At 60.3% G+C, this 435,659-nt stretch carries 421 protein-coding genes, 3 tRNA genes, 3 pseudogenes and 1 riboswitch; of the genes and pseudogenes, 246 read left to right on the plus strand and 181 right to left on the minus strand.

From position 1 onward, the window contains the following. Nucleotides 1-241 (plus strand): annotated as a pseudogene (locus K290_RS33755) (bifunctional methylenetetrahydrofolate dehydrogenase/methenyltetrahydrofolate cyclohydrolase); the annotation flags it as partial. Nucleotides 242-307: 66 nt separating this feature from the next. Here K290_RS33755 and K290_RS0102700 read toward each other — a convergent pair. Further along, on the minus strand, nucleotides 308-1,333 hold the full coding sequence (locus tag K290_RS0102700) for a LacI family DNA-binding transcriptional regulator (protein ID WP_028750438.1): 1,026 nt from the start codon (nucleotides 1,331-1,333) through the stop codon (nucleotides 308-310). A 307-nt stretch (nucleotides 1,334-1,640) separates the two neighbouring features. Here K290_RS0102700 and K290_RS0102705 point away from each other — a divergent pair, with 307 nt between their 5' ends. The 6 genes from K290_RS0102705 (at nucleotide 1,641) to K290_RS0102730 (ending at nucleotide 8,672) form a co-directional block, all read left to right on the plus strand. Then, nucleotides 1,641-3,002, plus strand: coding sequence for an ABC transporter substrate-binding protein (locus K290_RS0102705; protein ID WP_028750439.1), 1,362 nt, complete (start codon nucleotides 1,641-1,643; stop codon nucleotides 3,000-3,002). 132 nt (nucleotides 3,003-3,134) lie between these two features. Continuing rightward, nucleotides 3,135-4,151: a carbohydrate ABC transporter permease gene (locus tag K290_RS0102710; protein WP_028750440.1), complete on the plus strand. Its 1,017-nt coding sequence runs from the start codon at nucleotides 3,135-3,137 to the stop codon at nucleotides 4,149-4,151. Nucleotide 4,152: 1 nt separating this feature from the next. Beyond that, nucleotides 4,153-5,313: a carbohydrate ABC transporter permease gene (locus tag K290_RS0102715; RefSeq protein WP_028750441.1), complete on the plus strand. Its 1,161-nt coding sequence runs from the start codon at nucleotides 4,153-4,155 to the stop codon at nucleotides 5,311-5,313. Between the two features lie 36 nt (nucleotides 5,314-5,349). Continuing rightward, a complete protein-coding gene (gene bglA, locus K290_RS0102720; RefSeq protein WP_028750442.1) occupies nucleotides 5,350-7,002 on the plus strand; it encodes a beta-galactosidase BglA in 1,653 nt (550 codons plus the stop codon). A 24-nt stretch (nucleotides 7,003-7,026) separates the two neighbouring features. Then, on the plus strand, nucleotides 7,027-8,118 hold the full coding sequence (locus tag K290_RS0102725; RefSeq protein WP_028750443.1) for an ABC transporter ATP-binding protein: 1,092 nt from the start codon (nucleotides 7,027-7,029) through the stop codon (nucleotides 8,116-8,118). Nucleotides 8,119-8,258: 140 nt separating this feature from the next. Beyond that, nucleotides 8,259-8,672, plus strand: a complete 414-nt coding sequence (locus K290_RS0102730) for a hypothetical protein (RefSeq protein WP_028750444.1) — start codon at nucleotides 8,259-8,261, stop codon at nucleotides 8,670-8,672. 68 nt (nucleotides 8,673-8,740) lie between these two features. On the opposite strand, the gene edd is transcribed toward K290_RS0102730, so the two are convergent. From edd to K290_RS0102755, 5 genes are all read right to left on the minus strand, one after another. Then, the gene (gene edd / locus K290_RS0102735) at nucleotides 8,741-10,564 is read right to left on the minus strand and encodes a phosphogluconate dehydratase (RefSeq protein WP_028750445.1); all 1,824 of its coding nucleotides are present in this window, start codon (nucleotides 10,562-10,564) and stop codon (nucleotides 8,741-8,743) included. A 178-nt stretch (nucleotides 10,565-10,742) separates the two neighbouring features. Further along, nucleotides 10,743-11,441 carry a 6-phosphogluconolactonase gene (gene pgl, locus K290_RS0102740; protein WP_028750446.1) on the minus strand — a complete coding sequence of 233 codons (699 nt, stop codon included), beginning with the start codon at nucleotides 11,439-11,441 and terminating at the stop codon, nucleotides 10,743-10,745. A gap of 15 nt (nucleotides 11,442-11,456) precedes the next feature. Continuing rightward, nucleotides 11,457-12,932: a glucose-6-phosphate dehydrogenase gene (gene zwf / locus K290_RS0102745; protein ID WP_028750447.1), complete on the minus strand. Its 1,476-nt coding sequence runs from the start codon at nucleotides 12,930-12,932 to the stop codon at nucleotides 11,457-11,459. 129 nt (nucleotides 12,933-13,061) lie between these two features. Next, a complete protein-coding gene (locus tag K290_RS0102750; protein WP_028750448.1) occupies nucleotides 13,062-14,360 on the minus strand; it encodes an NAD(P)/FAD-dependent oxidoreductase in 1,299 nt (432 codons plus the stop codon). Between the two features lie 13 nt (nucleotides 14,361-14,373). Then, nucleotides 14,374-15,810 carry a glutamine synthetase family protein gene (locus K290_RS0102755; RefSeq protein ID WP_028750449.1) on the minus strand — a complete coding sequence of 479 codons (1,437 nt, stop codon included), beginning with the start codon at nucleotides 15,808-15,810 and terminating at the stop codon, nucleotides 14,374-14,376. 137 nt (nucleotides 15,811-15,947) lie between these two features. On the opposite strand from K290_RS0102755, the gene K290_RS0102760 reads away from it, so the two are divergent. From K290_RS0102760 to K290_RS0102765, 3 genes are all read left to right on the plus strand, one after another. Next, nucleotides 15,948-17,132 carry a BaiN/RdsA family NAD(P)/FAD-dependent oxidoreductase gene (locus K290_RS0102760; RefSeq protein WP_028750450.1) on the plus strand — a complete coding sequence of 395 codons (1,185 nt, stop codon included), beginning with the start codon at nucleotides 15,948-15,950 and terminating at the stop codon, nucleotides 17,130-17,132. A gap of 226 nt (nucleotides 17,133-17,358) precedes the next feature. Beyond that, nucleotides 17,359-17,502 (plus strand): hypothetical protein, encoded by a 144-nt coding sequence (locus K290_RS37810; protein ID WP_166656857.1) that lies wholly within the window; start codon nucleotides 17,359-17,361, stop codon nucleotides 17,500-17,502. A 353-nt stretch (nucleotides 17,503-17,855) separates the two neighbouring features. Next, entirely contained in the window at nucleotides 17,856-20,393 is a 2,538-nt protein-coding gene (locus tag K290_RS0102765; RefSeq protein WP_028750451.1) for a methyl-accepting chemotaxis protein, read from the plus strand. On the opposite strand, the gene K290_RS0102770 is transcribed toward K290_RS0102765, so the two are convergent. Further along, on the minus strand, nucleotides 20,369-20,623 hold the full coding sequence (locus K290_RS0102770; RefSeq protein ID WP_028750452.1) for a hypothetical protein: 255 nt from the start codon (nucleotides 20,621-20,623) through the stop codon (nucleotides 20,369-20,371). The genes K290_RS0102765 and K290_RS0102770 overlap by 25 nt on opposite strands. A gap of 88 nt (nucleotides 20,624-20,711) precedes the next feature. Here K290_RS0102770 and K290_RS0102775 point away from each other — a divergent pair, with 88 nt between their 5' ends. Next, nucleotides 20,712-21,584: a LysR family transcriptional regulator gene (locus K290_RS0102775; RefSeq protein WP_028750453.1), complete on the plus strand. Its 873-nt coding sequence runs from the start codon at nucleotides 20,712-20,714 to the stop codon at nucleotides 21,582-21,584. A 55-nt stretch (nucleotides 21,585-21,639) separates the two neighbouring features. Here the strand turns inward: K290_RS0102775 and K290_RS0102780 are convergent, their stop codons facing one another. After that, nucleotides 21,640-22,638: an aldo/keto reductase gene (locus K290_RS0102780; protein WP_028750454.1), complete on the minus strand. Its 999-nt coding sequence runs from the start codon at nucleotides 22,636-22,638 to the stop codon at nucleotides 21,640-21,642. 335 nt (nucleotides 22,639-22,973) lie between these two features. Between K290_RS0102780 and K290_RS0102790 the strand changes: the two genes are divergently transcribed. The 4 genes from K290_RS0102790 (at nucleotide 22,974) to K290_RS0102805 (ending at nucleotide 27,078) form a co-directional block, all read left to right on the plus strand. Then, nucleotides 22,974-24,059, plus strand: coding sequence for a polyamine ABC transporter substrate-binding protein (locus K290_RS0102790; RefSeq protein ID WP_245276472.1), 1,086 nt, complete (start codon nucleotides 22,974-22,976; stop codon nucleotides 24,057-24,059). 143 nt (nucleotides 24,060-24,202) lie between these two features. Next, entirely contained in the window at nucleotides 24,203-25,345 is a 1,143-nt protein-coding gene (locus K290_RS0102795; protein WP_028750456.1) for an ABC transporter ATP-binding protein, read from the plus strand. 2 nt (nucleotides 25,346-25,347) lie between these two features. Continuing rightward, nucleotides 25,348-26,259, plus strand: a complete 912-nt coding sequence (locus K290_RS0102800) for an ABC transporter permease subunit (RefSeq protein ID WP_028750457.1) — start codon at nucleotides 25,348-25,350, stop codon at nucleotides 26,257-26,259. A 3-nt stretch (nucleotides 26,260-26,262) separates the two neighbouring features. Next, on the plus strand, nucleotides 26,263-27,078 hold the full coding sequence (locus tag K290_RS0102805) for an ABC transporter permease subunit (RefSeq protein WP_028750458.1): 816 nt from the start codon (nucleotides 26,263-26,265) through the stop codon (nucleotides 27,076-27,078). An 87-nt stretch (nucleotides 27,079-27,165) separates the two neighbouring features. Here the strand turns inward: K290_RS0102805 and K290_RS0102810 are convergent, their stop codons facing one another. Continuing rightward, the gene (locus K290_RS0102810; RefSeq protein ID WP_028750459.1) at nucleotides 27,166-29,067 is read right to left on the minus strand and encodes an AsmA family protein; all 1,902 of its coding nucleotides are present in this window, start codon (nucleotides 29,065-29,067) and stop codon (nucleotides 27,166-27,168) included. 163 nt (nucleotides 29,068-29,230) lie between these two features. Here K290_RS0102810 and K290_RS0102815 point away from each other — a divergent pair, with 163 nt between their 5' ends. The 4 genes from K290_RS0102815 to chrA (K290_RS0102830) all read left to right on the plus strand — a co-directional run bounded on the left by K290_RS0102815 (nucleotide 29,231) and on the right by chrA (K290_RS0102830) (nucleotide 35,886). Next, nucleotides 29,231-31,183, plus strand: a complete 1,953-nt coding sequence (locus tag K290_RS0102815; protein ID WP_028750460.1) for an acetoacetate--CoA ligase — start codon at nucleotides 29,231-29,233, stop codon at nucleotides 31,181-31,183. Between the two features lie 352 nt (nucleotides 31,184-31,535). Then, entirely contained in the window at nucleotides 31,536-33,455 is a 1,920-nt protein-coding gene (locus tag K290_RS0102820; RefSeq protein ID WP_028750461.1) for a DEAD/DEAH box helicase, read from the plus strand. A 208-nt stretch (nucleotides 33,456-33,663) separates the two neighbouring features. Beyond that, entirely contained in the window at nucleotides 33,664-34,476 is an 813-nt protein-coding gene (locus tag K290_RS0102825; RefSeq protein ID WP_028750462.1) for a chromate resistance protein ChrB domain-containing protein, read from the plus strand. A gap of 6 nt (nucleotides 34,477-34,482) precedes the next feature. Next, the gene (gene chrA, locus K290_RS0102830; protein ID WP_028750463.1) at nucleotides 34,483-35,886 is read left to right on the plus strand and encodes a chromate efflux transporter; all 1,404 of its coding nucleotides are present in this window, start codon (nucleotides 34,483-34,485) and stop codon (nucleotides 35,884-35,886) included. A 203-nt stretch (nucleotides 35,887-36,089) separates the two neighbouring features. Here the strand turns inward: chrA (K290_RS0102830) and K290_RS0102835 are convergent, their stop codons facing one another. The 3 genes from K290_RS0102835 to K290_RS0102845 form a co-directional block, all read right to left on the minus strand. Continuing rightward, entirely contained in the window at nucleotides 36,090-37,112 is a 1,023-nt protein-coding gene (locus tag K290_RS0102835) for a class I SAM-dependent methyltransferase (RefSeq protein ID WP_028750464.1), read from the minus strand. Nucleotides 37,113-37,332: 220 nt separating this feature from the next. Beyond that, nucleotides 37,333-38,556, minus strand: a complete 1,224-nt coding sequence (gene chrA / locus K290_RS0102840) for a chromate efflux transporter (RefSeq protein WP_028750465.1) — start codon at nucleotides 38,554-38,556, stop codon at nucleotides 37,333-37,335. Nucleotides 38,557-38,741: 185 nt separating this feature from the next. After that, nucleotides 38,742-39,656 (minus strand): DMT family transporter, encoded by a 915-nt coding sequence (locus K290_RS0102845; RefSeq protein WP_028750466.1) that lies wholly within the window; start codon nucleotides 39,654-39,656, stop codon nucleotides 38,742-38,744. Nucleotides 39,657-39,848: 192 nt separating this feature from the next. Between K290_RS0102845 and K290_RS0102850 the strand changes: the two genes are divergently transcribed. Next, nucleotides 39,849-40,739, plus strand: a complete 891-nt coding sequence (locus tag K290_RS0102850) for a LysR family transcriptional regulator (protein WP_028750467.1) — start codon at nucleotides 39,849-39,851, stop codon at nucleotides 40,737-40,739. Nucleotides 40,740-40,795: 56 nt separating this feature from the next. Then, nucleotides 40,796-41,197, plus strand: coding sequence for a GFA family protein (locus K290_RS0102855; protein WP_028750468.1), 402 nt, complete (start codon nucleotides 40,796-40,798; stop codon nucleotides 41,195-41,197). 18 nt (nucleotides 41,198-41,215) lie between these two features. Here K290_RS0102855 and K290_RS0102860 read toward each other — a convergent pair whose 3' ends face one another. Then, complete coding sequence (locus K290_RS0102860; RefSeq protein WP_028750469.1) at nucleotides 41,216-44,860, minus strand: ATP-binding protein; 3,645 nt, start codon at nucleotides 44,858-44,860, stop codon at nucleotides 41,216-41,218. A gap of 222 nt (nucleotides 44,861-45,082) precedes the next feature. Here K290_RS0102860 and K290_RS0102865 point away from each other — a divergent pair, with 222 nt between their 5' ends. Continuing rightward, entirely contained in the window at nucleotides 45,083-45,532 is a 450-nt protein-coding gene (locus tag K290_RS0102865; protein ID WP_028750470.1) for a phasin, read from the plus strand. 226 nt (nucleotides 45,533-45,758) lie between these two features. Then, a tRNA-His gene (locus K290_RS0102870) sits at nucleotides 45,759-45,835 on the plus strand. Between the two features lie 50 nt (nucleotides 45,836-45,885). Here the strand turns inward: K290_RS0102870 and K290_RS37815 are convergent. Both K290_RS37815 and K290_RS33760 read right to left on the minus strand, forming a co-directional pair. Continuing rightward, nucleotides 45,886-46,032 (minus strand): hypothetical protein, encoded by a 147-nt coding sequence (locus K290_RS37815; RefSeq protein ID WP_172831045.1) that lies wholly within the window; start codon nucleotides 46,030-46,032, stop codon nucleotides 45,886-45,888. 112 nt (nucleotides 46,033-46,144) lie between these two features. Further along, nucleotides 46,145-46,807: a hypothetical protein gene (locus K290_RS33760; protein ID WP_051263938.1), complete on the minus strand. Its 663-nt coding sequence runs from the start codon at nucleotides 46,805-46,807 to the stop codon at nucleotides 46,145-46,147. 261 nt (nucleotides 46,808-47,068) lie between these two features. Between K290_RS33760 and K290_RS37820 the strand changes: the two genes are divergently transcribed. After that, nucleotides 47,069-47,227 carry a hypothetical protein gene (locus K290_RS37820; RefSeq protein WP_172831044.1) on the plus strand — a complete coding sequence of 53 codons (159 nt, stop codon included), beginning with the start codon at nucleotides 47,069-47,071 and terminating at the stop codon, nucleotides 47,225-47,227. Between the two features lie 114 nt (nucleotides 47,228-47,341). On the opposite strand, the gene K290_RS0102890 is transcribed toward K290_RS37820, so the two are convergent. Next, a complete protein-coding gene (locus tag K290_RS0102890; protein ID WP_028750471.1) occupies nucleotides 47,342-48,223 on the minus strand; it encodes a LysR family transcriptional regulator in 882 nt (293 codons plus the stop codon). Nucleotides 48,224-48,335: 112 nt separating this feature from the next. Here K290_RS0102890 and K290_RS0102895 point away from each other — a divergent pair, with 112 nt between their 5' ends. From K290_RS0102895 to K290_RS0102935, 9 genes are all read left to right on the plus strand, one after another. Continuing rightward, nucleotides 48,336-49,832: a CoA-acylating methylmalonate-semialdehyde dehydrogenase gene (locus tag K290_RS0102895; protein ID WP_028750472.1), complete on the plus strand. Its 1,497-nt coding sequence runs from the start codon at nucleotides 48,336-48,338 to the stop codon at nucleotides 49,830-49,832. Nucleotides 49,833-49,987: 155 nt separating this feature from the next. Then, complete coding sequence (locus K290_RS0102900) at nucleotides 49,988-50,335, plus strand: glyoxalase/bleomycin resistance/extradiol dioxygenase family protein (protein ID WP_028750473.1); 348 nt, start codon at nucleotides 49,988-49,990, stop codon at nucleotides 50,333-50,335. Between the two features lie 238 nt (nucleotides 50,336-50,573). Then, the gene (gene rirA, locus K290_RS0102905) at nucleotides 50,574-51,062 is read left to right on the plus strand and encodes an iron-responsive transcriptional regulator RirA (RefSeq protein WP_028750474.1); all 489 of its coding nucleotides are present in this window, start codon (nucleotides 50,574-50,576) and stop codon (nucleotides 51,060-51,062) included. A gap of 333 nt (nucleotides 51,063-51,395) precedes the next feature. After that, a complete protein-coding gene (locus tag K290_RS0102910) occupies nucleotides 51,396-52,991 on the plus strand; it encodes an ABC transporter substrate-binding protein (protein ID WP_028750475.1) in 1,596 nt (531 codons plus the stop codon). Between the two features lie 90 nt (nucleotides 52,992-53,081). Continuing rightward, complete coding sequence (locus K290_RS0102915; protein ID WP_028750476.1) at nucleotides 53,082-54,086, plus strand: ABC transporter permease subunit; 1,005 nt, start codon at nucleotides 53,082-53,084, stop codon at nucleotides 54,084-54,086. Nucleotides 54,087-54,095: 9 nt separating this feature from the next. Beyond that, a complete protein-coding gene (locus K290_RS0102920) occupies nucleotides 54,096-54,989 on the plus strand; it encodes an ABC transporter permease subunit (protein ID WP_028750477.1) in 894 nt (297 codons plus the stop codon). After that, nucleotides 54,989-56,002: an ABC transporter ATP-binding protein gene (locus tag K290_RS0102925; protein ID WP_028750478.1), complete on the plus strand. Its 1,014-nt coding sequence runs from the start codon at nucleotides 54,989-54,991 to the stop codon at nucleotides 56,000-56,002. Before K290_RS0102920 ends, K290_RS0102925 begins: the two co-directional genes overlap by 1 nt. After that, on the plus strand, nucleotides 56,002-56,955 hold the full coding sequence (locus K290_RS0102930; protein ID WP_028750479.1) for a peptide ABC transporter ATP-binding protein: 954 nt from the start codon (nucleotides 56,002-56,004) through the stop codon (nucleotides 56,953-56,955). Before K290_RS0102925 ends, K290_RS0102930 begins: the two co-directional genes overlap by 1 nt. A gap of 14 nt (nucleotides 56,956-56,969) precedes the next feature. Next, nucleotides 56,970-57,497 carry a gluconokinase gene (locus tag K290_RS0102935; protein WP_028750480.1) on the plus strand — a complete coding sequence of 176 codons (528 nt, stop codon included), beginning with the start codon at nucleotides 56,970-56,972 and terminating at the stop codon, nucleotides 57,495-57,497. Between the two features lie 10 nt (nucleotides 57,498-57,507). Here the strand turns inward: K290_RS0102935 and K290_RS0102940 are convergent, their stop codons facing one another. The 3 genes from K290_RS0102940 to K290_RS0102950 all read right to left on the minus strand — a co-directional run bounded on the left by K290_RS0102940 (nucleotide 57,508) and on the right by K290_RS0102950 (nucleotide 60,488). Continuing rightward, complete coding sequence (locus K290_RS0102940; RefSeq protein WP_028750481.1) at nucleotides 57,508-58,755, minus strand: NAD(P)/FAD-dependent oxidoreductase; 1,248 nt, start codon at nucleotides 58,753-58,755, stop codon at nucleotides 57,508-57,510. Between the two features lie 111 nt (nucleotides 58,756-58,866). After that, nucleotides 58,867-59,364: an isoprenylcysteine carboxyl methyltransferase family protein gene (locus K290_RS0102945; RefSeq protein WP_028750482.1), complete on the minus strand. Its 498-nt coding sequence runs from the start codon at nucleotides 59,362-59,364 to the stop codon at nucleotides 58,867-58,869. Beyond that, entirely contained in the window at nucleotides 59,364-60,488 is a 1,125-nt protein-coding gene (locus K290_RS0102950) for a type III polyketide synthase (RefSeq protein WP_210311470.1), read from the minus strand. The genes K290_RS0102945 and K290_RS0102950 overlap by 1 nt, the downstream gene beginning before the upstream one ends. Before the next feature lie 125 nt (nucleotides 60,489-60,613). On the opposite strand from K290_RS0102950, the gene K290_RS0102955 reads away from it, so the two are divergent. From K290_RS0102955 to K290_RS0102980, 6 genes are all read left to right on the plus strand, one after another. Beyond that, nucleotides 60,614-61,156, plus strand: coding sequence for a tetratricopeptide repeat protein (locus K290_RS0102955; protein ID WP_028750484.1), 543 nt, complete (start codon nucleotides 60,614-60,616; stop codon nucleotides 61,154-61,156). Between the two features lie 60 nt (nucleotides 61,157-61,216). Continuing rightward, nucleotides 61,217-61,855: an RNA polymerase sigma factor gene (locus K290_RS33765; protein ID WP_051263939.1), complete on the plus strand. Its 639-nt coding sequence runs from the start codon at nucleotides 61,217-61,219 to the stop codon at nucleotides 61,853-61,855. A gap of 20 nt (nucleotides 61,856-61,875) precedes the next feature. Beyond that, on the plus strand, nucleotides 61,876-62,655 hold the full coding sequence (locus tag K290_RS0102965; RefSeq protein WP_028750485.1) for an anti-sigma factor family protein: 780 nt from the start codon (nucleotides 61,876-61,878) through the stop codon (nucleotides 62,653-62,655). A gap of 165 nt (nucleotides 62,656-62,820) precedes the next feature. Next, nucleotides 62,821-64,398, plus strand: coding sequence for a Ppx/GppA phosphatase family protein (locus tag K290_RS0102970; RefSeq protein WP_028750486.1), 1,578 nt, complete (start codon nucleotides 62,821-62,823; stop codon nucleotides 64,396-64,398). Continuing rightward, nucleotides 64,395-65,114, plus strand: coding sequence for an RlmE family RNA methyltransferase (locus K290_RS0102975; protein WP_028750487.1), 720 nt, complete (start codon nucleotides 64,395-64,397; stop codon nucleotides 65,112-65,114). Before K290_RS0102970 ends, K290_RS0102975 begins: the two co-directional genes overlap by 4 nt. Before the next feature lie 63 nt (nucleotides 65,115-65,177). Next, nucleotides 65,178-65,561 carry a VOC family protein gene (locus tag K290_RS0102980; RefSeq protein WP_028750488.1) on the plus strand — a complete coding sequence of 128 codons (384 nt, stop codon included), beginning with the start codon at nucleotides 65,178-65,180 and terminating at the stop codon, nucleotides 65,559-65,561. A gap of 38 nt (nucleotides 65,562-65,599) precedes the next feature. Here K290_RS0102980 and K290_RS0102985 read toward each other — a convergent pair whose 3' ends face one another. Then, nucleotides 65,600-67,024: an MFS transporter gene (locus K290_RS0102985; protein WP_028750489.1), complete on the minus strand. Its 1,425-nt coding sequence runs from the start codon at nucleotides 67,022-67,024 to the stop codon at nucleotides 65,600-65,602. Nucleotides 67,025-67,312: 288 nt separating this feature from the next. Here K290_RS0102985 and K290_RS0102990 point away from each other — a divergent pair, with 288 nt between their 5' ends. Beyond that, nucleotides 67,313-68,239 carry an MBL fold metallo-hydrolase gene (locus K290_RS0102990; protein ID WP_081670206.1) on the plus strand — a complete coding sequence of 309 codons (927 nt, stop codon included), beginning with the start codon at nucleotides 67,313-67,315 and terminating at the stop codon, nucleotides 68,237-68,239. Between the two features lie 141 nt (nucleotides 68,240-68,380). Here the strand turns inward: K290_RS0102990 and plsY are convergent, their stop codons facing one another. Further along, the gene (gene plsY / locus K290_RS0102995) at nucleotides 68,381-69,055 is read right to left on the minus strand and encodes a glycerol-3-phosphate 1-O-acyltransferase PlsY (protein WP_028750491.1); all 675 of its coding nucleotides are present in this window, start codon (nucleotides 69,053-69,055) and stop codon (nucleotides 68,381-68,383) included. A gap of 341 nt (nucleotides 69,056-69,396) precedes the next feature. Between plsY and guaB the strand changes: the two genes are divergently transcribed. The 6 genes from guaB to K290_RS0103030 all read left to right on the plus strand — a co-directional run bounded on the left by guaB (nucleotide 69,397) and on the right by K290_RS0103030 (nucleotide 74,534). Further along, entirely contained in the window at nucleotides 69,397-70,881 is a 1,485-nt protein-coding gene (gene guaB / locus K290_RS0103005; RefSeq protein WP_028750492.1) for an IMP dehydrogenase, read from the plus strand. A gap of 3 nt (nucleotides 70,882-70,884) precedes the next feature. Further along, nucleotides 70,885-71,475, plus strand: coding sequence for a hypothetical protein (locus K290_RS0103010; RefSeq protein ID WP_028750493.1), 591 nt, complete (start codon nucleotides 70,885-70,887; stop codon nucleotides 71,473-71,475). 144 nt (nucleotides 71,476-71,619) lie between these two features. Beyond that, complete coding sequence (locus K290_RS0103015; protein ID WP_028750494.1) at nucleotides 71,620-72,042, plus strand: MAPEG family protein; 423 nt, start codon at nucleotides 71,620-71,622, stop codon at nucleotides 72,040-72,042. Between the two features lie 149 nt (nucleotides 72,043-72,191). Then, a complete protein-coding gene (locus K290_RS0103020) occupies nucleotides 72,192-73,073 on the plus strand; it encodes a dienelactone hydrolase family protein (RefSeq protein ID WP_081670208.1) in 882 nt (293 codons plus the stop codon). Between the two features lie 190 nt (nucleotides 73,074-73,263). Further along, nucleotides 73,264-73,917, plus strand: a complete 654-nt coding sequence (locus K290_RS33770) for a TetR/AcrR family transcriptional regulator (protein WP_037134845.1) — start codon at nucleotides 73,264-73,266, stop codon at nucleotides 73,915-73,917. A gap of 65 nt (nucleotides 73,918-73,982) precedes the next feature. Then, entirely contained in the window at nucleotides 73,983-74,534 is a 552-nt protein-coding gene (locus K290_RS0103030) for an alpha/beta fold hydrolase (RefSeq protein WP_028750496.1), read from the plus strand. Between the two features lie 33 nt (nucleotides 74,535-74,567). On the opposite strand, the gene K290_RS0103035 is transcribed toward K290_RS0103030, so the two are convergent. Continuing rightward, a complete protein-coding gene (locus K290_RS0103035; RefSeq protein ID WP_037134847.1) occupies nucleotides 74,568-75,521 on the minus strand; it encodes a LysR substrate-binding domain-containing protein in 954 nt (317 codons plus the stop codon). Between the two features lie 197 nt (nucleotides 75,522-75,718). Between K290_RS0103035 and K290_RS0103040 the strand changes: the two genes are divergently transcribed. The 3 genes from K290_RS0103040 to K290_RS0103055 all read left to right on the plus strand — a co-directional run bounded on the left by K290_RS0103040 (nucleotide 75,719) and on the right by K290_RS0103055 (nucleotide 78,509). After that, entirely contained in the window at nucleotides 75,719-76,018 is a 300-nt protein-coding gene (locus tag K290_RS0103040) for a DUF1127 domain-containing protein (protein ID WP_028750498.1), read from the plus strand. Between the two features lie 177 nt (nucleotides 76,019-76,195). Then, nucleotides 76,196-76,762 (plus strand): dienelactone hydrolase family protein, encoded by a 567-nt coding sequence (locus tag K290_RS0103045; protein WP_028750499.1) that lies wholly within the window; start codon nucleotides 76,196-76,198, stop codon nucleotides 76,760-76,762. Between the two features lie 133 nt (nucleotides 76,763-76,895). Further along, complete coding sequence (locus K290_RS0103055) at nucleotides 76,896-78,509, plus strand: ABC-F family ATP-binding cassette domain-containing protein (RefSeq protein WP_028750500.1); 1,614 nt, start codon at nucleotides 76,896-76,898, stop codon at nucleotides 78,507-78,509. 48 nt (nucleotides 78,510-78,557) lie between these two features. Here the strand turns inward: K290_RS0103055 and K290_RS0103060 are convergent, their stop codons facing one another. From K290_RS0103060 to K290_RS0103070, 3 genes are all read right to left on the minus strand, one after another. Continuing rightward, the gene (locus K290_RS0103060; RefSeq protein ID WP_028750501.1) at nucleotides 78,558-79,430 is read right to left on the minus strand and encodes an aldo/keto reductase family oxidoreductase; all 873 of its coding nucleotides are present in this window, start codon (nucleotides 79,428-79,430) and stop codon (nucleotides 78,558-78,560) included. Between the two features lie 160 nt (nucleotides 79,431-79,590). Beyond that, nucleotides 79,591-80,469, minus strand: a complete 879-nt coding sequence (locus K290_RS0103065) for a DUF937 domain-containing protein (RefSeq protein WP_028750502.1) — start codon at nucleotides 80,467-80,469, stop codon at nucleotides 79,591-79,593. 134 nt (nucleotides 80,470-80,603) lie between these two features. Beyond that, on the minus strand, nucleotides 80,604-81,977 hold the full coding sequence (locus tag K290_RS0103070) for a glutamate--cysteine ligase (protein WP_028750503.1): 1,374 nt from the start codon (nucleotides 81,975-81,977) through the stop codon (nucleotides 80,604-80,606). A 240-nt stretch (nucleotides 81,978-82,217) separates the two neighbouring features. Between K290_RS0103070 and K290_RS0103075 the strand changes: the two genes are divergently transcribed. Beyond that, a complete protein-coding gene (locus tag K290_RS0103075; RefSeq protein ID WP_028750504.1) occupies nucleotides 82,218-82,829 on the plus strand; it encodes a LysE family translocator in 612 nt (203 codons plus the stop codon). Between the two features lie 20 nt (nucleotides 82,830-82,849). Here K290_RS0103075 and K290_RS0103080 read toward each other — a convergent pair whose 3' ends face one another. The 3 genes from K290_RS0103080 to K290_RS0103090 all read right to left on the minus strand — a co-directional run bounded on the left by K290_RS0103080 (nucleotide 82,850) and on the right by K290_RS0103090 (nucleotide 85,730). Then, nucleotides 82,850-83,587 carry a 16S rRNA (uracil(1498)-N(3))-methyltransferase gene (locus K290_RS0103080; protein ID WP_028750505.1) on the minus strand — a complete coding sequence of 246 codons (738 nt, stop codon included), beginning with the start codon at nucleotides 83,585-83,587 and terminating at the stop codon, nucleotides 82,850-82,852. Between the two features lie 10 nt (nucleotides 83,588-83,597). After that, the gene (locus K290_RS0103085; protein ID WP_028750506.1) at nucleotides 83,598-85,133 is read right to left on the minus strand and encodes an inorganic phosphate transporter; all 1,536 of its coding nucleotides are present in this window, start codon (nucleotides 85,131-85,133) and stop codon (nucleotides 83,598-83,600) included. 99 nt (nucleotides 85,134-85,232) lie between these two features. Further along, entirely contained in the window at nucleotides 85,233-85,730 is a 498-nt protein-coding gene (locus tag K290_RS0103090; protein ID WP_028750507.1) for an NUDIX hydrolase, read from the minus strand. 264 nt (nucleotides 85,731-85,994) lie between these two features. On the opposite strand from K290_RS0103090, the gene K290_RS0103095 reads away from it, so the two are divergent. Beyond that, the gene (locus tag K290_RS0103095) at nucleotides 85,995-86,918 is read left to right on the plus strand and encodes a LysR substrate-binding domain-containing protein (RefSeq protein ID WP_028750508.1); all 924 of its coding nucleotides are present in this window, start codon (nucleotides 85,995-85,997) and stop codon (nucleotides 86,916-86,918) included. 112 nt (nucleotides 86,919-87,030) lie between these two features. Next, nucleotides 87,031-88,194 (plus strand): adenosylhomocysteinase, encoded by a 1,164-nt coding sequence (locus tag K290_RS0103100; protein WP_028750509.1) that lies wholly within the window; start codon nucleotides 87,031-87,033, stop codon nucleotides 88,192-88,194. A gap of 68 nt (nucleotides 88,195-88,262) precedes the next feature. Here K290_RS0103100 and K290_RS0103105 read toward each other — a convergent pair whose 3' ends face one another. Both K290_RS0103105 and K290_RS0103110 read right to left on the minus strand, forming a co-directional pair. After that, nucleotides 88,263-88,826, minus strand: a complete 564-nt coding sequence (locus K290_RS0103105) for an O-acetyl-ADP-ribose deacetylase (protein WP_028750510.1) — start codon at nucleotides 88,824-88,826, stop codon at nucleotides 88,263-88,265. Nucleotides 88,827-88,865: 39 nt separating this feature from the next. Then, nucleotides 88,866-89,762: a LysR family transcriptional regulator gene (locus K290_RS0103110; RefSeq protein WP_028750511.1), complete on the minus strand. Its 897-nt coding sequence runs from the start codon at nucleotides 89,760-89,762 to the stop codon at nucleotides 88,866-88,868. 121 nt (nucleotides 89,763-89,883) lie between these two features. On the opposite strand from K290_RS0103110, the gene K290_RS0103115 reads away from it, so the two are divergent. The 3 genes from K290_RS0103115 to glcF all read left to right on the plus strand — a co-directional run bounded on the left by K290_RS0103115 (nucleotide 89,884) and on the right by glcF (nucleotide 94,039). Continuing rightward, a complete protein-coding gene (locus K290_RS0103115; protein WP_028750512.1) occupies nucleotides 89,884-91,323 on the plus strand; it encodes an FAD-linked oxidase C-terminal domain-containing protein in 1,440 nt (479 codons plus the stop codon). Further along, nucleotides 91,320-92,519 (plus strand): FAD-binding protein, encoded by a 1,200-nt coding sequence (locus K290_RS0103120; protein ID WP_028750513.1) that lies wholly within the window; start codon nucleotides 91,320-91,322, stop codon nucleotides 92,517-92,519. Before K290_RS0103115 ends, K290_RS0103120 begins: the two co-directional genes overlap by 4 nt. A gap of 200 nt (nucleotides 92,520-92,719) precedes the next feature. Continuing rightward, the gene (gene glcF, locus K290_RS0103130) at nucleotides 92,720-94,039 is read left to right on the plus strand and encodes a glycolate oxidase subunit GlcF (protein WP_028750515.1); all 1,320 of its coding nucleotides are present in this window, start codon (nucleotides 92,720-92,722) and stop codon (nucleotides 94,037-94,039) included. A gap of 54 nt (nucleotides 94,040-94,093) precedes the next feature. On the opposite strand, the gene K290_RS0103135 is transcribed toward glcF, so the two are convergent. The 4 genes from K290_RS0103135 to K290_RS0103150 all read right to left on the minus strand — a co-directional run bounded on the left by K290_RS0103135 (nucleotide 94,094) and on the right by K290_RS0103150 (nucleotide 97,212). Beyond that, entirely contained in the window at nucleotides 94,094-94,441 is a 348-nt protein-coding gene (locus tag K290_RS0103135; RefSeq protein WP_028750516.1) for a DUF6881 domain-containing protein, read from the minus strand. Nucleotides 94,442-94,515: 74 nt separating this feature from the next. Beyond that, the gene (locus K290_RS0103140; RefSeq protein ID WP_028750517.1) at nucleotides 94,516-95,184 is read right to left on the minus strand and encodes an outer membrane protein; all 669 of its coding nucleotides are present in this window, start codon (nucleotides 95,182-95,184) and stop codon (nucleotides 94,516-94,518) included. Between the two features lie 332 nt (nucleotides 95,185-95,516). Beyond that, nucleotides 95,517-96,218 carry a L,D-transpeptidase gene (locus tag K290_RS0103145; RefSeq protein WP_028750518.1) on the minus strand — a complete coding sequence of 234 codons (702 nt, stop codon included), beginning with the start codon at nucleotides 96,216-96,218 and terminating at the stop codon, nucleotides 95,517-95,519. Nucleotides 96,219-96,420: 202 nt separating this feature from the next. After that, nucleotides 96,421-97,212, minus strand: coding sequence for a L,D-transpeptidase (locus tag K290_RS0103150; protein WP_028750519.1), 792 nt, complete (start codon nucleotides 97,210-97,212; stop codon nucleotides 96,421-96,423). 302 nt (nucleotides 97,213-97,514) lie between these two features. Here K290_RS0103150 and K290_RS0103155 point away from each other — a divergent pair, with 302 nt between their 5' ends. After that, a complete protein-coding gene (locus K290_RS0103155; RefSeq protein ID WP_028750520.1) occupies nucleotides 97,515-98,144 on the plus strand; it encodes a DNA-3-methyladenine glycosylase I in 630 nt (209 codons plus the stop codon). Continuing rightward, nucleotides 98,141-98,686, plus strand: coding sequence for a hypothetical protein (locus K290_RS0103160; protein ID WP_028750521.1), 546 nt, complete (start codon nucleotides 98,141-98,143; stop codon nucleotides 98,684-98,686). The genes K290_RS0103155 and K290_RS0103160 overlap by 4 nt, the downstream gene beginning before the upstream one ends. Nucleotides 98,687-98,699: 13 nt before the next feature. Here K290_RS0103160 and K290_RS0103165 read toward each other — a convergent pair whose 3' ends face one another. Further along, the gene (locus K290_RS0103165; RefSeq protein ID WP_028750522.1) at nucleotides 98,700-99,404 is read right to left on the minus strand and encodes an HAD family hydrolase; all 705 of its coding nucleotides are present in this window, start codon (nucleotides 99,402-99,404) and stop codon (nucleotides 98,700-98,702) included. A 302-nt stretch (nucleotides 99,405-99,706) separates the two neighbouring features. Here K290_RS0103165 and K290_RS0103170 point away from each other — a divergent pair, with 302 nt between their 5' ends. Beyond that, the gene (locus tag K290_RS0103170; protein WP_028750523.1) at nucleotides 99,707-100,759 is read left to right on the plus strand and encodes an aldo/keto reductase; all 1,053 of its coding nucleotides are present in this window, start codon (nucleotides 99,707-99,709) and stop codon (nucleotides 100,757-100,759) included. Nucleotides 100,760-100,897: 138 nt separating this feature from the next. Here K290_RS0103170 and K290_RS37155 read toward each other — a convergent pair whose 3' ends face one another. Further along, on the minus strand, nucleotides 100,898-101,194 hold the full coding sequence (locus K290_RS37155) for a YciI family protein (RefSeq protein ID WP_028750524.1): 297 nt from the start codon (nucleotides 101,192-101,194) through the stop codon (nucleotides 100,898-100,900). A gap of 84 nt (nucleotides 101,195-101,278) precedes the next feature. Here K290_RS37155 and K290_RS0103180 point away from each other — a divergent pair, with 84 nt between their 5' ends. Then, nucleotides 101,279-102,166 (plus strand): LysR family transcriptional regulator, encoded by an 888-nt coding sequence (locus tag K290_RS0103180; protein ID WP_245276455.1) that lies wholly within the window; start codon nucleotides 101,279-101,281, stop codon nucleotides 102,164-102,166. Between the two features lie 51 nt (nucleotides 102,167-102,217). On the opposite strand, the gene copM is transcribed toward K290_RS0103180, so the two are convergent. The 3 genes from copM to K290_RS0103195 form a co-directional block, all read right to left on the minus strand. After that, nucleotides 102,218-102,586 (minus strand): CopM family metallochaperone, encoded by a 369-nt coding sequence (gene copM / locus K290_RS0103185; RefSeq protein WP_028750526.1) that lies wholly within the window; start codon nucleotides 102,584-102,586, stop codon nucleotides 102,218-102,220. Between the two features lie 82 nt (nucleotides 102,587-102,668). Then, nucleotides 102,669-103,049, minus strand: coding sequence for a hypothetical protein (locus K290_RS0103190; RefSeq protein ID WP_028750527.1), 381 nt, complete (start codon nucleotides 103,047-103,049; stop codon nucleotides 102,669-102,671). A 48-nt stretch (nucleotides 103,050-103,097) separates the two neighbouring features. Continuing rightward, nucleotides 103,098-103,646 carry a 2'-5' RNA ligase family protein gene (locus tag K290_RS0103195; protein ID WP_028750528.1) on the minus strand — a complete coding sequence of 183 codons (549 nt, stop codon included), beginning with the start codon at nucleotides 103,644-103,646 and terminating at the stop codon, nucleotides 103,098-103,100. 134 nt (nucleotides 103,647-103,780) lie between these two features. Here K290_RS0103195 and hisS point away from each other — a divergent pair, with 134 nt between their 5' ends. From hisS to hisG, 3 genes are all read left to right on the plus strand, one after another. After that, complete coding sequence (hisS, locus tag K290_RS0103200; RefSeq protein ID WP_028750529.1) at nucleotides 103,781-105,304, plus strand: histidine--tRNA ligase; 1,524 nt, start codon at nucleotides 103,781-103,783, stop codon at nucleotides 105,302-105,304. Between the two features lie 291 nt (nucleotides 105,305-105,595). Beyond that, nucleotides 105,596-106,714, plus strand: a complete 1,119-nt coding sequence (locus tag K290_RS0103210; protein WP_028750531.1) for an ATP phosphoribosyltransferase regulatory subunit — start codon at nucleotides 105,596-105,598, stop codon at nucleotides 106,712-106,714. Continuing rightward, nucleotides 106,714-107,409: an ATP phosphoribosyltransferase gene (gene hisG / locus K290_RS0103215; RefSeq protein ID WP_028750532.1), complete on the plus strand. Its 696-nt coding sequence runs from the start codon at nucleotides 106,714-106,716 to the stop codon at nucleotides 107,407-107,409. The genes K290_RS0103210 and hisG overlap by 1 nt, the downstream gene beginning before the upstream one ends. A gap of 79 nt (nucleotides 107,410-107,488) precedes the next feature. Here the strand turns inward: hisG and K290_RS0103220 are convergent, their stop codons facing one another. After that, nucleotides 107,489-107,932, minus strand: coding sequence for a DoxX family protein (locus K290_RS0103220; RefSeq protein WP_028750533.1), 444 nt, complete (start codon nucleotides 107,930-107,932; stop codon nucleotides 107,489-107,491). Between the two features lie 233 nt (nucleotides 107,933-108,165). Here K290_RS0103220 and K290_RS0103225 point away from each other — a divergent pair, with 233 nt between their 5' ends. Continuing rightward, a complete protein-coding gene (locus tag K290_RS0103225; RefSeq protein ID WP_028750534.1) occupies nucleotides 108,166-108,873 on the plus strand; it encodes a glutathione binding-like protein in 708 nt (235 codons plus the stop codon). A gap of 65 nt (nucleotides 108,874-108,938) precedes the next feature. Here K290_RS0103225 and K290_RS0103230 read toward each other — a convergent pair whose 3' ends face one another. The 3 genes from K290_RS0103230 to groES form a co-directional block, all read right to left on the minus strand. Continuing rightward, complete coding sequence (locus K290_RS0103230; protein ID WP_028750535.1) at nucleotides 108,939-109,385, minus strand: hypothetical protein; 447 nt, start codon at nucleotides 109,383-109,385, stop codon at nucleotides 108,939-108,941. A gap of 592 nt (nucleotides 109,386-109,977) precedes the next feature. Beyond that, nucleotides 109,978-111,618: a chaperonin GroEL gene (gene groL, locus K290_RS0103235; protein ID WP_028750536.1), complete on the minus strand. Its 1,641-nt coding sequence runs from the start codon at nucleotides 111,616-111,618 to the stop codon at nucleotides 109,978-109,980. 74 nt (nucleotides 111,619-111,692) lie between these two features. Then, the gene (groES, locus tag K290_RS0103240; RefSeq protein WP_004109735.1) at nucleotides 111,693-111,989 is read right to left on the minus strand and encodes a co-chaperone GroES; all 297 of its coding nucleotides are present in this window, start codon (nucleotides 111,987-111,989) and stop codon (nucleotides 111,693-111,695) included. Between the two features lie 370 nt (nucleotides 111,990-112,359). On the opposite strand from groES, the gene K290_RS0103245 reads away from it, so the two are divergent. The 6 genes from K290_RS0103245 to K290_RS0103270 all read left to right on the plus strand — a co-directional run bounded on the left by K290_RS0103245 (nucleotide 112,360) and on the right by K290_RS0103270 (nucleotide 119,954). Continuing rightward, nucleotides 112,360-113,208: a TIGR01459 family HAD-type hydrolase gene (locus K290_RS0103245; protein WP_028750537.1), complete on the plus strand. Its 849-nt coding sequence runs from the start codon at nucleotides 112,360-112,362 to the stop codon at nucleotides 113,206-113,208. A 15-nt stretch (nucleotides 113,209-113,223) separates the two neighbouring features. Beyond that, a complete protein-coding gene (locus K290_RS0103250) occupies nucleotides 113,224-114,207 on the plus strand; it encodes a bifunctional riboflavin kinase/FAD synthetase (RefSeq protein ID WP_028750538.1) in 984 nt (327 codons plus the stop codon). Between the two features lie 136 nt (nucleotides 114,208-114,343). Next, on the plus strand, nucleotides 114,344-114,541 hold the full coding sequence (locus K290_RS0103255) for a DUF3311 domain-containing protein (RefSeq protein WP_028750539.1): 198 nt from the start codon (nucleotides 114,344-114,346) through the stop codon (nucleotides 114,539-114,541). Beyond that, nucleotides 114,531-116,006 (plus strand): monocarboxylate uptake permease MctP, encoded by a 1,476-nt coding sequence (gene mctP / locus K290_RS0103260; RefSeq protein ID WP_028750540.1) that lies wholly within the window; start codon nucleotides 114,531-114,533, stop codon nucleotides 116,004-116,006. The genes K290_RS0103255 and mctP overlap by 11 nt, the downstream gene beginning before the upstream one ends. A 295-nt stretch (nucleotides 116,007-116,301) precedes the next feature. Beyond that, nucleotides 116,302-119,184 carry an isoleucine--tRNA ligase gene (ileS, locus tag K290_RS0103265; protein ID WP_028750541.1) on the plus strand — a complete coding sequence of 961 codons (2,883 nt, stop codon included), beginning with the start codon at nucleotides 116,302-116,304 and terminating at the stop codon, nucleotides 119,182-119,184. Nucleotides 119,185-119,318: 134 nt separating this feature from the next. Next, nucleotides 119,319-119,954 (plus strand): hypothetical protein, encoded by a 636-nt coding sequence (locus K290_RS0103270; RefSeq protein WP_028750542.1) that lies wholly within the window; start codon nucleotides 119,319-119,321, stop codon nucleotides 119,952-119,954. A gap of 105 nt (nucleotides 119,955-120,059) precedes the next feature. Here K290_RS0103270 and K290_RS0103275 read toward each other — a convergent pair whose 3' ends face one another. Continuing rightward, a complete protein-coding gene (locus tag K290_RS0103275) occupies nucleotides 120,060-120,518 on the minus strand; it encodes a nucleoside deaminase (protein WP_028750543.1) in 459 nt (152 codons plus the stop codon). 71 nt (nucleotides 120,519-120,589) lie between these two features. Between K290_RS0103275 and K290_RS0103280 the strand changes: the two genes are divergently transcribed. The 3 genes from K290_RS0103280 (at nucleotide 120,590) to K290_RS0103290 (ending at nucleotide 124,143) form a co-directional block, all read left to right on the plus strand. After that, nucleotides 120,590-122,584: a pseudouridine synthase gene (locus tag K290_RS0103280; RefSeq protein WP_028750544.1), complete on the plus strand. Its 1,995-nt coding sequence runs from the start codon at nucleotides 120,590-120,592 to the stop codon at nucleotides 122,582-122,584. A gap of 6 nt (nucleotides 122,585-122,590) precedes the next feature. Further along, entirely contained in the window at nucleotides 122,591-123,157 is a 567-nt protein-coding gene (gene rsmD / locus K290_RS0103285) for a 16S rRNA (guanine(966)-N(2))-methyltransferase RsmD (RefSeq protein WP_028750545.1), read from the plus strand. Between the two features lie 119 nt (nucleotides 123,158-123,276). Then, nucleotides 123,277-124,143 carry a patatin-like phospholipase family protein gene (locus K290_RS0103290; protein WP_028750546.1) on the plus strand — a complete coding sequence of 289 codons (867 nt, stop codon included), beginning with the start codon at nucleotides 123,277-123,279 and terminating at the stop codon, nucleotides 124,141-124,143. A 97-nt stretch (nucleotides 124,144-124,240) separates the two neighbouring features. On the opposite strand, the gene K290_RS0103295 is transcribed toward K290_RS0103290, so the two are convergent. Then, nucleotides 124,241-126,058 carry a monovalent cation:proton antiporter-2 (CPA2) family protein gene (locus K290_RS0103295; protein ID WP_028750547.1) on the minus strand — a complete coding sequence of 606 codons (1,818 nt, stop codon included), beginning with the start codon at nucleotides 126,056-126,058 and terminating at the stop codon, nucleotides 124,241-124,243. A 150-nt stretch (nucleotides 126,059-126,208) separates the two neighbouring features. Between K290_RS0103295 and K290_RS0103300 the strand changes: the two genes are divergently transcribed. From K290_RS0103300 to lpxK, 6 genes are all read left to right on the plus strand, one after another. Further along, the gene (locus K290_RS0103300; RefSeq protein ID WP_028750548.1) at nucleotides 126,209-127,558 is read left to right on the plus strand and encodes a TldD/PmbA family protein; all 1,350 of its coding nucleotides are present in this window, start codon (nucleotides 126,209-126,211) and stop codon (nucleotides 127,556-127,558) included. Between the two features lie 22 nt (nucleotides 127,559-127,580). Further along, the gene (locus K290_RS0103305) at nucleotides 127,581-128,390 is read left to right on the plus strand and encodes a 3'(2'),5'-bisphosphate nucleotidase CysQ (protein ID WP_028750549.1); all 810 of its coding nucleotides are present in this window, start codon (nucleotides 127,581-127,583) and stop codon (nucleotides 128,388-128,390) included. A gap of 61 nt (nucleotides 128,391-128,451) precedes the next feature. Next, on the plus strand, nucleotides 128,452-128,697 hold the full coding sequence (locus K290_RS0103310; RefSeq protein ID WP_028750550.1) for a DUF4170 domain-containing protein: 246 nt from the start codon (nucleotides 128,452-128,454) through the stop codon (nucleotides 128,695-128,697). Between the two features lie 177 nt (nucleotides 128,698-128,874). Continuing rightward, a complete protein-coding gene (waaA, locus tag K290_RS0103315) occupies nucleotides 128,875-130,194 on the plus strand; it encodes a lipid IV(A) 3-deoxy-D-manno-octulosonic acid transferase (RefSeq protein ID WP_028750551.1) in 1,320 nt (439 codons plus the stop codon). 10 nt (nucleotides 130,195-130,204) lie between these two features. Then, nucleotides 130,205-130,930 (plus strand): HAD family hydrolase, encoded by a 726-nt coding sequence (locus K290_RS0103320; RefSeq protein WP_028750552.1) that lies wholly within the window; start codon nucleotides 130,205-130,207, stop codon nucleotides 130,928-130,930. A gap of 93 nt (nucleotides 130,931-131,023) precedes the next feature. Further along, the gene (gene lpxK / locus K290_RS0103325) at nucleotides 131,024-132,067 is read left to right on the plus strand and encodes a tetraacyldisaccharide 4'-kinase (protein WP_028750553.1); all 1,044 of its coding nucleotides are present in this window, start codon (nucleotides 131,024-131,026) and stop codon (nucleotides 132,065-132,067) included. Between the two features lie 11 nt (nucleotides 132,068-132,078). On the opposite strand, the gene K290_RS0103330 is transcribed toward lpxK, so the two are convergent. Together K290_RS0103330 and mutL are read right to left on the minus strand one after the other, a co-directional pair. After that, a complete protein-coding gene (locus K290_RS0103330; protein ID WP_028750554.1) occupies nucleotides 132,079-132,309 on the minus strand; it encodes a DUF2093 domain-containing protein in 231 nt (76 codons plus the stop codon). A gap of 83 nt (nucleotides 132,310-132,392) precedes the next feature. Further along, nucleotides 132,393-134,222, minus strand: coding sequence for a DNA mismatch repair endonuclease MutL (gene mutL, locus K290_RS0103335; RefSeq protein WP_028750555.1), 1,830 nt, complete (start codon nucleotides 134,220-134,222; stop codon nucleotides 132,393-132,395). A gap of 338 nt (nucleotides 134,223-134,560) precedes the next feature. Here mutL and K290_RS0103340 point away from each other — a divergent pair, with 338 nt between their 5' ends. Together K290_RS0103340 and K290_RS0103345 are read left to right on the plus strand one after the other, a co-directional pair. Beyond that, nucleotides 134,561-136,294, plus strand: a complete 1,734-nt coding sequence (locus tag K290_RS0103340) for a response regulator (protein ID WP_028750556.1) — start codon at nucleotides 134,561-134,563, stop codon at nucleotides 136,292-136,294. Nucleotides 136,295-136,420: 126 nt separating this feature from the next. Then, nucleotides 136,421-137,779 carry a putative bifunctional diguanylate cyclase/phosphodiesterase gene (locus K290_RS0103345; RefSeq protein ID WP_028750557.1) on the plus strand — a complete coding sequence of 453 codons (1,359 nt, stop codon included), beginning with the start codon at nucleotides 136,421-136,423 and terminating at the stop codon, nucleotides 137,777-137,779. A 72-nt stretch (nucleotides 137,780-137,851) separates the two neighbouring features. Here K290_RS0103345 and K290_RS0103350 read toward each other — a convergent pair whose 3' ends face one another. The 5 genes from K290_RS0103350 to K290_RS0103370 form a co-directional block, all read right to left on the minus strand. Then, the gene (locus K290_RS0103350; protein ID WP_028750558.1) at nucleotides 137,852-138,472 is read right to left on the minus strand and encodes a PRC-barrel domain-containing protein; all 621 of its coding nucleotides are present in this window, start codon (nucleotides 138,470-138,472) and stop codon (nucleotides 137,852-137,854) included. A gap of 347 nt (nucleotides 138,473-138,819) precedes the next feature. Continuing rightward, a complete protein-coding gene (locus K290_RS0103355) occupies nucleotides 138,820-139,707 on the minus strand; it encodes an SMP-30/gluconolactonase/LRE family protein (protein ID WP_028750559.1) in 888 nt (295 codons plus the stop codon). Nucleotides 139,708-139,712: 5 nt separating this feature from the next. After that, a complete protein-coding gene (locus K290_RS0103360) occupies nucleotides 139,713-140,348 on the minus strand; it encodes a 2-dehydro-3-deoxy-6-phosphogalactonate aldolase (RefSeq protein WP_028750560.1) in 636 nt (211 codons plus the stop codon). Further along, nucleotides 140,348-141,280 (minus strand): 2-dehydro-3-deoxygalactonokinase, encoded by a 933-nt coding sequence (locus K290_RS0103365; protein ID WP_028750561.1) that lies wholly within the window; start codon nucleotides 141,278-141,280, stop codon nucleotides 140,348-140,350. Before K290_RS0103365 ends, K290_RS0103360 begins: the two co-directional genes overlap by 1 nt. Nucleotides 141,281-141,327: 47 nt before the next feature. Continuing rightward, nucleotides 141,328-142,098 (minus strand): SDR family NAD(P)-dependent oxidoreductase, encoded by a 771-nt coding sequence (locus K290_RS0103370; RefSeq protein WP_028750562.1) that lies wholly within the window; start codon nucleotides 142,096-142,098, stop codon nucleotides 141,328-141,330. A 158-nt stretch (nucleotides 142,099-142,256) separates the two neighbouring features. Here K290_RS0103370 and K290_RS0103375 point away from each other — a divergent pair, with 158 nt between their 5' ends. From K290_RS0103375 to K290_RS0103430, 12 genes are all read left to right on the plus strand, one after another. Beyond that, nucleotides 142,257-143,042 (plus strand): IclR family transcriptional regulator, encoded by a 786-nt coding sequence (locus K290_RS0103375; RefSeq protein ID WP_028750563.1) that lies wholly within the window; start codon nucleotides 142,257-142,259, stop codon nucleotides 143,040-143,042. Between the two features lie 319 nt (nucleotides 143,043-143,361). Then, complete coding sequence (locus K290_RS0103380; RefSeq protein WP_028750564.1) at nucleotides 143,362-144,102, plus strand: helix-turn-helix transcriptional regulator; 741 nt, start codon at nucleotides 143,362-143,364, stop codon at nucleotides 144,100-144,102. A 625-nt stretch (nucleotides 144,103-144,727) separates the two neighbouring features. Beyond that, nucleotides 144,728-145,873 carry an iron-sulfur cluster carrier protein ApbC gene (gene apbC / locus K290_RS0103385; RefSeq protein ID WP_028750565.1) on the plus strand — a complete coding sequence of 382 codons (1,146 nt, stop codon included), beginning with the start codon at nucleotides 144,728-144,730 and terminating at the stop codon, nucleotides 145,871-145,873. A gap of 412 nt (nucleotides 145,874-146,285) precedes the next feature. Further along, nucleotides 146,286-147,263, plus strand: a complete 978-nt coding sequence (gene corA / locus K290_RS0103390) for a magnesium/cobalt transporter CorA (RefSeq protein ID WP_028750566.1) — start codon at nucleotides 146,286-146,288, stop codon at nucleotides 147,261-147,263. A 17-nt stretch (nucleotides 147,264-147,280) separates the two neighbouring features. Then, nucleotides 147,281-149,182, plus strand: coding sequence for a potassium transporter Kup (locus tag K290_RS0103395; protein ID WP_028750567.1), 1,902 nt, complete (start codon nucleotides 147,281-147,283; stop codon nucleotides 149,180-149,182). A 154-nt stretch (nucleotides 149,183-149,336) separates the two neighbouring features. Next, on the plus strand, nucleotides 149,337-150,515 hold the full coding sequence (locus tag K290_RS0103400; protein ID WP_037134863.1) for a cell wall hydrolase: 1,179 nt from the start codon (nucleotides 149,337-149,339) through the stop codon (nucleotides 150,513-150,515). 315 nt (nucleotides 150,516-150,830) lie between these two features. Next, nucleotides 150,831-151,175, plus strand: coding sequence for an AtpZ/AtpI family protein (locus tag K290_RS0103405; protein WP_028750569.1), 345 nt, complete (start codon nucleotides 150,831-150,833; stop codon nucleotides 151,173-151,175). A 78-nt stretch (nucleotides 151,176-151,253) separates the two neighbouring features. Then, complete coding sequence (locus tag K290_RS0103410) at nucleotides 151,254-152,006, plus strand: F0F1 ATP synthase subunit A (RefSeq protein WP_028750570.1); 753 nt, start codon at nucleotides 151,254-151,256, stop codon at nucleotides 152,004-152,006. Between the two features lie 69 nt (nucleotides 152,007-152,075). Beyond that, nucleotides 152,076-152,303 (plus strand): F0F1 ATP synthase subunit C, encoded by a 228-nt coding sequence (locus K290_RS0103415; RefSeq protein ID WP_028750571.1) that lies wholly within the window; start codon nucleotides 152,076-152,078, stop codon nucleotides 152,301-152,303. A gap of 79 nt (nucleotides 152,304-152,382) precedes the next feature. Next, on the plus strand, nucleotides 152,383-152,976 hold the full coding sequence (locus K290_RS0103420; protein ID WP_028750572.1) for a F0F1 ATP synthase subunit B: 594 nt from the start codon (nucleotides 152,383-152,385) through the stop codon (nucleotides 152,974-152,976). Nucleotides 152,977-152,979: 3 nt separating this feature from the next. Next, complete coding sequence (locus tag K290_RS0103425; RefSeq protein ID WP_028750573.1) at nucleotides 152,980-153,471, plus strand: F0F1 ATP synthase subunit B; 492 nt, start codon at nucleotides 152,980-152,982, stop codon at nucleotides 153,469-153,471. A 353-nt stretch (nucleotides 153,472-153,824) separates the two neighbouring features. Further along, nucleotides 153,825-154,373, plus strand: coding sequence for a phosphotransferase (locus K290_RS0103430; RefSeq protein ID WP_245276457.1), 549 nt, complete (start codon nucleotides 153,825-153,827; stop codon nucleotides 154,371-154,373). 25 nt (nucleotides 154,374-154,398) lie between these two features. Here the strand turns inward: K290_RS0103430 and K290_RS0103435 are convergent, their stop codons facing one another. Together K290_RS0103435 and K290_RS0103440 are read right to left on the minus strand one after the other, a co-directional pair. Continuing rightward, nucleotides 154,399-155,058: a ribonuclease HII gene (locus K290_RS0103435; protein WP_028750575.1), complete on the minus strand. Its 660-nt coding sequence runs from the start codon at nucleotides 155,056-155,058 to the stop codon at nucleotides 154,399-154,401. A 204-nt stretch (nucleotides 155,059-155,262) separates the two neighbouring features. Beyond that, a complete protein-coding gene (locus tag K290_RS0103440; RefSeq protein ID WP_028750576.1) occupies nucleotides 155,263-156,420 on the minus strand; it encodes a PA0069 family radical SAM protein in 1,158 nt (385 codons plus the stop codon). Nucleotides 156,421-156,648: 228 nt separating this feature from the next. Here K290_RS0103440 and K290_RS0103445 point away from each other — a divergent pair, with 228 nt between their 5' ends. Continuing rightward, nucleotides 156,649-157,167, plus strand: coding sequence for a glycosyltransferase family protein (locus K290_RS0103445; protein ID WP_028750577.1), 519 nt, complete (start codon nucleotides 156,649-156,651; stop codon nucleotides 157,165-157,167). 184 nt (nucleotides 157,168-157,351) lie between these two features. Then, nucleotides 157,352-157,666: a hypothetical protein gene (locus tag K290_RS0103450; RefSeq protein WP_028750578.1), complete on the plus strand. Its 315-nt coding sequence runs from the start codon at nucleotides 157,352-157,354 to the stop codon at nucleotides 157,664-157,666. Between the two features lie 37 nt (nucleotides 157,667-157,703). Here the strand turns inward: K290_RS0103450 and moaB are convergent, their stop codons facing one another. The 4 genes from moaB to K290_RS0103470 form a co-directional block, all read right to left on the minus strand. Next, nucleotides 157,704-158,258, minus strand: a complete 555-nt coding sequence (moaB, locus tag K290_RS0103455; protein WP_028750579.1) for a molybdenum cofactor biosynthesis protein B — start codon at nucleotides 158,256-158,258, stop codon at nucleotides 157,704-157,706. Continuing rightward, complete coding sequence (locus K290_RS0103460) at nucleotides 158,258-159,169, minus strand: 4-(cytidine 5'-diphospho)-2-C-methyl-D-erythritol kinase (RefSeq protein ID WP_028750580.1); 912 nt, start codon at nucleotides 159,167-159,169, stop codon at nucleotides 158,258-158,260. The genes moaB and K290_RS0103460 overlap by 1 nt, the downstream gene beginning before the upstream one ends. 7 nt (nucleotides 159,170-159,176) lie before the next feature. Continuing rightward, nucleotides 159,177-161,036 carry a tetratricopeptide repeat protein gene (locus K290_RS0103465; RefSeq protein ID WP_028750581.1) on the minus strand — a complete coding sequence of 620 codons (1,860 nt, stop codon included), beginning with the start codon at nucleotides 161,034-161,036 and terminating at the stop codon, nucleotides 159,177-159,179. A gap of 124 nt (nucleotides 161,037-161,160) precedes the next feature. Then, a complete protein-coding gene (locus K290_RS0103470; protein WP_028750582.1) occupies nucleotides 161,161-162,177 on the minus strand; it encodes a polyprenyl synthetase family protein in 1,017 nt (338 codons plus the stop codon). A gap of 108 nt (nucleotides 162,178-162,285) precedes the next feature. Between K290_RS0103470 and K290_RS0103475 the strand changes: the two genes are divergently transcribed. Then, nucleotides 162,286-162,516, plus strand: a complete 231-nt coding sequence (locus tag K290_RS0103475; RefSeq protein ID WP_028750583.1) for a putative signal transducing protein — start codon at nucleotides 162,286-162,288, stop codon at nucleotides 162,514-162,516. 8 nt (nucleotides 162,517-162,524) lie between these two features. Then, nucleotides 162,525-163,301, plus strand: coding sequence for a tRNA1(Val) (adenine(37)-N6)-methyltransferase (locus tag K290_RS0103480; RefSeq protein ID WP_028750584.1), 777 nt, complete (start codon nucleotides 162,525-162,527; stop codon nucleotides 163,299-163,301). A gap of 48 nt (nucleotides 163,302-163,349) precedes the next feature. Here K290_RS0103480 and K290_RS0103485 read toward each other — a convergent pair whose 3' ends face one another. Further along, nucleotides 163,350-164,696 (minus strand): Nramp family divalent metal transporter, encoded by a 1,347-nt coding sequence (locus tag K290_RS0103485; protein ID WP_028750585.1) that lies wholly within the window; start codon nucleotides 164,694-164,696, stop codon nucleotides 163,350-163,352. Nucleotides 164,697-165,031: 335 nt separating this feature from the next. Between K290_RS0103485 and K290_RS0103490 the strand changes: the two genes are divergently transcribed. Together K290_RS0103490 and K290_RS0103495 are read left to right on the plus strand one after the other, a co-directional pair. Beyond that, on the plus strand, nucleotides 165,032-165,892 hold the full coding sequence (locus tag K290_RS0103490; RefSeq protein WP_028750586.1) for a S49 family peptidase: 861 nt from the start codon (nucleotides 165,032-165,034) through the stop codon (nucleotides 165,890-165,892). 16 nt (nucleotides 165,893-165,908) lie between these two features. After that, nucleotides 165,909-166,100, plus strand: coding sequence for an NfeD family protein (locus K290_RS0103495; protein WP_028750587.1), 192 nt, complete (start codon nucleotides 165,909-165,911; stop codon nucleotides 166,098-166,100). A gap of 85 nt (nucleotides 166,101-166,185) precedes the next feature. Here the strand turns inward: K290_RS0103495 and K290_RS33775 are convergent, their stop codons facing one another. Both K290_RS33775 and K290_RS0103505 read right to left on the minus strand, forming a co-directional pair. Then, entirely contained in the window at nucleotides 166,186-166,440 is a 255-nt protein-coding gene (locus K290_RS33775) for a type II toxin-antitoxin system RelE/ParE family toxin (RefSeq protein WP_245276458.1), read from the minus strand. Further along, nucleotides 166,430-166,729 carry a hypothetical protein gene (locus K290_RS0103505; protein ID WP_028750588.1) on the minus strand — a complete coding sequence of 100 codons (300 nt, stop codon included), beginning with the start codon at nucleotides 166,727-166,729 and terminating at the stop codon, nucleotides 166,430-166,432. Before K290_RS0103505 ends, K290_RS33775 begins: the two co-directional genes overlap by 11 nt. A gap of 121 nt (nucleotides 166,730-166,850) precedes the next feature. Here K290_RS0103505 and K290_RS0103510 point away from each other — a divergent pair, with 121 nt between their 5' ends. The 7 genes from K290_RS0103510 (at nucleotide 166,851) to K290_RS0103540 (ending at nucleotide 175,346) form a co-directional block, all read left to right on the plus strand. Further along, on the plus strand, nucleotides 166,851-167,810 hold the full coding sequence (locus K290_RS0103510) for a glycine--tRNA ligase subunit alpha (RefSeq protein ID WP_028750589.1): 960 nt from the start codon (nucleotides 166,851-166,853) through the stop codon (nucleotides 167,808-167,810). 108 nt (nucleotides 167,811-167,918) lie between these two features. Further along, complete coding sequence (locus K290_RS0103515) at nucleotides 167,919-168,470, plus strand: LemA family protein (RefSeq protein WP_028750590.1); 552 nt, start codon at nucleotides 167,919-167,921, stop codon at nucleotides 168,468-168,470. 87 nt (nucleotides 168,471-168,557) lie between these two features. After that, nucleotides 168,558-169,814 carry a 3-phosphoshikimate 1-carboxyvinyltransferase gene (locus K290_RS0103520; RefSeq protein ID WP_028750591.1) on the plus strand — a complete coding sequence of 419 codons (1,257 nt, stop codon included), beginning with the start codon at nucleotides 168,558-168,560 and terminating at the stop codon, nucleotides 169,812-169,814. Nucleotides 169,815-169,891: 77 nt separating this feature from the next. Next, nucleotides 169,892-171,826 carry a DUF2207 domain-containing protein gene (locus K290_RS0103525; RefSeq protein WP_028750592.1) on the plus strand — a complete coding sequence of 645 codons (1,935 nt, stop codon included), beginning with the start codon at nucleotides 169,892-169,894 and terminating at the stop codon, nucleotides 171,824-171,826. Nucleotides 171,827-171,887: 61 nt separating this feature from the next. Next, nucleotides 171,888-172,460, plus strand: a complete 573-nt coding sequence (locus K290_RS36070; protein WP_245276460.1) for an endonuclease domain-containing protein — start codon at nucleotides 171,888-171,890, stop codon at nucleotides 172,458-172,460. A gap of 1 nt (nucleotide 172,461) precedes the next feature. Further along, nucleotides 172,462-174,837: a glycine--tRNA ligase subunit beta gene (gene glyS / locus K290_RS0103535; protein ID WP_028750594.1), complete on the plus strand. Its 2,376-nt coding sequence runs from the start codon at nucleotides 172,462-172,464 to the stop codon at nucleotides 174,835-174,837. Nucleotides 174,838-174,851: 14 nt separating this feature from the next. After that, on the plus strand, nucleotides 174,852-175,346 hold the full coding sequence (locus tag K290_RS0103540; RefSeq protein ID WP_028750595.1) for a 2-thiouracil desulfurase family protein: 495 nt from the start codon (nucleotides 174,852-174,854) through the stop codon (nucleotides 175,344-175,346). A 78-nt stretch (nucleotides 175,347-175,424) separates the two neighbouring features. Here the strand turns inward: K290_RS0103540 and K290_RS0103545 are convergent, their stop codons facing one another. The 3 genes from K290_RS0103545 to purD all read right to left on the minus strand — a co-directional run bounded on the left by K290_RS0103545 (nucleotide 175,425) and on the right by purD (nucleotide 179,451). Then, nucleotides 175,425-177,239 (minus strand): methyl-accepting chemotaxis protein, encoded by a 1,815-nt coding sequence (locus tag K290_RS0103545; RefSeq protein WP_028750596.1) that lies wholly within the window; start codon nucleotides 177,237-177,239, stop codon nucleotides 175,425-175,427. Nucleotides 177,240-177,629: 390 nt separating this feature from the next. After that, on the minus strand, nucleotides 177,630-178,058 hold the full coding sequence (locus K290_RS0103550) for a plant virulence effector HPE1-like domain-containing protein (protein WP_028750597.1): 429 nt from the start codon (nucleotides 178,056-178,058) through the stop codon (nucleotides 177,630-177,632). 121 nt (nucleotides 178,059-178,179) lie between these two features. Continuing rightward, nucleotides 178,180-179,451: a phosphoribosylamine--glycine ligase gene (gene purD / locus K290_RS0103555; protein WP_028750598.1), complete on the minus strand. Its 1,272-nt coding sequence runs from the start codon at nucleotides 179,449-179,451 to the stop codon at nucleotides 178,180-178,182. Between the two features lie 241 nt (nucleotides 179,452-179,692). Here purD and K290_RS0103560 point away from each other — a divergent pair. Then, nucleotides 179,693-181,856: pseudogene (locus K290_RS0103560) on the plus strand (Tex family protein); the annotation flags it as partial. 291 nt (nucleotides 181,857-182,147) lie between these two features. Then, nucleotides 182,148-183,407, plus strand: coding sequence for a cyclopropane fatty acid synthase (locus K290_RS0103565; protein ID WP_028750600.1), 1,260 nt, complete (start codon nucleotides 182,148-182,150; stop codon nucleotides 183,405-183,407). Nucleotides 183,408-183,500: 93 nt separating this feature from the next. On the opposite strand, the gene K290_RS33780 is transcribed toward K290_RS0103565, so the two are convergent. Continuing rightward, nucleotides 183,501-183,932 (minus strand): hypothetical protein, encoded by a 432-nt coding sequence (locus K290_RS33780; protein WP_051263940.1) that lies wholly within the window; start codon nucleotides 183,930-183,932, stop codon nucleotides 183,501-183,503. A 258-nt stretch (nucleotides 183,933-184,190) separates the two neighbouring features. On the opposite strand from K290_RS33780, the gene K290_RS0103575 reads away from it, so the two are divergent. The 3 genes from K290_RS0103575 (at nucleotide 184,191) to K290_RS0103585 (ending at nucleotide 186,511) form a co-directional block, all read left to right on the plus strand. Then, nucleotides 184,191-184,982 (plus strand): MipA/OmpV family protein, encoded by a 792-nt coding sequence (locus K290_RS0103575; RefSeq protein WP_246432660.1) that lies wholly within the window; start codon nucleotides 184,191-184,193, stop codon nucleotides 184,980-184,982. 62 nt (nucleotides 184,983-185,044) lie between these two features. After that, on the plus strand, nucleotides 185,045-186,007 hold the full coding sequence (ubiA, locus tag K290_RS0103580; RefSeq protein ID WP_028750602.1) for a 4-hydroxybenzoate octaprenyltransferase: 963 nt from the start codon (nucleotides 185,045-185,047) through the stop codon (nucleotides 186,005-186,007). Between the two features lie 48 nt (nucleotides 186,008-186,055). Then, on the plus strand, nucleotides 186,056-186,511 hold the full coding sequence (locus K290_RS0103585) for a GNAT family N-acetyltransferase (RefSeq protein WP_028750603.1): 456 nt from the start codon (nucleotides 186,056-186,058) through the stop codon (nucleotides 186,509-186,511). A 72-nt stretch (nucleotides 186,512-186,583) separates the two neighbouring features. Here the strand turns inward: K290_RS0103585 and K290_RS0103590 are convergent, their stop codons facing one another. Next, nucleotides 186,584-187,150 carry a DUF6101 family protein gene (locus K290_RS0103590; protein WP_028750604.1) on the minus strand — a complete coding sequence of 189 codons (567 nt, stop codon included), beginning with the start codon at nucleotides 187,148-187,150 and terminating at the stop codon, nucleotides 186,584-186,586. Between the two features lie 362 nt (nucleotides 187,151-187,512). On the opposite strand from K290_RS0103590, the gene K290_RS0103595 reads away from it, so the two are divergent. Further along, nucleotides 187,513-189,975, plus strand: a complete 2,463-nt coding sequence (locus tag K290_RS0103595; protein WP_245276462.1) for a DUF1217 domain-containing protein — start codon at nucleotides 187,513-187,515, stop codon at nucleotides 189,973-189,975. Nucleotides 189,976-190,196: 221 nt separating this feature from the next. Beyond that, on the plus strand, nucleotides 190,197-193,196 hold the full coding sequence (locus K290_RS0103600; RefSeq protein ID WP_028750606.1) for a DNA translocase FtsK: 3,000 nt from the start codon (nucleotides 190,197-190,199) through the stop codon (nucleotides 193,194-193,196). Nucleotides 193,197-193,362: 166 nt separating this feature from the next. Here the strand turns inward: K290_RS0103600 and K290_RS0103605 are convergent, their stop codons facing one another. Genes K290_RS0103605 through K290_RS0103615 form a run of 3 tightly spaced genes read right to left on the minus strand, consistent with a single transcriptional unit; the run spans nucleotide 193,363 to nucleotide 196,471 of the window. Continuing rightward, nucleotides 193,363-194,793 carry an FAD-binding oxidoreductase gene (locus K290_RS0103605; protein WP_028750607.1) on the minus strand — a complete coding sequence of 477 codons (1,431 nt, stop codon included), beginning with the start codon at nucleotides 194,791-194,793 and terminating at the stop codon, nucleotides 193,363-193,365. Nucleotides 194,794-194,826: 33 nt separating this feature from the next. Next, a complete protein-coding gene (locus K290_RS0103610; RefSeq protein WP_028750608.1) occupies nucleotides 194,827-195,801 on the minus strand; it encodes an L-threonylcarbamoyladenylate synthase in 975 nt (324 codons plus the stop codon). A gap of 58 nt (nucleotides 195,802-195,859) precedes the next feature. Further along, nucleotides 195,860-196,471 carry a DUF6656 family protein gene (locus K290_RS0103615; protein ID WP_028750609.1) on the minus strand — a complete coding sequence of 204 codons (612 nt, stop codon included), beginning with the start codon at nucleotides 196,469-196,471 and terminating at the stop codon, nucleotides 195,860-195,862. Nucleotides 196,472-196,564: 93 nt separating this feature from the next. On the opposite strand from K290_RS0103615, the gene K290_RS0103620 reads away from it, so the two are divergent. The 3 genes from K290_RS0103620 to K290_RS0103630 all read left to right on the plus strand — a co-directional run bounded on the left by K290_RS0103620 (nucleotide 196,565) and on the right by K290_RS0103630 (nucleotide 199,836). Next, nucleotides 196,565-196,978, plus strand: coding sequence for an ACT domain-containing protein (locus K290_RS0103620; RefSeq protein WP_028750610.1), 414 nt, complete (start codon nucleotides 196,565-196,567; stop codon nucleotides 196,976-196,978). Nucleotides 196,979-197,194: 216 nt separating this feature from the next. Further along, nucleotides 197,195-197,399: riboswitch (cobalamin riboswitch) on the plus strand. Between the two features lie 101 nt (nucleotides 197,400-197,500). Further along, nucleotides 197,501-198,745, plus strand: coding sequence for an aromatic ring-hydroxylating oxygenase subunit alpha (locus tag K290_RS0103625; RefSeq protein ID WP_028750611.1), 1,245 nt, complete (start codon nucleotides 197,501-197,503; stop codon nucleotides 198,743-198,745). A 2-nt stretch (nucleotides 198,746-198,747) separates the two neighbouring features. Continuing rightward, a complete protein-coding gene (locus K290_RS0103630) occupies nucleotides 198,748-199,836 on the plus strand; it encodes an FAD-binding oxidoreductase (RefSeq protein ID WP_028750612.1) in 1,089 nt (362 codons plus the stop codon). A 17-nt stretch (nucleotides 199,837-199,853) separates the two neighbouring features. Here K290_RS0103630 and K290_RS0103635 read toward each other — a convergent pair whose 3' ends face one another. Continuing rightward, nucleotides 199,854-200,807 carry a glycoside hydrolase family 25 protein gene (locus K290_RS0103635; RefSeq protein ID WP_245276464.1) on the minus strand — a complete coding sequence of 318 codons (954 nt, stop codon included), beginning with the start codon at nucleotides 200,805-200,807 and terminating at the stop codon, nucleotides 199,854-199,856. A gap of 292 nt (nucleotides 200,808-201,099) precedes the next feature. Here K290_RS0103635 and K290_RS0103640 point away from each other — a divergent pair, with 292 nt between their 5' ends. Then, on the plus strand, nucleotides 201,100-201,570 hold the full coding sequence (locus tag K290_RS0103640; RefSeq protein WP_028750614.1) for a BA14K family protein: 471 nt from the start codon (nucleotides 201,100-201,102) through the stop codon (nucleotides 201,568-201,570). A gap of 74 nt (nucleotides 201,571-201,644) precedes the next feature. On the opposite strand, the gene K290_RS0103645 is transcribed toward K290_RS0103640, so the two are convergent. Further along, nucleotides 201,645-202,646, minus strand: a complete 1,002-nt coding sequence (locus K290_RS0103645; RefSeq protein ID WP_028750615.1) for a transporter — start codon at nucleotides 202,644-202,646, stop codon at nucleotides 201,645-201,647. Nucleotides 202,647-202,883: 237 nt separating this feature from the next. Here K290_RS0103645 and K290_RS0103650 point away from each other — a divergent pair, with 237 nt between their 5' ends. Further along, complete coding sequence (locus K290_RS0103650; RefSeq protein WP_028750616.1) at nucleotides 202,884-204,662, plus strand: acyl-CoA dehydrogenase family protein; 1,779 nt, start codon at nucleotides 202,884-202,886, stop codon at nucleotides 204,660-204,662. 10 nt (nucleotides 204,663-204,672) lie between these two features. Further along, complete coding sequence (locus tag K290_RS0103655; RefSeq protein WP_028750617.1) at nucleotides 204,673-205,425, plus strand: crotonase/enoyl-CoA hydratase family protein; 753 nt, start codon at nucleotides 204,673-204,675, stop codon at nucleotides 205,423-205,425. 53 nt (nucleotides 205,426-205,478) lie between these two features. On the opposite strand, the gene K290_RS0103660 is transcribed toward K290_RS0103655, so the two are convergent. Next, nucleotides 205,479-206,729, minus strand: a complete 1,251-nt coding sequence (locus K290_RS0103660) for a class I SAM-dependent RNA methyltransferase (RefSeq protein ID WP_028750618.1) — start codon at nucleotides 206,727-206,729, stop codon at nucleotides 205,479-205,481. Next, nucleotides 206,726-207,466: a TlyA family RNA methyltransferase gene (locus tag K290_RS0103665; protein WP_028750619.1), complete on the minus strand. Its 741-nt coding sequence runs from the start codon at nucleotides 207,464-207,466 to the stop codon at nucleotides 206,726-206,728. Before K290_RS0103665 ends, K290_RS0103660 begins: the two co-directional genes overlap by 4 nt. A 126-nt stretch (nucleotides 207,467-207,592) precedes the next feature. Here K290_RS0103665 and K290_RS0103670 point away from each other — a divergent pair, with 126 nt between their 5' ends. Then, entirely contained in the window at nucleotides 207,593-208,600 is a 1,008-nt protein-coding gene (locus K290_RS0103670; protein ID WP_028750620.1) for a DUF4424 domain-containing protein, read from the plus strand. A gap of 220 nt (nucleotides 208,601-208,820) precedes the next feature. After that, nucleotides 208,821-210,758, plus strand: a complete 1,938-nt coding sequence (locus K290_RS0103675) for a methyl-accepting chemotaxis protein (RefSeq protein WP_028750621.1) — start codon at nucleotides 208,821-208,823, stop codon at nucleotides 210,756-210,758. A 159-nt stretch (nucleotides 210,759-210,917) separates the two neighbouring features. Here K290_RS0103675 and ppk2 read toward each other — a convergent pair whose 3' ends face one another. The 5 genes from ppk2 to K290_RS0103700 form a co-directional block, all read right to left on the minus strand. Beyond that, nucleotides 210,918-211,838 (minus strand): polyphosphate kinase 2, encoded by a 921-nt coding sequence (ppk2, locus tag K290_RS0103680; RefSeq protein WP_028750622.1) that lies wholly within the window; start codon nucleotides 211,836-211,838, stop codon nucleotides 210,918-210,920. Between the two features lie 269 nt (nucleotides 211,839-212,107). Next, on the minus strand, nucleotides 212,108-214,024 hold the full coding sequence (dxs, locus tag K290_RS0103685; RefSeq protein ID WP_028750623.1) for a 1-deoxy-D-xylulose-5-phosphate synthase: 1,917 nt from the start codon (nucleotides 214,022-214,024) through the stop codon (nucleotides 212,108-212,110). A gap of 125 nt (nucleotides 214,025-214,149) precedes the next feature. After that, complete coding sequence (locus K290_RS0103690) at nucleotides 214,150-215,073, minus strand: pirin family protein (protein WP_028750624.1); 924 nt, start codon at nucleotides 215,071-215,073, stop codon at nucleotides 214,150-214,152. Between the two features lie 73 nt (nucleotides 215,074-215,146). Beyond that, on the minus strand, nucleotides 215,147-215,398 hold the full coding sequence (locus K290_RS0103695) for an exodeoxyribonuclease VII small subunit (RefSeq protein ID WP_028750625.1): 252 nt from the start codon (nucleotides 215,396-215,398) through the stop codon (nucleotides 215,147-215,149). Nucleotides 215,399-215,400: 2 nt separating this feature from the next. Beyond that, nucleotides 215,401-216,342, minus strand: coding sequence for a histone deacetylase family protein (locus K290_RS0103700; protein WP_028750626.1), 942 nt, complete (start codon nucleotides 216,340-216,342; stop codon nucleotides 215,401-215,403). Between the two features lie 167 nt (nucleotides 216,343-216,509). Here K290_RS0103700 and K290_RS0103705 point away from each other — a divergent pair, with 167 nt between their 5' ends. Then, nucleotides 216,510-216,911: an acyl-CoA thioesterase gene (locus K290_RS0103705; protein WP_028750627.1), complete on the plus strand. Its 402-nt coding sequence runs from the start codon at nucleotides 216,510-216,512 to the stop codon at nucleotides 216,909-216,911. Nucleotides 216,912-216,988: 77 nt separating this feature from the next. Here the strand turns inward: K290_RS0103705 and K290_RS0103710 are convergent, their stop codons facing one another. The 3 genes from K290_RS0103710 to K290_RS0103720 are packed head-to-tail and all read right to left on the minus strand — an operon-like array spanning nucleotide 216,989 to nucleotide 218,860. After that, a complete protein-coding gene (locus K290_RS0103710; protein ID WP_028750628.1) occupies nucleotides 216,989-217,552 on the minus strand; it encodes a biotin transporter BioY in 564 nt (187 codons plus the stop codon). Between the two features lie 28 nt (nucleotides 217,553-217,580). Next, nucleotides 217,581-218,183 (minus strand): energy-coupling factor transporter transmembrane component T family protein, encoded by a 603-nt coding sequence (locus tag K290_RS0103715; protein WP_028750629.1) that lies wholly within the window; start codon nucleotides 218,181-218,183, stop codon nucleotides 217,581-217,583. After that, on the minus strand, nucleotides 218,183-218,860 hold the full coding sequence (locus tag K290_RS0103720) for an energy-coupling factor ABC transporter ATP-binding protein (protein ID WP_028750630.1): 678 nt from the start codon (nucleotides 218,858-218,860) through the stop codon (nucleotides 218,183-218,185). Before K290_RS0103720 ends, K290_RS0103715 begins: the two co-directional genes overlap by 1 nt. Before the next feature lie 108 nt (nucleotides 218,861-218,968). On the opposite strand from K290_RS0103720, the gene K290_RS0103725 reads away from it, so the two are divergent. Beyond that, nucleotides 218,969-220,159: a winged helix-turn-helix domain-containing protein gene (locus K290_RS0103725; protein ID WP_028750631.1), complete on the plus strand. Its 1,191-nt coding sequence runs from the start codon at nucleotides 218,969-218,971 to the stop codon at nucleotides 220,157-220,159. Between the two features lie 30 nt (nucleotides 220,160-220,189). Here the strand turns inward: K290_RS0103725 and ribB are convergent, their stop codons facing one another. Together ribB and aroC are read right to left on the minus strand one after the other, a co-directional pair. Then, a complete protein-coding gene (gene ribB, locus K290_RS0103730; RefSeq protein WP_028750632.1) occupies nucleotides 220,190-221,293 on the minus strand; it encodes a 3,4-dihydroxy-2-butanone-4-phosphate synthase in 1,104 nt (367 codons plus the stop codon). A gap of 10 nt (nucleotides 221,294-221,303) precedes the next feature. Continuing rightward, on the minus strand, nucleotides 221,304-222,401 hold the full coding sequence (gene aroC / locus K290_RS0103735; RefSeq protein WP_028750633.1) for a chorismate synthase: 1,098 nt from the start codon (nucleotides 222,399-222,401) through the stop codon (nucleotides 221,304-221,306). Nucleotides 222,402-222,701: 300 nt separating this feature from the next. On the opposite strand from aroC, the gene K290_RS0103740 reads away from it, so the two are divergent. Next, entirely contained in the window at nucleotides 222,702-222,962 is a 261-nt protein-coding gene (locus tag K290_RS0103740) for a DUF1344 domain-containing protein (protein WP_028750634.1), read from the plus strand. Between the two features lie 32 nt (nucleotides 222,963-222,994). Here K290_RS0103740 and K290_RS0103745 read toward each other — a convergent pair whose 3' ends face one another. The 3 genes from K290_RS0103745 to K290_RS0103755 form a co-directional block, all read right to left on the minus strand. Then, a complete protein-coding gene (locus tag K290_RS0103745) occupies nucleotides 222,995-223,588 on the minus strand; it encodes a histidine phosphatase family protein (RefSeq protein WP_028750635.1) in 594 nt (197 codons plus the stop codon). Between the two features lie 19 nt (nucleotides 223,589-223,607). Then, nucleotides 223,608-224,426: an enoyl-ACP reductase FabI gene (fabI, locus tag K290_RS0103750; protein ID WP_028750636.1), complete on the minus strand. Its 819-nt coding sequence runs from the start codon at nucleotides 224,424-224,426 to the stop codon at nucleotides 223,608-223,610. A 122-nt stretch (nucleotides 224,427-224,548) separates the two neighbouring features. Then, nucleotides 224,549-225,709, minus strand: a complete 1,161-nt coding sequence (locus K290_RS0103755; protein WP_028750637.1) for a DnaJ domain-containing protein — start codon at nucleotides 225,707-225,709, stop codon at nucleotides 224,549-224,551. 356 nt (nucleotides 225,710-226,065) lie between these two features. Between K290_RS0103755 and K290_RS0103760 the strand changes: the two genes are divergently transcribed. Together K290_RS0103760 and K290_RS33785 are read left to right on the plus strand one after the other, a co-directional pair. Further along, entirely contained in the window at nucleotides 226,066-227,070 is a 1,005-nt protein-coding gene (locus K290_RS0103760) for an ornithine cyclodeaminase family protein (protein WP_028750638.1), read from the plus strand. 30 nt (nucleotides 227,071-227,100) lie between these two features. Further along, complete coding sequence (locus tag K290_RS33785) at nucleotides 227,101-228,624, plus strand: HAL/PAL/TAL family ammonia-lyase (RefSeq protein ID WP_037134880.1); 1,524 nt, start codon at nucleotides 227,101-227,103, stop codon at nucleotides 228,622-228,624. Nucleotides 228,625-228,634: 10 nt separating this feature from the next. On the opposite strand, the gene K290_RS0103770 is transcribed toward K290_RS33785, so the two are convergent. Further along, nucleotides 228,635-229,093, minus strand: a complete 459-nt coding sequence (locus tag K290_RS0103770) for an RT0821/Lpp0805 family surface protein (RefSeq protein ID WP_028750639.1) — start codon at nucleotides 229,091-229,093, stop codon at nucleotides 228,635-228,637. A 63-nt stretch (nucleotides 229,094-229,156) separates the two neighbouring features. Between K290_RS0103770 and pdxH the strand changes: the two genes are divergently transcribed. Continuing rightward, nucleotides 229,157-229,777: a pyridoxamine 5'-phosphate oxidase gene (pdxH, locus tag K290_RS0103775; RefSeq protein WP_028750640.1), complete on the plus strand. Its 621-nt coding sequence runs from the start codon at nucleotides 229,157-229,159 to the stop codon at nucleotides 229,775-229,777. A gap of 4 nt (nucleotides 229,778-229,781) precedes the next feature. Here the strand turns inward: pdxH and K290_RS0103780 are convergent, their stop codons facing one another. After that, nucleotides 229,782-230,840, minus strand: coding sequence for a polysaccharide deacetylase family protein (locus tag K290_RS0103780; protein ID WP_028750641.1), 1,059 nt, complete (start codon nucleotides 230,838-230,840; stop codon nucleotides 229,782-229,784). 228 nt (nucleotides 230,841-231,068) lie between these two features. Between K290_RS0103780 and K290_RS0103785 the strand changes: the two genes are divergently transcribed. Both K290_RS0103785 and K290_RS0103790 read left to right on the plus strand, forming a co-directional pair. Beyond that, nucleotides 231,069-232,352 carry a D-alanyl-D-alanine carboxypeptidase gene (locus K290_RS0103785; RefSeq protein WP_028750642.1) on the plus strand — a complete coding sequence of 428 codons (1,284 nt, stop codon included), beginning with the start codon at nucleotides 231,069-231,071 and terminating at the stop codon, nucleotides 232,350-232,352. 110 nt (nucleotides 232,353-232,462) lie between these two features. Continuing rightward, nucleotides 232,463-232,768, plus strand: a complete 306-nt coding sequence (locus K290_RS0103790; RefSeq protein WP_028750643.1) for a nucleoside triphosphate pyrophosphohydrolase family protein — start codon at nucleotides 232,463-232,465, stop codon at nucleotides 232,766-232,768. A gap of 24 nt (nucleotides 232,769-232,792) precedes the next feature. On the opposite strand, the gene tldD is transcribed toward K290_RS0103790, so the two are convergent. Both tldD and K290_RS0103800 read right to left on the minus strand, forming a co-directional pair. After that, a complete protein-coding gene (gene tldD, locus K290_RS0103795) occupies nucleotides 232,793-234,208 on the minus strand; it encodes a metalloprotease TldD (RefSeq protein ID WP_028750644.1) in 1,416 nt (471 codons plus the stop codon). A 64-nt stretch (nucleotides 234,209-234,272) separates the two neighbouring features. Then, nucleotides 234,273-234,905 (minus strand): invasion associated locus B family protein, encoded by a 633-nt coding sequence (locus K290_RS0103800; RefSeq protein WP_028750645.1) that lies wholly within the window; start codon nucleotides 234,903-234,905, stop codon nucleotides 234,273-234,275. Nucleotides 234,906-235,243: 338 nt separating this feature from the next. Here K290_RS0103800 and coxB point away from each other — a divergent pair, with 338 nt between their 5' ends. The 6 genes from coxB (at nucleotide 235,244) to K290_RS0103830 (ending at nucleotide 240,559) form a co-directional block, all read left to right on the plus strand. After that, nucleotides 235,244-236,134, plus strand: coding sequence for a cytochrome c oxidase subunit II (gene coxB, locus K290_RS0103805; protein WP_028750646.1), 891 nt, complete (start codon nucleotides 235,244-235,246; stop codon nucleotides 236,132-236,134). A 14-nt stretch (nucleotides 236,135-236,148) separates the two neighbouring features. Continuing rightward, a complete protein-coding gene (gene ctaD / locus K290_RS0103810; protein WP_028750647.1) occupies nucleotides 236,149-237,843 on the plus strand; it encodes a cytochrome c oxidase subunit I in 1,695 nt (564 codons plus the stop codon). A 58-nt stretch (nucleotides 237,844-237,901) separates the two neighbouring features. Continuing rightward, a complete protein-coding gene (locus K290_RS0103815; RefSeq protein ID WP_028750648.1) occupies nucleotides 237,902-238,861 on the plus strand; it encodes a heme o synthase in 960 nt (319 codons plus the stop codon). Beyond that, nucleotides 238,858-238,998, plus strand: coding sequence for a hypothetical protein (locus K290_RS37825; RefSeq protein WP_034488087.1), 141 nt, complete (start codon nucleotides 238,858-238,860; stop codon nucleotides 238,996-238,998). The genes K290_RS0103815 and K290_RS37825 overlap by 4 nt, the downstream gene beginning before the upstream one ends. Before the next feature lie 9 nt (nucleotides 238,999-239,007). Continuing rightward, the gene (locus tag K290_RS0103825; protein ID WP_028750650.1) at nucleotides 239,008-239,619 is read left to right on the plus strand and encodes a cytochrome c oxidase assembly protein; all 612 of its coding nucleotides are present in this window, start codon (nucleotides 239,008-239,010) and stop codon (nucleotides 239,617-239,619) included. 61 nt (nucleotides 239,620-239,680) lie between these two features. Further along, nucleotides 239,681-240,559, plus strand: a complete 879-nt coding sequence (locus K290_RS0103830) for a cytochrome c oxidase subunit 3 (protein WP_028750651.1) — start codon at nucleotides 239,681-239,683, stop codon at nucleotides 240,557-240,559. Nucleotides 240,560-240,627: 68 nt separating this feature from the next. On the opposite strand, the gene K290_RS0103835 is transcribed toward K290_RS0103830, so the two are convergent. Then, nucleotides 240,628-241,278 carry a chloramphenicol phosphotransferase CPT family protein gene (locus K290_RS0103835; RefSeq protein WP_028750652.1) on the minus strand — a complete coding sequence of 217 codons (651 nt, stop codon included), beginning with the start codon at nucleotides 241,276-241,278 and terminating at the stop codon, nucleotides 240,628-240,630. 207 nt (nucleotides 241,279-241,485) lie between these two features. Here K290_RS0103835 and K290_RS0103845 point away from each other — a divergent pair, with 207 nt between their 5' ends. The 7 genes from K290_RS0103845 (at nucleotide 241,486) to K290_RS0103875 (ending at nucleotide 246,830) form a co-directional block, all read left to right on the plus strand. After that, a complete protein-coding gene (locus tag K290_RS0103845) occupies nucleotides 241,486-241,923 on the plus strand; it encodes a DUF983 domain-containing protein (protein WP_051263943.1) in 438 nt (145 codons plus the stop codon). A 7-nt stretch (nucleotides 241,924-241,930) separates the two neighbouring features. Further along, nucleotides 241,931-242,686: an SURF1 family protein gene (locus K290_RS0103850; protein WP_037134884.1), complete on the plus strand. Its 756-nt coding sequence runs from the start codon at nucleotides 241,931-241,933 to the stop codon at nucleotides 242,684-242,686. A gap of 148 nt (nucleotides 242,687-242,834) precedes the next feature. Beyond that, complete coding sequence (ispH, locus tag K290_RS0103855) at nucleotides 242,835-243,842, plus strand: 4-hydroxy-3-methylbut-2-enyl diphosphate reductase (RefSeq protein WP_028750654.1); 1,008 nt, start codon at nucleotides 242,835-242,837, stop codon at nucleotides 243,840-243,842. Nucleotides 243,843-244,047: 205 nt separating this feature from the next. After that, the gene (locus K290_RS0103860; RefSeq protein WP_028750655.1) at nucleotides 244,048-245,013 is read left to right on the plus strand and encodes a homoserine kinase; all 966 of its coding nucleotides are present in this window, start codon (nucleotides 244,048-244,050) and stop codon (nucleotides 245,011-245,013) included. Further along, nucleotides 245,010-245,450, plus strand: a complete 441-nt coding sequence (rnhA, locus tag K290_RS0103865) for a ribonuclease HI (RefSeq protein WP_028750656.1) — start codon at nucleotides 245,010-245,012, stop codon at nucleotides 245,448-245,450. The genes K290_RS0103860 and rnhA overlap by 4 nt, the downstream gene beginning before the upstream one ends. Nucleotides 245,451-245,556: 106 nt before the next feature. Next, nucleotides 245,557-246,363: a class I SAM-dependent methyltransferase gene (locus K290_RS33790; RefSeq protein WP_172831043.1), complete on the plus strand. Its 807-nt coding sequence runs from the start codon at nucleotides 245,557-245,559 to the stop codon at nucleotides 246,361-246,363. 158 nt (nucleotides 246,364-246,521) lie between these two features. Further along, a complete protein-coding gene (locus K290_RS0103875; RefSeq protein WP_028750657.1) occupies nucleotides 246,522-246,830 on the plus strand; it encodes a Dabb family protein in 309 nt (102 codons plus the stop codon). Between the two features lie 31 nt (nucleotides 246,831-246,861). On the opposite strand, the gene K290_RS0103880 is transcribed toward K290_RS0103875, so the two are convergent. From K290_RS0103880 to K290_RS38715, 6 genes are all read right to left on the minus strand, one after another. Further along, nucleotides 246,862-247,548 carry a GNAT family N-acetyltransferase gene (locus K290_RS0103880; protein ID WP_028750658.1) on the minus strand — a complete coding sequence of 229 codons (687 nt, stop codon included), beginning with the start codon at nucleotides 247,546-247,548 and terminating at the stop codon, nucleotides 246,862-246,864. Further along, the gene (locus K290_RS0103885) at nucleotides 247,545-248,039 is read right to left on the minus strand and encodes a MarR family winged helix-turn-helix transcriptional regulator (RefSeq protein ID WP_028750659.1); all 495 of its coding nucleotides are present in this window, start codon (nucleotides 248,037-248,039) and stop codon (nucleotides 247,545-247,547) included. The genes K290_RS0103880 and K290_RS0103885 overlap by 4 nt, the downstream gene beginning before the upstream one ends. Nucleotides 248,040-248,185: 146 nt before the next feature. Next, nucleotides 248,186-249,088: a metal ABC transporter substrate-binding protein gene (locus K290_RS0103890; RefSeq protein WP_028750660.1), complete on the minus strand. Its 903-nt coding sequence runs from the start codon at nucleotides 249,086-249,088 to the stop codon at nucleotides 248,186-248,188. Nucleotides 249,089-249,107: 19 nt separating this feature from the next. Then, entirely contained in the window at nucleotides 249,108-249,980 is an 873-nt protein-coding gene (locus tag K290_RS0103895; RefSeq protein ID WP_028750661.1) for a metal ABC transporter permease, read from the minus strand. Next, nucleotides 249,977-250,759 (minus strand): metal ABC transporter ATP-binding protein, encoded by a 783-nt coding sequence (locus K290_RS0103900; protein ID WP_028750662.1) that lies wholly within the window; start codon nucleotides 250,757-250,759, stop codon nucleotides 249,977-249,979. The genes K290_RS0103895 and K290_RS0103900 overlap by 4 nt, the downstream gene beginning before the upstream one ends. Then, the gene (locus K290_RS38715) at nucleotides 250,756-250,884 is read right to left on the minus strand and encodes a hypothetical protein (protein ID WP_280748786.1); all 129 of its coding nucleotides are present in this window, start codon (nucleotides 250,882-250,884) and stop codon (nucleotides 250,756-250,758) included. The genes K290_RS0103900 and K290_RS38715 overlap by 4 nt, the downstream gene beginning before the upstream one ends. Before the next feature lie 196 nt (nucleotides 250,885-251,080). On the opposite strand from K290_RS38715, the gene K290_RS0103910 reads away from it, so the two are divergent. Beyond that, nucleotides 251,081-251,326 (plus strand): type II toxin-antitoxin system ParD family antitoxin, encoded by a 246-nt coding sequence (locus K290_RS0103910; RefSeq protein WP_028750663.1) that lies wholly within the window; start codon nucleotides 251,081-251,083, stop codon nucleotides 251,324-251,326. Nucleotides 251,327-251,687: 361 nt separating this feature from the next. Here the strand turns inward: K290_RS0103910 and K290_RS0103920 are convergent, their stop codons facing one another. Both K290_RS0103920 and K290_RS0103925 read right to left on the minus strand, forming a co-directional pair. Next, nucleotides 251,688-252,173: a peroxiredoxin gene (locus K290_RS0103920; RefSeq protein ID WP_028750664.1), complete on the minus strand. Its 486-nt coding sequence runs from the start codon at nucleotides 252,171-252,173 to the stop codon at nucleotides 251,688-251,690. 82 nt (nucleotides 252,174-252,255) lie between these two features. Next, a complete protein-coding gene (locus K290_RS0103925) occupies nucleotides 252,256-253,083 on the minus strand; it encodes a protein-disulfide reductase DsbD domain-containing protein (protein WP_425337581.1) in 828 nt (275 codons plus the stop codon). Between the two features lie 140 nt (nucleotides 253,084-253,223). On the opposite strand from K290_RS0103925, the gene K290_RS0103930 reads away from it, so the two are divergent. The 3 genes from K290_RS0103930 (at nucleotide 253,224) to K290_RS0103940 (ending at nucleotide 255,307) form a co-directional block, all read left to right on the plus strand. Further along, nucleotides 253,224-253,829, plus strand: a complete 606-nt coding sequence (locus K290_RS0103930; protein WP_028750666.1) for a YqgE/AlgH family protein — start codon at nucleotides 253,224-253,226, stop codon at nucleotides 253,827-253,829. A 94-nt stretch (nucleotides 253,830-253,923) separates the two neighbouring features. Next, nucleotides 253,924-254,115 (plus strand): CsbD family protein, encoded by a 192-nt coding sequence (locus tag K290_RS0103935; protein WP_028750667.1) that lies wholly within the window; start codon nucleotides 253,924-253,926, stop codon nucleotides 254,113-254,115. A gap of 139 nt (nucleotides 254,116-254,254) precedes the next feature. Continuing rightward, nucleotides 254,255-255,307, plus strand: a complete 1,053-nt coding sequence (locus K290_RS0103940; RefSeq protein ID WP_028750668.1) for a zinc-binding metallopeptidase family protein — start codon at nucleotides 254,255-254,257, stop codon at nucleotides 255,305-255,307. 137 nt (nucleotides 255,308-255,444) lie between these two features. Here the strand turns inward: K290_RS0103940 and K290_RS0103945 are convergent, their stop codons facing one another. From K290_RS0103945 to thrC, 4 genes are read right to left on the minus strand one after another with little or no spacing between them, the layout of a single operon-like run. Further along, a complete protein-coding gene (locus K290_RS0103945) occupies nucleotides 255,445-258,357 on the minus strand; it encodes an EAL domain-containing protein (RefSeq protein WP_028750669.1) in 2,913 nt (970 codons plus the stop codon). Further along, nucleotides 258,354-258,968, minus strand: coding sequence for a GNAT family N-acetyltransferase (locus K290_RS0103950; protein ID WP_028750670.1), 615 nt, complete (start codon nucleotides 258,966-258,968; stop codon nucleotides 258,354-258,356). The genes K290_RS0103945 and K290_RS0103950 overlap by 4 nt, the downstream gene beginning before the upstream one ends. Nucleotides 258,969-259,016: 48 nt before the next feature. Next, the gene (locus K290_RS0103955) at nucleotides 259,017-260,315 is read right to left on the minus strand and encodes a M16 family metallopeptidase (protein WP_028750671.1); all 1,299 of its coding nucleotides are present in this window, start codon (nucleotides 260,313-260,315) and stop codon (nucleotides 259,017-259,019) included. 20 nt (nucleotides 260,316-260,335) lie between these two features. Then, entirely contained in the window at nucleotides 260,336-261,733 is a 1,398-nt protein-coding gene (gene thrC / locus K290_RS0103960; RefSeq protein WP_028750672.1) for a threonine synthase, read from the minus strand. 312 nt (nucleotides 261,734-262,045) lie between these two features. On the opposite strand from thrC, the gene K290_RS0103965 reads away from it, so the two are divergent. Further along, complete coding sequence (locus tag K290_RS0103965) at nucleotides 262,046-262,684, plus strand: hypothetical protein (protein ID WP_028750673.1); 639 nt, start codon at nucleotides 262,046-262,048, stop codon at nucleotides 262,682-262,684. Nucleotides 262,685-262,785: 101 nt separating this feature from the next. Here K290_RS0103965 and K290_RS0103970 read toward each other — a convergent pair whose 3' ends face one another. The 3 genes from K290_RS0103970 to K290_RS0103985 form a co-directional block, all read right to left on the minus strand. Next, nucleotides 262,786-263,478, minus strand: a complete 693-nt coding sequence (locus K290_RS0103970) for an HAD family hydrolase (protein ID WP_028750674.1) — start codon at nucleotides 263,476-263,478, stop codon at nucleotides 262,786-262,788. A gap of 210 nt (nucleotides 263,479-263,688) precedes the next feature. After that, entirely contained in the window at nucleotides 263,689-264,030 is a 342-nt protein-coding gene (locus K290_RS0103980) for a MarR family winged helix-turn-helix transcriptional regulator (RefSeq protein ID WP_202595624.1), read from the minus strand. Nucleotides 264,031-264,239: 209 nt separating this feature from the next. Beyond that, nucleotides 264,240-264,962: an ArsR/SmtB family transcription factor gene (locus K290_RS0103985; RefSeq protein ID WP_028750676.1), complete on the minus strand. Its 723-nt coding sequence runs from the start codon at nucleotides 264,960-264,962 to the stop codon at nucleotides 264,240-264,242. Between the two features lie 71 nt (nucleotides 264,963-265,033). On the opposite strand from K290_RS0103985, the gene K290_RS0103990 reads away from it, so the two are divergent. Both K290_RS0103990 and K290_RS33795 read left to right on the plus strand, forming a co-directional pair. Beyond that, the gene (locus K290_RS0103990; RefSeq protein WP_028750677.1) at nucleotides 265,034-265,363 is read left to right on the plus strand and encodes an NIPSNAP family protein; all 330 of its coding nucleotides are present in this window, start codon (nucleotides 265,034-265,036) and stop codon (nucleotides 265,361-265,363) included. After that, nucleotides 265,360-265,752 carry an antibiotic biosynthesis monooxygenase family protein gene (locus K290_RS33795; RefSeq protein ID WP_051263941.1) on the plus strand — a complete coding sequence of 131 codons (393 nt, stop codon included), beginning with the start codon at nucleotides 265,360-265,362 and terminating at the stop codon, nucleotides 265,750-265,752. The genes K290_RS0103990 and K290_RS33795 overlap by 4 nt, the downstream gene beginning before the upstream one ends. On the opposite strand, the gene K290_RS33800 is transcribed toward K290_RS33795, so the two are convergent. Together K290_RS33800 and K290_RS0104005 are read right to left on the minus strand one after the other, a co-directional pair. After that, nucleotides 265,749-266,051, minus strand: a complete 303-nt coding sequence (locus K290_RS33800) for a HepT-like ribonuclease domain-containing protein (protein ID WP_342425602.1) — start codon at nucleotides 266,049-266,051, stop codon at nucleotides 265,749-265,751. The genes K290_RS33795 and K290_RS33800 overlap by 4 nt on opposite strands. Next, a complete protein-coding gene (locus tag K290_RS0104005) occupies nucleotides 266,051-266,347 on the minus strand; it encodes a nucleotidyltransferase family protein (protein ID WP_028750678.1) in 297 nt (98 codons plus the stop codon). Before K290_RS0104005 ends, K290_RS33800 begins: the two co-directional genes overlap by 1 nt. Before the next feature lie 144 nt (nucleotides 266,348-266,491). On the opposite strand from K290_RS0104005, the gene K290_RS0104010 reads away from it, so the two are divergent. Further along, nucleotides 266,492-267,622: a site-specific DNA-methyltransferase gene (locus K290_RS0104010; RefSeq protein ID WP_028750679.1), complete on the plus strand. Its 1,131-nt coding sequence runs from the start codon at nucleotides 266,492-266,494 to the stop codon at nucleotides 267,620-267,622. A 169-nt stretch (nucleotides 267,623-267,791) separates the two neighbouring features. Here the strand turns inward: K290_RS0104010 and K290_RS0104015 are convergent, their stop codons facing one another. Genes K290_RS0104015 through mutY form a run of 3 tightly spaced genes read right to left on the minus strand, consistent with a single transcriptional unit; the run spans nucleotide 267,792 to nucleotide 269,882 of the window. Continuing rightward, a complete protein-coding gene (locus K290_RS0104015; protein WP_028750680.1) occupies nucleotides 267,792-268,157 on the minus strand; it encodes a nuclear transport factor 2 family protein in 366 nt (121 codons plus the stop codon). Nucleotides 268,158-268,161: 4 nt separating this feature from the next. Next, nucleotides 268,162-268,776, minus strand: coding sequence for an HAD family hydrolase (locus K290_RS0104020; protein WP_028750681.1), 615 nt, complete (start codon nucleotides 268,774-268,776; stop codon nucleotides 268,162-268,164). Continuing rightward, on the minus strand, nucleotides 268,773-269,882 hold the full coding sequence (gene mutY / locus K290_RS0104025; RefSeq protein ID WP_028750682.1) for an A/G-specific adenine glycosylase: 1,110 nt from the start codon (nucleotides 269,880-269,882) through the stop codon (nucleotides 268,773-268,775). The genes K290_RS0104020 and mutY overlap by 4 nt, the downstream gene beginning before the upstream one ends. A 98-nt stretch (nucleotides 269,883-269,980) precedes the next feature. On the opposite strand from mutY, the gene K290_RS0104030 reads away from it, so the two are divergent. From K290_RS0104030 to K290_RS0104055, 6 genes are all read left to right on the plus strand, one after another. After that, nucleotides 269,981-270,481: a DUF721 domain-containing protein gene (locus K290_RS0104030; RefSeq protein ID WP_028750683.1), complete on the plus strand. Its 501-nt coding sequence runs from the start codon at nucleotides 269,981-269,983 to the stop codon at nucleotides 270,479-270,481. 78 nt (nucleotides 270,482-270,559) lie between these two features. Then, on the plus strand, nucleotides 270,560-270,784 hold the full coding sequence (gene relB, locus K290_RS0104035; protein WP_028750684.1) for a type II toxin-antitoxin system RelB family antitoxin: 225 nt from the start codon (nucleotides 270,560-270,562) through the stop codon (nucleotides 270,782-270,784). Then, nucleotides 270,768-271,040 carry a type II toxin-antitoxin system RelE family toxin gene (locus K290_RS36080; protein ID WP_081670213.1) on the plus strand — a complete coding sequence of 91 codons (273 nt, stop codon included), beginning with the start codon at nucleotides 270,768-270,770 and terminating at the stop codon, nucleotides 271,038-271,040. The genes relB and K290_RS36080 overlap by 17 nt, the downstream gene beginning before the upstream one ends. Nucleotides 271,041-271,227: 187 nt before the next feature. Continuing rightward, nucleotides 271,228-271,965 (plus strand): DsbA family protein, encoded by a 738-nt coding sequence (locus K290_RS0104045; protein ID WP_028750685.1) that lies wholly within the window; start codon nucleotides 271,228-271,230, stop codon nucleotides 271,963-271,965. 234 nt (nucleotides 271,966-272,199) lie between these two features. Continuing rightward, a complete protein-coding gene (locus K290_RS0104050; RefSeq protein ID WP_028750686.1) occupies nucleotides 272,200-275,661 on the plus strand; it encodes a chromosome segregation SMC family protein in 3,462 nt (1,153 codons plus the stop codon). A gap of 142 nt (nucleotides 275,662-275,803) precedes the next feature. Further along, on the plus strand, nucleotides 275,804-277,129 hold the full coding sequence (locus K290_RS0104055) for a hemolysin family protein (protein WP_028750687.1): 1,326 nt from the start codon (nucleotides 275,804-275,806) through the stop codon (nucleotides 277,127-277,129). Nucleotides 277,130-277,146: 17 nt separating this feature from the next. Here K290_RS0104055 and K290_RS0104060 read toward each other — a convergent pair whose 3' ends face one another. Beyond that, nucleotides 277,147-277,479, minus strand: a complete 333-nt coding sequence (locus K290_RS0104060) for a HigA family addiction module antitoxin (RefSeq protein WP_028750688.1) — start codon at nucleotides 277,477-277,479, stop codon at nucleotides 277,147-277,149. 9 nt (nucleotides 277,480-277,488) lie between these two features. Beyond that, entirely contained in the window at nucleotides 277,489-277,806 is a 318-nt protein-coding gene (locus K290_RS0104065; protein ID WP_245276465.1) for a type II toxin-antitoxin system RelE/ParE family toxin, read from the minus strand. A gap of 155 nt (nucleotides 277,807-277,961) precedes the next feature. On the opposite strand from K290_RS0104065, the gene ppdK reads away from it, so the two are divergent. Then, entirely contained in the window at nucleotides 277,962-280,628 is a 2,667-nt protein-coding gene (gene ppdK / locus K290_RS0104070; protein WP_028750690.1) for a pyruvate, phosphate dikinase, read from the plus strand. Nucleotides 280,629-280,655: 27 nt separating this feature from the next. On the opposite strand, the gene K290_RS0104075 is transcribed toward ppdK, so the two are convergent. Both K290_RS0104075 and K290_RS0104080 read right to left on the minus strand, forming a co-directional pair. Next, nucleotides 280,656-280,922 carry a hypothetical protein gene (locus tag K290_RS0104075; protein WP_028750691.1) on the minus strand — a complete coding sequence of 89 codons (267 nt, stop codon included), beginning with the start codon at nucleotides 280,920-280,922 and terminating at the stop codon, nucleotides 280,656-280,658. A gap of 122 nt (nucleotides 280,923-281,044) precedes the next feature. Then, nucleotides 281,045-281,461, minus strand: coding sequence for a hypothetical protein (locus tag K290_RS0104080; protein WP_028750692.1), 417 nt, complete (start codon nucleotides 281,459-281,461; stop codon nucleotides 281,045-281,047). Between the two features lie 243 nt (nucleotides 281,462-281,704). Here K290_RS0104080 and K290_RS0104085 point away from each other — a divergent pair, with 243 nt between their 5' ends. After that, the gene (locus K290_RS0104085) at nucleotides 281,705-282,637 is read left to right on the plus strand and encodes a DUF1499 domain-containing protein (RefSeq protein WP_028750693.1); all 933 of its coding nucleotides are present in this window, start codon (nucleotides 281,705-281,707) and stop codon (nucleotides 282,635-282,637) included. 6 nt (nucleotides 282,638-282,643) lie between these two features. Here K290_RS0104085 and K290_RS0104090 read toward each other — a convergent pair whose 3' ends face one another. Together K290_RS0104090 and K290_RS0104095 are read right to left on the minus strand one after the other, a co-directional pair. Then, on the minus strand, nucleotides 282,644-283,552 hold the full coding sequence (locus tag K290_RS0104090) for an MBL fold metallo-hydrolase (protein ID WP_028750694.1): 909 nt from the start codon (nucleotides 283,550-283,552) through the stop codon (nucleotides 282,644-282,646). Continuing rightward, complete coding sequence (locus K290_RS0104095) at nucleotides 283,549-283,848, minus strand: cupin domain-containing protein (protein WP_028750695.1); 300 nt, start codon at nucleotides 283,846-283,848, stop codon at nucleotides 283,549-283,551. Before K290_RS0104095 ends, K290_RS0104090 begins: the two co-directional genes overlap by 4 nt. A gap of 158 nt (nucleotides 283,849-284,006) precedes the next feature. Between K290_RS0104095 and K290_RS0104100 the strand changes: the two genes are divergently transcribed. Beyond that, nucleotides 284,007-284,081: transfer RNA gene (locus K290_RS0104100), tRNA-Gln, on the plus strand. 124 nt (nucleotides 284,082-284,205) lie between these two features. Here K290_RS0104100 and K290_RS0104105 read toward each other — a convergent pair. Further along, a complete protein-coding gene (locus K290_RS0104105) occupies nucleotides 284,206-284,601 on the minus strand; it encodes a hypothetical protein (protein ID WP_028750696.1) in 396 nt (131 codons plus the stop codon). A 303-nt stretch (nucleotides 284,602-284,904) separates the two neighbouring features. Between K290_RS0104105 and K290_RS0104110 the strand changes: the two genes are divergently transcribed. The 6 genes from K290_RS0104110 (at nucleotide 284,905) to K290_RS37165 (ending at nucleotide 288,735) form a co-directional block, all read left to right on the plus strand. Next, nucleotides 284,905-284,981: transfer RNA gene (locus K290_RS0104110), tRNA-Pro, on the plus strand. A gap of 887 nt (nucleotides 284,982-285,868) precedes the next feature. Beyond that, on the plus strand, nucleotides 285,869-286,606 hold the full coding sequence (locus tag K290_RS0104120; RefSeq protein WP_051263942.1) for a pentapeptide repeat-containing protein: 738 nt from the start codon (nucleotides 285,869-285,871) through the stop codon (nucleotides 286,604-286,606). Between the two features lie 42 nt (nucleotides 286,607-286,648). Beyond that, a complete protein-coding gene (locus tag K290_RS0104125) occupies nucleotides 286,649-287,146 on the plus strand; it encodes a GAF domain-containing protein (RefSeq protein WP_028750698.1) in 498 nt (165 codons plus the stop codon). A gap of 187 nt (nucleotides 287,147-287,333) precedes the next feature. Continuing rightward, a complete protein-coding gene (gene msrB, locus K290_RS0104130) occupies nucleotides 287,334-287,783 on the plus strand; it encodes a peptide-methionine (R)-S-oxide reductase MsrB (RefSeq protein WP_028750699.1) in 450 nt (149 codons plus the stop codon). Next, nucleotides 287,780-288,307 (plus strand): peptide-methionine (S)-S-oxide reductase MsrA, encoded by a 528-nt coding sequence (gene msrA / locus K290_RS0104135; protein ID WP_028750700.1) that lies wholly within the window; start codon nucleotides 287,780-287,782, stop codon nucleotides 288,305-288,307. The genes msrB and msrA overlap by 4 nt, the downstream gene beginning before the upstream one ends. After that, nucleotides 288,304-288,735 (plus strand): DUF6314 family protein, encoded by a 432-nt coding sequence (locus tag K290_RS37165; RefSeq protein WP_154668552.1) that lies wholly within the window; start codon nucleotides 288,304-288,306, stop codon nucleotides 288,733-288,735. Before msrA ends, K290_RS37165 begins: the two co-directional genes overlap by 4 nt. A gap of 121 nt (nucleotides 288,736-288,856) precedes the next feature. Here the strand turns inward: K290_RS37165 and K290_RS33805 are convergent, their stop codons facing one another. Both K290_RS33805 and K290_RS0104150 read right to left on the minus strand, forming a co-directional pair. Beyond that, the gene (locus tag K290_RS33805) at nucleotides 288,857-289,747 is read right to left on the minus strand and encodes an alpha/beta fold hydrolase (RefSeq protein WP_081670219.1); all 891 of its coding nucleotides are present in this window, start codon (nucleotides 289,745-289,747) and stop codon (nucleotides 288,857-288,859) included. Between the two features lie 281 nt (nucleotides 289,748-290,028). After that, complete coding sequence (locus K290_RS0104150; protein ID WP_028750702.1) at nucleotides 290,029-290,919, minus strand: LysR family transcriptional regulator; 891 nt, start codon at nucleotides 290,917-290,919, stop codon at nucleotides 290,029-290,031. A gap of 168 nt (nucleotides 290,920-291,087) precedes the next feature. On the opposite strand from K290_RS0104150, the gene K290_RS0104155 reads away from it, so the two are divergent. Continuing rightward, the gene (locus K290_RS0104155) at nucleotides 291,088-291,870 is read left to right on the plus strand and encodes a class I SAM-dependent methyltransferase (protein ID WP_028750703.1); all 783 of its coding nucleotides are present in this window, start codon (nucleotides 291,088-291,090) and stop codon (nucleotides 291,868-291,870) included. A gap of 111 nt (nucleotides 291,871-291,981) precedes the next feature. Here the strand turns inward: K290_RS0104155 and K290_RS0104160 are convergent, their stop codons facing one another. The 6 genes from K290_RS0104160 to K290_RS0104190 form a co-directional block, all read right to left on the minus strand. Next, entirely contained in the window at nucleotides 291,982-293,046 is a 1,065-nt protein-coding gene (locus K290_RS0104160) for a 3-deoxy-7-phosphoheptulonate synthase (protein ID WP_028750704.1), read from the minus strand. Nucleotides 293,047-293,583: 537 nt separating this feature from the next. After that, a complete protein-coding gene (locus tag K290_RS0104165; RefSeq protein ID WP_028750705.1) occupies nucleotides 293,584-294,651 on the minus strand; it encodes a porin in 1,068 nt (355 codons plus the stop codon). 407 nt (nucleotides 294,652-295,058) lie between these two features. Then, entirely contained in the window at nucleotides 295,059-295,406 is a 348-nt protein-coding gene (locus tag K290_RS0104170) for a hypothetical protein (protein ID WP_028750706.1), read from the minus strand. Between the two features lie 220 nt (nucleotides 295,407-295,626). Continuing rightward, on the minus strand, nucleotides 295,627-297,111 hold the full coding sequence (gene cysN / locus K290_RS0104180; protein ID WP_028750708.1) for a sulfate adenylyltransferase subunit CysN: 1,485 nt from the start codon (nucleotides 297,109-297,111) through the stop codon (nucleotides 295,627-295,629). A gap of 1 nt (nucleotide 297,112) precedes the next feature. Then, nucleotides 297,113-298,066, minus strand: a complete 954-nt coding sequence (gene cysD / locus K290_RS0104185; protein ID WP_028750709.1) for a sulfate adenylyltransferase subunit CysD — start codon at nucleotides 298,064-298,066, stop codon at nucleotides 297,113-297,115. Between the two features lie 127 nt (nucleotides 298,067-298,193). Continuing rightward, nucleotides 298,194-298,928, minus strand: coding sequence for a phosphoadenylyl-sulfate reductase (locus tag K290_RS0104190; protein ID WP_028750710.1), 735 nt, complete (start codon nucleotides 298,926-298,928; stop codon nucleotides 298,194-298,196). Between the two features lie 490 nt (nucleotides 298,929-299,418). On the opposite strand from K290_RS0104190, the gene K290_RS0104195 reads away from it, so the two are divergent. Continuing rightward, on the plus strand, nucleotides 299,419-299,865 hold the full coding sequence (locus tag K290_RS0104195; protein ID WP_028750711.1) for an RrF2 family transcriptional regulator: 447 nt from the start codon (nucleotides 299,419-299,421) through the stop codon (nucleotides 299,863-299,865). 7 nt (nucleotides 299,866-299,872) lie between these two features. On the opposite strand, the gene K290_RS0104200 is transcribed toward K290_RS0104195, so the two are convergent. The 4 genes from K290_RS0104200 to betI form a co-directional block, all read right to left on the minus strand. Next, entirely contained in the window at nucleotides 299,873-301,234 is a 1,362-nt protein-coding gene (locus tag K290_RS0104200) for a chloride channel protein (protein WP_028750712.1), read from the minus strand. A 157-nt stretch (nucleotides 301,235-301,391) separates the two neighbouring features. Further along, nucleotides 301,392-303,041 (minus strand): choline dehydrogenase, encoded by a 1,650-nt coding sequence (betA, locus tag K290_RS0104205; protein WP_028750713.1) that lies wholly within the window; start codon nucleotides 303,039-303,041, stop codon nucleotides 301,392-301,394. 208 nt (nucleotides 303,042-303,249) lie between these two features. After that, the gene (betB, locus tag K290_RS0104210; protein WP_028750714.1) at nucleotides 303,250-304,719 is read right to left on the minus strand and encodes a betaine-aldehyde dehydrogenase; all 1,470 of its coding nucleotides are present in this window, start codon (nucleotides 304,717-304,719) and stop codon (nucleotides 303,250-303,252) included. A 1-nt stretch (nucleotide 304,720) separates the two neighbouring features. Then, complete coding sequence (gene betI / locus K290_RS0104215; protein ID WP_028750715.1) at nucleotides 304,721-305,332, minus strand: transcriptional regulator BetI; 612 nt, start codon at nucleotides 305,330-305,332, stop codon at nucleotides 304,721-304,723. Between the two features lie 147 nt (nucleotides 305,333-305,479). On the opposite strand from betI, the gene K290_RS0104220 reads away from it, so the two are divergent. From K290_RS0104220 to K290_RS0104235, 4 genes are all read left to right on the plus strand, one after another. Continuing rightward, the gene (locus K290_RS0104220; RefSeq protein WP_028750716.1) at nucleotides 305,480-306,028 is read left to right on the plus strand and encodes an HdeD family acid-resistance protein; all 549 of its coding nucleotides are present in this window, start codon (nucleotides 305,480-305,482) and stop codon (nucleotides 306,026-306,028) included. Between the two features lie 231 nt (nucleotides 306,029-306,259). Continuing rightward, on the plus strand, nucleotides 306,260-306,511 hold the full coding sequence (locus K290_RS0104225) for a ribbon-helix-helix domain-containing protein (RefSeq protein ID WP_028750717.1): 252 nt from the start codon (nucleotides 306,260-306,262) through the stop codon (nucleotides 306,509-306,511). 206 nt (nucleotides 306,512-306,717) lie between these two features. Continuing rightward, entirely contained in the window at nucleotides 306,718-308,523 is a 1,806-nt protein-coding gene (locus tag K290_RS0104230) for a GGDEF domain-containing protein (protein WP_028750718.1), read from the plus strand. Between the two features lie 79 nt (nucleotides 308,524-308,602). Continuing rightward, nucleotides 308,603-309,601, plus strand: a complete 999-nt coding sequence (locus K290_RS0104235) for an NAD(P)H-quinone oxidoreductase (RefSeq protein ID WP_028750719.1) — start codon at nucleotides 308,603-308,605, stop codon at nucleotides 309,599-309,601. Here K290_RS0104235 and K290_RS0104240 read toward each other — a convergent pair. After that, the gene (locus K290_RS0104240) at nucleotides 309,582-311,006 is read right to left on the minus strand and encodes an MFS transporter (RefSeq protein WP_028750720.1); all 1,425 of its coding nucleotides are present in this window, start codon (nucleotides 311,004-311,006) and stop codon (nucleotides 309,582-309,584) included. The two genes, K290_RS0104235 and K290_RS0104240, sit on opposite strands and share 20 nt — an antisense overlap. A gap of 99 nt (nucleotides 311,007-311,105) precedes the next feature. Between K290_RS0104240 and K290_RS0104245 the strand changes: the two genes are divergently transcribed. Continuing rightward, complete coding sequence (locus K290_RS0104245) at nucleotides 311,106-311,729, plus strand: helix-turn-helix transcriptional regulator (protein WP_028750721.1); 624 nt, start codon at nucleotides 311,106-311,108, stop codon at nucleotides 311,727-311,729. Between the two features lie 110 nt (nucleotides 311,730-311,839). Further along, entirely contained in the window at nucleotides 311,840-312,847 is a 1,008-nt protein-coding gene (locus K290_RS0104250) for an asparaginase (RefSeq protein ID WP_028750722.1), read from the plus strand. Nucleotides 312,848-312,878: 31 nt separating this feature from the next. Here K290_RS0104250 and K290_RS0104255 read toward each other — a convergent pair whose 3' ends face one another. Continuing rightward, nucleotides 312,879-313,355, minus strand: a complete 477-nt coding sequence (locus K290_RS0104255) for a DUF2127 domain-containing protein (protein WP_028750723.1) — start codon at nucleotides 313,353-313,355, stop codon at nucleotides 312,879-312,881. Between K290_RS0104255 and K290_RS0104260 the strand changes: the two genes are divergently transcribed. Further along, nucleotides 313,354-313,944 (plus strand): phosphatase PAP2 family protein, encoded by a 591-nt coding sequence (locus tag K290_RS0104260; protein WP_245276467.1) that lies wholly within the window; start codon nucleotides 313,354-313,356, stop codon nucleotides 313,942-313,944. The genes K290_RS0104255 and K290_RS0104260 overlap by 2 nt on opposite strands. Nucleotides 313,945-313,956: 12 nt before the next feature. Here K290_RS0104260 and K290_RS0104265 read toward each other — a convergent pair whose 3' ends face one another. Beyond that, a complete protein-coding gene (locus K290_RS0104265; protein ID WP_028750725.1) occupies nucleotides 313,957-314,718 on the minus strand; it encodes a DeoR/GlpR family DNA-binding transcription regulator in 762 nt (253 codons plus the stop codon). 121 nt (nucleotides 314,719-314,839) lie between these two features. Between K290_RS0104265 and K290_RS0104270 the strand changes: the two genes are divergently transcribed. Together K290_RS0104270 and K290_RS0104275 are read left to right on the plus strand one after the other, a co-directional pair. After that, a complete protein-coding gene (locus K290_RS0104270; protein WP_028750726.1) occupies nucleotides 314,840-315,196 on the plus strand; it encodes a hypothetical protein in 357 nt (118 codons plus the stop codon). A 117-nt stretch (nucleotides 315,197-315,313) separates the two neighbouring features. Next, the gene (locus K290_RS0104275) at nucleotides 315,314-315,934 is read left to right on the plus strand and encodes a glutathione S-transferase family protein (RefSeq protein ID WP_028750727.1); all 621 of its coding nucleotides are present in this window, start codon (nucleotides 315,314-315,316) and stop codon (nucleotides 315,932-315,934) included. On the opposite strand, the gene K290_RS0104280 is transcribed toward K290_RS0104275, so the two are convergent. Together K290_RS0104280 and K290_RS0104285 are read right to left on the minus strand one after the other, a co-directional pair. Then, complete coding sequence (locus tag K290_RS0104280) at nucleotides 315,935-316,297, minus strand: MmcQ/YjbR family DNA-binding protein (protein ID WP_028750728.1); 363 nt, start codon at nucleotides 316,295-316,297, stop codon at nucleotides 315,935-315,937. Nucleotides 316,298-316,324: 27 nt separating this feature from the next. Further along, nucleotides 316,325-316,510 (minus strand): hypothetical protein, encoded by a 186-nt coding sequence (locus tag K290_RS0104285; protein WP_028750729.1) that lies wholly within the window; start codon nucleotides 316,508-316,510, stop codon nucleotides 316,325-316,327. Between the two features lie 147 nt (nucleotides 316,511-316,657). Here K290_RS0104285 and K290_RS0104290 point away from each other — a divergent pair, with 147 nt between their 5' ends. Continuing rightward, nucleotides 316,658-317,554: a LysR substrate-binding domain-containing protein gene (locus K290_RS0104290; RefSeq protein WP_028750730.1), complete on the plus strand. Its 897-nt coding sequence runs from the start codon at nucleotides 316,658-316,660 to the stop codon at nucleotides 317,552-317,554. 6 nt (nucleotides 317,555-317,560) lie between these two features. Here the strand turns inward: K290_RS0104290 and K290_RS0104295 are convergent, their stop codons facing one another. Further along, complete coding sequence (locus tag K290_RS0104295; protein ID WP_028750731.1) at nucleotides 317,561-318,220, minus strand: glutathione S-transferase family protein; 660 nt, start codon at nucleotides 318,218-318,220, stop codon at nucleotides 317,561-317,563. 292 nt (nucleotides 318,221-318,512) lie between these two features. Between K290_RS0104295 and K290_RS0104300 the strand changes: the two genes are divergently transcribed. From K290_RS0104300 to K290_RS0104330, 7 genes are all read left to right on the plus strand, one after another. Continuing rightward, complete coding sequence (locus tag K290_RS0104300; protein ID WP_028750732.1) at nucleotides 318,513-321,986, plus strand: indolepyruvate ferredoxin oxidoreductase family protein; 3,474 nt, start codon at nucleotides 318,513-318,515, stop codon at nucleotides 321,984-321,986. Between the two features lie 83 nt (nucleotides 321,987-322,069). Further along, nucleotides 322,070-323,233: an isovaleryl-CoA dehydrogenase gene (locus K290_RS0104305; protein ID WP_028750733.1), complete on the plus strand. Its 1,164-nt coding sequence runs from the start codon at nucleotides 322,070-322,072 to the stop codon at nucleotides 323,231-323,233. 34 nt (nucleotides 323,234-323,267) lie between these two features. Then, on the plus strand, nucleotides 323,268-324,875 hold the full coding sequence (locus K290_RS0104310) for a carboxyl transferase domain-containing protein (RefSeq protein ID WP_028750734.1): 1,608 nt from the start codon (nucleotides 323,268-323,270) through the stop codon (nucleotides 324,873-324,875). A gap of 10 nt (nucleotides 324,876-324,885) precedes the next feature. After that, nucleotides 324,886-325,269: a RidA family protein gene (locus K290_RS0104315; protein ID WP_028750735.1), complete on the plus strand. Its 384-nt coding sequence runs from the start codon at nucleotides 324,886-324,888 to the stop codon at nucleotides 325,267-325,269. 9 nt (nucleotides 325,270-325,278) lie between these two features. Continuing rightward, nucleotides 325,279-327,267: an acetyl/propionyl/methylcrotonyl-CoA carboxylase subunit alpha gene (locus K290_RS0104320; RefSeq protein ID WP_028750736.1), complete on the plus strand. Its 1,989-nt coding sequence runs from the start codon at nucleotides 325,279-325,281 to the stop codon at nucleotides 327,265-327,267. After that, nucleotides 327,264-328,133: a hydroxymethylglutaryl-CoA lyase gene (locus K290_RS0104325; protein WP_028750737.1), complete on the plus strand. Its 870-nt coding sequence runs from the start codon at nucleotides 327,264-327,266 to the stop codon at nucleotides 328,131-328,133. Before K290_RS0104320 ends, K290_RS0104325 begins: the two co-directional genes overlap by 4 nt. Further along, entirely contained in the window at nucleotides 328,130-328,912 is a 783-nt protein-coding gene (locus tag K290_RS0104330) for a crotonase/enoyl-CoA hydratase family protein (RefSeq protein WP_028750738.1), read from the plus strand. Before K290_RS0104325 ends, K290_RS0104330 begins: the two co-directional genes overlap by 4 nt. A gap of 5 nt (nucleotides 328,913-328,917) precedes the next feature. Here the strand turns inward: K290_RS0104330 and K290_RS0104335 are convergent, their stop codons facing one another. Next, nucleotides 328,918-330,291, minus strand: coding sequence for a TIGR03808 family TAT-translocated repetitive protein (locus tag K290_RS0104335; RefSeq protein WP_028750739.1), 1,374 nt, complete (start codon nucleotides 330,289-330,291; stop codon nucleotides 328,918-328,920). A 246-nt stretch (nucleotides 330,292-330,537) separates the two neighbouring features. Between K290_RS0104335 and K290_RS0104340 the strand changes: the two genes are divergently transcribed. The 6 genes from K290_RS0104340 (at nucleotide 330,538) to K290_RS0104365 (ending at nucleotide 338,095) form a co-directional block, all read left to right on the plus strand. Beyond that, on the plus strand, nucleotides 330,538-332,856 hold the full coding sequence (locus K290_RS0104340) for a sensor domain-containing protein (RefSeq protein ID WP_028750740.1): 2,319 nt from the start codon (nucleotides 330,538-330,540) through the stop codon (nucleotides 332,854-332,856). Nucleotides 332,857-332,948: 92 nt separating this feature from the next. After that, complete coding sequence (locus K290_RS0104345; protein ID WP_028750741.1) at nucleotides 332,949-333,521, plus strand: TMEM175 family protein; 573 nt, start codon at nucleotides 332,949-332,951, stop codon at nucleotides 333,519-333,521. A 108-nt stretch (nucleotides 333,522-333,629) separates the two neighbouring features. Then, entirely contained in the window at nucleotides 333,630-334,340 is a 711-nt protein-coding gene (locus K290_RS0104350) for a carbon-nitrogen hydrolase family protein (RefSeq protein ID WP_245276469.1), read from the plus strand. A gap of 28 nt (nucleotides 334,341-334,368) precedes the next feature. Then, the gene (locus K290_RS0104355; RefSeq protein WP_028750743.1) at nucleotides 334,369-335,379 is read left to right on the plus strand and encodes a ligase-associated DNA damage response exonuclease; all 1,011 of its coding nucleotides are present in this window, start codon (nucleotides 334,369-334,371) and stop codon (nucleotides 335,377-335,379) included. Further along, nucleotides 335,379-337,016, plus strand: coding sequence for a cisplatin damage response ATP-dependent DNA ligase (locus K290_RS0104360; RefSeq protein WP_028750744.1), 1,638 nt, complete (start codon nucleotides 335,379-335,381; stop codon nucleotides 337,014-337,016). The genes K290_RS0104355 and K290_RS0104360 overlap by 1 nt, the downstream gene beginning before the upstream one ends. 89 nt (nucleotides 337,017-337,105) lie before the next feature. Next, complete coding sequence (locus tag K290_RS0104365) at nucleotides 337,106-338,095, plus strand: alpha/beta hydrolase family protein (protein WP_028750745.1); 990 nt, start codon at nucleotides 337,106-337,108, stop codon at nucleotides 338,093-338,095. A gap of 8 nt (nucleotides 338,096-338,103) precedes the next feature. On the opposite strand, the gene scpA is transcribed toward K290_RS0104365, so the two are convergent. Beyond that, nucleotides 338,104-340,236: a methylmalonyl-CoA mutase gene (gene scpA / locus K290_RS0104370; protein ID WP_028750746.1), complete on the minus strand. Its 2,133-nt coding sequence runs from the start codon at nucleotides 340,234-340,236 to the stop codon at nucleotides 338,104-338,106. Between the two features lie 253 nt (nucleotides 340,237-340,489). Continuing rightward, nucleotides 340,490-341,842, minus strand: a complete 1,353-nt coding sequence (locus K290_RS0104375; RefSeq protein ID WP_028750747.1) for a methylmalonyl-CoA mutase family protein — start codon at nucleotides 341,840-341,842, stop codon at nucleotides 340,490-340,492. 159 nt (nucleotides 341,843-342,001) lie between these two features. On the opposite strand from K290_RS0104375, the gene K290_RS0104380 reads away from it, so the two are divergent. Both K290_RS0104380 and K290_RS0104385 read left to right on the plus strand, forming a co-directional pair. After that, the gene (locus K290_RS0104380) at nucleotides 342,002-342,808 is read left to right on the plus strand and encodes a L,D-transpeptidase (protein WP_037134944.1); all 807 of its coding nucleotides are present in this window, start codon (nucleotides 342,002-342,004) and stop codon (nucleotides 342,806-342,808) included. A gap of 158 nt (nucleotides 342,809-342,966) precedes the next feature. Further along, nucleotides 342,967-343,704 carry a L,D-transpeptidase family protein gene (locus K290_RS0104385; RefSeq protein ID WP_028750749.1) on the plus strand — a complete coding sequence of 246 codons (738 nt, stop codon included), beginning with the start codon at nucleotides 342,967-342,969 and terminating at the stop codon, nucleotides 343,702-343,704. A 28-nt stretch (nucleotides 343,705-343,732) separates the two neighbouring features. On the opposite strand, the gene K290_RS0104390 is transcribed toward K290_RS0104385, so the two are convergent. Then, a complete protein-coding gene (locus tag K290_RS0104390) occupies nucleotides 343,733-344,194 on the minus strand; it encodes a MarR family winged helix-turn-helix transcriptional regulator (RefSeq protein ID WP_028750750.1) in 462 nt (153 codons plus the stop codon). Nucleotides 344,195-344,326: 132 nt separating this feature from the next. Here K290_RS0104390 and K290_RS0104395 point away from each other — a divergent pair, with 132 nt between their 5' ends. The 3 genes from K290_RS0104395 to K290_RS0104405 all read left to right on the plus strand — a co-directional run bounded on the left by K290_RS0104395 (nucleotide 344,327) and on the right by K290_RS0104405 (nucleotide 345,981). Further along, nucleotides 344,327-344,749 (plus strand): organic hydroperoxide resistance protein, encoded by a 423-nt coding sequence (locus tag K290_RS0104395; protein WP_028750751.1) that lies wholly within the window; start codon nucleotides 344,327-344,329, stop codon nucleotides 344,747-344,749. 130 nt (nucleotides 344,750-344,879) lie between these two features. Next, on the plus strand, nucleotides 344,880-345,263 hold the full coding sequence (locus tag K290_RS0104400; RefSeq protein ID WP_028750752.1) for an MbcA/ParS/Xre antitoxin family protein: 384 nt from the start codon (nucleotides 344,880-344,882) through the stop codon (nucleotides 345,261-345,263). After that, the gene (locus K290_RS0104405; RefSeq protein ID WP_028750753.1) at nucleotides 345,223-345,981 is read left to right on the plus strand and encodes an RES family NAD+ phosphorylase; all 759 of its coding nucleotides are present in this window, start codon (nucleotides 345,223-345,225) and stop codon (nucleotides 345,979-345,981) included. The genes K290_RS0104400 and K290_RS0104405 overlap by 41 nt, the downstream gene beginning before the upstream one ends. Here the strand turns inward: K290_RS0104405 and K290_RS0104410 are convergent. Next, complete coding sequence (locus tag K290_RS0104410; RefSeq protein ID WP_028750754.1) at nucleotides 345,978-346,424, minus strand: MarR family winged helix-turn-helix transcriptional regulator; 447 nt, start codon at nucleotides 346,422-346,424, stop codon at nucleotides 345,978-345,980. The two genes, K290_RS0104405 and K290_RS0104410, sit on opposite strands and share 4 nt — an antisense overlap. 71 nt (nucleotides 346,425-346,495) lie before the next feature. Here K290_RS0104410 and K290_RS0104415 point away from each other — a divergent pair, with 71 nt between their 5' ends. From K290_RS0104415 to K290_RS0104425, 3 genes are all read left to right on the plus strand, one after another. Then, nucleotides 346,496-347,221, plus strand: a complete 726-nt coding sequence (locus K290_RS0104415; protein ID WP_028750755.1) for a DUF899 domain-containing protein — start codon at nucleotides 346,496-346,498, stop codon at nucleotides 347,219-347,221. A gap of 118 nt (nucleotides 347,222-347,339) precedes the next feature. Beyond that, entirely contained in the window at nucleotides 347,340-347,813 is a 474-nt protein-coding gene (locus K290_RS0104420; protein ID WP_028750756.1) for a DUF1579 domain-containing protein, read from the plus strand. 11 nt (nucleotides 347,814-347,824) lie between these two features. After that, nucleotides 347,825-348,601: a VOC family protein gene (locus K290_RS0104425; RefSeq protein ID WP_028750757.1), complete on the plus strand. Its 777-nt coding sequence runs from the start codon at nucleotides 347,825-347,827 to the stop codon at nucleotides 348,599-348,601. A 159-nt stretch (nucleotides 348,602-348,760) separates the two neighbouring features. Here the strand turns inward: K290_RS0104425 and K290_RS0104430 are convergent, their stop codons facing one another. Then, a complete protein-coding gene (locus tag K290_RS0104430) occupies nucleotides 348,761-350,290 on the minus strand; it encodes a helicase HerA-like C-terminal domain-containing protein (protein WP_028750758.1) in 1,530 nt (509 codons plus the stop codon). A 227-nt stretch (nucleotides 350,291-350,517) separates the two neighbouring features. On the opposite strand from K290_RS0104430, the gene K290_RS0104435 reads away from it, so the two are divergent. Both K290_RS0104435 and K290_RS0104440 read left to right on the plus strand, forming a co-directional pair. Further along, nucleotides 350,518-350,913, plus strand: a complete 396-nt coding sequence (locus tag K290_RS0104435) for a hypothetical protein (protein ID WP_028750759.1) — start codon at nucleotides 350,518-350,520, stop codon at nucleotides 350,911-350,913. A 172-nt stretch (nucleotides 350,914-351,085) separates the two neighbouring features. Next, nucleotides 351,086-352,447 (plus strand): metallophosphoesterase family protein, encoded by a 1,362-nt coding sequence (locus K290_RS0104440; protein WP_028750760.1) that lies wholly within the window; start codon nucleotides 351,086-351,088, stop codon nucleotides 352,445-352,447. Between the two features lie 85 nt (nucleotides 352,448-352,532). Here K290_RS0104440 and zwf (K290_RS0104445) read toward each other — a convergent pair whose 3' ends face one another. The 3 genes from zwf (K290_RS0104445) to K290_RS0104455 all read right to left on the minus strand — a co-directional run bounded on the left by zwf (K290_RS0104445) (nucleotide 352,533) and on the right by K290_RS0104455 (nucleotide 356,085). Then, the gene (gene zwf / locus K290_RS0104445; RefSeq protein ID WP_028750761.1) at nucleotides 352,533-354,053 is read right to left on the minus strand and encodes a glucose-6-phosphate dehydrogenase; all 1,521 of its coding nucleotides are present in this window, start codon (nucleotides 354,051-354,053) and stop codon (nucleotides 352,533-352,535) included. 174 nt (nucleotides 354,054-354,227) lie between these two features. Further along, on the minus strand, nucleotides 354,228-354,998 hold the full coding sequence (gene tam / locus K290_RS0104450; RefSeq protein ID WP_028750762.1) for a trans-aconitate 2-methyltransferase: 771 nt from the start codon (nucleotides 354,996-354,998) through the stop codon (nucleotides 354,228-354,230). A 46-nt stretch (nucleotides 354,999-355,044) separates the two neighbouring features. Next, nucleotides 355,045-356,085, minus strand: a complete 1,041-nt coding sequence (locus tag K290_RS0104455) for a zinc-dependent alcohol dehydrogenase family protein (RefSeq protein ID WP_028750763.1) — start codon at nucleotides 356,083-356,085, stop codon at nucleotides 355,045-355,047. Between the two features lie 208 nt (nucleotides 356,086-356,293). Here K290_RS0104455 and K290_RS0104460 point away from each other — a divergent pair, with 208 nt between their 5' ends. Further along, on the plus strand, nucleotides 356,294-357,181 hold the full coding sequence (locus tag K290_RS0104460; RefSeq protein WP_028750764.1) for a branched-chain amino acid aminotransferase: 888 nt from the start codon (nucleotides 356,294-356,296) through the stop codon (nucleotides 357,179-357,181). A 137-nt stretch (nucleotides 357,182-357,318) separates the two neighbouring features. Continuing rightward, nucleotides 357,319-357,441 carry a hypothetical protein gene (locus tag K290_RS38720; RefSeq protein ID WP_280748850.1) on the plus strand — a complete coding sequence of 41 codons (123 nt, stop codon included), beginning with the start codon at nucleotides 357,319-357,321 and terminating at the stop codon, nucleotides 357,439-357,441. Nucleotides 357,442-357,468: 27 nt separating this feature from the next. Here the strand turns inward: K290_RS38720 and K290_RS0104470 are convergent, their stop codons facing one another. Both K290_RS0104470 and K290_RS0104475 read right to left on the minus strand, forming a co-directional pair. After that, nucleotides 357,469-358,707, minus strand: a complete 1,239-nt coding sequence (locus tag K290_RS0104470) for an MFS transporter (protein WP_028750765.1) — start codon at nucleotides 358,705-358,707, stop codon at nucleotides 357,469-357,471. A gap of 16 nt (nucleotides 358,708-358,723) precedes the next feature. Continuing rightward, on the minus strand, nucleotides 358,724-358,912 hold the full coding sequence (locus K290_RS0104475; RefSeq protein ID WP_028750766.1) for a hypothetical protein: 189 nt from the start codon (nucleotides 358,910-358,912) through the stop codon (nucleotides 358,724-358,726). A 183-nt stretch (nucleotides 358,913-359,095) separates the two neighbouring features. On the opposite strand from K290_RS0104475, the gene K290_RS0104480 reads away from it, so the two are divergent. Further along, entirely contained in the window at nucleotides 359,096-359,440 is a 345-nt protein-coding gene (locus K290_RS0104480) for a nuclear transport factor 2 family protein (RefSeq protein WP_028750767.1), read from the plus strand. A gap of 37 nt (nucleotides 359,441-359,477) precedes the next feature. On the opposite strand, the gene K290_RS0104485 is transcribed toward K290_RS0104480, so the two are convergent. Together K290_RS0104485 and K290_RS0104490 are read right to left on the minus strand one after the other, a co-directional pair. Further along, the gene (locus K290_RS0104485; RefSeq protein WP_028750768.1) at nucleotides 359,478-359,984 is read right to left on the minus strand and encodes a hypothetical protein; all 507 of its coding nucleotides are present in this window, start codon (nucleotides 359,982-359,984) and stop codon (nucleotides 359,478-359,480) included. Nucleotides 359,985-360,138: 154 nt separating this feature from the next. Then, nucleotides 360,139-360,789, minus strand: a complete 651-nt coding sequence (locus K290_RS0104490; protein WP_028750769.1) for an aspartate/glutamate racemase family protein — start codon at nucleotides 360,787-360,789, stop codon at nucleotides 360,139-360,141. Between the two features lie 269 nt (nucleotides 360,790-361,058). Between K290_RS0104490 and K290_RS0104495 the strand changes: the two genes are divergently transcribed. From K290_RS0104495 to K290_RS0104505, 3 genes are all read left to right on the plus strand, one after another. After that, nucleotides 361,059-361,661: a superoxide dismutase gene (locus K290_RS0104495; protein ID WP_028750770.1), complete on the plus strand. Its 603-nt coding sequence runs from the start codon at nucleotides 361,059-361,061 to the stop codon at nucleotides 361,659-361,661. Nucleotides 361,662-361,772: 111 nt separating this feature from the next. Then, nucleotides 361,773-362,627 (plus strand): metallophosphoesterase, encoded by an 855-nt coding sequence (locus K290_RS0104500; RefSeq protein WP_028750771.1) that lies wholly within the window; start codon nucleotides 361,773-361,775, stop codon nucleotides 362,625-362,627. A gap of 87 nt (nucleotides 362,628-362,714) precedes the next feature. Continuing rightward, on the plus strand, nucleotides 362,715-363,224 hold the full coding sequence (locus K290_RS0104505; protein WP_028750772.1) for a DUF1772 domain-containing protein: 510 nt from the start codon (nucleotides 362,715-362,717) through the stop codon (nucleotides 363,222-363,224). A 39-nt stretch (nucleotides 363,225-363,263) separates the two neighbouring features. On the opposite strand, the gene K290_RS0104510 is transcribed toward K290_RS0104505, so the two are convergent. After that, nucleotides 363,264-363,965, minus strand: coding sequence for a helix-turn-helix transcriptional regulator (locus tag K290_RS0104510; protein ID WP_028750773.1), 702 nt, complete (start codon nucleotides 363,963-363,965; stop codon nucleotides 363,264-363,266). 128 nt (nucleotides 363,966-364,093) lie between these two features. Here K290_RS0104510 and K290_RS0104515 point away from each other — a divergent pair, with 128 nt between their 5' ends. The 4 genes from K290_RS0104515 to K290_RS0104530 all read left to right on the plus strand — a co-directional run bounded on the left by K290_RS0104515 (nucleotide 364,094) and on the right by K290_RS0104530 (nucleotide 366,356). Next, complete coding sequence (locus K290_RS0104515; RefSeq protein WP_028750774.1) at nucleotides 364,094-364,729, plus strand: LysE family translocator; 636 nt, start codon at nucleotides 364,094-364,096, stop codon at nucleotides 364,727-364,729. Then, nucleotides 364,726-364,878: a hypothetical protein gene (locus K290_RS37170; RefSeq protein ID WP_154668553.1), complete on the plus strand. Its 153-nt coding sequence runs from the start codon at nucleotides 364,726-364,728 to the stop codon at nucleotides 364,876-364,878. Before K290_RS0104515 ends, K290_RS37170 begins: the two co-directional genes overlap by 4 nt. Nucleotides 364,879-364,889: 11 nt before the next feature. Continuing rightward, nucleotides 364,890-365,333 carry a c-type cytochrome gene (locus K290_RS0104525; RefSeq protein ID WP_028750775.1) on the plus strand — a complete coding sequence of 148 codons (444 nt, stop codon included), beginning with the start codon at nucleotides 364,890-364,892 and terminating at the stop codon, nucleotides 365,331-365,333. A gap of 108 nt (nucleotides 365,334-365,441) precedes the next feature. Then, nucleotides 365,442-366,356, plus strand: a complete 915-nt coding sequence (locus tag K290_RS0104530) for a cytochrome c (protein ID WP_028750776.1) — start codon at nucleotides 365,442-365,444, stop codon at nucleotides 366,354-366,356. A 15-nt stretch (nucleotides 366,357-366,371) separates the two neighbouring features. Here K290_RS0104530 and K290_RS0104535 read toward each other — a convergent pair whose 3' ends face one another. Beyond that, nucleotides 366,372-367,151, minus strand: a complete 780-nt coding sequence (locus K290_RS0104535) for a class I SAM-dependent methyltransferase (RefSeq protein ID WP_028750777.1) — start codon at nucleotides 367,149-367,151, stop codon at nucleotides 366,372-366,374. A 114-nt stretch (nucleotides 367,152-367,265) separates the two neighbouring features. Between K290_RS0104535 and K290_RS0104540 the strand changes: the two genes are divergently transcribed. Continuing rightward, the gene (locus tag K290_RS0104540; protein WP_028750778.1) at nucleotides 367,266-367,883 is read left to right on the plus strand and encodes a C39 family peptidase; all 618 of its coding nucleotides are present in this window, start codon (nucleotides 367,266-367,268) and stop codon (nucleotides 367,881-367,883) included. Between the two features lie 37 nt (nucleotides 367,884-367,920). Here K290_RS0104540 and K290_RS0104545 read toward each other — a convergent pair whose 3' ends face one another. Then, a complete protein-coding gene (locus tag K290_RS0104545; protein ID WP_028750779.1) occupies nucleotides 367,921-368,409 on the minus strand; it encodes a GNAT family N-acetyltransferase in 489 nt (162 codons plus the stop codon). A gap of 326 nt (nucleotides 368,410-368,735) precedes the next feature. Between K290_RS0104545 and dmeR the strand changes: the two genes are divergently transcribed. From dmeR to bla, 3 genes are all read left to right on the plus strand, one after another. Next, nucleotides 368,736-369,008, plus strand: a complete 273-nt coding sequence (gene dmeR / locus K290_RS0104550; protein WP_028750780.1) for a Ni(II)/Co(II)-sensing transcriptional repressor DmeR — start codon at nucleotides 368,736-368,738, stop codon at nucleotides 369,006-369,008. Nucleotides 369,009-369,045: 37 nt separating this feature from the next. Next, nucleotides 369,046-370,014: a CDF family Co(II)/Ni(II) efflux transporter DmeF gene (dmeF, locus tag K290_RS0104555; RefSeq protein WP_028750781.1), complete on the plus strand. Its 969-nt coding sequence runs from the start codon at nucleotides 369,046-369,048 to the stop codon at nucleotides 370,012-370,014. An 85-nt stretch (nucleotides 370,015-370,099) separates the two neighbouring features. Then, complete coding sequence (gene bla / locus K290_RS0104560; RefSeq protein WP_028750782.1) at nucleotides 370,100-371,125, plus strand: class A beta-lactamase; 1,026 nt, start codon at nucleotides 370,100-370,102, stop codon at nucleotides 371,123-371,125. Nucleotides 371,126-371,214: 89 nt separating this feature from the next. Here bla and K290_RS0104565 read toward each other — a convergent pair whose 3' ends face one another. Both K290_RS0104565 and K290_RS0104570 read right to left on the minus strand, forming a co-directional pair. Then, a complete protein-coding gene (locus K290_RS0104565) occupies nucleotides 371,215-371,742 on the minus strand; it encodes a hypothetical protein (protein WP_028750783.1) in 528 nt (175 codons plus the stop codon). Nucleotides 371,743-371,815: 73 nt separating this feature from the next. Next, nucleotides 371,816-373,324, minus strand: a complete 1,509-nt coding sequence (locus tag K290_RS0104570; protein ID WP_028750784.1) for a protein adenylyltransferase SelO — start codon at nucleotides 373,322-373,324, stop codon at nucleotides 371,816-371,818. Nucleotides 373,325-373,419: 95 nt separating this feature from the next. On the opposite strand from K290_RS0104570, the gene K290_RS0104575 reads away from it, so the two are divergent. Both K290_RS0104575 and K290_RS0104580 read left to right on the plus strand, forming a co-directional pair. Continuing rightward, complete coding sequence (locus K290_RS0104575) at nucleotides 373,420-373,680, plus strand: ribbon-helix-helix domain-containing protein (RefSeq protein WP_028750785.1); 261 nt, start codon at nucleotides 373,420-373,422, stop codon at nucleotides 373,678-373,680. A 3-nt stretch (nucleotides 373,681-373,683) separates the two neighbouring features. Further along, nucleotides 373,684-373,995 carry a type II toxin-antitoxin system RelE/ParE family toxin gene (locus K290_RS0104580; RefSeq protein WP_028750786.1) on the plus strand — a complete coding sequence of 104 codons (312 nt, stop codon included), beginning with the start codon at nucleotides 373,684-373,686 and terminating at the stop codon, nucleotides 373,993-373,995. Here the strand turns inward: K290_RS0104580 and K290_RS0104585 are convergent. After that, nucleotides 373,992-374,513 carry a DUF1697 domain-containing protein gene (locus tag K290_RS0104585; protein ID WP_028750787.1) on the minus strand — a complete coding sequence of 174 codons (522 nt, stop codon included), beginning with the start codon at nucleotides 374,511-374,513 and terminating at the stop codon, nucleotides 373,992-373,994. The two genes, K290_RS0104580 and K290_RS0104585, sit on opposite strands and share 4 nt — an antisense overlap. Nucleotides 374,514-374,536: 23 nt before the next feature. After that, nucleotides 374,537-376,630, minus strand: a complete 2,094-nt coding sequence (locus K290_RS0104590; RefSeq protein WP_028750788.1) for a S9 family peptidase — start codon at nucleotides 376,628-376,630, stop codon at nucleotides 374,537-374,539. Between the two features lie 283 nt (nucleotides 376,631-376,913). Here K290_RS0104590 and K290_RS0104595 point away from each other — a divergent pair, with 283 nt between their 5' ends. Continuing rightward, nucleotides 376,914-377,303, plus strand: a complete 390-nt coding sequence (locus K290_RS0104595; RefSeq protein WP_028750789.1) for a DUF930 domain-containing protein — start codon at nucleotides 376,914-376,916, stop codon at nucleotides 377,301-377,303. A 5-nt stretch (nucleotides 377,304-377,308) separates the two neighbouring features. Here the strand turns inward: K290_RS0104595 and K290_RS0104600 are convergent, their stop codons facing one another. Beyond that, complete coding sequence (locus tag K290_RS0104600) at nucleotides 377,309-377,641, minus strand: chaperone modulator CbpM (RefSeq protein ID WP_028750790.1); 333 nt, start codon at nucleotides 377,639-377,641, stop codon at nucleotides 377,309-377,311. Between the two features lie 3 nt (nucleotides 377,642-377,644). Next, a complete protein-coding gene (locus K290_RS0104605; RefSeq protein ID WP_028750791.1) occupies nucleotides 377,645-378,556 on the minus strand; it encodes a DnaJ C-terminal domain-containing protein in 912 nt (303 codons plus the stop codon). 274 nt (nucleotides 378,557-378,830) lie between these two features. On the opposite strand from K290_RS0104605, the gene K290_RS0104610 reads away from it, so the two are divergent. Then, the gene (locus tag K290_RS0104610) at nucleotides 378,831-379,625 is read left to right on the plus strand and encodes a polysaccharide deacetylase family protein (RefSeq protein WP_028750792.1); all 795 of its coding nucleotides are present in this window, start codon (nucleotides 378,831-378,833) and stop codon (nucleotides 379,623-379,625) included. A gap of 33 nt (nucleotides 379,626-379,658) precedes the next feature. Here the strand turns inward: K290_RS0104610 and K290_RS0104615 are convergent, their stop codons facing one another. After that, complete coding sequence (locus K290_RS0104615; protein WP_028750793.1) at nucleotides 379,659-380,828, minus strand: AI-2E family transporter; 1,170 nt, start codon at nucleotides 380,826-380,828, stop codon at nucleotides 379,659-379,661. A 102-nt stretch (nucleotides 380,829-380,930) separates the two neighbouring features. Next, nucleotides 380,931-381,797, minus strand: a complete 867-nt coding sequence (locus K290_RS0104620) for a VOC family protein (protein WP_028750794.1) — start codon at nucleotides 381,795-381,797, stop codon at nucleotides 380,931-380,933. 324 nt (nucleotides 381,798-382,121) lie between these two features. On the opposite strand from K290_RS0104620, the gene trhA reads away from it, so the two are divergent. After that, a complete protein-coding gene (gene trhA, locus K290_RS0104625; RefSeq protein ID WP_028750795.1) occupies nucleotides 382,122-382,790 on the plus strand; it encodes a PAQR family membrane homeostasis protein TrhA in 669 nt (222 codons plus the stop codon). Here trhA and K290_RS0104630 read toward each other — a convergent pair. Continuing rightward, nucleotides 382,765-383,280, minus strand: a complete 516-nt coding sequence (locus K290_RS0104630) for a hypothetical protein (protein WP_028750796.1) — start codon at nucleotides 383,278-383,280, stop codon at nucleotides 382,765-382,767. The two genes, trhA and K290_RS0104630, sit on opposite strands and share 26 nt — an antisense overlap. 205 nt (nucleotides 383,281-383,485) lie before the next feature. Between K290_RS0104630 and K290_RS0104635 the strand changes: the two genes are divergently transcribed. Continuing rightward, nucleotides 383,486-383,992, plus strand: a complete 507-nt coding sequence (locus tag K290_RS0104635; protein ID WP_028750797.1) for a GNAT family N-acetyltransferase — start codon at nucleotides 383,486-383,488, stop codon at nucleotides 383,990-383,992. Between the two features lie 6 nt (nucleotides 383,993-383,998). Here the strand turns inward: K290_RS0104635 and K290_RS36090 are convergent. Further along, nucleotides 383,999-384,124, minus strand: a pseudogene (locus K290_RS36090) (peptide-methionine (R)-S-oxide reductase); the annotation flags it as partial. Nucleotides 384,125-384,262: 138 nt separating this feature from the next. Between K290_RS36090 and K290_RS0104640 the strand changes: the two are divergent. From K290_RS0104640 to K290_RS0104675, 8 genes are all read left to right on the plus strand, one after another. Further along, the gene (locus tag K290_RS0104640) at nucleotides 384,263-386,638 is read left to right on the plus strand and encodes a putative monovalent cation/H+ antiporter subunit A (RefSeq protein WP_028750798.1); all 2,376 of its coding nucleotides are present in this window, start codon (nucleotides 384,263-384,265) and stop codon (nucleotides 386,636-386,638) included. Next, nucleotides 386,635-387,054, plus strand: a complete 420-nt coding sequence (locus tag K290_RS0104645) for a Na(+)/H(+) antiporter subunit B (RefSeq protein ID WP_028750799.1) — start codon at nucleotides 386,635-386,637, stop codon at nucleotides 387,052-387,054. The genes K290_RS0104640 and K290_RS0104645 overlap by 4 nt, the downstream gene beginning before the upstream one ends. After that, on the plus strand, nucleotides 387,054-387,431 hold the full coding sequence (locus tag K290_RS0104650) for a Na+/H+ antiporter subunit C (protein ID WP_028750800.1): 378 nt from the start codon (nucleotides 387,054-387,056) through the stop codon (nucleotides 387,429-387,431). The genes K290_RS0104645 and K290_RS0104650 overlap by 1 nt, the downstream gene beginning before the upstream one ends. A gap of 4 nt (nucleotides 387,432-387,435) precedes the next feature. Next, nucleotides 387,436-389,001 carry a Na+/H+ antiporter subunit D gene (locus K290_RS0104655; RefSeq protein WP_028750801.1) on the plus strand — a complete coding sequence of 522 codons (1,566 nt, stop codon included), beginning with the start codon at nucleotides 387,436-387,438 and terminating at the stop codon, nucleotides 388,999-389,001. Next, nucleotides 388,998-389,471, plus strand: coding sequence for a Na+/H+ antiporter subunit E (locus K290_RS0104660; protein ID WP_028750802.1), 474 nt, complete (start codon nucleotides 388,998-389,000; stop codon nucleotides 389,469-389,471). The genes K290_RS0104655 and K290_RS0104660 overlap by 4 nt, the downstream gene beginning before the upstream one ends. Continuing rightward, nucleotides 389,468-389,836, plus strand: a complete 369-nt coding sequence (locus K290_RS0104665) for a cation:proton antiporter (RefSeq protein WP_028750803.1) — start codon at nucleotides 389,468-389,470, stop codon at nucleotides 389,834-389,836. The genes K290_RS0104660 and K290_RS0104665 overlap by 4 nt, the downstream gene beginning before the upstream one ends. Further along, nucleotides 389,836-390,198 (plus strand): monovalent cation/H(+) antiporter subunit G, encoded by a 363-nt coding sequence (gene mnhG / locus K290_RS0104670; protein WP_028750804.1) that lies wholly within the window; start codon nucleotides 389,836-389,838, stop codon nucleotides 390,196-390,198. Before K290_RS0104665 ends, mnhG begins: the two co-directional genes overlap by 1 nt. A 537-nt stretch (nucleotides 390,199-390,735) precedes the next feature. Beyond that, nucleotides 390,736-391,167: a Ros/MucR family transcriptional regulator gene (locus K290_RS0104675; RefSeq protein ID WP_028750805.1), complete on the plus strand. Its 432-nt coding sequence runs from the start codon at nucleotides 390,736-390,738 to the stop codon at nucleotides 391,165-391,167. Nucleotides 391,168-391,252: 85 nt separating this feature from the next. On the opposite strand, the gene K290_RS0104680 is transcribed toward K290_RS0104675, so the two are convergent. Together K290_RS0104680 and K290_RS0104685 are read right to left on the minus strand one after the other, a co-directional pair. After that, nucleotides 391,253-391,675, minus strand: a complete 423-nt coding sequence (locus tag K290_RS0104680; RefSeq protein ID WP_028750806.1) for a SufE family protein — start codon at nucleotides 391,673-391,675, stop codon at nucleotides 391,253-391,255. A gap of 135 nt (nucleotides 391,676-391,810) precedes the next feature. Continuing rightward, nucleotides 391,811-392,287 carry a DUF5330 domain-containing protein gene (locus K290_RS0104685; RefSeq protein WP_028750807.1) on the minus strand — a complete coding sequence of 159 codons (477 nt, stop codon included), beginning with the start codon at nucleotides 392,285-392,287 and terminating at the stop codon, nucleotides 391,811-391,813. A 469-nt stretch (nucleotides 392,288-392,756) separates the two neighbouring features. Here K290_RS0104685 and K290_RS0104690 point away from each other — a divergent pair, with 469 nt between their 5' ends. Genes K290_RS0104690 through K290_RS0104700 form a run of 3 tightly spaced genes read left to right on the plus strand, consistent with a single transcriptional unit; the run spans nucleotide 392,757 to nucleotide 395,699 of the window. Continuing rightward, entirely contained in the window at nucleotides 392,757-394,292 is a 1,536-nt protein-coding gene (locus tag K290_RS0104690) for a sensor histidine kinase (RefSeq protein WP_172831047.1), read from the plus strand. Continuing rightward, on the plus strand, nucleotides 394,264-395,295 hold the full coding sequence (locus K290_RS0104695) for a peptidoglycan-binding domain-containing protein (protein WP_028750809.1): 1,032 nt from the start codon (nucleotides 394,264-394,266) through the stop codon (nucleotides 395,293-395,295). Before K290_RS0104690 ends, K290_RS0104695 begins: the two co-directional genes overlap by 29 nt. Nucleotides 395,296-395,342: 47 nt before the next feature. Next, on the plus strand, nucleotides 395,343-395,699 hold the full coding sequence (locus tag K290_RS0104700; RefSeq protein ID WP_028750810.1) for a DUF1491 family protein: 357 nt from the start codon (nucleotides 395,343-395,345) through the stop codon (nucleotides 395,697-395,699). 20 nt (nucleotides 395,700-395,719) lie between these two features. On the opposite strand, the gene K290_RS0104705 is transcribed toward K290_RS0104700, so the two are convergent. The 6 genes from K290_RS0104705 to K290_RS0104740 all read right to left on the minus strand — a co-directional run bounded on the left by K290_RS0104705 (nucleotide 395,720) and on the right by K290_RS0104740 (nucleotide 402,358). Further along, complete coding sequence (locus tag K290_RS0104705; protein ID WP_028750811.1) at nucleotides 395,720-396,241, minus strand: GFA family protein; 522 nt, start codon at nucleotides 396,239-396,241, stop codon at nucleotides 395,720-395,722. Nucleotides 396,242-396,337: 96 nt separating this feature from the next. Beyond that, nucleotides 396,338-397,369, minus strand: a complete 1,032-nt coding sequence (locus K290_RS0104710) for a DUF2336 domain-containing protein (protein ID WP_028750812.1) — start codon at nucleotides 397,367-397,369, stop codon at nucleotides 396,338-396,340. A 477-nt stretch (nucleotides 397,370-397,846) separates the two neighbouring features. Then, nucleotides 397,847-398,053 (minus strand): hypothetical protein, encoded by a 207-nt coding sequence (locus K290_RS0104725; protein ID WP_028750813.1) that lies wholly within the window; start codon nucleotides 398,051-398,053, stop codon nucleotides 397,847-397,849. A gap of 828 nt (nucleotides 398,054-398,881) precedes the next feature. Further along, nucleotides 398,882-399,430, minus strand: coding sequence for a DUF1254 domain-containing protein (locus tag K290_RS0104730; RefSeq protein ID WP_028750814.1), 549 nt, complete (start codon nucleotides 399,428-399,430; stop codon nucleotides 398,882-398,884). Continuing rightward, the gene (locus tag K290_RS0104735) at nucleotides 399,423-400,010 is read right to left on the minus strand and encodes a DUF1214 domain-containing protein (RefSeq protein ID WP_028750815.1); all 588 of its coding nucleotides are present in this window, start codon (nucleotides 400,008-400,010) and stop codon (nucleotides 399,423-399,425) included. Before K290_RS0104735 ends, K290_RS0104730 begins: the two co-directional genes overlap by 8 nt. Before the next feature lie 152 nt (nucleotides 400,011-400,162). Beyond that, nucleotides 400,163-402,358 carry a transglycosylase domain-containing protein gene (locus K290_RS0104740; protein WP_028750816.1) on the minus strand — a complete coding sequence of 732 codons (2,196 nt, stop codon included), beginning with the start codon at nucleotides 402,356-402,358 and terminating at the stop codon, nucleotides 400,163-400,165. Nucleotides 402,359-402,522: 164 nt separating this feature from the next. On the opposite strand from K290_RS0104740, the gene K290_RS0104745 reads away from it, so the two are divergent. Continuing rightward, on the plus strand, nucleotides 402,523-403,008 hold the full coding sequence (locus tag K290_RS0104745) for a YcgN family cysteine cluster protein (RefSeq protein ID WP_028750817.1): 486 nt from the start codon (nucleotides 402,523-402,525) through the stop codon (nucleotides 403,006-403,008). Here the strand turns inward: K290_RS0104745 and K290_RS0104750 are convergent. Beyond that, nucleotides 402,986-403,486 carry an MmcQ/YjbR family DNA-binding protein gene (locus K290_RS0104750; RefSeq protein WP_245276471.1) on the minus strand — a complete coding sequence of 167 codons (501 nt, stop codon included), beginning with the start codon at nucleotides 403,484-403,486 and terminating at the stop codon, nucleotides 402,986-402,988. The genes K290_RS0104745 and K290_RS0104750 overlap by 23 nt on opposite strands. Between K290_RS0104750 and K290_RS0104755 the strand changes: the two genes are divergently transcribed. From K290_RS0104755 to K290_RS0104815, 13 genes are all read left to right on the plus strand, one after another. Next, entirely contained in the window at nucleotides 403,475-403,783 is a 309-nt protein-coding gene (locus K290_RS0104755) for a Dabb family protein (RefSeq protein ID WP_028750819.1), read from the plus strand. The genes K290_RS0104750 and K290_RS0104755 overlap by 12 nt on opposite strands. 522 nt (nucleotides 403,784-404,305) lie before the next feature. Then, a complete protein-coding gene (locus K290_RS0104760; protein ID WP_028750820.1) occupies nucleotides 404,306-404,548 on the plus strand; it encodes a hypothetical protein in 243 nt (80 codons plus the stop codon). A gap of 137 nt (nucleotides 404,549-404,685) precedes the next feature. After that, entirely contained in the window at nucleotides 404,686-405,357 is a 672-nt protein-coding gene (locus K290_RS0104765) for a response regulator transcription factor (protein ID WP_028750821.1), read from the plus strand. Then, nucleotides 405,347-406,744 carry a sensor histidine kinase gene (locus tag K290_RS0104770; protein ID WP_028750822.1) on the plus strand — a complete coding sequence of 466 codons (1,398 nt, stop codon included), beginning with the start codon at nucleotides 405,347-405,349 and terminating at the stop codon, nucleotides 406,742-406,744. Before K290_RS0104765 ends, K290_RS0104770 begins: the two co-directional genes overlap by 11 nt. Nucleotides 406,745-406,835: 91 nt before the next feature. Then, the gene (locus K290_RS0104775; protein ID WP_028750823.1) at nucleotides 406,836-407,267 is read left to right on the plus strand and encodes a membrane protein; all 432 of its coding nucleotides are present in this window, start codon (nucleotides 406,836-406,838) and stop codon (nucleotides 407,265-407,267) included. Between the two features lie 96 nt (nucleotides 407,268-407,363). Next, nucleotides 407,364-408,518, plus strand: a complete 1,155-nt coding sequence (gene ccmI / locus K290_RS0104780) for a c-type cytochrome biogenesis protein CcmI (RefSeq protein ID WP_028750824.1) — start codon at nucleotides 407,364-407,366, stop codon at nucleotides 408,516-408,518. Next, nucleotides 408,515-408,964, plus strand: a complete 450-nt coding sequence (ccmE, locus tag K290_RS0104785; RefSeq protein WP_028750825.1) for a cytochrome c maturation protein CcmE — start codon at nucleotides 408,515-408,517, stop codon at nucleotides 408,962-408,964. Before ccmI ends, ccmE begins: the two co-directional genes overlap by 4 nt. Next, nucleotides 408,961-410,949: a heme lyase CcmF/NrfE family subunit gene (locus tag K290_RS0104790; RefSeq protein WP_028750826.1), complete on the plus strand. Its 1,989-nt coding sequence runs from the start codon at nucleotides 408,961-408,963 to the stop codon at nucleotides 410,947-410,949. The genes ccmE and K290_RS0104790 overlap by 4 nt, the downstream gene beginning before the upstream one ends. A 122-nt stretch (nucleotides 410,950-411,071) precedes the next feature. Next, nucleotides 411,072-411,521 (plus strand): cytochrome c-type biogenesis protein, encoded by a 450-nt coding sequence (locus tag K290_RS0104795; protein ID WP_028750827.1) that lies wholly within the window; start codon nucleotides 411,072-411,074, stop codon nucleotides 411,519-411,521. Between the two features lie 175 nt (nucleotides 411,522-411,696). Next, nucleotides 411,697-413,244 (plus strand): Do family serine endopeptidase, encoded by a 1,548-nt coding sequence (locus K290_RS0104800; protein WP_028750828.1) that lies wholly within the window; start codon nucleotides 411,697-411,699, stop codon nucleotides 413,242-413,244. Between the two features lie 139 nt (nucleotides 413,245-413,383). Continuing rightward, the gene (locus K290_RS0104805) at nucleotides 413,384-414,142 is read left to right on the plus strand and encodes a response regulator transcription factor (RefSeq protein ID WP_028750829.1); all 759 of its coding nucleotides are present in this window, start codon (nucleotides 413,384-413,386) and stop codon (nucleotides 414,140-414,142) included. Further along, on the plus strand, nucleotides 414,139-415,554 hold the full coding sequence (locus K290_RS0104810) for a sensor histidine kinase (protein ID WP_028750830.1): 1,416 nt from the start codon (nucleotides 414,139-414,141) through the stop codon (nucleotides 415,552-415,554). Before K290_RS0104805 ends, K290_RS0104810 begins: the two co-directional genes overlap by 4 nt. A gap of 139 nt (nucleotides 415,555-415,693) precedes the next feature. Then, nucleotides 415,694-418,651: a bifunctional [glutamine synthetase] adenylyltransferase/[glutamine synthetase]-adenylyl-L-tyrosine phosphorylase gene (locus K290_RS0104815; protein WP_028750831.1), complete on the plus strand. Its 2,958-nt coding sequence runs from the start codon at nucleotides 415,694-415,696 to the stop codon at nucleotides 418,649-418,651. A 1-nt stretch (nucleotide 418,652) separates the two neighbouring features. On the opposite strand, the gene K290_RS0104820 is transcribed toward K290_RS0104815, so the two are convergent. The 3 genes from K290_RS0104820 to K290_RS33810 form a co-directional block, all read right to left on the minus strand. Beyond that, nucleotides 418,653-420,968 carry a PAS domain-containing sensor histidine kinase gene (locus K290_RS0104820; RefSeq protein WP_028750832.1) on the minus strand — a complete coding sequence of 772 codons (2,316 nt, stop codon included), beginning with the start codon at nucleotides 420,966-420,968 and terminating at the stop codon, nucleotides 418,653-418,655. A 230-nt stretch (nucleotides 420,969-421,198) separates the two neighbouring features. Beyond that, entirely contained in the window at nucleotides 421,199-423,847 is a 2,649-nt protein-coding gene (pepN, locus tag K290_RS0104825; RefSeq protein WP_028750833.1) for an aminopeptidase N, read from the minus strand. A 317-nt stretch (nucleotides 423,848-424,164) separates the two neighbouring features. Further along, on the minus strand, nucleotides 424,165-425,403 hold the full coding sequence (locus K290_RS33810; protein ID WP_037134914.1) for an MFS transporter: 1,239 nt from the start codon (nucleotides 425,401-425,403) through the stop codon (nucleotides 424,165-424,167). Nucleotides 425,404-425,739: 336 nt separating this feature from the next. Between K290_RS33810 and K290_RS33815 the strand changes: the two genes are divergently transcribed. Beyond that, nucleotides 425,740-426,612 carry a hypothetical protein gene (locus tag K290_RS33815; RefSeq protein ID WP_037134918.1) on the plus strand — a complete coding sequence of 291 codons (873 nt, stop codon included), beginning with the start codon at nucleotides 425,740-425,742 and terminating at the stop codon, nucleotides 426,610-426,612. A 103-nt stretch (nucleotides 426,613-426,715) separates the two neighbouring features. Here the strand turns inward: K290_RS33815 and K290_RS37830 are convergent, their stop codons facing one another. The 7 genes from K290_RS37830 to K290_RS0104870 form a co-directional block, all read right to left on the minus strand. Then, a complete protein-coding gene (locus K290_RS37830) occupies nucleotides 426,716-426,880 on the minus strand; it encodes a hypothetical protein (protein WP_172831042.1) in 165 nt (54 codons plus the stop codon). 4 nt (nucleotides 426,881-426,884) lie between these two features. Next, nucleotides 426,885-427,076, minus strand: a complete 192-nt coding sequence (locus K290_RS36095; protein WP_081670229.1) for a hypothetical protein — start codon at nucleotides 427,074-427,076, stop codon at nucleotides 426,885-426,887. 142 nt (nucleotides 427,077-427,218) lie between these two features. After that, nucleotides 427,219-428,106 carry a uracil-DNA glycosylase gene (locus K290_RS0104850; RefSeq protein ID WP_028750836.1) on the minus strand — a complete coding sequence of 296 codons (888 nt, stop codon included), beginning with the start codon at nucleotides 428,104-428,106 and terminating at the stop codon, nucleotides 427,219-427,221. Nucleotides 428,107-428,161: 55 nt separating this feature from the next. Further along, on the minus strand, nucleotides 428,162-429,451 hold the full coding sequence (locus K290_RS0104855) for an Hsp70 family protein (RefSeq protein WP_028750837.1): 1,290 nt from the start codon (nucleotides 429,449-429,451) through the stop codon (nucleotides 428,162-428,164). Between the two features lie 241 nt (nucleotides 429,452-429,692). Next, on the minus strand, nucleotides 429,693-432,812 hold the full coding sequence (locus K290_RS0104860; protein WP_028750838.1) for an efflux RND transporter permease subunit: 3,120 nt from the start codon (nucleotides 432,810-432,812) through the stop codon (nucleotides 429,693-429,695). Then, nucleotides 432,809-434,053, minus strand: a complete 1,245-nt coding sequence (locus K290_RS0104865) for an efflux RND transporter periplasmic adaptor subunit (RefSeq protein WP_028750839.1) — start codon at nucleotides 434,051-434,053, stop codon at nucleotides 432,809-432,811. Before K290_RS0104865 ends, K290_RS0104860 begins: the two co-directional genes overlap by 4 nt. Before the next feature lie 425 nt (nucleotides 434,054-434,478). Continuing rightward, a complete protein-coding gene (locus tag K290_RS0104870; RefSeq protein ID WP_028750840.1) occupies nucleotides 434,479-435,267 on the minus strand; it encodes an SDR family oxidoreductase in 789 nt (262 codons plus the stop codon). A 284-nt stretch (nucleotides 435,268-435,551) separates the two neighbouring features. Here K290_RS0104870 and K290_RS37175 point away from each other — a divergent pair. Continuing rightward, the coding region (locus tag K290_RS37175; protein ID WP_154668555.1) for an FAD-binding protein at nucleotides 435,552-435,659 on the plus strand (108 nt) is incomplete at its 3' end.

The following is a 435,659-nucleotide window of genomic DNA, read 5'->3' on the forward strand; positions in this document are numbered from 1 at the left end:
CGATTGGGTCAAGCCGGGCGCGACGGTGATCGATGTCGGCATCAACCGCATTGATGCGCCGGAAAGAGGCGAGGGCAAGAGCCGCCTGGTCGGCGATGTCGCCTTTGCGGAAGCCGGCGAAGTTGCCGCCGTCATCACCCCGGTTCCGGGTGGCGTCGGGCCGATGACGATTGCCATGCTGATGGCCAATACCTCGATTGCTGCGCACCGTGCTGCCGGTCGGACGCCGCCGAAATTCTAAAGCATTGGCGCATGATCCCGAAAACCGTGAAGCGGTTTTCGGATAGGTCGTGCCAATTACATTATCTTAGTCGGCCGGCGCCACGCCGGTCGAGGCACGCACGATCAGCTCGGTCTTCCAAAGCTCCTGCTCGGGAAATGTCTCGAGCTGTTTGATCGCGCCGATCAGCCGCTCGGCGACCCGCACGCCGGCGGCGCGGAGCGACGATCGCGTGGTCGTCAGCGGCACGGTGAAATTCTCCGGCTTCAACAGCGTTAGCACATCGTCGTGGGCGATCAGCGAAATATCCTCGCCAAGCTTCAGTTTTGCCTGGTTGATGGCGCGCACCGCGCCGAGCGCCAGTACCGTGCTGGAACAGAGGATGGCGGTTGGCCGCTCATCGAGCTGCAGGATACGCTCCATGGCGAACAGGCCCTGTTCATCGGTCATCGCCGTATGGCTGACATAGGCCTCGTCCAGCATCAGGCCGCGTTCGGCAAGGGCCGTGACCACTCCCTTTTTCCGCCGGATGGCGAAATCGAGATAGATCGGGCCGTTCAGCAGCGCAAAGCGTTTGTGGCCAAGCTGCAGCAGCAGCTTTGCGGCATCGTAGAAGGCCGCCTCGTTGTCGATGTCGAGATAGGGGTAGTCCGGCTCCGTCCCAAAGGATCGTCCATGCACCAGGAAGGGTATGGACAGTGATTTCAGCATTTCGAGGCGCGGATCATGGCCGCGCATATAGGTGATGAACAGAGCGTCGACGTTGCCGCTGGCGGCAAGCCGCTTCAGCGCACCGACTTCGTCGTTCGGATCGGCCGGCGTTAGGACGAAATGGAAATCATGCCGCAAGGCCTCTTCGCCGAGGCCGGTCAGGAATTCGCTGAAATGCAGGTCGGACGGATGGCCAGCGGCCATCGGCATGACCAGGCCGATCGAGCCGGCCTTGCCGGTCGCCAGCCGTTGCGCGGCCTTGTTCGGCCGATAACCGGTTTCCCGAACCGCTTTGAGCACGCGCTCGCGGGTTTCGCGATTAACCTCCGGATATCCGTTCAAGGCACGGCTGACCGTGGTCTGCGACAGCCCCAACATTTGCGATAGCTGCTTCAGATTCACGTACCTATGCTCCTCCATATGCCATTTCCAACGGCCGCAAAGGCTCCTCCTGCCATGCGACTGGTTCCCAAAGCGCTTTAGACTATGTAGCAGGCGAGGCAGTCGAAACAAGACAATTTGCAAAATATTGGTGTCTTTCCATGCTGCATCGCGAGATTTGGGTGTATATTAGCCGAACTCACAAATTCGCTTGACTTTGCTCTGCCCACAATGGAATGAGTGAGTAGCCAAAGCGCTTTGAGAAATGAGCGCGTGACACGCGTAACGTGTTGCGGCTTGTGGGATTTGTATTTGGGAGGACAACCACATGAAGAAATTGTTTTTGATGACCGTTGCCGTTGCGGCCTTGGCGGCTGGTACCGCGATGGCTGCGGATTTGAAGTTCCAGCCCGGTCAGGACTCCAAGTTCAACTGGAAGAGCTATGACGACTTCAAGGCCGCTCATGCGGACTTGAAGGGTGAAACGATGACGATCTTCGGCCCATGGCGTGGCGAAGACGAGGCGCTCTTCACCAGTGTTCTGAACTATTTCACCGAGGCGACGGGCGTCAACGCGAAGTATTCGTCCTCGGAAAACTATGAGCAGCAGATCGTCATCGACACCCAGGCCGGCTCGCCGCCGAATGTCGCGATCCTGCCGCAGCCGGGCCTCCTCGCCAATCTCGCCAGCAAGGGCTATCTGACGCCGCTCGGCGATGATCTCGCAAACTGGGTGAAGACCAATTACGGCGCCGGCGATAGCTGGGTTGGCTATGGCACCTACAAGGGCAAGGACGGCAAGGAAGCTTTCTATGCCTTCCCCTATAAGGCCGACCTGAAGTCGCTCGTCTGGTACGTGCCGGAAAATTTCGAAGAGGCCGGCTATAAGGTCCCCACCACTATGGAAGACCTGATCAAGCTTTCCGATCAGATCGTCAAGGACGGCGGCACCCCCTGGTGCATCGGCCTCGGTTCGGGCGGCGCCACCGGCTGGCCGGCGACCGACTGGGTCGAAGACCTGATGCTGCGCACCGTGTCGCCGAAGGACTATGACGGCTGGGTCGACAATAGCCTGAAGTTCAATGACCCCAAGGTCGTCAATGCCATCGATGAATTCGGCAAGTTCGCCAAGAATCCCAAATATGTCGATGGCGGCGTCGCCGCTGTGGCGTCGACCGACTTCCGTGATAGCCCAAAGGGTCTCTTTACGGTTCCGCCCAAGTGCTACATGCACAAGCAGGCATCCTTCATCCCGTCCTTCTTCCCAGAGGGCACGAAGCTCGGTCAGGATGCCGACTTCTTCTACTTCCCGCCTTTTGCCTCGCATCCGGAACTCGGCAAGCCGGTTCTCGGCGCTGGCACGCTGGCAACGATCACCAAGGACTCGAAGGCTGCTCGCGCTTTCATCGAGTTCCTGCAGACGCCGATCGCCCAGGAAGTCTGGATGGCACAGTCCGGCTTCCTGACCCCATATAAGGGTGTCAACACGGCTGCATATGCCAACGACACGCTTAGGAAGGAAGGCGAAATCCTCACCACCGCCACCACCTTCCGCTTCGATGGTTCCGACCTGATGCCGGGCAAGATCGGCGCCGGCGCGTTCTGGACCGGCATGGTGGACTTCGTCGGCGGCAAGTCGGCTCAGGACTCCGCCGACGCAATTCAGAAGGCGTGGGACTCCATCAAGTAATCATAACATCGCAGAGGGGCGCCGCCGGTATTTCCCGGCGCCGCCACTCTACCCTGTCGCAGCCTGCGCCTTGGGGGACGCCGACGGCGCCGGACAGGTCGCTTCATGCAAGCAATTATTCGGGAGGGACGGATGATTTCGCAGATACTGACGGCGATTGGGGCCATGATATTCGGCGTTGCCGTTTGCGCCGCCTACTTTCTGTTTTCCAACAAGTTGCTGGACCTAATTTTCCCGGCGAAAGAAGGTGCCGATGTTCATCGAGCTGCGGTCAATCTGCGCCGCCGCGGTCTCATCCGACCCTGGCTTTTCCTCGGACCGGCGCTTTTCCTCCTCGCCGTCTACCTGATGTATCCGGTCATTGCGACGCTCATCCTGTCCTTCTACGGTCCTGACGGTAATCAATTCGTCGGTGGCGCCAATTATGTCTGGGCGTTCAACGACACCGAATTCCGCCAGTCGATCTTCAATAACATTCTCTGGCTCGCCGTCGTCCCGGCTGCCTGCACTTTTTTCGGTCTCGTGATCGCCGTCATGACCGATCGCATCTGGTGGGGTAACATCGCCAAGGCGGTGATCTTCATGCCGATGGCGATTTCCTTTGTCGGCGCATCGGTTATCTGGAAATTCATCTACGAATATCGCGGCGGCAACGACACGCAGATCGGTTTGTTGAATGCGATCGTGCAGCTCTTCGGCGGCACGCCGGAAGTCTGGATCACTATCCCCTTCTGGAACAATTTCTTTTTGATGGTCATGCTGATCTGGATTCAGACCGGCTTTGCCATGGTCATCCTATCGGCCGCCCTCCGCGGCATTCCGGAGGAGACCATCGAAGCGGCCGTTATCGACGGCGCCAATGGCTGGCAAATCTTCTGGAAGATCATGGTGCCGCAGGTCTGGGGCACGATCGCCACGGTCTGGACGACCATCACCATCCTCGTCCTCAAGGTGTTCGATATCGTGCTCACCATGACCAATGGTCAGTGGAACACGATGGTCCTTGCAAATCTGATGTTCAACTGGTTGTTCCGCGGCGGCGGCGATTCCGGCCGAAGCGCCGTCATCGCGCTCGTCATCATGGTCGCCGTCACGCCGATCATGATCTGGAACATCCGTCGTGCAAACGCAGAGATGAAGGGTCGCTGATATGATTGGAAATCTCGGCCGCATCGGCCCCGCCCGCCTCTTCGTTCATTTCGTGGTTCTGCTCATCGTTCTCATCTGGCTGCTGCCGACGCTTGGTATCTTCGTCACCGCTCTGCGCGACAGGGATCAGATCGTCGTTTCCGGCTGGTGGACGGCCTTTGCGGGCTCGACGCGGACCACGGCCGTGCGCCTCGCCGGCACCGACAAGGCGACGCAGGACGGTCCCAATTACGTCATCAGCGGCAATGTCTCCAGTGACAGCAACGGAAACGGCAAGATTGAATCCTTCGGCATGCGCGTACAGGACCCCGCCGCCTACAAGGCCGGTGCGCCTGCCGATATCGGCAATGGCGAGACGCTCACCGTCAATGCCGACGGCAGCTACCGCTACCAGAAGAATGCCGCATTCGACGCGGATACGCGCGGCAAGCGCATCTATCTGACCATCTCCACCCCGCCGGAATTTACACTGCAGAATTATCGCACCGTTCTGACGGGCGAAGGCATTGGTCAGTCCTTCATCAACTCGCTGACCGTGACCATTCCGGCGACGATCATCCCGATCCTGATCGCGGCGTTTGCGGCCTATGCGCTTGCCTGGATGGAGTTTCCTGGCCGCGCTCTGCTGATCGCGCTGGTCGTCGGCCTCATCGTGGTGCCGCTGCAGATGTCGCTCATCCCGTTGTTGCGCATCTACAATGAGATCGGCCAGATATTCGGTGTGCCGTCGAAAACCTATCCCGGCATCTGGATGGCGCATACTGCCTTCGGCCTGCCGCTCGCTATCTACCTGCTGCGCAATTACATTGCCGGCCTGCCGAAGGAAATCATCGAATCCGCGCGCGTCGACGGCGCCAGCGACTTCGATATTTTCGTCAAGATCATCCTGCCGCTGTCCTTCCCGGCGCTCGCCTCTTTCGCGATCTTCCAGTTCCTTTGGGTCTGGAACGACCTTCTGATCGCCATGGTGTTCCTCGGCACGGACAAGGATCATCTGGTGCTGACGGCAGCCCTGAACGCCTTGCTCGGCTCGCGCGGCGGGAACTGGGAAATCCTGACGGCTTCCGCCTTCGTCACCATCATTATTCCGCTCCTCGTCTTCTTCGGTCTGCAGCGCTATCTCGTGCGCGGTCTGCTCGCCGGGTCGGTGAAGGGGGGCTGACCGAAGACCTTTCTACTCATACAGGACCTACTCAGAATGAGCATTGCCTCTCAATCGATTTCGACGGTGGACAAAGACTGGTGGCGTGGCGCCGTGATCTATCAGATCTATCCGCGCTCCTATCAGGACTCCAACGGCGACGGCATCGGCGATCTGAAGGGGATCGCCGTCCGCCTGCCGCATGTCGCCGCCCTTGGTGTCGACGCGATCTGGATTTCGCCGTTCTTCACCTCGCCCATGCGTGATTTCGGCTACGACGTCTCCAACTATGAAGATGTCGATCCGATCTTCGGTACGCTTGCCGATTTCGATGTGATGGTCACCGAAGCTCATCGCTTGGGCATCAAGGTGATGATCGATCTGGTGCTGTCGCACAGTTCCGACCGCCATCCCTGGTTTGTCGAAAGCCGGTCGAGCAAGGACAATCCCAAGGCGGATTGGTATGTCTGGGCTGATGCCAAGCCGGATGGCACGCCGCCCAACAACTGGCTGTCGATCTTCGGCGGTTCCGCCTGGGCCTGGGATCCGACCCGTATGCAATATTACATGCATAACTTCCTGATCTCGCAACCCGACCTCAACCTGCACAATCCCGAGGTTCAGGACCGGCTGCTGGATGTCGTGCGCTTCTGGCTTGACCGTGGCGTAGATGGCTTCCGCCTCGACACTATCAACTTCTATTTCCACGACCGGGAACTGCGCGACAATCCTGCGCTGGAGCCCCCGCGCCGCAACGCTTCGACCGCGCCAGCGGTCAATCCCTATAATTTCCAGGAGCATCTCTACGACAAGAACCGTCCGGAGAATCTCAAATTCCTGCAACGCTTCCGTGCCGTGCTCGATGAATATCCGGCGATTGCCGCTGTCGGCGAAGTCGGCGATAGCCAGCGCGGGCTCGAGATCGTCGGCGAATATACTTCCGGCGACGACAAGATGCACATGTGCTACGCCTTCGAGTTCCTGGCGCCGGATCCCCTGTCGCCGGAGCGCGTCGAAGACGTCATGAAGGATTTTGCCGCTGCCGCGCCGGAAGGCTGGGCCTGCTGGGCATTTTCAAATCATGATGTGGTGCGCCATGTCAGCCGTTGGGGCAGCCTGGTCGCCGATCGCGATGCGCTTGCCAAGCAATATGCGGCCTTGATCCTGACACTGCGCGGCTCGGTCTGCCTCTATCAGGGCGAAGAGCTTGGCCTGACGGAAGCCGACCTCGCCTATCAGGATCTGCAGGATCCCTACGGCATCCAGTTCTGGCCGGAATTCAAGGGCCGCGACGGTTGCCGCACGCCGATGGTCTGGGACAGTCAGGTGACCCAGGGCGGTTTCTCGACCGTCAAACCCTGGCTTCCGGTGCCGGTAGAGCATATTCTGCGCGCTGTCAGCGTGCAGCAGGGAGATGAGCATTCGGTGCTGGAGCAATATCGCCGCTTCCTCGCCTTCCGCAAGCAGCACCCAGCCTTTGCCAAGGGCGACATCGCGTTCACGGAGCCGCAGGGCGACGTGCTGCTTTATACGCGTCACTATGGCAGCGAAACTATTCTCTGCGTGTTCAACATGAGCGCGACCGAGGCGACGGCAACCCTGCCTGAGGGGAGTTGGCAGGCTCTGGCCGGTCACGGTTTTGCAAGCAATAACTATGGCAACAAGATCGATATTCCGGCTTGGGGCGCTTATTTCGCGCGTCTGGCCTGAGTATTTGGGAGGAGGAGAGCATAGATGACAGGGCTTGTTCTAAAGGACATCCGAAAATCATACGGGAACGTGCATGTTCTGCATGGCATCGATCTGGATATCCAACAGGGCGAGTTCATCGTCTTCGTCGGTCCTTCCGGATGCGGCAAATCCACATTGCTGCGTATGATCGCCGGACTTGAGAGCATCACCTCCGGCGACATGCTCATCGCGGGGCAAAAGGTCAACGAGGTGCCGCCGTCAAGACGCGGCATTGCGATGGTCTTCCAGTCCTACGCGCTCTATCCGCACATGACGGTCTTCGACAACATGGCCTTCGGCATGCGTATCGCCGGGGAAAGCAAGCAGGAGATCGACCGCCGCGTTCGCGCAGCCGCCGCGAGCCTTCAGCTCACGCAATATCTCGATCGCCTCCCGAAGGCCCTTTCGGGCGGTCAGCGTCAGCGTGTTGCAATCGGTCGCGCCATCTGCCGTAACCCGAAGGTCTTTTTGTTCGATGAACCGCTATCCAATCTCGACGCCGCGCTGCGCGTCGCGACGCGTATCGAGATCGCCAAGCTCAGCGACTCCATGCCCGAGACGACGATGATCTACGTCACCCACGACCAGGTGGAAGCCATGACCTTGGCGGACCGCATCGTCGTATTGTCGGCCGGCCGCGTGGAGCAGGTGGGAGCGCCGCTCGAACTCTATGAGCATCCGGCCAACCTCTTCGTGGCGAAGTTCATCGGCTCGCCGGCCATGAACATCATCCCGTCTAAGGTCACCGGAACCGGCGCGGCGACAACGGTGACGCTGACGGGCGGCAAGACGGTGGTGCTCGACATTGCAACGGCGGCATCCGAGCAAGGCAAGACCGCAAGCTTCGGCGTTCGTCCGGAAGATTTGCGGATCGCGACCGACGAGAACTACCTCTTCGAGGGCGAGGTCTCCATCGTCGAAGCCCTCGGCGAGGTAACGCAACTTTATATCGAGGGCCTGGTGGACGGTGAGCCGATCATCGTCAAGATACCTGGCATCGCAGACGTTAAGCGCGGGCAGAAGATGCGCTTTGCGGCCGATAGGCAGAAGCTCCATCTCTTCGATACTGAAGGCCACACCTATCGTAAGCAATAAGGCATCCTCCCAAGGGCGCGGGAGCGCTAGTCCAAGTGTAGAAATACAATAAAATGCAACTTGGTCTAGCGCTTCCAAACCTTCTGTTAAACACGCGCTGATAGCCTGAGCTTCGTAATATACTTCAGGGATTTACGACAATGGCAGCTTCCGGCACGGCTCATCCAGGCCAGCATTTTCTCAACAAGGAAGAGTCCTTCATGTACGACCGTGAGGTGCGGTACAGAATGGAGGACACGATGAACGCCGCGCGGATCGAATATACCGAAAAAGGCGTCATGAACCTGGCGTCGCGCCGCTGCGACATCATCCGAATCTCGCAGAGCAGCGCGGTTCTGGCGATCCTCACCCAATATAATCTGCCGAAGCAATTCTATCTCGACATCCCCGATGCCCGCATCACCAAGGTCGGTTGCATCCTGATGAAGGTCTACCCCAACAATACCATCGAGGTGCGTTTCCTGCGCCTGCTGACGGAGAAGGAAATGAACAAGATCTTCGTCTACAGCACCCATCCGTCGCATCGCAACCGCGTACTCGATATCCGCGCCTGATTTGAACCCAAGCAAAAGAGGCCCGCGCAGCGTCTGCCGCGCGGGCCTCTTTTTGGGCTGTTATCGTCTCAATGACGGAACAGGACGCTGGCGCCCTGATCCGCCGGGCCGGCGGCGCGGCGGAAGGGGGCGAAGAGCTCACGGCCCATGCCGAATTCATTCTCGGAGAGGTCGAGAACGACGGGCTCGCGTTCGGCCATGTCGGCGGCGTCGACCAGCACCTCAAGCGTGCCGGCAATCGCATCGATGCGGATGATGTCGCCTTCCTTGATGCGGGCAATCGGTCCGCCCTCGACGGCTTCAGGGGTGACGTGGATGGCGGCCGGAACCTTCCCCGACGCGCCAGACATACGCCCGTCGGTCAAAAGCGCCACGCGGAAGCCGCGGTCCTGGAGTACGCCGAGCGCAGGCGTTAGCTTGTGCAGCTCTGGCATACCGTTCGCCTTCGGTCCCTGGAAGCGGACGACGGCGACGAAATCGCGGTTCAGCTTGCCGTCCTTGAACGCCTGCTGGATCTCGAGCTGGTCGTGGAAGATCACGGCGGGCGCCTCGATGACATGGCGCTCCGGCTTGACGGCGGAAATCTTGATGACCGCCTTGCCGACATTGCCGCGCAGCATTTTCAGGCCGCCAGTGCTCTGGAAGGGCGTTTCGATGCTTGCCAGCACCTTCGGATCGCCGCTCTTTTCCGGTGCCGGCTCGCGCACGACGCCGCCATCGGCGCCGATCTTCACTTCGATCGAATAGGCGGAAAGTCCCTGGCCGGCGACGGTGCGGACATCGTCGTGCAGCAGCCCCTTCTTCAGGAGCTCCTTGATCAGGAAGCCCATGCCGCCGGCGGCATGGAAGTGGTTCACGTCGGCAAGCCCGTTTGGATAGACGCGGGCAAGCAGCGGGATGATGTCCGAAAGCTCGGAAATGTCCTGCCAGGTCAGCACGATGCCGGCCGCCCGCGCCATGGCGACGAGATGCATCGTATGATTGGTCGAGCCGCCGGTCGCATGCAGGCCGACGACGCCGTTGACGATCGAGCGTTCATCGATCATCTCGCCGGCGGGCGTGAATTCGTTGCCCATGGCGGTGATCGCAAGCGCGCGCTTGGTCGCTTCGCGGGTCAATGCTTCGCGCAGCGGCGTGCCGGGATTGACGAAGGAGGCGCCGGGCATATGGAAGCCCATGATCTCCATCAGCATCTGGTTGGAGTTGGCCGTGCCGTAGAAGGTGCAGGTGCCGGGGCCGTGATAGGACTTCGATTCCGCCTCCAGCAGCTCGGCGCGGCCCACCTTGCCCTCGGCAAAGAGCTGGCGCACGCGTGACTTCTCGTCGTTTGGCAGGCCGGAGGTCATCGGCCCGGCCGGGATGAAGACGGCCGGCAGATGGCCGAAGGAGAGCGCGGCGATGACGAGGCCGGGTACGATCTTGTCGCAGACGCCAAGGAAGACCGCCGCATCGAACATGTTGTGCGACAGGCCGACGCCGGCCGACATGGCGATCAGGTCGCGTGAGAAGAGCGAAAGTTCCATGCCCGGCTGGCCCTGCGTGACGCCGTCGCACATGGCCGGCACGCCGCCGGCAACCTGGGCGATGCCGCCTGCCTCTGCCGCCGCCTCGCGGATGATCGCGGGATAGGTCTCGAAGGGCTGATGCGCCGAGAGCATGTCGTTATAGGAGGTGATTATCCCGAGATTGGGCACACGGTCGCCCGCCAATGCCTCTTTTTCCGAGGGGGAACAGATGGCAAAGCCATGCGCGAGGTTGGCGCAGCCGAGCACGGCGCGCTGCGCGCCCGCTGTCGCGGCGTTGCGCAGGCGGTCCAGATAGCGCTCGCGTGTCGGCTTCGAGCGCTCGATGATGCGTGTGGTAATCGCGGAAATGCGGGCGTCAGCGGCCATGGTCGATCTGCCTCCGTCTGTTCTGCGCGGTGCCCCGAAGATCGCTTCGATCTGTCTTGGTGGAGGGCGTGGCGCGAGGTTCAAAAGTCAATGCTTTGCCGCTGCGCCTTTCCGGGCACATGGCGCAGCACATGTTGCTGTGTCTTTCCGGGTTCGATGACGAGGCTTTTCGGCCGTGTCAGGGAGCCCAATAAATCTCGACCGGAGAGGCGGCCCGGCGCAGCACGGCGCGGATAGGCATCTCGGTCTCTTCGCCCGGCGCTTCCGCTTTGGCGAGAACGCCTTTCTTGCCTTCCCCCTCGATATGCAGCACCAGCAATCGGGCATCCTGAAGGCTGGAGAAGGTGAAGGTCAGCCGGGGTTCGCCGGCTCCTTCGGCTTCCATCGTGATGATGCCGCGCGGGCTCTTCGCATCGAGCGCCGCTGCGAGATTGCTCCCGCCCGGAAAGAACGAAGCCGTGTGTCCGTCATTGCCCATACCGAGAATGGCGACGTCGAATGGATAGCCGATGCTCTTGGTCTTTTCCGTGGCGATGACGGCGGCTTCCTCGACGGAAGCCACGTCCTGGTAGAGCGGAAAGAACTGTGCCGATGCGGCCTGGTCCTTCAGCAGGTTTTCCTGGACGAGCAGGTGGTTCGAGCGCGGATTGTCTGCCGGTACGAACCGTTCGTCCACGAGGGTAATCGTCACCTTGCGCCAATCGAGAGAACGCGATGACAGCGTCTGAAAGAAGATCTTCGGCGTCGAACCGCCGGAGACCGCAATGCTTGCAGAGCCGCGGGCGGCTATGGCGGCCGAGAGAACCTCGACCACCTTGTCCGCGAGCTTGCCGGCGAGTTCGGCGCCATTGGCGAAAGCATGCATGTTCGCTGTCATCGTCGTCATCCCAGTTTAGATATCGTCATGCCAGGTGCGGCCGTCACGCTCGATCAGAGCGATGGCCTGGCTCGGACCCCAGGTGCCGGCGGTATAACCCTGCACCGGCTGGCTGGTGGCTTCCCAACCCTTGAGCATCGGATCGACCCATTCCCACGCGGCTTCCACTTCGTCGCGGCGCATGAACAGCGTCTGATTGGAACGGACGACGTCCATCAGCAGGCGTTCGTAGGCGTCGGGATTGCGGACGTTGAAGGCCGAGGCAAAGCTCATGTCGAGCGAGACGTTGCGCAGGCGCATGCCGCCCGGACCCGGGTCCTTGATCATCAGCGACTGCTTGACACCTTCGTCCGGTTGCAGGCGGATGATCAACTGGTTGGCGACGATGCGGCCGGCGGCCTGATCGAAGATGTTGTGCGGAATGGGCTTGAAGGTAATGACGATTTCCGACACGCGGCCGGCAAGACGCTTGCCGGTGCGGATGTAGAAAGGAACGCCGGCCCAGCGCCAGTTGCCGATTTCGGCCTTGATGGCGACGAAGGTCTCGGTGTTGGAGACGCCGCCTTCCAGTTCGTCGAGGTAGCCCTTGACCGGGCCGCCCGCCGAAGCGCCGGCGCGATACTGGCCGCGAACGGTCGCCTGCTCGACGTTGGAAGCGTCGATCGGCTTCAGCGCGCGCAGAACCTTCAGCTTTTCGTCGCGCACGGCTTCGGAGTCCATCGAGGACGGAATTTCCATCGCGGTCAAGCAGAGGAGCTGCAGGATGTGGTTCTGTACCATGTCGCGCAGCGCGCCGGCCGTGTCATAATACCCGGCGCGGCCTTCCAGGCCGACCGATTCCGCAACCGTGATCTGCACATGGTCGATGTGGTTGGCGTTCCACAGCGGCTCATAAAGGGCATTGGCAAAGCGCAGCGCCATCAGGTTCTGCACCGTTTCCTTGCCGAGATAGTGGTCGATGCGGAAGATCTGCTCTTCCTTGAAGACCCTGCCGATCGAGTCGTTGAGCTGCAGGGCGGAAGCGAGGTCGCGGCCAATCGGCTTTTCAACGACGATGCGGGTCTGCTTGGTGATCAGCTTGTGGTCATGGATCTTCTGCGAGATGTCGCCGAAAATGCCAGGAGCCACGGCCAGATAGAAGGCGCGCACGCGCTCCTTGCCTTCGTCCAGGATCTTCTTGAGCTGATCCCAGCCGGCATCGGTCTTGGCGTCCACTGGCACGTAGAACAGGCGCGCGCAGAATTTCTTCACTTCCGCTTCGTCATATTCGCCCTTTTTCAGGTGCTCTTTCAACGCGGCTTCGGCGAATTTGCGGTATTCTTCATGCGAAAGCGCGCTGCGCGATGCGCCGATGATGCGGGTAGGCTCGGAAAACTGGCCTTCGACCTGGCGATGATAGAGGGCGGGCAGAAGCTTGCGTTCTGCAAGGTCGCCACTGCCGCCGAAAACGACATAGTCAAATGGTTCAACGGGAATGATTTGGCTGCTCATGAGCTATCTCTCAATCGGTCTTGGTTGAGGCCCCTTTTAATCTAATCGATTTAAAAAGGCCAGTGTGCATCGCGAAATTCAGACTCGGTTTTTAGAGCGGATCGCCGGAAGAGGAAATCCGTTCTTCGTCTAAAACCTGTCGCGCAACGCAAACCACGAGAGCGCCAGGAATAGGAGAGGTGCCCGCATGCGGGCACCGCCGGGAAATGGCGGGATGTTCAACGCCTTGAAAAGCGCAAGATCGTCGGCGTTCCCGAGAACCGTTTTCGCATAGAGTTTACCGCAATAGTTTGACAGCATGATCCCGTGTCCGGAATAGCCACCGATGGACGTGACCCCCGGCATGACTTCGCGCACGAAAGGCTGGCGCGGCATGGTTATGCCGACAGATCCGCCCCAGGCATGGGTGATGCTGATGTTATCGAGGGCAGGATAGATTTCGGCAATCTGGCGGCGGATGTGCTGCGTTATGTCGCGCGGATTGTCGGCGGTATAGGCCTCACGCCCGCCGAAAAGCAGACGCCCGTCCTTCGACTTGCGAAAATAGCGTACCACGAATCGCGAATCCGCCACCGCTTCGCCGCCGGGCAGGACATCGGGAAAATTGCCGAGCGGTTCGGTCGCGCCGATAAAAGAGCGGATCGGCATCACATGGCTCGCGGTCACCGGTTCCAGATTGCCGATATAGCCGTTGCAGGCAATCAGCACGCGCTCGGCGGTGATCGTACCGCTGCCGGTTTCGATCATCGTCTTGCCGCCGGATTGCCGGATCGCCTTCGCCGGCGTCATTTCGAAAAGCGAAGCACCGGCGGCATGCGCTACTCGTGCGAGGCCGATGAGCAGCTTCAGCGGATGGATATGGCCCGTGCCCATATCCCTGATGCCATAGAGATAGAGCTTCGAGCCAAGCCGCTCCTGCGTTTCAGCCTGATCCATGAAGCTGACATGCGGATAGCCGTAGCGCGTGGCTGCGATTTCGGCATTCTCCATATAGGCACGCTTGTAGCTCCGCTTATGCGTGACATTCATCTGGCCGGGTATGAACTCGATGTCGATGCCATGCTCGGCGGCAAAGTCGAGAAGATTGTGTTTGGCGTCCTCGGCAAGATCGAACAGCGCCTTTGAGCGTTCGTAGCCGATCTTTTCTTCCAGTTCCTCGGGCCAAGAGCGCTGGCCGGTGCCGAGCTGGCCGCCATTGCGGCCGGACGCGCCGTCGCCGAAGCGGTTGGCATCGATTAGCGTCACATCGGCGCCGCCCTTGGCAAGATTGTAGGCCGCCTGCAGGCCGGTATAGCCGCCGCCGATGATGGCCACGTCGGCGCGGCGGGAGCCGTCGAGCTTCGGATAGGCGGGGCGAGGGCCGACGGTTGCCTGATACCAGGAAAGCCCAGGCGCTATCGGGCTCTGCCATGCTTCCTGCAATGTCATGAGCGGCCCTCCCTCACACGTTGAGCAGAAGGAACTCCCGCTCCCAGGGGCTGATCACCTGCATGAAGGTTTCGAATTCGCCCCGCTTCACGCCGGCGTAGATACCGATGAAATCCTTGCCGAAGACCTCCTCGAAGGCCGGCTCGTCCTCCATCAGTGCGATGGCTTCGAGCAGGCCACGCGGCAGATCGATGGAGCCTTCGTTGGCGGAATCCTCGGTCGGCGCCGTCGGCTCCACCTTTTTCATGATGCCGAGCAGGCCGGAGGCGAGCGAGGCAGCGAGCGCGAGATAGGGATTGGCATCCGAGCTCGGCAGCCGGTTTTCAACGCGCCGCGCCTGCGAATCCGATACGGGCACGCGGAAGGCCGTAGTGCGATTGTCGTACCCCCAGGCATTGTTGACCGGGCAGGACATGTTGGGCGCCAGCCGGCGATACGAATTCACATAGGGCGCCAGCATAGCCAGCGAGTTCGGCACGTAGCGCTGCATGCCGCCGATGAAGTGGAAGAATTCCGGCGAGGGACTGCCGTCCGGATTGGTGAAAACATTCTTGCCGGTCACGATATTGACCACGGATTGATGAATGTGCATTGCCGAGCCGGGTTGGCTCTGCATCGGCTTGGCCATGAAGGTCGCATAGATGCCGTGCTTCAGCGCCGCCTCGCGGATCGTGCGCTTGAACATGAACACCTGGTCGGCAAGCTCGATCGGATCGCCATGCCGCAGGTTGATTTCGAGCTGCGCCGGACCCTCTTCATGGATCAGCGTATCGATCTCCAGGCCCTGCTTTTCCGAGAAGTGATAGATGTCGTCGATCAGTTCGTCGAACTCGTTGATGCCGGCGATCGAATAACCTTGGCCGCCGAGGATCGAGCGACCCGAACGGCCCTTCGGCGGATGCAGCGGATAGTCCGGATCGTCGTTCTTGGCGACGAGATAGAATTCGATCTCCGGCGCCACGACCGGCTTCCAGCCGCGTTCGCGATAGAGGCCCATGATGCGCTTCAATACGTTGCGGGGCGTGTAGGATACTTCCTCGCCGTCGGAATTAACGATATCGCAGATCACCTGCGCCGTCGGATCGCTCTCCCAGGGCACGACGGAAAGCGTCGAAAGATCGGGCACCAGCTTCAGGTCGCTGTCACGCGGCTCGTAGCGAAAGCTTTCGGTCTCCTCCGGATATTCGCCCGAAATCGTGTGGCGATAGATCGCCGAGGGCAGGGCCAGCGAGGTGTTGGAAGTGAATTTCGAGGTAGGCATCATCTTGCCGCGCGGCACGCCGGCAAGGTCCGGCGTGATGCATTCTATGTCTTCGATCCCGCGTGCCCGCAGCCATTGAGCCGCTTCCTTCCAATTTGCCACCCCGCGGGCCGATCGCAGGCTTGGGGGAACTGTTGCGACTTTCGAGACCGGCAAGGAAGCTTTCAGCGGGGTCTTTTTCGCGGCCATAAAACACCGTATTTGGGTTGATCGGTGATTGCATCATAACGGCAGTTTGCCAATTGGCGAGGGGGAAACCGCTTGGACTTTCGCCGTATGATAGAAAAGCGATTATGCGATGCAGCAATGGGTAAAGGAATGAAAACGTGGCCGGCAGATATGATGTGATTGTCCTCGGCGCGGGTGCTGCAGGCATGATGTGCGCCATCCGCGCAGGCCAGCGCGGACGCTCCGTCGCCGTGCTCGACCATGCGGCCGCGCCGGGCGAGAAGATCCGGATTTCCGGCGGCGGCCGCTGCAATTTCACCAACATCCATGCCGGCCCGAAGAACTTCCTCTCCGCCAATCCGCATTTCGCCAAATCGGCACTGGCGCGCTTCACACCGAAGGATTTCCTTGCCATGGTCGAAAACCATGGCATTGCCTGGCATGAGAAGACGCTCGGGCAACTCTTCTGCGACAACAGCGCCAAAGACATTATCCGCATGCTGACCGATGAGATGCGGGCGGCCGGCGTGGAGTTACGGTTGCATACCGAAATCGTCGCCATCGATCCGATTGCCGGCGGGGGCTACAGGATCGCCACATCGGACGGTGCCCTGGAGGCAACCTCTCTGGTCATTGCCACCGGCGGCAAATCAATCCCGAAAATGGGCGCCACCGGCTTTGCCTATCGCATCGCCGAGCAATTCGGCCTGCCGCTCGTCGAGACGCGTCCCGGCCTCGTGCCGCTGACGCTCGATCCCCAGCTTCTCCAGCGCCTTGCGCCGCTTGCCGGCATCGCCGCGGCTGCCGAAATCCGCCATGGCAAAACCGCGTTCCGCGAAGCTCTGCTTTTCACCCATCGGGGTTTAAGTGGTCCGGCCATCCTGCAAATATCTTCCTACTGGCGGGAAGGGGACGAGATCACGGTCGCCATCGAGCCCGATATCGACATTTTCATCACCCTGAAAACAGCACGGCAAGCCAATGGCCGGCAATCGGCGCAGACGGCTCTGGCGGAGATACTGCCGAAGCGGCTGGCGCAGCATTTCGCCGAGGGCGAGGGCATATCGGGCAATATGGCCGATCAGCCCGACAGACGCCTGCAGCAGCTCGCCGCCGCCGTGCAGGCTTGGCCCGTCAAACCGTCCGGTTCCGAAGGCTATCGGACGGCAGAAGTCACCCTTGGCGGTGTTGATACCGCTTGCCTCGATTCGAAAACGCTGCAGGTGAAAACCATCCCCGGTCTCTTTTTCATTGGCGAATGCGTCGACGTTACCGGCTGGCTCGGCGGCTATAATTTTCAATGGGCCTGGGCCTCAGGCCACATCGCCGGCGAAGCGGCTTGAAGCGCTCGCTTTAAGCTCGTCCGCATCCCCCATCGTGGCGCCACTGAAGTAAAACTGCCGGCGAAGAATCCTACGCCTTTCGGATAAGTATTCGCAAGGTGCGACAATTGCGGCTAGGCTCTGGTTTCGGCGTTTTCCTTTCCTACATCTTTGTTGTCCACATTGGCAGTTGCCGGAACGACCTTTTGCCGGTTATCGTGTCCGTGCGAAAATGGGATTTAGGCTCATGAATAGAACACAACGTCGCGCTCGCGCTATTGCAATTGCTCAAACTCGAGACAATGCCAAGTTGGTGGCTACCCGGCTGCTGATGCTGGCGACCGGCGCCACGGCAGCCTGCATTGCTTACCTAGCGGTGCGCAGTTTCTGATATCATCGGCCTGATCGGTTTCGGCCGCCATCTTCCCGGCGGCCGTCATTTGCGCATACGCCTGACATCCTCTTGGCTGAGGCCTCGCATCCCCGCATTTCAAGGCTTTCTCGGGCTCGCAAGAGCCTTGCGGCTCATTGCCAGGCGCTTTATCCGAAAATTAATCAATCGAACTCACAATCCGCGAAGATTTTCTGGGGCGTGCTTCTACAACGTAGAGCCGAAGCAATGATTGCCACCCGACATAGTTGGGACCCCGTCTGCGAATATTTCAAGATTGATGGTTATGCATCCGGTCAGCGCCGTGGCGGCGTCGGCAGGGGGAGTACGGTGTATGAGAGGCCAGAGCCACCATGTTCATTGACAAGATCCTGTCCCGTTTCAAGATCAAGACGAAGGTCCTGATCTTCGTTCTGCCTTTCGTCATCAGCATTTCCGCCGTCGGTCTCACCGGGCTCTACGCTTCGGGCCTGCTGCAGGGGCGCATGGAAATTTCCAACAGCGTGCTGCAATCGCTGACGGGCTTCAAGAACCTCTATGGTTCGATGGATGACTTCCTGCGCATTACCAACGAGCAGCAACGCGACAAGCTCTATCAGGATATCAAATCGCAGCAGGGCGTTTTGAGCACAACGCTGGCTCAGCTCGGCAAGGATGCGGAGGGTCGCGACAACCTGACGGATGCGACGACGAAGACCGCCGACATGTCAAACCTGGTTGCCAAGCTCTGGACGCTGCACGAGCAGGAAGTCGCCTTTCGCAAGGTGATCGAGGACGCGCAGAGAGCGCTGATCAGTGCTCGTTTCAATGTCGATTACGATGGCCAGCAGTTGGAAGACCAGATGCGCAAGGATCAGGCTGACGCGACCGCGACGTTGCGCGCCGCCGACCGCCTGCTGAAGGGCGGCGATACGCTCGTCTCCGTTGCCGAAGATTTCAACAAGGCCGCAACGCCTGCCGACAAGCTCAAGGTTCTCAAGGACCGGATGCCTGACCTCAACAAGGCGCTCCGGGCGATCGATCTCGCCGTGCCGCAGAACCAGAAGAGCGTCGTGCAGTCGCTGGCAGGCACCATCAAGGATCTCGGAGCGTTCACCGAAAGCACGGATGCTCCGACAGACGATACCGTGACCGCCATCGGCCGGCTGCTCTCCCGGTTCCGGCAGATGTCGACCTATACGCAGCTTGCGGCAACGCAGATGATGCGCCAGGCGACCACCACCTTCGTTCAACTCGACGCCCGTGTCGTTCAGACGAATTCCGTTCTGCAGGATACCCGCCGTCTCGAAGCTTCAGTCTATTCGCTGCAGCTCGTGCTTGCCGATTTCACCGCCAATACCAACAAGGACAACCTCGTTCGCCTGCGCCAGGAAGTCTCCAAGCTTGGCGGCGACATGGATACGCTGAACCAGAGTGCCAAGAACATGGATTTCGCCGGCGATATCGACAAGGCCATCCGCCCGGCTATCAAGTCGATGGATGAAGCCGGCGGCAAGCTGGTCGATACCATCGGCCAGCGTATCAACGAATATGCCAGCGCCCGCCAGCAGCTCGATCAGGTTTGGGGTCAGCTCACCGCCTTTGCCGAAACCCAGAAGCAGAGCGCCGGCACAGAGCGCGACCAGGCGAATTACATCTCTATCCTCGCCACCACGCTCGGCATCATCCTCTCGGTTGCCGGCGGCATCGCCCTGGTCCTGACCCTGCAGCGTCCGATCGGTCAGATCACCGCCGCCATGCGCCGCATCGCCGACGGCATGCTGGAAACCGCGATCTCGGGCGAGCAACGCCACGACGAAATCGGCGACATGGCCCGTGCCCTCGGTATCTTCAAGGAAAACGCGCTCTCGAAGATCCGCATCGAAGAGCAGAGCGACGAGGAGCGAACTGCCGCCGAGCACGAGCGCCAGCGCAACGATGCCGAAAAGCGCGAACTCGACCGTCAGATCGACTTCGCCGTCAGCGAGCTTGCCGCCGGCCTCGAGCGTCTGGCTCAAGGCGATATCTCTTCGAGCATCGAGACGCCCTTCATCGGCCGCCTCGAACAGCTCCGGCAGGATTTCAACAGCTCGCTGTCGCGCCTGCAGCAGACCCTCAGCCAGGTGCGTGACAATGTCGAGATGATCCAGAGCAACGGCAGCCAGATGGCAGCCTCCGCCGAGGACCTGTCGAAGCGCACCGAGCAGCAGGCGGCAGCATTGGAAGAAACCGCCGCTGCCGTGGATGAGATCACCGTCACCGTCCGCTCGTCCGCCGAGCGCGCCAAGGAGGCGGATGGGATCGTACGTGAAGCCAAACGCAGCGCCGACGACAGCTCTGTCGTCGTCGGTAACGCCATCGACGCTATGGCGCGTATCGAAGATGCATCCCGCCAGATCGAGCAGATCATCGGCGTCATCGACGAGATCGCCTTCCAGACAAACCTTCTGGCATTGAATGCCGGTATCGAAGCTGCCCGCGCGGGCGAGGCCGGCAAGGGCTTTGCGGTTGTCGCCATGGAGGTGCGCGAACTTGCGCAGCGCTCCGCCGCCGCGGCACAGGAGATCAAGGGGTTGATCAACAAATCGACGCACGAGGTCAATTCCGGCTCGCAGTTCGTGCAGGAGGCCGGCTCCGTGCTTGCCCAGATCAGCGGCCAGATCGTCACCATCAGCCAGCATGTGGAAATGATCGCGCGCGCCAGCCACGATCAGGCAAGCGCGCTGCAGGGGGTCAACTCGTCCGTCAACCAGATGGATCAAATGACACAGAAGAATGCGGCCATGGTCGAAGAGACCACGGCGGCCAGCCGCGAACTGGCCTCCGAAGCGGACGCGCTGCTCCATCTCATCCAGCAGTTCAAGATCGAAGGCGGGCCGGCCGCGGGTTACATGCGGGCGGAAGCCGCCTGACCGCAGCAATCGTCACCATCGCAGGCGGACCGGCCGATATCAGCCCGGTCCGCTTTTTTCGTTTTGAGCCATGCATAGCCGGCGTCGAGCGCGTTTCCGAACCAGCTAAACAGGGCCAGGGAGTCCCGGCCATATTCCTGATAGAACGCGTCCTCATTGCGGCGCCATTGCGCATGGCGGATATCGTTCTCCAGTTGGATAATTCTAGCCAAAGCGATGCAGTCGATCATGGGAAGTCTCCATATTGAAAGGCATCCCTTCAATTACACAGAGGAATTTTCTTTATAAACGATCGTTTTCACCCTATGTTTTTCAGTGATGAAAAATGCTGTTTGGGATTCCTATCAACTTTTCCTCGATGTCGCTCGCGGCGGCGGGCTGACGGGCGCTGCATCTTCGAACGGTTTAAGCCCGGCAACGATCGGCCGCCGCATGCTGGAATTGGAGAGCAAGATCGGCCGCTCCCTCTTCCAGCGCAGTCAGACAGGCTACGTGCTGACCGGCGATGGCCAGGAGCTGTTCGATCAACTGCTGGAGATGGAAGCGGCTGCGCGTAAGATCGAGAGCTGGCAGCGTGATGCCCAAGGGGCGGCTATCGTCCGGATCGCGGCCGGCACCTGGGTCGGCTGGCTGCTCAGCCAGAATATGCCGTCGATCTGCTCGGACCGGGACGGCTTCCGCATCGATCTGCATCTCGCCGAACGCCGTGCCAGCCTTGCTCATCGCGAAAGCGACATCGGCATCCGCGCCTTCGAGCCGGAGGAGATCAATCTGGCGGCCGTCAAGACCGGCGATGTCGCCTATGCCGCCTATCAGGCCCGCAACGTGCGCTTTGCTGGGCCGAGGCGCTGGATCGCCGTGGCGGAAGAGGATGCCATCTCCACCTATCTGCGCTGGCCGCATCAGAACCAGCGCGAGGCAATCGCGGTGACGGTCAACCGACCGCGCTCCCTTTATGATCTCGTGCTTGCGGGAGCAGGCATCGCTGTTCTCCCCTGCTTCGTCGGCGATCTGGAGCCACGGCTGGAGCGGGTCGGCGAGGAGGTGGCCTCGCTGCGTCACGGGCAGTGGATCGTCATGAATGACGCCGACCGCCACCGCCGTGAAATCCGCACCGTGGTCGATCGCATGACAAGGCTACTGAAAAGCCATGCCGATCTTTTCGCCGGCAACCGTCCCACCTACTTATGAAAACCGGTGGCCAAGGTAGCCGCCGGTCTCTTGGTCTTGGAAGACGGACCGGTGTTCAGCGAACTGCGTCGCCCCAGCGGTATTCAAACGTCGCATTGTCCAGCCTTGCCTTCAACGCCGGATCGAGCTTGAGGTCGATGGCGGCGAGCGTGTCGGTCAGTTGGTCCGGGCGGCTCGCGCCGATGATGGCTGAGGTGATCACGGGATTGGCGGCCACCCAGGCGACGGCGAGCTGGGTGAGCGAATGGCCGGCTTCGTCGGCAATGCCACGCAGCTTTTCGATCGTTGCGAACTCGCGTTCGTGCCAGTAGCGCTCCAGATAGGTGGTGCCGGCATTGCGCAGTTGCGCGCTGAAGCGGCCCTCCGTCGGCGCGACATTGTGCTTGTGTTTGCCGGTCAGAAGGCCGCCGGCGATCGGATTGTAGGGAATGACGGCGATGCGCTGCTCTTCGGCGAGCGGCAACAGCTCGCGCTCGATCTGGCGGAACAGCAGATTGTAGCGCGGCTGCACCGAGACAAAGCGGGCGGTTCGCAGGACATCGGCGCGGCCGAGCGCCAGCGCCAGCCTGTAGGCAAGGAAATTCGATACGCCGACATAGCGCGCCTTGCCCGAGCGCACGATGACGTCGAGTGCCTCCAACGTCTCGTCGATTGGGGTTTCACGGTCGTCGGAATGGAGCTGATAGAGGTCGACATAGTCGGTGCCGAGACGCCGCAGCGATGCATCGATGGCGTCGAGAAGGTGCTTGCGCGATGCGCCCTGATCCCACGGGGAAGGACCGACCTTGCCGACGGCCTTTGTGGCGACGATGAAGCGGTCGCGTTTGCCTTTCAGCCAGCGGCCGATGATCTCCTCGGTGCGGCCGGCAAGCTGTTCGCCGCCGCCGAGCGGATAGACGTCGGCCGTATCGATGAAGTTGACGCCGGCATCGGTTGCCTTGTCGAGAATGGCATGTGCGATGTCTTCCTGCTCGATCTGCAGGCCGAAGGTCATGGTGCCCAGACAAAGGCGGGAAACGCTGAGACCGGTATTGCCGAATTTTTGATACTGCATGATGGAAACTCTTGAAACGATGCGGGTTGATTTTGCCCTTGGGCAAGGCGGCGAAAACAGGCGGGAGGCTATTCGTGGGATGAGACGGCCCGATGGTAGCAAAGCTCATCCCCGCATTCACGCAGGAAGGAAGTCTCGCGTTCACAATCGCGTGCGCTCCGCATATTGCCGTTTCCGGCGATGTGACTGCCGATTTCGGTAAATCCGCCAAAGCTCATAGTGCCTTGCTTTTCCCCCTTGTGGCCTTCGGAATTCCTTTCTAGTCTGACGGGAAAAACAGAGGGTTGGGTATCGCCGCGATGCCCTTGAACAAAATAGGAGAGATCATGAAGTCCATGTTCGCACGGCTGGCAGCAACGGCTTTTGCGGCCGTTTCGCTGGTGACGGCAGCCCAGGCCGAAGACAAGGTCGTCAATATCTACAACTGGTCGGATTATATCGATGATTCGATCCTGGCCGATTTCACCAAGGAAACCGGCATCAAGGTGGTCTACGATACCTTCGATTCCAACGAAACGCTGGAGACCAAGCTCCTGGCGGGCAAGACCGGCTACGACATCGTCGTACCGACGGCGGACTTCATGCAGCGCCAGATCAAGGCCGGCGTGTTCCAGAAGCTCGACAAGTCGAAGCTGCCGAACATCTCCAACATGTGGGACATGGTGATGAAGCGCATCTCCACCTATGATCCCGGCAACCAATATGCTGTCGACTATATGTGGGGCACCAACGGCATCGGCTACAATGTCGACAAGGTGAAGCAGATCCTCGGCACCGACGACAAGCCGACCCTCGACGTGATCTTCGACCCGAAGGTCGCCGCGAAGTTCAAGGATTGCGGCATCTACATGCTCGACGCGCCGAAGGACGTCATCCCGACGGCGCTGGCCTATCTCGGCCTCGATCCGAATTCGACCAAGCCTGAGGATTTCAAGAAGGCCGAAACGCTCCTGACGTCGATCCGGCCCTTCATCCGCAAGTTCCATTCGTCGGAATACATCAATGCGCTCGCCAACGGCGATATCTGCCTCGCCTTCGGCTATTCAGGTGACATATTGCAGGCGCGCAACCGCGCCGAAGAGGCGAAGAACGGCGTCCACGTCGACTATTCGATCCCGGCACAGGCACAGATGTGGTTCGACGTCATGGCGATCCCCGCCGATGCGCCGCATGTGGCCGAAGCGCATGCATTCCTGAATTACATCATGAAGCCGGAAGTCATCGCCAAGGCCAGCAACTTCGTCGCCTACGCCAATGGCAACAAAGCTTCGCAGCAGTTCGTGAACAAAGAAGTTCTTGAGGATCCCGCGGTCTATCCGACCGATGAGATCATGAAACACCTGTTCACGGTGACGCCGTGGGATCCGAAAACGCAGCGCTTGGCGACGCGCTTGTGGACCAAGGTCGTGACCGGTCAATAAGTCAGACAAAGGCCCGGACGGAAACGCCCGGGCCTTTCCTTAATACAGTAATCCAGGTGCCGCAGTCCTGGACGGAAATAGTATAAAATCTGAAGCGCTACCGGATGGGGAAAAGCCGGAGCGGCATCTTTCGGGGATAGATGATGAAGTCTCTTGGCAATATCCGGCGTTCCTTCGCTCCCTGGGCCGATCCGTCGGCAAAGCCTTATATTTCGTTCAAGAACGTCACCAAGAAGTTCGGCGATTTCACTGCCGTCGACAATCTTTCCCTGGATATCTACAACCGCGAATTCTTCGCCCTGCTCGGCGCATCGGGCTGCGGCAAGTCCACGCTGCTGCGCATGCTCGCCGGCTTCGAGCAGCCGACGACGGGCGAGATCGTGCTCGACGGCCAGAACCTTGCGGGCACGCCGCCCTATCGCCGTCCCGTCAACATGATGTTCCAGTCCTACGCGCTCTTCCCGCATATGACGGTGGAAAAGAACATCGCCTTCGGGCTGCGCCAGGACGGCATGCCGAAAGCGGAGATCGCCGAGCGGGTCACGCAGATGCTGAAGCTCGTGAAGCTGGAGCAATTTGCCAAGCGCAAGCCGAACCAGCTCTCCGGCGGCCAGCGCCAGCGCGTGGCGCTCGCCCGATCGCTCGCCAAGCGGCCGAAGGTGTTGCTGCTCGATGAGCCGCTCGGCGCGCTCGACAAGAAGCTGCGTGAGGAAACCCAATTCGAGCTGATGGACCTGCAGCAGAGCCTCGGCCTTACCTTCGTCGTCGTCACGCACGATCAGGAAGAGGCGATGACCATGGCCGACCGTATCGCGGTAATGAGCCACGGCAGGGTCGTTCAGGTGGCGACGCCGGCGGAGATCTATGAGGCCCCGAATTCCCGCTTCGTCGCCGACTTCATCGGTGACGTGAACATTCTCGACGGCAATGTCACGCGCGCAACCGGCGGCACGGTCGAGATCGCCGTCGACAATGGCTTCACCTTGCGCACGGCAACCGGCGAAATGCCCATCGAAGGCAGCCGCGCCGGCTTCGCCATTCGGCCGGAAAAGCTGCGCGTCACGCCGCGCCCGCCGGCCAACGCCTCGGTCAACGCCGCCGAGGGCGAGATCTGGGATATCGCCTATCTCGGGGACATGACGGTCTTCCACGTCAAGCTGAAGAGCGGACGGGTCGTGAAGGCCTCGTCGCTGAATGCGGTGCGCGCCGTGGAGGAGCCTTTCGCCTATGATCAGGACGTCTGGGTCTCCTTCGATGAAAATGCCGGCGTGCTGTTGAAGGATTGATCATGAGGACGCTCGGCTCTTCCATCTACCAGCGCCTCGTCATCATTGTTCCCTATGCCTGGCTGCTGATTTTCTTTCTCGCGCCCTTCCTGATCGTCTTCCGCATTTCCCTGTCGACGAAGGCGCTCGCGGTTCCGCCCTATGATCCATCTTTCAATTGGACGGACAGTTTCAGCGATTGGTTGGACAAGCTGCAAAGCATGTCCTTCGACAACTACACCTGGCTGGCCGGCGATCCGCTTTATTTCAACGCCTATATCCAGAGCCTGAAGATTTCAGGCATATCGACGATCCTGACACTGCTCATCGCCTATCCCATTGCCTATGGCATGGCGCAGGCGCCGCGCAGCATCCGCCCGACGCTGTTGATGCTGGTCATCCTACCGTTCTGGACCAGCTTCCTGATCCGCGTCTATTCCTGGATGTCGATCCTGAGCACCACGGGTTTGCTCAATCAACTGCTGATGACGCTCGGCATCATTCATGAGCCGCTGGTGATCCTGAATACCAATACGGCTGTTTATATCGGCATGGTCTATTCCTATCTGCCCTTTATGGTGCTGCCGCTCTATTCCTCGCTGGAAAAAATGGACGGCACCCTGATCGAGGCGGCGCAGGATCTCGGCTGCACGCCAATCGGCGCCTTCTGGCGCGTGACCTTCCCGCTGTCGATCCCCGGCGTCATCGCCGGCTGCATGCTGGTCTTCATCCCCGCGGTCGGCGAGTTCGTCATCCCCGATCTACTTGGCGGCTCCGAAACGCTGATGATCGGCAAGGTGTTGTGGAGCGAGTTCTACGGCAATACCGACTGGCCGCTGGCATCGGCGGTGGCGACCATCCTGCTGCTCGTGCTGGTCGTGCCCATCGTCTTCTTCCAGCATATACAGGCGAAAGCCGATGAGAAGGGGAGATAGGTCATGACCCGCTGGTCCCGCTTCAACATCATCTCCGTTACGCTCGGCCTTGCCTTCCTTTATTTGCCGATCCTGCTGCTGGTCATCTATTCCTTCAATGCCTCGCGGCTGGTCACGGTCTGGGGCGGCTTCTCGACGCAATGGTACGGCCATCTGCTTCGAAACAACGATATGCTCAATGCCGCCTGGCTGACCGTGCGCATTGCCGTGCTTTCGGCGACGATTGCCACCGTGCTCGGCACGCTGGCGGCGCTAACGTTGGTGCGCTATACGCGCTTTCGCGGCCGCATCCTGTTTTCCGGCATGATCTACGCGCCGCTGGTCATGCCCGATGTCATCACCGGACTGTCGCTGCTGCTGCTTTTCGTCACCGCCGGCCTCGATCGTGGCTTCTGGACGATCGTCATGGCGCATACGACGCTGACCATGTGCTTCGTCGCGGTCGTCGTTCAATCCAGGCTTTTGAGCTTCGACCGCTCGATCGAGGAAGCGGCACTTGATCTCGGCGCGCCGCCGGTGCGGACCTTTTTCGAGATTACGCTGCCGATCATCGCGCCGGCCGTGTTTTCCGGCTGGGTGCTGGCGCTCACGCTGTCGCTGGACGACCTGGTGATCGCCACATTTGCTTCGGGGGCTGGCGCCAAGACATTGCCGATGCTGATCTACAGCCAGGTAAAGCTCGGCGTGACGCCCGAGATCAACGCGATCTGCACCATTCTGATCGGCATCGTCACCGTCGGGGTCATCTTCGCCTCCCTCGTGACCAAGCGCCGCGAAGTGCAGCGCCAGAGGGACGAGCAGGCGGCGGCCGCGGCGTAGCGCAAAGCACGCCGTTGGTAGTGCTCTATCCCTTTGCTTTTACGCATTCCGAACGCAAAACCGCTTCGCACTTTTCCTGAAACTGCTCTATTGTTGCTGCGACTGCTGGCCGGGCTTATGCAGCAGCGTCGTGACCGGCGAGATCACCGGGTCCGGCCATGTGCCGCCGATGAAGAAGGGCAGCATCGGCAGCTCCGTCGCATTGGCCGGATCGCTCGCCTGCATCGTGCCCGACAGCGCCAGTCCGTTGCTGCGGAAGGGTATCACGCCATTCAGCATGACCGTTTCGTTGCGTCCGACGATCTTGGCGTCGTGAACCTCGACCGATCCCTTGGCAAAGCTTGCATCGACGTCCAGGCTGTCGAAATCGAAGGACGTGTCGGCGATGTCGCTCATCCGGAAAAACGCCTTGTCGGACGCAAGCGCACGGAAGGCGGAGATGTTGAACTGCCGGAAGGAACCGGCGGCCGAGGTGAAATGCATCTTGCCGGCGACATCGCTGAGATTGGCAGCCCAGATCGGCTTCGAAGTGCTGAGCGAAAGATCCAGAGACCCGGTCGTTAGAGGCAGGGGTCCGGCAAGATTCAGCCGGGCGAAAAGTCCGCCGAAATCGGCATCGTGAATGGATATCTGCAGTTTGCCGCCGCCGTCGAAGTCGCCTTGCGTAACCTCCAGATGCGAGGTGAGTTCTCCACCCTCGAAGCCGCTGTCGCCGATATCGAATTTTGCCTTGCCGCCCGCAACCAACAGGCTCGCCCCGATATCATCGAACTGGAAGGGGCCGAGCACGGCTTTGTTCGACGAGAGCCGCATATCCATATCGAGGCGTTGCAGCGGATTGCCGTTGAGCAATGCGTCGATCGCAGTATCGGCGGCAAGCCGCATGGAAAAGGCGGCCAGGAAGGGATTGAGATTCATCTGGTCGAAGGCGAGCGTTCCGGAAATCTTCGGCTTGCCAGCCTTCGAATAGCTCAGATCCATGACGCCGGACGCAGCGGAGTCGTTGACCTTGAAGTTCAGATTATTGAAACGCAGGCCATTCGGGATTGCGGCGACATCGGCATTGAGAGAAACGTTCCGCAGCGTATCGGCGGCCGGCAGATGTTCTCCGCTCCAGGCGAGGAAAGAGGGTACATTCGGAACGCTCAGATCCAGATTTCCGGCAAGCGCCGAGAGATTGGAAATACTGGTGGCGCCGGAATAGGTCCAGTTGATCAGTGGCGAGGAGAAGTTTGTCTTCGCATCGACACTTCTGCCGGCAAAGAGCAGCAGCGGCTGGGCGGAATTGAAATCGATCTTGACATCCTGACCGTTGAGCCGTGCCAGGATGACGGCAGTCATCGCGCCGGACAGCCGCGGCCAGGAGATGTCCGCATTGACGCTGCTCATCTTGTAGAGATTGCCGCTGCGATCGTCCGTCATCTCGATGCGGCCGTCCTCAATGGTCAGCATGCCGATGACGGCATCCTGATCCCTGCTCATCGGCATGTTTTGGTTGGAGGATGTCTCCACCCGTTCGATCGCCTTGGACAGCAGCCCCTCATTCGTCCAGTCGATCAGGCCGGTCTCGTCGCGCCGGATGTAAATCACTGGCCTTAGGAAATGGAATTCATGAAAATGCGCGCGTCCGCGCAGCGCCGCAAACAGCGAGAAGTCCGCCGAGAGGCTGTCGACATGGCCAAGCACCTTGCCGTTTTTCGCCGGTTCGCGGATGGTAACCTGATTGAGCGTTACGCGCGGCGTCGGCCAGAATTCCAGCGTCGGAGCGCCCTCGATCTGGGCGCGATATCCCGTCCAATCCGACAACGCGTCCTCGATGCCGGTGCGTACCAGGCCGCTGGAAATCAGGAAAGGCGCGGTTGCTCTGAAAACCGCAAAGACGATGATGAGGGTGAGAAGGACAATACCCGTAGTACGCGCAACGGCAGGTAGCCAGCGCGATGCTGATCGCATCGTCATCAGCCACTTCTTATTCCTCGACGCTCTCATGATCCAACTCAGACTTTCATACTGATAGCGCTGATATGCCTGCGTTTGCCGGATATAGGAAATGATCGGCGGATGCAAACATTGTACAGCGGGATACGACTAACTCAGTGACTTTATAATGCGCTGCAGCATGGTATATAAGCCGAAAACGGGAGGAGATAACATGCGAGATAGTCAGCCGCTCTGGACGCCATCGGACGAATTTCGTCAGCAAAGTCCGATGTTCGTCTTCATGGAAGACTGCAACCGACGCTTCGGCCTGTCGCTCTCCGATTTTTCCAGTCTGCATGCGTGGTCGATCGCCGACCGTGAAACCTTCTGGACGGCAGTGTGGGATTTCTGTGGCATTGAGGGAAAACGCGGCGAAAGGGCGCTGATTAACGGCGACCTGATGCTTGAGGCGCGTTTCTTTCCCGATGCCGAGCTGAATTTCGCCGAAAACCTGTTGTCGAAAAGCGGCGAGGGCGATGCGCTGGTCTTCTGGGGCGAAGACAAGGTGCGGGACCGCTGGTCCTGGGATCGGCTCTCGGCCATGGTATCGCGCCTGCAGCAGGCCTATCGCGCCCTTGGCATCGGCAAGGGTGACCGCATCGCCGCGATGATGCCGAATATGCCGGAAACCATCGCCTGCATGCTGGCCGCCGCCTCGATCGGCGCCATCTGGTCCTCCTGCTCCCCGGATTTCGGCGAGCAAGGCGTCCTGGATCGTTTCGGCCAGATCGAGCCGAAACTCTTTATCGCCTGCAGCGGCTATTGGTACAGCGGCAAACTGCAGGATGTGACGGCAAAGGTCGGTGCCATCGCGCAGCGCCTCGGCGCGCCTACGCTCATCGTTCCCTATGCCGGTAATGCCGATGCGGTTGCAGGCGCCACACCGAATGCAAAGACGCTGGGCGCGTTCATCGCGCCTTTCGAGGCGACGTCCGTCGAATTCGTGCCGCTGCCGTTTTCGCATCCGCTGTTCATTCTGTTTTCCTCGGGTACGACGGGCGTGCCGAAATGTATCGTCCATTCGACCGGCGGCACATTGCTGCAGCTCATCAAGGAGCACCGCCTGCATTGCGGCGTGGTTCCCGGCGAAAAGGTCTTCTACTTCACCACCTGCGGCTGGATGATGTGGAACTGGCTGGTGACCGGGCTTGCCGCCGGCGCTACGCTCTGCCTCTACGACGGTTCGCCCTTCGCGCCGGATGGCAATATCCTGTTCGACTATGCGCAGGAGGAGAAGTTCGCCATGTTCGGCACCTCGGCCAAATATATCGATGCAGTCCGCAAGAGCGGCCTGAGGCCGAAGACATCGCATAATCTGTCCAGTCTGCGGCTGATGACCTCGACCGGCTCGCCGCTGTCGCCGGAAGGCTTCTCCTTCGTCTATGAGGGCGTCAAGGACGACATCCAGCTCGCCTCCATCTCGGGAGGCACCGATATCGTCTCCTGTTTCGTGCTCGGCAACCCCTTGCAGCCGGTTTGGCGCGGCGAAATCCAGGGACCCGGTCTCGGCCTTGCCGTCGATGTCTGGAATGAAGAGGGTAAGCCGGTGCGCGGCGAAAAGGGCGAGCTTGTCTGCGCCAAAGCCTTTCCCTCGATGCCGGTGATGTTCTGGAACGATCCCGAGCGCGTCAAATATCGCGCCGCTTATTTCGAACGTTTCGACAATGTCTGGTGCCACGGCGATTTTGCCGAATGGACGGAGCATGGTGGTCTGATCATCCACGGCCGTTCGGACGCGACGCTCAATCCCGGCGGCGTGCGTATCGGCACGGCGGAAATCTACAATCAGGTCGAGCAGATGCCCGAAGTCCTCGAAGCGCTCTGCATCGGCCAGGATTGGGATGACGATGTGCGTGTCGTGCTTTTCGTTCGCTTGGTGGCCGGCGCGGTACTCACCGAAGATCTCGCCAAGGCGATCAAGACCCGCATTCGCACCGGCGCTTCGCCGCGGCACGTGCCGGCAAAGATCATAGCAGTCACCGACATTCCGCGCACGAAGTCCGGCAAGATCGTCGAGCTTGCCGTCCGCGACGTCGTGCATGGCCGGCCGGTGAAGAACAAGGAAGCGCTCGCCAATCCCGAGGCGCTGGACCTCTTCGCCGGGCTGGAGGAGCTGAAGAACTGACATCCTCTTAAAACTTATAGGCAAACGCTGACCTCCCGGTGGTAACCGGGCGTTAAGAGAGATTGGTCAAAGGTAAAATCCAACTTGGGGCTGTTCGCATGAGTTAGGACGGCTTGGAGCCGTGAGGTTCCCGAGACATGACGTTGATCGACTCGAGCTTTCGTTAGGCAGCATAGACCTCAAAGGCAGCGCCATCCGCTGCCTTTTTTTCGTTGTGCGTCGCACAAATACGCACCTGCTCTGTACAACGGCTTGCCGACCAAGTATGTGCATGCCTGAAGAAGAGGCCTGCAACGTGCGGGCCACGATGATCCGTGCCGACTGGCGCGCGAAGAATTCCGAAAGACAAGATATGACCGAATTCGAAGGCATCGTTCCTGCGATCGCCCAGGCTTTGGCAAAGCGTGGTTACGAAGCGCTGACGCCGGTACAGAAGGCGATGCTCGATCCCGGCCTTGCCGGCAAGGACGCCTTGGTTTCGGCGCAGACGGGCTCCGGCAAGACGGTTGCCTTCGGTCTGGCACTAGCACCCAGCCTGCTGGAAGGTGCCGACCGCTTCGGCCAGGCGGGCACACCGCTGGCATTGGCGATCGCGCCGACCCGCGAACTGGCGTTGCAGGTGCAGCGCGAGCTGGAATGGCTTTATGAATTGACGGGCGCGACCATTGCCTCCTGTGTCGGCGGCATGGACATGCGCACGGAAAAGCGCACTCTTGAGCGCGGCGCCCATATCGTCGTCGGCACGCCGGGCCGCCTTTGCGACCACATCCGCCGTAATTCGCTGGATATCTCCGGGCTCAAGGCCGTGGTGCTGGATGAGGCCGACGAAATGCTCGATCTCGGCTTTCGCGAGGATCTCGAATTCATCCTGGAGACCGCGCCCGCCGAGCGGCGCACGCTGATGTTTTCGGCAACCGTGCCGCGCTCCATCGCAAAGCTTGCTGAAAACTACCAGCGCGACGCCGTGCGCATCGCCACCGCCTCGGAAGCCAAGCAGCATGTCGATATCGACTATCGCGCCCTGACCGTCGTTCCGAGCGACAGGGAAAACGCCATCATCAACGTTCTTCGCTACTACGAAGCAAAGAACGCCATCGTCTTCTGCTCGACGCGCGCCGCGGTCAACCATCTGACTGCGCGCTTTAATAACAGGGGCTTCGCCGTCGTTGCGCTGTCGGGCGAGCTCAGCCAGAGCGAACGTACGCATGCGCTGCAGGCCATGCGCGACGGCCGCGCCCGCGTCTGCATCGCGACCGACGTCGCCGCACGCGGCATTGATCTGCCGGGCCTGGAACTGGTGGTTCACGCCGATCTGCCGACCAATCCGGAAACCCTGCTGCATCGCAGCGGCCGTACCGGACGCGCTGGCAACAAGGGCGTCAGCGCGCTGATCGTGCCGCTCAGCGCCCGCCGCCGCACCGAGCGCCTGCTGGAAGCTGGCCGCATCCGCGCCACCTGGGCCAAGCCACCGTCGGCCGACGAAGTGAGCCAGCGTGACGATGAGCGTCTTCTCGCAGATCCGGTCTTCGCCGCGCCGATTGCCGAAGACGAGCAGTCGATCGTGCAGCAATTGCTGGAGCGCCATGGCGCCGAGCAGGTGGCCGCTGCATTCCTGCGGCAGTATCGAACCGGCCACTCCGCGCCCGAGGAACTCCAGGACGTGCCGGCCGAAGGCGAGCGCAGAAAGCCGCGCCGCGACGATTTCCCCGTCACTCACCACGACGGGCCGGCCGCCGGACGCAACGACTTCACCGACGGCGTCTGGGTATCGCTCTCCGTCGGCCGCAAGCAAAATGCTGAACCGCGCTGGCTGATCCCGATGCTCTGCCGCAACGGCGGCCTCACCAAGCGCGACATCGGCGCAATCAAGATGCAGCCCGAGGAGACCTTCGTCGAGTTTTCGCAGGAAGGCGCCGAACGCTTCCTGTCGGCCATCGGGCCGGACAAGACCTTGGAAAGAGGTATCCGCGTCAAGCCGCTCGCCGGCGTGCCGGATTTCTCGCAGGCCAAGCGGGAAGGAACCTACGGCAAGAAGAAGCCCTTCGCCGATAGGGATGCTCGCCCGAAGGACGAAGGCAAGCCGAAATGGAAGTCCGACCGCAAGCCGGAACGGGCGCATGCAGGCGAGGGCAGCGTTTCCGAGCGTTCGGACAAGAAGCCCTGGGCAAAGAAGCCCGGCAAGCCGAGTTTCGCCAAGAACGACGGCTCTCCCAAGGCTGGCAAGCCAAATTCAAGGGCCGCGCGCAAGGCTGCGAAGTCTCGCGGGGAGTAATCCCGATCGCCGCGCTCGCTAGGAACGCGGCCTGCTCTCTATCGCAGACATTTTGCGGCAACAGCCACTCTCCCTAGCGCGGCAGGCGGTTATTCGGCTTGACATTTGGATCACGTCGAGCAGAAGATTGTCCATGGGGTTGCGATCACCCCACGAGGCTACGGCTGAAGAATCGCGTCCTAGAACCCGAGCCAACGGAGGACGCGCCATGCCGTCATTTCTGGAAATCACACCCGACAAGCTGAATCGTATTATCGGCACGCCCAACTTGCCAACGATCATCGACGTCCGCAACGACGAGGATTTCGCTGCCGATCCCCGGCTTATTCCCGGCTCGATCCGTCGCGATTATCGAACGGTAGCCGATTGGGCGAACGAATTGGCTGGACCAGCCATCATCCTCTGTCAGAAGGGACAGAAACTCGGTCACGGAGCTGCTGCCTATCTTCGCGTCTTCGGAAAGGCAGCGGAGGTTCTCGAAGGCGGTTTCGAGGCATGGCGGAGCGCGAAGGGCGTGCTGATCCCCGAGGAGAAGTTGCCTGCCCGAGATGCCAAGGGGCGGACTGTCTGGGTAACAAGAGCACGGCCGAAGATCGACCGCATCGCTTGCCCATGGCTGATCCGGCGCTTCATCGATCCGTCAGCGATCTTCCTGTTCGTCCCGGCAGTCGAAGTCTTAGCTGTCGCGGATCGCTTCAAGGCGATGCCCTTCGACATCGAGGATGTCTTTTGGAGCCATCGCGGCGAGCTGTGCACCTTTGATGTCATGGTCGAGGAGTTCGCCCTCGGCACCGAGCCCCTTCTTCGCCTCGCCACCATCGTTCGAGGCGCTGACACATCTCGGCCCGACCTAGCACCAGAAGTCTCCGGACTGCTCGCAGCCTCGCTCGGGCTTTCGCGGATGTTCAATGACGACTTGGAGCAATTGGAAGCCGGCATGACACTCTATGATGCCTTCTATCGGTGGTGTCGTGACGCGACAGATGAGACGCACAACTGGCCCAACCCGAGGAAGGTATGAGAGACTATGACCGACCTCGTAAAGAACGCGGCCGCGCGATCAAGCTCGGCTGAACGGGACGTCGTCCCCCTCGGCGAGGCTATCAAGGTCTGGACCCGAGTTGCCGCCCTGAGCTTCGGCGGGCCTGCCGGACAAATCGCCGTCATGCACCGCATCGTGGTTGACGAGAAGAAGTGGGTAGGAGAGCATCGGTTCCTTCATGCTCTGAACTACTGCATGTTGCTGCCGGGTCCAGAAGCCCATCAGCTTGCTATCTATATCGGCTGGCTGCTGAACAGGACCCTGGGCGGTATGATCGCGGGCAGTCTGTTCGTCCTGCCAGGCTTCCTTGCGATCCTCGCACTCAGTTACGTCTACGTCATGTTCGGGAACTTGACCTTCATTGACGGGATGTTCTTCGGGCTCAAATGCGCGGTGCTGGCGGTTGTGATCCAGGCCGTCTTCCGGATTGGTAGCCGGGCCCTCAAAAACAGGACTATGATTGCATTGGCAGCCACTGCCTTCGTTGCGATCTTCTTCCTGCACGTTCCGTTTCCGCTCATCGTCGTTGGGGCGGGACTTATCGGCTACCTGGCCTCTCGCGGAGGGGTAGCGGCCTTCAAGGCGGGCGGCGGACACAAATCGGGCCCCGGGGCAATCTTGGAAGACAAGGACTCCATTCTTGGCGAGGAGATCCCCTTTCATGCTCGACCAAACCTCGCCTGGTCTCTGAAGACCTCAGGTGCGCTGGCGGCGGCGTGGCTTATTCCGGTTGCGGCCCTCCTGATCACGCTTGGTCCAGACAACGTCTTTTCCAAAATCGGGATATTCTTCAGCGAGATGGCAATCGTGACCTTTGGGGGAGCATATGCCGTGCTCGCATATGTCGCACAGGAGGCGGTACAGCAGTTGGGCTGGCTGCGGCCGGGCGAGATGCTGGACGGTCTGGGAATGGCGGAAACGACTCCAGGACCGTTGATCATGGTGACGCAGTTCGTTGGGTTTTTGGCGGGCTATCGTAATCCCGGCACCCTCAGCCCTCTTACAGCAGCAACCTTTGCCGCCGTGCTGACAACATGGGTCACGTTCCTGCCGAGCTTCTTTTGGATTTTCGCAGGCGCGCCATTCATCGAGAAGATGCGCGGCAATATTGCTCTGACCGGTGCCATGTCGGCGATAACGGCAGCGGTCGTGGGCGTCATCTTGAACCTTGCGATTTGGTTCGGGCTCCATGTGCTGTTTCATGAGACCACAAGTTTAACCTATGGTTCTTGGACGATGGATACGCCCGTCCTGACCTCGCTTTCATTGCCGTCCCTAATACTGACGCTATTAGCGGCGACGGCTATCTTCCGCCTGAGGATGTCGGTGATAACAACCCTATTGGCATCCGCCGCTTTCGGTGTTGGCTGGACTATCTTTGCTTCTTAACGGAAGCGGCGCCTTCCACACCCCCAGCAGAGGGAAGTCGGAAAGGGTGAGGGCAGCGTTTCTGAGTGCGCAGACAAGAAGCTTCGGCGAAGAAACCTGGCAAGTTGAATTCAAGGCCAAGCGCAGGGCTGCCCGGGCTCGGGTGAATAATTTGGGGGAGCTTAAGGCGGGCAACAACCCCTCGTCGCTCCAGGGGGCTGCCGCTACTCGAAGAAGATCAAGCTCGCCGGCGATGGCGGTAATGGTTTTACCCTCGCGTTTTGAAAACCTGCGCGCCTAGCCATCTCTGCGAAATCCTTCTGCGTATAAGCCTCGCCCTTCGGCGTGCCGGCCAGCATCTCCCACGAAAAGGCGGCTGGGAAGGGAGGCGAGACGAGATCGTCATTGGGCACGAAGTCCACTGCGACCACCTTGCCGTCAGGGCTTAGGCTGGCCCGGGCCTTTCTGAGCAATCCGGCGCAGGTTTCCATATCGAAGTGATGGAGGAAGTTTGGAAGCAGGATGAGATCGTAATCCGTGCCCCAGTCAACCTCGAATGCGCTGCCGGGAATGACTTTGTAGCGCTCAGCGACGCCGAATTGCCGCGCATTATATTTGGCCAATTCCAGAACGGAGCTCCAATCGACCGCGACGACCTCGGCAGAAGGAAAAGTTTTCGCCATCTCGATCCCGAAACGCCCGTGCCCTGCGGCGATATCCAGAATCTTCTTCGGCGTCACGGGCAAATTGGCCATTTCAGCGGCAAGGCTGATTGCGCTGCCGCCCGTAAACGAACCCATCCCGCGAGCAAACTTCACCCATACGGGATTGTCGGGCGACATGTTTGCAAGCCCAATGGACCCGCCATTGCGGACATAGGAAGTCGGATCGTCCAGAATCTGCTTCAGCATCTCCGGTGCGGCGAGGAACTCGATGGCTGAGCCCATATAGGCCGGCGAATGCCGGTCGAGGAACACTCGGCTGGATGGGGTTAGGGCGTACTGGCTGTCTGTCTTCGTCAAAAAGCCGTTTACAACGAGATAGTCGCACAGAATGCGCACGCCGCGTTCGGCGGCATTCGTCTCGGCCGCCAAGGATGCCGCGTCGCGGCCGTCCCCGATCAGGGTAAAAAGGTCGAGTTCTATGGCGGCCTTGATCGCGGCCGTCTTGCGGCACGCAAACATCGCATCAACCACCAAATTGGGCGAAACCTCGCCCATGCCTGCTTCTGCTGCTGTCGATGACATTGGAGCCCCCTATGCGCCAACGACAGACCAAAATAGCCGGTCCCAACCATGAACTATCCCACAAAAGGCAACTCAAAGTAAGATATCGCTAAAATACAGATGCCATATGTCTTTCCGCTGAGGGGCCGCGGCGTGAAGTCAGCCAGGCGCCACTAAGCCTCCGAACATCGTGATCATCAGCTATTCGGAGACCAAGGCCGCGCCCCATGTCACGTGGAAACTACGCCATGTGAAAAACAAGCGCACTGGCGGCCAGTAGCACAACGACGATCCATGGCGGCGCCTTCCATACCACCAGCAGAAAGAAGCCAGAAAGGGCAAGGGCAAAATCAGTCGATGTGAGGACCGCGCTGGTCCACACCGGATTGTAGAGGGCGGCGCCGAGCACACCGACCACCGCTGCGTTTGCGCCGCGCATGGCCGCCTGGGCCAGCGGATAAGTGCTGAGCCTGTCCCAGAAAGGCAAGGTGCCGACGAGCAGCAGAAAGCCGGGAAGAAAGATAGCGAGCAACGAGATGGCCGCACCCGCAAGGCCATGGGGAGATGGCACCATCGCCGCCCCGAGATAGGCCGAAAAGGTAAAGAGCGGACCGGGGACGGCCTGCGCAACGCCGTAGCCGGCAAGGAAGGCGTTTTCCGATACCCAGCCCGGCCTCACCACCTCCGCCTGAAGCAGCGGCAGCACGACATGTCCGCCGCCGAACACCAGCGCGCCGGAACGATAGAAGGCATCGAAGAGCCGCAGTCCCTGTGAATCCAGAGCCGAAACAACGAGCGGCAGCCCGAACAACAAGAGCAGGAACACCAGCAGGCAGGTGAGGCCTGCAGATCTTGATATTCCGAACGAAAAACTTGGCTTATGCTCGATCACACCCCCGCGACAAAGGGCAAGTCCCGCTACGGCACCCAGCACGATGGCTGCGAGCTGCCCGAGCGCCCCGGCAAACGTAACCATGAAAATCGCCGCAAGCGCGATACCGGCGCGCGGCCTGTCTGGCGTCAGCGACTTTGCCATGCCCCAAACGGCTTGGGCGACAACAGCCACGGCAACGAGCTTCAACCCATGCAACAGGCCCTGCCCGAGGGGATTGTCGAGGGCAGTGGCCGCTGTGGCGAAGATGAACAGTATCAGCGCCGACGGAAGCGTAAACGCGCTCCATGCCGCAAACGCCCCCAGCGGGCCGGCTCGCAACAGGCCCATGGCAAAACCGACCTGGCTTGAGGCAGGTCCCGGAAGGAACTGACAGAGGGCAATAAGATCGGCATAACCCTTTTCGTCGATCCACTTCCGGCGCGCCACGAGTTCGTCGCGGAAATATCCGAGATGCGCGATCGGCCCGCCGAACGAGGTGAGGCCAAGCTTGAGGAACGCGCCGAAGACCTCCCGAGGTGTGCCTGCAGGTGGAACTGCGGGTCGGTCTTCGGCTGCCTCTTTTGCATTCACGGCCACATCTCCATTGTCTTCGCTCGATCCATATCCTCGTCATCAATGACGGCGCGATGACAGTAGACGACTGCGATCTTGCCTTGCAATGCGGCCAGTTGCAATTGATCGGTCGTCGCTCGTTTTAGGCCGACAAGCCAAGCGATCAGGCAGGCGTGAAGAAGCGTCTGCCCTATAGGAATAAATCAGATTTTTTCAGCCATCGGTCCACGCGAGGTCAGCCAGACGCCCACCAAGGTCACCGCCAATCCCGCGAACATTGCCGTGGTCAGCGGTTCGGAGAACAGGGCCCAGGCCCACAGCATGGTGACGGGTGGACTAAGATAGATGGCCGCGCTGACCTGCGCCACCGGGAAGAGACGCAGGCTGGTGTAATAGACCGAATAGGCGGCAAAGGTTGCGATCAGCACCAGCCATATCATGCCGATCGCGAACCCTGGGGTAAGCGGTGGCGCAAGATCGCCTTGCATCATGGCGCAGATGCCGAACAACACCGAGCCCGTAAGTGTATGGATGCAAAGGCTTTGGTGAATCGGCATATGCACGGCCCGCCGTCTTTTGTGTAGAACGGAAGCGAAGGCGAAGATCAGCATCGAACCGATCGTCAATCCATAGGCCCAAATTGGAGCCGCGCCGAAACTGAGGCTGTCTAGCGATACGATCAGCACGCCAGCCACCGCGATCACGGTCCCGAGCCACTGGCGTCCGCTCAACCTTTCCCCCAAGACGGGTTGCGACAACGCCGCAATCGCCAGCGGCAGGAGATCGGAGATCAGTGCCACCAACCCTGTCGGCACCCGCTGTTCGATCGCCAGCGCAAAACCGCCGAGATAGAGGAAGACCGACATCACGCCGAATACCATCTGTCCCGCGATCGCGCGCAAACGCATGCGAGGCCCGATCGCCAAAGCAAAAGGCAGCAGGACCAATCCCGAAAGAAGCGTCCGCCAGAACAGAACGAGTATGACGCTGGCCTCCTGGCTGGCATAGCGAATGCCGACGAAGCCGGAACTCCAACTGACGATCAACAGCGCCGCCATCAACGGCCAAAGGAAGCGGCGGTTGCTTAACAAGGGCCGGGACAGGGCTTGGTCAGTCATACGGTCCTCGATTGGGGGCGGGCTCTCGGTGGATGTCACCTGCCGCTCAGCCATAGGCGAGTGCCGGCTCGATTACACATGACAAATATCGATCATGGCATGACATTTCAGTCTCAGAACCAATGAGTATTTGCCTGATTGCGTCGGAACATGCATTCCTTCTGCAAGACGATCATTTGAGCCGAGTTTGCCATGACCGAGTTCACCAACAGACGTTTGGAAATCGACGCATTGCGCGCATTATGGGCAATCCGCCACCACGGCGGCATCACCCGTGCGGCAGAAGCCCTGCGCCTGTCGCAATCCGCCGTCAGCCACAAGATCAAGCGGCTCGAGACGAGCCTCGATTGCGATCTGCTGAGCCGTAAACCTGGAGCGTCGATGTTCACCGCAGCCGGGGAGGATCTGCTTGATTATGCCGGGCGCATCCTCGGCCTGCATGATGAGGCGCTGTTGAGCCTGTCGAAGACGTCACTTGCCGGGCGCGTTGCTCTCGGCCTGACCGAGGATACGACCTGCACCGACTTAGCCCGCATCTTGGGGCGTTTCCGCCGTCTGCATCCGAACGTTTCCGTGCGCACCAAGGTCCGCATGAGCTTGATTCTCAGAGGAATGCTGGAGCGGGGGGAACTTGACGCGGCCATCGTGCAGGTTTTCGCCCATGAAGTCCGCCCGACCGATGTCGTTCTCTTTCGGGAGCAGCTTCATTGGGTCAAACATCCGGATCTCTCCCTGCCGCAAGACGGTCCGGTTCCTTTTCTGTCCTTCGACGATGAATGCTTCTATCGCCGATGGGCGCTCGACATCGGACAGGATGGCGGGGTGGTTCTCGAAACCGTATTCGAATGTGCGAGTGCGGCAGGAATCGTTGCGGCTGTTACCTCGGGGTTGGGCGTGGCGCTTCTGAACGGCCGCCATCTGCAGCCCGACATGGAGATCGTCAGCAATGGCCTGCCGGCGCCGCCTGCCTTGGCCTATGTGGTGCGCCGCGGACGCAAGGTGAGAAATCCGGCGCTCGATACGCTTGTGGCGGAAATCGAGAGCGAAATCAGCCGTTATGGAGGACTGGCTCTGGCGAGTTGAGCTGAGTGGAGGCAGAATGCCCTCTTCGAATGGACAAAAAATGGAGCGGCATGCTCATGCTGATCGGCTCATGTCATTGCGGCAAGGCGGGATGGACGCTGGAAGGCGATCCAGGCTCAATCACGGCCTGCAATTGCACGCTCTGCCGGCGCTATGGCGCGCTGTGGGCCTATGACTACGAAGGGGAGCGGATTTCCGTCACCGGACAGACATCGTCTTATACGCGCGCCGGGACCGACAAATCTTCTCTCGAAATATTGTTCTGCCCGTCCTGCGCCTGCGTATTGAGCTGGCGCGGCCTGAGGCTCCAAAAGGATGGCCGTCGCCGCATGGCTGTAAATATGCGGCTGGCGCCGCCTGATCTCGTTTCTGACCTGCCGATCGATCACTTCGATGGGCTCGACACGTTTGAAGACCTTCCTTCCAAAGGCCGGTGCGTGCGCGATCTATGGTTTTGACTGCGGGCCGACGATTTCTCAATTCGCCAGCACGCGCGGCGATGGGAAGGTGATCTCCACCAATGTCCCCTCGTTCGGCGCCGAATTGATCGAGAAAGTCGCCCTGTTCGCATCGACCATGGCCTTGGTCAGCGGCAGCCCGAGACCGGTGCCGTCGCCGCGTTTGCGGGCATTGGTCGACACCTGACGGAAGGGTTTCATCGCCTGTTCCAGCTCGCTGCGGGTCATGCCGACGCCGGTATCGCGGATGCGCATGACGACGCTGCCGTTGCCTTCATAAGATGTGGAGACCACGATCTGACCGCCTGACGGCGTGAAGCGGATGGCATTCGACAGAATGTTCAGCGCGATCTGCTTGATCGAGCGCAGGTCGGCGACGACGTTCGGCACGGCCTGCGACAACGCCGTGCGGATAATGACGCGCTGGCTGTTGGCCTGCGGCTGCACCAGCGACACGGCTTCGGCAATGGCCTCGTTGAGGCCGACGGAGGCAAATTCCAGGTCCATTTCACCGGCTTCGATCTTGGAGATGTCCAAGAGATCGTTGACGATGTCGAGCACATGCCGCCCCGAGCGGCCGATATCTGCAGCATATTCGATATAGCGGGAATGACCGATCGGCCCGAAGCGCTCGCCGGCCATCATGTCGGAAAAGCCGATGATGGCGTTGAGCGGCGTGCGGATCTCATGGCTGACGCGAGCGAGGAAATCGGTCTTGTGGGCATTGGCAGTCTCGGCCGCGCGCTTGGCATTGCGCAATTCTTCCTCGGTGCGCTTCCACTGCGTGATGTCCCGGATGACGGCGCAATATCCGTTCGAGGAGTTCAGCCGTCCCATTGTCATGAAAAGCGGCACGAAGCCGCCCGAGGCCTCGCGGCCGATCACTTCGCGGCCGTCGTTCAGCACGCTTGCCACGCCGTGGCCTGAGAGACCGCCGAGGTAGTCGAGGACGGCCTTCTGGCTCTCATGCGCAAAGAGCATCACGAAAGGCTTGCCGCGGGTTTCCTGGTCATCATAGTTGAAGAGCGCGCTTGCCGAGCGGTTCATCGAACGGATATCGCCTTCCTGGCCGATGATGACGACCCCATCCGTTGCCGTTTCCAGCGTCGAACGCAGCTCTTCGATTTCGACCTGCAGCTTGGCGAGTTTTTCGACCATGCGTTCCGGCCGCGCTTCTTCCGGCACGGGCTCCGGCGCGGGGGCCCCGCTCTTTTCGAGCGGCATGAGCGCCAGCATCAAAGCGGTGCCGTCTTCCCAACGGATCGATTGCAGCCGCGCGGTAACGGGCACGAGCGTATCGTCGGCGCGCACCACCATCATCGTCCCCGGCTGTTCGGTCTTGCCTTCGAGGTCATGACGCTGCAGCAGCGCATCCAGCCCGCCGACATGGTCCAGGTCCGTGAGGCTTTCGTAGCCTGTCAGCCGCAGGAATTCCGGAGTGCCGTGGATCAGCCGGTCGCCGGCATGGACGAGGATGGCGAGAGGCAGTTGATCGACGATCTCGGCCGACAGCCCATCGCGCATTTTCACGCGCGGTGGAATGGCGGTGCTTAGGACCTCGAGCGGGTCGATGTTTTCTTCCGGCTTGTCTGTCTCGGCCAAAGGCGCCGGCGTGTCCGGTTCGGATGGTGCGGTGTCGCCGCTTTCCGGCTGATCTTCGGCATGCGGCTGATCTTCGGCAGCATTGTCCTCGGCCGGCGCCTCGACGGCATCGGACAAAACCTCATCTGCCGCGTTCGGCTGCGGGGAGATATCCACCACCTCTTCGGACTGTTCCGCCGTTTCGGATTGGCCGCCGGGCGGCTCGGCGCGTTTGCCGAACGGGTCGAGTTGCCGGGCGATTTCGCGAAAAGCTGCCTGTTCGCTGAGCGACAAGCCGCCTGGATTTTGCGCGCGCCGCTCGTGCAATCGGATGACCTTATCGGATTCCCGGCGGTTCGGCGTCTCGGCAATCTTCAGGGCAGGCGGCTCGTCATTCCCCGGAAGAGGTTCGTTCGTTGCCCCGAATTCTGCTTCGCGGACAATCTCGTCTTCTGCGGCAGCATTCTCCTCCGTCGCATCCTGCAGCGCTTCTTCAGCAATTGCCGGTGCAGCCGGTTCCATAACTGGCTCTTCTGCCGCGCCCCGCGTCGTGGTGGCCCGTTCACCCTCTCCATCCAGCGTCAAGCCGAGCTTCATCGGATCTTCGACGGCATCGGACAGGCGGACGACGCCGAAGCCTCTGAAGCCGTCGAATTCGCGGCTGCGCGTATAGGTCGGCAACGCGGCCAGATCGACCGGCACCACTAGGCTGGTATTTTCCACCGGCCAGTAGATCGTCCGGCCCGACCATGTGTCGCGCCGCGCCAGAAGCTCGGCGATCTTGCCGTCCGGATCGAGATTGAAATGCTTGGCGATGTCGTCGAAGGCAACGCCGGTTACTTTCGTGGCATGCGGGCCGACAGCTTCGGCGAACTCGCGCGAGATTTCGCTGAAGCGCCCTTCGGCGTCGATCCTCCAGACGAAACGGGTGGCCCGGCCGCTGCGCTTGAAGGTGAAACCCTCCGGCTGCTCGGTTTCGGGAACACCTGCCTCGGCTGCCACCAACTCAGCATCTTCCGCCTGCTTTTCTCCGGCGCTGGGCCGGAGATCGTCATCGGCCTCCGGCACAAGCTCGTCGGCATGGGCGGCCACCTCGATCTGCTCGGGCGTCGCGCCATCCATCATCACCAGCGCATCGATGTTCTGACCGACGGTCTCGGTGTGTGCATGGACCTCTTCATGGTCAGCGCGAGATGTTTCTGGCGTATGCTCGATTTCCTCGATATCGGCCACCGCATCGATGACGTCAGGCGAGGACACTTCCGCGACAGGCGTAGCGTCGGCAACGAGCGTCTCCTCATCAGCTGCCGTCTCGAGTTCGTTCCGCGCTTCTTCCGCTTCCGGCTCGATCGCGGCGTCCGTCGCAGAGGCGGCGGATGCATCTGCCCCGAGGCTTGCGGTCGGGTCGAGATTGCCGGCTGCGGTATCGACGACGAAGAGGAGATGCAAAGCAGGGATTTCCGACAGCTTGCCGACGGCGGCGGGCAGATAGCCATGGCCGGTCGGGATCGGCCGCTTGATGAGCCGCTCCGCCTGCGCCCCCGCCATAGTCGTCAACATCCTCGCGGTCTGCGGCGTCACGCCCAGTGCATCGAAGCGGGCGGAAGCGGCGATGACTTCGCCGTCGCGGCCGATCACGGCCATATGCGTATCGGGATCGTCGAAGCCGTCGATCATCCGCTTTGCACTTTCGGCCGCGGCGAGCGGCTTGGAAGAGACCGGCGAGGAAAACAGGACCGCCTCCTCACCGGCCTGGACGCGGATGATTTCGACCGCGGCATTGACGACTGCGCGCTGGAAGCCGGAGGCCATGCGGATCAGGAAAGTGCGCTGGTCGCCGACCGCGCCGAGCCCGCGCGCCGTCGCTTCGATCTGGCGGAAGGAGACATCGCCGGCCTTCGGTCCCTGGTCGAGGAAATCGTAAATGATATCGTAGCCGAAGAGATTGGCGCCGGCGCCATTGGCCCAGAGCACGCGATCCAGGCCGGTCGAAAACAGCACCATCGCTTCGCCGCGCGCAAAACGCTCCCGAACGCGGGGGTGCACGGCAATGTCAATGAATGGGTACTGAATTGCGGGCATGTTCCGACCTGTTTTGCGGGCGTGATCGCCTCTCTTACTTTAACGCTTTATTAATAACGACGCCCCGGTTTCAGGTCCAGCGACGGGCAAGGTTTTTGACTGGAAGGGTTAACGCGTTGTGCATCGCAAAAATATGTTGCACTGCACAATAGTTTATATTATATAGAGCTCAATCAATTCACCAAGGGCGCCTCTGAGGAGGGCCCATATAGGAGCGCTATCATGGCTACTGTAAAGAAAGACGACGTTTTTTCAACGGCTGCATTCGACCCGTCCAAGCTCTCTGAATCCTTCCGCGACTTCGCGGAAAAGGGCGCTACACAGTCCAAGGAAGCCTTCGCCAAGATGAAGACGGCCGCCGAAGAAGCCAGCAAGACCGTTGAAGCCACCGTGCAGACCGCCCAGGCCGGCTCCTTGGAAATCGGCCTCAAGGCCATCGACGTGCTGCGCACCAATGCCGAAAGCTCGCTGGCGCACATGGAAGCCCTGCTTCGCGTCAAGTCCGTCGCTGAACTCTTCGAACTGCAGACCTCCTTCATTCGCAAGCAGGCTGAAGTAACAGTCGAGCAGGCCAAGTCCATCCAGGAAACCACCAAGAAGGTTGCCGAAAAGGTGGCAAAGCCCGCCAAGGACGCCGCTGAAAAGGCCATGTCCTCCTTCAAGGTTGCCTGATTTTCCAGAACGCCTCCCAAGGCCGGAACGTCCCGTTTTCAGGTAAACACTGGAAACGGGACGTTTTAGTTTCGGGGCCGCAGAACGCCCTTGGTCGATTCCTCCGGATGCGATGTCTGCTTTGAAAGTGGGTCATACCCAGCTTTTTCATATTGCAGGGAGATAGGACTTGAAATAATTTCAAAGTCCTCGTATGTCACCCCCGTTCGCGGCGACGCGAGCATGTGCGGTTGTAGCTCAGTTGGTTAGAGCGCAGGTTTGTGGCACCTGAGGTCGGAGGTTCGAGACCCCCCAACCGTACCATTTCTCCCCATCGATCAAACGATAGCAGGTAGCCGGACATCAGCGGCAGCCTATTTCTTGTCCTGAGGCTTCTTCGCGACATGTCCCGGCGAGATCGGATCGCTCGCAGGAAAAGTCTCCTCAAGCGCCTCTTCGAGATAATCGTCCTGCTCCTTGCGTTCCTTCTCGGTCAGCTTCGGTTTCTTCTTCTCGCTCATGATCTTTGCTCCCTGAGATGTTCTTAGGATTCTAGGCCACGGGTGGCCCTTGTCCAGCGCGGTGTCACCTCGATGCGGTCGCGCGTCTCTTGGCGCTCGTCTGGAGATATTCCTAGAACGTGATCCGTGTCACGATCGTGGCGCGGCCTCGAGGCGATATTGCGGGAGTTTCGGGAGGAACTCTGAACGTTCTTCTGGCCGCGGGCTGCGCAGCACCAGGAATAGCCCTTTGAACCGCGGCGAGGTCCTGGGGGCTGACTTTGGAGGCGGCACACGCCCCCTTCTTGTTCCAGAGGTTCTCGGCGATGCTGCTGCCGACCGCCGCGGTGATGGCTGTCCCGGCCACATCGTTGCGCTGAACCTTGTTCGCTTTCACCATCCCCTGAATGGCTTCGCCGAGGATATCCGCAGAGTCCTTGAAGGACACATCGCGCACCTGGTCGAACCTCTTGTCGTTTTCGCCGTCGACGATGCAATGGTGGGCCGTGAACATCCAGTCGTGGATCATATAGGCCGGCGCATATCCCCATGGCGACAAGCCCTTGAAGACCTGGGCGATCTTCGGAATGGAGCCGCCGTCCGTGTACATCAGGCCGGGCTGGATTTCGGCGCCCGGCAGGGTGCGGTCGGCTCGCCGAAACGTCAGGGGATCGGCCGGATCAGGTACGAAAACGAACTTGCCGTCGCCGCTGGAATTTCCCTCTCCGACCCACATCACGAATAGGCTGCCGGTCAGCGTGGCCGAAGGAGTTGCGAAAAATCGATGGTCGTGCATGCGCTGAGACCGGCGGCAAGTGCCGCAAAGAATACTCCGCCTTTCAACATCAAGCGTCCCCCTCGGACCCTGCCTGAATGAAAACGAAAGCCTCCTGCTCTACTTATGCACGAACTGGCGCCATGCGCAAATGAACGGAATTCAGCCCGGGGCAGGAGAGACCCGCCGCGGCTTTCACGAGGACCGGCGGGATTTCCTTTGGAACCGTGCCAGCTCGCCGCAGTTCTGTTCGTATCAGCAACAAGACGGAAGGACCTCGCCATGTCCGTGCCACGCGAGCCGATTCCCGACCAGCCACCGATGCCCGGTCCAGGCTGGGCGCCGGAGCCACCGATAGAGGAGCCGGATCCCGACAGGCTGCCGGATGAAATTCCCGTGCCCAATCCTGACGAGAACGAAGAGCCGGCGAAGCATGCCTAATGCATGTCGCGCAAAACTGTGCGGCGGTTTTGCGAAAACGACATGCAAAAACAAGGAGCGAAAGCGTGGGAGCGAATCTGAAAGATCGCGACGAGCTTAGAGGCCAGCGAGGCTTCAGAAAAACATCCGCCTTTCCCCGCTCACCAGCTCCTGCAGAAAATCCGCGACGGTGCGTACCCGCACCAAATCCCGGGCGCTTTCATGGTAGGTGGTCCAATAAGCGCGTTTGATCGAGACATCGGGAAGAATGCGGATCAGCTCCGGATATTGCCTGGCAATGTAATCGTGCAAAATGCCGATGCCGGCGCCCGAGCGCACCGCTTCCGTCTGGCCAATGGACGTCGAGATTTCGAACGAGGCGTCCCAGCTTCGCATGATTTCGCCGGAAAAATTCAGTGAGGCGGTAAAGATCAGGTCTTCGACATAGCCGATGCGCGGGTGCAGTTTCAGCGCCTCGACGCTGTCCGGCAGGCCCGCCTGGTCGAGATAGGCCTTGGAGGCATAGAGGCCGAGCGTATAGTCCGTCAGCTTGGACGAGATCAGGCGGCCTTGTTCCGGACGTTCCAGCGTGATGGCGATATCCGCCTCGCGCTGCGACAGCGAAAAGGAGCGGGGCACCGGCACCAATTGGATGCGTAGCTCCGGATAGCGCGCAATTAGCCGTCCCAAACGGGGTGCGAGGAAGGAGACGCCGAAACCGTCGGGCGCGCCGATACGCACCGTGCCGGTGATGGCGCTGTCGAGATGACCGACGCTCGCCTGGGCACGCAGCATTTCGGTTTCCATGCGCTCGGCCGCATGCAGGAAGATTTCGCCCTCGGAGGTCAGGTCGCAGCCATTGGTGCGACGCACCAGCAGCCGCGTCTTCAGCCGCTCCTCCAGCGTCGTCACCCGCCGGGAGAGCGTGGCATGGTTGACCCCAAGCCGCTTTGAGGCCGCCAGGATCTGTCCCGTGCGGGCAACAGCGAGGAACATGCGGACATCATCCCAATCCATATGCACATCCAGGACTTTAATTTCTGCACAACGGTTGCTTATAACAGCTCATTGATTTGTGCAAATTGAAGTGCGATCCTGTCATCATTCCAGAAAACGAGGAGGCACATCCATGCAAGAGATTGGTCATTTCATCGGCGGCAAGCACGTCGCTGGCACCAGCGGCCGCACAAGCAACATCTACAATCCGGCAACCGGCGAAATTCAGGCGACGGTCGCGCTCGCCAGCGTCGAGGAAATGCGCGCCGCCGTCGAAAATGCCAAGGCCGCGCAGCCGAAATGGGCCGCCACCAATCCGCAGCGTCGCGCTCGCGTTTTCTTCAAGTTCGTCGAACTACTTAACCGCCACATGGACGAACTCGCCGTGATGCTCTCCAAGGAGCACGGCAAGACGGTTGACGATTCCAAGGGCGACGTCCTTCGCGGCCTGGAAGTCTGCGAATTCGTCTGCGGCATTCCGCATCTTCAGAAGAGCGAGTTCACCGAAGGCGCCGGCCCTGCGATCGACATGTACTCCATCCGCCAGCCGGTCGGCGTCGGCGCCGGCATCACGCCGTTCAATTTCCCGGCGATGATCCCGATGTGGATGTTCGCGCCGGCGATCGCCTGCGGCAACGCCTTCATCCTGAAGCCGTCCGAGCGCGATCCGTCCGTGCCGATCCGTCTCGCCGAACTGATGATCGAAGCCGGTCTGCCGGCAGGCATCCTGAACGTCGTCAATGGCGACAAGGCCGCAGTCGACGCCATTCTGACCGACCCTGATATTGCCGCTGTTTCCTTCGTCGGCTCCACGCCGATCGCCCGCTACGTCTACGGCACGGCGGCGATGAACGGCAAGCGCGCGCAATGCTTCGGCGGCGCCAAGAACCATATGATCATCATGCCGGACGCCGATATGGATCAGGCCGTCAACGCCCTGATGGGCGCTGGCTACGGCTCGGCCGGCGAGCGCTGCATGGCGATCTCGGTTGCCGTTCCGGTGGGCGAAGACACGGCCAATCGCCTGGTCGAAAAGCTCGTCCCGAAGATCGAATCCCTGCGTATCGGCCCTTACACCGATGACAAGGCCGATATGGGCCCGCTCGTCACTAAGGATGCCTATAACCGAGTCAACGGCCTCATCGACCGCGGCGTTGAAGAAGGCGCCAAGCTCGTTGTTGACGGCCGTGGCTTCAAGCTGCAGGGTTATGAGGACGGCTATTTCGTCGGTGGCACACTGTTCGACCACGTCAAGCCTGAGATGGATATCTACAAGACCGAAATCTTCGGACCGGTTCTTTCGGTGGTCCGCGCCAAGAACTACGAAGAAGCGCTCGATCTGCCGATGAAGCATGAATATGGCAACGGCGTTGCGATCTACACCCGCGATGGCGACGCCGCCCGCGATTTCGCCTCGCGCATCAATATCGGCATGATCGGCGTCAACGTGCCGATCCCGGTTCCGCTCGCTTACCACTCCTTCGGTGGCTGGAAGGCTTCCAGCTTCGGCGACCTCAACCAGCACGGCACGGACTCGATCAAGTTCTGGACCCGCACCAAGACGATCACCGCCCGCTGGCCGTCCGGCATCAAGGATGGTGCTGAATTCGTCATGCCGACGATGAAGTAACGTTCTTCGATTTGTCTGATACGAACCGCCGTCCAATGCCGATTTAAGGCTGAATTGGGCGGCGGTTTTTTGTTGCGGTTATTTTCTCCTGAGTCATCTTGCTGGATGGTGTGTTTTGTTTTAGAACAAAACAAGAACAACCGGAGGACGGTGCGATGCCCGTGACCTATCAGATCGACTATCTCGAATTTCCATCGACCGACGGGTTGAAGACCCGGCGCTTTTTCGAGGAAGCCTTCGAGTGGAGCTTCGTCAGCTACGGACCGACCTATCACGCCATCGAAGCGGCGGGCATCGACGCCGGCATCCAGGGCGACGCGGCCGCGGCTACCGACGCACCGCTGCCCGTCGTGCGCACGACGGACTTGGAAGCGGCGCAGCGCTCCGTCGAACTCGCCGGCGGCGTGGTCACGCGACCCGCCTTCGACTTCCCCGGTGGCCGGCGCTTTCACTTCCGCGAGCCCGGCGGCTGCGAGATGGCAGTCTGGGTTTCGGTGAGCTGAAGGCCCGACCTTATCTGTTCAAAAATTCGCAGATTGCCATTGATCGGAATTGACGATTATTCCGGCACACCCGTGCCTTCCGCCCCCGAACGCAAGCGGGCGCGGCCGACCAGGAACGTTCCATATCCCATCAGAATAACGTGAATGTGATTTTCATCTTTTGGAATTGTTCAAAACTACGAAAGGCACTATATACCAGTCGAACCGTCCTATACGGCCTTGATTCCAGGAGATCGGCATGCGCTTGACCAAGCAGACCAACTACGCAGTGCGCATGCTCATGTATTGCGCCGCCAACGATGGCCACTTGAGCCGCATCCCGGAAATCGCAAAAGCCTATGGTGTTTCCGAACTGTTTTTGTTCAAGATTTTGCAGCCGCTCACCAAGGCCGGTCTCGTCGAAACCGTGCGTGGCCGCAACGGCGGCGTGCGTCTCGGCAAGCCGGCGGCGAACATCAGCCTGTTCGATGTCGTCAAGGTAACCGAGGATAGTTTCGCGATGGCGGAATGCTTCGAGGAAGGTGTCGTCGAATGCCCATTGGTCGATAGCTGCGGCCTGAATTCGGCGCTGCGCAAGGCGCTCAATGCTTTCTTCGACGTGCTGACGGAGTATTCCATAGATGATCTCGTCAAGGCCCGTCCGCAGATCAATTTCCTGCTCGGTCTGACCGACCGGGACCACAGGGCGATCGCCAAGAAGCCAGCGATCGCGGCGCCGGCCGCCTGACTTCATCTAAATTGCGCAGTTTTCAATCCGCGGGCGCTCTCAGGTGTCCGCGGATTTTTCGTTTGTGGTCAGTCCTGCGGCCAAGCGTTCGTATTTCCGAATAGGCAGGCGTAAAATTGTCCAGATTGCGTCGAAAAGCGCCGCGATTTCGTTAGATTGTTACCAATCCAAGACCATTTTTGACTTAAAATTTCCAAACTCCGTAATTTGGAAAAATTTTGGGCGGGGCGTGTTGCTTTCAAACATTAAATAGCGTTCCATCGGCGCGATCCGGATGGGGAACCTCTGGGGATCCACGGCTTCAAAAGAAGAACAAACCTGGGAAACGATATCATGAAAAAGATCTCTGTCCTGCTGGCAGTGACAGCCCTGACTTCGGTCATGGCGACGTCCGCCTGGTCCAAAACGCTCGTCTATTGCTCGGAAGGTTCGCCGGAAGGTTTCGATCCGGGAATTTATACCGCCGGCACCACCTTCGACGCCTCTTCGCGCACGGTTTATAGCCGCCTTGTCGAGTTCAAGCATGGCAGCACCGAAGTTGAGCCCGGCCTTGCCGAAAGCTGGACCGTTTCCCCGGACGGCAAGGAATACACCTTCAAGCTCCGCAAGGGCGTGAAGTTCCAGACCACCGATTACTTCACCCCGACGCGTGACCTGAATGCAGACGACGTCGTCTTCTCGTTCGACCGTCAGCTCAAGGAAGACAGCCCGTGGGCCAAATACGTTGCTGGCGGTTCTTATGAATATGCTGCGGGCATGGGCTTCCCGAAGCTCATCAAGTCGGTCGACAAGGTCGATGACCTCACCGTCAAGTTCGTGCTGAACCGTCCGGAAGCACCGTTCATCGCCGACCTCGCCATGGACTTCGCTTCGATCCTGTCGAAGGAATATGCTGACAAGCTGCAGGCCGACAAGAAGATGGAGCAGATGAACCAGCAGCCGCTCGGCACTGGTCCGTTCACCTTCGTCGCCTATCAGCCCGATGCCGTCATCCGCTACAAGGCGAATGAAACCTACTTCAAGGGCAAGGAAAAGATCGACGATCTCGTCTTCGCGATCACCCCTGACGCCTCGGTTCGCGCTCAGAAGCTGAAGTCCGGCGAATGCCAGATCATGCCGTACCCGAACGCTGCCGATATCAAGGATCTCCAGACCGACAAGAGCCTGAAGGTTCTCGAACAGCCGGGCCTGAACGTTTCCTATCTCGCCTACAACACGCTGGTTGCTCCCTTCGACAAGACCGAAGTGCGCAAGGCGCTGAACATGGCTGTCGATAAGCGGGCGATCGTCGACGCCGTCTTCCAGGGTTCCGGCTCGGTCGCCACCAACCCGATCCCGCCGACCATGTGGTCCTACAACAAGGACATCAAGGACGATCCGTACAACCCGGAAGAAGCCAAGAAGATGCTTGAAAAGGCTGGGGTCAAGAACCTCAGCATGAAGATCTGGGCGATGCCGGTTTCGCGTCCGTACATGCTGAATGCACGTCGTGCTGCCGAGCTGATGCAGGCTGACCTAGCCAAGATCGGCGTCAAGGCCGAGATCGTCACCTATGACTGGGCTCAATACCTGAAGCTCTCCTCCGCCAAGGACCGCGACGGCGCGGCTATCCTCGGCTGGACCGGCGACAACGGCGATCCGGACAACTTCCTGGACACGCTGCTCGGCTGTGACGCAGTCGGCGGTAACAACCGCGCCCAGTGGTGCAACAAGGAATTCGACGATCTCGTGAAGAAGGCCAAGCAGACGTCCGACATCAAGGAGCGCACCAAGCTCTACGAACAGGCGCAGGTCGTCTTCAAGCGCGAAGCTCCGTGGATGACCATCGACCATTCCGAGGAGTTCATTCCGATGAGCACCAAGGTTTCCGGCTATGTGCAGGATCCGGTTGGCGTTCACCGCTTCGACGGCGTCGATATCGCCGAATAACGGACACGCTCTGAAATACTCGGCCGAAAGCCGGGTGAAACCGGCGGTCAGGCAATTTGCCTGACCGCCGGAAAACTTTGGACATCTGCCATGTTGCGATTTCTTTTCGGCCGCCTTGCGGTGCTGATCCCGACATTCCTCGGCGTATCGATCGTCGCTTTCTCCTTCATCCGCCTGCTTCCCGGCGACCCCGTCATGCTGTTGTCGGGTGAGCGCGTGATGTCGCCTGAGCGCCACGCCCAGATCTCCCATGATCTCGGCTACGACCAGCCACTGGTCGTGCAGTACGGCCATTACATCTGGAACGCGCTGCACGGCGATCTCGGTACTTCGATCACCACCAAGCGCGACGTATTGACCGACTTCCTGACCTTCTTCCCGGCAACGCTGGAACTCTCCATCTGCGCCATCATCCTGGCGATCTGTCTTGGCATTCCGGCTGGCGTTTTCGCCGCCGTCAAGCGCGGCACATGGTTCGACCAGAGCGTGATGGGGGTGGCCCTTGTCGGCTATTCCATGCCGATCTTCTGGTGGGGCCTGCTGCTGATCATCGTCTTCAACGGCTATCTGCACTGGACGCCGGTTTCGGGCCGCATCGGGCTTATCTATTTCTTCAAGCCGATCACCGGCTTCATGCTGATCGATAGCCTGTTGTCCGGTCAGAAGGGGGCCTTCTGGTCGGCTCTGAATTCGCTAATCCTGCCGACCATCGTGCTCGGCACCATTCCGCTCGCCGTCATCGCCCGGCAGACGCGCTCGGCCATGCTGGAAGTTCTGGGCGAGGATTATGTCCGCACCGCCCGCTCCAAGGGCCTTGCGCCGCTCCGTGTCGTTTCCGTGCATGCGCTCCGCAATGCCATGATCCCGGTCGTCACCACCATCGGCCTGCAGGTCGGCGTGCTGCTCGGCGGCGCCATCCTGACGGAAAGCATCTTTTCCTGGCCAGGCATCGGCAAGTGGATGATCGACGCTGTCTTCAAGCGGGATTATCCTGTCGTGCAGGGCGGTCTGCTGCTGATCGCGGGGATTGTCATGCTCGTCAATCTCGCCGTCGACCTGCTCTACGGCTTCATCAATCCACGCATTCGTCACTAGGAGCGGCCCATGAGCACGGTAAGTCTCAAATCCGACCGCCCCTCCGCTCTCGCGGAGTTCTGGTATTATTTCTCGCGTAACAAGGGCGCCGTCATCGGACTGGCGATCTTCGTCTTCGTCTTGTTCCTGGCGATCTTCGCCGGCGTGGTCGCTCCACATAATCCGGACGCCGCCTATGGCAGCGCCATGCAGCGCCTGCCACCCGCCTGGGCCCAAGGTGGCAATAGCGACTTTCTCCTCGGCACCGATGCCAATGGCCGCGATCTGCTTTCGCGCCTGATCTATGGCACGCGGTTTTCGCTGTTCATCGGCCTGGTGGTTGCTTCGCTTTCGGCGCTCGCCGGCATCCTGATCGGCCTGGTCGCCGGCTATGTCCGCGGCCGCACCGATACCATCATCATGCGCATCATGGACATCATCCTTGCCATTCCCTCGCTGCTGCTCGCTCTGGTGCTGGTGGCGATCCTGGGGCCTGGCCTGACCAACGCCATGATCGCGATCTCGATCGTCAACCAGCCGCATTTCGTCCGCCTGACGCGTGCCTCGGTGATGGCCGAGCGCGACAAGGAATATGTCATCGCCTCGCGCGTGTCGGGCGCCAGTTCGCTTCGCCTGATGTTCAAGACCATCCTGCCGAATTGTCTGGGGCCGCTCATCGTGCAGGCGACGCTTGCCTTCTCGGCCGCGATTCTCGATGCCGCCGCCCTCGGCTTTCTTGGCCAGGGCGCGCAGCCGCCGACGCCGGAATGGGGAACGATGCTCGCGGATTCGCGTGAATTCTTCCAGAGCAATCCCTGGCTCGTCACTTTCCCCGGTCTTTGCATCCTGATCACGGTTCTCGCCATCAATCTGATGGGCGACGGCCTGCGCGATGCCTTCGACCCGAAGCTGAAGAGGTCGTGATGCCGCTTCTCGATATTGAAAATCTCACCGTTGAATTCCAGACCGCGTCCGGCCTGTTCCGGGCGGTCGACGGTGTCTCGCTCACCTGCGACAAGGGTGAAATCCTTTCGATCGTCGGCGAATCCGGTTCCGGCAAGTCCGTATCCATGCTTGCCATGATGGGCCTGCTGCCCTGGACGGCGAAGATCACCGCCGACCGCATGACGTTCGATGGCAAGGACCTGCGCGGCATCTCGTCCCGCCAGCGCCGCAAGATCATCGGCAAGGATATGGCGATGATCTTCCAGGAGCCGATGTCGAGCCTCAATCCGTGCTTCACGGTCGGCTTTCAGCTCGGTGAGACCCTGCGCATCCATATGGGCCTCGACCGTAAGGCACGCCGCGAGCGCTCGATCGAGCTGTTGAATCTTGTCGGCATTCCCGCGCCTGCGGATCGCTTGTCGAACTTCCCGCACCAGATGTCTGGCGGTATGAGCCAGCGCGTCATGATCGCCATGGCGCTTGCCTGCAATCCGAAGCTGCTGATCGCCGACGAGCCGACCACCGCGCTCGACGTGACCATCCAGGCACAGATTCTCGATCTGCTTGCGCGTCTGCAAAAAGAGCAGGGCATGGCGCTGGTGCTGATCACCCACGACATGGGCGTCGTGGCCGAAACCGCCGAGCGCGTGCAGGTGCAATATGCCGGCCAGAAGGTCGAGGAGCAGCCGGTAAAGGCCTTGTTCCGCGATCCGCATCATCCCTATACGGCAGCACTTCTCTCGGCTCTGCCGGAACGAGCCGTCGTCGGCGAACGCCTGCCGTCGATCGCGGGTGTCGTGCCCGGCCAGCATGATCGCCCGACGGGCTGTCTTTTCGCGCCGCGCTGCTCGTTTGCAACGCCGGCCTGCGACCGCGGCGTCAAGCGTCAGGGTGTGGAGCTCGGCGTGGCTCTCTGTAATTATCCGTTGGAACACGGCAAGCCGCTCGGCCATCCCGGCCTTGCCGCCACGCAAGCAGCAGGAGGCCGCTGATGTCGGGCGCTGTTCTCGAGGGGCGCGATCTCGCCCGTTTCTACACCGTCAGGCGTGGCGCCTTCAAACCGGAGGCGACCGTCAAGGCGTTAAACGGCGTCAGCTTCAGCCTGCAGTCCGGCCGCACGCTCGCCGTGGTTGGCGAATCCGGTTGCGGCAAGTCGACGCTCGCTCGCCTGGTAACGATGATCGAAGATCCGACGGCGGGCGAATTGCTGATCGATGGTAAGCCGGCTAAACTTGGCGACCGCAGCCTGCGCAGTGCTGTGCAGATCGTCTTCCAGAATCCCTATGGCTCGCTCAATCCGCGTCAGAAGGTGGGTTCCATTCTCGAGGAGCCGCTGAAGATCAATACGGACGACGATGCCGCCACCCGCCGCCGCAAGGCCGAAGAGATGATGGCGCGCGTCGGCTTGCGCCCCGAACATTACGACCGCTATCCGCACATGTTCTCCGGCGGCCAGCGCCAGCGCATCGCCATTGCCCGCGCGCTGATGCTGCGGCCGAAGGTGCTGGTGCTCGACGAGCCGGTCTCCGCGCTCGATCTGTCGATCCAGGCGCAGGTGCTGAACCTTCTGATGGACCTGCAGAAGGAGATGGGGCTGGCCTATCTCTTCATCTCGCACGGCCTTTCGGTCGTCCGCCATATCGCCGACGACGTGATGGTGATGTATCTCGGCCGCCCGGTCGAGACCGGTACGGCGGAACAAGTCTTCACCCGCCCGCGCCACCCCTATACCGCGGCGCTGTTGTCGGCGACACCGATCGCCGATCCCGAGCGCGAGAAGAACCGCATTCGCCTACAGGGCGAATTGCCGTCTCCGCTCAATCCGCCGACCGGCTGTCACTTCAATCCGCGGTGCTGGCGAGCGCAGGATAAATGTCGCCAAGTAACGCCGGAATTGTTCGGCGAGGGAACGCATAAATTCGCCTGTTTCTATCCGTTGGATTGATGGCTGGAAGCACCATGAGCGATACAGCGAAAGTCCCTCTTGCCGTCATCATCATGGGCGTCAGTGGCAGCGGCAAGTCGTCTATCGGCGAAAGGATGGCGGCGCGGCTTGGCCTGCATTTTGTCGAGGGTGACGCGCTGCATCCCGCGGCCAACGTCGAGAAGATGAGCAAGGGCATTCCGCTGACGGACGAAGATCGCTGGCCCTGGCTCGACCTGATCGGTCAGCAGATCGCGGCGAGCCTTGCAAAAGGCGAAGCGATCGCCGTCTCCTGCTCCGCTTTGAAGCGTAGTTATCGCGAGCGTTTGCGGGCCGCCGCCGGCGGGCATCTCTATTTCGTCTATCTCGACGGTTCGAAGGAGCTGCTGACCGAGCGCATGGGCGAGCGCAAGGGCCATTTCATGCCTGCGTCACTTCTGGAAAGCCAATTGCAAACGCTGGAAGTGCCGACCGGCGAACCGGGCGTTGTCACCGTCGGCATCGACGACACGGTCGACGGCATCGTCGAGGCCGCGCTCAAAGCCCTCGACGCGATCCGTTGACGCCTGAGTTTCAGGGCGCGAACCGGTCCGGTGCGTAAGCCGAGATGTCGATGAACGGCTTTTCTCCGGTAATCAGCTCAGCGAGCACGCGTCCCGTTACGGGTCCTAGCGTCAGGCCATGATGCGCGTGGCCAAAGGCGAACCACAGGCCGTCATGACGCGGCGCCTTGCCGATGATTGGCATCATATCCGGGGTGCAGGGGCGGGCGCCCATCCAGGGCTCCGGGTCGAGTCGCTCGCCGAGCGGAAAAATGGTGCGGGCGACGGCTTCGGCACGGTCGAGCTGGATCGGTGTTTTCGGTGCATCGCGCAGCGCAAATTCCGCCCCCGTCGTCAGCCGGATGCCGCGGCTCATCGGCGCCAGAAGATAGCCGCGCTCGGCATCCAGCGTCCAATTGTTGAGGATGGCGTTGTCCTCGGCGGCGTAGTGCATGTGATAGCCGCGCTTGACGCCCAGCGGAAAAGCATAGCCGAAACGCTTGGTCACGAGATCCGCCCAGGGACCGAGAGCGACGACGACGTCCTCGGCCTCAATCGAACCCTCGGCCGTCACCATCTTCCACTGCGAGCCGGATCGGCCGAGCGAGACGGCGTCACCCGTCGCGAAAAGCCCGCCAATGCTCTCGAAATACGCACGATAGGCCGCGATCAAACCATGCGGATCGAGCACGGACCAGGGATCGCGCCAGCGCAGGCCTCCGGAGAAGCTGCCCCTGATATGCGGCTCCAGCGACGCAATATCGGCGCCGGTCAGCGCGTCGTAAGCGATGCCGAATTCGCGGTTGAGGCGCTCGGCCTCGGCAAATTCCGCATCGCGTTTCTCGTCCGTGCGGAAAATCTCCATCCAACCATTCTTGCGGATCAATTCGTCGGCGTGAGAGGCTTCAATCAGGTCGTTGTGCTCGCTGATCGAATGCTCGATGAGCGGCGCATAGGCGCGCGAGATCATCTCATGTCGCCTGGTATTGGAATTCCACCAATAGCGGGCGAGAAAGGCTATCTGCCCCGGCAGCGCGCGCAGGTGATAATGCGCGTCGATGCGATTGTTGAATGCATAGCGCAGAAGCAGACCGAACTGCTGCGGAAAGCCGTAGGGCACGACGCCTTCGCGCTGAATCAGCCCGGCATTGCCGAAGGAGGTTTCCTTACCCGGCGCTTTGCGGTCGACGAGGATGACCTGGCGCCCGCGCCGCTGGAGATGGATGGCCGTCGATACGCCGACGATGCCTGCACCGAGCACGATTGCGTCTTTTGTCATGTTCCCCGTTATCCGCACGCTTCTTTTATTTGCGCATGATCCCATTCAAAAATCATGCTCCAAGCATCGAAAATGCCTGCCAAAATACTGCGGCGCAAATGAAAAATGCAATCAAGCCATGACCTGTCTTAAAGCTGCATTTTCCGCGCGAATGCGTATGGCAAGAACGGCTGCATTGAGCAGCGAAAATACCAAGGCATAGAGCGGCAGGCCGAAGGCGAGCGGCAGCACGGCGATCTCGCCGATGACCACCGCATAGTTCGGATGGCTGAGGAAACGATATGGCCCGTTGGTTACCAAGGCTGCGCCCGGCAACACGATGATCCGTGTCGTCCAGCGCCCTTTCAGGGTCGTCAGCACCCAGACGCGCAAGCCCTGCAGCACCATGAAGATGACGAACCAGATGGGGCTGACCGGTCGGTCTGCGGCCAGAAGCCACAGACCGATGAGCCAGGCGGCGTGCATCGCGACCATATAGGGATAATGTTCCGGTGCAATCTCCCGGGCGCCACGCGCAAGGAGGGCAGCGGTGTTGCGCCGCGCGTGCTGCAGCTCGGCCAGCCGCTGCAACGTGACGAAGCTCAACAGCGCAATCGATGGCCAGACCATCAGGCGGCCCTCTTCAGTGTGACGCAGCTTGCCGCAAAGCCGGGACCCATGGCGATGAGAGCCGAACGGGGCGGCAGTCCGGCACTGATCGCACGCTCCAGCACGAAGAGCACGGTCGGCGACGACATGTTGCCATAGTCGCTGACCACCTCGCGCTCGATATCCAGCGAGCCGGGTTCGAGACCAAAGGCAGTCTCCAGCGCCACCAGCACCTTGGCGCCGCCGGGATGACAAATGAAGCGGTCGACATCGGATATCGTCAGGCCGGCGCGTTCGAGGATACCGGCGACGGCGGGCTTGATATTCGCTTCGGCGAAGGGCGGCAGCGACTGGTCCAGGATAATGCCGAAGCCGGTATCGTCGATCTTCCAGCCCATGATGCCGAGGGTATCGGGAAAGAGATGCTCGCCCGTCGATTCGATTTCCGCCACACCATCCTTGCCGGCGCGCAGGATACAGGCGGCCGCGCCGTCGCCGAAGAGCGCCGTCGCGACGATGTTCGGCCGCGTCAGTTCGTCCAGCCGGAAAGCGAGCGAGCAGAGTTCGAGGGCAACGAAGAGCACGACAGCGCCGGGCCGGCTCTTTGCCATGCGTGAGGCGATACCAAGCCCGGAAACGCCCGCCGCGCAGCCGAGGCCGAAGACCGGCACGCGCTCGATATCGGAGCGGAAGCCCAACTCACGCGAAAGCCGCGCCTCAAGGCTCGGCGTCGTAACGCCGGTCGACGACACCGTTACGATGCAATCAACCTCTTCCGCCCTCAGGCCGGCGCGTTTCAGCGCGCTGGTCGCGCTCCTTGTGAAAAGCTGGCTGGCGACCTCGGCATAGGCTTCCATGCGGTCCTGCCACCCATGCGATTGCTCGAACCAGGAGAGCGGCCGGGCAACATATCGTTTGCGTATGCCGGCGCTTTCGAACACGCGGGCGAGATGCTTGAAATCGCGAAAACGATCGGAAAACAGACGGCCGGCGGTCTCGGCGGCTTCCGTTTGGTAGATGATGTTGTCGGGCGTGGCGACAGCCAGACTGACAAGCTTGACGGTATCGGTCACTTGTTTCTCCTTGCGACCCTCTGCGGGTACGCAGGTAGAAACACGCCAGCATCGGGCATTATTCGGCGTCATATCGGTCACGAAAGAGTGACGGCAAATTGTGGCTATGAGCGCGAGAAAAATGTCTCTGGCCCGCGAATAAAATGAAGGATGGCGTGTTCTCCCGTCGCAACGTTCATTTGCCAAGGAGCAATCCCATGACGACTACCGCTTTCCGCCTGGCCTCCGTCGGTCTCGGCGCCTGCCTCACTCTCGGCATTCTCACGGTTCCGGTTTTCGCGGCTGGCGACAACAGCAGCACGACACCGACCTGCAAGAAAGGCGAGATCTACGACACGAAGACGAAGAAGTGCGTGAAGCAGCAGGGCGCCAATATCACCGACGAGAACCGCGCCGACTATGCTTATTCGCTCGCCAAGAAGGACCACCGCTATGAAGAAGCGCTGGCAGTTCTCGACACGATGCAAAACCCGAACACGGCAGAAGCCCTGAACTATCGCGGCTATGCCACCCGCAAGCTCGGCCGCACGGATGAAGGCATTTCCTATTACCTGAAGTCGGTCTCGATGGACCCGAAATATTCCCTGGTTCGCGAATATCTCGGCGAAGCCTATGTCATCAAGGGCCAGATCGACCTCGCTAAGGATCAGTTGAGCACGATCAAGACGCTCTGCGGCAATACGTCCTGTGAGGAATACCAGGACCTGAACAACGCCATCCAGCATCCGTCGAGCCTCTGATTTCAGGCGCCGGACCTGAGGTGACCGGCATAAGCAGTCAGTATTTAGAGGGATATCCGAGTGTCAGTCGCTCATTCCACAATTTCTGCTTATAGTCGGGTAAGATCGGAACCGCCGGCACGACCGGCGATTCCCAAAAACGCGAACCCCGCGGAGGGTGCCATAGCCAGCGAAGAGGATATCAGGGCCGGTCTGTCGCAGCATCTGACGCGGCTCTGGCGCTATGCGGTGGTGCTGTCGCGCCAACGCGACGTCGCGGATGACCTGGTGCAGGCGACCTGCGTCAGGGCACTGGAGCGGGCTGGTCAGTTCGCAGCCGGTACGCGGCTTGATCGATGGTTGTTTTCGATCCTGCACTCGATCTGGCTGAATGAGATACGAGCGCGCCGGGTGCGCATGGGCCAGGGTTTTGTCGATGCCGACGAAACGCTGGTCTTTGACGGTGCGCGCGAGACGGAGACGCATATTCTCGCCGGCCAGGTGCTGAAACAGGTGCAGGCGCTGCCGGAAGCGCAACGTACCGCCGTGTTCCTGGCCTATGTCGAAGGACTTTCCTATCGCGAAGTGGCGGAGGTTTTGGATGTGCCGATCGGAACGGTGATGAGCCGGCTGGCGGCGGCGCGGGCGAAGCTCGCCAATGGCGCGGGACCCGCGGATGGCGCGGCTTTCCGGGGCCGGGCGACTGGGGAACGGGAATGAGTGAACTAGACAACAAAAAAATGCCCTCGGACGAGCTGCTGACCGCCTTCATCGACGGCGAGTTGGATGCCGCCGAGAGCGACAGAATAGAAAAGCTGATCGCCAGCGACGCCCAGGTGGCGGAACGCTTCGATTTCTTGTCGCGGAGCGATTTGCCCTTCCGTGAGGCATTTGAGCCCGTGCTTACCGCCGCCCCAAGCGCCAAGCTTACCGCCATGCTTGCTGCCATTCCCTCCACAAACGCGCAAAAGAAGGCCGCTTCCGGCGTTAGCCGCCGTGGTTTCCTCTCGGCGATTGCCGCCTGCCTCGTCGTGGGCGTCGCCATCGATCGCGCCGCAATCGACATCAATCGTCGCCTCAACAAACCGGAAGAGGGGAGTGACTGGCGCGCCGTTGTCGCCGAGTACCTATCGCTCTATACGCCGGACACGCTGAGCGCACCCGCCGGCGATCATGCTGAACAGGCCGCGCAATTGAGCGAAGTCGGCTCCAAGCTCGGTGTCACGCTGACGCCCGAAACCGTTGCCTTGCCGGGCATCGATTTCAAGCGCGCCCAGATACTGAATTATGACAGCAAGCCCTTGGCGCAGATCGCTTATCTTGATCCCGAAAGCGGTCCGATGGCGCTCTGCATCATCCCCTCGACTACAGGCGTTGCTGCACCGGACATGGAAAACCGCCGCGGCATGAATGTCGTCTATTGGTCGAACACCACCCACGCCTTCATGCTCATCGGCCATTCGCCGATCGACCGGCTGAAGGCGCTGGCGGATGGCGTTCGGCAAAGCTTGGCGGCTTGAGATTAAGGCTTTCCCCAACGCGCAGGAAGGGTTAGCTCCCGCAAATCGCGCCATTCAAAAAGAATTTGGCGAAAACTCATCCTGCTGATATTCTCCGCCCAACGAAAATCGAATGAGCGCCTGCAGCATGCCCTGGGGCCTTGCGCGGCGCGGTGGAAAAGATACGTGAGTGACCCCGACAGCGGCAGAGCGCCGCAGGCAAACGGGGCGTCGGTAGCAGAGCGCAGGAAGGGTAAATCCTCCCGGCGCGGTAAGCGTAAGCGTGGCGGTCCCGCCCGTCCGAACGCTTTTTCTGCGGAGGCCAACCAGACCGGCACGTCCGGCCCGGCGGCGACACGCCCAATAGACAACGACACCGGTTCTCCGGGCAAAAAGCGCAAGCGTCGCCGCCGTTCGCGTGGCGGAGCGCATGATGGCGCGCAACACACTTCCTCGAGCCAGCAGCAACAAGCTTCTTCAGCGCCGGAACAGCGCGCTGCGGCCGGGCCGTCGCACAAGAATGGCAAGAACAGGCGCAAGCACCGCAGCAAGCGCGGCTTGCAGGGCCGTCCCCTGGTGCACGAAAAGACGGCGCAGATCGTCGCCCCCGCCGCTCCTGCCGCCGCTGAACATGCGCCTGCCCGCAACGATCATCACAATGACCGCCATCCGCCGTCGCAGCGCCGTGACAGCCACGTGCCGCATCAGCATGCCGACGGAGATTACCGTCCCGTCGATCTCTACGCGGCACTCGATCTCGGCACCAATAATTGCCGTCTGCTGATTGCGCAGCCGACGAGGCCCGGCCAGTTTCGCGTTGTCGATGCTTTTTCCCGCATCGTGCGTCTCGGCGAAGGGCTTGGCGCCAGCGGCAGGCTGTCCAGCGACGCCATGGATCGGGCGGTCGAAGCTCTGCGCGTCTGCGCCGGCAAGCTGAAGACGCGCGAGATCCGCCGCATGCGGCTGATTGCCACCGAAGCCTGTCGCGCGGCGGAGAACGGCGAAGCCTTCCTCGCCCGTGTCACGGAGGAAACTGGCCTGCGGCTCGAAATCATCGATCGCGAGACCGAGGCGCGGCTTGCCGTCTCCGGCTGCTCGTCGCTGGTCGGCTCCGAGGCGCGCTCAGTCGTGTTGTTCGATATCGGCGGCGGCTCTTCGGAAATCGCCGTCATCCGCATTGGCGAAAACCGCTCCAGCCGACTTGCCAACCATATCACTCACTGGACATCGCTGCCGGTTGGCGTGGTGACGCTCTCGGAACGCCATGGCGGCCGCGACGTCACGCCGGAACTGTTCGAAACCATGGTGCGTGAAGTCGAAGGCATGCTTGAACGCTTCGATTGCCCGCCGGTTCAGGGTGCTGCGCGCGACAGCGGCGATTTTCATCTGATCGGCACGTCCGGCACGGTGACGACGCTTGCCGGCGTTCACCTCGATCTGCCGCGTTACGACCGACGCCGGGTCGATGGTGTCTGGCTATCAGACGATGAGGTGACGGCCATGCAGGCGAAGCTGCTTTCCTGGGATTTCGCCGGCCGTGCCGCCAATCCCTGCATCGGGCCGGACCGCGCCGATCTCGTACTGGCAGGCTGCGCCATTCTCGAGGCGATCCGCCGCCGCTGGCCGAGCCCGCGCATGCGCGTCGCCGATCGCGGTCTGCGTGAGGGATTGCTGACCGACATGATGGCAGATGACGGCGTGTGGCGGCGGGGCCGCTCGCGCCGCGGCCATCGACCAAAGGATATGAAGGGGCCGCAGGCATGACCAAGCCAACGATCGCCGGCAACCGCACCGGCCGCAAGCTCGGCCAGCGCGTCAAGAAAAAGAAGCTGAAGGCCTCCTCGCGGCAATGGCTGCAGCGGCATATTAACGATCCCTATGTGCAGCGTGCGCAGCTTGAGGGCTATCGCGCCCGTGCCGCCTTCAAGCTGCTCGAGATCGACGAGAAGCACCAGATCCTCAAGGGCGCTCGCCGCATCATCGATCTTGGCGCCGCACCGGGAAGCTGGTCGCAGATCGCCGCCAAGGTGACCGACTCGACCGAAGAGGATATCCGCGTCGCCGCCATCGACTTTCTCGAAATGGCGCCGATTCCGGGCGTTAGCATCCTGCAACTCGATTTCCTCGATCCGCAGGCGCCGCAGCGACTGATCGACGCCGTCGGCGGCACGCCCGATCTGGTGATTTCGGATATGGCAGCGCCGACCACCGGCCATCACCGCACCGACCACCTGCGGACCATGCATCTCTGTGAAGTCGCGGCGCATTTCGCGGTCGAAGTTCTGGCCGAAGGTGGGCATTTTCTCGCCAAGACCTTCCAGGGCGGCACGGAGCGCGACCTGCTGACGCTGCTGAAGCAGAATTTTCGCCAGGTCATTCATGTGAAGCCGGGCGCATCCAGGGCCGAATCGGTCGAGATGTTCCTGCTGGCGAAGGGCTTCAAGGGCCGCAGAACGGACGAGGAAACAACGAGTGCTTGATTTAGCCCTGGCTTTTGTCCGATGATATAGTTCCATCGGCATTGCAGGCAGCGCGTTCGTACCATGCTTCTTTACGTCACTCTCGGCTCTAACGATATTCCGCGTGCACGCAGCTTCTATGACGCGGTTCTGCCGACCCTCGGCTACCGGCGCCAGCGCGAATCGGATGAGGAAATCGGCTATGCCGCCGATGGCGACACACGTTGCCGCTTCTGGGTGGTTGTTCCCTATAACCACCGCAAGGCCACGATCGGCAATGGTTCGATGGTGGCGCTGCACGCGGGAAGCCGCGCCGATGTCGACACCTTTTATGCCGCAGCCCTAGCCCATGGCGGCACCGACGAGGGCAAGCCGGGGCTGCGCTCCTTCCACGCCAATTTCTATGCGGCTTACGTACGCGATCCCGACGGCAACAAGCTCAGCGCCGTCTGCGAGCGGCCCGAGTAGGGTTTTACCTTCGCCCCAACGGGGAAAAGGTAGGGTCATCATTTCACCATGGGCACTTGCGGCTGCGCCGCAGCCACGCGTTTCAGGCCGGCCTTGTGGCCGGAGACCGCGGCGCCGGCGCTTCGATCCATGCGGATGAAAGGAATGATGGCAATCACGGTCAGGATCGAGAGCGAGAAAAAGGCGATATGGAAATCGCGGACCTGCAGCTCCGTGCCGCTGAAGAAGGTCGACGTTTCCAGGATCATGGCAGCGACGGCAACGCCGAGCGCCAGGCTGATCTGCTGCATGACCGAGCTCATCGATGTGGCGTGGCTTGCCTGCTTGTCGCTGATGTCGGCGAAGGCGAGTGCATTGATCCCCGTGAAGAAGAACGAGCGTGAGAAGCCGCCGATCAGCAGCACGCCAACGATGATGAGATGCGGCGTCCAGGGCTGAAATAGGCCGGTGCCGATCGTCGTCACCGTCGTGATCCCTGCCGCCGACAGCAGCGCCGTCCTGAATCCTACGGCGGTGAAGACGCGGCGGGCGATGAACTTGGTGCTGATGGCGCCGATGGCGCCGGCGAAGGTAATGAGGCCCGATTGGAACGGATTGAGGCCGAAGCCGAGCTGCAGCATCAGCGGCGTCAGGAACGGCATGGCGCCGATGCAGATGCGAAAGAGCGTGCCGCCCGTGACGGAAGCACGGAAAGTGGCATTCTTCAGAAGCGTCAGGTCGAGGATCGGTGCCGGATGGCGACGGGCATGGCCGACGTAGAGAAAGCCGCAGATGAAGCCGATGATGATGGCCGAGATGCCGATGAATGGCGGCAGCGCCGGCAGGCTGATCACCGACATGCCGAACACGACGCCGGCCGCGGCGACTGATGTCAGCACGAAGCCGATGAAATCCAGCTTCGGCGGCATGGTCGCCTCGACATCCGGCAAGAAGATCGTCGAGAGAATGACGCCGAGAATGCCGACGGGAACGTTGATCAGGAAGATCCAGTGCCAGGAAGCGTAGGTGGTGATGAAGCCGCCGAGAGGCGGTCCGGCGAGGGGACCGACGAGGGCGGGAATCGAAAGCAACGCCATGGCTGAGACCAGATCGCTCTTCTGTGTCGTGCGCACCAGCACAAGGCGCCCGACCGGCGTCATCATCGAGCCGCCGAGACCTTGCAGGAAGCGGGCGGCGACGAATTCCAGGAGTCCGCCCGAGAAGGCGCACATGATCGAACCGATGACGAAGACGCAGATGGCGAGCCGAAAGACGGTCTTCGCCCCGAAGCGATCCGCCATCCAGCCGCTGATCGGAATGAACACCGCCAACGATACCATATAGGATGTCAGCGCCAGTTTGAGCGTGATCGGGCCCACATGGAGATCCGCCGCAATGGCCGGCAAGGCGGTCGCAATCACGGTGGAATCCATCTGCTCCATGAAAAGCGCGACGGCAAGGATCAGCGGAACGATGCGATTCATAGGCATATGCCTTGGGTGAGTTGTGTCTTCGGGGAAGGGGTCCGCATGAGACGGGCACCCGCTCTGTAGTCCTATGTGCGACCTCTGCCAATCTCCGATTCCGCCCTTTGGCTTCCTGGAGATCACGTCTTGGTGATGCCGCTTGCCGCCGGTATAGGCTATCAAGTTTGACATATGCTAAACGCATCGAAATGCTAAGCGCATAAAACCTCATTTGGCGTATTAGCGGATTTGGATCGATATGTCATGGCGAATTATCGGCCATGAAAGCTCGTATGGCCGCTGCCGATGACGGCGACAGGCGCAGCTTACGCTGCCACCATTGGAGAGAATGAGATCATGACCGCCGTTGTTCTGCCGCCCGAGACCCATCAGTTCAAGCTGGGGTCCTGCACCATCACCGTTGTCAAGGATGGCGCAAGCATTCTGAACAATCCCTGGGAAACCTTCGGATCGAACCAAGCTCCGGACACGGTGCGGAAGCTTTTGGCGCAGAACTTCCTGCCGACCGAAAAGCTCGTCAACAGCTATGCGCCAGCCATCATTGACACAGGTTCGGACGTCATCGTCGTCGACACCGGCTTCGGCGCCGCCGGTCGCGCCCGCGGTTTGGGCCGTTTTCGAGAAGGTCTGAAGGCTCTCGGCTACGCGCCGGAGGAGGTGACCGTCGTTGCTCTGACGCATCTACATGGCGACCATATTAGCGGGCTGATGGAGGATGGCGCTCCGGCCTTCCCGAATGCACGCTATGTCACCGGCAAGATCGAATATGAATTCTGGACCGACAAGGCACGAGAGGGGACGCCGGCTGAAGCCGGTCACAAGACCGTGCTTGCCAATGTCGTGCCCTTTGCCGAGAAGATGACTTTCCTCAGAGATGGCGACCAGATCATCAGCGGCATGACCGCCATGCTCGCGCCCGGTCATACGCCTGGTCATCTCGTCTTTCATCTCGAATCGGACGGCAAGCAACTGGTCATGACCGGCGATACGGCCAATCACTATATTCTTTCACTCGGGCGTCCGGATTGGGAAGTGCGCTTCGACCTCGATAAGGCGCAAGCCGGCAAGACCCGCCGCCGGGTCTTCGACATGATCGCCACCAACCGCATCCCTTTCCTCGGCTTCCACATGCCATTCCCCGCCGTCGGCTTTGTCGAAAAGCAGCCGGAAGGATTCCGCTATGTGCCGAAAACGTATCAGCTCGATCTGTAAGGCCAACTGACGCCAGGCTAACGGCTCGGCTAAAAGGCGAAATGATTCCTGTGGTAAAAGTCCGTAGGTCAAGTTGGACTTTTCGCGAGCGAATTTTACGACAGAAACATCCTTAGTAGCCGCTAAGGTACGGTGCGGCTCTCAATTCCGGGTCGCCTTGCCCAGCTGCGGCTCTGTGCCTGCCAGTAGCCGCTGAATGTTGGCACGGTGGCGTATTATCACGTAAAGGCCGCCTGCGATCACCAGCAGCCGATAAGGCAAAGGTTGCTCCAAGCCGCAGATGAGGGCAATCGCAGTCAGCGCAGCCAGGATCGAACCAAGAGAAACAATCCGAAAAATAGCCAATACAACGCCAAAAACCGTCACGGCACCCAATCCCACCGGCCAGGCTATCGCAAGCAAGAGGCCGAATCCGGTCGCGACGGATTTGCCGCCCTTAAAATTCAACCAAATCGGACGGCTATGCCCCAGCAAGGCGGCGAGTCCTGCGAGGAAAACGGCCCAGGGCGTCCACGCTTGCTGATTTTGCAGATCCAGCGCAGACGGTGGCGAAAAGGATGGCAGTGTGCAAAGCCAAGGATAGAACCTATCCGCAAAGATGATTGCCGCGGCACCTTTCAGCACATCTATGAGGAGCACCACTGAGGCGGGCCATTTCCCAAGGGTCCGCAATACGTTCGTTGCCCCAGTGGATTTGGAGCCATGCTCGCGAATATCGATGCCCTTCAGTAGTTTCCCCATGAGATACCCTGTGGGCGTGGCACCAAATAGATAAGCGATTACCAATCCAACCGCACTCGCTATCCAGAAAACCATGAGTGTGGCATTACCTCCTCTACTCTTCGTGGACCGCGAGCCGAAATCGCACCATTGCGAAATAGGGGGGGTCAGGGCAATCGTGTTTCTCAATCCCTCACATGAATATCTTCAACGCGCGTACTGATAGCGGTTCGTCGTGAGCAGCCTCGATTTCGGCGGCGCAATCGAATTCCACATGGAAGTCAAGGATTGGCATATCTGCCCCCCACTTTTCCCTATTCCCTTCCTGTCATAGACGTGTTACCAGCCCTCGCCAACTTCCAAGCAACACTTGCAAGATCGCCCGGTAGACGATTCGTTCCGGGCTTTCCTGTTTTTAACAGACGAAGGAATTGGCCATGGCACGCATCATTGAAACGTCTACCGGGTTGGATGCTCTGACATTCGACGACGTGCTCCTGCAGCCGGGACACTCCGAGGTCATGCCCGGCCAGACGAATATCGCCACCCGCATCGCCCAGGACATCGAACTCAACCTGCCGATCCTGTCGGCGGCCATGGACACGGTGACGGAAAGCCGTCTTGCGATCGCCATGGCCCAGGCCGGCGGCATGGGCGTCATCCATCGCAACCTGACGCCCGTGCAGCAGGCCGAAGAAGTTCGCCAGGTTAAGAAGTTCGAAAGCGGCATGGTCGTCAATCCGGTCACGATCGGTCCGGACGCCACGCTCGCCGAGGCGCTCAGCCTGATGAAGGCGCACGGCATCTCCGGCATCCCGGTCGTCGAAAAGTCGCATCGCCTTGTCGGCATCCTCACCAACCGCGACGTCCGCTTCGCCTCCGATCCCTCGCAGAAGATCTACGAGCTGATGACCCGCGAAAACCTGGTCACGGTCAAGGACGGTGTCCAGCAGCAGGAAGCCAAGCGCCTGCTGCACAAGCACCGTATCGAAAAGCTGCTGGTTATCGATGGCGACAGCCGTCTGGTCGGTTTGATCACCGTCAAGGACATCGAGAAGTCGCAGCTCAACCCGAACGCCTCGAAGGACGCACAGGGCCGCCTTCGCGCCGCTGCCGCCATCAGCGTCGGTGATGACGGCTTCGAGCGTGCCGAGCGCCTGATCGAGGCCGGCGTCGATCTTCTGGTCGTCGATACTGCCCATGGTCATTCGCAGCGCGTTCTCGATGCCGTCACCCGCGTCAAGAAGCTCTCTAACTCGGTCCGCGTCATGGCGGGCAATGTCGCCACCTATGACGGCACGCGGGCGCTGATCGATGCCGGTGCCGATGCCGTCAAGGTCGGTATCGGTCCCGGTTCCATCTGCACGACCCGTATCGTCGCCGGCGTCGGCGTACCGCAGCTCGCCGCCATCATGTCGGCAGTGCAGGCCGCGCAGGATCAAAACATTCCGGTCATCGCCGATGGTGGCATCAAGTTTTCCGGCGACCTGGCAAAGGCGATCGCCGCCGGCGCATCGGCCGCCATGGTCGGCTCGCTTCTGGCCGGCACGGACGAAAGCCCCGGCGAGGTTTATCTCTACCAGGGCCGCTCCTTCAAGGCCTATCGCGGCATGGGCTCCGTCGGCGCCATGGCGCGGGGTTCGGCCGATCGCTATTTCCAGGCGGAGGTGCGCGACACGCTGAAGCTGGTGCCGGAAGGCATTGAAGGCCAGGTGCCCTATAAGGGGCCTGTCTCGGGCGTGCTGCACCAACTCGCAGGCGGTCTCAAGGCGGCCATGGGCTATGTCGGCGGCGCCGATCTCAAGGACTTCCAGGAGCGCGCCACCTTCGTGCGCATCTCCGGCGCGGGCCTGCGCGAAAGCCATGCCCATGATGTCACCATCACCCGCGAAAGCCCGAACTATCCGGGCGCTGGCGGCTGATCGATGGCAGATCGCGCTCAGGACAACGTCAGGTCACTAGAGGGCCTGACGGCGGTCCTTGCAGCTCTTTCCCTGGCACTTTTCGCGTGGATCCATGCCGGCTTCGTGAGAGCGTTCAGTGATGCGGCCGCCGGCGAGCAGATGCTGGATGCGCGCATCGGCGGTTATGAGCGCGACGACGTGATCGCCATGCTGCGCTACCTGAAGGATCATCCCGATCCGGCCGCTATCCTGCATTCCATGTATCTAGGGCCGGAGCTCATCTTTCCGCTGGTGCTGGCTGGTCTGCTCTTTTGCCTGCTGCGGCTGGTCGGTCCCGCCGGCATCTTCTTCGGCCGGCCGATCCCGCCTGCTGGGATTGCCCTGATTTTTTGTCTGCCGGTCTTCTACGGCGTGATGGACTATGCGGAAAATATTGCCGGTCTGTTGCTCTATCCGCCGGCTGCGCCTTCGGATGCGACGGTGACGCTGCTCGCGGGTCTGCTGCCGGTCATCGTGCGGCTAAAGTTCCTCTCGCTGGTTATCACTATCATTCTACTGGCCCATTTCGCGATTCTTCGCTACCTGTCTCCGGACGGTTCCAAGCCGTCCTGAGCGGTCGTTCTGCCGTTCAGCAATCCCTAGAGCGGTTTCAGCGTTTCACGGAATCGCTTTCTCGCTCTACCCCTTTATTTTTACGCAATTCCGGATCGAAGACCGCTTCGCACCTTCCTGGAATTGCTCTAAGGAGTTGGCGGCGTGACCGGCTATGAAATGTTCTGGCCCATGGTGGCCCATGCGGTGCTTGTCTATATTCTCTACGCGCTGTTGGGCTTGCGCCGCCAGAGCGCGGTGAAGGCTGGCACGATCAAACGATCGCAATTTCGCGAGAACTATGCTGCCGATGAGCCGGCCGAAAGCCTGGTTGTGCGCAACAGCATCGCCAATCAGTTCGAACTTCCGCTTCTGTTTTATGCCTGCTCCATCGCGCTGTTCGTCGCCCAGGCGGATAATCTGGCCGCCGTCATCCTGGCCTGGATCTTCGTCGCCTCACGCTGTGCCCACGCCTACGTACATGTCACCAGCAACGACCTGCGCTACCGTAGTCCGCTTTTCGCGATCGGCTATATCGCCCTTGCCGGCATGTGGGTCTGGCTTGCCATCTGGATGGCCTTCTCCTGACGGGACTTGCATTTTCGCGAAAAGCAACCTGCGATAACGTATTTGTGTTCTTCCTTTACCGGCGCATCGCGCTCCACTGACCTATCTTTTCCTCGGACAGCCTTCCCTTGGGATGCTGGCTGCCGGGGAGCGCTGAGGAGGAGCACATTATGAGCGTGGATAAGCCCATCGTGACGCAGGCGATGATCAGTGCCTATGACGAATATACGCATCTGACGCTTGATCGCCGTGGCTTCATGGAAAAGCTGACGAAGCTCGCAGGCTCAGCAGGGGCCGCAGCCGTGATCGCGCCGTTGCTTGCAGCCAACAAGGCGAGCGCTGAGATCATTGCCGCCGATGACAGCCGACTGGAAACGAAGGATGTTACCTATCCCGGCAATAACGGGGAGATGAAAGCCTATCTCGCCCGACCCAAGGGCGAGGGCGAGAAGCTCGGTGGCGTGATCGTCATCCATGAAAATCGCGGCCTCAATCTGCATATCCGCGATGTCGCTCGTCGCATGGCGCTGGAAGGCTTCATCGCCTTGGCCCCGGACTTCCTGTCGCCGCTCGGCGGCACGCCGGAGGATGAAGACAAGGCGCGCGAGATGTTCACCAAGCTCGAGCCAGCACTGACCGTTGCCAATGCCGAAGCGAGCCTGACCTATCTTTCCAAGCTGGACCGCTCCAACGGCAAGGTCGGGGCGGTCGGCTTTTGCTGGGGCGGCGGCGTCACTAACCGCTTCGCCACCAAATCACCGGAGTTGAAGGCCGGCGTTGCCTATTACGGCATGCAGCCCGCCGCTGCCGATGTGCCCGACATCAAAGCCGCCCTGATGCTGCACTATGCCGGCCTCGACGATCGCACCAATGCCGGTATCGATGCTTATCGAAAAGAACTGCAGGCCGGCGGCAAGACCTTCGAGATCTTCGTCTATGACGGCGCCAACCACGCCTTCAATAATGACACTTCGGCTGCCCGCTACGACAAAAAGGCCGCCGATCTTGCCTGGGGCCGGACGATCGATTTCCTAAAAAAGTATCTGGCCTGACCGCAGACGGCGAGGAACTGGAGCGATAACGGCGGAAGCTATTCTCCGGCCGTTGCCGCTCAAGGCGGCTGTAACAATACTTAACACTTAAAATTGAACTTTTCTCATTTACGCGCATTGAAGATGCCTGTGGCATAAGTTGCCATGCGCCCCGGCGTCGCTCCGAGTGAATAATAAAAATGGGAAATACATGAGCCCGGACAAACCCGCCCGCATCAAATTCCGCAAGGAACCGCAGCAGGAACGCAGCATCCATCGCGTCGATGTCATTTTATCGGCCGCCGCTCACCTGATTGCGGAAAAAGGCGTGAGCGCCATGAAGATGACGGAACTCGCCGCGGTAGCCGGCGTGCCGATCGGTTCCGTGTATCAATATTTTCCCGAGAAAGCGGCGATCGTCACCGCGCTGTTCGACCGTCATGCCGTTCTCGTCCAGCAAAAGACGGCGGAAGTCTTCATCACCGTAAAATCCCTTGATCATGCCGTCGATCTCGTCTGCGGCATGATCGATTGGTATTATCGCGAGTTCCGTGGCGATCCGACCTATATGGGCGTGTGGTTGGGGACGGAGATGGATCAGGATCTTCTGAAGCTGAACATTCAGCACAGCAACCGCGTTGCCGAAATCTTCGTGCAGGGCATCGAAGCCCACCTTCCGGCCGACAGTCAAATCGATCTGCAGGCTCGCGCGCAACTCTTCAGCCACCTCATCGGTGCCTCGGTACGCCTCGCGATCATGAGCGAGAGGAGCCTTGCCATCCGCATGCTCCACGAATGGAAGCAGATGATCCGCGCGACGCTGTTTGCCGAGCCGAGCGGTGAGGCGATCGGCAATAGGCATTAGGCAAGTTATTCCACCTGACCGGCCTGGTCTTGCGCCGCTCTCTGTCCTTAGAATAAAATGCCTCCATGACTAAGCAGGTCCTCTTCGTTCAGGGAGCCGGCGAAGGCGTCCACGCCCGCTGGGACAATAATCTTGTGGCGAGCCTTGAGCGCGAACTCGGCGAAAACTACGCCGTCCTCTATCCTCAAATGCCAGGCGAGAACGATCCCAGCTATGCGGCTTGGAGGGCTGCGCTGATAAGGGAATTCGACTTGTTGGAGGACGGGGCAATTCTGGTCGGCCACTCGATCGGCGGCACCATTTTGCTGCATGTACTTGCAGAGCAGCCGCCGAAACTCAAGCTCGGTGGGCTATTTATCATCGCTGCGCCCTTCATCGGCGAAGGCGGCTGGCCGAGCGATGATATCGACGATCTCAAAGATTTTTCAGAACGCCTTCCGCCCGGCATTCCTGTCAATCTCTATCACGGCGCGGATGATGACGTAGTGCCAACAGCCCATGTTCATCTCTATGCGAAAGCGATTCCGCACGCTGTGGTCCGTACGGTCGAACACAGGGATCACCAGTTCAACAACGATATGCGCGACGTCGCCCGAGACATCCGTTCAGTTGATTGAGCTGAGCGCAAGACTTGCGCCCAGTTCCTAAAATCACCAACCCGGCAGAATATGCCCAGCGCGCAGGCGCGGGTAGTAGCGTGCGAGGGTCTTCACGTCGCCGTCGAGATCGTCGTCGACCGCAGCCGGCGTGATATTGTCGAGGCAGGCTGAGATGTGGGCGGTGATGGCATTCATCAGCGATACCGAAAGCCCCGGCCGCTTCATGATGCCGATCTGCACCGGCGGCAATGGCGGGAAGCCATCCGCCTGGCTGAGCACCTTCATGCCGGTGCGCAGGGCCGATTCCGGCATGACCGATACCGCCATGCCGGCAAGCACGGCAGCGGCAACCACCGTGCAGGACCAACTGGTGAACAGGATCTGGTAGTCGCGGCCACCAGCGTCGAGCGCAGAGCAGGCAAGCTGCCGCCATTGACAGTCGCGTCGCCCCACGGCGAGCGGTACAGGCGCATCGTCGCGCAGCGGATGGTTGGCCGAGCCGACCCAGCAGAGCGGTTCCGTCCGCACCACGTCGGACATTCTCTCCCGCGGATTGTGGGTGACCAGCGCAATATCGAGTTCGCCGCGATGCATGCGTTCGGCGAGATCGACGGAAGGTTCGCAGACGATATAGAGTTCGACGTTCGGATGCGTCTTGGCGAAGCGGCCGATGATCTCGGGCATGTAGCGATCGGCATAATCGTCCGGCGTGCCGATGCGCAGCGTGCCCTCGAGCCTGTTGTCGTCGAATGCGGCGATCGCCTCATTGTTGAGGCGGATGATACGGCGTGCATAGTTGAGCAGCTTTTCGCCTTCCGCCGTCAGCCGGTTGCCACGGCCGTCCTTGATGAAAAGCTGTTTGCCGACGCGTTCTTCCAGCCGGCGCATCTGCATGGAGACCGCCGACTGCGTCTTGAAGACCCGGTCGGCCGCCTTGGTGAAGCTGCCCGAATCCACGATGGCGATGAAGGTCTGCAACTGATCGATATCAAGCGGCGCGGCCATGATCTCACCTATAAAGGAGTTTGATAATTATCATTAGAAACATTCGTTGGACTGATCAATAGGGCTTTGGCATCTTCCTAATGCAAATCAGCATACCAATCGACAGACCTCCTGCCGAATTCCTCCCGACCACGCTCCTTCTCCGGATCTCCGGGAAGGGGCTTGGCCAGCGTGTGCCTGAAAGAAAGGACCATGAAATGCGCACGACAGACCGGACATTACATCTCGGCCACGCAAGGCCGTCGCTGCCTTTGACGGCACGCCTGACGCTTGCTTTCGATAAGATGGCATCCGTCTGGCGCGCACTCCGCAACCGCCGCGAGATCAATTATCTGAATGAGCTGAACGACAGCCAGTTGAGGGACATCGGCTTGACACGCCTTGACGTCACGGCGGCCCTCTACACGTCGACCTTCTTCGAGGACCCGTCCAGCCATCTGACCAACTCCGCGCGTCGCCGTACGCGCTCCCTCTGCCTCACCGGCTTTCGTCGTTGAGACCGATTAAGCGTTTCCCCGCAGGGTGATAGCCAATAAGCCCTGCCTCTTACCCGGTGTTCGGTTCCCAACCGACACCGGGTTTTTTCTTTTTTGGAGACGAAGCACGGCGGGGAAATTGCCATGTTTTTCAAATGCCATATGTTAGGACTTGGCTAAAATGCGAGGGCAGTGACAATGGCGACGATAATCCTCTTCCACTCCGTTTATGGATTGCGCCCTCTCGAACTGGACTCTGTCGAGCGCTTGCAGGCGGCAGGTCATAAGGCGTTCGCCCCCGATCTTTATGATGGGTGGGTCGCGAGTTCCATCGACGAAGGCTTCGAACTGAAGGATGAAATCGGTTGGCCGACCATTTGCGAGCGGGCGGAATGGGCGATGGCCGGCCTGCCGCCCTCAACGGTGCTGGGTGGGTTCTCCATGGGCGCGGCAGTTGCGGCAAGTCTTTGGCCGAAGCGGGCCCAAACCGCCGGCGTGCTTTTTCTTCACAGCATCGCCCAAATCCCGGAAAGCGCCCGCGAGGGCACGCCCGTGCAGGTCCATCTTGCCGATCCGGATCGTTTCGAGCCTGCGGAAGATGTCGCCGCATGGCGATCCGAAGCCGCACGATCAAAGATCGCACTCGATGTTTTCGCCTATCCCGGCGCAGGCCACCTTTATACCGACCCCAGCCTGCCCGACTACGATGCCAAGGCGGCCGATCTTACATGGAGCCGCGTTATTCGTTTCCTCGATACTCTTTAAAGCTTCGCTTTGAACCGAAGGCGGTTGTTGCCTAAGTTACCTGCCGTGAGCAATATCAAAAGGATGTGTGCCATAATGGATTTCAACCCGATCGCAACGTCAATTCGCCTTGCCAACGGGGATTATCCTATCCATGCCTGCATCCATCATTCTCGCCAACCTTTCATGGTCCACGCCTGACGGCCGGACGCTTTTCTCCAATCTTGACCTGAGTTTCGGCGCCGAGCGCACGGGCCTCGTCGGCCGCAACGGCGTGGGCAAGACCACGCTTCTGAAGCTCATTGCCAGGGAACTGCGGCCTCAATCCGGGGCGATCTCCTCCGGGGGCAGTCTTGGCACCTTGCGCCAGAGCGTCCAGGTGAAGCCCGGCGAAACCGTGGCGGATATCTTCGGGGCGACCGAGGCGCTGGCCATTCTTCGCCGTGCCGAAGCAGGCGAGGCGACTGCCGAGGAGCTTGCCGCCGCGGACTGGACGCTGGAGACACGCATCGCCTCCGCGCTTGATCGCGCCGGGCTGGGTGCCACACCCGAAACCCGCCTCGAAGCGTTGTCAGGCGGGCAGAGCACGCGCGCCGGCCTTGCTGCGCTCATCTTCACTGATCCCGATTTTCTCATTCTGGACGAACCGACGAACAATCTGGACCGGGATGGCCGGGAGGCCGTCATCGAGCTCCTCGCAAACTGGCGGGCCGGCGCGATCGTCGTCAGCCATGATCGGGAATTGCTCGACGCAATGGATGCCATCGTCGAATTGACCTCGCTCGGCGCCACCCGCTACGGCGGCAACTGGAGCCAATATCGCGAGCGCAAGGTTCTGGAGCTTGCTGCTGCCGAACACGATCTTGCCGATGCTGAGAAGCGCGTCGCCGAAGTTGCCCGCAGCGCGCAGGCGACGGTGGAACGGCAGGCGCGCAGGGATGGTGCCGGCAGGAGGAAGGCCGCCAAGGGCGGCATACCACGTATCATGCTTGGCGGACTGAAGGAGCGGAGCGAGATGACAGGCGGCGAAAATGCGCGTCTCGCCGAACGCCGTCGTACACGGGCACGCGAAGACGCCGCTGCTGCCCGCGAGCGCATCGAAATCCTTCAGCCTCTGTCCGTCAGGCTTCCGCCGACCGGATTGCCCGCAAACAAGGTCGTTCTGAGGATCGACGATGTGACCGCGGGCTATCGGCCCGGCCAGCCGATCGTCAGAAATCTTTCTTTCAATATGACGGGACCCGAGCGCGTCGCTGTCACCGGTCCGAATGGTTCGGGCAAGACGACATTGCTGGCGCTGATCTTGGGCGAATTGCAGCCGTGGGCCGGGACAGTTCGCGTCATGACCTCGGTCTCCATGCTCGACCAGGGGGTAAGCCTTCTCGATCCATCGCTGTCGATCCGCGACAACTTCCGGCGAATAAATGCGCAAGCGGATGAAAATGCCTGTCGTGCGGCACTTGCCCGGTTCATGTTCAGGTCGGAAGCAGCGCTTCAGATCGTATCCACCCTGAGCGGCGGGCAGTTGCTGCGGGCCGGCCTTGCCTGCGTCCTCGGCGGACCGGCGCCGCCGTCATTGCTGATCCTCGATGAGTCGACAAATCATCTCGATATCGATTCGCTTGCTGCGGTCGAGGTTGGACTGCGCGCCTATGACGGCGCGCTTCTGGTGGTCAGCCATGACGAGATCTTTTTGAAGGGCATCGAGATATCGCGGCGGCTGGAATTGCCCGCAGGCCTTTCAAGGCAGGTGTCGGTCGCAGAATGAGGCGGGCGTCCCGATATCATCGGATCGCCCGCGCTTTTCCTGTTGCCGTCAGGTGGCGTCTGCGATCCGGTCCAGCTCCGCGATCTCGTGATCCGGCAGCACGAGCCCGCCGGCGGCAAGGTTCTGCCGCAGGTGTTCGAGAGAGGAGGTGCCGGGGATCAGCAGGATGTTCGGCGCTCGGCGCAGGAGCCAGGCGAGCGCTACCTGCATGGGTGTGGCGCCAAGACGGGTGGCGACCTCCGAGAGGGTGGAGGATTGCAACGGGGTAAACCCGCCGAGCGGAAAGAACGGTACATAGGCTATCCCGTCGCAGGCAAGTTCGTCTATCAGAGCATCGTCGGCCCGGTGCGCCAGATTATATTGATTTTGCACGCAGACGATCTCGGCGATCCCGCGGCCTTCCGCCACCTGTTTGGCCGTGACGTGGCTCAATCCGATATGACGTATCAGGCCCTGCCGCCGCAGGTCGGCGAGGACCGTCAATGGTGCCTCAATCGATCCTTCGGTAGGATGATGGGGATTGAACATGATGCGGAGGTTGACGACGTCGAGCACGTCCAGTCCAAGATTGCGAAGATTGTCATGCACGGCCTGGGTCAGCTCTTCGCGGGAGAAGGCCGGAAACCATGATGCATCGCTGCCGCGCAAAGCGCCGATCTTCGTAACGATAACGAGATCATCATTGTAAGGGTGGAGCGCCTCGCGGATCAGCCGGTTTGTGACATGCGGCCCATAGAAGTCGCTGGTGTCGATGTGGTTGACGCCAGACGCAACCGCTTCCCGCAACACCGCCACGGCCATATCGCGATCCTTCGGCGGGCCGAACACGCCAGGACCTGCAAGTTGCATGGCGCCATAGCCCAGCCGTTTGACGCGGCTATGGCCGAGGGTAAAGCTGCTGGATTGATCGATGTTTGACATGGGATCTCCTTTCAAGATGAAATAGAGATAGCTGCCATCGGAGTGTATGAAAACGGGGTGTAATTCGCACGGGTTGTGCGGAATCGCGAACAGTCGATTGGCTGCGCGGAAAGCTGTTGCAAAATCACACGGCCGGCTCGCCCTCTCGGATATGTTCCTGTCAGCCTTGTTGCGGCGCAGGCTTGCCGTTCGCCGGCATATAACTATCGAAGATCGCTTCCATGTTCTTCTGATAGTTCTTCTGCACTTCCAGGCCGCTGTCGAACATGGCGTTGAACATCTCGGTATAGGCGGCCATGTCGACGCCGGGTGCAGCGGGTGCGGGTTTAGCTTTCGGTGCTTCCTTCGGCGGCTCGGCGGGCATTGGGAAGTTGCGCATCATATCCTGGAACGCCTTGGCGAAGGGATTGCCGAGGAAAGGATTGGCGGCGGCGGGCTTTTCACGCTCGACCGGCTGGGCGCCGAACATTAGTTCCATCGCCTGGGTAAACGGATTGTCGAAGATGCTCGCCTGCGGCGTCGGCTGCTGCTTCGGCGCAAAGCCGATGGTCTGCAGCCAGTTCTGCATCATCTCGCCCATTGCGGTGTTGAGAAAAGGATTGGCCATTTGAGGCATCTGTCCGCTGGTTTCCTTGAACAGGCCGCCCATCAGCGTGTCGGCCATGACGGGCAGCATGCGCTTGTAAATTTCCTGGCCGATGCCGGTCATCTGCGCCGCCTGCGCGGCGACGGCGCGCGATACGTCCTTGGAGCCGAACAAGCGGGCCAGCACGGTATTTCCATCGGCAATGCCTTCGGGTGTAAAGGCCTTGCTCATATCCTCGAAATATTTGGCATAGTTGCCGGAGGTGATGTCCTGCATCACGCCCATAAAATTATAGGGGTCCGTTGCGCTTCGCTTGAACCCCGAGGAAAAGGCGGGCATCAGCGCCGCCATGGCTTTCGTCGCTTGCTCCTGGGCGAGGTTGAACTGCTTGGCTATCGCCTCCGTGGCGGCGCCGTTTTGTGCCTGCATCATCATGTCGAAGAGTGGCAGCATCGAAGTTCCTTTCCGCGCAATCATGCCGCTTCGGAATCAGAAGACGTGCAATCCTGATAGTATAGCGGGAAAAAAAACGGCGCATACCGGTTTCTGCCGGCATGCGCGCCAACAATCCAAGCTGAATTCGGCTGTCAGTATTGATATTCCTCGAAGACCGGCTCGACCGAGCCATTCCAGCGGCCGTGATAGAGCATCAGCAGATCGTCGGCGAGCGTGCCCTTCTTGGCGAGCACTTCGTCGAGCGGCGCCAGGAAGACCGTTTCGTCCTGGCCATCGCCGTTCACCCGGGCGCGGTTCTTCAGGCCGGTGCGGGAGATGCCGACCACTTCGCGCGCCACATCCAGGAGATTATGACCCTTGATGCCGGCCTTCAGGCCTTGCACCGGCACGACATCGCGCAGTGCGTTGACCTCTTCGAAGGTCCAATCCTTTGTCAACTCGTCGGCAGCCGTCAGCGCCTCGTCGTCATAGAGCAGCCCGACCCAGAAGGCCGGAAGCGCACAGATGCGCCGCCAGGGGCCACCGTCTGCACCGCGCATCTCCAGGAAGCGCTTGAGGCGGACATCGGGGAAGAGGGTGGAGAGATGGTTCGTCCAGTCGCCCATCGTCGGTTCCCAGGCGGCGATCTCGCCCTTCAACGCGCCATTCATGAACTGGCGGAAGGTGACATGAGTGCAGTCATGATAGTGGCCGTCGCGAACGACGAAATACATGGGAACGTCCAGCGCCCACTTCACATAGTCTTCAAAGCCGAAATCGGCACGGAAGGTGAAGTCGAGCAGGCCGCTGCGGCGGTTATCGGTATCGCGCCAGATATCGCCGCGCCAGGAGGAGAGACCGTTCGGCTTGCCCTCGGTGAAGGGCGAGGAGGCAAACAGCGCGGTCGCCAGCGATTGCAGCTTCATCGAGACGCGCATCTTGCGGCGCATGTCCTCTTCCGAAGAGAAATCGAGGTTCACCTGGATCGTGCAGGTGCGGTACATCATGTCGAGCCCTTTGGTGCCGACCTTCGGCATATAGCGGCTCATGATGTCGTAGCGCGATTTCGGCATGCGCGGCGTCTCGGCCAGCGTCCATTTCGGACTGCCGCCGATGCCGAGGAAGCGAATTCCCATCGGCTCGGCGATTTCGCGCAATGTCGCGAGGTGCTGGTTCGATTCCTTGCAGGTCTGGTGAATGTTTTCGAGCGGCGCACCCGACAGTTCGAACTGGCCGCCGGGCTCGATCGAGATCGCGCCCATACCGGTCGGCTCGCCCAGGCCGATGATGTTCTCGCCATCCATGATCGGATCCCAGCCGGACTTTTCCTGCAGGCCCTTCAAAAGCGCGGAAATGCTGGCATCGCCAAAATAAGGCACAGGGCTGTTGTCGGCCCGGAAAAACACGAATTTTTCGTGCTCCGTGCCGATGCGGAATTGCTCCTCCGACTTGTTGCCGGCCGCCAGATAGGCCGTCATGTCCGAGACCGAAGAGAGCGGAGTCTGGTCGGTGGTATCGCGCGCCATGATATTACCTTGATCTCGGAAAGAAGCCCGCGCAAGCCGCAAGCCAATAGGAAGGGTGATTGACGCGGAATGAGGTACGGTGCAAGTGAATTTCTTTCAAGAGCCGTTCAAAAAAATAGGATCTTGTGCCTGGAAGCTATGGTGTAATCGAAGCTGATGCCGGCGCTTGCACAAGCGTTCAAGACGCCCAACCGACATTTGAAATAGTCTTGCCTCCGCCAACGACGGGAGGGCACATCGATGTTCGAACAAAGCGCATTTTATCCGATCTTGACACTGCTTCTCGCCTCTCTGGTCATTATGGGCAGCCCCGGTCCGTCCACGATCAGCGCCACCGCTGTTGGTGCCGTCTACGGCTTCCGCCGGTCGATCGGTTACGTCTGCGGTCTGATTGCCGGTACACTCGTCGTTCTGTTGGCCGTCGCGGTCGGCGTCGTCGCAATCCTGTTCTCTGTGCCCTATGGCGCGTCAGTGCTTACCGCCGTCTCCACCGTCTATATCGCCTACTTGGCCTTTAAGATCGCCATCGCTCCTCCGCTTGCGCGCCGCGGTGACCAAATCGCGACGCCTGCCTTTACTGGCGGCTTTCTGCTGGCGGTTGCCAATCCCAAGGCATATCTGGCGATCGCCGCCGTCTTCGCCGGAGTGAGCCTTTTCAAGGATCGGCACACGCTTGACGCGATGCTCAAGATAACGCTGCTCAGCCTGATGATTGTCGCTATTCATCTATGCTGGCTTCTGGTCGGGACCTCGCTATCCCGCTTTCTCCAGAATCCCACCATTTCGCGCATCGTAAACATCTCCCTGGCGGGTATGCTGCTCGTCACGACCGCGCTCGCATTAGCGGGCTGAAACAACCATCGGCGAGGAAACTAGTTCCAGTCCCCGATTGTCGCCTGAATGACCGCCATGGCTGCCACTGCCGCCGTATCGGCGCGCAATATCCGTGGGCCCAAGGGAATGGCGGTGACGAAATCGAGACTGTGCAGCAGGGCGCGCTCCTCTTCCGAAAATCCGCCTTCGGGTCCGACCAGCAGCGCCAAATGGTTCTCCCTGATCTTCGCCAGGAGAGGCAGTGGGTTCTGCCCGGCATCGCCTTCATCGCAATAGATGATCCGGCGCTCCTTCGGCCAGCTTGTGAGGAGATCGGCTAGCTTTATGGGCTCCATCACCTCTGGGACCCCGAGAATGCCGCACTGCTCCGCCGCCTCGATGACATTGGCCTTGAGCTTGTCGAGATTGGTGATCTTGCCCTGCACATGCTGCGTCATCACCGGCTGCAGCAGGCCGGCGCCCATCTCCACCGCCTTCTGCACGAGATAGTCGAGTCGTCCGACTTTCAGCGGCGCGAAGAGATAATGCAGGTCGGAAGGGGCGGGCTGTGGCCGCGTCTGCTCAACGGGCGTCAGCAGGATGCGCTTGCGTGAGGGAAAGGAGACACTTGCCTTCCATTCGCCGTCGCGGCCGTTGAAGATCAGCAGCTCGGCATCGTCCTCCATGCGCAGCACATTGGCGAGATAGTTGAACTGATCGCGATCGGCCTCGATGCCGGCATTTGCTTTGATATCCGAAACCACGAACAGCCGCTGCATGCGGAAATTGGCGCGCATGGGTAATCCCTTAAATGAAGAGCGCGACCATAGCCCAATAAACCGTAGCTGCAAGCATCGCCGAGACCGGCACGGTGATGGCCCAAGCCGCGATGATGGTCATGAAATGCGAGCGGCGCACGAGGCGTCGGCGGTGGATTTCGTCCGGATTACGCTCGTCAGCTTCTTCCATCTCGCCCCATGGGATGCTCGAAGCCTCGGCTTTCATCCGCATATAGGCCAGGCGTCGCTTCGAGTGGCTGGTGTACCATTCGCGGAAGAAGCCGACGCCGAAGACCGAGCCGATGGCGATATGGGTGGAGCTGACGGGAAGGCCGAACCAGGAGGCGACGATGACGGTGAGAGCGGCCGACAGCGCGACGCAATAGGCTCGCATCGGATTGAGCTTGGTGATCTGCTCGCCGACGAGGCGGATCAGGCGCGGACCGTAAAGCAGCACCCCGACGGAAATGCCGCAGCCGCCGATCAGTACGACCCAATGGGGTGCGGTATTTCCCGCCGCACCTCCGACGACACTGAGACTGCTTCCCTGGCCGACGCTGCGTATGATCGCTGCCAGCGGCCCGATGGCATTGGCGACGTCGTTGGCGCCATGGGCAAAGGACATCAGCGCCGCCGAACAGATCAGCGGCAGGCGGAACAGTTTGCGCAGCGAGCTATTCTTGTTTTCGCAGCCGACGGACTGTGCCGCCACCAGCGGTCGTGCCGCGAACCAGATCGCCAATCCGACAACGATGCCGATCGCGATGATCGAAAAGCCCGCGACGGTATCTTTCGGCGCGAGCTGCAGGACCAGATAGGCGGTAAAGGCACCGGCCATCAGGCCGATCAGAATGGGAATCCAGTATTTGGCGGCTGCGATCTTATCGTCGCGGTAGATGATGAAGGTCTTGATGAAAAACAGGATGCCGGCGGCGATCGTGCCGCCGAGGAAGGGCGTGACGACCCAGCCGGCGGAGATCGCCGCCATCACGCGCCAATTGACCATCTCCGGCCCGACAGCGGCGGCACCTGCGCCGACGACGGCGCCCACGATCGCATGGGTGGTTGAAACCGGCGCTTTCAGCCAAGTGGCGAAATTGATCCAGAGCGCGGCGGCGAGCAGCGCGGCCATCATCAGCCAGGCGAGCTTGCCGCTGGTGATGATGCGGTCGGTATCGATGATATGCGAGGAGATGGTCTTGATGACCGGCCCGCCTGCGATCATGGCGCCGAGAATTTCGAAGATCGCCGCCATGACCAAGGCCTGCGTCATGGTGATCGCACGCGCACCCACTGCGGCGCCGACATTGTTGGCGACGTCCTTGGCGCCGATATTCATGGCCATGTAGCCGGCGAGCGCCACGGCGGCGATGGCCAGCGTCGCGCCCGGCTGGTTCAGCACGTTGATGCCGGCGAAGATCATCGCAAGGCCAAGGAAGATCAGGCCGATACCGGGAGCGACCAGGCGTTTCGTGACATGATGGGCCGCATCCTCGACGTAGGTGAGTTTGTCGAGATCCTTGTCTAGCGTCCGTTTTGTCAATTTCACCGGTCGGTCGGGCATGCCATTCTCTGAGTCGAAATATATACTCTTACGCCGCCCGGCAGGCCGCGCAATGCCTGGCGATCGTCCTGGTATAGTTTGTTGGGAGTATGATGGGGCCTATTTGGCCTCTGCTGCGGCAAATCTTGCCGTCATCCGCCGCTCAAAGGCGAGGATGATGTCACGCAACTCCGGCTCGCGGACACGCTTGATCGCTTCGCTGCAGGAAACCCACTCGACCGTGCGCTCGCCCTTTTCCTTGAAATTCTTGGCGAGATCATTGACGTCGAGCGCATAGACCTGAACTCGGCAGGGCACTTGTATGCCGTCCTTCAGAACCTTGTCGTAGCTGAAGGCGCCAAGCGGCTCGGTTTCCACCGTGCCGCGCACGCCGGCTTCTTCGAAGGCTTCCCGGGCCGCCACCTCATGCGACAGCTTGCCAGGCATCGGCCAGCCCTTGGGAATGACCCAGCGGCCGGTATCGCGGCTGGTCAGCAGCAGCATTTCCAACTCGCCCGTCTTCTTTCTCACTCGATAGCAGAGCGCGGCATATTGCTGTCGCGGCGGACGCCGAAACATGAGCTGCACATCATTTGCGATACGGGCGAGAATGGCCAAGGGTCGGGTCACCTTTAAGAGTTCGAGTTTAGAATCAGTTGCATATTAGCATTGCATGGAAAAATTGTGCATTCCATATGGCTTTATATGGTATTTCCACACACTTTCGTTGAGTGTTCAGTAGATAAAAATATGAGGATTCGGTCTCTGATATTCGCCAGCGACTATGCTATTAGCGACATCAAATCCGTTTAATATGCCGCAGATGGCGCAGTCGCTCTATCGCTCTTCCTATCCTACCGGAAAATAAGCTAAATCTCCGTTATGCCCGAACGCTCCCCACCGCCGCGTCTCCCGCCAATGAACGCGCTGCGCGCCTTCGATGCCGTTGCCCGTCGTGGTAGCATTTTGAAAGCGGCCGAGGAGCTCGGTGTCGTACGCGGCGCTGTACGCCAGCAGCTTACCGTGCTGGAAACATTTTTCGGTATTGTTTTGTTCCGGCGCGATGGCCGGCGCTTGATATTGACCGAGAAGGGCAGGGCCTTTGCCGACTCCGTCGGCATTGCCTTCGGCATTCTGGCGCGCGCCTCGGCCGAGCTCGCGGCCGATGAGCGCAGGGTGCTTCGCCTCGGTGTCCCTTCCGCTTTCGCCGTGTGGTGGTTGATGCCGCGGGTTGCGGATCTGCAGGCTGCACTTCCCGACATCGACGTCGATATCATCCCGATGGCGATGGTCGAACCGCTGGCGCGCCATCCTGATCTCGACGCCGTGATCATGGGCGGCGAATATCGGCCCGCGTCGGACATCACCGCAATCCGTTTCATGGAAGACGAATTCGGCCCGGTAGCAACGCCAGACCTTTCCGCCCGCCTCGCGCTTGCCACGGGGGTGGAAGTCCTTGCCGGCGCGGTCGCCCTGACCAGCCGTTCCGCGCCTCGTCTTTGGGATGATTGGTTTGCCGAAAGCGGCCACGCGCCCATTCGCTTTGCCCGCATGCGCGAATTCGAAGATTTGCTTCTGGCGATCGCGGCCGCCCGCGCCGGCGTTGGCATTGCCATCGTCCCTCGCACGGCTGTTCGTGACGATATCGATCGCGGCACGTTGGTAGCGCCCTTTGGCTTCATCCGGAGACCCGCGGGATACAGTCTCTGCATCCGCAGCGGCGATGCGAAGAAGGCGGCTTTTGTCCGGCTGGCCGATTGGCTGCTGGGAGCAGGGGCCGGCCCTATCCCGCCAACGGTGAGATAGGCCTCGTGCCTATGACACTTTTTCTGCCCTATCGCTCATTCCAATGTCCATAGACAGCCTGTCATTTCCCATGTGAGATCGCGGCACGACAGACCGCCGTCAGGAGTGCGCTATGGACCAGTCTTCCTCTCTTTCGCGTATGGATTGGGTTGCCCGGAGCTGCCGCCTGCTGGCGGCGACGGCAGCTGAATTCCGTGAGACCAGACCCTTCGAGGGCCTGACGATCGGAACCGGCATTCATCTAGAGCCGAAGACGGTGGCACTGGTGATGACGCTGCGCGCCGGTGGTGCCCGCCTCGTCTGCACCGGCAATCTCAACAGCACCCAGCCGGAAACCGTCAGATATCTGCGTACGCAGGACATCACCGTTTTCGCCACCCAGACCACAGATGCCGCCGAGCACGGCGCCAGTCTCGACGCCATCCTGGCGAAAAAGCCGGACCTGCTGCTCGACAATGGCGGCGATCTCTTTGCGCGCGCCGCCGAGCGGCCCTATGCCAATCTCTTGGGCGGCACCGAAGAGACGACCTCCGGCCGCATCCGGTTGCTGCCGATGCGCGACAGGCTGGCCATGCCGATCCTCGTCATCAATGACAGTCCGATCAAGCAGTTCGCCGAAAACAAGCATGCGGTCGGCCAAAGCTTGTTCGAGAGCTATCTGCGCTTCACCAATCGCTCGACCAACGGCAAACGCGTCACCGTCTTTGGCTATGGCGCCTGCGGCAAGGGTACGGCGGCCAGTTTCCGCAACGCCTATGCCACGGTCAGTGTCGTCGATATCGATCCCGTGACGACGCTGGAGGCGCATCTGGACGGTTTCGTTACGCCTCTACGAGAGGAGGCGATCCGTACCGCCGATATCCTCATCACCGTTACCGGCTATCCAGGCATCGTGACTGCGGCGGACCTACCGCTGATCAAGCATGGCGCGATCCTGATGAACGGCGGTCATTTCCCGCATGAGATTAATGTGGACGCCTTCCGAAATAGTCCGGATGTCGCCGGCATCGACCGCTATGAGGCCGAGCAAATCGAGACCATCCGCATGCGAGACGGACGCGCTTTCCACATCCTCGGTGCCGGCCACATGGCCAACCTCGCCGGACCGCGCCCGCTCGGCAACACCGTCGAATCCATGGATCTCGGCTTTGCGCTGCAAGCCCGCTGCCTGGAACGCGTGGCAAAGGGCGGCCTCGGCAAGGAGGCATGCGTCATTCCCGTGCCCGCCGATATCGATGCCATGGTGGCATCGGCCTATCTCGATCTGGCGAGATGAGTGCGAACATGTGCTTTGTCGACATCGCTGCGGGCACTGCTGGATCTGGTGATTGAACGGTCGGCGCTCTAGGCCTTCGCCAATGCTTCCGGCAGCACCCGGTCATAGAGCCCAGCCATCTCGTCGCCAAAGCAGCAGAAAATAATCTCGCTGAAATCGCCGCCCATGCTCTCGGCAACAGCGGTGCGTGTCGCGATCGTGGCTGAGGGTTCGGCGGGCAAACGGTAGACGCCGGTGGAGATGGCCGGAAAGGCGATGGTTTTGAGACCGTGATCCCGGGCAAGGCCGAGGCTGTTGCGATAGCAGCTTGCCAGCAAATCGTCTTCGCCGCGCCCGCCGCCATTCCAGACGGGGCCGACCGTGTGGATCACATGCTTTGCTGGCAGGCGATATCCCTTGGTGATCTTGGCCTGTCCGGTCTTGCAGCCATTCAGCGTCCGGCATTCCGCCAACAATTCCGGCCCGGCGGCACGATGGATCGCGCCATCCACACCGCCGCCGCCGAGCAGGCTGCTGTTTGCCGCGTTGACGATGGCATCGACGTCGAGCTTGGTGATGTCGCCGAGGATGATGGTGAAGCGCGTATTCGAGACCGCGCAAAGATCGGAGCGGATGGTTTCAAGAGCGGGCATGATGACACTCTCCAATCTTTGGATTGAGGTAGTGGTCGTCTATCGCTCCCAATAGGGAACCGGCCCATAAAGTTCCGCCAGGAAATCGATAAAGACGCGGACCTTTGCCGGCAGGAACTGGCGGCTGGGATAGACGGCCGAAAGCGTGACACTGTGAGAGCCTTCATAGGCCGGCAGCACCTGCACCAGTCGCCCGTCCTTGAGTTCGGGGCCGACATCCCAGGTGGAGCGCAGCGCAATGCCGAGGCCGGCGATCACGGCTTCGCGGATCACCTCGCTGGAATTGGTGATCAGCTTGCCTTCCGGCCGGAAGGTCAGCGCGCCCTTCGGTCCGTCCAGCCGCCAGGGATCGTGATTGTGCGGCGGCAGGCAGGTGTGCCGCCGCAAATCATCGATATCCTCCGGCATGCCATGGGCGGCGATATAGGCTGGCGAGGCGCAGAGCACGCGGCGCACCAGCGCCAGGCGCCGGGCAACGAGGCTGGAATCGGTGAGCTCCGCAATACGAATGGCGAGATCAAAGCCGCCGCCGACAATATCGGTGAATTCGTCTGTTAGCACCAGATTGATCGCCAGATCCGGATGCGCCTGCATGAACGCTTTGAGATGCGGGGCGATGTGCAGCCGGCCGAAGGAGGTCGGGGCCGAAATCTTCAGCGTTCCCTGCATCTGGGCGGAACGGCCGGCAATATAGGCCTCGGCCTCCTCCAGTCCGGCGAGGATGGCGAGCACCCGGTCGTAAAAACCCTGACCAGCTTCCGTAAGCGAAATCTGCCGCGTCGTTCGCTGCAAAAGCCGGGTGCCGAGCCGATCTTCCAACCGTTTGATTCGCTTGGAAATCACCGCTGGCGAAAAGCCAAGCAAACGGCCGGCGAGCGACATGCTTCCGGTCGTGACGACACTGGCAAAGATTTCGAGATCCCCAAGATTGGTCATGTGCTATTTATTCCCATTTTGGCATAAATTCTTATCATTTACGCCAATTTCGTGAAAGTAGTAAGCGTGATATGGCGTTAAAAAGAGGGGCGTCCATATTCGGGTGCAGGAGGAGAACGCCATGGCCGAGGCCATTTCATTTCTGGCGCCGCGTGCCGATGTTCTTGCCCGCCGCCGCGAGATCGTGGCGGATCTTGTCGACCTCTTGCCTCCGGAATGTCTGGTTCATGAGCCGCGCGAACTCACGCCTTTCGAGACGGACGCTTTCATTTCCTATCGTCGCATGCCGCTCGCCGTTGCTCTGCCCCGCTCGACGGCCGAGGTCGCGGCCGTCATGAAATACTGTCATCGCTACGGCATTCCCGTCGTGCCGCGTGGTGCCGGCACGTCGCTCTCCGGCGGCGCTATTCCGCAGGAAGATGCCGTCGTGCTCGGCCTTTCCAAGATGAACCGCATTCTCGACATCGATCTCGCCAACCGCACGGCGACGGTGCAGGCCGGCGTCACCAATCTGCATATTTCCGAAAGCGTCTCCGCGGACGGTTTTTTCTATGCGCCCGACCCGAGTTCGCAGCTCGCCTGCACCATTGGCGGCAATATCGGGATGAATTCCGGCGGCGCACACTGCCTGAAATACGGCGTCACGACAAACAATCTGCTCGGCGTCAAGCTGGTATTGACCGATGGCACGGTGATCGATCTCGGCGGCAAGGCCTTGGATGCGGCAGGTTATGATCTGCTCGGACTTGTCTGCGGCTCGGAGGGGCAACTCGGCATCGTCACCGAGGCGACGGTTCGGTTGATCGCCAAGCCGGAAGGCGCGCGGCCGGTTCTCTTCGGTTTCGACACGTCGGAGCAGGCGGGCGCCTGTGTTGCCGATGTCATTGCCGCCGGCATCATCCCTGTCGCCATCGAGTTCATGGATAAACCGGCGATCGAAATCTGCGAAGCCTTCGCCCATGCCGGCTATCCGCTCGATGTCGGCGCGCTGCTGATCGTCGAGGTCGAGGGTTCGGAAGCGGAGATGGACGACATGCTGAAAAGCATCGTCGAGATCGCCCGCACTCACAATGTGAAGACGGTGCGCGAGTGCCAGTCGGCGACCGAGGCGGCGCTGATCTGGAAGGGGCGCAAATCGGCTTTCGGCGCCACCGGCCGCATCGCCGACTATATCTGCATGGACGGCACGGTACCGCTCAGCCAGCTCTCTTATGTCCTGAAGAAGACAGCAGAAATCATCGATGGTTACGGCCTGCGTGTCGCCAATGTCTTCCATGCCGGCGACGGCAATATGCATCCGCTGATCCTGTTCAACGCCAATGATCCAGAGGATGCCGCTAAGGCGGAAGCCGCCGGCAACGACATTCTCCGGCTCTGCGTCGATGCTGGCGGCTGCCTGACGGGCGAGCATGGCGTCGGGATCGAGAAGCGCGACCTGATGCGGCACCAATACGCGGAGGCTGATCTTGCCCAGATGATGTCGGTGCGCGCCGCCTTCGATCCCGGCTGGATCCTCAATCCCTCTAAAGTCTTCCCGCTGGATGGGCGCAACGCCGCATGAGAGAATTTTTGCCGAAGACGGAAGACGAGGCAGCAGCCATCATCCGCGATCACGCTGCGCGTGGCGCAGCATTGGCCATAGTCGGTGGTAACACTCGCGCCGGTTTCGGCAATGCCTTTGCCGCAGAGGCTACACTATGTTCGTGTGCGCTTACCGATATCGTCGCCTATAATCCGGGTGAGATGGTGATGACCGCGCGGGCGGGGACGCCGCTTGCCGAGATCGAAGCGGTGCTGGCTGAAAACGGCCAGATGATGGCTTTCGAACCTATGGACTACCGGCCGTTGATGGGAACGGAGGGCGAGCCGACGATCGGCGGCGTCTTCGCCGCAAATATCTCCGGCCCTCGGCGTTTCGTAAGCGGCGCTGCACGCGACAGCCTGCTCGGCGTCCGCTTCGCCAATGGCAAGGGCGAAATCGTCAAGGCCGGCGGGAGGGTGATGAAAAATGTCACCGGTCTCGATCTCGTCAAGCTGATGGCCGGTTCGCACGGCACGCTCGGTCTCCTGACGGAAGTCACCTTTCGGGTTCCGCCGCGGCCGAAGACGGAGGAGACGATCATCGTTTCCGGCCTCAACGATGCCGAGGCGGCAAACGTCATGGCGGCAGCCATGGCGCTGCCCGTCGATGTATCCGGTGCGGCGCATCTGCCGCTGACCGTCTCCTGGACATTTCTGGATGGCCAATTGCCGGACGGAGCGGCAACGGTATTGCGCATCGAAGGTTTGGCCGGGTCCGTCTCGGCGAGGGCGGAGAAGCTGGCCGCGGCCATGCGCCGACTTGGCACCGCAACGCGACTTGCTGAGGCGGAAAGCCACCGTCTCTGGCGCGAAATACGCAATGTGAAGCCTTACGCCGACGGCACGATGCGCCCAGTCTGGCGCGTTTCGGTCGCCCCCAGCATCGGCCATCAGCTTGTCGCAGCGCTCCGCCTCGAAGCCGGCGTCGATGCCTATTACGATTGGCAGGGCGGCCTGGTCTGGATGCGTATGGAGGCGGAGCCGGAGGGGGAATTGCTGCGTCGCTATATCCATGTGCTCGGCGGCGGCCATGCCACTTTGCTACGCGCCGCGCCCGCCGACCGCGCGACGACATCAGCATTCCAGCCACAGCCCGAGGCCGTGGCTTTGCTGTCGGCGCGCGTAAAGGAAAAGTTCGATCCTGCGCGGATTTTCAATCCGGGGAAAATGGGGTGATGCGGATGGAACCTTTTGCTGCCCACCCCCTCACCCGAGCCCTCTCCCCGCGGGGGAGAGGGGACGACCTCATTTGCAGCAAACCCTCGTTTCCCCCTCTTCCCTTGTGGAGAAGGTGCTCGATAAGGCGGATGAGGGGGGCTCGGCGCGAAGCGACGAGCATCCTTATTCTCGCGGAAAAGAATCGGGAGCCTGCCTGAATGCAAACCAACTTCACCCCCGCCCAGCTTGCCGATCCGCATATTGCCGAATCCGAGGCAATTTTGCGCAAATGCGTTCATTGCGGCTTCTGCACCGCCACCTGCCCGACCTATGTGACGCTTGGGAACGAGCTCGACAGTCCGCGCGGCCGGATTTATCTGATCAAGGATATGCTGGAAAACGGCAGGCCTGCCGACGCCGAGATAGTAACGCATATCGACCGCTGTCTTTCCTGCCTTGCCTGCGTGACCACCTGCCCCTCCGGCGTCGACTATATGCATCTCATCGATCATGCCCGCATCCATATCGAAGAGACCTACAAGCGGCCCCTGATGAACCGCTTGACGCGCAGCGTGCTGGCTGCGGTGCTGCCTTATCCTGGCCGGTTCCGCCTTGCGCTCAACCTTGCTCGCCTGGGGCAGCCCTTCAAGGGCTTAATGCGCCGCATCCCGGCGCTGAACCCCTTTGTTGCCATGCTCGATCTCGCACCGCGCTCCATTCCAGCGCCGTCGCCCTTCGCCAAGCCCGGCCGGCATCAGCCGCAGGCTGAGCGGCGCGGGCGGGTGGCGATCCTGACCGGTTGTGCCCAGCTGGTGCTCGATCCCGCCATCAACGAGGCGACCATCCGGCTTCTCGCCCGCCTCGGCGTCGAAGTGGTGGTGCCGGGAGGCGAGGTCTGCTGCGGTTCGCTGGTGCACCACATGGGCAGGGAAGAGCAGGCGCTGGCCAGTGCCCGCGCCAACATCGACGTCTGGATGCGTGAGATCGAAGCCGGCGGGCTCGACGCGATCATCATCACGGCATCCGGTTGCGGCACGACGATCAAGGACTACGGCCATATGCTGCGGCTCGATCCGGCCTATGCCGACAAGGCCGCGCGCATCTCGGCGCTCGCCAAGGACATCACCGAATATCTCGCAGCCCTCGATCTGCCCTCGCATATGCCACGCGGCATCACCGTCGCCTATCATTCTGCCTGCTCGATGCAGCATGGCCAAAGGATCACCCTGGCGCCGAAACTGCTGCTGAAGGCGGCGGGCTTCACCGTGCGCGATCCGGCGGAGGGGCATCTCTGCTGCGGCTCGGCCGGCACCTACAACATCATGCAGCCGGAAATCTCCGGCGAGCTGAGGGCGCGCAAGGTCAGGAATATCGAGGCAACGAAGGCCGATATCATCGCTACCGGCAATATCGGCTGCATCACGCAGATCGCGACAGGAACCGACATGCCGATCCTGCACACCGTCGAATTGCTGGATTGGGCCTATGGCGGCGACATGCCGGTTAAGCTTCGCCGCCTCAAGGTGGCAGCTTCTTAAGGTCATCCGGGAAAATGGGAAAAGCTTCTGTCCAGTTGGCAAAAGCTGAGCCGCTTAGTGCAGCCGGCTGGCCGGCGGTGGCCGATGCGACCGCCATTCCACCTCAAATTTATCGGGGCGTATAAGCGTCAGGCTGATCCGATCTTGCCCATCCTCAACAAAGACACCGTCGATCAAACCGGCAACACCATCATAGAACGAACCCTCGACCAGGCTGTCGATGCACGCCATCTCGCGCTCCCGCGCGGTAAAATCGGCAATGGACATGCATTGCCGACGGCCATCGGCAAACACATCGATCAGCCGGGGAACGTCTCCGCCGTCGCCGACCTCATAATAGATGACGACCGGCTCCTCGCTTTCCGGATGGATCCAGTCGCATCGGTAATAGGAAAAGCTCATGGCCTATTGTCTACTACAAAAACCCCTAAATCGGAACAGATTTAGGGGTTTCGGCAACAATGTGGCCGCGTCTCTTAGAAGTTGAACGACACGCCGAAATCGATGGCATGGGTGAAGACATCGGTCTTCAGGTTGGCGCCGCTGTCGATCGGGACATTCACGAAGTTGTAGTTGCCCTTATATTCGACGAAGGTCGACCAGTGCTGGCTGAACTGATAGCTGATGCCAGCCTGCGCCTGCAGCGATGCGCCGCCGAACTCGTAGTCGAAAGTGCGGCCGGAGGCGCGGGTCACTTCGACATGCGGCACGTTGATGCCGGCGCCGAGGCCGACATAGGGCGTCCACTTGCGGCTCGGATCCTGGAAGCGGTAGAGCGCATTGAGCGTCAGCATGTTGAGGCCGTCGGTGAACTCGAAATGCGACCAGCCAGGCGTGTTGCCAAGATCGCCATAGACCTTGGCATGGGTGTAGTCGAGTGAGAGACCCCAGTTCGACTTGTCGAACTCGTCGAGCCACCAGATGCCGCGGACGCCGAAATAGGGCGGCATCTTGAAGGATTTGCCCGACCAGTCGGGATCGAAATCAGCGCCGTCGGACGTCTTGACGTTGTTGCCGGTCGCGCCCTGGAAGCCGCCATAAGCCGAAAACTGCATCTCCGCTGAGGCCGAACCGGCTGCAAAGACAAAAGCTGATATTGCAAGCGCGGCTACGGCCGGCTGCCCAATGCGAAATGCCCGATGCATATGAAATCCCCAAATGGCCCCGAATGGCAAAGTGTCGCTATCTAAGCGTGCTTTTGTGACAGTTCTATTGCAGCGTTCTGTATTTGGACTGGCTTAGGTGGGAAAGCTGACACCAAACTGAACAAAAAGGGCAGTTTGCCGGGCGGCGGATGCGATAAGTTTGGCGTTGTTACACCTGCGCCACAGTGCGTGTTGTCGGATGGGTACGCTCCAGTCATAAGGGAGCGACATATGTCACCAATCTCCCCCAAGGTGGGGGAGATGTCACGATAACGACACAGGTATCAGACGCCCGGCATGCCGAATCGTCTTGGTGGAAAGCGCGCGGCTGCTCAGCCGCCGAATATCGTCCGCAGCACGTCAATGCCGCGATCCTGGTAGCTGACCTCGCCCTGCTTGTTGCCGGGGCCGACGACGATGACCTTGGTGCCGACGGGCGCGCGGTCGTAGAGGTCCACGACGTCCTTGTTCATCATGCGGATGCAGCCGGACGACATGTTGAGCCCGATGCTCCAGGGCTGGTTGGTGCCATGGATGCGGAACGCCGTGTCGTTGCCGTTGCGATAGAGATACATGGCGCGTGCGCCGAGCGGGTTGTCCTCGCCGCCTTCCTGATAGGCAGGCAGCTTGTGGCCCTTCTTGGCCTCGCGTACGATCATTTCCGGCGGCGGCGTCCAGCCGGGCCATTCCGCCTTGCGGCCGATCTTCACGACGCCGGACCAGCCGTAGCCTTCGCGGCCGACACCGATGCCGTAGCGCCGCGCCCGGTTGTCGCCTTCGACAAGGTAGAGATATTTGTTGTTGGTATCGATGATGATCGTGCCTGGCGCTTCATTGGTCACCAGCCGTACGACCCGTCGTTGAAACTGCGGCTTGACCTGCCCCTGCGGCTGCATTGCCACGCGGATCACATCGGTGCGCGTCACTTGCGCCACATGAGGTGCTGAGGCGCTGAAGGCCGCTGCATCCGATGCCGCCAAAAGGCACGACATAACCATGCCCGCCGCCGCCACGACCGGTAGTATTGATTTCATCCGTCATTCCCCTCTCGATTTACCGGGCAAGAAACTAACGAAACTTGCGAGAGGATCAAGATGAAATCGCTGACGGCAAAGATCGAATACTGGATCAGCGACCTGATCCAGCATCCGAAAGAGCCTAATTGTCGGGTTATATCAATGCTTACAATGGGGTTTCTGCGCCCAATCGTGTCATGCGCAGCAATCTTAATAGCAATCACATCACTATAACGCGTGTCCCGACTTTTACACGATTGTAGAGATCGATCACGTCTTCATTGCGCAGGCGAATGCAGCCGGAGGACACGGCGTTGCCGATCGTCCAGGGCGCATTGGTGCCATGGATGCGGTAGAGCGTCGAGCCGAGATACATGGCGCGGGCGCCGAGCGGATTGGCTTCGCCGCCTTCCATGTGGGCCGGCAGATAATGCCCTTTCGCGGCTTCGCGCGATAACATTTCCGATGGCGGCGTCCAATCGGGCCACTCCTGCTTGCGGCTGATGGTATGCGCACCGGCCCATTCGAAGCCAGGTTTGCCGACGCCGACGCCGTAGCGCCGCGCTTTGCCGCCGTCCATCACCAGGTAGAGGAAGCGATTGTTAGTGTCGATGACGATGGTGCCCGGTCTTTCTTTTGTCTGGTAATCAACGATCTGCGGCAGGAACTGCGGGTCGATTTGGCCGCGGACCGCCGGATATTGCGGCCGGATGACGGCAACCTGCTGCACGACAGGGCGCGAAAACAGGCCCCGCGGCTGGATCACTCGCCGCACCTGCGGAGCCTGGCCATCCGCGGGATCGTTCATCGGGTTGATGGCCTGGCGCGCCATGGGGCGACGGGGATAGACGGCCGGCTGCACGTTGGCGCCGCCGAGCTGCATCACCCACGGGGCGGTCAGATCGGGGCTGACGATGACAGGCGGGCGCGACTGATAACGGTCGTCAGCGAAAGCGCTGGAGGCGAGCAGGCTCAAAGCGCCGGCGGCAAATAAAATGCATTGTTTCATCATCGGACAAACTCTCTACAAACGGGCCGAGGATGGGCGTAATTGCGCCCGGTCCGGAACATGGTGCCACTTGCGCGCCAGCGAATGGTAAACATCTATTCATCAAAATGCCGCGAAGCCGATAAACCTTTGTCAGGGTTACTGCTTGGTTTGGAAAGACGGTTTGCAAGTGGTAAACCTTGAATCGGGATGACTTGCCGTCGAATCGTTCTCTCGATCTTAAGTATTTGATTGGCATGATCTTATCCGAAAGCCGCCCGCCAGTTTTCGGGATCGGGTTCTGAAACAGGGGACGAACTGCAACAATGGCCGGAACAGGCATCATCACCGGTGAGGATGGCAAGGACCGCTGCTTCTGGCACGGCAATCTGCCGGAGTATCAGCGCTATCACGATCAGGAATGGGGCCGGCCCGTCATCGACGACATCAGGCTTTTCGAAAAGATCTGCCTGGAGGGATTTCAGTCGGGCCTGTCCTGGTTGACGATCCTGCGCAAGCGCGAGAATTTCCGCGCCGCCTTTGCCGGCTTCGATTTCGAGAAGGTGGCCGAGTTTGGTGAAGCGGACATCGAGCGCTGCCTCGGCGATGCCGGCATCATCCGCCATCGCGGCAAAATTGTCTCCACCATCAACAATGCCCGCCGCGCCATCGACCTGCGCCAGGAATTCGGCTCGCTCGCTCGTTATTTCTGGAGCCACGAGCCATCAGCCGAGGAGCGTCCGGCCTTTGTCGATTACCCGACCATTGCCGCCAATCCGACGACGCCGGCCTCGGTGCGGATCTCGAAGGACCTGAAGAAGCGCGGCTGGACCTTCGTCGGGCCCACCACGGTCTATGCCTTCATGCAGGCCATGGGCCTTGTCAATGATCACATCGAAGGCTGCTATTGCAGGAAAGAGGTGGAGGCGATGCGCAGTGCATTGGTACGGCCATGAGACGCCTGACGCTTGCCTTTTCGCTGCTGACTTTCGTCCTGCTCGGCAGTCACGCCGCCTGTGCGCAGGATACTGAGAACGATGACAGCACCCAGGGTGCCCAGCAGACGCCCCTCCCGCAACTCGATCGTGGCGAGACCGTGGAAAAGCTTGGTTTCCCCGCCGTCCTGGAGAAATTGACGGGCTGGACGAAGTTCGGCAAGGGCAAGGTCTATACGCTGCCGCTGAAGAAGGGCCAGCACATCCGCATCACCTTCAGCTCGAAGAGCAAATACGCCTATATGGCGATCTTCGATCTCTCCTCGAACGATGACGAATCCTTCTTCGGGACCGACGAGGACGGCATGATCGCCGACGTCACCGTCAATGAAGACACGACATGGCTGATCAAGCCTTATTACTCCCGCGTCACCCGCCGCCGCGGCCGTGGCGCGCCGTACGAAATCCTCATCGACCCCAATCCGCCGGCCACACAGCAATCGAACCAGCCGGCCGATCAAACGCCGTCGCTGTTCCCGAAGAGATCTTCGCAACCGCAGTAGGTTTTGAAGGCCTTCAGCCCAGCCCGTCGATCACCCCTCGCAACTCGCCGAGGTGTTCGATCTTCCGAAATCTCGGCGCCTCGGTCGGTTCCGCGACGTGTTCGAAAGCCCAGGTAAGCTCGTGCGGCACGAAGACGCCGTAACTGCCGGCGGCGAGCGCGGGCACGATGTCCGATTTCAGCGAGTTGCCGACCATCATCGCCCGTTCCGGCCCGTCGCCGACCTTGGAGAAGATGCGGCGATAGGTGGAGGCATTCTTGTCGGAGACGATTTCGATGGCATCGAAGAGATCGCCGAGGCCGGATTGCGCAAGCTTGCGCTCCTGGTCGAAAAGATCGCCTTTGGTAATCAGCACCAGCAGGTAATTGCCCGTTAGGGCTTCCAACGTCTCCCGCACATTGGGAAGCGTTTCGACGGGATGGGCGAGCAGGTCGCGGCCGATGTCGAGAATTTGCGCGATCACGGTCGTCGGCACTTCGCCCTTGGTGATCTCGATCGCCGTTTCGATCATCGACAGCGTGAAACCTTTGATGCCGAAGCCGTAACGGTGCAGATTGCGCTTCTCCGTTTCCAGCAACTCTTGGGAAATGTTCTCGCTTTCTGCGTGGTCGGCAAGCAGTTCGATGAATTGTCGTTCCGTCAGACGATAGAATTGTTCGTTCTGCCAGAGCGTATCGTCGGCATCGAAGCCGATCGTAGTCAAAGGGCGTTGCGTCATGGACATTCTTGCTCTTATGGATTGCATGGATGCGAGAGTCTATCGCGCGTCTAAAAGGAGGCAAGGGCGAAGCGCTGGTCACCGCATCGTGATCGGTGCCGGGTATCGCGTTGAAATCGGATTCCAGTGCATTATGTCGACGTTGTCTCGATGGCGGCGCGCCAAGACCGCTCTTCGATGACCTTCTTCGGACCTCCCAAGGCAGCGCGGATGAGCGGCTGTCATGCCGAGGCCAATAGCCAAGAGACAAGAATTCACCGGCCGGAAGCTGCCTTTCGGCGGATCACAAGGGATTTCTTCAAATGCGTTATAACCAACTCGGCAATACCGGCATGTTCGTCTCAGAACTTTGTCTGGGCACAATGACCTTCGGCGAAGCCAATCCCAGCAACAGCCTCTGGGGCTCGATAGCGGACGTCGACCAGGCGCTGGCCGACAAGATCGTCGAAGGCTCGCTCGCTGCCGGCGTCAATTTCATCGACACCGCCGACGTCTATTCTTTCGGCAACTCCGAAAAGCTGCTCGGCCAGGCCCTGAAGAACCTCGGCGTGCCGCGCAAGGACGTCGTTATCGCCACCAAGGTCTACGGCGTCATGGGCGACAAGCCAAACGATCGCGGCGCGTCGCGCGGCCATATCATGGACTCGGTTCAAGCCAGCCTGGAGCGGCTGCAGACCGATCATATCGATCTCTATCAGATCCATGCCATGGATACCGTGACGCCGATCGACGAGACACTGCGCGCGCTCGACGATCTTGTCTCTCGCGGACTGGTGCGTTATGTCGGCGTTTCCAACTGGCAGGCTTGGCGCATCGCCAAGGCGCTCGGCATTTCCGAACGCCGCGGCTTTGCCCGCTTCGAAACGGTACAGGCCTATTATTCTATCGCCGGCCGCGATCTGGAGCGTGAAATCGTACCGCTGATGGCTGAGGAAAAGCTCGGGCTCATGGTCTGGTCGCCGCTCGCCGGCGGTCTTCTTTCCGGCAAGTACGGTCCGGGCGCTCCCGGCAACGGCGAGGGACGCCGCGCCAGCTTCGACTTCCCGCCGGTCGATAAGGACCGGGCCTGGGCCTGCGTCGCGGCGATGCGCGAAGTGGCGCAGAAACATAGTGCGAGCGTCGCCACCGTTGCGCTCGCCTGGATCCTGGCGAAGCCCTTCGTCACCAGCATCATCATTGGCGCCAAGCGCCTCGATCAGCTCGACCAGAATCTGGCCGCCGTCAAGCTGAAACTCGATGCGGACGATCTCGCCAAACTCGACGAGGTCAGCGCGCTTGCTCCGGAATATCCCGGCTGGATGCTGAGCCGCCAGGGCGCCCAGCGCGTGCCGCAGCCTTTCGACCCGAAGGGCTGAGCCTTCGAGCCCAAATGAAGCGCCGCCGTCTCGCATAAGTGAGGCGGCGGGCTAGCGATTCGTCATGGTTCGATCGACCTGCTTGCACGCGGCTGCGGCAGATCAAAGGAATTACGGCAGGCGGACGCTCTACCGACACTACAAACGAACGCCGTTCGCAAAGACCCAATTCCAGGCCATTATCTGCACCGATTTCCTAAGGCCAGTGGACCAAAATGGATCCGCCTGCACCAGGCGCTCGACTTCAGCAGCATCAGGCGCTTCCACAAGCCATAAACCGCCTGCAAATGCGTTATCCTGTCGCCTGAGCGGCCCCGCCGTCTTGATGAAGGTCGCGTTTGCTTCCAGAAAATCAAGATGATTTTCCAAATATTCCTGACGTATGGCGGCAGCATGTTGCTGATCATCCTCGAACAAAACCGCAAATAGTTTCATTGCTCTCTCCTTGCTGGACCTTGGCAGCGTAAGGCTGCAATAATGCAATTGCGTGCTGTAATATTGCCGAGGGATGCTGCAAAAATGCAGGATATAGATTGGAACGATTTGCGTTATGTCCTCGCCTTGGCGCGAGGGCACTCGTTCGCGGCGACGGCAAGGGAGATCAAGACGGACGCGACGACGGTTGGTCGGCGTCTGCGCCTATTGGAGGAAAAGCTCGGCACCGCTCTGTTTCAGCGCGACGCAAGCGGTTCAATGCGGCCAACGCCGGCGGGTGAGATTGCCGTAGCGCGGGCCGAGACGATTGAGGCAGAAGTTATGGCGCTTTCAGGAGCGTTGGAGGCGACTGACCTCACCGCGCTCGGCAAGGTGCGCCTGACAGCACCACCCTCCGTCATCAGCCGCCTATTGATACCCAAGGCCGCCGGGCTGCTGTCTTATCATCCCGGCCTGCAGTTGGAACTCATCAGCGATGCGCGCAACTTCAATCTGACCCGACGCGAGGCTGACATGGCCCTCCGCCTTGCAAGGCCGGCCGACATGAACAACAACAAGGTCGTGGCGCGGCGGATCGCTACACTGAATTATGCAATCTATGTAGCGGCAGGAAAACGGGATCAAGCGGAACGACTGCCTTGGCTGATCTATGAGGATGGGATGACGCATCTGCCGCATGCCCGCTGGATCGCCATGCAGGTGGAAACATCAGGCGAAGGCGGCGCGCTTGCGGTGAATGACGCTGAAGCGCTGCTTCAAGCAGCCGTTGCTGGATTGGGCCGGGCGCTGCTGCCTACAATTTTGGTCAAGCATGTCGACGGGCTCAGCCGTGTCGATGTCGATGACAAGACCTTGCCTGTGCGGGAGGTGTGGTTGCTGACTCACACCGAGCTTCGCCACCTCGCGCGAATTCGGGCAGTCTCGGAATGGCTCGACCGAGTGTTTCATGGTTCGCACTTCACGGAGGTCTGATCGTGACGAGAGACGACAGAGCTGCCGCCTCTCGCTCGGCTTTCACCCGACTTATTTACCGTGCTTCTTCAGCCAGGTGTTCATCTCCTTGATTTCGGCCTCCTGCGCCTTGATGACACTGTCCGCCAATTTGCGCAGTTCCGGGTCCTTGCCGTATTTGAGCTCGATCCTGGCCATGTCGACGGCGCCTTGATGATGCGGGATCATGCCGCGGACGAAATCCGCATCGGCATCACCGCTATAGGTGATCATCATATCCTGGTGCATCTTGCCCATGGCATCGTTGAATGCCTTGCTGGATGCGCCCTGGTTGCCCATCGGCTTGCTCATGTCCATGCCGGACACGTCGTCGGCAAGGGCAGGGACGATAAGGGCGAGAGCAAAAGCGCCGGCGAGAATGATGGATTTTGAAAGAGGCATGAGAATTCCTTTCCGTTTTTGAACGGCATCTGAAGTCTTGTGCGGAAAAGTCCGCATCATTGATGAATGGAAATCAGGAGCGTCAGGCGAAACGGGGAGGCGGCGCTGTCGGAGCCGGGCGGGAATCATGCAGCCGTTGGCCATGCGTGGGCGCCGGATAGGAGAATGCCAAAGACTTGCCCTCATCCATCGCAAGCGCCGGCGCAACCGCAAGGCAGGCGGCGCAAGAAGGCGCATGTGCCATACCGCCGGCGCAGGGATTGTCCGGTTTCTTATCCGTTTGCACGGCCATGGAACCGTGATCCGTCATGCCGGGCATATCAGCCACACCGGCATGCATGCTCACGCTGGGGACAGCCGCCATCGCCATCGCGGAATCGCAGATGGGGCATTTCGCCAGCGCCGGCATGGCACCGTAGAACAGCCAGGCAATGAGCATTGTCAGGATCGCGAAGAAGCGCATGAGCAAAAATCTAAATTTGTAGTCGCAAAAGGCAAGTGGAAATCGCATTCAGCGATGGTTGGCGGAATATCGAGGCGCCAGTTTGACCTCGCTCAGGATTTCGACGGGAGGAAATCTCACGCAATCGGCAGCATCGAAAGTCACCGTAAATCTCGCCGGCGTTTCCGCAGCCCATGTCAGTGCTGTTTCGGCCGATGCCATCGGGATTTTCATCGCGATCGTGCAATGAGGCTGCCATTGGCTGGGCCGGTAATGCTCATCACATAGGGTGGGATCAATTTCCTGATGAATGGCATCGTGCGCATGCCGCAAGGCGCTGTCGTCGACGGGACGCGCCCAAAGCACCAGCACATCGTTCCTGAAGTGTCGGATGCCTGAGAATTCCACCGAAATCGCCGGAATGTCCTGAAAAGCCTTGGCAGCAGCCTCGCAGAGGCGCTCGGGCGAGATGTCTTCATAGATGGCAAAGGTCAGATGTGGAGGATAGCTCAGCTCTTGCATCGACGGCACAGTTTCGAAGGCGCTGGCTTGCCGCCAGAGATCGAGGACGGGGAGCGCCGTGTTGTTGGTGCATTTCAGGCTGATCGCGTAGGACATGGCTTCTACGTCCCGGTTATCTGCTTCTGTCGCTTTTGTCGGTTTTGACGGACAGCAACATACAACAATCCTTGCCGCATCCCGCGCTATCCGCTAGTTAACCGCCACTGTTCCCGTACCGGATTATCCTGCAAATGAGCGATAAACAAAAGAAACCGCAAAAGCTCAAAGCCCGCCTACCGCGTGGCTTTGTCGATCGTTCGGCGAGCGATATTCGCGCCGTCAACGAAATGACCGCCAAGATCCGGGCCGTGTACGAGCATTATGGTTTCGATCCCGTCGAGACGCCGCTGTTCGAATATACCGATGCGCTCGGCAAATTCCTACCCGATAGCGACCGGCCGAACGAAGGCGTGTTTTCGCTGCAGGACGATGACGAGCAGTGGATGTCGCTGCGCTACGATCTGACGGCGCCGCTTGCCCGTCATGTCGCAGAGAATTTCAACGAGATTCAGCTCCCCTACCGCACCTATCGGGCGGGCTATGTTTTCCGCAACGAGAAGCCAGGCCCGGGCCGCTTCCGCCAGTTCATGCAGTTTGATGCCGATACGGTCGGCGCGCCAGGCGTGCAGGCCGATGCCGAAATGTGCATGATGATGGCCGACACGCTGGAGGCCTTGGGCATCAAGCGCGGCGACTATGTGATCCGCGTCAACAACCGCAAGGTTCTGGACGGCGTGCTGGAGGCGATCGGCCTCGGCGGCGATAATAAGGCCGCTCAGCGCCTGAACGTACTGCGCGCCATCGACAAGCTCGACAAGTTCGGTCCGGAAGGCGTAGCGCTGCTGCTCGGACCGGGTCGCAAGGATGAGTCCGGCGATTTCACCAAGGGCGCCGGGCTGGACGCGGATCAGATCGAAAAAGTGCTCTTCTTCGTCGGCATCAAGGATTATGCCGAAAGTGCTGTCCGGCTGGCAGAGCTTGTCGCCGGCACGTCCAACGGCGGCGAAGGCGTCGAGGAACTGAATTTCATCGGCAGCCTCGTCACCAGCGCTGGTTATCATTCCGATCGTATCAAGATCGATCCGTCCGTCGTGCGTGGCCTCGAATATTACACCGGTCCGGTCTACGAGGCCGAGCTGTTGTTCGACGTCACCAACGAGAAGGGCGAGAAGGTCGTCTTCGGCTCCGTCGGCGGCGGTGGTCGTTATGACGGGCTCGTCTCGCGCTTCATGGGTCAGCCCGTGCCGGCCACCGGCTTCTCCATCGGCGTGTCGCGCCTGATGACAGCGCTGAAGAACCTCGGCAAGCTCGGCACCGAAGAGGTGATCGAGCCCGTGCTCGTCACCGTCATGGATGGCGATGTCGAGGCCATGGGCCGCTACCAGCGCTTCACGCAGCAACTGCGGGCGGCTGGCATCCGCGCCGAAATGTTCCAGGGCAATTGGAAGAAGTTCGGCAACCAACTGAAATATGCCGATCGCCGCGGCTGCCCAATCGCCATCATCCAAGGTGGCGACGAGCGCGCCGAGGGCGTCGTGCAGCTCAAGGACCTGATCGAAGGTAAGCGTCTGTCTGGCGAGATCGAGGACAATGCAAGCTGGCGCGAGGCCCGCGTCGCGCAGGAGACCGTGCCGGAAGCCGATCTGGTGGCCAAGGTGCAGCAGATTTTGGCGGCGCAGGCGGAGGATAAGAAGAGGGCACTCGGCAATGTCTGAGTGTGCGGCCTTGCCCCTCACCCTAACCCTCTCCCCGCAGGCGGGGAGAGGGGACGACCTCTTTTGCTCCGACCTTTCGTCCCTTGGTTGGGTCACAGATGGCGCTAATTTCCGTCATCCCCTTCTCCCCGTCGGGGAGAAGGTGCCCGACAGGGCGGATGAGGGGGCCGAGGAGCGGAGCGACGCGGATCATGAGCGTGAAGCGAAGGATAGTTTTCCCGTGCTGAGAGCCCCCCTCATCCGACCCTTCGGGCCACCTTCTCCCCGAGGGGAGAAGGGGAGGGCAAACCCATGCCCCTGATCAACCTCCCAGATTTCGCCGGCGATCTTCTGGCTGAGTTTGCCGGCCGCCGGACGGAGCGGGTCGATACGCCGATCATCCAGCCGGCCGAGCCTTTTCTCGACATGGCGGGCGAAGATCTGCGCCGTCGCATCTTCATGACCGAAAGCGAAACCGGCGCCAGCCTATGCCTGCGCCCGGAATTCACCATTCCCGTCTGTCTGCGCCATATCGAAACCGCGACGGGCACCCCAAAGCGCTATTCCTATCTTGGCGAGATCTTCCGCCAGCGTCGCGAAGGCGGCAATGAATTCTACCAGGCGGGGATAGAGGATCTTGGCGATCGCGATATCGCCGGAGCCGATGCCCGCCTCATTGGCGATGCCATCGGCATTCTCAATCGGCTGGTGCCGGGCAAGTCGCTCTCCGTGACACTCGGCGATCAAGCCGTGTTCGAGGCGGTCGTGCAGGCGCTCGGACTGCCATCCGGCTGGCAGAAGCGGTTGATCCATGCTTTCGGCAATATGACGCATCTCAAGACCCTGTTGGCACGGCTCGCAAGTCCGCAGCCGGTGACCGGCCTTGATCCGCATGTGCTGGACTTTCTGACGCGTGGTGACGAGCAGGGACTGGTCACGCATATCGACAGCACCATGAAGGCGACCGGTTATTCCACCAATGCCAGCCGCTCGCCGTTGGAGATTGCCCGCCGTCTCCGCGAAAAGCTGGTCCTCTCGGAAACTCATCTCGATGATGGAGCTTTCGGTGTCCTGGAGGAATTCCTGTCGCTCAGCCTGCCACTCGCCGACGCCTCCTCGGCGCTGGCCGGCTTTGCCGATTCGGCCGGGCTGAAGCTCGGCAACGCGCTTGAGCGTTTCGACGCCCGCGTTGCGGCCCTTGCCAAGGCCGGCGTCGATGCCTCAGAGATCGAATATCGCGCCGCTTTCGGCCGTCCGCTCGATTATTACACCGGTCTGGTCTACGAAGTGACGCTGGAAGGATCGCCGGCGGTGCTCGCCGGTGGCGGCCGTTTTGACCGGCTGCTGACACTGCTCGGCGCGAAAGACCACATCCCAGCCGTCGGCTTCGCGCTCTGGCTCGACCGGATCGAAACTGCGAGGGCCGCCTGATGACCATCACCATTGCGCTTCCCTCCAAGGGCCGCATGAAGGACGATTGCTCGGCTGTCTTCGAACGCGCCGGCATGCCCATCGTTGCCGTCGGCAACGACCGCTCCTATCGCGGCCGTGTCGAAGGCTGGGACGATGTCGAGATCGCCTTCCTCTCCGCTTCGGAAATTTCACGCGAGATCGGCAATGGCAGCGTCGATTTTGGCGTCACCGGCGAAGATCTGGTGCGCGAGGGCCTGGCCGATGCTGATGGGCGTGTGGAGTTCTGCGCCCGCCTGGGTTTCGGCCATGCCGATGTCGTGGTTGCCGTTCCGGATATCTGGCTCGATGTCGATACCATGGCCGATCTCGGCGATGTCGCCGCTGATTTCCGCGCGCGGCGCGGCCGCAGGCTGACGATCGCCACCAAATATTGGCGGCTGACGCAGCAGTTCTTCTCCAGCCAGCACGGCATCCAGCTCTACCGCATCGTCGAAAGCCTCGGCGCCACGGAAGGGGCGCCTGCCGCCGGGTCTGCGGATATCATCGTCGATATCACTTCGACCGGCTCGACGCTGAAGGCGAACCATTTGAAGGTGCTCTCCGACGGCACCATCCTGCGCTCTGAGGCCTGCCTCGTCCGCGCGCGCAAGGAGAGCCACGAGAGCGATCCCTTGGTTCAGCGCATCATCGATGCCGTGCGCGCTGCGCTCTGATATTTTCTGCTCTGTTCAATGATACGAAAAAGCCCGCCGCGGAACCGGCGGGCTTTTATGCTTGGGAGGTCTTGAGCAATCAGGCGGCTGCGTAGGCGCCGCGGCGTGCGTCGAGCGAGTAGACGCCCGGGCCGTTGGTGGCGAGCATGACGTAGGCGCCGGCGAGCGTGACGTTCTTGAGGAAGTTGACGAAGTTCAGGCCATTGATCCAGCCATTGGCGGCGGCCGGAAAATCCGGGACGTTGACGGTCGGCAGATGGAAGACGATGCCGGTGAAGACACAGAAAACGGCGAGCAGCCAGCCGACGACGCGGATCTGGAAGCCGATGAGAACGCAGACGCCGGTGACGAATTCGAAGGCGCCGGCGAGATAGGTGAGAAGCGTTGCGGCCGGCATGCCGGCGCCGGCGATCATGCCCGCGGTGCTCGACGGATCGGTCAGCTTGCCGAAGCCGGCGAAGATGAACATGAAGGCGAGCAGGATGCGCGCCACGAGGATGATGATGTTATTGGTGTTGGACATGACGGTCTCCAGTAGAGGCGATTGGTGCCGAGTGACGATTTCCGAGATCCGTTATTCGCGATTTTGATGAGATTGGAAAGATAAACAAAAGCGCACGATTAGTTCACAATTGTTGAACAATCGCCAGCAACCGGCACTCTTCCCATACGCTTCATATCGGCTATGTTGACGCGAATTTATTCGTCGTTGACGCGAATTCATTCGCGAAATCATGATCTTCAGAAGGAGGCCCCATGGCCGATCTGTCTTCATTTCCAATAACTAAGCGCTGGGCAGCCAGCAATCCAGATATCATCCAGCTCTACTCGCTACCGACGCCGAACGGCGTCAAGGTATCGATTGCGCTCGAAGAACTTGGCCTTCCATACGAGCCACATCTGATTTCCTTCAGCACCAACGACCAGAAGTCGCCGGAATTCGTTTCGCTGAATCCGAATGGTCGTATTCCGGCAATCATCGATCCCAACGGCCCTGACGGTAAGCCGATCGGCCTGTTCGAATCCGGTGCCATCCTCGTCTATCTCGCCGAAAAGACCGGTAAGCTGATGCCGAGGGATGCGGCAGGACGTTATGAGACGTTGCAGTGGGTGTTCTTTCAGATGGCCGGTATCGGCCCGATGTTCGGCCAGTTCGGCCACTTCTTCAAATTCGCTGCCGATAAGGTCGCCAACAACTCCTATCCGGTCGAGCGGTATCGCGATGAGAGCAAGCGCCTGTTGAGTGTGTTGGAAAGCCGCTTGAAGGGCCGCCAGTGGATCATGGGCGACGAATATAGCATCGCCGACATCGCCACTTTCCCGTGGGTCCGCGGCGTCGACGTCTTTTATGGTGGCCGCGAGCTCCTCGAATTCGCAAGTTTCCCGGCGGTCATGGAATGGCTTGAACGTGCCATAGCCCGCCCGGCGAGCCAGCGCGGGCTGAATATTCCGAAGCGGGATTGATAGCGGGTATCCCGATCCGCGATGCAAGGCCGGTCCGAGAGGATCGGCCTTTCGCGTTCAGTGCGCTATTGCCGGCTCGCCAATTGGCTGCCGGGCTCGAGTTTGAAGCGCGGAAACAGGAAGACGCCCACCATGCTGCCGGCGTGTTTTCCCTCGGTGCCGATCGATTCACCGACGCAGAAGATCGGTTGGCGATGCCCGCCGACGCCGAGTGCGGTGGTGGAGTAGCAGAAGCTGGAGGATGCGGTTGCCGCCTGCTCGAAGAGGTCGAGGATGCGGGCGCGATCATGCGCGTCGTAGCAATGCATCAGGCTCAAGAGGCCGCATTCGGAGGAACTCAACCCGTGCAGCATGGTGCCCCATTGACCAAGTTTGATGATGCCGCTCGATAAATCACCAGTCCAACCTTCGGAGACGCAAAACTGCGCCAGAAGATCAGCATCATGTCCACTAAACTCCAACGATCCCGGAGCAAAAGGTGCGGCAAGATTGGCTTTGGCGATCTTGAACAAGATATTCCCCACCCTTGAGGCGCGGGTTCCCCTGCGCGCGCTTCAAATCGAATTTCATGCATATTGGATGGAGCGTCGCTCCGCATGTTGCACAGCTATGGACCGGCGAAGCCCCTTCTTCGCCGAACCCATTCACGCCAGGCGTGCTTCTGGATCGTCAATTCAAACTATCAAGTCACTTTAAGTAATGAATCTACGCGCGCAATCTATATAAAAGGTTAGGATTGTGCCTAGTCGCGCGCAACGCGAATTGAAAACAAGTAAAATTTACGTTCTCTGCAACAATCCATCGAACATCATTGCGCTGCGATTTATAGGGGATTTTATAAGAACGACAATGGGGCAATTTGCGTAAATTTGCATAGTTGCAAAATCTGTTGAACCTTGCGCGGCGCCGGTAAAACATAAATTAAAAGGGCGGCCCGAGAGCCGCCCTTCGTCAATTCCGGATGTCGGATTGAACAGTCGTAATAAGGCTAAGGCCCTATCACATCATGTCCATGCCGCCACTTCAGGCCGCTTGGCGGCCTGAAGCATCAAAGATGCATGGGCGAAGCTTTATGGACATTCCTGTGATTGGGCCGATGCCCTATCACATCATGTCCATGCCGCCCATGCCGCCCATGCCGCCCGGCATGCCAGCAGGGGCATCCTTCTTCGGCAGTTCGGCAATCATGGCTTCGGTGGTGATCAGCAGCGAAGCAACCGAAGCTGCGTCCTGCAGAGCCGTGCGAACGACCTTGACCGGGTCGACGATGCCCATGGAGATCATGTCGCCATAGACGCCCGTCTGAGCGTTGTAGCCCCAGTTGTCTTCGTTCTTGTCGAGGATCTTGCCGACAACGATGGAAGCTTCGTCACCAGCGTTTTCAGCGATCTGGCGGCAAGGAGCCTGCAGAGCGCGACGGACGATGTTGACGCCGGCTTCCTGATCGTCGTTTTCACCCTTGACGGAGATCTTGACGGAGGAGCGCAGCAGAGCGGTGCCGCCGCCCGGTACGATGCCTTCCTGAACAGCAGCGCGCGTCGCGTTGAGGGCGTCGTCGATGCGGTCCTTCTTTTCCTTGACTTCGACTTCCGTCGAGCCGCCGACGCGGATGACGGCAACGCCGCCAGCGAGCTTGGCAAGACGTTCCTGCAGCTTTTCGCGGTCGTAGTCGGAAGTGGTTTCTTCGATCTGAGCCTTGATCTGGGCAACGCGGCCTTCGATGTCGGACTTGGCGCCAGCGCCGTCGACGATCGTGGTGTTTTCCTTGGAGATCGAGACCTTCTTGGCGCGGCCGAGCATGTCGAGGGTGACAGACTCGAGCTTGATGCCGAGATCTTCGGAGATGACAGTGCCGCCCGTCAAGATGGCGATGTCTTCCAGCATGGCCTTGCGGCGATCGCCGAAGCCCGGAGCCTTGACGGCAGCAATCTTCAGGCCACCACGCAGCTTGTTGACGACGAGCGTTGCGAGAGCTTCGCCTTCGACGTCTTCGGCGATGATGAGGAGCGGCTTGCCGGTCTGAACGACAGCTTCGAGAACCGGGAGCATGGCCTGCAGGTTCGAGAGCTTCTTCTCGTGCAGCAGGATGAACGCGTCTTCGAGGTCGGCGATCATCTTTTCCGGGTTGGTGACGAAGTAGGGGCTGAGATAGCCGCGGTCGAACTGCATGCCTTCGACGACTTCGAGTTCGGTTTCGGCGGTCTTGGCTTCTTCAACGGTGATGACGCCTTCGTTGCCGACCTTCTGCATGGCTTCAGCAATATCGAGACCGATCTGCTTTTCGCCGTTTGCCGAAATCGTGCCGACCTGTGCGACTTCTTCCGAGGTGTTGATCTTCTTGGCCTTGGCCTGGAGATCCTTGACGACTTCGGCAACGGCGAGGTCGATGCCGCGCTTCAGGTCCATCGGGTTCATGCCGGCTGCAACAGCCTTGGCGCCTTCGCGAACGATGGCCTGGGCGAGAACGGTTGCGGTCGTCGTGCCGTCGCCGGCGATGTCGTTGGTCTTCGAAGCAACTTCGCGGACCATCTGGGCGCCCATGTTTTCGAACTTGTCTTCCAGCTCGATTTCCTTGGCGACGGTGACGCCGTCCTTGGTGATGCGCGGAGCGCCGAAGGACTTGTCGATAACGACGTTACGACCCTTAGGGCCGAGCGTGACCTTCACTGCGTCAGCGAGGATATCGACGCCACGAAGCATCTTTTCGCGGGCGCTGCGGCCGAATTTTACTTCTTTAGCTGCCATGTTTGAAACTCCTGAATTCGCGTTGTCCGGGTTTATGGCCCGTCAGCTTTATCGGAAAAGGGCAATCGGCCGGATTAGCCGATGATGCCCATGATGTCGGCTTCCTTCATGATCAGAAGGTCTTCGCCGTTGAGCTTGACTTCGGTGCCGGACCACTTGCCGAACAGAACGCGATCGCCAACCTTGACGTCGAGCGCTACAACCTTGCCGGATTCATCGCGGGCGCCAGAGCCAACGGCGACGATTTCGCCTTCCTGCGGCTTTTCCTTGGCGGTGTCCGGAATGATGATGCCACCCTTGGTCTTTTCTTCCGACTCGACGCGACGAACGACGACACGGTCATGAAGGGGGCGGAAATTGGTGCTTGCCATTGTCTAATCCCTCGATCAAATGACATTCACGGATCAGCGGGGGATCCGTATGGGGCTCTGCTAGCACTCTGCCTTGGCGAGTGCTAGCGACGGTGATTTAGGGGTGGCTTCTGGACGAGTCAAGAACAGCACTGTGAATTTTTTGCGGCGCTGATCGGCTTGTTTGCCGATGATTAACGGCAGAAGCCAATTCTGTTTCATATCCCATTGTGAAAACGCCGTTCTTTTTTTGGTTCACTAAGCCGAAAATCCGCCTTCACCCCAGCTTGCCGCTTGAGCTTTGTGCGATGCAAAAACCTGGGCTCCGCTCTTGTAATTTGCCGGACGGTTTGCAATGTCAGCCCGTGATTTCTTTGACCACGAGGACTGCATGGGCAAGCGTATCGAAAGCTTCCGCGAGATCGGCAAACTCTATGACGTCGCGCTTTGTGACGTCTGGGGCGTGCTGCACAACGGCGTCTCCGTCTACAAGGACGCGCCGGTTGCGCTGGAAGCTGCACGCGCCGAAGGGCTGACGGTCGTCCTCATCACCAATTCTCCCCGCGTGGCACCGAAGGTGGTCCAGCAACTGCGGGAGATCGGCGTTCCCGACAGCGCCTATGACCGCATCGTCACCTCCGGCGACGTCACCCGCCGGCTGATTGCCGAGGGTCCGAAGAAGGTATTTCTGCTCGGTCCCGAGCGCGACATCGCCATTATCGAGGGGCTGGATATCGTGCGCGTCGAGGCCGAAGAGGCCGAAAGCATCGTTTGCACCGGCTTTTTCGACGACGAAACCGAGACCCCCGACGATTATACCGACATGCTGAAGGCCTGGTCGGCCCGTAACGTGCCGCTGATCTGCGCCAATCCCGATCTCGTTGTAGAGCGCGGGCACCGCATGATCCCCTGCGCCGGCGCCATGGCCGCTTATTACGATCGGCTCGGTGGCGAGACGCGGATTGCCGGCAAGCCGCATCAGCCGATCTACGATGCTTCGATCGCAGCCGCCCGCGAAGCGCGCGGCGAATTCCCGATGTCGCGCGTTATCGCCATTGGCGACGGCATGCCGACCGATGTGCGGGGCGCGCTCGATTACGGCCTCGATCTTCTTTATATAAGCCATGGTATCCATGCCCGCGAATATGTCGTCGACGGACACACCGACGAGGCAGCGCTTGGTGCCTTTCTGGCGCGCGAACAGGCCTCGCCGAAGTGGTGGATGCCGCGCCTTGTCTGAGAGAAGTGGTAGCCGATGACCGTTTTCCACCGCAATGAGACCCGAGAGCCGCTGCCGGACAATCTGAAAGGCGGCGTCATTGCCATCGGTAATTTCGACGGCGTGCATCGCGGCCATCAATCCGTGCTCGATCGCGCCCTGGAGATCGCCAGGGAGCGCGCCGTGCCGGCGCTTGTCCTGACCTTCGAGCCGCATCCGCGAACCGTCTTCAAGCCTGATCAGCCGGTCTTCCGCCTGACCCCGGCGCCGCTGAAGGCGCGCCTCCTCGAGGCGATCGGCTTCAATGCCGTCATCGAATATCCCTTCGATCGCGCCTTTTCCCAGCGCTCCGCCGACGAATTCGTCCATTCTATTCTGATCGACTGGCTGCATGCGTCCGAAGTCGTTACCGGCTTCGATTTCCATTTCGGCCATGACCGCCAGGGCGGTCCCGCGTTCCTGATGAACGCCGGCAGCAAGAACGGCTTCGGCGTCACGCTGATCGACGCTTACCGCGATGAAAACGCCGAAGTGGTCTCGTCAAGCCGCATCCGGGAATTGCTGGTGGAAGGCGAGGTGGCGGAGGCCGCAGGTCTGCTCGGCTATCGCTACACCGTGGAGGCGGAAGTCATCGGCGGCGAAAAGCTCGGCCGCTCTCTCGGCTTTCCGACAGCCAATATGCGGTTGCCACCCGAAGCGCAGTTAAAGGCCGGCATCTATGCCGTGCGCTTCCGCGCTGCCGATGGCGTCATTCGCGATGCCGTCGCGAGTTATGGCCGGCGCCCTACGGTGACCGAAAATGGCGCACCGCTGCTCGAAACCTTCGTTTTCGATTTCAGCGGCGATCTCTATGGCCAGATTTGCTCCGTCTCCTTCTTCGGCTATCTCCGGCCCGAACTGAAGTTCGACGGCCTCGATCCGCTGGTCGCGCAGATCAGGAAGGATGAAGAGGAGGCGAGGGCGTTGCTTGCCGGCGTCCACCCACTCGGCGATATCGACCGCTTCATCGCCTTTTCTTAAGGCTCCTCAAAGGTTTGCCGGGCAAAAGCCTAATGCACTTCAGCATCTTTCGACCTTGAGCCGCCTATCAGGTGCGCTACCTCTTATGAGGTATGAGGTGCGGAATCGCCGCCCCAATCTCCGAAAGGCGCTCAAAATGGATAAAGGCTTTGGAACGGCGGCCTGCTGGCTGCTCGTCATTCCCTATATCGGCCTGCTCTGGGTCCCCTTTTACAACAGCCATGATCCGGTCTTCCTGGGTTTTCCCTTCTTCTACTGGTATCAGCTCGCCTGGGTGCCGATCGCCGCTTTCCTGACCTGGATCGCCTATCGGAGCATGCGCCATGACGACTGAGACCGATACATCCGCACTCGCCGTCTTCATCTTCTTTTTCGCGCTCGTCACCGTCATGGGTTTTGTGGCCGCGCGCTGGCGCCGGCCGAAGACCCTTGCCCGCATCGATGAATGGGGCCTTGGAGGACGTACTTTCGGGACCTGGATCACCTGGTTCCTGGTCGGCGGCGACTTCTACACGGCCTATACGGTGATCGCCGTTCCCGCACTTGTCTATACGGTCGGTGCCTACGGCTTCTTCGCTCTACCTTATACGATCATCGTCTATCCCTTTGTCTTCATGGTCATGCCGGTTCTCTGGAAGCGTGCGAACGACAATGGCTATGTCACGGCGGGCGATGTCGTACATGGTCAATACGGCTCGCGCGCGCTCGAATTGGCGGTGGCGATCACCGGCGTCATCGCCACCATGCCCTACATCGCCCTGCAACTCGTCGGCATGACGGCAGTTTTCAAGGCTTTGGGGCTTCACGGCGAAGTGCCGCTCGCCGTCGCCTTCATCATTCTGGCGCTCTACACCTATTCGGCCGGCCTGCGCGCTCCGGCATTGATTGCCTTTGTCAAGGACATCATGATCTACATCGTGGTGATCGCCGCTATCGCTCTCATTCCTCTGAAGCTCGGCGGTTACGCCAATGTGTTCGCGGCGGCCGATGCCGCATTCCAGGCCAAGGGGTCTGGCGGTCTGCTATTGGCCGGGAACCAGTATGTCGCCTATGCGACGCTGGCGCTCGGCTCAGCTCTCGCTGCCTTCATGTACCCGCATACGCTGACGGGCATTTTCGCCTCCAACAGCGGCCAGACGATCCGCAAGAATGCCGTTCTGCTGCCCGCCTATACGCTGCTGCTCGGCCTGCTGGCATTGCTCGGCTACATGGGCCATGCCGCCGGCCTGAAACTCGATAGCCCCAACGATGTCGTGCCGGCCTTGTTCAAGACACTCTTCTCTGGCTGGTTTGCCGGCTTTGCCTTCGCGGCGATCGCCATCGGCGCCTTGGTTCCAGCCGCCGTGATGAGCATCGGCGCCGCCAATCTCTTCACCCGCAATTTCTGGCGAGCCTATGTCAACACCGAGGTCACCGAAGAAGGTGAGGCCAAGGTGGCAAAGGTGACGTCGCTCATCGTCAAGATTGGTGCGCTGCTCGTCATCATCTTCCTGCCGACACAGTTCGCGCTCGATCTGCAATTGCTGGGCGGCATCTGGATTATGCAGACGCTGCCGGCGCTGATCTTCGGTCTCTATACCAATTGGTTCCGGGCACCCGGCTTGCTTGCCGGCTGGTTCGTCGGCTTCTTTGGCGGCACCTATCTCGTCTGGATCAACGGGCTGAAGCCGCTGCAGGCGATCAGCCTCGGCGGAGCGCCGTTTACCGTTTACATCGGCCTGCTGGCGCTCATCACCAACATCGTCGTGGCGGTGATCGTGAATGCCCTGACACCCGCACGGGCAGCGGCAGAGGTCTGATTGGCGGCGCCGATTGGCTGCGGACGGAAACGTCGGCGGCTTTTCTATGCCTTGCGGCGGCTGATTCCTCTTCCTTTCCATGCAAAAAGCGCCTATGAACCGCCAACTATGACCCAATTTCGGCTGAGCCCATCGATACGAATTATTGGCCCGGCCTTCCGCGCGCTGTAAGCTGCCGGAAGGTCCGGGTTTTGGGCGCCTGTTCCCGAGGCGCTTTCCGCCGCCGAAAAAATCCCCATATGGCTGCGCCTTTCCGGCGCAAAACGCCCGAGACGCCGAGGCAATTGTCAGAACAATGACCGATACCGCTGAAAAGATGGACTATTCGAAAACCCTTTACCTGCCCGAGACCGACTTCCCGATGCGCGCCGGCCTGCCGCAGAAGGAGCCGGAGCTGGTCAAGCGCTGGCAGGAAATGGACCTTTACAACAAGTTGCGCGCTTCCGCCGCCGGGCGCGAAAAATTCGTGCTGCATGATGGCCCGCCCTATGCCAATGGCAATATCCACATCGGCCACGCGCTCAACAAGATCCTGAAGGACGTCATCACCCGCTCGTTCCAGATGCGCGGCTATGACAGCAATTATGTTCCGGGTTGGGACTGCCACGGTCTGCCGATCGAATGGAAGATCGAGGAAAAATACCGCGAGAAGGGCAAGAACAAGGACGAGGTTCCGGTCAACGAATTCCGCCAGGAATGCCGCGACTTCGCCGCCGGCTGGATCAAGATCCAGTCCGAGGAGTTCCGGCGCCTCGGTATCACAGGCGATTTCGACAATCCCTATCTGACGATGAATTTCCATGCGGAATCCCGCATTGCCGGCGAACTCTTGAAGATCGCTCGCAGCGGCCAGCTCTATCGGGGCTCCAAGCCGATCATGTGGTCGGTGGTCGAGCGTACGGCGCTGGCGGAAGCCGAGGTCGAATATGCCGATGTCGAGAGCGACACGATTTGGGTAAAGTTCCCGGTCGTCGAAGGTCCGGCCGCACTGGACGACGCTTTCGTCGTCATCTGGACCACGACGCCCTGGACGATCCCAGGCAATCGCGCGATCTCCTACTCGTCGCGGGTTTCCTACGGCCTCTACGAAGTGACGGAAGCCGTCAATGATTTCGGTCCGCGTCCGGGCGAAAAGCTGATCTTTGCCGACAAGCTTGCCGAGGAATCCTTCGCCAAGGCAAAGCTGCAGTTCAAGCGCCTGCGCGATGTGACTGCCGACGAACTCGGCGCAAGCATCTGTGGCCATCCGCTGGTCTCGCTCGGCTACGACTTCAAAGTTCCATTGCTCGACGGCGATCACGTGACCGACGATGCCGGTACCGGCTTCGTCCATACCGCTCCTAGCCACGGCCGCGAGGACTTCGACGCCTGGACGAGCCATGCCCGCCAGATTGAAGCGCGTGGGATCTCCTCCCGCATCCCGTTCCCGGTCGATGATGCCGGCTTCTACACCCCCGATGCCCCCGGCTTCGAGGGCGGCCGCGTCATGGACGACAACGGCAAAAAGGGCAATGCCAACGAGCTGGTCACCAAGGCGCTGATCGAGACGAATACGCTTTTCGCGCGCGGGCGGCTGAAGCACTCCTATCCGCATTCCTGGCGCTCGAAGAAGCCGGTCATCTTCCGCAACACGCCGCAATGGTTCGTCTACATGGACAAGGACCTTGCCGATGGCACGACGCTGCGTTCGCGCGCCCTGAAGGCGATCGACGATACGCGCTTCGTGCCTGCCGCGGGCCAGAACCGCCTGCGCGCCATGATCGAGCAACGCCCGGATTGGGTTCTGTCGCGCCAGCGCGCCTGGGGCGTGCCGATCTGCATCTTCGTGGATGATGATGGTCAGATCCTGCAGGACGAGGGCGTCGATGCCCGCATTCTCGAAGCGTTCGAGAAGGAAGGTGCCGATGCCTGGTTCGCCGAAGGTGCGCGCGAGCGCTTCCTTCGTGAAAAGGCCAACGAGCCTTGGACGCAGGTCATGGACATCCTCGATGTCTGGTTCGACTCGGGCTCGACCCACACCTTCACGCTGGAAGACCGTCCAGACCTGAAATGGCCGGCGGACCTTTATCTCGAAGGCTCGGACCAGCATCGCGGCTGGTTCCATTCATCGCTGCTCGAAAGCGCCGCGACGCGCGGTCGCGCGCCTTATGACACCGTCCTCACCCATGGATTTACCATGGACGAGAAGGGCGAAAAGATGTCGAAGTCCAAGGGCAATGTCACCTCGCCGCAGGAGGTGATGAAGGATGCGGGCGCCGACATCCTGCGCCTGTGGGTCATGACATCGGACTATGCCGAGGATCTGCGCGTCGGCAAGACGATCATCCAGACCAATATCGATGCCTATCGCAAGCTGCGCAACACGATCCGCTGGATGCTCGGCACGCTAGCGCATGACAAGGGCGAGGTGATCGCGCCTGCCGATATGCCGGAGCTGGAGCAGCTCATGCTGCATCGTCTTGCAGAGCTCGACGAGCTGGTGCGCGAAAGCTATGACGCCTTCGACTTCAAGCGCATCGCGCGCGCCCTCATCGATTTCTCGAATGTGGAGCTTTCGGCCTTCTATTTCGATGTTCGCAAGGATGCGCTTTATTGCGACGCGCCGTCGAGCCTGCGCCGCCGCGCAGCACTTGCCGTCATCCGCACGATCTTCGATTGCATGGTGACCTGGCTGGCGCCGATGCTGCCGTTCACGATGGAAGAAGCGTGGCTGTCGCGTAATCCACAGGCGGTCTCGGTGCATCTCGAACAGTTCGTCACCGTTCCCGGCGAATGGAAGAACGAGGCGCTGGCCGATAAGTGGAAGAAGATCCGTGCAGTGCGCAGCGTCGTCACCGGCGCGCTCGAAATCGAGCGCAAGGACAAGCGCATCGGCTCCTCGCTGGAAGCCGCGCCCGTCGTCTATATCGCCGATCCGGAACTGCTGAAGGTGCTGGAAGGTCAGGATTTTTCAGAAATCTGCATCACTTCCGATATCACCATCAAGGGCGGCGAAGGCCCCGCGGATGCATTCCGCCTGGACGACGACCCCAAGGTCAGCGTCGTGCCAAAGCTGGCCGAAGGCCGCAAGTGCGCCCGCTCCTGGCGCATCACCACCGATGTCGGTTCCGATCCGGAATATCCCGACGTTTCGGCGCGTGATGCGGCGGCCTTGCGCGAGTTGATGGCCGTCAACTGAAGAAAATTGCCGGGTGAATTGCCTTTGAGGCATTCATCCGGTAAAAGCTGCCTGAAAATGGCCCGATTTTTGCGGCAGTTGCCGTGCAATGGGGTTCTGCGATAGTTGTACCGGCTTGGCTGGGAAGGGTATTCATGAGAGCGATGCATAGGGTTCGTGTCGGCGTCAGCTTGGCGGCACTCGTGATTGGCTGCGGTCTGATGTCCGGCTGCATGAGCAGCCCGCGCTACGGCACGGACAAGACCGCCGGCGAGCAGCTCTTCGACGATCTTAGCGACATCGCCTCCGTTTCGGCCGCCACGCCGAAGGATAAGGGCGTGAAATATCCGAACCGCCCGGGCCTGGTGCTTCCAGCTCAGAACGACAGGGAAAACCTGACCTCGCCGCAGCAGTCGCTGGCCAGCAAGGATAATCCGGCTTGGCTGGAATCGCCGGAAGATTCGCGCAAGCGCCTGGCGGACGAAGCCGATCAGAACAAGAACAACGTCAACTATCGCTCTCCGCTCGCTCAGGCTGACAGCGGTCGCAACCGCGTGAGCGAGGCGCAGCAGACGGCCGCCTATCGCGCCGCGCGCCAGGATCAGAACGGCAGCTATATCGATCAGCGCCGCTACCTGATCGACCCGCCTCAGCAATACCGTCAGGTCTCCGATGAGGCTGCGCTGAACGATCTCGGCACGCCCGAGAGCAAGAAGGAAAAGCAGCGCAAGAAGGACGCCGAGGCCGCGCAGCAGTCCAACAACAGCAGTTGGTGGAAGCCCTTCCAGTAAGCCTTTTCTAGCGAAGCGGCGGTCGAAACCGCGGTTTTTCGTCCGGAATGCGTAAAACAAAGGAATGGAGCGGGAAAGCGATTCCGTGAGAAACGCTGACCCGCTCTAGTCTTCCATGCGCTTTTGCTGGAAGAATTCCCTGAGAATGTTGGCCGCATCCCGCTCGGCAATGCCCGAATAGACTTCCGGCGTGTGATGGCAGGTTGGTTGTCGATAGAAGCGCACGCCATTATCGACCCCGCCGCCCTTCGGATCTTCCGCGCCGTAATAAAGGCGGCGGATGCGGGCAAACGAGATGGCGGCCGCGCACATGGTGCATGGCTCCAGCGTCACGTAGAGATCGGCACCCGTCAGCCGCTCCTGGCCGAGTGCCTCGCAGGCCATGCGGATGACGGTGATTTCGGCATGCTCGGTGACGTCGTTGAGCTCTCGGGTGCGGTTGCCGGCCTTGGCGACAACGGCATTATCGAGCACGAGGACGGCTCCAATAGGCACTTCACCACGCGCGCCGGCGCTTCGCGCTTCGGCGAGCGCCAGCTCCATGAAGTGATTTGTATTCACCATTTGAGATTTCCACTTAACCGCGGGGGCGTGACCTGATAGGAACACGCCTTAAAAATTCAGGCAAACAACAAATGACAATGAATGACAAGCCCAAGCGGCCTGGGTCCAAACCCTTTACCCGCGATGCCAAGACGAAGCCGGCGAAGACACGCGATGACGCCAAGCCGATGAAGGCTGCGCCCGCCAAAGTGGCGGCAGAGGCAGAAGGCGGAGATGGAAAGGCCGAGCGCATTTCCAAGGTGATGGCGCGCGCCGGCGTGGCATCGCGCCGCGACATCGAGCGCATGATCATGGACGGCCGCGTGACGCTGAACGGCGTGCTGCTCGATACGCCAGTCGTCAACGTGACGCTCACCGACAAGATCGAAGTGGATGGCATGCCGATCCGCGGCATAGAGCGCACGCGTCTGTGGCTCTATCACAAGCCGGCCGGCCTGGTGACCACCAATGCCGATCCGGAAGGACGTCCGACCGTCTTCGACAATCTGCCGGAAGAACTGCCGCGCGTCATGTCGATCGGCCGTCTCGACATCAACACCGAAGGCCTGCTGCTGCTGACCAATGACGGCGGCCTTGCGCGGGTGCTGGAACTGCCGACCACCGGCTGGCTGCGTCGTTATCGCGTGCGCGCTCACGGCGAGATCGATCAGGAAGCTTTGGACAAGCTGAAGGAAGGCATCGCCGTCGACGGCGTGCTTTACGGCTCGATCGAGGCGACGCTTGACCGCACGCAGGGGTCCAACGTCTGGATCACCATGGGCCTGCGCGAAGGCAAGAACCGCGAAATCAAGAACGTGCTCGGCGCCCTCGGCCTCGAGGTCAACCGCCTGATCCGCATTTCCTACGGCCCGTTCCAGCTCGGCGAACTGCCGGAAGGCCGGGTGCTGGAAGTGCGCGGCCGCACACTGCGCGATCAGCTTGGCCCCCGTCTGGTGGAAGACGCCAAAGCGAATTTCGATGCGCCGCTTTACAATACTTCGGCTGCTGCCGCTGCTGCCGAGGACGAGGCGGACGCCAAGCCGGCCCGCACCGCGAAAGAAGAACGGCCGCGGCGCGAGCGGCCCGAGGATAAGCGCGAGCGCGCCTTGAGCCGTCTCGACACCAAACGGGAGGATCGCCGTGAAGGTGGCCGCCGTGCGGACGACCGCCGCGAAGGCTCGCGCCATGGGGAGGACGACCGTCCAAAGCGGCAGCCGCTCGCCCCGCGTCGCAGCGCCAATGTCTGGATGGCGCCGGGCGCCCGTCCGCTCGGCGAAAAGGCGGCGCTGAAGGCCGCCAAGAATGCGAAAACCGCCGCAAAACGCGGCGAGATCGAGCGTCCGCAACGCAGCGGCTTCGACCGCCCGGATGAAGGTCCGCGCGTTCGGATCAACCGCGTCGACGAGGGCGATGGCGAATGGATTCGTTCGAGCGAAGAAGCTCCGCGCAGGTCGCGTGGCGATGACGAAGGTTTTGACCGCAAGCGCTCCGACCGTCCTCGAGGCGAACGTGGCTCGCGGCCGGAGGGCGGTGATCGCCCCCGTACAAAATCCTTCCAGGGCGAAGCCCGCTCCGAGCGTCCTCGCGGCGATCGTCCCTTCGGTGATCGTCCGCCGCGCGGTGACCGGCCTTTTGGTGACAAACCACGTGGTGATCGTCGCCCGCGCGCCGAAGGAGACGAGCGTCCGCGCACCAGATCTTTCGATGGAGAGCAGCGCTCCGAGCGTCCTCGCGGTGATCGCCCCTTCGGCGATCGTCCACCGCGTGGCGACCGGCCTTTTGGCGACAAACCTCGTGGTGATCGTCGACCACGCGCTGAGGGAGACGAACGTCCTCGCAGTGATCGTCCGCAGGGCGAGCGTTCTTACGGTGATCGCCCGGCAGGCAAGCCCTTCGGCAAGAAGCCGGGCGGAGGGAAGTCCTTTGGCGGCAAGCCGGGTGGAAAGCCCGGTGGTGCACGCGGCTTCTCGGGTAAGCCCGGTGGCGGCGGTCGTCCATCCGGCGGTCCCGGTCGTGGCGGTCCCAGCCGCGGCGGCCCAAATCGCGGCGGTTCCGGCAAGGGCGGCCCCAAAGGCGGAAGAGGTTAACGCACGGTGCGGATCGTCGGCGGTGAATTTCGCGGTCGGTCGCTTGCGGTGCCGAAGTCGAACGAGATTCGTCCGACAGCGGACCGCACGCGCGAAAGTCTGTTCAATATATTGAGCCATGCCTATCCCGAGGCCATCGACGGCACGCGGATGATGGATGTCTTTGCGGGCACGGGCGCAGTCGGGCTCGAAGCTGCGTCTCGCGGCTGCCGGCATGTGCTTTTCGTCGAAAGCAGCGTCGAGGGTCGTGGTCTTCTCTGGGAAAACATTGATGCGCTCGGCTTGCACGGCCGCACGCGCATGCTGAGACGCGACGCCACCGATCTCGGCAGCGTCGGCAATTTGGAACCTTTCGATTTTCTTTTTGCCGATCCGCCCTATGGCAAGGGTCTGGGCGAAAAGGCTTTCGCCGCTGCCGCTGCCGGCGGCTGGCTGGTGCCGGGAGCCTTGGCGATCCTCGAGGAACGCGCCGACGTCACGATTGCCGTCGCGCCGGATTTTCTCTTTCTCGAAGAGCGGACTTTCGGCGACAGCAAAATGCATTTCTTCCGTTATCAGCCTCGGCAGCCCTGAAGCATGTCGCGCAAAAGTGTGAAGCGGTTTTGCGATAACGACATGCGCAAAATCAAAGCCTAAAGCGCAACGAGCGAATCTGAAAGATCGCGACACGCTTTTGGCGGAGGGAGAGAGACATGGGCGATTATGCCGATTTTGTTGGGAGCGACTATACGCTCGCGACATCCAGCACGCCGAGCGTCGCAGTCGCCTTCGGCTGCGGCGGCGCCCGTGGACTTGCCCATATCCATATCATCGAGGCATTGGATGAGCTCGGCATCCGTCCAGTAGCGATTGCCGGCGCTTCCATCGGCTCGATCATGGGCGCCGCGATGGCGGCCGGCATGAGCGGCGCGGAGATCCGCGACTATACGCTCGCCACGGTCGGCAACCGCCCGGCCGTGCTCAACAAGATGTGGAGCCTGCGGCCGCCGAACATGCGCAGCTTTCGGATCGGTCAGTTCAATCTCGAACGCATCTTGCGCGCTTTCTTGCCTTCGACCTTTCCGGAGGACTTCTCCGAGCTGCATATCCCATTGAAGGTGGTGACGACCGATTATTATGATCAAAACGAGGTGGTGACCGAAAAGGGCGAGCTTTTTCCGGTGCTGGCCGCCTCCGCCGCCATCCCGGCCGTCTTCATGCCGGTCAAGGTCGGTGCCCGCGTGATGATCGATGGCGGCATCATGAATCCCGTTCCCTACGAGCATCTGGCCGGTCTCGCCGATATCATTATCGGCATCGATGTCGTCGGCGGACCGGAAGGCGACGGCACCCATATCCCGAACCGCATCGAGAGCCTGTTCGGTGCCGGGCAACTGACGATGCAGTCCAATATCGCGTTGAAGCTGCGACTGCTTGCCCCTCAGATATTCCTGCGCCCAACTACCGGCCGCACCGGCGTGCTCGATTTCCTGAAGGCCCGCGACATTCTCGCAATGTCGTCCGGCGTCAAGGACGAACTCAAATTTGCGCTCGACCGTGTGATGACCGCGAAGAACTAGAGCCCTTCCTGGAAAAGTGCGAACCGGTTTTCCGCCCGGAATGCGTAAAAACAAAGGGATAGAATGGGAAAGCGATTCCGTGAAGCGCTGAACCGCTCTAAACCCGCTCCGGCTCCTCCGCCGGCATGGAGAGATCGTCGTCGTCGCTGAACACATCGGCGCTGCGTTTCGGTTTGACCAGCGGTTCCGGCTTGACCGGCCGTGAATAGAGCATGTCGCGCCCCGCCTGCAATCCTTCGCTCACCTGCAGCACCAGCCGCTGTTCGTCACGCTTGCGGATATCCTCGCCGATCTCGAAGGCTTCGGACTCGCTGACGCCGAGGGCTTCCAGCGTGCGGCGGCCAAAGAGCAGGCCGGATTCCAGCGTTTCGCGCAGTTCGTAATCGACGCCCTGATTGCGCAGCGCGATCGAGTGAACACGGTCGTAGGAACGAACGAAGATGCGAGCATGCGGATAATCCGTCTGCACCAGCTCGACGATCTTGTCGGTGATGTCGCGCTGATGCGTGCTGACGACCACGACCTTGGCCCGATCGATGCCGGCCGAACGCAGCACATCCTTGCGGGTGCCGTCGCCGAAATAGATGCGGAAGCCGAAGTTGGAGGCCTGGCGGATGCGGTCGGCGGAAAAATCGATGACGGTGACATCACGGCCGCCGGCAAGCAGAATCTGTGCCGCGATCTGACCAAAACGTGAGAAGCCGATCATCAGCACGTCCGAGCCCGCACCCTCGAAATCCTCGTCCAGCTCCTCATGCCCATCGCCGGTCAGCATGCGCTTCGAAAGCGCCGCACCGAGCGGCGTCAGTGCCATGGAGAGCGTTACGATCGCGATCAGCAGCGAGGCGGTGCTGGCGGAGAAGAGCCCGCCGCTGGCGCTGGCCGTGCTGAAGAGCACGAAGCCGAATTCACCGCCCTGGGGAAGCAGGCACGCAATGCGGATCGCATCGTCGTGCGACGAACCGGTGGCGCGGCAGAGCGCATAGATGATCACACCCTTGATGATCATGATGACCGGCACGGCGAGCACGATCAGCAGCCAATTCTCGGCAATGACATCGAGCTTCAGCGAGAGGCCGACAGCGATAAAGAAGATGGCGAGCAGCACGCCGCGGAACGGCTCGATATCCGCCTCCAGCTCGTGACGATAGGAGGATTCGGCAAGCATCACGCCGGAGAGAAAGGCGCCCATTGCCATGGAAAGGCCGGCGAGCTGCATCAGCGTTGCCGATCCCATCACGACGAACAGGGCGGCCGCAATCATTGCCTCACGTGCCCCGGTACGAGCGATGATCTGGAACAGCGGCGTCAGCAGATAACGGCCGGCAATGATCATTGCCGCAACGGCGCCGACCGCGATGGCCAAGTCCGGTATCGGATTGGAAGCCTGCTTCGGCCCATCGAGGACGGTGACAAGCGCAAGCAGCGGCACGATCGCCAGATCCTGCAACAACAGCATCGAGAAGGAACGTTGGCCATATTTCGTGTTGACGTCGCCCTCCTGCTCCAAAATCTGCATGGCAAAGGCCGTGGACGACAGCGCCAGGCCGAAGCCGACGATGATGCTGCCGCGCCACCCGGCGATAGCAGCAAGGTAGGCGGCGAGCGTCAGCGCCAGTCCGCTCAAGATCACCTGCGCCGTGCCGAGGCCGAAAATGTCGCGCCGCATCTGCCATAGGCGCGACGGCTTCAACTCCAGGCCGATGATGAACAGCAGGAAGACGACACCGAGTTCGGCGACGGCAAACACGGATTCGCCGTCGCCGATGCCATGCAGCACCGGCCCGATGACGACGCCGGCGGTGAGATAGCCAAGCACGGTGCCGAGCCCGAGTTTCTTGAAGATCGGCGCCGTGACGACGGCGCCTCCGAGCAACATCAGGGTTTCGGTAAACAGGGCATTGGGCGCGGACATCGTCTGTTTCTTTCTGTGGGGCAGGCGGTGTTGCAGCGTACGGTCGTCAGAAACAACCATGCGTGAAGACATTCGGACAAGAATCGGCATGGCCGCCCTTGATGCTTTATGTAGTGCACAATAAATGGAACGCGAAGGAAAGGCCAAATCATGTCTTCAGAAATCGATTCCGCCACTCTGCTTTCCCGCGCCAGCCAATTGATCGACCTTGCCCGGAAAGCCGGCGCGGATGCGGCCGACGCCGTCGTCGTGCGCTCGCGTGCGCAATCCGTCAGCGTCCGTCTCGGCAAGGTCGAGGGCACCGAATCCTCCGAAAGCGACGATTTTTCGCTGAGGGTGTTTGTCGGCAACCGCGTAGCCAACGTCTCGGCCAATCCTGGCTTCGACCTTCAGGCGCTGGCCGAACGCGCAGTCGCGATGGCAAGGGTTTCCCCGGAAGATCCGTTCGCCTGCCTGGCTGATGAGGCCGATCTGGCCAAAACCTATCCCGATCTCGAACTCTTCGATCCGACCGAGGTTTCGTCGGTTCAACTGCGCGAGGCAGCCCTCGCGATGGAAGAGGCCGCACTCGCCGTTCCCGGCGTGAGTAATTCCTCGGGCGCGGGCGCATCCGCCGGCATGGGTGGGATGGTGCTTGCGACGTCACATGGTTTTGCCGGTCACTATATGGGCTCGCGCTTCAGCCGTTCAATCAGCGTTATTGCCGGTGAAGGCACCGGCATGGAGCGCGATTACGATTTCGACAGCCGCCTCTATTTCGCCGAGTTAGACGCAGCCGAGGAAATCGGCCGCCGTGCCGGCGAACGGGTAGTCAAGCGTGTCAATCCGCGCCAGGTTTCGACCGGCAAGGATGTGACTGTTGTTTTCGATCCGCGCGTGGCGCGCGGCTTCGTCGGTCACATCGCCGGGGCGATCAACGGCGCATCCGTCGCGCGCAAGACCAGTTTCCTGCGTGACAAGATGGGCCAGCAGGTGCTGAAGGCGGGCCTGTCGATCACCGATGATCCCTTGATCGTGCGCGGCCCGGCCTCGCGTCCCTTCGACGGCGAAGGCGTTTCGGGCAAGCGTCTGGTGATGATCGAGGACGGCGTGCTGAAACATTGGTTCCTGTCCACGTCGACGGCGCGTGAGATCGGCGGTCTCAAGACCAATGGCCGCGGATCGCGCGGCGGCACGGCCGTTTCGCCGTCCTCCACCAATCTGGCGCTGGAGCCGGGCGATATTTCGCCCGAAGAGCTGATCCGCAATGTCGGCAACGGCTTCTACGTCACCGAGCTGATCGGCCAGGGCGTCAATATGATCACCGGCGAATACAGCCGCGGAGCCACCGGCTTCTGGATCGAGAACGGCGAACTGACGTTCCCGGTGTCGGAGGTGACGATCGCCTCCAACCTCAAGGACATGTTCATGCGCGTGACGCCGGCAAACGACATCGACCGCGATTTCGGCGTCGCGGCTCCGACACTCGCCATCGAAGGCATGACGCTGGCTGGGCGCTGAGACGGAGATTGGAATTTTCGGAATGAGCGATAAAGACGCAGTCGGCCAATTGAACGATCTTGATCTGATCGTTGAAGCGGCACGCCAGGCGGGTAACATCGCTCTCAGCTTTTTCCGCCAATCGCCGGAGGTCTGGTGGAAGAACGAGGGTCGTTCCCCTGTCAGCGCCGCCGATTTCGCCGCCAACGAAAAGCTCGCCGCCATCCTGCGTCCCGCACGGCCCGATTATGGCTGGCTTTCGGAAGAGACCGACGACGATGCCGAGCGGCTTTCGCATGAGACGCTCTTCGTCGTCGATCCAATCGACGGCACGCGCGGGTTCCTGTCCGGACTTGAGCTATGGTGCGTCAGCGTCGCGGTGGTGACCGACGGGCGCCCGACGGCGGGCGTACTTTACGCGCCGGCGCTGGATGAACTGTTCGTTGCAACGGCTGACGGCCCGGCACTGAAGAATGGCGAACCGATCGCCGTTTCCGAAAGGCTAGAGCATGATATCCACAGACTTGCCGCCGGTGAGGACATGTTGAACGGCTTCGATCCGGATTTCCGCAAGACGATCGAACGGGCAAAGCACGTGCCGTCTCTCGCCTATCGTCTCGCCATGGTTGCCGACGGTCGGCTGGAAGGGACGATCGTCAAACGCAATTCCCATGACTGGGATGTCGCGGCCGCCGATCTCATTTTGGAGCGGGCAGGCGGGGCGCTGGTGGATCTCTCAGGCCATCCGCTCAACTACAATCGTGCGGATGTCTCCCATGGCGAACTCTGCGGCGCGTCGGCGGCACGGCTGCCGGTGTTCCTGCGCGAGCTTTCCCACAGACGAAACGGTTGACCTTTTGGTCAAAATCCCTCAGAGGAAGTGTAGAGGGGGACGACAGCAGAAAGAGACGAAAATGACTGATACCAGCGGCAAAAAGCAGCTCTTGCACCTCGTATTCGGCGGGGAGTTGGAAAATCTCGAGGAAGTGCAGTTCCGCAATCTGAACGAACTCGACATTGTGGGCATGTATCCCGACTATGCGAGTGCGCTGACCGCCTGGAAGTCGAAGGCGCAGCAGACCGTCGACAATGCCCACATGCGTTATTTCATCGTCCATCTGCATCGTTTGCTCGATCCGCAGGACAAGGCTTCCTCCTAAGGTCGCATTTTGCCCATTTGATATTTGATATTCCCGTCCGGACGGGCGTTGTCGTTTAATCCGGCTATGGCGCAGTATTTTTGACGCAATCAGAACGAAAAATCGGCCGGACTTTCGGCCGTGGAATAATTGGGATTTGGCATCGATGACGATCAGCTTGGATCGGAGGCAATCGAGATGAGCAGCCTTAGGGCGCGCCTCGCTTTGGGTGCCTACCGCTTTGGCGGGATTGCAGTCTATCCCCTCGTCGGGACTTACCTTACCGTCCGCGCCGCCAAGGGCAAGGAAGACCGTTCCCGTCGGCTGGAGCGTTTCGGCTATGCCAGCGCCAATCGTCCGCAGGGACCGCTCGTCTGGTTTCATGCCGCAAGCGTCGGCGAGACCTCGGCGGTCATTCCGCTGATCCGCGAAATCCGCCGCCGCGACATTCACGTCATTCTGACGACGGGAACCATCACCTCGGCCAAGGTGACGCAGGAGCGCCTTGGCGATGAGGTCATCCACCAATATGTGCCGCTCGACCTGCAGCCGGCCGTCAGCCGCTTCCTGGAATATTGGCAGCCCGATTGCACCATCATCGCCGAATCCGAGATCTGGCCGATGACCATCATGGAACTCGGCCGCCGGCGCATACCGCAGATCCTCGTCAATGCCCGCCTGTCGGATCGCTCCTTTGCCCGCTGGAGCCGGCATCCTGCGCTCTCGGAAGCACTGTTCGAAAACCTGGCGCTGGTCATCGCGCAATCCGATCTCGATGCGGAGCGCTATCGCGATCTCAATGCGCGGCAGGTGATCAAGTCCGGCAATCTCAAGGTGGATACCGATGCGCCGCCCCATGACGCGCCGACCCTGGCCAGCTACAAGAAGCAGATCGGCACCCGTAAGACTTGGGCTGCCGTCTCCACCTTCGAGGGCGAGGAGAGTGCCGCCGCCATCGTCCACAAGACGCTGAAAGAGCATAACAGCCAATTGACCATCATCGTGCCGCGCCATCCCGAACGCTGCGACGCGATCGAAGCGATGCTGACCGAGCAGGGACTGAAAGTGGCGCGCCGCACCCGCAATGATGTGCTGTCGCCCGATGTCGATGTCTTCCTCGGCGACACGATCGGCGAAATGGGTCTCTATCTGCGCATGACCGAAATCGCCTTCATGGGCAAGTCGCTGCACAATGAGGGCGGACAAAACCCGCTGGAACCGGCCATGCTCGGCTGCGCCATCCTGACGGGCGGTCACGTCCAGAATTTCCGCGACGCCTATCAACTGCTCGCCCGTCGCGGCAGTGCCCGCATGGTGCGCGACACCGAGATGCTGGCGAGGGGCGTGCATTACTTGCTGACCAACGATGCGGCTCGGCGCGGCATGATCGATGCCGGCTACATCGCCGTGCACGAGATGCGCGGGGCGCTGGCGGCGACCATCAAGGGATTGGAACCCTACATCAATCCGCTGACGGTGAAGGCGCGGTTGCTGCCCAAGACGATGGCGCGGGGATAAGGGACTTTATATGACATCGGTGAAACTGGGCGCAATCGCAGGCATTCTTTTCGACAAGGACGGCACGCTGCTCGACTATGACGCGAGCTGGCTACCGGTCAATCGCGAACTTGCCAGCATCGCGGCACAGGGTAACGCTGTCCTTGCCGATCATTTGCTTCTGGCCTGCGGCATGGACCCGGTCACCGGCCATATCGTGCCCGACAGCCTGCTCGCGGCCGGCAATACCCGCCAGATTTCCGAGGGCCTTATCGCCGCAGGCTCCATGATGGACGTGCTGGAGCTGACGGAAAGGCTCGATACGCTATTTTCCCATGCTGCCGATTTCTCCGCACCAGTCACCGATCTCGCTGGCTTCTTCCGCCGCCTGCACGAGCGCGGTTACAGGCTGGGCGTTGCCTCGAGCGACAACGAGCGCTCCATCCGCCAGACAGCGCGCCGCTTCGGCTTTCTCGATTATCTCGACTATATCGCCGGTTATGACAGCGGTTTCGGAACCAAGCCGGAGCCGGGCATGATGCTCGGTTTCTGCGCGGCGACGGGCCTTTCTCCCGCGCAAATCGCCGTTGTCGGCGACAACAATCACGATCTGCATATGGGGCACAATGCCGGTGCAGGCCTGACGGTCGGCGTGCTGACCGGCACCGGATCACGCGAATCGCTTGCCGCCGCCGATTATTGCCTGAATGACATTACCGAGCTGGAAAGCCTGCTGCCTGTCGCTCAACCGGTATGAGCAACGCAAAGGCTTGCTTTTTCGTCCAATCTGCCCTTTCTTGCCGCCTTGCTGAGATGTACGGGCAAAAGCGGCGCGAGGCGGGATTAGATTATGGTATCGGAAGCACCGCCTTTCTGGTGGCGGAAACCGGATTGGCGCGCTTGGGGCCTTTCGCCCTTTTCCTTTTTGTACGGTCGCATTGCCGGCCATCGCATGACGCATGGTCGCCGTGCTTCCGTTCCGGTACCGGTCATCTGCGTCGGCAATTTCACGGTCGGCGGCGCCGGCAAGACGCCGACGGCGTTGACGATTGCGCGTGTAGCCAAGACGAGGGGATTGACGCCCGGCTTCCTCAGCCGCGGCTATGGCGGTTCGCTGGACGTCACGACCGTCGTCGATCCGCATCACCATCACGCCACTGCGGTTGGTGACGAGCCTTTGCTGCTTGCCCGTGAGGCATTGACGGTGATCTCACGTCGCCGTTTAGAGGGGGCGGAGCGGCTGGTGCGCGAGGGCGCCGATCTCATTATCATGGATGATGGCTTCCAGAGCGCGCAACTTGCCATCGACTATGCATTGGTCGTCATCGATGCCACGAGAGGCATCGGCAATGGCCATCTCGTTCCCGGCGGACCGGTGCGGGCGCCGCTGCGCACGCAATTGCGTCATGCCTCGGCGCTGCTGAAAGTCGGCCAAGGCCACGCCGCCGATCGGCTCGTGCGCATGGCGGCGAGAGCCGGAAAACCGTTCTTCGCGGCATCGGTCAGGGTGCGCGGCCAGGAGGATCTGCACGGGCGCAACGTCCTCGCCTTCGCCGGCATTGCCGATCCCACTAAATTCTTTCGCACGGTCGAGTCGTTGGGGGCCAGCATTGCCGTCAGCCGTACCTTCGGCGATCACGAACATCTCGGCGAAGACGACATAGCCGACATTCTCGATATCGCCGCTCGCGATGGCCTGGAGATCGTCACCACTTCCAAGGATTATGTCCGCCTGATCGGCCATCACGGCCGGGCCGACGAGCTATTATCGGCGTGCCGCGTCATCGAGATCGACATGGTCTTCGATGATCACCGCGCAGCGGCCCTGATTATCGACCGCGCGATCGCGGCCGCCCGCGAGCGACGGTTACGGGAAAAGCAGAAAGCAAAATAGGGATGCAGCAATCAGCGCTTCTGGTTCGGAAGCGCGCCGGCGCGTTTTTCGGCTTCCAGCGAAGACATCACGTCGGCATAGGGTTCCTGCCGGGCGACGCTCCAGTATCGCAGCTCATCGAGCGCGATGTGCTTGCCGGTCATGGCGCAGACGACATAGGAGCCGGGCATGAGGATTTGGAAGTCGCCATCCAGATAGCGAATCTTCGCCTCGCGGTTTCCATGTCCCTCGAAAAGATTCATCTGATGCCGTCCCCGATCTCTGTCATCTGCCTGCCATACCCTGGCAAGCCTGACTTTTCCAGTTCTTTCGACCGTGTCTGTTCTTAGCTCCGTCCGAACAGCCGTTCGATGTCCGAGAGCTTCAGTTCTATATAGGTCGGCCGGCCGTGATTGCACTGGCCCGAGCCGGGCGTTGCCTCCATTTGACGCAACAGCGCGTTCATTTCCTCCGGTCGCAGTCTCCGGCCGGAGCGCACCGAGCCATGGCAGGCCATGGTGGCGGCGACATATTCCAGCTTCGCGGCAAGACCCGAGGCGGTCTCCCACTCGGCAATCTCATCCGCCAATTGCCGGATCAACCCCTGAGCATCCACTTCGCCAAGCATCGCCGGCGTCTCACGCACCGCAATGGCTCCTGGACCGAAACGCTCGATGGCAAGGCCGAGTTTGCCGAGTTCGTCGGCAAACACCATGAGCCGATCACAATCCTCCTCCGGCAGGTCGACGATTTCCGGGATCAGCAAGACCTGCGAGGACAATTGCTTCGAATGCAGCGCCTTGCGCATTTCTTCGAACACCAGCCGCTCATGCGCGGCGTGCTGATCGACGATGACGAGGCCGTCGTCGGTCTGGGCGACGATATAGTTTTCATGCAATTGGGCGCGAGCGGCACCCAGGGGGAATCGAGCCGGCTCCTCGGAGCGTACAGGTTCGACAACCGGAGCCGTTTCGGCGCGGGCTGTCGGCGTGGCGAGGCCATCGAAGGCGAACTGAGGCCGTTCGCCGAATCCATATCCGTTCGTGCCCGAGGACTGATAGGGCCGCGATGGGGAAGCCTCTGACGTCCATGGTGCTGATGGTGCCGATGGCCGCCAGGCAGGTTGAAAGCTTGAACGGCCGGGACCGAAGGCGCGAAGCATGCCGTCGGCGCCCGTCGTCGCGGCGCGATCGCCTTCTCGCGCCAGAGCTTCGCGGATGGCGCCGACGATCAGGCCGCGCACCAGGCCCGGATCGCGGAAGCGGACGTCGGACTTCGCCGGATGCACGTTGACGTCGACGAGGGCAGGGTCGAGCCTGATGGAAAGAACGGCAACGGGATAGCGCCCGGAAGGGATTGTCTCGGCATAGGCGCCGCGGATCGCCGACAGGATCAGCTTGTCCTGCACCGGCCTGCCGTTGACGAAGGCATATTGATGCGCCGAGTTGCCGCGATTGAAGGTCGGCACGCCGATGAAGCCGGCCAAGCCCACATCCTCGCGCATGGCGTCGAGTTCGATGGCATTGTCCTTGAATTCGTGCCCGAGCACCTGCGCCATGCGGGCCAGGTGATCGTCGCCGGTGGCCGGAAATTCCAGCGTCGAGCGGTCGCTGCCGGAGAGCACGAAACGTACCCGCGGAAAGGCGATCGCCATGCGTTTGACGACTTCGCTGATCGCCGCAGCCTCGGCCTTCTCCGTCTTCAGGAATTTCAAACGCGCCGGCGTGGCGAAGAACAGATCGCGCACCTCGACGATCGTGCCGGGATTGGCCGCAGCGGGGCGCAGGTGCAGCACCCTGCCGCCGGCGACAGCAATTTCGGCGCCGCCATCGCTGCCGGGCTTGCGGCTGGCGATCGACAGCTTCGCCACCGAGCCGATCGAGGGCAGGGCCTCGCCGCGGAAGCCGAGGGTGCGGATGTCTTCCAGCGTGTCGGATATCTTCGAGGTGCAGTGCCGCCTGACGGCCAGTTCCAGATCCGCCTGTTCCATGCCGGCGCCGTTGTCGCCGACCCTCAGCAGGGCCTTGCCGCCGCCGGCCGTCGCGATCTCGATGCGCGTGGCGCCGGCATCCAGGGCGTTTTCAATCAGTTCCTTGGCAGCACTTGCCGGCCGCTCGATGACTTCGCCGGCGGCGATCTGGTTGATCAGGGTTTCGGAGAGTTGCTTGATGGCCATATCCGCATTTTCGTGGATTCGCGGCGAGGTGGAAAGAGAAAACGCCGCCTGTCTTTCGTCATCCACCCGATTCAGCAGGAGCTTTGTTTAGAAATTTAATCAAAGCTTAAGGGAATGATGACAGGTTGCATTCATAAAACTTGAAATGATTGCAGGTGGCGCGCTCACGCACGTTTCGGCTTTTGGCGGCAGGTTGGCGGCCGCCATTTACAGCAGCCGGCTTCCGCCTGTTTCAAGTGTTCAGGCCAGCATGATATTTCCATAAATTTACCTCGGGAGCCGTCATCGCTGCCAAACCTGGCGTACCGCGGTACCGGATAGATGTAGGAATCGGACGAATGACTGCCGAGATTGACAAGGCAGCTTTTGCAGCAATGGCCGAAGATATGCCGTCTGACGGCAATCTGCAGGCGGCGTTGTTCGATGCCGTCTGCGATGGGCTCTCCAGTGCCTTTCTTATCTATGACAAGAACGATCTGCTCCTGTTCGCCAGCCGCCAAGTCCTGAATTTCTTCCCGATCCCGCCGCAATTCCTGCAACCATCGACGAGGCTGCGCGACTTTCTGGGTGCTGTGTTCGACAGCGGCGTCCGCCATCATGATGCTCGCGCGAGATCGGCAGTCACGCGCGACGATTGGATTTCGCAGCGCATCGCCTCGCATTGGCGCGAGCGCTTTGAAACGACGGAGCATTTCGGCGCGGATCGTTGGGTCCGCTTCGTCAAGCGCCGGTTGCCCTCCGGTCTCGGCGTCTGCATCCTCTCGGATATTTCGGAGGTGAAGAAACGGGAGGAGCAATGGCGTCTCGACATGGAGCGCGTGCAGCTCACCGAGGACATTCTCGACAATCTGTCGTTTCCGCTCTTCGTCAAGGACCGCAACATGGTCTATGTCGCGGTCAATAAGGCGTTCTGCGACAAATACCAGACCTCCGCGGATGAGGTGCTGGGCCGCAAGGGCGTCGATCTCTTCTCCACGGATATCGCCAACCGCTTCGAGGAGAGCGACCGGCATGTCCTGGAGACAGGCGAAATGTCGATCTCGCGCCAGCGGCAAATCGCGCGCGACGGTATCGAGCGCGATGTGGTCACTAGGAAACAGCGTATCGGCAAGCCCGGCCGCTATTTCCTAGTCGCCACCATGCAGGACCTGCCGAAAGACGGTGCGGATTTCGACGAATTTGCTCTTGCTTCGGAGATCAAAGAAAACAGCGACCGGTCCTACCGACGTGCCTATGTACCGATGGCAGCGCTTCAGACCGCCTCGCGTCGCCCTCCGGCCATGGAAACTTTTGTTCCCGAGAATTTTTCAGGTCGGAAGATTCTCGTGGTCACAGCCGATCTTGCTGCCGAATCGGCGGCGTTGAAAATGCTCGCCAAATATGGCTTCGAGGCGTGTTCGGTCCATAATGAAAACGAGGAGGCGGCGTTTCTGGATGTCGCAAGCTCTCTCGGCATCAAAATCGATCTCGTCATCGTCGACAACCAGCTTGGCAACCGCGGTCTGGAATTGGCCGAGCGGCAGAATGTGCCGGCTCTGTCGCTGGATGGCTCGCAGCTCGCCACCGAACTCACCTTCCTGATCGCACGGCATTTCAACCGCAATATCCGCGGCAAGCCGGGCGATTCCATCGAGGGCAGCGTGGATGATTGGCAGATCGCGACCGGCGGTGAGGATAGCGGCTTTCAGATCCTCGTTGCCGAAGATAACGATATCAATCAGATTGTCTTTTCACAGATCCTGGAAGGTCTCGGTTATCGCTACATCATCGCCACCAGCGGCGACGAGGCGGTGCGGCTGTGGAGCGAACACCGCCCGCAACTGATCCTGATGGATATTTCCCTGCCGGGCCTCAACGGTTTCGAAGCCGCAAGACTGATCCGCCGCACCGAAAAAGGGGGCGGTTCGCACACGCCCATCATCGGTGTGCTTACTCAGGCTTTCGAGCGGGACCGCAACGAATGTATCGATGCCGGCATGGATGATATCATCATGAAGCCCGTGAGCCCGGATATTCTTGAGACCGTGTTTCAGAAATACATGCGGGCCAGCCGCAAAGCTCAAGTCCAATAGGGCTCATAGTTTTTAATGTCTAATGAATAGATTTTCCTCGCATGGAATGACTGCCGTCCCGCCATCCTTTGTTAAGACTTCGCCGTCATTCTCTTTCGCGGGTGGAGGAGAGTGTCGGGACTGAATATGAAATCGGCTGAAATTTCGCTTGCGCCAGTCAGTCAAAATGAATTGCAGGCGATGGCTTATACCGATCCGCTGACCGGCTTGGGAAACCGCTATCGCATGCGCGACCGCGCGCGCGTGCTTTCCGTCGAGCGCGCGAGTGATCCTGCACCCTTCACCATCGGCATCGCCAATCTCGATTCCTTCAAGCCGATCAACGACCTCTTCGGTGTCGAAGCCGGCGACGAAATTCTCTGCCAGGTCGCGCATCGCCTGAAAGCCTGCATTCCCGACGGCGCCACCGTCACCCGCCACGACGGTGACGAATTTGCCTTCGTACTGCCGCTGGTCTTTGAACGTGTCGGCGCGGAAAAGTTCGGGCAGATGATCCGTGAGGTGCTGTCGGCGCCCTATGATCTTGGCGATCGCAACGTCCGTCTTTCCGCCTCCTTCGGTTTCGCCATCTATCCCTTTGCCGGCGAGGAGTTCGAAGATCTGCTGAAAAGCGCCGAAACGGCGCTTTATCGATCCAAGCGGCGCGGCCGCGGCCAGATCACCGTCTATTCCAAGGAGATCGCCCAGGAGATGAAGCGCGCGACGCAGCTTGAACAGGCGCTTCGCAATGCCATCATTTCCAATGCCATCGACGTGCATTTCCAGCCGATCGTCTCGCTTGCCAACAATCTGATCGTCGGTTTTGAGGCGCTGGCCCGCTGGAACGACGCCGATCTCGGCTTTGTTTCGCCTGCCGTCTTCGTCCCGCTTGCCGAAGAGCGCGGCTTTATCGATGCTCTTTCCGAGACCCTGCTGCGCAAGGCGGCGGAGGCAGCACTCTCCTGGCCGCGCGAGCTCTTCCTCTCCTTCAATCTGTCATCGGCACAATTGATGGATCCCGGCACGAGCAGCAGCATTCTCGCCATTCTCGGCCGCGTCGGCCTCGATCCGCACCGCCTGGAACTGGAAATCACCGAGACCGCAGTCATGAGCTCGGCCGACACGGCACATCGCATCATTGCCGATCTCAGGGCAGCCGGCGTGCGCATTTCATTGGATGATTTCGGCACGGGCCAATCGAGCCTCGGGCGCCTGCGCGATTTCATTTTCGACAAGGTGAAAATCGATCGCGCCTTCGTTTCACGCATCAATTCCGATCGCGCCTCCGAACATATCATCAAGGCGATCCTTGCAATGTGCGAAGGGCTTGACCTGCAAGTGGTTGCCGAGGGCATCGAGGACCATGCGGAAGCAGCGGCGCTTCGGTCGCTCGGCTGCGCGATGGGGCAGGGCTATTACTACGGCAAACCCGCCGACAGCGTCGCGACGCTGCGATATCTCCACGAAAACCACTACGAACTCGGCGGCGAGCGCGAAAACGCCTGAACGCGAGGTCGCGACAGATGCAAAAACGGCGGCCTACAAAGACCGCCGTTTTCAATGTTGCGATGACCTTCGTTATTTGTTTGTCGTCGACGAGGTCGTCGTGGTGTCGGTTCCAGGCACCGCGGCTGTTGCCGGGGTCTTTGCAGCCTTTTCGGAAGCCTGCATGGAAAGCGTCTTGAACTCCGGTGCAGCCTTCAGCGACTCAGCCGTTTCGGTGGTCGTCAGCTTCATGCTGCCGTCCTGGGCGTTCTGGGTAGCGGTGATCTTGTCGAAGGGAACAGCGACATTCTTCTGGCCGAGGCCCAAGAAGCCGCCGACGCCGACGATCGCGGCAACGATACCGCCCTGCTTCTGCAGGATAAGGTCGTCGATGCTACCGATGCTTTTGTTCTGACCATTATAGACCGACTGGCCTATATAGGTCTTGGCGCTCATCTGGTCTGCCGACTGCTCGGTCAGATAGCCCGCACCCTGCGCCGTGGTTGTTGTCGGCGCCGGAGCCGGAGCCTTGGCATCATTTTGCATCTTTGCAGTCGGCTTGGTGGTGTCCGGCGTTGCCGGGGCGGTTTTTGTCATCGGCGCAGTATTATTGTCGGTTGACGGCTGCTGCTGCGCCAAAGCCATCGGGGAAAGAACCGATGCTGTAGCAAAGATTGCGCCAGCAGCGGCGGAAGTGAACAATTTGCCGGTCATCGTGAACCTACCTTTCATTCTGATGGGCTTGTTCACCAGCTCGGGCGGGGCCACTCCTTTGGCTGACCATCACCGTGCCGGTTCGTTAAGGAAAATGGTCGAATGAGGGTTTAGTTCCGGCAAGAGTTGCGGGAAACGGCCGCATATTGCCGCGGTTGGGCAGAAATAACCTGAAAAAATTGGCGGATGAGATACCGCTTTGTACAACCGAAGCAATTGATCCCACAGATCGGTTGCAGCGACCGCTCACTGAGTTCAGCGTCCGGCAACGGTCAGAACCACGCAGGCCGGCAAAGTCTCTGCCGGCCGCAATATCTCCCGTAAAGCGAGAAAAAGATCGAATACAATCAGATCTTGTAGACGGGATCGAAGACGCCCTTGACCGTCGGGCCGAGTTCGAGAAGTGCACCGGCTTGCGGCTGCATCGAGCGGGCGTCTTCGTCGAGACCCTCCCAGGCTGTGGTCACGGCGAGGCGATCACCATTCTGGCCGATGAAGGCCGGGCAGGAAGGCTGCATGGCGGGCACACGATAGCGCTCGATGCGCAAGCCGTCCGGGCTGTAGCGATCGACGAAACCGGAGCCCCAACGCGCGTTCCAAATATAGCCGTCGGCATCGCACACGGAGCCGTCGAGGCCGCCGGGATCCTCCATGCTGTCGACCATGACGATCGGTTCGCCGACCGGAAGCCCGGTCAAGGGGTCGACCAGCACCCGCATCAACTGGCTGAGGCGCGTATCGGTGAAATAGCCGATCGTGCCGTCGGGTGAAAAGCAGATGGAGTTCGGAATGCTGAGCTGGTCGAAGATCTTCGTCACCTTGCCGCCGGCGACGTGATAGATCGCGCCAGCCTGCAATTCCGCGCGCTTGCCCATTGTGCTGATCCACAACGAACCGGACATATGCGTTCGCCCGTCATTGGAACGGTTCTCCGGCTTGTCGGCCTCGATTGCGGCGTAAAAAGTCAATTCGCCGGATTTAATATCGCGCAGAAACAATCCCTCTTCCGTGGCGATCAATTGCCGTTCGGCGTCGACGCGGGCAAGCACGCTTGCCATCATCGGCAGGGCGTGAACCTCCTTCTTGCCCGTCGCCAAATGCAGTTCGTGCAACTCCTTGCCGAGAATATTGAACCACCAGACCGTATCCGTATCGGGATCGTAGGTCGGTCCTTCGCCCAGAGCCGATGCGGTGTTGCAGAGAATATTGCCCTGGAAATCATGAATGTCGGTCATATGTGTCAGGCTCCTACGGCAGCATCATAGGCGTAAATGGTCACCTTGGCACGTTCGGCAACCTCTGCGGTCGTCATTCCCGGCTTGTAGAGACTGGTGCCGAGACCGAAAGCCAGAATGCCGGCTTTGGTGTAATCGGCGAAATTCTTGTCCGAAACGCCGCCGACCGCCGCGATGACGAGCTCGGGTGGCAAGACGGCGCGAATGGCGGTGATGCCGGAGGCGCCGAGCACGCCGGCCGGGAAAAATTTAAGGCCCGTCGCACCGGCGCGCGCGGCGGAAAGAGCTTCCGTCGCAGTGAACACGCCGGGCATCGTTACCATGCCCTTGTCGCGGCCGCGGCTGATGACCGCTGGCTCGACATTCGGTGTCACCAGCAGCTTGCCGCCAGCGGCATCCAGCCGGTCGACATCCTCGACGGTCAACACCGTGCCGGCGCCGATCAGGCAGTCCGCGGGCGCCATTTTGGCGGCGATCTCGATCGAGCGGAAGGGCTCCGGCGAGTTCAGCGGGATTTCGATCGCCGCCAAGCCGGCATCGATCAATGCGCCGACAATGTCAGCGGTCTCTTCGGGCTTGATACCGCGGAGAATGGCGATGAGCGGGCGCTTCATGGCAGGGAAGGGAATGCGGGTCGTCATCAGCTTTTTCTTTCGTCATTCGGCCAAATCGCCTTTGCAGCGGCGGAGAGCCCGCGGCGGACGGCGGCATCGGCATCAACAGTCGTATAGGTGAGGGAAAGGATGCGGAATGCATCTTCGTAGAGCGCCTGCAGGCGTCCAGAGGCGACCAGAGTGATCGCAGCCCCTTGTCCCGCGGATGACAGCGCGCCGGCGAATTCGGCACCGATCAGCGTGCCGGAAATCAACGCTTGGGCTCCGGCCGCCGTTAAGCCATGCAGAAGTTGGCCGGCACGGGCGGCAAAGAGCAGGTTCGTAGCGAGGGCCGGCTTGTTGAAGGCAGCTTTGATCGCGGTTTCGAAGGCGGGGACGTCCGCGGGCATGTCGGCCGCGCCGGCAACGGCATGGGACAGGATGCTGTGCTTGGTGATGACGTCGAAGAGTTCGCCGGTCATGAAGGTCGAAAAGCCCGTGACCTGGCCGTCGACGACACGCACCCATTTCGAATGCGTACCGGGCATGCAGACGAGCTGTTCGCCTTTGGCATCGGTGGCGATCGCGCCGAGCAATTGCGTCTCCTCGCCGCGCATGACGTCTGGCGCGTCCTTGGCGCGCTGCGCAAGGCCCGGCAAAATACGAACGTCGCGCGATTGACCGGGCACGGAGACGGCGCCGGTAAGAATGGCAGAGAGCGACGTCGGCGTGTCGATATAGCCGGCTTCCACCCAACCCTGGCGCGCTCCGGCCATGCCGCAGACGATGACCGGAAGGTCTTCCGGCGCGGCAAGGGCATCGAGATGCGACTGCAGCACCTTGGCAAAGCCTGTCTGAGCCGCCGACGTCATGCCTTCGCCGCTGCGGCGCTCGCCGAGAATGCTATCATCTTCGCCGATCAGCCACAGCCGGAAACTGCTGGTGCCCCAATCGACCGCTATGTATGCGGGCCGTGCCATTTAACAATACCTCTGATTTTTCCATCGAAAATACTCTTGGTTTTTCACTAGAGAATACCTCCGTCGACAATGATGGTCTGCGCGGTGATGCTGCCCGAGCAGTTGGATGCAAGAAAAAGCGTCGGGCCGACCAGATCGGCGGCTTTTAGAATATGCTTGAGGCATTGGCGCTCGACCGTTTTGGCTATGCCTTCTTCCGTCAGCCAAAGCTCCATCTGCCGCTCGGTGACGACCATGCCTGGCAAAACGGCGTTGACGCGGATATTTTCCGGTCCGAAACGGCCGGCAAGGCTCTTGGTCAGGCCAATGACCCCTGCCTTTGCGGTTGCGTAGGCGGAAAGATGCGGCGGGTTCATCTTGAAGACGATCGACGAGAAATTGATGATCGCCCCGCCGCCGGCCGCGCGCATGCCCGGCGCTGCCGCCTGCGAGACGAAGAAAACCTGCTTGAGGTTGATCGCCTGGTTGTTGTCCCAATATTCCTCGGTGGTCGTGTCGATCTCGTGCCGATCGTCCCAGGCGGCATTGTTGACGAGGACGCGAATGGCGCCGAGATCGGATTCGACGGCAGCGACCGTGCTTTTGACGGCACCGACGTCGCGGAGATCGGCATGATAGAAGGAGACCGGATGCGCCGATTGCGGAGAAAGCCGGGCGACAAGTGCCTTGCTCGGCTCCTCGGCAATGTCGATGAAGGCGACCTTGGCACCCTGCTGGGCAAAACCTTCGACAAGTGCGGCACCGATGCCGGAGCCACCGCCGGTGATCAAAACAGTGCGATCCTTAAGATCGGGAAATTGTGCCTGTACTTCGGTCAAGTTCGTTTCCTCCCGGAATTGAAATGCCTTCTTGTTCCATTATTTGGAACGTGATTTGACTATATGGAATTATCCGATTACGCTTTCACCGTGTCAAGGACGTGAGGATATGTCAGCGGCGTGCGGAGGCAATCGTGAATTCGAGGCAGGGTGACGACATGAGGGAAATCCGCCGCGGCCGGGAAACCGGCACGCTCGGTAAGCTCATGACGCTCGTCGATCTCGTTGCGCTCTCCGATCGTCCAATGCGTTTCACCGACATTCTGTCTCTCTCCGACCAGCCGCGTGGCACACTGCATAGGCAATTGTCTCACCTCGTCGAAGAAGGGCTGCTGGAGATCGACCGCGACGGATGTTATCTGCCCGGCATCAGGCTCTTGAGCCTTGCCTCGCGCAGTTGGGCGCGCAATGAATTTCGCACCGTCGCCGAGCCGCATCTGCGGCTGCTGCAGGCGCAGACCGGCGAAACCGTGCACCTCGGCGTCTTGCGCGGCACCGAGGTCATCTATCTCGACAAAGTCGAAGGCCGGCAATCCGTACGTATGTATTCGCAGATCGGCAATGCTTCGCCGGCCTATTGCACGGGCGTCGGCAAGGCTGCATTGTCCGCCCTCGACGATACCAGCTTTGGAGCACGGGTCGCCGGACTCGAGTTTCACGCCTACACCGAGCACACCCATCGCAGCTTGGCAGATCTGCGGGCAGACATCGAGGCCATCAGAAGGCGCGGTTGCGCTTTTGACCGTGAAGAGCACGAGAGCGGCATATGCTGCGTCGCCGCACCAATTTACTCCGATGACAACGACATGCTGGCCGGCGTCTCGGTGACCGGCCCCGCCTACCGCGTTACGCCGGGAAAATTGGAGGAATGGGCGCCTTTGGTGAAAGCAGCGGCGGCCGCGATCATGCAGGATATGCACAGTCGGCTCGGTCCGAGGCGTTAAATTCGCCTGTTTTTCTCGGCTGTCATGTGAAATTCACCAATTTGGCCTTTCGCGTGCTGGACCTTCGCCAACTTACACGTTTATTCTGCGCGGCTCGTGGGGATCGCAGGTGAACTGCCGTTCTCCGTGGTACCTGCTGCCACACCCGGAGGAGGATGGCGGCCCGGTTATCCGGCGCCGCAGTAAATGGTGTCGCAGCAGGCGAAATTTTTAAAATTTATATTGATTAGGCGCCGGTTTGTCGGCGTTCATGTGATGACCCGGAGGCTTGGAGGCGGCTGTTTCGCGTTTGTGCCCCTCCCTTATGTAAAGAAGACTAATGATGGCAGCATTGGTGCAGGCGGGAAAGGCCCCTCGGGCCGAAGATTACATTCATGAAATTACCGGTCTGAAAACGCAGTTCGATGTTTTTCGTTTCATGAAGCGGCTGACTGAAGCCTATCGCTGCCGGGCTTTCATGGTGCTGAACCTGCCGCCGGTGACATCCTTCGAACTGCAGAGCAATTCGGTCATCAACAACTGGCCTGCCGAACTCCTGGCGACCTATGACCAGGAAGGGCTGATGACCAACAGCCCTGTGCTGCGGCGCCTGCGTGGTTCCACGCTGCCTTTCGTCCACGAGACGACGGCGCTCACCAATCGCGACGATGGGAAAGGCGAACTCATCGCTGCCCTGTTCGAACGCTTTCGCATGACACGCTGCGTCTATTTGCCGACCCATGACGCATCCGGCCTTCGAGGCGCGATATCGCTTGCCGGCGATCGCGAGTCCTTCACTCCCGAAGAGATCAAGGATCTCAGCTTTGTCGCGATCTATGTTTTCGACAGGCTCGCGGAAATCCGCAATATGGACATCCGCGTCGTCGACGCGCTGACTGACCGGGAGATCGATTGCCTGAACTGGACGGCCGCCGGCAAGACCAGTGCGGAAATCGCCGAGATCCTGACCCTCTCCGAACATACGGTCAATCATTACCTGAATCGGGCCACCAAGAAGCTGGACACGGTCAACCGCACCCAGGCAGTCGCAAAAGCGCTGCGCGTGGGACTGATAAAATAGGGCAGCATCCTAACGGACGGTTAGTAGGCGCGAGCGAAAACCGCCAATTTTCTGGGCGAATTTTGTGCGCTGCACATAAAATTTGCCGCCATTTCACGCAGTCAGTTTTTGGTTCGGCCCGGTCGATCTGGTAATCTATTGAAAATATGTGTCTTTTTTTATTTCGTAGAACTGGCACGCTTTCTGCATTTCAACCGTCAGAGGTCCAGAGGGGACTTTGATGACAGCGCCGACAAACGCGCGCGGATCCGGCAGGCGCCGCCGATACCATAGCCGTTGTTTTCCCAGCGGCAGGTATCTGCGGCGCCTGTTGCTTATTTGGCACGTCTTCAAGATCAACGGGGTTTAAGGAGCGATTTTTCGTGCGCTTGCCCTACTTCTTTCGAAGCTTTGCTTTATGTCCGCCGCTGACATTTCAGTCCCCAAGGGAGCGTTGCGGCTGGTAGGGCTATTAAGCCCGGCGGACCTGCCGGCCGCAACGGACTGAGTTCTGTGTCGATATTCCCTTAATTTCGTTTGGCGAAGTTCCCCCACTCCACTATCTAAGCCTCAAGAGATCTGGAGCGTTTGCTGCGTGGACGTCCACGCACGGCGATTCGGATGGAAATCGTGCAGTGAGGATAGAATGACGGACATCACCAAGGAACAGGTTCTGGAAACGTTGCGGACTGTTCGTGGTCCGGACCTGGAGCACAATATCGTTGAGCTCGGCATGGTCTCGGATGTCTTCATTTCCGATTCCAAGGTCTATTTCTCGATTACGGTTCCGGCGGAGCGCGCCAAGGAACTGGAGCCGATGCGACTTGCTGCCGAACGGGTGATCAAGGACTTGCCGGGCGTCAAAGGCGCCATGGTCGCCCTGACCGCAGACAAGAAGGCCAATGCCGCCGGCGCGCCTGCGCCGCGCCCGGCTCCTGCCCAGCCGCATGCCCATACCCATGCACCGCAACAGCCGCCGCGCGCTGGCAAGATCGGCGTGCCCGGCATCGGCGCAATCATCGCGGTTGCCTCCGGCAAGGGCGGCGTCGGCAAGTCGACCACAGCCGTCAACCTCGCGCTCGGCCTGCTCGCCAACGGCCTGCGGGTCGGGGTTCTGGATGCCGATATCTACGGGCCTTCCATGCCGCGCCTCCTGAAGATTTCCGGCCGGCCGACCCAGATTGACGGCCGCATCATCAACCCGATGCAGAATTACGGCCTCAAGGTCATGTCCATGGGCTTCCTCGTCGAAGAAGAGACGGCGATGATCTGGCGCGGGCCGATGGTGCAGTCGGCACTCCTGCAGATGCTGCGAGAAGTCGCCTGGGGCGAGCTCGACGTGCTGGTCGTCGACATGCCGCCAGGCACCGGCGATGCGCAGCTTACCATGGCGCAGCAGGTGCCGCTCGCCGGCGCCGTCATCGTTTCGACCCCCCAGGATCTGGCGCTGATCGACGCCCGAAAGGGCATCAACATGTTCCGGAAGGTGGAAGTACCCGTCCTCGGCATTGTCGAGAACATGAGCTATTTCATCGCTCCGGACACCGGTGCCCGTTACGATATTTTCGGTCACGGCGGTGCGCGGAAGGAAGCCGAGCGCATCGGCACATCCTTCCTCGGCGAAGTGCCGCTGACCATGGGTATCCGCGAGACCTCCGATGCCGGTACGCCACTGGTCGCTTCCGACCCCAATGGCGCCATCGCCGGTATCTATCGCGATATCGCGGCCAAAGTCTGGGCGCAGGTCAGCAACACGCCTCAGCGCGCAGCACCCTCCATCGTCTTCGAATAATTCACAAGCGCGTGCGCTGAACAGCGATCGGCCCGATTGCCTTGCCCGCGCCGTGTGCTATGACTTCGCACAATTGTGAATCTGCGGTGAAAGCGCGCATCGAAGGGGTTGTGACTTGATTCTTTGCGGGCTTTGCTGCATATGCGCCGCCGGCGTGAGTTTGGTCGGGCATATCCGATGACGGCCACCCGCCTAATGGTGAATTCGTCTCGCCTGAGCAATCGGCTTTGTCATGACGGACGAAGGATTGGTACAGCAGCGCAATGGAGCATGGACACGGATTCCCAGCCGGACCGGCGGGATACGCCCGGAGTTTTATGATTTTTTCTCAATGTCCATCGGCAGCATCGCGGCGAGAGCGCACAAAGCGCCATAGCGATAGCTTTGTCTCCGTCGTGCCGAGGACGATCCGTTGATCACGGCCTATTGCTCCGATTGCAAGCCGCTGGAATTGGCAGATCTGTCGACCATTGCCCAATTGCCGGACAACGCCATCTGGATCGATATGGTCGAGCCGTCGCGTGAAGAAGAGAAGAACATCGAGCGCCTGCTTGGGCTTGAAGTCCCGACGCGCGAAGATATGAAGGACATCGAGCCATCAAGCCGACTCTATGTCGAAGAGGGCTCGGTTTTCCTGACGGCATCACTGCTCTGGAAGGCCGATACCAGCCTGCCGATACTGACCGACGTCGCCTTCATCCTGACAGGTCATCGCCTGGTCACCATCCGCTATGCACGGCCGAAATCCTTTGCGCTGTTCATTGCGGCGCTGCAGCGCATACCGCGGGAACGGCGCACGGGTGTCGCGCTTCTGACGAAACTTTTGGAAACAATAGTCGACCGCACTGCCGAAGTCCTTGAACAGACGGTCTCGAGCATCGATATATTGTCGGTGCATGTGTTCGGCGACCGCGTGAAGAAAATCCGTCGCCCGTCGAACTATCTGGAAGAGAAGCTGAAAGACATTGCAGGCTATCACCGCACGGTCAGCAAGGTGCGAGACAGCCTGAGTTCACTGTCGCGAGTTTTGACCTTCCTCCAAGCTATTCCCGCCATGCAGCAGGACCGTGAGGCCAAGGAATTGTGCCGCAATGTCTCGCGGGATGTGCAATCTTTGTCCGAACATGCGTCCTTCGTCGCCGGTAACGTCACCTTCCTGCTGGATGCATCGCTCGGCCTGATCAATATCGAGCAGAACGCCATCATCAAGATTTTCTCGATCGCCTCCGTAGTCTTCCTGCCGCCGACGCTAGTTGCCTCTGTCTACGGCATGAACTTCGAGTTCATGCCGGAGTTGCATTTCGCCTATGGATACCCGGCATCGTTGCTTTTGATGGTGGTATCTGCCGTCGTTCCGTTTCTCTTTTTTCGCTGGAAAGGCTGGCTCTGAGAGTCTAGTGATCCTGAATGTCTGACGAAACCCATCATTCTCCCGACGGGAAAATGAATCCACGCAAACTCTTCTACCTCGCCTTGGGGTCGGTTGGCGTAGTCTACGGCGATATCGGTACGAGCCCGCTTTACGCCTTTCGCGAGGCGCTGAAACCGGTGGCCGCCGACGGCCTCACGCGCGGCGAAGTCATCAGCCTCGTTTCGCTGATGTTCTGGGCGCTCACCATCATCGTCACCATCAAATATGTCCTTTTTCTGCTGCGCGCGGACAACGACGGCGAAGGCGGCACACTGTCGCTTTTGGCGTTGCTGATGAAGACGGCGAACGGCCACACCGCCGTTCTGATGCTGTTGGGCCTACTGGGCGCCGCGCTCTTCCTGGGCGATGCGATGATCACCCCGGCGCTGTCCGTTCTCTCGGCCGTTGAAGGCCTGAAATTGGTGACGCCGTCGCTGACGGATTATATCGTGCCGATCTCGGTCGGGATCCTGGCGCTGCTCTTCGCCATCCAGTCGCATGGCACCGGCGCGGTCGCGCGCTTCTTCGGTCCGATCACGGCGCTGTGGTTCATCGTCATGGGCGTGGTCGGCATCATGCACATCTCGGATGATTTCGGCATCCTGGCGGCGTTGAACCCCTGGTACGCGATCACCTTCCTGATGAACGAAGGTTTTCTCGGCGTCGTCGTGCTTGGCGCGGTTTTCCTGACTGTCACCGGCGCGGAGGCACTTTACGCCGACCTGGGTCATTTCGGTCGCCGGCCGATCCAGTGGGCCTGGTTTGCCCTGGTATTTCCGTCGTTGACACTGAACTATCTGGGCCAGGGTGCCCTGGTGCTGCGCCAGCCGCTCGCCATGTCCGACCCGTTCTTCCTGATGTATCCGCATTGGGCGATCCTGCCGGTGGTTATTCTCGCGACGCTCGCGACCATCATCGCCAGCCAGGCTGTTATCACCGGTGCCTTCTCGCTGACGCGGCAGGCCATTCATCTCGGCTTCCTGCCGCGCATGGAAATCCTCTTCACCTCCGAGACCAATACCGGGCAGATTTTCCTGCCGTCCGTTAACACGGTGCTCTTCTTCGGCGTCATCTTCCTGGTATTGAGTTTCAAGACCTCGGATGCGCTGGCGACGGCCTATGGTATCTCGGTAACCGGTGCGATGGTCGTTACCTCGATCATGGCCTTCGAGTTCGTGCGTGTGCGCTGGAACTGGACGCTGCCGATGGCAGCCGGCGTGCTGGCACCGCTGCTGTTGCTGGAATTCGTCTTCCTGGGCGCCAACCTGCTGAAAATCCACGACGGCGGCTACGTTCCGGTTCTGATCGCGACCGCCTTCACGGTGATCATGTGGACTTGGCGCCGCGGTACGGCGATCCTTATGGAGAAGACCCGGCATACGGATATTCCGTTGTCGTCCTTCGTCAGCTCCATCGAGCGCAAGAGCGATCACTCTCCGGCGCATGTCCCGGGGACGGCGATCTTCCTCACCAGCGATCCGGAGTCGGCACCCGCGGCGCTTCTGCACAATCTGAAGCACAATCATGTCCTGCATGATAAAAACGTTATCCTGACGATCCGCACCATCAACAAGCCGCGCGTCCTGCAGGAGGACCGCTACTCGGTCGAAAAAGTCTCCGATCGCTTCTCGCGCGTCGAACTGCGCTTCGGCTTCATGGAATCGCAAAACGTCTCGCAAGCACTGGCGACTTTGCGCAAGACCGGTCTGAAGTTCGACATCATGTCGACCTCTTTCTATCTCGGCCGTCGCAAGCTGGTGCCCGACGCCAAGTCGGGCATGCCGCATTGGCAGGATCGGCTCTACATCGCGCTCGCCAACGCGGCGACCGATCCTTCCGACTACTTCCGCCTGCCGGCCAATCGCGTGGTGGAATTGGGATCGCACGTCATCATCTGACGCAGATCGAAATCAGCTTTTTGCATAAAAGGCCCGCCGGATCTCCGACGGGCCTTTTGGTTGCGCGGGGGACGGCGGCCAGAGTTAACCATCCATCAAGGTTAATGCGAGATTATTACGGCTCCTAGTCCAGAGTGCCGTTTGGAGTTCGGTATTGTCTCGCCCGCGTCGTATCCCTCGCAAGTTTGGTCTTTTGCCGAAAAACTGGACTTCGCCAGCCGTCTTCGGGTTTTGCGCATGGCTGATCTTCCCTTCGACAGTGGCCTACGCCGATCTTGCCGGTCTGCTGGCGGGCATCGACAGGGGGAGCAGCAACTGGCGCATGGTCATCACCAATTCGCCGGCAGGTTCGACGCACCAGGCCGAGCTTGCCTTTGGCGATGCATCGACCGCTGCGGCCATTGGCGATGGCGGTCTCGTCCTGCCCGACGGTCGGCGCGTTGCTTTCCTGTCGCAGGAAAAGGGCAGCGATCCCAGGCCGGACGAAGAGCGCATCAATCGCCAGGATAAGAAGGGCAGGGTGGTTGCCGTTGCGCCGATGCAGCCGCCCAAGGATTTCTCCGCCGGTTCCGTGCTGCAGCGCGACAGCCTATTGCTTCGGCCCGAGTTGGACACCAAAGACAAGACGGTTTTCCTGAAGCCGAAGATCGGCGGCAAGGAAATTCAGATCGCCACGGCCTTCTATAGAAAAGAGCCGCCAAAGCCGGACAATAGCGTGCCTTCCTACCTTGCAGGCCTGATCACAAATCGGGATGCCGATGTTCTCGCCGCCGCCTATGCGTCGCCGCCGCCTGATTATGCCCGCGTCTCGCCTTTCGATTCGATACTTGCCAAGGATCAGGACAATCAGGGCCGCTTCGTGCCGCAGATCGGTCCTGAGGATCACACCTGGGCCGCGAACGTCCTGCCGCCTTCCGTCTTTTCGTCGGATGAACAGCAATGTCTTGCCACCGGCATTTATTTCGAAGCACGCGGGGAATCGGTGAAGGGACAGGCGGCCGTCGCACAGGTCATCCTCAACCGCGTCCGCAATCCAGCTTACCCGAAAACCATCTGCGGCGTCGTCTATCAGAACGACGATTGGCATAATGCATGCCAGTTTTCCTTTGCGTGCGACAACGTCAAGGATCGGGTCAACTCGCCCGAACACTGGAAAATTGCACGCCAGGTCGCCATGGCCGTGACCGCCGGCAAGATCTGGCTGCCGGAAGTCGGTTCCGCCACGCATTATCACGCCGTCTACGTCAGACCGAAATGGGCGGCCGAAATGGTGAAGGTCGGCCGTATCGGCATGCACATCTTCTATCGTACCTATGGCGGCGGTTGGAGCTGACGGCCTGTTGCGCGGCGGGACTGGTTCGATTCCGCACGCGCCGGGTTAGCGATAAAAAGGCCACAGAAAAACCCGGCCTGAAGAGGATTCTTCGGCCCAGTTTTCAGCCGGCATCGCATATTCGGCGTAAGATCATGATTTAATTCGGCTAATTTATGGCTGGACAGATGACGTCTACGCCTTGACTATGCTTTTTCCTAAAACTATGTTGCGCGCGACTTCAAAACGGGCCGAAAAGGTGGCGAAACCTGCCGTTCGTTGACGCGTTGACCGGGGTAATGGGGTTGCGCGCAGCGAAAATGGAAGGACATCACCATGGTGGACGACCGCGACGAAGGTCTGGAAAAGCGACGGGAGCAATTGGGAGCCGAACTGGCGAGCAAGCGCTCTGCGTTGGGAGAGGATGAACAAGGGGAGGTTCGCGCCGAGGAGAGCCGCAAGGGCTATGCTGAGGCGATGAAGCTTTCCAGTGAGTTCATTGCTGCCATCATCGTTGGCGCTGTTCTGGGCTATATGTTCGACCGTTTTGTCGGCACGGCGCCGTGGGGCATGATTGTTTTTCTGCTTCTCGGATTTTGTGCCGGCGTTCTGAATGTTCTGCGCTCTGCAGGCAAGGTGGCGACACCGATGCTTGAAAAGCACGGGCTTGATAAGAAGTGAGGCGGAAGCGGCGCTGAGGCGCGGTTTCCTGGTGAGAGGCATCCGCTTGACGAGCGGGAAAATGAAAGAGAACAAGCGGTGGCAAACGGACCTACCCATCAGTTCCTGATCTTCAAGATTATCCCGATCGATATCGGCGGAATTGATTTTTCGTTCACCAACGCATCCCTGTTCATGGTTGCCTCTGCGGTGATCTCGGCCGGCTTCCTCTATTTTGCCACCGCGCCCCGCAGCGTCATTCCGAGCCGCGCCCAATCGGTTGCGGAAATGTCTTACGAGTTCATCGCCTCTATGTTGAAGGAAGGGGCGGGAACCAAGGGGATGAAATTCTTCCCGCTGGTCTTCTCGCTCTTCATGTTCGTGCTGACGGCGAATCTGCTCGGCATGGTTCCTTATTTCTTCACCGTCACTGCCCAGATCATCGTTACTTTCGCCTTGGCGCTTCTGGTCATCCTGACGGTCATCCTCTACGGCGCCATCAAGCATGGCTTTGGCTTTCTGAAGCTCTTCGTGCCGCAGGGCGTGCCAGGCATATTGTTGCCGCTGGTGGTGGGAATTGAGATCATCTCCTTCCTGTCCCGGCCGATTTCGCTCTCCGTTCGTCTTTTCGCCAACATGCTGGCAGGCCATATCACGCTCAAGGTGTTCGCAGGCTTCGTTGCCTCGCTCGGAACCCTTGGCGCGCTTGGCATCGGCGGCGCCATTCTTCCTCTGCTCATGACCGTCGCCCTGACTGGTCTCGAGCTCCTCGTCGCCTTCCTTCAGGCTTACGTCTTTGCGGTACTGACTTGCATGTACATCAATGACGCGATCCATCCGGGTGGCCACTAAGGATTTCCGACATTGACGTCTTCAGGACGTCAGTCATTTGCCGCAACAACCATTTCAAAGGAGTTCAACATGGAAGCGGAAGCAGCAAAGTTCATCGGCGCAGGTCTGGCTTGCTTTGGTATGGCCGGTACGGCTCTCGGCCTCGGCAACATCTTCGGCAGCTACCTGTCCGGCGCACTTCGCAATCCGTCTGCCGCTGACAGCCAGTTCGGCCGTCTGGTATTCGGCTTCGCCGTTACGGAAGCTCTGGGCATCTTCTCGCTGCTCATCGCTCTCCTCCTGCTCTTCGCCGTTTGATATCAACGGCATGATAGATCACGGTTCGCGGGACAGCGGGCCGTGATTCTTTGTATTTGCAGACCACCTGGAGGTGAGCATGTTTGTGACCCCGGCATATGCTGAAGAAGCACCGCCGGCAGCCGGCGCGGTGCATACGGAGACGGGTACGCCCGATCAGGGCCATCACGCAGGCGTATTCCCGCCGTTTGACCATACGACGTATCCGTCACAGCTCCTTTGGCTGGTGATCACCTTCGTCATCTTCTACGTGGCCATGCAGAAGATCGTCATTCCGCGTGTCGGCAGCATTCTGGAAAGCCGGCACGATCGTATCGCTCAGGATATCGACGAAGCCTCGCGTCTGAAGGCCGAAGCCGATGCTGCTGTCGCAACCTACGAAAGCGAATTGGCCGCAGCGCGCGCCAAGGCGAATTCGATCGGTGCCACCGCCCGCGATGCCGCCAAGGCAAAGGCTGAGGAAGATCGCAAGACGATCGAAGCAAGCCTTTCCGAGAAGCTGAAAGCCGCTGAGGTGCGTATCGCCGAGATCAAGGCGAAAGCCTTCGGCGATGTCGGCGCCATTGCCGAAGAAACGGCCGCTGCCGTTGTCGAGCAGCTAGTCGGCAACGTCGCCGGCCAGGCAGACGTCGTTTCGGCTGTTGCCGAAGCATCCGCCAAGCGGGAGGGTTGATCCATGGAATTCGGTCTCGACGAAACTTTCTTTGCGTTCGTCGCTCTCATCATCTTCCTCGGCCTGGTCGTCTATCTGAAGGTGCCGGGCATGATGGCCAAGTCGCTGGACGACCGCGCCGATCAGATCCGCAACGATCTAGCCGAAGCCAAGCGCCTGCGTGAAGAGGCTCAGCATCTCCTGGCCGAATATCAGCGCAAGCGGAAGGAAGCCGAAGCCGAAGCAGCCCACATCGTTGCGGCAGCCGAGCGGGAAGCGGAAATGCTGACGACGGAAGCCCGTAAGAAGACGGAGGAATTCGTCGCCAATCGTACTGCGCTTTCCGAGCAGAAGATCAAGCAGGCGGAAGCCGATGCGATGAAGGCGGTTCGCTCCGCCGCTGTCGATCTGGCTATCGCTGCCGCCGAATCCGTGCTCTCCAAAAAGGCCGACAGCCGCGTTCAATCCGAACTCTTCAGCAACGCCGTTGGCGAAGTGAAGACACGGCTGAACTGAGCGTGCAAGCAATCGATCTTTGAAAAGCCCGGTTTGTGCCGGGCTTTTTGCGTTTGAGGCGGTAACACTCTGGCGGCAAAGTTTGACGATGGCTTTGGATCCAAATTATATCCGGCCTTGCTTTAAGGAGGGAGAGGGTGATGCCGAGCGCGGACAGTGGCGAAGGCCCATTTCACCATGATGATTTGATCTATCGGCGCACTCGCCCTTGGACGGCGAGTGTTCACGCGCTGCTCTCTGCACTTCAATCACACGGCTTTGCGAATGCGCCATTGCCAGCTGGATATGATACGACGTGGGAAAGGGTGAGCTTTCTTCCGGGCGAGACCGGTGACTTGGATGAGAATGAGTCGATGAGGTCCGCGAAAGCCCTGCAGTCGGCGGCGCGCCTGCTGCGGCGCTATCATGACTGCACCGCGCTTTTTATGCGGCCGATGCTGGAAGACCAGATATGGCAATTGTCGCCGCGCCCGCCCTTCGAGGTGATCTGCCACGGCGATTTCGCGCCATATAATGTTGTTCTGAGCGGCGGCGAGGTCACTGGCATCATCGACTTCGAGGCAGCCCATCCCGGTTCTCGTTGCTGGGACCTCGCTTATGCCATCTATCGCTGGGCGCCTCTGTCTACCGGCATCGCGGTCGAAGATCTCTGCGGGCTCGATACACAAATTCTCCGCACCTGCATTTTTCTTGACGCTTATGGCCTGCCGGCAAAGCAGCGACGGACATTGCCGCACATGATCGTCGACCGTCTGAATGCCTTGGTCGCCTACATGGAAAGCGAGGCGGCCAATGGTGTGGAGAGATATCGCCGCAACATCGAAGAAGGCCACGATCAAATTTACCGGCGCGATGTCGCCTATATCAACGAACATCGGGAGCAGATTATAGCCGGCCTTTGAATGAAGAGGAGGCGGAAGGCGGCTGTCAGGCCTCTTCCCTTCGAAGGGGCCGGAAGCTCATGCGATGCAGCGAGCAGGGGCCGTGCTTCTCGATACCGGCGCGGTGCTCGGGCGTGCCATAGCCGACATGGGACGCAAAACCGTAAGCGGGGAAGACATCGCCGGCGCGAGCCATCATCCGGTCGCGCGTCACCTTGGCGACGATCGAAGCGGCGGCGATGGAAAAAGAGCGGGCATCGCCCTTGACCACGGCTTTTCCCGGACAAGCAAGACCGAAAGGCACGTCCAAGCCATCTGTCAGGACGTAACTTGCCGGAACGGCAAGGCTGCAGATGGCGCGGCGCATGGCGTCAAGGCTTGCCTTGCGAATATCGGTGATGTCGATGCGGGCCGCACTCGAGGACGCAATGGAAACGGTGGCGGTTGCAAGTATTTCGACAAACAGCGCTTCGCGTCTCAGGACCGAAAGCTGCTTGGAATCGTTCAATCCCTCGGGAATACGCTCCGGATCGAGAATGACCGCGGCAGCGACCACAGGGCCTGCCAAAGGCCCGCGTCCGGCTTCGTCGGCACCGGCAACAGGCCAGTGTCCGGCGCGGCGGGCAATCAGCTCCAGCTCGAAAGTCGGAACGATCGGGTCCTCGTCGAAAAGCATAGGAGAATCGGATGGTGTGCTGCGTGGCATGCGGCAAGCTCGCACACCACCCGATCTCCTGCAAGCCCCCAGCGGATCAAGGCGGCGAACCTGGGGGCTCTTCCGGCGGGCAGGGAAACCCGCGGGAAAGGATCAGAGCAATTCCAGGAAAAGTGCGTGAGCCGCTTTCCGTCTGGAATTGCGAAAAAACAAAAAGAGAGAGCGGTTCTAAGATTCCGTGAAAAGCTGAACCGCTCAGAGCAGTGAAAGCTGCACGCCGCTGCCATCCGGCGGCACAAACAGGTCGTCGCGCAGCGCGATACTGCGGCGGGTGAGCCCCAGCCGCTTGGTCGCCATTTCAAAACGGCGGCCGATCTGCCAGGCGTAAGGGCCTGCACCCTTCATCCGTTTGCCGAACTCGGCATCATAGTCCTTGCCGCCACGCATCGAGCGGATCAGCGACATGACATGGCGGTAGCGATCCGGATAGTTCTGCAGCAGCCAGTCGCGGAAGAGCGGGCTGACCTCGAGCGGAAGGCGCAGCATGACATAGCTCGCTTCCATGGCGCCGGCGGCCTTGCCAGCATCGAGGATTCGCTCGATTTCATGATCGTTGAGCGCCGGAATGATCGGCGCCACCATGACAGCCGTTTGGATGCCCGCCTCGTTGAGCGCCCGGATTGCCTCTAGCCGCCGCGGTGGCGTCGCCGCGCGCGGTTCCATGGTGCGTGCCAGCTTGCGGTCGAGCGTTGTCACCGAAATGCCGACACGAACCAAGTTCTTGGCGGCCATCTCTTTGAGAATGTCGATATCGCGCATGATCAGCGCCGACTTGGTGACGATCGCAACCGGATGGTTCGCCTTGTTCAATACTTCGAGAATCTGACGCATGATTCGCCATTCTCTCTCGATCGGCTGATAGGGATCGGTATTGGTGCCGATGGCGATGACGCGCGGCTTGTAGCCCGGCTTTGCCAGTTCCCGTTCCAGAAGCCGCGCCGCGTCGGGCTTGGCGAAGAGTTTCGATTCGAAATCGAGCCCCGCCGACAATCCCATATAGGCATGCGTCGGCCGCGCGAAGCAATAGATGCAGCCATGCTCGCAGCCGCGATAGGGATTGATGGAGCGATCGAAGGAGATATCGGGAGAATCGTTGCGCGTGATTGCCGTGCGTGGCTTCTCCACCTGCACTTCGGTTTTGAAGGGCGGCAGCTCTTCCAACGTTTGCCAGCCGTCATCGAATGTCTCACGCTTCAGTGGCTCGAACCGGCCGCTCGGGTTCAGCCCGGCACCGCGACCTCGCCTGCGGTCGATCTCGACTCTGAGACCGGTGTCGGCGATCAAAGCATTGGCAACATCTGCCGTATTGGCAGGCGCAAATGCGGCCTGCCCTGCAAGGGACTGCTCGTTCATCGGTAACTCCAGGGCGGTTCATGGCATCGCACGCCGCGTCTAAGATGATTAAATTCCTATCCGACAAACGAGAACAATGCAAGAACAAAATGCGGACTATCCACCGCCGGACGGTACGTCCACTTGGACGCGGCGGTATTTCTGAACCCCGCCAAGCTTTCTTCCAAACCCGCCAGTTCCAAGGTTTATGCGCTGGCAATAAATTGTGCGCCGCTCTATAGATGGGCAATGTTGACGGTAATCATTGAATGTCAGGACCAAGAATCGGAACTGGCGCAGACATTGGCGGTCTTGGTGGCGGGCGCGATCGAAGGGCTCGTGTGCGACGTCGTCGTGCTCGATCATGGCTCGCGCGATGGCAGCTCGCATGTCGCCGATGCTGCCGGCTGCCGTTTCTATTCGCAATGGGATATCAGGGAGATATTGCAGTCGGCGCGCGGTGAATGGCTGCTTTTCGTCGAGCCCGGCGCCCGCCCGCAAGCGGGCTGGATCGATGAGATCGCCGAATATGTTTCGCTCAACAAAGTGCCGGCGCGCTTCACCGCGTCGCGCGGCTATCGCCGGCCTTTGCTGCAGCGCATCAGCCGTAGCCTGCCACCTCTGGAACTAGGCTTGCTCCTCTCCAAACGACAGGCCATCGCCGCCGCCAAAACGGGCATGCGGCTTGCCGAGTTCGCCAAAGGCCGGAAAAGCCGTCAACTGTCGAGCGAACTGATTCCCTCCTGGGTCGCGCGCGCGGCGCGGTAGTATGGCTTTGTGATCGATCCAGAATCCAATTGAAAATAAGGGAATTGCTGTCATAATTTTCATATGGCGGCACGTCTCGCGTGTCGCGTTCGGGCGGCCGACCATGAAGATGCCGGTATGCGGCAGAGCAGGTCAGCGGAACTCTCTCCTCTTCTGCCGGATTTCCGGCGAAAGGAGGTGCGTCATGGGACGCACAATGCTCTGCCGCCTCATCGGAACGGCCCTAGTGGCAATGGCAATTCTTCATCCGAACTCAGCAGCTTCGCAGGCAATGCTCGCATGCGCTCAGCGCGCCGATATCGTCGCTTTCCTGGGTGCGCGCTATTCCGAAAAGCTCTCGGCCGTCGGCCAGCTTGATCCGAAGACGATCATCGAAGTCTTCGCCGCCGAAAGCGGCAGTTGGACAATGATGATTACCAACGTTTCCGGCCGGAGCTGCGTGATCCTCACGGGTCAGAAATGGGAATCAATTCCTGCCTTGCCCGGATCGAAGGCATAGGATTGGAGAAGCCCATATTGCCCGGCAAAGCGCCGGCTTATTTTGAGCCGGCACCGCGCTTCAGATGTTCGTCGAGCCGCGGCATGATCTCCACGAAATTGCAGGGCATATGCCGGTAGTCAAGTTGCGCCTTCAAAATGCCGTCCCAGGCATCCTTGCAGGCACCCGGCGAGCCCGGCAGCACAAAGATGAAAGTGGCGTTGGCGACGCCGCCGGTTGCCCGTGACTGGATCGTCGCCGTGCCTATCTTGTCGTAGGAGATACGATGGAACACCTCGGAAAAACCATCCATCCTCTTCTCGAACAAGGGCTCCAGCGCTTCGGGGGTGACATCGCGGCCGGTAAAGCCGGTGCCGCCGGTGGTGATGACGACGTCGATCGTGTCGTCGCGCGTCCAGGCTTCCACCTGGCTTCGGATACGCTCCTTGTCGTCGGGAACGATGGCACGGTCAGCCAGCCGGTGGCCGGCTTCCGCGATGCGGGCAACCAGCGTGTCGCCGGACTTGTCGTCGGCGAGCGTGCGCGTGTCGGAAACGGTCAGCACCGCGATGCCGACAGGGATGAAGGACCTTGCTTCGCTTGAACCGGCCATCACGCGTCTCCCTTGATCGTTTCCGTCGCCTGGAAATACCAGTCCGGCCTCAAGCTGTGAAGCGCTGCCGCCGCTGCCGTCGCCTGCTCGAGATGATCGAATAGGCCGAAGCAGGTGGCGCCGGAGCCGGACATGCGCGTGGCGAGCGCACCTTGGCTTTCGATCAATTGCGAGAGCGTGGCGATCTCGTTGCAGAGCGCCCGCGCCGGCGGCTCCAGATCATTGCGCAACCTCTCAATGGTACCAATCCATTGCATGCGGTTGTTTGTTGCCTGCAAGGGGAGTGCGAACGGCGGATTGTCCTTCCGGGTTAGCATGCGAAACACCTCCGGCGTCGAAACGCTAACGAGGGGATTGCCGAGCACCATGGCAAAAGACGGAAAGTCCGGCAACAACTCGATCGCCTCCCCGATGCCGCGTGCGATCAGCGGCCGGCTCACGAGGCACATCGGCACATCCGCTCCGAGCCTCAGCGCAATTGCCGTCGCCGTGTCGGCGGGCAGGGGGAAGCCCCAAAGCCGCGTCAGCCCACGGAGAGTCGCCGCGGCGTCTGCGGAGCCGCCGCCGATACCGGAGGCGACGGGCAGGTTCTTTTCAAGATGGATGTGGACCGGCGGCGCTTCGAAACCCGCGTCATGAGCCGCTTGTCGCAGCAGATCGCGCGCCCTCAGCACTAGATTGCCGCCCGCACTCGCCTCGGCAAGAAGGGGAGAGAAGCGTCCGGAAAGGCTGAATTCGTCATGCGCGCTTGCACGAAAACCAAGGCGGTCGCCATGCCGGGCAAAAGTAACGAGCATGTCGAGCAGATGGTACCCGTCGGCCCGTTGGCCCGTCACATGCAGGGCCAAGTTGATCTTGGCTGGCGCTTCCTCCGAGAGGTCGAAATCGTCAGCCGCTAAGATCACGGTCATTGAAAGTCTAGGACTTCTTATCGGCCGGCGGCGGCGTTGTCGTGTTGGGCGATGGAGTGACCGCCGGAGCCGGATCAGGCTGTTTGGTTTTGTCGACCGTCCTTGGGTCATTGTCGAGCGCCGGCAGACCGTTGGCGATCTTTTCCTTGATCTTCGGAATATCCGCGTCCTCGGGCTTGGAAGCCAGCGCGCGGTTCCACTGGTAAACCGCCTCCAGCTTGCGGTTGACGCGCCAATAGGCATCGCCCAGGTGGTCGTTGATCGTCGGATCGCCGGCCTTCAACTGTGCGGCACGCTCCAACTCGTTCACCGCATCGTCGAAGCGGTTGAGTCGGAAATAGGCCCAGCCGAGCGAATCGACGATGTAGCCATCATCCGGCTTCAGATCGACGGCCTTCTTGATCATGTTCAGACCCTGGTCGAGGTTCAGGTTCATATCGACCCAGGAATAGCCGAGATAGTTCAGGACCTGCGGCTGGTCGGGGTTCAGCTCCAAGGCCTTCTTGAAATTCGGCTCGGCCTTGTCCCACTTCTTCAGCCGCTCATAGGCGATGCCGCGCTGGAAGAATACGGCCCAGTCGCCGCGGTTCGGTACGGCGCCGATAACCTCAGCGGCCTTGTCGTAATTGTCCGCCATGCCCTGAAAGTCCTTGGCGTCCGAAAGAACGCTGCCATAGGCGAGATAGCTGCGGATATCGTTGGGATCGGAATCGATCAGCGCCTTCAAATGCTTGCGCGCATCGTCGACCTTGCCGGACTGGGCGAGCGCAAGGCCGAGCTGCAGCTCGGAGATGCGGGCCATCGGCGAGGTATTGGGCACTTTCTTGTAGAAGGCGATGGCGCGGTCCATCTGCTCCTGCTTTTCCGCAAGCCCCCCAAGCAGAACCAGCGTGTCGGCGCTCTTGGGATCGAGCGTGTTGGCGATCTGCAGATAAAGCGAGACGACATCTTCGGCGCCGTCACGGTTGAGCGCCGCGCCGACGGTAAAGAGCACCGAGGCTGCTCCCTGCGTGCTGTCGGTCACCTGCTGTTCCGGCGTTGCGCCCTTGCTGATGCTGTCGCGCAACGCATTCAGCGGCGCGTAATTGTTGATCAGATTGTCGCCGACCGAAACGGCATCCAACGCCTTCTGCTTGTCGCCGGCCTTGGATTCAAGCTCCGCGAGCGCCATGACCGCGCGCATGAATGTGTCGGGAGCCGTTGCGCCGCCCGCCTTGTCGAGAATGGCATCGTTCAGGTGCGAGCGGGCGGACTTCGTATCCCCGATGGTAATGGCGATGGCGCCGGCATGGTAATTCTTGAAGATGTTGAACCAGTCAGGGCCCTTCATCCTGTCGATCATGGCGATCGCTTCCTTGCCATGATTGGAGCCGGCGCGGGCCCAAGCAAGCAGAAGACCGGCCATCATTCGGTCCAGATCGTTCGGACCGTCATATTTGAGAATTTCCTGCGCGGCCTTGTAGTCATGCCGGCGGATGGCGTCCATGCCACGCACGATCGTGGTGACGCGTTCGACCGAGGGATCGTTCTTCAGCTCGTTGGCGTATTTCACGCCCTCGTCGAGATTGCCGTTGAGCAACAACGAGATCATCAGCCGCTGACGGATCTCCGGGTTGCCGGGTTCGATCATCAGCGCCTTTTTATAAAGCGAAATTGCGGTTTCATAATCATGGTCGACGTCGGCCGTACGGGCAGCAAGGAAGGCGCCTGCGAAGGTGTCGACGTTTTCCGCATCGAATGTCACCGGGGTGCTCGCCTCCGGCGCTGCCGGGGCATCCACGGCGCGCGCGCTGTTCAGCGCTGCCATCGAAAGGATCGCCGCCAGGGCTGCGCCCGAGAGGAAACGAATGGCAAGTCTCTGCCGCATTAGTAAGCCTTTCATCAAGGGATTTGCCGGTAAGAGCGCCGGCGGCACAAAGCGTTCGTGTCAATTGATTCACAACAGGATGGCTTTTTTGAAGCGCTCCTGCAAGAAATTCGGGCGGCTGTGATCAGTTCACACGTTCGATGCAGAAATCGATCACTTCCATGAGCGCGGATTTCCACGGCGTTTCCGGTAGCGGCGCCAGTGCGTCGCGGGCGATGGTGCCGTAGTGAACGGCACGAGCGATGGTGTCTGTCAGCGCACCATATTTGGTAATCAGACCTAACGCCTTTTCCAGGTTCTCGTCGCTATTGTTGCCGGTCTCGATGGCGTCGCGCCAGAAAGCCCGCTCCTTCTCGGTGCCGCGGCGATAGGCGAGAATGACGGGGAGGGTGATCTTGCCCTCGCGGAAATCGTCACCGACATTCTTGCCGAGATCGGCAGCCTTGCCGCCGTAATCCAGCGCATCGTCCACGAGTTGGAAGGCGAGGCCGAGATTGGTGCCGTAGGACTTCAGCGCATTGCGCTCGGCCTTGCCGGCATTGGCGACGATCGGGCCGACTTCGGCGGCGGCGGCAAATAGTGCCGCGGTCTTGGCGCGGATGACGGAGAGATAATCATCTTCGGTAGTCTCCATATTCTTGGAGACGGAAAGCTGCAGCACCTCGCCTTCGGCGATGACGCAAGCTGCAGACGACAGCACATCGAGCGCATCCAGCGAACCGACTTCGACCATCATCCGGAAAGCCTGACCGAGCAGGAAGTCGCCGACCAGCACGCTTGCCTGGTTGCCCCAGATCATGCGGGCCGTGGACTTACCACGGCGCAGATCGCTTTCGTCCACCACGTCATCGTGCAACAATGTCGCCGTGTGCAGGAATTCAACCGAGGTCGCGAGCTTGATGTGATTGTCGCCCTGATAGCCGTAGAGTGCGGCGGAAGCGATGGTCAGCATCGGCCGCAGGCGCTTGCCCCCGGAGGAGATCAAATGCTCGGCAACTTCCGGGATCATCTGCACATCGGAGCCGGCTTTCGACAGGATGAGCTGGTTGACGCGTTCCATATCCGCCTTGGTCAGGTCCACCAATGGCTTGATGGAGGCCAGTTTATTCTTGCTTTCTTCAAGCGGTATCACGACGCCCAACGATCCGGACTCCTGTTCATTTTCTGCAAAGCACAATAAGAAGGGGCGAAAGAGGCGGCAAGAGGCGATTTGTCTCGTCTCGCAAATTTGACAGGAAACCCAAGGCTTATGCACGAGCTGATACGCACCAATGACCCCGTTTTACTCTCCTTCGCCGAGAGCCTGATGAAGGATGCGGGGATTCATTGCTTCGTCGCGGATCAGGCTATGAGCATTCTTGAGGGCTCGCTTGGTATGCTGCCGCGTCGCTTCATGGTCGAGGACGAGCGTGCCGATCAGGCCCGGCGCATTCTCATCGATGCCGGTCTTGGCGATGAGCTGCGCCCGGCGCGCGGCTGAGCTCCGCCATGGCCGACAATCCTTCCGAAACCATCGACGCCTTCCATCGTGGCGCATTCCATATCGTCCAGCCGAAGGGCAGGGGACATCGCTCCGGCATGGACGCCATGTTGCTCGCGGCCCTGGTCGCCGATGGCCGAAAGATCAGGGTGGCCGACCTCGGCGCGGGCGCGGGTGCCGCCGGCATGGCAGTGGCCTCGCGGCTGGAACAGGCGGAAGTGGTGCTGTTCGAGCGCTCGCCGGAAATGGCCGAGTTCGCCCGCAAGAGCCTGGAGCTTTCTGAAAATGCCCGCTTCGCCAGCCGTGTCGCTATTGTCGAGGCCGATGTGACCCTGACCGCGAAGGCCCGCAACGATGCCGGTCTGATCGATGACAGTTTCCATCATGTCATCATGAACCCGCCCTTCAACGATGCCAGCGACAGGCTGACGCCGGATGCATTGAAAGCGCAGGCGCATGCCATGACCGACGGTCTGTTCGAAAGCTGGGTGCGGACCGCGGGCGCCATCATGATCCCCGGCGGTCAGTTGTCGTTGATTGCGCGGCCGCAATCGATTGCAGAGATCATCGCCGCCTGCGGCCGCCGTTTCGGCGGTATCGAAATCACGTCCATTCATCCGCGGGAGGGCGAAAATGCCGTCCGCATCCTGGTGACTGCCATCAAGGGCTCAAGGGCGCGGCTGGCGCTGCGGGCGCCGCTGATCATGCATGGCGAGGGCACGCACAAATTCTCCGACTTCGTCGACGACCTCAACAATGGCCGCGCCGCCTATTCCCGAAAGTAGCGCACCATTCCGAAAGCATGACGCGGTTTTCGACAAGATCATCCGAATTCAGGGTGTGCCTTGGATCGCATCGAAGATGAGCTTTACATTCAGAAGGGCGATGGCAAAGGCGATGATATAGGCGACGGTGCTTAACCAGCGCGGTGCGACGAGATCGCCCATCTTGGTCTTGTCGGCGGTGAACATGACCAGCGGGAAGACAGCGAAGGAAAGTTGCAGGCTGAGCACGACCTGGGTCAGGATCAGCAGATCCGCCGTACCGGAATCACCGTACCATATGGTAACGATTCCGGCCGGGGTAATCGCCAGTCCACGCGTCACTATGCGGCGCAGCCAAGGTTTCACCTTGAGCCGCAGAAACCCTTCCATCACGATCTGCCCGGCAAGCGTTGCCGTCACCGTGGAGTTGAGGCCGCAACAGAGAAGCGCGATCCCGAACAGCGTCGGCGCGATCGCCAGGCCGAGAAGCGGCGCCAGCAGCGATTCCGCCTGGGCGAGTTCCACGACATCGGTGTGGCCATGCGCGTGAAACGCCGCGCCGGCGAGAATGAGGATGGAAGCGTTGATGAGCAGAGCGAAGGTCAGCGCCACGGTCGAATCGATCGTGGCATAGGTCAGCGCCTCTTCCTTTTCCGAAAGCGTATTGCCGAAGGCGCGTGTCTGCACAATGCCGGAATGCAGATAGAGATTGTGCGGCATGACCGTCGCGCCGAGGATGCCGAGCGCGAGGTAGAGCATGTTCGGATCCCTGACGATCTCGGTCGTCGGGAAAAAGCCCTTGATGACCTCGCCCCAATTGGGATCGGCAAGGAAGACCTGGACGCCGAAACAGAAGGCGATGACACCGAGCAGGGTGATGATCAGCGCCTCTACCCAGCGAAAGCCCAGCCGCTGCAGGAAAAGAATGAGAAACACGTCGAAGGCGGTGACCAGGACGCCGAGTTCGAGCGGAATACCGAAAACGAGATTCAAGCCGATGGCAGTGCCGACGACTTCCGCGATATCCGTCGCGATGATGGCGATCTCCGCCATCGCCCACAGCGGCACGGAGACGAAACCCGGAAAGGCGTCCCGGCAGGCCTGAGCCAGATCGCGGCCGGTGGCGATCGCAAGACGCGCGCAAAGCGCCTGCAGCACCACGGCCATGAGGTTGGACAACAATGCGACGGTCAGCAGCGCATAGCCGAATTTCGATCCGCCCGCGAGCGAGGTCGCCCAGTTGCCCGGGTCCATATAGCCGACCGCGACGAGATAGCCCGGACCTGCGAAGGCGGCGACGCGACGCAGCACCGAACCGCCCTTGGCGGTTTCGACCGAGCGGTACACATCGGAAAGAGTGGCCTCTTCTCGGTCATGGCGCCAGCCGGCGTCGGACTTGGGTTTCATAAGATCCATGGGGCTTCCGCAGGCTTCGATACCGCGAGAGGTTAGCGGTTTAGAATGATAATGCAATTCATTCGCAACAAGAAAAACCATTCCGGGTCTCGTTCGCACCCGCTGTGGCATTCCTGCAATCCGCAGGGAGAGAAATCTGCGATAGCCAAGATGGTTCCGCACGGGGTGGGAATGCGTCTCCACCCTGTTAGGGGCGGCGCTTCTGTACGTCTTGCTTTTGGCGAAAAACGTGCGGTCGCGAAGGGAAGCGGGCGCGAAATGCGATGATGGATGTTGCGTTTGCCGTTTCCATGCATACATCACCTGCAGCAAACATCATGAATCAGGGACGACGAATGGCTGGATTTTTTAGGCGCATGCTTCCGAAGCGGTTTCGCAAGGAAAGGGCGATCATTCCCGTTGTCCGGCTGAGTGGCGTCATCGCCTCCGGCGGCGGTCCTCTCCGCCAGTCGCTCAATCTTGCGGGCATCTCGCAGGCGCTGGAAAAGGCCTTCGGCATGAAGGCTGCCCCGGCAGTGGCGATCGTCATCAATTCGCCCGGCGGATCGCCGGTGCAATCACGCATGATCTATAGCCGCATCCGCGATCTTGCCCGCGAGAAAGAGAAGAAGGTGCTCGTTTTCGTCGAGGATGTGGCGGCATCCGGTGGCTACATGATCGCGCTCGCCGGCGATGAGATCATTGCCGATGCCACCTCCATCGTCGGTTCCATCGGCGTCGTCTCCGGCGGCTTCGGTTTTCCGGAGCTTTTGAAGAAGCTCGGGGTCGAGCGCCGAGTCTATACTGCCGGCGAAAACAAGGTGATCCTCGATCCGTTTCAGCCGGAGAAGGAAAAGGACATCGAATATCTGAAGAGCCTGCAGGTCGAGATTCACAAGGTGTTCATCGATATGGTGCGCGAGCGTCGGGCCGGTAAGCTGGCGGCGGACGAGGTCGTCTTTTCCGGCCTCTTCTGGACGGGCGGGCGCGGTCTCGAACTCGGCCTGATCGATGGCCTCGGTGATATGCGCCAGGAGTTGAAAAAGCGTTTCGGCGACAAGATCAAGCTCGAACTGGTCACAACACCGCGCAGCCTCTTCGGCCGCCGCACACCCGGCATTTCCCTTTCGGGCTTGGATGGCATCGGCGCCGGCCTCGCCTCCGGACTTGCAGAAGTGGCAGAGGAAAAGGCATTGTGGGGCCGGTACGGATTGTAATCGGGAGCGCTGCGCGATGCCGCAGATCATCTTCTTCATCGTTGCTGTCGGCGGTATTTGGCTTCTTTATCGACGCTTCGTGCGCGATGCCCGAAAACTCACCGAGAAATCCCGCCGCGCCGAAAGCGAGCGGCGCACCGGTGCCATCGGCACGCTGGTGAAGGACCCGAAGACAGGGGAGTATCGGGTGAAGCGAGAGGATGAGTAGGAATGGCGTGGATTGGCCAGGATGTTAGCGTCGTTCCTTTACCCGAGACGTCCAGTCCGCGCCTGCATAGCTGATACAGACGACATTAACGGTCGCGGTCTGTTCGTTGACGGGTGAAACAGATGACTGCTTTTTCCGCCGCAGGAATGGCGCGTAAACCTGGGTAGATGTCGTCCCGCGTTGTCCCGATATAGGGAAAATCGGTCAGCGAGTTCAATTTCTTTTCGATTTGCTCGATTTTGCTCTCGGCGATTGCATAGCCGGCATATTCGCCAATCAGTATCGTGATATTAAAAAGGTCGTCTCTAACGAGGGGGTGACGACTAACCTCATATGCCATTCTGCTTCTCATCCAGTTCTTTGCGGATGAGGGTGCGGACGTCGTCAAACAAAGTGTCGCCCTTCAGCGGTATCCATTGATCACTAGGCAATTCCATCCGCCGGCGAATTTCGTCGGCCATGCCGGACACCACATCACTAGGCACGTCATCATGATGCGTGATCTGATCAATCTGCTCGATAGCTGCTTCAACGAGACTGGAGATGGACGGAAATGCGCCTTCCTCGACCATCTTCTCTGCAAGGCGGAGATGGCGCTCCGATAAGATGATTTCGGTTTTGACGTTCATAATCCTTCTCCAAAGTGGCGTGGAGACGCATAGCTCTATCTATACGTCATCTCTTGACCCTTGTCTTCCATCGTGGCACCTGTCGCGCCAACGTACACCAAGCAGATAGTGGCTGATCTCCATGACCGCGACCCCGCCCGATAATATGAATCCGAAGCGCTCGTTTCAGGCGCTGATCCTGACGCTGCACAATTACTGGGCTGACAAGGGTTGCGCGGTTCTGCAGCCCTACGACATGGAAGTCGGTGCCGGCACGTTCCATCCGGCGACGACTTTGCGCGCGCTTGGGCCGAAGCCGTGGAAGGCTGCCTATGTGCAGCCCTCGCGCCGCCCGTCCGACGGTCGTTACGGCGAAAACCCGAACCGTATGCAGCATTATTATCAGTATCAGGTCATCCTGAAGCCGAATCCGCCGAACCTGCAGGAACTCTATCTCGGCTCGCTCGCTGCTATTGGCCTCGATCCGCTCCTGCATGACATCCGTTTCGTCGAAGACGATTGGGAAAGCCCGACGCTCGGCGCCTGGGGTCTTGGCTGGGAATGCTGGTGCGACGGCATGGAAGTGTCGCAGTTCACCTATTTCCAGCAGATTTGCGGCATCGAGTGCGCGCCGGTCGCCGGCGAATTGACCTACGGTCTCGAGCGTCTCGCAACCTATGTTCAGGGCGTCGACAGCGTCTACGACCTGAATTTCAACGGTCTCGAAGGCGATGAGAAGATCACCTATGGCGATGTCTTCCTGCAGGCCGAGCAGGAATATTCGCGGCATAATTTCGAATATGCCAACACTGAAATGCTGCACCGTCACTTCATCGATGCCGAGAAGGAATGCCAGGCGCTGCTCGCGGCCGGCGCGCCGGGCGACAACGCCAATCAACTCCTGCACAAATGCGTTTTCCCCGCTTACGACCAATGCATCAAGGCCAGCCACGTCTTCAATCTGCTCGATGCGCGCGGCGTGATTTCGGTCACCGAACGCCAGAGCTATATCCTGCGCGTCCGCACGCTGGCGAAAGCCTGCGGTGAGGCATTCCTGCTGACGGATGCCGGCGGTGCGAACTGGGACAAGCAGGCGGCTTAAGACACATTTCGCATCGCTAACGTATTGGCCCAACGACGAAAAGCGGATGACAATATCCGTTAAGCCACATAGTCTCCCTCGCGGTTGCATTCGCCACGAGGGTTCGCGATGTATATTATTTTGGCGATCATCGTTCTGATCGCGCTTTATGCCGTCTTCACCTATAACGGCCTCGTTCGCGCGCGTCAGGTGGCTGAGGAGGCTTGGTCAGGGATCGACGTGCAGCTCAAGCGCCGTGCCGATCTCATTCCGAATCTGGTCGAGACGGTTAAAGGCTATGCCGGGCATGAAAACCAGACGCTGAGGGAGGTGGTCGAGGCACGCAGCAGGGCCCAGGCCGTGCCCGCCGGCGATGTTGCCGGCCGCGCTGTCGCCGAAGGCGTGCTCGGACAGGCGCTCGGTCGCTTGATGGTCGTCTCCGAAGCCTATCCGGACCTCAAGGCCAATGTCGGTTTCGTCGAGCTGCAGCAATCGCTGGAAACGACGGAAAACGAGATCCAGATGTCGCGGCGCTACTACAACGGTGCCGCCCGCGATCTCAACGTCAAGGTCGAGAGCTTTCCCAACAATCTGCTCGCCGGCCCCTTCGGTTTCACCAAGCGGGCCTTCTTCGAAATCACCAACGAGGCGGACCGCGCCGTTCCATCCGTCAAGTTCTAAGATTCCTTCTATCGGTTTTGCGTTCCAGGCGGTAAAGGAAGCCGACCGCAGGCCGTTGGCCGCTTTCTGGACCGACCAAAGAGATTGATGATGGGTAGAGCCAAACTCACGATTATCCCCCCCGGCAAGCCGCTTACCGGACGCGCCATGCCGCCGGGATCGAAGTCGATCACCAACCGCGCGCTGCTGCTCGCCGGCCTTGCCAAGGGAACCAGCCGGCTGACGGGTGCGCTGAAGAGCGACGATACGCGCTATATGGCCGAAGCGCTGCGAGCCATGGGCGTTGCGATCGAGGAGCCCGACGACACCACGTTCATCGTTACCGGCGACGGCAAACTCAAGTCGCCGGCTGCACCGCTGTTTCTTGGCAATGCCGGCACCGCGACCCGCTTCCTGACCGCCGCCGCCGCTCTGGTCGACGGCAAGGTCGTGGTCGATGGTGATGCGCATATGCGCAAGCGGCCGATCGGCCCGCTGGTCGACGCCCTGCGTTCCCTGGGCATCGATGCCTCGGCCGAGACCGGCTGCCCGCCCGTCACCGTCAATGGCACCGGCCGCTTCGAGGCGAGCCGGGTTGAGATCGATGGCGGCCTCTCCAGCCAGTATGTCTCGGCGCTGCTGATGATGGCGTCCGGCGGCGATCGCCCGGTCGATGTCGTGCTGCTTGGCGAACATATCGGCGCTCTCGGCTATATCGATCTGACGGTTGCCGCCATGCGTGCCTTCGGCGCCGAGGTCGAGCGCGTCAGCGCCGTTGCCTGGCGGGTTCAGCCGACCGGCTATCACGCGGCTGATTTCCACATCGAGCCGGATGCGTCGGCCGCGACCTATCTTTGGGCCGCCGAGGTTTTGTCCGGCGGGAAGATCGATCTCGGCACACCGGCGAGCGAATTCTCGCAGCCGGACGCTCGCGCCTACGACACGATCTCGCAGTTTCCACATCTCCCCGCCGTCATCGACGGATCGCAGATGCAGGACGCCATTCCGACGCTCGCCGTTCTTGCCGCTTTCAACGAGACGCCGGTGCGCTTCGTCGGCATCGCCAATCTCCGCGTCAAGGAGTGCGATCGCGTCCGGGCACTGTCGAGCGGGTTGTCGCGCATCGCTCCCGGCCTCGGCACCGAGGAAGGCGACGACCTGATCGTCGCCTCCGACCCGAGCCTTGCCGGCAAGACGCTGCCGGCCGAGATCGACAGCTTCGCCGATCACCGCATCGCCATGAGCTTTGCGCTGGCCGGTCTTAAGATCGGCGGCATCACCATTCTCGATCCCGATTGCGTCGCTAAGACCTTCCCGGCCTATTGGGATGTCCTGGCGTCACTGGGAGTTGCCTACGACGACTGATACCGCCCCTAGGAGAGGCGCATAGATATTTCGGCATATGCGGCACGCTGGGGTGCCGTCGGATCGCAGGAGCTGTGATGACGCGTTGGCTTTCCGGACTCTTTGTCGCATCGCTCCTGCTGTTCTCCGCATCGATCACGGCAGCCGCCGAAGTCATCAACGCTTTCGATCAGGGAATTATTCTCGATCGCGACGGCTCCATGCAGGTCACCGAGACGATTACGGTGAATGCGGAAGGCCGCGCGATCCGTCGCGGCATATTCCGGGATTTTCCGCTGACTTTTGTCGATTCCGCAGGCCGCCAGGCGCAGGTGGATTTTGACGTCGTCTCCGTCGAACGCGATGGACAGCCGGAAGATTGGCACAAGGAGCAGATCGAGGGCGGGGAGCGCATCTATGTCGGAAATGCCGATCGGATCGTAAACCGTGGCCAGCATGTCTACCGCATCGTCTACACCACCGATCGCCAGATCCGCTATTTTGACGATCATGACGAGCTCTATTGGAACGTCACCGGCAATGGCTGGCAATTTCCGATCCTTCACGTCTCGGCCACCGTCACACTGCCGGACGGCGTGAAGCCGCAGCAGCTTGCCTATTATACCGGGCCGATCGGCGCGATGGGCCAGGACGCAAGCGCCAGCGCACAGGCGGACAAGATCACCTTTGTCACCATCCGGCCCTTGGCCCCGGCCGAAGGTTTGACGATCGCCATCAAGCTGCCGAAGGGCGCGATTGTGGCGCCGAGTAGCAGCCAGCAATGGCACTGGTTCGTAACCGATCATATAGACGCGATCATCGCCATCGGCGGCCTGATTTTGGTGTTCGCCTACTATCTCCGCAGTTGGATTGTCGTCGGCCGCGATCCCCCACGCGGCGTGATGGTCCCGCGCTGGGACCCGCCTGACGGTATTTCGCCGGCGTTGGTCAACTACGTCGACAACAGGGGTTTTTCCGGCGGGGGATGGACGGCGCTGTCGGCGACTTTGATCGATCTTGCGGTGCGCGGCTATGTCATTCTCGACGACCTGAAGGAAAAGGTGGTCATCCGCCCGACCGGCAAGGCAGGCAGCGATCTCAGCGGCGGCGACAAGGTGCTCATGCAGGCGGTCGGGCCATTTTCCCCGCTTGTCATCGACAAGGCGAACGGCGAGGCGGTGAAGCAGCTTGGCTCGACATTCCGCAGCGCGATCGAGCGCGATCACCGCGGCGAATATTACAAAGCCAATGCGCTGTACGTCATTGCCGGCATCGCTTTATCGATCCTCATCCTGGCTGCGATCGTCATTTTCGGTCGTTTGCATGAGAATGCGCTGCCTCTCATCATTGTGCCCGGCTTCTTGTCGATCGTGGTGACGATCTTTGCCGGTACAATCGGCCGCAGGTTCCGCCGTCATGATGCCGGCCTTGGACAGCGAATTCTTTCTGTTCTGCTCGCCGCATTCTTCGGCTTTCTATTCGTATCGGCTGCGGTCGGCGGCCTGGCTGCCGCCCTCGTCCCCTTGTGGGAGGCGGGTGAACTGCCCCTGCTCGCCGGCATCGTCGGCATTTTCGCGCTCAACGTCGTCTTCTTTTTCCTGATGGGGGCGCCGACGCCGCTCGGGCGCAAGATGATGGATGGCATCGCCGGGCTGCGGCAATATCTGACGCTCGCCGAACGCGACCGGATGAACATGCAAGGCGCGCCGCAGATGTCGCCGCAGCACTTCGAAAAGCTGTTGCCCTATGCGGTCGCGCTCGGCGTCGAAAAGCCTTGGTCGGACGCCTTCGAGACCTGGCTTGCCACCGCTGCGGGTGCGGCCGCGGCCGCCTATGCGCCGGCCTGGTATTCCGGCGATTTCCACCCAGGCAATATCGGCGGCACGATCGGCGATTTTTCCTCCTCCATGGCATCCACCATCGCCTCGACGATCCCAGCGCCCGTCTCCAGCTCTTCTTCGGCCTTTTCGGGCGGCGGTGATGGCGGCTCCTCCGGCGGCGGTGGAGGCGGCGGAGGCGGAGGCGGGTGGTAGTTGATCACCTCCCCCTTGAGGGGGAGGTCGCCGCGAAGCGGCGGGTGGGGGGGACAATTGCTTGGCTGCGGAGCTGGCGGCGATCACCCCACCCCGGCCTTCGGCCGACCCTCCCCCTCAAGGGGAGGGTGTTCGTCGCGATGCATTAATTTCGGTATTTCAGCAGATCGGAGATCCCGTGGCCAAAAAGCCCTCCAAATTGGATCGTTTCAAAGTTTCCAATAGCCGGCGCTTGCGCGCAGGTTCGACTGATGCGGAAACCAAGCTCTGGAAACATTTGTGGCGCATCCCCATTGAAGGCACGCATTTTCGGCGGCAGGTGTCAATTGGGCGTTATTTTGCTGATTTAGCCTGTCATCAGATAGGTCTGATTGTCGAGCTTGACGGTAGGCAGCATGCAGAAGATGCGGCAGGACGTTATGATGCTCAGCGAACGGCATTCCTTGAAAGCGAAGGCTATCATGTCATCCGATTCTGGAATGCCGAGGTCACGGATGAGATCGAGGCTGTTCTGGACACGATATTTGCCATTGTGCAGCAGCGACAAATTTTGCTAGCAGAGGCCGACCATTTTCACCCCACTCCGGCACGCCGTGCCGACCCTCTCTCACAAGGGGAGGGTGAGGAACCTTGACATGCCCGATCTCCTTCTCGAACTCCGCTCCGAGGAAATTCCTGCCCGTATGCAGCGCAAGGCTGCCGGCGACCTGAAGAAACTCGTCACTGACGCGCTGGTCGAAGCGGGTTTGTCCTATGAGGGTGCGCGCGAATATTGGACGCCGCGGCGGCTGACGCTGGACATTCGCGGCCTGACCGCGCGCTCGGCTGATGTGCGCGAGGAGCGCAAGGGACCGCGCACCGACGCCAACGAGAAAGCGATCGAGGGTTTTCTGCGCGGCGCCGGCCTGTCTTCCATTTCTGAAGCGCAGGTAAGTAGCGACCCGAAGAAGGGTGATTTCTATGTTGCGGTCATTTCCAAGCCCGGCCGCGCCGCCGAGGAGATCGTCGCCGACGTCATGCCCGGCATCATCCGCGATTTTCCCTGGCCGAAGTCGATGCGCTGGGGCAAGGCGTCGGCCAAGCCGGGCTCGCTGCGCTGGGTGCGCCCGCTGCAGTCGATCGTCTGCGTCTTCGGCACTGAGCATGAAGAAACCGCCGTCATCCCCTTCGAGATCGACGGTATCGTCGCGTCGAATGTGACCCATGGCCATCGCTTCCATGCACCGCAGGCGATCGCCGTCAAACGCTTCGATGACTACGTCTCTAGCCTGGAGAAGGCGAAGGTCATTCTCGATGCCGAGCGCCGCAAGGATATCATCCTGCACGATGCCCGCGATGTCGCGTTTGCCAATGGTCTGGAGCTTGTCGAGGACGAGGGCCTGCTGGAAGAGGTTTCCGGCCTCGTGGAATGGCCGCAGGTGCTGATGGGCTCCTTCGAGGAGGATTACCTGTCGATCCCCTCGGAAATCATCCGTCTGACGATCAAGACCAACCAGAAGTGCTTCGTCACCCGTCCGCAGGTCGGCGAAACACTCTCCAACCGCTTCATCCTCGTTTCCAATATCCAGGCGACGGATGGCGGCAAGGAGATCATTCACGGCAATGGCAAGGTCGTGCGCGCCCGTCTTTCCGACGCGCTGCATTTCTGGAAGCGCGATCAGGGCGACCTGCCGGATCTCGAAACGTTGGAAGCCTCTGCTGTGAAATTCGGCCTCGACTTGAAGAAGCCGCTCGACCAGCGCATGGCGAAGCTCGACGCGCTGAACGTCACCTTCCATGCCAAACTCGGCAGCCAGGGCGAACGCATTGCCCGCATTCGTGCGTTGGCATCCGAGCTTGCCAAAATCACCGGCGCTGATCCGGCCAAGGTCGATCGCGCCGCCGTGCTCGCCAAGGCTGACCTGCGGACCGAAGCCGTCGGCGAATTTCCGGAGCTTCAGGGCCTCATGGGCCGCAAATACGCGGTGCTGCAGGGCGAAGACGCGTCCGTCGCGGCTGCGATCGAAGATCATTACAAGCCGCAAGGCCCGTCCGATCGCGTTCCCGAGGACAAGGTCGCGATCACGGTCGCGCTCGCCGACAAGCTCGATACGCTCATCGGCTTCTGGGCGATCGATGAAAAGCCGACCGGTTCGAAGGACCCGTTTGCGCTGCGGCGCGCTGCTTTGGGTGTGGTGAGGATTCTGCTGGAATGCAAGGTGCGCTTGCCTTTAAGCTCCGTGGGCTTTTCCACATATAAAACTCTGACAATCGCGAAAATGTTAGCCCTACAACTTTTCATGACGGTAGATGGGCGAAAGCTTGGTCTCGATGAGAATGATGCCGACTATCGTGAGGCGTTTCTGGTTCCTATTGATCAAGATGGAAACATTGAGGATGAATTCAGCTATTCCCAGGTAGAGGCGTGGATGCTGGATGAAAGAAACCGGGAGGATAACTACCCCCGTCTTAGAAGTAACCAGCCCGAGTGGCCCGATTTTGAGTCATTCAGTGGAAATCTCCTCGCCTTCTTCCATGACCGCCTCAAGGTCTATCTCCGCGATCAGGGCGCCCGATACGATCTCATTGACTCCGTTTTGACGCCGGAAGCCGATGATCTCCTGATGGTCGCTCGCCGTGTCGAGGCGCTGACCGCCTTCATTACCTCCGAAGATGGCAAGAACCTGCTTGCCGGCACCAAGCGCGCCACCCAGCTTCTCGCGGCCGAGGAGAAGAAGGGCACGGTCATAGCCGATGACGTTTCAGAAAACCTGTTGAAGCTCGATGCCGAAAAGGACCTCTTCGCCGCCATCACCAAAGCTTCCGCCGAAGCCTCCGATGCGATCGCCAAGGAAGATTTCCGCTCGGCCATGGCAGCGCTTTCCAAACTGCGCGCGCCCGTCGACCGCTTCTTCGAAGACGTGCTCGTCAACGATGAAGACGCCGCCATCCGCGCCAATCGTCTGGCGTTGCTGCGGCTGATCCGCGAGGCGACGGGAACGGTCGCGGATTTCTCGAAGATCGCGGGGTAAGGCAAGGAGGCGCGATGACCGGAAAAATTCTCGTCAGCGCCTGCCTCATGGGCCATGCCGTCCGTTATGACGGTCGCTCCAAGCCGCTCATCCATCCGGCCATCGAGCGTTGGCGCGAGGAGGGCAGGCTGGTGACGATCTGCCCGGAAATGTCGGCTGGTATGGCCGTTCCGAGGCCGCCGGCCGAAATTGCCGATGGTGCGGCCGGCGAGGACGTGCTTGCCGGCAGTGCACGCGTGATCGAGGTCACCGGCGGCGATATCACGACGGCGTTTCGTCAGGCGGCCGAAAATGCTCTGGCGCTCGCTCAGGAAACCGGTTGCCTCTACGCTCTGCTGATTGATGGCAGCCCGTCCTGCGGCTCGGGCTTCATCTATGACGGCACATTCTCGGGCGGTCGGCATATGGGCCATGGCGTCACGGCAGCTCTGCTGAAGCAGGCGGGCGTCGAGGTCTATTCCGACCGCGAGATCGACAGGTTGGTCGAGCGGCTGGCGACGGCCGACTGAGACACCTTTCATACCCAAAAAGAGAAAAACCGCCGGGTTTGCGCCCGACGGTTCTCGAGATAGCTGTTTTGTTGCCGCTTAAGCGGCGCGGCGGTTCTGGGCGAGCGGCCGACCGTCGTTGACGCGGAAGCCGCGGATGAGCCCGAGCAGGTCCTCGGTGTCGGCGGCAAGCGTTTCGGCCGATGCCGTCGTCTCTTCTGCCATGGCAGCATTTTGCTGCGTGGCGGCGTCGAGCTGGTTCATCGAAGACGAGATCGAGCGCAGCGTCGTATCCTGCTCGGAGGCGCTGTGGGCGATCTTCGAGACGATCTCATTGGCGGCCTTGATCTGATCGGAAATGCGCTTCAGCGCTTCGCCTGCCTCGCCGACCAACCGAACGCCCTCGTCGACCTGGCCGGAGGAGCGGGCGATCTGATCCTTGATCTCCTTGGCGGCGGCGGCAGAGCGCTGTGCCAGTTCACGCACTTCCTGGGCGACGACGGCAAAGCCCTTGCCGGATTCGCCGGCACGAGCCGCCTCGACGCCGGCGTTCAGCGCCAGAAGGTTGGTTTGGAAGGCGATCTCATCGATGACGCCGATGATCTTGCTGATCTCTTCCGACGATTTCTCGATGCCGCTCATCGCGTCGATCGCCTGGGCGACGACGGCGTCGCTGCGCGATGCCTCGGTGCTGACGGCGTGCACGCGTTTGCTGGCCTCATGGGCTCCCTCGGCGGTCTGGCGTACGGCGACGGTCAACTCGTCAAGGGCTGCCGAGGTTTCCTCCAGGCTTGCGGCCTGGCGTTCGGTGCGCTGCGACAGCTCGTTCGAGGCCCTGCGGATTTCCTCCTTGCTGACGCCGATGTCATTGCCCTTGGCATTGACCCGGCCCATGGCGGCTTCGAGGTGTGACAGCGCCTCGTTGAAGTTGTTGCGCAGCCCGGCATAGCCGGCGCCGATATCGCCGCAGCGCACGGTCAGATCGCCCTGGGCGAGCGCTTCGAGCGCCCGGCCGATGATGGAGACGACGCGTGCCTGCTCATGCGCTTCGTCCTGCTGCTGACGAAGGTTCTGTTCGCGTTCGCTGCTGATTTCCAGCTCTTGCGCGGCCTGACGATCCGCCAGCGCATGGCGTATGCGGACTTTCTCCTGCAGCGCCAGGGTGGCCTTGGCCATCAAACCGATCTCGTTGCGCATCTCGGTATGCGGGATGGCGATTTTCACGTCATCGTCAGCCACTGCCTTGAGAGCGGTATGGACGTCGGCAAGCGGCTTGGTAATGCCACGGATGAAATAGAGGGCAGAACCGATGCCGACCAGGAAGACGATGCCGCAGATCAGCAGCGCGCGCCACATTGCCGCGTGAATCTGGCCTTCGAGGTCGTCCATATAGACGCCGCAGCCAAGAACGATCTGCCATGGCGCAAAGGCGGCGGAATAGCTGCCCTTGAGGAAAAGCTCGCTGTCGGGATGACCGGGCTTGCCCCAGTAATAGACTGTACGGCCACCGCCCTTGATGCCCTTTTCGACCATTTCCTTGCTGAAATAGGTGCCGCTCTTGTCGGTCTGGCCGGACATGTCCTTGCCGACATTGGCCGGAATGGGATGAAAGCGCATAATGGCGCTGTAGTCCAAGCCGAAGAGATAGCCGGCGGGCTGGAAGCTGATATGCGAGAGGATCTTGAAGGCTTCGGCCTGGGCCGCCTCATGCGTCATCTCGCCGGATTTCTCGCGCTGATAATATTGATTCAGAACCGAAATGCCGGACTCCACCTGCGTGCGGAGCATGTCGAAACGGTCGTCATAGATGGAATCCGCCTGCGACCGGATCTGGAAATAGGTCGCCACGGCAAAAGCGGCCATAAGCACGCCCAGAAGAGCGAAGAGTTGATGGGCGATCTTGAGATTCTTCATAATGCCTCGCAACAGGGTAGGATGAATACCGGCGCGGTTTTCTACCGCCTGTGCGATCGCCTGGGAGAGCCCCAATACGCTTGCCGCTGCTCGAAATGACATGCTGCTGTCCGGTGGAAGCAAAATCGCGCTTTATATCTAATAAAGTTTTAATCAAAACCGCGTGATCAGAATTTAAGCAGCTTTAATAAATCGCTCAGTTGCATCGCAATAAATAATACTAACTCGCTTTCAAGTTTATCTGAAACTGGCGGGAAAATTCCTTGCTTTGTTATACAAAACAAATGCGCCCCTGCTTCTCTTCAGGGGCGCACAGGTCCGCCTTGCGGCAGACCCCGTCGACCGAAACTTTGGTCGGGCGGGGCAGGGAACGAGATAGAACGGCTATTGTTACTGGCGAAGCTGAAAGCCGGAGAGATCGAGCGGCAGGGGTGCCTTCGCCTTGGCGGATTCGGGCAGGGCGGCCGTTTTGGTGGCAAAATCGATGCCGTCGCTCGGAGCGTCGGCGGCCGCAAGCGCTTCAGGTGTCGGCTTGGAGATGAACACGACCGGAGAGCCGCCCATCCAGGCCTCGGTGCGCACTACTTTCCGCTGGCCATCGATGTCGCGCACGACGATGGACTGTGTGCCCGGCGTCAGCTCCGGCACCACATAATCCTTCTTGACGGCTTCCGGCTTGAGCGCCGGGCAATCCGTGCAGACCTTGTCGATGATGCTGCCGCCGTTGGTTTCCGTCTTGCTGTCGATGGGCTGGATCGACGAAGCCATGGCCGAGCCGGCGGCCAGCACGCATGCCAAAGTCAGGAAAAAGGGACGCATAACAAAACCACTCCGTCTTATATGGCGGAGAGATTAGCGCCGCTTTGTTTCCATCCCGTCAGGAGATTTGCTAAAAGTTTAGCGGAACCGCAGAAATCGGCACAGGCTGGCGATTGTCGGTTCAAGCCTGTTCCCGTTCGATGGCGCGCCAGCCAATATCGCTTCGATTGAAACCATTCGGCCATTGCACTTCGGCAGCCAGGGCATAGGCGCGCTTCTGCGCCTCGCTGACCGTCTTGCCGGTCGCCGTGATGTTCAGCACCCGGCCGCCGGTTGCGACCAGCACGCCATCCTGCAGCGCTGTGCCGGCATGAAACACCTTGGCGCCGTCGCTGTCGGCGGGCAGGGCAGATATCGGCGTGTTCTTGGCATAGGAGCCGGGATAGCCTTTCGAGGCCATCACCACCGTCAACGCCACGTCGTCGCTCCACTCGGCGCCGACCTGATCCAGCGTGCCATTGGCGCACGCGAGAAGCAGCGGCAGCAGGTCGCTCTTCAGCCGCATCATCAGCACCTGGCACTCCGGATCGCCGAAGCGGACATTGTATTCGATCAGTTCCGGCCCTTTGGCGGTGATCATCAGCCCGGCGAAGAAGACGCCGGAGAAGGGATGGCCGCTTTCCGCCATGCCGCGGATTGTCGGTTCGATGATTTCCTTCATCGTGCGCTCGACCATGTCAGCCGTCATGACCGGAGCCGGGGAATAGGCGCCCATGCCGCCGGTATTCGGCCCGGTATCGCCGTCACCGACGCGCTTGTGGTCCTGGGCGGTGGCGAGAGCCAGCGCATGCGTGCCATCGCAAAGGCAGAAGAAGCTCGCCTCCTCGCCATCAAGATAGGCTTCGATAACGACCTCGGCGCCGGCTGCGCCAAATGCGCCTTCGAAGCAGTCATCGATGGCGGCAAGCGCTTCATCGACCGTCATGGCGACGGTGACGCCTTTGCCGGCGGCAAGCCCATCGGCCTTGACGACGATCGGCGCGCCCTGCGCACGAATGTAGGCTTTTGCTTTCGGCGCATTGTTGAAACGCTGATAGGCGCCAGTCGGGATATCGTAGCGGGCGCAGATATCCTTGGTGAACCCTTTGGAGCCTTCCAACTGCGCGGCCCCGGCCGAAGGCCCGAACACGGCAATGCCCTCGGCGCGCAAGCGGTCGGCAAGCCCGGCGACCAGCGGCGCTTCCGGGCCGACGACGACGAAGTCGATGGCCTTTTCCTTGCAGAAGGCAATAATCGCGCCATGATCTTCGATATCGATGGTGGCAAGGGTCGCATGTTCGGCAATGCCGGGATTGCCGGGCGCGGCGTAGAATTCCGTCATCAGCGGCGATTGCGCCAGCTTCCAGGCCAGTGCATGCTCGCGTCCGCCCGATCCGATCAACAGAACTTTCATGGCTTGCCCTTTTCTAAAGCAATTCCAGGAAAAGTGCGTAGCGGTTTTCCGTCCGGAATTGCGTGAAAACAGCAGTTCAGCGAATCCGTGAAGCGCGGAACTGCTCTAACGTCCTTTGCGCGGTTAAGGGCCGTTGAACCAAAGGTCAAGCGGCAAATCCTGTGGAGGCTCAGGCTACAACATTGCCACGCCTTTTTGTGGCACTATGGTCCCCGCACTTCTATCAAGTTCAGAGAATCATATGGCCGCCGATATTCGCTCCCTTGCCTCAACCATCGCCACCGAGATCAATTCGCGTCCGGATCAGGCCAAGGCCGCGATCGAGCTTCTCGACGAAGGCGCGACGGTGCCGTTCATCGCCCGCTATCGCAAAGAGGTGACCGGCGGTCTCGATGACGGCCAGTTGCGTACGCTGGCGGAACGCCTCGTCTATCTGCGCGAGCTGGAAGCCCGCCGTGCTGCCATCGTCGAGTCGATCACCGGCCAGGGCAAGATGACCGATGAGCTGATGCGCAAGATCGCGGTGGTCGCGACTAAGGCCGAGCTGGAAGATCTTTATCTGCCCTACAAGCCGAAGCGTCGCACCCGCGCCGAAATCGCCAGGGAGCGCGGCCTCGGCCCGCTTGCCGATACCATTCTTGCCGATCGCTCCAGAGAGCCGGCCCCCCTTGCCGAGGGTTTCATCACCGCTGACGTGCCCGACGTGAAGACGGCGCTCGAAGGCGCGCGCGATATCATCGCCGAAGGCATTGCCGAAAATGCCGATCTGCTCGGCAAGCTGCGCACCTATATGAAAACGAATGCCTTGCTGAAAGCCAGGGTCGTCGACGGCAAGCAGGAGGCGGGGGCGAAATTCGCCGACTATTTCGAACATCAGGAACGTTGGGCGACTGCTCCCGGTCATCGGGCGCTTGCCATGCTGCGCGGCTGGAATGAGGAAGTGCTGACCCTGACCATCGAGGTCGACGTCGATGCCGTCTCGCCGAACAAGCCGGTCGAGCGGATGATCGTGACGGCCTACGAGATCGGCACGAGCAAACCCGGGGACCGCTGGTTGATGGAGGTGGCAAGCTGGACTTGGCGGGTCAAGCTCTCCATGTCCCTGTCGCTCGACCTGATGCGAGAGCTACGCGAACGCGCCGAAGAGGAGGCTATCCACGTCTTCGCCCGCAATCTGAAGGATCTTTTGCTTGCGGCACCGGCCGGATCGCGGGCGACGATGGGGCTCGATCCGGGCATCCGCACTGGCGTCAAAGTTGCCGTGGTCGACGGCACCGGCAAGTTGCTGGAGACGACGACGGTCTATCCTTTCCCGCCGAAAAACGACGTACGCGGCACGCAGGCGACGTTGGCAGCGCTTGTGCGCAAGCACCAGGTCGAGCTGATCTCCATCGGCAACGGCACGGGCAGCCGCGAGACGGAAAAGCTGGTGGCCGATATGCTGGCTGACCTGCCGGCGCCGAAACCGACCAAGGTGATTGTTTCCGAGGCAGGCGCATCCGTCTATTCGGCTTCGGAAACGGCGGCGCTGGAGTTCCCCGGTCTCGACGTATCGCTGCGCGGCGCCGTCTCTATTGCCCGTCGTCTGCAGGATCCGCTGGCAGAACTCGTGAAGATCGAGCCGAAGTCGATCGGCGTCGGCCAATACCAGCACGATGTCGACCAGCAGAAGCTGTCACGCTCGCTCGATGCCGTCGTGGAAGATGCGGTGAACGCGGTCGGCGTCGATCTCAACACAGCGTCGGCGCCGCTGCTTGCGCGCGTCTCCGGCCTAGGCCCGTCCATTGCCGATGCGATCGTCAAGCATCGCGACGGCGAGGGGCGCTTCGAGACCCGCCGTGACCTCCTGAAGGTCGCCCGTCTTGGCCAGCGCACCTTCGAGCAATGCGCCGGCTTCCTGCGCATTCCGGATGGCAAGGAGCCGCTCGATGCCTCATCGGTGCATCCGGAAGCCTATGGTGTGGCCAAGCGGATCGTGGCGGCCTGCGGCCGTGATCTGCGCAGCCTGATGGGAGATGCTGCCGTGCTGAAGGCGGTCGATCCCCGCCAGTTCATCGACGAAAAATTCGGTCTGCCGACGGTGCGTGACATCCTCGCAGAACTGGAAAAGCCTGGTCGCGATCCGCGCCCGAGCTTCAACACTGCCACCTTCGCCGAAGGGGTCAACGAGATTGGCGATCTCAAGCCCGGCATGCTGCTGGAGGGCACGGTGACCAACGTCGCGGCTTTCGGCGCCTTCGTGGATATCGGCGTCCACCAGGATGGCCTCGTCCACGTCTCGCAGCTCGCCGACCGCTTCGTGAAGGACCCGCATGAGGTGGTCAAGGCCGGCGACGTCGTGAAGGTGAAAGTTGTGGAGGTTGACGTCAAACGCAAGCGAATCGGTCTTTCCATGCGCAAAGATGGCAGTGCCGTAGCAGCGACGCCTGGACAGCAATCGCGCGAAAAAACTGGCGGGCACAACGCTGGCGGTAGGCGTGACAGCGGCCCGAAACTGGAGCAGCAGGGCAGCTTCGGCGCCGCTCTGGCGGATGCACTTAAGCGAAAATAATGACTTAGCGAGACTCAGTGCAAGAATGTCACACTCTGGCAGAGTTGTTGCCGGAGTGCCAATCAGTGCGAAAAGGTGTGCTTGCCACAATGCTATGAGGCGCTAAAGTCAGCCTCAATGTCATGTCATCATATGCGAGGCGTCCATGGCGTCGGCACTCTTCTCGATTGTCAAAAAAATCGTCCGTAAAGGCTCTCTGAAACTTACACTCGCGTCTGGCGAGACGCACATGATCGGCGATGGGTCCGGCGAAACGGTTGCCGTCCGCGTCGCTGACCAACAGGCGGAGGACGCGATTGGGCGCGATCCGACCCTGAAGCTCGGCGAAATGTACATGGAGGGGCGCTTCATTCTGGAGCAAGGGGATATCTATGAATTCCTCTCGCTTGTGAAGCAGAACACCACCAACGAGATCTTTGACCTGCGCATGGCGGCGCTCCTGATCGGCCGCATCGCCTGGCAGCAGATCAAGAGCCGCTCGCCGATCAACCGCAACAGATACAATGTTGCGCATCACTATGATCTGTCGGCCAAGCTGTTCGATCTCTTCCTCGATGAGGACTGGCAATATTCCTGCGCCTATTTCGTCCCACCCGGCATCAGCCTGGACGAGGCACAACTGGCCAAGAAGCGCCATATTGCCGCCAAGCTCCTGGTCGAGCCAGGCCAGCGCGTTCTCGAGATCGGTTCCGGTTGGGGCGGCATGGGCATGTACCTTGCCGAAGCCAATCCCGGCCTCGATTTTACCGGCATTACGCTGAGCGAAGAGCAGCTTAAAGTTTCGCGCGATCGCGCCGCCAAGCGTGGGCTGTCCGACCGCATGCGCTTCGAGCTTCAGGACTATCGTTACCTGACCGGCAGGAAGTTCGACCGCATCGTCTCGGTCGGCATGTTCGAGCATGTCGGCATCGGCAACTATGGCAAGTTCTTCGGCAAGGTCTTCGAATTGCTCGATGATAACGGCGTCATGGTGCTGCACTCCATCGCCCGTCCGAAGCCGAGCTTCGCCACGAACGCCTTCATCGAGAAATATATTTTCCCCGGCGGCTACATTCCCTCGGTCGGGGAGGCCTTGGCGCCGCTGGAAAAGGCGGGGCTCATGGTCAAGGATGTCGAAATCCTGCCGATGCATTATGCCCATACGCTGCGGCACTGGCGCAATCGTTTCGTGGCGCGCAAGGCCGAGGCCGTCGCGCTCTACGACGAGAAGTTCTTCCGCATGTGGGAGTTCTATCTGGCCGGCTCGGAAATGGGCTTCCGCTGGGATGAACTCTTCATCATGCAGATCCAGATTGCCAAGAACCAGTTCGCTGTTCCCGACAACCGCAATTACATCGCCGAGCGGGAAGCAAAGCTCAGAGAATTCGAGGCAAACCGCGCGCCGCTGGAAAAGGTGACGTTCTAACCTTTGCGGCAGTATCGGGATTGCGCCGGGCCACGGGATTCCGTAGGCCCGGCGTTTTGATTTTGACCCTGCCGGACAGCGACGGTGTCCATGTTATTTGACCACTTGGACCGTCAAATTTTCGTCGCTGACTTTGCTTGCATATAAAACGGTCATGCGCAGACTGAACTGATCCGTGCCGGTGAAGCCGGGATCGGACGTGTAATATACCGTCGTTCCCTCGACCGGCTTGCCGCTGCAGACGTAAGCGTCGCTGTCCTTGTCGTATTTCACGCGAACCGGGCCATGTTCGAAAGTAACCTTGCCATGGCTGGGTTGCTTGATGATCCCGGTATAGGGGTAGGAGTTGAACGTACAATCCCGCTTCACGGAAGCGGCCATGCCAAGTGCCGTCTTTTTGCCGGAGACTACTCTGTGGGAATATTGGTTTTGTTTGGTGCCATCCAGCGGCGTGCCGACACAGCCTGAAAGCGTCGTGCCGATACCAATAAACATGCTGAGCGAAATCAAAGATATAGTATTCATTCCGGCCCTATCCTGAATAATGCCTTGGTAACACCCATGATTGAGTATCCTATGCCGGAATTAAATCACCGCGACACATCGGCGCAGGCTCGGATCCCATGAAGTCACCCTCTAAAGTTTCGCCGTTATTCCCCGAAGTCGATCGCGTTTGGTTAAGGGAGCGGTAACGCGATCGGGATAATTTGCGGCAACTCGGAGGGCGTGTATGGCCCTTTGTATTGCGTATCATGGAGTTGCATTGTGTTTGCGAAATCGCGTCTGTTTTTCACCCTCGGCCTGTTTTCCGCCTCGGCGGGCGTCGCTTTTGCCGGAGACGGTCAGCATTTCTGGTCGGGTGATTGGTATCTAAGCGTCGGTGCGGCCGGTTTCACGGCGCCGAAGTTCGAAGGCAGCAAACACAACAAGCTGCAATGGTCGCCGCTGATTTCCGTCGGTAAGCAAGGCCCAGGCCCGCGTTTTTCCTCGCGCAACGACAATCCCTCTTTCGCGTTCATCGACAATGACGGTATCCGGGCCGGTATTGTCGGCAAATTCGTGCCGAGCCGGGATTCCAGCGACGGTCACGAGTTGAAAGGTCTGAAGAAGGTCAAGTGGGGCGCCGAAGCAGGCGGCTTCGTCGAAGCCTATCCGACCGATTGGCTGCGCGCCCGCGTCGAAGTCCGCCAGGGCATCCGTGCCCATAGCGGCATTGTTGCCGACGCCGCCATCGACGCTTTTACCGACATTACGCCGGAACTGCGCCTTTCCGGCGGCCCGCGCATGACGCTCGCGTCCCCCGATTATTTCGACACCTATTACGGCGTCAACGCCAAGCAGTCCGCGGCGTCCGGTCTTAGCCGCTACAATCCGGGTGGCGGTATAAAGTCCGTGGGCGCTGGCGGCGCGCTGACCTGGAAGGCGAGCCAGAACTGGACCACGAGCGCCTTCGTCGAATATTCCCGCCTGACAGGCCCGGCCGCAGACAGCAGCCTCGTGCGCGAGCGCGGCGACCGCAACCAGTTGCTGGTCGGCGTCTCCGCCAGCTACAAGTTCAACTTCACGCTGAACTGAAAAGAGCGGGGTGTCAGCCCCGCCGCTTGACCGCGGCCGCCAGATATCACTACTAGTCGTCTATGCAAAAGACAGGCGACATCAACGGGCGCGTCGCAGACGCGCCCTCCGGCAACTGGGTTTACCGCATCCTGCCCCCGGCGCTTTGGCCCTATGCGCAGCTCGCGCGCTGGGACAGGCCGATTGGCTGGGAGCTTTTGATGTGGCCATGCTTCTGGTCGGCCGCTTTGGCGGCCAATGCCGCAGCGGCGGCGGGCCAGGTCTCACCCGGCTTCCTGCTGATCCACCACCTCTTCCTCTATTTCATCGGTGCCGTCGCCATGCGCGGCGCCGGCTGTACCTATAATGATCTGGTCGATCATGAGATCGACATGGAAGTGGCGCGTACGCGCTCACGTCCGCTACCCTCCGGCCGCGTGACGCGCTTGCAGGCAAAGATTTTCATAGCGCTGCAGGCGCTGGTCGGCCTTGTGGTCCTGCTGCAGTTCAATTGGTTCACCGTCGTTCTCGGCGTGCTGTCGCTCGCCATCGTCGCGCTTTATCCCTTTGCAAAGCGCTTTACCGACTGGCCGCAGTTCTTCTTGGGGCTGGCTTTCTCCTGGGGTGCGTTGATGGGCTGGGCCGGGCTGTTCGGTAGCCTGTCGCTTGCTCCCATCGTGCTCTATGCCGCCGCCATCCTGTGGACGATCGGTTATGACACGATCTATGCCCATCAGGACAAGGAGGATGACGAGCTCATCGGCGTCCGCTCTACCGCGCGGCTCTTCGGCGATAAGACGCGTCTCTGGTTGGCCGGTCTCTACGGTGCGACGCTGCTGCTGATGCTGTTGTCCTTTGCACTGGCCGGAGCAGGGTGGCTCTCCTATGTCGGTCTGATCGTCGCCGGCGGCATGTTCGCCTATCAGATCGCCGTGCTCGACATCAACGATGCGCAGCAATGCATGATCCTGTTCAGATCCAACGGCAAGGTCGGCCTCATCATCTTTGCCGGCCTTTTCCTGTCGTTCCTGTTTCTCGTTCCGTGATGAAAGACGGCTGCATTACAGTTTTGCTATAAGCGATGGGTGCTCAGCATGGGATATCGCATCCGATTGGCTCAAGAAGCGGATGTGGAGGCCATTAGCGCCGTGATACAGTCCGCCCTTCGCGAAACCAATGCGAAGGATTATTCGCAGGACATAATCTCCCGCGTAGCACAGAATTTCACTCCTGCGGCAGTGCGAAGACTCTTGGGCAGCCGGATTGTTTGCGTGGCGACGAAAGGCGACAATATCGTCGGCACTGCCAGTCTCGACGGCGCGGTGATCCGCACTGTGTTCGTATCTCCCTTGATGCAGGGGCAGGGAGTGGGAACCCAACTGATGGCCGAAATAGAATTGATAGCGCGTAGCAAAGGTATCACGACCCTTGTCGTGCCGTCGTCCGTCACCGCGCAGGCTTTCTATGCCAAGTTGGGCTACCAGGCCGTGAGGGACAACTACCACGAGGCTGAACGGACGATCATTGTGGAGCGTTCGCTAGAGCAATAGCTATATCGGCCGCAAGGCTGAACGCTCTGCGGCCGATCATGGACAATATGCCGAGATTTCGATTCGGGGACTTCAGCTCCGCGCGATGATCTCGCGGCCTTCGATCTTCATTTTGACGCCGAGCTTGCCGGTCGTGCGGCGCACGAGGAAGCGCGGGCGGCGATTGGCGAAATAGGAGTGACGGCGGCGGGGCTGGATGTCGCGAGTGGAGACGCCGCCGAGATGTTCTTCCAGCGGACGGGCGACTCCGTCGGCTTCGATCATCATCATCGGAATGCGGAAGGCTTCCGACCACGAGCGCCAGTCGGCGGCGATGTCGCTCAAATCGTGGGCGACGAGGAGGGGGATGCAGAGGTCGGGATCGTCATGATGCAATTCCAGCGTTACCGTGACTTCGCCGTCGCCATGGTCGATGGCGCGGGCGGCGACGCCCTTGAAGGCACGCTTCGGCAATGCGACGGACAGCGGCAGACCGCTGGAAGGCAATATCTTTCGCAGCACGGCGCCGCGTTCGTCGATCGTGATCGTGACGTCACCCGCGGCACCGCGCATGGCATAGCTGACCTGTTGCGGAAAGCGCGTCGGATCGAGCCGCAGTGTGGTTCCAGCCCAATCGGGCTTCAGGACGGTATTTGTCATCTAATCTCTACCCTTGTTTTACCTGAGAGCCGGTTTTCCGGTCTTCTACGGAGAACTTCATGTCCTCTCGTTGGGTGCAGATTAGGCGGGGCCCCTTCCAGACAGCTTAAAAATCGGGGTTAAGAAAACTTTGCGTCCTCAAATGGTTAGCGAAATCGAATGCATCAGGGTTTCCATAAAGTGAATGCATCGCCGGGCGCCAATTGTCCCGATCTGACGCAGGCGGCGGAGGAAGTATTGTAAGTCTCAGGTAAGGTTTATCTGCGATGCTGCTGGCAGATTCGCCTGCATATATTAGAGACTTATTGGGGCTCACGCTGATGATATCCACCTATCTAGGCTATTCAATCGCGACCCGGAGCATGGCGACGACGCTTAAACAGGTGGCGACGCAGCCTGAGAGCAAGCGTGAAATCGATTATTACAATGCCAATATTGGCAAGGTCACCAGCGTCGACGACTTCATGAACGACTATCAGCTCTATAGCTACGCTATGGAAGCTTACGGTCTTTCGGACATGACCTATGCCAAGGCCTTTATGAAACAGGTGCTGACCAGCGACCTCAGCGACTCCAGCAGTTTCGCAAATAAGCTGACGGATTCGCGCTACAAGGAATTCGCTGCTGCGTTCAATTTCGGCACGAGCAGCTCCTCTTCGGCGCAAACCAGCGCACAGGAAGACGATCTGGCCGGCCTTTATAAGCAGTCGTTTACGACCGAGGAGACCAACGCCCAGACTGAAACAAGTTACTACAGCCAGCACATCAGCGATGTTAAGACCGTGGACGATCTCCTGGGTAACACGCGCCTTAGAAACTATGTGCTGCAGGCCTATGGCATCGATCCGACGAATGTGTCGAATACATTCCTGAAAAAGATGCTGACGAGCGATATCAGCGATTCCAGCAGCTTCGTAAACCAGAACGGCAGCGCCGCCGACAAGGCGATCGTCGCCGAGTTCAATTTCAATGCCGACGGAACCGTAAAGACGACGACGGCGGATGCCGATACGACCTACTATCAGAGCCAGATCAGCACGATCACCTCTGTCGATGAGCTTACCTCCAATCCCAAGCTGTTCGACTATGTCAAAACTGCCTTCGATATTCCGGCCTATATCACCGCCTCTCAATTCAATGCCTCGGCCGAGGATGCGAATGTTGCGAAGTCGAACGGCCTGACCAGTGTGTTGGCGCAGTTCAATTTCCAGTCCGACGGCACGGTCGCCAGCGGCGAGCAGGCGCAGACCGCCACTCAGCTCAGCGCGACGACGTCAGCCTATGCGACCAATTATCCGGGCGGCCCGCAGACACTCGGCCAGACGGCCGACGTCATGAGCGCTTACAACTCCACCGTCCCCTCATTCACGACCGATGTCGGCGCCACGGATAACGATCTTTATTATAAGGATCACATTGGCTCCATCACCTCGGTCGAGGAGCTGACCTCGGACACCCGGCTCTTCAACTATGTCAAGACGGCCTATGGGGTCGATGCAAGTACCCCCGCCATCGTATTCAAAAACGCGTTCTCCGACCCTACCACCGCCTCCATTTTCGGCCTGACGAAGGTTGTGGCGGCATTCAACTTTCAGTCCGATGGTACGCTGGCGTCAGGCGACGTGGCGCAATCTCAGGCTGAGATCACTGCGGCATCCACCTCCTATATGAAAAATTATGCGACGTCGCAGTCGTCGCTGACCACCGACGCGGTCAACAACTACAAGACCCGCATCGCCAACGTGAAGACGATCGACGATTTCTTCAAAACCAACGCCGCCGCCGACAGCGATACGTCCAACGACAATCTTCCCGAACTCTACCAGATGGCGCTGCGCGCCTACGGCATCAGCCCGGACGAGATGTCGAAGACGCAGATGAAGAAGGTTCTCGAAAGCGATCCCTACGATTCGAAAAGCTATGTCAGCTCGCTCAAGGACACGCGTTTCACCAATCTCGCCAAAGCCTTCAATTTTGATAGCAAAGGCAACTTAAAACAGCCCGTCCAGTCTTTGTCGCAGACTGAGATCAATAGCTACATCTCAAAATATTCCAGTAGCGTAACGGCGGGGCTAACCGGCGCTCAGGAGACAAAGGCTTCCAGTGACGCAAAGGATGCCGGCACCTATTTTGCGACCAATATCGTCAAGATCACCAATGTCACCGACCTTCTGGCCGACAGCAAGCTTACCAATTTCATCCTGACCGCCAATGGCATCGACCCGAAGAGCGTCACCACGGCGACGCTGAAGAAGGCCTTCGCCTCCGATCCGAGTGACTCCAAGAGCTTCATCAACACTGATGATGGCTCTCAGTTCAAGAGTATCGTCGAGGCGTTCAACTTCGGCACGGACGGAAACCTGACGGACTCGAAACTGGGTACCGCGCAGAACCAGGGCGCGATCGCTGAGACGAACGACCTCTTCCTGCACCAGACCCTCGAGGATCAGCAGGGAGAGAGCAGCCCCGGCGTGCGCTTGGCGCTTTATTTCCAGCGCAAGGCGCCGGACATCAATTCCATTTACGATATCATGAGCGACACCGCGCTCTATCAGGTCGTTACGACAACCTTCAACCTGCCGAGTTCGATCTCGTCGATGGATGTCGATCAGCAGGCCAAGCTGTTGGGCAACGTTCTCAATGTCTCCGATCTGAAGGATCCGGACAAGGTGACTAAGCTTCTGCAGCGCTTCTCTGCCATGTACGATATGGAGAACAATACGACCTCGTCGACTTCGCCGGCCCTGTCGATCCTAACGGGTTCCTCGACCGTCGGCATCAGCGCCGATACGCTGCTATCGATCGCCCAGCTTTCCAATAAATAGCGGACCTAGTCCCCTAAAAATAAGGTCGACTCGCGTCGTTTCGATATGAGGCGCGAGGCCGTCGACGCGTCCGTAGCCGCCGTGCCGACGCAGGTCGCCCCGCAGTTCTGCCAACGTGGAATAAGCGCATTCGACGCCGATAAGAAGGAACTTATTAACCGTCTTTGCCCTATTCGATTTGAGAAGCCATCGGCAATATCAATGACTGGGTTGCAGGTCTCATGCGTCTTTCTCGAACGAACATTTCGAATGCGGCAACCGGCTTCCTGCAGGAGGGAGAGCCGGATCCGGAGCAGGTCGCGGAAGAGGCCCGCCGGGCCGAGCAGATCGCCGCTCGCCGCGCTTTTCTGGAAGAAAAGATCCGCAACGCCCGCGAGGCAAAGCAGCGCGCGGAAGAACAGCGCCGCAAGGAAGAATTGCGGCTCGCCGAAGAGGCACGCTTCCGAATCGCCGCGGCGCCAAAACCTGTCGTCGAGGCATTGCAAACCAGCACGGCAGCAGGCGGCCCTATTATGCCCGTTACGCCGCATGGGATTTCGGCCGAGGAGCTTGCCTCACCCGGCTGGCAAAACGCTTTCCTGATGGGACCGAACGTTCGTTTCACCCGCACGCGCGAAACCGAGATCATCAGCCGGCGCCCGCCGGTGGAACCTGCGCCCGTTCTGTCGCCCGTGGCCGTGAACCAGGCCGCCATGCGCGTCGTTGAGCCGCCGGCAATTGAATCGCACGTCTCGATCGATAGTTCACAAATGGAACAGGCGGCAGAATTCCAACTGCCGCCTTGGGAAGACATGCCTTTCGCGGCTGAAACCTACAAGCCTTTCGCAATTCAGAAATCTCCGGCGATGGAGCCGGACGCATTGGAGATGACCGTCATCGCTACCGCATTTCATAAAGCTCCAGCGATCGCGCTGGATGCCTCGCCGTCATTGCCGAAAACTGCAGAATCCGTTGCCGCGCCTGTGGTCGAGTCGCGGCTCGTCAATCTCTCCGATTTCGCCTTCTGGGATGCCATGCCCTTCGAAAGCGAATTTCTTGCCGCCGTCAGAGGCACGCCGGTTCAGCCGGCAGTCGTTCCGGAGATCCAGTCCCGGGTCGAGTCGATCATCGCAAAATTCCGCGTCGTCGAATGCCGCCGCCCTTCATCCGCCATGGCCTCATCGCCGGACGCTGGGGTTTCGCCTGTTATAGCGGCCGCTGCCTCCGCCGAGCTTGCTCCGGTTGTCGAGACTGCTCCTGTCGGCGCATTCGTGATGGACGAGCTCGCCGCACTGGAAGCCTTGGCACTGGCGCCCGTCGCACCGGCCCGGATCGAGGCCGCAGCGCCGACGATCGCGGAATCGATGTCGACCGAACCCACTACGTTCGTTCCGCCCGCATTCGTCACCGCAGTATTCGCGAGCGCACCTGAGACCGTCGTCGAAGTGAAACCGGCCCCGGCCGCGAGCGTGCTTTCTCCGGCTCCGGTCATGGTCGTCGCGCCGATGCCGGTTCGAACATCAGCTCCGGCTGCTGCCGCCCCCGCTCCCGTCGTAGAAGCAAAGCCGGTCATTCCCGCGGTCGAAGCCGCCAAGCAGCGCCTGATCGATCCGCCGCCGTCGCAGATCACACCGCGCAGGGCGAACGCCTTGGCGCTTCCGGAGTGGCGGCCGATCGCCCCGAGCGGTGAGGGTGAATATGAGCTACCGCCCCGCGAGTTGCTGCAGGAGCCGGTCGCCCGGACCGGCGTGATCATGACGCAGGAAACGCTGGAGCAGAATGCCGGCCTTCTTGAAAGCGTGCTTGAGGACTTTGGGGTCAAAGGCGAGATCATCCACGTCCGTCCCGGCCCTGTGGTGACGCTCTACGAATTCGAGCCGGCCCCCGGCGTCAAATCCTCGCGCGTCATCAACCTTGCCGACGATATCGCCCGTTCCATGTCGGCTCTGTCGGCCCGCGTCGCCGTCGTTCCCGGCCGCAACGTCATCGGTATCGAACTGCCGAATGTCACCCGCGAGACCGTCTATTTCCGCGAGATGATCGATTCGGCCGACTTCGAGAAGAGCGGCTACAAGCTGGCGCTCGGCCTCGGCAAAACGATCGGCGGCGAGCCCGTCATCGCCGAACTTGCCAAGATGCCGCATCTGCTGGTTGCCGGCACCACCGGCTCGGGCAAGTCCGTCGCCATCAACACTATGATCCTGTCGCTGCTCTATCGCATGACGCCGGAACAGTGCCGCCTGATCATGGTCGATCCGAAGATGCTGGAACTTTCTGTCTATGACGGCATTCCGCACCTCCTGACCCCCGTCGTTACCGATCCCAAGAAGGCCGTCATGGCGCTGAAATGGGCGGTGCGCGAGATGGAGGATCGCTACAAGAAGATGTCGCGCCTCGGCGTCCGTAATATCGACGGCTACAACAGCCGCGTGGCATCCGCCAAGGAAAAGGGCGAGACGATCCATGTCATGGTCCAGACCGGCTTCGACAAGGGCACCGGTGCCCCGATCGAAGAGCAACAGGAAATGGACCTGACGCCGATGCCCTACATCGTCGTTATCGTCGACGAAATGGCCGATCTGATGATGGTCGCCGGCAAGGAGATCGAAGGCGCGATCCAGCGTCTGGCCCAGATGGCGCGCGCCGCCGGCATCCACCTGATCATGGCGACGCAGCGTCCGTCGGTCGATGTCATCACCGGCACGATCAAGGCGAACTTCCCGACCCGCATCTCCTTCCAGGTGACCTCGAAGATCGACAGCCGTACCATTCTGGGTGAGCAGGGCGCCGAACAGCTCCTCGGCCAGGGCGATATGCTGCATATGGCCGGCGGCGGTCGCATCTCGCGAGTTCACGGCCCCTTCGTCTCCGACGAGGAAGTCGAAAAGGTCGTCGCGCATCTGAAGTTGCAGGGTCGCCCGGAATATCTCGATACGGTCACCGCCGACGAGGACGAAGAAGACGAGGACGAAGATACGGCTGTTTTCGACAAGGGCGCCATCGCTTCGGAAGACGGCGACGATCTCTACGAACAGGCGATCAAGGTCGTCATGCGCGACAAGAAGTGCTCGACCTCCTACATCCAGCGCCGCCTCGGCATCGGCTACAACAGGGCCGCGTCCTTGGTGGAACGCATGGAGAAGGATGGCCTCGTCGGCCCGGCGAATCATGTCGGCAAGCGCGAAATTATCTCGGGCAACCGCAATGGCGGCGGTAATGTGGGCCAGGAAGATTTTGATTGAGAAAATACCTTCTCCCCTCGGGGAGAAGGTGCCCAACAGGGCGGATGAGGGGGCCGAGGGATGAAATCCCGAGGGCCTTGAGCGACAAGCGAAAGGCAGCCTTACGGTGCAACGCCCCCTCAACCTGCGCTAACGCGCATCCTTCTCCCCGCCGGGGAGAAGGTGACTAAACCCGCAAAACCTTCCCCGGATTCATCACACCCGCAGGATCGAACGCCATCTTGATCCGGCGCATCAGGTCCATCTCGATTTCGGGCCGGATCGAGGCCAGTTCGTCGCGTTTCAATTGGCCAATGCCATGTTCGGCAGAGATCGAGCCGCCATGTTGCAGCACCAGCCCGTGCACGATCTTGTTCATCTCGTGCCAGCGTCCGATGAACTCCGCCTTGTCGGCTCCCACAGGCTGCGAGATGTTGTAGTGAATATTGCCGTCGCCCATATGGCCGAACGCGCAGATGCGGGCGCCGGGCATGGCCGCCATCACCGCCGTCTCGGCCTCGTGCATGAATTTCGGGATCTGCGCGACGGGCACGGAGACATCGTGCTTGATCGAACCGCCCTCCGGCTTCTGCGCGTCCGACATGCTTTCGCGCATGTGCCACAGCGCCTTCTGCTGCGCCTCGGAACTGGCGATCGTCGCGTCCTGGACCAAGCCGGCCTCATACCCCTGTTCCAGCAGTGTCGTCATCATCCGCTCGGCTGTTTCGGCCGAATCCGACGTGGAGATATCGATCAGCAGATACCAGGGATGCACCGTTTCCAACGGATCGCGCACGCCCGGAATATTGCGGATGGTGAACTCGACGCCGATCCGCGGCATCAGCTCGAAACCGGTTAGCGCCGGGCCGCAGAGGCTGGACGCATTCTTGAACAGTGTCAGCGCGTCCTCGAGGAACTGAATGCCGGCAAAGGCCACCTGATGGCCGAGCGGCTGCGGGAAGAGCTTCAGCACCGCGCCGGTGATGACGCCGAGGGTTCCCTCCGCCCCGATGAAGAGGTCGCGCAGGTCGTAGCCGGTATTATCCTTCTTCAGCCGCCGGAGGCCGTTCCAGATTTCGCCGGTCGGCAGCACCACTTCGAGGCCGAGGCAGAGCTGGCGCATATTGCCATAGGCGAGGACGGCGGTGCCGCCGGCATTTGTGGAGAGGTTGCCGGCGATGCGGCAGGAGCCCTCGGAGCCGAGCGAAAGCGGAAACATGCGGCCATGCTCTTCCGCCGCCTTCTGCACGTCGGCGAGGATGCAGCCGCCATCGACGATCATGGTATTGCCGACCGGATCGATGTCGCGGATGCGGTTCATGCGCTCCAGCGAAAGAATGATGTCGGAGCCACCCTCGCGCGGCGTCTGGCCGCCGACAAGACCGGTATTGCCGGTCTGCGGCACGATCGGCGTGCCGGTCTCGCTGGCAAGCTTCAGGATGGCTGAAACCTCTTCCACCGAACCGGGCTTCAGGAGCAGCGGCGATGCGCCGTGATAGAGCCCGCGGTTTTCGATGAGATGCGGCGCCATATCAGCCGCCTCCCGCAACACTTGCTTTTCGCCGACGATGGCGACAAAGCGATCCAGGAGGGCGGGGGAGGGGGCGGAGCTGCTCATAGCTTGTCCTTTGCCGATTTGTCTTTGACCGGATTACTCTCTCGGCGCGGCCGCGCGGCGCAGCCGGTCGTTGATGGCCTCGCCGAGGCCCTCGTCGGGTATGCTGGAAAAGGCGATCATTGCCGCGCCGGTGGCATCGGCACGTTTCATGAAGTCGAAGAGATTGGCCGCAGCTTCTGAAAGATCGCCGGAGGGGCTGAGATCGAGCACCATGACCGCGTTCTCCACCCCGGCAATGTCTGGCCGGCCGAAACGGATCAGGGCCTCGCCCGGCAAAATAGTCGTCGCATCGAGCCGCACAGCGGCGCCCGGCGCATAATGAGAGGCAAGCATACCCGGGGCCTCAATGGCAGGCGAAGCGCCGTTCTTTCGCTTGAGTGGCTGACCTGCGACCCGCTCGATCTCCTCCGCCGCCAGGCCGCCCGGCCTCAGCATCCGGATCTCTCCATCCTCGACCTTGACGATGGTCGATTCGACGCCGACGATCGAAGCGCCGGCATCGAGGATCAGGGAAATCCGCTCGCCGAGATCATCGTGAACATGGTCGGCGCTGGTGGCGCTGATCTTGCCGGACGTATTGGCGCTGGGGGCGGCAAGCGGCCGGCCGAAGGCACGGATCAGATCGCCGGCAAAACCCTGCGGCACGCGGATGCCGATCGTATCGAGCCCCGCCGTCGCCAGCGGGTGGATATCGCTTTCCGGCCGCAGCGGCAGGACGAGGGTCAACGGACCGGGCCAGAAGGCCTCCGCCAGCTTCCGTGAGATCGGGTCGAAGATCGCATATCGTTCCGCCATGGCGAGATCGCTCATGTGGCAGATCAGCGGATTGAAGCGTGGCCGTCCCTTCGTCTCGTAGATGCGGGTAATGGCGGCGGGATTGGTGGCGTCGGCGGCAAGCCCATAGACCGTCTCGGTCGGCAACCCGATCGGCAGCCCCGCGGCAAGGGTCGCCGATGCCTCAGCTATCGCCGTTTCCGGGTGTTGGAGAATGTCTATGTGTCGCGCCATGGCCTGACCGGTTGCAGTTCAGGCCGTTCTTATGCTTTTCAAGTTTGGGGATCAATGATCAAAGCTGGCGAATGATGTCGCGGAGCTGTTCGTTGCGCGCGCCAAGCAGCAGCACATTGCGAACGGCGATCTGCGGATCATGCGTGTGGAAGAGCACGCCATTGCCTCGGATCTCGCGATTGATCGTCAGTTTCTTTTCCGGCGATTCCTGATCCGGCTGGATGGCGACAGCAAAATACATCCGTGAATATTTCAGGCTGATATTTTCGAAGAAATTGTCGTTCTGGCCAATGCGGGCAAAGAAATTGGCGATGTAGAAGGCCCAGCTCACCTCTTCATACTGCGCGAATTGCGTTCGCGCCGCGGTGACATGGCAATAGCCGAGATGCGGCGTGTCCTTCAGCGTGTGATGGAAGATCAGCTTCGGAAAACGAATCGATTGGTGAAAGCTGTTCAGCCGGTCATGGGTCTTTTCGCCGGCATTCCGCAACTTGTTCGCCGTGCGTTCGGCCACTTCCTCATAGCTGAGATAGCGCCTTTCTTCAGCAAGCCAATGCGCCCGGTCACGCGTGATGCGGCCGGTGCGCAGGAATTCGCTATGGGAGGCCGCCGGCAATTCCGGTTCCGGTTCGGCAGGCTTCTTGGCGTCGAAATATCTGAGCTTGGCCATAGCGGCACTCACGGTATGGGTATGGATACCAGTTGATAGATCGCCTAGCTTGAGCCGGGCTTAAGCGCAGCGTGCTTGAGGAGGATCAGAACCATGCCGGGCATCACCGATCTCAAACAACTGATTTCGAGCATGAAACCGAATCTCGTCGACGGCGAATTCGTTTTTTGCAGCGTGCCCGCTTCCGCACTGACAAACTACGTCCATTTGAAACCGATCGGGATGTTTCAGGAAACGGAAGGAATGACCCTGATCCTTTCGATCGAGGCAGCCCGGCAGGCGAGGCTTCCGGCGGAACCCGTGATGCGAATGATCACTCTCGACGTCCACTCCTCATTGGAAGCGGTCGGCCTGACGGCCGCCTTTGCCACGACGCTCGGAAATGTGGGCATCAGCGCCAATGTCGTCGCAGCCTATTATCATGATCATATCTTTGTGCCGACCGCCGATGCCGCGCGTGCCATGGCGGCACTCAAGGCGCTCTCCGCCGGCCAAGATCCTCTCTAAAGTCGGTCGCTGGCCGCTTTGTCGCAATCAAGATAAAGCGTCATGGAGCGAAGAGCGGCCCACGCGCGCAGTCGTCTTGTCAGCGACGAGATAACGCACTGAATTTATTCGTGTTATCGCGACCATATTTGCCGCATTTCCAAACTTCATCTCACCTGTCGCCAATTTCGAAGCCGATGTCGCATTGCAGCAGAGCGACGGCTGAGGCGGCGGCTATGATGACCTCAATCTCATGGTGCCGCCTGCTAGGGAGGTGGAGAATTGGGAAGCCGGTCAAAGTCCGGCGCTGCCCCCGCAACGGTGGTGGAGTAAGGCATGGCAAACAAAGCCACTGGGTTCAGACTGCCTGGGAAGGTGCCATGGGGTTCTCTCGAAAGAACCGCTCCAGAGCCCGGAAACCAGCCTTGAGGCTATAGATTTTACTGACCGCGGCGGGCGGTCGGAGTGCGACGCGTTGAGCCGTTTACGGCCGGCCGGTGCATGTCCTCTGCCTGCTGCCTGGCATCGCACGAGGATAGGCAAATGGATATCGGCACCAATGTTTTGCGGCAATTGAAGAACCGCCGCCAGGGTTTCAGCCTGGAGCAGGCCTTCTACACGGACCCCGATTACTTCAAGCTCGACATGGAGATGATCTACTATCGCGACTGGCTGTTCATCGGCCATGATTGCGAAGTGCCGCGTGCGGGCAACTATTTCACCGTCCAGATCGGCGATTATCCAGTCGTCATCGTCCGCGGCCGGGATCAGGTCATCCGCGCCTTCCACAATAGCTGTCGCCACCGCGGCTCGCGTGTCTGCGCCTCCGAGCGCGGTTCTGCGGCCAAGCTTGTCTGCCCTTACCACCAGTGGACATATGAGCTCGACGGTTCACTGCTCTTCGCCCGGCAGATGGCGGAGGATTTCGACAAAAGCCAATTCTCCCTGAAGCCGGTTCATTGCGAAAGCGTCGGCGGCTATATCTTTATTTGCCTCGCGAAGAACGCCCCGGATTTCTCCTCGGTCCGCGCCGCGATCGAACCGTACATGGCGCCGCATCGCATCGGCGAGACGAAGGTCGCCTTCCAGAGCACCATTATCGAAAAGGGCAACTGGAAACTGGTATGGGAGAACAATCGCGAGTGCTACCACTGCGCCGGCAATCATCCGGAACTCTGCCGGACCTTCCCGGAAGCGCCGACCGTGACCGGTGTGCAGGGCGCCATGAACGACCCCGTCATCGCCGAGCACTGGCAGCGCTGTGAAGCCGCCGGCCTGCCGAGCCAATTCAAGATTTCGCCGGATGGTCAGTTCCGCGCTGCCCGCATGCCGCTGATCGACGGAGCTGAAAGCTACACCATGTCTGGTCAACGCGCCGTCAAGCGGCCGCTATCGCCTGACATGGCCGTCAACAATATCGGTGCGATGCTGCTGTTCCACTACCCGACGACATGGAACCATCTTCTCGGCGACCACGCCATTTCCTTCCGCGTCCTGCCGATCAGCGCTGAGGAAACCGCAGTCACCACAAAATGGCTGGTGCACAAGGATGCGGTCGAAGGCGTCGACTATAATCTCGAGGAGCTGACCCATGTCTGGTCGGAAACCAATGATCAGGACCGCCGCATCGTCGAGGAAAACGCCTTCGGCATCCGTTCGCCGGCCTACGAGCCCGGTCCTTATTCGGAACTCCATGAAGGCGGCGTGATGCAGTTCGTCGAATGGTACTCGAATTTCATGATCAACCGGCTGCAGGGCGACCAGGCCAAGCTGTCGGCGGTTGCCTGAGTATGAATATGACCATTTCTCTCCGCCATCACCACCTCGACCAGATGCAGCCATGGAGCGACAGGCAGCATCTGCTGGAATGCCTGTCGGCAACGCCGGAAGCGCCCGATGTGATGACCTTCGCATTCCGCTCCGACAAGGACAATTGGTTCCGCTATTTGCCCGGCCAGTTCGTAACCTTGGAACTGCCGACGGCTCCGGAGCCGGTGATGCGCACCTATACGTTGTCATCCACGCCATCGCGGCCCTTTTCCATTGCCGTCACCGTGAAGGCCCAGAAGGACAGCATCGGCACGCGCTGGATGTTCGAAAACCTGAAGCCCGGCATGCGCGTCAAGGCTTTTGGTCCGCTCGGCGATTTCAGCCACATCCGTCATCCCGGCGAAAAATATCTCTTCGTATCGGCCGGCTCCGGCATTACGCCGATGATGGCGATGACGCGCTATATGGCCGACACGGCGCCGTTGTCGGACATCACTTTCGTCAATTGCTCGCGCAGCCCCGCCGACATCATCTTCCGCTCGGAGCTGGAATATCTCGCCCGCTTCATGCCGAACCTCGATCTTGGCTTCATCGTCGAGGGCTGCGGCCGCACCGATCTCTGGTCGGGGCTGAAAGGACGCATCGACAAGGCGAAGATCGCACTGTTGGCACCCGATTTCATGGAACGCACCATCTTCTGCTGCGGCCCGGAAGTCTTCATGGACGCCGTCCGCTCTATGCTGGAGGCTCACGGCTTCGACATGGCACGCTACCATCAGGAAAGCTTCCAGCCGGCGCAGGCGGCAACGCCGCTGGCCGAAGTCAGCGATGATGCGTCGGCGGAGGCGGCGACCTCGATCCGCTTTACCATGGCTGGCAGGGATGTCGCTTGCAGCCCAGGCCAAACGATCCTGCAGGCCGCGCGCGGTGCCGGGGTCCGTATTGGCGCTGCCTGCGAATCCGGCCTTTGCGGCACCTGCCGGGTGATGAAACTATCGGGCGAAGTCGAGATGAACCATAATGGCGGCATCCTCGATGACGAAATCGACGAAGGTTACATCCTTGCCTGCTGTTCGCGGCCTAAATCGGATGTGCAGATAGAAGCCTAGAGCTCATAGCGGATGCTCTAGAAATCCTGATAATTCAACTCGTTGATTTCGACCGGTTTCGGTTGGGTGGCGGCGGTGACGATGGGATCGATCAACAGCGAGACGAGTGTCTGTAGTGGTGCAGTGCAGCTCGGCCCCTTGGCAATGATCATGGGGGCCGGCTCCGGCTTGGCGGGCAGAAGATCGCCCTGCGGCCATATCTTGGCGAGCTGCACCTTCGTCATCTGCACGATGTTGACATCGATATCGGTGAGCGTCCCGGGCACCCGGTAAGGACAGGTCTTCTCCGAACAATTGTCGGACGAGGAGAATTGCCAGAGCGCATAATTATCCCAATTGCCGAGGGGGAAGGTTCCCGTCACATCCGGCTTATAGCGGGCGTACCACAAAGGCAGCCGCGACAGGATCGGATAGTCCTCGCGATGGTCGGCAATATACCGGGCGGTATTGTGATTGGTGTAGAGAATGGGATAGCGGCCGGTTCTGACCTTGATATGACCGACAAAGATCTGTGCGTCATCCAGCGACATGAACTGAGTCTGGTCCAAACCATCGATATCGAGCACCATCAATTCGTCCGGTTTCGGATCGGCATAATCTAGAAAATGATTGGCCTGGTCGACGGGATTGCCGGGCCGTCCAAGGTGGTAGGCACCCCAGAGCAGGCCGTTCGTCTTGGCCAGCATGCGGCGCGTCTGATACAGCTCGCGGCTGACGGCATATTTGCGCCACATGGTCTTGCAGTGCGCAAAGGTGTCGCCGGCGTGATCACCGGTGCAGGTAAAGCTCTCGGGTAGGCCGTCGGAAGCCTTGGAGATGAAAGCGGCGATGCGCTTGTCCTGCAGAAGCTTATCCCAGTCGATGGTATTCAACTCGTAGGCATCGACGACGAGGGCGTTTTGGGGATCGTTCCAGGGTTGGTTCTCACCGGCCGCGAGCCGGGAAGCCGGTCCGAGCAGCGCCAGAACCATCAGGAAACTGCAAATCAGAGGGTGAGTCTGCCGGTATCCCTTCATGAAACAATGGTAAGGATCGGTGGTTAATCTGCGGTTAAGCATGGGATCGCCAAAAATTTACCGTGCGATCCGCATAACCCCTTAAATTTGTACCGATTTAAGAGAAACACTATGCACCGCTGCGTTCCCGACGCGTCAAATTTAGGCGCGCGACGCGGCAGGCAGTTCGAATCCTGTCTTGGGAACCTTCCCCAATACGGAACGTTATTTGCCTCAGCACAATGTAAGCCAGGGAATGGAGATATAAATGCTTGGTTTCCGTGCAAGAATTGCGACTATCGCTGTCTCGGCCGCTGTGGCTCTGACGAGCTTCACCCCGTCCTTCGCAATGCAGATGCCTGCCGCGCCCGTAGCGGTAGCAGATAAGGCTGCCCCTGCCGACGTCCAGCAGGTTCAGTGGCGCCGCTATGGCGGTTATCACGGTGGGTATTATCCCTACTATCGCCGTGGTTGGTACGGCGGCTATCGCGGTTATCCCGGCTATCGTTATGGCTATCGCTATTACGATGGTTATTGGTACCCGCTGGCGGCCTTTGGCGCCGGAGCCATCATCGGCGGCGCGATTGCCAGCCAGCCGCGTTACGTTGCCCCCGCTGGAGGCATCAACCCACGCCATGTCGAATGGTGCGAGGCGCGCTACCGCTCCTACCGGGCTTACGACAATACGTTCCAGCCCAATCGCGGTCCCCGGCAACAGTGCTATTCGCCCTATTACTGAGCAAGAGATTTGGTCCATCAACGAAAACCGCCCGGTCGTTCGCCGGGCGGTTTTTTATGGATGGATTGTTGCCGTCAGAGAATGTTGACCCGCTTCAGCAGCCACCAGGATAATACCATCGACGCGATAATGAGCCCCACGGCATATTCCGTGCCGCCGCCGCCGGTTGAAAATGGCAGATTTGACGTGTTCATGCCGAAAAACCCGGTGACCAGCGTCGGCGGCAGCAGGAAAGCTGTCATGATCGACAGAATGTAGAGATGGCGGTTGATCTCGGAGGAAAGCTTCGAGTCGATTTCTTCGTGCAGCAGCCTGGCGCGCTCCTGCAGCGCGTAGACATCGTGATCGACCGCCTCCAGGCGGCCGGTCAAACGGCCGGCGACATCCTCGAAGCCGAGCGGCATCTCTTCGTCATCGGACGCTGCGGCGCGTCGCATCAGTGACAAGACGGTGCGTAGATGCCGGTGCAGGCGTACGATCGTCCGGCGGATGGGCGCGAGCCGCCGGCGTTCGTCCCGCGGCGCGTTCTCGTAGACGAAATCCTCGATGAGGTTGAGCTCCTCCGTCATCTCCATGACCAGCGAGATCAGGCTGCGCTGGAACTCGATGACCAGCAGTTCGAAAATATCCAGCGGCCCCGTGAATTTGGCGGCGTTTTTTTCGATCAGCATGCGCGCCCGCTCGACGCTGCGCAGCGGCTGCAGCCGGGTGGTGATGAGCATGCGGTCGGTGAGCACGAAATGCAGCCAGCCGATGTCGCGAGTGTCCTGATCGAATTCGCGCTGGAAATCCACCAGCGTGCCGTAGAGCATCTGCTCGTCGACGGTGAGGGTCGCATGCGTCTCATGCGTGGTGAGCGCCATGCAGGCCGGTTCGTTCAGACCTGGCGCATCCTCCAAAAGGGCTGGCACCCGGGCATCGACAAGACTGAGATGCAGCCACAGGAAACCGTCCTCGGCAAACAGCGCGGCGCGTTCGGTATCTTCGGATAGCCGCTCCGGCTTACTCGCGCCGGGACGCAGGCGATAAGCCCAGACGAGGCCGGGTATCGTGGTGGCTGACGTGATCGTGTTCATGGCCGGGTTGTTCGTATCCATCAAGGCAATTGCCATAGTCATTGTTCATGACAGTTGTTTATGCAAGTCCCGGCTGCGATGCGACAATCGTGCAGAGCGGCGGATATGCCGTAATTTTGCTTTCAAACGAAACCTCAAAATTGACGTTTACGTAAAAATCAATTAGCTATAAACATCATGTGGCCGATAGCCTAAGTGAGGTAGGCTGTCGGCATAATTATTGCGGAGGAGAATAGCATGTATAAGGCGCCGGTCGAGGAAATCGCGTTTACGCTGAAGCATGTCGCCGGCATGGGGCAAGCGATGGAAGACGGACGTCTTGGCGATCTCAGCGGCGATGTCGTCGACGCTATCCTGACCGAGGCCGGCCGTTTTGCAGGCGATGTGATGGAACCGCTGGCCGAGATCGGCGATCGGCAGGGCACGAAGCTGGTCGATGGCAAGGTGGTGCTGCCCCCTGGCTGGGAGCAGCTCTATCGCGACTGGATTGCCGGCGGCTGGAATGGGCTGACGGCGCCGGAGGAGTTCGGCGGGCAGGGCTTGCCGCATATGCTGAATATCGCGACGCTGGAAATGTGGAATTCCGCCTCCATGGCTTTTGGCCTCGCACCGACCTTGACCATGGGTGCAGTCGAGGCACTGCTCGCCCACGGCAGTGATGCCCTTAAGCGCAAATATCTGGCAAAACTGGTTTCCGGCGAATGGGCCGGCACGATGAACCTGACCGAGCCGCATGCCGGCTCCGATGTCGGGGCGCTACGCACCCGCGCCGAACGCCGCGACGACGGCACCTATCGCCTGTTCGGCCAAAAGATTTTCATCACCTGGGGCGATCATGAGGCGGCGGAGAATATCGTCCATTTCGTGCTCGCCCGCCTTCCGGACGCGCCGGCAGGCACCCGCGGCATTTCGCTGTTCCTGGTGCCGAAATTCCTTGTCGGCGACGATGGCTCGCTCGGCGCCCGCAACGACTATTTCGCCCATTCGCTGGAGCATAAACTCGGCATCCACGGCTCGCCCACTTGCACGATGATCTATGGCGACGGCAAATACGGAACCGAGAAGGGTGCCGTTGCCTGGCTGATCGGCGAGGAGAACAAGGGGCTCGCCTGCATGTTCACCATGATGAACAATGCCCGCCTCGCCGTCGGTATCCAGGGCGTGGCGATCGCCGAGGCTGCGACACAGAAGGCCATCGCTTACGCAAAAGAGCGCACGCAAGGTCGGGCGCCGGGTACGACGACCACAGGCATGAGCCCGATCATCGAACATCCTGACATTGCCCGCATGTTGCTGACGATGAAGGCGCTGACGCAGGGTTCGCGCGCCATCTGCTATGCCTGCGCCGAGGCGATCGACATGTCGCGTCGTGATGCGGGCAGGGCGCGGTATTGGCAGGAGCGGGCCGCCCTGCTGACGCCGATCGCCAAATCCTTTTCCACCGACGCAGGCGTCGATGTTGCCTCGCTCGGCATTCAGGTGCATGGCGGCATGGGTTTCATCGAGGAAACCGGCGCTGCCCGCCTGCTGCGCGACGCCCGCATCGCACCGATCTACGAAGGCACCAACGGCATCCAGGCAATCGATCTCGTAACCCGTAAGTTGACAATTACCAATGGCGACCATGTGCGTGGCTTCACCAATGAGCTACGCGAGATCGCCGATGCTGTTGAGAAATCCAATCTGGACGGCTTCGGCGAGACGGCTACTCGGCTCTACGCCGCGATCACTGATCTCGAAGCGGCAAGCGAATGGCTCCTCGCACGGCAGGCGGAAGGTTGTATCGCCGAGGCCCTGGCGGGTGCCACACCCTATCAGCGGCTCTTCGGTCTCGTGCTCACGGGCTGCTATCTCGCCAAGGGCGGTCTGGCCGATGTTGCGGACGGTGAGCAGGAAAAGCGTATCGCCCTCTGCCGCTTTGCCGCCGAAAACATGCTGGCCGAAACCACCGCACTTACCGATCGCATCGTCGCCGGCGCTTCCAGCCTCGAAGCTGCGCGCATTGCTCTTGCCTGAGGACATAGATTTGACCGACCACATCCTGATCGAACGCCCTGAGACCGCGCCACATGTGCAGGTGATCCGCTTCAACCGGCCGGAAAAGAAAAATGCCTTCACGCGCGCCATGTATCAGGCGATGACCGACGCGTTGTGGGCGGCGGATGAGACCTCCGATATCCGCGTCACCGCCTTCCTTGGTAGCGAAGGCTGTTTTTCCGCCGGCAACGATCTTGCCGATTTCCTGGCTTTCGCCATGAGCGGCACCATGGGCCGCGAGGTTCTGGACTTCCTGGCCGCGCTGGCGTCGGCGAAAAAGCCCGCCATCTCCGGCGTCGACGGCCTGGCGATCGGCATCGGCACCACGATCCATCTCCATTGCGACCTGACGATCGCTTCAGACCGCAGCCTGTTCAAGACCCCCTTCGTCGATCTCGCCCTCGTCCCCGAAGCCGCCTCCAGCCTGCTCGCGCCGCGCCTCATGGGCCACCAACGCGCTTTTGCTCTTCTCGCTCTCGGCGAGGGCTTTTCTGCCGCAGAAGCAAAAGAGGCCGGCCTGATCTGGAAAATCACTACGCCGGAAGCGCTGGAAGCCGAAACCCTGTCGCTCGCTGCCAAACTTGCAGCCAAGCCGCCGGAGGCGTTGCGGATCGCCCGTGACCTGATACGCGGTTCGGCCGAAGACGTTCTCGCCCGTATCGAGGAAGAGGCAAGGCACTTTGCGGCGCAACTGAAGAGCGCGGAGGCTCGGGCGGCATTCGAGGCGTTCATGAAGCGGTGAGGAATGTTCTTTTCCCTCATCCGCCCACGAGGGTCGGCCCCAAGCTCGTATCGTCACTTCTCCAGCGCCGCCACCACCTCGACATGCGAGCTCCAGAGAAACTGATCGATCGGCGTTACCCTCGTGATGCGGTAGCCGCTTTCGACAAGCAGGGCCAGATCGCGCGCGAGCGTCAGCGGATTGCAGGAGACGGCGACGATTTTTTTGACGGTGGAGCGAGCCAGTTCCTTGCTCTGGAATTCGGCACCGGCGCGCGGCGGGTCGAAGACGACGGCGTCGTAGGCTTTCAATTCCTGCGCCATCAGCGGCCGACGGAAAAGGTCGCGGCGTTCGGTCGTCACCGGTTTCAGCCCCGGCGTATTGCGCGCTGCATGGTCGAGCGCTGCCAGTGGCTTGTCTTCCCCCTCGACGGCATGCACGCGGCCGATGCGCGCCAGGCGCAGGGCAAACGTGCCGCTGCCAGCGAAGAGATCGGCGATGCGCTTTGCCTTGCGGACATGGGCGGCGACCAGCTCGGCCATAGCCTCTTCCGCCGGCTTCGTCGCCTGGGCAAAGGCGCCTGGCGGCGGCGAAACCTGGACGCCGCCGAACTCGACCATCGGCTTCATCGGCTCGACCAGGATCTCGCCGTTCAACGAGACCCGGGCGATGCCGCGAAGGGTGAGAACGGTCTCAATGGCGCTGCGGCGCTGCTTGTCGGAAAGCTTCTTGATGTCGTCGACGGCGATATCGAGACCGGATAGCGTCTCCAAAACGGAGATGCGAAACGCTTCTGCGCTGACGGCGAGAGCCGCGCCGACAGCCCGGATCGCCGGCAGCCGCGACATGATTCCAACAGACGCGATCGGACATTCCTGAATGGCGACGATATGGTGGCTTTCGGCCTGATTGAAGCCGATCAGCATGTCCTTCTCGGTCTTGCGCGCAGCGAAGACGACACGCCGGCGCTCGCCGGGACGAGCAGCGATAATGTCGTCTACTTCGGGCGTCAGCCCCTTGGAGCGCAGCGCATCGATCACGAGCTGGCGCTTGAAGGCGCGATAGGGCTGATCGGCATAATGCTGCAGCGTGCAACCGCCGCAGGCGCCGTTGACGCCCTCCGGGCCGAAATGCCGGCAGTGCGGCTCCTGCCGGTCGGGCGAGGCCGTTGCAATCGACATCAATGTGCCATGGCTCTTCACTCGGGCAATGGCAACACTCTCGCCGGGCAGTGTGAAGGGCACATAGATCGGCCCGTCAGTGCCTTGCGCAATACCGTCGCCCTGGGCGCCGAGCTTCTGGATAGTTACGGTTTCGGTGCTCATGGCTTGATCCCTGCGAGAAGATATTCCTGATTGCCGTCGCCACCCGCAATCGGCGAGGGGATGAGGCCGAGGCTCCGCCAGCCCATCTCCCCCATGAGCCAGCGTTCCAGCTCTGCCGCGACGGCCGGAGCGGAGGAGGGATCCTTCAACAGCCCGGCCTTGCCGATCGCCTCACGCCCGGCCTCGAATTGCGGCTTCACCAGCAGCGCACAATGCGAACCCGGCTCTGCGATTGCAAGGGCCGGGGCCAGCGCCAGCTTCAGCGAGATGAAGGAAACATCCGAGACGATGAAGGTTATCGGCTTGCCAATATCCTCCGCTGTCAGGTTGCGGGCGTTCAGGCCCTCGATATTGGTCACGCGCGGATCGGCTGAAATGCGCGGATGCATCTGTCCATGGCCGACATCGATGGCGGTGACATGCGCGGCACCCCGCTGCAACAGCACTTCGGTGAAGCCGCCGGTCGAGGCGCCGACATCCAGACAGTGCTGCCCTTTTGGGTCGAGCTGAAAATGATCGAGCGCCGCCACCAATTTCAGCGCGGCCCGCGACACATAGTCCTGAGCCGGATCGTCGATCGCGATCTCAGCATCTTCGGTAAATAACGCCCCCGGCTTGCTCACCACCTTGCCGTCAACCGTTACCGTGCCGCGCTGAATAGCGTCGCGCGCCCGCGAACGGCTGGCGAAAAGCGAAAGGGAGACGAGAAGCTGGTCGAGGCGTTGCGGTTCAGACATGGGCTGTCCATGCCGGGCAATGGTCTGCGTTGCAAGCGTTTTGTGTTGATGGCGGCGAATGTCGGCGTTGACGCTATGCGGCATCTGACCATAATCGCCACAAACCGGCGGTTGATGGGGGCTCGAATGCGGGGGATGTGTGGCTATGTGGCGGCTATGGCGATGATTGCTATGCCGGCCTTGGCGAATGATAGCATGGCTGAACTCAAGACCGGCGGCCTCGCCTATGTCCGCACCGGCGATATCAGCATGGAGGACGAAAAGCTCTTCATTTCTCCGACGGAGGTGAAGGTCGATTACATCTTCGAGAACACCTCGGACAAGGATGTCGAAAGCGTCGTCGCCTTCCCCATGCCGGATATCGAGGGCGTTCTCGATAGCACGGTCGCCATCGAGGACGCCGATGCCGACAACTTCCTCGATTTCACCGTCATGCAGGACGGCAAACCGATCACGCCGACTCTCCAGCAGAACGTGACAGTCGCCGGTATCGATATGACGGCGGAGCTGAAGGCGCACAATATTCCACTGCGACCGCTCGGCTCAGCCGCGTTCAACGCGGTTGCGAAGCTGCCGCCTGACGTGATCGAGGACTGGACGGCGCGGGGCCTCATTACGCATGACGAATATGATGATGACGGCCAGGGCATGAAGCATCATCCGACGCCGATGTGGACCCTGCACACCACCTATTGGTGGCGCACCAAGTTTCCGGCCGGCGCCAAGATCAGCGTCCAGCACCGCTACAAGCCGAGCGTTGGCGGCACGGTCGCCATCACCTTCGCCGGCGATGATGACTACAAGAAGGAGCAGCTCAAGACTTATCGGACGAAATATTGCATGGACGACGCCTTCGTCAAAACCGCCGGCAAACTGTCCGCCGCCGCCGACAAGGGCGGCCGCGGCTATACCGAAAGCTGGATTTCCTATGTTTTGAGCACAGGCGCCAACTGGTCCGGTCCGATCAAGCATTTCCAGCTAACCGTCGATAAAGGCAGCCCGGATAATTACATTAGTTTCTGCGGCAGCGGCGTCAAAAAGACCGGCCCCACGACCTTCCAGATGACAGCGGAGGATTTCTCTCCTAAGCATGACCTCGATATTCTGATCCTCAACGCAGTACCTCGGAATTAGGCTTTTACTGCGCCGCACGGAGTTAAATGATTTTAAAGCGGTAGCATTTACTTATGCAGAGGATTGCGATTGTCTTCTTCAGGGATAATCGCCTGCCATGACGGCTTTGCGCCTTTCGCGCCCAATCATGCCTCTTCCCTGAATTTTCGAGCATCCGGCCGCGCTCTCCGAGCGGTATCGTCGTTGTTTGCTAGGACCAGCGCTCAGGAGGCGCTCGCCCATGTTTGCGAAGAACCTTTCTTTGAATGGCAAACTCGCCATCACCTTTGCCGCACTTATCGCTCTCTTCGCCTGCGTTTCGGCATTCGTTTACGCCAAGGAAGAAGTATCGACCGGGGCCGCCGCCGAACAGGTGAAATCGCAGGAGCTCGTCAATCTGATCGACGATTCTCTGCAGGCCATGCTGGAACAGGCCGTCAATTTGCGCGGCTTCCTGCTGCTGCGCAGCGATAGCACCTATGGCGACGTCGGCACCAATCGCGATCGCATGCTGAAAAGCATGGCGGCTGCCAAAGCGGTTGCCGCCAACGAGCCCGATCTGCTTTCGGCGATTGACGGCATGCAGAAGGCAGCAGACCTCTATTTCCACCAGCTCGCCGAGCCGCAGATGAAGGCGCGCAAGGAAACTGAGATGCCGCTGGACCAGATCGTCAAGATCGGCCAGAACGAGACGAAGGGCCAGCTCGATGGCTTCCGTGAGGCGGCCGCCAAGATCAAGCAGGCTGCCCGCGCCAAGGCTGCTGCCTTGTCAGCCACCCAGGACGAAGCGAACAGCGATCTACGCATGACGCTGATCGCCGGCGGTATCATCGCCTCGCTGGCCGCTGCCGTGCTTGCCTGGCTCCTCGCACGCACCATCGTTCGCCCGATCGTCGGCATGACCGCGGCCATGGGCCGTCTCGCCGGCGGCGAGCACAATATCGAGGTACCGGCCATCGGCCGTGGCGATGAAGTCGGCCGCATGGCCGATGCCGTCCTCGTCTTCAAGGATGCCGCGATCGAGAAGCTGCGTCTTGCGGGCGAAACCGACCGCATGCGCGGCGATGCCGAGCGTCAGCGTCAGATGAGCGATGAGCAGAAGGCCCGCGAAGAGGGCGAGATCCGCTTCGCGATGGAGGGATTGGCCGGCGGACTTGCAGCCCTTGCCTCCGGCAACGTCGCCGCGCGCCTCGACCGCGCCTTCGCGCCGCAGTTCGACGCTGTTCGCGCCGACTTCAACAATGCCGTCGAAAAGCTGGAGGCCGCCCTGCAGTCGGTCGGCCGCAATGCCTCGGCGATCAATGCAGGCGCCGGCGAAATTCGCTCGGCTGCCGATGATCTTGCCCGCCGCACGGAGCAGCAGGCCGCCGCCGTCGAAGAGACGGCAGCAGCCCTCGAGCAGGTGACGACGACGGTTCGCGATTCGGCCAAGCGTGCCGAAGATGTCGGCCATCTCGTCGAACGCGCCCGTCAGGGCGCTGAGAAATCAGGGGATGTCGTGCGCAAGGCGGTCTCCGCCATGCAGCAGATCGAAAAGTCCTCGGGCGAGATCAGCAACATCATCAGCGTCATCGACGACATTGCTTTCCAGACCAACCTTCTGGCTCTCAATGCCGGCGTCGAAGCTGCCCGCGCCGGTGATGCAGGCAAGGGTTTTGCGGTCGTCGCCCAGGAAGTCCGCGAACTGGCACAGCGTTCCGCCAACGCCGCCAAGGAAATCAAGGCGCTGATCAACACGTCGAGCGATCAGGTCAACACCGGCGTCTCGCTGGTCGGGGAGACCGGCAAGGCGCTGGAACTGATCGTTTCGGAAGTGCAGGAGATCAACCGCCACGTCGGCGCCATCGTCATCGCCACCCGCGAACAGTCGACGGGCCTGCAGGAGATCAACACCGCCGTCAACAACATGGACCAGGGCACGCAGCAGAACGCCGCCATGGTCGAGGAACAGACGGCGGCGAGCCACGCACTTGCGCGCGAGGCAGCCTCCCTCAACGAACTCCTGCACCAGTTCCGCCTGAATGATATGCCACGCGAATCCAAGCGTCCCGCAGCCGCTACCGCCCAGTCGCGGCCGGCCGCTTCCCCGGCGAGGGCATTGGGTCGCACGGTCGCCAAGGCGTTCAGCGGCAAGGCCACTGCGGCGGCGGTTGCCCAGGATGAGTGGGAGGAATTTTGAGTAAGGCGTCTTGCTGACGCCGAGCCCCTGATGCTTTTTCCGAGCATCGGGGGCTCGGGCATTTTAAGGATGAGCTGTCTCGCTTATTTCAAGGCGAGACAGATCCTAGTTAGCGGCAACTGCCAAGGTGGTTATGACCCATGGCTCGCGCTACGCTCCTTAATACTTGGATGGAACATAAAGCCCCGGCGGCAGGACTTTGCGCTCGTAGTTGGGATTGAAGATCCGCTCCGGTAGGGTGATGTCCTCGTGAGGCACGTCCTCATAGGGAATTTGCTTGAGCAGATGATCCATGCAGTTCAGGCGGGCGCGCTTCTTGTCGTTGCCTTCGACGATATGCCAGGGCGCTTCCGGAATATTCGTGCGCGCAAAGGTTTCTTCCTTGGCCTTCGTATAGGCCTCCCAGCGCACGCGGGATTGCAGATCCATCGGCGACAGCTTCCACTGCTTCAGGGGATCGTGGATGCGCACGAGGAAGCGAAGCTGCTGCTCTTCGTCGGTGATCGAAAACCAGTATTTCACGAGCCGGATCCCGGAGCGAACCAGCATGCGTTCGAACTCGGGCACGTCGTTGAAGAACTGTTCGACCTGGTCTTCCGTCGCAAAGCCCATCACACGCTCGACACCGGAGCGATTGTACCAAGACCGGTCGAAAAGAACGATCTCGCCGCCTGCCGGCAGATGGGGCACGTAGCGCTGGAAATACCATTGCGTCTTTTCGCGGTCGGATGGCGCCGGTAGCGCGACGACTCTAGCAACGCGTGGGTTGAGCCGCTGGGTGATCCGCTTGATGGCCCCACCTTTGCCCGCCGAATCACGACCCTCGAAGATCACGACGACCTTCTCCTTGTGATAGGTCACCCAATCCTGCAGCTTGATCAGTTCGGCTTGCAGCGACAGCAAGGCGCGGAAGTAGTCGATGCGCGGCATCGCAGCCGGATGCGCCTTCTGGTAGATCTTTCGGATCTCTTCGGAGAGAGCCGGTTCCGAAAGTTCCAATTCGTAGTCTTCGTCTAGCGTATCGGCCAATTCCGCTTCGAGCCAATCGGAATGCTCGTGTTCGTTGTCTGGATTGATCAAGGTTCTCTCCGCTTATCGATGGCAGCTCACGATAACAGTCGAGGGCATGATCGCTCCTAAAAACGAAAACATGCCCGTTCCTGCATTGCTGCAAATTCCGCTTTGTTCATGACAGTTGGATGAATGATTGCGGCAAGACGGAAGGTAAAGCACGCAGAACGCCAGATAGCGCCCAGGAGATCCAAGCCGACCCCAATAGGCACATCACATGATGTGCCGGGAGCTCGACTCCCGGACAAATGGTAGATCGATCGCGAGTTTAGCCGAGCTTAACCGGCGACCTCGATAATCCGGCTGCGGCCCAGCGCCTTGAACACCGTCTGTACGATGCCGGCGCGGTCGAGGCCGGCCTTGGCGTTCATGACTTCGGGCTTGGCCTGCTCCATCCAGATGTCGGGCATGACCAGCGTGCGGATTTTCAGGCCATTGTCGAGCAGGCCTTCGGTGGCGAGGAACTGCATGACCTGGCTGCCGAAGCCGCCGACGGAGCCTTCCTCGATGGTGATCAGCACCTCGTGATGGCTGGCGAGCTGGCGAATGAGATCATGGTCCAGCGGTTTGGCGAAGCGAGCATCGGCAACCGTTGTCGGCAGGCCGGCAGCGTCGAGATCTTCGGCAGCGGCGAGACTGTCGGCGAGCCGTGTGCCGAAGGACAGCAGCGCCACCTTTGATCCCTGCTTGACGATGCGGCCCTTGCCGATCTGGAGAATTTCGCCGCGTTCCGGCAGCTCGATGCCCACGCCTTCGCCGCGTGGGTAGCGGAAGGAGATCGGGCCAAGATCATAGGCGGCGGCCGTGCGCACCATATGCTTCAGCTCCGCCTCGTCGGCAGCTGCCATGACCACGAAGCCGGGCAGGGTGGCGAGGAAGGCCGTATCGAAGGAGCCGGCATGCGTTGGCCCGTCGGCGCCGACGAAGCCGGCGCGGTCGATCGGGAAGCGCACCGGCAGGCCCTGGATCGCGACATCATGCACCACCTGGTCATAGGCGCGCTGCAGGAAGGTCGAATAGAGGGCCGCGAACGGCTTGAAACCCTCGGCGGCGAGGCCCGCCGCGAAAGTGACCGCATGCTGCTCGGCGATACCGACGTCGAAACAGCGGGCCGGGAAAAATTCCTGCAGCTTGTCGAGGCCGGTGCCGTTTGGCATGGCTGCGGTAATGCCGACGATCTTCTCGTCCAGCATCGCTTCCTGCACGAGGGCATCGGCGAAGACGCTGGTATAGCTCGGTGCGTTCGGTTTCACCTTGGCCTGCGCACCCGTGATGACGTCGAATTTGTTGACGCCGTGATATTTATCGGCAGCCGCTTCGGCGGGCGGATAGCCCTTGCCCTTCTGCGTCACCACATGGATCAGGACCGGCCCCTGCGCATGGTCCCGCACATTGCGCAGCACCGGAAGCAGATGGTCGAAGGAATGACCGTCGATCGGGCCGATATGGTAGAAACCCATCTCCTCGAACATTGTCCCGCCGGTGACATAGCCCCGTGCATGCTCCACGGCGCGGGTAATGGCGCGGTCGACATTCTTGCCGAGATAGGCGGTCAGCTTCTTGCCGAAATCGCGGAAGCCCATATAGGTGCGGCCGGAGGCGAGGCGCGCGAGATAGGCGCTCATGGCCCCGGTCGGCGGAGCGATCGACATGTCGTTGTCATTGAGGATGACGATCAGCCGGGCGTCGAGCGCGCCGGCATTGTTCAGCGCCTCATAGGCCATGCCGGCCGACATCGCGCCGTCGCCGATGACCGCAATGACGCGGCGGTCGGTCTTGTCGAGTTCGGCCGCCACCGCCATGCCGAGACCGGCGGAGATCGACGTTGAGGAATGCGCAGCGCCGAAGGGATCGTATTCGCTCTCCGCGCGGCGGGTGAAGCCGGAAAGTCCATCCTCCTGGCGCAGCGTTCGGATACGGTCGCGCCGGCCGGTCAGGATCTTGTGCGGATAACATTGATGGCCGACGTCGAAGATCAGACGGTCGTTCGGCGTATTGAAGACATTGTGGATGGCGATGGTGAGTTCGACGACGCCAAGGCCGGCGCCGAGATGTCCACCCGTGCGCGATACCGCATCGATCATCTCGTTGCGAAGTTCGCGGGCGAGTTGCGGCAAATCCCGGTCCTCCAGCTTTCGCAGGTCGGAAGGATAGTGGACCTGGTCCAGCAGGGGCGTCTCTGGCATGTGTGTCAAGGCTGAAGCCTCTTTCTTGCTATTCTTGGGCGGCGGCCCGCCTTTATGTCAAAACAGATTGCGTCAGAAGGTGACGAATTCAAGGACTGCCTGAACAAGAAACATTTGGCATTGTTATGAACCCGTTAGCTTTCCGGCAAAGGAATAAACTCTTCCTCGTCTCCCGGCACGATGTCGAAACGGCCGGTGCGCCATTCTTCCTTGGCCTTTTCGATGCGTTCCTTGGAAGAAGACACGAAATTCCACCAGATATAGCGCTTCGAATTGAGCGCCGCACCCCCAAAAAGCATAAGATGACAGCCTTTCTCAGCCGTCTCCAGGGTAATGGCATCGCCGGGGCGGAAGACAAGAAGCTGATCCTGCTCGAAACGGTCGCCCGCAACGATCAACGAGCCGGAGAGAATATAGACCGCACGTTCCTCATGTCCTGCACCGAACGGGAACTTCACGCCGGGCTGAAGCTGAAGATCGACATAGAGCGTGTCGGAGAAGGATTTTACCGGCGAGGTCACGCCCTCGAAGCTGCCGATGACCACGCGGCCGGTCGCCCGGCCGTCGTTGATCAGCGGCAGATCGCTCTTTTCAGTATGGGTAAAGGCCGGATCAATCTCTTCCTTGTCGTCCGGTAGGGCGAGCCAGGTTTGCAGCCCGGACATCGCCAGCGGATGACCGCGCAGATTGTCCGGCGTGCGCTCGGAATGCACGATACCGCGCCCTGCCGTCATCAGGTTTATATCGCCGGGACGAATGACCTTTTCCGTGCCGAGACTATCCATATGGCGGATTTCGCCGTCGAAGAGATAGGTGACGGTCGACAGGCCGATATGCGGATGCGGCCTGACATCCAGCGCTTCGCCGGGTCGCAGCACCGCCGGACCCATGCGATCGAAAAAGATGAACGGTCCCACCAGCCGACGCCGGCTGCTCGGAAGTGCCCGTCGCACGAAGAAGCCGCCGAGATCGCTGGTGCGCGGAATGATGAGATGCTCGATCGCGTCGCAGGCGAAGACATCGCCGGGCAGCGGATCTTTTCCAGGGAAGAAGGACATGACGAGCGCTCCATTCGGTTGAAAGCAACCTAACGGCAATATGTCGGAAACTCAAATTTTGCGCGCGTAAGCCCTACTGCCCGTCCAGCGGCTCCGTGCCCTGAGGCTTGCCGGCGCGGTCGAGCCTGATCTTCTCGATGCGGTTCTCCGCTGCCGAGAGCAGAGTCTCGCAATGCTTTTTCAGCGCTTCGCCGCGTTCGTAAATGGCGATGGATTCATCCAGCGCTACGTCGCCGCGTTCCAGCCGCGCGACGATGCTTTCAAGCTCCGCCACGGCCTTTTCGAATGAATAGCCGGAGACATCCACTTTAGCGCTTTCGCTCATCATCAACCCTTCATCATACGCAGAATATGCAGGCCCGCCGATTCGGCGAGGCCTTCCAGATCATAGCCGCCTTCGAGCAGGCTGACGACCCGGTTCTTGGCGCTGCGGTCGGCGGCTTCCAGGATACGCCCGGTCGCCCAGTCGAAATCCTCACCGGTGAGATTCAATTGCGCCAGGGGATCGCGATGATGGGCGTCGAAGCCGGCCGAGATGATGATGAGGTCGGGGCGGAAATCGTCGAGCGCCGGCAGCACGCGCGATTTGAAGGCCTCGCGGAAATGGTCGCCACCGGTATTGGGCGAAAGCGGCGCGTTCACGATGGTATTATGCGTGCCGCGCTCGTCCTTTTTGCCGGTGCCGGGATAAAGAGGCATTTGGTGCGTGGAGCAGAAAAGTACCGAGGGATCGTCCCAGAAGATGTCCTGCGTGCCGTTGCCGTGATGCACGTCCCAATCGACGATGGCAACGCGCTCGGCTCCATGGGCTTTCTGCGCATGGCGGGCGGCGATCGCCACATTGTTGAAGAAGCAGAAGCCCATCGCCTTGTTCTTCTCGGCGTGGTGGCCGGGAGGACGGGCCGCAACGAAGACATTGTCGGCCGCGCCCGAGAACACATCGTCGACTGCCGCCATGGCTCCCCCGACGCCATGCATGATCGCCTGCAACGTCTTCGGGCTGGCATAGGTATCGGCTTCGAGCTGGTTGATCTCGTCCTCGTCACCCCCGTCGGGGATCGAGCGCAGGACGAAAGTCAGGTGCTCTTCCGGATGGGCAAGCAGCACCGCGTCCTCATGGGCGAGCGGCGCCTTGCGCCGGTCCAACCTCTCGAAGTTCGGATGCTCCAACGCGATATTCAAAGACCGCAGCCGGTCGGGCCTTTCCGGATGACCCGGCGGGGTAAGGTGTTCCAGAAAAATCGGGTGCTCGTAAAGACGTGTGCTCATGAAACCAATCTACAGACGAGATATGACATCTGCTACCGGACATGGGCAGTATCACCACAATGTCAACAATCCATCTTAACCACGTTGAGCTACCGACCGTTTACTTCTTGAGGCGCGATGTTAAGCTTTCATTAAGGTGCAAGCCGCGCCAGCCGAGGTTTTGCGTTATGATGGGTATCGAACGATCTGATGTCATCGAGATGCGAATACCGCCTCGCGATGTCGACAGGCAGGGGCATATGTTCATCGCCTCCTACATCTCCCAGGCGGAAACGGCGTTGTCGAATTTTTGGCGCGCCCGGCCGCTGGTGAGCGACGAACCGGTCTACATTGCCACCAAGGCCTCGTGCGCGCTGCACAGGGCGCTGCGCTATGACGATCTCGCCCGCTTTTCGGTCAGCGTCAACAAGATCGGCGGCAAGTCGATCGGCTTCATGGTCATGGTCGAAACCGGCAATGAGCTGGCGGCTGAGGTGGAAATCCTCTGGCTCGCCGTGCGCGGCGAGGAACACGATCCCGTGCCGCTGCCCGAAGATACCCGCGACTGGCTCTACAAGTATCTGGATTGACCTTCTGGTCGATCAAAATCCTTTCCGTAAACCCCGTCGCCTTCCTTGCTTCGCGGTCCTTCCGTTTGGGATCATGCTCAGCTCCGCTGCGGCAAGAGGGGATAGCCGACCATGACGGCGCGGCCGACAAGGGCAGCGACGGCAGCCTTGACGAGATCGCCGGGAACGAAGCCCATCGACCCCAAGAATGCTTTGCTGAAACCGAGATTGGCCGCGATTGCAAGCCAGGCAATGCCGAAAGCGTAGAGAACCACGACGCCGCCGATTACGGAAGCGGTGAAGAAGCCGATGCCCTGGGCAGGGCCCGACTGCTCGCCCTTCACCAGCCGTTCGGAAAGATAACCGGTGACGTAGGCGGCGAAGATCCAGCCGATAAAGAAGCCGGCTGTCGGACCGGCGAAGACGGCAAGGCCGCCGCGTCCGCCTGACAGCACCGGCAGGCCGATCGCCACCAGCAGGACGACGATCAACACCGCAATTGTACCGCGCTTCGCGCCAAGTACTACGCCCGCAAGCATCACGCCGAGCGACTGCGCAGTGATCGGCACCGGAATGATGCCGATCGAAATCGGCGGCAGCAAGCCGAGCGCCACGATGATGGCGGCAAAAAGCGCAGAGAGGACGAGGTCGCGGGTGGTCATGACGGCTCCATTCGAAAACAGCGTCTTTTCAATGCCGCCGAATGCCGCGGGCGTCAATCGCAGCCGCGATATTATCGGCATCGCGCAGCGTCAGGATGATCAGCGGCACCAGCGTCGTCGTGAGGCGGATTTTGATCCCGCGCGCCTCATGAGCCTCTCGTATGGCGCGGTAACGGTCGAGAATTTCCGGAACGAAGCGCACGACAAGGCCCACCGCAAGACCAATATCGGCAGCCTTCAGCAGGCCGGCCTTTTCCAATGGCGCAGCAAGCGCCGTAATCTCGTCGATGAAAGCGGCGATCGATGTCGTTGCCGTCACCACGGCCGCGAAAAGGACGAGCGCGGTCAGCCGCAATACGGTGACGACGGCGACATGGATAGGATTGAAGATGAGGCTGAACAGCGCCACGACGACAATGGTCAGAATGACCGGCCGCAGCCGCTTCAGCGCTTCGCTCACCGGCAACCCGATGCTGAAATAGAGGAGGGCGCCGATGGCGACGGCGAGGCCGAGCAGCGCGAGATTGTCCGTCAGGAACAAGAGAAGGCCGAGAGCCGCCAGCGTGCCGAGCTTGAGACGCGGCCCGATCCGGTGCATCCACGTATTGGCGTCGACATGCAGCGTCTGCATCAGGCGGCGAACTCCCTGTAGCGCGCGATGGCTTCGGCCGGAGGCGCGTCGGCGATCAAGCGACCTTGATCGAACAACAGCACGCGATCGAAATCCTCTATCAAAGGCAGGTCATGGCTGATGACGATGACATGTTCCGGCAGGCCGGCAATGGTTTTCTGCACAAGCGCCCTGTTCTTGAGATCGAGCTGATTGGTTGGTTCGTCGAGGATGAGGATGTCAGGCCCGGTGACGAGCACGGAACAGAGAGCAGCCATCTGCAGCTCGCCGCCGGAAAGTTCATGCGCGCGCCTTTCTGCCAGGTGGCGGACACTGAACCGGTCGAGAATGCCGTCTACTGCCGCCTCGATGTCGCTCTTGCCGAGTCCGCGCGCCTTGAGGCCGAAAGCGATATCGTCGCGAATGATTGGCAGGATGATCTGGTTCTGCGGCGACTGGAAGATATAGCCGACCTTGCCGAGCACGGATTTTGCGTCGGCAACGGTGTCGAGGCCGTTGACGGTGACCCGGCCGGTCGTCGGCTTGGCGAGCCCGTTGATCAGCCGTGCGAATGTTGTCTTGCCCGAGCCATTGAGCCCGATCACGCCGATGCGCCGCTCGCTCAGCGTCAGGCTGAGCGGCGAAAGCGCAAGCCGCGCACCGAAATTCACGCCGGCATTATCGAAGCGGATATCCAAGCTGCTGGCCCTGTTCCCCTGTGGTATCGCGGTCCTATAGCCCATCGCAACGAATTATCAAATCAACGCCTGTTTGAAAGCATGGGAATTTATGCCTATGATCTTAGCATGACGAATCTGCTTTCAAACCGCGACGCCCGCCGTGTCTTCCTCGCCAAGCAGGGGCTTTCCAACCCGCCGAACCGGGTCTTGACCAAGGCCGGGCTGCTGCAACTGATCCACGATATCGGCTTCGTGCAGGTCGACAGCATCTCGACGGTGGAGCGGGCGCACCACCAGATTTTGTTTTCCCGCAACCAGACCTATCGGCGCGAGCATCTGACCGAGTTGCTTGAAAAGGATGGCTCACTGTTTGAAAACTGGACACATGATGCCTCCATCCTGCCGAGCGCCTTCTTCGTCTATTGGAAGCACCGATTCCGTCGCGAGGAACTGGCGATCGTCGAGCGCTGGCGCAAATGGCGGGGGGAGGGGTTCGAAGCCGCTTTTGACGAGACCTATGAGCGCGTCTTGAAAAACGGTGCCATCACCGCCCGTGAGATCAAAGATGAAAATCATACCTCCGGCGGCTGGTGGAACTGGCATCCGAACAAGACTGCGCTCGAATATTTCTGGCGCACCGGCAAATTCGCGATCGCCGGTCGCTCCAATTTCCAAAAGATCTACGATCTCGTCGAGCGCGTATTGCCGGAAAAATTCCACGCGCCCGAAGTCGGCCATGACGAATTCGTCGATTGGGCTTGCCGTAGCGCTCTGCAACGCCTGGGATTCGCCACGTCAGGCGAAATTGCCGCCTTCTGGGGCTTGGTGACGCCGCAGGAGGCAAAGACCTGGGTCGAGGCGCACCGCGCGGAACTGACGGAAATCCTGATCGAGCCCGCCATGGACGGCAAGCCACGCCCTTCCTTCGCCTTCGTCGATTTCCCATCGACGCTCGACAGCTTCCCCGAAGCGCCGGCCCGCATACGCGTCCTCAGCCCCTTCGATCCGACGATACGCGACCGCAACCGCACCGAACGCCTCTTCGGCTTCTTCTACCGCATCGAGGTTTTCGTGCCGGAGCCGAAGCGCGAATATGGCTATTACGTTTTTCCGCTCCTGGAAGGAGACCGGCTGATCGGCCGGATTGATATGAAAGCCGACCGCAAGGTGGGCACGCTCGACGTCAAACGCCTCTGGCTGGAGCCCGGTGTCCGGGCATCCGCCGGACGGCTGGAAAAATTGGAAGCCGAACTGGACCGGGTGGCGCGCTTTACCGGGGTGGAGAAGGTGGTATTTCTGGACGGGTGGCGCGGATAAGACCTTCTCTCCGCCGGAGAGAAGGAAGAATCAGCAAATCTCGGTCTGGCTAATTTGGATGCCAAACCCTTCGAGGCCGACATAGTGCCGCTCGCGGCTGGTCAGCAGCTTGATCGAGCTGACGCCGAGATCTTTCAGGATCTGCGCGCCAAGGCCGATTTCCAGCCATTCGCTATCGCGCGCCTGCGCCTCGGCATGGGTCTCATGGCCGGCCTGGCGGGATTTGCGGCCATTATCGAAATGGCCGACGCCCACGGAACCTTCCCGGAGATAAACGATGATGCCGCGGCCCTCATCGGCAATCTTCTTCATATAGAAGTCCACCGGTCGGCGCTTGCCGAACAGGTCCTCGGCCACGCTTTCGGGATGCAGGCGCACCGGAATGTCGATGCCGTCGCGGATATCGCCGAACACGACGGCGAGGTGCTGCATCGGGTCCCATGGCAGCGAATAGGTATGGGCGCGCGCCTTGCCGAACGGCGTTTCGATATCGAAGCTGTCGCCGAGTTCGATCAGCGTCTCCTTGCGCTGTCGATAGGCGATGAGGTCGGCGACGGAGATTAGCTTCAGCCCGTTCTGCTCGGCGAATTCCACCACCTGCTGGCCACGCGTCACGGTGCCGTCGTCATTGACGAGCTCGCTGATGACGCCGATCGGCGGCAGGCCGGCGAGCCTGCAGAGATCGACGGCGGCTTCGGTATGGCCGGAGCGCATCAGCACGCCGCCTTCGCGGGAGACCAGTGGGAAGATATGGCCTGGGCGAACGAAGTCCGTCGGGCCGACATTTGGGTTGGCGAGATTGCGCACCGTCAGCGTGCGGTCGTCGGCGGAAATGCCCGTCGTCGTGCCGTGCTTGAAGTCGACCGAAACGGTAAATGCGGTGGTATGGGCCGAATCGTTTTCCGCCACCATGGCGTTGAGGTTTAGGCGTTTAGCCTCTTCGCGCGGCATCGGCGTGCAGACGATTCCAGACGTGTGGCGGACAATGAAGGCCATCTTCTCTGGCGTGCAATGGACAGCGGCGACGATCAGGTCGCCTTCGTTCTCGCGGTCGTTATCGTCCATGACAACGACGATCTCGCCGGCCTCGAAAGCTCGGATGGCTTCGACGACACGCTTCTGGTCATAGGGCATGAAAACGTCCTTACTTCAGCCGGCCGGTCTGGCCGCGATCCCTAAGGTAATGATCGGCAATGGCGCAGGCAACCATCGCCTCGCCGATGGGCACGGCGCGAATGCCGACACAGGGGTCATGCCGGCCCTTGGTGCGCACATCGACGTTGTTGCCATCGGCATCGATCGACTGGCGTTCCGTCAGGATCGACGAGGTCGGCTTGATGGCGAAGCGGGCGATGACGGGCTCGCCGGTGGAAATGCCGCCCAGAATGCCTCCGGCATGGTTGGACAGGAAAATGCGGTTGCCGTCATTGCCCATGCGCATCGCATCGGCATTTTCCTCGCCGGTCAGCTCGGCGGAGGCAAAGCCGTCACCGATTTCGACGCCCTTGACAGCATTGATCGACATCAGCAACGAGGCGATATCCTGATCCAGCTTGCCGTAGATCGGTGCGCCGAGCCCGGCGGGCACACCCTCGGCAACGACTTCGACGACGGCGCCGATCGAAGAGCCGGCCTTGCGAATGCCGTCGAGATATTCCTCCCACACCGGCACCATCTCTGGATCCGGCGAGAAGAACGGGTTTTGATCGACCTGCGCCCAGTCCCAATTGGCGCGGTTGATCTTATGCTTGCCGATCTGCACCAGCGCGCCGCGCACGGTGACGCCGGGTACCACGAGACGGGCAATGCCGCCTGCAGCGACGCGCGCTGCCGTCTCGCGGGCAGACGAACGGCCGCCGCCGCGATAGTCGCGGATGCCGTATTTGACATCATAGGTATAGTCGGCGTGGCCAGGGCGATAGCGGCGCGCGATCTCGCCATAATCCTTGGAGCGCTGGTCTGTGTTTTCGATCAGCATCGAGATCGGCGTGCCGGTCGCAATCATCGTCTCGCCGTCCTCGTCCAGCATCACGCCGGACAGCACCTTGACGAGATCGTCTTCGCGGCGCTGCGTCACGAAACGCGACTGACCGGGCTTGCGCTTGTCCAGCCAGACCTGAATGTCCTCAAGCTTGAAACGCAGCCCCGGAGGGCAGCCGTCGACGACGCAGCCGAGGGCCGGCCCATGGCTTTCGCCCCAGGTGGTGACGCGGAAGAGATGACCGAATGTATTGTGCGACATGGGAAACGACCGGATTGCTGCGGCCCGGCGGCGGCCGCGCCTTTATCTCTTGGAATTGCGGCACACTCATAGGCCAAAAAGCTGCCGAGGCAAATCTTTCTTTCCGGGATGAGTCCGCGCACCCCGAGCCTGCCAGTGCCCATATGGTAAACGAAGATTAAGTCATGCTGTGGATCGTGAAAATACATTCATCAATTGGGCGATGAAAGCCATTGTTGCGGGCAACTTCCGCCATATTCAAAGCGTTACCTAAGGCCAATCAAATTTAGCACCGATATTGAGATCAAAAGGGTACTCCCGATGCGCTTCTTTGTTGCGACGCTTCTGGCCACGGCAAGTTTTCTCGCCCCCGTCGCCGGTTTTGCCGAAAGCGCTGACGTGGAGGCGACGATCAAGAAGGTCGACGAGAAGAATTTCAGCATCACGCTGGATGATGGCAAGAGTTATCAAGCGCCGCAGGACTTCGATTTCACCGGCCTGAAAGCAGGCGTCAAGGTCGTCGTCTTCTATACCGAGGTCGACGGCAAGCGCGTCATCAACGATCTCGACATCGTGCAGTAGGGATCGAAAAATATAAGCTCGGCTGGCGGCGTTCAAATCCAGCCGATGATTTTTATCTCCGGATCGACTTTCAAGATACGATCCTGCGGAATTTCCGCGTCGGCGGCATCCTCTTTCGAGATATCGGCGATCAGCCGGAACAGCGAGCGGATGACGCCGCCGTGGGTGACGCAGACGGTCGGCCGATCGACCGACGTCAGCCAGGAGCCGACGCGCCAGGAGAGAATCTCGTAGCTCTCCGCATCCTCTCCGGGCGGGATGAAGTCCCACTTGCCGGCATTGCGCTCGGCGAGGCGTTCGGCCTGAGTCGCCTTCAATTCCTTAAGTGTGAACCCTTCCCAGGCGCCGAAGGAAACTTCGACCAGCCGCTCGTCGGTGCGATAATCCTTCGGCGGCAGGCCCATGGCTTCGCGCGCAATCTCCATGGTCTCGCGGGTACGCCTGAGCGGGCTTGCGACAAAGTCGAAAGGCTGGTTTTCGAAAGCGAGGATTTCGGCCAGCTCAACACCATTCTGCCGCGCTTGCGCGCGGCCGATGGCGTTGAGATCGATATCTTTCTGTCCCTGCAGCCGGCGCTCGGCATTCCAGTCCGTCTGACCGTGGCGTATCACATAGAGAGGCGGCACGGTTCAGGCTTCCTGTTGATCAATCCTTGACGACAGCGATGTCGGGCGCATCCACTGCCTTCATGCCGATGGCGTGATAGCCCGAATCGACATGATGCACTTCGCCGGTGACGGCCGTGGAAAGATCGGAGAGGAGATAAAGCGCGGAGCTGCCGACTTCGTCAATCGACACCGTGCGCTTCAGCGGCGCGTTATATTCGTTCCACTTCAGGATGTAGCGGAAGTCGCCGATGCCGGCGGCGGCGAGCGTCTTGATCGGACCCGCGGAAATGGCGTTGACGCGGATGCCGCGGCCGCCGAGATCAACGGCGAGGTAACGCACGCTCGCTTCGAGAGCAGCCTTGGCAACGCCCATGACGTTGTAATTCGGCATGACCTTTTCCGCGCCATAATAGGTCAGCGTGATGATCGAACCGCCATCGTTCATTATGCGCTCGGCGCGCTGGGCGACCGCGATCAGCGAATAGACGGAGATGTCCATCGTGCGCGCGAAATTATCGCGGCTGGTGTCGACATAGCGTCCAGTCAGCTCATCCTTGTCGGAGAAGGCGATGGCATGCACGACGAAATCGATCTTGCCCCATTTCGCTTCCAGCGTGTCGATGACGGCATCGATCGTTGCCAGTTCCGTAACATCGCAATGGCCGGCCATGAAGGCGCCGAGTTCCTGGGCGAGCGGCTCGACGCGCTTCTTCAAAGCGTCGCCCTGCCACGTCAACGCGATTTCGGCACCGGCTTCCGAACAGGCCTTGGCAATACCCCACGCTATGGAACGGTTGTTTGCAACGCCGAGGATGACGCCGCGCTTGCCTGCCATGAGGCCAGTGGCTTGAGCCATATTCTGCTCCCTTGAACTTTCGAATGATCCTGCCTATGGCATAGGCCGATCCCCTGTTCAAGCATTGGAAAGATCATCAACTGTTAGGGATCGTAACAAAGGGTGCGGTTGTCACTGAAATTTCACAGAAAAAGCCCTTCGCGCATGCTGCGCATCAAATCGGTGACTTTGTCATCCGGTTTTTCCCACAGCATCAAGCGCAATTCCACCACGAGATTGCCTTTTCCGCCGTGCCCGTCCGGTAGTCCCTGATCGGAGATTCGGATGACCTGATCCGAACCGGACCAGGGCGGGACCGTAAGCTTGACCGGACCGTTCAATCCCTCGACCGTTGTCTCATAACCGAGCACCGCATTTTCGATGGTCACGGGAAGTGTGGTGTGGACGTCGAGACCCTTAAGGGTGAAGCGGCTGTCGGTGGAGAGATGGATGGTGATCGCGACATCGCCTCGCAGCATGCCCGGCAATTTCAGCCCCTGGCCCTTCAGATGCACGACCTGGCCGTTGCTGATATCCGTCGTCGCCTGAAAGCGCGCCTCCCGTCCATCGGAAAGCGGTACGGCAACCCAGTTTCCCTTCAGCATGTCATCGAGGGTGACGGTCGCTTCGGCCGCGATCTCGGGCGTCTTCTCCGGCGCCTTATCCTGACTACCGCCTGTAATACGGCGCACAAGCGAGCCTAGAATGCCGAAGCGCGAACGGAAGACGGCCGGGCCGGTACCCGTTGCGAGTTGCTCCTCTTCGGCAAAGGTCTCTTCGGTCTCGCCGCTATTCTGTTCGCGCTGTTTTTCCGGCTCCCCCGCACTGGCGGCCGTCTCCGCCTGGTTCGGTGCGGTGCGGGCGGCCTTGGCACCGAAAATGCGCTCGACCATATCCTCGGGTGACTCGCTTCCGGAAGCCTGCGGGTTGGCTGCTGCGGCAGCCTTCTGCGCCTTCTGGGCATTGGCGCGGGCAAGCTCTTCCATGATCTTTTCGGCGTTGGCGCGCGCGGCCTTGGCACGCTCCGCGGCTTCGCGGGCTGCCTGACGTTGCTGCATGATGGTCTGCTCGGTGCTTTGGCCCTTCGCTTCGGCCATGCGGGCCACCTGGTCGTAGCGGCTGCGCTTCTGCGGGTCCTTGAGCGTTTCATAGGCGCGGCCGATCTCGGCAAAGCGCTCCGTTGCCGTGGGATCGCCAATGTTATGGTCGGGATGCACGGCCTTGGCGAGGTTGCGCCAAGCCGCCTTGATTTCGTCTGCCCCAGCATCCCTCTTTACGCCAAGCACCTTGTAAGGATCGCGCATCATTATAACCACCGTTTTGAAGGTGTGCCCGGCCTCGTTGTGGCACCCCAAAAGAAGAAAACCATATGGATCGCGCCGCATTCCCTGCTCCCCGGAAGCGAGAATGGTTGACGCGCATATGGTGTGACCTTGCGGGAGCAGTTGCTAATCAGTTGTTATGGCGGACTGCACGCGAGGCTTCGACCTGCCGCAATGGTTAGCCATTCGCTAAGCCTGGATGCGAGACATCGCCCGGGATGCCACGCCCCGCTAAGACTAGCGCAGAGCTTCCGCGCAGGATTTGCCTTGACAATAAGTATAGACAAATCGTTTCATGATAAGGCGAGCATAGCGACAAGCGGAGGGGTCAGGATTTCATGCAGGAAATTTGGATCGACTATCTGAACGCCATTGACACCAAGGCGCTGGCGCTGACCAACGACGAAATCCTCGATGCCGTCAGCAGGGCGCTGGACGCGCAGGGACGCGGCGAAACGGTGATCGAACCGCGCGTTCATCTCGTGCCGGAAAGCTCCGACAAGGGCCATTTCAACGTGCTGCGCGGCTATGTGAAGCCGCTCGACTATGCCGGTGTCAAAGTGGTCGGCGATTTCGTCGATAACTACAAGCAGGGCCTTCCTTCTGAAATGGCCGTGCTCAATCTTTTCGACCCGCGCACCGGCATCCCGAAGGCGATCATCGACGCCACGGCGATCACCGATATGCGCACCGGCGCGGTGACCGCCATCGGTGCCCGCCATCTCGCCCGCAAGGACAGCAGGGTGCTTGGCCATATCGGCGCCCGCGGCACCTCCTATTGGAATGTCCGCCTGCTCGATCACCTCTTCGATTTCGAGGAAATCCGCGTCCATTCCCGCCGGCCGGAAAGCCGCGACGCCTTCGCCGCGCGATTGGAAAAGGATCTCGGCAAGAAGATCATCGTCAACGACAATTGGGAAGACTGCCTGAAGGACGCCGATATCATGATCGAGGCCAGTCGTCTGCCGGAGCCGACGCCGCTCTTCAAGACCGCCTGGGTCAAGAAGGGCGCCTTCGTCGTTCCCTATGGCACGATGAGCGCACTGGAATTCGATATGACCGACATCATGGATAAGGTCGTCGTCGACGATTGGGGCCAGTGCGGTCCCGGCCGCCCCTATGGCGCATTGCGCCGGCATGTCGATGAGGGCAAGGTGACGGCGGAAACGCTGCATGCGGAAATCGGCCAGATCGTCTGCGGTGCGCGGCCCGGCCGCGAAAGCGACGACGAGACAATTCTCTTCTGGCATCGCGGCCTCAGCACAACCGACGTCGCGCTTGGGGCTGCCATGGTCGACAAGGCGAAGCGGATGAATATCGGCCAGCGTCTGCGCTTCGCCTGAAAACGGATGGTTTGAGAAACGGACGGATGGATGGGTGCTGACGTTAAAAGCGTGATCTTCGATGCGTCCGGCGCGGATATCGATGCGATTTATGCTGTCGCCCGCAACAGCGCCGAGGTGACGATCGCTGCCGATGCGCTCGCCGGCATCGAAGCCGCCTATGCCTGTCTCATCCGTCACGCCGGCGAGGGCAAGGCAATCTATGGGGTCAGCACCGGCTTGGGCGCCGCCGTCGATACGCGCCTCGATCCTACGAAGGACTCCGGACAACACCTTATTCCACGCCCCCGTGCTGTCGGCGTCGGGCGCTTTGGCGAATCGGACGAGGTCCGCGCCATGATGGCGGCGCGCTTGGCCCGTTTCTGCCGCGGCTATTCGGGCGTGTCGCCCGAGGTGGCGCAAGCGCTTGCCGGCATGCTCAATCGCGCCGTTTATCCGAAGGTGCCAATGACCGGATCGATCGGCGAGGCGGATCTTCCGCCGCTTGCGCACATCGCCTTGGTATTAGCCGGGGAGGGGAGAGCCATTCTGCCGGACGGCCGCGAGGTCTCCGGCGCCGAAGCCTTGGCGGCCGCCGGTCTTGCGCAGCCATCCTTCGGCATCAAGGATGGGCTGTCGCTGATCTCGTCCAACGCCGCTTCCGTCGGCCTTGCCTGCCTGCTGCTACAGGATATCAGGCGCATTTTCGACGCACATGTCGGTGCGGCAGCGCTGTCTTATGAAGGATTTCGCGCCAGCCTCGATCCGCTGGATCCGCTGGCGATTCGCTTGCGGCCTGGCCCCGGCCAGGGCGACGTCGCGGCAGCGCTGCGCTCGCTGCTCGAAGGGGGCGATCTGACGAAACAAGGGGCCGCACGGCGCGTTCAGGATCCGCTCAGCCTTCGCTGTGTGCCATCCGTCTCCGGCGCCGCACTTCAGGCGCTGAGGGCGGCGTGGACTGCTGTCGAGCTGGAGTTGCGCTCCAGTGACGACAACCCGTCGGTTCTTGCCGATGAAGATATCGTGTTGCCGACGGGCAATTTCGATCCGACCCACATGGTGCTGGCTTTCGACACGCTGGGGCTGGCGCTCGCCCGTCTTGCCGCGATGACAGCCGAGCGGATCATGAAGCTGCTATCGCCGAGCTTCTCCGATCTGCCGCGTTTCCTCGCCCCTCAGGGTGCCGGCGCCAACGGTTTTGGCGCGCTGCAAAAGCCCGTTGCGGCACTGACGGCGGAAATTGGCCATCTGGCGATGCCCATGCCCTTTGGGGTGACGCCGGTCGCCGACCGCGTCGAAGATTATGCATCGCTCGCCATGTCGGTGATCGACAAGACCGGACGGCTGGTTGAGAAGCTGCGGCACCTGACCGCGATCGAACTGATTGTAGCCGCTCGCGCCATCGATCTGCGCGGTCCAATAAAGTTGGGTGAAGGAACTGCGACGCTGTTTGCCACCGTCCGCTCCACCGTGCCGCCGCTTGAGGTGGACCGTTCGCCCAGCAACGATATCTACGCGCTCGCCGATTGCATTGCTGCGGGCACGCTGATCGGCCCGCTTTTGGCCATGGCATAAGACGCGGTCGTCAGCCGGCCTGCTGGAAGCTCAGCAATTGCCATTCTCCCTGGCCGATAAGGCAGGTCTTGCCGAAGAAATTGGCGATGCCCTCATAGGAATGGCGGGTGGTGCGGAACTGGCGGCAGACCTGTCCCGAGGCGTTGTTTTCGACGATGGTATCGATGACGCCGGCACTGCCGGTCGAGGCGTTCGCCCAAGGCACGGGCTGGCCGTTCAGCTTGTTGAGGTCCGCCGAAGTCACGGCATTGCGCACGGTGGTCTCGTCCGAAACGCTGTCCGTCGTCACAGGACTGGTCGGAATGGTGCCGGTCGAAACGCTCCGATCCACCTTCACCGAACTCAGCATGTCCATGCCGCCGCCGACGCAGCCGCCAAGGGAGAAAAGGGAGAGAATGGCAATCGCCATCGTCGCGCCTTTTGCAAGCTTGCGCTTTGTATGAACCGTCGACTTTGCTATGACTTCCACCCGAGTATCTTGGCCAGTGTTGGGGCTGGCGATTTTTAGGAAATGCGGAGAATTTGAGCTAATATGTCGGAAAACGAGTTAACAAGCGGTGACTTCACCGAACAGAACGAGCCCTTCGCGCTTTTCGCTGCCTGGCTGCGCGATGCTGAAGCCAACGAGCCGAACGATCCGAATGCGGTTGCCTTGGCAACGGTTGATAAGGATGGATTGCCAAATGTCCGCATGGTTCTTCTGAAGGGTTTCGATAGCCAAGGATTCGTATTCTATACAAATTTCGAGAGCCAGAAAGGCCAAGAAATACTTTCCCAAAAGAAAGCGGCGATGTGCTTCCATTGGAAGTCGCTGCGCCGGCAGGTCAGGCTCCGCGGCCTGGTCGACGTGGTGAGCGACAGGGAGGCCGACGACTATTTCAAGACGCGTGCCCGTGGCAGCCGAATCGGCGCCTGGGCATCGAAGCAGTCGCGTCCGCTCGAGGGCCGCTTCGCCCTGGAAAAGGCAGTTGCCGAATATACCGCCCGCTATGCCATCGGCGATATTCCGCGCCCTTCCTATTGGTCCGGCTTCCGCATCCGGCCGCTGTCGATCGAGTTCTGGCATGACCGCCAGTTCCGCCTGCACGACCGCGTCGAGTTCCGCCGCGACGTGCCGGAGGGCGCCTGGGAAAAGGTGCGGATGTATCCGTGACCAATTATGCCGATGCCCGGCGCCCCATCAGCCGCATGGGGATGCCGGAGGCAAGCGCCGAGGCATATCGGGCCTTCTGGTAGTGACCGTTCAACGATAGCCGCGGCAGATGGGCGAGGGCGGCGGCGCTCGCCGTTGCGATCGTCCCAGGCCGGGTCGTCACGCCAACGGAAAAACCAAGTTCCGCCGCAAGCCGGGCTTCGCGCGGAGAGACCGCATCAGCCGTGCCGTAGGGATAGGCGATGGCGAGCGGCCGGTGGCCGATGATGTCAGCAACATAATCCGCCGACAATGCCATTTCCGCTGCCGCTTCCGCTTCCGGAAGACGAGCGAGCGCCCGGTGGCTGACCGTATGGGCGCCGAGCGAAGCGAGGGGGTGACGGCTAAGTTGCGTTAATTCCTTGCGGTCCATGATGGCTGAGCGCACGAGATCGAGCGGCTCCAGACCGTTGATTCGGGCAAGTTCGTCGATCCGGCCAATGGCTTCCATCTCATCGTGGGCGTGAACATAGGCGGCAAAGCGGGCAAAAACGGCTTGCCGCTGGCCGGTTTTGTCAAGATCGAAACTCTCCATGCCCATCCCGAAATCGAACGTCAGGCGATCCAAGCGACCGAGCAGGTCGGCCAATGTTTCCCACCAGATGCTGTGCGTCCGCTCCGACAGGCCTTGGGTGACGAAGATCGTGAAGGGGACGCCGTGGCGGGCAAAGACCGGCAGCGCATAATCGAGATTGTCGCGATTGCCGTCGTCGAGTGTGAAGGCAGCAAAGGGTGGCTTGTCGCGATCACTTGCGATACGGTCCGGCAACGCATCGAGCGAGATGAAATCGTAACCGTCCCGTTTCAATCGGGCGATTGCACGATCGAGGAATTCGGGCGAAATTTCCAGATGTGCATTCGGGGCAAAGGTTCGGGGCGAGGGAGGGCGGACATGATGCAGGGTGAAGATGGCGCCGAGGCCGGCGACGTTGCGCATCACGCCGAGATTTTTCAGAATTGCGGCGGTTTCCAGCCCGCCGGAGATCACAGCGCGCTTGAGACGGATGCTGATGCCCTGTTGCATGGGGATTGACCCGGTTGACGAATGCCCATGCTTTAGCCCGTCCGCCGTTAAGTCTTGCTGAATCCGCACCATCTTTTCAATATGTTAACCGTTATTTTACCAGCAAAGGCAAAATAGGAATTCTCTCGAGGGTGTTGCCTCAATATCGCACCGAAATCAGGCTTTTGTCGCAAATTCGTACAATGGGTTGATGCGGTGTATTGGCATTTGTTTCAGTTGGGGACGAATATGAAAAAACTTTTGATGGCCCTTTCTGCGGCCGTCTTGCTGTTGAGCGCACCTGCGGCGAGCTTTGCGGGCAGCGCCTATTTCATTATGGATGCGAAATCCGGCAAGGTCCTGGCTTCGGATAATGCCGATGATCTCAACCACCCGGCATCGCTGACGAAGATGATGACGCTGTATCTGACGTTCGAAGCGATCCATCGCGGTAAGCTGGGTTGGAACACGGCGATTCCGGTTTCGCGCAACGCCGCCGGCAAGAGCCCGACGAAACTCGGCCTGAAGCCGGGCAGCACCATCACCGTTCGGGATGCCGTCAACGGCATGATCATCAAGTCCGCCAACGATGCTGCAACGGCTATGGGCGAAGCACTCGGTGGCAGCGAAAGCGGTTTCGCGCGCATCATGACCCAGAAGGCACACGAACTCGGCATGCGCCGCACCGTCTTCACCAATCCGTCGGGCTTGCCGAGCATGGAGCAGGTGACGACCGCGCGCGACATGTCGACGCTCGCCGTCGCGCTCATCAACAACTACCCTCAGGAATATCGGTTGTTTTCGCAGTCGAGCTTCAGCTATCGCGGCAGGAACATTCGTGGCCACAACAATCTGATGTATCGTTATGAAGGCATGGACGGCATCAAGACCGGCTATACCAATGCCTCCGGTTTCAACATCGTCAGCGCCGTGCGCCAAGGCAACCGCCGCGTTATCGGCGTTGTGATGGGCGGAGCGACCGCACGCGGCCGCGATGCCTTTATGGCTTCGCTTCTCAATCGTTATGTGCCGAAAGCGACCTCCGCGGGATCGTCGCGCCTCGTGGCAAGCGTTGGTGGCGCAAAGCAGGTCGAAGTCGCTTCGGCGACGGATGAGGTTGCTGTCGATATCGACGCGCAAACCACGGCGACGACGCGCAAACGTGCCGAGTTCACTCCCTCTCCAGCCCCGCTCGCCTATGCTGCCACGACAAACGTGACCGTGCCGATGGATCGCCCGATGGCGATGGATGAAATCCAAAATGCTGGCAAATCGGCGACGGGCGGTTGGCAGGTGCAGATCGCGGCCACTCCGACAGCGCAGGCCGCCAAGGACCTGCTGTCCGAAGCTCAATCCAAGGCGGGCGGCGCTCTTGCCAACGCTTCGCCCTATACCGAAGCTGTCGGCAAGGGCAGCAACACGGTCTATCGCGCCCGCTTCGTCGGTTTCGGCAGCCGCGATGACGCGAATTCCGCTTGCGCCGCGCTGAAGCGCAAAGATTTCAATTGCATGCTGCTGCCGAACAAGGGCTGAGCTGAAGTCAAGATTTGGAACGATCGAGACGGCGGGGCACAAGCTCCGCCGTCTTGCTATTTCCGACAGAATCGGTCACTTCTGTTAAGAACATACAGGGAACGATATCTATGTTGTCCGATCTGATCCAGCAGTTCGAAAAGGCTTCCGCGACCTATGCCGCCGCCAATGGATTGGAGCGCGATGCAGACTGGTTTGTGCTGAAATTGCTGGAAGAGATGGGCGAACTTACCCAAATCTGGAACAAGACGACCGGCCGGGGAAGACGCAAGGGCATGAGCGATGAGGAATTGGCGATGGCGCTGGCCGACGAGACAGCCGACGTGCTCGGCCATGTCCTTCTCTTCGCCCACCGCAACGGCCTCGATCTGGCCGCCGCCGTTGAGCGGAAATGGCGGTTCCTGCCGCAAGCGTAGGGATAAAGCCGGTCGTCGGAACTGCTACGCCTTCGTCCCGCCGACCGTTACCTGATCCATCCTCAGATGCGGCTGGCCAACGCCGACGGGGACCCATTGGCCGCCTTTGCCGCAATTGCCGATGCCGGTGTCGAGTTTCATGTCGTTGCCGATCATCGAGACGCGCTTCATCGCGTCCGGGCCGTTGCCGATCAGCATGGCGCCCTTGATCGGTGCGCCGATCTTGCCGTTTTCGATCAGGTAGGCTTCGGTGCAGCCGAAGACGAATTTACCGGAGGTGATGTCGACTTGGCCGCCACCGAAGGAGACGGCATAGATGCCCTTTTTCACCGAGGCGATGATCTCTTCCGGCGTCTTGTCGCCGCCGAGCATATAGGTGTTGGTCATGCGCGGCATCGGCGTGTGGGCATAACCCTGGCGGCGGCCGTTGCCGGTTGCCTTCATGCCCATCAGGCGGGCATTCTGCCGGTCCTGCATGTAGCCGACCAGCTTGCCGTTTTCGATCAGCACATTGTAGGCCGAGGGCGTGCCTTCGTCGTCGACCGTGATCGAACCGCGGCGATTTTCGATCGTACCGTCATCAACGACGGTCACGCCGGGAGCGGCGACCATCTGGCCCAGAAGCCCGGCGAAGGCCGAGGTCTTCTTGCGGTTGAAATCGCCCTCCAGCCCGTGGCCAACAGCTTCGTGCAGCATGACGCCCGGCCAGCCGGAGCCGAGGACGACGTCCATCGTGCCGGCCGGCGCATCGATTGCCTCGAGATTGACCAAAGCTTGGCGCAAAGCTTCGTCAGCGCCGCGGCGCCAATTTTCTTCCGTGACGAAATCGCCAAAACCGACGCGACCGCCGGTGCCGAACGAACCAGACTCCTGCCGGTCGCCATCACCAACCATCACCGAGATATTGATGCGTGTCATCGGCCTGACGTCGCGAACGCGATGACCGTCGGCACGCAGAATATCGACCACCTGCCAGCTCGCGGCAATGGAGGCCGTCACCTGACGCACCTTGCCATCCTTGTCGCGCAGGTAGCTGTCGATCTCCTGCAAGAGCTTCGCCTTGTCCTCGAAGCTAGGGCTCCCGATCGGGTTCTCGTCGCTATAAAGTACCTTATTGGTGCGCTGAGGTGCCGCTGCGTAGGAACCGGCATAGCCGCTGGTGACGGCGCGCACCGCATCGGCGGCGCGCTTCAGCGCCGCTTCGGAAAGATCGCCCGCATGCGCATAGCCCACCGCTTCGCAGGCAACCGCGCGCAGGCCGAATCCCTGCTCGGTGTTGAAGCTGCCGCCCTTCATGCGCCCATTGTCGAATGTCAGCGATTCCGCTTGGACATGCTCGACGAAAAGCTCGCCGTCGTCGGCGCCGGCAAGCGCCTCGGCGACGATGCCGCGCAGCTTGGCTTCGTCTGTATCGAACAAGGTAAGGAGATCGGTATTCATGGATCAAGTGCTCCGTTCAGAGCCGATGTAGGTTTCGGATGACGAGAGAGCAAGCCCTGTCGTTTTACGGAAGCGCGTCGTAGCCTTCGGCAAAGCCCTTGAGATCGACGGGAATGCCAATGCCTTCTTCCGGCGACTGGAAGACGATGAACGTGGCGGTGGCGCCGCTGCGCAGCGTTTTCAGCAACTCATCCTCAAGCACCACTTCGGCATAGCAGCCGTCAGAGAAGCAGCGCACGAAATAGGCCCGGCCGATATCCTTGCCGTCGACATTGAGTCCGAGCCCGTTCGGCAGCAGCACGCCGAGCGGCGCCAGCACGCGAAGGATCTTCGACTTACGATCGGCAGTCTTCAGCACAACCACTGAAAGACCCACTTCCGGCCGGTCTTCGGCGATGACGTTCTGCATCAGTGCGCATTGTTCGGTCGATGCGCCAGCCGGTTTGTCGCAGACGACGGACCACGCGCCATGGCTCGAGCGCACCGTACCCGGCGGTTGTGGAACCTGATTGGTCGGCAGCTGTTGCGTATGCGCCGGCGGCTGTTGGCCCGGCTGCTGCGCTGGCTGGGTTTGCAGTTGCTGAGCCTGCGGCGCCGGCTGTGTCTGCTGTGCCTGCTGCGCCAGAACGGGCGCTGCGGCTGCGGCAGCGATGCTGGCGCTGACAAACCAAAGCCGGGCGAGGGAACGAAAACCCATAGAAACCTCTAGATTCGAATCAGTGCCGCTATTGTTGAAGCCCACGCCGGCAAATGAAAGGCCCCGCGTGCTGAATTCCAACCGACTGCGGCGGAAATACGACCTGTATCCCATTTTGCCCCGGCAATGCGATGGACCAGCACGCAATTTTTCGTATGATGATGAAATGCTTGCCATGTTTCGGCGGCCCGGGGGAATATACTTCGCGCAAAAATGCCGCACGGACAACTGTTGTGAGTTGTTGCGGAGTGCTCCAAACTGTGGTTTGAAGCGCAATGGACTGTAGGGATACTGCGTTTGAGATTGATCTGGGATCAGACGCTGGAGGGAGAGACATCGTGATTAAGAGGGCTTACGCAGCTCTGGCGGCTATCGCCTGTCTGCTTTTTGCGACCGGCAGCTATGCCGATCAGCCAAAACCATGGGAAACCGGCCTGCAAGAGGCAGCCACCGGCAACATGCATCAAATACGCTGGTTCGAAGCATACACGCTTTGGTTTATCGTTCCCGTCACGCTGCTGGTGCTCGTCCTTTTGATCGTCGTCATGATCAAGTTCCGGGCATCGAGGAACCCGGTACCCTCCAGGACGAGCCACAATACGCTGATCGAGGTGATCTGGACCGTGGGGCCGGTTCTCGTTCTTCTGTTCCTGGCCGTTCCTTCCTTCGATCTTCTGACCGCACAGCTCACGTTCCCGCAAAATCCTGACGTTACCGTCAAGGCGACAGCGACGCAGTGGCAGTGGAACTATGAATATGAAAACAGCGGCAACACGCCACTGGCCTTCGATTCCTTCCTGCTGAAGGATCAGGACCGCGCCGCCGCCGGCAAGGAAGACAGGTCGAAATATCCGCGGCTTCTCGCCGTCGACAACGAGCTGGTGCTGCCCGTCGGCAAGGTCGTCCGTGTCCTTGTTACCGCCGCGCCGACCGATGTCATCCATTCCTTCGCGATGCCGTCCTTCGGTGTCAAGATCGACGCCGTTCCCGGTCGTTTGAACGAAACCTGGTTCAAGGCCGACAATGAGGGCCTGTATTACGGCCAGTGTTCCGAGCTCTGCGGCAAGGATCATGCATTCATGCCGATCGCCATCCGCATCGTCTCTCAGGATCAATATCAGCAGTGGCTGACCACCGCTGCCGGCGACCTGAGCAAGGCAAACAAGGCCCTGATGGCCGCCGTCGATCAGCCGGCTACCGTCAACGTCGCTGAAAACACGGCTGAGTAAGAGGGATAGGGATAATGGCTGGATCTACGGCACACGACGATCATTCGCACGCTCTTCATGACGCTCACGCGCATGACGACCATCACGCTCACAAGCCCAGTTTCGCGGACCGTTGGCTCTTCTCGACGAACCACAAGGACATCGGCACCCTCTATCTGATCTTCGCGATCTTTGCCGGCATCATCGGTTTCCTGCTGTCCGTGGCAATCCGCATGGAATTGCAGGAGCCGGGTATCCAGATCTTCAGTGGTCTGGCCTCCATGGTCTATGGCTATTCGGGCGACGCCTCCATCGATGGCGGCAAGCAGATGTACAACGTCTTCGTCACCGCCCATGCGCTGATCATGATCTTCTTCATGGTCATGCCGGCGATGATCGGCGGCTTCGCCAACTGGATGGTCCCGATCATGATCGGCGCGCCGGACATGGCTTTCCCGCGCCTGAACAACATTTCCTTCTGGCTGATCGTTCCTGCCTTCCTGCTGCTGATCCTGTCGATGTTCGTCGAAGGCCCGGCCGGCGCCTATGGCGCGGGTGGCGGCTGGACGATGTATCCGCCGCTATCGGGCCTCGTCGGCCATCCCGGACCGGCGGTCGATCTGGTGATCTTCGCGCTGCATATCGCCGGCGCTTCGTCGATCCTCGGTGCAATCAACTTCATCACCACCATCCTCAACATGCGCGCCCCGGGCATGACGCTGCACAAGATGCCGCTGTTTGCCTGGTCGGTGCTGATCACGGCCTTCCTGCTGCTCCTGTCGCTGCCGGTTCTCGCCGGTGCCATCACCATGGTGCTGACCGACCGCAACTTCGGCACGACCTTCTTCGCGCCGGAAGGCGGCGGTGACCCGATCCTTTACCAGCACCTCTTCTGGTTCTTCGGTCACCCCGAAGTCTACATCCTGATCCTGCCCGGCTTCGGCATGATCAGCCACATCATCTCGACCTTCTCCCGCAAGCCGATCTTCGGCTATCTCGGCATGGCCTACGCCATGGTCGCGATCGGCGCCGTCGGTTTCGTCGTCTGGGCCCACCACATGTACACGGTCGGCCTGTCGCTCGACACGCAGCGCTACTTCGTCTTCGCGACGATGGTTATCGCCGTCCCGACCGGCGTGAAGGTCTTCTCCTGGATTGCGACGATGTGGGGCGGCTCTATCGAGTTCCGCACGCCGATGATCTGGGCGATCGGCTTCATCTTCCTGTTCACGGTGGGCGGCGTTACCGGCGTGCAACTCGCCAATGCCGGTCTCGACCGCGTATGGCAGGACACTTACTACGTCGTTGCGCACTTCCACTACGTGCTGTCGCTCGGCGCCGTCTTCGCCATCTTCGCTGCCTGGTACTATTGGTTCCCGAAGATGACCGGCTATATGTACAGTGAAAAGATCGGCAACTGGCATTTCTGGATCACCTTCGTCGGCGTCAACATGGTGTTCTTCCCGCAGCACTTCCTCGGTCGTGCCGGCATGCCGCGCCGGTACATCGATTATCCGGACGCTTTTGCCGGCTGGAATTTCGTCTCCTCGATCGGCTCCTACGTTGCTGCCGTTGGCCTCTGCTTCTTCTTCTGGGGCGTCATCGATGCTTTCGTGAAGAAGCGCGTTGCCGGTAACAATCCCTGGGGCGAGGGGGCGACTACCCTGGAATGGCAGCTTCCTTCGCCGCCGCCATACCATCAGTGGGAAGAGCTGCCGCGCATCAAGTAGCTTATTTTCGGACGCCGTGATAAACGGCGTCCGACTTAACGGACATTGGAATGAAAGAATGACGGTCATCGACAATCACGAAGTGCTCGCGAAGAAAGGCGAAACCGGCCTGTCGGAAGCGAGTGCGCGCGATTATTTCGAGCTTTTGAAACCGCGGGTCATGTCGCTGGTCGTCTTCACCGCCTTTGCCGGCCTTGTGCTGGCGCCGGGCCACATCAACCCGGTTCTTGGCGTGATCGCCATTCTCTGTATTGCTGTCGGCGCCGGCGCGTCCGGTGCGCTGAATATGTGGTACGACGCCGATATCGACGCGGTCATGAGCCGCACGGCACGCCGTCCAATTCCCGCCGGCCGCGTTACGGCTTCCGAGGCGCTTGCCTTTGGCTTGGTTCTCTCCGGCTTCTCGGTGACGATCCTCGGTCTGGCCGTCAACTGGCTTTCGGCCGCGATCCTCGCCTTCACCATTTTCTTCTATGCTGTCATCTACACGATGTGGCTGAAGCGTTCGACGCCACAGAACATCGTCATCGGCGGCGCTGCCGGCGCTTTCCCGCCGGTCATCGGCTGGGCCTGTGTGACTGGTAGCGTGACGATCGAGAGCGTCGTGCTCTTCCTGATCATCTTCCTCTGGACGCCGGCGCATTTCTGGGCGCTGGCGCTGTTCAAGATGCGCGACTACGAAGCCGTCGGCGTACCGATGCTCCCGAATGTCGCCGGCGTGCCGACCACCAAGAACCAGATCGTCGCCTATGCCGTGTTGACGGCCATTATCGGCGTCCTACCGGCATTCGTGGGCTTTGCAAGCTTCGGCTATGGTGTTGTCGCCGCCGTGCTTGGTGCGGTCTTCATATACTGTTCCATCGCCGTCCGGCGCATGCCGGATGGCGATATCAAGATGATCCCGGCGAAGAAACTCTTCGGCTTCTCGATCTTCTATCTTTTTGCAATCTTTTCGGCATTGCTGATCGACCGGCTCGTTGCGGTGCTGATGTCGGGCGGTGCGGGAGGCTGGCTGTGATCGAACTCGTCAAGCTCACGGAAGCGCAAAAGAAATCGCGGCGAGGGCGCAACATCGCGCTCGGTCTGGTGCTCGCCGGCCTGGTGATCCTGTTCTACGCGATCACCATCATCAAGGTCGGCACCGGACACGTTTGAGGAGGCGTGATGGAGGAGGGGACAACAAAGAAGGCAAGACGTGCCGGCCGCAACAACGGCCTGGTCGTTGCCATGTGCTTGAGCTTCGTGGTCGGCATGGGCGCGATGTGCGCCGCCGCCGTGCCGCTCTATCGCATCTTCTGTGAGGTGACCGGCTTTAACGGCACGACGCAGCGCGTTGATCAGGCCTCCAGCGTCATTCTCGACAAGTCGATCAAGGTCTCCTTCGACGCCAATGTTGCTCCGGGCGTGCCCTGGGATTTCAAGCCGATGCAGAAGGAAGTCGACCCGAAGATCGGTGAAACGGTCGAGATCAAGTTCCTGGTCGAGAACAAGTCCGATCAGCCGACACGCGGGCAGGCTATTTTCAATGTCTCGCCGGTGGAAGCGGGCGCCTATTTCAACAAGGTGCAATGCTTCTGCTTCAACGAGACCGATCTGGCGCCGGGGGAAAAGCGTGAGATGCCGGTGGTTTTCTACGTCGATCCTGAGATCACCAAGGCGGAAGAAACCAAGACGATCACGGCGCTGACACTATCCTACACCTTCTATCCGCGCGACGGCGCGAAGCCCGTGGCTTCCAACGAGGACGCGGCGAAGGTGGTGGAAAAGAAACTTTGATGGAGAGTGCTTTCGGCTCAGCCGGAGGCGATATGGGAAAAGTCATTCGGGGATTGCTGACATGGCAGAGGCGCATACGAAGAAACACGATTACCACATCATCGACCCCAGCCCGTGGCCGATCACAGCGGCCTTCGGAGCCTTTGTCATCACCTTTGGCGGCGTCTGCTTCATGCGCTACCTGAACGGCGGCGCGGTGCATCTGTTCGGGATCAATTTCGCACAGCCCTGGTTGTTCTTCATCGGCCTGGCCGTGATCCTCTACGTCATGTACGGCTGGTGGTCGGATACTGTGAAGGAAGCGCATGAGGGCGCGCATACCCGCGTCGTCTCGTTGCACCTGCGCTACGGCATGATCATGTTCATCGCCTCCGAGGTGATGTTCTTCGTTGCCTGGTTCTGGGCCTATTTCGACGTCAGCCTCTTCCCGAATGAAGCGATACAGGCTTCCCGAACGGCCTTCCTCGGCGGCCAGTTCCCGCCCAAGGGCATCGAAGTCCTCAATCCCTGGCATTTGCCGATCTACAACACCATCATCCTGCTGCTCTCGGGCACGACGGTCACCTGGGCGCACCACGCGCTGCTGCACAATGACCGCAAAGGCCTGATCCAGGGCTTGGTCCTGACGGTACTGCTCGGCGCGCTGTTCTCCTGCGTGCAGGCCTATGAATATGCGCATGCGCCCTTCGAGTTTAAAAACTCGATCTATGGCGCGACCTTCTTCATGGCGACCGGTTTCCATGGTTTCCACGTGCTGATCGGAACGATCTTCCTGCTTGTCTGCCTCATCCGCTCAATTGGCGGCGACTTCACGCCGAGGCAGCATTTCGGCTTCGAAGCGGCCGCCTGGTATTGGCACTTCGTCGACGTCGTCTGGCTGTTCCTGTTCTTCTGCATCTATATCTGGGGAAGCTGGGGCGCGCCGGTCGCGGCCGGCTAAGCACGGACGTAGAAATATCAAAGGCGGGTGCTTCGGCGCCCGCCTTTTTTGATTGCGAGAGGGGCCTCTCAAATGCCCGCCGCAAGCCGCTCGAATGCCGTCGGATGCGAAACGCCCCGAACTATGAGCTGTCTTATCTCGTCGGCGCAGGCTTGCGCAGTTTTGACCGAGGTATCGACCTCGAGATCATAAATGCCGGGCTGATGTACCTGCGCCTGCCAGGCTGATATCGGCGCGGGAATCGGGGCAGCGGCGGAAACGCCGACATAGTCATTGCGCCTTTCGGCGCCTTCCGCCAAACGCCGCTGCATGATGGTCTCGATCGGGCAGCGCACTCCGACGAAAAGAACGGGCAGGCCGGCAAGTCGTCGGGCGCAATCCGCCAAAATGCCAAGCGGCTTTGAATAGGCGTCATGATGGCCGAATTCCGCAACGACATTGAGCCCAAGACGGCTGTGGGCTGCAATCGAGGCATACAGCGCCGAATAGAATGTCGAAACCAGCGGCTCCAGATCAGGCCGCTCGCCACCCGGCCGCAGACCGATCCCCGGCCGATAACGCTGGGGCGTGATATGCCGCACATAGGCGTCGACACCCAGATTCATCCATGGGCCGTCGAAACTTGCCTGAATGGCCTCGACGATGCTCGATTTGCCCGATCGCGGCGCGCCGTTCAGAATGACGATCTTACCGGCGTTGGTGGCTTGATTGTTGTCCATACTCTCTTTCTATGGCCGGGATGACGCTTTTCAAACGAACTGGAGAAGGCGGCCGCGACATCATGCTGCTGGGGAAGGTCCTTGTTTGCCTGCGGCGCGGCGGTCATCATGCATTTGGATTGGACGGATGGCTGCGTCGCGGCTACTGATGATGATAGGACGAGATCTGTACGCTCGTCGTGAATGGCAATCGATCGAGATCAAACGTTGAGCCCAGAACAGGACAGAGCTTCAGGTCACGGAATAGGCCAAAATCAAGGGGCAGACAGCGACAGCGCCCTTTTTCCACCCGTCGATCCGTTCAAGGTCGGCATTCAGGGATGCTGTCCGCGTTGCGGTCACGGCAAGCTCTTCAACGGTCTGTTGTCTCTCCAGCCGCGTTGCGCGGCCTGTGGTCTCGATTACGCCTTTGCCGATGCCGGCGATGGGCCGGCGGTCTTCGTTATCCTCATCGTCGGCTTCATCGTCATTGGCTCGGTGCTGTGGCTGCAAGTCAATTATGCGCCGCCGATCTGGGTGCATATCCTGCTGTTCGGTCCTTTGACCATCATCCTGTCGCTTCTGTCGCTCCGCTGGTGCAAGGGCATCCTGATCGCGCTGCAATACCGCAACAATGCCAGTGAAGGGCGCATTCACCGTGACTGAGACCGCCATGCCCGTTCGCCGCGCCAATCCTTTCTGGCAGATTGGCAAGGCGCTGATCCTGCTCGCGGCGCTCGTCATCCTGCTGGTTCTCGGCACCTGGCAGGTCGAACGGCTGCATTGGAAGGAGGGCTTGCTGGCAGATATTGCCGTGCGCCAGGCCGCTGCCCCCGTGCCGCTGTCGACGATCGAGACGATGGCCGCATCCGGCGGCGATATCGAATATCGCGTCGTGACCGCGACAGGTCGCTACCTCAACAACAAGGAACGGCATTTCTTCGCGACCTTCGCCGGCGCTTCCGGCTTCGATATTTATACGCCGCTGCAGCTTGCAGATGGCCGCTATCTCTTCGTCAACCGAGGCTTCGTGCCCTATGACGCCAAAGAGCCGGAAATGCGCATGCAGGGGCAGTTGACGGACGAGCAGACCGTTACGGGTCTTGCCCGCGCCAAGCTCGCCAGCCAGCCCTCCGGCATGCCAAACAATGATCTGGCGAAGAATATATTCTATTGGAAAGACCTGGATGCCATGGCTGATAGCGATGGGCTTCCGCGGGACAAGGTGCTGCCCTTCTTCGTCGATGCCGACAAGACACCCAATCCGGCGGGCTTGCCGATCGGCGGCGTCACCATCGTCGATCTGCCGAATAACCATCTGCAATATGCCGTGACCTGGTATGGCCTGGCAGTGGCGCTGGTTGCCATCGTCGCCATCTCCTGGTGGCGCAAACGTCATCCGGCCCCCGGCAATAGTTTCCCGCAATAGAACAGCTTCATTTCGATGGAATATTCGGCTAGAGCATGATCCCAAACGTGCGCGGCGGTTTTTGGATAAGATCATGCGCACTAAATTGAGTAAGCGGCAGGGCGAACCTATCTGTAGCCTTGCCATCGTCCCGGATTTCGGAAGAGACATGAACATAGCGGTTTCCAAACCTGACCTGACCATCCGGCTCTGCGGCCCGCGCGGCTTCTGCGCCGGCGTCGATCGTGCCATCCAGATCGTCGTGCTGGCGTTGAAGGCCTACGGTGCGCCGGTCTATGTCCGCCATGAGATCGTGCATAATCGCTATGTCGTCGAAGGCCTGGAGGCCAAGGGCGCCGTCTTCGTCGAGGAACTCAACGAGATCCCGGCGGAACACCGCGCCCAGCCCGTCGTCTTTTCCGCCCATGGCGTTCCGAAATCCGTCCCGGCGGATGCCGATGCGCGCAATCTTTTCTATCTCGATGCCACCTGCCCGCTGGTGTCCAAGGTGCACAAGCAGGCCATGCGGCATAACCGCCTCGGCCGCCACGTCATCCTCATCGGCCATGCCGGCCATCCGGAAGTGATCGGCACCATGGGTCAGCTTCCGGAGGGTTCCGTGTCCTTGATCGAGACGGTGGAGGATGTCGACGCCTATGAACCTGCCGACCCGGACAATCTCGGTTTCGTCACGCAGACGACGCTCTCGGTCGACGATACCGCCGGCGTCATCGCGCGACTGCAGCAGCGTTTCCCGAATCTCACTGCTCCGGCCGCCGACTCGATTTGTTACGCCACGACCAACCGCCAGGAAGTGGTGAAGGAAGCCGCTCCGGGCTGCGATCTTTTCATCGTTGTCGGCGCACCGAATTCGTCCAATTCCAAGCGTCTCGTCGAAGTGGCGCTGCGAGCTGGTGCCAAGAAATCCGTGCTTGTCCAGCGCGCCTCGGAAATCGATTGGGACGAGATCGGCGATATCAAAACCGTCGGTCTCTCCGCCGGCGCATCGGCGCCGGAGGTCATCGTCAACGAGATCATCGAGGCCTTCCGCGCCCGCTACAATGCGGTGGTGGAGCTTGCCGAAACGGTCAAGGAAACCGAGAATTTCCTCGTCAATCGCGAGCTGCGCAATATCGAACTGACAGTGGCGGACATGGCTTTCGTCAATGGAGATTGAAGGGCCACCTCGTCCTTCGAAGCCTTGCCGCTTGCGCTGCATCGCTAGGGCATCTCAGGATGAGCTGGAGAGAGTTTCGCCGCTAGACGCCAATGATCAGTCCTCATGGTGAGGAGGCCCTGCTGAGCTTGTCGCAGGAGGGCCGTCTCGAACCACGAGGGCGGGTGGTTGCGGTGGTCGGCGTGTATTAGATAGGGAATAATTCGTGGCCGTTTATACCGATATTACTGAAGACGATCTGAAGTGGTTCCTGACGGAATATGATGTCGGCACATTGCTCTCCTACAAGGGCATTGCCGAGGGCGTCGAAAACTCCAACTTCCTGCTGCATACGTCGCGCGAGCCGCTGATCCTGACGCTTTATGAGAAGCGTGTCGAGAAGGGCGACCTGCCGTTTTTCCTCGGCCTGATGCAGCATCTGGCAAGCCGCGGCCTTTCCTGCCCGCTGCCCCTGCCGCGCAAAGACGGCGCGTTGCTCGGCCATCTCTCGGGCCGCCCGGCCGCACTGATCTCTTTTCTCGAAGGAATGTGGCTGCGCAAGCCTGAGGCAAAACATTGCCGCGAAGTCGGCAAGGCGCTGGCCGCGATGCATGTCGCCGGCGAAGGCTTCGCCATCAAGCGGCCGAATGCGCTGTCGGTTGAAGGCTGGCAAGGGCTTTGGGAAAAATCCGAAGCGCGTGCCGACGAGGTCGAACCCGGCTTGCAGGACGAGATCCGGGGCGAACTCGATTTCCTTAAGCGCCATTGGCCGAAGGACCTGCCGGATGGCGTCATCCATGCGGATCTGTTTCCCGATAACGTCTTTTTCCTCGGTGACGAGCTTTCCGGCCTGATCGACTTCTATTTCGCCTGCAACGATCTGCTCGCCTACGACGTTTCGATCTGCCTCAACGCCTGGTGCTTCGAGAAGGACGGCGCCTACAATATCACCAAGGGCATGGCGCTCCTGGAAGGCTATCAGAGCGTGCGGCCGCTGAACGATGCGGAAATCGCCGCCCTGCCGACGCTGTCGCGGGGCTCGGCGCTGCGCTTCTTCCTGACCCGTCTCTACGATTGGCTGACGACGCCGGCCGGCGCCTTGGTCACCAAGAAAGACCCGCTCGAATATCTGCGCAAGCTGCGCTTCCATCGCCAGATCGCCTCAAGCGCCGAATACGGGCTGAAGGCATGAAACACGTCGATATCTTTACCGACGGCGCTTGCTCCGGCAATCCCGGTCCCGGCGGCTGGGGGGCGGTGCTGCGCTATGGCGATGTCGAAAAGGAACTTTTCGGCGGCGAACAGGAAACGACCAACAACCGCATGGAACTGATGGCGGCGATCTCGGCGCTCGGCGCGCTGAAGACGCCATGCGAAGTCGATCTCTATACCGACAGCGTCTATGTCAAAGACGGCATCTCGAAGTGGATTTTCGGCTGGAAGAAAAACGGCTGGAAAACCGCCGACAAAAAGCCGGTGAAAAACGCCGAACTCTGGCAAGCACTTGATGAAGCCTATAACCGTCACAAGGTGACGCTGCATTGGGTCAAGGGCCATGCCGGACACCCGGAGAACGAGCGCGCCGATGAGCTGGCGCGCAAGGGCATGGAGCCGTTTAAGAGGAAGTAGGGGTGGCGGTGGGCCAGCGATTGGACAGTTGCTTTGCGCTGATTGCAGTCGTCGTATCGATTTGTCTATAGTTCCGCGCGAACGGAATTACTTGGTGGAACAGTCCATGACAGAGGCAAGCATCGAGGGTTTGAGTCCACGGCGATTGCACGCCAAGGCCTGGGCTGGCGAATACGAACTTATCGATCGGCAGCTCTCTCCGCTCGGTTTAAGAGCCATGAATGAGTTGCATCTAGCTCGTGCCAATACCGTCATCGATGTCGGCTGCGGGACAGGGCAGACGATCTTACAGTTAGCGGACCGGGTCGGTGAGAAAGGATTGATCTACGGCGTTGATATTTCGGAACAGCTTCTGACTGTCGCCAATCAACGCACGAGCCATCTCAAGTGTGTTCAGCTTATCAACGCTGATGCCCAAGCTTTGGAGCTTCCCTCCCACAGTGCGGATGCGATTTTCTCTCGTTTCGGCGTAATGGCATTTGATGACCCGATCGTTGCGTTCTCGAATTTTCATCGCTTACTGAAACCTGATGGAAGGATCGCATTCTGCTGTTGGCGCGCTTTCTGCGATAACGAATTGGATAGGTTTCCATTACTTGCAGCGGGATTTCGATCGCCATCGGATGAAACGCCGTTCAGTTTTTCTGACGCTGAGTACGTGGGCAACGTCCTTGCTTCTGCCGGATTCAGGGATATTGAGATCGCAGCCTACGACGAAGCGGTGACAAGCGGTGACGTAGAGGCAATGACGCGCGTCCTTCTAAGCGTTGGCCCGCTGGGAAAGATCGCCCGCGAAAACCCCGCCGTAAAGTTGGCGGCCGAACCTAAGCTGCGAGAAGGACTCATTAGCCTTGGCAATGGGCCGAGCGTAGCGTTGGTCGCCTCGGTATGGATCGTGTCAGCGGTGGCCTAGTCGGCCGAGGAATTCCCCAGCCCGCTATCTCGTAAAGGTCGCTTAGGCCCAAAAGCCGTCATGATAGGCGCTCACCAAAAAGCCCAAACATCGCAACCCGCATCTTGCCCCTCAGCCCTTTCCCTCTATGCTGCGCCAAAACAGCTAGGGAGATGAATATGATCCTGCATTGCGTTTTCATGCGGCTGAAATCCGCCATGACACAGGACGAGAAGAAAGCGCTTTTCGAATCCATCACCGCCTTGCAGCAGGTCATCCCCGGCATTCTCGATATCAAATACGGGCCGAATGTCTCGCCGGAGGGGCTGCATGGCGGCTTTGTCGATGGCTTTGTGGTGACGTTCGAGAGCCCTGAAGCGCGCGACGCCTATCTCGTGCATCCCGAACACGTTGCCGTCGGAGAGCGTATCGTCTCCTCGACCGATGGTGGCCTTGCCGGCCTGCTGGTTTTTGATCTCAATCTTTAAAGGGGGCGCAGACATAGGCCCGCAGGCCTTGTCATACTGGTCGCCCGCGCGTAACGACGCGGAGATTCATTTCCGAGCGCAAGTGGAAACCCATCGCCTTGTAAAGCGAGACGGCTGGTGTGTTCGTGGCATAGGCATGCAAGTAAGCGATTTCGTCCCGCGCGGAAATCTCGCCGGCAACGAAGCGGAAGAGCAGGGTGCCGAGGCCGCGCCCCTGAAAGTCGGGATGGGTGCAGAGGCCGCTGAGTTCGGTAAAACCGGGCTGACGCATACGCTGGCCGGCCATCGCGACGAGGCGGCCGTCGATCTTCACGCCCCAAAAGGTGCCGAGGCTTTGGGCGCGCAGCGTGAAGGGACCGGGTTTGGTCAGCGTGGCCAGGGCGAGCATCTCCGCTGCATCGGCTTCCGTCAACGGCTCGATCCGGCCGTCAGAGATGCGCTCATAGGGTCGTTCGGCGATCATCTGCACCAGTCTGCCTTCGGTGACGATCGACAATCCTTTAGGGATCGGCATGGGATTGGCTTCGACAAGCGCCATGACCTCGTCGGCGGCCGGCAGGCTCGCCAGAGCCTCGAGGCTTTCCACGGTATCGTCGGCGGAGGCTGCGAAGGGCACGATGGAAGGCGGATAGCGCCATGCGCGCTCGCTGCCTTCGGCCAACGCCGCATGAGAGGTTCGAAGGGCGTTCCAGGCCGGACGGTCGAGAATATGGCTCATGGTGTCTGCTCCTTGTCGAGCTTGCCTCGGCGGGCAAGCGGCGCTTCGGCAAGCCCGTCCTCGATTGCAGCGAGCTGTTCGAGGATTGGCCTGGACATCTCGCCGCAAAGTTCGCTCACCGCCTGTTCGATGCGCGGCCAGACCGATCGTTTCGAATAATCGACGAGCTTCTGTCCTTCCAGCGTCAGCGAGACCAGCCTTCGCCGCTGATCCTTCGGCGAAGCCCGCATATCGACATAACCCAGTTCCAAGAGCTGTGAGATCGTGCGTGTGGCACCCGGCTGGGTGATGCCGACAGCCTGGGCCAGCTCGCCGATAGTCAGCGGGCCGGCGCGGTCGATCGCCGCGAGGAAGGGATATTGAGCGGATTGGAGGGAAACGCCAAGCTCATCCATAACCTGCTGGGTATCGGCCTGAAGGCGTTCGCCGATGCGGCGGAAGCGGCTGCCGAGACAGAGAAAACCCAGGGATTTCACGACATCTTCAACCATGCGCTTATAGTCTCATTTACATAACCCGTTATATAAATTGTTATGGAAGTGTTGTCCATCCGTTTTTACTCCCGTGGCTTCGACTCTTGATCTTCGATTGAAAGAGGTCGCAGGCGCATGCCCACCACCCTGTTTGCCGGGATTTCTTAGCTCGACTTCGCCATTGCGGCAGCAAGTTGGTCAACGTTATAACGGAACATTTTTTCATATGTCGCAGCCGGACCGTCCGCCTTGGAGAGGGCCTCGACATAGAGCTCGCCGCCGGGCTGTGCGCCCGTGGCCTTGGCGACCTGCTTGACAAGGCGCGGATCGTTCGAGTTTTCGAAGAAATAGGTCTTCACATGCTCGGTCCTGATCTGCTCGATCAGCCTGCCGACACCCGCGGCGGAAGCCTCGGTTTCGGTCGAAACGCCGAGAGGCGACAGGAAGGTGACGTTGTATTCGCGGCCGAAATAGCCGAAGGCATCATGGCTGGTCAGGATCTTGCGGCGATCGTCGGCGATCTTGTCGAACTTGCTATGCGCATAGGCATCGAGGTCGCTCAGGGTCTTGGTGTAACGCTCGGCATTGGCCTTGAAATCGGCGGCGTCGACCGGATCGGCGGCGGAAAGCGCCTTTTCGATGTTGGCAACCCAGATCTTCACGTTGACCGGGCTGTTCCAGACATGCGGATCGGTGATGGTCTTGCCGTCGTCGACCATCGTGCGGGTGTTGATGCCTTCGGAGACGACGACCGGTGTGCCCTTATAGCCGGAAGCGCTGATCAGCCGATCCATCCAGCCTTCCAGACCTTCGCCGCTGACGAAGGTGACCTTGGCGGCATTGAGTTTTTTGGCGTCCGCCGGCGAAGGCTCGAATTCATGGGGATCGCCGTTCGGGCCGACAAGGCTCGACACCTTCACATGCTCGCCGCCAACCTGCTTGACGACATCGGCGAGCACGGTGAAGGAGGCGACGACATCCAAGGTTTCGGCCGAAGCAGGCGCCGCAATGCCGAAAGCGATGAAGCCCGGCAGCGCCGCGGAGAGAAGCAGTCTGCGTCTGATCATAAAAATCTCCTTGATCAAGTTAGCCCCTGAGATGGGGACGAGGAATAAACCGTCGAGCCAAGCCTGAAGGCGCGAAGAGAATGGAAACGCCATAGATCAGGCTCGCCGTGATGATGATGGTCGGGCCGGAAGCAAATTCGAGGTGATAGGAGGCGATGAGCCCGACATAGCCAGACGCGGTCGCGGTTGCCGCCGCGATCGCCATCATCGCAGGCAGGCTGCGCGACCAGAGCTGCGCGATGGCCGCTGGCAGCATCATCAGCCCGACCGCCATCAGCGTCCCGAGCGCTTGAAAGCTGGCGACGAGATTGAGCACCACCAGCAGCAGGAAGAGAAAATGATAGACCGGCCCGCGACCGCCCACGGCGCGCAGAAAACCGGGATCGAAGCACTCCATCACCAATGGCCGGTAGATGACGGCGAGCGCCAGGAGCGTCACCGTGGTGATCGCGCCGATCTGGTAGAGGGCAGGGGCGTCGATCGCGAGGATGGTGCCGAATAGCACATGCAGGAGATCGATATTGGAGCCGCGCAGCGATACGATGAGCACGCCGAGCGCCAATGACGTCAGATAGAAGCTGGCGAAACTCGCATCCTCCTGCAGCACCGTCATGCGGCTGACGAGCCCGGAGAGCAGCGCCACCGACAGGCCGGCTACAAGCCCGCCAAGCCCCATGGCCGTCAGCGACAGCGAGCCGGCGATCAGATAGCCGATGGCCGCCCCCGGCAGCACGGCATGGCTCATGGCATCGCCCATCAGGCTCATGCGCCTCAGCATCAGAAAGACGCCGATTGGTCCGGAGCCAAGCCCGAGGCAAAGGCAGGCGACGAGCGCGCGCCGCATGAACCCGTAATCGGCAAAGGGCGCGAGGAAGATATCATAAGCCGTCATTCGGCCGGCTCCCGCTTCGCCAATTCCCGCTGGGCATGCTCTCGCTCCGGCAGGCAGTCTTCCGCATCCTCGTCCCAACGCTCGGCCATGGCCCGCGCCGTGATGAGATTGTCGGGGCTCATGACGTCCTCTGTCCGGCCCCAACCGACGAGTTCGCGGGCGATCAGCAGCGTCTGCGGAAAATGCGCGCGCACCTGATCGAAATCATGCAGCACGGCAATCACCGTGCGCCCTTCGTCATGCCACCGCAGGACAAGGTCGAGCAGGTCGCGCGTCGTGCGCTGGTCGATGGCTGTAAAGGGCTCGTCGAGGAGAATGATGCGGGCGTCCTGCAGCAGCAGCCGCGCGAAGAGCACGCGCTGGAACTGCCCGGCCGAAAGCGAGCCGATGTGCCGGCGCTCGAAGCCAGTGAGACCCACAGCCGCGAGGGCATCCTTGGCGCGCTCCGCATCCGCGCGTGAGAAACGGCCAAAGGCACCGAAATTCTTCCAGGCGCCGAGCATGACAGTATCGGCCACCGAGATCGGAAAACGTCTGACGATGTCAGCCGCCTGCGGCAGATAGCCGAAATCGTTGCGCGTCAGCCCGCCGCGATCGACAGATCCTTCCGCCGGCCTCAATTCGCCGATGATCGCCTTCAGCAGCGTCGACTTGCCCGCCCCATTCGGCCCGGCGATCGCCGTCAGGCTGCCAGCCTGGAAGGTGCCGGAAATGTGATGCACGGCGGGATGCCGCTCATAGGCGACGGTGAGATTGTCGAGATGGATCGGAGCACTCATGCCAGCGCCACCGCCCAGCCGATCGCAGCCCACAGAATTGCGATGCCGATCGCAAGGAGGGCGAGGCGTGTCAATGCGGAGCGGCCAATTAAGGAGGAGGCAAAGGGATCATTACTGAAAGGCATGAGGCAACTCACATAATGTAATAACATAACGATTTGTTGCGGAGGAAATGCGGCGAAAAAGTGGCGGAATAAGACGCTTGTATCTTTGATCGCCAGGAAAAATCACGATGACGATTGGCGTTATCGCTGCCAATGCTATAGATTGTACATTATATGTTACACGGCTCATCTGAAAGCTGCACAAAAGGATACGCCCATGAACGTCTCAATTGGTGAGCGCTGGGAAAAATTCGTTGAAAAAACGGTTGAAGAAGGGCGGTACAGCTCCGCAAGCGAAGTTGTGCGGGAAGGTCTCCGGCTTGTAGAGGAGCGTGAGGCGAAAATCGCAGCTTTGCGACGCACTTTGGAGGCATCGATCGCTGGTGGTGGCGATGTATCGGAAGAAGAGTTCGATGCATCGCTAGATGCGGTGGAGGCCGAGCTGAAGAAAGAAGGTTATTGATGTGCCGCGCATTCGTTATCTAGCGAGTGCCAGAGCCGATTTCGATAATATATCGATATATCAGACAAGAAGGGGGAAGCGCGGAAAGCGCCCGAAATTTTGTCGGCAGACTTCGTGGTAAATGTCGTCACTTGGCGACACTGCCAGGTCAGATGGGTCGTGCAAGGCCCGAATTATTGACCGATGCTCGCAGTTTTGCATTTCAGGGCTAGGTGATCTTCTTCCGCTATATCGATGATGTTTTTGAAGTTGCGAACATCCTCGAAGGCCATCGAGACCTTGAAAGCCATTTTGACAAGGACAGCTAGTAGGACAAAGGGCGCCGGCCTTCGAATACCCTTTGTCCTTTCATCCTCAAAGCCTAAAGTTGCTCAATCATCGCTGCCGCGCCCGAAACCGTCGCTTGGCCGGGGCTTTCCTCGATGTTGAGCGTCTTCACCACGCCGTCTTCCACCAGCATCGAATAGCGCTTCGAGCGGATGCCGAGGCCGCCGGCGGAAAGGTCGATGTCGAGGCCTAGGGCTTTGGCGAACGAGGCGTTCCAGTCGGCGAGGAAGTGGATCTTGCCCATGCCGCCGGAGGATTGCGCCCAGGCGCCCATGACATGCCAGTCGTTGACGGCGACGACAGCGATGTCGTCGACCCCCTTGGCAAGGATGGTATCACGGTTTTCCAGATAGCCCGGCAGATGGTTCAGCGAGCAGGTCGGCGTAAAGGCGCCGGGAACGGCGAAAAGCACGACGCGCTTGCCGGCGAAAAGCTGGTCGGTGGTGAGTTCCACCGGGCCGTCTGCAGTCTTTTCCTTGAAGGTGGCGGCAGGTAGTTTGTCGCCGATAGCGATGGTCATGGCACTCTCCTTGGGTCGCGATCAAGGCGGCTGAATCGCCGCCCTTTGGATGAAAATGGTTGGTCGGAACTATAGGTCGGCGCTATTCGAACGCAAGCGTGGTTTCCATGGCGCGTTCGCCATCGATGACCAGGACGCCCCAGCTTTTGCCCTTGATATCGTAATTCTTCGGAAGCTTGCCGATCGCGATGTCCGTCGAAAAGGTCTTGCCAGCGCGTATGCCGTTGGCTTGTTTGAAAAAGACATAGCCGGCCGGGCCGGTCACGTAGATCGACGGGGCGCTTCCTGCTGCTTCCGGCAGCGTCAGGCGCAGCGACAGGGTCTTTGCATCGGCCAAGAGCCGGTGATCTTCGATGGCAAAATCTGCAGAAGGCGCCTGTGGCAGCGAGGCGTTGGCGGCGTCGAGGAGGGCCTGTTCATGCGCCGTCGATTGGGCGGCAGGCGCTAGCGGCAGCGAAAATTCGGTCTGGAAGGGAATGCAGATGTCCTTGCAGAGCCCGATGAAGGCGGTGAGGTGGAGTGTCGCCGGCGGATTGCCGCCGACCCGGAAATCGAGCGGCAATGTCACCGGCGCGTCATAGCCGATTTCCTGGATGGTGCCGACGGTGATCGGCTTCGGCGTGGGATAGCTGGTCTTTTCCAGTGTAACGCCGCTATCGGGCGCCGGACTGACCTGCGGCGGAATTCCGCTTTCGCCCGGCTCGCGCCAATAGGTGATCCAGCCGGGTGCAGGCTCGATCTGCAGCCCGGCGCGGATATGGCCCTGCGCATCCGGCGCCAGCGCCACCAGCCGCATGCGGCCGCCCTCATTGTTTGCCCAGTCGCTCATGGCGGCATGGGCGGTGTTACCAGCCAGTGTCGCGGCGGTCAGCATTGTCAACAGCGGGATAAAAGAGAGTTTTGCGATCATGGAACAAGGATTTACCGGATGGCGCACGCCTGTGCCAGAACGGCGCGAAAAAGAAATGATCATTTTCAGTTGATTGATTTATGACATTGCCCCATCTTCTTTCCGAGGGGCGCAGTTACAGACTGCAGTCAGGAGGTACGATGTCCCTATCGACGCTGAAGAATAGAAGCGAAAGAGGTTTTCTCGACGGCCAGTTCCTGATTGCCATGCCAGGTATGGAAGACAGGAATTTCAATCGCACAGTGATCTATATCTGTGCTCATTCCGCCGCCGGCGCCATGGGCTTCGTCATCAACCGCGCGCAGAACCTGACCTTTACGGATGTGCTGCTGCATCTCGAAATGATCAAAGATGACGATGCTATTCTTCTGCCGCCGGTCGCCCGTGATTTCCCGATCCAGACCGGCGGGCCGGTCGAAAGCGGCCGCGGCTTCGTCCTCCATTCCGACGACTATATCAGCGACAGCAGTATTCCGGTGAGCGACGATATCAGCCTGACCGCGACATTGGATATCGTGCGCGCTATTTCCAAGGGCGGCGGGCCGAAGCGCGCCACCATGCTGCTCGGCTATGCCGGCTGGGGCGCGGGTCAGTTGGAGGCGGAAATCAGCAATAATGGCTGGCTCAACTGCGCGGCCAACGAGGAGCTGATCTTCGATCGCAGCCTTGACGATAAGTATGAACGTGCATTGGCCTTGATGGGTATCAATGCCGCCATGCTGTCGCCGCACGCCGGACATGCCTAACCGTCCACGTCCTTGTGGAACGAAATATTGATAGTGACGTTTCCTTGTCACCGCACCGGCAACTCCGCTGGTGCCGAATGAGGAGGCGTTCGCTATGGGCAGCATGAGTGACAAGGTATCCGGCAAAGCCAACGAGATGGCTGGCAAGGCCAAGCAGGTGGCTGGCAAGGCCACCAAGAGCAAGAGCATGCAAGCCGAAGGCACGGCCCAGAAGGCTAAAGGTAAGGCCCAAGTTGCCGTTGGCAAGGCCAAGGATAAAGCCAAGGGCGCAGTAGACCGGATGTGATCCGGCAACTCGCAGCGCCAAACTAAGTGCTGCGTCCTTTCGTGTGCTGTCGCATGCGCGGCGCAGTGAAAGAGCCTGTCACGAATTCGCGACAGGCTCTTTTCATACTTGCCAGCGGCCAAGTTTCGGAGCGCTTTCCATGAGGCTTTACGCCTGCGACCATTGCGGCCAACCGGTCCATTTCGATAACCGGCAGTGCGTGCGCTGCGGTTATCGGCTCGGTTTTGTTCCCGAGCGTCTCGCGATGTATGCGCTGGAGGCCGATGGATCGAATTGGCGCCTTGTTGCCGAGCCGACCGGTATCGTCCGCTTCTGTTCCAACGCCACCCTCGATATCTGCAACTGGATGGTCGAAGCGGGAGATCCCGAACCCTTTTGCCTTGCCTGTCGCCATAACCGCTTAGTGCCGAATACGGATACACAGCAGGGCATAGACCGTTGGCGGCGCATCGGCCAGGCGCAGCGGCATTTGTTCTATTCAATGTTGCGCTGGCATCTGCCGCATCCCGATTGCAAGCAGGATCCGGAAAGCGGTCTGGTCTTCGATTTCCTCGAGGATGAGGTGCAGGACGGCACCGTCGTGCCGGCTACCACTGGCCATGAGGAGGGCCTCATTACCATCCGTGCCGCCGAGGCCGACGATGTGACGCGCGAACAGGCACGCGCGTCAATGAACGAGCCCTACCGCACGCTGCTCGGCCATTTCCGTCATGAGACCGGGCATTTCATCTGGAACAAGTTGATCCGCGACCGCGATGAGTTCGATGCCTTTCGCGCCGTCTTCGGCGACGAGCGGGCGGATTATGAGGCGGCCCTGCAGCGGCACTACGACCATGGCCCGCCGCCGAACTGGCAGGAGAATTTCATCAGCGCCTATGCCAGCGCCCACCCTTGGGAAGATTTCGCCGAATGTTTCGCGCATTACCTTCACATCGTCGATACGCTGGAGACCGCTCGCTCCTTCGGGCTTGCGGTCGATCCTCGTGGCTATCACGAAATGGCGGCGGAGGTGGATTTCAATCCCTACAAGGCTGAGAGCGCCGAACAACTCGTCAGCGCCTGGATTCCGCTGAGCGTCGCAATCAATTCCATCCAGCGCAGCATGGGTGAGCGGGATTCCTATCCCTTCATCCTGTCGCCGCCGGTCGTCGCTAAGCTGGACTATATTCGGCAGGTGATTGGCGGGGTGTAACTTTCACCCTCCCCTTGAGGGGGAGGGTCGGAGCGAAGCTCCGGGGTGGGGTGATCACGGCAACCTCCGAAGCCAGGATAATGGTCACCCCCACCCGCGCGTTCCGCGCGACCTCAAGGGGGAGGTGGACCTTATTGTTACGCCCGCTTCGTCAGCGGAAATCGTTCCTTCAGCAGCCGCAGCACTGAGTCCGAGCCCATGGGCGGCCCGAAGATGAAGCTCTGGCCGTAGGCGCAGCCCATCTTGGCGAGTTCGAGTGCATCCTCTTCCGACTCGATGCCTTCGGCGACGACGCGCATGTTGAGTTCGCGCGCCATGGAAATTACCGAGCGCAGAAGCACGGCCTTCTTGTCGCTTTCATCGCGCACCATCGCTTTGTCGAGCTTGATCGTGTCGAAGGGGAAGCGGGTGAGATAGGAGAGCGAGGAATAACCGGTGCCGAAATCGTCGAGCGCCAGGCCGATGCCGGCTTCGCGCAGCTTGCCGAGCACGAGGCGGGCCTGTTCCGGATTCTCCATCACCTGCGATTCCGTCAATTCGAGCTTGATGCGGTTCGGCTCGCAATGGGTTTTGGCAAGCAAGGCGCGGATATCGTCGTAGAGCTCGTTGTTGAGGAGCTGTACGCTCGACAGGTTGATCGAAACGAAGAGCGGCAGGTCGCCGGTCTGGCGCTGCCAGGCCATCAGATCGTTGGTCGCCTGCTCCATCGCGAACATGCCGAGCGGGCCGATGATATCGGAAGCCTCGGCGATCGGGATGAACTCCGACGGTGGAATATTGCCGCGCTTCGGATGCTCCCAGCGCATCAGTGCTTCAAAACCGGCGACTTCGGCATCTTCCAGCCGAACGATCGGCTGGTAAACCAGCGACAGTTCCTTGCGCTCGACGGCACGGCGAAGGTCCGTTTCAAGCTGCAGACGATCGGTGCCGAAGCTGCGGAAAGCGGGCTGGAAGGGCTCGACGCGATTGCCGCCGGCCCGTTTGGCGCGGTACATGGCAAGCTCGGCGTCGCTCAAGAGACCCATAGCGCTCTCCTGCTGGTCGACCCAGGACGTCAGCCCGATCGAAGCCGTCAGGATGATTTCGCGATTGGCGAAATTGATCGGCACCATGATTGCCTTGCTGATCGCATCGGCGAAATCGGCGACCTTGGCCGGATCGCGTTCCGAAACGAGGATAAGGCCGAACTGGTCGCCGGAGAGCCGTGCTAGCGTATCCTGCGGCTTCATCAGGCGGCGCAGACGCCGCGTCAGCGCGATCAGGATGTTGTCGCCGGCAGCGACGCCGAGGGTATCGTTGACCAGCTTGTAGCGATCAATGTCGATCACCATCACGGTCGGACGCACCTGATTGCCCTCCGGCGCCAAGGTGAGAACGGCCTGCAGACGGTCGATGAAGACCTGACGGTTCGGAAGGCCGGTCAGATTGTCGTGCAGTGCGTCGTGAAGCAGCCGCTCGATCGAATTCTTCTGCTCGGTGACGTCAACGACGGTGCCGACGCAGCGGATGATTTCGCCGTTCGAGCCCAGCACCGGCCGGGCGCGGATCGACAGCCAATGGAAATGCCCGTCTTCGGCGCGGATGCGGAATTCATGGTTCAGCCGGCCGCGGCGGTGTTCGAGGAGCACGTCGAGCGTTGCCCGGAAGCGGTCGCGGTCGTCAGGGTGCAGGCGCGGCAGCCAGTTGCGCGCTGCGCCGTGCATGGTGCCCGGAGACAGGCCGAGTTTCACCGAGATATCCGGCGTCGTCACCACGCGGTCGCGCGCCACGTCCCAGTCCCAAACGGTATCGCCGGAACCGGTGAGCGCCAGGGATTGCCGCTCGAGATCGGAAAACAGGCCTTGCTGAAATGCGCCGCCGGCAAAGGCATGCTGCATCACCGTGAAACCGATCAGCAGCACGATCAGAACGAGGCCGCCGCCGAGCGCCGGCTGGATGATGTCGTTGTCGAGCTTGCCCGTTATCGTCATCCAGGCGCCGAACAGCCAGACCAGGATCAGCGCCCAGGCGGGCACCAGCAGAATGGCGCGGTCGTAGCGGCTGAAGCCGAGATAGATGATCAGCAGCAGGCCCGCCGTTGCCGTCAGAGCCAGCGACAGTCGCGCGACGCCGGCCGCGATCGACGGATCATAGATCGCGACGCCGAAGAGAAGGGCGAGACCGAGCACCCAGGCAAGCGTCACATAACCGAGATGCGCATGCCAGCGATTGAGGTTCAGATAGGTGAAGAGGAAGATCACCAGGCTCGACGCGAGCGCCACCTCCGCACAGGCGCGCCATATTCGCTGATCGCTGGAAGTGATGCTGATGAGTTTACCGAGAAAACCGAAATCGACGCAGATGTAGCCGAGCACCGCCCAGGCAAGCGCAGCGGTCGCCGGCAGCATCGAGGTGCCTTTGACGACGAAGAGAATGGTCAGGAACACCGCCAGCAGACCGGCAATGCCGAGCACGATGCCGCGATAGAGCGTGAAGGCGTTGACCGTGTCCTTGTAGGCGTTCGGTTCCCAGAGGTAGAGCTGCGGCAGGTTCGGCGAGGAGAGTTCGGCGACAAAGGTGACGACTGCGCCAGGGTTCAGCGTGATACGGAAAACATCCGCCTCGTCGCTCGGCTGCCGGTCGAGAGCAAAGCCTTCACTCGGCGTGATGGCGATGATGCGTTGCGAGCCGAGATCCGGCCAGAACAATTTCGAGTTCACCAGACGGAAGTGAGGCGCGACGATGACGCGTTCGAGCTGCTCTTCCGAAACATTGGCGAGTGCGAAGACCGCCCAGTCGCCCTGGTGGTTCGGCGACGAGGATCGTACCTCAATACGGCGGCGAATGCCGTCGGCGCCGGCTGCTGTGGAAACCTGAAAGGCTTCACCCTGATTGGTGTAGATCTCGGTCGTCGCCGTCAGGTCGAGCGCGGTATCGTCGCGCGAAATCTTCACGGGCTCGGCTGCATGCGCCATGCCGGCAAGCAGGAACAACATGACAGCCGCGAGCGTCGCGAGGATCGCGGACAACCATTTGGTCAACGGCGGGGCCGGCGTTAGGTCGACGGTCATGGTTTGTCGGATTTTCTGCTCAGGTCGGCATCGGATGCCAACCGGGAAAACATCACGTGATCACGCCACTGACCGTTAATTTTTAGATAACCGCGCAAATGACCTTCCCGCTGGAAACCGGCCTTTTCCAAAAGCCGCATGCTACGCTCGTTATCCGGAATACAGGCTGCTTCAATACGGTGCAACTCAAGTCCGGAAAAGATATAGGGTATAACCAACTGAAGTGCGGCGAACATATGGCCCTGGCCTGAATGCCGCTCGCCCATCCAATAACCAATCATGCAGCTTTGTGCAGCGCCACGGCGGATGTAACCAATCGTTATGCCACCCAGCAAGGTCATATTCTCTTTAAGGAAAATAAAAAGTGGAATGGCCTGGCCGGAGCTATATTCCTGTTTTCCCCGAATGACGCGGGCGCGGTAGGCGCCCTCGGTCAGTTCGTCATGTCGCCAGGTGGGCTCCCAGGGTTCCAGGAAACGCCGGCTTTCGGCGCGCAGCCGGTGCCACTGATTGAAATCGGAATAGCGGGGCAGACGCAGCAGATAGGTCGCGTTTTCGAGTTCAACCGCGTCCGGATGACGTGACAGAAACCGAAAGACCGATTTTTGCATTCCGCCCAATACTCCCCGGAAGATTGAACCCATCGACGCGCGATGCGGTTAGCCGCTCGCGCTTTTGGAGGCGGGGGTCGACGATGATAAGGATGTCACGATATCTTCCATCGGCGCCAACTGCTCCAACGGTCCGATCGCCGAGAGCGTCGGCACCGTGTCGAAGAACAGGCGGCCGGATAGATCGGTCAGCCGGTCGATGGTAATGCCTTGCAGCCGCTCCAGCATTTCCTGATTTGGAATCGGCCGGCCGTAGAGCATCATCTGGCGCGCGATCTGGCCGGCGCGGGCCGCCGGGCTTTCCTGACCCATCAGCAACTGCGCGCGAATCTGGGCGCGAGCGCGCTCGATTTCCTGCTGTTCGATCTTATGGGAGGATTTGTGCAGCTCGTCGACGATGACCGGCAGCAGTTCCGGCAGGTTTTCGCCGCCGGTCGCGGCATGGATGCCGAAGATGCCAGTGTCGGAAAAGCCCCAATGGAAGGCATAGACGGAATAACAGAGACCGCGGAACTCGCGTACTTCCTGGAACAGCCGCGAGGACATGCCGCCGCCGAGGATGTTGGCGAGGATCTGCGAGCAGTAGAAATCGCGCGTGTGATAGGCGCGACCTTCGAAGCCGAGCAGAATCTGCGCATCCATCAGGTCGCGCGTCTCGCGGATATTGCCGCCGATATAGCGGGCAGGCTCGATGACGGGCGGCGCCGAGGGCTTGGTCGGCAGGGTAGAGAAACGCTCTTCGACCTGGCGCACGAAGCTTTCGTGATCCACCGCGCCGGCGGCCACCACGAACATGCGGTCGGTCGTGTAGTTCCGGCTGAGATAACCGCGGATTTGATCCGGCGAGAAGGAGACGACGGTCTCCGGCGTGCCCAGAATAGCGCGGCCGAGCGTCTGGCCGCGATAGGCGACTTCGGAAAATTTGTCGAAGACCACATCGTCGGGCGTGTCGTTCGCAGCGTTGATTTCCTGCAGGATGACCTGCTTTTCGCGCTGCAGTTCATCCTCGTCGAAGGCGGATTCGGTGAGGATATCAGCGAGGATATCGACGGCGAGCGGCACATGATCTTTCAGCACGCGGGCATAATAGGATGTCGTCTCGGTCGAGGTGGCGGCATTGACTTCGCCGCCGACATTCTCGATTTCCTCGGCGATCTCACGCGCCGTGCGACGGGCCGTGCCCTTGAACGCCATGTGTTCCAGCAGATGCGCGATGCCGTGTTCCGCCTCGGTTTCATTACGCGAACCCGATTTGATCCAGACGCCGAGTGCCACGCTTTCGAGGTGTGGCATCGTCTGGGTCGCTACTGTCAGCCCGGACGCAAGCCGGGTGCACTCCACTGTCATCGTCTGTCTTTCTGCGTCTATCATTCCCCGGCCCGGGCATGTTTGCCGATAAAAGTTTCAACGGCTTTCAGCTCGGGATCGAGGACGTCGAAACGCTCCTCCCTGTTCATCAGTCCAGCAAGCCACGTCGGAAGCGCCGGGTCAATACCGCATGCCGATTTTACTGCCGCGGGGAATTTTGCCGGATGTGCGGTCGCAAGCGTCACCATCGGGCTCGACGACTTCTCGTTTTTCTCCGCCACGAAGACGCCGATGGCCGTGTGCGGATCGATGAGATAGCCGGTGTTGTCGAGGGTTTTGCGGATCGTCGCAGCGACCTGTTTCTCGCTGGTGCGGCCGGCGCGGAAGTCCTTCTTGATGGTCTTCAGAGCCTTTTCGCCGATCGAAAAACCCTTCGATTGTTTCAGGCTTTCCATGGCAGCGCGCACCTTCGACGCGTCGCGGCCATGGACTTCGAACAGCAGCCGTTCGAAATTGGACGAGATCTGAATGTCCATCGACGGCGCGGTGGTGGCCTTGACCTCGCGCATCTCGTAGCGGCCGGTCTTCAGCGTGCGCGCAAGAATGTCGTTCTCATTGGTGGCGATCACCAGCCGGTCGATGGGCAGACCCATGCGCTTTGCAACGTAGCCGGCGAAAATATCGCCGAAATTGCCGGTCGGAACGGTGAAGGAAATCTTCCTGTCCGGGCCGCCGAGTGCGACGGCGGTGGTGAAATAATAGACCACCTGCGCCATGATCCGGGCCCAGTTGATCGAATTGACGCCCGAAAGTCTGACGCGGTCGCGAAAGGCGGTGTCGTTGAACATGGCTTTGACCAGGTTCTGGCAATCATCAAAATTGCCGTTGATCGCCAGCGCATGCACATTACCCGCCGTCGAGGTGGTCATCTGCCGTTGCTGCACCGGCGAGACCTTGCCATGCGGGAAGAGGATGAAGATGTCAGTGCGTCCGCGTCCCGCAAAGGCATCGATCGCCGCGCCGCCGGTATCGCCTGAGGTCGCGCCGACGATGGTTGCCCTTTGCCCGCGCTTTTCCAGTGCGTAATCCATCAGCCGCGCGAGCAATTGCATGGCGACATCCTTGAAGGCAAGCGTTGTGCCGTGGAACAGCTCCATCACGAAGCTGTTCGGACCTGTCTGCACCAGCGGCGCGACGGCCGGATGGCGGAAGGTGGCATAGGCTTCGTCGATCATGCCGCGGAAGACATCGTCCGGAATTTCGCCGTTGGTGAAGGGCGACAGCACGGCGAAGGCGACCTCCTGATAGCTCTTGCCGCGGAAGGCGCGAATCTCTTTTTTCGTGAGGGTCGGCCATTCGCGGGGGACATAGAGCCCGCCATCACGCGCAAGGCCGGCCAGAAGGGCGTCGCAGAAGCCAAGGGCAGGGGCTTCTCCCCGCGTTGAAATATAGTCCACGGTCTAGAATTCCTTTGGTCGCAAAATTGCCGGAGTGGTGGAGTGAGAGGGTAAAAGAACGAAGCGATGGCAGCCCGTCTTTTTGCGTCGGATCAGCCGCGTGGTTTTCGCGTTTGCGCAACGCCCGTTCGGCTCTGTCCGGAGGGCGGCGGCTTGCGCCAATCTGTCGACGTCGAAAAGTGAGCCAAAACGGTGCCTACCCAATCGATTTTTCGCTGCGCCGCTGGTATAGACCATCGCCAAGTGTCATAAAAGGCCCGTCGAACAGGCTGCAGGCCGATAATGTGAATTATTGCAGAGGGTGGAATAATAGTGTTTGGCAAGGTTTCGCGTCGTCTTTTCTCCGCTTCGCTTATGGCATTGTTGGCTGGTTGTAGTTCTCTTGGTTTCGGCGGTGGCGATAAGCAGCCCGGAACGGATGTGACGGTAGCGCCGCAGGCAACGGCCGGCAATCCGTCCTCTGCCAGCCCCGCGCCGCAGGTGACCGGCGGCCAGGCCTATGTCGCCGGCAAATGCCCGCAGGTCGTGATCCGCGATGAGGCGTCCAGCTATCGCACCTACGCCAAGGGCGCCAAGGATGATCCGAACCAGTTGACCTATCAGGCATCGCTCGCCCAGGCGACGCGTCAGTGCACGACCGATGGCACCAATCTCAGCATCCATATCGTTGCGCAGGGCCGTCTTGTCGCCGGCCCGATGGGCGGCCCCGGCAAGGTGACAATGCCGATCCATGTCGCCGTCATGGACAACAGCACCGCCCTCTATAGCAAGACCGTCAATTTCACCGCGGAAATCCCGCCGGGCGAAACCACGACGCAGTTCCTCTTCACCGATGACGACATCAATGTCGCCGGCGGCTCCGGCGGCTTCACGGTCGTCCAGGTCGGCTTCGATCAAGGGCCGCAGAAGCCGGAAAAAGGCCAGAAGCCTATTCGCAAGAAGCATAAGTGAGGTTGGGATTTAGGCAGTAGGCAGTACGCAGTACGCAGTAGCTAAAGGTCATCTTGTCCTTGCACTGCTGGCAACTAGCCGCAACATCTATTGCCTTTGCCTCACAAAACGCCTTCCCACTCCGCCAGCGCCATCACCACGCCGGGCAGATCGGCCATTCGGGAGATGACCGTTTCGGCACCCGCATCGGTCAACCGGTCGGCGTGCGAAGGATAGGTGTGCGAAGCGCCGGTGAAGCCGATGACGCGCATACCGGCGGCGCGTGCTGCGTGGACGCCATGGACCGAGTCTTCCACGACAATGACGTTGGCCGGCGCAACGTTCAATTGCTTGGCGCCGTGCAGGAAAATATCGGGCTTCGGCTTCACGCGATCGGCGCCGAGATCCTTGGCGGAATAAATATGCGGCGCGAACAGCTCCTTGTAACCGACCTTGAAGAGCATCGTGTCGAGCCGAGCGGAACTAGAATTCGAGCAGACGCAACGCGGCATCGGCAGGCGCGACAGGGCAAAAGGAACGCCCGGAATAGCCTTCACGTCATTGGCGAGCCTCAAGTCCAGAAGCTTTTCGGACTTGTCGAGCAGCGATGCCGAGATCGGAATGCTCGCCTCACGCTCGACTTCGAACAGAATGTTCTGCCAGGTCATGCCGGAAAAGCGCTCGCCCATTTCCTCGGCGCTGATCGGGTAGCCCGCTTCCGTCAGGAGCTTGGATTCAACATCCGCCGCGATGATTTCCGAATCGACTAGAACGCCGTCGCAGTCGAAGATGATGAGGTCGAAGCCATTGCTCATGAGAATACACTGCCTTTAATGGGGCTCTGGATAGGGCATGGCCTTGTCCAAAAACTGCGTGGCGCTTTTTGGGCCTGCTCTGAATGGGCCTGCTCTGAATGGGATTGTGCGGCTTTACACGATGCTCCGGCAAACCTCAACCAACGAGCAGACATGGCAGTATTGCGTTGGGGGAAAGGATAAGCCGAGTTTTGGGACCGACTAAAAAGGTCAACCGTGGTGGGTCATGTTGAAAAAGTCGCTGCGCAGGCTTTTGGCATGCAATTGCCCGACTTGGACCTCATATTCCTCTTGAGCCGCCTGCCAGAAAGGCTGCGCCTCGGTGATCTTGCTTCGCCCGGCCGGCGATAGCTCCAACATCAGCCGACGGCTCCCCTCCGTTTCGGGCGCGCTGACGACCAGCTCCCGTTGCAGCAGTGGCTTCACGGCCCGCAGCAGGGTCGTACGGTCCATCAGCATCGCGGCCGCCAGTTCGTTCATGGTCATCCGCTCATTCTGCCGGAGGAAATTCAGGAGCGAAAACTGCGTGCTGGTTATGCCGGTCGGCGCCATATGACGCTCGTAGAGTTTCGAGACGTGCCTCGCCAGTTGCCTGGTCGCCAGGCAATGGCACGCAAGAGGACCAAGATTGTCTTCAGTTTGCATAACAGGCAATATGCATGTGCATATGCACCAAGTCAAGTTGTAGTCAAGTCCGACCAAGGACCGGACGACCCGACCGCATTTGATGTTGCGTCCTTCTGAGGCGATGTCTCCGACGCTCAGACGTCGGCGCTCTCCTGTCCTTTATCCATCTCGCCGGCTTCCATGGGAAACAGCGCCAGAAACCGGCGTTCGCCTTCCGAGGTAAATAGGATCGAACGGCTGTTTTCCGTTCGCCGGGCCCAGCCCTTGTTGAAAAAATTGGAAAGCAGCGCCTTGCCGAGACTGCCGGCGAGATGCGCACGGCGTTCGCTCCAATCGAGACAGGAGCGACAGAGCGGGCGCCGCGTCGAGCGCAGCCCGGTCACATCTATGCCGATTGAGGTAAGCCGCGCTTCGCCGCGTTCCGTTAAATTCAAGCCGTCGCCAACCTCCGAGATCGCGCCAGATGCAATCAGGCTGTCGAGCATGCGCACGCCGTAATCGCCGGCAAGATGGTCGTAGCAGATGCGCGCCTTGCGCAGTGCCGGCTCTTTCGGACCGGGGCGATGGCGCAGGTGTCCTCGCGTGGCGGCGAAGCCCATGATATTTTCAAGCAGCTTGCCGACGCCGTCGTCGGCCAGCGCGAAATAGCGGTGTCGGCCCTGCTTTCGTTGCGCAAGCAACCCACCGGCTTCGAGTTTCGACAAATGCGTGCTCGCCGTCTGCAGCGTGATGCCGCCGACCTCAGCCAGCTCCGTTGCCGTCAGAGCACGGCCGCCCATCAGCGCGGTAAGCATGTTCGCCCGCGCCGGGTCGCCGATGAGTGCGCCGATCTGCGCTATGTCAGGACCTTCCTTCATACTTCGATCGTAACCGAAGCATCGACGTCACGCAATATGCGAGAACATCTCCATCACGAAAGGAGAAAACGATGATCACCTGTTTCATCCGCTATGAAATCGATCCGTTCAAGAAGGAGGCCTTTGCCGAATACGCCAGGGCCTGGGGCCAGGTCATCCCACGTAACGGCGCTGATCTCATCGGCTATTTCGCCCCGCATGAGGGTTCGGCGACGACCGCATACGGCGTCTATAACATCGAAAGCCTGGCTGCTTACGAAGCCTATCGCGCCCGCCTTGCAGTCGACCCGCTCGGCAAGGCGAACTACGATTTCTCCTGCCGCGAACGCTTCATCATCAGGGAAGACCGCATCTTCCTGAAAAACGTGTCGCTGCCGCGCGGTCCAAAGGTGATGCCATGATCGCCGTTATTTTCGAGGTCGTTCCCTATCTCGGCGAACGGCATCACTATCTCGATCTTGCCGGCAAGCTGCGCGCGGAACTCGAGACCATTGATGGCTTCATCTCCATCGAGCGCTTCGAGAGCCTGACGCAACGCGGCAAGCTTCTTTCGCTCTCCTTCTGGCGTGACGAAGTGGCGGTCAAGGAATGGCGTACTCGCGAAACGCACCGAGCCGCGCAAAAGGCGGGGCGAGGGGCGATATTTGCCGACTATCGGCTGCGCATAGCGCATGTGGTGCGTGATTACGGGATGAATGAGAGGGACGAGACGCCGGCGGATAGCCGGGCGGTGCATGACGCGCTAGTCCACACCGAACCGCACACAAAGGGCATCAATAGCAAGTTCTAGTGCGGGTAGTTCATCGACAACCACACCCATATGATCTGATCGGATAGGCCGTGATATTGATGACGTAGTATGTTCCCTATGGTTTTGACCTGTTGCCAAGGAATCTCAGGTCTCAACGCTTTGATATCATTCGGCAAGGCCCGGCTTGCCTCCGAAATGATTTCTATGGCGCGTTGGACGGCGTGTGGAAACAGCCAATCACCGCGATAGTCGTCCAGCGTTTTTCCCGCAGCTGCGTTGCTGATACCACGGAGTTCCGCTCGCATATCCTCGAGCGCGTGTCTAAATTCCCTCGGCATCAAAATACCCGCGTCGCCGATCGCTCGATCGCTGGTCTCAGGCGGGGATGTAGGCCATCTCTGGTCGTGATATCGACGGGCGTATGAAGATCTTCTTCGAGCAAGAACTTGATGCTGATTAGATCGAAAGCATTGAAACGGCTCGCCGGATCATAATCGATAAAAATATCCACATCGCTCGATGACCGCGCTTCATTCCGGGAAACGGAGCCGAAAAGGTAAAGCGATGTTGCACCGAGCGCCCGGATGGCGTTCGCGTTGTTTTTGAGCCGCGCTATCGTTTCGTTTCGGTTCATGCGAATGTTGTATCGCATTCGCTATTATTTTTCCATGCCGCGAATAATTTCCCAAATCGTTCGTCGCTTTAGCCTTTGGTAACCAACTTAGGTAACCATAACACTCAGTTAATCGTATCGAGTAAGTGTAACAGCGAGTATCACATGGCGTCAGTTTTCCCGCTTGCCGACATCAGGACTTCCGCAACGCCGGGCTCTTGGGTCGACACGATCATCAAGGGCGATTGCGTGGCCGCTCTTGAAGCACTGCCCACCCATTCCGTCGACGTTATCTTCGCGGACCCGCCGTATAATCTGCAACTCGGTGGCACGCTGCATCGCCCCGATCAGTCGCTGGTCGACGCCGTCGATGACGAATGGGACCAGTTTGCCTCCTTCGAAGCCTATGATGCCTTCACCCGCGCTTGGCTGCTTGCCTGCCGTCGCGTGCTGAAGCCGACGGGTACGATCTGGGTCATCGGCTCCTATCACAATATCTTCCGTGTCGGCGCCACGATGCAGGATCTGAACTTCTGGATCCTCAACGACATCGTCTGGCGCAAGACCAATCCGATGCCGAATTTCAAGGGCCGCCGTTTCCAGAACGCGCATGAAACGATGATCTGGGCGAGCCCGAACGCCAAGGCCAAAGGCTACACCTTCAACTATGATGCCATGAAGGCCGCCAATGACGATGTGCAGATGCGCTCCGACTGGCTATTCCCGATCTGCAGCGGCGGCGAACGGTTGAAGGATCAAGACGGCAAGAAGGCACATCCGACACAGAAGCCGGAAGCCCTGCTTGCCCGTGTCATCATGGCATCGTCCAAGCCGGGTGACATCATCCTCGATCCGTTCTTCGGTTCGGGCACCACCGGTGCGGTCGCCAAGCGTCTTGGTCGCCACTTCGTCGGCATCGAGCGCGAGCAGGATTACATCAATGCGGCCAGCGCCCGCATCGCTGCCGTCGAACCACTCGGCAAGGCGGAACTGACCGTCCTGACCGGCAAGAAGGCCGAAGTTCGCGTCGCTTTCAACGTGTTGATCGAAAGCGGCCTCATCAAGCCCGGCCAGGTGCTGACGGATGCGAGGCGCCGTTATAGCGCCATCGTTCGCGCCGACGGCACGGTCGCCTCCGGCGGCGAGGCCGGCTCCATTCATCGCCTCGGCGCGAAAGTCCAGGGCCTTGATGCATGCAACGGATGGACATTCTGGCACTTTGACGACGGGCAGTCCCTGCGCCCGATCGATGAGCTGCGTTCGATCGTCCGCAACGATCTGGCGAAGGCGGAATAATCCCAACTATTTGCGCGGCATGATCTGATCCGAAAGCCTTTCCCGGTTTTCGGAGCCATGCCGCAGCCGGATCCACATATCCGCCTTCTTCCGTCGAGTACCTCCAGTTAGGGAGGAAGGCGAGACGCCCAGGATTTGCGAATCCTGGGCGCTTTTTTTGTTTGACGGCTCAGAATTCCTGATAATCCGTCACATCGACCCGAACGACGCATCCGTTTTCATCGAAGGTGATCGTCTCTTCACCCTCACGGATCAACGGCTTGCCGGTCTTGCTGTTCGTTGCCCGGACGGACCAGACGCTCCGGCCGGAAAGCGGCGTCAGCGTTTCCACCAAGGAATTGACGGCGGTTTGATCCGGATAGGTGTCGAAGTATCCCCGAAATGCCTCCATGATCGCCTCGCGGCCGGCAAGGCTGCCGACGCCGTTGGAGACATAGGTGGCATTCTCCGCGAAGAAGTTCTCGATTGCTTCGTAGTCCAGCCTGTTGATCGCGTCATGAAAGAGGGTGATGCGTTCTGCCGGATCGAAAACCATGAGCTTAAACCTCGATGCCGTAGGCGGCGAGATCGCTGCGCAACTTCTCGGCGCCGGTGAAATGGACTGCATTCCAACCCGCGGCTCTTGCACCTTCAACGTTGGCGAGCGAATCGTCGATGAAAATGGTGGAAGCCGGGTCCAGACCGAAGCTCTTTACATGCGCCTCATAGATCGCGACATCCGGCTTGATCAGGCCGATGTCGCCGGACACGGTGACGCCGCGCGGCTTGGAAAGGAAATCGAAGCGCGTCTGCGCTTCGCGAAAGGTGTCGGAGGCAAAATTGGTCAGCATGGTGACGTCGCGGCCCTCGGCAATCAGCTTCTCCAGGATCGCGACGCTGTCGTCGTAGGCATGCGGTACCATGTCATGCCAATATTTGCGGAAGGCGCGGATCTGTTCTTCGCGCTCGGGATGCTCGGCGATCAGCAGCGCTTCGGCCTCTTCCCACGTCCGGCCGCGATCCTGTTCGATATTCCATTCATTCGTGCAGACATTGGCGAGGAACCAGCTTCGCTCTGCCTCATCCGGGATGATGCGGTTAAAGGGGATACTCGGATCGTAGTGAACAAGCACCTTGCCGATGTCGAAGACGATGTGCCGGATTTCCGTGGTCATGAATTATGTCCTGATGTGTAAGCGCGAGCTTTACTGAATGCGCGTGGAATAGCCTGTGCGATCGCTTTTTTCATGACGGTCGGCAAGGCCTGCGCTTCAAGATTTGTAACCGGCTCCCACCATCCGTCATTGCGGATCATGTTAGATGCCACCTGGGCGCGATAGATCAATAGCCGCAGTTCGAAGTGCGTGAAGATATGCGTTACGGTTCCGGCTGCCTGCCAATCCGCCGGGAAGGGAGCCGCGGTAGCACTGGTCTCGCCGTCGATGCGGGCCGTCCAGCCGGTCGTCGGCACTTCGGTCATGCCGCCGAGAAGGCCGCTGGCGATGCGCCGGCGCAGATAAATCTCGCCATCGCCATTCACCGCCACGAAAGCAGCACCCTGGCGCACCGGCTTTTCCTTCTTTGCCGCTTTGACCGGAAATTGTTCGGGATCATGCAGCCGTAATGCCTCGCAGGCATTGTTGAAGGGACAGAGCGCACAGGCGGGCCGTTTCGGCGTGCAGATCGTCGCGCCCAGATCCATCATCGCCTGCGCGAAATCGCCGGGGCGATCGGCCGGCGTCAGCAACGCCACCTTCTGCTTCATCAATGGCTTGGCGGCCGGCAACGGTGTAGCGATGGCGTAAAGGCGGGAGATGACGCGTTCGACATTACCGTCCATGACAGCCGCCTGGCGGTTGAATGCGATGGCGGCGACCGCCGCTGCCGTATAGTCGCCGATTCCCGGCAGTGCCTGCAGTCCATTTTCGGTATCCGGGAACTGCCCGCCATGCTCCGCGGCCACGGCCTCCGCGCATTTCTTGAGATTACGGGCGCGGGCATAATAGCCAAGCCCGGCCCAGGCGGCCATGACATCGTCTGTGGGGGCTGCCGCAAGATCACGAACCGTCGGCCAGCGCCCCAGGAATTTGGCGAAATAGGCTTTGACCGCAGGCACGGTGGTCTGCTGCAGCATCACCTCGGATAGCCAGACATGATAGGGATCGGCCCGGACGCCGCGCGCTGCCATCGGTGGCGAGACGCGCCAGGGCAGGTCGCGGTGATGGCGGTCGTACCAGGAAAGCAGGGATGCGGCCGTCGGGGATTCTATTATCGTCGTCATGATTTGCCGCATCAAGGGGAAGTGCTCTATACTTGGCCAAGCTGCGCCAGCCAATCAAGGCCTTGGATGCGCAAACCGGGTCTCGGGTTCACTATCCAATGAGTTATCCCCGAAAAGGCGAAAAACAGATTTCCGAGCTGACCAACGGCATCATCGATCCCGTTCTGGCGAAGCGCGCCGGCATCAACACGGCGCTGCTCGGTTCCTGGGACGAGATCGCCGGCGAGGATTTCGCCGAATGTACGCGGCCGGAAAAGATCGCCTGGGCCAAACGCGGCGGCTCGGGCGACGATGGCGGTTACCAGCCCGGTGTGCTGACCATCGCCTGTGAGGGCGCCCGCGCTCTGTTTCTGACCCATGCGCAGGGCGAGCTCATCCAGCGCATCAACGGTTTCTTCGGCTTCCACGCCGTCAGCCAGATCCGCATCGTTCAGAAGCCAGTCTCCATCGCCTCCAAACGCTCGCGCACGCCGCCGCCGCTGAAAGGCGAGGCGGCGCGAAAGCTGGAAGACATGATGGACGGCATCGAGGACGATAAGCTGCGTGCGGCAATTCAGAGGTTGGGCACCGCGATGGTTTGGAAGCGAGGCAAGAGATAGCTTTATTGTGATGCCGAAAAGCAGTTGGTCCGTGGGCTCCCGAATGCTATATTTGTATAGCAATGTGGAGAGAAGATGATGTTGGCCCTACGGCTTCCGCCGGAAATTGAGGCAAGGCTCGATGAGCTCGCCAAGCGTACCGGGCGCAGTAAAAGCTTTTATGCCCGTGAGGCGATCCTGGAGCACCTGGACGACCTTGAGGATATCTATCTCGCGGAGAAGCGCTTGGAAGAGTTTCGCCGGGGCGAGAGTGACACCGTTTCCCTGGCTGAGTTAATGGCACGCTATGGCGTGGACGATTGAGTTTCAGCGATCTGCAGAGCGCGAACTCGAAACGCTCGGACATGAGACTGCGCGCCGCATTCTTAAATTTCTTCATGAGCGTGTTGCCAAGCTGGACAATCCGCGCTCAATCGGAGAGGCCTTGAAGGGTTCTGATCTCGGTGATTTCTGGAAATATCGGGTTGGAGACTGCCGAGTCATCGCGCACATCGAAGATAGCGCCATACGAATTCTGATTGTCCGAGTCGGAAATCGCCGCGAGGTTTATCGAAGATAGTCTCACATAGCGGTCCATCTTCAGGATCGACCGCTTATCCCCATCAATTCTGACGATAATTTAATCTCTTTGTCTTCGGTAGGTCACAATTCTTTGAAGAAAGTTGGCCAACCGTGCCTTGTTAGTAGCAACTAGCCGTTATATCGCAATGAACCATTCACAGACCTCTTAAACGACGGGTGACTTTATGCCGATGTCTGACATGCTCTTGACCAAACGCCACCTGCTGGGCGGCACCGCCGTTGCGGCTCTCTCCCTGGCGTTCGCTGCCTTTGCCGACACCGCATCCGCCGCTAATGCGACCACGGCCGGCGGTGCTCAGGAGACCACCAACAGCGCCGCCTCGCCTGAGGATGCAGTTCCGTCGTCGGAAGGCAATGTCGACATGAACGAGGTGCTGAAGCCCGGCCCCCTGCCGGAAATCGCGCTCGGCAAGGAAGACGCTCCGGTCAAGATCGTCGAATACATGTCGCTGACCTGCCCGCACTGCGCGCATTTCGCCACGACCACTTTCGATACGATCAAGCAGAAATACATCGATACGGGCAAGGTCCGCTTCATTATCCGCGAATTCCCCTTCGATCCGCGCGCTGCTGCCGCCTTCATGCTGGCCCGTTGCGCGCCGCAGGAACAGTATCTCCCGATGGTCGATATGCTGTTCAAGCAGCAGATCGCTTGGGCCTCGCCGGATGTCGACGGCCGTGCCGCACTGCTGCAAATGTCGAAACTTGCCGGTTTTACTGAGGATAGCTTTACGAAATGCTTGACGAACCAGAAGCTTCTGGATGATGTCAACTCAGTTAGGGAACGCGCGGCCAAAGACTTCGGCGTCAATGCTACGCCGACCTTCTTGATCAACGGCAAGCGTTATGCAGGGGACATGTCGGTTAATGCCATGTCGAAGCTCATCGATAGCCTTCTCTGATCCGTGCCTTTTCGAAACGGCGGGCGGCGGGGAAACCCGCGCGCTCGTTTTTTTGTGTTTGCCTATTGCCTTCTCCCCAGCGGGGAGAAGGTGGCCGAAAGGCCGGATGAGGGGGGCGAGGAGCGCCAGCTCCGAGCGCCTTGAGCGAAAGCGAAAGGCAATCACGTCGATAACGCCTCCTCAACCCGCGCTGCGCGCGACCTTCTCCCCGTGGGGGAGAAGGAGGTTCGGCTCATGAAGTTCAACAGGCTTCGTCTCGTCGGCTTCAAGTCCTTTGTGGAGCCGGCGGAATTCGTCATCGAGCGCGGCTTGACCGGCGTCGTCGGCCCGAACGGCTGCGGCAAGTCCAACTTGGTCGAAGCGCTGCGTTGGGTCATGGGTGAGAATTCCTACAAGAACATGCGCGCCTCCGGCATGGACGATGTCATCTTTTCAGGTTCCGGCAATCGCCCGGCGCGCAACACCGCCGAAGTCGGTCTCTATCTCGATAACAGCGACCGCACGGCGCCCGCCGCCTTCAACGACAGCGACGAAATCCAGGTTACCCGCCGCATCGAGCGCGAGCAGGGCTCGCTTTATCGCATCAACGGCAAGGAGGCCCGCGCCAAGGATGTGCAACTGCTGTTCGCTGATGCCTCGACCGGCGCGCGTTCGCCGTCGATGGTCGGGCAGGGGCGTATCGGCGAGCTGATCCAGGCCAAGCCCCAGGCGCGCCGGCAGCTTCTTGAAGAAGCGGCGGGGATTTCCGGACTGCATTCGCGCCGGCATGAGGCGGAACTCCGTCTGCGTGCTGCCGAGGGCAATCTCGAGCGTCTCGACGACGTAACCTCGCAGCTTGAAAGTCAGATCGAGAGCCTGAAGCGCCAGGCCCGTCAGGCCAACCGCTTCAAGATGCTGTCAGCCGACATCCGTGCCCGCGAGGCTATGCTCCTGCACATCCACTGGAAGCAGGCCAAGGAGGCGGAAGCGGAGGCCGACAGTGCCCTCAATCAGGCAACCGTTCTGGTCGCGGAAAAGGCCCAGATCCAGATGGAGGCGGCAAAGGCGCAGGGCATCGCCAGCTTTAAGCTGCCGGACCTGCGCGAAGAGGAGGCGAAAGCTGCTGCCGCGTTGCAGCGTCTGCAGATCGCTCGCACCCAGCTCGAAGAGGATGCCAACCGTATTTTGCGCCGCCGCGACGAACTAACCCGGCGGCTGGCGCAACTGGCTGAAGATATCAGTCGTGAAGAACACCTCGTCGCCGACAATGCCGCGATCCTCGCCAAGCTCGATGCCGAGGAGGCCGACATTGCCGATATCCTCGCCGATTCTGGCCGGCTTGCCGAGGAGACGCGCGAGGCTTTCGAGGAGGCAGCCGCGAAGCTGGCCGATAGCGAGCGTATCTTTACCGCGCTGACCGCCGAGCGCGCCGAGGCATCAGCCGCCCGCAATCAGCTCGAGCGCGCCATCCGCGATCTTGCCGACCGCAAGATGCGGCTGGAACGCCAGATGGACGAGGCCGGCCGAGAGCTCGCCGCGATCGACGAAAAGATAACCACCCTGCCGGACCCGAGCGAAAAGCGCGATGTGGTCGAAGCGGCTGAAACTGTCGTCGCCGATGCCGACGTGGCGATCCAGCTCGTTGAAGCGGCGCTTTCCAAGGCCCGTGAGACCGAAGCTTTATCGCGCGCGCCGGTCGATGAAGCCCGTTCGCGGTTGAACGCCTTGGAAACCGAGGCGCGCACGATCTCCAATATGCTGGCAGCGGGAGCCGCTTCGGCGACATTTGCACCTGTTGCGGAAGAGCTGCGCGTCGATCGCGGCTTCGAGACCGCGCTCGGCGCCGCGCTTGGCGACGATCTGGAATCGCCGCTGGATCCGCAAGCGCCGGTCTATTGGTCCGACAACGGCAGCGGCGCCACCGATCCCGCCTTGCCGGAAGGCGTCGTGCCGCTGATTTCGCATGTTGGCGCACCGGCGGCGTTGACGCGGCGTCTGCGCCAGATCGGCCTTGTCGCCGCCGAGGACGCCCTGCGTCTCATGCCGGCGTTGAAGCCTGGTCAGCGGCTGGTGACGAAGGACGGCGCCGTATTTCGTTGGGACGGGCATGTGACCGGGGCAGACGCCCCCAGCGCGGCGGCTTTGCGGCTGGCACAGAAAAATCGTTTCGCGGAGCTTGAGGCCGAAGCCGAGGTGGCGCGCGATGTCTTGGCCGAGGCCGAGGAGCGGTTGGCAATCGCCGGCGACGCGATCCGGGCCGAGGAAAGTCGTCTTGTCGTCGCGCGTGATACCAGCCGACTTGCTGCTCGCCAGCTCGCCGAGGCTCGCGAAGCATTGGCGATGGCGGAGCGCGCCTCCGGCGATCTGATCCGCCGTCGCGATGTCATCACGGAAGCTGCCAGCCATCTGCAGGCGCAGATGGAAGAGGTGATGGTACAAGATGAAAATGCCCGCATCGAACTGGAGGATGCGCCCGATCTGGCGGCCATCGATCTCAAGCTGCGCGACCAGCAGGCAGATGTCGCCACGGATCGCGGAGCGCTCGCCGAAGCGCGCGCCCGTTACGAAGGGCTGAATCGCGAAAATGAGGCGCGGCAGCGCCGTATCCTCGCGATCAGGCAGGAGCGCGACGGTTGGCGCGAGCGCGCCGCCAGTGCGGAAGAGCATATCCAAACCTTGCGCGACCGCGAAGAAGAAGCACGCGACGAAGCCGCTGAGCTGGATCTTGCCCCGGATGAATTCGATGACAGGCGCCGTGGATTGATGAATGAATTGCAGAAGGCCGAGGAGGCGCGCCGCGCGGCGGCCGATCGCCTGGTCGAGGCGGAAATCGTTCAGCGTGAGGCCGATCGCCAGGCCGCAACGGCGCTGTCGGAACTGGCGGAAAGCCGTGAAAAACGCGGCCGTATCGAAGAGCGGCTGGTTTCCGCCCGCGAGCGCCGCCAGGAAAGCGAGTTGCGCATCCGCCAGGCGCTGAATGTGGAACTGCACGAGGTGCTGCGGCTTGCCGGCCTGTCGGCGGGGCAAAATGTTCCCGATTTGCGCGAGGTCGAGCGCGAGTTGGAGCGGCTGAAGATCGAGCGTGAACGCCTCGGTGCCGTCAACCTGCGCGCCGAGGAAGAAAGCAAGGAATTGACGGAGCGGCTGCGGGCCTTGATCAAGGAGCGCGACGACGTCATCGACGCCATCCGTAAGCTGCGCGGTGCGATCCAGAGCCTCAACCGCGAAGGCCGCGAGCGCCTGATCGCTGCCTTCGACGTTGTCAATGTGCAGTTCCAGCGGCTGTTTACCCATCTTTTCGGCGGCGGCACGGCCGAGCTGCAACTGATCGAGTCAGACGATCCGCTGGAGGCGGGCCTCGAAATCCTCGCCCGTCCGCCGGGCAAGAAGCCCCAGACCATGACGCTGCTTTCCGGCGGCGAACAGGCGCTGACGGCAATGGCGCTGATCTTTGCCGTCTTCCTCACCAACCCGGCGCCGATCTGCGTGCTGGACGAAGTGGACGCGCCGCTCGACGACCACAATGTCGAGCGCTATTGCAATCTCATGGACGAGATGGCCGCCTCGACCGAAACGCGTTTTGTGGTCATCACCCACAATCCCATCACCATGGCCCGCATGGACCGCCTCTTCGGCGTGACCATGGCCGAACAGGGTGTCTCACAGCTTGTTTCCGTTGATTTGCAAACCGCGGAGCAACTGCGGGAAATTGCTTGAGGCGTCTTTTTCCGGTTGGAAAAAGGAGAAACTATTTCCATATCGACAAGAAATTGCCGCTTCGGCTGCCGCACAGCCGGAAAGCGTGTTAGATTTCTTTTCGATCAATAATACGTGGCGCTAATCCGCCCGGAAGGGAAGCATGTCTGGATTTGATGGCGGTATTTTCGATTTCCTCGGAATACTCGCCGTGTTGTTCCTCGTCGCCGCCAATGGTTTTTTCGTTGCGGCCGAATTTTCGCTAGTCTCCGTTAGGCGCAGCCGCGTGGCCGAACTGGTCCTGGAGGGGCGGATGAACGCGACCGCCTTGCAACGGGCCGTCGACAATCTCGACGCCAATCTCGCGGCCACTCAGCTCGGCATCACCATATCTTCGCTCGCTCTCGGCTGGGTGGGTGAGCCGGCGCTTGCCCATCTGTTGGAGCCGCTTCTCGATTTTCTGCCTGGCACCTGGGCCGCTGCCGGATCGCACGCCGTCGCCGTCGTGATTTCCTTCATTATCATCACCGCCCTGCACATCGTCCTTGGCGAACTTGCGCCGAAGAGCCTGGCATTGCAACGCAGCGAAGGCACCGCCCTAGGTGTGGTGCGACCGCTCGGTCTGTTCCTGTTTCTGCTCCGCCCGGCCATCGTGGTGCTGAACGGTCTCGGAAATATGGTTCTGCGCCTCTTCGGGCTGCGGCCGGGCGCCGGCGAAGGTTCGCTGCATTCCCCAGCGGAAATCAAAATGCTGGTCGCCGAAAGCCAGGAAGCCGGTCTGTTGGAACAGGCGCAGCAGGAACTGGTCGAACGTGTCTTCAACATCGGCGACCGCGATGTTTCCGACATCATGACGCCGAGACTGGAGGTCGACTGGATCGACGCTGAGGACACGCCGGAGGAGATGCTGAAGGCCATTCGCGAAAGCCGGTTCGAACAGCTCCTCGTCGGTCGCGGGACGATCGACGAACCGATCGGCATGATCCTGAAGAGGGATCTTCTCGATCAGCTCCTGAACGGCCAGTCGCTCGATCCGATAGCGGTCATGCGGCAGCCACTCATCGTTCATGAGGCGACGGCCGTGTTCAAAGTGCTCGAAAGCTTCAAACGCGCGCCTGTCCGTCTCGCCATGGTCATCGATGAATATGGCAGCCTGGAGGGCATCGTCACGCAGACGGACCTGCTGGAAGCCATCGCCGGCGACTTGCCGAATATGGAGAACGAGGGGCCGGATATCGTCGAGCGAGCCGACGGCTCACTGCTGATCGAAGGCATGATGCCGGTCTATGATGCTTTCCAGAGGCTGGGCCTCCGCGATCGTTCCGAAGACAGCGGTTTCCACACCTTTGCCGGCTTTGCCCTCTACCAGCTCGGACATATCCCGGAGGTCGGCGAGAGCTTCATATTCGACGGCTGGCACTTCGAGATCGTCGATCTGGACGGCATGCGGATTGACAAAATTCTGGCAAAGCGGGAGGGGCCGGCTTAGCCGCCTGTATCCGATCATCAGGTTGCGGTCGATGGCGGGTCGTTTGGCTTGCCTTTGAATGGTGCCACCTCGATTTCTCCCTCTCGCTTGCGGGCTTGAGCAATGTCGTAGCTATTCTGCATCCGCATCAGCGTATCCATAGATACGCCAAATGCTTTCTCGATTCTGAGCGCCATTTCTGGCGACAGGTGGGCTCGTTCGTTGAGAAGCGCGGACAAGGCGGGGCGTGTAACGCCCAGCGCCTTGGCCGCGTCCGTGACGGAAAGCTCAAGAGCTTCAATGATCTCGCTTTTGACGAATCCGCCCGGATGGGCTGGATTTTTCATGCGGATGCCCTGTGCAGCGTTCATGGGCGCCTCCTAATGATAATCTTCATAATCGAGATCGATGATCTCAATTTCTGTCCGGTCTATCCGAAATGTCAGCCGCCAGTTTTTGGTGACAAAGAGGCTCCAGGTGCCCTTACGATCGCCGGTGAGCAGATGCGCTTTCCAACTCGGCACCGTCCGTAATTCCTGCTCCTGTTCCATGTCCTGGAGGAACGAAATAATACGTCGCAGTTTCGGCACGAAGGCCGGTTGCAAGCCGGAGGCATCATCGTCTTCGATGAACCGGCGCAGCTCCTTATGAATCACGTTTCTGATCTTCATAATTTTAGTTAGTGAAGCGGACGTCATGCGTCAAGTGACGCTTTACGCATGTATTGCAACAGGCGCGGTTTTCAACACTGTGATCCGATATTTATTGTGCGGCGCAACATTTCGCCGCATTTGTCGATTTTCATTTCCGCCTCAATCAATTAAGTTCAACCTTAGGAGTTGGACGGGGGAAGATGACGAAGTGGGTTTATACATTCGGCGACGGGAAGGCCGAGGGTCGCGCCAAGGATTATGAGCGGCTCGGGGGGAAGGGCGCCAATCTCGCCGAAATGTGCAGCTTAGGCCTGCCGGTTCCCCCTGGCTTGACGATCGTCAGCGAAGCCTGCGCTTTCTACTACAAGAACGGCCGCAACGTTCCGGAAGATCTGAAGCCGCAGGTGGTGCAAGGCTTGAAGCAGATGGAGGCGGTCACCGGGCGCAAGTTCGGCGATACGGCTCGCCCGCTGCTCGTTTCCGTGCGCTCCGGCGGGCGCGCCTCCATGCCAGGCATGATGGATACCGTCCTCAATCTCGGCCTCAACGACGACACGGTGCAGGCGCTCGGCCACGACGCCGGCGACGCTCGCTTTGCCTGGGACAGCTATCGGCGCTTCATTCAGATGTATGCCGATGTCGTCATGGGTCTCGACAACGAGATTTTCGAGGAAATCCTGGAGGATGAGAAGGCCCGCCTCGGCCACGAGTTCGATACCGATCTTTCCGCCGTTGAGTGGCAGCATGTTGTCTCGCTCTACAAGGCCGTCATCGAAGAGGAACTGGACGAGGCCTTCCCGCAGGAGCCTGAGGTGCAGCTCTGGGGTGCCGTCGGCGCGGTGTTTTCCAGTTGGATGAACCCACGCGCGGTCACCTATCGGCATTTGCACAATATTCCCGAAGCCTGGGGCACTGCGGTCAATATCCAGGCCATGGTCTTCGGTAATCTCGGCAATTCGTCCGCCACGGGCGTCGCCTTTACCCGCAATCCGTCGACGGGTGAGAAGGAGCTCTACGGCGAATTCCTGGTCAATGCGCAGGGCGAGGATGTCGTCGCCGGTATTCGCACTCCGCAGAGCATCACTGAGGCGGCCCGCATCGCCTCCGGCTACGAGCGGCCGTCGATGGAAAAGCTGATGCCGGAAGCCTTTGCCGAATTCCGCCGCATCTGCGCAGAGCTCGAATCGCATTACCGCGACATGCAGGATCTGGAATTCACCATCGAGCGCGGCAAGCTCTGGATGCTGCAGACCCGCGCCGCCAAGCGCACCACAAAGGCGGCGATGAAGGTCGCCGTCGATATGGTCGACGAAGGCGTGATCACCAAGGAGGAGGCCGTCTCTCGCATCGAGCCCTCGACCCTTGACCAGCTCCTGCATCCGACGATCGATCCGCGCGTGCACCGCGAGGTCATCGGCTCCGGCTTGCCGGCCTCTCCGGGGGCGGCAACAGGCGAGGTGGTCTTCACCGCCGAGGAGGCGATTATCGCGGAAGAGGAGGGCCGCAAGGTCATTCTCGTGCGCATCGAGACGAGCCCGGAGGACATTCACGGCATGCATGCCGCCGAGGGAATTCTCACCACGCGCGGCGGCATGACCAGCCATGCGGCGGTCGTTGCCCGCGGCATGGGCATTCCCTGCGTCGTCGGCGCAGGCACCATGCGCATCGACATGCGCAACGAAAAGCTGATCGGCATCGGCATCACGCTGAAAAAGGGCGACATCGTCACGATCGACGGCTCCACCGGTCAGGTGCTGAAGGGCGAGGTGCCGATGATCCAGCCGGAACTCTCCGGCGACTTCGGCCGCATCATGGCCTGGGCCGACCATTCGCGCCGCATGACGGTGCGAACGAATGCCGACACGCCGGCCGACGCCCGCGCGGCCCGTTCCTTCGGCGCCGAAGGCATCGGTCTTTGCCGTACCGAACATATGTTTTTCGAAGGCGACCGCATCCATGTCATGCGGGAGATGATCCTTGCCGAAGGCGAGGAGGGCCGCCGCGCCGCACTCGCCAAGCTCCTGCCGATGCAGCGGCTCGATTTCACCGGCATGTTCACCATCATGCACGGCCTGCCGGTGACCATCCGCCTGCTGGACCCGCCCTTGCACGAGTTCCTGCCGAAGACGGACGAGGAGATCGCCGAGGTTGCCGGCATCATGGGCATGGAGCCGGCCATATTGCGCCAGCGTGTCGATGCGCTGCATGAGTTCAATCCCATGCTCGGCCATCGCGGCTGCCGCCTGGCAATTTCCTATCCCGAAATCGTCGAGATGCAGGCCAGAGCCATCTTCGAGGCGGCGGTCTCCGCCGCAAAAGAGACGGGTGCGGCCGTCGTGCCGGAGATTATGGTGCCGCTGGTCGGCCTGCGTTCGGAGCTTGATTACGTCAAGACATGTATCGATGCGGTGGCCCGCGCCGTCATGACGGAAGCGAAGATGAAGATAGATTATCTTGTCGGCACGATGATCGAGCTGCCGCGCGCTGCCCTTCGTGCGCACATCATTGCCGAGGCGGCCGAATTCTTCTCCTTCGGCACCAACGACCTGACGCAAACCACCTTCGGCATGTCGCGCGACGATGCCGCCGCCTTCATTCCCACCTATCAGCGCAAGGGGATCATCGAGCATGATCCCTTCATCTCGCTCGATTTCGACGGTGTCGGAGAGCTGATCCGCATCGCGGCCGAACGCGGCCGCCGCACGCGCAACGATATGAAGCTCGGCATCTGCGGCGAACATGGCGGTGATCCGGCCTCGATCCAGTTTTGCGAGGAGATCGGACTGGATTATGTGTCCTGTTCGCCTTTCCGCGTGCCGATCGCAAGGCTCGCGGCGGCGCAGGCGGCAATCAGAGGCAAGGCATAGTTTTCATCGCGGGGAGAGACGAAGCGGTCAATGCCAATGGTGATGATAATATCCCGGTCCTACCACGATGGACGGTCCCCAGAAGAAATCATCATTGCTTTCCATGAAAGCACGCTGATCGGCGCGCCGGCTCAGATCCTGATTCATCAGGCAATTGGCGAAATTCTCGGTGCCGCGGCGAAAGCCGTAGCTGCTGCATCTCGCCTCATCCGCCGCGCGAATCTCTTCTGCCGTCTGACAGGCGGTTAAAGCCAGCGCCATGGCAATGAGGGAAAGTGCGGGAAAAATACGCATGACTCGAAATCCTCGGCACAGATATGCACGCGAAAACTATAGTCTCCCTCGATAAGGTGCGAAAGGCATATTGCCGCCAGTTCATCACGAACCGTTGAACGGCATGGTAAGACTTAAACAGCTCAAGCGTCGTCACGCGGCCTTGCGGGCAGGCGTTGCAGCAGATCGACGAAAGCATCGGCGAAGCGGAGCAGGGGCTCGGTCTCCTCATCCGGCTGCAGCAGGCGGATTTCCGCATCGTCTTCGTCGAGCACCGCGAAGATGACGCGCATGGTCTCGCCACCCTCCGGGATCCGCAGAACCGCAAGCCGGCGGCAATCCGATATCAATCCTGTGGCCGGAAGATCGAAGAGAAACTCGCCGTGCGCAGCCCGGGCGGCATCCCGCACTGCTTCGCAAAAGGCAGCCTCCCCGCCGGAAAAACCTTCGAGCGATAATTCAAGCTCAAGGAGTTCGAGCGGCAGCGTGGGGTCGGCGGCATCGGCGACCGTGCCGGCGGCCGCAGGCAGCGGCTTGGCGGCGATGTCCAGCGATTGCATCGTTTCCATCTCCTCAAGTCCTTTCATGGCCTAAACAAAACCCCAAAAAGCATGGCCTCTTTTGATAATTTAAGCAAGTACTCACATTTTGCGCTCACTAACCCCTGCAACCGGTTTGCAGTCGGATGTTGTTCATCCCCACCGAGAGCCGATTTATTTTCGCCATTTCTTGCTCTAAACATGAAGTCGACCTCGGGATTGGGGTGCATCCGCCTTCCGATCCGACGCGCCGACGAGCTTTTGATGACCATTCGCTTCGACCGTCCCGTTTCCCATGCCGCCCGTGCCGCGCGCCTGATTGCGTCCTTTGCGCTGGTGCTGTGCGCGGTGATTCTGGTCGGCCATCGATTCGGGCCGCTGGAAACGCCCTATTTCGTCCTGCTGATGCTGATTTCCGCTGGTTTTGCCGCATTGGCGGTGCTGCTTGCCGTCATCGGCTTGTCGCAGCTCTGGCGGCTTGCCGCCATAGGCGGCGTTTCGGCTTTCAAGGCGCTGATCTACGCCGCGCTGCCGCTGGCGATCGTCGGCATCGGCGTGGAGCGCTACTGGACACGGCCCGCCATCTACGATGTCTCCACCGATCTCGTTGACGCCCCGGAATGGCTGGCGCCCCCCCGGGCAGAACAGATCTGGCTGCCGGCAAGGCATTTCGTGACGCCGCAGGACCGCGAGGCGCAATATACCGCCTATCCGGCGCTGACCGGCCGTCGTTACGAAGGCGCCGTCGACCGCGTGCTCGAAGCGGTGCGCAAGGTCGCCAAGGACAACCACATCACCATCGTCAAGGCCGAAGGCGCAGATGTCGTTGATCCGAACGGCAATGAAAAGCCGAAGCGCCGCGCGCCGCGGCAGAACCAAAGCCAGACACCGGACGACACTGCCGTCACCGACATGCCCGACGTCGTCCCCGTGCCGACGCCGCGTCCCTTCCGCGACGATGTGGCGGACCTGATCCGCCAGAATTCCGATGTCGTCCTGCAGGGCGAGACCCGCACCCGCATTCTCGGCCTGAATTTCGATGTGCTGATCCGCCTGCGTGAAGAGGCGGAGACGACGCTGGTCGATGTCCGCGTCGCCTCCCGGTATGGCCAGGACGATCTCGGCATCAGCGCCAATATAGCCGAAACCTATCTGAAGGCGCTGGATGCGGAACTCCTCGGCATTGCCGGAAGCTGAAGCCGCTTACGCCAGCCTGTAAGTTCCGAACAACGCCGGCGGGCCGTCCGTCTCCACCAGACCTTTCCCCACCAGATCCTCCAGATGCGCCAGCACCGAGAGTGCGGCTGCGCCATGCAGGCGAGGATCGGTGTCGCGGTAGATGGCTTTCACCATGTCGGGGATCAGGCGGTCGCCGGCCTTGATGCGCTCCAGCACGGCGCGCTCGCGCATGCGCCGATGGGTCCTGAGACCGCGCATGAAGGAGGCGGGTTCCATCACCGGGCCGCCGTGACCGGGAAAGAACCGGCGGTCGTCGCGGGCAAGCAGTCGCTCGAGTGAAGCCATGTAATCGGCCATGGAGCCATCGGGCGGCGCGACGATCGTCGTCGCCCAGGCCATGACATGATCGGCGGAAAAGACGATGCCGCTGCCTTCTAGCGCAAAGCACGCATGATTGGCCGTATGGCCGGGTGTCAAAAGCGCGGTCAATTCCCAACCGTCTCCAGAGACGCTTTCGCCGTCGGCAAGCGCGATGTCCGGCAGGAAATCCGTATCCGAGCTTTCGGCGAAGGGATTGATCTCGCCCTTATGCAGCGGCCGCGCCGGGCGGTGTGGCCCTTCGCCGACCGTTACGGCACCCGTTGCCTCCTTCAGCCGCTTGGCGAGCGGAGAATGGTCGCGGTGGGTATGGCTGACGAAGATATGCGTCACCTCGCGCCCCTTCAGCGCTGCCATCAGGGCCGCGAAATGCGCCTCGTCCTCCGGGCCCGGATCGATGACCGCCACGGACGAGCCGCCGACGATATAGCTGTTGGTGCCGTGAAAAGTGAAGGCGCTGGGATTGTTGACCGTCAGCCGTTCGACACCGGGCGCAATCGGCACGGCACGCCCATAGGCAGGCTCGAAGGCAAGGTCGAATTCGGGAACGCTCATCGTTTGTATTCGATTTCAATGAAGGACATCGGTTCCGACCCGGCATTGACCACATTATGCTCGACGCCCGCATCGCGCCGGTAGGCTGCGCCTTTGGCAAGATCGACGCGCCGGCTTTCCGGCCCTTCCTCGATCAGGAATTGGCAATCCGTCATCGGCACCACGACATAGCCGAGACCATGGACATGATGCCCCGTATCGGCGCCCGGCTCGAAATCCCAGCGGATGATGCGCACCACGGCGTCGTCCACAAGCACCGAAGGGACGGCCGGAGGGCGGGCACGAAACTGGCTCATTGGATCTCCTGAGTGGATTTTGAAACAGCAAGCCCTATCATAGCCCCGCCGGAAGCACACAGAAATATGCGCTCACGCATAACTTAATGATTGTGAGCGGATGCGACCTTTGCTAATCAGACGCCGATTTGGCGCGAACAGTCGCCATGTCGCACTGTTGGGGCGTAGCCAAGCGGTAAGGCAGCGGTTTTTGGTACCGCCATCCCCTGGTTCGAATCCAGGCGCCCCAGCCATTCAAATTTCCAAAAATCTAAATTGATTGATTTGGCCGCAAAACAGCCGAACGCACCATCAAAACAAAAACAGGCGACCCTTTCGAGCCGCCTGCGAGAGTCCATCCCCGATAATCCGAGAAACTCAGCTCGCCTTTTCCGGCGGCGCCAGCAGTTCGGCACAGTAGGAGGAGCCGTTGGTGCCCGGCTGGTCGCCGAGGATATGGATCGAGCGGATGACATAGCTCTGGTTGGTGACGATATCGGCCTTGCAGCTCAGATAGAGCTTGCTCTTCTTTGCGCCCTTCTTGCCGCCGACGGTGACCGTCTTATAGCCGCCGCGCCAGGTGTAGACGCGGTTGCCGCCTTCGTCGCGATCGGAGATCGGCGGGCCGTAGGAGGCGAAGAAGCGGCCGGCCGACTGGCCTTCCCAGCGGTCCTGAACCGGGTTGCTGGCAATCGTCGGAAGAGCTGTGCCTGTGGTGGAGCAGCCGGCCAGGGCCAGCAACAGCCCTGCCGCGGTGATCATGCGGATATTCATCGTATCGTCCTTGAGCTTCTGTCTCGCAATCGGCTGGCGAAACGCCGCTGTCCCACGACATTTCCGCCTGTCCCGCTAAGGCTTTAGCGCCAAAGGCGACAAAAGAAAATTCCAATCCGCGTGAAGACGTGGGATTTTGCCAAAGGTGTTGCGTCTTACGCACTTCGGCCGGTTCGAGACCTGTTTTTCTGCCGATTTTCTGAGCAATTGCCTCTGTAATCTTTTCGTCAAAAATCAATTGGTTTTTTTGATTTTGGTGCTTGTGCATCAAAAAGGGCTGGTCTATAGAAGCGCCGCTGGTCACGGAGTGTAGCGCAGTCTGGTAGCGCACCACGTTCGGGACGTGGGGGTCGAGTGTTCGAATCACTCCACTCCGACCAGCTTGAAAAGCCCGCATCTGCGGGCTTTTTTCGTTTTTGGACTTCGGTGCTAGTCATTTCCTTCTATCGTCCCTTCCATTCGGTTGTGGAAACGGTGCCATCCGTTGGATCTGGGTGCGGCCGACGGAGTCTTTTGAGAGTTGATGCCGGGCTCTTCGCATGGACGATATTTAGTTAGGCTAGTTGTCCAAGGGGCTCTGGTACCGAATGGTTTAAACGCTGAGGTCGCGGACTCACCGATTAAAAACCAATTTAATTAATTCAAAAATATCGTTGAAATTTAAATATTGAATGATATTATCTAACCGTTAGGCGACTTTCCGCCTACGTGGCTGCACCTGTAGCCACACTGGGCCGCCCACATCGTCCCCGACCGGCGGCCCAATTTTTTGTCACTATTTTGAATTTTACTGATGTGAGGCGTGCCGGGCTGCCGGAATAGCAATAAGGGCAGCGTCAACGCCGCGGCGAAGCCGCTACTGGCTTGTTGACAAAAACTAAGGTCGCCTTACTATTAGGCTGCTAGATTAGATTGACCTCCAATCTGCGCCCATGGTGGCCTGGCCGTTTCCCTCGGCCAGGCCACTTCTCGTTTGGCGTGCCTCCTGTCGACGCTGCCTAAGATTTTACCGCGCTCCCGGAGGGCATTCTTCCCGAATTCCCACGTTGTGTTTATCCTCTCCTCAAGGCCTTCTATCGGCGCAACAAACCGCCGATGGCGGTTGCCGCATGATATCCTTTTACGGCATGGCGTTTTTCGTCGCGGGAACACTATATACAGAGTTGGAACGGGACAGCTCACTCGATGCCGAGGAGGGGCGCCCGCATGGGAAACGAAGCGAGGGACAAGGATGCGGTCTAGGCGGGGACGAAATGACGGTGCGGCTTTGAGTTGGTTTGCAGCGAGCGATAGGCTCGTCGTCGCCGGTCTTTCCGGGCTGGCGCTGACCGTTGCAATCCTGCTCGTATCCGGCGCGCACAAATCTGCGCAAGCCGGCGATTGCGGCAGTGTTGCTTCGCCAGGCCTCGATTGGAGCGAATGCAGTAAAAACAACATCATGCTGCAGGGCAGCGACCTGCACGGAGCCAATCTTGCCGGCGCTCATTTCGACGGTACCGATCTCAGCAACGCCAACCTCACCTCGGCAAATCTGGAAAAGGCAACGCTGGTCCGCGCATGGGTGAAGAATGCGCACGCCGAAGGGGCGAATTTCTCGCGGATCGAGGCCTATCGCTCTGATTTCAGCAACGCCGTGGCCAATGGCGCCGCATTTGCCAGCGCCGAACTGCAGCGGGCCGAATTCGGCGGCGCGCAGCTTACCAGCGCGGATTTTCAGAAGGCCGAGCTTGGCCGCGCCGATTTCGATAAGGCTGTGCTGGGGGGAACCAATTTTTCACTCGCCAATCTTTCCCGTGCCGCTCTGAGCGGCGCGATGATCAAGGGCCCGGTCGCCTTCGGCGGCGCCTTCATGTATCTGACGCGCATCGAAGGGCTCGATCTCTCGGTGGCCACCGGCCTGGAACAACAGCAGATCGATCTTGCCTGCGGCGATAAGGCGACCAAGTTGCCCGCTGGGCTGAAAGCGCCGGAGAACTGGCCTTGTCCGCCTGACGACAAGGACTGAGTAATCCCGCCGGTAACGAGACAACCGAAAGGCAGCAATCCGATGTTTGCAGAAAAGACGATCCAGCATGACAGCAAACCTGAATTCTATCGCGAGCTTGCCGGTCAGTTGCAGGCGCTGCTCGACGGCGAAACCGATCCGATCGCCAACGCCGCCAACACGTCGGCATTGATCTATCAGATGCTGCCGAACCTCAACTGGGCCGGCTTCTATTTCCTGCAGTCGGATGACGAACTCGTGCTCGGCCCGTTCCAGGGCAAGCCGGCCTGTGTCCGCATCGCGGTCGGCCGCGGCGTGTGCGGGACGGCGATCGAGAGGGAGCAGTCGATCCTTGTCGAAGACGTGCATGCTTTTCCGGGCCATATCGCCTGCGATGCCGCCTCCCGCTCGGAGCTGGTGGTGCCGTTGTTTCGCGATGGCCATGTTTTCGGCGTGATCGATCTCGATAGCCCGCTTGCCGGCCGCTTCGACACCGACGACCAGGCCGGCATCGAGGCGCTGGCGACGATCTATGCGGCTGCCTGCGACTGGGACGACTGATCGCCGCTAGATGGCCGGCGCATCACGCCGCCGTGTGCGATATGGCAAATCGTTTGCGCCATACCTATATTTCCGTCGCAACCACTCCCGCGACGCTCATCGAGCTTGATGTCTGTAACGATATCCAGTGTTCTTTCGTAGACCTGGTCGAGTTCGAAACATGCGTCTGAGGGCAAGGAGAACAGGAATGCAGAACTACAGCAAGACGTCCGAGGCTATAGCGAAGCTGTCTCCCGAGCAGTACCGCGTGACGCAGCAAAGCGGTACCGAGCGTCCGGGCACGGGCGAATATCTCAACAACAAGCAGCCCGGCATCTATGTCGACATCGTATCGGGCGAGCCGCTGTTTGCCTCTTCCGACAAGTTCGATTCAGGCTGCGGCTGGCCGAGCTTCACCAAGCCGATCGAAGCTGCCAACATCAACGAGCTGACCGACCTCTCGCACGGCATGCTGCGCACCGAAGTGCGCTCCATCCATGGCGACAGCCATCTCGGCCATGTCTTCCCGGATGGACCGCAGGATCGCGGCGGTCTTCGCTATTGCATCAACTCCGCCTCCCTTCGTTTCGTGCATCGTGATCGCATGGAAGCCGAAGGTTATGGCGCCTATCTCGACCAAGTGGAGGATATCCAATGACTACGGAACGTGCAGTTCTCGCCGGCGGTTGCTTCTGGGGCATGCAGGACCTCATTCGCCGCTATAACGGCGTCCTTTCGACGCGCGTCGGTTATACCGGCGGCGACGTCCGCAACGCGACCTATCGCAACCACGGCACCCATGCCGAAGCGATCGAGATCACCTTCGATCCCGAAAAGATCAGCTATCGCGATCTTCTGGAGTTTTTCTTCCAGATCCATGATCCGAGCACGCGCAACCGTCAGGGCAACGATGTCGGCACGAGCTATCGCTCGGCTATTTACTATACGAGCGACGAGCAGAAGCGGGTCGCCCTGGACACCATCGCCGATGTCGATGCGTCCGGTCTCTGGCCGGGCAAGGTCGTCACCGAAGTCACCCCGGCTAGCGACTTTTGGGAAGCCGAACCGGAGCATCAGGACTATCTGGAGCGTATTCCGAACGGGTATACCTGCCATTTCGTCCGCCCCGGCTGGAAGCTGCCCGTCAGGCAAGCCGATGCCACGCAGCGCGCGGCATCGTGAATGACGGACACGGGTTGCCGGGCGCGGTCATGGATGAACGGCTGAGACCCTACCTCGGCACATGGGACGTGAGGCGGAAGATCATCGACCGCCTCAACGCCTCTTTTGTCCACTTCGAAGGGCAGGCTTTCGTCACGCCGCACCAATTCGAGGAGCATGGCGGCACGACGACGGACTACGGGACGCTCAGAAGCAGCCGTATCTACCGGCTACATAGCGCGCCTGAGCATGTCAGCGTCTACTTCCCCGATCTCACCGAATTCATCCGCATCGGAAAGGACGCCTCGCAGCGTCTTGCTCATCAATGCGGCTCCGATCTCTATCGCGGCCGTCTTTTCTTTCGCAATCCGGATGCCTGGGCCGAGATGTGGCACGTGCAGGGGCCGCGAAAACACTATGTGAGCCTTGCGCACTATCGGCGCGGCTAAAGCTCGTCGCGGTCTTTCAGATTCGCTTCCACGCTTTAGCTCCTTGTTTGTGCATGTCGTTTTCGCAAAACCGCCGTACACTTTTGCGCGACATGCATTAGGCTCTTTCATATTTAGCCTGCTAGACCAGCCCAGGGACGTCGTCTCGACGATTCGATAGCTCCTTTGCGGCTGTGGTCTCACTGGCATGGGCGCCCAATGCAAAATGGGATAGCTCACCATTGAATCTGGTAGGATTCTCCAGGAAAGGCGCGTGCGCCGTCTCGACGTACCACGATGCTGTAGCTTCAGGGCACAGTGCCATAAGGTGCTGCGCCATCGCCGGCAGGACCACCGTGTCCTTTTGGCCGTGGCTTACCAGGACAGGCACCGCAAGTGCGCTCAGCACATCATCGGAATCGATCTCGCGGGCCAGCAGAGCAGCCCGGATCTTCGCTGGCACGGCCATGTTCCAACAAATTGCCGTCTCGAATTCGTCGGAAGACAGTTGCGAATAGGTGCACGCGCGCACGAGATTGCGGATTGCTTCTATGTTGCCAGGCAGGTCTTCGCCCGTAGCGCCAACGACATGATCAAGGAAGCCAGGGCCGATCAAAGTGCCGAGCGCCGCCTTGTTTAGCGTCGTTGCCCCGCCCACAAAGTTGATACCCGCAACATGGGCAGTTCCATAGGCACGGAGATAGTCGCAAATAATGAAGCCACCGTAGGACCAGCCCACAAGAACCGGCCTGCCAAGGTTGAGTTGATCTATGATAGCGGCGATATCCTCGGCCCAAAGCTGCGGTTGAGTATAATGCTCTGCTTCAAGCGGTGCGTCCGACATGCCGTGACCGCGCAGGTCCAAGGCGACGAGGCGGAAATCCGCGGCAAGCATGCTTTCATATTGGTTTTTCCAACAAAGATGGTTTTGAGACCATCCGTGGATGAAGACGATCGAGGGCGCGTCTTCATTTCCCCACTCGCGAACATGCAGTCGCAATCCTGCGCCGCCAATAACATTATGAACCTTCATCGTCGTTCCTCCTTGTCAGCATCGAAACTGTTGGAAGCATTCTATTCTGCGCGCGTGAGAAAGAATGTGGAAGGAACCGTTGAAAATGCCGGGCCAACCATTGAAAGAGCGCGCGGCAGCCGAAGTGTCACGATGTTCCACCAAACGCGGGAACATCCTGCCCAGCTGATGGCACCTCCAAAGCGGTCAAGTGTCAAGGCGGCATGGTTCTGGGCTACGTTGTTTCGCGACGTTGGCCGGCCGCCAGATTTCGCCGCCGCGGCTGGCACTTGCGCCCTTAGCTAGTCAATCGGGGCCGGATGCGAGGCCAAGAATGCCTGCGCTTCCTTCTGCAGCCATTCGCAGAACAAAACCGATTTTCGATTGCGACGGGCGCGCCGCAGCGCCACGTAATGATGGCCGCTGTCGATGAAACCCAGTGGGGCGGCGAGGCGGCCGAAGCGGATATCGTCGGTCACATAGGGCCAAGGCGCGACGCAGACGCCGAGGCCGGCACTTGCAGCCTCCAGCATGAAATAGAAATGCTCATATTCCACGCGCCCTCCGGCCTCGACCGGCGCACCTGACCGCGACAGCCAATCACCCCAGGCGCGAAGGCGGGTTCTGGTATGAAGCTGCGGAACGCCTGCGAAATTCCCGGCAGCGGTTTTTATGAGGGGAGGCGACAGAACCGGGCCTGTCTGCTCCGGAAAAAGCGAGATAACCTCGGCGCCCTGGGGCCAGGGCGCCGCGCCGACCCGAATCGCAACATCGAACCCGTCTCGCGTAAAATCGACCGGACGAGACGACGCCGTCAGCCGAACCTCGATATTGGGATACTCCGCCTGAAACCGGTAAAGCCGCGGGATCAGCCAACGCATGGTAAAGGTGCCGGGGCAGGAGACATCGAGCGATCCCTCTTCCGTATCGGCAACCGACCGCACCGACATGTCGATCTGATCGAAAGCGGAGACCAAGCCGGATAACAGGGTCGAACCCGCCTCCGTCAGCCGCAGTTTGTTCTTCGGTCCCTCGAACAGCGGCACGCCCAGCACATCCTCGAGATGCTGGATCTGACGGCTCACGGCGCTATGCGTCACGTTCAGCTCGTCAGCCGCGAGCGTCATCCGTCCATGCCGGCCGGCGGCTTCGAAGGCACGTAATGCGTTCAGAGATGGGATGCGGCGGGCCATGTGAGATTTCCGAACAAGTTTTGTTCGATCATATCGGTTTTCTTCCTGCATGCCATAATGTTTTGTCCTGCTTACAAAGTATTTTTTCTCACTAAGGGAACAATGAAGTTCTGAATGCGAGAGCCACGGGGCTGTTAGCGCAACCAGACAAAAGAGGATGAAGATAGGATGCTCAACAGACATCAGGACGGCAGCGCCGGTGACGCAAATTATGGCGTCATTGGCGCGAACTACGTGAAATACCGCCAGCCGGATCCGCATATTGCGGCGTTTATCCATGCTGCATTGGGCAATGCCCGTAGCGTTCTGAATGTCGGTGCCGGCGCCGGCTCCTATGAGCCCATTGATCGCGCGGTGACGGCGGTTGAGCCGTCCGCTTCGATGCGGGCGCAACGGCCGGCGCATTTGCCCGCCGCCATCGATGCCACCGCCGAGAAGCTTCCCTTCGCAGACGGCAGTTTCGATGCCTGCATGGCGACATTCACCGTGCATCAGTGGTCCGATCTGCCGGGAGGGCTCGCCGAGATGCGGCGGGTGACGCGCGGTCCCATCCTGATCCTGACCGCCGACCCCGAAGAGCTCGATCGCTTCTGGCTCGTCGATTATGCACCCGAGGTGATCGCGGTAGAGGCACGCCGTTATCCGCAAATGGCGATTATCAGCGAGGGATTGGGCGGCAATGCCAAGGTCATTCCGGTGCCGATCCCGCTCAATTGCACGGACGGTTTCGGCGAGGCCTATTATGGGCGTCCGGAACGCCTGCTGGAGCCGGGTGCCCGTCTCGCCAATTCCGCCTGGAGCTTCGTCGATGCTTCGATCGGCGACCGCTTCGTGGCCGATCTCGGACGCGATCTTGAGGACGGTACATGGGATGCCAAATACGGGCATCTGCGCATGCAGCCGGAATTCGAGGGGTCGCTGAAGCTGGTCGTAAGTGGCGGACGATCCTGATCCCCATCGAGAGACGAAGGTTTGTCCTCTGCCGTTCGGCGAGGGCAAACTTGAAAGGCGCAGGGACCGTTCGCCAAGGTGTGTTGGGTGAACGACCCCTGGGTCGACATATTATTGGCGAGGCATCCGCCGCCTTGTTTGCGCGGCTAGGGCCAGTTCTTCCAATGTGCGGACGGACGTCGGCCAATCAATGCATCCGTCGGTGATGCTTTGGCCATAGACCAGCGCTTTACCGGGAATGAGATCCTGGCGACCGCCGACGATGTTGCTTTCCATCATCATGCCTTTGATGCGACGGTCGCCGGCGGATATCTGCTCTGCGACGGAGCTGACAACCATCGGCTGGTTCTCGGGGTTCTTGCCGCTATTGGCATGGCTGGCATCGATGATGATCCGCGGGTCAAGTCCGGCTTGCTGAGCCTGCGCCGATACCGCTTGCACGCTCGCCGCGTCATAGTTGGGTTGCTTGCCGCCGCGCAGTATGAGGTGGCAATCCTCGTTGCCGCGTGTGGAGGCAATCGCTGCAAGCCCTTCCTTGGTCACGGCCGGGAAATGATGCGGCTGCGAGGCTGCCACGATCGCATCGAGCGCGATCCTGACGTCGCCATTCGTGCCGTTCTTGAAGCCGACAGGACATGAAAGACCCGAAGCGAGCTGGCGATGAACCTGGCTCTCGGTCGTCCTTGCGCCGATCGCACCCCAGCTTACCAGGTCGGAAATGTACTGCGGCGTGATCGTGTCGAGATATTCACAGCCCGCCGGCAGCCCGATTTCGTTGACGTCGACCAGAAGGCTTCTGGCGATGCGTAATCCCTCTTCGATGCGGTAGCTGCCGTCGAGATGAGGATCGTTGATGAGACCCTTCCAGCCGACCGTGGTTCGAGGCTTCTCGAAATAGACCCGCATGATGATTTCGAGATGCTCGGCGAAGCGGTCGCGCTGTTCCTTCAAGCGGGCGGCGTAGTCGCGCGCCGCGACGGGGTCGTGGATGGAGCAGGGGCCGATCACCACGATCAATCGATCATCGTCATTGTTCAGGATGTGGTGAACGGCGCTGCGCGTTTCCGTCACGGTCGTGGTGACGGCCTCGTCCCGCGGGATCTCAGCTATAATGCTGGCGGGCGGGGTGAGGGCAGCGATCTCGACAATTCGCAAATCATCAGTGGAATTCAACACGGTATTGGTTCCTTTTTGGGGTCATACCGTGCCGACAAAAAAGCCGCCAGGTAGGACTAGCGGCTGTTCGGGTCTATGTCATTGCGTCGATTTTACCTACGCACGGGCCCGCCTCCGCTGAGAGCAGCGGTACCAATAAAATCGCGAGGCATTTGCGTAGGTGAATGACATGCGGCGTCTCTACGACAAAAAAGTCGGCTTGTCGATGATGTTGAGGGCATTGCCACAATCTTCACCCCGGCGGCTTGCCGCTTTTGCAGCACGACCGTCCGGAACCGCTGCCAGCCTCTTCGGCCTGCGGCGAATTTACCAGATAATGCGATCAGTGTTGGCGTTGAGAATTCACCGCCGCAGACCAATATTATATATAATATGACAAAAATAAAATTCTACCTTCGGATGTTGACAATCCGATGAATAGCGATCAGGGAGTGTAGGCGAAGCCCGTCCCGGAAGGACCGGCCCAACTTCGCTGGAAGTCAGGCCGGCCTCCATCCGATCAGGGGTCAAGTCAGATCAGATCTCAGAAATGAGGTCTTAGAAGCTACGCTGGAAGCGCAGAACGCCAGCCCACTGGTCCTGGTTGATGGAGTCCCAGTTGGTGTAGGAAACTTCCGGCTGAACCAGCAGGTTCTTGACCGGGTTCCAACGGAGGTTGGCGGTAGCTGCGAAGATCTTCGAGTCGGTGTAGGCAACCTGAGCGTTGGCCTGCAGCTTGTTGTTGATCGGAACGGTGACGCCGCCCCAAACAGCCCAATCGCCCCAGCCGATGCCCTTGGCCGGGCCTGCGCCGTTCGAGCTGGCGTACTTGTTCAGCTTGTCGCCGTCCGTGTTCCAGCCGCCCATGATGAACGCCTTGAAGACGCCGAAGTCGGCATCGGCGCGAGCCTTGATAGCACCTTCTTCGACGATCGAGTCGTAACCGCCGACGATCTTGAAGCCGAAGTTGCCAGCCTTATAGCCAACACCTGCGACAACGTCCGGAGCGTAATGGTCCGAGCTGTCTTCGCCGTTGACGCCGGTTGCGCCAGCGCCGGAATTGGAATCTTCAAGCGAGATCACTGCCGTGAAGCCGTTGCCGGCGTCGTAGCTGTAGGTGATCTGATTGAGTTCGTACGGGCCGTCATAGACCACGTCGTCGTTGATGACGTTGCCGGCATAACCCATGTACAGGTTGTACTGCGAGTCCTGCTTACCAATGAGGAAGCCGCCGAGGCTGATGTTAGCCCAAAGCAGCTTGGTGGTCGTTGCGTTGCCGTCGTTCCAGTCGAAACGGTAGACGGTGTTGGTCTTCAGCGGACCGTATTCGGTGTCCGTTGCAGTGTCGACGCTGAGCTGAGCGCGGGTGTGCCAGTAGGTGCCGCGGTCGCCGGCCGGACCGGGATTGTAGGCGTTGTACCAGCCGCCTTCGGTACGGACCATGCCGCCGATCTTGAGGCAGGTTTCGGTGCCCGGGATGAAGAAGTAGCCTGCACCGTATGCGTCGCAAATGCGGACGTATTCGAGCGGTTCCGGCTCAGCGGCAACGACAGCGTCGGCTGCCTGAGCGCCGGAAACTGCTACGAGCGCAGCAGCGGAGCCGAGAAGAAGGCTCTTGATATTCATAAAAACTCCAATCCGATATAGATTGGGCACAGGCCATCGCGCCGAAAAATCGACGTGCCTCACCCTATCCCTGTTAAAAACCCCGACTCGGGAGAAGCAGGCCCCACCCGCTTCTGCGCGCCATTAAGCCTGAGTTCCTGCAAAATTATATGATATATTTTTGCCAGAATGACGTTTTCGTGATTTTTCATTTTTAGTTGCAGGGATGCAACATTTGCAAACACAGATAGTAAGTTTGCCGTAATATTGTCTGCGCAATAATCACTTTGAGATAGGAAGTGTGTCCGCCGTCAAGGACAATGTTCGAAGACGCGCACGTTCAACCTGAACGGCTGCATGCGAATAGAACGACGCCGACGCCGACGTCGCCAGATGGACTTAGGTGTGGTGAGCTGAAGAGCGCCCGATTAATACAGAGCGGTTCGCTTCGAAGTCGGCGATATCAGCCTGCTCAGCATGGCGCCGATTGCGATGCCCCAAAGGCCGCCGGACATGTCGACGATGATATCCATCGAAGAGCCGTAACTTCCAGTCGCCAGAAAATGCGACAGGCCAAGCACCGAGACACTGCCGATCATCAATAGGCAGGTGAACGAAGGCGACTGCGGATAAGCAAGTCGAGCCAACATGCCCGCGACGCAAAGTGCGCCGGCACGATACATGTTGAAGGGATCACCAAGTTGGGCCTGCAAATTGAGATGCGCAAGGGTCACCGCAACGAGTGCCGCGATGTAGCTCCAAGCGAGAATTTTCAAAAACCGACCTGATATCATGGGGCTATTGTACAGCAATGACCAACCGAAACTCCAGTCTCAGGTCTTTCTCAGCAGTTGCGATTGCCGTCTTGCGGTGCACACATTTTGTGTGTTCGCGAAATATATTGTTGCGCGCCAGGCAAAGCTGAAGGCGCTCACAGCTCAGATTTTCACCAAAAAGGGGCCCGCGGGCCCCTTTTCATCAGGAATCTAACGCCGATCAGATATCGCTGGCGGCGTTTGCCCAAATTTCCGCCGCCTGTGCTGCGGTCACGCGGCGGACTTCGGTTTCGTCGCGGCGGCTGGAGAAGAGTTCGCTGGCCATGATCTGATCCGCAAGATCGGCTGGCAGCGACAGGAGCACGCGTTGGCCATCCTTATGGATGCCGCCGAGGTCGGCGCGCTTGCCGGTGATCATGCCGCCGGCCACCGTGTTGTTGCTTTCGGGGTCGATCAGGATGAAGGAGCCCGTCGAGCGGTTCTGGTCGTAGGGATCAAACACCGCAGCTTCGTCGAAGGAGAGACGGACCTTACCGATCGCGTTCATCCACAGCGACTGTGCGGGTGCCCAGGCGCCGGTCTTCAGCTCGAGTTGAGCGATCGGCTGCACCTGCACGCGCTGGCGGCGGCTGCCGCTCTTCAGCCAATAGCGTTTGCCGGGCTCGATACCTTCCGGCTGCAGCGCAACGATCTGCGCGTCGAACGAGAGGCCGGATTGCGGCTGGCTGTCGATGGCGACGATCATGTCACCGCGCGACACGTCCACCTGCCGGTCGAGCACGAGCGTGATAGCATCTCCTGCGACGGCTGCATTGCGGACGAGATCGAAGGTGACGATCTTGGAAACGTTGGCGACCATGCCCGACGGCAGGATCATGACACTGTCGCCCGGCTTTACCGAACCGCCGGCAACGGTGCCCTGATAGCCGCGGAAGCTTTCGCCCGGCCGCGACACGCGCTGAACCGAAAGGCGGAAGCCGACCGCCTGTGCCGAACGCACGGTGGCAAGTTCCAGCGTCTCGACCAGCGTCGGACCGGTGTACCACGGCATGGCGGCCTGGCCCGAATAGACGACGTTCTCGCCCTTCAGCGCCGACATGGGGATGGCGGTGATCTGCTTGACGCCGAGCGACAGAGCGAATTCGCGGAAATCATGCGAAATCTTCTCGAAACCTGCGCGGTCGTAGTTCGTCAGGTCGATCTTGTTGATGGCAAGCACGAACTGCTTGATGCCGAGCAGCGAAGCGATCGTCGCATGGCGGCGCGTCTGTTCGAGGATGCCCATGCGCGCGTCGACCAGCAGCACCGCGAGATCGGCGGTGGAGGCGCCGGTCGCCATGTTGCGGGTATATTGCTCATGGCCGGGCGTGTCGGCGACGATGAAGGAGCGCTTGTCGGTCGAGAAATAGCGGTAGGCGACATCGATGGTGATGCCCTGTTCGCGCTCGGCCTGAAGGCCGTCAAGCAGAAGTGCGAAGTCGGGCAGGCCGAGATCGTTCTGCTTGCCGGTGGAATCGCGCTGCAGCGTGGCGGCTTGGTCTTCCTTGACGGCCTTGGTGTCCCAGAGCAGACGGCCGATCAGCGTGGATTTGCCGTCATCGACGCTGCCGCAGGTGATCAGGCGAAGCGGGCGCGTATCGCGCACTGCCTTGGCGGGCTCGGAGGCCGGCAGGGTGACGACGTTTGCGGTTGCGGCTGCGGTCATCTCAGAAATATCCTTCACGCTTCTTCTTTTCCATGGAGCCGGATTGGTCGCGGTCGATAGCGCGTCCCTGTCGTTCGGAAACGGTGGCAATTTCCAGCTCTGCAATAACGTCTTCAAGGGTGGTGGCAGTCGAGCGGATCGCGCCCGTCAGCGGGAAGCAGCCGAGTGTACGGAAGCGGATGACCTCCTCGCGCTTGACTTCGCCGGGCAGCAGTTCAAGCCGCGGATCGGCGGCCATGATCATCATGCCGTCGCGTTCGACGACCGGGCGTTTCTCGGCGAAATAGAGCGGCACGATCGGAATGTCCTCGGCCTGGATGTAGCGCCAGATATCGACCTCGGTCCAGTTCGACAGCGGGAAGACGCGGACGCTTTCGCCCTTGCGGATCTGACCGTTATAGACATTCCAGAGTTCCGGACGCTGATTGCGGGGATCCCAGCGATGGTCCGGCGTGCGGAAGGAGTAGATGCGCTCCTTGGCGCGCGAGGCCTCTTCGTCGCGGCGGGCACCGCCGAAAGCGGCGTCGAATTGACCTGCGTCGAGCGCCTGGCGCAACGCTTCCGTCTTCATGATGTCGGTGTAGCGTGCTGAACCATGGGTGAATGGCGTGATGTTTTCTGCCTTGCCGCGCGGATTGATGTGTTCGATCAGGTCGAGGTCGTATCGCTTCACGATCTCGTCGCGGAAGGTGATCATCTCGGCGAATTTCCAGCCGGTGTTCACATGCAGCAGCGGGAAGGGCACGCGGCCGGGATAAAAGGCCTTGCGGGCCAGATGCAGCAGCACGGAGGAATCCTTGCCTATCGAATACAGCATCACCGGACGCTCGAATTCGGCCGCCACTTCGCGGAAGATGTGGATCGACTCGTTTTCCAGCGCCTTGAGATGCGGGTCGAGCGGCGGCTTGGTGCTCTGCGGATTGGAGAGTTCCGTATCCGGACGGCTATCGGGCATTTCTAACTCCAGAACTTCAGATGGTTCCGACCGGGAGGCTGGCCGGAATAGTAGGTGCGTTGGTTCCCGACAGGCTGGCGGCAGGTTCAACTGCGCCTCGACCGGTGCCGGGACCCGGCGGGATATCTCACTGTGCGGCGGCTGCTTCCTCATGAACATGCAGGCCGCATTCGCGCTTCTCGTCGTTTTCCCACCACCAGCGGCCGGCCCGCTCGGGCTCGCCCGGTTTGATGGCGCGGGTGCAGGGTTCACAGCCAATAGAGGGATAGCCGCGCTGGTGCAACGGGTTCACCGGCACACCGTTGTCGGCGACATAGGCGCGGATCACGTCAATGTCCCAGTCGGCAAGGGGATTGACCTTGATGAGATTGCGCTCCGGGTCGTATTCGGCAAAAGGCGTATCGGCGCGATTGGCCGACTGGCCGCGGCGCAGGCCGGTGACCCAGATCGTGGCACCGGAAAGTGCGCGCGCAAGCGGCTTCAGCTTGCGCACGCCACAACAGGCATGCCTGGCTTCCACGCTTTCGTAGAAACCGTTGAGGCCATATTTCTCCGCATAAGCATCGATATCGGCCTGCTCCGGCTCGTAACGGCTGATACGGATGTCGTATTGGTTTTCCGTTTCGTCAATCAGCTTGAGCGTCTCGGGAAAAAGACGGCCGGTCTGCAGCGTTGCCACTTCGATCGGCAGGCGATGGTTGCCGATCTCCGCCGTGATGACCTGATCTTCGATCCCGAGGGAGGTTGTAAAGACGGCATGGCCGCCAAGCCCCGCGATCAAAGACAGGCGGCCGGCCAGATCAAGCGCCGCCAACTGGCTGTTCAGCGTTCCGGCTTCTTCGATAGGATTGATGGCAGTCATGGAGATTCCTGTCCTGATATTGCCGGGGAGTATCGCAGCTTGTCAGGGGGGCGGACAGAAAAATGGATTTCGAAAGCGAGGGAATAGAGAGCAAATATCTCCATGAAGCCGCTTCCATACGGAAAAGCGACCGCCTCGGCTGTTAACCAAGACGTTTTGCCCTCTGAGGCCGGTCGGCGTAGCGGCACCGATAAGACTAGTCATATCTAAGTGCTTGCTTTAATGTCTATAGAAATAGTAGGGTTACACGCGGCTTGTCAAATGGAAATCGGAAGTGATGGTCAAAATGATGCGGAACGCGGAATTTTGCCCTAAACTACGGGCATATCGATAAGAATGAAAACAAGGCTGGGTTGCCGGCACGGCCCAAGCTTTTCGTTATCCGCGTGTTGATGCGGGATGAAAGCTTGGCGAAACTATTGAGAGTTCCGAAACGATGTGGCCGGATGTATCGGGTTGAGCGCATCGTATGTGTGTGTAGCGGTTCGAAATGATCACTCAGAAAGCAAAATATGCGTTGCGGGCGCTGTCTGCTCTGGCTCAGGCCGAAGCGGGGGAGCCGGTTATGATTTCCGATATTGCTGCGCAGCAGAAGATCCCGAAGAAATTTCTGGAGCAGATTCTTCTCGACCTGAAACATCGGGGTATCGTTATCAGCCGCCGCGGCAAACAGGGCGGTTATCTCCTGCGCAAGCCTGCGAACGAAATCACCTTCGGTGAGATCCTGCGCATCATAGACGGGCCAATCGCGCCGCTGCCCTGTCTTTCCATAACCGCCTATCGTCGCTGCGACGACTGCGACGGCGAGCAGACCTGCGAAATCCGCCACGTTTTCGCCAGGGTCGCCGATGCCACTCGCAAGGTCCTGTTCTCGACCACCATCGCCGACGCAGTGGCACTCCCCAATAACACGGAAGTCGCCCGGCTCTTGGCTTGATGAGATTTCAGCCGGCGGCATGCTCCTCGCCAGCTTCCTTCTCGATCGCTCGCCGCGCCCGAATCGCCGCTGCGATGAAAACGCGCGACAGGCCGTGATAGAGCGGTTCGCGCGATAGGAGGCGCGAGGTGACATAGCCGATCATCGATACCGCCATGATCGGGATGACGGCCTGGTGATCGCCAGTCATTTCCAGGATGATGACGAAGGCCGTCATCGGTGCCTGCACGACGCCTGCGAAATAACCTGCCATGCCGAGGATCGCAGCCAGCGCGATGCTGCTGCCGATAAGCGTGCCGACCGTGCTGCCGAAACCGGCGCCGACGGCAAGGGAGGGCGCGAAAATGCCGCCCGGAATGCCTGATATCATCGACAGGAAACCCGCCAGCAGCTTTTCGATAAAGAACAGCTGGGGCAGGGCATGTCCCTCCACGGCGCCGCGCGCCTGAGCATAGCCGGTGCCGAACGTGCTGCCGCCGGACGTGACGCCGATGGCGGCCACCACGAGGCCGCAGCAGCCGGCGAGTATCAGCATGCGCGTGAGGGGCTGAGGCTGGGCCCATCGGCGGATGCGTATGCCGGCATAGAGCGCAAAACCGCTGAAAGCCGCCCCGAGCGCGCCGCCGCCCACACCGCAGATGAAGACGAGGCCCCAATCTGCAAGCGTGGCCGGAGCGGCATTGGCCGTGCCGAAATAATTGTAGCTGCCGGAGAGACCGAGGGCTGCAAGGCCGGAAAGAATAACCGCAGTGAGCACCAGACCGTTGGCCCGCGATTCATAGGTGCGGCTCATTTCTTCGATGGCAAAAACGATGCCGGCGAGCGGCGTGTTGAAGGCTGCCGCAATGCCCGCCGCGGAGCCGGCAAGGATCAACCCCTTGGCCTGCGCCATGCCGCTGAAACGGGCGACTGCCAGCATGAAGGAGGCGCCCACCTGCACCGTCGGTCCCTCGCGGCCGATCGAGGCGCCGCAGAACAGCCCGAGAATGGTCAACATGATCTTCCCAAAGGCAAGCCGGAGCGACAGCAGCTTCGTGCGGTCGTCTTCATGATGCAGATGCCGCGCCGCAATCGCCTGCGGAATGCCGCTGCCTTGAGAATTCGGAAACAACGTCGCCGCAAGCCACGCCGAGAGCACGAAACCGAGCGGCGTCAGCAGAAGCGGTAACAAGGAGGTCCATTCCCCGGAACTCGTCACTCGGGCGAAGGCGTGCTGCGCCAGATCCGCCAATTTGGCGAAGCCGACGCTGATCACACCGATTGCCAAAGCTCCCGTCCAAAACACCAGCCGCGGCCGCCAAAGGTGGATCGATCCCCAAAAGACGCGAGAACGGCGCAAGAGTTTGGATTTGCGGTAGATAGGATGCATGGATTTCGGACCGGACAGATTATCCATTTAAGATTCGGCAATTTGGGTCCGAATATCTAACCGTCCGATAAAGGTCACGATAGTCAAACTGTGTTACGGCTGTTCACGTCAGGCCGACATTGACTCTGCTCCATCCGCAAATTGAAACCATCGACGTTTACCGGTCGCTCACCGCCCATCGCGGATTGATCCAGGGCTCCTGGTTCGATCGCGCCAGCCTTGGCTTGCCAAGAATATGGTCGGCGGCTTTTTCACCGGTCATGATCGAAGGACCGTTGAGATTGCCGTAGGTGACATGCGGGAAGATCGAGCTGTCGGCGACCCGCAGATGATCGACGCCGATGACGCGCGTGTCCGGGTCGACCACGGCCATGGGATCGTCCTTCGAGCCCATCTTGCAGGTGCCGCAGGGATGATAGGCGCTTTCCAGATGCTCGCGGAGGAAGGCGTCGATCTGCTCGTCGGTCTGGACGTCGGGGCCGGGCTGGATTTCCGGGCCGCGATATTCGTTGAAAGCCTCTTGCCCGAAGATTTCACGCGTGAGCCGCACGCAGTGGCGGAATTTTTCCCAGTCCTCCGGATGGCTCATATAGTTGAAGCGGATGACGGGATCGGCCTTGGGATCGGAGGAGCGCAGCGTCACGGCGCCGCGTGATTTCGACAGGTTATAGCCGACATGCGCCTGGAATCCGTGGCTCTGCGCCGCCGCCTTGCCGTCATAGCTGATAGCGACCGGCAGGAAGTGGTATTGGATATCAGGCTGTTTGACCCCTGGTGCGGAGCGTACGAAGGCGCAGGCTTCGAACTGGTTGGAAGTTCCGAGGCCGGATTTGAAGAACATCCATTGCGCGCCGGCAATGCCCTGCATGTACCAGGGCAGCCAGGAATAGAGCGAGACCGGCTTCAGGCTGGTCTGCTGAAAATAGAATTCCATGTGGTCCTGCAGATTGGCGCCGACGCCCGGCCGGTTCACTTTCACCTCGATGCCCATCTCCTGCAGATGGGCGCCGGGGCCGATACCGGAGAGCATCAGCAGCTTCGGCGAGTTGAAGGAGGAGGCCGAGACGATGACTTCGCGGTTTGCCGTGACGATCTCGATCTTGCCGCCGCGCTCGATTTCGACGCCCGTTGCGCGGCCGTTTTCGATCACCACCTTGCGGGCAAGGCAACGAACCAGTTGGACATTCGGCCGTTTCAGCGCCGGCTTCAGATAGGCCGTCGCCGCCGACCAGCGTCGGCCGGCCCATGTCGTCTGCTCCATCAGGCCGAAGCCTTCCTGCTTGCCGCCGTTATAATCTTCGGTCGCCTCGAAGCCGGCCTGCTTGCCTGCTTCGATGAACGCATGGAACAGTGGATTGCGGGCATCGCCGCGCCGGACATGCAGGGGGCCATCGGTCCCGCGCCAGCCCTCTTCGCCGCCATGCGAATGCTCCATCCGCTTGAAATAGGGGAGCACATCGGCATAGGCCCAGCCTTGTGCGCCGAGCGCTTCCCAGCGGTTGAAATCCTCCGCGTGGCCACGGACATAGACCATGCCGTTGATCGAGGACGAGCCGCCGATGACCTTGCCGCGGGGGGCGGTGATCCGTCTATTGTTGAGCTGCGGCTCCGGCTCGGAGAGATAGCCCCAATTATAGCGTTTCATGCTCATCGGCCAAGCAAGCGCCGCCGGCATCTGGATGAAGGGACCGACGTCGCTGCCGCCGAATTCCAGCACGATGACCGAATGCTTGCCATCCTCCGACAGCCGATAGGCCATGGCGGAGCCGGCGGAACCCGAGCCGATGATGACGAAATCTGCCTGCATTTTTGTCTCCGGAATTCTTTGGGTACGTCAGAGGCTGTGGGGTTCTCCCTTCTCCCCAGCGGGGAGAAGGTGCCCAAAGGGCGGATGAGGGGGCTCGCCGCGATGCGGCGATCATTCTGAGCGAAAGCGAAGAATACCCCTTACGGTGCAACGCCCCTCACCCCGCGCCTTCGGCGCGACCCTCTCCCCGTTGGGGCGAGGGTGTTGTTCAATAAGGTGCCTGCACCGGGGTCATCCCCACATAGACCGTCTTCAGCTCGGAATAATGCTCGAGTGCCGCCAGCGAATTTTCGCGGCCGAAGCCGGATTGCTTGGAGCCGCCGAAGGGAATTTCGACCGGGCAGAGATTGTAGGTGTTGATCCAGAGCGTGCCGGCTTCGAGCTGGTCGACGACGTGGTGCGCGCGGGTGAGGTCGGCGGTGAAGACGCCGCCGGACAGGCCGAATTCGGTGGCGTTGGCACGGGCGATCACCTCCTGCTCGTCATCGAAATCCAGCACGCACATGACCGGTCCGAAAATCTCTTCCCGGGCGATCGTCATATCGTCGGTGACGTCGGCAAAGACGGTCGGTTGAACGTAGTAGCCTTCCCCGGCGACATTGTTGGGAATGCCGCCGCCGGCCACCAGGGTGGCGCCCTCCGCCTTGCCCTTCTCGATATAGGACAGCACCTTTTCGCGCTGTGCCCAGGACACCATCGGGCCGATCTGCGTCGCCTCATCCATGGGGTCGCCGATCACCATCGCCTCGGTGCGTGCCTTCAGGCGCTTCAGGAATTCGGACTTGATCTTCCTGTTGACGAAGACGCGTGTGCCGTTCGAGCAAACCTGGCCGGTCGAATAGAAATTGCCGAGCATGGCGCCGCCGATGGCGCTGTCGAGATCGGCATCGTCGAAAACGATCAGGGGCGACTTGCCGCCGAGTTCCATGGTGACGTGCTTCAGGCTTCCCGCGGCGGATGCGGCGACCTTACGGCCGGTCGGCACCGAGCCGGTCAGCGACACCTTGGCGACATCGGGATGGTTGATGAGCAGCGGCCCGGTCTCCCGGTCGCCCTGGATGACGTTGTAGAGCCCCTTCGGCAGGCCGGCCTCAATCAGGATTTCGGCGATCTTCAGCGCTCCGAGCGGCGTGTTTTCCGAAGGCTTGAACACCATGGCGTTGCCGGCCACCAGCGCCGGCGCGCCCTTCCAGCAGGCGATCTGCTGCGGATAGTTCCAGGCGCCGATGCCGACGCAGACGCCGAGCGGCACACGCTTGGTATAGGCGAAATCGCCGCCGAGCGGGATATAGGAACCGTTGAGGCCGGCAGCGGCCACGCCGCCGAAGAATTCGAAACTGTCGGCGCCCGAGGTCGGGTCCGCGACGATCGTCTCCTGGATCGGCTTGCCGGTGTCGAGGGTTTCCAGTTCGGAAAGCTCGCGGTTGCGCTCGCGCATGATCTCGGCAGCGCGCTTCAGAATGCGGCCACGCGCCGTCGGGCTCATCGCCGCCCATTCCGGCTGCGCGCGGCGGGCAGCGGCAATCGCTTTTTCGACGATGGCGGGAGTTGCCGCATGCAGCCGGGCGATGACTTCACCCGTCGCAGGATAGATGCTTTCGATTGCGGTGCCGTCGGTATCCTCGACATATTCTCCATCGATGAAATGCGAGGCTTTCGGCTGAGCTTTGAGAGTCATTTTATCTGTCCTTTTGAAGGGCGGCCTTTTGGGAAAGCGGCGCAAGCAGAGCGTTGATGTAATCTTCAGTGAGCGCGATCGAAGCTTCGATGCTGATCGGCGCCGATCTCAGACTTTGACGGATATAGAGACCATCGATCATCGCGGCAGCGCCCTCGGCAATACGTTCTGCGTCTTCGCGCGGACACAGCGCCTTGAGGTTTGCAAGCAGGTTGGAGCGCAGCCGTCTCGCATAGATGACGAGGAAGCGGCGCGTCTCCTCGGAACGCTGCGCCTCGGCATAGAAGGCAAGCCAGGCGGCAATCGTCTCCGGCGCGAATTGATCGGCCTGGAAACTGACGCGGATGATGGCGGATAGTTTTTCTCGCGGCGTCTTTGCGGCGCCGAGCTCCGTCACCACGCTGTCGCGCAGCCGCTGTAGGTGACTCCGGACGGTTTCGATCAGCAACTGTTCTTTGCTGCCGAAGTAATGATGGGCCAGGGCAGGAGATACCCCCGCCTGCTTGGCGATTTCGGACATGGTGACGGTCAGCGAGCCGTGATCGCCGATCACGCGCATCGCCGCATCCACAAGCGCCTTGCGGCGCACCGGTTCCATTCCGACTTTCGGCATAAATCACCCCACAAGCTTGCGGCATTGTATTTTTGATTGACTGATCAATCAACAAAAAAATGATGCCGGTTTGATAGACGTCAGAATCTCCTGCCGCTTTCCGAAATACATCCTGTATCATGCTCCTGGGAACGAGGAGGTGCAGTCATGGTCAATGTTCTGGATGAAGTTCCGCCATCCGCCGTGCGGGACAAGTGGGGATGGTTCGTCGCGCTTGGTGTATTCCTGCTCATTTGCGGCGGGATCGCGTTCGGCAATCTCTTCATCGCCACGGTCGTATCGGTCTATTATATCGGCATGCTGATGCTGATCGGCGGGGTCATTCACCTGGCGCATGCCTTTCAGGTCAGAGGATGGGAGCATATTCTGTTTTGGGTACTCAGCGGTCTGCTCTATACGACCGCCGGCATTCTTGCTTTCGCCAATCCGTTGCTTGCCTCCGCAGCGCTGACGCTGTTTCTTGCCGTCGCATTGCTCATAGCCGGCACATTTCGCGTCTGGGTCGGACGCAAGGTGAGGCCGGAACGAGGTTGGATTTGGATTGTCATCGGCGGCGTGGTGACGGCATTCGCCGGCATTGCCATCGCCGTCGGCTGGCCGGTCAACAGTCTCTGGGTTCTCGGCCTCTTCCTGGCAATCGATCTGATTTTTCAAGGTTGGACGCTGATGGCCTTCGGCCTCGCTCTTAGGCAGTAGCGGTGTGTAAACGAGGGGTAACGAACTACTACTTTTTGACAAGAAGGGTGAGCGGCGTTACTCTTTTAAGCCTTCCGTGGGGAAGGGAGTGGTGCTGACTGACGTAACGGTAGGCGCCGTGATCTGAAGCCTGCGTCTCTATCGAGACGCATCTTCGAAGCTCCAGCGAACATGCATTTGAATATATCTCCGGCAAACAGTTTTCTTAAGAACTAAAAAGGGAGAAATATCATGCCGATGGTAACGGTTTCCATCTCACCGCTTCAGGCTGCTGGCATCCGCGCGGCCGTCGACACCGGAACATATGCTTCGAGCAGCGAGGTCGTGCGCGAGGCTCTGCGCATGTGGGATGCCGCGCGCAAGCGCGGTGAGATCTGCGATGTGCCCCGCGCAGCCAATGATCCTGAGAGCGTCGCAAAGAGCAGCCGCTGCGTCGCCGATATGTTTGCTGACTACGAGGCGGAAAGACGCCGGCATAACTGAGCGGCGAACACGGCATCCCTTATGAAACTCTGAGCCGCCCTCTTGGATCGAGGCGGCTCGGCAAGGTTAAGGCGCTTTTACCATTCACGAAACTTTCACATAGGGGAAAGGTTTCGTTGACGCTTGTGACGCATCTTGGCGCCAAAACGCTCCAAATCCAAAGTTTACTCAAAAACTTAGATCGAAATTCCTAAGTGGAGATGGGCATGTCCCAGACTGCCGCCACCGAGCCCGGCGTCTTGCGCCGGTATGCCAGCGACCAGATTGTCACGCTTGCTAAACTCGTTATCGAAAATGCGTTCCAACCTATCGTAGAGACGGGCACCGGCACGGTTTTCGGTTATGAATCCTTGATGCGCGGGCAGGAGCGCATCGGCTTCGACAGCCCGATTCAAATCCTCGACGAAGCCGAACGTACCGGCCAACTGCTGGGCCTTGAGCAGATGGTGACGAGCCGGGCGCTGGCGAAATTTGCGACCCTTGCCAATGCCAGAACTGCGACCCTCTTCCTCAATCTCGACGTCCGGCTGATCCCGCAGGGCGAAACACTGGTCGACGGTCTGCTGCAGCACATGAAGAAGGCCGGCATCGCGCCGTCCAGCGTCTGCTTCGAGTTTTCCGAGCGCTTCGACAATACCAGCGTGCCGGAATTTTGCGATCTGGTCGCCAAAATGCGCGATGCCGGCTTCAAACTGGCGATCGATGATTTCGGTGTCGGTCACGGCGAAATGAAGCTCTTGTCGGACTATCCCGTCGACTATCTCAAGATCGACCGGCATTTCGTCGCCAATATCGATCGCAACGCCCGCAAGCGCCACATTCTCAGAAACCTCGTCCATATCGCCCACGTTCTGGGCACGCGTGTCATCGCCGAAGGCATCGAGACCGAGGCGGAGTTCCTGATCTGCCGCGAATTCGGTGTCGATCTTGTCCAAGGCTGGTTCATTGCCCGTCCGACGACGCTGATCAACGAGCTGAAGCTCGCCTTTCCGCATCTGCAGGATCTCGGCAAAATGGCGCGCAACAGCCAATCGCTGGATGAAATTCTCATCCGCAAGCAAATCGAAGTGCTGCCGACCATACGCGAGAATGACAGCATCGACAGCGTTTTCGAACTCTTCCGCCGCAATCCGAGGCGAGCCTATTTTCCGGTCGTCAACGCCAGTGGCGAACCGCGCGGCATCATGCACGAATATCGGCTCAAGGAATATATCTACCAGCCTTTTGGCCGCGACCTGTTGAAGAACAAGGTCTATGAGCGTTCGATCTCGCATTTCGTCGAGATGGCGCCAATCGTCGGTCTGGATTCCGACGCCGATACGCTGATGACGATCTTCGCCAATATGGAAAGCAGCGATTGCCTGATCGTCACCGAGGGCACGCACTATGCCGGCATCGTCTCGGCTGCCTCGCTGATCAAGGTGATCAACGAGAAGCAGCTCAAGATCGCGCAGGATCAGAATCCGCTGACCGGGCTTCCGGGCAATCGCGCCATTCATGATTTCATGCAGAATGCCGGTCGCGACGGCGATGAGGTCAGGCACTTCTGCTATTGCGACTTCGACAATTTCAAGCCCTTCAACGATGCCTACGGCTTCCATCTCGGCGACCATGCCATTTCGCTGTTTGCGGCGCTGATACGGCGCTATTTTTTCGCCGAGCGCCATTTCCTCGGCCATGTCGGCGGCGACGATTTCTTCATCGGCGCGACCGGCTGGAGCGTTGACGAATTGCGCGAGGTGCTGGATCGGCTGCTTGCCGATTTCCACGCCGACGTCCGCGAATTCTATTCGGCCGAAGACCGCGCCGCCGGCCGTATCCGCGGGCACGCCCGCAGCGGCGCGGAGGCGCTGTTCCCGCTGATGCGTTGCTCCATCGGCATTCTCGAGCTGCCCCAAGGCCTGGTCATCGAGAATATCAACCGCGTCAGCACCTCGATCGCCGGTATCAAAACAAGGGCGAAGGAAGACGAAACCGGCGTTGCATTCCTGAGCCTGGGCGAGACGAATTGACGCCCTCCCGTGCGGGCTTCTTTTCAAGCGGCATGCGCTAAACTATCTCCACTGCTTTGCTGGGAGAGGAGAGTGACCCATGCCGCTGCCATCTGAAATGCGTTTTGTGGATTTGCCGTCCTTCGGCGCTCCCGAGGTGATGACGATCGCCCGCCGGCCCCTGCCGGTGCTCAAGGATGGCGAAATCCTCGTCCGCGTCGAAGCGGCCGGCGTCAACCGGCCCGATGTAGCCCAGCGCCAGGGCATTTATCCGCCGCCGAAGGACGCAAGCCCCATTCTTGGCCTGGAAATCGCCGGCGAAGTCGTCGATGTGGCGCGCGGCGTCACGGAATTTGCCATCGGCAATAAGGTTTGCGGCCTTGCCAATGGCGGCGCCTATGCCGAATATTGCGTTCTCCCCGCTGGCCAGGCACTGCGATTTCCCAATGGCTACGACGCCGTTCGCGCCGCCGCGCTGCCCGAGACGTTCTTCACCGTCTGGGCCAATCTCTTCCAGATGGCCGGCCTCACCGAAGGCGAAAGCGTCCTAATCCATGGTGGTTCCAGCGGCATCGGCACGACGGCGATCCAGCTCGCCAAAGCCTTCGGCGCAACGGTCTACGCCACCGCCGGCTCGAAGGAAAAATGCGAAGCTTGCGAGAAGCTCGGCGCGACGCGGGCGATCAACTACAAAGAGGAAGACTTTGCCGAGGTCATCAAGGCGGAAACCGGCCAGGGGGTCGATGCCGTGCTCGACATGATCGGTGCTGCCTATTTCGAAAAGAACCTGGCCTCACTTGCCAAGGACGGCTGCCTGTCGATCATCGCCTTCCTGGGCGGTGCGGTGGCTGAAAAGGCCAATCTGCAGCCGATCATGGTCAAGCGCCTGACGGTAACGGGGTCGACCATGCGCCCGCGCACCGCGGAAGAAAAACGAGCCATCCGCGACGACCTCGTTTCCCAGGTCTGGCCATTACTCGATGAAGGCACTGTCGCTCCTGTCATTTACCGGACCTTTGCCTTCGAAGACGTCGTCGAGGCGCACAAGCTGATGGAGACCAGCAATCACATCGGCAAGATCATGCTGAAGCTCGCTTGAGGGTCAGCGACATCGCAATGGCGACGAGGCCAGGCAGGGCCATCAACGCATAGAGCCACGTGGCCGCCGACAGGCCGCCTGGGACGCCGCCGGGATCGGCAAGACCGGCGCCATTGACGATGACGCCCGCAAAGGAAGAGCCGAAGGCGCCGCCCAGTGACTGAACCGTCGAAATAGCAGCCGACGCCCTGTCCTGTTCGGCAGTGGCGACAAGGCCGATGACCTTGGTCACCAGATGCGCCCAGCCGAGACCGACGCCGAAACCCATCAGGAACATGGCGACGACAGCTGGGCCGAGCACAACAAGATCGCCGGACGGATTGTCTCTCGCCAGAAATGGGATAAGCGATGCGGTGGCCACGGCTTCAAGTATGCAGCCGACGATGATTGCAGCGTTGGCCCGTTTTCCGGAAAATGGCGCACTGAAAAACGCCGCGAAAGTCCAACCCAAAGCGACCAAAGCGACCAGATAGCCCGAAACCAGCGGCGCCACGCCATGCAGCGTCTGCAGGAAATACGGAATATAGATATCGCTGGTCAGCACCAACATCATCGTGAACATCGTCAGATAGAGCCGGGATATCGGCTTGCTGAGCATGACCGCGCCTTGCGGTAAAAGCCGGCTCGCGCTTTTTCGTTCGACGGTGAGCATGGCGGAAACGGAAGCCACTGAAATAGCGACGAGTATGATCTTGCTCGACATATTTCCGGTGGTTCCGGCAAGGCTTACCAACAAGACCGCGCCAAGCAGAAGCGCAATCTGAAGGAATGGTGTCTTCTGTTGCGCTCGATCATCCTCGACGCGCGGCAGCAGCCACGGGGCCGAGAGCGCCATTAGGCCCGCCAGCGGCACGAGAATGATGAAGGCCTCGCGCCAGGCGCTGCCTTGCGAAAACAGCCCACCCAATGTTGGCCCGAGCACGGTCGCGACACCCCATATGGCGGCGTAAAGTGTTGACGCTTTCCGCCACAGCGGCTCTGGATAGACGAAACGGATGAAGGTATAACCAAGCGCGCCCAACATCCCGGCACCGAAGCCCTGTACGGCGCGTCCGGCAAGCACGATCTCTATCGTCGGCGCGACGGCGCAGATCAGGTTTCCCGCGCCGAATATCAGCGCCGCCACGATGTAGACCGTGCGCAGGCCTATGCCTCTCGGCCGTGTCGCAACCGAGATCGAGCCGAGAACGCCGGCCGCGACGAAAAGCGTGGTCATCCAGGAAAACAGCTCCAAGCCGCCGATATCGCGAACGACGGAGGGCGCGATCGTCGCGGTGATGTAGCATTCGACGGCATAGAGGACGACGCCTCCGCCGAGCATCAAGGTTGCCGGCAGAAGCTGAGCGGAGAAGAGCGTGAAGATGGAGGTGGAACGGGACGTATCTGCGTTTTGAATGCTCGACATCGGATGATCCTCGGCATTTTCCCTAGCGAATAATAATTTTCCAAGTTATAAATTGGAAATTACATCGCGTTGAAATTAAAACAAGAGAAAACTTGGAAAATGCGCCAATCGCCGGTCAACCGCATTCTGATCCTGTTGAAAACCGACGGCCCGCAGCTCGCGTCGACGATCGGTGGTGCGCTCGGCATATCATCGGAAGCGGCTCGCCAGCAACTGACGAAGATGGGAGAGGAAGGGCTGGTTGAGCCGGTGACGGAAGCCGCATCGGGCAGGGGCAGGCCGCGGCAGCTCTGGCACCTGACGGCCGCGGGCAACCGCCAGTTTCCCGACGGCCATGCCGACCTGACCGCAACACTTCTGGCGACCATGACCAGGCAATTAGGGCAGAGCGCGGTCGATGCGGTCATTTCTGCCCGTGAAACGGAGACGCTCAAGCGCTACCGCAGCGAGATCGACGTCACCGCCGACCTGCCGTCGCGCGTCGCAACGCTTGCCGCCATCCGTACGCGTGAAGGTTATATGGCTGATCATTGGCAGGAAGAGGACGGTTCGCTTGTGCTGGTGGAGAACCACTGCCCGATCTGCGCCGCCGCAACGGTATGCGCCGGCTTCTGTCGGTCCGAACTTGAGACGTTTTGTGCGACACTTGCGGCAGATGTGGAGCGAGAGGAGCACATCCTTCTCGGCGCGCGCCGTTGTGCCTATCGGATTCGAGCGATCTGAAGCGAAACGGCTATGTGGCCACCACGGCCATAGATTTCTGAGGCGGTTGGCAATCCCCCGCTCACCGGCTATCAGTAGCGTATCTCGCAAATCAAAGAGCGCTTCCCATCATGTCCAATCCCGTCTGCGTCGAAGTCACCCGTGGAAATCTCGTTGAGAGCCGGCATCGCGGTTCGGTCGCCGTCGTCGATGGCGATGGGAAGTTGGTGCTGTCGCTCGGCGACATCGAGAGTGGAGTGTTTCCGCGCTCGGCCTGCAAGGCGATGCAGGCCTTGCCGCTGGTCGAAAGCGGTGCGGCAGATGCCTATGGCTTCGGCAATATGGAATTGGCGCTGGCCTGTTCCTCGCATAGCGGTGAAGACGCGCATGTGGCGCTGGCGGCTTCCATGCTCGCCCGCGCCGGCCGGGATGTCAGCGCGCTGGAATGCGGCGCGCATTGGTCTTTCGAGCAGAAAACGACCATCCACCAGGCGCGCACCGTCGGAAAGCCGACGGCGCTGCATAACAACTGCTCCGGCAAACACTCCGGCTTCGTTTGCGCCTGCTGCCATCAGGATATCGATCCCAAGGGCTATGTCGGATACGACCACCCCGTGCAGCAGCAAATCCGCGCGACGATGCAGAGCCTCACCGGAACGCCGCTCGGCCATGACAATTGCGGCACCGACGGCTGCTCGATCCCGAACTACGCCGTGCCGCTCCGAAGCCTGGCGCATGGCTTCGCCAAGATGGCGACGGGCAATGGCCTGGAGCCGCTGCGCGCCAAAGCATCACGCCGCCTCTTCGAAGCCTGCATGGCCGAACCCTTCTATGTTGCCGGCACCGGCCGCGCCTGCACCAAGCTGATGCAGGTCGCCCCCGGCCGCATCTTCGCCAAGACCGGCGCCGAAGGCGTCTTCTGCGCTGCAATTCCTGAGCAGGGCGTCGCGATTGCGGTTAAATGCGATGATGGCAGCGCCCGCGCCGCCGAAACGATGGTTGCAGCCGCGCTCTCCCGCTTCTTTGAAAAGGGCAGCGAAGTCCATGCCGGTCTGACGGAGATGGCCAACAAGGCGATGAGCAACTGGAACGGCATTCATGTCGGCGATATCAGAGCGGCAGCAGCGCTGACGGCATAGAACACCGATCCTATTCTCCGGCACTTGTTCATTACCTTGTCGGCAGATGCTGCCGCACGAGCCTGTACTCATGCCAAATCAAGCCCATGACGACTAGATCGAAGGCTGTCAGCACCAGAAGCCCGATGCCATGCGTGTCGGTGAAGCGGTAGAGTTGGTACGCGATGAAAAGCCCCAAAGCCGCCAAAGATGCTGGATATGCCCATAGCTTGCCCCTGAGAAGGCCGATGACGAGCAGCACTTTCACCAGACCGTGGCTCAGGAGATAGTAAGCATAGAAGCTCTTGGTCGCGAGGGAGAAGTCTTGCGACCAGGCGAGAAGGTGAGTGGCGATGAAGTCTTTTGGATCTCCGATCAATTCCTCTTGGGTGAGCGCATTCACGAGATGAGCAATCGAATTGGTGCTGACGAGCGCGAGCGCTATTCCTCCAATACATTCGATGAGGGCATGGGCTCCCTTCAACAATACGCTGATCTCAAAGAGCTGATGGATCCGGCGTTCATTCATGCTCGATCACAATTCCTGTCAACCGCTTCGGATGAATGACCACATGGATCAAACAATCACGCAATGGATCAATAGTTCCGCAGGCACAAGTCCGATGTTGGACCGTATCATGATCATGATAACGCAATTCGGGGTTCCGCTCCTCGTTCTGGCGGTTGCGCTGCAATGGTGGAGCGGACGCTCTTCCAAAAGTCATGTGCGGCATGCCTGTATCGTGGCCGGGTTGTCCTTTCTTATCGGACTGGGCGTCAATCAAATCATCCTGGTGTTTTTACACCGGATTCGCCCGTATGATGCGGGTATCACGCACCTGATCATCGATCGCTCCGCCGATTGGTCGTTTCCGTCCGATCACGCGACCGCGACATTCTCCATTGTTGCGGCTTTCCTGTTGTGTGGCCTGTGGCGGAGAGGAATGGCCTTCTTCGTTGTCGCTCTGTTGATCTGTCTGTCCAGAATCTATGTCGGGACACACTATATCACCGACATTCTCGGCGGCGCCGCGACAGCTATCGTTTCGGCGGCTGTCATAAACATGGCCTATCGCGAAGACTCGAAGTTGGACAGGTGGATTACCGGCCTGCTTTGAACGCACCTATTTTCAATCGCCGACGGCGAAAATGGGAACCTCTGCGCTGCGATAGGGCGCCAGGCTCGCCTCGGTGATATCAGACGGCACGACCATGCCCGAAACCGCCCTGATGGGCAGGATATGGCATGGAGAGGCGGCATCCAGCTTTTCCTGGGTTGCCATTACATAGGTCTCCGCCGAACATTGCGCGATATGCCGCTTGATGGCTGCCTCCTCGAAATCGCCGGTCGAAAGGCCGTGAACGGGGTGGATGGCGGTGACGCCCAGGAAGAAGATATCTGGCCGCACCAATGAAATTGCCGCCATAGCCGCTGCGCCTGTCGCCACCATCGAGTGCTTGTAGAGCTTGCCGCCGATCAGGATCACCTCGGCTGTCGGATGATGTTCCAGCTCGGCCGCGATCGTCGGGCTATGCGTGACGACCGTGAAGGCAAAGCTCCTCGGAAGATGGCGGGCGATTTCCGCAGTCGTCGTCCCGCCGTCGAGAAACACCGTTCGTCTCGGTTGAACCATTTTCGCCGCAAAGGCACCGAGTTGCCGCTTCACATCCGGTGACACGCCTCTTCGTGCTGAGAAATCCGGTAGCTCCGGTGCGAGCGGCAGCGCGCCGCCATGCACGCGCGTCAGCAGCCGTTCCGCCGCCATTTCCCTCAAGTCCCTGCGGATCGTGTCTTCGGATAGGCCGAAATCATCCGCGATCCTCTTGGCAATCACCTGGCCGTCGCGCCGCAGAATATCGAGGATGAGGGTCCTTCGTTGCCCTGTAAGCATGTCTATTTCCGCACGGTAATTCATGAAACATCGTGAAAATATCAAAAGTGAGTCGACATTCAAGAAATTTAACGCATATTCGTGCAAATTCCTGCATGATGCAGAGAAGAGGAGACGTGACATGTTGATCTTGATTGCCGGACCATATCGTTCGGGAGCCGGAGACGATCCCCAAAAAATGGCGGAGAATCTCAAGCGGCTGGAAGAGCCGTCCTATGCCTTGTTCAAGGCAGGGCATCTGCCGATGATCGGCGAGTGGGTCGCCCTGCCAGTCTGGCACGCCGCCGGCGGCAAGAGCATCGGCGACGATCTCTATGAAGAGATATTCCACCCGACCGCGGGCCGGTTGCTGCAATTGTGCGAGGGCGTTCTCAGGCTTCCGGGCGAGTCCAAGGGAGCCGACAACGACGTCCGCATTGCCAATGAACGCGGCATTCCCGTCTGGTACCGACTGGAGGACGTTCCGGGCTGTGCCTGAAGGTCGATGCGCAGACGGCATCCATCAAAAGCTTTCATAACCAATATCGATGTCAGCCACTTCCGTATTTCCTCCGCCGCCGGTAACGTCTGACGAAATCGAGCGGAGGAAACGGATATGCTGAATTTGTATTTCGCCCCGGGCAGTTGTGCGCTTGCCAGTCTGATAGCGCTCGAAGAGTCGGGCCTTGCCTACGAGACCCGGCGCCTCAACTTTGCCAACGGAGAGCAGCGGTCGCCGGACTACCTGGCGATCAATCCCAAGGGTCGTGTTCCGGCTCTGGTGACCGACAAGGGCATCATCACGGAAAACGTGGCGATCCTCGCCTATGTTGCCCAGATCGCCCCGGCCGCCCGGCTGGCGCCGCTCGACGACCCCTTTGATTTTGCCCGCATGCAGGCCTTCAACAGCTATCTCGCCTCGACCGTGCATGTGAATCACGCCCATAAAGGGCGCGGCTATCGCTGGACCGACGATACGGCGGCAATCGAAGCGATGAAGGCCAAGGTGCCGCAGAATATGGGCGAGTGTTTCGCGCTGATCGAGGAAAAGATGCTGGAAGGGCCGTGGGTGATGGGCGAGCAATATACCGTTGCCGACGGCTATCTCTTTACGCTGGCAAGCTGGTTGCCGGGCGACAGCGTCGATCCGAGCCGCTTTGAGAAGGTTAGCGCCCACCACGCGCGCATGCTGGAGCGCCCTGCCGTGCAAAGGGCGCTCGCCGCCGAGCGGATTTGATCAACCGACGTCGAAAGCCGCCCGCAATTTTTTAGGCGCCCGAAACCGCCAGGCCTCGATCAGCCGCAGTTGCAGTTCTTCGTCGCCGATGGCGGCGATACGCGTTGGCAGCGACGGCCAACCGACATAGTGATCCGACTGGAAATAGATCTCCGGCGCCATCTCGATGAGCTGCTCCTTGCGGTCGATCGGCAGCGCCAGCACGATGGTCTCGTTGTTCCTCACCGTCACGAACGCCTTGCCGCCGACCTTGAAAGCCGGCAGGCCGTAATGCGTGCCAGGCTCGACGGCTGGCAGCGGCGCCTGGGCCATGAGCCGCTGCAGTCGTTCGACGATAGCGTCCATATCGATGTTCGACGTCATGTCTGCGCGAGTGGAGTAGGGTCTCTCTTACGCACATTCTTCCGGCTGAACGGTTCGCTTGTCCATAGGCCGCCCCAGATTTTCCGGCATGAGCGGCAGGTCCGCCAGTTCTTCCAGCGACATGGCCGCGAGCATGGGGTGCTGCAGCGGATCGCTTTCCTGTTCGCAATCCTCTTCCAGCAGATGATTGAAGAAAATCTTCAGTATCGACATGACATGCCTCCTCGTTCTTCCGCGACGATGCATCTGTGGCGCATCAGTCGACGGGATGGCGGCGGTTGTGGTTTTATGCCGCAATGATCGCGCGTACCGCGCAGCTTTTCAATTGAGAATGCCGGTACGCTGATATAGATATTCTATATGAAGAATCTCAACAGCGTTCATCTGAATGGACTTCGGGCACTGGAAGCCGTGGGGCGGCTCGGGTCGTTGCAAGCGGCTGCCGATGAGCTCGGCGTGACTATCGGCGCCGTCAGCCAGCAGGTGATTAAGGTCGAGGCGCAGTTGGGGCGGCCGGTTTTCGAGCGCACGCCGAAGGGCATGATGGTGACGGAGGCGGGCATCTCGGTCCTGGCGCGCCTCGGCGAGGGCTTTCAGGCCTTGTCGGCAGCGGTGACCGCCGCGCAGCATCGCGACGACAATATTCTCACCATCTCGGTTGCGCCGGTCCTGGCGGCCCGCTGGCTGGTGCATCGTCTCGATCGTTTCGCCAAGCGCCATCCGGATATCAGGCTGCGTATCGACGCGACCATGCAACTCATCAATCCTGCGACGTCGGATGTCGACATCGGCATCCGCGTCGGCGATGGCCAATGGGCTGATGTCCATTCTGAGCTATTGCTGGAGCAGGAGGTCTTCCCGGTGGTGACGCCGCAGATCGCCAGTCGATTGAAGGAGCCGGCCGATCTCCTGCAGGTTCCAGCCGTCATCGACGGCCGGGCTATGTTCACGTGGGAGGTCTGGTTGAGCAAGGTCGGCCTCTCCGGCAAAAGCATGGAGGAGCGGCATATCTTCAATGATGCCTCGCTTTGCCTCGACGCCTCCATGGCGGGCCAGGGCGTAATGCTCGCCTGGCAGACGCTGGCCGCCTATGCGCTGCAACAGAAATGCCTGGTCGATCCCTTCGGCATCCGCGCCAAAACCGGTTTCGGCCATTATTTCATTACGGCGGAAGGCGTGCGAGAAGCCAAAAAGGTAACCGCCTTCAAGGCTTGGATGCGGGACGAGCTGGAAGAAAGTATGAAGCTCTTTCGGTGATCTGCCTCAAACCGGCTCCCTGCCGCGCGTCGCTTGCATCGCCTTATAGGCATCGCGCGACTGGCAGCGCTCGATCCAGGTCTTCACGTTCGGATGGCTGTCGAACAATGCCTGTTCGGTCTGCACGTAGCGCAGCACCTCCGCGAGATTGAGGTCGGCGACGGTGAAGCGATCGCCCAGCAGGTAATCCTTGTCCGTCAGGTGCTTTTCCAGCACGTCGAACGGTCGCTTCAGAGATCGGCAGGCAACCGCGATCCCTGCCTTGCCGGCATCGGTGTTCTCCTGCGAGCGGTCGTAGATGCGCACCACGGCCACAGAGTAAGGCTCCACCTCCGTTGCTGCCCACATGGTCCACATGCCGAGCAGACCCTCTTCCTCCACCGTCTTCCCGGACAGCGGTCCGCCATACTTGCGGGCGAGATAGAGATTGATGGCGAGCGATTCATGCAGGACGAGATCGCCGTCCTTGACGGCGGGGATCATGCCCATCGGATTCACAGCCAGGAATTCGGCCGACATCGTATTGACTGGCGCATCCGGGCTTAGCGGATTTTCGAGCCGGCTGGCCTGTATCACGGGCACGGATTGAAAGGGGATGCCAAGCTCCTCCGCCATCCAGTAGTTGCGCGATGCGCGTGAGCGATAGACGCCGTAAATTGTCAGCATGGCCGGTCTCCAAAAATCGAGTCGAAGCGAGGTTATTGGCGGCTGTCGCCAAGCGGAAGAGGCTTCGGCTTATATCTGCAATGAAAGCTTTTGATGAGTGTACAGGATCAAGCACGAAAATATCCGCCGAGCCCTTCAATCTTTGCAAATCATGCCGGCTGCGCACCGCCTTCGTTCGGAAATTAGCAATGGTGCATGCTAACATCGATCTAGATTTTCGCTGGTGCGGTAGGAGGCATTCGGCGAGGATATTCTTACGCAACCGGTGACTGCGATCTCGGGAGGAGAGCAGATGCTAGCGACCAGCGTATCGCTTGACGACAAATATACAGCAGATGAAGGCCGCGTCTTCATGACCGGACTGCAGACCCTCGTGCGTCTGCCGATGACCCAGATGCGTCGCGACCGCGCCGCCGGTCTCAATACCGCAGCTTTCGTATCTGGCTATCGCGGCTCGCCGCTCGGCGGCTACGATCAACAGCTTCTGAAAGCCAAGACCTATCTTGACGCATATGACGTCACCTTTCAGCCGGGCATCAACGAAGACCTTGCAGCCACAGCCATCTGGGGTACACAACAGGTCGGCCTGTCGCCCGGCGTCCGCAAAGACGGCGTGCTCGGCATCTGGTACGGCAAGGGCCCCGGTGTCGACCGCTCCGGCGATGTGCTGAAACACGGCAACGCCGCCGGCACGTCGAAGCATGGCGGCGTCCTCTGTTTCGCTGGCGACGATCATTCCGCCAAATCCTCCACGATCCCGCACCAGACCGACCATGATTTCATGTCGGCGGTCATTCCGGTCATCTATCCATCCTCGATCCACGAATTCCTCGAATATGGCCTGCTCGGCATCGCCATGTCGCGCTATTCCGGCTGCTGGGTCGGCATGAAATTCATAGCCGACACCATCGAGACGACGGCTGCCGTCGATCTTTCCGGCGAGAAGCGGCAATTCGTGCTGCCGACCGATTTCGAGCTGCCGCCCGGCGGCTTGAACCTGCGTTGGCCCGATCCGCCGCTGGTGCAGGACGACCGTCTGCAAAACTACAAGGCCTATGCCGCCATCGCTTTTGCCCGCGCCAATCGCGTCGATGAAATCACCCATGATGTGCCCAATGCCCGCTTCGGCATCATCTCCTCCGGCAAGGCCTATGAGGACGTATTGCAGGCGCTGCGAGAACTGGAAATCGGACCCAGGGAAATGGCGGCGATCGGCCTGCGTATCCTGAAGGTCCGTATGCCCTGGCCGCTGGAGCCGGAGACCGTCCGGCATTTCTCCGAAGGGTTGGATGAGGTGCTCGTCGTCGAGGAACGCCGCGAGATCATCGAAAACCAGATCAAGCAGCAGCTCTTCAACTGGCGCGCCGATGTCCGCCCGCGCATCGTCGGCAAATTCGACGAACACGACAAACCCTATCTCAGCCTCTCGGCGGCTTTGACAGTCGGCGCGGTGGCGAGAGCCATTGCAGGGCGCATCGTCAAGCTCGATCTCGATCCCTCGCTGCACGACCAGATCGCCGCCAAGCTTGCCTATCTCGCCGAGCGCGGCCAGATCAGCCGCACGCATGTCGCGCCGTTGAATCGCACGCCATTCTTCTGCTCGGGCTGTCCGCATAATACGTCCACCCGCGTCCCCGAAGGCAGCCGCGCCATGGCCGGCATCGGCTGTCACTATATGGTCACCTGGATGGACCGCAACACCCAGACCTTCACGCAGATGGGCGGCGAGGGCGTGCCCTGGACGGCAATCGCCCGCTACACCGACGAGAAGCACATGTTCGTCAATCTCGGCGACGGCACCTACTTCCATTCCGGCATTCTCGCCATCCGCCAGTCGGTCGCCGCCAAGGTCAACGTCACCTATAAGCTGCTCTACAACGACGCCGTTGCCATGACCGGCGGCCAGTCGATCGACGGCTATCTGACGCCGCAGCTCCTGACCCGCCAATTGCATGGCGAGGGCGTTTCGCCGATCTATCTGCTTTCTGAAAATCCCGCGGCCTATCCCGCATCGGATCTGGCCCCCGGCGTCAAAGTGCTGCATCGGGACAATATCGATCAGGTGATGCTGACCCTGCGCGAGACCGAAGGCTGCTCGGCCATCGTCTATGTCCAGACCTGCGCCGCGGAAAAGCGCCGCCGCCGGAGCCGCGGTCTTATGGAGGATCCGGCCAAGCGCGTCTTCATCAATCCCGCCGTCTGTGAAGGCTGCGGCGATTGCTCGGTGCAATCCAATTGCATTTCTGTCGAGCCGCTGGAAACGGAGTTCGGCCGTAAACGGCAGATCAACCAGTCGAGCTGCAATAAGGACTTCTCCTGCGTCAAAGGCTTCTGCCCGTCTTTCGTGACCGTGCATGGCGGCAAGCGCCGCAAGCGCAGGGCGCTGGAGCATGCGGATGCCGAGGTCCCGATGCCCGACATCCCCGTCATCGGCGAGCGCCCCTGGAACATCGCGATCGCCGGCGTCGGCGGCACCGGTATTCTGACGATCGGCGCCATTCTCGGCATGGCTGCCCATCTCGACGGCAAAGTGCCGATGATCCTCGACATGGCCGGCCTTGCGCAAAAGGGCGGTGCCGTGATGAGCCACCTGCGCATTGGCTATAGTGAGCCCGATGTAACCTCGTCGCGTATAGTCAATGGCGGCGCCGACCTGCTGCTCGCTGCCGACGAGGTGGTCGGCGCGTCCAAGGATGCGATAACGCTCTGCGCCTCGAACCGCACGACGGCCATCGTCAATACCGGCCTGATGGCGGTCGCCGATTTCGTTCGCAATCGCGACTTCGATTTCAAGATTGGCTCGGTACAGCACACCATCGCCAAGACCGTCAGCGACAAATCCGTCTTCCTCGATTTCGCTCAGGTCGCAAGCGAAGTCACCGGCGATGCCATGTCGACCAATATCCTGCTCACCGGCTTTGCCTGGCAGCGCGGCCTGCTGCCGCTGTCGCTGGAAGCCATCGAGAAGGCGATCGAGCTCAACGGTGTGGCCGTCAAGGCCAGCCTCTCGGCCTTTCATTGGGGCCGTCTGCTGGCGCATGATCCGCAGGCCGTGCGGGAGATGATGACGGAATCGGATACCGGCAAGACGCTGGCGGAGATGAGCCTCGGCGAGTTGATTGCCCACCGCAAGGCGCATCTGACCGCCTATCAGGATGCCGCCCTCGCCGATCGCTATGCCGCTTTCGTCCAGCGCGCCACGGCGGCGGCTGCGAGGGAGCGGCTTTCGGACAAGGTGCCCTTCGCCGTCGCCACGACCTATGCGCGGGTGCTCGCCTACAAGGACGAATATGAGGTGGCGCGGCTGTTGACCGATCCGGCCTTCGAGGCGCATTTACGCGACGAGATGGAAGGCGATTTCAAGCTGGCCTTCAATCTCGCCCCGCCGTTGCTGCCCGGCAAGGATCCGAACGGCCGGCCGAAGAAGCGGGAATTCGGCCCCTGGATATTGCCGTTGCTGCGCAGGCTCGCCCCGATGAAGCGGTTGCGCGGCACGGCCTTTGATCCCTTCGGCTACATGCGGGAGCGCCGGCTGGAGCGGCGGCTGATCGGCGAATACGAGGCGATTGCCGACCGTGTTCTCAATGGCCTGCGCGCAGGTAATGAGACGGAGGCCCTTGCCATCCTGTCATTATTCGATGAGATCAGAGGCTTCGGGCCGATCAAGGAAGAGGCGGCCCGCAAGGTCATGGCGCGGATCGCCGAGAAGCTGAAGACCTATGAAATGTCGGAGGAGAAGCATCACGTTCCCGCGGATGCGGCGTGATATTCTCAAAAGAGAATGAGGAGAGAGCATGATTCCGAGTGGCGGATAGCCGCTTCTGGTTCACACGTTGGGAGGGCAAGGCAATGTTTGCAGGGGGATTGAACTTCGCGCTCGGGGAGGAGATCGAGGCGCTGCGTGAAAGCGTGCGCCGCTTTGCCGGCCAGCGCATCGCGCCGCTCGCCGACGAGTTCGACCGCAATAATGGTTTTCCGATGGAGCTGTGGCGGGAGATGGGCGATCTTGGACTGCTCGGCATCACAGGCGACGAAGCCTATGGCGGCGCCGGTCTCGGCTATGTGGCGCATGCCGTCGCCATGGAGGAGATCAGCCGCGCCTCGGCCTCCGTTGGTCTCAGCTACGGCGCCCATTCCAATCTTTGCGTCAACCAGATCAACCGCAACGGCACGGACGAGCAGAAGGCGCGCTACCTGCCAAAATTGATTTCCGGCGAGCATATCGGTGCGCTCGCCATGTCAGAGCCCGGCTCTGGCTCGGATGTCGTCTCGATGAAGCTGCATGCCGAAAAGCGCGGAGACGGCTATGTGTTGAACGGCAGCAAGATGTGGATCACAAACGGCCCGGATGCCGACGTGCTGGTCGTCTATGCCAAGACCGCTCCGGAGGCCGGCCCGCGTGGCATTACCGCTTTCCTGGTCGAGAAGGGCTTCGAGGGTTTCTCCGTCGGCCAGAAACTCGACAAGCTCGGCATGCGCGGCTCCAGTACTTCGGAACTGGTTTTTATCGACTGCAAGGTGCCGGCGGAAAATGTGCTGGGGCAGGTCGAAGGCGGCGTCCGTGTGCTGATGTCCGGCCTGGACTACGAGCGCGTTGTCCTCTCCGGCGGCCCGCTCGGCATCATGGCCGCCTGTATGGATGTGGTGCTGCCTTATCTGCACGAACGCAGGCAGTTCGGCCAGCCGATCGGCGAATTCCAGCTCATGCAGGGCAAGCTTGCAGACATGTATGTGACCATGAACGCGGCGCGCGCATATGTCTATGCCGTTGCCGCCGCCTGCGATCGCGGTGAAACGACCCGCAAGGACGCTGCCGGCTGTATCCTCTATGCTGCCGAGAAAGCGACTGCCATGGCGCTCGAATGCATCCAGGCCCTCGGCGGCAATGGCTACACAAACGACTACCCCGCCGGCCGGCTGCTGCGCGACGCCAAGCTCTATGAAATCGGCGCCGGCACCTCCGAAATCCGCCGTATGCTGATCGGTCGGGAGCTATTTGCCGAAACCGTCTGATTCTGAATTTCACCCCCAATTTTGGTGATACCGCATGACCGTCCTGAAATCCCAAATCTCCACCCATTCGGACCGTTTCAGGGACAATCGCGCCGCGATGCTGGAGGCGATCGGCGTGGCCGAGGCGGCGTCTTTGCGGGCGGCGGAGGGTGGCGGTGCGCGGGCGCGTGAGCGCCATGTCAGCCGCGGCAAGCTGCTGCCGCGTGACCGGGTGGCGGGGCTGATCGATCCGGCGACGCCCTTTCTTGAAATCGGCACGACGGCTGCGCACGGCATGTATGGCGATGAGGCGCCGGGGGCGAGTTTGATCGCCGGCATCGGCCGCGTTGCCGGCCGGGACTGCATGATCGTCTGTAATGACGCGACCGTGAAGGGCGGCACCTATTACCCCATCACGGTGAAGAAGCATTTGCGGGCGCAGGAGATCGCGGCGGAAAACAATCTTCCCTGCCTCTATCTGGTGGATTCCGGCGGAGCCAACCTACCGAACCAGGATGAGGTCTTTCCGGATCGAGATCATTTCGGTCGCATCTTCTACAATCAGGCCAATATGTCGGCGGCGGGCATTCCGCAGATCGCCGTGGTCATGGGTTCGTGCACCGCGGGCGGCGCTTACGTGCCGGCCATGTCCGACGAGACCATCATCGTCGAGGGGCAGGGGACGATCTTTCTCGCCGGGCCGCCGCTGGTCAAGGCCGCGACCGGCGAGGTGGTTTCGGCCGAAGATCTCGGCGGCGGCGATGTGCACACGCGCCTTTCCGGCGTCGCCGATCATCTGGCGCGCGACGATGCCCATGCGCTTGCGCTGGCGCGGCAGGCCGTTGGCAATCTCAACCGCCACAAACCGACGACTGTCGAACTGCGCACGCCGGAGCCGCCGCTCTATGATCCCGAGGATATTCTCGGCATCGTGCCCTCCGATCTGCGCACGCCCTACGATGTTCGCGAAGTCGTCGCCCGTATCGTCGACGGCTCACGCTTTGACGAATTCAAGGCGCGCTATGGTGCCACACTGGTTTGCGGCTTTGCTCATATCCACGGCATCCCCGTCGGCATCATCGCCAACAATGGCGTGCTGTTTTCGGAATCGGCGCTGAAGGGCGCGCATTTCGTCGAGCTTTGCTCGCAGCGCAAGATCCCGCTGGTTTTCCTGCAGAATATCACCGGTTTCATGGTCGGTCGGAAATACGAGACGGAGGGCATCGCCAAGCACGGGGCGAAGCTGGTGACGGCGGTGGCGACGACGAAAGTGCCGAAGATCACCATGCTCATCGGCGGCTCCTTCGGCGCGGGCAATTACGGCATGGCCGGCCGCGCCTATTCGCCGCGCTTCCTCTGGACATGGCCCAACAGTCGCATCTCCGTCATGGGCGGAGAGCAGGCGGCCGGCGTGCTGGCAACGGTGCGCGGCGAGGCCCTGGTGCGCGCCGGCAAGCCTTGGACGAAAGAAGAAGAGGCGGCCTTCAAGCAACCGACCTTGAAGATGTTCGAGACCCAGAGCCACCCGCTCTACGCCTCGGCGCGTCTCTGGGACGACGGCATCATTGACCCACGCAAGAGCCGCGACGTGCTGGCTCTGTCGCTTTCGGCCGCGCTCAACGCGCCGATCGAAGACACACGTTTCGGCCTGTTCCGGATGTGAGGAGATGGAGATGAAACGCGACATCATCAATGCCAAGAATGCACCGCAGCCACGCGGCGGCTATGCCCAGGCGGTCAAGCTAGAGAATTTCGAGAGACTGCTGTTCGTCAGCGGCCAAATTCCGACGACATCAGACGATGCGCTTCCGGAAGGATTTCAGGCGCAGGCGCGTCAGGTCTGGCTCAATGTCGACGCGCAACTCAAGACCGCGGGGATGAGCAAGACCGACATCGTCAAGGTCACGACCTATCTCGCCGACCGTCACCATACGATCGAGAACCGCGAGATCCGCAGCGAATATCTGGGCTCGCTCACGCCGGCGATGACGGTGGTGATTGCGGGCATTTTTGACACGGCGTGGCTGCTCGAAGTCGAGGTCGTCGCCGCGCAATAGGGTTTGCCCATGTTTTCGAAGATATTGATCGCCAATCGCGGAGAAATCGCCTGCCGGGTCGTCCGGACGGCAAGACGGCTGGGCATCCGCACGGTCGCCGTCTATTCCGATGCCGATAGGGATGCGTTGCATGTGGCGCTGGCGGACGAGGCCGTTCACATCGGCCCGGCGGCTGCGAGCGATAGCTATCTTTCGAAGGAGCGGATCATAGCCGCCGCGCAGCAATCCGGCGCCGAGGCCATTCACCCAGGCTATGGCTTTCTCTCGGAAAATGCCGAGTTCGCAGAGGCTGTTGAAGCAGCCGGGCTGGTCTTTATCGGCCCATCGCCGGCCTCGATCCGCGCCATGGGCCTGAAGGATGCGGCCAAGGCGCTGATGGAGCGCGCCGGCGTGCCTGTCGTTCCCGGCTATCACGGCGATAAACAGGATGCGGCATTCCTTGCAGAGGGGGCAGCGGAGATCGGCTTCCCCGTTCTGATCAAGGCGCGGGCGGGCGGCGGCGGCAAGGGCATGCGGCGTGTCGACCGCCCGGAAGATTTTGCGTCTGCATTGGAGGCGGCAAGGCGAGAGGCGAAATCGGCTTTCGGCGACGACGCGGTCCTGATCGAAAAATATCTGACTCAACCACGCCACATCGAAATCCAAGTCTTCGGCGACAGCCATGGCAATGTCGTGCATCTCTTCGAGCGCGATTGTTCTCTGCAGCGGCGGCATCAGAAGGTGATCGAAGAGGCGCCGGCCCCTGGCATGACGGAGGAGATGCGCAGCGCCATGGGCGAAGCTGCCGTTCGAGCAGCCCGCGCCATCGATTACCGCGGTGCCGGCACCGTCGAATTCATTGCCGATGTCTCAGAAGGCCTGTCGCCGGATCGCTTCTTCTTCATGGAAATGAACACTCGTCTGCAGGTCGAGCATCCTGTCACGGAAGCGATAGCCCGCGTCGATCTGGTCGAATGGCAATTGCAGATTGCCTACGGTGAGCCCTTGCCGAGGACCCAGGCCGAACTCGGCATCGAGGGCTGGGCCTTCGAGGCGCGGCTTTATGCCGAAGATCCATCGCGGGGTTTCCTGCCGGTGACTGGGACGCTCTCGCACCTCAGATTTCCGGATGGCGATGTCCGCATCGACACCGGCGTACGTGAAGGTGATAGCATCACACCGCATTATGATCCGCTGATCGCCAAGCTCATCGTCCATGCCCCAACCCGCCAAGCGGCCCTCGCCAAACTGACGCGGGCGCTGCAGGACACGCAGGCAGCAGGAACGGCAAGCAATCTCGATTTCCTGGTTCGATTGAGCCAACAGCCGGATTTCGTTGCGGGCTGTCCGGATACGGGCCTTATCGACCGCGAGGCAGAGACACTGACCGCAGCATCGATACCGGACGATATTGCGCTTGCCATTGCCGCTATCTTCGAGGGGGGAGGCATGGCGCAATCTTCAGGGAGAGAGCCATGGCAAGCGCTTGGCGCCTGGCAGCTTTGGGGCGAGGCGGGCCGCTCTGTCACGCTACATCACAGCGGCGGACGGACGAACGGGCGGGTGGCTGCGAAAGGGCAAGATCGATATTCAGTTCAGTTCGATGACCGCGCTGTCGCCGTTCGCATAATCAGCCGTAACGACGATAGCTGCCAGGTGGAAATCGACGGGCGGCAATTGCGTGCCGACTTTTTTCAGATGCCGCATGGTGTGACGCTGTTCTTTGATGGCCATACCCATCGTTTCCATCGGACCGACCCGCTGGATGGCGCTGAGGAAGAGGCCGTTGGTGGCGACCGGCTGATTGCGCCTATGCCTGGCCTCATCAAGATCGTCCGGGTGCAGGAAGGCGATGTGGTCGCAAAAGGTGAGGCGCTGATCGTCATGGAAGCCATGAAGATGGAGCTGACGCTGACGGCGACGCGCGACGGTGTGGTGGAAAGCCTGCACGTCGGCGAAGGAGATCAGACCAGCGAGAGCGCAGTGCTGCTATCGCTCCGGCCGGAGGACGCACAATGACCGATCGCCCTTCCAACCATGTCACGATCGTGGAAATGGCGCCGCGGGATGGCCTGCAGAATGAAAAACGGTTGATCGACACGGAGACCAAGATCGAGCTGGTGGATTTGCTTTCCGACTGCGGTTTCGAGCGCATCGAGGTCACCAGCTTCGTCAGCCCGAAATGGGTGCCGCAGCTTGCCGACGCGGCCGACGTCATGGCCGGGATCAAACGGAAGCCCGGTATTCGCTATGCGGTGCTGACGCCGAATATGCAGGGGTTGGAGGCAGCACTTGCCGCAGGCGCCGATGAAGTGGCGATCTTCGCGTCGGCCTCGGAAAGCTTTTCGATGCGCAACATCAATTGCACCATCGCTGAAAGCATCGAGCGTTTCCGACCGGTGGCGGCGGCGAGCTGTGATCGCGGCATTCCGCTGCGTGGCTACATCAGTTGCGTGGTCGAATGCCCCTATGAAGGCGCGGTGCCGCCGGCGAATGCCGCGAGCGTCGCGCGCCAATTGCGCGAACTCGGCTGCTACGAGATCAGCCTCGGCGATACGATCGGCAGGGGCGAACCGGAGGCGGTGGACAGAATGCTGGACGCCGTGCTTGCCGATCTCCCCGCCAGCATGCTGGCCGGCCATTTTCACGATACTTCAGGCCGGGCATTGGACAATATCGGTGTAGCCCTGGACCGGGGCATCCGGGTGTTCGATGCCGCCGCCGGCGGTCTCGGCGGCTGCCCTTTCGCGCCCGGTGCCAAAGGCAATGTCGATACCGTGGCGGTTCATCACTATCTGGCACTGCACGGCTTCGAGACCGGTCTCGACGAGGAGAAGCTTGCCCGCGCCGCCGCCTTTGCCCGTAGCCTGAGGAGTGCCACATGACATCGCAAACCATCCATATCGCCATCGACGAACGTGGTGTCGCCCGCCTGAGCTTGACGCGGCCCGAAAAGCACAATGCCCTGTCGGCTGAGATGATCGATGCCTTGACGGAAGCCGCTTCCGATCTCAGGCGGGATCCGGGCGTGCGCGTCGTCGTCCTTGCGGGCGAAGGCGCAAGCTTTTGCGCCGGCGGCGACCTCGGCTGGATGCGCGCCCAGTTCGATGCCACCCGCGCCGGGCGCATCATTGAAGCCCGGCGGCTTGCCATGATGTTCAAGGCCTTGAACGAATTGCCGAAGCCGCTGATCGCCCGCGTGCACGGCAATGCCTTCGGCGGCGGCGTCGGCATCCTCAGCGTCTGCGATATGGTGATTGCAGCCGCGACCGCCCGCTTCGGCTTGACGGAAGTTCGCCTCGGCATCATTCCCGCCACCATCAGCCCCTATGTCATTGCCCGCATCGGCGAGGTTAAGGCCCGCCCGCTCTTCCTGTCCGGTAAAGTCATCGACGCCTGGCAAGCCCATGCGGCCGACTTGTTGTCCCGCGTCGTGCCTGAGGAAGCACTCGACGAAGCCATCGAAGCCGAAATCCGCCATTTCCTCGCCGCCTCGCCGCAGGCTGCGGCGCGCGCAAAGGCGCTGGTTCGCTCTCTCGGCATGCCGATCAGTGATGAGCTCATAGATCACGTGATCACTCAATTAGCCGATACCTGGGAGACGGAGGAAGCTAAGGAAGGGGTCACGGCTTTCTTCGAGCGGCGGGAGCCAAGCTGGCGATAGCACATTTAAACTCGCCTGTTTTTCTCTATCGTCAGTTGTGGAAATTCTCCGCTCCCCGTTGCCGTTAGGTCACCAGAAGCCGGTTTGTCCCAGCGAAAGCCGAGGACCGCGCCTTTTTCCATCTGCTGGAACAGATTGTCCGAGATGACAGCCGTACCGGCGCCGTCGGCGACGGAGACGACGCAGCCGATAGGAGCTTGGCGGATGATGTTGCCGGTGGCGACGAGATTGCGGAGATAGGGACCCCAGCCGAGTTTCAGGCCCCAGAGCGGGGCGTTTTCGATGAGGTTAGACGCAATCAGCGTGTCGGCTTCGGCTGAGATCCCGATGCCGAAGCCGCTTTCCTGTGGGTAGGGGCCGGTCAGGGACAGGTTGCGGATAATATTGCCGGTTATGCTGGCAAGCCGGCCGCCCTTGTCGAAATTGGCAATCGCGATACCGTTGGCAGCGCCGTCGACGAGATTGTTGCTGACCACGGCGCCTTCGAACTCGAATTCGCAGAAGATCGCCGTTTCGCCGGAGCGCAGGCACTGATTGCCGGTGATCTGCACGTTCGATGCCGAATTGGCGCGTACTGCGGTGAAGGCGCAATCGGCTATCTGGTTGCCGGAGACCAAGACGCCGTCGGCGCGGAAAATGTTGATGCCGTTACCGTTCTGGCCCGTGCCGCCATCATTGGCGCCGATGCGGGCGATGCGATTGCCCGTCACGACGCTGCCGTCTTCGCCCTTGTCCCAGCGATGGATGAGAATGCCGCCATTGCCGCAGTCCTCGACCGTATTGCCGGTAATCGACAATCCCGTCGACTGGACGGAATAGAGGCCGGCTTCTGCGGCGCCCGATATGCGGCTGCGTTCGATCCGCCCGCCGCAGCGCTCCAGTTGCAGCGCATGTTTGCGGCTGCCGGCGATGTCGCAATTGTCGATCAGCACTTGGTCAACGCCGGTAAATTGCAGCAACCCGCCGGCATAGTCGGCAAGCCAGTGGTTGCCGCCATCAAGAACGAGCCCGGAAAGTTCGATGCGTTTGGCCTTGTCTGCGCTCATCAGATGGCCTTCGCCGCCATAGACCAGCCGCGAAGCGCCGGGGACGCCGGTAATGCGGGTATTGTCGGGCAGCGAAAGGTTCGACACATCGTAGTTGCCGGGCGGCAGAAACACCGGCGCGTTGTCGCGCGCGGCACTGTCGATGACGGCCTGGAGCTTGCCGCTTCTGATGTCGCTGGTGCCCGGCGTCGCTCTATAGGCGATGGCATCGATCGGTCCGCGCATCTCGGCGCTGGCCATCTTGACGAGCGGCGAGGAAAAGCCGCGTTGGGCAAACAGGCCGGTTGCGGCCGAGCCGGCGATATAGGCAATGAACGCGCGGCGCTGGACCATTATCAACTCCTGAAACAAACCTTCCGGAAGCACGAACCATGCCATGCGCATCTGTGCCGATTTGATACGGAAAAGGCCTGTTTTCGTGGAACAGGGTCTCCGAATTTTCGCAGGTTTCGCCCATTTATTCTTTCGTTCACCCATACCCTTAAGAGCCTTGAAGGAAGCGGGAACTATAATGATCGCGTTTTGGTTGTGACATTTGAATGGAGCCGCGCCTGCGGTTGGGTTGGGAGAATGCGCATCATGAATAAGCCGGCTCTTCAGCACGCCCGGACAGGCGAGCGCAGTCGTTCGCTCGATATCGAGACGGAGCGCCTGTTGGCAGCCACGCAGGCGCTGATGGCGGCGAACGCGCACCACGTCGCCGATGGCATCGAGCAATTGCGCCTCAAGGCGATCGTACATGAATTGCCGGATTTTCTCTTCGTCAAGGATCGGGAAAGCCGCTTCGTCTTCGCCAATTCCGCCACGGCAAAAAGTCTCGGCCTGGAAAGAGCCAGCGCGCTGACCGGCAAGACCGATTTCGATTTGGTGCCGCTGGAGCGGGCTACGAAATACTACCGCATCGAGCAGGAAATCATCGCTAGCGGCAAGCCGCGGCTCGATATGGAAGACGTCATTCCCTCCGCGAGCGGCGGTAAGCCGGTCTATCGGCTGACCTCGAAGTTGCCGCTGCGCAACGATCGCGGTGAGGTGATCGGGCTGATCTGCATTTCGCGCGATATTACCGAACGCAAACGCCAGGAGCATCTGCGCCGCAACCAGGCCGAGCTCTTGGAAATGATTGCCAAAAGCGAGCCGCTGGAGATGATCCTCGAGGCGCTGGTATTGATGGTCGAAGATCAAATGACCGACATAAAAGGGTCGGTCCTGCTGCTCGATCCCGAAGGCATCCATCTCTCCCACGGCGCGGCCCCTAATCTGCCAGCCACCTATAGCCGCCTGATCGACGGTATTGCCATCGGACCGAAAGTCGGCTCCTGCGGCACGGCGGCCTGGCGCGGCAAGCCGGTCTTCGTCTACGACACCCAGACGGATCCGCTCTGGGAGGATTTTTCTGATCTAGCCGCGCAATATGGCCTGCGCTCGTGCTGGTCGACGCCGATCATGACGTCGCAGGGCAACGTTCTCGGCACTTTCGCGCTCTATTCCGGTACCGTGCGTGAGCCGACCGAACGCGAGCTGGAGCTGGTCGCCATGGCGACCCACATCGCCGGCATCGCCATCGAGCGCAAGCGCGCCGAAGACCGCGCCTATTTCATGGCCCATCATGACGACCTGACAGGTCTGCCGAACCGTGCCTTTCTCAAGGAGAACATGGCGAAGATCCTGTTCAAGGCTCGCCGGAACGGCCGCAAGGTGACGGTCGCTTATGTCGATCTCGACAATTTCAAGCAGGTCAACGACAGCCGCGGCCACAGCGCCGGCGACGAGCTGTTGAAGGAGCTGACGGCCCGCATGGTCGATAGCCTCAGGGCCTCCGATATGGTGGTGCGCCTCGGCGGAGACGAGTTCCTGCTGGTCATCGTCCATCAGTCGCGCCACGACACCGGCATCACCCGGCGGCTGCGTGAACTGCAGAAGGCGATTACGCAGCCGGTGGTGATCGGGGAAATCAAGATCGCCGTGACGAGCAGCATCGGCGTTGCTGCCTTTCCGGCCGATGGGGAGACTCCGGATGAGTTGATCGCCTGTGCCGACGCGGCCATGTACAAGGCCAAGGAGCATGGCCGCAACCGGCTGCAATATCATATTCACAGGCCGGACGCGGCTGGCGTCATGCCGCTGAGCGAGCAGGAAGAATTGCGCAGCGCCATCGGTGCCAAGCAGTTCTTTCTGGAATACCAGCCGCAGGTCGATGTCGCGAGTGGCCGCATTGTCGGGCTGGAGGCGCTGGTGCGCTGGCGTCATCCGCGCCACGGCATGATGCCGCCCGGTCAGTTCATCCCGCTGGCGGAAGAATCCGGGCTGATCATCCCGCTCGGTTTGTTCGTGCTGAACGAGGCCTGCCGGCAGGCCAAGGAATGGCAGGTAATGGGCCTGCCGCCGCTTACGATCGCCGTCAATGTTTCGGCTCGGCAGTTCGGCGATCCGGCGCTTGCCGCGCACGTCACCGAAGCTCTGGAGGCGAGCGGCCTCGAGCCGCAATGGCTGGAGCTTGAGTTGACGGAGAGCACGCTGATGCATGATGTGCCGCGCGGCCTGCACGTCATGCAGGCGCTGAAGGCGCTTGGCGTGCGTCTGTCCATCGACGATTTCGGCACCGGCTATTCCAGCCTGGCGGCGCTGAAGACCTTTCCCTTCGACCGTCTCAAAATGGACCGTTCCTTCGTCGAGGCCTTGCCACGCGACGAGACGACCGTCGCCATCGCCTCGGCCGTCATCTCGCTTGCGCGCCGGCTGCGCCTGGCTGTTGTGGCCGAAGGCGTGGAAACGGACGAGCAACTCGAATTCCTGCGTCAGGCTCAGTGCCATGACGCCCAGGGCTTTTATTTTTCACGGCCGGTCGGGCCAGGGGAGATCGCGAAAATTCTCGCAAGAGCCGGTGATCGCCTCGCTTGAACCCATCACTGTCCACTGTAATTCTGCCCCGATATATGTGGCCCTTAAATTGATTCTGTCTGGGGCCAGACGCCAAGAGGGGAAATCGATTTATGGGCAAGGGGCGCATCGAAGCCTTTTCCGATGGCGTGATCGCCATCATCATCACCATTATGGTGCTGGAATTGAAAGCGCCACATGGCGAGGGGCTGCAGGCGCTGATCCCGCTGATCCCGACGCTGCTTTCCTATGTTCTAAGCTTCGTCTATGTCGGCATCTACTGGAACAATCACCATCATATGTTCCAGGCGGTGAAGCATGTCAGGGGCGGCGTGCTTTGGGCCAATCTGCATCTGCTGTTCTGGCTGTCTTTGATGCCCTTCGCCACCGGCTGGATGGACGATAACGACTTCGCCATGACCCCGGTGATGGTTTATGGCTTCATCTTGCTGATGTGCGGTTTCGCCTATTACATCCTCGGCCGGATGCTGATCCGCGTGCATGGCAGGGATTCCGATTTTGCCCACACACTCGGCTCGGATGGTAAGGCCGCGCTCTCCGTCAGCCTCTACATCATCGCGATCATACTTGCCGCCATTAATCCGTTCATCTCCCTCGGCATCTATTTTATCGTCGCTTGCATATGGCTGATACCGGACCGGCGCTTCGAACGGATGATGAAGTAGACGGGCGTCGATCTGTGGGCGACTCACGAACCGTGTTAGTCCTTTGACATGCGGGTTGCAGCCTTTCAACGCCGAGCACTGTTCGATGCCCTCGATGAGGTCGGGAATGTGCTTTCGCGCGACTTGACGTGGGCAGATGAGCAAGGCATCGACCTCGCCCTTTTCCCCGAATGCTATCTTCAGGGACACAGCTATGAATCGGCACTTACCAGGCGGCGTGCACTCTCACTCGATGATCCTGCCCTGAATGCCTTGATCGCCCGCTGTGCATCGGGGAAGACGACCGCGATCATCGGCCTCTTCGAGCGGCGAGGGGAGTCGATTTACAACAGCGCGGTCGTCGCGAGGGCGGGGCGGATAAGCGGGGTCTACGCCAAGATGCATCCCATCGAAAGGGGCTGCACGCCCGGGACCGATTTTCCGGTCTGGGCACTCGGCGATTGGTGCTTCGGCATCAATATCTGTTCCGATCTCAGATATCCCTATACGGCGGCCCGGCTCGCCAGAAAAGGAGCAGGCCTCATCTGCAATCCCCTCAATCTGATGCTTCGCCCGCACAAGGCGGAAAAGTGGCATAGGCCTGCCATCGAAAGCTTGCGGATAGGCGCCAAGCATACAAAATGCTGGGTCATGTCGGCCGATGTCGTCGGCAGCAATGCCGACGGCTGGGTGAGTTACGGCAGTACCGCGATCGTCGATCCGAACGGCGTGGTCGTCGCGAAGGCCAAAGCGTACAGCGAAGATGTTCTGGTTTTCGATCTGCCCGACGAACGGCTTGAAGCGAACTCGGTCAAAAAAGCGGCAATGATCGCTACATAATTGCATAAATCACGCTATCTTTTGTCCCATGAGACCGGATCAACTGCTGTATCCCGCCCCTGAGGGGCTGTTCTGCCCGATCGGCGGCTTCTATGTCGATCCGGTGCGGCCGGTCGAGCGGGCGTTGATAACGCATGGACATTCCGACCATGCCCGCGCCGGCCATGGCCGAGTGCTCGCCACCCGCCAGACCCTGGACATCATGCGGATACGCTATGGCGATGATTTCGCTGGATCGGAGCAGCCGGTCGGTTTCGGCGAGGAGCTGACGATCAACGGCGTTCGGGTGCGGTTTCATCCGGCCGGACACGTCCTCGGTTCCGCACAGATCGCGGTGGAGAAAGACGGGCTGCGCATTGTCGTATCCGGCGATTATAAGCGGCGGCCGGACCCGACCTGCGCCGCCTACGTGCCTGTTGCCTGCGACGTCTTCATTACCGAGGCGACCTTCGGATTGCCGGTCTTCCATCATCCCGATCCGATGGACGAGACGGCGAAGCTCTTGGCTTCGCTTCGGCAATTTCCCGAGCGCACCCATCTCATCGGCGCCTATGCACTCGGCAAGGCGCAGCGTGTCATCCGGCTGCTGCGCGATGCCGGTTACGACAGGCCGATCTATATTCACGGCGCGCTGGAGACGCTATGCAGTTACTATGCCGGACAGGGGATCGCGCTTGGCGAGTTATTGCCGGCAACGATCGAAAGCCGGGACCAATCGATCTTCAAGGGCGCCATCGTCGTCGGGCCGCCGTCGGCTTTTGCCGATCGCTGGGCGCGGCGGTTCCATGAGCCTCTGCCCGCCTTTGCGTCGGGCTGGATGATGGTGCGCCAGCGCGCCAAGCAGCTCGGCGTCGAGCTGCCGCTCGTCATTTCGGATCATTGCGATTGGCCGGAGCTGACGGAGACCATCTCGGAGCTGAAACCGGGCGAAGTCTGGGTCACCCATGGACGCGAAGAGGCTCTTGTGCGCTGGTGCGAATTGCAGGGCATCCCGGCCAAGCCGTTGCATCTGATCGGCTATGAGGATGAGGGTGACTAATGAAAGCCTTCGCAGATCTCCTCGATCGCCTGGTGCTGACGCCGAGCCGCAACGGCAAGCTGAAGCTGCTTATCGATTATTTTCGCGATACGCCCGACCCCGATCGGGGCTATGGTCTTGCTGCGATCGCCGGCACGCTCGAGGTGCGCAACGTCAAACCAGCCATGCTGCGCGAGCTTGTGCTGGAACGCATGGACGAAGTGCTGTTTCATTATTCCTATGACTACGTCGGTGATCTCGCCGAGACCATTTCGCTGGTCTGGGACAAGGAAAGCGACATCATCCGCCCGGCGGGCGAGCAGCCGAAGCTTGGAGAGGTGGTGCGTCGGATGAATGCGCTGGGGCGTACCGAGGTGCGCAGCTTCGTTCGCGACCTGCTTGACCGGCTGGACACGTCAGGCCGCTTTGCCTTCCTGAAGCTCGCCACCGGTGCGCTACGCATCGGTGTGTCGGCGCGGCTTGCCAAGCAGGCTCTGGCGGAGCTGAGCGGCAAGCACGTGACCGAGATCGAAACGCTATGGCATGGGTTGCAGCCGCCCTATGAAAGCCTGTTCCAATGGCTGGAGGGCAAAGGCGACAAACCCGTGCTGGCGACGCCGGCGATCTTCCATTCCGTCATGCTCGCCAATGCCGTCGAGCCCGGAGATCTCGATGGGCTCAATCCCCTGGATTATGCCGCCGAGTGGAAATGGGACGGCATCCGCGTGCAGCTTTCGCGCGCGGGGATGACGAGCAAACTTTATTCCCGCTCCGGCGACGACATTTCCGGGGCCTTTCCAGATATCGTTGACGTCATCAGCTTCGAGGGTGTGGTGGACGGCGAATTGTTGGTCGGCGGCACAGCGCGTTCCAACAGTCCGACCCGCACCTTCTCTGACCTGCAGCAGCGGTTGAACCGCAAAACGGTAACAACGAAGATGCTGGAGGAATATCCGGCCTTCATCCGTGCCTATGACCTGCTATTCGATGGCGAAGAGGACGTGCGTGCCCGCGGCTTTCTCGATCGGCGGGAGCGGTTGACGGAAATTATCGAGGCTGCGCCACACGATCGTTTCGACCTCTCGCCGCTGGTGGATTTTACCTCCTGGGAGGAGTTGGACCAATTGCGTTCGGCACCGCCTGATCCCGTTATCGAAGGCGTCATGATCAAGCGCCGCGACAGTGCCTATCTCTCCGGCCGCGCCAAGGGGCCGTGGTTCAAATGGAAGCGCAACCCATACAATGTCGATGCGGTGCTGATGTATGCCCAGCGAGGCCATGGCAAGCGTTCGAGCTATTATTCCGATTTCACCTTCGGCGTCTGGTCGATGACACCGGAGGGCGAACAACTGGTGCCGGTCGGCAAGGCCTATTTCGGTTTCACGGATGCCGAGCTGGAAGTGCTCGACAAGTTCGTGCGCAACAATACGATCGATCGTTTCGGCCCGGTAAGAGCGGTCAGGGCGGATCGCGATTTCGGCTTCGTTCTCGAAGTCGCCTTTGAAGGGATCAACCGTTCGACGCGGCACAAATCCGGCGTTGCCATGCGTTTTCCACGAATTGCTCGTCTGAGACCCAACAAGCCGCCCTATGAGGCGGATCGGCTGGAAAATTTGGTGGCGCTGATTGACGCCAAGGCTCCTGCCGTTGATGAATAGGATAGGCCGATTCCTCACCACAATGTGAGTTGGCCTCGCCTTTCAACCTGTGCAGATTTTGATCCGCCGGGGATATTTGGACAGAGCATATGACAACGTCTGAAGACAATGCATTTCGCCCCACTCGCCGCACCGTTTTAGCTGGCCTTGCCGTAACCCTTTTTGCCCCCAATATCGCCCGAGCTGCCGAAACCGTGGCTCCTGTCACCAAATCGGTTGATGCCAAGGTCATAGATCCGACTGGCAAGCCGGCCGTCGCAGTGACCGAGCCGCCGCTTCTCGCAGGCGATTATGCCAAGGAGCGGCATAAGTTTCGCACCGACCTGCTGAACAAAGGCCCGGCGCCCGACAAATATGAGCCGTTGGTCGCACCATCGGACGCCGATCAGATTTTCTATCGCAGCGGTCTCGGCGGCGAGCTGGAACTCGTTGCCTGGGTGTCGCGCTACGAGCGCACGCCGAAGCCGAAGCCCGCCGTACTCTTTCTCCACGGCGGCAATGCCATCGGTCAGGGCCATTGGCTGCTGGCGAAGCCTTACGTCGATGCCGGCTATGTCGTCATGATCCCATCGATGCGCGGCGAAAACGGCCAAAAGGGCAATTTCTCGGGTTTCTACGACGAAGTTGCCGACGTTCTCGCTGCATCCAATCGTCTGCGCCATCTGCCCGGCGTCGATCCGCACCGCCTGTTCCTCGCGGGCCATAGCGTCGGCGGCACGCTGGCAATGCTGGCGGCAATGTCGGCCAAACGCTTCCGCGCGGCCACTCCCATGTCAGGCAATCCGGATTCCTTCGCCTTCTTCCATCGTTATCCGGAGGATATCCGCTTCAACGCGAAAAATCCGCGCGAATTCCAGATGCGCTCGCCGATCTGCTATGCCCACAGCTTCAAGTGCCCCTTGAAGGTCATGCAAGCCAGCGAAGAGGGCACTTTGCAGGCCCGGGCGACGCTGCTTTCGAAGCGCGCTCTCGCTGCCGGTATAAAAATGGAGCTGGTGACGGTTCAAGGCAATCACAACTCGGCGCTGCCGGGTGAGATCGAACAGAGCATCCAGTTTTTCAAGAGCGTGGCGGCATAACGGCTAAATTAGCGCATCAACCGATCGACCAGCGTACCCGCCGCCTCTGCAATCACTGTTCCCGGCGGGAAAATCGCGTCCGCACCGGCAGCTTCCAATGCAGCGAAATCCTGAGGCGGGATGACGCCGCCGACGGCGATGAGGATGCGGCCGGCGTGGCGGCGGGTCAGCGCTTCCTTGAGCTCTGGCACCAATGTCAGATGGCCGGCCGCGAGCGAGGATGCACCGATGATATCGGCGCCTTCGCGAACCGCGAGATCGGCCACTTCCTCCGGCGTCTGGAACATCGCGCCGACGACGACATCGAAACCGAGATCGGCGAAGGCTGTGGCGATCACCTTCTGTCCGCGGTCATGCCCGTCCTGCCCCATCTTGGCGACGAGGATGCGCGGCTTCTCGCCCTTTGCCTTGCGGAAAGCTTCCACCTTTGCAACCGCCTCGTTGAACAGCGGATCGGCCGTGCCGACTTCCTTGCGGTAGACGCCGGATATGGTTCTGATCTCTGCAACATGCCGGCCGTAGGCCTTTTCCAGCGCCAGCGAGATTTCGCCGACGGTTGCTCTCGCCCGTGCCGCCTTGACGGCGAAATCCAAGAGATTGCCCGTGCCGTTGCGCGCAGCATCCGTCAGTGCGTCCAGAGCAGTCTCCACCGCCGCCGTCTCGCGCGTTCCCTTCAATTGCTGCAGTTTGGAGAGCTGGCGGGCGCGGACCTCGGAATTGTCCACCTTCAGCACGTCGACTTCGATATCCTGTTCCGGTCGGGAGAAATTGACGCCGACGACGGTCTGGTGGCCGCTGTCGATACGCGCTTGCGTGCGGGCGGCAGCTTCTTCGATCCGGAGTTTCGGAATGCCCTTTTCGATGGCCTTGGCCATGCCGCCCAGCGCTTCGACCTCTTCGATATGGATAAGCGCGCGGGCCGCCAGATCATGCGTCAGCCGCTCGACATAGGCCGAGCCGCCCCACGGATCGATGATCCCCGTCGTGCGGGATTCCGTCTGCAGCAGGATCTGCGTGTTGCGGGCAATGCGGGCCGAATGATCCGTCGGCAAAGCAAGCGCTTCGTCGAAGGAATTGGTGTGCAGGGATTGCGTATGGCCCTGCGTCGCCGCCATGGCTTCGACCATGGTGCGGATGATGTTGTTCATCGGGTCCTGCGCCGTCAGCGACCACCCGGAGGTCTGGCTGTGGGTGCGAAGCGCGAGCGACTTCCCGTCCTTCGGCGCAAAGTTCTTCTGCATTAACGCGGCCCATATCAGCCGTGCCGCCCGCATCTTGGCGACTTCCATGAAGAAATTCATGCCGACCGCCCAGAAGAAGGAGAGGCGCGGCGCGAAGCTGTCGATATCGAGACCGGCCGCGACACCGGCGCGGGCATATTCGATGCCGTCGGCGATCGTATAGGCGAGCTCCAGATCCGCCGTCGCACCGGCTTCTTGCATATGGTAGCCGGAAATCGAGATCGAATTGAATTTCGGCATCCGCTGGCTGGTATAGCTGAAAATATCAGACACGATCCGCATCGAGGGCTGCGGCGGATAGATATACGTGTTGCGGACCATGAACTCCTTGAGGATGTCGTTCTGGATCGTACCCGAGAGCTTGTCCTCGGAAACGCCCTGCTCCTCCGCGGCGACGATATAGAGCGCCATCACCGGCAGCACTGCACCGTTCATGGTCATCGATACGCTCATCTCACCAAGCGGGATACCGTCGAAGAGCTGGCGCATGTCGAGAATGGAATCGATCGCCACGCCCGCCATGCCGACATCCCCAGCCACGCGCGGATGATCACTGTCATAGCCGCGATGGGTTGCAAGATCGAAGGCGACGGAAAGGCCCTTCTGGCCCGCCGCGAGATTGCGGTGGTAGAATGCGTTCGATTCCTCGGCCGTGGAGAAGCCCGCATATTGCCTGATAGTCCAGGGCTGCTGGACATACATCGTAGGGTAGGGGCCGCGGACGAAGGGAGCGGCACCGGGATAGGTGTCGAGAAAGTTCAGACCGGCAAGGTCGGCCATGTCGTAGGTGCGCTTGACGGCGATATCTTCCGGGGTCTGCCAAGCCGGGGCGTCGGTTTTCGGCGTCGTGACTTGGGGTTTTGTCCAAGGGATGGTCGTGAAATCGGGGATGGAGGTCATGGGGCCGATACCTCCGCATATGCCGCGCCTGCGTTACCCCCCTCTGTCACTGTCGTGACATCTCCCCCACAAGGGGGGAGATTAGTCGCTAGTGGCGCCCCCTCATCCCAAGCGAACACCGAATCTGTTGACGCAAAGTTTCGTTGTCTTGCTGAAGGGCGCGTCAAACTCCAAACGATCTCCCCCCTTGTGGGGGAGATGTCACGAAGTGACAGAGGGGGGTGTGCACTTCCCGCGAACTCCACAGCCGCCGTCATACCGCCACCTTATCCAACCGCACCGGCGTCAGCCCCATATACTCCGCCACAGGCCCCAGCTCTCCCAAGACTGTTACCGGCCGCTCCACCTTCGCAGCAAACAATGTCGTCCCCACAATCGATTTTGCCGCACGGTTTGCTCTCGCCTCGGCCACCATCGCCGCCAACCGGCCATTGGCGATAACATTTGCCAACCCGCCATCCCGCTCGATGTCCACAAAAATCTCCCAGGCCTTTTCCGCCAAGGACTCCGTCAGTGCTTCGATGCCGCCAGCGCCCGCGGCTGGATCGACGACATGATCGAGATGGCTTTCGGCAATCAGGACGGTCTGCGTGTTGCGCGCCAGGCGCCGCGCCAGCGGATCGGGAATGCCATGGGTCAAGCTGTGCGGCAGCACCGAAATCTCGTCGGCGCCCCCCGTGCCGGCGGAGAAGACGGCTATGGTATTGCGCAGAATGTTGGTCTCCGGATCAAGCCGTGTGAGCATGCGGTAGCTCGTTTCCATGTAGAGATGGGCGGCCGGCGGATCGGAAATGCCGCAAGCCTCCGCGATGCGGGCAAAGATCAAGCGTGCGGCGCGAGCTTTCGCTATGGCGATGTATTGGTTCTGATCGGCAGACAGGCAGAGGCTTGCGGCGTTCAGGGTCGCCTCCGGCGCGATGCCTGCCTGATCGAATAGTTTCAGATGGCCGACGAGTGCCGCCGCCATGACTGCCAGTTCCTGCGCCTCCGTTCCACCGGCATTGTGCACGGCACGGCCGTCGGCATTGAAGACGGTTCCGGAAAATCCGGCATCCCGCAGGCGCTGGAAGCTCCCCGTTAACTCCGGCATCGTTTTGCCAGAGGCGAAAACGTCGAGGCCGAAATGCATGGCCGGGAGATGTTGGCTTTTCCCGAGCGCTGAAGCCAATGCCGCTGCAAAAGCCGGCGAGAAGCCGTCAAGGCGCAGCGAGACGGACTTGCCCGAAACCGCAGCCGCCAGTCTGGCCGCAAGCGCCTCGATGTTCCCGTCGACGCCAGCACCAAAGGCCGAAGGGCTAGTTTTCGCGATCAGGCTGACGCCATTGCCCCCATGGGCGAGATCGTCGCCGAGCTGGATGAAAGCGCGTTCGATATTTGGATCATCCATACGCTGATTGACGATCCAAGGTCGGTCGGTGTGGCGGCGGGCCAGAGGCGCGGCATCGGAGCGGCGGGCATAAAGCGGCTCGATCGCGATGCCGTCATCCGTTCGCGATACCAGCGCCTCCTGGAAATCCGCGCCTTTCAGCGCCCGGTCCACCAGCTTGAGCCAGGCCTCGCGATTTGTCGGAGCAAAAACGTTCGGGTCGAGACTGTCGATATTCATGCTATCCTCCGTCCCCATGGTCTAACTCAAGCCAGGGCAAGGTAAAACAGAAGTTTGGCCAGATGGCGCAATATCTTCGCCTTCGACGCCAGCTTCGCGCCAGCCGCGCCGGTCATCATGTGGTTGACCGATCCGTATTCCGTATTCAACTGGTTCCCGATGATGGCCGATCTCCTGCTCGCTTCCCGTCGCCTGCTTGTCGTTGCTGCTTTTGCCGCGCTGTCCGCCTGCAGCATCATTCCCGATACTGGGGCGACCGATCCAGATCGGTTTGCGCAGGAGACTGCGCCTATCTTCTATCAGCCTGAGGGCATCGATCCGCAGAAGGTTGGGCGCCTGCCGGTGCAGCCGGTGCCGCAGGCGCGCGATCTCTTCCGCACGCAATTCAATCAGACCTATGGCCTGCCGACGTCCAATCCGGTGCATCAGGCCATGTATGCGCAGAAGAGCGAAGACGATTTCACGCTGCCGGCGATCCCCTACAAGCGGATTGATCCGCGTTTTCTGCGTCAGGAAGTGGACTACCGGACCGATGAAAAACCCGGCACGATCGTCGTCGATACAAGGGGCCACTATCTTTATTTCGTCGAGCCGGGCGGTAGGGCGATGCGTTATGGCGTCGGCCTTGGCGCAGCCGGTTATGCTTGGCATGGCAGAGGCGTTATCCAGTGGAAGCAGAAATGGCCGCGCTGGACGCCGCCAAGCGAAATGGTGGCTCGCGAACCGGAGATCAAGCCGGTTTCGGCACAACGCGGCGGTATGAATCCCGGGCCGACTAATCCCCTCGGCGCCCGCGCCCTCTATATCTTCCAGAACGGCAAGGACACGCTCTATCGTATTCACGGCACGCCGGATTGGCAGTCGATCGGCAAGCAAGCGTCATCCGGTTGCGTCCGCATGCTGAACCAGGATGTGATCGATCTCTTCAATCGGGTGTCGGCAAAGGCGGAAGTTGTCGTCCTGTAATGACAGATTGCAACAAATTTTCGTGATGTTGCATAAGTGCGATAGCCGGGCTTGGCTGTGCTCTTTAGTTTTATTCCTGTCTCTGCGAATCTTGCCGGGAACCGAATCGGTTCGTTTCGGGTTTCCGCTTCCCTTCCAACAGGAATGATGCTGTCGACATGAGCCTGCCTTCTTCTCTTTCCCGACGAAATTTCCTCGCCCTCGCGGGCATTGGCGCTGTTTCCACGCTCGCCGGCTGCGCTTCCACGGTCGAAAGTAGCCCGATCGTCAGCCCTGTGCAGTATAGCGGTTCCACCTACCGTCCCTTCGGCAGTTGGCTGTCCAGCTATAATGGCGAGCAGCCCGACCCGGCCGTGATCTATGCGGCCATGGACGATGGTGGCTTTCATCTTCCGGCGATACCCTATCAGGAAATCGATCCCAGATATTATCGTCAGCGCGTTGTTAATCCGACGGGGGAGCCGCCAGGCACCGTCGTCGTCAATACGCGCGAGCGCTTCCTCTATGTTACAGAGCAGGGCGGCACGGCTATGCGCTACGGCATTGGCGTCGGGCGCGAAGGCTTTGCCTGGCAGGGCCGCGGTGTCATCCAGTGGCGCAAGAAGTGGCCGCGCTGGAATCCGCCGGACGAAATGGTCGCCCGCCAGCCGGAGCTCGTCAAATATTCCATCGCCAACGGCGGCATGGAGCCTGGCTTGAAGAATCCGCTCGGCGCGCGCGCCCTTTATATTTTCGAGGACAAGCAGGACTCGCTCTACCGTCTGCACGGCAATCCCGATTGGCGCTCCATCGGCAAGGCGGTTTCCTCGGGCTGCGTCCGCCTGCTCAATCAGGACGTCATCGATCTCTACGACCGCGTGCCGGAACGCGCGCCAATTCTGGTGACGCAGGCTTAAATTTTTGACGGGTGGAATTTAACGGCTCTCATTCGGCCGTTAAATTCGCTCGCAGCCGCTGCAGCCGGTCGCGCAGACTGGCCATTTCATCCATGTCGCAGCCGACGGCTTCGCCGATGGCCGCCATGATCGTAGCGACCTGGCATTTCATGCCGGCGCCCTTGTCCGTCAATGAAACGATGACCTGCCGTTCGTCCTTCGGGTCTCGCACGCGGCCGATCAGACCGGCTTGCTCCAGGCGTTTCAACAGCGGCGACAGCGTGCCTGAATCGAGGTCGAGCTGCTCGCCGATGGTCTTGACCGGCAAACAGCCCTTTTCCCAGAGCACCAGCATCACCAGGTATTGCGGATAGGTCAGGCCGACACGGTCGAGGATCGGCTTATAGGCGCGATTGAAGGCATGCGCGGTCGCGTAGACGGCAAAACAAAGCTGCCGTTCCAGCCGCTTTTCCTCATCCGGGATTGCCCGCTCCTGCACCTCGTCCGTCATCGCTGCTCCGCCAGTTTCTTGTTGATGTCATTGTCACAGGTTCATTTTTCAAAATCAAATTACAAAAATATATTGCGCACGATTAAATCGCGCTATATACAGCATTCATCCAACTCGCAAAGGAGACCTGATATGCCTATCCTCTACACCACCAAAGCTTCTGCCACCGGCGGCCGTGCGGGCCATGCCGTTTCCGAAAACGGTGTTCTTGACGTCACCCTGACTGTGCCGAAGGAACTCGGCGGTGATGGGGCTACCGGCACCAATCCTGAACAGCTCTTCGCTGCCGGCTATTCTGCCTGCTTCCTCGGCGCGCTGAAATTTGTTGCGGGCCAGCAGAAGGTCAAGATTCCGGAAGACGCCAAGGTGACGGCAACGGTCGGTATTGGGCCGCGTGCGGATGGCACCGGCTTCGGCATCGAAGTCTCGCTGTCGGTTCACATTCCAGGCATGGACAAGGCCGACGCTGAAAAGCTCGCCGCTGCCGCTCACATCGTCTGCCCCTATAGCCATGCTATGCGCACCTCCACCGAAGTGCCGGTTACGGTTGCCTGAGGATAGGCTTTCCATCTTCCGAACTGATGGAACGGATGCCATAAAGGAGCGGCATGCAGGGAAATGCATGTCGCTCCTTTTCTTTTGCAAGAAAGTTGCTATATGTTTTCTTGAGAAAGGATATATAGCGATGACACATGCTCAAGCAATTGGTCATGCAAATCCAGGCGAGGCTCTGGTCATAACCAAGGCGGCCGTCAATGCGGCGGAACGGTTGGGATTGAATGCGCGCATGCTCGCTGCCGTCATCGGCGTTTCGGAAGCAACCGTGTCGCGCATGAAGCGGCAGGATCATCTTCTCGAACGGCACAGCAAGCCATTTGAACTCGCCGTTCTTTTCGTGCGCCTGTTCCGCTCGCTCGATGCCATCGTCGGCGGCGATGAGGCCGTGGCGCGGCAATGGCTGCGCAACGTCAATCTCGCCTTCGGCGCGACACCGCTCGAAAAAATCACCTCCATTTCCGGATTGACCGATGTCCTTGCCTATCTGGACGCCCGCCGCGCTCTCGTCTGAGGCCCGGCCGATTTCCGGCCGCTATTGGCGGCTGGTGGAGGCGCAGCATCAGGTCTCGACGTTGAAACTGGTCGATACGCTGGAAGAACAGGCGCTTCTCGAACAGCTGCTGGAGGAGAGTAAGCCGGCGCTGCCACCGGAATGCGCCGGCCTGGATTATCTGCTGGCCACTCCTTTTCGCTACGGAGCGATCTATCCTCAAGGCTCACGCTTCAGACGGGCGGGGCGTACCCTGGGGGTCTTTTATGCTTCCGAACGGGTCGAGACGGCGCTGGCCGAAATGAGCTTTTACCGGCTGCTTTTCTTTGCCGATTCTCCGGAAACGCCTTTACCCGCCAATGCCGCGGAATATACTGCCTTTGCCGCGGCGATCGCCGCGAAAGAGGCGATCGACCTCACCCGTTCGCCGTTGGATCGGGATCGCGAGGCCTGGACCGATCCCGTCAACTATGAAGCTTGCCAGTCGCTCGCCGACGCAGCGCGGGCAGGGGGCATCCAGGCGATGCTCTACCGATCCGTCAGGGATCCCCAGGGCGGGAAGAATCTTGCGCTTCTGACGGCCCATGCCTTCGCCGCGCGCGAACCCGTCGAACGGCAGACCTGGCGCATCCGGCTGTCGCCGGCCGGCGTGCAGGCACTCTGCGATTTTCCGAAAAGCCGCATTGGTTTCGCGCGCAGCGATTTTGGCGCCGATCCCCGCATGCGAAATAGCGCTTAAGACAGCGCCAGCAGATCCCGCCGCAACCGGTCCGCATTGCCGTCCGGCAATCGTGTCTCGACCTCGGCATGCGTCACCTTCCAGATCGGCACTGCCGCCGCCAGCACCGCTTTTCCCGACGGCGTTAGGCTGAGCAACCGGGCACGGCGATCCCGGGGATTGGGCAGAATGGTCACCCAGCCCCGCCGTGTCAGCGGCTTTAAGGCCGCCGTCAGTGTCGTCTGATCTATTGCAAGCAGGGTTGCGACCGGGCCCATGGCCGCCGGTTCCGGCCTGTTCAGCGACATCATCAGAGAAAACTGGCCATTTGTGAGTTCGAGCGGTCGCAGGGCTTCATCGAAACGGCGCGCCAAGGCCCGAGCGGCGCGCTGCACATGCAGGCAAAGGCAGGTATCGCGCACCAGTAGTGTTGTCTCGAAAGGAATCTCAATCACGTTTGACATGGTTTACTAATATTGATATCAATCTATTTGTCAAGTTTGGTGAGAAGTGGACGTCGGAGGAGGGCGCGGCAATGAACCAAATCGTTTCACGCGAGGTGTGGCTGGAGGCCCGCCGCGAGCTGCTTGCCAAGGAGAAAGAAGCGACGCATTTGCGTGACCGCATCAATGCCGAGCGCTTGGCGCTGCCCTGGGTGAAGGTCGACAAGGATTATGTTTTCGACACGCCCACCGGCAAGAAATCGCTTGCGGAACTCTTTGACGGCCGCAGTCAGCTCATCGTTTATCACTTCATGCTCGGTCCGAACTGGGAAGCCGGATGTCCCGGTTGCTCGTTCCTCGCCGATCATTTCGATGGTGCCCTGCCACATCTCAATCACCACGACGTCACCCTCGTTGCCGTTGCCCGCGCGCCGATCGAGAAGATCGAGGCTTACAAGAAACGTATGGGCTGGAAATTCCCCTGGGTGTCGTCTTTCGCCAACGATTTCAATTTCGACTATCACGTCTCCTTTACGCCAGAGCAGCTCGCCGGCGAAAAGGTGTTCTACAATTTCTCTGCCATGGACGCCAAGAACGGCCACGACGAGCTTCCTGGGCTCAGCGCCTTCTACAAGGATGAAGCCGGGAATATCTTCCACACCTATTCCAGCTATGCCCGCGGCGGGGAGGAGATGATCGGCACGTTGATGATCCTCGACAATGCGCCGAAGGGCCGCAACGAAGGCAGCACCATGGATTTCGTGCGTCGCCACGACGAATATGAGGAAGCCCTAAAGGCGCAGTCCTCCTGTCACTGAAGCACAACGGCCCCGGCGGCGCGACTTTTCGGGAAGTTGCGCCGGAACAAAAATCCGAAGTGCCGTGTTTAGAGCACTACGGCGTATAGGGTCCGGCCGATCGCAGAGGAGGGAGGCGATGAAGGCGGAACTGACGGAACAACACACATTCCTTAAGAAACTTCTCGGCACATGGGAGGTTAATGCCACCGATCCCGAGGGTAAGATCGACCACGGCACCTGGACGGAAACCGTCCGCTCGCTGCATGGCATTTGGTTTCTGTGCGAGGGAGAGGGCACGATGCCAGGCGGCGGCGCCGCCGCGACATTGCTGACGCTCGGCTATGATCCGGAGAAGGGCAAATATACCGGCACCTGGGTCGGCAGCATGATGAACCACATGTGGGTTTACGAAGGCGCTCTCGATCAGACCGGCCGCACCCTGCTGCTCGACACGTCAGGGCCGGATTTTGAACACCAAGGCCAGTCGGCCAGCTATCGTGAAGCCATCACATTCATCAACGACAATGAACGCATCTTTTCCTCCAGCGTCCGCCAGCCGGACGGAAGCTGGAAGGAATTCATGATCGCCAATTACCGCCGCAAGCAATAGGGAGAGCTGCAATGGCTGAGAAGGGATATTTTGTCTGGTACGAACTCATGACTACCGATATGGCGGCGGGGGAGGCCTTCTACCGCAAGGTTGTCGGCTGGGACGCCAAGGATGCCGGCATGCCGGACATCGAAATGGCCTATACCCTGTTCAGCGCCGGCGCCGGCCCCGTTGCCGGTATGATGATCCTGCCGGAAGAGGCCAAGGCCATGGGCACTCCGCCCTGCTGGACCGGTTATATCGGCGTGCCCAATGTCGACGAGGCCGCCAAGACGATCGCCGCCAAGGGCGGCAGGGTCTATCGCGAGCCGGGAGACATTCCGGGTGTCGGTCGCTTCGCCGTCGTCTCCGATCCCTATGGCGCGGCTTTCTGCATCTTCACGCCGTTGCCGGGCCAGGATTGGCAGCCGTCGGAGCCAAATGCTCCCGGTTATATCGGTTGGCACGAGCTTTATTCCGGCGATGGTCCGAAAGCGTTTGATTTCTACTGTGACATGTTCGGCTGGGAATCGAGCTCCGATTTCGACATGGGGCCGATGGGCACCTACAAGATCTTCAAGATCGGCGACCGCGACTTCGGCGGGATCATGACCAAGCCGGCGGAAATGCCGATGGCGGCCTGGAACTTCTATTTCAACGTCCCGGCAATCGATGCTGCCATCGCCCGCGTCAACGAGGGCGGCGGCAAGATCGTCAACGGCCCGATGGAAGTCCCCGGTGGTAGCTGGATCGTCCAGTGCACCGACCCGCAAGGTGCATTCTTCTCGCTCGTTGCGCCGACGCGGTAAATCTCTACCTTCTCCTTCTCGGGGAGAAGGTCGCGCATAGCGCGGATTGAGGGGCATTCCTGGGGAACCGGTTTTCGAGCACGGCTTATGATATTCGTCGCGGTGCTCCCTCTCATCCGCCCTTCAGGCACCTTCTCCCCGAGGGGAGAAGGTGTTCTGCTACCGTTTCAAGCTACCCAGAATCCCGCGAACCAGTGCCCGGCCGACCTGTGTCGCGACTGTACGCGCCATGCTCTTCATCGCTGCTTCCACGATCGTCTCGCGCTGATAGCCGGAACGGCCGCGGCTTGCGGGTTTGTCATCGTCGCCGCCGAAGCCGGGGAGCGTCCAGCGGCCGCCGGCGCTTCCGCTGTCCGGTTTTGCAGCATCCTGCTCTGCAGCCTTGCGGGCACGGGCGGTGAGGATTTCGAAGGCGGATTCACGATCCACCGTCTCGTCATAGAGGCCGGCGACCGGACTGGCATTGATGATGGCTCGGCGCTCGGCATCGGTTACCGGGCCGATACGGGCGGAGGGCGGACGGATCAAGGTGCGCTCGACGATCGAGGGTGCCCCCTTGCCTTCGAGCATGGAGACCAGCGCTTCCCCCGTGCCGAGCGTGGTGATGACTTCGGCGCAGTTGAATGCCGGGTTCGGCCGAAAGGTTTCAGCGGCGGTCTGGACTGCCTTCTGTTCGCGCGGCGAATAGGCGCGCAAGGCATGCTGGACGCGGTTGCCAAGCTGGGCGAGCACGGTCTCCGGCACATCGAGCGGATTCTGCGTGACGAAATAGACGCCGACCCCCTTGGAGCGGATCAGGCGCACGACCTGTTCGATGCGTTCGATCAGCACCTTTGGTGCATCGTTGAAGAGCAGATGCGCCTCGTCGAAGAAGAACACCAGCTTCGGCTTTTCAGGGTCGCCGACTTCCGGCAGTTCCTCGAAGAGCTCGGACAGCAGCCACAGCAGGAAGGTGGCGTAGAGGCGCGGGTTCATCATCAGCTTGTCGGCGGCAAGCACCGAGATTTGTCCGTAACCGTCATTACTGACGCGCATGATGTCGGAAATCTGCAGCGCCGGCTCGCCAAAGAAATTTTCCGCTCCTTGCTGCTCTAGAACCAGCAGGGCTCGCTGGATCGCGCCGACGGAGGACTTCGAAATGAGGCCGAACTGGCTGGAAAGCTCGCTGGCATGGTCGCCCATATAGTTGAGCAAGGCCTGCAGATCCTTGAGGTCGAGTAACGCGAGGCCATTGTCATCGGCAATCTTGAAGGCGATGTTGAGCACGCCTTCCTGCGCTTCCGATGCGTCCATCAGCCTTGCCAGCAGCAGCGGCCCCATCTCGGCGATGGTGGTGCGCACACGATGGCCCTTTTCGCCGTAGAGATCCCAGAAGATCACCGGGAATTGATCGAATTCATAGGGCTTCAGGCCGATTTCCTCGGCACGCTTCAACAGGAAATCCTTCGGCTCGCCCTTGGCGGCGATGCCGGAAAGATCGCCCTTGATGTCGGCGCAGAAGACCGACACGCCGGCCTTCGAAAAACCCTCCGCCAGCACCTGCAGGGTCACCGTCTTGCCGGTGCCGGTCGCGCCGGTGACGAGACCATGGCGATTGCCGAATTTCAGCGCCAGATATTCGTCCTTGTTGATGCTGCCGTCCGGATTGCGGCTGGCGCCGACGAAAATCTGTCCATCCTGCTGCGGCATCAGGCGTCGTCTCCCTTGGCGGCCGCACAGCAACCCTCGAAGAGGTGCCAGGGCCCCATTCACTGATTTGTCCTGACGCTGTTATAAGAAGAGACTTGAATGGGGACAACCGTTCGCTTCATGGTGATGCTTCCGGTACAGTCGTGCACAGCCCGGCCCGACTTGAGTCGGTCGGCGCATTCAATTACGTTGACGTTCACGTCATAGGTAACAGGCAGGAGGCCAGAATGAACGAGATTATTGATCAGATCGCAACGAGAGCCGGCATTTCCCCCGATATTGCAGAGAAGGCCGTTGGCATGATGCTCGGCTTCCTGCAGCGCGAAGCTCCGGATGGCCCGGTCACCAAGATGATCGAATCCATCCCCGGCGCTTCCGATCTGGTGGCACAATATAATGGTGAAGAAACGTCCGGCGGTGGGCTGCTCGGCGGCCTCCTCAGCGCCGTCGGCGCGGGTGGCGGCATCATGGCGCTTGGCCAGTCCCTGATGAGCAGCGGTCTCAACATGGGCGAAATTTCTTCGCTCGCTAAGGAAACCATCGCGACTGCCCGCGAACATGCCGGCAACGAAGTGGTCGACGAGGTCGTCAATTCCGTGCCGGGGTTGAGCCAGTTCCTTTGATCGGCTGACGTAGCCGACTAAACCCCGCGATTCGTTCGCGGGGTTTTTGGCCGCGATTCAAAAAGCCAGGAATGTCCCCGTCCTCCAAAATCGTTCCACGTTCGCTATGGCTCAACCTTGAACTTCTTAGGATTGAGAATGTTTAAGCGTGCAGCCGGTTGCAAACTGTCCCATGTCCGCAAACTCCATTCCATCTCTTTTACCGAACGGGCCTGGTCATCAGTTCGTGCTCTACGGCGATTCCTGTTCCGGCGTGCCGGGTGCGCTGCATGAGGACACGTTCGCCGCCGTCAATTCCGTTTTGCGCCGGCTCGATCCGCCGCCGGAATTCATCCTGTTTCCGGGCGACGAAATCATTGGGCTGACCGCCGATCCGAAGGCTTTGAGGGCGCAATGGCGGCATTGGTTCGAGCATGAAATGGGCTGGCTCGATCGGCAAGAAACGCCGCTTTGGCACACGACCGGCAACCACACCACCTATGACGAAATGAGCGAGCAGGTCTTTCGTGAGGTCCTGCAGCTTCCGGCAAACGGACCGGCTGGCCAGGAAGGCCTGTCTTACTGGGTGCGCCGCGACGATCTCTTGCTGGTCTTTGTCCATACGCTGTGGACCGGTCTCGGCGGCGAGGGCCATGTCGAGACAGAGTGGCTGGAGGCGACCTTGAAGAGCCACAGCGATGCCCGCCACAAGATCGTCCTCGGCCACCATCCGGTTTTCCCCATCAACGGATTTTCTGGATCGTATCAGCGCGAGATCGGCCCGGATTACACCAATCGATTTTGGGATATTCTGGTCGAAGCGGAGGTTCTGGCCTATGTCTGCAGCCACATCCTTGCCTTCGACATCCAGATTCACCGCGGCGTCCTGCAGCTTTGCACCGCCGGCGCAGGCACCGCGCATAGAATGCCGGAGGGCGTGGAATATCTTCATTGCATCCAGGCGGCGCTCGATGCGGCCAGTTTTCGCTATCAGGTGGTGGATACGGCCGGCATCGTTCGTGAGTGGTTGGAATGGCCCTTCAAACCAGCCGATCCCGAGGCGTGGCAAGACCTGTCCCTAGGGATTCATCCCGCCGGCTTTACCGGTCCGATGAACAATGATCGCATCATCGAATTGCGGATAAAGGGCCTAATGCCGGAGACAGCGCATGCACCCGCCCAAACATTCTTCTCTGCTTTCAATCCCGGCAGCATCGAACCGTTCTGGCTTGGTGTACGCGGTCCGCGACAAACTCTGACTCTTATCCTTGGACGCGACCCCGGCCGCAGTCCGCATTACTGGTTCGGGCCCGATCTCGCCCCAGGCAGGCCCTTCGATGTCGATATCGCCTTGCATGCCGGAATGGGGCCGGGCGGTATTCTCTATCGCATGCATGGCGACGAGAGATGGAGTTCTTTCGACGGAGCTTCCGCCACCGGCCTCGAACGCTTGGTGTGGCCGACGCATTGGAGCGTGGGTCATGCCCAGGGCGGAGCGACGCATCGCGCCTTTATGGGCGATGGACTGCAGGTTCGGATCGCGGCCGCGAAGTGACCGGCATTTAGAAGCGTCCCTGAACGCACCTATATTAGTTTTACGCCCGAGAAAGCAGCGCCGACCCGTCGTCGACCCATTAGCCTCACCCTTTCTTGACCGCCGGCGCGTCCTCCGGCCGGTGCCACGTACGGCCATCCCGTTCAATCAACTCGTCGGCGCAGGCTGGGCCCATGCTGCCCGGCGCGTAAGGATCGGGTTTACCGCCTTCGGCCCACAGGTCCAGGAAAGGTTGTACCGCGGCCCAGCCGGCTTCGATGCCGTCGGCGCGCTGGAACAGGGTCTGATCGCCGACGAAAAGTTCGTAGAACAGGCTCTCATAGCCGGTCTGCTTGCCGATATCGAAGCGGTCGGCGTAACGGAAGTCGAGCGAAACCGGCGCGGTTTTCAGCACCAGACCTGGTGACTTGATCGAGATTTCCATGTCGAGCCCCTCGTCGGGCTGCACCTGGATGATAAGCCTGTTCGGCGGCAGCTCGGGCCGGGATTCGTGACGGGGAAACTGCGCGAAGGGCACCTGCCTGAAGGTGATGACCACCTCGGTATCGCGGGCTTTCATCGCTTTGCCGGTGCGCAGGTAGAAGGGTACGCCGGCCCAGCGCCAGGTATCGACCAGAAGTTTGAGCCCGACGAAGGTCTCCGTGTTGCTGTCGGGAGATACGTCAGCCGTTTCAGTGTAGGCAGGCAGGTTGTTGCCGTCGAGCGGACCGGCCGTATAGGCGCCGCGCACGGCGTTCTTGGCTGCCTCCTCGCGCGAGTAGATGCGCAGGGCTTTCAAAAGCTTGCCTTTTTCATTGCGGATCGATTCGGCGTCAAAGCTGTTCGGCGGCTCCATCGCCACCATTGCCAGGAGCTGGAACAGATGGTTCGGCACCATGTCGCGCAGCGCGCCCGTCGCATCGTAGAACTTGCCGCGCATGCCCACATCGACCAGTTCCGCCGCAGTGATCTGGACGTGATCGATATAGTTGTTGTTCCACAGCGCCTCGATCATCATGTTGGCAAAGCGCGTCGTCATGATGTTCTGGACGGTTTCCTTGCCCAGGAAATGATCGATGCGATAGATCTGGCTTTCATTGGCGTGGCTGAGCAGCCGGGCATTCAGCTCGCGTGCCGAGGCAAGGTCGTGACCGAAGGGCTTTTCGATCGCGATCCGGCGGAAGGCGCCGATCGTTTCGTTGACCAGCCCGTTTGCGGAGAGCTTTTCGGCGATATCGCCGAAGAAACGCGGTGGCACGGCGAAATAGAAGGCCGCGTTGGCGTTCGGCGCTTGCGACAGGTATTTGGCGATTTCCTCATACACGGCATTCTGAGTGAAATCGCCAGAGATATAGGCGATGCGCTTACGCAGGCGCTGCCAGGCTTCTTGCCGCGCCGAGTCCTGCATGTCGCCGGATGTCGCGAGAAACGACTCGAAGCGCTCCAGCAGCATTTCGACGCCGCCGGTTTCGATGCCGATACCGAGAATATGCAGATCGTCGCCCACGAGCCCGCTGCGCGTCATGTTGATCAGCGTCGGAATCAGCAGCCGCCGCGTCAGATCGCCTGTCGCGCCGAAGATGACGAAGGTCAGCGGCGGCGCCGGTGCAACATTCGGCCCGCTCACGAGTGCACCTCAGCCAAGCGGATGGACATCGGGTTTCTGAACGACATGGGATATCTCCTCAGACCTGTTTTCGGCTTTTGCGTTGGCTGCTCTTGTTCTAGCGCGGTCCGCTGCCGGTTGTCGATGGGATCGACAGATTGCCGCGGCCCTGCTGCGATTTACCCGGCTTAAGCCCTACTTCTTCACGGCAATCATGAACAGCCGCGGAAATCGCAGCAGGACTTTGCCATCCACCAATGGCGGATAGGCCTTCTCAATGCGCGCGAGATAGTCAGCGGCGAAGGCACCCCGGTATTCGTCGCCGGCATGATCGAGATAGGGGCGCAAGCCCGTGCCCTTGACCCATTCGACGATGGCGGCGGCATTTTCCAATGGGTGATTGTAGTTTGTGTGCCAGAGCTCGACGCGCGCGGACTTGCCGATCAGCCGGTTATAATAAACCGCGGGCGAGGGAAGGGCATTGCGGCGCACGCTTTTCTTCGCGAAAGCGTCGCTCCACGGGCCATTTTTCGCGGTCTCCTCCATCATCAGATGGCTGAGCTCGGTCAGATTGTCCGGCATCTGGATGGCGAGCACTCCGCCTGGCCTCAGTCCGTCCATCAGGCGCTCGAAAATGTCGAGATGATCAGGCAACCATTGGAAAACGGCGTTGGCGAAAAGCAGATCGACCGGTTCTTCCGGTTGCCAGGTGGCAAGATCGGCCTTGACGAAGGTCGTGCCGGGCAGGCGCTTGCGAGCTGCCTCCAGCATATTCTCGTCGCTATCGAGGCCAGAGACGCCGGCCGCACCGTAGCGCTCGACGATGAGTTCCGTCGAATTGCCAGGACCGCAGCCAAGATCGACAGCGCGATCTATGCGCTCCAACGGTACCTGCGCCAGCAAGTCGCGCGCCGGGCGCGTGCGTTCGTCCTCGAATTTCAGGTATTGGCCGGCAGACCATGCCATGATGCTATCCCCATCATCATATTACATATTCGGGTTGGGGCGATGCCTAAAATCGCGTGATGACGCTGATTCCCGTGCCTTCCGCCTTGTCCAGCGCCATCAGCGCCGGCACGGCCTCTTCGAGGCTGATTTTGCGGCCGATCAGCTTTTGCGGGGCGATCTTGCCGGCGGCAAGCATGTCCAGCATGGCGTCGTAACGCCAGGCCTGCATGCCGTGGCTGCCGTAAATCTCCAGCTCATGCCCGATCACCTGCGCCATCGGAATCTGCGGCGCGGCATGCTCGCCGAGCATCAGGCCGACTTGCACATGCCGGCCGCGACGGCGGAGATTCTTGATCGAATTGAAGCAGGTGGCGGGGTGGCCGAGCGCGTCGATGGACACATGTGCGCCCCCCTTGGTGATCTCGCGCACAGCCTCGGCGACATCCGCAACGCCGGCCGCATTGATCGCCGCCACCGCACCGCATTCCCGCGCGAAGGCCAGCTTCTCGTCGGAAATATCGATGGCGATGGCATTCGCGCCGAGCGCGCTTGCGATCATGATGGCGGACAGGCCGACGCCGCCGCAGCCATGCACCGCGATCCATTCGCCCGGGCGGGTCCTGGCCTGATCGGCGACGGCACGAAACGACGTCGCGAAACGGCAGCCGAGGCTCGCCGCCGTCGCATCGTCGATCGTCTCCGGCAGGTGCACCAGATTGGTGTCCGCATAATCGATCGCCACATATTCGGCGAAAGACCCCCAATGGGTGAAGCCGGGCTGGAACTGGTTGGGGCAAACCTGCTGGTTGCCGGAATGGCATTCGGAGCAATGGCCACAGCCGGAGACGAAGGGCACTGTGACGCGGTCGCCGACCTTGAAACGGACGACGCCCCGGCCCGCTGCCACCACCTTGCCGGCAAGTTCATGGCCGGGCACATGCGGCAGCTTGATGTCCGGGTCATGGCCCATCCAGCCATGCCAATCGCTGCGGCAAAGCCCTGTGGCGCCGACGGCGATGACGACACCGTCCTCGTTTGGCGTCGGGTCGGGAAGGGTCCGAATCTCGGGCGTGGCCTCGAAGGCCTCATAGTACATAGCTTTCATTGGAATCTCGCGCATCCTGCCGCGTTTGAGGTGGCCCATCATTTTTCCGGATTCACCCATTCGTCAAGCTGTTGTTTCAGCGCATGAAAGTTGCGCTGGAAATGCTGCTTCCGGCGCTTTGTTGCGAATGGATTCCAAGCGGAAATTTCTGCTTGACCCCCAGGTTGTGCGGGTTTCTCCTGCTTGCCGCTTTCAGGAGGAAATCATCATGGCCGTCGATACATCCCCTCGCTCCACAACCTGGACCTATGTCGATGGAGAATGGCTCACCGGCAATCCGCCACTGATTGGCCCGACCTCGCATGCCATTTGGCTGGGCTCGACCGTGTTCGACGGCGCGCGCTGGTTCGACGGCATCGCGCCCGATCTCGACCTTCATTGTCAACGCATCAATCGCTCCGCGCTCGCCATGGGGCTGAAGCCGCTCAAGACGGCTGAGGAAATCGAAGCGCTCGCCTGGGAGGGCGTGAAGAAATTCGATGGCAAGACGCCGATCTATATCAAGCCAATGTACTGGGGCGAACACGGCTCGTCGGCAAGCGTCGTCGCCGTCGATGCGGAATCGACCCGTTTCGCGCTCTGCCTGTTCGAGGCGGCGTTGGGCGGCCATGGCGGCGTAACGTTGACTGTCTCGCCCTTCCGCCGCCCGTCGCCGGAAACCGCGATGACCGACGCCAAAGCCGGCTCACTTTATCCGAACAGCGGCCGCATGATCGTGGAAGCGAAGAAGCGCGGTTTCGACAATGCGCTGGTGCGCGATATGATCGGCAATGTCGTCGAGACTGCCTCCTCCAACGTTTTCATGGTGAAGGATGGCATCATCTGCACGCCGGTCGCCAACCGTACTTTCCTTGCCGGTATCACCCGCGCCCGCGTCATGGGCCTGTTGCGCCGGGAAGGATTTGACGTGCGCGAGGAAACGCTGTCCGTCGAGCAATTCATGGCCGCCGACGAGATCTTCACTACCGGCAACTACTCGAAAGTCGTTTCGGTCAACCGCCTCGATAATCGCGAATTCCAGCAGGGTCCGGTCGCCCGGAAAGCGTTGGAACTCTACATGGACTGGGCTTACGGGCGCACTGCCAGCGAGGAGTGAGGAGCGGTCGGAGCTGGGAGCGCTCGCGCGCTCCTGTGTGGATTTCGTCAGCGCCCGAAGGTAATTAATTTAGGCGATGCGAAGATAGGGTTTGTGGTAAAATGACGTCGGCCGGCAAAGCTATTGAGGAGGCCGACATGAAAATTTCTCTTCCCCCTTCCGTCTATCTCTTCGACTATTACAGGCTGTTTTTGCAGCTCTGCGTTATCGCGGCGACAGCGTTCGTCATCTATTCGATGCTGTTCGGATTCACCTGGTGATGTCGGACGCAGTTGAAGTCGCCGGCCCTATAGGGCCGCCGTCTTTTTCTTTGGGCTGACCCACCAGCAATAGATCGCGCCGATCGCCAGCAGCACGCAGGTTCCGAGAAACACGGCGCGCATGCCGACATGGCCGCCGACGAAGCCGCCCATGACGGGGCCGGCCACCTGACCGACATATTGCGAGGAGATCGAAAGACCGAGGATGCCCCCGGCCGCCGCGTCCGGTACGTTGAGGCGAATGACGGCGGTAATGCAGGGCAGCAGCCCGCCAAGCGCGATGCCCATCAGGAAGCGCAGCGCAATCAGTTGCCAGGCCGAGGTTACGAAAGCCTGCGGGATCAACAGCAACGCCGCGACCGCGAGTGCCGCCGTGATCACCGTCCAATGGCCAATGCGATCGGCAAGCTTGCCGAGCCATGAGGCCGAGAGGATGCTGCCAAGTGCCGCCGCAGCCATGACCACGCCCGAAATCATCGTGACATGTGCGCCGTCGACGAACTGCGCGACATAGACGGTAATGATCGGCTCGATCGACATATTGGCGAGCATCAGCAGCAGGCCTATCAACAACATGGCGAAGGCGGGCCGTTTCTCTGGTATGGAAGCCCAGCCGCCGCTTGCTTTCGCAGCCTTTTTTAGCGCCGGCGATTTCTTTTCCTTGATCAGGAAAGTCGTCGCGATGAACGTTAAGAAGATCACGCCGCCAGCGAGCAGGAAGGTGCCGCGAATGCCGATGACGGGCGGCAGCGCGCCGCCGATCAGCGGTCCGACCAGATTGCCAGCCATGATCCCGGAGGACAATACGCCGAGCGCCCAGGCCGAACGATGTTTCGGCGTCTGCGTCGCCACCAACACCATCGAGCCCGAGGCATATCCGCCAGCGAGCCCGGTAAACAGGCGCAGCGCCACCAATTGCCATACGCTGCCCGCCATTCCCATCAGAGAGATCGCAACCGTCATGCCGAGGCTTGCGCGCACCAGCATCAGTTTGCGGCCATAGATGTCCCCGAGCCGGCCCCAGAGGGGCGCGACGAAGGCGGCGGCAAAGAAGGTGGCACCATAGGCGATCCCGGACCATTGCACGATTGCCGCCTTGTCGGTGACGCCAAGCTCCTCGACATAGAGCGGCAGGAAGGGGAGCAATAGCGTCATCGCCACAATGGTGGTGAAGGAGCCGATGAGGCAGATGATCAGATTCCGCATCCAATAAGCGGTTTCCGGTTCGGCCGGCGCGGCCGCATCCCATCTTGTCTCAGCAGTCATTTCTTGGCCTTTGCATTCAACGTATAAAATAATTCTTGGCTGCCCGACGTGAGGATATGCCCCTTAGGCGGGCCAGCAGGTCGGCGCCGGTGAAGAGATCGGGAAGGTTGAGCCGGTCGACATCGAGGTTGTAGATGGTGACCGGCCGATTGTCCTTCCCCGCTAGGCGGCGCAGCTTTTCCAATATTTGATGAGCCTCCGGCATGGCGACTGCTTCCTGCTAATGTCGATTAGGCCGATAGTCTGGACCACGCCACCGGTGATGCCAAGCCCGCAAAGCGCCTTGTCGGTTCTGTCACATCGTGATATAAACTGATTGCATTTTGCAATCGGATTGCCGGCGACCCAATCGATGCCCGAGCGCCCGCCGGCTAAGAGGAGATGCACCATGAGCACTCTTGATACTGCCCGCTGCGATACGGTGCGGCGGCTATATGCCGCCTATGTCGCACAGCATCCCGATGTCGTCCGCCCGATGCTGACCAGCGATTTTACCTTTTCCAGCCCGCGCGACGATCACATCGACCGCGACCAATATTTCAAACATTGCTGGCCGAAGGAGAAGATCTTCCGCGCCATTCATATCGAACATCTCGTGCCGGATCGCGATGAGGTGATTGTCGGCTATCGCGCCGAGAAGATCGACGGAAGCAGCTTTCGCAATGTGGAGATGATCCGCTTTACCGGCGACAGGATCGCCGAGGTGAATGTCTATTTCGGACGCAATGTCTAGCAGCTAGGGCCAGCCCGAAGCCGGCCTTTCACTCGGTTTACGCTCTCGCCCGGGATAGCGCATGGCCGCGATGGATCGTCCAGGCCTGCAGGAGGCTGCCGGCGGCAAACAGGATCAACCAGACGAGCAAGGCCATCTGTACGGGCGGCGAATCCGGACCGTTGCCGATCGGGTGCGACGGCGGCAGCCGCGAGAGCGTTTCGTTGATGCCGGGAACCCAAAGCAGGAAATAGGTGAAGGACAGGCCGAACGTCTTCAGATAAGGCCGCAGCCGGCCGAGAAAGCTCAGTCTCCCCACCAAAATTGCGGCTGCCGCTACCAGCAGAGCCATGATGCCGAGTGCATGTCCCGGATTGAACCCACCCGTTGAGGAAAGGCCGAAGGAGGTCACCACCGACAGCGCCAATCCACCGAGATAGATCTGTCCCGACCGCATCTCGGGCCGGATTCCGCCATGCCTGGCAAAGCTGTAAAGCCCTGCAGCGATCGGGACAAAACTGAGGAGGGTATGGATTTCGCCGAGCAAAGAGAGAGGCGCGGGCATTAGATTTCCTTTATCTGTCGACTAGTAGGTAGTTTTGAGGGGCGAGGCGCTGGTAGCTTCCTCGCTTAGAGGTTTGAATTCTTAACCTACTAGTTGGTAGGCTGTCAACTGCTTCAATCCTATCTTGAAACTGCAAGTCCCGGCGGGTCCTGGTTCAGCTTGCGACAACCGCCGTCATTGCCGCTTCCAACGCTGCGGCCGGACCGCTGAGGGGCAGTGCGTATTCTTCGCCCAAGAGCGCCGGCGCGGCGGTCATCGATGCCTGCGCGAAGACCACCGTCCGAGCCCCTTCGCGATAGGCTGCCTTCGCTGCCTCAGCAATCCGCGCCAGATAAGCGTTCTGTTCCCCGGCCCGAAATAGCGTCCATGCCCCGTCGATCAGGCGGACATAAATGTCGGCGCCGGTGGTCTTGGCTGCGTCTTCGAATAGCCGGGTGGTTGGGGCGATGGTCGTCTCAGTGGTGCAAAGAACGACGACTTTGCCGCCGGCTTTCACGGCATTTTGTGCGAGCACGCCGTCGGCCCTGACGACCGGGACCTCGGATGTGTCTGCAGCCAGCAATGCCGCAGGGCCAAGGGTCGAGCAGTTGAGCACGACGGCATCGGCATCCTGTGCAAGGTATTGCAGGACCGAAGCCGTTTCCGCCTCGATGTCCGGTGTCAGCCCGCCGGCCTCCTCCGCGGCAAAGAGAAGATCGGCGCGGACATGGTGATAAAGAGCATCGGCCGGAAGGCCGAGCGCTTTGGCGGCGGCGTCGTAGATCGCGATGTTGCTTTCGGCAGTGTGCAGGCAGGCAATTTTCATGGGCGGCCTCATTGAAGCCGCCCAAATGGGGCGACGATCCGCTGAACCTAGCCTCTGTGCATCCGAATGTCGACGCAGATCAACGGATCCCATGCGTTAGAAGGCGCAAAAATACCCGCGGAGGATGCAGACAATATATGTTGGAAAGACGGGTAAATTTTCCTTTAGTCCGCTATTTTTTGGCATGCCGCCGGTTGCCCTTCACATCGTCCCCTCCTATGTTCCCGATCACCTGCCGACGCAATTTTTTGCCAAGAGGAGATAAGACCATGGCTTTCGAATTGCCTGAACTTCCCTATGATTACGAAGCGCTTTCCCCCTTCATGTCGCGTGAAACCCTCGAGTTTCACCATGACAAGCACCACAAGGCCTATGTCGACAATGGCAACAAGCTGGCGGCCGAAGCGGGCCTTGCCGATCTCTCTCTCGAAGAGGTCGTGAAGAAGTCCTTCGGCACCAATGCCGGTCTCTTCAACAACGCTGCCCAGCACTACAACCACATCCATTTCTGGAAGTGGATGAAGAAGGGCGGCGGCGGCAACAAGCTGCCGGGCAAGCTGGAAGCCGCTTTCACGTCCGATCTCGGCGGCTATGACAAGTTCAAGGCCGATTTCGCCGCTGCCGGCGCCACCCAGTTCGGCTCGGGCTGGGCATGGGTTTCCGTCAAGAATGGCAAGCTCGAAATCTCCAAGACCCCGAACGGCGAAAACCCGCTCGTTCATGGCGCCACGCCGATCCTCGGCGTCGACGTATGGGAACACTCCTACTACATCGACTACCGCAATCTGCGTCCGAAATACCTCGAGGCCTTCATCGACAGCCTGATCAACTGGGACTACGTCCTGGAGCGCTACGAAGCTGCCACGAAGTAAGCTTTGCCATCTCGGCTTGCTTTCACACCCGGCGCTGCCATAGCGTCGGGTGTTTTCGTATCTGCCGTTAACAGGCTCTTATTACCATCAGCCACTTCCCAGCGAGGCCGCATGCCGTCTCCATCCGCTCCGCTCTTCCGTTTCGGTGTCGTCGCCGATCCGCAATATGCCGCCTTGGAGCCCAACCCTGCGCTTGATCGCTACCCGGCCAATAGCCTCGCCAAGCTGGAAGAAGCGATAGCGGAGTTCAACCGGCACGATCTCGCCTTCGTCGTCACGCTCGGCGATATCATCGATGGCGGCTGGGAGAGTTTCGATGCGGTTTTGCCGGTCTACGAGACCTTGCGGCACGCGCGGCATTTCCTGCTCGGCAATCACGATTTTGCGGTTGCGAGCCAGCATTTGAACGAAGTCGCAAGCCGCGTCGGCATGCCCTCGGCCTATTACGACTTCGCTCATGCCGGCTATCGTTTTATCGCGCTCGACGGCAATGAGATCAGCCTCTTTGCGCCGCCGGAGGGCGATCCGCGCCGGGCAGAGGCTAAGCTGCTGATGAAGGCGCTGCATCGGGCCGGTGCGATGAACCCTCATCGCTGGAATGCCGCTATCAGCGATACCCAATATGCCTGGCTCGTCGCCAAACTGGACGAGGCTAAAGCCGCCGGCGAGAAGGTGATCGTCATGAACCACTATCCGATCTTCCCGGAGAATTCCCATAACGCGTTTGACAGCGAAAGCATGCTGATGCTGTTCGCCGAACAGGATCATTTGGTCGCCTATTTGAGCGGCCATAATCATGCTGGCAATTTCGGCGTTGTCGACGACACCTATTTCATCAATTTCAAGGGCATGGTCGATACCGAAGATAGCAATGCCTATGCGATTGTCTCGGTTTATGAGGATCGGCTGGAAATCCAAGGATTCGGGCGTGAGGAGAGCAGGGTGCTCGTACTGCAGGATGCATGAGCGGGCATCCCGCATCTTCTGATACCTGCAGGGAACGATCGGCACCGATGAAAGTTTAGGAACCGAGGCTGCTGTGAGGCAAAGCCGATGTTTCCGACATTGCAAATTCTGACCATTTTAGTCGTCGCGGTCGCCATGGCATTGGCGCTAGCGCATTTGCTGGAGCTGCCGGGCAAAATGCGACTGTCGAAAGAAGACTATCTGACGGTTCAGCGGATTTATTATCCTGGGTTTACGATCGGTGGTGTCACTGAGCCGATCGGCGCTCTTTTGCTTCTGCTTCTCCTGTTCCTGACGCCACTTAACACAGTCACCTTCTGGCTGTGCGCCGCCGCCTTCGCTGCCATGGTCGTTATGCATGCGATCTTTTGGTTGCTGACACAACCGGTAAACAATTTCTGGCTCAAGGACGTCGAGCTGAAAGGGTTGGGTGCAGGTTTCTTCTCTCACGATCCAGTTGGTGGTCACCGGATCGACACCGTCGTGAAACCAGACTGGACCATGCTGCGCGACCGCTGGGAATTGTCACATGCCGCACGTGCCGTTTTGGGATTGCTGGCTTTTATTCTGTTAGTGACCGCGGTCGCCTTGCAATGAGGCGCGAGCCCGGCCATTGGCAAGCGCACTGTTTCATTATCAGTGGGCGTCGGCCTGAGCGTTGACTTGCCATCCATTCACCCAGATCTGCCTCAATCCATCGCCTTTGCCCTTGAACCACAATCCCGTCGCCTCGCAGCCTTCGATCCGGTCGCTGCGAAAATTACGGATGGCCTGGCGCAGCTCGCACCAGGCGACGATATTGGCGGTCTCGGAATAATAGATGAGGGCAATGGGGCGGATGATGCGCTCGGTGGCGCGGCCCAGTTCGTCGCGGTAGGAGAGATCCAGTTTCTCTTCGTCGCGGATGGCCCGGCGCACTAGAGCGAGGTCGATGGCGGCGGCCGAAGGTGCGGCAAAACCCCAGGCGTGCAATGCATTGGCATCGAGTGTCTGGCGAAGCGGCGGCGGCACGGCGCCGGCGATCTTGGCACTGACGCGCTTGGCCGCGAGCTTCAGCTCGTGGTCCCCCGTGCGTTCCAAGAGCGCCAGCGACAGTACGATTGCCTCCATCTCCTCGATCGAAAACATCAGCGGCGGCAGATCGAAACCGGGGCGCAGGATATAACCGATGCCGCGCCCTCCTTCGATCGGCACGCGCATCGCCTGCAGCGCCACGATGTCGCGATAGACGGAGCGCACCGTCACCTCCAGCCGCTCGGCAATGACAGCCGCCGTCACCGGCTTTTTCGCCAGCCGCAGGATCTGGATGATCTCGAACAGGCGCGACGCCTTGCGCATTTCACCCTCTCGATTTGAAGGCTCCTGACAATACCCTGTCAGTTGGGCTGATCTATAAAACTGCCTATTGGATTGAAAATCAACAGATTCCTCTGCGAGGCATTCGCAGAGAATGATAGGCAACTGACATGGACTATAGCGAAAATCTCTGGATCTTTTTTCTCCTCCTCTTCGGCATCATCATCGTGCCGGGCATGGATATGCTCTTTGTGCTCGCCAATGCACTGACCGGCGGCCGCAATAGGGGATTGGCCGCCACCGGCGGCATCATGCTCGGCGGCGTGGTGCATTCGCTGAACGGCGCGCTTGGCGTCGGTCTGCTGATGCACTTCGTGCCGATCCTCTTCAATCCGCTGCTCGTTGCCGGCGCCGCCTACATGGCCTTCATCGGCATCACGCTGATGCGCAGTTCGATCACCGTCGGCCACGGTGGACCGGCCGGCAGTCGCTCCACCTGGCGGGCCTTTCGCCAGGGAGCGGTGACCTGCATGATGAATCCCAAGGCCTACCTCTTCGTGTTCGCGGTCTATCCGCAGTTTCTGAAGCCGGATTACGGCCCGATCTGGATACAGGCCACCATCATGGGCCTGATGACCGTTGCCACGCAATTTGCCGTCTACGGCGGGCTTGCGGTCACCGCCGGACGCAGCCGCGATCTGCTGGTCGCCAATCCAGGGGCGACCGCTTTTGCTGGCCGCGCCGCCGGTCTGCTGCTGTTCGCGGTTTCGGTCTTTACCGTCTGGGAAGGGTGGAGGACGGCGTGATTCTCGATGCAAAATCTGGTACATGTCTGAAATATGACGCTGATTTTGCTCAGCTCTCACCACTTTGTGACTTCATTGCCGGCGCGGAAACCGGCAAATATGTGGGCCGTGACAACGCGCCGGCCGCATTTGCGGTCCTGATCACGTAGGAGAGAGATAAATGAAATGGAAAGCGATTGTGGCTGCGACGGTTTTTGCCGGTGTCGCCTTTGGTTCCGTTATTGCGGCCGATGGCACGCATGATTCCCGTATAGCCGTGATGAAGAAGGTCGGCGGTGCTGCCGGCGCTCTCGGCGCCATCGCCAAGGGCGACAAGCCCTATGACGCCGATGTCGTCAAGGCAGCGCTGCAGACGATCGCCGAGAATGCCAAGGCTTTCCCTGAGCATTTTGGCCCGAACAGCGACAAAACCGATGCCGAGGTCAATCCGAAGATTTGGGATAACTTCGATGACTTCAAGGCCAAGGCTGCCAAACTTTCCAACAACGCCGAAGTCGCACTTGCGCAGCTCCCGGCCGACCAGGCTGGCGTTGGCGCTACGCTGAAGACTTTGGGCAGCGATTGCGGCGCCTGTCATCAGGCCTACCGCATCAAGAAGGACTAAGCGGTCGGCCGGCATTGTCCGAAATCAATTGAAGCATCCGCATCGGCTTTGCCGCCGGTGCGGATTTTAGTATTTCTCGATGCACGCTGAATACGGGGAGTGCGAGGCATGGTTGCGCGATTTGTCCGGTGGCTGCTCTGTCTTATCGGCCTCGCCATCTTGGGCTTCGGCACTTTCTATGTCGTCACCGCGCCATCGCCCTTGCCGGCGAGCCATTGGGCGAACCTCGGCGATCCCGATATCAAGAACGGCGAACAGGTGTTCTGGGCCGGCGGCTGCACGAGCTGTCATGCCGCGCCGGGTGCCAAGGGCGATGCCAAACTGGTTCTGTCGGGTGGCCTGGCGCTGAATAGTCCCTTCGGCACGTTCCATGTTCCGAATATCTCGCCGGATGAAAAGGCCGGCCTTGGCGGTTGGACGCTTGCGGAGTTCGGCAATGCGATGAAGCGCGGCGTCGGCAAAAACGGCGAGCACCTTTATCCGGCGTTCCCCTATGGCTCGTACACCCGCATGAGCGACAAGGACATTAACGACCTCTGGGGTTTCCTGAAGACATTGCCGAAGAGCGACAACGTCGCGCCACCGCATGAGCTGCCGTTCCCCTTCGATATCAGGCTGGCGCTCGGCGGCTGGAAGTTCCTCTATTTCAACGATCAGCCACGCGTTGTCATCGCCAATGCCGACGACAAGATCAAGCGCGGCCAATATTTGGTGGAAGGCCCCGGCCATTGCGGCGAGTGCCACACTCCGCGCGACGGGCTCGGCGGCTTTCTGAGGGACCAGTGGCTGGCCGGCGCGCCGAACCCGGAAGGCAAGGGCCGTATCCCCGACATTACCCCCGGCTCGAAGTCAATGGCGGGCTGGAGCGCTGGCGACATCGCCAACTACCTGGAGACCGGCTTTACTCCGGATTTCGATAGTGTCGGCGGCTCCATGACCGAAGTCCAGCAAAACATCGCCCGCCTGCCGGCCTCGGACCGCGAGGCGATCGCGGCCTACTTGAAGGCGGTGCCGGCGCGGTGAGAAGCAGACGGCTGGCTACTTCTCTCGCCGCCGCTTTGCCATATAGCGGTGAGTTTCATAGCGGAGCTCGAACATTCCGCCACGCGTGACGATAACCTCCGCAATTGCAGCAAGCAGCGCCTCCCTCCGGTCGTCCGCCAGAAGCCGGTAGCTTGATAACGTGCGCAGCAGGTCGGTATAGCTTTCAGCACTATGCATGCGGCTCCAGGGATAGGATCGGTGCATTGCCGGTTCGAAATATTCGGACTCGCCGAGCAGTTTCGCGAAAGCCCCTTCCGGCAAATACCATGCTTCCAACGGCGGACCGGAGAGCGATGGCGCATATCGTGAATAGAGCCGGGCGAATTCCGCGGCGAGCGGCGGTGCCGGCGGCGTGGGTACATTTCCAAAGACGGCGAGCGTGCCGCCCGGCGCGAGCTGCTCGGCAGTCTTGGCAAATCGGACGTCTGGTGCAACCCAGTGAAAGGACTGGGCCGCCATCACAAGCTTGAACGTTTCGGGCTTACCCGGCCACGCCTCAAAGGTGGTTTCCGCGAAGCGTATATGGGGAAATCCCTTGAGATTTTCCCGCGCGATACCGATCAATTCCTTGCCTGGTTCAAGCGCAAGGATGGAAAAGGCGCGGCGCGCAAAGCCCTGAGTTGCTTGTCCGGTGCCACAGCCAATCTCAAGGATCGCACCCCCGCCGTCCAGACCAGCGAATGCGGCAATGTCATCGAAGAGTGCTTCGGGATAGGTCGGACGAACGCCGCCATAAAGGGCTGCGACGTCGTCAAAAGTGAACCGCTGTTCCAAGACGTATCCTCCGCTGAGATCCAGATGGGAGGCCTTTTTTCTAGCGCATTTCAGTTGAACTTTACAGCGCAACCGATTTCGGTTGCAGGGCAGGAGCGGGCGATCATGGACGGAATGGCAGAGCGCGGAATTCCTTATTTCAGCCAATGGGAGACGCCCGACATGACGCTGGCGGTGCTGGCGGAAGGGGCGCAGGCGGCATTGCTGAAAGACCCGCTTTGGGCAGGCTCGGGAGCTGGGAATATCGAGGATTACGCCCGCTGGGCCGGCAATCTCTGTGGCATGGCCTGCCTGAAAATGGTTCTTGCCGCGCGTACGGGGAAAATCGTGCCGACCGTGGATCTTGCATTGGCGTGCAAGGATTTTGGCGGCTATGTCGAAGAGCCTGATGGTAAGATCAAGGGGCTGATCTATGCGCCCTTCATTCCCTTCGTCAAAGATCGCTTCGGGCTGAACGCCAGGGTCGTCACCGGGATTTCCGTCGCGGACATCGGCCAAATTCTGACGCAATCGGAATTCTTCATCGCGTCCGTTCACCACTCCATCCGCTGGTCGGACACCGAACCGCCGTCGAAGGGCGGACATCTTGTCCTTGTGACGGTGGCTAACTCAAACACGATCCGTTTCCACAACCCTTCCGGTCACGAGGCTGCAACCCGAGAAAACGTGGAAATGCCGCTGGAGACATTCGACCGGTTTTTCGCTGGGCGCGGGATCGCCATCGATCGCTGACGATAGGAAGGTCAACGGCGATCCCGGCGAGCCGTTCTCATGCAAGCGCCTGCAGATAGCGCATGCCAGTGACCGGGCGCGGCTTGAAATCCATTTGCTCGTAGAAGCGGTGTGCCTGGACATTGCCGGTCGCGGCGCTGACGGAGAGATAGCCGCAGCCGGCCTTGCGGGCGATGTCGCGAGCCCGGTTGACGAGATGTTGGCCGATGCCATGGCCGCGATGGCCGTCGCGCACGAAGAGATGGTGCAGGTCCATGCCGCGTTGACCTTCCTGTGCCCGATAGAGCGGCACCAGAATGGCGTAGCCGATCAGCCCGTTTTCGCCTTCCGCCACCAGCGCGGTGATCCATGGCACCGGGCCGAAGAGATCGCGTTCGAGCTGTTCCGGGGTCGTTGCCGAAGGATCGCCATGATGGGCGGCAAGCAGCCGGATCATGTCGTTCAACTCCGGCAAATCGCGCGGATGCGCATGGCGGATGGTGATGACAGGCGGGCGGAGAAGTGAGATTTCGCTATCGTCCAGCATGAGGTCCTGCGTCCTTTTCGAATATGCCGTCAGGACGCTGCCGATACAACAAAGCCGCCTGACGGCGGCTTGTTGACAATATGATCTGTCCGGCCGCCCCTTACAGGTACAGCCAAAAATACGAGCGATTATGGAGCGCGTGCGTGATCATGGGCGCATAGATGATCTGGAATGGCGGATTTGTCAATGGGGAGAGTCGATGCTCTCTGATCCAGGCCATGATCCAACAAGATCGCCATGTCTATCGCAGCCGCGCATCGCTGATGCGTGGCTTGTCTCTTAACAGCAATTATAATATACCCCCCTATATTATAATCGAGGCCGACATGTCCCATACCGTCCGTGAGCAAGCCAAGCTTCTTTCCCGCATCCGTCGCCTCAAGGGGCAGATGGAGGCGGTGGAGAGAGCGTTGGAGGCTGAGCGGCCCTGTGGGGAAATCTTGCAGCTTCTCGCTTCCATCCGCGGCGCCCTGACAGGACTGACCGGCGAGATACTGGAAGATCATCTGCAGGAGCATGTGCTCCACGCCGAAAGCGAACAGGCCCGCCGCCAGGCGGTCGACGAAATATCCGATGTGCTGAAGACCTATCTGCGCTGATCAGAGGCATCGAGATATCCAACGGGAGACTGATGTTATGAGTACTTCTTCGGATGCGTTGACGCATAGCCATTTGTTTCTGGGCTCCGCTCATCACCGCAATGAGCGCCGCATCTGGCTGGTCATCGCGCTGACGACAGTGATGATGGTGATCGAAATCGGCGCCGGCACGCTCTACGGCTCGATGGCGCTGGTCGCCGATGGCTGGCACATGTCGACGCATGCCAGTGCCATGCTGATTTCCGCATTGGCCTATCTCTATGCCCGTCGCCATGCCCATAATTCGCGCTTCACCTTCGGCACCGGGAAACTTGGCGATCTCGCCGGCTTCGCCAGCGCGATCATTCTTGCCGTGATCGCGTTGCTGATGGCTTGGGAAAGCCTGCTGCGCTTGCAGAATCCGGTGGCGATCAATTTCCGCGAGGCGATCGCCATTGCCGCGGTCGGCCTCCTCGTCAATCTCGTCAGCGCATGGCTGCTGCGCGACGATCACGACCACCATCATGGACACTCCCACGCGCATGGACATGATCATCACCATGCGCACGACCACCACCACGATCATGATCATGGCGGCAAGGACAACAATCTGCGCTCGGCCTATGTCCACGTCATCGCCGACGCCATGACCTCGGTTCTGGCCATTGTCGCCCTCCTGCTCGGCAGCCGCTTCGGCTGGACTTTCCTTGATCCCCTGATGGGCATTGTCGGCGGCCTGGTGATCCTGCAATGGTCCTGGAGCCTTCTGCGTGCCTCGGGCGCAATCCTGCTCGACTTTATTCCGCCGGGCGAGGAACTGCCGGACGAAATCCGCGAAGTCATCGAGAAGGATGCTGACCGCATCACCGACCTGCATGTCTGGCAGGTCGGCCCCGGCCATCATGCGGCGATCGTTGCGGTCGTAACACCGGAGCCGCGCGATCCCGCCTTCTACAAGGCGCGGCTAGCCGCTATTCACGAACTGTCGCATGTTACCGTTGAAGTCACGGTTAAAAAGGCAGCATAACCTCCGATGGAAACTGCTTGCGTCAGAGGCTTGCCATATTCCTCGCTTAGCTCAGAATCCGGCTGATTCCGCTGGAGGCTTCCATATGCCCATATCGCTTACCCGCCGCCGCCTCTTGGCAGGCTCGGCGCTGCTTTTCCCCGCTCTGACATTTGGGCCAAAAGCCCTGTTTGCGCAGAATGCCAGCGCCAACAAGAGCCCCGACGCGACAGCTCCCGCGCCCGACGCATCCGATACCCAGGATAATTCCGCGGCACCTGATAACGGTCAGGACATGGATGAGGATCAGGGTCCCGACAATTCTCAGTTCACGGATGATGCCGACAAGCAGTTGGCGGATCTTGAAAAGAGAACGGGCGGTCGCCTCGGTGTTTCCGTGCTCGACACGGAAACCAATATTTCGCTTGGCTATCGCGAAGCGGAGCGGTTTGCCTTGTGCAGTACCTACAAGGCGCTTGCGGTCGGTTTCGTGCTCGCGCGCGTCGATCAGGGTGTCGAAAAGCTCGACCGCCGTGTGACCTATGGCAAGGATGCTGTCGTCACCTATTCGCCGGAGACAGAAAAGCATGCCGGCACCGACGGCATGACGATCGCCCAACTCTGCGGTGCTGCAATCACCTTGAGCGACAACACCGCCGGCAATCTGCTGCTCGACAGCTTCGGTGGCCCCGCGGCGCTGACCGCATGGCTGCGGACGACCGGCGACACCGAGACCCGGCTCGATCGCAAGGAGCCTGACGTCAACCAGGCGATCAAGGACGACCCGCGCGATACGACGACGCCGGATTCCATGCTGGATACGATCGGGCTTTTGACGCTCGGCAATACGCTGTCCGAAACGTCGCGCGATCAATTGTCGAACTGGCTGGTCAACAACACCACGGGCAATGCCCGCCTGCGCGCCGGTTTGCCGAAGGAATGGAAGGTCGGCGACAAGACCGGTACCGGTCAAAACGGCTCCTACGCCGACGTCGCCGTCATCTCGCCGACCGACCGCGGCCCAATCCTCGTCACCACCTATGTGGGCGAGGCAACCGCACCCGCAAAGGACGTCGAGGCTGTCTTCGCCGAAGTCGGAAAGATCATTGCGGGCATGGTGGGATTAAAATAGTAGCATCGTGAAATGTAACAATAAAATCGAGGCGATACATTCTCGACGTGAATCAGAATTGTATCGCCTTCATCTCGTTTCGAGGAAGCTTAAGCGATGGATAAGGCAGCGGCGGCACTATCCGTTTCATCGCTCTTGTCGGCTTGATTGTCGATGCCGAGCTGCTGTTTGACTTGTTTGGCGATCTCGTCGTTGATCGCCTTCTGCTGGTCGGCTGGCAACTTGCGGAAGGACTCCTCCATCAAGTTGTGCTGTTCCAAATATTGAGCGCGAATCTTTTCCGCAGGCGTCATGTGGGCCAGTTTGGTGAACTCGTCCACAATATCCTGACTGACAGAGTTGCTCGACGAATCCGAACCGTTGATGCTGGGAGCCGTGCCGTCGCTCTGATCGGCGTCGACATCTGATGTCGATGGCGCAGTCTGACCGGTTTGGCTCAGCCAGAAGCCCGACGAGATGGAGGAGGGTACGCCGCTAGATGTGACCGAGGACGCCTGTGTCTGCTGCTGATCGCTGTCGTCGGGCAGCATGAACGGCGTGCTGTCGTCAGAATCCGTATTCTGCTGGCTCTTTGTCGGGCTGCTGAAAAGGCTCTGGGTGCTATGATGAACTTTCATCGTCATGTCTCCCTATGGGTTGGCGCGACGATGACTCGGCAAGCGTGTCCGGGGCTTGTGTACTAAGGCTCTCTTATGTTCCGCAGAAGGTTTGCAGCACACGTTCCGCCGGTTGCGGCGGTTCGGCATAGGGCGCGAAGGCCGGTTGGTCCTGATAAGGCTTTGCAAGCACCGCCAGCAGCGCCTCGAACAATGAAAAATCCTCCTCCTTGACCGCCGCTTCGATCGCCTGTTCGATTCGATGGTTGCGTGGAATGAATGCCGGGTTCACGCTCCGCATCGCCCGTGCCCGTTCGGTCGGTGCTTGCGGATCGCGGCTCAGCCGCTCGCGCCAGCGTGCTAGCCATGTCTCGGTCGATTCCGGGTCCTTGAAGCTGGCTGCAAAAGCCATTTCCTTGTCCTCGCTCTCGGCAAGCGCTGCAAGCCGCCGGAAGGTCAAGGTGAAGTCCGCCTCCTGCTGCTGCATCAGCGCCAGCAGCGCCTGGATCAGATCGAGGTCGCCGTCTTCCTCGGTTGCAAGGCCGATCTTGGCGCGCATCCCAGCAAGCCAAGGCGTTTGGAAACGCTCGCCATAAGCCTTAAGCACCGCATTTGCCAGATCGACGGCCGCGTCCACCGACGGATCGATCAACGACAATAGCGTTTCACCGAGCCGGGCGATGTTCCATTGGCCGATACCGGGCTGGTTGGCATAGGCGTAACGGCCCTGCTGATCGATCGAAGAAAAGACGGTCGCCGGATTGTAATTGTCCATGAAGGCGCAGGGGCCGTAATCGATCGTCTCGCCGGAAATGGTCATATTGTCGGTATTCATCACGCCATGGATGAAGCCGACATGCAGCCAGCGCGCAATCAAGGCCGCCTGTCGTTCGGAAACTGCCTCCAAAAGCGCGAGATAGCGGTTTTTCCGGTCCTTAATCTCCGGATAATGCCGGTGGATCACATAGTCGGCGAGGATGCGCAGGCTATCCGTATCGCTGCGGGCAGCGAAGAACTGGAAAGTGCCGACGCGAATATGGCTTGCCGCGACGCGGGTGAAGACCGCGCCGGGCAGCACGTCCTCACGATAGACGCGCTCACCGGTGGTAACCGCCGCTAGCGCCCGTGTCGTCGGAATGTCCAGCGCATGCATGGCTTCGCTGACGATATATTCGCGCAGAACTGGCCCCAGCGCCGCCCGCCCGTCGCCGCGCCGTGAGAAGCGCGTCGGTCCCGCGCCTTTGAGCTGGATATCGCGGCGCTTGCCGTTGCGGTCGACGACTTCCCCGAGCAGGATCGCCCGGCCATCCCCAAGCTGCGGCACGAAGCCGCCGAACTGGTGACCGGCATAGGCCATCGCGATCGGCTGGGAGCCCGGCAGCAGCGTGTTCCCCGAGAAGATCGCCGCCCCATCTCGTTCCAACGCATCGGCATCTAGCCCGAGATCGCCGGACAGTGCCCTATTGAACTTGACCAGCCGCGGCGCTGCGACCGGGGTCGGCGCCTGTTGCACAAAAAACTGCGGCGGGAGACGCGCGTAGCTATTGTCGAACGGTATCGGCCGCGCTTCGAGCGCCGCATTGTCGTGAAGAGATGAGCTCATGACCATAAGGTAGGGCTGGGGAGGATGTGGTGCAAGGCGCTTGCCTATAGTAGGAAGTTATCCTACTTTATCCCACCGACCCCGAGGAGTTCGCCATGAACGAGAAACTGAGCATCTCACTCCCGACTGAAATGGTCGCCGCCATTAAAAGCCGTGTCGACGCCGGAGCTTACGCTTCCACGAGTGAGGTGCTGCGTGCTGCTGTCCGCGTGTGGCTGCGGGAGGAGGAGGAATACCAGGAACGGATCGCAGCGATCCGACAGAAGGTCAAGGCATCTCTGGATGATCCGAGGCCTAATTTGAGCGGAGGCGAAGTCAAGCAGCGTCTTGATGCTTTTTTTGACAAGCGTCGCTAAACTATGGAGCGATTTGCGGTCGAATACCGTCCGGAAGCCGTTGAAAACCTCCTCGACATCGCCGCTTATGTGTTCGAGCGAAGCCAAAATATCAAAACGAGCGAGGGATATGTCGATCGCATCTACAGACGCTGCGAAAAAATCGGCGATGCGCCGTTCGGTGGGGTTGCCCGAGACGATTTGGGACCCGGTATTCGCTTAGCCGTCTTCGAGAAGAGCATCGTTATTCTCTACATAATCGAAGGCAGTACGGTCTGGATCACCAATATCTTTTCGGGCAGCCGAGACTACGAAACGCTCCTGACCCGCCCTTAGCCTTCCTCCATCTCCCGCGCCATCTCAGCCAATTTCCTGACCGTGTTGAGATTGCGCGACGTGGCCGCCTTCAGCGCCGGCAGCTTCAATTTCGAGCGGCCGGAGCCATCGGGATAGTGGACGTAGATTTCTTTGCCCGCGACATGCACCTCTTCTCCGCTAGGCGCCACCAGCTTATCCAGGGCATCGCCAGGTGCGGGTTCTGGAAGGAAGTTGACGAGCAGGTAGTTCGGTTTGGCGTGCGGAAAGGGCGAACTATCCGCGATCGCCTCCAGCTCTTGGCGGCTGCGCAGGACCACGCCCGGCGATTTGCCCATTTTCCGCGCCAGCGCCGCTTCCAGATCCTTTTGCACGGTCGCCTCGTTGCTGTCCGAGCGGAAGAGCACATTGCCGCTTTGGATATAGGTCTTCACATCGGCAAAGCCGATCTCCTCGCAGAGCGCTTTCAGCTCCGCCATCGGCAGTGCGCCGGTGCCGCCGACATTGACGGCACGCAGCAGGGCGACATAGACCGGCATCGGCTCCTCCTCCCGCGGTTTTGCTAGATCTTCCCGGCAACCTTGATGGCGAAGCCATATTCGAAGGCGATTTCTTCCAGGCGCTGGAAGCGGCCCGAAGCGCCGCCATGGCCGGCATCCATGTTGGTCTTCAGAAGGATCGGCGCATCGCCGGTGGTTTTGTCACGCAGCTTGGCAACCCACTTTGCCGGTTCCCAATAGGTAACGCGCGGATCGGTCAGACCACCGAGCGCCAGAATTGGCGGGTAAGGCTTTTCGCCGACATTGTCATAGGGGCTATAGGCGGCGATCTGCTCATACTCTTCCTTGCTGTCGATCGGGTTGCCCCATTCCGGCCATTCAGGCGGCGTCAGCGGCAGCGTGTCGTCCAGCATGGTGTTGAGCACATCGACGAAGGGTACGGCGGCGATAATGCCGGCGAATTTCTCAGGCGCCATGTTGGCGATGGCGCCCATCAGCATGCCGCCGGCCGAGCCGCCCTCGGCAATGATCTTCGCGTAAGAGGTGAACTTCTCCTGATTCAGATAATCGGCCGCGGCGATGAAGTCTTTGAAGGTATTGGTCTTCTTGTCCATCTTGCCGTCTTCATACCAGGCAAAGCCCTTGTCCTTGCCGCCGCGTATATGGGCGATGGCATAGACGAAGCCGCGGTCGGCGAGCGACAGGCAATTGGTGTTGAAGCCGGCGGGAATGGTGATGCCGTAGGCGCCATATCCGTAGAGCAGGCAAGGCGCAGAGCCGTCGAGCGGCGTATCCCTGCGATAGAGCAGGGTCACAGGCACCTGTTCGCCATCCCAGGCGGGGGCGAAGACTCGGCGGGTGACATAGTCGTCGGGATTGTGGCCCGACGGAACCTCCTGCGTCTTTAGCAAAGTGCGCTCGCGCGTCACCATGTTGTAGTCATAGAGCTGGCTCGGCGTCGTCATCGAGGAGTAGGAGAAGCGAATGACGTCGGTGTCATATTCGGCCGCACCCTGCAAGCCAAGCGAATAGGCTTCCTCATCGAAGGCGATGGCATGTTCTTCGCCGGTGCGCCGGTCGCGGACGATGATCCGCGGCAGGCCGTCCTTGCGCTCCAGCCAGATGAGATGACGGGCATATGCCATGTGATTGAGGATCAGCGTGCCCGGCTTGTGAGCCACAACATCGCGCCAGTTTTCTTTGGCCGGCTTGTCGACCGGCGTTTCCATGATCTTAAAATCCTTGGCATCGCCGTCATTGGTCAGGATGTAGAAGACATCGCCGCCTTCCGCCATTTCATACTCGATGCCGGTGTCGCGCGCGGCCACCAGCTTCGGTTCGGCCATGAGATCCGAGGTCGGAATGATGCGGTATTCGCTGGTCTCGTGATCGTGAATGTCGATGAAAATATAGTCGTCCAGCAATGAGCCGCCGACGCCCATGAAGAAGCCGGAATCCTCCTCTTCATAGACCAGCCGATCTTCGGATTGCGGCGTGCCGACGATGTGATGGAAGATCTTCGAAGGGCGATGGTTCTCGTCCTGCAGTGTGTAGAAAAAGCTCTTGCCATCGGGCGCCCAGACACCGCCGCCGCCGGTGTTCTCGATCACGTCAGCAAGGTCTTCGCCGGTTTCCAGATTGCGGACCTTCAGCGTGAAATATTCCGAGCCCTTGTCGTCATAGCCCCAGATGCCATGGCTATGATCCGTGGAATGATCGATGCCGGAGAGGCGGAAATAGGACTTCCCCTCGTTTTCCTTGTCGCCGTTGAGAAGGAGCTTGCGCTCGCCGCCATTGCGCGCCTCGCGGAAGTAGTGCGGCTGCTCGCCGCCGGTGACATAGAGCGTGCCGTAGGCAAAAGGCCCGTCCTTGACCGGCACGGAGCTGTCATCCTCCTTGATACGGCCTTTCATTTCGGCAAAGAGCGCTTTCTGCAGCTCTTTCGTATCCGCCATGGCCGCATTCATATAGGCGTTCTCGGCTTCCAGATGTGCGCGGATTTCCGGATCGAGGATAGATGTGTCCTTGAACATCGCCTGCCAATTGTCGGCGCGCAGCCAGGCATAATCGTCGCTACGGCTAATGCCGTGGCGAGTGTCCGTTACCGGTTTTTTGGCAGCGGCAGGCGGGGTGGGGAGGTTCTTGAATGCAGACACGAGCAGGCTTTCTCCGGGATCAAAGTCGGATATGAGGTGAGGAAGAGATAGAGGGCGCTGGCGTGGGGTTCAAGCGGCAAGTGTCCACTCAAGCCTCAAGCAAGCGGATGATAGTAGGCTTAAATCTAACTGATGGAGGCAGAAGAGCGCGCTCAGGCTTGCCTTGATGTGACCACAATCTTTAACGAAATCCGCTTTGTTGCGTCGATAATAAGGCGGCCTTATCGCTTTTCTGGTCGAACAGACGCTTCCCAGCCCGCAGTTAAGCAAGGGATCGGTCTTCATGCTGAAATTTATCGCCATTCTCATCCCGTTGGCAGCCGTCGCGACGTCCGCTTTTGCCGTGGACGCGACCATGAAGAAGGAATTAGAGAAGCTCGATCCCTCCGAGCGGATGGAGCAGACCTGCGATGCTGAGGCAATGAAACGGATCAGCACCGACAAGGCCGGCTTCAAGCCCGACAAGGTCATCGCCTATACGTTCAGCGACCCTGATATGTCTCCGGATTCGATGAATGCTCCCGGTGCAGTCTTTCGCAGCAAGGGAGACTGGTATCATCTCTCCTATAAGTGCACGACCGGCCCTCAGCATATCGATGTGCGGGATATGAGCTACGAAATCGGCGAGAAGGTGCCGCGCGATAGCTGGCCAAAGTACTATCTGTACGATTGATGCCGTCAGCGCCGTCTTTGGCGCTCCAGTCGGTAGAGTTCGGAGAGAACATGCTCTTGCACATCGGGACCTTGGTGACAGACGGCGTCCGTCAGGTCACGCAGCGTCCCTCTGAGCCCATGAAGCTGATCCACCAGATCCATGACCAGATCGACGCCGGGCTCGTTGACGCCCATCGCGTTGATCAGGTCGAGGATCAACTGCCCGCGCGCCAGGTCGGCTTCGCGGAAATGCCGGCCTTCCCCGGTCGTCTCGGGAACAAGCCAGCCCTGTTCAATCCAGACCTCCAGCACCGTGTTGTCGATCTCGAGGCGCAAACGAAATTCGCTCTCGTTCATAGCTCAGCCTCCCATAGTCTTTCTGGGATCATATGTCTTGCCGGCCTGCCATTCGGAAACGAAGGTCGTAAGCTCTGCGTCCGGTCCGTCCGGCAAGACGATCTTCAACGAAACATAGGCATCGCCGTTTTCCTTGCCATGCACCGGCACACCTTTGCCCTTCAGCCGCAAAACCTTGCCCGTATTGGAGTTCGGTTGAAGGGTAACGGTGACCGGACCGGAAGGTGTGGGCACACGGATTTTGCCGCCAAGCACCGCCTCCGCAAGCGAAATCGGCAACTCAAGTCTGATATCGTTGCCATCACGAACGAAGAAGCGGTGCGGGCGCACATGCACCTCAATGAGCGCATCGCCAGGTGCGCCGCCGCCGAAACCGGGATCGCCCTTGCCGCGCAGCCGCAGCGTCTGCCCGTCGCGGGTCCCCGGCGGTATCTGCACGTCGAGCGCCGGTCCGTCCGGCAGGCTGATCTGCTTTTTTACACCGTTGATGGCGTCGAGAAAGTCGACCTCCATGGAATAGTGGCGATCCTGACCTTGCATTCCGGATTGGCCTCGGCTGCGACGTGAGAAGAAGCTGGAAAGTATATCGTCGGTATCACCGAAATCGGCAAAACCACCAGTGTTGCGGTAGGGGCCGCGCTGGCCCTCATTCGTCGCGTAGTCGCGATAGTAGCTGCGTGGCGGCTGCTCCGCGCCGGTATTGTCGATCTCGCCGCGGTCGAAGCGCGCGCGCTTCTCCTCGTCACCGAGGATGCCGTAGGCCGCGGAGACTTCCTTGAATTTATCCTCGGCCTGTTTGTCGCCGGGGTTCAGATCGGGATGCAGCTTTTTCGCAAGCTTGCGATAGGCGCTTTGAATGTCTTTTTGCGGGGCGTCCCGCTTTACGCCCAGAATATCGTAGGGATTGCGGCTCATGGATGTTTCCCTTTGGGAGCATAGGAAAAATACGCAGATAGTGACCGGCGGACGTGGTATCAATCCTACCATAAATGATGGAGCCTGGTGGCGGCGACTGCAGAAGCATGACCATTGGCGCATTTGTGATGGGGATCATGCGGTGTTATGAGCAAGCCGCCATATTTCCGTCGCCTTGCCGGACGATGGCGGTTGCAGCGGCAAGGAGGTCCATGGCGATCATGCACCTTTTCCGACAGACTTCATTTCATTCGATCCGACCGATGGCTGCCCGATGAACCGCTTACTGCTGACATCCGTATTCCTGCTCGCCGCCGTTCCGGCTGGTTTTGCCGCCGAGCCTCCGGCAAAGCCTGTTGTCTGGCCACAGCTTCCGCCGAAGGCAGCGGCTTCGAATGTCAAGCTGCTTGAGCCTCATCTGCACGTCAACCGCGGCGGCAAAGGCGCGCCGCGCATCGCTCTGACCTTCGATGCCTGTATGGGCAAGACCGATCCGCGCATTCTCAGCACCTTGGTCGATCACCATATCCCTGCGACGATCTTCGTTACCGCTCGCTGGCTGCGCAGCAACCCCGAAACGCTTGCCGTCTTCCTCGCGCATCCCGACATTTTCGAACTTGAAGATCACGGCCAGAATCATATTCCCGCGGTCGATGTTCCAACTATGGTCTATGGCATTCCGGCTGCGGGCTCGCCGCAGGCGGTCGCACAGGAGGTCAAAGGCGGCGCCGATGCCATGGTCGCCGCCGGCATTCCTCAGCCGCATTGGTTCCGGGGCGCGACGGCGAAATATAGCCTTTCGGCCATCGCTCAGATTCGTGGCATGGGCTATCGCATCGCTGGCTATTCCATCAACGGCGACAGCGGCTCGTTGCTGCCGGCCAAGATGGTGGAAAAACAATATGCCTCCGCCAGGGATGGCGACGTCATCATCTCGCACATCAACCAGCCGACCCATGCCGCCGGCGAGGGTGTCGCCGCGAGTATCCTGGCGCTGAAGGCCAAGGGCGTGCAGTTCGTTCGCCTGCAGGATATCCCCGAGCAGGGGGACGACGACACGACCTACTGAGGCGGTTGGCCGAAGGCGCGGATCGCTGACGCCTCACTCCGGCAGTTGCGGCTGCACCTTTTCGTCCAGGAACAACTCGTTGACCACCGTCATCACGATCAGCGACAGCGGCAGGGCAAGCATCGCGCCGACAGCGCCCCACATCCAGGTCCAGAAAATGATGGCAAGGAAGACGATGAAGGGATTGAGTTCCCATTGCCGGCCCATGACCGATGGAAAAACCAGATTTTCCACGGTGAGATGAACGGAGAAGAAGGCGACAGCGGGGGCAAGACCGAAGATGATATCGTCATGGGTAATGATGCCGGCGATCGCCAGCGCGGTCGTTATCGTCGTAATGCCGACGAACGGAACGAAGCTGGAGAGGAAAGCAAAGATGCCCCAGAGAATCGGCGCGCTCATGCCGCCGACATAGGCGATAACCGTCATGATGACGCCGAGGCCCGCATAAATCAGCGCGGCCGTCGCAAAGTAGAAACCGAGCACCTGCTCCACCCCATTGATGATGCGGATTGCCGTCAGCCGTGATGTCCGGGTGGTGAAGGTCATGATGATCGTCTTGCGCAGGCTGATGCGGCCTGCGAGGAACAGCAGCAGCGCCGCAAAAAAGAGCAGGCCCTGGACGATGGCAGGCGTGAGGCTGTTGGCGAGGATATGCAGGACGTTGGCGCTGTTTTCGAGCAGCACATTCATCGATATTGGCCCGCTTTCGAAGGTTTGCGGCGTAATGTGCAACCATTTGATCCGTTCGAGATAAGGCATCAGCCGATCGACGGTGCGTTGGAAAACGTCAGGCCCCTCCTGGGCAAGCGTCGCCAACGGGCCTGCGAGTGAGTTGATAATCAGGAAGATGACCAGCGCTACCGCTGACGACAACAGAACGGCGTTGAGAATGCGTGGCACGCCGAGCTTGCTCAGCCTTTCTGCAGCCAGACCCAGGATCATGCCGACGACGACGGCCAGCGTCACAGGAATAAGGATGATCGACATCATGTAGACGCCAGCGAACGCCAACACCAGAAAGATGCCGATGACCGCCCAGGCCGATGCGATATCCAATCCGTCCTTTTCGACACGTCTTGTGGACGAGGCATCCAAACGTTCGGTATCAGCCCGCAACGCATCCACCCATGCACTGGAACGGCCTTCGCCTGCCACTGCCAGTCTGCGCGCCTGTTTGCGTATGCCGTTGGCGATATCCATCCCCGAACCCGTCGCACCCGAACCCATTGCCTTGATAAACAAACGCGAAAGGCCCGTCCTGGTTCCGGAGCGGGCCTTTTCGTCAGCCTATCGATAGGCGGGTCAGGCGATCAAATTCAGCCCGATGCCCCAGGGGTCACGCAGCGAGATCCCGCCGTCGCGTTTTTCCGTCTTGATCTCATGCATATCGAGTGCGGCGACTGCCTTGTCCAGCGCATCCTGATCGTTGAATCGCAGCGTGTAGTCGGAAAGGCCGGTCATATCTTTGGACCGGATGCCGGCACCGCGGCTGTTCCAGGTGTTCGCGCCGAGATGATGGTGATAGCCGCCGGTTGCGAGGAAAGTCGCGCCGGGATAGCGCGCCGCCATGACGTTCATTCCCAACACATCGCGGTAAAAGGCATTCGCCTCCGCGACGTCGCCGACCTGCAAATGGATATGGCCGATCGCCGAACCCTCGGCCATACCGTCCCAGCGATCCTGCGGTGCGCTTTCGTAAAGCTTCTGCAAGTCGAGCCGCAGTGTCGCCATTTCGACCGTCCCGTCGCTGTGGAATTTCCACTGTTCGTGCGGCCGGTCTGCGTAGATTTCGATGCCATTGCCCTCGGGGTCGGAAAGATAGATCGCCTCGCTGACGATATGGTCGGATGCGCCTTCAAGGGCGACGCCATTATGCGCTGCGTGCCGCAGCCAGCGGGCAAGCTCGACGCGATTAGGCATCAGAAAGGCGGTATGGAAGAGGCCCGCGGCGGTTTGCGGCGCGCGTTTGGCCGCGCGGTCGGTCGTCAGCGTCAGAAGCGGCTGACCGGCAACGCCCAGCACCTCGCCGCTGGCTGTCTTTTCAATGACCTTCAGGCCCAGCATGTTCTGGTAAAAGCCCGACACCAGCGTCAGATCGGTGACGATGAGATGCGACTGGCCGACATAAGCGGGGCGCGTCAGCGCATAGGAGGGTGCGGTTTCGGTCATGTGAGTGTTCCAACTTCAATGTTTTGTAGGAGAGCAACCGGCGTGGCGACGAAAACGCCGCCAATAGCAAGGCCTGAGAGCTTCGCCGGTTGATGTGCCTCTTGGAATCCTCTGGCCCGCTGTACTTGACCTACATATGGCGGATTTGGATTGTTCACAGAAGACCAGAAATTGCGGATTGAGTGTTCGTTGCTTGTTGACAGAGTGAAATCGCCCTCTCGCCATTTACGAAGATTTACTTATATGCCCATTCCACCCCGGTTGCCTCCATCTTCGTGAGGTGCGACGATTGGGGTGGGTGCGACCAATTTGGAACAGGCGTGCATGCCCGAACTCAAAGGGATCCGTTGGGCCTATGACCGATATGAGGTGATCGTTGACAGCATCGTCAACGGGACGGGCGTAGTCTTGGCTTTGATCGGCGCGACCGTGTTGATCTTCTATGCGACGGTGTGGAGCTCCTATGGCGAGATCGCCGCAGCCTGGATCTATGGCGTTGGCCTCGTTCTGACGCTGGCGATGTCCTTCGCCTACAATCTGTGGCCGGTGTCGCAGACCAAGTGGTTCCTACGGCGTTTTGATCACTCGGCCATTTTCCTATTCATCGCCGCTACCTATACGCCGTTTCTGGAGCGCGGCGCCGAGGATCCGCTGCTGTTTGCCATGCTGATTGCCATCTGGATTTTCGCCGGATTCGGCATTTTGCTGAAATGCGTTTTCCCGGGGCGATATGACCGGCTGGCTATCCTGCTCTATCTCGCGATGGGATGGAGCGGCGTGCTGGTGGCGAGGTCCGTTTCCTTGCACATACCATTCGCGTCGATGCTGCTGATCGTCATCGGCGGCGTCATCTATTCGCTGGGCGTGATTTTCCACGTCTGGGAGAAGCTGCGCTTTCAGAACGCCATCTGGCATGGCTTCGTGCTTGCCGCGGCCGCCGTGCATTATTCGGCGGTGCTGACCTGCTTCAGCCTGTCACCGGAAAACTCTTGACGATCTGGGTCGTTGTCGCGCACTTCGTCGTCGAATGCAGGCTGCGTACCAGGCGCATCACGACAGCGTCGAAGCGCTGCATGTCCGTCTTGGGATAATCTATTTGGAAGAAGGCCGCAGCGCCATTGCAGAGGGCGACGCCGCGCACATAGACGATGCGGCCCTGCCTGGTGCCCGAAAAGCTGATGCCGCGCGAGTTCGATTTCGTGTAGGAGATCTGCCAGCCATCGTTCTTGGCAAGTGCGATACGGGTATTCGCTTCCGCAGAGAAGTCGCCATCGAGGATGTTTGTGCCGAAAACTAGCAGCCGCGCCGACTGATCGGTCGGCGTCAAGCTCAGTCCGTCGCCATTGTCCGAACGGGCCGAAAGGCGGAACTCCGGCGGCAGTTCGATCGTATAGCCGAACCGCGCATTGTCGTAGGACCACCAGTCGGTGGCCATTGCGGGCATGGCAGAAAAGAGCAGAAGGGCAGTCAGGCGCGCGAGCATTGCGGTTTCCGGGAGGCGGGATCTGCAAACAAGCTACGAATAGCCCATTTTTCAGCAGAAATTCCATAGTGATTCTAAGAATGATTAGAAAATAGCTTCAATTCGTTACGGTTTCATTTCGAGCCATGCAGGAATGACGGATTTACTTCATCAATATCGCGGAGTATGCCGCGATCTTTATCCGACATAATTGGACAATGGGACTATGGACCAAGCCGTGCTGCTTCGTGATGCGACCGAAGCCGATCTGCCCGCAATTTGCGAGATCTACAACGACGCCGTTTTGCACACGACCGCGATCTGGAACGACACGCTGGTCGACGTCGCCAACCGGATTGAATGGCTCAAGGCGCGAAAGGCGAGAGGCTTCCCGATCATCGTCGCGGAAAAGGACGGCGAGGTTGCGGGTTATGCCTCCTACGGCGATTGGCGCGCCTTCGACGGCTACCGCCACACGGTCGAAAATTCCGTCTATGTCAGCAAGGACCACCGCGGCCTTGGCATCGGCGAAGGCTTGCTGCGCGAACTTATCGTCCGTGCCGGCAACGGCAATATCCACGTTATGATCGCCGCCATCGAGACCGGCAACACCACCTCCATCCGCCTGCATGAAAAGCTCGGTTTCCGCATCGTCGGCCAATTTTCGGAAGTCGGCACCAAGTTCGGCCGCTGGCTGGATCTGACCTGCATGGAGCTGCGCATAACGGTCTGAGCCGGTCTACCCGCCTATTTGCCCGGCTTCAAACACCATGGCACGGCCGTTGATGCAATAGCGCAACCCGGTCGGCGCCGGCCCGTCGGGGAAGACATGGCCGAGATGGGCTTCGCAGGCGCTGCAGCGGACCCAGAAGCCAAAAAACGATTCCGGTGGTTTACCGCTCAGTTTTTCTCGCGCAGGGCTTGAGGCAATCCAGCCTTTAGCCTATCCCAATGGAGACTTTCGGCTTCGCCGAATTCCGCGATCGTTCAGCAGGGAGAAGACATGGCCAGTGTCACCGGCCTGACATTCCTGGCTCTGTGTCTGCCCTTTCTCGGTGCGATCATCGCGCCCGCCGCTGTCCGTTATCTCGGGCACAATGCGGCCTGGCCGCTGGCGCTGTTCCCCGCACTCGCCTTTCTGCATTTCGCGGGTTTTCTTCCAGGCATTGCCGCTGGCCACAATGTTGAGGACGGCTTCGATTGGGTGCCAAGCCTTGGCCTGCGCTTTTCCTGGCTGCTCGACGGCCTGTCACTGACATTCGCGCTGCTGATCACCGGCGTTGGGACTCTGATCGTGCTTTATGCCGGCGGCTACCTGAAGGGCCATGTGGACCAAGGCCGCTTCTTCTCCTTTATCTTCCTGTTCATGGGGTCGATGCTTGGGCTGGTCGCGTCGGACAGTTTCCTGACGCTGTTCGTTTTTTGGGAACTGACCTCTATCACCTCTTTCCTGCTCATCGGGTTCGATCATCAGCGAGCGGCCGCACGACGCGCTGCCTTGCAGGCACTGGTCGTCACCGGCGGGGGAGGGCTGCTGCTGCTCGCGGGCCTATTGTTGATCTGGCAGATCACCGGCGCTGCTGACATGTCCGGTCTGCTGAGGACCGGCGGCGCGCTGCGCGAAAGTCCGCTCTATATCGCCGCGCTGATCCTGGTGCTCGGCGGCGCCTTTACCAAGTCCGCCCAGTTCCCGTTCCATTTCTGGCTGCCGAATGCCATGGAGGCGCCGACGCCCGTGTCGGCCTATCTGCATTCTGCAACCATGGTGAAGGCCGGTGTCTACCTGTTGATGAGGCTCAACCCGGCGATGGGCGACACTACGGCCTGGGAGACGATCCTGCCGGTCTTCGGCGGCATGACATTGATGGTCGGGACGCTGCTTGCCATCCGCCAGACCGATCTAAAGCTGAAGCTCGCCTATACTACGGTTTCCTCCCTAGGATTGCTGGTGTTGCTCACCGGCTTCGGCTCCGATCATGCGGTCGAGGCGGCCGTGCTCTATCTGGTGGCGCATTCGCTGTTCAAAGGCGCGCTGTTCATGGTCGCCGGCATCGTCGATCATGAGACGGGCACACGTGATATCACCCGTCTCGGCGGCCTGCGCAACGCCATGCCATTGACTTTTGCGGCAGCGTTGGCAGCGGCAATTTCCATGGGCGGCTTGCCGCCCGCCATCGGATTCCTCGCGAAAGAGGAAATCTATGGTGCGCTGGCCCAATCCTCCCCTTGGCCGATCATCCTGACGATCATTGCGATTGCGGGTAACGCCCTGATGTTCGCCATCGCCTTCGCAGTGGCATTGAAGCCATTCATCGGCGTGCGTGTCGAAACGCCGAAACATCCGCATGAGGCGCCGCCGCTGCTCTGGCTCGGTCCAGTTCTGCTCGCCATTTTCGGTCTGGCCGCCGCCGTGGGCTCAGATGTTTGGCACACCTACATATCCTCGCCAATGGCAAGTGCCGTCGGCGGCAAGGCAACGGAGATATCGATCTCGCTCGTTCCGCACCTGGGCACGCCCTTGGCGCTGTCCGCCTTGACCATACTGATCGGCATTCTCGTTTACTGGCAGCTCGATCGCGCCCGCTTTCTTATGGCGGTGGTGCTGCGCAAACTCGGGCCAGGACCGGATCACGGCTTCGATGCCTTCATCTCCGGGCTGGTGCGCCTGTCGCATGCCGTCTCCCGCTTTCTGCAGCCTGGCCGGTTGGAGATATACGTCACGGTCACATTCCTTTGCCTTGCTGTAATGCTACTGGTTCCGCCAGTGCTCTATGGCGAGCTGCCCGCCATGCCCTCATGGCCGGACATGCAATGGCACGAGGCGGCAATTTTCCTCATCGCAATCATCGGCCTTGCGGCCGTCATCAGGGCCCGCGATCGGCTGACCGCGATCGTTTCGCTCGGTGTTCAAGGTTTTGCCGTCGCCGTCATCTTCCTTCTCTTCGGGGCGCCGGATCTGTCCTTCACGCAGTTCATGGTCGAGACTCTCTCCGTCGTCATCCTCGCGCTGGTGATGACGCGGCTGCGCCTGTCTGCCGCCGATCGTCGTTCGCCACTGCAGATGCTGTTGCATGGGGCGCTTGCGATCGCCTGCGGCCTCGGCTTCGGATTGCTGCTCCTGAAAGCCACGCAAGCCCCCTTCGACCTGACATTGACCGCGTTCTTCAACCATTATTCCAAGCTGATCGCCCACGGCACCAATGTCGTCAACGTCATCATCGTCGACTTCCGCGGCACGGACACGCTCGGCGAGATCGCCGTCGTCACCATCACCGGCCTTGCCATTCTGGCGCTGATCCGCATTCGCGCCGGCGGTGAGCGCAAGCTTGCGGCCAACGACCCCGAGGTGAAGGGCGCGACGGGGGCCGGTCGTCAATGAACACCGTCATCTTCCGGACCGCCGCGCCTTTCCTCACCGCCTTGATGCTGCTTTTCTCCGTCTTCGTACTGCTGCGCGGCCATAATGAGCCCGGCGGAGGTTTCATCGGTGGATTGATCGCGGCGTCCGCGCTGGCGATCTACGGCATTGCCTGTGGTGTGATGGCGGTGCGCCGGGCGATTATCGTCCATCCTCTGACGATTGCCGGTTTCGGCTTGCTGGCGTCCACGGTTGCTGGATTGTTGTCGGCCTTCTCCGGTGTGCCCTTCATGACCGGGCTCTGGATCTATCCGCATCTCTTTGGCGTCCAGGTGCCGCTTTCGAGCGTCATGCTGTTCGATGCCGGCGTCTATCTGGTCGTTGTCGGGGCCATTACCTCGATCGCACTGGCGCTCGAAGAGCGGGAGGTGGACTGATGGAGGTGGTCTTCGCGACGCTCGTCGGCCTGTTCTTCGCCGCTGCGATCTATCTGATGCTGTCGAAATTTTCGATCCGCATCATGCTGGGCATCGCAATCCTCGGAAATGCCGTCAACCTGCTGCTTTTCACGGCGGGCCGGGTGACGCCCGAAGTGCCGCCGATCATTCCTGCCGGCGCCGATACGCTCAATGCGAACGCCGCCAATCCGCTGCCGCAGGCCCTGATCCTGACGGCGATCGTCATATCGTTCTCCTTCCTCGCCTTCCTGCTGGTGCTGACCTATCGGGCCTATCAGGATCTGAAGACCGACAATACCGGCGAGATGCGGCTGGCAGAACCGGAAGAGCGGCCGTTGCCGCCCTTGGGATATTGACGACATGGCGGGGCCGACCAATACCGCTCTCGATCTTTCCTCCGCCCTGGTGACAGCGCCGGTAGAAGCCGGTCACTGGCTGGTCATCCTGCCAGTCGCCTTGTGCATCGGTCTTGGCGCAATTTTGACGATGCTGCGCGACCGCGCCGCGCTGCACGGCTGGATCGCCATTCCCGGCCTGGTTCTGCTGGTGCTGATCGATGCGGCTCTGCTTTACAAGGTTGCCAAAGAGGGGCCGGTGACCATGGTCATGGGCCGCTGGCTGCCGCCGTTCGGCATTGCCTTCAGCGCCGACCTTCTCGGCGCGGTCATGGCACTGGCGGCGGCGGTCGTTGCATTGGCGGCGAGCCTCTATGCGCTCGACGAGATTACGACCAGCGGTCGCCGCTACGGCTTCTTTCCTTTTCTCATGCTGCTGCTCGCGGGCGTCAGCGGCGCATTTCTGACCGGCGACATCTTCAATCTCTATGTCTGGTTCGAAGTGCTGCTGATTTCCTCCTTCGGCCTGCTGATCCTCGGCTCGGAGCGTGAGCAGATCGACGGCGCTTTGAAATATGCGGTGCTGAACCTCATCGCCACGACGCTATTTCTCGTTTCCGTCGGCTATGTCTATGCCATCTTCGGTACGCTCAACATGGCCGATATCGCGGCGAAGGCGAGGGCGCCCGGCAACGCGGCACCATTGATGACGCTGGCCGGCCTGTTCCTACTTGCTTTCGGCATGAAGGCCGCGGCCTTTCCGGTCAATTTCTGGCTGCCGGCGTCTTACCATACGCCGCGTATCACCGTCTCAGCGCTTTTTGCCGGCCTGCTCACCAAGGTCGGCATTTATGCGCTGATCAGGGTTCTGGTCATGCTGCTGCCGACCGAGCGCGCCGGGCTCGGTCCGATCACTACCATCGTTGCCATTGCGACCATGATGGCCGGTGTGCTCGGAGCACTCGGCGAAAGCGATATTCGCCGCCTGTTCGGTTATGTCGTCATTTCCGGCATCGGCACCATGCTGGCCGGCGTTGCGCTTGGCAGCCCCAGCGGTCTCAGCGGCGCGATCTTTTATGCGCTGCATTCCATGGTGTTGATGACCGCGCTCTATCTGCTGGCTGGCCAAGTAGCAAAACTTGGCGGAGGGTTCTCGCTCACGACACTCGGCGGGCTTTACCGGCAAAGCGGCTGGTTCGCCGGTCTGTCGCTGGTGCTGTTTTTCGCCGCGTGCGGTCTGCCGCCATTTTCCGGCTTCTGGCCCAAGGTCATCCTGGTGAAGGCGGCGCTCGACACGGGTGCTTGGTGGATTGCCGCTGCGATCCTGCTCACGGGTTTTCTCACCACTATTGTTTTTGGCCGCATCTTTCTCCTCGTCTATTGGCGTCCGGGATTCGTGCAGGATGCTGCCCTGCCGCAGTCGGTCGCTTGGCAGGCCGGCTTGCCGCTCGCCGCCCTTGCCGCCTTGGTCATAGGCTTTGGTCTGTTTCCGGAGCCGCTGCTGCATCTGACGCAGCTTGCCGCCGGCGGCCTCGAGGATCCTGCGGCCTATCTGCATTCCGTCTTTCCGGAAGGAGCGGGGGCTCAATGATCCTGTTCGTCTTCAACCTGCTGCTCGCCATCGTTTGGGTCGCCGTCACCGGCAGCGCCTCTTTCCTTAATCTCGTGTTTGGTTTTGTCCTCTCGGCGCTTGTTCTGGCCGCTGTGCGCGAGTCCTATGGCGGCGGACTCTATCTCGGGCGTATTAGGCGGATTCTCGCGCTGTTGCTGCTGTTCCTGCGCGAACTCGCCAAATCGGCGTGGGCAGTCGCGGTCACCGTCATGAGCCCGAACATGGATGTGAAGCCCGGCATCTTCGCCTTTCCGCTGACCGTCGACCGCGATTTCGAGATCACCCTGCTTGCCAATCTCATCACGCTGACGCCCGGCACCCTTTCCGTCGACGTTTCCGACGACCGTAAAACGCTTTACGTGCACGCGCTCGACTGTTCCGACCCGGAGGCAGTGAAGCGCAGCATAGCCGATGGTTTCGAGCGTCGAATCATAGAGGCTTTCCGATGATTGCCGCTTCCATTGTTTCCGCCGCCGCCATGGTGTCGCTTGCTATTTTGAGCCTGGCCTTCCTGCTCACCGTCTTTCGCGTGGTGGTCGGTCCGACTTTGCCCGATCGGGTGCTGGCGCTCGATATGCTGGCAGCGCTCGCCATCGGCTTCATCGCGGTTATCGCCATCAAGACCGGCTTCACGCTCTATATCGACATCGCCATCGCGCTCGGCCTCGTCGGTTTTCTGGCAACCGTCGCCTTTGCCCGGTTCATCCTAACCCACGGCACGTCGGGTCAAGCCGAACGGCAGCCGTCGGCTGCGACTGCGGCCGAGAGGAAGCGGGTTCGCAGGGATGGCCGCCGCAAGAAGAGGGGACGTTGATGCAACTGGTCGCCGCCATCATTGTCGCGTTCCTGCTCCTGGCGGGCGCCTTGTTTTCGCTGATCGCATCGATCGGCATCGTCCGCCTGCCGGATCTTTATAGCCGCATGCACGCCGCTTCGAAGGCCGGCACGGTCGGTTCCGGCCTGTTGCTACTTGCAGTCGGTATTCATTCGCAGGATCTGCCGACTTTGGCGCGGGCGCTGGCTGGTTTTGTGTTTTTCGTCTTGACCGCGCCGATTTCCGCCCATCTTCTCTCGCGCGCCGCCCACAAGGCGGGTCACCGGCTGATGCCGCCGTCCGTGCGAGATGATCTTTCGAAAGGCTTGATAGAGCAGCGTTCTTACAAAATGAAAAACTAACAAACGCTTGGATTGCCAGAAAAATGAATAGAAATTCTCGTCGTTAGTTACCTATTTTTAATAGATGAGAATTTTGCAAAGAAATGATAGAATTAAAAACTGGACATTTGGAGAAAGAGTGGTAATCCAGATTCAAGTAGAGTTCTGATGTTGAGTTAGTCTCAACCGGCTTTAAGTGCCCTATGCTTTGATCTTTCTTTCAAGAGACGGCGGGCAAAACTTTCTTCCGGTTAAGGATTGGCGGACCTATCTCCGTCATCACTGATTCTACCGTCAGGCGGTATAGAAACGGGTTTCGTTGCACGAAGTCTAGGGGTGGATTTCGTATTACGAGCAATATGGCATGAAATGCCCCGTTTTTTTGCTGATGGCTGCTACGAATATGGGCGATGCCGTTTGCGCGGTGTGTCCAGCGCATATGCTAATGAAAATCGGAATGGTTTTTGAAGAAGTATGCGCAAATTCTAAAGTAATGCTGTGTTACGTGCTTCCTTGGAGCCCTAACACAGTGGGCAAGCCGATGAACAGGAGAACAAAATGACAGATACGGCCCTTGGCAATGGCCAGGATTTGCTGGTTGAGCTAACCGCCGACATCGTGGCGGCTTATGTCAGCAATCATGTAGTCCCGGTCAGCGACCTTCCGAATCTGATTTCCGACGTACATTCCGCCTTGAGCAACACCTCGGCTCCGGCTCCCGCCGTTACCGTGGTTGAAAAGCAGAAGCCGGCCGTATCCGTTCGTAAATCGGTACAGGATGATCAGATCACCTGCCTGGAATGCGGCGGCAGCTTCAAGTCGTTGAAGCGCCACCTGATGACCCATCACGGTCTTTCGCCTGAAGAATATCGTGAGAAGTGGGATTTGGCGGCTGACTACCCGATGGTTGCGCCCGCCTATGCCGAAGCTCGTTCGCGTCTCGCGAAGGAGATGGGCCTTGGCCAGCGCCGCAAGCGCGGCAGTCGCTGAGTTCCTGAACCAACGACACTATCGACAAGAAACCCGGCTTTCGAGCCGGGTTGGGTTTTTTGTCTTACCGCCAGCGCGACGGAATTTATGCGGTGGCGCGTACTCTCGCCTCTTCGCGGATACGCTTGATCATCGAACGCAATCCATTGGCGCGCTGCGAGGAAAGATGTTCCACGAGGCCGATCTTGCCGAAAACCTCGAGAGCATCCAGCGCCGCGATCTCGGATGCCGGCTTGCCGGAATAGGTGGCGAGCACGATCGCCACCAGCCCGCGCACGATATGCGCATCCGAATCCCCTTCAAAGGTTAGTACCGGATTTTCCGGATCGCCCCCAGCATGGGTCACCAACCAAACCTGGCTGGCGCAGCCCTGCACCTTGTTTTCCAGTGTCCGCTTCTCTTCCGGCAGATCCGGCAGCGCCTTGCCGAGCTCGATCACATAGCGATAGCGGTCCTCCCAGTCGTCCAGGAAAGAGAAATCCTCTATGATCTGCTCAAGCGTCGCCATCATGCCGGTCCAATTGTCTACTTGCTTGGATATAGGTGAAAAGACCGATGATTTGAACCCATGAGAAAAAAGAACGCCGTGAGCGATGGCAGGCTCACGGCGCATGAATGGGGCAGGCATCGATAAAAGCGAAGATCAGGTGCGAGGCTTCGGCGTCGGTACTGGAATATAAGACGGCAGCTTGACCGTGCCGGTCACGACCGCATCGGCGGTCTCGGTGTTGATCATGCGCTTGGCAGGCATCGGCTGTGCCTCGGCGGTTGCCTGTTCACGATTGACGGCGGGCACCGAGGCGGCCTCACGGGTGGCGGGCTGCTCGGCGGATTTGTCGTCCTTGAAGTGCTGGCCCAGCAGATCGTAGGCGACCCGGGCACCGTCTCGGGCTTGATAGCCGAGTGCGGTCAGCGTTTCGCCGCCTTTCAGGCAGACATCGGGTTTCTCCGTGCACATCGCGCCGACATATTGCATGACGCCGCTCGCGGCCGAGAATGCGTCGGAAACCTGGACCTTCGGTTCGTCAGCCGATCGCGGAGCGCCTTCGGGCTTGGCGAAGATCGGCAGAAACATGAGAACCAGTGAAAACCAGAACCCTGCTCTAATGAGAAACCACATTGTCTTGCCCATCCTCTATTTTCGTTCGGTCTTGTTGCCGATCGAACTCGTTTTTCTGATGTGCTCAGAGGCTATTCGACAGAGGACAACACCGCTTTTCAAAACTTGGATGCATTTTCGGCAAAATTGATTCAAATTGTAGCAATCGGCATTTCACGCGTATTTGTGTCGAATTGTAGCGATTGCTGTTAAGTATGTCTCGGCCGATCTGCCTGATATCCCGGGCCTTACGGGCGCCGACCTCCGCGTAAAGGTTAACGTCTGACGGAAATCTAAATAAAATCCGCTGCTTACCCGTCGTTAACCACAAAAGCCAAAGGTCCAGCGAAGTGCGCCAAAACGAGATTTTGGGGCTTTTTCGCCCGATCCGCGCACCCGTCCTTTATTCTTTCCTTAAGTCGCCAAGGCCTATTGTGCGGGTGAATAACGGACCGTTTGTACGGGTTTTGGTGTGCGCGTATTGAGTAACATGGCTGGCAGGGCTGGAGCCCTCGTGGACCGGGCAGGCGGAAGCTGGCTCTCCCGGACAAGCGGGAACGGTGAGGTCCGTGGGCAGGAGCTGGCGATCCTGCGCCGGCTTGCGCTCGCCTCTTCCGTGGCACTTCTCGTCGTTCCCGCAGGGCTCTCCTTTATCACAAGTCCCGCCGTCGCGCTGCCGGTCGGCGTTGCCACCGTCTGCGCCGGCTTCCTGTTTTCCGCCGTCGGCAGCATAGCTCTGTCGCGCCTGCGTCCTGCATCCCTGCCGGTCGAGGCCGTCGTCGTCGAACATCGTGATCTGATGCTGGAAGCAGCCTGCGGTCTCGTGCTCCTGTTCGACCCGCAGGGCAGCGTCACCGCTGTCGGCGGCCGCGATCGCGCCGAATTCCTGAGCTGGATGCGCGATCCCTCCGGCCGCGGCTTTGTCGAGCAAGTGCATGTCTCCGATCGCATTCTTTTTCTGCAGGCGGTCGACAGGCTTCGCCAGGGTAAAGAAGCCCTCGGCGTCGATTTGCGCCTGGAACGTTCGGCCGTTGTCGAGGGCAGCGATCAATTCGTCCATATCCGCATGGAAATGACTGCACGACGCGACGGCGAGGGCCGATTGATTGGGATCGTCAGCCAGTCGCGCGATATTTCCTACGATCAGCAGCTTCGCGAGCAGTCGGCACGCAAGGCGGCGGAAGCGGAATCGGCCAATGACGCCAAGTCGCGCTTCCTGGCCGCCGTCAGCCATGAGCTGCGCACGCCGCTCAATGCTATCCTCGGCTTTTCCGATATCCTCAGCGGCGAATATTTCGGCAAGCTCGAGAACAATCGCCAGCGCGAATATGTCGGCCTGATACGCCAGTCCGGAGCGCACCTGCTCTCCGTGGTCAACACTATGCTCGACATGAGCAAGATCGAGGCCGGCCGTTACGAACTTCTGCTCGAGCCATTCCCCATCGAAGCCTCCATCGGCGCTTGCGAAGCCATGTTGGCCCTGCAGGCAAAGGAAAAGGGGCTGACGTTGACAAGCCGGGTGCAGCGCGGCCTCGGCGATATCGTCGCCGACCAGCGCGCCATCCAACAAATACTCATCAATCTTGTCGGCAACGCCATCAAGTTTACCGATGCGGGCGGCGTCGTCACCATCGATGCGGCAATGACCGACGGAATGCTGAAGCTATCGGTCAGCGACACCGGTATCGGCATCGCTGCCGAGCGGCTCGCTTCGCTGGGCCAGCCTTTTGTGCAGATCCAGAACGATTATACGCGCCGCTATGCCGGCACCGGACTTGGTCTGTCGCTGGTCAAGGGGCTGGTAGCGTTGCATGGCGGCAGCTTCGCTATTGCCAGTGCACCAGGCGAGGGCACGGTCATCACCATCCTTATCCCGTTTGACGGTTCCGGCGCGGTCACGGTCCAACAGCCTGTGGATGTCAACCGCACGGTCGATTTTCCGCCACGTCTGAAACATAATCTGGAGATGAGCGAGAAGCGAAAAGAGGAAGAGGTGAATGGCCCCGCAAAAGCGAAAATCGCCTAAGGGAAAGGGCAGGGCCAGGCGCAAGCAGCCCGGCCTTGTTTCCCAAGGGGCGGTTGCCGTTGGCAGCCTTGGCCTGCGCGGTGCTGGCGCGCTGGGTGGCCTCAGTGTGCGTGGTGTCGGTGCCTTGGCTACCTTGAGCGGCGGCGTTGTCGGCCGGCATCCGGCGGTCGCTGCCGGCGTCGCGATTTTTTTCGCGGTCTTCGGCTTCGTGACTGCCAATGCGCTCTGGTATCAGTCGGGGGCGCACCCGTCGCCACTTCTGCGCACGCGCGATCCCAACTCTCCTTATCAGATCCCCGGCCGCAAGGCCTTCCTGCGTGCGCAGCAGGCCGATATGGGCAATGTCACCACGTTCCGCATCGAGCGGCAGGACGCGGCATCCGCCAATGCCGCTGTACCCGCTCAAACCGCCAGCCTGCCGGCGACACAAACGCCGGCTGCGGCCGCCATGGCGCCATCGAAGCTGGTTGCCGACGTACAGGCCGAGTTGATCCGCCGCGGCCTCTATGACGGTGCTGCCGACGGCGTCATCGGTTCGCGCACGACAGCCGCCATCCTGTTCTTTCAGGAAGCGTCCGGCCTGGCGCAGACCGGCGTGGCAAGTCCGGAGCTGCTGACCGCGCTGAAGGCCAATGATCCTGGCACCCACGCGGCCTCCAAGACGACCGTTGCGGCCGTCCCCGCAGAGCGGCCCATCAATGTCTCGGCCAAAGCTTCCGCCGTCGATCCCGTCGCCGCGGCCATTCAGAGCGCCGAGAAGGACATCAGGACGAACGCCGCGCCCAGGAGTGCGCCAAGCGACGCGGTCAATACGATCAATATGGTGATGCAGATCCAGAAGGGCCTGAGCAACATCGCTTACAGCAATGTCAGCATCGATGGCGTTGCCGGCGAACAGACCAAAGCCGCTATCCGCCGGTTTCAGAAGCACTACCGGCTGCCGGAAACCGGCGAGCCCGACTTGGCGGTCCTGAAGAAGCTGCAGGACATCGGCGCGCTTTAATTCTTCCCTTGATTGCTTCGCCTCCGGTCGGCGGCTATAGCTCTGCCATGAGATTGCGCAGCGACATCTTCGTTTCCGCCTTGATCCGCCGTATCTTCGCCCGCGGCGATTTTGCCGCTGTGGAGCACAAGGGCGCGGAGGAGGCAGGAGCGATCTTCATTCGCCAGCGTTTTCGCGATGGGCTGGAAACACTCTATGCCCCTGCTCCGCAAAGCGTCTTCGATGAAGAGGAGAGCGGGACGCGCCTCTTCGAAGTCCGTTTGGATCGGAGAGAACCGGAAGATATCAGACAAACGCTTGACCGTGAGCTGAAATTTGACCGCGATCTCTGGATCATCGAGCTGGAGACCGACGATATCGCCGATATCGTGCCGCTCGTCGAGCAACGCAGCAATCCCCTTTGATATAGGGATCACCCCAGGCATCAGGGGAGGCGCTCCTTTGAGCTGGTCTCTGGCGGCCACTCGCTGGTGTCATGGTCGGGGTGCTGCCGGTTCGATGCGATGATGCGGGGCAGGTATCCATTCGGATCGACCGCGTATGTCGCCTGATCGCCCGGGAGTTCATGCAAGGCAGAATACCAGGAGACTCTGCTCTCATTGCCATATTGAGCAACCGGCGGCACCTGATCGGGCTGGTCGAAGGTTCCGGCGAGAATGCCTATGTCTTCGAACTCCGGGTATTCGAAAATCATTGGCGTGCCGCAATCCTTGCAAAAACCGCGTCGCGCCATCGCCGAGCTATGAAACCAGGAAAACGTGCCCCGCGTCACCCGAAACGCCGTCTTCGTGACAGGGCAGATGACAGCGAAGGGACCGCCGACCGCTTTCTGGCACATTCGGCAATGGCACACATGCACGTTTTCAGGAGGAAGGTCGCAGGCAAAGCGAATGGCGCCGCATTGGCAGCCGCCGGTCAAAGGAAGGGCAGTCGTATCTTGGTTCATGTCGCTATCCGCGTGTAAAATCGGCAGGCCGGCAATCAGACGGCCATGCTACCACGCAACGCGAGCAGGCGACACGCCAAGAACTTATGGACTGGATCAACGCGACCGGCTGACGACCCGCAATTCGCGGATCGGACTTGCCTTGGTGCCGAAAAGCGGCGCACCGGGACGGGCAGAAGGCTTCTGTTCGGGCGGCAGATAGGTGTAGCTGTCGGCGCGGCGCCAGGCTTCGACGCGAGCGTAACTCTCCTCTGCATCGATGCTGTCGAGCACCAGCCAGGCGCGGCTGACGCTGCCGTGCTGTTCGGCCAGATGCGGATAGAAGCGTTCCAGTGCATAGACGGCATCGGCAAAGCCCATGCCGAGGCTTGTCAGCGTCACCGCCAGTTGCTGGCCGGACGTATCGATCATGATGCGCTCGGCAAGCCAGCGGCTGGAGGAAAGCGCGTCGGCGAGCGTCGCGGCAAATTGCTGCGCCTCGCGCTCTCGGGCGAAACGCACGAGCAATGCTTCCTGCACATCCGAAAGACTGCGCAGGCCCAGACGGTTGTTGTCGTCACGGGCGAGATGGCGGGCGACCTGCTTGATTTTCTGCCGCAGCGCTTCTTCACGGGCGAGGCGCTCCGCCTCGCTATCCGCGGCGTGCGTTTCGGCGGCCGAGGCCGAAGAGGTAACGGCAGGCGAGATCCCCGACATGGTCATGCCACGTTCCGGCTCGGCCTGGTGCAGGCTGACGAGGGCATCGATGACTTTCGGGGAAAGCGAGGGCCGGCGGACGATCGCTTTCGCATGCGCCGCGCCCTGCGTGCGGGCGATGGTAATCAGCGTATCGTCGTCGATCGCTTGCGAACTCGTCAGGAATGGCGCGGCGATGGCGATCGGCTGGCAGCCAATGAAAAGGGACACTGCCGGCGGCACGGTCGCGCATTGCGAGAGCGCGGCAACTGCCTGACGTTTTGCTTCCTCGGATGAGGCCTGGAAGAGAGGGCTGAAGAGCTCGGCAAACTGGCGAAGCTCCGATTTCGATGGATGATCGAGACTTTCGAAACTGGTGACCGTCGCCATCAGAACCACATCTTTCTTGCGGACTGTCGCAGGCTCTTCGAGATCTCGAAACCGGTCACGCACGCCAACACCCATACTGATACGCAAAACAAAAAAGACGGGAACCGGATCGGAAAATCCATGCGGCGCAGCCTATTTCTTTGGCCGAGCCGGATCGCGCTTTGGTTCTCGCGGGCGCAATCGGCGATGGCTATCGAAACGGGCGTGGACACGGTCGTCCTGATCTGGTTTTTTGGGAAGAGTAAGGTGCGCAGAGTTAACGGTTGGTGAAAACTTTATTAAAATCCGAATAAAAATTGCGCGTTAAGCTTGCGCGAGAATAACGCGCGAATTTTTGCCCAATTGCCTGCCTCTGCGGTCAGTGAACCTGGGTGGAAACTGCTTCGCGGTGATGGGCCGATTTAGCTGTGCAGCTTATAGGTGTGCTGGGGTTCGCCCTGTATGCATGGGAAAATTGTCTTGGCGAAGAATCCGACGCCCCAGAGCCGATCTTCCTTAAAAATGTGAGTTTGGAAGAGTTTGGCTGGCGCCATTGCGGGGTCAGAGACCCTTATGCTCCCGCAGGGCCGTCAAAAGCCTTTCGGAGGTGTTGTAGCCAGATTGAAACAGGCCGATCGCCGCCGTTGCCGCGAACTGGGCCTCGGTGCTTTTGATATCGACGCGCTTCTCCAGGCACCATTTATCCAACGCGCCGCGCAGCACGATAATGTCCTCCGGGGAGAAGAAGGAATTGGTCGTCGCGAGCATTGGCCGTCCTCTGTTTCACCCGTTACAATACGTTAAATTTTGGTTGTCGCAAATAATATTTGCATGACACTTTTCTGCAACGCGCCGGCTGGGCGGCAATTTGCCGATAATTGCGATTATTTCCCTAAATATATGATTCCGCAATGTTTTATGCCGAAGGTCATTCCAGAGATTTTTACATCGTCTATGAAACCAAATCCGTCCTCCCGGCGTTAGATGATCACGGCGCCGCGAGAGCCGAGGGAGTACCAAGGCGAGGCGCGGCACTGATTAGCATTCTGTTAACTACAGTATGTCTCAATTCGGGTGATAACGGCGATTTGCAGAGTTTAGTCGTATGATTGTTCGCATGGCCGCCACAGTTGGGCGTCCATGTCACGGTGTCTGGGGAATGCCGTGAGAATGGCGCAAATGCCCTTTTGTTAGAGCCGCAGGAGGCGGTGAAGACTTTGGGGAGCGCCAGCCCGCTTGGGAATAGCGGGCAGGGTGAAATTAATCGCAAATTCATCCGTCTCGGGCCGTAAATGGAGACGAGAATGGCAGAGATCATATCCCTTTTAGACCGAAGATCCCGGTTGCCGCTACGGCCTCAGAAGGAGTCCGTCGAGGCGAAGATTCTTCTTTTTACCGGCGTGCGTTACGAGCGCCTCGATACCAGCTCTCATCGTCCCGGAACGGGACCGAAGCGGGCGAAGGGTAAATAGTTCGGCACCATGCCTGCGAGATGCCCCGGCGCAACCATGCCGGGCAGTTTCGGTGCGGCAGCCTGCCACGCTCCTCCTGCGATCGCCGGTCCCTGGATCCGCTCTCCGGCTTCGCAACCAAATCTCACCGCCCATCAAATACATCGCATCCGGCTTCGGATAGGAAGTCCCGGGCCGCATCGTCGAAGCTTGCCTGTGGCGCCATCGTTCGCAGCACGACATAGCCCTCTGCACGCGGCGCCTCGACGAGGATCGATTGTGCGAGCGACGGAGGCAACGCTTTGCGGATACCCGTGAGTTGGATCGGCGAGGCGAGCAGCAAATCCAACACGCCGCCGACCGAGGTGCGGTCGCTCATGCTGAACACCTCGTTCGATGCGGCGTCATAGATCGACAGCGACCAGAACGGCACCTTTCCCTTGGCCGTCAGCCGGATCGGCTGAGTTTCGATATCGAAAGCGCAGACGGCCGTGCGGATATAAGGGTCGCTATTGGAAAGCCCTGCATCGTCGTCCTTGTTCTCCAGCATATAGAAGTGGTTTTCGTCGCCCTCATCCTCGACACGAGTATAGGCGTCGCGGTCGGAAAAATGCGGCAGGGAGAGGATGATGATGACGTGCAAGAGCATGGCGCCAAGCAGGCCGGTCAAAATAGCGAAGATGACCCTAAACATGACCGCACCCGATTTTCTCGAGCTTCGGCATCGATAGATCGATAAGACCGGAATTGCCCGCCGCCGGCGAATCCAAGAGTGTCCACACCAGGCGGAAGCTGCCGGAAGCGGGCAGCGCTAGCCAATTGCCCGCATGCGCGTCCGGCGAAACGGTGATGGTAAAGCTCGAATCCGGATTGCGTAATACGATCCAGGAATTGAGCGCGGATGGCCGGCCGGCGGATTCACCAAGCGGCTCGCCGTCATTGCCAGCGATGAACAGCGTCCATAGCCGCGCAGGCGGCGTCTGGCCGCTGATGCGATAGCTGCATCCCGCCGTCAGCCGTGCGCCGGTATCGTCGTCGGAGGCGGTAAACACCAGCCCTTCCGCAGTGCCATAGAGCAACCGCCCGGCGCGGGCGCGATGCGATTTCGCATAGGGATCGGCATCGGCCGTGTGCATTTCGGGAAATGCCTGCCAGGCGCCAAGCTTGATCGCGCCGAAACCTGAGGTCGCATCCAGTGCAAAAAGCGTGAAGAGGATTCCTCCGCCAAAGGCGATCACCAGCGAAAGCGCAACAAGAAGGGGAACCCGGAACACTCTAAGATCGTCCTCGTGACCAATCAGAGCGCCGATTTATCCCTGATTCTAACGGGCGGGGGAAGTGCAGGCGGTTGCTTGCCGAACCAAAAGGAGCGGCGGCAACAGGTCGGTTCGGAATTGATGAGCATAAAAGCGCCGACCGGCCAATTTCACTCGGCCGCCGCGACCTTCTGTGCGGCGAGCGGCGCTGCCGCCTTCAGCTTCTCGCCGATATCGCGCAGAATCCTCGTGGAATCCACCGATAGCGAGCGCGGCCGGATGAGCGGGGGCAGAGGGTTGTCGTCGGGTGTCGCAGCTTTCTTGGCGGCCACGGTCTGCGGCTTTTGCACGGGGAAAGGATTGTCGATGCCGGGGATCGGCTTCAACACGATGCCCTGGTGGGCATAGTCCATGATCTTTTTGAAGGTCATGGCCGGCAGCGTACCGCCCGTCATATTGTTGGTCGAGGTATAGTCGTCGTTGCCGAACCAGACAGCGCAGGTGTAGTTGCCGGTAAAGCCGATGAACCAGGCATCGCGATAGGCCTGCGTCGTGCCGGTCTTGCCGCCGACGACGATGCCGTGATCGAGAGCAGCTTTCCGGCCCGTGCCGATAATCGGAATCTGTGTCAGCATCTGGTTCATATACGAAGTGGCTTTTTCGGAGAGCACCCGTTTGGCCGGCGGCTCATCGCGATTGAAATCGTAAAGCACCTTGCCGTCATAGCCCGTGATCTGCGCGATGCCGTGCCGGCGTGACTGCATGCCGTCGGCGGGGAATACGGAATAGGCGGTTGCCTGATCGAGCACGGTCACTTCCGATGTGCCGATCGGAATGGTCTTATCGTTGCGGATCGGGGTTTCCACGCCCAAGTTCTTCGCCATGTCGCGGATCGGCTGGATACCGAATTTCTCCTTGGCGAGGCGCACAGGAATGGTGTTGATCGACTGCGCGATCGCCTGCGTCAGCGTCACCTTGCCCTCATAGCGGTTTTCGTAGTTGTGCGGGCTCCAGTTGCCCCAGGTGATCGGCGCGTCGACGATGGTCGATGTCGGCGTCATGCCGTTCTCCATGGCGACGGAATAGGTATAGATCTTGAAGGACGAGCCTGGCTGGCGCAGCGCCTTTGTCGCCCGGTTGAACTGGCTTTCGCCGTAGTCCCGGCCGCCGACCATGGCACGTACCGCGCCACCGTTTTCGATCATGACGCTCGCGCCCTGGCTGGCGTGATAGCGCTCGCCATATTCCATCAGGCTGGATTCGATCGAATCCTCTGCGGCCTTCTGCAGGCCCATGTCGATGGTCGTGCGGACGATCAGCGAACGCTCGGGGAAGTGGACAGCCAGCCGCTGTACCTCGTCGAAGGCCCAGTCTAGGAAGAAATCCGGGGATTCGATCTGGGCGCGGTCGACGACGGAGGCGGGGTTGCGCCTGGCAGCAATGACTTGCCCCTCGGTCATCAGACCGCTTTGCACGAGATTGGTGAGGACATCATTTGCGCGGGCGCGTGCTGCCGGCAGATTGACATGCGGCGCATATTTCGCCGGTGCCTTGAACAGACCTGCGAGCATCGCCGCCTCGGCCAGATTGACGTCGCTGATGCTCTTGCCGAAATAGAACTGCGCTGCCGCGGCCGCACCGAAGGTTCCGCCGCCCATATAGGTGCGATCGAGATAGAGGCTGAGGATTTGCTTCTTGGAGAGATTGGCCTCCAGCCAGATTGCCAGGAAGGCTTCCTTGATCTTGCGGTCGATCGAGCGCTCGTTGCTGAGGAAGATGTTCTTGGCAAGCTGCTGCGTCAGCGTAGAGCCGCCCTGGACGACGCCGCCAGCCTGCGCATTGACCGTGAGGGCCCGGAACAGGCCGAAGACATCGATGCCGAAATGGTCGAAGAAGCGGCGATCTTCGGTCGCCAGCACCGCCTTGATAAAATAATCCGGCAATTGGTCCACCGGCACCGAATTCTCGTGAATGATGCCGCGATGGCCGATGACATTGCCGTAACGGTCGAGGAAGGTGACGGCGAAGTTGCCGCGGTTGCGCCAGTCCCCTTGCGTGGCTTCGAAAGCCGGCATGGCGAGCATGAGCATGACGATGGAACCGGCGGTGCCGAGCGTCAGCCCCTCGCCAAGCAGTTCGAACAGGATGCGCTTCCAGCCACGGGTGCGAAACCTGCGAAAGAAAATGGTGATGTCTTCCCAGAACTCCGCGAGGCGAAAGCCTGCGTTCCATAGGGTGGAGTCGATCCAGGAGTCGATGCGCAGGAAAAAATGGCGCTTCCGGCGTGGCCGCTGTTCCGCTTGGCCTTCCGGCTGTGCATCGGGCTTGGTCTCTGGCCCGCTTTCTGGGTTGGATGGGTCTTCCACGCTCTACTTCCCGACCACAATGCCGCGCCGCGTATTCCCTTGGAAGACGCGAAGCCTACCTCTCATAGACCGGCCAATTGAATAATTGGTTGATTTAGGGAAAAGAACAAGAGACATGCATGCCGCAGCCCGCATTTCCCTCGCGAGCGGCGAGGACGACGACGATGGACGACATACCTTTCTGGAAAAGCAAGACCCTGACGGAGATGAGCACACCCGAATGGGAGAGCCTCTGTGACGGCTGCGGTCTCTGTTGTCTCAACAAGCTCGAGGAGTGGGATTCGGGCGACGTCTATTTCACCTCGATCCGCTGCAAGTTGATGGATGGCGAAAGCTGTCGCTGCACCAGCTACCCCAACCGCTGGGATTTCGTGCCCGATTGCGTGCAACTGACGCCGGAAAAAGTTCCGGAGCTGGAATGGCTGCCGCCCACCTGCGCCTATCGCCTCGTTAACGAGGGGCGCGACCTCTACTGGTGGCATCCGCTGATTTCAGGCGATCCGGAAACGGTACACATCGCCCGCGTCTCCGCACGCGGTCGCACGGTCAGCGAAAACGATGTCGATCTCGATGATTTCGAGGAATATATCGTCGATTGGCCGTTGACCGTGGAAGACGACATGGAGGCTAGTCCTCCGGCAAAGCCATAGATTTAGGCGCCACATTCCGCCAGCCCTGCCGCACGAGCGCGCGGGTGACATCGTCGTCCAAGATATGATGGAGAAGTCGTGTCCAGCCCTTAAGCCCCCACGCACCCGGCACGGGGAGGATGTGTTCCGATACGGTCGCCAGTACCATCTGCTGCTGGTCTGGCGTCAGCTTGACAACACAAAATTCCGGGCTTGGAAGGGTCAGATAAATTTTGCCGCGAACGCGAAAATCCAGGTTCCCAAAATGCGAACTCTCCACCGTCTCGGGCAGGCTGTGCGCAAAGGAAATCAGGTCGTCGTCGGTCATGCTTGAAAGATTAACATAGAAGCGGAGTGCTCTGTAGCGTCCGCTTCTTTCCGCCTCGTGCGACGAAAGGGCCGTCCCTGCCAGGCCGGCTTCTCGTTGAAATGACCGAATACGCATGGTATCGCCCGGTGCCTTCGCCGCTGCATAGGGAGCCTCCGCGTGATCCGTCATATCGTTTTCTTCACCGTTCCCGATCGCGCCAATCTCGAAACCGTAAAGTCCGGCCTGTCGATCCTGACCGCTATTCCGCACGCGCGCCTGCTGGAGATCGGAACGAATGTGAAGACCGATCAGCTCGGCACCGATATCGACCTCGTGGTCTACGGCGAATTCGACGATGAAGCCGCGTTGGCCGCCTATAAGGCGCATCCGAACTATCAGCTCTCCATCGAGCGCGTCCGCCCGTTGCGCGAAATGCGGATTGCGGCGGATTACGAGAGCGCGACGGCGGTGCGAAAGCCGGTTTAGCAAGATCCTTCGCTGAAATGACGCTTATTCGTTAATCTTTTCAATGGTTTGGACAGTCTCGCGGAATCAAGTTCGCCGCTCGCGGATTCATCGCGCGAAGTTTCTGATTCAACTTTTCACGCCTTGGATTCAATGCTCGAAAACATGGCGCGAAGCGATTCAAAAGACTCAAGAAAATCCCCGTGTTTTACGTGCGCAAAACACTTGAAGGCCAGTTGCATTAGCCAATAAAGCATCGCCGCTCACGGCGAGTTCATGCGTTGATGATAATCAAGATAGATTAAAAATGGCTGACTTTTTCGGTGTACGTCGGAAATCGACACCGTGGATGGTCTTGGCGAGCCGCAGCCGGTCACATCACTGAGGTCGTCGCTATCAGGTCGAATTAGCGCAAGGACTTAGAACGGATGGACGCCGGCTCGCACGTTCTGCGCGTGGAAAATTACGCCCCATTCATTTGCCATTCAGACGCGTTTGGGTAAATATTTGCTCAAGTTAATGTCCCCGTGGGAAGTCTGGAGCATGGCATCATTTCTGAGCATAGCAGCAGCGGCCGCCATCATGGCCGGCTCGGCTGTTCTGCCGACGCCGACCCTGGTGGCGCGTGCGAACAGCGACTGCAGCGAGGCCGCCGCCGAAGTGGTTGCAAAGACAGGGGGGCAGCTCCTTTCCGCACAGCCGTCGGGCGATAGCTGTGTCATCACCGTTCTCGTCCAGGGCAATGGCCAGCGGCCGCGCAAGGTGACCATGAAGGTGCCGATGTAGGTGGAAACACTTTCACGCTGACGCGCAAAGGACTCTCCAACGCTTTGAATTTCAGGCAAAATCTTTAATGGCCGAGTGATTCCACGCGAGCCTCATTTGCAGTACTATTTCTCAAACCGGGGAAATCGGGTCGAAAGATGCGCATTCTTATAGTCGAAGACGATGTCAATTTGAATCGGCAGCTTGCCGAAGCCTTGAAAGAGGCAGGCTATGTGGTCGATACCGCTTTCGACGGCGAAGAGGGGCATTTCCTCGGCGAGACCGAGCCCTATGACGCCATCATTCTTGATATTGGCCTGCCGGAAATGGACGGGATCACCGTGCTGGAAAAATGGCGTGGTGCGGGCCGGGGGATGCCGGTACTGATCCTGACTGCTCGCGATCGCTGGAGCGACAAGGTCGCCGGCATCGATGCAGGCGCCGACGATTATGTCGCCAAGCCTTTTCACGTGGAAGAGGTGCTGGCTCGCATCCGGGCGTTGATCCGCCGTGCCGCCGGTCATTCCTCGTCTGAAATCATCTGCGGCCCGGTCCGTCTCGACACCAAGAGCTCGAAGGCCACCGTCGACGGCAAACCGCTGAAGCTCACCTCGCATGAGTACAGGCTGCTTGCCTATCTCATGCATCACAAGGGTGAGGTCGTTTCGCGCACGGAGCTGGTCGAGCATATGTACGACCAGGATTTCGACCGCGATTCCAACACGATTGAAGTTTTCGTCGGCCGTCTGCGAAAGAAGATGGGCGTCGACCTGATCGAAACAGTACGGGGTCTCGGCTATCGTATCCAAGCGCCGACCAATGCGAATTAAGTCACTTACCGCGCGCGTTCTGCTGTTGACCACACTCTGGTCCGCCGTGGCGTTGGTGGTGATCGGCCTCGTCATTTCCAATATCTATCGCAAGAGCGCCGAACGCGGTTTTCAGGACCTGCTGCGAGCGCAGCTCTATAACGTCATCAACTCCGTGACAATCGGTGACCAGGGCGCGCTGTCGGGCAGTCCGCAGCTCGGCGACCTGCGTTTTGCTCAGCCGAAGACCGGTTGGTACTGGATGGTCGAACCGCTCGGCACCTATACGGCAACGCCGTTGGTTTCCCCCTCGCTCGGCGCTTCGAGCCTGCCCGTTCTTTCGGTGCTTGAAGCGCCATTCGACAAGAATTACGAGCGCTACTACATCGTCACAGACGCCTTCGGAAATCAGGTGCAGGTCGCCGAGACCGAGGTCGTGCTCGATACCGACGGACGCGCCGCGCGCTTCCGCGTCACGGGCAATGTCGCCGTGGTGGAGGATGATGTCCGCAATTTCTCCCATAGCCTCTATTTCGCCCTCGTCGGCTTCGGCGTCGGCAGTCTCGTCGTCAATGCGCTCGCAATTCTCTACGGCTTGATGCCGCTCGATAAGGCACGCGGGGCGCTTGAGCGCATCCGCGCCGGCGAGAGCGAGCGATTGCACGGGGATTTCCCGCGCGAAATCCTGCCGCTCGCCAACGAAGTCAATGCCCTCATCGACAGCAACCGCCGCATTGTGGAGCGGGCCCGCATGCAGGTCGGCAATCTCGCCCATTCGTTGAAGACGCCGATCGCGGTTTTGCTGAACGAGTCCCGCGTGCTGGAACGTTCGCACGGCGATCTCGTCAAGAACCAGGCCGAGGTCATGCAGGGACAGGTGCAATCCTACCTCAACCGTGCCCGCATCGCCGCGCAGCGCGAATCCGTACTTGCCCGTACCGAGGCGGAGCCGGCGCTGGAGCGGCTGGTGCGCGTCATGCGGCGGCTCAATACCGATAAGGAATTCGAGCTTTCCGTTTCGCCGCACCTGTCGCTCGCCATGGAGCAGCAGGATCTGGAGGAAACGGTCGGCAATCTCCTGGAAAATGCCGCACGTTTTGCCGAACACAAGGTGCGCGTCGCCGCCAACGAGGCACCAGCCGAGGTAAAGGGCATCGACCCGGCGCGACGCCACTGGGTGGAGCTGGTGGTCGAGGACGATGGGCCGGGCCTGGAGCCGGATCAGATCCGCGAGGCGATGAAGCGTGGCCGCCGGCTGGACGAAAGCAAGCCGGGCACCGGTCTCGGCCTGTCGATCGTTACCGAGATCACCAACGAATATCAGGGGCGCTTCGAGCTGTCCCGTGGCTCCTGGGGCGGACTGCGCGCCAGCCTAATTCTACCGGGGGTAACAAAGGATGTTGCGTGATGCGCGGCATGATGCCAGAAAGACGCGGTGCGCCATGGTGTTGCCGCATCGCAGTACCTCTAGTTTTACTCGTTGATACTGGTTCGGTTGTATGAAGCTTCGTACTTTTTTCCTTGCTCCGTCCCTTCTTGCCGTCATCGCTCTTTCCGGCTGCTCGACCACGAGCGGCAAAGGCGGCGTCACGGGCTTTCTTTCCTCCTCGAGCAAGCCGGCGGCCTCGGCGCGCTATATCGCGGCCTTGGATGGCGGCATCGTCGGCCGTACCGGCATCAAGCTCAGCGACAATGACAAGCAGCGGGCGTTGGAGGCAGAATATCGAGCCCTGGAAACCGCACCGCTCGGTCAGCCCGTCGCCTGGAGCGGCAAGAACGTCAGCGGCCAGGTCGTGGCCGCCGCTCCCTATCAGGTCGGCTCGCAAAATTGCCGGCAATATACCCATACCATCACGGTCGACGACAAGCCGACCCAGGCGAGGGGCGCTGCCTGCCGCAACGACGATGGCACCTGGACGCCGCTGAACTAAAGTCACCACTCTGGAAATCGCGGCTAAACGCCTCAAATCTTCGTCAGCGGGGCTTTGACAGTTGGAATAAGCGCCCCGTTAAAGTATTGGGCGTCTATGCTGTTCTGGATTCTCGTGGCCGTTCTGACGGCCGTTGTCGGTGCCGTCCTGCTCTATCCCCTTCTGCGTGGAGCAAAGGTGGCCGACGACGGTCGTGCCGGCGAAGCTGCCGTCTATCGCGATCAACTTCGGGAGCTGGACCGCGATCTCGCTGGCGGCCTGATTTCCCCGGAAGAGGCAGGCTACGCCCGCGCCGAAATCGGCCGCCGCCTTCTCGCCGTTTCGAATGCTGAACCGGGTGTCGCGAAAAAGCCCGGGGGCGGCCATTACTTTTCCCAGGCCTTCATTATCGTCCTGCTGCCGATCGTCTGTCTCTGTCTCTATCTCGCCAAGGGTGATCCCGGTCTGCCGTCGCAGCCGCTGCAAGCCCGCCTCGATCATCCCGGCAATGATCTCGCCATCTCGATCGTCAAGGTCGAGCAGCATCTGGCGCAGCATCCGGATGACGGTAAGGGTTGGGAAGTGCTGGCGCCGATCTACCTGAAGACCAACCGCATCGGCGACGCGGAGGTTGCCTACCGCAATGTCATCCGTCTGCTCGGCCCCAATGCGGAACGACTCGGCAACCTGGGTGAAATTCTGATCATGAAGGCCGACGGCGTCGTGACGGCGGAGGCGCGCAGCACATTGCAGCAATCCCTTGCACTTGACGGCGATAATCCCCGTGCGCTCTTCTATCTCGCCCTGGCGCTGGAGCAGGATGGCAAGGCGGCGCAGGCAAAGACTGCCTTTGAGGCACTGGCGAAGCAGTCGCCCGCCGATGCGCCCTGGATGGCTGCCGTCAACGATCATATCGCCAAGAACGGCGGCGGCGTGGCAGATACGACGGCGGCTGGAACGGCAAATGCCAATGCGCCCGGCAACCCGACCGGCGAGCAGGTTGCCGCCGCCGATGCCATGAACAACGGCGATCGTCAGCGGATGATCCGCGGCATGGTCGAAAGCCTCGACGCCAAGCTTAAGGAAGATCCCAGGAATTTCGAAGGATGGATGCGGCTGATCCGATCCTATGCCGTGCTGAATGACAAGGACCGTGCAGTGGATGCATTGAAACGCGGTCTGAAAACATTCCCCGCCGATGGCGGCGAAGGCAAGCAGCTTCTGGCATTGGCAAAGGAGCTCGGATTGCCGACGGAGGTAACGCAGCAGTGACCCGCAAGCAGAAACGTCTGGCCGTCATTGCCGGCGGCATGAGCTTCATCGCCGCCGCGGTGCTGCTGGTCCTCTTCGCCTTCAGCCAGTCCGTTGCTTATTTTTATATGCCGGCCGACCTCGCGAAGAATCCGGTCAGTGCCGGTACGCTGATCCGCCTCGGCGGCCTCGTCGGTCAGGGCAGCCTGGTGCGCGGCCAGGGGACGCAGGTTCAGTTTTCCGTCACCGACGGCACCGATGCGATCAAAGTAAAATATAATGGTATCCTGCCGGATCTCTTCCGCGAGGGGCAGGGCGTGGTCACGGAAGGCAGATTCGAGCCCGGCAGCGACGTCTTTGTTGCCGATAGTGTGCTTGCCAAGCATGACGAGCGCTATATGCCAAAGGAAGTCGCCGACAAGCTGAAGGCGGACGGCGTCTGGAAGGGCGAGGAAGCAAGCCAATGATCATCGAGCTCGGACACTATGCGCTGGTGCTGGCGCTTGCGACCGCGATCATCGTGTCGATCATCCCGGTCGTCGGCGCACGGCGGGGCGAATTGTCGATGATGGCCATCGCGCCGGTCGGCGCCGTCGTCATGTTCGCGCTGGTTGCCTTTTCCTTCGGTGTTTTGACCTACGCCTATGTCGTCTCCGATTTTTCGGTCCTGAACGTCTGGGAGAATTCCCATTCGCTGATGCCGCTAATCTTCAAGATCTCCGGTGTCTGGGGCAATCACGAAGGGTCGATGATGCTCTGGCTGCTGATCCTGGCGCTGTTCAGCGCGATGGTGGCGCTGTTCGGGCGCAATCTGCCGGATACGCTGCGGGCCAATGTGCTGGCAGTGCAGTCTTGGATATCAGCCGCCTTTTTGATTTTCATCCTTCTGACCTCCAACCCGTTTCTCCGTCTCAATCCGGCGCCTGCCGAGGGCAAAGACCTCAATCCGGTGCTGCAGGATATCGGCCTGGCGATCCATCCGCCGCTGCTTTATCTCGGCTATGTCGGCTTCTCGATCTGTTTCTCCTTCGCGGTCGCCGCTTTGCTCGAAGGCCGCATCGATGCCGCCTGGGCGCGATGGGTTCGCCCCTGGACGCTGGCGGCCTGGACCTTTCTGACGCTCGGCATCGCCATGGGTTCCTATTGGGCCTATTACGAACTCGGCTGGGGCGGCTGGTGGTTCTGGGACCCGGTGGAGAACGCCTCCTTCATGCCTTGGCTCGCCGGCACGGCGCTCCTGCATTCCGCTGTTGTCATGGAGAAGCGCGATGCGCTGAAGATCTGGACGGTTCTGCTGGCGATCCTGACATTCTCGTTGTCGCTGCTCGGCACCTTCCTGGTACGCTCCGGCGTGCTCACCTCTGTGCATTCCTTCGCCAGCGATCCGACGCGCGGCATCTTCATTCTCTGCATCCTCCTGATCTTCATCGGCGGCGCCCTGGCGCTCTTTGCACTCCGCGCCCCGCGGCTTGCCGCCGGCGGCCTGTTCGCGCCGATCTCGCGTGAGGGATCATTGGTGCTCAACAACCTCATCCTTACGGTTGCCTGCGGCACGGTGCTGACGGGCACGCTTTATCCGCTGGCGCTGGAAACGCTGACCGGCGACAAGATTTCCGTCGGGCCGCCTTTCTTCAACATGACCTTCGGCCTGCTGATGACGCCGATCCTGATTGCGGTTCCCTTCGGGCCGCTGCTGGCCTGGAAGCGCGGCGATCTGCTCGGCGTGCTGCAGAGGCTATACGTTGCCGCCGGCCTCGCCCTGGTCGCCGGCCTCATCCTGTTCTACCTCCGCCATGGCGGACCGGTGCTTGCCGTTTTCGGCCTGGCCGCCGGTTTCTTCCTGCTCTTCGGCGCACTGACCGATCTCTGGTATCGCGCCGGTGCCGGCAAGGTAGCTGGAGACGTCGCGTGGCGGCGTCTGCTCGGTCTGCCGCGTTCGGCATTCGGAACGGTGCTCGCCCATGCCGGGCTTGGCATCACCGTGCTCGGCGTCGTCGCAGTCTCGACATTTCAATCCGAAAACATCACCGAGATGAAGCCGGGCGGCACGGCCGAACTCGGCGGCTATACACTGCGCTTCGACGGCATTCAGCCGGGCGTCGGCCCGAATTACACCGAGGATCGCGCCAGCTTTACGGTCAGCCGCGGCGGCGTCGCCGTCGCCAATGTCTCGTCCGCCAAGCGTCTCTTCACCGCCGGCCGCACCGCCACCACCGAGGCCGGCATTCTAACTCTCGGCCTCAGCCAGCTTTATGTGTCGCTCGGCGATCCCACCAATGATGGCGGCATGGTCGTGCGCATCTGGTGGAAGCCCTTTATCATCTGCATCTGGGGCGGCGCCATCGTCATGGCGCTGGGCGGTTTCGTCTCCCTCAGCGACCGCCGCCTGCGCATCGGGGCACCGAGCCGCAAGGCAAAGCCGGTCCGTCCGGCGATGGAGCCTGCGGAATGAGGGGGAGGAGCGTTAGTGACACGCGCCTTAAGCGCAAGCGAAGGGCAGCCTTACCATGTAACGCCCCCTCAACCCGCACTGCGCGCGGCCTTCTCCCCGCCGGGGAGAAGGTAAAAGCGCTTATGCGCCTGCTCATCCTCTTCGTCCTCTTGCTAGCTCCGATCCAAGCCTTTGCCGTCAATCCCAATGAGGTGCTGCCCGACAAGACGCTCGAAGCGCGCGCGCGAACGATCTCGGCCGAATTGCGCTGCATGGTCTGTCAGAACCAGTCGATCGACGATTCCAACGCCGATCTCGCCCGCGATCTGCGCCTGCTGGTGCGCAAGCGCCTCGTCAATGGCGATACCGACCAGCAGGTGCTCGACTATATCGTTTCCCGCTATGGCGAGTTCGTGCTGCTCAAGCCGCGGCTCAGTGACAAGACGCTGTTGCTCTGGGGTGCGCCGGCCGCTCTCCTCGTTTTCGGTGGCCTCGCTCTTGTCATCTACGCCCGCCGCCGCGCCGGTAAAGCGACGGGCACGCGGCTGACGGCAGAGGAAGAAGCGCGCCTGAACGAGCTCCTCGGCAAGTGATGTTGCACGACAAGTTGTCTTTACCCCATCGAAAACATTTCGCTACATTACGAATTTTTCATGGGTCGGACAGTTCGCTGTAAGGTCCGAAGGCCTATATCTTTCCCACAACCCATCACCGCCGGTTCTGCCGGTTCAAGAAAAATCGGACGAGAGAAGAAAAGGTAACTCGCATATGTTCAGGAATATCAAGGACACTTTGTCCCGTAGCACTGCTATGAAAGCTTCTGTCGTCGCCGGCCTCGCAGTCGCTGCTCTCGCCACCGGTGTCCCGGCTGAAATCAGCCGTTCCTATGCCGATGCCGTCAATGTCCAGGCTCCGCAGGTTCCGAGCTTCGCCAATGTCGTCGACGCCGTATCCCCGGCAGTCGTTTCCGTTCGCGTCGAATCCCGCGTCAATCCGGTCGCCGATGAAGACGATTCCTTCGGCCTCGGCCGCGGCTTCGACGAACTTCCGGACGATCATCCTCTGAAGAAGTTCTTCAAGCAGTTCGAACAGCAGCAGGGACATAACCAGGGCCAGCAGAAGGGCCAGCCGGATAACAAGGGCCGCCTGCGCCCCGTTGCCCAGGGCTCCGGCTTCTTCATTTCCGAAGACGGCTATCTCGTCACCAACAATCACGTCGTTTCCGATGGTGCGGCCTTCGTCGTCGTCCTCAATGACGGCACCGAACTCGACGCCAAGCTGATCGGCAAAGACCCCCGCACCGATCTTGCCGTGCTGAAGGTCGATGGCAAGGGCAAGAAATTCACCTATGTCAATTGGGCGGATGACGACAAGGTTCGCGTCGGCGACTGGGTCGTTGCCGTCGGCAATCCCTTCGGCCTTGGCGGCACGGTCACCGCCGGCATCGTCTCGGCTCGTGGTCGTGATATCGGCTCCGGTCCCTATGACGACTTCATCCAGGTCGACGCAGCCGTGAACCGCGGAAACTCCGGCGGGCCGACCTTCAACCTCAGCGGCCAGGTTGTCGGCATCAACACCGCCATCTTCTCGCCGTCGGGCGGCAGCGTCGGTATCGCCTTCGCAATCCCCGCCGATACTGCCAAGAACGTCGTCACCGATCTGATCAAGACCGGTACCGTGTCGCGCGGCTGGCTCGGCGTGCAGATCCAGCCGGTGACCAAGGATATCGCCGAATCGCTCGGCCTGTCCGAGCCGAGCGGCGCGCTCGTCGTCTCCCCGCAGGATGGCTCTCCGGGCCAGAAGGCAGGCATCAAGAACGGCGACGTCGTGACCGCTGTCAACGGCGATCCGGTTAAGGACCCGCGCGATCTCGCCCGTCGTATCGGTGCGATGCAGCCGGGCTCCAAGGTCGATGTCTCGCTGTGGCGTAGTGGTAAGGCTCAGTCGGTCACCGTCGAACTCGGCACGCTTCCAGCCGACCAGAACCAGGCTTCGAACGACGATAACTCGCAGCCACCCCAGCAGCAGCAGCCGTCCTCGGAAAAGGCACTTGCCGAGCTTGGCCTCACCGTCGGTCCTTCCGATGACGGCAAGGGTGTCGCGATCACGGGTGTCGATCCGGACTCCGATGCCGCCGACAAAGGCGTGAAGGAAGGCGAGAAGATCACTTCGGTCAACAACCAGCAGATCTCCAATGCCGGTGACATCGCCAAGGTTATCGACCAGGCGAAGAAGGACGGCCGCACCCGTGCGCTGTTCCAGATACAGTCCAAGGACGGCAGCCGCTTCGTCGCTCTGCCGATCACCGCGGGCTGATCTTCGGCCAATTGAGTGCATTGGGAGCCGCGCAGGCCACGGCTTGCGCGGCTCCTTTGTTTCCAGGGCATGGTCGTCAAACATGCGCGATGCGCGAGACCATGGCTTATCGACGAATTGCTTTCAGGGCAGGTAGAAGATGACAACCGCTGGCCAACATGCTGTGAACTCCTCCGATTCCGGTTGTGCTGAGGCATCGCCGACGGGTAATGTTGCCCATATGAAGATTTTGATTATCGAAGATGATCTCGAGGCTGCCGCCTATCTCACCAAGGCGTTTCGCGAGGCCGGCATTGTCGCCGACCATGCGAGCGACGGTGAGAGCGGCCTGTTCATGGCCACCGAGAACGCCTACGATGTCGCCATCATCGATCGCATGCTGCCGCGCCGCGATGGTCTTTCCGTCATCAGCGAGTTGCGCCGCAAGGGCGTGCATACGCCTGTTCTCATTCTCTCCGCTCTCGGCCAGGTCGACGACCGCGTCACCGGCCTGCGTGCAGGCGGCGACGACTATTTGCCGAAGCCCTACGCGTTCAGCGAGTTGCTCGCCCGCGTCGAAGTTCTCGGCCGCCGCAAGGGCACCCCGGAACAGGATGTGCTCTATCGTGTCGGCGATCTCGAACTCGACCGGCTGTCGCATGAGGTTCGCCGCGGCGGCAAGGAGATCCTTCTGCAGCCGCGCGAATTCCGCCTGCTGGAATATCTGATGAAGAACGCCGGCCAGGTGGTGACGCGCACCATGCTTCTCGAAAACGTCTGGGATTACCATTTCGATCCCCAGACGAACGTGATCGACGTACACGTCTCGCGCTTGCGTTCGAAGATCGAAAAAGATTTCAGCCAGCCGCTGCTGAAAACGATCCGCGGCGCCGGCTACATGATCAAGGACGAGGGATGAGCCGCTTTCGCGTTCTCTTCAAGTCCACCGCAGTCCGCCTTTCCGCCCTTTACATCCTTCTTTTTGCGCTCTGCGCCGCCACGCTCGTCTTCTACGTAACGGCCATGTCGGAACGGTTGTTGACGGGGCAGATCCGGGATGCCGTGCAGCAGGAGGTCAATCAGGTCAAGCGCGCCTACGATGTCGGCGGCCTGAACCTGCTACTGCGCACAATGGAACGCCGTGCGCGCCAGCCGGGTGCCAATCTTTATGTCATCGCCAGCCCCTCCGGCGATATCCTTGCCGGCAACGTCGCTTCGGTCCAACCCGGCGTCCTCGGCGAGGCAGGTTGGACGGAATTGCCGTTCATCTATGAGCGCTATACCGACTCCGGCCCGGACCTCGAACGGCGACATCTGGCGATCGCCAACATCTTCCTGCTCGACAATGGCCTGCGCATCCTGATCGGCCGCGACTTGGGCGAGCCGGAACGCTTCCGGGTGCTCGTGCGCCAGGCCTTGATGCTGGCGCTGGCGATCATGGGGCTTGGCGCGCTCGTCATCTGGTTCGGTATTGGCCGCAACGCACTGAAGCGCATTGACCGCATGACCGACGCCAGCCGCAAAATCATGGCCGGCGATCTCTCGCAGCGGCTGCCGGTCGGCGGCTCCGGCGATGAATTCGACCGCATGTCGGCATCGCTGAACTCGATGCTGGAACGCATCGAGAAACTGAACGAAGGCTTGCGGCAGGTGTCGGACAACATCGCCCATGATTTGAAAACACCTCTGACGCGGCTACGCAACAAGGCAGCCGACGCGCTCGACAATGCCAACAGCGACGGACGCCGTGTTGCGCTGGAGGGTATCATCGGCGAGTCCGATCAATTGATCCGCACATTCAATGCGCTGCTGATGATTTCCCGTGTCGAAGCCGGTTCCGTCGCCGCCGAGATGACCGGCGTCGACCTCTCTTCCATTGTCGCGGACACGGCCGAGCTTTACGAGCCTGTCGCCGAGGAAGCGGGCCTGACGCTGACGACTGATATCGAGCCTGATGTCGAGGTGCAGGGCAATCGCGAGCTGATCGGGCAGGCGATCTTCAATCTGATCGACAATGCCGTCAAATATGCCTCGGGCTGTCCCGGCAAACAGACGGTCGTGTTGAAACTCTCGCGTACGCCTGATGCCGTGAACCTCGCCGTCGCGGACCACGGTCCGGGCATCCCTGCCCACCAGCGAACGGAGGTGGTCAAACGCTTCATCCGCCTGGACGAAAGCCGCTCGAAGCCGGGCACCGGCCTTGGTCTTGCTTTGGTGGAAGCAGTGATGGAGCTGCATGGCGGGCGGCTGGAACTGTCCGATACCGATCCGGCCACCCCCGACGCTCGCGGCCTGACGGTAACCATGATCTTCCCCACGCAGGAACAATAGATTAATCCTGCCCTACCGGATTGCCTCATGCATGATCTCTGTATCGGCTTCCGATTCTAGAGATCATGCAGGATTCAAGATGTGACTGCGTGCCTTGCACGTCCGATCGGACCTACGGGCGCCGTTGGAGGAGAGCTGCATGACGACGGAAAGCGATTTTCTGCAGGATGTTCCGCCCGGGCGGCTTCGCCCGCTCAATCAGACGGAGCTGAAGGCGACGCTCGCCGACCTCAAGGATATTGCCGCATCGGAACCGGCAATCGCCGCTCTTCTCGGCAGTGACGGTCCGCTCCGCGACTTCATTGTCGCCGCACTGACGCTCTCGCCATATCTTCGCGAAACCGCCAATCTCGACCCGGCGCTCCTCGTCGCGGCGATCAGCAAATCGCTGTCGTCGCAGATCGAGCTTCTGGTGGCCGCGGCACGCCGCGCGTGGCTGCCCGCGCAGGACGGTGCACCGTCGCCTGCAGAATCCGAGGTCATGAGCCGTTTGCGCATCGCCAAACGCCGCGCCTCGTTCCTGATCGCGCTTGCCGATCTCGCCCGCATTTTCGACGGCAGAGCGACGACGCGCTGGTTGAGCGCCCTTGCCGAAGCCTCGATTTCGGCAGCGATCGACCATCTGCTCCTGTCGTCGCATGAAACGGGCAAGATCGTTCTCCGCGACCCCTCGACGCCAAGCCGCGGTTCCGGCCTGATCGTGCTCGGCATGGGCAAGCTCGGCGCCGAGGAGCTGAATTATTCCTCCGATATCGATCTGGTCGTTTTCTTCGACGAAATGGCCGGCATCGTTCCCAATTCCGAGGATGCGATCGACATCTTCCCGCGGCTGATGCGTCGCCTGGTGCGCATCCTGCAGGAGCGGACCGCCGATGGCTACGTTTTTCGCACCGATCTTCGCCTGCGCCCCGATCCGGGCTCCACGCCGCTTGCTATCCCCATCGAGGCGGCCATGATTTATTATGAGGGCAGGGGGCAGAACTGGGAACGTGCCGCCTTCATCAAGGCACGCGCCGTCGGCGGAGACATCGCGGCAGGCCAGGCCTTCATCCGCGACCTCGTGCCCTTCGTTTTCCGCAAATATCTCGATTATGCGGCGATATCGGATATCCATTCCATCAAGCGGCAGATCCATGCGCATAAGGGGCACGGCGCGATTGCCGTCAAGGGCCATAACGTCAAACTCGGCCGCGGCGGTATCCGCGAAATCGAGTTCTTCGTGCAGACGCAGCAGCTGATCGCCGGCGGCCGCATGCCGGCATTGCGCGGCCGCGCCACCGAAGGAACATTGGCTGAGCTGACCAAGGCGAAGTGGATCGATGCGGAAACGCGCGACGAACTGACAGAGGCCTATTGGTTTCTGCGTGATGTCGAGCACCGCATCCAGATGGTGCGTGACGAGCAGACGCATCTGCTTCCCGAAACGGATGTCGAGTTGAAGCGCATCGCCTTCATGATGGGCTTTTCCGATCTACCCAGCTTTTCCGAGGCGTTGGTTGCCACGCTGAAGACAGTGGAGCGGCGCTATGCCCGCTTGTTCGAGCAGGAGACCAAGCTTTCGACCGAAACCGGCAACCTCGTGTTCACCGGTCAGGGCGACGATCCCGATACGCTGAAGACGCTGCGCCGCCTCGGCTTCGAGCGTCCTTCCGATATTTCCCATGTCATCCGCACATGGCACTATGGCCGCTATCGGGCCACGCAATCAGTCGAGGCCCGTGAGCGATTGACCGAATTGACGCCGGAATTGCTGCGCGTGTTCGGTGAGAGCAAGCGAGCGGACGACGCGCTGCTGCGTTTCGACAATTTCATCTCCGGCCTGCCGGCGGGCATTCAGCTTTTCTCGCTCCTCAGTACAAATCCGGTGTTGCTCTCGCTCATCGTCAACATCATGTCTTCGGCGCCGCGGCTTGCGGAAATCATCGCCGCTAAGCCGCATGTCTTTGACGGCATGTTGGATCCCGGGCTGATGGCGGAGCTGCCGACGCGCGATTACTTGGCCGAGCGGATTAATAGCTTTCTGGCGCCGGCGGGACACTATGAGGAGGTGCTGGACCGGCTGCGCATCTTCGCCTCGGAACAGCGTTTCCTGATCGGCATCCGCCTGCTGACGGGCTCTATCGCCGGCATCATGGCCGCCCGCGCCTTCACCCATCTTGCCGATCTGATCGTGGAAGCGGCCTTGAACGCCGTCATGAAGGAAATCCAAGCCGCCCACGGCGATTATCCCGGCGGCCGTGTCGCCATCGTCGGCATGGGCAAGCTCGGCAGCTTCGAGCTTACTGCAGGTTCGGATATCGATATTATCCTGCTTTATGACTATGACGATGATGTCGGCGAATCCACCGGGCCAAAGCCGCTCGACGCGACGCGCTATTTTACCCGTATGACCCAGCGGCTGATGGCTGCACTCTCCGCGCCGACGGCCGAGGGCGTGCTCTACGAGGTCGACATGCGCCTGCGTCCATCCGGCAACAAAGGCCCGGTCGCAACGCGCATCAACTCCTTCGAGAAGTATCAGCGCGGCGAGGCTTGGACCTGGGAGCATATGGCGCTATCCCGTGCACGGCTGATCTGCGGTAATGAGGACCTCGTGCTGCATGCGGAGCGGATCATCGGCGAGGTGCTTTCGACAAAACGTGATATTCCCAAGGTCGCCAGGGATGTCACCGAGATGCGGGCGCTGATCGAAGAGGAAAAACCGCCCGTGAGCATTTGGCATCTGAAGCTCATCCCCGGCGGCCTGATCGATATCGAATTCATCGCGCAATATTTGCGGCTGATCGCGCCCGCCCGCGGCGTCGGCATCGACGCCAACGGTCTCAGCACCGGCGAGGCGCTCAAACTGCTCGGCGGCAGCTTGATGAACCGGAACGATCTCGACCTTTGCCTGGAGGCGCTGCATCTTTATACCGAATTGTCTCAATTGGTCCGGCTCTGCGTCGACGGACCGTTCGATCCGGAGAAGGCGCCTTCCGGGCTCATCGAGCTCGTTTGCCGCGCCGGCGATTGCCCCGACATCAAGACGCTGGAAGCGGAGTTGAAGCGGCTTTCGAAAGCGGTGCGCAAAGTTTTCCAGTCGGTTGTGAAGGCGTAGCTTAACCCGCGTCCGGAATTCGAATGGCGATCACGGTGCCGATGCCTTCGCGCGAGCGGATGCGCATGCGGCCGCGATGCAGTGTCGTCAGCGACCGTGAAATGGCAAGCCCAAGGCCCGAACCGCCCTTGCTCTTGGCATATTGATTTTGCACTTGCTCGAACGGCTGGCCGATCTTGCCGAGCGCCGACTTCGGAATGCCGATGCCGGTGTCGGCGATCGTCAGCATCACCGCGTCATCGACCTTGCGCGTGCGCACCGCGATGCGGCCGCCGTCATTGGTAAACTTGACCGCATTGGAGAGGAGATTGAGCAGTATCTGTTTCATGGCGCGGCGATCGGCCGTCAGCTTGATGCCGGAGGAGATGCGCTGTTCGACGAGGATGTTCTTGTAGGTGGCCGGAATGGCGGTAAAGCGCAGGCATTCCTCGATCAACGGCGCAAGATCAATCCGCTCGCAGGAGAGCTTGAGGTGGCCCGCCTCGATCTTCGACATGTCGAGAATGTCGTTGATGACGTTCAATAGGTGCTTGCCGCTGTCGTGGATATCCTTGGCATATTCATTGTATTTCGACGAGCCCAGCGGGCCGAACATCTGATCCTGCAGAATTTCGGAGAAGCCGAGGATGGCGTTGAGCGGCGTGCGCAGCTCATGCGACATGTTGGCGAGGAATTCGGATTTGGCCTTATTGGCGGCTTCGGCGCGTTCCTTTTCCGCGAGATAATTGGTGTTGGCGGTCGAAAGCTCCGCCTTTTGCCGCTCGAGGATTTGCCGGGAGGCGGAAAGATCGTTGATCGTTGCCATCAACCGGCGCTCGGAATCGCGCAGACGCTCCTGGTTGCGCTTCAACTGCGTGATGTCGGTGCCAACGGAAACGAGGCCGCCGTCGCGGGTGCGGCGTTCGTTGATCTGCAACCAGCGCTCGTCGGCAAGCTGCACTTCCGTCGTTTGCGAATGGTTGGAGCGGCATGGATCGACGATGCGCCGCTCGATGACCGGGCGGGCCGCGGCGGCGTTGACGACGGCGCGTTCGGTGCCCGGCACCAGTACGTTGTCCGGAAGGCCGTAAGCCTGCTGGAAGTGGCCGTTGCACATGACCAGGCGATCGTTCTTGTCCCAGAGCACGAAAGCTTCCGAGGTGCATTCGATCGCATCGGCCAAACGCTGGTCTGCCTCGGCATAGCGCTGCGCCAGCCGATGCTGTTCGGTGACATCCATAGCGATGCCGATCATGTGGACATGACCAGAATTGGTGCGGATGACCTGGGCGCGGGCGCGCATCCAGACATAGTGTCCCTTGGCATGGCGAATACGCAGGATCTGATCCACCTGGCCGGCGGTGCCGCGGGTGACCGAGCGAGCCAGTACATGCAAGCTATTGTCATCGGGATGCATCAGCCGGGCCGCATCGATGAAGGACAGCGGCCGATCGGCAGCCGGCAGGCCGAGCATGTCGTACATCGACCGCGACCAGAAGAATTCGCGGCTGGCGAAATCGAAATCCCAGAGGCCGCAGCGCCCGCGCGACAGCGCGGTCTCGACGCGCAGATTGGATTCGAGGAAGATCTCGTCGGCATCGCGTGCGCGTTTGACCTGGGTGTAGTAGGCATAGAGGATGACGAGCAGGATGGAGGAAATGCCGGCAAAGAGCGTGACATTGAGTGTCAGCTCATCGCGCCAGAGCTTGTCGATCTGCTCCATCGAAGCGGCCGAGAGGACGAAATCGCCCTTGTCTCCGATCAACGAAATCGCCGCATAGAAGGGCGCGCCGTCGATCATCGTCTCGATCACGCCGGCATGGTCGCCGAAGCTTCTGATGGTCGACACCTCAGGGAAGAAATCGGAGATCGTCAAACCGATATAGGCGGAGCCGGCGGACGAGGAACCGAAGACACGGCCGCTTGCCTGCACGAGCAGGATGAATGCGCCGGTGTCGAGCCGATCCTGTGGAAGGTAAGCCGCGAGTTTCTTTTCCGCGCCGTTGCGGTCGCCGGTCTGAAACAGGCTGGAGTCATTGGAAAAAGCGGCGGCCGCGGCGGCGATGGACAGCGCCGTCGCCTGGCGGGCGGCCGCGGTCATCCGCCCGTGCTCCATCATCATGCCGAAGAAATGCGAGGCCGCGACGACCATCAGAAAGGAGACGATGAGGACGGGAATTACCCGCTTCAGTATATGTTCCGCCTTCGGAAAACGGCGCGAAACGGTCTCCGCCCGTACGCCCGCTCGATCGGTAACACCGCTATGCCAGGATTTCAGACCGTCGAAATTAACACGCAGCCGTCCATCGGCCGCGGTTGCCCGCCGCACGTCCACCATCGCTCTAGCCTTGTCCCTCGTGTGATTCGCAACGCCGCTCGCCCGAATCTGCCTTAATGAATCACTCGTGATTCGCCTTGTCCAGAGGGCAGGGCAAAACTTTCTTAACCATCTGCGATTTCGTGCTTTTTTGCACTCGCAATGGTAAGGCGCCGGCGCCGGGGACTCGTTCCGGCTGAAAAAGGCGAGTTCAAATCGCCCGCCTTGATCTTAGTTAGACAAGTAAAAATTCATTCCTTGAGGATGCGATCGACAATATCGCGAACATCCGTCGAAAGGTTGCCGGCGCGTTCGATTTGCATCAAAGCCGAGCGGGCGTGATCGGCGCGGACAGGCTCCAGCAAGCGCCAGGACCGCATGGAGGTCAGGATTCGCGCTGCCAACTGCGGGTTGCGCTGGTCGATGTCGAGTATTTCTTCCGCAAGGAAGCGATAGCCGGCCCCATCCGCACGACCGAAGCCGGTCGGATTGGCAAAGGCGAAGGTGCCGACGAGGGCGCGCATGCGATTGGGATTGGTGCGCTTGAAAAGTGGCGTTTCCATCAGACCCTGGATCCGCTCCAAGGTCGCTGCGCCCGGAATCGCCGCCTGAATGGCGAACCACTTGTCGATGACCAGCGCATTTCCGGCGAAGCGATCGCGGAAGCCCTCGATCGCCGCCTTGGCTTCCGCTGTCTCGGGGAACCGGTGGGCAAGGATCGTCAGGGCGGCACTGAGATCGGTCATATTGTTCGCTGCGTCAAAGGCCGCTTTGGCGCGGGCCGGCGCGTTGTCCGACTGCGACAGATACGTTAGCGCGGCATTACGCAAGGCTCTGCGTCCGGCGCTGGCGGCGTCCGGGCTGAAGGGCCCTGGCGTCTGCATGTTGTCATAGAGGGCAGCGAAAATGTTTTTACCGGCTTCGGCGATCAGCGCGAGGATGGCCTGACGGCCGGTATGGATCGCATCCGGATCGTTATTGCCGCCGAGTTCGCGGGCGATGTCGGCCTCGCTTGGCAGGGCGAGCGCCTGGGCGCGGAAGGCGGGTTCCAGGCTCTCATCGTTTGCTGCCGCCAAAAGCGCGTCGACGAAGGCTGCGTCGCAGGTGACCGGAATGCCTTGGCGCGCGTCGCGAGCGGCCTGTAGCAGGTTCGGCAGTCCAAGGTCGATCAGCGCCTGCCAGCGGGCGAAGTGGTCGGTTTCATAACGAGCGATCAGCGCCAGGTCCTTGGCGCTCTGGCTGAGTTGAAGATTGATCGGCGTCGAGAAGCTGCGGTTCAGCGACAGCACCGGCCGCGAAGGAATGTCGTGGAACACAGCGGTCTGCGTCCGCGCAGTCAAGTGCAGGACGTCGTCGGTCAGTTCCGCGCCGGTGACCGATGTCGGTGTCAACAGTGCCCCGTCCGCGGCGAAAAGCGCTGTGCGGAGCGGAATATGCATGGGTTCCTTGGTCGCCTGGCCGGGAGTGGCCGGAACCATCTGCTCGAGCGACAGCGTGAAGGACTTGGCTGCCGCGTCATAGGTGCCGGAAGCGGTCACCAGCGGCGTGCCGGCCTGATGATACCAGAGCGAGAACTGCGTCAGGTCGCGCCCGCTCGCATCCTCGAAACACTTGATGAAATCCTCGATCGTCACGGCCTGGCCGTCGTGGCGGTCGAAATAGAGATCCATGCCCTTCTTGAACAGATCGCGGCCGAGGAGCGTGGCGATCATGCGAGTGACTTCGCTGCCCTTCTCGTAGACCGTCGTCGTATAGAAGTTGTTGATCTCGCGATATTTCGTCGGGCGAACCGGATGGGCAAGCGGTCCGCTGTCCTCGGGAAACTGCTCCGATTTCAGATGGCGGACTTCGGCGATGCGCTTGACCGGCCGCGAACGCTGGTCGGCGGAAAATTCGTGGTCGCGATAGACCGTCAGGCCTTCCTTGAGGCAGAGCTGGAACCAGTCGCGGCAGGTGATGCGATTGCCGGTCCAATTGTGGAAATATTCATGCGCGATGATCGCCTCTATATTGGCATAGTCGGCATCAGTGGCGATTTCCGGATCAGCCAGCACGTATTTGTCGTTGAAGACGTTGAGGCCCTTGTTCTCCATCGCCCCCATGTTGAAATCCGAGACGGCGACGATCATGAAGATATCGAGATCGTATTCGCGGCCGAACCGCTCCTCATCCCATTTCATCGAGCGCTTCAGCGCATCCATGGCATAGGCAGCCCGTGGCTCCTTGCCGTGTTCGACATAGATCTTCAGCGCCACTTCACGGCCGGACATCGTGACGAACGTATCCTCGACCAGGCCGAGATCGCCGGCGACAAGCGCAAAGAGATAGCTGGGCTTCGGATGCGGATCGAACCAGGCCGCGAAATGTTTGCCCTCGCCATAGCCGGCACCGCCGAGGAAATTGCCGTTCGACAACAGCAGCGGATTGGCGGCTTTGTCGGCGATGATGTTGACCGTGTAGGGAGCAAGGACGTCGGGGCGGTCAGGGAAATAGGTGATGCGGCGGAAGCCCTCGGCCTCGCACTGTGTGCAATAGATGCCGCCGCTACGGTAGAGCCCCATCAACTGCGTATTAGCTTCGGGGTTGATGACCGTCGTGATCGTCAACTCGAAAGGCGTGCTTTCCGGCAGGTCGCGAACGGTTAGGCTTTCTGCGGTCGCCTCGAATTGGCTGGCCGGAACGTCCACCTGATCGAGCAGCAGCCCCGAGAGGCTGAGTTCGTCGCCGTCGAGCACGAGCGGCGCCTTGGGGTCGGCACCTTCGCGGCGGTGGAAGATCAGCCGCGCTTCGACCTTGGTCTCGGTCGGATGCAGATCGAAGGTGAGGTCCACGCGTTCCAGAACGAAGTCGGTGGGACGGTAATCTGCCAGATGGATGATCTGGCCGGTGTCTGTTCGCATGGTCTATCCTGATCAGGCTTATACTGCGGCGGGCGGCGTTGATCCGAAGCAGCGCTCCGGAGGAAATCCGCGGGCATCATTACATCGAAATCTGAACCAAAGTTAAAGTCATATCGTGGCGCCGCTACAATTCGTGATGGCGAGCGAAGTATTTGCTCAGGAAGGCCACGTTTCATTTCAGGTTGAACGCCGCCTTGATCGCGTCGTCGGCTTCAGTTTTGCTGTCGCAAATACCGGCGGCAGAAACGAGCCCATTCCGCCGATCGTGAAACTCGCTCGGCGGAACTTCGTCGACCCTGGCGGCAGATACTAGGCGATCAGTCGGCCGTGGACTGCATCGTGCGGACTGTCGGTTCGCTGCCCCGGACAGGCAGAGGTATGGACTGGAAGTCCGTCTTTTCGACGCGGCCCTCATGCGGCTTGCGCATGGCGATGCGCCAACCGGCATAGCCGGCATAGAGCGCAAAGGCGAGGGCCAGGAACCAGAGAAGGCCGGATGGCCCGGCAACTTCCATCATTGCGCCGCCAACCAGCGGCCCGGAGACCGTGCCAAGTCCATAAAGCAGCATGATCCCGCTGGAAATGGTGACATATTCGTCGGGCGCTGCGCGGTCGTTGGCATGGGCGACATTGAGCGCATAGATTGGATAGAGCACGGTGCCGATCAAGAAGCCGGCGATATAGAGCGTCAACTGCGCCTGCACGTTGAATAACGTCATGATGGCGCAGGCAAGGACACCGATAACGCCGCAGACGATCATCACATAGCGACGGTCCATCAGGTCCGATATGCGGCCGATCGGCATTTGCGATACCGCGCCGCCGGCGAGCACGCAGGCGAGCAGCGTCGCGCCCTCTGCCGTGTTCATGCCGACATTCTGGGTATAGACCCCGCCAAGGCTGCTCCAAGTGCCGGAAAGGGCGCCCGATAGCAGAGAGCCGACGAAGGCGATCGGCGACAACCGGTAAAGTTTCGGCAGGTCGAACTTGGCCTGATGGATCGGCGTCGGCGACTTGGCGGTCGATAGCGCCGTCGGCAGCATCGCAAGCGCGAAGATGACGCCGCAGAGGATAAAAAGTGAGGTATTGCTGGGATCGCCGAGCGGGACCAGATATTGCCCGCCGATCGAGCCGACCAGACAGGTGATCATGTAGACCGAGAAGATGGTCGCACGGTTGTCGTTGGTGACCCGCTCGTTCAACCAGCTTTCGACAATGAGATAGGCGCCGGCGATGCCGAAGCCGCTGATGCAGCGGAAAACCAGCCAGGCGCGCCAATCGACCATCAATGCGCACAGCAGAATGCCGATGCTGAGCAGCGAAATCAGGGCGCCGAATACGCGCACATGTCCCACCCGCTGCACGAAGCGCGGCGTGATGATGCAGGATATGGTGAAGCCAAAGGTGTAACCGGTGGCAATCACCGAAATGGTGAAGGTCGACCAGCCTTCCGCCACGGAGCGGATCGGAACGACGAAGTTCATCAGGCCATAGCCGACCATCATCAACAGCGTTGACAACATCAGACTGGCGATCGAGACGAGGCTGGCCAGCATTGGGGCGATATTCCGGTCGATTGGTTGAAACGAATGCGGATCGTCAAAAACGCATCTTGCTCTAACGCAGCAATGATGCGCGATCAATCGCGACGGCATCTGACGCGTGTGATGGATATATGCCGTCGTCGCGCAGGGTCATTGAAAAATATGATGGTGAAAGAATGGTTTTAAAGTTAAATTATTTGTTTAACATCCTGTGATAATACTGTTTTCACCTGACTATAGCATGCTATCGAATGTCGGAGCTACGATCTGAGGCGGCAGATTTATTCAAAAAAATGAGAACAATTCCTTCCGATCAGTATTTTAGAAGGGCGCCATAAGGAGGCCCGATTGAGCTTTTCCGTCGAGCAACTTGCTTGCCATCCCGAATTGGTACCCTGCCTGCGTTTTTTGGCGGGGGCGCTGCGGGATCGTTATGACAGCGGACCGCGGATCGCGCGCCTGTTGGCCTCGCATCAACGCTGGCTCCTGACCCAGACGGCCTATGCGCTTCATCTCGAATATGATGCGGCCGTAGCCGGCTCCGGGCTGACCGTCGTCAGGCTCCGCGATGTCATTACGCAATACCGCGTTGCCAGCCGCAACACAGTACTGAGCTATATCGAAGAACTGCTGACGTATCGCTTCCTCGTTCCCGCTGCCGGCATTGTCCGGCGTCCGCGTCGCTACGAGCCGACCGAAGTCAGTCAAACCGCGATGTTCAGTTGGTATCTCGCCAATCTCGCCGCGCTCGACCTGCTCGACAATGGTGACCGTGCCGCGATGCTTGCCGCTCATCCGGTACTGATCGATCTGGCGCAGCCGCGCATGGCGCGCCGCTGCCTGGAGACATCCGCCTGGCGCGAGCCGCCGGAGCGTGTCGGTTTATTTCTCTGGACGGAAGCAGGCGGCCTCGTGATGGACCATCTCGTCGCCCGGCTGGATCTGAGTACGGAGGTGGATGGACGCGTCAATCTCGGCCGAATCGATACACGGGCAATTGCCGCGCAGTTCATGATGTCGCGTACTCATTTGCAGCGTCTTTTGCGCAAGGCTGCCGATGGCGGCGGTCTCGGTTGGTATGACGAACCCAAAAAGACACGCCTTTGGATGTCACGTGACTTTCTTGATGAATATTGCCGTTGGCAGGCTGTAAAGCTCGCGGCTGTGGATGAAGCTTTTACGTGGGCGCAATCGGCAGCGGCCTGTGCCGTTTCGGCATAGCAACACGCGAAAAAACGCCGGATTCCCCGGCGCTACTTCATGAAAATCTATTATGAAATCCGAAACTGAAGGGGCAGCACCATCGCGTCCGCCTCTTCGAAATCTACAACGGGATGGCTGCAGTCGCAGCATGTGCCGGGCCAAGATCGTTCTTGTCGCCCTTGCGCAGGCTGCTGGCGCGCTCGAATTCCTCTGCTGCCCGCACCGCGCAGCCGATATGCCCCACGCAGTCGAGGAGAATGAAAAACGAGCGCAAACCTAACGACACGATATCAGCACTCACGGAAGTCGGCGAATATAGCGGTTGGACGGGCAATGCGGGCAGACATCCCGGTGCCGCGAGCAGTCATTTGCTCATTGGCGGCAATGCCGAGGCTGCGATGGCCGTTGGTGGCGCGCACGGGTACGATGACGCGACGCAGGGTATCAAACCCGCTATGGATAGGACGGAAACGAGCAGTCATGGCCTTGGTTCCTTTCAAATTTCCTCCCAAGACACGCCGTATATATTGCAATGCAGCATTGATTCCGCAATGCACAAGGCCGGAATACTGCCATGCAAAGAACGCATGGCAAATTTCATCTTCCGTTAACATCGATGAAAAATTAGCTCAAATCTGCGTCGATACGGCTTTTGAAAGTCAAAAGATCATTCCAGGCCAATCGCTTGTTGATTGGAGCAGTCAGCAATTCCTGGGGATGAAGACTTGCGATTGCCGGTATCGCTCGGCCGGCGATCGGCACGTCCCGCCATTGGCCGCGCAAGCCGTGAATCGTTTCGTTGCTTTCGAAGAAGTGACGAGCGGTGAAATTGCCAAGCAGCAGCAGGGCTTTCGGCTCCGCGAGCGCGATCTGCCGTTCGATGAAGGGGCGGCATATCTCGACTTCCGGTGCTGACGGCGCACGATTTCCGGGCGGCCGCCAGGGAATGACATTGGTGAGCAGGATGCCGTCTCGCTTAAGACCGATGGCGGCCAGCATCTTGTCGAGCAATTGTCCGGTTCGTCCGGCAAAGGGCAGGCCTTCACGGTCGTCGTCGGCGCTGGGCATCGGGCCGACCACGATGATGCGGCCTTCGGCGCTGCCGCTGGCAAAGACGGTCGAGCGCGCGCTGTTTTTCAGATTGCAGCCGTTGAAGGCCTCCAGTGCCGTCTTGAGTTCGCTGAGCGACCGGGCGCTTTCGGCGGCGAATCGCGCCTGCTCGACAGCTTGCTCATCAGGGATGGCCGGGGCGCTTCGCGGCGACATCGGCGGGGCGGCCGTCTGCGCGGCCTGGCGACGTTCCGGCTGCGTTGCCGGGCCTGTAGCGGGTGGCGGCGGCTCGACTCGCGGCTGGACTGTCGGCCGGGCGCCTTGGCGAGCGGCCTTCATCGCTGCGAATTCGGCAAAGCGATCAACGGCCTCCTCTTCGAGCAGCCATTCGACGCCTGCATCCGCATGAAAATGCAGAAGGGCGGCAAGTTCGGCCGGAGTGAGGTCGTTGGCGGAGATCATGGGCGAACTCTAGCCAAAGCAGCGGAAGAACGAAAGGGCAGGGTGTACGCCACCCTCACGCCGTCCACTGACTGATGTCGTCGCGCTCGCCGATTAAGGCGAGGCCGTGCGCGATCGACAGCAGCTCGCCGCCGGTTTCGATCCGTTCCTGACCGAAGCGTTCGGTGAAGATGCGGCGCACCGCTGGCACGAAAGAGGTGCCGCCCGTGAGAAACACCTTGTCGATGGCCTCCGGCGCTGTGTTGGTCGTCGCCAGCACCTCATCCAGCGCACCTTCGATCCGGGCGAGATCGTCGGCGATCCAGCTTTCGAAATCGCTGCGGCGCACGGTTTTGCGGCCGGCCTTGCCAAGCGGCGGGAAGTTGAATTCAGCTTCCTCATGGGCTGAAAGCGCCATCTTGGTCGCCGACACGGCCTGATAGAGCGGATAGCCTTCATCGTGTTCGACGAGCTCGATAAAGGTCTCGAGTTTTTCCGGCTCGAGGCTACTGCGCACCAGCGTCTTCAGATCGGCATATTCGCGCGAGGTCTTGAAGATCGATAGCTGGTTCCAGCGGCCGAAATTGGCATAGTAGGAGGTGGGGACTTCCAGCAGCTTGTCGAAGCTCTTGAAGAGGCTGCCCTTGCCGATCGCCGGCGAAACGATGTTGTCGATCATCCGGAAGTCGAAGTGATCGCCGGCAATGCCGACGCCGGAATGGCCGATCGGTGTCGCCGTCAGCTTGCCGCCATGGGTTTCGAAGCGGATCAGCGAATAGTCCGTGGTGCCCCCGCCGAAGTCGGCCACCAGCACAGTCGCATCGGCTTTCAGGTGCTGGGCGAAATAGAAGGCGGCTGCCACCGGTTCGTAGACATAGTGGATTTCCGGAAAGCCGAAGCGTGAGAGCGCCGCATTATAGCGGGCTGTTGCGAGGGAGGCGTCCGGGCTTGCGCCGGCAAAGTGCACCGGCCGGCCTGCGACAATGCGGCCGACATCCGCCGGCCAGCCGTCGCCGGCGTAAGCGCGCAGCCGGCGCACGAATATCTCCATCAAATCCTCGAAAGTGTGGCGCTTGGCGAAGATCAGCGTGCCCTGGAACAGCGCACTTGCCGCAAAAGTCTTGATCGATTGCAGAAAGCGGCAATCGCCGGGATTGTCGATGAACTGTCGGATCGCGGCATGCCCGGCCTCGACCTTCAGCGCGGCAGCACCCAGTCCAGGATCCTTCATGAAGGACAGCGCCGTGCGCATACTGTCGGCAGTGCCGGCGACACTGGTGAAGGCGACCGATTGCGTCGCCGGGCCATCGGCCATCGCCAAAACCGTGTTCGTTGTGCCGAAGTCCAAACCAAGCGCCCGAGCCATGCCCGCACTCCCTTCTGCTGAAAATTTTTTGGAATGGGGCGATGCCCCTTATGGAACGCGAGACGCGCCCTTGTCGTAAAGAGGGCGCGTCATGGCATGGCTGGGCTGCAAGTGCAAGACTTGAGAGAGTATTTGTTTCGGAATGCTCTTGCCCGAAAATCGCTTCTCAGCGTTGGGCGTGCGGTTTCGGGTTCCCGATCATGCGAAACTGAAAAGGGCGCCTCGTGGCGCCCGTCCGTTCTCATTCGGCCGCGATGGCGGTCGGTCTCTCTTCTTCGTGCTGGTGCTTGTCCTTGCGCTTGCCGAGGCGGCCGACGAAGTCGTTCAGGCGGTTCATCTCCAGGAAGATCACCGGCGTGATGAACAGCGTCAGAATCTGCGAGACGACAAGGCCTCCGACGACCGCAATGCCGAGCGGCTGACGCAGTTCCGAGCTTGCGCCACCGCCGACGGCGATCGGCAGCGCGCCGAGCAGGGCGCAGAAGGTGGTCATCATGATCGGACGGAAGCGGCGCACGCAGGCTTCATGGATCGCCTCCGAGGCCGAGATGCCGGCGGTCGATCGAAGCGTTTCGAGCGCCACGTCGATCATCATGATCGCGTTCTTCTTGACGATACCGATCAGCATCAGCAAGCCGATGAGTGCGATGATAGACAGGTCGAAGTCGAAGACCTTCAGGGCAAGCAGCGCGCCGAGCGCGGCTGCAGGCAGGCCGGAAAGGATGGTCAGCGGATGGATGAAGCTCTCATAGAGAACGCCGAGAACCACATAGATCGTCAGAACAGCGGCAAGGATGAGGTAAGGCGTGCTGCCTTGCGACTGCTGGAAGATCTGGGCGGTGCCGCCATAGGACGTGAAAACGTCCGCCGGCATGTTGATGTCCTTCTTGATCTGGTCGATCTGGGCGGTGGCGTCGCCAAGTGCTTCGCCGGCCGGCAGGTTGAAGGAGACGGTCGTGGAAACGAGCTGGCCAGTTTGGTTGATAGTGACCGGGCCGGTTGTGCGCTCGACATGGGCGAAGTTCGACAGCGGTACTAGGGCGCCACTGGACGAGGCGATCTGGATTTCCTGCAGCTTCTGGTCGTCCCAGGGCTTGCTCGTGTCGAACTCGACAATCACGTCGTAGCTGTCGCCGGTGGACTGGATCTGAGCCGCGGCATAACCGCCGAAGCCTTCTTCCAGTGATGTGCGCAACTGATTATTGTTGATCCCGTATTGGGCTGCCTTTTCGGTATCGACAACAATGTTGGCCTGCAATGCATTGTTCTGCTCATCCGAGGCGACGTCCGTGAAGCGCGGGTCTCGTCGCATCGCATCCTGGACTTTGTTAGCCCAGAGATTTGTCTGGTCGGCGCTCAGGGCCTGGATGACGAGCTGATATTGGCTGGCGGTCTGACGGCCGCCGAAGCGGAGGCTTTGCTGAGGCGTGATATAGGCCTTCAGGCCGGCAATCTTGCTGATGCTGGCGCGCAATTCCCGCAGGGTATTGTCCAGCGGTTCTCGTTGGTCCTTAGCCTTGAGCTCCACATACATCGTGCCGTTATTCAGCGGCTGACGCGCGTTGCCGCCGACGATCGACATGACGTGAGCGACGGCCGGATTTTGTTTTACGAGTGCGGCGGCCTGGTTCTGCAGGTCCTGCATTGCCGGATAGGAAATATCCTGCCGCGCCTGCGTCGAAATCGTCAGGCGGCCGATATCTTCGGTCGGGAAGAAGCTCGCCGGCAGTACCATGAAGAGATACGCCGAGAGGGCGACCGAGCCGAAGAAGCTCAGCAGCACCGTGCCGCGATGGCGAAGGCACCAGGCGACGCCTTTGTCATAGCCGCGCTGGGTCCAATCGAAGCCTGCGTTGAAGAGACGTACCGGATAAGGGGGCTCTCCATGGCCCGCCGACAGGCGCGAACTGAGCATGGGGGTGACGGTGAGCGACACGATCGCAGAAGATACAATGGCGATGGCGACGACCATGCCGAACTCGTTGAAGATGCGGCCGACGACGCCGCCCATCAGCAGGATCGGAATGAACACGGCAATCAGCGAAATCGACATCGATATGATCGTATAGCTGACTTCCGCCGACCCTTTGAGCGCCGCCTCGAGCACGGGCATGCCTTCTTCGACATGGCGCAATATGTTCTCAAGCATGACGATGGCGTCGTCCACCACGAGACCGACCGCGAGTGTCAATCCGAGCAGCGAGATATTGTCGATGCTATATCCGAGAATATACATCATGCCGAAGGTCGCAATGAGCGACAGCGGCACGGCAAGGCCGGGGATGATAGTTGCCGTGACATGACCGGTGAAGAGATAGATCACCAGCACGACGAGGCCGATCGTCAGCATCAGCGTGAATTTGACGTCCGATATCGCAGCGCGGATCGGCTGCGCTGAATCGTTCATGACGGTCGTCTTCACCGAGCCCGGAATTTCCGCATGGAGCTGCGGCAATTTGGCGTTGATGGCGTCGACCACATCGACCGTATTGGCATCCGGCTGGCGCTGGATGGCAAGAATGATCGCCCGCTTGCCATCATACCAGGAACCGGCATTGGTGTTTTCCACGCTGTCCTGCACGTCTGCAACGTCACTGAGGTGGATCGGCGCGCCGTTCGGGTTGGCGATGACAAGCGACCGGAACTCCGCGGCATTCGTGCGCTGCGTGTTGGAGTTGATGGTCATGCTCTGCGAATTGTTCTGCAGAGTGCCCACCGGAACCTGGCTGTTGGCGTTGACCAGGGCAGTGTTGACCGTATCGATGCCGATGCTGCGGTCCTGCAGCTTGGCGGGATCGACTTCGACGCGTACGGCATAGGTCTGGGCGCCGAACACCGTCACTTCCGCCACGCCCGGAAGAGTGGACAGTGACGGCGAAATGATATCTTCGGCAATTTCGTCAAGCTTGCTGCGCGGCATCGTATCGCTCTGCACGGCCAGCAGCATGACCGGCGCATCGGCCGGATTGGTCTTGCGATAGCTCGGCGGCACGGTCAGATTGTCGGGCAACTGACGCGTCGCGTGCGAGATTGCGGCCTGGACGTCAGCCGCAGCGGCGTCGATATCGCGGTTGAGGTCGAATTGCAGCACGATGCTGGTGTTGCCGAGCGAGTTCGTCGACGAGATTTCGCTGATGCCGGGAATCGTTTCGAACTGCTTGATCAGCGGCGTCGAAACCGACGTCGCCATGGTCTGCGGCGAGGCGCCAGTCAACTGTGCGGTGACGTTTATGGTCGGAAAGTCGACCTGCGGCAAAGCCGCCACAGGCACGAGGCGATAGCCTGCCCAGCCTGCCATGACCACCCCCAAGGCCAAAAGCGTCGTCGCGACCGGCCGCCTGATGCAGAAGCTGGGGATCATTGCTGCGCTCCGACAGAGATCGTTTCGGTTTTCTGACTCGACTGATCCTCAGCCGAGGCGACTTTCTGCGGCGGGGCATCGCTGAATTGCTCGACGACGCTCTGGCCGTCGTTCAACTGTACCTGACCTTCGGTCACGACGTGGTCGCCTTCCGAAAGGCCCTTGGCGACCGCGCTGTATCCACCATTCTGGCGCGCAACGGTGACCGGTGTCATGTGCACCTTGTTGTCCTTGACGACGAAGGCAAAGAAGCCGTCCGGGCCAGGGCTGACCGCAACCGTTGGCGCGACGAGAACAGGCTGGTTGTCGTTGAAGTGTACGACGATGTTGACGGATTGGCCGGGCCAGATGGCGCCATTGGCATTGTTGAATTTCGCCTTCGCGAGGATCGTTCCGGATGCGGCGTCGACCTGATTGTCATAAAAGCTCATCGCGCCCTCGCGTGACTTGCCTTCAGCCGATCGGGGCACGGTGCTGACGGGGACAGTCCCGGCCTTCATCGCTTCCTCCAGTTCGCGCAGGTGGCTCTCCTGCAGGTGGAACTTGACGTAGATCGGATCGTATTGAGCGATCGACACGATTGCCGTGCCGGCGCTCACATAAGCGCCTACGCTGAGGGTAACATCGCCGAGGCGGCCATCATAGGGCGCGCGGATTTCGGTGTGCTCAAGCAGAACCTGATCGGACGCAAGCTGTGCCTTGTCGCCGTTGACCGTCGCGACAGCGGTATCGCGAGCCGCCACAGCCTGGTCCACCGTCTGCTGCGTGCCGGCGCCATTCAGCAGGGTCTTGGCCCGCGTCAGCGCCGCTTCGGTTTCGGTGAGCGTCGCCTGGTCCTTGGCAAGCGTTGCCTGGTCTTTGTCGACAGACGCCTGGGCCGTACGCGCATCGAGCTTGGCGATCAGGTCGCCGGCCTTGACCATGGCGCCATCCTGAGCCACGATCGAGGTGATAATGCCCGATTCCTGCGCGGCGATCGTCGTCGTGTCCTGCGCGTCGGCCCAGCCAGTGGCGGTAACGTCGTTGGCGAGTGTCCTTTTCGCGACCGCCACAGTCTTGACGACCTGGGTCGTCGCCTGACGCTTGCCGTGGCCGCCGGCATCCGCTGCCTTGCTGCTTTCCTCGGTCTTGGCGGATGCCCTGTCGATTAAAGCGGACACAAAGGGAATACGGTCGCGGTAGCTCCAGACTGCAAGAGCTGCGACAACGAGAAGGCCAAGTGAAAGCCAAAATTTCTTCATATTAAAAACCGGTCGAGGCGAGTTGCAGGAGGCGCGGTCACTTTGAACTGGATCTGTTGCAACGCACAAAAGAGCGCGTTTCACCGGAACCCATCACATCGCCGTTACCGCTAACGTTCGGTATTCTGTCCCTATAACGTGAATTGATGAACGTCAGTTCGCAGTAACCTACCACAGTTCGACAGGGCGAAAAATTAACAGTTGGAAAGCTTTGCGGGAATGCTTCCGTTTGCAGTGCAATAAATAGGCGAAATGACTATTTTTTGATTGCCGCTATGTAATAACAGCAGAGAAACGCTGATCTTTTGCCTTCACCTACCCGGAATCGGCAGAGTTAGTGCCTAGCGCCGGCCCATTTGTTTCTCACGCAATTGTGTTCAGAAGTCCGTTTTTCTGAAGGCGAGGCCTCGCCTTGACTGCGTCTTTTAAAGAGAACGCGCCGCCCCGCCATCGCAGCGGATCATCGAGCCCGTGACATAGCTTGCAGGTTCACTGCAAAGAAAGGCGGCCGTCGCCGCGAATTCCTCGACCCGGCCGTAGCGTCCGGCGGGAATGCGCTGTTGCCGCTCGGCTTCGATCTCCTCCAGGCTTTTTCCGCTGCGTTTGGCCGCCACATTGTCAAGGTCCGCCAGCCGATCGGTGGCAATGCTGCCCGGCAGCAGCATATTCACGGTAATGCCATGCGCCGCCACTTCCGCCGCCAATGTCTTGCTCCAGCCGGCAAGCGCAGGCCGCAGCGTATTGGAAAGTGCCAGATTGGGGATGGGTTCGATGACGCCGGAGGAGGCAACGGTCAGGATGCGTCCCCAACCCTGTGCCTTCATGCCCGGAAGCAGCGTATTGGTCAGCGTGATGACCCGCGCCACCATCGACAGGAAATAGGTTTCCAGTCGGTCGGCGGTCATATCTTCGGAGGTCCCGGGCGTCGGCCCGCCGGTATTGTTGACAAGAATGTCGAGGCCGCCGAGCTTGTCGGTTACCGCCTTGCTGACAGTCTCGACGAACATCTCGTCGTTGAGATCGGCCCAGATCCAATCCGCCCGGCCTTTTCCTTCGGCATTGATGGCCTTGCAATTGCTCTCCAGCCTCTCGCCGCTGCGGCCGCAAAGCAGGACATTCGCACCCTCGCGCGCCAGCGCCACGGCAATGCCATGACCGAGACCCTTGGATGAAGCCAAAACCAGCGCCCGCTTTCCCTTGATGCCGAGATCCATATGTTCACCTCTATGCTGTCCGGATATTTCCAACAGATTTATAGAATGCCGCGAACCCTTTTTGAAAGCCGATAAACAGCAAGCGGAAGCACCGTGATATTGACGTTGACGTAAAGGGAAACTAATTTCCTTGCCAGTTGTGCGAATTGGAGGATCGGCTGTCGCTTCCCGGCTCGACAATCCCCTCCCGTTTTGACAAGAGATAGCCAAACGGGGAAGACGCCCAAAAAGGGAGAAGGCCGCGCCCCAACCAAGCGGAGCCTGGCCAATCGGAGACAGAGTGAATGACTGACGCTAGCGAGCTGCCTGAACGCGAGAGCATGGAATTCGACGTTGTGATCGTCGGCGCGGGGCCGGCGGGGCTGTCGGCGGCGATCCGGCTGAAGCAGGTC

This window comes from Rhizobium leucaenae USDA 9039 (genome assembly GCF_000426285.1).
Taxonomy (GTDB): Bacteria; Pseudomonadota; Alphaproteobacteria; order Rhizobiales; family Rhizobiaceae; genus Rhizobium; species Rhizobium leucaenae.

Bases quoted from the DNA above. Each gene is read 5' to 3' on its own strand.
- K290_RS0102705 (WP_028750439.1), top strand. From the start codon at position 1,641: ATGAAGAAATTGTTTTTGATGACCGTTGCCGTTGCGGCCTTGGCGGCT.
- K290_RS0102710 (WP_028750440.1), top strand. From the start codon at position 3,135: ATGATTTCGCAGATACTGACGGCGATTGGGGCCATGATATTCGGCGTT.
- K290_RS0102715 (WP_028750441.1), top strand. From the start codon at position 4,153: ATGATTGGAAATCTCGGCCGCATCGGCCCCGCCCGCCTCTTCGTTCAT.
- bglA (WP_028750442.1), top strand. From the start codon at position 5,350: ATGAGCATTGCCTCTCAATCGATTTCGACGGTGGACAAAGACTGGTGG.
- K290_RS0102725 (WP_028750443.1), top strand. From the start codon at position 7,027: ATGACAGGGCTTGTTCTAAAGGACATCCGAAAATCATACGGGAACGTG.
- K290_RS0102730 (WP_028750444.1), top strand. From the start codon at position 8,259: ATGGCAGCTTCCGGCACGGCTCATCCAGGCCAGCATTTTCTCAACAAG.
- edd (WP_028750445.1), bottom strand. From the start codon at position 10,564: ATGGCCGCTGACGCCCGCATTTCCGCGATTACCACACGCATCATCGAG.
- pgl (WP_028750446.1), bottom strand. From the start codon at position 11,441: ATGACAGCGAACATGCATGCTTTCGCCAATGGCGCCGAACTCGCCGGC.
- zwf (WP_028750447.1), bottom strand. From the start codon at position 12,932: ATGAGCAGCCAAATCATTCCCGTTGAACCATTTGACTATGTCGTTTTC.
- K290_RS0102750 (WP_028750448.1), bottom strand. From the start codon at position 14,360: ATGACATTGCAGGAAGCATGGCAGAGCCCGATAGCGCCTGGGCTTTCC.
- K290_RS0102755 (WP_028750449.1), bottom strand. From the start codon at position 15,810: ATGGCCGCGAAAAAGACCCCGCTGAAAGCTTCCTTGCCGGTCTCGAAA.
- K290_RS37810 (WP_166656857.1), top strand. From the start codon at position 17,359: ATGAATAGAACACAACGTCGCGCTCGCGCTATTGCAATTGCTCAAACT.
- K290_RS0102765 (WP_028750451.1), top strand. From the start codon at position 17,856: ATGTTCATTGACAAGATCCTGTCCCGTTTCAAGATCAAGACGAAGGTC.
- K290_RS0102770 (WP_028750452.1), bottom strand. From the start codon at position 20,623: ATGATCGACTGCATCGCTTTGGCTAGAATTATCCAACTGGAGAACGAT.
- K290_RS0102775 (WP_028750453.1), top strand. From the start codon at position 20,712: ATGAAAAATGCTGTTTGGGATTCCTATCAACTTTTCCTCGATGTCGCT.
- K290_RS0102780 (WP_028750454.1), bottom strand. From the start codon at position 22,638: ATGCAGTATCAAAAATTCGGCAATACCGGTCTCAGCGTTTCCCGCCTT.
- K290_RS0102790 (WP_245276472.1), top strand. From the start codon at position 22,974: ATGTTCGCACGGCTGGCAGCAACGGCTTTTGCGGCCGTTTCGCTGGTG.
- K290_RS0102795 (WP_028750456.1), top strand. From the start codon at position 24,203: ATGAAGTCTCTTGGCAATATCCGGCGTTCCTTCGCTCCCTGGGCCGAT.
- K290_RS0102800 (WP_028750457.1), top strand. From the start codon at position 25,348: ATGAGGACGCTCGGCTCTTCCATCTACCAGCGCCTCGTCATCATTGTT.
- K290_RS0102805 (WP_028750458.1), top strand. From the start codon at position 26,263: ATGACCCGCTGGTCCCGCTTCAACATCATCTCCGTTACGCTCGGCCTT.
- K290_RS0102810 (WP_028750459.1), bottom strand. From the start codon at position 29,067: ATGAGAGCGTCGAGGAATAAGAAGTGGCTGATGACGATGCGATCAGCA.
- K290_RS0102815 (WP_028750460.1), top strand. From the start codon at position 29,231: ATGCGAGATAGTCAGCCGCTCTGGACGCCATCGGACGAATTTCGTCAG.
- K290_RS0102820 (WP_028750461.1), top strand. From the start codon at position 31,536: ATGACCGAATTCGAAGGCATCGTTCCTGCGATCGCCCAGGCTTTGGCA.
- K290_RS0102825 (WP_028750462.1), top strand. From the start codon at position 33,664: ATGCCGTCATTTCTGGAAATCACACCCGACAAGCTGAATCGTATTATC.
- chrA (WP_028750463.1), top strand. From the start codon at position 34,483: ATGACCGACCTCGTAAAGAACGCGGCCGCGCGATCAAGCTCGGCTGAA.
- K290_RS0102835 (WP_028750464.1), bottom strand. From the start codon at position 37,112: ATGTCATCGACAGCAGCAGAAGCAGGCATGGGCGAGGTTTCGCCCAAT.
- K290_RS0102845 (WP_028750466.1), bottom strand. From the start codon at position 39,656: ATGACTGACCAAGCCCTGTCCCGGCCCTTGTTAAGCAACCGCCGCTTC.
- K290_RS0102850 (WP_028750467.1), top strand. From the start codon at position 39,849: ATGACCGAGTTCACCAACAGACGTTTGGAAATCGACGCATTGCGCGCA.
- K290_RS0102855 (WP_028750468.1), top strand. From the start codon at position 40,796: ATGCTGATCGGCTCATGTCATTGCGGCAAGGCGGGATGGACGCTGGAA.
- K290_RS0102860 (WP_028750469.1), bottom strand. From the start codon at position 44,860: ATGCCCGCAATTCAGTACCCATTCATTGACATTGCCGTGCACCCCCGC.
- K290_RS0102865 (WP_028750470.1), top strand. From the start codon at position 45,083: ATGGCTACTGTAAAGAAAGACGACGTTTTTTCAACGGCTGCATTCGAC.
- K290_RS37815 (WP_172831045.1), bottom strand. From the start codon at position 46,032: ATGAGCGAGAAGAAGAAACCGAAGCTGACCGAGAAGGAACGCAAGGAG.
- K290_RS33760 (WP_051263938.1), bottom strand. From the start codon at position 46,807: ATGCACGACCATCGATTTTTCGCAACTCCTTCGGCCACGCTGACCGGC.
- K290_RS37820 (WP_172831044.1), top strand. From the start codon at position 47,069: ATGTCCGTGCCACGCGAGCCGATTCCCGACCAGCCACCGATGCCCGGT.
- K290_RS0102890 (WP_028750471.1), bottom strand. From the start codon at position 48,223: ATGGATTGGGATGATGTCCGCATGTTCCTCGCTGTTGCCCGCACGGGA.
- K290_RS0102895 (WP_028750472.1), top strand. From the start codon at position 48,336: ATGCAAGAGATTGGTCATTTCATCGGCGGCAAGCACGTCGCTGGCACC.
- K290_RS0102900 (WP_028750473.1), top strand. From the start codon at position 49,988: ATGCCCGTGACCTATCAGATCGACTATCTCGAATTTCCATCGACCGAC.
- rirA (WP_028750474.1), top strand. From the start codon at position 50,574: ATGCGCTTGACCAAGCAGACCAACTACGCAGTGCGCATGCTCATGTAT.
- K290_RS0102910 (WP_028750475.1), top strand. From the start codon at position 51,396: ATGAAAAAGATCTCTGTCCTGCTGGCAGTGACAGCCCTGACTTCGGTC.
- K290_RS0102915 (WP_028750476.1), top strand. From the start codon at position 53,082: ATGTTGCGATTTCTTTTCGGCCGCCTTGCGGTGCTGATCCCGACATTC.
- K290_RS0102920 (WP_028750477.1), top strand. From the start codon at position 54,096: ATGAGCACGGTAAGTCTCAAATCCGACCGCCCCTCCGCTCTCGCGGAG.
- K290_RS0102925 (WP_028750478.1), top strand. From the start codon at position 54,989: ATGCCGCTTCTCGATATTGAAAATCTCACCGTTGAATTCCAGACCGCG.
- K290_RS0102930 (WP_028750479.1), top strand. From the start codon at position 56,002: ATGTCGGGCGCTGTTCTCGAGGGGCGCGATCTCGCCCGTTTCTACACC.
- K290_RS0102935 (WP_028750480.1), top strand. From the start codon at position 56,970: ATGAGCGATACAGCGAAAGTCCCTCTTGCCGTCATCATCATGGGCGTC.
- K290_RS0102940 (WP_028750481.1), bottom strand. From the start codon at position 58,755: ATGACAAAAGACGCAATCGTGCTCGGTGCAGGCATCGTCGGCGTATCG.
- K290_RS0102945 (WP_028750482.1), bottom strand. From the start codon at position 59,364: ATGGTCTGGCCATCGATTGCGCTGTTGAGCTTCGTCACGTTGCAGCGG.
- K290_RS0102950 (WP_210311470.1), bottom strand. From the start codon at position 60,488: ATGACGCCGAATAATGCCCGATGCTGGCGTGTTTCTACCTGCGTACCC.
- K290_RS0102955 (WP_028750484.1), top strand. From the start codon at position 60,614: ATGACGACTACCGCTTTCCGCCTGGCCTCCGTCGGTCTCGGCGCCTGC.
- K290_RS0102965 (WP_028750485.1), top strand. From the start codon at position 61,876: ATGCCCTCGGACGAGCTGCTGACCGCCTTCATCGACGGCGAGTTGGAT.
- K290_RS0102975 (WP_028750487.1), top strand. From the start codon at position 64,395: ATGACCAAGCCAACGATCGCCGGCAACCGCACCGGCCGCAAGCTCGGC.
- K290_RS0102980 (WP_028750488.1), top strand. From the start codon at position 65,178: ATGCTTCTTTACGTCACTCTCGGCTCTAACGATATTCCGCGTGCACGC.
- K290_RS0102985 (WP_028750489.1), bottom strand. From the start codon at position 67,024: ATGAATCGCATCGTTCCGCTGATCCTTGCCGTCGCGCTTTTCATGGAG.
- K290_RS0102990 (WP_081670206.1), top strand. From the start codon at position 67,313: ATGACGGCGACAGGCGCAGCTTACGCTGCCACCATTGGAGAGAATGAG.
- plsY (WP_028750491.1), bottom strand. From the start codon at position 69,055: ATGGTTTTCTGGATAGCGAGTGCGGTTGGATTGGTAATCGCTTATCTA.
- guaB (WP_028750492.1), top strand. From the start codon at position 69,397: ATGGCACGCATCATTGAAACGTCTACCGGGTTGGATGCTCTGACATTC.
- K290_RS0103010 (WP_028750493.1), top strand. From the start codon at position 70,885: ATGGCAGATCGCGCTCAGGACAACGTCAGGTCACTAGAGGGCCTGACG.
- K290_RS0103020 (WP_081670208.1), top strand. From the start codon at position 72,192: ATGAGCGTGGATAAGCCCATCGTGACGCAGGCGATGATCAGTGCCTAT.
- K290_RS33770 (WP_037134845.1), top strand. From the start codon at position 73,264: ATGAGCCCGGACAAACCCGCCCGCATCAAATTCCGCAAGGAACCGCAG.
- K290_RS0103030 (WP_028750496.1), top strand. From the start codon at position 73,983: ATGACTAAGCAGGTCCTCTTCGTTCAGGGAGCCGGCGAAGGCGTCCAC.
- K290_RS0103035 (WP_037134847.1), bottom strand. From the start codon at position 75,521: ATGGCCGCGCCGCTTGATATCGATCAGTTGCAGACCTTCATCGCCATC.
- K290_RS0103040 (WP_028750498.1), top strand. From the start codon at position 75,719: ATGCGCACGACAGACCGGACATTACATCTCGGCCACGCAAGGCCGTCG.
- K290_RS0103045 (WP_028750499.1), top strand. From the start codon at position 76,196: ATGGCGACGATAATCCTCTTCCACTCCGTTTATGGATTGCGCCCTCTC.
- K290_RS0103055 (WP_028750500.1), top strand. From the start codon at position 76,896: ATGCCTGCATCCATCATTCTCGCCAACCTTTCATGGTCCACGCCTGAC.
- K290_RS0103060 (WP_028750501.1), bottom strand. From the start codon at position 79,430: ATGTCAAACATCGATCAATCCAGCAGCTTTACCCTCGGCCATAGCCGC.
- K290_RS0103065 (WP_028750502.1), bottom strand. From the start codon at position 80,469: ATGCTGCCACTCTTCGACATGATGATGCAGGCACAAAACGGCGCCGCC.
- K290_RS0103070 (WP_028750503.1), bottom strand. From the start codon at position 81,977: ATGGCGCGCGATACCACCGACCAGACTCCGCTCTCTTCGGTCTCGGAC.
- K290_RS0103075 (WP_028750504.1), top strand. From the start codon at position 82,218: ATGTTCGAACAAAGCGCATTTTATCCGATCTTGACACTGCTTCTCGCC.
- K290_RS0103080 (WP_028750505.1), bottom strand. From the start codon at position 83,587: ATGCGCGCCAATTTCCGCATGCAGCGGCTGTTCGTGGTTTCGGATATC.
- K290_RS0103085 (WP_028750506.1), bottom strand. From the start codon at position 85,133: ATGCCCGACCGACCGGTGAAATTGACAAAACGGACGCTAGACAAGGAT.
- K290_RS0103095 (WP_028750508.1), top strand. From the start codon at position 85,995: ATGCCCGAACGCTCCCCACCGCCGCGTCTCCCGCCAATGAACGCGCTG.
- K290_RS0103100 (WP_028750509.1), top strand. From the start codon at position 87,031: ATGGACCAGTCTTCCTCTCTTTCGCGTATGGATTGGGTTGCCCGGAGC.
- K290_RS0103105 (WP_028750510.1), bottom strand. From the start codon at position 88,826: ATGCCCGCTCTTGAAACCATCCGCTCCGATCTTTGCGCGGTCTCGAAT.
- K290_RS0103110 (WP_028750511.1), bottom strand. From the start codon at position 89,762: ATGACCAATCTTGGGGATCTCGAAATCTTTGCCAGTGTCGTCACGACC.
- K290_RS0103115 (WP_028750512.1), top strand. From the start codon at position 89,884: ATGGCCGAGGCCATTTCATTTCTGGCGCCGCGTGCCGATGTTCTTGCC.
- K290_RS0103120 (WP_028750513.1), top strand. From the start codon at position 91,320: ATGAGAGAATTTTTGCCGAAGACGGAAGACGAGGCAGCAGCCATCATC.
- glcF (WP_028750515.1), top strand. From the start codon at position 92,720: ATGCAAACCAACTTCACCCCCGCCCAGCTTGCCGATCCGCATATTGCC.
- K290_RS0103135 (WP_028750516.1), bottom strand. From the start codon at position 94,441: ATGAGCTTTTCCTATTACCGATGCGACTGGATCCATCCGGAAAGCGAG.
- K290_RS0103140 (WP_028750517.1), bottom strand. From the start codon at position 95,184: ATGCATCGGGCATTTCGCATTGGGCAGCCGGCCGTAGCCGCGCTTGCA.
- K290_RS0103145 (WP_028750518.1), bottom strand. From the start codon at position 96,218: ATGAAATCAATACTACCGGTCGTGGCGGCGGCGGGCATGGTTATGTCG.
- K290_RS0103150 (WP_028750519.1), bottom strand. From the start codon at position 97,212: ATGATGAAACAATGCATTTTATTTGCCGCCGGCGCTTTGAGCCTGCTC.
- K290_RS0103155 (WP_028750520.1), top strand. From the start codon at position 97,515: ATGGCCGGAACAGGCATCATCACCGGTGAGGATGGCAAGGACCGCTGC.
- K290_RS0103160 (WP_028750521.1), top strand. From the start codon at position 98,141: ATGAGACGCCTGACGCTTGCCTTTTCGCTGCTGACTTTCGTCCTGCTC.
- K290_RS0103165 (WP_028750522.1), bottom strand. From the start codon at position 99,404: ATGACGCAACGCCCTTTGACTACGATCGGCTTCGATGCCGACGATACG.
- K290_RS0103170 (WP_028750523.1), top strand. From the start codon at position 99,707: ATGCGTTATAACCAACTCGGCAATACCGGCATGTTCGTCTCAGAACTT.
- K290_RS37155 (WP_028750524.1), bottom strand. From the start codon at position 101,194: ATGAAACTATTTGCGGTTTTGTTCGAGGATGATCAGCAACATGCTGCC.
- K290_RS0103180 (WP_245276455.1), top strand. From the start codon at position 101,279: ATGCAGGATATAGATTGGAACGATTTGCGTTATGTCCTCGCCTTGGCG.
- copM (WP_028750526.1), bottom strand. From the start codon at position 102,586: ATGCCTCTTTCAAAATCCATCATTCTCGCCGGCGCTTTTGCTCTCGCC.
- K290_RS0103190 (WP_028750527.1), bottom strand. From the start codon at position 103,049: ATGCGCTTCTTCGCGATCCTGACAATGCTCATTGCCTGGCTGTTCTAC.
- K290_RS0103195 (WP_028750528.1), bottom strand. From the start codon at position 103,646: ATGTCCTACGCGATCAGCCTGAAATGCACCAACAACACGGCGCTCCCC.
- hisS (WP_028750529.1), top strand. From the start codon at position 103,781: ATGAGCGATAAACAAAAGAAACCGCAAAAGCTCAAAGCCCGCCTACCG.
- K290_RS0103210 (WP_028750531.1), top strand. From the start codon at position 105,596: ATGCCCCTGATCAACCTCCCAGATTTCGCCGGCGATCTTCTGGCTGAG.
- hisG (WP_028750532.1), top strand. From the start codon at position 106,714: ATGACCATCACCATTGCGCTTCCCTCCAAGGGCCGCATGAAGGACGAT.
- K290_RS0103220 (WP_028750533.1), bottom strand. From the start codon at position 107,932: ATGTCCAACACCAATAACATCATCATCCTCGTGGCGCGCATCCTGCTC.
- K290_RS0103225 (WP_028750534.1), top strand. From the start codon at position 108,166: ATGGCCGATCTGTCTTCATTTCCAATAACTAAGCGCTGGGCAGCCAGC.
- groL (WP_028750536.1), bottom strand. From the start codon at position 111,618: ATGGCAGCTAAAGAAGTAAAATTCGGCCGCAGCGCCCGCGAAAAGATG.
- groES (WP_004109735.1), bottom strand. From the start codon at position 111,989: ATGGCAAGCACCAATTTCCGCCCCCTTCATGACCGTGTCGTCGTTCGT.
- K290_RS0103245 (WP_028750537.1), top strand. From the start codon at position 112,360: ATGGGCAAGCGTATCGAAAGCTTCCGCGAGATCGGCAAACTCTATGAC.
- K290_RS0103250 (WP_028750538.1), top strand. From the start codon at position 113,224: ATGACCGTTTTCCACCGCAATGAGACCCGAGAGCCGCTGCCGGACAAT.
- K290_RS0103255 (WP_028750539.1), top strand. From the start codon at position 114,344: ATGGATAAAGGCTTTGGAACGGCGGCCTGCTGGCTGCTCGTCATTCCC.
- mctP (WP_028750540.1), top strand. From the start codon at position 114,531: ATGACGACTGAGACCGATACATCCGCACTCGCCGTCTTCATCTTCTTT.
- ileS (WP_028750541.1), top strand. From the start codon at position 116,302: ATGACCGATACCGCTGAAAAGATGGACTATTCGAAAACCCTTTACCTG.
- K290_RS0103270 (WP_028750542.1), top strand. From the start codon at position 119,319: ATGAGAGCGATGCATAGGGTTCGTGTCGGCGTCAGCTTGGCGGCACTC.
- K290_RS0103275 (WP_028750543.1), bottom strand. From the start codon at position 120,518: ATGGTGAATACAAATCACTTCATGGAGCTGGCGCTCGCCGAAGCGCGA.
- K290_RS0103280 (WP_028750544.1), top strand. From the start codon at position 120,590: ATGACAATGAATGACAAGCCCAAGCGGCCTGGGTCCAAACCCTTTACC.
- K290_RS0103290 (WP_028750546.1), top strand. From the start codon at position 123,277: ATGGGCGATTATGCCGATTTTGTTGGGAGCGACTATACGCTCGCGACA.
- K290_RS0103295 (WP_028750547.1), bottom strand. From the start codon at position 126,058: ATGTCCGCGCCCAATGCCCTGTTTACCGAAACCCTGATGTTGCTCGGA.
- K290_RS0103300 (WP_028750548.1), top strand. From the start codon at position 126,209: ATGTCTTCAGAAATCGATTCCGCCACTCTGCTTTCCCGCGCCAGCCAA.
- K290_RS0103305 (WP_028750549.1), top strand. From the start codon at position 127,581: ATGAGCGATAAAGACGCAGTCGGCCAATTGAACGATCTTGATCTGATC.
- K290_RS0103310 (WP_028750550.1), top strand. From the start codon at position 128,452: ATGACTGATACCAGCGGCAAAAAGCAGCTCTTGCACCTCGTATTCGGC.
- waaA (WP_028750551.1), top strand. From the start codon at position 128,875: ATGAGCAGCCTTAGGGCGCGCCTCGCTTTGGGTGCCTACCGCTTTGGC.
- K290_RS0103320 (WP_028750552.1), top strand. From the start codon at position 130,205: ATGACATCGGTGAAACTGGGCGCAATCGCAGGCATTCTTTTCGACAAG.
- lpxK (WP_028750553.1), top strand. From the start codon at position 131,024: ATGGTATCGGAAGCACCGCCTTTCTGGTGGCGGAAACCGGATTGGCGC.
- K290_RS0103330 (WP_028750554.1), bottom strand. From the start codon at position 132,309: ATGAATCTTTTCGAGGGACATGGAAACCGCGAGGCGAAGATTCGCTAT.
- mutL (WP_028750555.1), bottom strand. From the start codon at position 134,222: ATGGCCATCAAGCAACTCTCCGAAACCCTGATCAACCAGATCGCCGCC.
- K290_RS0103340 (WP_028750556.1), top strand. From the start codon at position 134,561: ATGACTGCCGAGATTGACAAGGCAGCTTTTGCAGCAATGGCCGAAGAT.
- K290_RS0103345 (WP_028750557.1), top strand. From the start codon at position 136,421: ATGAAATCGGCTGAAATTTCGCTTGCGCCAGTCAGTCAAAATGAATTG.
- K290_RS0103350 (WP_028750558.1), bottom strand. From the start codon at position 138,472: ATGACCGGCAAATTGTTCACTTCCGCCGCTGCTGGCGCAATCTTTGCT.
- K290_RS0103355 (WP_028750559.1), bottom strand. From the start codon at position 139,707: ATGACCGACATTCATGATTTCCAGGGCAATATTCTCTGCAACACCGCA.
- K290_RS0103360 (WP_028750560.1), bottom strand. From the start codon at position 140,348: ATGACGACCCGCATTCCCTTCCCTGCCATGAAGCGCCCGCTCATCGCC.
- K290_RS0103365 (WP_028750561.1), bottom strand. From the start codon at position 141,280: ATGGCACGGCCCGCATACATAGCGGTCGATTGGGGCACCAGCAGTTTC.
- K290_RS0103375 (WP_028750563.1), top strand. From the start codon at position 142,257: ATGAGGGAAATCCGCCGCGGCCGGGAAACCGGCACGCTCGGTAAGCTC.
- K290_RS0103380 (WP_028750564.1), top strand. From the start codon at position 143,362: ATGATGGCAGCATTGGTGCAGGCGGGAAAGGCCCCTCGGGCCGAAGAT.
- apbC (WP_028750565.1), top strand. From the start codon at position 144,728: ATGACGGACATCACCAAGGAACAGGTTCTGGAAACGTTGCGGACTGTT.
- K290_RS0103395 (WP_028750567.1), top strand. From the start codon at position 147,281: ATGTCTGACGAAACCCATCATTCTCCCGACGGGAAAATGAATCCACGC.
- K290_RS0103405 (WP_028750569.1), top strand. From the start codon at position 150,831: ATGGTGGACGACCGCGACGAAGGTCTGGAAAAGCGACGGGAGCAATTG.
- K290_RS0103415 (WP_028750571.1), top strand. From the start codon at position 152,076: ATGGAAGCGGAAGCAGCAAAGTTCATCGGCGCAGGTCTGGCTTGCTTT.
- K290_RS0103420 (WP_028750572.1), top strand. From the start codon at position 152,383: ATGTTTGTGACCCCGGCATATGCTGAAGAAGCACCGCCGGCAGCCGGC.
- K290_RS0103425 (WP_028750573.1), top strand. From the start codon at position 152,980: ATGGAATTCGGTCTCGACGAAACTTTCTTTGCGTTCGTCGCTCTCATC.
- K290_RS0103430 (WP_245276457.1), top strand. From the start codon at position 153,825: ATGAGGTCCGCGAAAGCCCTGCAGTCGGCGGCGCGCCTGCTGCGGCGC.
- K290_RS0103435 (WP_028750575.1), bottom strand. From the start codon at position 155,058: ATGCCACGCAGCACACCATCCGATTCTCCTATGCTTTTCGACGAGGAC.
- K290_RS0103440 (WP_028750576.1), bottom strand. From the start codon at position 156,420: ATGAACGAGCAGTCCCTTGCAGGGCAGGCCGCATTTGCGCCTGCCAAT.
- K290_RS0103445 (WP_028750577.1), top strand. From the start codon at position 156,649: ATGTTGACGGTAATCATTGAATGTCAGGACCAAGAATCGGAACTGGCG.
- K290_RS0103450 (WP_028750578.1), top strand. From the start codon at position 157,352: ATGGGACGCACAATGCTCTGCCGCCTCATCGGAACGGCCCTAGTGGCA.
- moaB (WP_028750579.1), bottom strand. From the start codon at position 158,258: ATGGCCGGTTCAAGCGAAGCAAGGTCCTTCATCCCTGTCGGCATCGCG.
- K290_RS0103460 (WP_028750580.1), bottom strand. From the start codon at position 159,169: ATGACCGTGATCTTAGCGGCTGACGATTTCGACCTCTCGGAGGAAGCG.
- K290_RS0103465 (WP_028750581.1), bottom strand. From the start codon at position 161,036: ATGCGGCAGAGACTTGCCATTCGTTTCCTCTCGGGCGCAGCCCTGGCG.
- K290_RS0103475 (WP_028750583.1), top strand. From the start codon at position 162,286: ATGCACGAGCTGATACGCACCAATGACCCCGTTTTACTCTCCTTCGCC.
- K290_RS0103480 (WP_028750584.1), top strand. From the start codon at position 162,525: ATGGCCGACAATCCTTCCGAAACCATCGACGCCTTCCATCGTGGCGCA.
- K290_RS0103485 (WP_028750585.1), bottom strand. From the start codon at position 164,696: ATGGATCTTATGAAACCCAAGTCCGACGCCGGCTGGCGCCATGACCGA.
- K290_RS0103490 (WP_028750586.1), top strand. From the start codon at position 165,032: ATGGCTGGATTTTTTAGGCGCATGCTTCCGAAGCGGTTTCGCAAGGAA.
- K290_RS0103495 (WP_028750587.1), top strand. From the start codon at position 165,909: ATGCCGCAGATCATCTTCTTCATCGTTGCTGTCGGCGGTATTTGGCTT.
- K290_RS33775 (WP_245276458.1), bottom strand. From the start codon at position 166,440: ATGGCATATGAGGTTAGTCGTCACCCCCTCGTTAGAGACGACCTTTTT.
- K290_RS0103505 (WP_028750588.1), bottom strand. From the start codon at position 166,729: ATGAACGTCAAAACCGAAATCATCTTATCGGAGCGCCATCTCCGCCTT.
- K290_RS0103510 (WP_028750589.1), top strand. From the start codon at position 166,851: ATGACCGCGACCCCGCCCGATAATATGAATCCGAAGCGCTCGTTTCAG.
- K290_RS0103515 (WP_028750590.1), top strand. From the start codon at position 167,919: ATGTATATTATTTTGGCGATCATCGTTCTGATCGCGCTTTATGCCGTC.
- K290_RS0103520 (WP_028750591.1), top strand. From the start codon at position 168,558: ATGATGGGTAGAGCCAAACTCACGATTATCCCCCCCGGCAAGCCGCTT.
- K290_RS0103525 (WP_028750592.1), top strand. From the start codon at position 169,892: ATGACGCGTTGGCTTTCCGGACTCTTTGTCGCATCGCTCCTGCTGTTC.
- glyS (WP_028750594.1), top strand. From the start codon at position 172,462: ATGCCCGATCTCCTTCTCGAACTCCGCTCCGAGGAAATTCCTGCCCGT.
- K290_RS0103540 (WP_028750595.1), top strand. From the start codon at position 174,852: ATGACCGGAAAAATTCTCGTCAGCGCCTGCCTCATGGGCCATGCCGTC.
- K290_RS0103545 (WP_028750596.1), bottom strand. From the start codon at position 177,239: ATGAAGAATCTCAAGATCGCCCATCAACTCTTCGCTCTTCTGGGCGTG.
- K290_RS0103550 (WP_028750597.1), bottom strand. From the start codon at position 178,058: ATGCGTCCCTTTTTCCTGACTTTGGCATGCGTGCTGGCCGCCGGCTCG.
- purD (WP_028750598.1), bottom strand. From the start codon at position 179,451: ATGAAAGTTCTGTTGATCGGATCGGGCGGACGCGAGCATGCACTGGCC.
- K290_RS0103565 (WP_028750600.1), top strand. From the start codon at position 182,148: ATGGCGTCGGCACTCTTCTCGATTGTCAAAAAAATCGTCCGTAAAGGC.
- K290_RS33780 (WP_051263940.1), bottom strand. From the start codon at position 183,932: ATGAATACTATATCTTTGATTTCGCTCAGCATGTTTATTGGTATCGGC.
- ubiA (WP_028750602.1), top strand. From the start codon at position 185,045: ATGCAAAAGACAGGCGACATCAACGGGCGCGTCGCAGACGCGCCCTCC.
- K290_RS0103585 (WP_028750603.1), top strand. From the start codon at position 186,056: ATGGGATATCGCATCCGATTGGCTCAAGAAGCGGATGTGGAGGCCATT.
- K290_RS0103590 (WP_028750604.1), bottom strand. From the start codon at position 187,150: ATGACAAATACCGTCCTGAAGCCCGATTGGGCTGGAACCACACTGCGG.
- K290_RS0103595 (WP_245276462.1), top strand. From the start codon at position 187,513: ATGGCGACGACGCTTAAACAGGTGGCGACGCAGCCTGAGAGCAAGCGT.
- K290_RS0103600 (WP_028750606.1), top strand. From the start codon at position 190,197: ATGCGTCTTTCTCGAACGAACATTTCGAATGCGGCAACCGGCTTCCTG.
- K290_RS0103605 (WP_028750607.1), bottom strand. From the start codon at position 194,793: ATGAGCAGCTCCGCCCCCTCCCCCGCCCTCCTGGATCGCTTTGTCGCC.
- K290_RS0103610 (WP_028750608.1), bottom strand. From the start codon at position 195,801: ATGGCGCGACACATAGACATTCTCCAACACCCGGAAACGGCGATAGCT.
- K290_RS0103615 (WP_028750609.1), bottom strand. From the start codon at position 196,471: ATGGCCAAGCTCAGATATTTCGACGCCAAGAAGCCTGCCGAACCGGAA.
- K290_RS0103620 (WP_028750610.1), top strand. From the start codon at position 196,565: ATGCCGGGCATCACCGATCTCAAACAACTGATTTCGAGCATGAAACCG.
- K290_RS0103625 (WP_028750611.1), top strand. From the start codon at position 197,501: ATGGATATCGGCACCAATGTTTTGCGGCAATTGAAGAACCGCCGCCAG.
- K290_RS0103630 (WP_028750612.1), top strand. From the start codon at position 198,748: ATGAATATGACCATTTCTCTCCGCCATCACCACCTCGACCAGATGCAG.
- K290_RS0103635 (WP_245276464.1), bottom strand. From the start codon at position 200,807: ATGGTTCTGGCGCTGCTCGGACCGGCTTCCCGGCTCGCGGCCGGTGAG.
- K290_RS0103640 (WP_028750614.1), top strand. From the start codon at position 201,100: ATGCTTGGTTTCCGTGCAAGAATTGCGACTATCGCTGTCTCGGCCGCT.
- K290_RS0103645 (WP_028750615.1), bottom strand. From the start codon at position 202,646: ATGAACACGATCACGTCAGCCACCACGATACCCGGCCTCGTCTGGGCT.
- K290_RS0103650 (WP_028750616.1), top strand. From the start codon at position 202,884: ATGTATAAGGCGCCGGTCGAGGAAATCGCGTTTACGCTGAAGCATGTC.
- K290_RS0103660 (WP_028750618.1), bottom strand. From the start codon at position 206,729: ATGAGCACCGAAACCGTAACTATCCAGAAGCTCGGCGCCCAGGGCGAC.
- K290_RS0103665 (WP_028750619.1), bottom strand. From the start codon at position 207,466: ATGTCTGAACCGCAACGCCTCGACCAGCTTCTCGTCTCCCTTTCGCTT.
- K290_RS0103670 (WP_028750620.1), top strand. From the start codon at position 207,593: ATGCGGGGGATGTGTGGCTATGTGGCGGCTATGGCGATGATTGCTATG.
- K290_RS0103675 (WP_028750621.1), top strand. From the start codon at position 208,821: ATGTTTGCGAAGAACCTTTCTTTGAATGGCAAACTCGCCATCACCTTT.
- K290_RS0103690 (WP_028750624.1), bottom strand. From the start codon at position 215,073: ATGTCCTTCTTCCCTGGAAAAGATCCGCTGCCCGGCGATGTCTTCGCC.
- K290_RS0103695 (WP_028750625.1), bottom strand. From the start codon at position 215,398: ATGAGCGAAAGCGCTAAAGTGGATGTCTCCGGCTATTCATTCGAAAAG.
- K290_RS0103700 (WP_028750626.1), bottom strand. From the start codon at position 216,342: ATGAGCACACGTCTTTACGAGCACCCGATTTTTCTGGAACACCTTACC.
- K290_RS0103705 (WP_028750627.1), top strand. From the start codon at position 216,510: ATGATGGGTATCGAACGATCTGATGTCATCGAGATGCGAATACCGCCT.
- K290_RS0103710 (WP_028750628.1), bottom strand. From the start codon at position 217,552: ATGACCACCCGCGACCTCGTCCTCTCTGCGCTTTTTGCCGCCATCATC.
- K290_RS0103715 (WP_028750629.1), bottom strand. From the start codon at position 218,183: ATGCAGACGCTGCATGTCGACGCCAATACGTGGATGCACCGGATCGGG.
- K290_RS0103725 (WP_028750631.1), top strand. From the start codon at position 218,969: ATGACGAATCTGCTTTCAAACCGCGACGCCCGCCGTGTCTTCCTCGCC.
- ribB (WP_028750632.1), bottom strand. From the start codon at position 221,293: ATGCCCTATGACCAGAAGCGTGTCGTCGAAGCCATCCGAGCTTTCGAG.
- aroC (WP_028750633.1), bottom strand. From the start codon at position 222,401: ATGTCGCACAATACATTCGGTCATCTCTTCCGCGTCACCACCTGGGGC.
- K290_RS0103740 (WP_028750634.1), top strand. From the start codon at position 222,702: ATGCGCTTCTTTGTTGCGACGCTTCTGGCCACGGCAAGTTTTCTCGCC.
- fabI (WP_028750636.1), bottom strand. From the start codon at position 224,426: ATGGCTCAAGCCACTGGCCTCATGGCAGGCAAGCGCGGCGTCATCCTC.
- K290_RS0103755 (WP_028750637.1), bottom strand. From the start codon at position 225,709: ATGCGCGATCCTTACAAGGTGCTTGGCGTAAAGAGGGATGCTGGGGCA.
- K290_RS0103760 (WP_028750638.1), top strand. From the start codon at position 226,066: ATGCAGGAAATTTGGATCGACTATCTGAACGCCATTGACACCAAGGCG.
- K290_RS33785 (WP_037134880.1), top strand. From the start codon at position 227,101: ATGGGTGCTGACGTTAAAAGCGTGATCTTCGATGCGTCCGGCGCGGAT.
- pdxH (WP_028750640.1), top strand. From the start codon at position 229,157: ATGTCGGAAAACGAGTTAACAAGCGGTGACTTCACCGAACAGAACGAG.
- K290_RS0103780 (WP_028750641.1), bottom strand. From the start codon at position 230,840: ATGCAACAGGGCATCAGCATCCGTCTCAAGCGCGCTGTGATCTCCGGC.
- K290_RS0103785 (WP_028750642.1), top strand. From the start codon at position 231,069: ATGAAAAAACTTTTGATGGCCCTTTCTGCGGCCGTCTTGCTGTTGAGC.
- K290_RS0103790 (WP_028750643.1), top strand. From the start codon at position 232,463: ATGTTGTCCGATCTGATCCAGCAGTTCGAAAAGGCTTCCGCGACCTAT.
- tldD (WP_028750644.1), bottom strand. From the start codon at position 234,208: ATGAATACCGATCTCCTTACCTTGTTCGATACAGACGAAGCCAAGCTG.
- K290_RS0103800 (WP_028750645.1), bottom strand. From the start codon at position 234,905: ATGGGTTTTCGTTCCCTCGCCCGGCTTTGGTTTGTCAGCGCCAGCATC.
- ctaD (WP_028750647.1), top strand. From the start codon at position 236,149: ATGGCTGGATCTACGGCACACGACGATCATTCGCACGCTCTTCATGAC.
- K290_RS0103815 (WP_028750648.1), top strand. From the start codon at position 237,902: ATGACGGTCATCGACAATCACGAAGTGCTCGCGAAGAAAGGCGAAACC.
- K290_RS0103825 (WP_028750650.1), top strand. From the start codon at position 239,008: ATGGAGGAGGGGACAACAAAGAAGGCAAGACGTGCCGGCCGCAACAAC.
- K290_RS0103830 (WP_028750651.1), top strand. From the start codon at position 239,681: ATGGCAGAGGCGCATACGAAGAAACACGATTACCACATCATCGACCCC.
- K290_RS0103835 (WP_028750652.1), bottom strand. From the start codon at position 241,278: ATGGACAACAATCAAGCCACCAACGCCGGTAAGATCGTCATTCTGAAC.
- K290_RS0103850 (WP_037134884.1), top strand. From the start codon at position 241,931: ATGCCCGTTCGCCGCGCCAATCCTTTCTGGCAGATTGGCAAGGCGCTG.
- ispH (WP_028750654.1), top strand. From the start codon at position 242,835: ATGAACATAGCGGTTTCCAAACCTGACCTGACCATCCGGCTCTGCGGC.
- rnhA (WP_028750656.1), top strand. From the start codon at position 245,010: ATGAAACACGTCGATATCTTTACCGACGGCGCTTGCTCCGGCAATCCC.
- K290_RS33790 (WP_172831043.1), top strand. From the start codon at position 245,557: ATGACAGAGGCAAGCATCGAGGGTTTGAGTCCACGGCGATTGCACGCC.
- K290_RS0103875 (WP_028750657.1), top strand. From the start codon at position 246,522: ATGATCCTGCATTGCGTTTTCATGCGGCTGAAATCCGCCATGACACAG.
- K290_RS0103880 (WP_028750658.1), bottom strand. From the start codon at position 247,548: ATGAGCCATATTCTCGACCGTCCGGCCTGGAACGCCCTTCGAACCTCT.
- K290_RS0103885 (WP_028750659.1), bottom strand. From the start codon at position 248,039: ATGGTTGAAGATGTCGTGAAATCCCTGGGTTTTCTCTGTCTCGGCAGC.
- K290_RS0103890 (WP_028750660.1), bottom strand. From the start codon at position 249,088: ATGATCAGACGCAGACTGCTTCTCTCCGCGGCGCTGCCGGGCTTCATC.
- K290_RS0103895 (WP_028750661.1), bottom strand. From the start codon at position 249,980: ATGACGGCTTATGATATCTTCCTCGCGCCCTTTGCCGATTACGGGTTC.
- K290_RS0103900 (WP_028750662.1), bottom strand. From the start codon at position 250,759: ATGAGTGCTCCGATCCATCTCGACAATCTCACCGTCGCCTATGAGCGG.
- K290_RS38715 (WP_280748786.1), bottom strand. From the start codon at position 250,884: ATGCCTTTCAGTAATGATCCCTTTGCCTCCTCCTTAATTGGCCGCTCC.
- K290_RS0103910 (WP_028750663.1), top strand. From the start codon at position 251,081: ATGAACGTCTCAATTGGTGAGCGCTGGGAAAAATTCGTTGAAAAAACG.
- K290_RS0103920 (WP_028750664.1), bottom strand. From the start codon at position 252,173: ATGACCATCGCTATCGGCGACAAACTACCTGCCGCCACCTTCAAGGAA.
- K290_RS0103925 (WP_425337581.1), bottom strand. From the start codon at position 253,083: ATGATCGCAAAACTCTCTTTTATCCCGCTGTTGACAATGCTGACCGCC.
- K290_RS0103930 (WP_028750666.1), top strand. From the start codon at position 253,224: ATGTCCCTATCGACGCTGAAGAATAGAAGCGAAAGAGGTTTTCTCGAC.
- K290_RS0103935 (WP_028750667.1), top strand. From the start codon at position 253,924: ATGGGCAGCATGAGTGACAAGGTATCCGGCAAAGCCAACGAGATGGCT.
- K290_RS0103940 (WP_028750668.1), top strand. From the start codon at position 254,255: ATGAGGCTTTACGCCTGCGACCATTGCGGCCAACCGGTCCATTTCGAT.
- K290_RS0103945 (WP_028750669.1), bottom strand. From the start codon at position 258,357: ATGACCGTCGACCTAACGCCGGCCCCGCCGTTGACCAAATGGTTGTCC.
- K290_RS0103950 (WP_028750670.1), bottom strand. From the start codon at position 258,968: ATGCAAAAATCGGTCTTTCGGTTTCTGTCACGTCATCCGGACGCGGTT.
- K290_RS0103955 (WP_028750671.1), bottom strand. From the start codon at position 260,315: ATGACAGTGGAGTGCACCCGGCTTGCGTCCGGGCTGACAGTAGCGACC.
- K290_RS0103970 (WP_028750674.1), bottom strand. From the start codon at position 263,478: ATGAGCAATGGCTTCGACCTCATCATCTTCGACTGCGACGGCGTTCTA.
- K290_RS0103980 (WP_202595624.1), bottom strand. From the start codon at position 264,030: ATGGCGCCGACCGGCATAACCAGCACGCAGTTTTCGCTCCTGAATTTC.
- K290_RS0103985 (WP_028750676.1), bottom strand. From the start codon at position 264,962: ATGAAGGAAGGTCCTGACATAGCGCAGATCGGCGCACTCATCGGCGAC.
- K290_RS0103990 (WP_028750677.1), top strand. From the start codon at position 265,034: ATGATCACCTGTTTCATCCGCTATGAAATCGATCCGTTCAAGAAGGAG.
- K290_RS33795 (WP_051263941.1), top strand. From the start codon at position 265,360: ATGATCGCCGTTATTTTCGAGGTCGTTCCCTATCTCGGCGAACGGCAT.
- K290_RS33800 (WP_342425602.1), bottom strand. From the start codon at position 266,051: ATGCCGAGGGAATTTAGACACGCGCTCGAGGATATGCGAGCGGAACTC.
- K290_RS0104005 (WP_028750678.1), bottom strand. From the start codon at position 266,347: ATGAACCGAAACGAAACGATAGCGCGGCTCAAAAACAACGCGAACGCC.
- K290_RS0104010 (WP_028750679.1), top strand. From the start codon at position 266,492: ATGGCGTCAGTTTTCCCGCTTGCCGACATCAGGACTTCCGCAACGCCG.
- K290_RS0104015 (WP_028750680.1), bottom strand. From the start codon at position 268,157: ATGGTTTTCGATCCGGCAGAACGCATCACCCTCTTTCATGACGCGATC.
- K290_RS0104020 (WP_028750681.1), bottom strand. From the start codon at position 268,776: ATGACCACGGAAATCCGGCACATCGTCTTCGACATCGGCAAGGTGCTT.
- mutY (WP_028750682.1), bottom strand. From the start codon at position 269,882: ATGACGACGATAATAGAATCCCCGACGGCCGCATCCCTGCTTTCCTGG.
- K290_RS0104030 (WP_028750683.1), top strand. From the start codon at position 269,981: ATGAGTTATCCCCGAAAAGGCGAAAAACAGATTTCCGAGCTGACCAAC.
- relB (WP_028750684.1), top strand. From the start codon at position 270,560: ATGTTGGCCCTACGGCTTCCGCCGGAAATTGAGGCAAGGCTCGATGAG.
- K290_RS36080 (WP_081670213.1), top strand. From the start codon at position 270,768: ATGGCGTGGACGATTGAGTTTCAGCGATCTGCAGAGCGCGAACTCGAA.
- K290_RS0104045 (WP_028750685.1), top strand. From the start codon at position 271,228: ATGCCGATGTCTGACATGCTCTTGACCAAACGCCACCTGCTGGGCGGC.
- K290_RS0104050 (WP_028750686.1), top strand. From the start codon at position 272,200: ATGAAGTTCAACAGGCTTCGTCTCGTCGGCTTCAAGTCCTTTGTGGAG.
- K290_RS0104055 (WP_028750687.1), top strand. From the start codon at position 275,804: ATGTCTGGATTTGATGGCGGTATTTTCGATTTCCTCGGAATACTCGCC.
- K290_RS0104060 (WP_028750688.1), bottom strand. From the start codon at position 277,479: ATGAACGCTGCACAGGGCATCCGCATGAAAAATCCAGCCCATCCGGGC.
- K290_RS0104065 (WP_245276465.1), bottom strand. From the start codon at position 277,806: ATGACGTCCGCTTCACTAACTAAAATTATGAAGATCAGAAACGTGATT.
- ppdK (WP_028750690.1), top strand. From the start codon at position 277,962: ATGACGAAGTGGGTTTATACATTCGGCGACGGGAAGGCCGAGGGTCGC.
- K290_RS0104075 (WP_028750691.1), bottom strand. From the start codon at position 280,922: ATGCGTATTTTTCCCGCACTTTCCCTCATTGCCATGGCGCTGGCTTTA.
- K290_RS0104080 (WP_028750692.1), bottom strand. From the start codon at position 281,461: ATGCAATCGCTGGACATCGCCGCCAAGCCGCTGCCTGCGGCCGCCGGC.
- K290_RS0104085 (WP_028750693.1), top strand. From the start codon at position 281,705: ATGACCATTCGCTTCGACCGTCCCGTTTCCCATGCCGCCCGTGCCGCG.
- K290_RS0104090 (WP_028750694.1), bottom strand. From the start codon at position 283,552: ATGAGCGTTCCCGAATTCGACCTTGCCTTCGAGCCTGCCTATGGGCGT.
- K290_RS0104095 (WP_028750695.1), bottom strand. From the start codon at position 283,848: ATGAGCCAGTTTCGTGCCCGCCCTCCGGCCGTCCCTTCGGTGCTTGTG.
- K290_RS0104105 (WP_028750696.1), bottom strand. From the start codon at position 284,601: ATGAATATCCGCATGATCACCGCGGCAGGGCTGTTGCTGGCCCTGGCC.
- K290_RS0104125 (WP_028750698.1), top strand. From the start codon at position 286,649: ATGTTTGCAGAAAAGACGATCCAGCATGACAGCAAACCTGAATTCTAT.
- msrB (WP_028750699.1), top strand. From the start codon at position 287,334: ATGCAGAACTACAGCAAGACGTCCGAGGCTATAGCGAAGCTGTCTCCC.
- msrA (WP_028750700.1), top strand. From the start codon at position 287,780: ATGACTACGGAACGTGCAGTTCTCGCCGGCGGTTGCTTCTGGGGCATG.
- K290_RS33805 (WP_081670219.1), bottom strand. From the start codon at position 289,747: ATGAAGGTTCATAATGTTATTGGCGGCGCAGGATTGCGACTGCATGTT.
- K290_RS0104150 (WP_028750702.1), bottom strand. From the start codon at position 290,919: ATGGCCCGCCGCATCCCATCTCTGAACGCATTACGTGCCTTCGAAGCC.
- K290_RS0104155 (WP_028750703.1), top strand. From the start codon at position 291,088: ATGCTCAACAGACATCAGGACGGCAGCGCCGGTGACGCAAATTATGGC.
- K290_RS0104165 (WP_028750705.1), bottom strand. From the start codon at position 294,651: ATGAATATCAAGAGCCTTCTTCTCGGCTCCGCTGCTGCGCTCGTAGCA.
- cysN (WP_028750708.1), bottom strand. From the start codon at position 297,111: ATGACCGCAGCCGCAACCGCAAACGTCGTCACCCTGCCGGCCTCCGAG.
- cysD (WP_028750709.1), bottom strand. From the start codon at position 298,066: ATGCCCGATAGCCGTCCGGATACGGAACTCTCCAATCCGCAGAGCACC.
- K290_RS0104190 (WP_028750710.1), bottom strand. From the start codon at position 298,928: ATGACTGCCATCAATCCTATCGAAGAAGCCGGAACGCTGAACAGCCAG.
- K290_RS0104195 (WP_028750711.1), top strand. From the start codon at position 299,419: ATGATCACTCAGAAAGCAAAATATGCGTTGCGGGCGCTGTCTGCTCTG.
- K290_RS0104200 (WP_028750712.1), bottom strand. From the start codon at position 301,234: ATGCATCCTATCTACCGCAAATCCAAACTCTTGCGCCGTTCTCGCGTC.
- betA (WP_028750713.1), bottom strand. From the start codon at position 303,041: ATGCAGGCAGATTTCGTCATCATCGGCTCGGGTTCCGCCGGCTCCGCC.
- betB (WP_028750714.1), bottom strand. From the start codon at position 304,719: ATGACTCTCAAAGCTCAGCCGAAAGCCTCGCATTTCATCGATGGAGAA.
- betI (WP_028750715.1), bottom strand. From the start codon at position 305,332: ATGCCGAAAGTCGGAATGGAACCGGTGCGCCGCAAGGCGCTTGTGGAT.
- K290_RS0104220 (WP_028750716.1), top strand. From the start codon at position 305,480: ATGGTCAATGTTCTGGATGAAGTTCCGCCATCCGCCGTGCGGGACAAG.
- K290_RS0104225 (WP_028750717.1), top strand. From the start codon at position 306,260: ATGCCGATGGTAACGGTTTCCATCTCACCGCTTCAGGCTGCTGGCATC.
- K290_RS0104230 (WP_028750718.1), top strand. From the start codon at position 306,718: ATGTCCCAGACTGCCGCCACCGAGCCCGGCGTCTTGCGCCGGTATGCC.
- K290_RS0104235 (WP_028750719.1), top strand. From the start codon at position 308,603: ATGCCGCTGCCATCTGAAATGCGTTTTGTGGATTTGCCGTCCTTCGGC.
- K290_RS0104240 (WP_028750720.1), bottom strand. From the start codon at position 311,006: ATGTCGAGCATTCAAAACGCAGATACGTCCCGTTCCACCTCCATCTTC.
- K290_RS0104245 (WP_028750721.1), top strand. From the start codon at position 311,106: ATGCGCCAATCGCCGGTCAACCGCATTCTGATCCTGTTGAAAACCGAC.
- K290_RS0104250 (WP_028750722.1), top strand. From the start codon at position 311,840: ATGTCCAATCCCGTCTGCGTCGAAGTCACCCGTGGAAATCTCGTTGAG.
- K290_RS0104260 (WP_245276467.1), top strand. From the start codon at position 313,354: ATGCTCGATCACAATTCCTGTCAACCGCTTCGGATGAATGACCACATG.
- K290_RS0104255 (WP_028750723.1), bottom strand. From the start codon at position 313,355: ATGAATGAACGCCGGATCCATCAGCTCTTTGAGATCAGCGTATTGTTG.
- K290_RS0104265 (WP_028750725.1), bottom strand. From the start codon at position 314,718: ATGCTTACAGGGCAACGAAGGACCCTCATCCTCGATATTCTGCGGCGC.
- K290_RS0104270 (WP_028750726.1), top strand. From the start codon at position 314,840: ATGTTGATCTTGATTGCCGGACCATATCGTTCGGGAGCCGGAGACGAT.
- K290_RS0104275 (WP_028750727.1), top strand. From the start codon at position 315,314: ATGCTGAATTTGTATTTCGCCCCGGGCAGTTGTGCGCTTGCCAGTCTG.
- K290_RS0104280 (WP_028750728.1), bottom strand. From the start codon at position 316,297: ATGACGTCGAACATCGATATGGACGCTATCGTCGAACGACTGCAGCGG.
- K290_RS0104285 (WP_028750729.1), bottom strand. From the start codon at position 316,510: ATGTCGATACTGAAGATTTTCTTCAATCATCTGCTGGAAGAGGATTGC.
- K290_RS0104290 (WP_028750730.1), top strand. From the start codon at position 316,658: ATGAAGAATCTCAACAGCGTTCATCTGAATGGACTTCGGGCACTGGAA.
- K290_RS0104295 (WP_028750731.1), bottom strand. From the start codon at position 318,220: ATGCTGACAATTTACGGCGTCTATCGCTCACGCGCATCGCGCAACTAC.
- K290_RS0104300 (WP_028750732.1), top strand. From the start codon at position 318,513: ATGCTAGCGACCAGCGTATCGCTTGACGACAAATATACAGCAGATGAA.
- K290_RS0104305 (WP_028750733.1), top strand. From the start codon at position 322,070: ATGTTTGCAGGGGGATTGAACTTCGCGCTCGGGGAGGAGATCGAGGCG.
- K290_RS0104310 (WP_028750734.1), top strand. From the start codon at position 323,268: ATGACCGTCCTGAAATCCCAAATCTCCACCCATTCGGACCGTTTCAGG.
- K290_RS0104315 (WP_028750735.1), top strand. From the start codon at position 324,886: ATGAAACGCGACATCATCAATGCCAAGAATGCACCGCAGCCACGCGGC.
- K290_RS0104320 (WP_028750736.1), top strand. From the start codon at position 325,279: ATGTTTTCGAAGATATTGATCGCCAATCGCGGAGAAATCGCCTGCCGG.
- K290_RS0104325 (WP_028750737.1), top strand. From the start codon at position 327,264: ATGACCGATCGCCCTTCCAACCATGTCACGATCGTGGAAATGGCGCCG.
- K290_RS0104330 (WP_028750738.1), top strand. From the start codon at position 328,130: ATGACATCGCAAACCATCCATATCGCCATCGACGAACGTGGTGTCGCC.
- K290_RS0104335 (WP_028750739.1), bottom strand. From the start codon at position 330,291: ATGGTCCAGCGCCGCGCGTTCATTGCCTATATCGCCGGCTCGGCCGCA.
- K290_RS0104340 (WP_028750740.1), top strand. From the start codon at position 330,538: ATGAATAAGCCGGCTCTTCAGCACGCCCGGACAGGCGAGCGCAGTCGT.
- K290_RS0104345 (WP_028750741.1), top strand. From the start codon at position 332,949: ATGGGCAAGGGGCGCATCGAAGCCTTTTCCGATGGCGTGATCGCCATC.
- K290_RS0104355 (WP_028750743.1), top strand. From the start codon at position 334,369: ATGAGACCGGATCAACTGCTGTATCCCGCCCCTGAGGGGCTGTTCTGC.
- K290_RS0104360 (WP_028750744.1), top strand. From the start codon at position 335,379: ATGAAAGCCTTCGCAGATCTCCTCGATCGCCTGGTGCTGACGCCGAGC.
- K290_RS0104365 (WP_028750745.1), top strand. From the start codon at position 337,106: ATGACAACGTCTGAAGACAATGCATTTCGCCCCACTCGCCGCACCGTT.
- scpA (WP_028750746.1), bottom strand. From the start codon at position 340,236: ATGACCTCCATCCCCGATTTCACGACCATCCCTTGGACAAAACCCCAA.
- K290_RS0104375 (WP_028750747.1), bottom strand. From the start codon at position 341,842: ATGAATATCGACAGTCTCGACCCGAACGTTTTTGCTCCGACAAATCGC.
- K290_RS0104380 (WP_037134944.1), top strand. From the start codon at position 342,002: ATGATGGCCGATCTCCTGCTCGCTTCCCGTCGCCTGCTTGTCGTTGCT.
- K290_RS0104385 (WP_028750749.1), top strand. From the start codon at position 342,967: ATGAGCCTGCCTTCTTCTCTTTCCCGACGAAATTTCCTCGCCCTCGCG.
- K290_RS0104390 (WP_028750750.1), bottom strand. From the start codon at position 344,194: ATGACGGACGAGGTGCAGGAGCGGGCAATCCCGGATGAGGAAAAGCGG.
- K290_RS0104395 (WP_028750751.1), top strand. From the start codon at position 344,327: ATGCCTATCCTCTACACCACCAAAGCTTCTGCCACCGGCGGCCGTGCG.
- K290_RS0104400 (WP_028750752.1), top strand. From the start codon at position 344,880: ATGACACATGCTCAAGCAATTGGTCATGCAAATCCAGGCGAGGCTCTG.
- K290_RS0104405 (WP_028750753.1), top strand. From the start codon at position 345,223: ATGTCCTTGCCTATCTGGACGCCCGCCGCGCTCTCGTCTGAGGCCCGG.
- K290_RS0104410 (WP_028750754.1), bottom strand. From the start codon at position 346,424: ATGTCAAACGTGATTGAGATTCCTTTCGAGACAACACTACTGGTGCGC.
- K290_RS0104415 (WP_028750755.1), top strand. From the start codon at position 346,496: ATGAACCAAATCGTTTCACGCGAGGTGTGGCTGGAGGCCCGCCGCGAG.
- K290_RS0104420 (WP_028750756.1), top strand. From the start codon at position 347,340: ATGAAGGCGGAACTGACGGAACAACACACATTCCTTAAGAAACTTCTC.
- K290_RS0104425 (WP_028750757.1), top strand. From the start codon at position 347,825: ATGGCTGAGAAGGGATATTTTGTCTGGTACGAACTCATGACTACCGAT.
- K290_RS0104430 (WP_028750758.1), bottom strand. From the start codon at position 350,290: ATGCCGCAGCAGGATGGACAGATTTTCGTCGGCGCCAGCCGCAATCCG.
- K290_RS0104435 (WP_028750759.1), top strand. From the start codon at position 350,518: ATGAACGAGATTATTGATCAGATCGCAACGAGAGCCGGCATTTCCCCC.
- K290_RS0104440 (WP_028750760.1), top strand. From the start codon at position 351,086: ATGTCCGCAAACTCCATTCCATCTCTTTTACCGAACGGGCCTGGTCAT.
- tam (WP_028750762.1), bottom strand. From the start codon at position 354,998: ATGGCATGGTCTGCCGGCCAATACCTGAAATTCGAGGACGAACGCACG.
- K290_RS0104455 (WP_028750763.1), bottom strand. From the start codon at position 356,085: ATGAAAGCTATGTACTATGAGGCCTTCGAGGCCACGCCCGAGATTCGG.
- K290_RS0104460 (WP_028750764.1), top strand. From the start codon at position 356,294: ATGGCCGTCGATACATCCCCTCGCTCCACAACCTGGACCTATGTCGAT.
- K290_RS38720 (WP_280748850.1), top strand. From the start codon at position 357,319: ATGAAAATTTCTCTTCCCCCTTCCGTCTATCTCTTCGACTATTACAGG.
- K290_RS0104470 (WP_028750765.1), bottom strand. From the start codon at position 358,707: ATGACTGCTGAGACAAGATGGGATGCGGCCGCGCCGGCCGAACCGGAA.
- K290_RS0104475 (WP_028750766.1), bottom strand. From the start codon at position 358,912: ATGCCGGAGGCTCATCAAATATTGGAAAAGCTGCGCCGCCTAGCGGGG.
- K290_RS0104480 (WP_028750767.1), top strand. From the start codon at position 359,096: ATGAGCACTCTTGATACTGCCCGCTGCGATACGGTGCGGCGGCTATAT.
- K290_RS0104485 (WP_028750768.1), bottom strand. From the start codon at position 359,984: ATGCCCGCGCCTCTCTCTTTGCTCGGCGAAATCCATACCCTCCTCAGT.
- K290_RS0104490 (WP_028750769.1), bottom strand. From the start codon at position 360,789: ATGAAAATTGCCTGCCTGCACACTGCCGAAAGCAACATCGCGATCTAC.
- K290_RS0104495 (WP_028750770.1), top strand. From the start codon at position 361,059: ATGGCTTTCGAATTGCCTGAACTTCCCTATGATTACGAAGCGCTTTCC.
- K290_RS0104500 (WP_028750771.1), top strand. From the start codon at position 361,773: ATGCCGTCTCCATCCGCTCCGCTCTTCCGTTTCGGTGTCGTCGCCGAT.
- K290_RS0104505 (WP_028750772.1), top strand. From the start codon at position 362,715: ATGTTTCCGACATTGCAAATTCTGACCATTTTAGTCGTCGCGGTCGCC.
- K290_RS0104510 (WP_028750773.1), bottom strand. From the start codon at position 363,965: ATGCGCAAGGCGTCGCGCCTGTTCGAGATCATCCAGATCCTGCGGCTG.
- K290_RS0104515 (WP_028750774.1), top strand. From the start codon at position 364,094: ATGGACTATAGCGAAAATCTCTGGATCTTTTTTCTCCTCCTCTTCGGC.
- K290_RS0104525 (WP_028750775.1), top strand. From the start codon at position 364,890: ATGAAATGGAAAGCGATTGTGGCTGCGACGGTTTTTGCCGGTGTCGCC.
- K290_RS0104530 (WP_028750776.1), top strand. From the start codon at position 365,442: ATGGTTGCGCGATTTGTCCGGTGGCTGCTCTGTCTTATCGGCCTCGCC.
- K290_RS0104540 (WP_028750778.1), top strand. From the start codon at position 367,266: ATGGCAGAGCGCGGAATTCCTTATTTCAGCCAATGGGAGACGCCCGAC.
- K290_RS0104545 (WP_028750779.1), bottom strand. From the start codon at position 368,409: ATGCTGGACGATAGCGAAATCTCACTTCTCCGCCCGCCTGTCATCACC.
- dmeR (WP_028750780.1), top strand. From the start codon at position 368,736: ATGTCCCATACCGTCCGTGAGCAAGCCAAGCTTCTTTCCCGCATCCGT.
- dmeF (WP_028750781.1), top strand. From the start codon at position 369,046: ATGAGTACTTCTTCGGATGCGTTGACGCATAGCCATTTGTTTCTGGGC.
- bla (WP_028750782.1), top strand. From the start codon at position 370,100: ATGCCCATATCGCTTACCCGCCGCCGCCTCTTGGCAGGCTCGGCGCTG.
- K290_RS0104565 (WP_028750783.1), bottom strand. From the start codon at position 371,742: ATGAAAGTTCATCATAGCACCCAGAGCCTTTTCAGCAGCCCGACAAAG.
- K290_RS0104570 (WP_028750784.1), bottom strand. From the start codon at position 373,324: ATGAGCTCATCTCTTCACGACAATGCGGCGCTCGAAGCGCGGCCGATA.
- K290_RS0104575 (WP_028750785.1), top strand. From the start codon at position 373,420: ATGAACGAGAAACTGAGCATCTCACTCCCGACTGAAATGGTCGCCGCC.
- K290_RS0104580 (WP_028750786.1), top strand. From the start codon at position 373,684: ATGGAGCGATTTGCGGTCGAATACCGTCCGGAAGCCGTTGAAAACCTC.
- K290_RS0104585 (WP_028750787.1), bottom strand. From the start codon at position 374,513: ATGCCGGTCTATGTCGCCCTGCTGCGTGCCGTCAATGTCGGCGGCACC.
- K290_RS0104595 (WP_028750789.1), top strand. From the start codon at position 376,914: ATGCTGAAATTTATCGCCATTCTCATCCCGTTGGCAGCCGTCGCGACG.
- K290_RS0104600 (WP_028750790.1), bottom strand. From the start codon at position 377,641: ATGAACGAGAGCGAATTTCGTTTGCGCCTCGAGATCGACAACACGGTG.
- K290_RS0104605 (WP_028750791.1), bottom strand. From the start codon at position 378,556: ATGAGCCGCAATCCCTACGATATTCTGGGCGTAAAGCGGGACGCCCCG.
- K290_RS0104610 (WP_028750792.1), top strand. From the start codon at position 378,831: ATGAACCGCTTACTGCTGACATCCGTATTCCTGCTCGCCGCCGTTCCG.
- K290_RS0104615 (WP_028750793.1), bottom strand. From the start codon at position 380,828: ATGGATATCGCCAACGGCATACGCAAACAGGCGCGCAGACTGGCAGTG.
- K290_RS0104620 (WP_028750794.1), bottom strand. From the start codon at position 381,797: ATGACCGAAACCGCACCCTCCTATGCGCTGACGCGCCCCGCTTATGTC.
- trhA (WP_028750795.1), top strand. From the start codon at position 382,122: ATGCCCGAACTCAAAGGGATCCGTTGGGCCTATGACCGATATGAGGTG.
- K290_RS0104630 (WP_028750796.1), bottom strand. From the start codon at position 383,280: ATGCTCGCGCGCCTGACTGCCCTTCTGCTCTTTTCTGCCATGCCCGCA.
- K290_RS0104635 (WP_028750797.1), top strand. From the start codon at position 383,486: ATGGACCAAGCCGTGCTGCTTCGTGATGCGACCGAAGCCGATCTGCCC.
- K290_RS0104640 (WP_028750798.1), top strand. From the start codon at position 384,263: ATGGCCAGTGTCACCGGCCTGACATTCCTGGCTCTGTGTCTGCCCTTT.
- K290_RS0104645 (WP_028750799.1), top strand. From the start codon at position 386,635: ATGAACACCGTCATCTTCCGGACCGCCGCGCCTTTCCTCACCGCCTTG.
- K290_RS0104650 (WP_028750800.1), top strand. From the start codon at position 387,054: ATGGAGGTGGTCTTCGCGACGCTCGTCGGCCTGTTCTTCGCCGCTGCG.
- K290_RS0104655 (WP_028750801.1), top strand. From the start codon at position 387,436: ATGGCGGGGCCGACCAATACCGCTCTCGATCTTTCCTCCGCCCTGGTG.
- K290_RS0104660 (WP_028750802.1), top strand. From the start codon at position 388,998: ATGATCCTGTTCGTCTTCAACCTGCTGCTCGCCATCGTTTGGGTCGCC.
- K290_RS0104665 (WP_028750803.1), top strand. From the start codon at position 389,468: ATGATTGCCGCTTCCATTGTTTCCGCCGCCGCCATGGTGTCGCTTGCT.
- mnhG (WP_028750804.1), top strand. From the start codon at position 389,836: ATGCAACTGGTCGCCGCCATCATTGTCGCGTTCCTGCTCCTGGCGGGC.
- K290_RS0104675 (WP_028750805.1), top strand. From the start codon at position 390,736: ATGACAGATACGGCCCTTGGCAATGGCCAGGATTTGCTGGTTGAGCTA.
- K290_RS0104680 (WP_028750806.1), bottom strand. From the start codon at position 391,675: ATGGCGACGCTTGAGCAGATCATAGAGGATTTCTCTTTCCTGGACGAC.
- K290_RS0104685 (WP_028750807.1), bottom strand. From the start codon at position 392,287: ATGTGGTTTCTCATTAGAGCAGGGTTCTGGTTTTCACTGGTTCTCATG.
- K290_RS0104690 (WP_172831047.1), top strand. From the start codon at position 392,757: ATGGCTGGCAGGGCTGGAGCCCTCGTGGACCGGGCAGGCGGAAGCTGG.
- K290_RS0104695 (WP_028750809.1), top strand. From the start codon at position 394,264: ATGGCCCCGCAAAAGCGAAAATCGCCTAAGGGAAAGGGCAGGGCCAGG.
- K290_RS0104700 (WP_028750810.1), top strand. From the start codon at position 395,343: ATGAGATTGCGCAGCGACATCTTCGTTTCCGCCTTGATCCGCCGTATC.
- K290_RS0104705 (WP_028750811.1), bottom strand. From the start codon at position 396,241: ATGAACCAAGATACGACTGCCCTTCCTTTGACCGGCGGCTGCCAATGC.
- K290_RS0104725 (WP_028750813.1), bottom strand. From the start codon at position 398,053: ATGCTCGCGACGACCAATTCCTTCTTCTCCCCGGAGGACATTATCGTG.
- K290_RS0104730 (WP_028750814.1), bottom strand. From the start codon at position 399,430: ATGTTTAGGGTCATCTTCGCTATTTTGACCGGCCTGCTTGGCGCCATG.
- K290_RS0104745 (WP_028750817.1), top strand. From the start codon at position 402,523: ATGGACGACATACCTTTCTGGAAAAGCAAGACCCTGACGGAGATGAGC.
- K290_RS0104750 (WP_245276471.1), bottom strand. From the start codon at position 403,486: ATGACGGATCACGCGGAGGCTCCCTATGCAGCGGCGAAGGCACCGGGC.
- K290_RS0104760 (WP_028750820.1), top strand. From the start codon at position 404,306: ATGGCATCATTTCTGAGCATAGCAGCAGCGGCCGCCATCATGGCCGGC.
- K290_RS0104765 (WP_028750821.1), top strand. From the start codon at position 404,686: ATGCGCATTCTTATAGTCGAAGACGATGTCAATTTGAATCGGCAGCTT.
- K290_RS0104770 (WP_028750822.1), top strand. From the start codon at position 405,347: ATGCGAATTAAGTCACTTACCGCGCGCGTTCTGCTGTTGACCACACTC.
- K290_RS0104775 (WP_028750823.1), top strand. From the start codon at position 406,836: ATGAAGCTTCGTACTTTTTTCCTTGCTCCGTCCCTTCTTGCCGTCATC.
- ccmI (WP_028750824.1), top strand. From the start codon at position 407,364: ATGCTGTTCTGGATTCTCGTGGCCGTTCTGACGGCCGTTGTCGGTGCC.
- K290_RS0104790 (WP_028750826.1), top strand. From the start codon at position 408,961: ATGATCATCGAGCTCGGACACTATGCGCTGGTGCTGGCGCTTGCGACC.
- K290_RS0104795 (WP_028750827.1), top strand. From the start codon at position 411,072: ATGCGCCTGCTCATCCTCTTCGTCCTCTTGCTAGCTCCGATCCAAGCC.
- K290_RS0104800 (WP_028750828.1), top strand. From the start codon at position 411,697: ATGTTCAGGAATATCAAGGACACTTTGTCCCGTAGCACTGCTATGAAA.
- K290_RS0104805 (WP_028750829.1), top strand. From the start codon at position 413,384: ATGACAACCGCTGGCCAACATGCTGTGAACTCCTCCGATTCCGGTTGT.
- K290_RS0104810 (WP_028750830.1), top strand. From the start codon at position 414,139: ATGAGCCGCTTTCGCGTTCTCTTCAAGTCCACCGCAGTCCGCCTTTCC.
- K290_RS0104815 (WP_028750831.1), top strand. From the start codon at position 415,694: ATGACGACGGAAAGCGATTTTCTGCAGGATGTTCCGCCCGGGCGGCTT.
- K290_RS0104820 (WP_028750832.1), bottom strand. From the start codon at position 420,968: ATGGTGGACGTGCGGCGGGCAACCGCGGCCGATGGACGGCTGCGTGTT.
- pepN (WP_028750833.1), bottom strand. From the start codon at position 423,847: ATGCGAACAGACACCGGCCAGATCATCCATCTGGCAGATTACCGTCCC.
- K290_RS33810 (WP_037134914.1), bottom strand. From the start codon at position 425,403: ATGCTGGCCAGCCTCGTCTCGATCGCCAGTCTGATGTTGTCAACGCTG.
- K290_RS36095 (WP_081670229.1), bottom strand. From the start codon at position 427,076: ATGACTGCTCGTTTCCGTCCTATCCATAGCGGGTTTGATACCCTGCGT.
- K290_RS0104850 (WP_028750836.1), bottom strand. From the start codon at position 428,106: ATGATCTCCGCCAACGACCTCACTCCGGCCGAACTTGCCGCCCTTCTG.
- K290_RS0104855 (WP_028750837.1), bottom strand. From the start codon at position 429,451: ATGGCTCGGGCGCTTGGTTTGGACTTCGGCACAACGAACACGGTTTTG.
- K290_RS0104860 (WP_028750838.1), bottom strand. From the start codon at position 432,812: ATGATCCCCAGCTTCTGCATCAGGCGGCCGGTCGCGACGACGCTTTTG.
- K290_RS0104865 (WP_028750839.1), bottom strand. From the start codon at position 434,053: ATGAAGAAATTTTGGCTTTCACTTGGCCTTCTCGTTGTCGCAGCTCTT.
- K290_RS0104870 (WP_028750840.1), bottom strand. From the start codon at position 435,267: ATGGATCTCGGCATCAAGGGAAAGCGGGCGCTGGTTTTGGCTTCATCC.